The sequence below is a fragment of the Sinosporangium siamense genome (genome assembly GCF_016863435.1).
Taxonomy (GTDB): Bacteria; Actinomycetota; Actinomycetes; order Streptosporangiales; family Streptosporangiaceae; genus Sinosporangium; species Sinosporangium siamense.
Map to the genome: position 1 here is coordinate 1 of NZ_BOOW01000018.1, position 414,737 is coordinate 414,737.

Here is a 414,737-nt window from a genome sequence, read left to right on the forward strand (position 1 = left end):
GGAGCGCTGCCTTTGGGGAGCGCTGCCTTTGGGGAGCGCTGCCTTTGGGGAGCGCTGCCTTTGGGGAGCGCTGCCTTTGGGGAGCGCTGCCATGTGAGGCCGCGGTCACGTCGTCGCGGGTGCCCGGCCTCGCCCGGCGCCGGATACGCAAAGATCTCGCAGTGCCCCACTGCGAGATCCCGCTCTCAACGCCCTTGGGGGTCCGTCGGATGTGGAGGTCGGCCTGCTGAAATCCTCAGAAAGGCCGGGCCGTTGTCGTTAGCGGTCTGGGTCCGTGGAAGACTATGTGTTCTTCACCGCAAGACGCCGGAGCGAGAGCAGGTGGAAGTCTCCAGAAGATGTCGGCTGTCAAGGTCGGGGGCGCGAAGGCCCCTGGGGGTCAGACCGAGGCGCGTGCGCGTGCGCGGGCCGTGCGGCGCTTGAGGGCGCGACGCTCGTCCTCGCTCAGGCCGCCCCAGACGCCGGCGTCCTGGCCGGACTCAAGGGCCCACTTCAGGCAGGCTTCGCTGACGGTGCACTGCCTGCAGACCTGCTTGGCTTCCTCGATCTGCATCAGCGCGGGGCCGGTGTTGCCGATCGGGAAGAACAGCTCGGGGTCCACGTCACGGCAGGCAGCTCGGTGGCGCCAGTCCATGCGTTCCACTCCTTCGTGTGAGGAGCCTCTTGCGCGGCTCCTAGTGCGGCAAACGCTTGTGAAGCATTTCACTAGCCGTCGCGAACAGGTCCCGGCCCATGGAGGTCCGGGGGGTTCGTATGATCGCCGGGCCTGTGAGGTGCAGGTCCACCGCAAAGGTCCTACGTTCCGACGTCATTCTTGAGAGTGTCAGCCACGCTCAGTACACGCAAGAGGTTTGGACTGAAGTTTTGACGGTCATGGATGTCGGATCCGTCACACTATGACGGAATGTAACCAACTAGACCAGAACTTGTAACGCTTGCGGGATAGAGCGGAAGGTCACCCGCTCACGTTCGCCCAGGTAGTCGCCGTCCAGCTGGAACGCCGTCGGCCGCTCCGCCGTGAGTGTGAATTCGGCCTCATCGTGCAACTGGAAGAGGTTCCGGCCGATCGGCAGAGTGTCCCGCTCGCCCAGAATCTGCGGCACGAGGGCCAGGATGTTGCTCAGCTTCAAACGGCGCAACCCCAGCATGTCGAGACCGGTGTCGAAGCTCGACCACGGCGTGGGGGTCACCGGATATTGTCCGACATATGTCCAGGGAGAGGTGTTCGTGATGATCGCCATGAACACTCCGTCGGTGGAAGAGATGCCTGGCCCCTCGACCGACATCGCCGCGTGCCGCCGGTCGGTCATGAGGAAGTGGCGCAGCGCCGTGCCCATGTAGAGCGTGTGCCTCGCCGTATATCCCGCGCTTCTGAGGCCCTCCACGGCCCGGATCACCTCGGCGTCGTAGCCGAGACCCGAACAGAACGTGAAGTATCTGCTCTCGTCCTCCCAGAGCGCCTGGCCGAGCCCCACTGAACGGCGGCGTCCGTCGCGCAGCGCCTCCAGGATCGCGCCGGTGGCCTCCACGGGGTCGTTGGGCAGGCCCAATGCCCGCGCGAAGACGTTCGCGCTGCCACCGGGGATCACCGCCAGCGCCGGCCGCCGTGCTGCCCCGCCGTCGACGGCCGGCCTGGACCGGCCCCCGGATCTTGTGCGGGGGGCACGTCCGCCGGGACCGTCCGTATCGGAGCCGGCCGGGGGAGCATGATCGTCGAGGTCGCTTGGGGTGAGCAGGCCGTTGACGGTCTCGTTGACCGTTCCGTCGCCGCCGAGCACCACCACCACGTCATAACCCTTGGCGTGAGCGTTGCTCGCCAGGACCGCCGCGTGCCCGCGATAACACGTTTCCTCCACGGAAAGATCGACGGCCGCGCCGAGTGCCCGGATGAGCACGTCGGTGGTGCGCGAATGGGTGGTGGTCGCCTTCGGATTGACCAGGAGCATGGCCCGCATGTCGCCAGCGTATCCGGCACCACACACGTCTCAGGTCCCGCAGCCGGAAGGAGACCGGCCTCACCTGGCCCGGCGGGAATATACGCGATATATACGCCTCCTCTACAGCGGCGGAGCAGAGTGTTTGTCGTACGGGGGAATGTGGAGCGCGGGTCGTTTCGGGGGACGGCGGGAAATCCGCTAGAGACGGCCCGCGCCACTGCACGCCTCGACCGCGCCCGAGGTGTGCTGCGAGTAGGGTTTCCAGCGTGTCGAACCGTCCGCTGCCCCTGTATCTCGCCGCCGTCGTCGTCGCGCTCGAGGGCCTGACCGCCCTCGGGCTCGGCGCTTCCGTCGCGGTCGAGACCTTCGCAGGCTCCCCGGAGAGCCTCACCTCGTCGATCGGCGTGGCCGTGTTCGGCGTTCTGGTCGGGGCCGCGCTGCTGTGGGTGGCTTACGGGCTGCTGCGGGGCGAGCGCTGGGGGCGCGGGCCGGGCGTGGTGGCACAGATCTTCCTCGCCCCGGTCGCGGTCACATTGATCCAGTCCGACCGCTATGTGATGGGCATCGTCGTGGCGGTCGTCGCCGTCCTCGGCCTCGTGGGCCTCCTGGCCCCCGCTACCACGGCGGTCCTCTACCACGACGACGACAAACGTCGCTGAAGTCCCTTCACGGGCTTGGACGGGCTATCCGGGGAGGAAAACCTCGTGGCCCCGGCTCCGCGCTGGTGAGCGGAGCGAGGGCCACGGTGGGTGGTCTTGGGGCCTCCGGCGGTCAGTCGTCGGCGGTGAGGCCCTCGCGGAGCTGGGCGAGGGTGCGGGCGAGCAGACGGGACACGTGCATCTGCGAGATGCCGAGCTCCGTCGCGATCTGCGACTGAGTCATGTTGCCGAAGAACCGCAGCAGCAGGATGCGCTTCTCACGCGGTGGCAGGCGCTCAAGCAACGGCTTAAGCGACTCGCGGTATTCGACGCCCTCCAGCGACTCGTCCATGATGCCGAGCGAGTCGGCCACGGCCGGCGCGTCGTCGTCGCCGGAGTCGGGCGCGTCCAGAGACACCGTGGAATAGGCGTTGGCCGACTCCAGGCCCTCCAGGACCTCTTCCTCGGTCATCTGCAGGTGTGTGGCCAGCTCCGCCACGGTGGGCGCGCGGCCCTCGCGCTGGGACAGCTCGCTGATCGCCTTGGTGAGCGACAGCTTGAGCTCCTGGAGCCGCCGCGGCACACGGACGGCCCACCCTTTGTCGCGGAAATGGCGTTTGATCTCGCCCACGATCGTCGGGGTGGCGTAGGTGGAGAACTCCACCCCTCGAGCGAGGTCGAACCGGTCGATCGACTTGATCAGACCGATCGTCGCCACCTGCGTGAGGTCGTCGAGCCACTCCCCGCGGTTCCTGAACCGGCGGGCGAGGTATTCCACCAAGGGCAGGTGGAGCTCCACGAGCTCGTCCCTGATCCGCTGGCGCCGAGGATCGTCACCGGGCAACTCCGCCAGTTCCGCGAAGAGCGTGCGCGCGCGCACCCGGTCGGGCACCGCACTGTCGCTGGCGGCCATGGCTCGAGTCCTTTCCGTCACGCCGGCCTCGCCGCGCCTCGGCGCTTGCGCAGCACGATCGCCATGCGGTCGGGGGAGTCGGTCGCCGCCTCGACGTCGTCGGCCAGAGCGGTGAGCACCATCCAGGCGAAGTCATCACGCTTCGGTGGAGACGTGAGCAGAGTGTTGACCTCGACTCTCACCTGCATCTCCTGGCCGGTCAACTCGAACTCGGCTGTGAGATCGGTGCCGGGGACCGCCTGAGTCAGCAACATGGCGCAGGCCTCGTCGACCGCGATCCGCAGGTCCTCGATCTCGTCCAGGGTGAAGTCGAGCCGCGCGGCAAGCCCGGCGGTAGCCGTGCGCAGCACCGACAAATAGGCGCTCGCAGCGGGCAACCGGACGCTCACCACGTCGCGGATGCCACCGGAGACGTCCGTAGCACGCGCCGCCATTTCGTCTGTCACGTTCCTCCTCGTGCAGAGCCGCTTAGTTGCAACCTACAGCCACTCGACCCCTGCTTGCGGACTGAGACTCGCGATGAGGTGAAAAAGGTCAGGCCCCGTGTGGGCTTGTCACCACACGGGGCCTGTTCGCCTGAGATCGGGTGAGGCGTCGCCTTCAATCGATCAGCGAAGTGATCTAGGCGGCCTTGGTGGCCCAGAAGATCTTCGAGATCTCGTCAATCTTGGCGAGCAGCGTCTCGGCCTTGTCGACGTCGACCGTGCCCTTGGCGCCGGCCGCGCCGGCGAGCTTGGTGGCGTCCCAGAAGAGCTGGTGAAGCTGAGGGTACTGCTCAAGGTGCGGAGGCTTGAAGTAGTCGGTCCACAGCACCCAGAGGTGGTGCTTGACCAGCTCGGCCCGCTCCTCCTTGATCGACAGCGCGCGGCTGCGGAAGACGGGGTCCTCGTTCGCCGCGTACTTCTCCATGATGGCCTTGACGGACTCCGCCTCGATCCGCGCCTGCGCCGGGTCATAAACGCCACAGGGCAGGTCACAGTGCGCGGACGCGACCTGCGCGGGCCGCATCAGTCGTGTAAGCATCGGGGAATCCTTCCGTGATGCTGGGTGTCAGTTTGATCCATGAGGGTTCCTTGCCGGGCCTGGCCGGCCCGACACCGAACCGCCCCGGCGGCGCGGCACGGTGCTGTCGGCCTCGGCGGGGTCTCGGCTCTCGGAGAGAACAAGAAACGCTCACTAGCGACCTTACTCGCGCCCGATGCGGAAATGCCTGCCTGGGAGGGCCTTTAGACGATGAGAGTCAGAGTTGAGGGCGAATCCATGCTGCCCGCGCTCCGCCCCGGCGATCGGCTTCTGGTATGTCTTCGCGCCCAGATCAGGCCGGGAGACCTTGTCCTGGCCCGGCTGCCGGGGGCGGAGGACACGCTGATCGTCAAAAGGGCCGCCTGGGCCACTGAGCAGGGATGGTGGGTGGAAAGCGACAATCAACGGGCAAGCGGGCGTAAAGACAGTTGGGATTTCGGTCCCGTCCCGGCATCGCTGCTGGTGGGAAGGGTCGTGCTGTGCTATTGGCCGGTCCGGAGGGCGTGGCTGCGCCCCTAGAGGCCACCACACGCAGATCATGCGGAACCGTGTGACACAATCGAGCGACGGGTGACCCCCGTGCCCGCAAGGCGTCACTCTCATCGTGAGGTGAGGTCACCGGCGGCCACCAGTGCCGCCACCGGAGTGCACCTCGGAGTGCCGTCTCATGGAAGGAACCCGTCCGTCTTACCTTCAGGGGTCGCTGTGGCCGTCACGCCAGTTTCTGTTTCTCATCCGTATCCGCCCGATCTGGACTCCGACCCGGCATTTGCTTTGCACCGGGGCGGGAAGCTTGAAGTCCGATCTACCGTCCCAGTTAACAATGCCGACGACCTCGCGCTCGCGTATACGCCTGGGGTCGCCCGGGTCTGCACCGCGATAGCCGAGCAACCCGCCCTGGTGAACGACTACACCTGGGTCTCCAACACCGTGGCCGTCATCACCGACGGCACCGCCGTTCTCGGCCTCGGAGACATCGGCCCCGCCGCCGCTCTGCCGGTCATGGAGGGCAAGGCACTGCTTTTCAAGCAGTTCGCCAACGTGGACGCCGTGCCCATCGGCCTCGACTGCACCGAGGTCGACGCGCTCGTCGAGACCATCGTGCGCCTCGCCCCCTCCTTCGGCGGCATCAACCTTGAGGACATCAGCGCCCCGCGCTGCTTCGAGGTCGAAGACCGGCTGCGGCAGGTGCTCGACATCCCCGTCTTCCACGACGACCAGCACGGCACCGCCATCGTGGCGCTCGCCGCGCTGACCAACGCCGCGAAGCTCACAGGGCGCCCCCTGGCCGAGCTGCGTGCCGTGGTGGCGGGCGCCGGCGCCTCGGGGGTCGCGGTCACGCGGATCCTCCTCAACGCCGGCATCGGCGACATCGCCGTGTCCGACTCCAAGGGCATGATCTACGAGGGCAGGGAGGGCCTCAACTCCTTCAAGGCCGCGCTCGCCCGCGACACCAACCGCGGCGGCTACACCGGCTCCACCGAGGAGGCGCTGGCCGGGGCCGACGTGTTCGTGGGCCTGTCCGGCTCGACGGTCTCCGAGGCCGCCATCGCCTCGATGGCACCGGGGGCGATCGTCTTCGCCCTCTCCAACCCGACACCCGAGGTTCACCCCGAGGTCGCGCGCAAGCACGCCCGCGTGGTGGCCACCGGCCGATCCGACTTCCCCAACCAGATCAACAACGTGCTCGCATTTCCCGGTGTCTTCCGCGGCGCTCTTGACGTCCGCGCGTCGACGATCACCGAGAACATGAAGGTCGCCGCCGCGGTCGCCCTGGCCGAGGTGGTGGGTGACGACCTCAGCGAGGACTACGTCATTCCGAGCCCGTTCGACGAGCGGGTCGCCCCCGCCGTCACCGCCGCTGTGGCCGCCCAGGCGCGCCTGGACGGCGTCGCTCGCCTTTGAGCTTTCTTCGCTCCTTGAGCTTTTCGCCCGAGCTCTTGTCGGTCCCCGCCCTGTGCGGGGACCGAGGCATTTAAGGGGGCGGCGGCCGACTATGCCTCTGCCGCAGGGTGGGCTTTTGCCGTACGAATCTGTTGTCCGCGGTGGCCGTCGCGGCAAGATCTACGGCAGGGGTCCGGGTTGTGCCATGGATCGGTGAAATCACGTGGGATATCGGAACGCCCTCTCCGCTGTTTGGAGAGGGCGTTCCGCGCATTCGCCGTGGGATGCGGAAAAAAGTCGATCTTGACCTGGGGTCACAACCCGAGTGGGTCCCGATTCTCCTGGTCGTCTATTTCGGTAACCTTTCCGAACGTCTAATATCGATGACGCAACGTGATATAACAAGGACCCTCTGTCACCACTCTGGGTAAAGGGCCGCTCCCCGTGCGGCGCGCGCAGGCGGGGGAGGCTCCAAGTCCCGCCCACCCCGACCGCCGGAGGAGAGCCATGGAACGCGCGCCCAACCGATTACTTCAACGACTCATCGCGGAGGCCGGCTTCTCCCATAAAGGGCTGGCCCGGCGGCTCAACGACCTCGGCACCGCACGCGGCATCGGGGGTCTGCGATACGACCACAGTTCCGTCCTGCGTTGGATCGGTGGTCAGCGCCCCCGCGACCCGGTGCCCGACCTGCTGGCCGAGATCTTCGCCCTGCGGCTTGGCCGTCCGGTCGGCTCCGGAGATCTCGGCATGCCCGCCTGCGCGATACCCCTCGACCTCGGACAGGAGTTCACGCGCACGTGGCAGGAGGGGATCGCGGCGGTGACTGCTTTGTGGCGTGCTGACGTGGAAAGACGTCGATTCTTACTCGACTCGACATTCGCCATCGGCGCCGGGTCCGCCGGTGCCGTGCGCTGGCTCACCTTGCCGACGGAAGGCCATCCGACCGGCAAGGGCATGCGGCGCGTGGGAATGTCCGACATCGCGGCCATCAGGGAGGTCACCAGGTCCTTCGGGGAGCTCGACAACCGCTTCGGCGGCGGCCGGGTGCGCTCTGCGGTCGTGAAATATCTCGACACGGCGGTCAGTCCGCTGCTCCATGACGGCTCGTACGGCGACGCCACCGGCCGTGAACTCGCCTCGGCCACCGCCGAGCTCACCCGGCTCGCCGGCTGGATGGCCTACGACCTCGAACAACACGGACTCGCCCAGCGATACCTCCTGCAGGCCCTGCGCCTCGCCAGAGGCGCAGGCGACCACAGCCTCGGCGGCGAGATCCTGGCCGGCATGAGTCACCAGGCCATCTACATCGGGCAACCCTCCCACGCCCTCGACCTCGCCCGTGCCGCCACGCTCTCCGCCCGCCGCGTCGGCGTGCATACGCTCCTCGCCGAAGCCCACGTGCTCGAAGCCCATGCGCTGGCCGCCCTGGGCGACCGTGCTTCCTGCTCCGCCGCACTCCACGAGGCCGAACTCGCCTTCGACCGCCGCCGGCCGGGCGACGAGCCCGAGTGGCTCGGCTATTTCGACGAGGCGTATCTTTCCGCGAAGTTCGCGCATTGCTTCCGGGATCTCGGCGACGGGGCCCGTGCCGTACAACACGCGCGGCGGTCGCTGGAGATGGACACGCGTTATGTGCGGGGGCGCATGTTCAACCTGTCGCTGCTCTCCGCCGGGCTGATTCAAAGCGGCGATCTGGACGAGGCGTGCGTGGCCGCGGCCGACGCACTGGAACTGGCCGCCGAACTTCAGTCGGCGCGCACGCGCACATATGCCGCCGACCTGCGAAAGCGGCTTGAGCCCTTCGAAGGGGAATCCCCGGTGCGTGCGCTCACCGAGCGCACAAGGGAATTGACCTCGGTGTGAAAACAGGGGTCCGCTTTCGCCGGCGGACCCCTGTCCTGCCGATTACTTCAGGAGCTGGCCCTTGTCTCCGACGATGCGGGACGACTGGATGCCGTTCGCCTTGCTGTAGACCCCGTGCGTCTCACCGTCGAAGTACGGCGAGCTGATGTGGTCCACGCGGTTGTTGGCGTCCTGGTCGTGGAAAACGCTGGTGACGCCGTTGATGTAGCCATAACGCTTGGTGTTGTCGTAGCGGATCACCCACGGGCCGCCGTCGGCGCCGCCGGTCATCGCGCACTTAAGCGCCACGTGGTCGGCGACCTTGTAGTCGCTGATCTTGTAGGTCTTCGCCAGCGGCTTGCCGGTGCAGAACTTCGGCGTCACACCGGTGAACGGCTTGTCGCCGTCCGGGTGCGGCGACCCCGGGTAACCGAAGGCGATGACCGGCTCGCCGATCTTCTGGTTCCAGGCGAAGCCGAGCGCGCCGACCGCCGAGGCCAGGCTCCCGGTGTCCTTGGCCGCGCCCACGATGTAGCGGTTGCGGTAGTAGGCCGAGCCCTTGGTCCAGTAGTCGCCGGGATACTTGGCGGCGCCCTCGTTGTACTGCTCCTGAGCGGTCTTGCCGCCCGGGATGTCGATGATCTCCTCGGAGTAGGAACGCTTGACGCCGTTCCACTCGGAGTAGTCCTTCCGGTCGACGTCCTTGGCGCCGATCTCGGAGAAACCGTTGTAGACCGCGACGAACGCGTAGTCCTGGTCGTAGTCCTCGTAGACGTCGAGCGCGTAGGAGGTGACCGCCTGCTTGCCGACGTAGATGCCGTAAGGGGCCTTGCCCTGGTAGTACGAGGGAACGAAGACCCAGCGGTCCAGGACGTCCTTGTTGCCTTCCATGTCGTATACGCAGTGCCCGGCGGTGGCGACCAGGTTGCCGTAGCGCGACTGGACGGACGCGCCGGAACACCAGCGGTACTCGCCCTTATGGTCGACGAAGAAGACCTTGCCGATGGTCCTCGGCAGGTTGACGTTCTTGACCTTGGCGGTCGTGGCCGGCTTCGGGCCGATCATGCCTGGCTTGCCGTCGGTCACGTCACCGCTGCTGCGAACCAGCTTGGTGACGTCCTTGGCGTCCCAGACATACTCCTGGGCCTTCCTCATGGCCGCGCCGTTGGCGTCCAGCCAGAAGCGGGCTGCGCCGTACGCCTCGGCGGGGGAGGAAAGCAGGAGGTCGGAGGCGTAGGCGGGGGACGCCTGCGCGGGGCCGCCGAATGCGGAGGCGGCGAGTACGGCTGTCGCCGCCAGGGCGCCTAGGGGGAGTAGGCGCTTGGCACGGTTGGACACGGCAACTCTCCAGGTGCTGTGAAGAAGTCTTGCGGCTTTACCCCAGAAAAGGCCGTGGGGCCCGGCAGATGCCGAGCCCCACGGTTTTTAGCGCTTTGGTTCGAACCCAGGGTTTGGACCCCTGCGTCCGGGCGGCGACTACTTGAGCACTTCGCCGTTCGGGCCGACGATCTTGCCGGACCAGAGAGCAGCAGCCTTGTCGTAAACGCCCTTGGTCTCACCGTCGAAGTAGGCCGAGGCCACGGTGTCCCAACGCTCGTTCTTGTCGGTGTCACCGATGACGCCGGTCACACCGTTGATGTAGCCGAGACGCTTGGCGCTGGTGTAACGGTAGATCCAGGGACCACCGTCAGAGCCACCGGTCAGGGCGCCGCTCTTGATGCCGACGAGCTCCTCGGCCTTCAGGCTGAGAGCCGTAGCCTTGACGGTCTTGCCGTACGCCCACTTGAGCACAGTGCCGCTGTAGGGACGGTTGCCGTCGGGGTGCTCGCCACCCGGGTAGCCGAAGACGAAGACCGGGATGCCCAGCTTCTGGTTCCAGGCGAAGCCCTGCGAACCAACGTTGCTGTGCAGGGTGCCACGGTCGACAGCCTTGCCGATGACGTACTTGTCGATGTACCACTCGGCGTCGGCACCGGGCTTCACCCACTGCTTCACGAAGTAGTGGCTGATGAAGTAGTTGCCCTTGCCGTCCGTGGACTTGGTGCCGCGCGGCTTGTCCTTGTCGGCCTTCTTGTCGTCAACGTGGGCCTTGTACTGGGCCTCGGTGACGGGCTCGTTGACCACGTAGGCCTGCGCACCAGGCTTGTGCACTTCCGGCTTGTCGGTCGTGGCGTCGTACACCGACTTGATGACTTCCTTCGGAGCGTAGACCGCACCGGGGTAGTCGGGGCCAACCGGAGCCGGGTCAACCTTGGACTTGTACTCGCCAGTCCCGCCCTTGGCCAGCCACTCGTCGTAAGCCTTCTGGTCGACCTTGACCTTGTCGATCCACTTGTCGCCGATCCACTTGTCGTAGTCGGCCTTGCTCACAACCTGCTTGTCGCCCAGCGAGAAGCCGTTGTAGACGTTGACGAACGCGTAGTTCTTGTCAAAGTCCTCGTAGACGTCGAAGTCGTAGTGGGTGAAGGCCTGCTTACCCACGTAGACGCCCCAGGGAGCCTTGCCCTGGTAGTAGCCCGGGATGAAGATCCACTTGTCCAGGACGTCCTTGTTGCCGTCCACGTCGTAGACGCAGTGGCCGGCGGTGGCAACCAGGTTGCCGTACTTGGACTGGATGGACGAGCCGGTGCACCAGTAGGCCTTGCCATCCTTGAGGAAGAACACCTTACCGGTGGTCTTCGGCAGGTTGACGTTCTTGACCTTGGAGGTCGGCGCAGTCGACTGGCCGATCAGACCGGGCTTGCCGTCCGAAGCCGGAGCACCGGAGGAGCCCAGCGTGTGACGCTTGACGGCCTTGTAGTCAAAGGCGTACTGCGTCGCGCGCTTGAGGTCGTCGCCCTGGGACTTCAGCCAGAACTCGGCGGCGCTGTAAGCGACGGCCGGGTTGGCGGCGAGCTGGTCGGTGGCGACCACGGGGGCGGCGGAAGCGGGGGCGGCCAGGCCGGCGCCGATCATCGCGGCGGCGGCGATGGTGCCACCCAGGGGCAGAACCAGGCGCTTAACTCGGGTGTTCATTACAGCTCCTTGCGCTGATGTGGGGCGCCTCTTGCGTCCCAGGCGTCAGTAAAGGGATAGCCAGGACCATACAGTCCTGATCTTGAAAACTGGAACCCGCTTCGCGCAGAAACGTCGGCCCCTAAGGGCCTGTGACCGTTTCGTGATGTTTAAAGTGGCTCTTTACCTGTCCTGGGGTTTCGGAGGGTGAGGACAGTTTTCCCAGATCGCGGGAAGGTTGTGAAAGGTGTGACGTATGAGAGGTAAGGGGGCGTATACGGTGCGTGACGTCGCTGATGTGACGCAGATCACATCGCCAAGATGGCACCGAATCGGCGCGGCCCACGTCTAACGCGCCCGAAAGCCGAGAGCCCCGGCGAAAACGCTGGGGCCCTCATACGCACGAGATGCGAAGAAACGCTACGGAAGGGCGATTTTCTCAGCGTGGCGGTAGGCCGCCAGCGTGTAGGCGCCGAAGTAGCTCGACGAGATCGCGTCGAATCTCCCGTCGACCTTCAGGTTCCAGCTGAGGCTGTTGATCCCGTTGAGGAAGCCGCTGCCGGTTGCCGGGTTGTAGTCGACGACCCACGGCCCGCCGCTCGCGCCGGCGGAGAACATGCAGTTGCCGATCATCAACCCGTTGTTGAGCAGGTAAGTGGGGGACTTCGTCACCGTCGTGCGTCCCGAGCACACGTGAACGGTCCGCCCGTTGAAGGGGCGGCTGCCGTCGGGCTGCGGTCCCGAGGGATAACCGAAGGTCTGGGTCTGGTTGCCGGCACCCCGCGAGGTAAGCACCTTCAGCCCGCCCACCTTGTCCTGCAGCCTGCCGACCTCAGTGCGCTTGTATGTCACGGCGCCCTTGGCGTCCTTCTGCTCCGACCAGGTGAAGCCCTTGTGCACTGTGACGAAGGCGTAGTCGTGGTCGTAGTCGCCCTTGCCGGGGAAGTCCTCATGCATGGTCAGCGTGTGCCCGACGTAGATCCCGCCCTCGATCCCGCTCTCCGGGCTGGGAATGAAGATCCAGTACTGCGCCGCCTCGTAGCGCCGCACGTCATATGCGCAGTGGCCGGCGGTGGCGACCAGGCTCCGGTTCTTGGCCTCGACGGAGGTCGCCGAGCACCAGTACTCCTTGTTGTTGAACTTGAAGAAAACCTTGCCGACGGTCTTCGGAGTGATCGGGGCGCTCCCCTTCGCCGGCATGCCTGCACCGACGCTCGTGCCCGCCTCGGCGAGGCTCGGGGTGGCGGGCTTGGTGGGTGCCGGGGTGGAGGCCGTAGGAGAGGACGTCGGCCCGACCTTGGCTCCCGGGCCTGCGGGCGTGTAGCTCTCCGCGCGCTTGATGCGCTCCGGCTGCCAGTACTGCGCGACCTTCTCCCGCTCCGCGGCGGTCTTCGCGAGCGCGACCGTGAAGAGCTTGGTCTCCGTCGTGTCGAACGGCGGAGCCACCGTGCTGTGGGCCGCGAGCGCGGTCTTGCCCTCCGTCGGGAGTGTGCCCATGGCGTTCGCCGGGAATGCGCTCACGGCGAGCACGCTCGCACCCATGAGGCCGCAGAGCGCGGCCAGGAAGCGCCTCACCGGGGGGAACACGAGGGCCATACCTTTCATGGTCGTTGGGGGTTACGCAACTGTAAGGGGTGATTTTTCCAGATCAACATGGATCCGGATAGCTTGATGGAGTGATCCGGTTTGAGTCCGTTACCTGATCAAGCTTGTCTTTTCCCTGATAAGACGTCTGTGAAGGGATGGCGAGATCGGATTAGTGCGATCTCTCCCTCTCTTAACTGTGCGCTTTTTGCCGCCTGCCCAGAGTGACCATTACGACGATTCAAGCATCGTTTTGGCTGTTCAGGGGCGTGGCCGGGGTCTGGTCGCCGACCGGAAAAATCATATTGATCGTTTCCGGTTTCCTGTCGAGGGCTTCGGCGTCCGCGGGGTGGCCGCGTACTTGTAGATGCCCTACGTGCCACCGTCGAAGTACGCAGTTGTGGCCCTGCCGTCGCGCTTGTTTCCGGCGCCTTCGCGGGTGAGAGAGATCACTTCGCGGGGGTATGCGTTGTGCTTAGCGCCCGACTAGTTCATCGGGAACGATCCACCGGGAACATGCACCTGAGCAGTGGCTTGCCGTTCTCAGCCGCTCATGGTGCTCCTCGGTGCATCAGTGGTGGTGGCCTCGCCGTACCGGCCGTGGAGCGCCCAAGGGACACCACAATTACACGAAGAGGTAGAAGTGACCGTAACAGCGTGATCATTCGTATATGGTCACAAATCAGACAGGGGGCGCTAGCGATACAACTTTGTTATCGAAACGAGGGAACCGATCTTCGTGTGCGTGCGTCCAACGGCCCTTCCGGTAGGGATGGGCCCTGCGGACGACAGGTGTCTCACCCGCCGGTCATGGAATTTGAGGTCAGGCTCACGGTGCAATAAGGGACACTCCCCGCGACAGGAACATGACGTGGCCGTCGACGCAGATGACATCGTCCAGGCGGAGCCCCCCGGCGGCGGGCCTCGGCGATGGATCGGCCTTGCCGTACTCTCCGTGCTCATCGCCGTGCCCGCCGTGGCGCTGATCGTCGACTACGAGCCGCTGCCGCCGGCGCCGGTCGCCCCCACCGCCACGCCGGTGAAACGTGCGGCGACGCCCCCCAACGAGATCTATCCGAAGATCAGGAAGGTGGGGAAGCGGGAGGTCGTGCGCGTCGTCTTCCCCGACGGCAGGCGGGCCGAGATCTCCTACCCGGCGAGGTTCCCCGTCGCCTCTTTAGGGGTGTCGCCCGGTTTCCGTGAGGCGATGCTGGGAGACGACAGGTTGACGCGCAGGGTCATCATGGCCCCGCAGTGGGGGCAGCTCCCACTCATCACGCAGGCGGGGAAACTACGCGACCTCACCGATACGTCGCCCTTTATCCGTCGTCCAGCACGCAATACACCTACTCCCATAAAGGGCATGTGCTGGTCTTCACCTTCGGCCCGTGGTCGCTCGTGATGCAGGACGACGTCGAGGGCCTCGACTTCGACCAGCGCATGACGTGGGCCCGTTCCCTGCGCGGTGAGGTCGACCGTGACGGCTGGCTGACGTTGTCCGCCGAGCCCCCGCTCACCCTGCGCGACGCCAAGAGCTCCAGCCTGCGCGGCCCTCACCTGGTCTTCGCCGACCGGCACCGGGCGCTCGCCCTGATGCCACATGAGTCCTGCGCCCGCTTCGGCGACCTCAGTCGTCTGCCCTTCCGCGACCGGCCCGGCGCCATAAGCCGCCTGGGGCCGGAGTTCGACAAGATCTTCTGCCGAGGGGACTATCTGGTGTGGGTCACCGGTGATCCGGAATACACCGAGGGCCTGCGCAAGGGGTTCCGGATCACTCCAAGGTGACGCGACACAGATGAAGTGGGCGCAAGCCGTACAAGCCCTTTCTAATGCGGGTGCAGGATGTCGCGGATGCGGTCCGTCGTCTCCTCAAGCACGGCGCGCACCTCCGCCACCATCTCGGGCGACAGGTGCTCAGCGTCGGCATCGCGGCGCACGACCGCCACGAAATCCGCGAGCGCGGTGCCGAGCTCGAGGTCGAGCCGCTCATGCGGGGCCTTTGCCCCACCCAGCTGGGCCCAGATGTCGTCCCAGACGCGTCGCCACTCGTAGCCCTGCCGACCGGCCTGCGACTGCCAGGCCTTCACCCGTTCGACCCATTCGTCACGCTCTGAGCGGTGCCGTTTCTTGATGCGCTCCCACTCGGTCTTCTGCTCCTCGCCCACGCGCTTCAGCTCCTCCTTCTGCTCTCGCCAGGTGCCGCGGGCGGTGTCGGAGCTTTCCCGCCTGATCTCCTTGGCCATGTGCGTGAGCTCGTCACGGAGCGAGCGCACTGTCGCGCGCACGTCCTCCTTGACCTCGCGGGCGATGTCGCGGACCGAATCGGAGATCTCCTGCTCGAGCTCGTCGAGTTCCTCTCCCCGCGCCTGCAACTCGGCGCGGCCGCGGTCGGTGATGGAGAAGATCTTCTTGCCGTCGGCCACCTCGTGAGTGACCAGACCTTCCTCCTCCAGCCTCGCCAGACGCGGATAGATCGTGCCGGGCGACGGCGAGTAGACGCCGAGGAATCGGTCCTGGAGCAGCCTGATCACCTCGTAGCCGTGTCTTGGGCTCTCCTCCAGCAGCTTGAGAAGGTAGAGCCGGAGTCGTCCGTGGGCGAAAACTGGGCTCATCGCTCTTCTCCCTTGAGCAGTGTGATGTCGCCGGACATCGTGATCGCGCTGAGGGAGGCCATGCCTCCCCCTAGACGTCCGGACAATGTGCGGTTGGCGGGCTTGGCGGCGTTGCCCAAGCCGTCGAAAGCGGTGTCGAGCCGCCCCGAGGTCGATCGCAGGGTGACATCGGTGTTCACCTCGTGGGGAAGGCGCACCACCACCGACCCCGAGACGCTGTTGAGCGTGACATGCCCTGTGGGCGCGAGGTCCAGGTCCGCGGTGATCCGCCCGGAGACGGTGTTCGCCCGCAGGCGGCGCGGCATCCCGTCGGCGACCGTGAGATCACCCGCGACACTCGTGAAGTAGAGGTCGCCCGTGAGGAAGCGGCTCTCCACCGAACCGGAAACCGTCTCGGCGTGCACATCGCCGCTGACGCCGTCGAGGACGATCTCACCGTTGACGCTTTTGACGTTCGTACGGTTCTCCAGCCCGGTCACCACCGCCGAGGCCGAGATCACCCCAACGCGCACCAGGCAGGACTTCGGCACCGTGAGCGAGAGCGTGGTCGACCGTGTGCCGGAGCGCAGCCAGCCGAGGATGCCGTCCCAGGAAAGGTCGGTGTAGGCCACCGTGAGGGTGCCGTCCTCCTCATGCGTGACGGTGAGCGGGGGTGAGCCCACCTCGCTCACCTCCAGCGCAGGTGGCCCGTCGCTCGCCAGCACGGCGACTCGACCGGCCACGATCCGCACGTTGAGGGCGTTGACGGTTTCGAACGTAAACTGGCCCGGTTTGTCTACCGTCCACTGAGGCATGGTCCGTCCTTCATCCCTGACGCGTATCCATCTATACAACACGATATGTCGCGTCTGAGGAAAATCAAGATGTATCGCGTTTCGCTATAAGGGTTGGCGCAGTACGCGGCAGGTGCTCGAGGGCAGCGGATGAGGGTGCGGCAGGTGGTCGGGGCGGGGATACGGCAGTATCCCCGGCGAGCCTTGCTAGCGTTCCCGAGCAGCTTCCCCAGCGCCCCAGCCCCGCCACCCACAGGATGGGCCGGCAACGGAAGCCCAGCAAGCCCGAGCTTTCCCCCTCAGTCCTCTTCGTCGTCGTCGTCCAGCCGGGCGAGCCAAGTGGCCAGCCGCTCGACCGGAGTCTCAAACTCCGGATTGAGGTCGACGAACTCGCGCAGCCGCTCGGCCAGCCAGGACACGCTGACCTCTTCCTGGCCGCGCCGTTCGACCAGCTCCTCGATGCCCCGATCGGTGAAGTACATGGGCGAGAACCTCCTTGAAGCCCTGACATGAAATTGAAAAGGTCCCCCGCGCGGGCGAATCGCGGGGGACCTCTCACCTAATCGATCAACTGAAGACCTCGTGCAGCATCTGCTCCAGCTCGGCCTCGTGGGCGGCATGCGAACCCACCGCCGGGGACGAGTTGGGCTTACGCGACACCCTGCGGAGCTTGCGCCCATCGAAAATGTCAGGATTCTCGGTCAGCTTGAGCGCCAGGAACGGCCACGGCCCCATGTTGACCGGCTCGTCCTGAGCCCAGACCAGCTCCACGTCACTGCCGTAACGCGACAGCTCGGCCTGCAGCGGGTTGCCCGGGAACGGGTAGAGCCTCTCCAGCCGGACAATCGCGACATCCGTACGGTTCTGCTTGTCCCTGGCCGCGGCGAGATCGTAGTAGATCTTGCCGGAGCACAGCACGACCCTGCGCACCGCGGACGCGTCGACCGTCTCGTCCCCGATGACCGGGCGGAACACACCGCTGGTGAACTCCGCCGTCGGCGAGGACGCCGCCTTGTGCCGCAGCAGCGACTTCGGCGTGAACACCACCATCGGACGGCGGCGGTTCGACAACGTCTGCCACCGCAGCAGGTGGAAGTAGTTCGCCGGCGTCGTCGGCTGGGCCACCGTCATGTTGTCCTGCGCACACATCTGCAGGAACCGCTCGATCCTGGCCGACGAGTGGTCCGGCCCCTGGCCCTCGTAGCCGTGCGGCAGCAGCAGCACGACCGACGAACGCTGACCCCACTTCTGCTCACCCGACGAGATGAACTCGTCGATGATCGACTGAGCGCCGTTGGCGAAATCGCCGAACTGCGCCTCCCACGCGACCAGAGCCTCGGGGCGCTCCACGCTGTAGCCGTACTCGAAGCCCATCGCCGCGAACTCGCTCAGCAGCGAGTCGTAGACGTAGAACTTCGTCGTGCCGTGGTTGAACGACTTGAGCGGCGTGTGGTCCTCACCCGTGACCCGGTCGACGAGCACCGCGTGCCGCTGACCGAACGTGCCACGCCGCGAGTCCTGCCCGACAAGGCGCACCGGGTGGCCGTCGATCAGCAGCGACCCGAAGGCCAGCAGCTCACCGGTCGCCCAGTCGATCGCGTCATCGGCGATCATGGCCCCGCGGCGCTGGAGCAGCGGCGCGAGCCTCGGGTGGATCGTGAAGCCTTCGGGCAGGTTGAGCTGCGTGTCGATGACCCGCTTGACCGTCTCATCGTTGATCGCGGTTGGCGTGTCCTTGTGCGACCACGGGATGACCTCGGGGTCGACCGGACGGGCGAACTCGCCGGTCTTCTCCCTCACCGCCTCACGCGTCTCGGTGAACGCCCGCTCAAGCTGCTCCTGGTAGTCGCGGAGCGCCTGCTCGGCCTCCTCCACCGTGATGTCGCCCCGGCCGATCAGCGCCTCGGTGTAAAGCTTGCGGGTCGACCGCTTGGCGTCGATCAGGTCGTACATGAGCGGCTGGGTGAAGCTCGGGTTGTCCATCTCGTTGTGCCCGCGGCGGCGGTAGCACACGAGGTCGATCACGACGTCCTTGCGGAACGCCTGGCGGTATTCGAACGCCAGCTTGCCGACCCGGCTCACGGCCTCGGGGTCGTCGCCGTTCACGTGGAAGATCGGCGCCTGGATCATCCGCGCCACGTCGGTCGCGTAGACACTCGACCGCGACGAGGCCGGCGAAGTCGTGAAGCCCACCTGGTTGTTCACCACGATGTGCACCGTTCCGCCCGTGCGGTAACCGCGCAGCTGCGACAGGTGCAGCGTCTCGGCCACCACACCCTGACCCGCGAAAGCGGCGTCGCCGTGCACAAGCACCGGGAGTACGGTGAAGCCCTCTTCGCCCCGCTCAAGCAGGTCCTGCTTCGCCCGCACCACACCCTCGAGCACCGGGTCGACCGCCTCCAGGTGCGAGGGGTTGGCGACCACGGACGCCACGATCTTCTTGCCCGTCGGCGACACGAAGTCGCCATGGGCACCGAGGTGGTATTTCACGTCACCCGAGCCGTGAGCACTCCGCGGGTCGAGGTTGCCCTCGAACTCGCCGAAGATCTGGCCGTAGGACTTGCCCACGATGTTGGCCAGCACATTGAGCCGGCCGCGGTGCGCCATGCCGATGACGACCTCGTCGAGCTTCCAGTCGGCCGCCTCGGAGATCACCGAGTCGAGCAGCGGGATCAGCGACTCGCCGCCCTCCAGGGAGAACCGCTTCTGCCCCACGAACTTGGTCTGCAGGAACGTCTCGAACGCCTCGGCGGTGTTCAACCGGCTGAGGATGTTGAGCTGCTCCTCGCGGTTCGTCTTGGCGTGCGGCAGCTCGACCTTCGACTGGATCCAGGCGCGCTCCTCGGGCCCCTGAATGTGCATGTACTCGATGCCGACCGTGCGGCAGTAAGTGTCGCGCAGCACACCCAGGATCTCGCGCAGCTTCATCACCGGCTTGCCGCCGAACCCGCCCGTCGGGAACTCCCGCTCCAGGTCCCACAACGTCAGACCGTGGGACTGGATGTCAAGGTCCGGGTGCTTGCGCTGGCGGTATTCAAGCGGGTCGGTGTCGGCCATCAGGTGACCGCGCACACGATAGGCGTGGATCAGCTCGATGACACGGGCGGACTTCGCCACGTCTTCGTCGTGCGTCGCCGAGATGTCCGGCACCCAGCGCACCGGCTCATACGGAATGCGCAGCGCCTCGAAGATCTCGTCATAGAAGCGGTCGGCGCCGAGCAGCAACTGGTGGATCCTGCGCAGGAAGTCACCTGACTGCGCGCCCTGAATAATGCGGTGGTCATAGGTCGACGTCAGCGTCATGACCTTGCTAACCGCGAGACGCGTCAGCGTGTCAGGCGAGGCCCCCTGGTATTCCGCGGGGTATTCCATCGCGCCGACACCGATGATCGTGCCCTGCCCCGGCATCAGCCTCGGCACAGAGTGCACCGTGCCGATCGTGCCCGGGTTGGTCAGGCTGATCGTCGTGCCCACAAAGTCGTCCACGCTCAGCTTGCCCGAACGCGACTTGCGGACGATCTCCTCGTAGGCCATCCAGAACTGCCGGAAGTCCATCGTGTCCGCGGCCTTGATCGACGGCACGAGCAACTGGCGGCTGCCGTCGCTCTTCTGCACGTCGATCGCGAGCCCGAAGTTCACGTGCTCCGGCTTCATCAGGACGGGCTTGCCGTTGACCTCGTTGAACGAGAAGTTCATCTCGGGCATCGACTTGAGTGCCCGGATGACCGCATAACCGATGAGGTGGGTGAACGACACCTTCCCGCCGCGTCCCCGCAGCAGGTGGTTGTTGATCACGATCCTGTTGTCGATCAGCAGCTTGGCGGGAACCGCACGCACACTTGTGGCGGTCGGGACCGTCAGCGACGAGTCCATGTTGACCGCGGTGCGCGCGGCGGCACCCTTAAGAGGCACCTCTTGCGCCCCAGCCGGCACCGGCGTCACCGGCTTCGGCTTCTCGGCCTTCGGCGCCGCTGGCGCCGGAGCGGCCTGCGGCTGTGGCGCAGGCGCGGCCTTGGGTGGAGAACTAATGGTGGAGGTGGCGGCCGTCGTGCCGGTCGTCGCCTCCCGGGCAGGGTTACGGCCCGGCCCATAGTCGGGGTGGTAGTCGGCAAAGAAGTTCCACCAGGCCCGGTCCACAGACTCGGGATCCTGGAGATACTTCTGGTATAGCTCGTCGACAAGCCATTCGTTTTGACCGAAGCTTGCCAGCGGGTTTGTCCGCGACGACTCAGACGACACGGCGGAAATCGCCCTCTTCCGCAGATCGGCGTTGATGATAGAGAACCTGTCCAAGGCTACTCGCCCGGACTCCTACCGTGCGCCCACCTGGACGCACCTCACTGCTGATCCTCCCAGGACCGTCCAAACTGGTCACGCCGGGGTAGCCCTTCTTGGTGGTGTGGTTCTCGTCACTTTTTGGTAACAGCCCCGGGACCGCGAACCTTCCCGCGTACGGCAGAGCCCGGTGCGCCCTCCTGGACCCATGTGACCTGAGTTCACGCAGGTTGCTCAAGTGACCGTTGATGACACCTGGGAATCCGACACACTACGCCGGCACCACCACTCGAGGCGTGGACGAGCAGCCCGGCTTTACGGCCGACCCCTAACCCACGCTCGCCCCCCAAACCCCACTTTTTCCACACCCGGCCACACTGGCCCGTTTTGGTCAAGCTGCTTCGTTTGACCAAGGCGGCGGTGCCTCCCCTGGTATAGGAGCCCTAGCCGGGCACGTGGAGCGAACTTTCCACCCTGATGTCCGGTGTGATCTCCCGAAGGAGCCCAACGAGCTCCTCCCCCGCCAAAGACAACTCCTCGACCGGCATCGGCTCCAGTCGCTCGAGCAGAAAGAGCGCATCGGACGTCTCCTCCGTGATCCGCGTCCGCACACACTGCCGCCAGTTCCACCGCCGGCACGTCACCCCATGATCATCCCGCCAGACAACCTCCCCGATCTCCGGATGATCGACCACCACCTCCCCCTTGTCGACCGTGTCGAACACCTCATCCCCGGCAGCCCGCACCAACCGCGCCACCCCCACGTAATGCCGCAGATCCTCCCCGCCAACCGGCAACACGTGCCGCACACTGATCGAGTTGTAGGCGTCGACGACCTGATTGATCTCCGGCAAAGGCATCCGCCGCAGAAGCGCATCCACCGATGGCCGAGTCCGCTGCGGCTTAGCCCCAAACCCCCGATAGGCATCCCGCCACGCCTCCACCCGCTCGTGGTCAGGCCCGGCAGCCCCTTGCGCCGCCTCGGCCAGCCACCCCCGCGACCGATCATCGCTAGGCCCATTGCGCAAGCCGTACACCTTGACCGCAAGCACCCCAAAGTCGGGACGAAGGGCTGTGACGGCGGGGTCGATCACTATGTCCATGGAGCCAGCTTAGGGAGTCTTCCGGCAGGCGACTTGACAATTGTCCCCTTCTAAGCATTTTGTGACGAATCGTAATCAAAAGCTCCTTCTGTGTGTTGTTGTCGTTTCGTGATGAAGATCCTTATTGTTCGGAAGATCGCGCCGGGTTACGTTCCAGGGTGTTTGCCGTGATCAAGTTCTCGTGCGCTCTATAGCTGCGGGGGAACACGGTCAATTCGCTCGGAACTCGTACTCGGAGGGGGACGGCGTGCGGTCTGTTTTGCGTTGCCTACGTTCGGTCCGATAGATGTCCTGGCCAGCCGTGACGGTATTTGTCCTCACTGTTCCCGGCCTGATGCAAATCTCCGCACAGCCTGTTTGGGCCGAACCTCGATCCGCGCCCCAGCCCACCTTGGAACAGATCCGGGCGATGATGCCCCAACAATTGACGGGCACCGCCGCCGGACGCCCCCACTTAGTGGACTCCTCGGCGACAAGAGCCCAAGTCGCCAGCGGCGACAAGGAAGGCAATCGAATCAAGGCACCTAAAAGACCGAAGAATTCATTGCCGGTAGAGGGTCGATTTATTGACGAGAATGCAGTGGCGCGCCGACTGGTCCCGGGATCAGGCCTTGTCGTTCCAGAAGGTGTTCATCGCTCCGAGAGGCCGAATGAAATTTCTGGGAAGGGTCGACCGATAGTCCAGAATGAACCGGTCAAGAAATGTAGAGACTATTCGCAGTGGTCGGAATGGTATCAGTATGCAAACGGCGACTACGTCACTTATAATTCTCGGATTTGGCAGGCCTATCAAGCCAACAGCAACTTCGGTCCACCGGGAGTTACAGGACCGTGGTTGGATCGTGGCGAGTGTGTGATCGGAGCGCCTCCCACGGCAGTGGCCGTCAAGCCTGACGATGAGGCTTTGATCTCTTCTCTAACCCCAACCCTGCGGGCGGACAGTCCTCCGACCGGCCACTGGTCCACGACCTTTGCTTTCAAGTTCACGGTTTGCGACAACCAGAGCATGACAGGTTCGAGTTGTGTAAGCTCGAATTTTGACGAGCCGTTCTGGACTGTTCCGGCAGGACACTTGAAGTGGGCCAAGGAATACTGGTGGACGGCTACAGTAAGGGAGTCCATCGATGGGCTCACCAATACGACGGCGAAGCGGTCGTTCACCACGGGTGTGCGTCAGCCCACCATCACTTCAAAGCTTTCCGCTCGCGGCGCCAACGGCCAAGAGTTTCATCCGCTTGCAGGAAACTACACCACCTCTTTCACTGACGCCGTGGTCAATACGGTGGGACCGCCCTTGTCGGTGGTGCGGTCCTACAACAGCATGGACCCACGCAGGACAGGCATGTTCGGTGCCGGCTGGTCGACCCGGTGGGACATGCACATCCGGCAGCAGACGCTCGCGGGGCAGCCGACACTGCTGGTCACCTATCCCGACGGGCGGGAGGTGCGCTTCGCCGACAACGGGGATGGCACTTTCCAGCCACCACCAGGCATGCATGCCACGCTTGGCACGGTGACCGGCGGCGGTTGGCGGCTCACAGACAAGTCCTCCACTACGATCTACCACTTCGATGCCCAAGGGCGTCTTAGCTCTGCCACTGACAGGCGTGGGCGAAGCCAGACCCTTACCTATGACGGGAACGGCAAGCTTGTCACCGTGATAGGCGCCGGCGGACGTTCATTAACGTTCAACTGGACTGGTGGTCAGGTAACTTCGGTCGCGACGAATCCTGTGGAGGGGAGTCCGCTCACGTGGACGTATGAGTACACCCAGGGCAGGCTTACGAAGGTCTGCTCCCCGGCTGCTGCTCCGAACTGCACTCTCTACGATTATGGAGTTGGATCCACTTACCGAACCACGGTCCTCAATGAGGATCCGACAGGTTACTGGCGTCTCAATGAGACGACCGGAGCCACGGCTTCGAATCTGGGCTCCGAGGGAGGTACAGGGGATTACTGGACTGGGCCTATAAGTGTTGCTGGAGCGCTTGAGGGCACTCCCGACACAGCGGTCGACATGAGCGATGAGACCATTATCCTTCCTAAAGGCGTGCTGCACCGCCGCGAAAAGCAGATCTCTCTAGAACTCTGGTTTAAGACCACGGCATCCGGAGTGGTAGTGGCTCCGGGAGGAGACGGGGATTTTTCCGGGACCCAACAGGGATCGGCGTTGTATGTGGGCCTCGACGGAAAGCTGCGAGGTTCCTGGAACGAGTCGGCTACACCGATCACGTCGGCAGCTCCGGTCAACAATGGCCAATGGCATCATGCTGTTCTCACCGGCGCCGCCTCAGACCAGAAACTTTATCTAGACGGTGCTTTGGTCGGCTCGTTGAATGCGCCTGTAGAGATCCCCGACGACTTCGTTACGCTCGGTTACGGCATGGCCTTGCCTGGTCATTCCCCGAGTGTGCCGGGCACTTCAGGAACCAGGACCGCTTTCCCCTTCACCGGCCATCTTGACGAAGTCGCCGTCTATGACCGGCCGCTCAGCCTGGCTGAGGTCCAGCAGCACTATGACGCCCGTTTGGCAGTACCCCACTTGATGACCAAGATCACCTTGCCGTCCGGCAGAACTTGGGCGGAGAACACGTATGACCCGGCGACTGACAGAGTCAAGACCCACACCGACCAGCACGGCGGCGTCTGGCAGGTCGGTGTGCCGGCCTATACGGCGGCTACTGGGCGATCAACGGTCATCGTGAAAGATCCTCGGAATAAGAACCTGACATATGAATACGACGCCTGGCGCGGCAACCGACTGATTCGGGAGATCGACCAGTTGGGGAGGGCGACCGGCTATGCCTACGACACTGGCGGTTTCATCTCAAGAATCACCGACCGCAACGGCCTGCAGACCCGCCAGACGTTCGACAAGCGCGGCAATCTGCTCACCAAACTGGACTGCGATCCCGCTGTCACGGGATCGTGCCAGGCCATACCTCACCGCTACACCTATCACCTGAATGCAACCGACGAGTTCGACCCGCGCAACGACCAAGTCATCACTCACCGCGACCCCCGTTCCACCAGTGCGACCGACAACACCTACGCCACCACCTGGGAGTACAACCAGTACGGCGAGCAGATCAAACAGACCTTCCCTGCCACCTCGGACTTTCCCAACGGCCGTAGCAGCACCACGACCTACACCGACGGCACCGAGCCGGCCGAAGGTGGCGGTCAGACCCTGGCTGGCCTGGTCAAGACGAATACCGACCCCAAGGGCAATGCCGTCTCCTACAAATACACCTCTGCAGGTGATCTGGCCGAGGAGACAACGGCCACTGGACTGATCCTCCGCCACGAGTACGACACCCTGGGGCGGGCGACCGCAAAAACCGAAGTCTCCCAAGCCAACCCAACCGGGGTGAGAACCACCTATACCTACAGCCCGCTCGGCCAGCTCCTCACCCAGACGGCCCCAGGCGTATTGAACGAGGTCTCCCGGGTGACGCACACCGCCGAGACCCGCCACACTTACAACCCCGACGGCCTGACCCTCACCACCAGCGTGGTCGACCTGACCGGCGGCAACCCCGAGCGCAAGATCACATACACCTACGACCCGCGCGGCAGACTGGAGACAGAGACAGACCCGGAAGGCGGCGTGGTCTCTCACACTTGGGACACCACCGGCGCCCACACCAGCTCGACCGATCAATTGGGCAATAAAACCGTCTTCGCCTACACCTTCAGAGGTGAACTCGCCTCGAAGACCCTGAAGAACTGGACCGGCAGCCCGGTGGCCCCCCAAGCCCCCGCCGACCTGGTCCTTGAGTCCTACGCTTACGACTTCGGCGGACGCTTGGCCAGCACGACAAACGCGGTGGGCCGTATTACTGCCAAGACCTACTTCCCCGACGACAAAGTCGCAACCGTCAAGGCTGTCAACGCGCGGACCAACGCAGCCACCACCGGCCGGGACATCCCACTGGAAGCCAACACCTACGACGCGGCCGGTAACCTCATCATGCAGGTCACGGGCAATGGACGCACGACCACGAACTACGTCTACGACGCGGCCAACAGGCTCACCACAAAGACCGTCGACCCCAACGGCCTGGCCCGCGCGACGTCCTTCACTTACGACGCGAACGGCAACGTCACCCGCGAGACGAAGTCCGCCGCAGGCACCAGCCGTACCGAGAGCGTCGAGTACGCCTACAGCCCCGGCGACCAGCAGACCCGCCAAACCGTCGAAAACGGTGCCCAAGACCTAGAGACCACTTGGACCCGAGACGACCGCGGCCTGGTCACTGCTATGACTTCCCCACGCGGCAACCTCCCCGGCGCCACCGGATTCAAGACCGAGTACACCTACGACAAGGTCGGCCGACTTGTGGCGGATACCGCGCCGGAAGTTCAGGTTGAGAGACACGGAGCCGCCTCTGCCAGCCGGCCCGTCACCATGCACGGTTATGACAACGCCGGCAGCAAAACCCATGTGGTCGATGCCGAAGGACGTACGAGCACCACCAATTACGACCGTCTCGGCCGGACTACCTCCACTGTCGGCGCCACCTACTTCGCTCCACTAGGCAACGCACCTGCGCCCCTGACTGGCGCGGTCGCCCATTGGAAGATTGATGAGGGCACAGGGACCGCCCTCGCCGACACCATCGGTTCACGCACGGCCACCTTGAGCGGAAGCACTGCCTGGGTGCCCGGCCGTGCAGGCTCCGGCGTACAGTTCGGCAGCAATACTCACGCTGTGACAGCTGCCCCCGTTCTCACCACCAACGCCAGCTACACCGTAAGTGCGTGGGTGCGGCTGACTCACGGTGACCTCAACGCCACCGTGAGTCAGGACGGCGCAACCAGGAGCGCGTTCCAACTTGCCTACTCTGCAGCAGATGGCAAGTGGCGCCTGGCGACGTACGACACCGACAGCGCCACTGCTGTTGAGAAGAGCGCGGTGTCCAACCGGCGCGCAAAGCTGAACGACTGGACCCACCTCGTCGGCGTATACGACGCGGCTACCGGCCACATCCGCCTGTACGAGAACGGCGAACAGGTCGCCTCCAACGCTGTGACCGCTACCTTCAACGCCGCAGGCGGCTTCCTCATCGGCAGCAGCAAACAGAACGGTGCCTACGAGCACTCCTTCCGCGGCGACCTGGACGAGGTCCAGGCGTACGGCAGAGCGCTCACCGACCAGGAGATCCGTTCCCTGTCCGGAATCACGCCCAAGGTGAGTTACCTCTACGATGCGGCCGGGCGAGAGACCAAGCGAACCGACGCCCGCGGGTCGAGCTGGACCACTGAATACGACGCTTTGGGCAACCGCGTCCGCATCACTGAGCCTGGCCCCAACGGCCAGCCCGGCGGACAGAGGGTGTCTGAGTACAACACACTTGGGGAGCAGACCGGCGCCGTCGACCCGACAGGCGCCAGGACCGGGGCTACCTACGACGATCTCGGCCGTATGGTCACCTCGACAAGTGTCGAACGCGAACCGACGCTCAGTACGCTCGTCACGAGATTTGAGTACAACGACGCTGGCAACAAGACCAAGGAAATCCGGCCCGGCAGTCGCACCACCCTTTATCAGGTGAACGCCGTCGGAGAAGTGACCTCCGAGACCAACCCGCTTAGCAATGCAACACAGTTCGTCTACGATCTAGTCGGCCGCAGCACCAAGGTGACCAACCCTCTCGGCAACGCGACCGTCACTGAGTACGATCTGGCGGGCAGGAAAACCGCAGTTAAGGATCTAAACAGCACAGGGGCCGTGCTTCGGGAAACGTCCACCAGTTATGACGCCGACGGCAATCCCGTTGCGGAGACCTCGGCTGAGGGCCATATGGTCGACCGGACGTTCGATGCCCTAGGCAGGATGACCCAACTTGTTGAGCCAGTGACCGCGACTCAGTCGATCACCACCACCTTCGGCTACGACACAGCGGGCAACCGCACCCGCACCACTGACGGGCGCGGAAACGTGATCTGGACTGCCTACAACAGCCTCGGCATGGTGGAAACCGTCACCGAGCCGGCTACCACTGCGTACCCCAACCTCGCCGACCGCACCTGGACCAGCGTCTATGACGCAGGCGGCAACGCGGTCACGACCGCTGCACCCGGCGGGGTCCGCATCGACCGGACCTTCGACCACCTGGGCAACCTCACCCGCCAGACCGGTACCGGCGCAGAGACCGCCACAGCCGAGCGGACGTTTGGCTACGACCTGGCCGGCCGGCCTACCTCGATCGGCGATTTCGCGATCGATTACAACGACCGCGGGCTCATGACAAGGGTGCTCAAGGGAGCGACTCAGCAAGGTGCCTACTCCTATGACGGGGTGGGCAACCTTCTGCAGCGCGTTGATGCCGCCGGAACGGCCAACTTCACCTGGGATACCGCCGACCGTCTCGCGACGGCGACCGACCCAGTCGTCAACCGCACCCTCACCTATGGCTACGACACGGCCAACCAAATGACGTCGGTGACCGCTACCGGCCAGGCCAGCCAGCAGACGTTCGCTTACGACGATATGGGTCGGCGCACCAGCCACACGGTGAAGCGCGGCAACGGTGTCCAGCTCGCAAAGATCACTTACGGGTGGGACAAGGACGACAACCTCACCTCCAAGACCACTGTGAGCCTGGCAGGCGCAGGCGCCAACACTTATGCGTACGACAAGGCAGGGCGCCTGACCTCTTGGACGGATCCCGCCAACACCACCACTGCCTACGAGTGGGATGCCGCCGGCAACCGCACAAAGGCCGGGAACACAGTCTTCACCTACGACGAACGCAACCGCCTCACCTCCGGCGGTGGTACCGACTACACCTACACTCCCCGCGGCACGGTAAATGGCGAGACCACCAATGGGACCACCAAGAATCTGGTGTTCGACGCGTTCGACCAGTTGACCAGCGACGGCACCACCACCTATGCCTATGACGCGCTCAACCGAGTCAGCTCCCGCACCGAAGGTGGTTCCGTTCAGCACTTCACCTACAGCGGTCTGGCTAACGACCTAGCCGCCGTCACCGACGCCGGCGGCGCGGTGCAGGCGAAGTACAGCCGTGACTCCGCAGGGCAGTTGCTGGGCCTGCAGGAAGGCGGTGGCGCTGCGGTCGCCGCCGCGAACGACCTGCGTGGAGACCTGGTGGCGACCTTCTCCTCCACCGCGGTTGTCGACTCCTTCGCCTACAACCCGTTCGGCGAGGTGGTCGCAGAGAGCGGAACGCGGAAGAACATCGGCTATCAGGGGGAATACACCGACCCGGCCTCCGGCAAGGTCAACATGGCGGCGCGCTGGTATCGGCCCGGCACCGGAGGGTTCGTCTCCCGGGACACCATGACCCTTGATCCCGCCCCCAGCGTTCAGGCCAACCGCTACACGTACGCCAACGCATCCCCGCTCACGAATGTCGACCCAACCGGAAATTACGCGCTCGAGGTGGTCAACTCCTCCTACACCTCTCCCCCTGGATCCCAATCCAGCCCGAAGCCGACCTCGTGCCAGTACTGCATGAACTGGGGGAAAGAGTGGGAGGTGGATACCGGTGGAATGCCGCCGTGGTGGTACATGAACAACGACCTCCAATATGTGAATCATCATGATGCTGAAGCGGTCCGCTGGAATCCCATCATGTCCGATGAGGAGGCCCGCGCCGCCGGAGTAATGCCCAATGGCCGGGAGTCGGAGATAGATGGCTACTGGAAGCTGGATAAAAACGCACGAGAGCTTCATTTAGGGCTGTATGAGTCGGGAATGTTTGCGAGCATTAAGACGCCTATATGTGTAAAACAGAGGCGTGCAACCTGTAAGGACTATCCTTTCCTCATCATATGCTGAAGTATGCCAAGGAGATCGCGGATGCGGCGAAGCGGTTTGGGGTTAACAAATATGCGTTGACCGCAACCATGTTGTATGAGAACCAGTTCACACATTTCGAGGTGAAGTATGGGAAGGCGGTGTGGCTGGCTTCCTTCCTGGCCAATGCGGCTACTTTGAAGCCGCAGAACGCTTCGGTCGGGGTCTCGCAATTGGAGATATATAGAGTGAAGCAGTTGATGAATGACAGGGATCTGAAGAAGCACTTCACTGCAAAAGAGCGAAGTATGTCCACAGTGCAGATCTATAATAGATTGACCCAGGATCCCGAGTACTCGATCAAGATGGCTGCTGCTCGAATGACATATGTCAAGAGGGAATTCGGGCTAGATGACTGGATGGCGACGATCGCTTATTGTGGGTGCGCTAGTAGCAATAGAGCAAATTTCCGCCGGTGGGTTGCCAGTGGATATCAATCTGCATTCGCTCCGAGCAAGGAGGCGCAAAAGCGATACAATAAAATGTTTGCAAAAAACGGCATAAGTGGGCGGGCGTTCGAGTATTGGAATTGCGTGGATAATAAGTGCTGGTGGCTGACATGAAAGACGAATCCTGCGGTATTTATAAGAGCGGAGAGCGGCGCCGTCGATTCATGTATCGTTCGGGATGTGTGATATTGAGTTTGTCTCTGGGGGTGGCTCTCGCTTCATGTGGAAGGGAGGAGCACTTCGATCCAGCTGCAGTAGCTGACGTTAGGTCGATCGGTAAAGTGCTATCTGAAGCGAATAGCGAATGGTATTCGGGAGACAATTGGTGGCCACCGCTAAGGTCCTTTGGTCGCGTGCTCGTGCTGGATGTGGGAGTAGTTGAACCCCGAGGCGCTATTGAAAAGGCTCGCAAGCTGTTGCTAGAACGCGGATGGAAAATCGATTTGCCGGTCAAAGGCGAAGAACTCTATATGAGCTCCAGAGGGCGGCAGGGGGCCGAGCTGCTCATTTTTAGCGTGAGATCTTATGTTCAGGAATGGGGCCTGGAGAGTTTGGAAGCGCCAAGCGAAGTGAAGGCAATCAAAGAGGCGCGACAAATGTCCTCCTCGGACGGTCTTCTGCTAGTCCACGTTCAGCCTTGAAGCTTTGTCCCTTAGCCTCGGGCTTTCGGGATGGGTTTCGGAGAACTTGATCGTTTGCATGAGAAAAATGCCCTTCAACTGGGAAAGTCGGGTTTGTCCAAGGTTCCGTCCAAACCTCCTGGCCGCCGTGAACTGCATTGCTAGATCTAGCGTCCATCGTCTCAGAAATCCCGCCTTGCGGCGTGGGGGGACGCGCTTCATCCGCTGAAATGGCTTTCGGGTTGGGATTGGGGTTTGGGGCTGATGATCTGGCTTGTGGCGCGCGGCAATGCTTGGTGAGGTGGGTGAGCATGCCAAGGAAGTCTTGCAAAGAGATCTTTGCATGCTTACCATGCGGGCATGGAGGAGATCTATCACGTCACGGATCCGCGCACGCTCAAGGCGGTGAGTCATCCGCTCAGGGTGCGGATGTTGGGGTTGTTGCGGGCGGAGGGGCCGGCTACCGCTTCGGAGTTGGGGCGGCTGGTTGGGGAGAGTTCGGGGGCTACCAGCTATCACCTGCGGGAGCTGGCGAAGTACGGGTTCATTGAGGATGATCCGGGGCCGCGGGTGGGGCGGGAGCGGCGGTGGCGGGCGGTGCATCGGTATACGTCGTGGAGTGTGGCGGAGTTAGGGGAGACGCCGGAGGGGCGGGCGGCGGTTCGGGCTATGCGGGGGCGGCAGCTTGAGGGGCTTGTGAGGGATTTTGAGGTTTGGAGGGAGGGGGTGGAGGAGGCGGGAGCGCTATGGGATGAGGCTTTGGGGATGTCGGATTCGGTGGTGGAGTTGTCGGCCGAGGGGGTGCGGCGGTTGGGGGAGAGGCTTTGGGAGGTTTTGGGGGAGGTGATTGCGGAGGATGTAGAGAAGAAGGCGCGGGGGGAGACTAAGCAGGTGGGGGTTTATTTGGCGTTCTTGCCTTACTCGGGTGCTGAGGGGGAGGGGCGGTGAGTGTTACCGGGCGCTATTTGCTGGTTAGTTTTCTTACCTGGTTGTCGCCTGGGTTGACGGTGGCGGCGATGGTTCTGCTTATGGGGGCTCGAGGGCAGAGTATTGCGGTTATCGGGGGGCTGCTGGCGGTTTATTCAGTGGTTGTTATCGTGCTCGAGCTGCCTACTGGGGGGTTGGCGGATGTTTGGGGGCGGCGGGTGGTGTTGGCGGCGGCTGCGGGGTTTGGGGCAGCTGGGGCGTTGGTTATGGCGTTTGCTTCGTCGTTTTGGGGGTTCTTGGGGGCGATGGTTTTTATGGGGGTGGGGCGGGCGCTTTCCAGTGGGCCTGCCGAGGCTTGGTTTGTGGATGCCTTGCAGGCGGAGAAGGGGGAGGGGGTGGATTTGCGGCCGGGGTTGGCTCGGGGGCGGACGATGGATGCCGTGGGTGTTTGTTTGGGGACGTTGGTTGGGGGGACTGTGCCGCTGTTCGTGCCCCGGGAGGCTTCCGTGGCTTTGGCGGTGCCCATGGTTTTGGGGGCGGCGGCTTCGGGGGTTTTGCTGGTTGTGGCGTTGATGGTGATGACGGAGGCTCGGCGGGAGCGGGCCAAGTTTGGGGAGGTTATGCGGGCTGTGCCGTACACGGTGGGGATGGGGGTGCGGCTGGCTGGGGTTGATGGGGTTTTGCGGAGGTTGATGGGGGTGAAGGTGGCGATTGGGGTTGTGTTGGGTGGGGTGGAGCTTCTTACGCCTGGGATGGTGCTTCAGCTCACTGGGCGGCCCACTCTGGCCGGCACGGTTTATGCGGTGATCGCGGCGCTTGGGTTTGTGGGGAGTGGTTTGGGGAGTTTTGTGACGCCGTGGGCCGCGAGGAGGGTGGGGGGTTCTCGGCAAGGAGTGCGGGGGGCTGTTGTTGGGGGTTTGGGGGCTTGTCTGGGCATTGGTGGTGTGGCGGCCGCCGGGGTTTTGGGGGAGGTGGCGGGGCTTGTCGCAGCCGCCCTGGCGTACGTGGTGTTGTTTGCGGGGCTGGCCATGCTTCAGGTGTTGTGTGCGGAGATGTTGCACCATCGGGTCACCTCTGGGGAGAGGGCGACCGTGATGTCCGCTCAATCGCTCTCGCTGCAGGTTGGTGGGGTGTGCGCAAGTGTGGCCCTCGGTGCGCTCGCGGCCGGAGTCGGTACGGCAGGAGCCTTCTTGGCGTCCACCTCGGTGATGTGCTTGTCGCTGCTTCTCTTCGTTCGGGTTCCGTTCAGCCGCGGCCGTGAGGGGCATCCCAGTCCAGGGCAGGTCCCACTGGCACAACCTGGCTCGGATTGACGTTCGTCTGCGTGATGAAGTAATGCCGTTTGATCTGGTCGAAGTCGGTTGTGTTGTGGAACGCCGGGCGTTGGTAGAGGTCGCGGGCGTAGGCCCAGAGGGCTGGATAGTCGGTGAGGCGGCGGATTGAGCACTTGAAGTGGGAGTAGTAGACCGGGTCGAACCTCGCCAAGGTGGTGTAGAGCCTCACGTCGCTGTCGGTCAGTTGGTCGCCGTGGAGGAAGCGGTGGGTGGTTAGGCGTTCTTCCAGCCTGTCCAGGGTGGTGAAGACGCGTGTGACGGCGTCCTCGTACTTCTGTTGGTTCCTGCTGAAGCCTGCTTCGTAGACGGCGTTGTTGATGCCGCCGTAGAGCCAGTCGTTCATGGCGTCGATGTCGCGGCGGAGTCTCGACGGGTACAGGTCGGGGGAGCCGGCGGCGTGCCAGGGGGCGAAGGCGGTTTCCAGGGTGATCGTGAGTTGTGGGTAGTCGTTGGTGACCAGGCGTTCGGTCTGGGTGTCCCAGATGCAGGGGACCGTGTAGCGGCCGAAATACTCCGGGTCGGTCGCGTGGTAGAGCTCCGACAAGTAGGAGGCGCCGGTGACGGGGTCGCGGTCGCCGGGGGAGAGGGTGAATCGCCAGCCTTTGTCGTCGCGGATGGGGTCGACGACGGTCAGGCCGATGATGTCCTCCAGGCCGAGGAGCTGCCGGACGATCAGCGAGCGTTGTGCCCAGGGGCAGGCATATGAGGCGTAGAGGTGATAACGCCCGGGGCCTGGCGGGTAGGGGCTGTCGGGTTCGATGCGGTTGGTGAACCGGTTGGGTTGACGGACGAAACGCCCGTCTCCGGAGATCTCGCGTCCCAGCTTCATGCTTCCACGCTACGACGCCCGACTAGACGATGCCCGATTAGAACAAGGTTCGGTCGAGAGGGCAGAATCAGTTTCGGTACCACGAACCCCCGTGAGAGGAGTGCCAGGTGGACAGCGCCCCGGCGAGGCCCGCAGGTGTGACCCCGGCTAACGAGCAGCAGCGTACGGCGTGGCGGGCGGGAGGTTTTCCCGAGGTCGAGCGGGTGCGGCCGGGGATCTGGTCGATCCCGGTGCCGCTTCCGTTGGAGGCGATGCGCTATGTCCTCGTCTATGCCCTTGAGGTGCCCGGTGGGGTGGTGCTCGTGGACGCCGGGTGGGACACCGACGAGGCGTATACGGCGTTGTGCGATGGGCTGGCGACCGCCGGTTATGCGATCACCGATGTCAAGGGCGTGTTGGTGACGCATATCCACCACGATCACTACGGTCTCGCGGGGCGGGTCCGGGAGAGTTCCGGGGCCTGGGTGGGGTTGCATCCCGCCGATGCGGCGCTGCTTGACGGCGATCTCGACGATGATCGTCTGAATGCCGCCATCGCGCAGGAGCGCTCCTCCTTGGTGCGCGTGGGAGCGCCGCCGGAGGCTCTGGAGGGGTTGGCGGGCATGGCGAAGATGTTCCGGGAGTACATGTCCCTGCCGCGGCCCGATCGGCTGATCGAGGACGGTGAGCGTCTGGACCTGCGGGGGTGGAATTTGCAGGCGTTGTGGACTCCGGGCCATTCGCCGGGGCATCTGTGTTTTGTGGAGCCCGACCGGCGGCTGCTCTTCTCCGGCGACCACGTCTTGCCGAAGATCACTCCGATCGTGGCGGTGCATGCCCGGTCGACGGCGAACCCCCTGGCGGACTATCTGGACTCGCTGGCCAAGGTGCGCGATATGGAGGTCGAGGAGGTGTTGCCGGCCCACGAGTATCGCTTCCTGGAATTGGCGGATCGGGTCGACTATGTGATGGCGCATCACCATGAGCGGCTGGCCGAGATCGAGGCGGGGCTGGGGGAGCGGGACGGGGTGAGCTGCTGGGAGCTGGCCGGTGTGCTGACCTGGTCCCGGCCCTGGGAGGCGATCCGGGGGTTCATGCGCAGGGCCGCCTGTAATGAGACCTTGGCGCATCTGGTCTGGCTGGAGGCGCGGGGGCGGGTGGTCCGGGTGCCTGGGGAGCCTGACCTCTGGTACGTCAAGCGGTGAGGGTTTCCACGCTAGTCGAGGGAGCCTGGTCTGCGGGGTGAGGGAGTGCTGGGAGGGGCGCTCCCGCTCCTCGTGAGAATTTTCATGTAAAACCAGTAGGAAATATTGACTTAGTCCCATTTCGGTCCGTACTGTCGAATCCATGAGCCAGGGCCAGAACCTGACGAAGCGCATGCATGTGGACTTCGGTCACGTGGTCAGCGCGCAGTGTTGTCGCAAGCCGTAGAGCGCGACCTCAGAGACCGTCGATCGGTGGTGCGTCGCGCGCTCAGCCCGGACGTCCACGTCTAAAAGCCGTCCCCCAGCTCTCACCGGCAGCTCCTCAGAGCCGTACGTGGCGTGATCCCGCTGAGCCCCGCCCTTTCCCATCTCCAGCGACCATCAGCCATCCAATCCCGCTATGTCCCCCGACTCAGGGATCCCCCACAGGATGCTCAGGCACCTCGCCTAGGGATCCCCCACCCCGGGATCCCCATTTTTCGGGACATGGCGTGGGTCGTGCCGGCGATCCGCCGCGCGACAAGTGAGGACGAAACCCGTGAAATCCCTCCGTCATGCCCTAATAGCCACCGTCCTTCTCACGTCCCTGACTGCCTGCGGCGCGTCCGCCGCCACCACAAATGCCGAGACCCTGGAACTCCGCTACCAAGGCAGCGTCGGCCAGGTCACCCTCCCTGAACTGGCCGAGGACCTCGGCTATCTCGCGCCTGTCAAGCTCAAGTGGATCGGCAACACGATCAGCGGCCCCCAGGACATCCAGTCCGCCGCCACCGGCCAGACCGACTTCGGCGGCGCGTTCAACGGCGCGATCGTAAAGCTCGTCGCCGCCAAGGCTCCCATCAAGGCCGTGATCAGCTACTACGGCAGCGACAAAGACTCCTTCCAGGGCTACTACGTCCTGGACAACAGCCCCATCAAGACCGCCCGCGACCTGATCGGCAAAAAGGTCGGCATGAACACCCTGGGCGCCCACGCCGAAGCCGCCCTGAAGGAATACCTCAAACGCGGCGGCCTCACCCCAGACGAGATCAAGCAGGTAGAACTGGTCGTCGTCCCGCCGGTCAACACCGAACAGGGCCTACGGCAAAGCCAGATCGACGTCGCCGTGCTCGGTGGCGTGCTCCGCGACAAGGCCCTGGAACGCGGCGGGCTACGCACGCTGTTCTCGGACTTCGACCTGTTCGGCCCCTTCTCAGCGGGCAGCTACGTGCTCACCCAGAAGTTCATCGACGAGAACCCGCAGACCGTCAAGAAGTTCGTCGAAGCCACAGCGAAAGCCATCAAGTGGACACAGGAACGCCCACGCGAAGAGGTCGTGGCGAAGTACAAGGAGATCATCGCCAAGCGCGGTCGCAGTGAGGACACCACAGCGGTCGGGTTCTGGAAGAGCACGGGCATCGCGGCCCCCGGCGGCGTGATCGCGGAGAAGGAGTTCCAGACCTGGATCGACTGGCTGGAACGCGAAGGCGAACTCACACCAGGCCAGGTCAAGGCCTCCGACGTCTACACGAACGCCTACAACCCTCTGGCAGCCAAACGAGTAGCAACGCCCGCAGGAACCCCCCAAGCAACGTCCGAAGGACAGTCGCGATGACCGCGAAAATCAGCATCAGAGGCGTCACCAAGGACTTCTCCGTACGCGACCACGACGAACCGTTCACCGCCCTCCACGACATCCACCTCGACGTGCGCACGGGGGAGTTCCTCACCCTGGTGGGCCCCAGCGGATGCGGCAAATCCACCCTGCTCGACCTGCTCGCCGGACTCACGGCGCCAACGCACGGCGAGATCCTGCTCGACGGAGTCCCGATCGAGGGGCCGGGACTCGACCGCGGAATCGTGTTCCAGCAATATGCCCTCTTTCCCTGGCGTACGGCTCTCGCCAACGTCGAGTTCGGCCTGGAGGCCAAGGACACGAAGAAGCGTGAGCGGCGAGAGCGGGCGCGGCACTTCCTGGACCTGGTCGGCCTGAGCGGGTTCGCCGAACGTTATCCCCACGAGTTGTCGGGCGGAATGCGGCAACGGGTGGCGATCGCGCGCAGTCTCGCGTTCGACCCGGATGTGCTGTTGATGGACGAACCCTTCGCGGCGCTCGATGCGCAGACACGGGAGACCTTGCAGGAGGAACTCCTCCGCATCTGGGAGAAGACCCAGAAGACGGTCGTCTTCATCACCCACGGCATCGACGAAGCGGTCTATCTCGGGCAGCGGGTCGCCGTCATGACGTCGCGCCCAGGCCGCATCAAGCATGTGCTCGATGTCGAGTTCGAGGCACGAGAGGGTGATCTGCGGGCGGACGCCAGGTTTGGGGACTATCGCCACGTGGTGTGGACCCTCCTGCGCGACGAGGTGGCGGCGGCACGGCAGGAGGCCCCCGTTGGTTAGCGTCAGCACCCCCACGACCACGGCGCCGCAGCTCGCCACCCCTCCGACAGAAGCTCCGACAGAAGCTCCGACAGAAGCTCCGACGGAAGCTCCGACGGAAGCTCTGGCAAAAGCTCCGGCAAAAGCCCCCACGTCACGTACGGCGAAGCCTGCAGTGCACCTCCTGAAAGGACTGCGGCGAGTCGCAGCAATCACACTGCTCGCCGTGGTCTGGGAGGTGTTGCCCAGAACCGGCGTCGTCGACCGCACCTTCCTCCCACCCCTGTCCGAGGTGCTGACCGCCCTGGCCAACCTGGCGGCAACCGGCGAACTCCTCGACCACACGCAGGCCAGCCTCGGCAGATCCCTAGCCGGATTCGGCCTGGCGATCGCCCTGGCCATCCCCCTAGGCCTGCTGATCGGCTGGTATCGCCCCCTCGCGGACTTTCTCAACCCCCTCCTGGAGTTGTTCCGCAACACGGCCACCCTCGCGCTCCTGCCCGTGTTTGTGCTGCTCCTCGGTCTGGGCGAGACATCGAAGATCGCCATCATCCTCTATGCCGCCGCCTGGCCGATCCTGCTCAACACGATCGCGGGTGTGCGCGGCGTGGATCCGCTCCTGATCAAGTCGGCGCGATCCCTGGGACTCCCGGCACACCGGCTGTTTCAGAAGGTGATCCTGCCCGCCTCCGTGCCCACGATCTTCACAGGCATACGGCTCGCCGGAGCCTACTCGATGCTCGTCCTGGTGGCCGCCGAGATGGTCGGGGCGAAGGCCGGGCTTGGCTATCTCATCAACTACGCCCAGTTCAACTTCCGCGTACACGACATGTACGCCGGCATCATCACGATCTCCGTACTGGGCCTGCTTTTCAACGTGCTCCTCGCCTCGCTGGAGCGCCGATTCTCAACGTGGAGGGCCACCTCATGACAGACTCCCGCAGGCTTCACTTGAACGCCTTTCTCCTCAACGTCGGACACCACGAAGCCGCCTGGCGGCACGCCGACAGCGATCCCTCCGGGGTGACCGATCTGCGGCACTTCCAGGAGCTGGCGCGTACGGCGGAGCGCGGCAGGCTCGACTCCGTCTTCCTGGCCGACGGCCTGGCCCTCTGGAACGACGTACGGCACGGCGCGGCAGGCGGCCTCGAACCGCTGACGTTGTTGTCGGCGCTGGCGGCGGTGACCGAGCACATCGGCCTGATCGCGACGGTCTCCACGACCTATAACGAACCCTTCCATCTCGCTCGGAAGTTCGCCTCGCTCGATCATCTGAGCGGCGGGCGCGCCGGGTGGAACATCGTGACATCGGCGGGTGAGGCGGAGGCCGAGAACTTCGGCAGGGAACGCCCGGCACACGCCGACCGCTACGCGCGGGCCGATGAGTTCCTGGAGGTGGTGAAGCGACTCTGGGACAGCTGGGACGACGACGCGATCGTGGCGGATCGGGTGGCGGGGCACTACGCGGACCCGGCGAAGATTCACCCCGTCAACCACCAAGGGGGATATTTCAAGGTCCGTGGCCCCCTAACCTCGCCGAGATCCCCGCAGGGCTACCCCGTCCTGGTCCAGGCGGGATCGTCGGAGGACGGCAAGGCGTTCGCCGCCCGCCACGCCGAAGCGGTGTTCACCGCCCAGCAGACCCTCGCCGAGGCCCAGGAGTTCTACGCCGACCTCAAGTCACGCCTCGCCGCTCATGGGCGCGAGCCGTACGAGGTGAAGGTGTTGCCCGGCATTTCCCCCATCATCGGCAGCACGGAGGCCGAGGCCCGCCGCCTGGAACACGAACTCAGCGAGCTGATCATCCCGGAATACGGCATCAAGCAACTGTCCGGCATCTTCGGACACGACCTATCGGGCTACCCCCTCGACGGGCCGCTGCCCGACCTGCCACCTGTGCCCGACGGCCAGCAGAGCCGCGTCAAACTGGTCACCGACCTGGCCCGCCGGGACAGTCTCACCATCCGCCAGCTGCTCGGCCGTCTCGCCGGCGGGCGTGGGCACCGGGTCGTCGTGGGCACACCCGAGCAGATCGCCGACCAGCTCCAGGAGTGGTTCGGCAACGGCGCGGCGGACGGTTTCAACATCATGCCGCCGCTGCTCCCCAGCGGTCTCACCGACTTCGTCGACCACGTCGTGCCCGAGTTGCAGAGGCGCGAACTGTTCCGCACCGAATACGAGGGTTCCACGCTGCGCGATCACTACGGCCTGCCCCGCCCGGCCGCGCGCCGTCTGGCGGTGGCGTCATGAGCCTCGTGACGGTGGTGGGCAACCCGAAGCCGGCTTCCCGGACATACGGCGTGGCGGTCGCGGCAGGCGAGGCCCTGGCCCGCGACCTCGGGTACGGCACCGCCCCCGAGGTCGTGGACCTCGCGGCGCTCGCCCCCACGCTGCTCGCCCCCTCCCCGGCGGCGGCGGTCGAGGTGGCGATCGACCTGGTCAAGGGGGCCGATGTGCTTCTCGTGGCGAGCCCCACCTACAAGGGCACCTATACGGGGTTGCTCAAGGTGTTCCTCGACCGGCTGCCCCCTGGCGTGCTGGTGGACAAGATCGCGCTGCCCCTCCTCGTGGTGGGCGACGCACGGCACGCGCTCGCGGTGGAGGTGCATTTGCGTCCGTTGCTCGTCGAACTGGGCGCCGCCGTACCGACCCCCGGGCTGGCCCTGCTGGAGGCCGATTTCCTGAAATCGGACGAGGTGGTGTCGCGGTGGGCGGCGAAGATCGGGCCGCAGGTGGCGGCGCTCCGCGGAGGGCAGGTGAGAGTCTGATGACCGAGATGTTGAACGAGCGTGTGGCGGAGGCCAGGCCGGTGGACGACGCCCGGTTCAAGCGGGCTCTCGCCGTACACGCCGCCGGGGTTGTGGTGATCACCGCACGGGTGCAGGGGGTGCCGGTCGGGTTGACGGCGACGTCGTTCTCGTCGGTGAGTCTCAGCCCGCCGCTTGTGTCCTTCTTCGTGGACGCCGCCTCCAGCACATGGCGGCGATTGCGGGAGGCCGATCATTTCGCGGTTAACGTGCTCGCCAGTGATCAGGCGGAGGTGGCGGCGAGGTTCGCCCGTAAGAACATCGACCGTTTCGCCCCGCCGACGAGCTGGCAGCCGGGTCCCCTCGGGGTGCCGCTGCTCGACGGGGCGCCGGCTCACCTGGTGTGCGCGCCGTACTCGACGGTGGAGATCGGCGATCACAACCTGGTGGTCGGCCTGGTGACGGACACGAGTGTGGCCGGGCAGGGGCGTCCACTCCTCTACCACCAGGGGAGGTTCGGGCGGTTCATCCCGCACCTGTAGCACTACAGGTGGCAGGGGGAGGCCTACGGCGTCAGCCGGAGAGCCAGCCGGAGGGCGAGGCGGTCGTGCGGGTCGTCGAGGTCGACGTTGAGCAGGGAACGAATGCGCTGCAACCGCTGGATCACGGTGTTCCGGTGGAGATGAAGGGCCACCGCGGTCTGGGAGACGTTCGACTCGGTGTCGAGATATGTCCTCAATGTGCTGATGAGCTGCCCCGAAGGGTCCGCGTCGCGGATCGGATCGGTCAGGCTCGCGACGACGTCCCGGGCCGCGCCGTCGGGAAGCCATGTGCGCACCAGACGGCTCGCGGTCATCGCGTCGGACCGCCGTACGACGGCCCGCCCCTGCTGGGCCTCGGCGAACGCCAGGGCGTGCCGGGCGTCGGCGAGGGAGAGGGCGAGCCCGCGCGGTCCCTCGTGCGGGTCGCCGATCCCGGCACGCAGCCGGAGGCGGGGATATCCCCTCTCGATCTCCGCGAGTGCCGCATGGACGCTACCGGCCAGTGCCGCCACCTGGCCGGTGTCCGGTGTGGCGGTGGTCGTCGTCCAGAAGACGACGGCCTGCCCGGTGTCGACCGGCCGGGTGTGCACACCGCTGGTTTCGAGGGCTTGAGCGAGTGATCGGGTGAGGGCCGGTGGCGGCAGGTCGGCGGGGCTGCCGATCGCCCGCACTTGAACGGCGAGATGCCACCCCACCAGCTGCCATCCGAGGGCCGCGGCGCGTTCGATGTCGGCGAGCCCCACGTCGTCGCATTTGCGGAGCAGGTCGTCGAGCAAGAGGCCGGCTTCGCGGTTCTCCCGCTCGTAGGCCAGGGACGCCTGGGCGAGGTGGCCGGCGAGTGCGAGTGCGGCGATCCGCAGGGAGGTGAGGACATAGCCGGAATGGGCGTCCAGCCCGTACGGCACGCGCACGCCGAGCCAGAGCCGAGGCCGGTCCGTCGCGGACGGGAAGCCGGCGACGATCACGAAGGTTCCCTCCGCTCCGGCTTCCACGATCATGTCCCGGGGAGCGGCGCGCCCGTCGAACGAGCGCAGCAGTTCGGCCAGGTAGTCGGGCGGCGCGAGGGTGGGGCCGGCGATCGAGTGGCCGTCGAGGCCGACCAAGGCGACCGGGAAGGCGATCAACCGGGCCAGGCGGCCCACGAGGTCGCCCACGTCGCGCACGGGGTTCATCATGCTTTCGCTCACGGTGCGGATCACGCCGACACCGACGAGTTCGGGATTGCGGACAAGCCGCTCGATACGTGAGCACAGTCCCCGGGGGTCGAGGTCGGGTTCGCGCCAGAGCACGATGCGGAACTGCTCCGCCAGCCGGCGGGTGGGGGAGGGCAGTTCGCCGGTGCCGGCGTCCACCACCACGCAGCTCACCCGTACGGCTGCCGCGCGGCGGATGATCAGGTCCAGGGCGACGTCGCCACCGGCTGCGATCTGCCTGGGCACGATGAGGAGCGCTCCGGGGTGCAACGTCTCGATCTCCTCAAGTCCGGAGAGGATCACGACGGCACTGACCGGGCGGTGTGCGGCCCTATCCCCACCGATAAGGCTTTCGCGGGCGTTTCGTCCAGCGAAGGTCTGTGCGATGGCACCCACGTTCAGCATGGTGGCTCACCTGCGCCTACATCTCGGAAAACTGCTCAGTGTGGGGGAAAAGTGTATGCACTGTGCACAGTGACGATGCCTCCTCACCTGCGCAATGCTTCACGGAAGCAAAGGGAGCAGCCCATGAGATTCACGGCTGACGATGTGGCGCCGATGGCGCTCGGCGCCGCGGTCCTAGGCGGCGGGGGTGGCGGTGAGCCGTTCCTCGCCGAGGTGATGTTGAGGGAAGCGCTCGGTGAGAGCGGGACGATCGAGATCGTCACAGTCGATCAGCTCGACGCCGATGCCGAAGTCGCGCCCTTTGTGCTCTTGGGCTCGCCCCACGCCCTCTCCGAGAAGCTGCTGGGCCTCGCCGAGCCGTCCATCGTGTTCGCCGGCGAGCCGCTTCGCAGCCGCAGGCCGTCGGCGGTCATGTCGTACGAGACGGCCGGGATCAACGCCCTCTACCCGCTGGCAGCCGCGGCGCTGCTGGGGGTTCCCTGCGTGGACGCCGATTTCTGCGGGCGCGGTGTGCCGAGCTTCGACCTGTCCGTGCTCGAACTCGACGACGTGCAGTCCGACTCCTATCTGCTGTGCGACCCGAACGGCCGCACCGTCGTGATCCGGAAGTGGGGCCGGATCTCCGTCGAGCGGCTGGTACGTCCGGTGGTCGAGACCATGGGCTGGCTGGCCGTGCTCAGCACCTCGTCCATGAGTGCGGAGTTCCTCCGCGCCCACGCCCTTCGCGGGTCGGTGAGCCGGTGCCTCGAACTCGGCCGCGTCTTCAGCGGGCTGGCGGGCCTCGACGACGCATGCGCCGCACGGCTGCTTGAGCGCTGCGGGAGCGTGCTGATCGGCAGCGGCGTGATCACCGAGCGCCTGGCCACCGCCGACCGCCTCGGCCTCAGGTCCTCCCTGTCGATCGAACACGACGACGCCGCGGAGGCGCCGCTGCGGCTTGAGGCGCGCAACGAGTTCCACCTGGCCGTGCGAGCCGGCGAGGTCCTCGCCTCGACGCCCGACATCCTCGTGGTCGCCGACCGGGTGAGCTGGCAGCCGCTGTCGACGGAGGACGCCGCGGTCGACCGCGACGTCCACGTCGTCGCGCTCCCCGCCGACGCCCGCTGGCGCACGCGGAAAGGGCTCGCGCTCACGGGTCCCCGCGCGCTCGGCTACGGCCTCGACTACGTCGACTTCTCGGCCGTGGCGACGGGAGGTGGCGTGCGATGAACACCGGGGGCCCCTTCCGTCTCGGGATCTCGATCGCCGGGCCGCGGTTCGGCGCGGTCGCGGTCGACGACTCCGGCCGTGTCGTCGCGAGCGAGGTGACGGAGGGCTTCGGGGGCTTGGCCGTCGTCGTCGGGAGTGTGCTCAAGCAGGTCGGCGCCGGGCGGATCGGGGCGGCGATGCTCGCGATGTCGGCCTTCGCCGACTGGCTCCGCGACCACAGGACCGTCGGCCGGGTCGGGGTGCTGCGCGTCGGCGCGACCCCCACGACCGCCGTGCCGCCGCTGGCCGGATGGCCGCGAGAGGTCGCGGAGCGGGTCGCGGGCCCCTGGCTCACGACCGCGGGCGGCATCGACATCGACGGCAGTACGGCAGGCGAACTCGACCTCGACGCCGTGCGGGACTTCGCCGGGCGTTGCGGGACCGCCGCGAGCGCGGTCGCCGTCTCGGGCTCCTTCTCCTATCTCGACAACCGCCCCGAACGTGCCGCGGCCGCCGTCGTCCGGGACGTCCTCGGCGCCGGCTATCCGATCACATTGAGCGATGACGTCGGTGGATTCGGGCTGTATGAACGGGAAAACGCAGCGATCCTCAACGCCGCGCTCGGCGCACGTGCCCAGACCTTGATCGAAGGGGTGCGGTCCATCCTGCATGAGCACGGCGTGGGAACCGAGCTCTTCGTCGCGCGGAACGACGGCACTCTTGTCACCGCGCCAGGCGCGGCGGCGCTTCCGATTCACATTGTCTCAGGGCATCTCGCGGCGGTTGTCCGGGGCCACGCCCGGATGGCAGGGGTTGAGAACGCCATCGTCGTCGGCGGTGGCGGTCGGCATCCGGGTGCCGGAGTGGTACGCCATGGGCGGCTTGTCCTTGAGCCGACCCCCACTCTCGCGGGCGTTCGCACGAATCAGCCCGTGCCGCTGGGCTTTATGGCGCCGGCCGGGATGACCGAGGACCACCTGGTGAGCTGGCTCCGGCGCCGGGTGGGTGATCTTCCCGTGCTGGACTCCGAGGCGGGTGGCCCGGCGATCGCCGCCGCAGTGGGGGTGGCTCTCGCCCCGGTGTCGGGGAACGTGTGGAGTTTCGTGGGGGATGGCGGCGACCGCGTCGAGGGGATCGCCGAGGCCGGACGGCAGGCCGTCGACAGGGCCGTGCTCGCGGGGGCAGACCCGGCAGGCACGGAGGTCCGCCAGGTCGTCGAGACACAGGCGACGTACATGTCGGGCGGCGCTCTGCGGCTGTTCGTCCAGGCGGCGGGCCGCCCTTTCTCATCTGAGAGCCGAGTTCCATGACCTAAATCCCTCGGTGCCCGATCACCTCAAAGTCCCCACCGAGCAGCCGCTTCCTTCGATCACGTCTCGCCTTCGACAGCCACAGACGTCCCTTTGGCGTGCCTGGAGCGTTCCCAGCGATCGGCCGCCGCATTCCGAACCATGAACGACCAGGGCCCACACCCCCAAGTAGTAGGAGAACCAACGTGCCACTACGCATCGGAATCGATGTCGGTGGGACCAACACCGACGCGGTCGTCCTAGACGGCAGTCGAGTGGTCGCCGCCACGAAGGCGCCGACGTCGAAGGACGTGACATCGGGCATCCTCGCCGCCCTGACCGAGGTGCTCGGCGCCGTGGACACAGGCGAGGTCGCGTCGGTGTTCATCGGCACGACGCACTTCATCAACGCGATCGCGCAGGGGCGGGACCTGGGGCGTGTCGCTGTGGTGCGGCTGGCCACGCCGCCCCAGTCCCTCCTACCGATGATCGACTGGCCCGACCGGCTGCGGGAGGTCGTCGACGGAGGCGTCTACGTGTGTGCGGGCGGGGCGCAATTCGACGGCTCGCCGCTCAACGAACTGGACGAAGCGGGACTGCGCCAGGCCGCCAAGCAGATCGGCGCGTCCGGTGTGCGGCACATCGCCCTGAGTTCGGTCTTCTCCACGGTCAACCCGGAACCGGAGATCAGGGCGGAGGAGATCCTCCGCGAGGAGCTGCCGGAGGTGTCGATCACCCGCTCCGCCCTCGTGGGGCGCAACGGCCTCCTCGAACGCGAAAGCGCGACGATCCTGAACGCCGCCCTCCTCGACCTGGCGGGCAGCGTGATCGACGGTCTTGAGGCTGCCGTCGCCAGCGCGGGCATCTCCGCCACGATCTCGCTGTCGCAGAACGACGGCACCGTGATGCCCCTCGATCGGGCGCGGACCTTCCCCATCTTCACGATCGCGTCGGGTCCGACCAACTCGATCCGGGGTGCGGCCCTGCTCACCGGCATCGACCACGGAGTGGTCGTGGACGTCGGCGGGACCACCTCCGACGTCGGCATGCTCCACCACGGTTTCCCCAGGGAGTCGACGGTGGCGATGAGTTTCGCGGGCGTGCGGAGCAACTTCCGCATTCCCGACGTCCTCTCCCTCGCTCTCGGCGGCGGCACCCACATCGCCGAGGACGGCTCGGCGGTCGGCCCGGAAAGCGTCGGCCACCGCATCACAACTGAGGCGCGGGTCTTCGGCGGCGACACCTTGACCTTCACCGACGTCGCGGTGGCGGCGGGCGCCGCCCAGGTCGGAGACCCCGCAGCGGTCTCCGGCCTCCCCGCCGACACCGTGCGCCGTGCCCTCGGCATCGCGACCGAACGGCTGGTCCGGGCCATCGACAAGGCCAAACTGACCGTCGCCGACATCCCCGTGATCCTCGTCGGGGGCGGCGGGCCGCTCCTCGCCGCCCTGCCGGACCTCGGAGACGTCGTCATCCCGGATCACGCGGGTGTCGCGAACGCCGTGGGCGCGGCTTTCGCCGAGGCCGGCGGCGAGGTCGACCGGATCTACTCACTTTCCGGGACCACCCGGGCGGAGGTGCTGGAGAGCGCCACAGCGGAGGCGGTCGCCCGCGCCGTCGAGGCGGGCGCCGACCCCGAGGCGGTGCGCATCGTCGACACCGAGGACGTCCCGCTCACGCACCTGCCGGGAGGCGGCGCGGTGCACGTCAGGGTGAAGGCCGCAGGCCCGTTCCGCACCCTTGCCACGACTTTGAAAGGACAGTGACGATGCGGCTCATCGACGAAGCGGCGCTCGCCGACATCACCCTCGGCTCGACGGTGCTCGGTTCAGGCGGCGGCGGTGATCCGTACATCGGCATGCTGCTCGCCCGTGAAGCGATCCGGCGGCACGGCCCGGTGCCGCTGGTCGACCTGGACGAGGTGCCGGGCGATGCGAACATCGTCTTCATCGCCGGTCTCGGCGCACCCGGCGTGCTGGTCGAGAAACTCCCGCGCGAGAACGAGTACGCGGGTGTGCTGCGCGAACTCGAACGGTTCACCGGGCAGACCTACTCCTACATCTGTCCCGCCGAGGCGGGCGGATTCAACGGGGTGACGCCGTTCACGACGTCGGCGGTGACCGGGGTGCCCGTCGTCGACGCCGACGGCATGGGGCGCGCCTTTCCCGAATTGCAGTTGGTCACCCCGACGCTTTACGGCGGTCGTGCGACGCCGCTCACGATGGTGGACGAGCACGGCAACGTGATGTCCCTCGAGAGTCCCACCAACGCGTGGTCGGAGGCCTATGTACGTGCCGCCGTGGTGGCGAGCGGAGCCCACGGCGCCATCGCGGTCTATCCGATGACGGGAGCCGAGGCGAAGGAACGCCTTATCCGCGGCCCCATCACGCTCGCCGAGGAAATCGGCCGGGCCATCCGGGAGGCACGCGCCGCGCACACCTCGCCCGTCGAGGCCGTGCTCGCCAAACAGGGGGGAGTGCTGCTTCTGACCGGCAAGGTGGAGGAGGTCGAGCGTAAGAACGAAGGCGGCTGGACGGTCGGAAAGGCCCGCCTGAGCGGACTCGACGACGACCGCGGGCGCCGGATGACCGTGGATTTCCAGAACGAATATCTCATCGCCGAGCGCGACGGACGAGTGGTCGCGACCAGCCCCGACCTCATCATGACCCTGGAGATCGACTCGGGCGAGCCGATCCCCGCCGAGGAGATCCGGTACGGCTATCGCGTCGCGGTTGTCGGGCTCCCCTGCGACCCCCACTGGCGCACCGAGGCGGGCATCGAGATCGCCGGCCCCCGGCACTTCGGTTACGACATCGACTACCGCCCCGTCGAGGAAACGGCGGGCGACGTCCGCGCCTAAACCAACCCCCACCCGGCACGCGCCCACCTCGATGAACACCACCCCCACCTGGACAGAGAGCGATTGAGCCATGCGCGCACTTTTTTACGACCTCCTCGGAGACACCGACGACGCCGCGACGGGTCTCGTCGTCCGCGAGGTCGACGTTCCCACCCCGGGCCCCGACGAGGTCCTTATCCGCGTCTCCGCATACGGCCTGAACCAGGCCGACATCCTGCTGATGAACGGCCGTCACTACACCAGTTCGGATTTCCCGATGCGGCTCGGCTACGAGGCGAGCGGCGTCGTCGAGGCCGTCGGCGCGAAGGTGACCCGTTTCCAGGTCGGCGACAAGGTGAGCACGATCCCCAACGTCGAGGACGCCTACAGCTGCGCGAACGAATTCGCGCTCGCGCGTGAGGCGTTCACGACGCCGTGGCCGGAGGGCTGGTCGGCGGCCGAGGCCACCGGATTCTGGATGCAATACCTGACGGCCTACTACCCGATGAAGGAACTCTTTCCCCTCTCCGAGGGCGACTGGGTATTCATCACGGCGGCCTCGGGCGGCACCGGCCTCGGCATGATCCGGATGGCGAAGGCCCTCGGCGCCAGGGTCATCGCGAGCACACGCACGTCGGAGAAGCGGGAGTTCCTGCTCAAGGAGGGCGCGGACGCCACGGTCGCGACGGCGGAGGAGAACGTGACCGAGGCGCTCATGGCGATCACAGGCGGGGAAGGCGTCCGGCTCGTCTCCGACGGCATCAGCGGCGGGTTCGTCGCCGAATACGTCGACGCGCTCGCCGTGGGCGGAATCGCCTTCGTCCACGGAGCACTGTCCGGGACGAACGACCTGGCCTTCCCGGTCCTGCCGCTCGTGCGCCGCAAGGCGGGGGTGCACGGCTACTCGCTGATCAACGAGACACGCGACCCGGTGACCCTGCAACGCGGGATCGACTTCGTCACCCAGGGCATCGCCGACGGCGTCCTCGGCAGGCCGGTGATCGACAGCACCTTCCCGCTCTCCGAGGCCGCCGCCGCGTACGACCGGATGAAGAGCGGCGTACAGCGCGGGAAGATCGTCGTCACGATGTGAGAAATCGTGGTGCGAGACACCATGGTGTGGGACATCACGGTGTGAGATAGGCCACTCGGCGCCGGCGACCGGGCCGGCGCCGGGCGGGCCGTGCGTGCCCGCCCGTCCCTTGTCTCTTGGCCAAGGGCATGTCCAAACACCGTCTGCCGTAGCCGTTGATCGTGCTCAACGAGCAGCCGATGACGCAGAGTGGCAAGATCGATAAATGCCGGCTCCGCGAGCGCATCGTCTCCGACATGAACCTGGAAAGGTCTGAGAATCCGGTCGTTGAAGGCATCGCCGTACTGATCGGTATAGACCGGTCGTCGGCGCGCTTTAGGCTCGGATGGGATGCTCCCGCCGCAGGTGGCTACCACTCCATGCAGAACGATCAGGAAGGAACGGTGGCGATGACGCTCGATGCCGCTACATCAGCCCTTTATCAGGACATCGTTCGTCGTAATCCCGCCGAGACGGAGTTCCACCAGGCCGTCACGGAGGTCCTGCACTCCATCCAGCCCGCGCTGCGCCGCGATCCCGCCCTAAGAGACGCGAGGTTGCTGGAACGACTATGCGAGCCCGAGCGGCAGACCATGTTCCGCGTCGTGTGGACCGACGACAGCGGCGCGGCCCACGTCAACCGGGGGTTCCGGGTGGGGTTCAGCTCCGCGCTCGGCCCCTACAAGGGCGGGCTGCGCTTTCATCCCACCGTCAACCTCGGCGTGGTGAAGTTCCTGGCCTTCGAGCAGATCTTCAAGAACGCCCTCACCGGGCTGGGCATCGGTGCCGGCAAGGGCGGCGCCGACTTCGACCCGAGCGGGCGGTCCGACGGGGAGGTCATGCGCTTCTGCCAGGCCTACATGACCGAGCTCTACCGGCACATCGGCGCCCAGACCGACGTCCCTGCCGGGGACATCGGGGTCGGATCGCGTGAGATCGGCTACCTGTTCGGGCAGTACAAGCGCATCACCAACCGCTTCGAGACCGGCACCCTCACCGGCAAGGACCTGGACATCGGCGGCAGCCTGGTGCGCCCTGAGGCCACCGGCTACGGCGTGGTGTACTTCCTGGAGGCCATGCTCGCCAAGCGCGGGCAGACCCTCGACGGCAAGACCGCGGTCCTTTCGGGCAGTGGCAACGTCGCCCAGCACGCCATCGCCAAGCTCCAGCAGATGGGCGCCACGGTTGTGGCCTGCTCGGACTCCAGCGGCTATGTGCACGACCCCGAGGGCATCCGGCCGGAGGTCCTGGCCGAGGTCAAGCAGGTGCGCCGCCGCAAGCTGGACGCCTATGCCGAGCTCGTGCCCTCCGCGGAATACATCCCCGGCAAGGCGCCGTGGAACGTTCCGTGCGACATCGCGGTGCCCTCGGCCACGCAGAACGAGCTTACCGAGGCCGACGCGGTGACCTTGGTCAAGAACGGCCTGATCGCGGTGGCCGAGGGCGCCAACATGCCGTGCACCCCGCAGGCGCTGCAGGTCTTCCAGGAGGCCGAGGTCGCCTTCGCCCCCGGCAAGGCCGCCAATGCCGGCGGCGTCGCCACCTCGGCGCTGGAGATGCAGCAGAACGCCTCCCGTGGCCGCTGGGCCTTCGCCGAGACCGACGAGAAGCTCGCCGCCACCATGCGCGACATCCACGACACCTGCCTGGCCACCGCCGACGACTACGGTCAGTCGGGCGACTACGTCACCGGCGCCAACATCGCCGGATTCCTCAAGGTCACCTCGGCCATGAACACCCTGGGCCTGATCTGACCACTCCCGCCCGTCGGTCCCCCCAGCCGACGGGCAATCATCGCGAGCCGGTACGGCAGAAGCGGGCCTCAAGCAACTCCGTGAAGGTCGCCAGCGGGTCGTCCCAGTCGCCGTTCACGTTGCTCACGACGCGGTGGGTGCCCCGCCGGCTGCCCATGGCGTAGGTCCACGACCCCGGGACCGCGCCGCCCCCGCCCCAGACGGTCACGCCGCAGCGGAGCCTCTGGGCGTAGACGCCGAGACCGTATCGGGTGTTCGCGATCCAATCGCCGCCCTCGGTGGAGACCGTGGTGAACATCTCGCGCTGCTGGGCGGGCGGGAGAAGACGGCCGCGCAGCAGGGAGTCCAGGAACCTGTGCAGGTCCGCGGTCGTCGAGATCATGCCACCGGCGGCCCACGCCCACGACACGTCCGTCTCCGTCACGTCATGGATTTGCGCGCCGGGCCCTGTGCCGTCCTTGGTGTAGTGGCGAGCGTGGGGTGTGCGGATCGCCGTCTCGCCACCGGGCAGATATGTGCCGGTCAGGCCCAGCGGGCGGGCGATCCGCCGCGCGATCTCGTCCGCGAGCTTCGCCCCCGTCACCCGCTCGATGATCATGCCCGCGAGGTTGTAGTTGAGCTTGGAGTAGATGAACCCCGCCCCGGGCCGCTCGGGGCGGGGAATCTCCTGGCCGGGCACGACATCGGGCAGTCCGCTGGTGTGGTTGAGCAGCCGCCTGAGGTCGATCTTGCTCCCGTCGCCGCCGAGCTGCTCCTCGACCACTCCGGGCAGCCACTTCGCCACCGTGTCGTCCATGGACAACCTGCCCTCGGCCGCCAGTTGCAACATCACCGTGGCCGTGAACGCCTTGGTGACGCTGCCGATGCGGAAATGTTCCCCCTGCACACGCTTGGCGCCGGTCGCCCGATCGGCCACCCCTGCCGTGCCGAACCAGGTTTTACGGTGTTTGCGGTGGATCTCGGCGACGATGCCGGGCACACCGCCATCGGCCACGGCCCGGTCGAGCACTCGTTGCACGGGGCTGCCGTCGTTCGCGGAGGCGGGCGTGGCCGTCATGGCCAGGGCGGTGACGGTGGCGGCGAGGAGCAGGCCGGTGCGGGGGCGGGAGACCGCCATGGTTGATGCCTCCTTGGGCAGCGGAAAGCGACAGAGGGTACGGCGAATGCCTTCTTGGGCCGCCCGACGCCCGCAAACGGCGTGATCGGCCGGGAGCCTGACCCGTTGAAGATCGGCATCCGCGTTCACAGGTGATCGCGCCTCACGGGCGCATGACCGGCGGACCGCCGTTGGTCAGGAGTGAAGGAGAGGGAAGGCTGCCCTCAGCCGGAGCGGACGCCGCTCGACGGGGTGTGGCTCGCCTGGTGAGGTGTGTGTGGTGCTGATGTGCCGGCGCGTGGTGTCATTCGGTCGTGTTCGTGACATCCTCCACGGCGCGGGCCAGCAGGCCGGCCCTGTCGACGCCGGTGAGGTCGAGGGCGCGTGGCACCTTGCCCACCTCCGCCCGCAAGATCGCGATCAGCACATGCATGGGCCGCAGGTCCTTCTTGCGGTTGCCCGTGAAGATCCGATCAAGCACCTGCCTGCCGCTGGCTCCCATGCCGGACGGACGCTTGAGCGCGGGGCTCGGCCTGGGCATCGTGAACGCGGCGGTGGACACCCCGACGGAGTTGAGGCTGTGCTCGAACTCCCGCTGAAGTGCCGCGCGCACCCCCTGGTGGTCGAGCCCGGCCTCGGCCAGGAGACGCTGCGGGGCGGTGCCCTCCTGGGCCGCGACGGCCAGCAGGAGGTGGCACGCCTCGATCGTCGCCGCGCCGTCCCGCTGGGCTTCGACTCCCCCCTCGGTGATGATCGTATGGAAGTACCTCTGGAACGTGGTCACGGTGAACGTCTCCTCAGCTTCACGCCCGCGGCGATGAGCCGTTTGGCATGCTTCCTGTGCACGGCCTGGCGGGTCACGCCGAGTGCCTCGGCGACCTGCGGCCAGGTCCAGCCGGCGCGCATCGCCTGCTCGACGGCGGCGTCCTCCAGGTTGTCGGCCATGCGCCGCAACGCCATGACGGCGGCCAGCGCGTCTGCCGGATCCTGAGGGACAGGGGTCTCGCTCGCGGACATGTAAGCAACGGTAGTTGACTGAGCCCGGTTAAGCAACACACGTTGCTTAACCGCGTGCGCCGGTGCCGACCGGCCGGGCAGGCTTGCGCCGTACGAGGTTCACCACCTGGCTTCCGCCGCATGGTGCACCTGCCGGAAGCCGGGTACGGCTAAGCCAGCCGCACCGTGCCCCTCCCCGTGGCCAGTGGCAGGTCGAGCAGTGTCCGGATGCCCGGTGGCGCCGCGCACACGGCGGCGATGGAGTTGACCGCGTGTGCCGCCGCTGCGACGAGGCCGTTGGACACCTCGTCCATGTTGCACACCAGATGCGGCTCACCCTCGATGTGGATGGTGAAACCGGGCCCCGGCCAGCGCCGCACGCGGGTGGAGTCCGCCTTGTACACACACTCGACGGTCATGAACGGGCGTCCGCGCACCAGTCCGCTGAAAACCCACCGGGACGCGCAGACCGTGCCCGGCATCACACGGCCCGCCGAGATCGCGAACTCCTCCGTGGCCAGCTCGAACTCGTCGCTCTCCTCCACCTCGTCGAGCTCGACGCCGAGGGCGTCGGCCACGAGCCGCACACTTTCCCCGAACAGGGCGTGCTGGTAGGCGCGGTAGGAACGCACCGAGGTGGCGTAGTCCTTCTGTGAGCGGGTGAACCCCATCAGGTCGACCACGAACTGGCGGGAGGTGTGCCCGCGATAGTCGGACGACTCGCGCACGTAGATGTGGTCGATGCGGCGGGACAGCCCGGTGAGGGCGAGCGGCAGGAGGTCGCTCATGAACCCGGGGTTGACTCCGGTGCCGTGCAGCGATGTGCCGCCGGCGCGGCAGGCGGTCTGGACCCGCTCGACGACGCCGGGGCCATAGGAGCGGGGGTGCACGAACCCGGTGGTGGTGATGACGTTCTTGCCGGACGCGAGCAGAGCACAGATGCTTTCGATGTCAACGGTCTGGTCGCTGCCGAAATAGGAGCCTGGGAGCGGCATGTGCAGCACGCAGTCGGCGTCGGCGGTCAGCACCCGCTCGACGTCGTCGGTGCAGATCACCCCCGAGGACCGGAGGCCGACGAGCTCGCCGGCGTCTCTGCCCACCTTGTCGGGGTCGTAGACGAGCACGTCCACCAGGTCGAACTCCGCCGGGCGGGACAACAGGCCGCGCAGTGAGTCGCGGCCGAGGGCGCCTGTGGCCCACTGGACCACGCGGAGAGGCTGTGGTGCGGGCATGCAGGGCCTCCAGCCCGAGGGTTTGGGGCGGGGCTTACAGGGAGGGAAGTCGAAAGAGTGACCCGCGCCCGTGTGGTCGAAGACTCTAGCAAAGAACCACAGGCGTCATCACTATCCGCAACCGGTGTCGACCTGGGCAGTTATCACTATCCCTTGCCTGCGCATATGGAGTTGTGGTGGTCTCAGACTAGAATCACGTTCGACTTTATGGAGGCCGGTCATGGCGGAGCTCAGGTTCGACGGCAAGGTCGCGGTTGTCACTGGTGCCGGGCACGGGCTTGGCCGGTCGCACGCCCTCATGCTGGCCGAGCGCGGTGCGAAAGTGGTCGTCAACGACCTCGGCGGCGCCCGCGACGGGTCGGGTGCCTCGGCCGGGCCCGCGGCGCAGGTCGTGGCGGAGATCGAGGAGAGAGGCGGCACGGCGGTCGTCAGCGCCGACAACGTGGCCACTCCCGAGGGCGCCCAGGCGATCGTGCGCACCGCGCTCGACACCTTCGGCCGGATCGACATCGTGGTGAACAACGCGGGCCTCCTGCGGGACAAGTCGATCGGCAAGATGACGGTCGAGGAGTTCGACTCGGTGATCGCGGTGCATGTGCGCGGGTCGTTCCTGGTGAGCCACGCGGCGTTCCCCCACCTCAAAAGCCAGGGCTACGGGCGCATCGTCAACACCTCCTCCCCGTCCGGCCTGTTCGGCAGTTTCGGGCAGGCGAACTATTCCACCGCCAAAATGGGCCTGGTCGGCATGACCAAGACCTTCGCCCTCGAAGGCGCCCGCGCCAACATCAAGGTCAACGCCATCGCCCCCGTCGCCTGGACCCGCATGACCGAGGGCCTGATGCCCGCGGACTTCGAGGAACGGCTCACCCCCGCCCGCGTGACCCCCCTGGTCGTCTACCTGTGCCACGACCAGTGCGAGACCAGCGGCGAGGTCTTCTCCGTCGGCGGCGGACGCATCGCCCGCGTCTTCGTCGCCGAGGGCCCCGGCTGGAAGCAGGACGAGCACTCCGTCGAGGACATCCAAGACAACTGGTCCACCATCACCGCCGAACAGCCCTACCTCACCCCCACCACCCTCGGCGACCAGTCCGCCGCCTCCTTCAAGGCCATGCTCTAGCGCCTCATAAGCTCTGGCCGTGACACCGCTAGACCGGACAAGCCCGACCCCGGGCGGCTTCACCGCCGAAGCGTTCTCAAGGCTGCCGGGCCTCCCTCCGCATTCCGAGCTCATTGACGGAAACCTCGTTTTCCCCATTCCTCACACGAAGTGGCACAGTCGGGTCATCACACGCTGACGGGCATCCACCACGACAGGCTCAAGGTGCCGGTGCCGTACGAGATCGACATCGATCTGTCCGCGATCGGCTCACGGTGGAGGTGAACGTCTCCCCTCGAGGGGAGACGCTTGGCCGTGGGTTAGGGGAACACGATGATTTGGCGGAGGGTGTCGCCGGTCAGGGATCGAAAGGAGGTCACTCCTCCAGGGAGAGTGCGGCCTTGGGGCAGGATCGCACGGCGTGCCGAACGCGGTCGCGCGCCTCGGGCGGCGGCTCGGGGAGCAGGATGTGCAGGTTCTCGTCGTCGTCGAGTTCGAAGACCTCGGGGGCGAGCCCGGAGCAAATGCCGTTGGCCTCACACACCAGGTAGTCGACCTTGACCCTCATGGTTCCTCCGGCGTGAGCATAGAACACGTTCCACTAGGCCGGGCAAGGCCACGGGAAGCCGCGTCGCGGGCGTGGATTAGTCTCTCGTCACTATGGACATCGCCACCATGCCAGCGGACCTGCTTTTCGCCGCCGAGCACGCCAAGGGTTTCATGCCGCCGGACGAGGGACGCGCCCTGTTCGAGACGGCGGTCGCGTACGGCTCGCGCGGGCCGCTGTGCGAGATCGGCAGCTATTGCGGCAAGTCCGCCGTCTACCTCGGCGCCGCCGCCCGCCTGACTGGAACGGTCGTGGTCACCGTCGACCACCACCGCGGGTCGGAGGAGATCCAGCCGGGCTGGGCGCACCACGACCCGACACTGATGGACCCCCTCTTCGGCAAGATGGACTCCCTGCCGGTCTTCCGCCGTACCATCGCCGCGGCCGGGCTTGAGGACGTGGTCATCGCGGTCGTCGGCGGCTCCGAGCAGATGGCGGCGCTGTGGAACGCCCCGCTCGGACTGCTCTTCATCGACGGCGGCCACTCGGACGGCCCCGTGACGGCCGACTACGAGGGCTGGGCGCCGCACGTGGCCGTCGGGGGAGCGCTGGTCTTCCACGACGTCTTCGCCGACCCGGCCGACGGCGGGCAGGGGCCCTACCGCGTCTACCGCCGCGCGCTCGCCTCGGGCGCCTTCACCGAGACCCGGCACGAGGGCTCGCTGCGCGTGCTGGAGCGCACCGGACCGGGCATCGGGTAACCCTGGGACGCCCCTAGGACGCCCCAGGACGGGACCGGGCATCGGGTGACCCGAGGGGCGCTCTCACCCACCCCCCTCGGCCATGAGCGCGATCGACACCGCCTCGTCCACGCCGCGGATGCGCACCACGGTCGAGGCGATCAGGTTCGAACCGGAGCGCAACAACGCCCAGCCCCCGTCGAACACCCCCTCGACCGCCAGCGGCGCACTGGGCGGCAGCCCCGCCTTCGACAGGCACTCCACGGCGTTCCACACCCGGGTCGCCACGGTGTCCCTCGGCTCGTCGCACCGCGGCTGCAACTCGTTGACGAGCGGGGTGAGGCCGGGGCCGAGCGCCGGTACGGCACCGCCCACACGTTCCCATCCGCATGTCGCCGGGGAGGCCGTCGACAACACGTGCCCGGCGAGGTGGCTGCGCGAGCAGCCCGCCTCGGGCCGGTCGACGCTGACCCGCAGCGACGGCGAGAGGCCGAGCGCCACCGCGGCGCGCTGGAGGTAGACGGCGAGCAGGGACGGCGGCCACGGGTCCACGCGGGGCAGCGGCCCGGCGTCCTTCAGCCGCAGGCCGGTCCACGTGGCCACGGGGCGGCCTTCGCCGTTCACCGCCTCGACGTCCCAGACGTACTCGGCGATGTCGCCGTGCCGTTCCCTGGCGGAGAGGCGCACGTCGCCCCTGCCCGCCTCCGGGTGGATCACCAGGCGCTCGGCGCCGGCGGGCAGCAGCCGGCGGTGCGGCACACACGCCTGAAGCGCGTGAATCGTCGCGTCGGCGACGCCGGGGCTGCCCAGTAGCGGCGAAGCGCCGCCGAACCAGCCCTCCGGCTCGTCGCCGCGCACCTCACCCGCGCACGCGTGCGGCTCGACCAGCGTGAGCCGGGTCACCCGGCGGAAACGCCCGGTCTGGAAGCACAGCGGGCCGTAGATCTCGTCCGCCGTCAGCGGCTCGCCCCTGTTCTGCGCGGTCTGTGTCCCGGCCGGCGGGGAGTGCGCCCCCCGGGTGGAGGCGACGGGGAACACGGCGCGGACGTGATCGGCCTGGAAACCTGTCTCCTCCGAGCGCAGTACGACCTCGATCACGTCGTCGCGCCGCAGCGCGCACACCCTGACCGTCGTGCCGCCGCCTTCCGGCACGGTCACCGGCCGGTCGAACGACATGTCCGCGATCTCACTCACTCGCCGCCCCGCCACCACCGCGGCGGCCTGCGCCAGGGCCTCCAACGCGACCACGGCGGGCAGGACCGCTGTGCCGCCGGGGCGGTGATCGCCGAGGCAGGGGTCGCTCGCCAGGGACACCACGCTGTCGGCGACCAGCTCGACCCCCGGGTAGTGCACACGCACGTCGTCCACGAACCGGCCACGCCCGGGACAGGGCGCCGGGGGCTGCCCCAGCCGCCCGTGCACCGCCACACTCGGCGGGAGTCCCGGCGTGCGCAGCAGCTTCAGGAACACCTCCACACCCTCGCGCTCGGGCAGAGGGGTCACGTCGCACGCGGGATCGCGCACGTCCGACCACGTCGTCCAGTCGATGTTGAGCCCGCCGAGCCGCCTGCTCTGCTCCCGCATCAGCCCGGCGGCCAGGGCGTAGTGGCTTTCGCCCGCCATGCCGTACGTCCCGGCGACCGAGCCGAACGTGACGATGTGCTTGGGGGAGGCGGCGGCGACCAGGTGGGACAGGCCGGCGACCTTGGGGGTGAGGTGCGCGACGATCTCGTCGTCGCCGAGCTCGGCGAAACGCGCGGGGCGGTTGACGGCCGCCGCGTGGATCAGCATCGTGATCGGCCCGAGCGCGTCGGTGAGGAGCCGTACGGCACCGGCCGCCGCGGCCTCGTCCCCGATGTCGGCCAAAGCGTAGGCGTGCCGCACCCCGCGCTCGGCCAGCGCGGCCAGGTTCGCGCGGAGCACCTGGTCGTCGTCGGGCGAGGCCCGCCCGACGAGCCCGAGAGCACAGCCCGACGCCTCGGCCAGGCCGGTCGCGCAGGCCAGGCCGATGCCCTTGCCGCCGCCGCTGACCAGCACGACGTCGTCGGGGCCGACGGGCAGCGGGCCGTCGCCCGGCAACGGGATCGGGAGCGGCTGCGGGCGCGGATCGCCGGTGAAGACGTCCGGGTGCTCCAGGTGCAGGCTGCGGGCGAACCCCGCAAGCGCGCCGCCGTCGGCGGCTACGGTGAAGCCCGTCCCGTCGGCAAGCGCCTTCCTGGCCGCCCGCAGCAGACGGGCGATCTCCTCGGGGTCCAGCGGGTCGCCGACGACGAGTGTGCGCGGGTGGTGCAGGCGCGGCGCCGTGATACCGAGTGGCCGGCGCCGTGCCGCCGCCGGGCGTCCGCCGCTGCCCTGGACGAGTTTGGTGATCTCCTGCGGCCTCAGGGGGTCGTCGGTGGCGACGGCCTCCTGACGGCTTCGCCGTACCGGCGCGGGGCGGGGGGCGGTGTCCTGGACCAGTTTGGTGATCTCCTGCGGGTGCAGCGGGTCGGCCTGCGGGACGGTCTCCTGGGCGGGAGGCGACGAACCGGGGCCGACGAAATCGGGATAGGCCGGTTCGGCGAAGCAGCGCACCCACGGGGCCACGCCCGGCACCGGGGTCGGCGGCGTCCTGTCGCCGTCCGGCCCGGCGGGCGGGAGCGCAGCGATGCACTCCGCCAGGTCCGCGACGGTGATGTCCCCCGCCGGAGGCGCCACCGGGCGCCGGCGGCCCGCCGCCCGCGCCGCGCCGGCCGCGAGCCGCGCCGTCGAGGTCACCTTCAGGTCGCCCAGCAGGAACATGTCGTCCGTGACGGACTCGACGGGGAGCCCCGCCTCCGCGGCCACCAGGTCGCGGACCAGCCACACGACCTCCTCGGCGGGGAGGAAACCTCCGGCCTCCCCGCAGGCCGTGTCGTTCCCGCGCAGTCTGGAACACGGGTTCGCGATGAACACGCGGTCCCGCCAGATGTCCATCGGTCTGCCGGGCAGGTCGCCGTACAGAGGCGACAGATCCGGTATCGCGCCCGCCGCCCACAACGCGGCCGCCGTCTCCGCCGCGGGCGCCGCCGAACGGCCGAAGGCGTCCACGCTGACCGCGGGCACCCCCTCGATCAGCGCCGACAGGGTGCGGCCCGGGCCCGCCTCGCAGAACAGGTCCGTGTCACCCGCGACATGGCACACCGCGTCCCAGAAACGCACCGGGGCCGTGATCTGCCTGTGCAAGAGCAAGGCCGGATCGTCGTCGGGCGACAGCGGCGCACCCGTCACCGTCGAGATCAGCGTGCGCACCGGCGGGCGGAACCGGACGTCCTTCAGGAAGTCCGCCATGGCCGCCGCGCAGTCGGCCACGAGCGGCGAGTGGAAGGCACGCGACACCGGGAGCGCCGTCGTCGGCACCCCCCGCTCCGCCGCCCGCCGCACCGCCACCGCCAACTCCTCCAGCGACCCCGCGAGCACACACGAGGCCGGGCCGTTGACCGCCGCCAGGACCAGGGCCGTGCCCCGGGCGAGCTGCTCGGCGACCTCCCGGCCCGCTCCCACGCTGACCATGCCGGCGCCGGGGCGGCCGAGTTCGCTCATGATGTGGCCGCGCCGCCGCACCAGCCTGCGCGCGTCCTTGACGGTGAGGCTGCCCGCCCACACCAGGCCCGCGATCTCACCGAGGCTGTGCCCGACCGCCGCGCCGGCCGTCACACCGAGCCGGTCCAGTTTCCGCAGCGCCGCCAGGGACGCGGCGAGTATCGCCGGCTGTGCCTCGGCCGTGTCGGCGACACCGTCGCGCACCCGGCCGTCGGGGCTGCGCACCGGAGCGCCCTGGCCGGGGAACAGGAGAGTGACGCGGCCTCGCACGCCGTCGCCCGCGAACACGCCGGGGGCGGCGTCGAGCACACCGGGCCGGAGCCGCTCCCAGCGGTCGGCGGCGACCGCGGCGCGCTCCGCGAGCTGCTCAGGCGACCCGGCCACGAGGGCCACCCGCCTGCCGCCGGCCTGCCCCGCGTCCCCGGCCGTGCCCGGAGCACCGCCAGGACGGGTGCCGAGCGCGCGGGCCAGGTCGACCAGTTCGGCCTCCGACCAGCAGGTCGCCTGATCGGCGATGCGGCGCAGCGTGCCGAGGACGTCCTCACCGGAGATCGCGAACACCAGCGGGTCGTCGCGTGACGGCAATCCTTCCGGCAATACGCGCCGCTCGCTCACCGGATAGGCGCCGCGGACACCGGCGGGGGTGGACGACATGGGGGCTTCCGCCGTACCCGACACCACCAGGTGGGCGTTGAGGCCGCCGACGCCCGCGGCGCTGACGCCGGCGTAGCGGGGGCCGTCGGGCCAGGGTTCGGGGGCGTCGAGGATACGGAGGGGGGAGGCGGGGCCGGTGAGAAGTTTGTGGGGGTTCTCGCAGCCGGTTGTCGGCGGCAGGGTGCCTGCGGCGAGGCTGAGGGCCGCCTTGATGAGACCCGCGACGCCGGCGGCGGCCTTGGTGTGGCCGATGTTGGCCTTCACCGAGCCGAGCGCCGCCGGGAAGGCGGGCCGCGAGGTGGACAGCAGCCGGGTGAGCGCGGTGAGTTCGGCGGTGTCGCCGGCGGATGTGCCGGCACCGTGCCCCTCGAACAGCGCGACCTCGCCGGGCAGCACTCCGGCGTGCGCATAGGCCCGGCGCAGCGCGAGCACCTGCCCGTCGGCCGCGTCGGCGCCTCCGGAAGACACACCCCACCCGGCGATCTCGGCGTGGATCCGCAACCCCAGGTCGCGGGCGTCGCCGGCCCGCATCAGGGCGACGAACCCGCAGCCCTCCCCGGGCCAGAAGCCACCCGCGCGCTCGTCGTAGACACGCATGCGGTCCGCGGCGAGCACGCCGGTCTTGGCGAGGCCCACCAGCTCGAAGGGGTCGAGGCTGACGTCGACGCCGCCGGCGAGCACGAAGTCGGCTCCGCCCTCACGGAGGGTACGGCAGGCCGAGATGACCGCGAGCAGCGATGACGCGCACGCGCCGTCCACCGCGTAACCGCCGCCGCCGAGGTCGAAATGGCGGCAGACGTGCCCGGCGATCATGGTGGGCTGCGCGCCCGCGAGGCTTTCGTCGGAGAACTCCGGGAAGGGGGAGAGATAGTCGCGTTCGGCGCGCTCCAGCACACGCACCCCCGTCTCGACGGGCAGGTCCGCGAGTGCGCAGGCGAGCACGTCCCGGACGTACGGCCAGCGCAGACGCAGGGCATGAGCCCGCGTCACCTCCCCGGCGAGCGTGTTCCCGACCACCACCGCCACCCGTTCGCGGGCGAGGCCGTCGGCGCCGGGGAAACCGGCGTCGGCCAGGGCGTGGGCGGCGGTGTCGAGGGCCAGCCAGTGCGCCGGGTCGCTCACCCGGTGCACGGCGGCCGGGATCCGGTAGGCGGTCCGGTCGAACTCCCAGCCTTCGATGAGCGCGGCCCGCGTGCTGTAGGTGCGGTCGGCCGACGATCGGTCGGGGGAGTGGTAGTCGGAGAGGCTGAGGCGTTCTGCGGGAATGCGGCGGAAGGCCCGCCTGCGCCACATCACGCTCTCCCATAGCGCGGCGGGGTGGGGAGCGTCGGGATAGGCGCAGGCCATGCCGACGATCGCGATGTTCACGACCGGGCCCCCGCCAGGGCCGGTGCGGTGGGAGCGATCTGGTCAGGGCCGGTGCGGGAGCGGGCCAGGATCGCGAGACCCACCCCGCGTGCCGCGCAGACCAGGAGGAGAGCGACGAACAGCCCGTTGGAGATGTGCAGGTGCACCAGCAGCCCGTAGACCACAGCCGCCGACATACCGAAGGCCACCTGGTGCAGCGGTCTGCTCGGTGTGGTGTCCGGATCGACGATCACGAAGGTGGTGAAGAGGACGAACATCGCGCCCGTCATCGGCAGCAGCGCACCTGCCGCCGACACGTCCGTGAACAGCCCGCGCACCACCGCCTGGGCGGCGAAACCACCTGCCCAGGCCAGGATCAGCGGCATCCTCCCGGTCAGCCGCACGTGCGGCGCGACGCCGAGCCCCAGCAGGCCCAACGGCACGATCACGTCGAACACCCCGGACACCCACGCGGTGAACTGGTACGGCGGAGCCAGGTCGGCCTGCGGACACAGCACGAGCACCGCGACGACGCCCAGGGCCACCGGGTTCAGGCAGCGCGGGCGGACCACATAGGCGCTGCCGACCGCGACCACGGCGGCGAGCACGGTGGGCGTCAGGGAGGCGGTGCCGTACAGGAGCATCGCGCACAGCAGACCCACGCAATAGGACGGGAGGAAGAAATCCACTGCCCTCCCGAACGGCATGAGATAACGCGGGTGCCTGCGGTGTGCCCGCGCGTCGACCGACTCCAGCACAAGCTCGGCGATCAGCGCCGCCGCCACCGCGGCGACCGGCGCGGCATATGCCTGCTCGAAGCCGAGCACCGTGTGCCCGAGCACGGTCACCACCGTGAGCGACGCGGCGGAGCCGCGCAGCGCCAGACCGCGTCTGCGCGCCGGGCTGAGGCCCGTCGCGATCGGGGTCGTCTTCTCCTCGGTGAGGGTGGTCGTCACGTCATCTCCACGGCGCGTCCGTCGCCGGTCAGCAGCACCTTGTGCCAGCCGGGGGTGATCGAGGTCGAGGTGGTGCGTGGCACGCCGCAGGCGTCGCGCCACTTCACCGTCACAGGCAGCGACATCCGCGACGACAGGTTCTTGACCCTGCCCGCGCCGCCGAGCCCGAAAAGCAGCTCGGGGGCGGACACGCCGCCGTGGCCGCCTGCCGGATAGAGCTGCCGGGTGCTTGTCGTGCCGTCGGGCAGCGTGAGTGTGGCCGCGGCGCCGATCGCCGGGCGGGTCGTCGCCGCGCGGATCGGTGGCTTGCGGCAGCCTCCGGCCGAGAGTCTCAGCCGCAACCCGACGAAGGGGGCAGTTGTCCCCGTGTTGCGGAAAAATGCGGACCTGCCCCACTGGTTGGCCAGCGCGAAGTCCAGCCTGCCGTCGTCGTCCACGTCGCCCACCGCGAGCGCCCTGCCGGCCGCGTCCGTGGTCATGCCCGCTTTTGCGGCGACGTCGACGTAGTGGCCGCCTGGATCCTTGGTGAACAACGAGGTGGCGGTGCCTCCAGTGCGTCCGGTGCGTCCGGTATGTCCCCACAGGTCGTCGCCGGGGGCGAGGCGCGGCCACAGCCCCGGACGCCTCACGAGCAGGTCGTTGGCCATGGCCGCCTCCTGCCACTGCGGCCGGCGGTCCGCCGCGCCGGGCAGGAAACCGGTGGCGTGCACGATCTCGTCGCCGCCGTCGTTGTCGAAGTCCGCCGTCTTGACGTCCCACGACCAGCCGGTGCGGCTCAGCCCCAGCTCCTCGGCCCGATCGTCATACGGCAGTTGCCCGCGGGTGGACACAAAGGCGAAGTTCCCCTGATCGGCGCCGTTGCCGACCAGGATGTCGGGCACCCGGTCCCGGTTGAGGTCGCCGAACGCCACCCCCATGCCCTTGTACGAATCCCCGCCCAGCACGCGCGACCCCGGCGTGCCCGCCCGGCGGGCGCCTTTGACCTCGCGGAACGCGACCCGCCCCGGCGCCGAGACGTTCATGAGCAACTTGTCGGGCCCGGCGTCGTCGGCGATGTAGAGATCGGGACGCCCGTCCCCGTCGAGGTCCTGCGTGCCGAGCGCCATGGTCCAGCCCGTCGTCGAGACCGGCGCGAACGCCCCCGACACCTCGGTGAACCCGCCCGTCCCGTCTCCCAGGAACAGCCGCTCCGCACCGCCGTCGCGCGCGCTCGCCATCGAGCCGGGCATGACGAGGTCGTCTTGACGGCCCGCAGGGTCGAACACGCGGGCGCCGTCGGGGAAATAGTTGCCGAAGATCAGGTCGAGCCGCCCGTCCCCGTCGTAGTCGCCCATCGTCGCGGCGGAGGTGCTCCAGACCTCGGGCACGGCGGTGAGTTCCCGGTGCTCATAGGCCCCCGCCGACAGCGCCGCCTTCGGCAGCCGCACGAACAGCGACGGCGAACGCCCCCAGTAGTAGACGACCAGATCCTGCCACCCGTCCTGGTTGAGGTCCGCGGGCATACATCCCGTCGGGACCTCGTACGGCAGGAGCCTGGGAGCGGCCAGCGTGAACGACGGATAACGTTCGACCGTGCCCGGCGCGGGCGACACCGTCACCGTGTCGCGGCGCGGGTCCACCAGGCACACATCGTCGGAGGTGACGGCGCCGTCGGCGTCGAACAGCGCCACAGCCGCCCCTGCGGACGAGGCCCACGCGTCGACGCCCGCGTATGCCGGGGCCACCTGCCGTACCCTCCGCTCGCCCGGGCGGTCGGCGGGGCCGAGCGGCTCGGCGTCGAACCCGAACCGCTCGGCCAGCGCGCCGCCGCCGGGTCCCCCGGGGGTATCGCTCAACGACCACACGCAGACCGAGGCGGCTACGGCGAGGGCTCCCGCCGCGTGCCGCCGTGATGACCTTGAACCCTTCACTCTGCCCCCGTTCACTTTGCCCTGTGTCGCGATGGTTGTGCGGGTGTGCGGCGGCCCGAAGACGGGGGGAGACGAGAGAGCCGCGCGCACCGCAGGTCAGATGTCGAGCCGGCCCTTGTTCCTGCAGGCCCAGGACTTGCGGATGCCGGCACGCCACGACTGGTAGTGGTAGTAGGTGCGGGGGTTCGTCCCGAGTCCGGCGAGCGACTCGTCGGTCCACGCGCCCGCCTCGTCCGCCTCCACCCCGCACAGGAGAGGCGCGGCGGCCTCGGTGTGCGGGGGCATGATCCCCGACCTCAGATGCGCCGCGCAGGCGAAAGCGGCGCCCTGCGCGAGATGCGCCCGGTAGCCGTCGCGGGACGCGTGCGCCGCGAGCCCGGCGAGACCCTCGCCGTCGCACTGGCCGGTATAGGCCGCCGCCATGCCCACGCCGCTCCACAGGTCGGCGCGGCGGCCCGGCGGGAACTCCGCGACCCTTGCCGCGACACCGTCGGGGTTCGCGCACTCGTGGAACCACAACATGCGCCCGAGCCCCTGGTCGACCACGGCGCGGTGCCCGCGGCGCATCGGGCGCGGCTCACGGCGCGCGCCGACCGCCGAGTCGGCCGAGAAGAAACCCCGGTGGAAGCCGAACCCGTCGAGCGCCAGCCAGCGGAGCAGGGGGTGCGCCGTCGTGATGCCCCACATCGGGCGCGCCCGCAGCCGCGCGTAGGCCCAGCCGACACCCACGTGCACGAGGTGCGGGTATGCCAGCGCCGGGCCGTTCAGCAACTCGCGCAGGTGGCGGCCGCCGGTCAGCTTGAGCAGGTCCAGCATCGCCGCGCCCATGCCGGCGCCTTCGAAGGCGAAGCCCCGCAGATCCTCCCGGAGGCCGCCGATCGTGTCGAGGCGGCGGGAGAGCATGGCGTTGAAGCCGATCAGGAACGAGCGGCCCGCCTCCTCCAGACCCGCCCGCGCTTCGGCGGGGAGGAGGCCGAACCTCCGCAGGGCGAAGTCCATCTGCCCGAGGTCCTGCGTCAGGAATCCGCGCAGGCTCTTGCCCGGAGGGCCGTCCGGCGGCGTGCGGACCTCCTCGGCGTCGGTGCCGGTCTGCATCGTGTCCGTGCTGCCCATTCGTCCCCCGACCGTGCTCGTGGCCAGGGCCGAAGGTATTGAGCCGCATGGAGTTGATCAAGTACGCGCGCTCATGCCTCTATGTAAAGAATGAACCTTTTCCATCCTCCGGAGCGACCCGTGAAGCAAAGCCGGATCCGACCTGGTGTGAGGTCGGGGCGGCCGGGTGGGTGGGGTTGGTCGGGTGGAGGCGCGGCCTCGGGGTGATTCGGGTGGGTGGGTTGTGGTTTTGAGGGGTGGGCTTGGGCCGGACCGGTTAGGTGGTCGGGGTGTGGCTTGGGCGGGCCTGGCCGCCTGGTCAGGTGGTCGGGGTGTGGCTTGGGGTGAGGTCGCATCCGCAGGCGTGTGGATCGCTCACCGGGTTCGCCACCACGTGGCGGCCCGCGTCGCGGAACACCCCGGCCCCACCCGAGGCACCCGCCAGCGCGTCGGCGGCGAGGATCACGGCGGCCGCGGTGTAGGCGGACTGTTCGTTCGGGAAATGCTGCCGGTTCACGAACTGCCAGCCGGTCCAATAGGACCCGTTCTCGTGGCGCAGATGCTGCATGTCGGCGAACAGCACCATCGCCCGTTCCCGATCGCCGATGGCGGCCAGCGTGAGCACCAGCTCACACGTCTCCGCACCCGTCACCCACGGCTGGTCGGAGACACAGCGCACCCCAAGGCCCGGCTCCACGAACGTGCCCCACCCTGCGGAAAGCCGCTCCCGCGCCGCCGCCCCACGCACGGCGCCGCCGAGCACCGGGTAGTACCAATCCATGGCGAACCTGCTCTTGTCGGCGAACGCCTCCGGGTGCGCGGCGAGCACATGCGCCAGCCTGCCCGCGGCGAGCTCCCAGTCGGGCTGCGGATCACCTACACGCTCGGCCAGCAGCATGCCGCAGCGTAACCCCTGATGAATCGAGGAACATCCGGTCAGCAGTGCGAAGTCCGCGGGTGTGCCGTCCGCCCCCCGCCGCCACAACACCTCGCCTCTGGTTGTCGCGAGACCCACGACAAAATCGAGCGCCAGCCGTACGGTAGGCCACATCGCCCGCACGAAATCCTCGTCGCCCGTCACCAGCAGGTCGTGCCACACGCCGACCGCGACATAAGCCGCGTGGTTGGACTCACCGTCCACCTCCGTCGCCTGGCCGCCGACCAGCTTCATCGGCCAGGATCCGTCGGGGCGCTGGTGGCGCACAAGCCAGTCGTAGCCCGCGCGGGCCTGGACCGTAAGGCCCGCGACCGTCATGGCCATCAGGCACTCGACGTGGTTCCACGCGTCGACGTGGCCCTCGGGCCAGGGCACACCGCCGTCGGGGTCCTGCATCGCGGCGATGCTGTGCGCCGTCTCCACAATCTGGGCGCGCGTCAGCACACCCGGCACCTCGGGAATGGTGTGGGTCACTTCGGCTTCCGGACATAGAGGACGACGCTCTTGCCTATCAGGGGGTTGAGCACCGCCTCCGCGAGGCGGGTGACCGCGGGGCGCTTCATAATGTCCCAGACGAGCAGCTCGTGATAGGCCTTCGCCACCGGATGCTCGTTGTTGTCGACACCGACCGCGCATTTGATCCACCAGTACGGCGAGTGCAGTCCGTGGGCGTAATGACGGGGGCCGATGACCAAGCCGGTCGACTTCAGCTTGGCGCTCAGCTCGGCGAGAGTGTAGATGCGGATATGTCCGCCGGGGGCGGTGTGATAGGCCTCCGACAACGCCCAGCAGATGCGCTCAGGCAGGAAGCTCGGCACGGTGATCGCGGCGGTGCCGCCCGGCTTGAGCACCCTGGCGATCTCGCGCATGGCCGTCATGTCGTCCGGGATGTGCTCCAGCACCTCGGCCGCGATGACGTGGTCGAACGAGCCGTCCGGGAAGGGCATGTCGAGCGCGTCGCCCACCACGGTCTCGCCCGTGGCCCCCTCCGGCACCTCACCCACCTCGCGCATGGCAGCGAACATGTTCGCCACCGTCTGCAACTCGGCCGCGTCCATGTCGAACGCCACCACGTCGGCCCCGCGACGCAACACCTCGAAGGCGTGGCGGCCACCCCCGCACCCGAGATCGAGCACGCGGTCACCCGGGCCAACGGGCAGGCGGGCGAAGTCGACGGTCAGCACGTGTCGCTCCCTAGCGTTGTGGATGGTTGGGGCGTTCGGCTTGGGCTTTTCCCGGGCCGTTATCCAGGCCCTCGCCTTGCCTTCGCCCGGGCTGCGATCGCCTCGCGATATGCCTCGACCGTGCGTTTCGCCACGACATGCCAGGTGAACCGCTCCATGGCCCGGTCGTAACCCGCCTGCCCGACCCGGGCACGCTCCTCCGGGGAGTCGTGCAGCCGGCGCAACACCGCCGCCAGCTCCTCGGCGTCACCCGGCTTCACCTGAATCGCCGCGTCGCCCACCACCTCGGGCAACGCTCCCGTCCGCGAGGCCACCAGGGGTGTGCCGCACGCCATGTGCTCCACGGCGGGCAGGGAGAAACCCTCATAAAGCGAGGGCACCACGGAGATCTCCGAGGTGGCGATCAACTCGCCGAGTTCGTCGTCGGAGATCCCGTGCACGAATTTGACCCGGTCGCCGAGAGCCAGCTCCTTGACCAGCTTCTCGGTCGGCCCGCCAGGCGTCGGCCTGCTCACCACGGTCAGGTTGACATCGCGCTCGGTCGCGAGCTTGGCGACCGCGCGCAGCAGCGTCGCGACCCCCTTCATGGGGGAGTCCGCACTGGCCACCGCGACGATCGACCCCTTGCGGCGGGGTTTGTCGGGACGCGGGTGGAAATAGCGGGTGTCGACTCCGAGGGGGATCAGCCGCATGTTGGCCTGCGGCACGTTGAAGTCGCGGTGGATGTCGGCCAGACTCGACTCGCTCACCGTCAGGATCGGATTCAACCTCGGCGCCACGATCGACTGCATGCGCACGAACCCATACCAGCGGCGCATGCTCAGCTTCTTCCAGCCCTCCGCCTCCTGAAGCTCGATGCGGCGGTCGACGCTGATCGGGTGGTGGATGGTGCCCACGACGGGGAAGAGCTTCTGGATGCCGAGCAAGCCGTAGCCGAGCGTCTGGTTGTCCTGCACCACGTCGAAATCGCCGACCCGCTGCTCCAGCACACGGCGGGCACGCAGGGAGAACGTCAGCGGTTCCGGAAAACCGGCCGTCCACATCGTGCCCACTTCGAGGAAGTCGATCCAGTCGCGATATTCCGCCAGCTTCGGGGTGCGGAACGGGTCTTCGTCGCGGTAGAGGTCGAGGCTGGGCACTTTGGTGAGGATGACACCCTCGTCCAGCTCGGGGTACGGCTGGCCGGAGAAAACCTCGACCCTATGCCCGAGTGCGACCAGCTCACGGCTGAGGTGGCGTAGGTAGACGCCCTGGCCGCCACAGGTCGGCTTGCTCCGGTAGGACAGCAGTGCGACCCGCAGCGACCCCGCATCTGCCACGGCAGACCCCTTTCTCCCCTGGCCGACCGGTAGCCGCCCGGATCGGGCATGTACCGTGAAAGATGACCTTAGTCGCGAAGACTACCATTTGGTAGTTCGTGTGCGCCTAATGTGGAATTGTTCCTCATGTCACGTTTACGTCCTGTGAGCTGCGAAGTTACCCTGGCCGGGCGCCGCTCGGTGAAACCTGTTCTAGTCAGCGTGTCTCTGACCTGGACATAGGGGCGGAACTTTGTTGTGACACGAGTGTGGGAGGACCCTTGAGCAGGCGCGCGCTCATCACTGGCATCACCGGACAAGACGGCCTGTATCTCGCCGAACACCTGCTGAGCGAAGGCTACGAAGTCTGGGGCCTCGTCCGCGGACAGGCCAACCCGCGCGTCTCCCGCCTGCGCAGACTCCTCCACGACGTGCGCCTCGTCCGCGGCGACCTCCTCGACCAAGGCTCCCTCATCTCCGCCGTCGAGAAGGTGCAACCCGACGAGGTGTACAACCTCGGCGCCATCTCCTTCGTGCCCATGTCGTGGGAACAGGCCGAACTCACCGCCGAGGTCACCGGCATGGGCGTGCTCCGCATGCTGGAGGCCATCCGCGTGTGCTCCGGCATCACCTCCGCCCGCGCCGACGCCCACGGCCAGATCCGCTTCTACCAGGCGTCGTCCTCCGAGATGTTCGGCCAGGTGCGCGAGACCCCCCAAACCGAACGCACCCCCTTCCACCCGCGCTCGCCGTATGGCGTGGCCAAGGCATATGGCCACTTCCTCACCCAGAACTACCGCGAGTCCTACGGCATGTTCGCCGTCTCCGGCATCCTGTTCAACCACGAATCCCCCCGCCGCGGCGCCGAATTCGTCACCCGGAAAATCACCCTCGGCGCCGCCCGCATCAAACTCGGCCTCGCCCGCGAACTCCGCCTCGGCAACCTCGAAGCCCGCCGCGACTGGGGCTACGCCGGCGACTATGTGCGCGCCATGCACATGATGCTCCAGACTCCCACCCCCGAGGACTACGTCATCGGCACGGGCCGCACCCACACCGTCCGCGAACTCGTCGAAGCCGCCTTCACCGCCGCCGGCCTGAACTGGGAACACCACGTCATCTGCGACCAGTCCCTCCACCGCCCCGCCGAAGTCGACCTCCTGTGCGCCGACCCCAAAAAAGCCCGCACCCAACTCCGCTGGGAACCCTCCCTCACCTTCGAAGAACTCATCGCCATGATGGTCGAATCCGACCTAAACCTCCTAGCCAACGGCGGCGACCCAGACCAGGACTCCTCCTGGCCATAACCTCCACCGGTGGGGGTTATCGACGCGGTCACCCGGTTGCAGCCAGTTGCCCTCGATCCGCGTGCGGATCAAGCGCAATCCGGTGGAAGGGTCGTTCCACCAGCCGCCCTCCGGTGTTTCGGCGAGCCCCTCGACATCGGCGACGGTCTGGCGGCGAGGAACCCGGCCGTTGCCGATCGGGGTGAGGCCATCGGCCGACAGGGTCCACCTGGTCTGACGGGCGGTCACATCGGCGCCAACATTGAACGGGAGCCTCCTTCCGACGGGGCTTCCCGAGCCATGTGGGTGGGCTTGGAACCGATGTCCTGTCCGCGCGGAACCGCTGCGCCGCGGCCGGTCCGCAGAGGAGGCCGCAGCGCAGGTTGGTGCGAGAGGCCCTCATCTTCGGAGGAAGGGGCGGCGGAGGGTGCGGATGTGGGCGAGGATTCGGGTCATTTCTTCTTGAGAGGGGTGCCAGCCGCGTTCGAGGAGGGCGTTGACGATGTCGGTGAGGAATTCGGCGGTGTGGGCAGGGATCACGTCGGCGCGGACGGGGACTACGTGCCAGCCGAGCTCGCGTAGCTCATAGCGGCGGCGTTCGTCGGCGAATCTGTCTCGATCGGATGTGTGGCGGGTGTGGCCGTCGTATTCGGCTGCGACCTTGAAGTCCTCCCAGGCCAGGTCGAGGCGGGCGGTCCGGCCGCCGCTCAGGGGGATCGTGAACTGGCTCGTGGGGCGGGGGAGGCGGGCGTCGAGGACGATCACGCGCACCCAGCTTTCGCGGGGGGAGCCTGCTCGGGGGTCGGTCAAGGCGAGCATCTCGCGCACGCGGCGTCCGCCGGGGGCGCCGTAGATCAGGGAGGCTCTTCGCCTGAGTGCGTCGGGGTGGACGCCGCGGCGGAGGGCCTGGTCGAGGATCGCCACGGCTTCGAGGCGGGGGAGCCAGCGGGCGCAGTCGAGGGCGGTGCGGTCCAGGGTGGTCACGAGGAACTCGCGGTGCAGCGTGATGTCGCCGACGGGACGCACCGAGGGCGACACCGCGCAACCGGCGATGCCCGGGTCGGTGTTTGTCGCCACTTCGATGGGCCATGAGGTGGCGGCGCCGCGCATCACCTGGCCGCGCAGGCCCCAGGTGTGGGCTGCCGTCCGGCGGCAGAGGACCGCCGAGGGGACGGCGTCGAGCAGCAGCCTGACCCGCGAAAGATAGGTCGTTGAGGCATCGCTCTGGTCGGTGGACCGGACCGTGAGTTCGTTCATGCGGGACAGGATGCAGACTCCCGCCCGCCGCCGCGCCGCCGAGCGAACCATCTGTGGACAGCGCCATCAGCGCCTACTTGCTTGTGGATAACTCCCTCGGCGGGCGGGCCGATCCCCGCTGGCAACGGTCGGAGATGAACACCCCGCCCCGGCGAGCAGGCCGTCGGGGCTATGACTCATTCGCCCTGTGGTGGGCGCAGCACGGTGATTCCCCAACCTTGTTGGTGGTTGGGAGGGATCGGGGGTGGCCCGCTCGTCCGGTCAGTGGGGGGTGTTGAGGTTCATCGCTCTTGTTGGGTGCGGCCCCTTCATCCGGTTGGTAGTGGTGAGTGGGGTCTCATCCTGTGGCGAGGGCAGTGCTGTGGTTCGTCGCACCGGTCTTCGGCGGTGGTTGAGGCATTACCTGCTCGCTCGTGGATAACTCCCTCGGCGGGCGGGCCGATCCCCGCTCAGCAGGGCGGTTACAGGGTTACCGGGAGTTTGGTTATGCCGTTGAAGAAGTTGGAGCGGAGGCGGGTGACGGGGCCGGCCTGTTGGATGGTGGGGAAGCGGCGGGCCAGGTGTTCGAAGAGGATGCGGAGTTCGAGGCGGGCTAAGTGGCTGCCCAGGCAGAAGTGGGCTCCGCCGCCGCCGTAGGCGAGGTGGGGGTTGGGGGAGCGGGTGATGTCGAAGAGGTCGGGGGAGTCGAAGACGTCCTCGTCCCTGTTGGCCGAGGCGTAGAAGAGCACGACCTTGTCGTTTTCGCGGATGGTCTGGCCGCGTAGTTCGACGGTGGTGGTGGCCGTGCGGCGGAAGAGGTTGATGGGGGTGACCCAGCGGGCGATCTCGTCGGCGGCGGTGTGGGAGAGGGCGGGGTCGGCGGTGAGCCGTTCCCATTGGCCGGGGTTTTCGAAGAAGGCGAGCATGCCGCCGGAGGCGGCGTTGCGGGTGGTTTCGTTGCCGCCGACCACGAGGAGGAGAACGAAGAGGTTGAACTCGTGGTCGGTGAGGAAGTCCCCGTTGCCGTCGGGTCGCAGGAGCTGGGTGACGATGTCGTCGCGGGGGTCTTCGCGTCGCCGGGCGGCGAGTTCGCCTGCGTATTTGTGGAGTTCGAGTGCGGCGAGCGGGCCCTCGTCGGCGTCGTCGGTGCTGACGAGGCGGTTGGACCACGCGAACAGTTTGTCGCGGTCTTCCAGGGGGGCGCCGAGGAGTTCGCAGATGACGTGGAGGGGGAGTTGGGCGGCGATGTCGCGGACGAAGTCGACCTGAGGAAGTGTGGCCGCCTCGTCCAGGAGTTTGTCGGCGATTTCCCTGATGCGTTCTTCCAGAGTGCCGATGGTGCGGGGGGTGAAACCCCGGTTGACCAGGGCGCGCCGCCGGGTGTGTTCGGGGGGATCCTGGTTGAGCATCATGAGCCGCTGAAGGGATTTGACCTCTTCGGAGGACTCGTCGAAGAGTGCGAGTTCCCGGTAGGAGGAGAAAAGGTCGGAGCGCCGGGAAACATGCACGACGTCTTCGTGTTTAGTGACGGCCCAAAAACCGGGCCAGCCCAGCTCTTCGTCCCCGTCGTGCCAGTACAGCGGTGAGTTGGCGCGGAGGAGGCGTAGTTGTTCGTGGGGTACGCCGTGGCGGGCGTAATAGTCGTGGTCGACGAGGTCGACGTCCAACCAGAATCACCTCGCGGAAAAACTCACAGACATCTCTTTGATGCCGTTGATGAAATTTGACCTCAGACGGCGGACATTACCTGCGAGGGAGATATCCGGCAAGCGCCTGGCAATCATCCCAAAGAGGATGCGGAACTCCATCCGAGCAAGATGGGCACCAAGGCAGAAATGTGGCCATTCGCCACCGTAGCCGAGACGCGGGTTTGGGTCCCGGCCGATGTCGAACACGTCAGGCGAGTGGAAGACCTCCTCGTCCCGGTCGGCCGACGGATACCAGACCATGATTTTGTCGCCTCGCCGTACCCGCCGGTCGCCGATGGTGGTGTCCTGGGTGGCGGGGCGGCGGAAATGCATCACCGGAGAGGCCCGTCGCACGATCTCCTCGGCGGCTGCCGTGATGAGCGCGGGGGCGCCGAGCAGCCTGCGCCACTGATCGGGGTCGCCGAAGAATGCCTTCATGCCGTGGGCGGCGGCGTTGCCTGCCGTCTCGTTGCCCGCGATAGCGAGTCGGTCCAGTTGCCGTCTTGCCGGGGGGTGCTCGCCGTCTCCCCGCGCGGGGGTGATTTTCTACCTGATATGGGGAGGTTTGGAGTTATAGGGAGGTGTGTCGAGTGGATGCCGCCAGGGGAACGAAGCCGGCGGGTGACGTGACCACCCGCCCGCGGGAAGGCCCGGCCGGGCTGCTCCGCGGACTGCTCCCCGGTCGAAGACAGCCTCTCGCGCATTCCCGCGGAACCTAGCCCCGCGGCGCAGGTCCACCACCCCGCAGGCGGCGGCGTAGCCCCTGACACCCGGACATCCCGCGTCGGACCCCGTGCAAGCCCGGCATCACCCAGGCGGGATTCCGAAGCACCCTGAGCCGAACCCCAGCTTGAAACTTGTTCTAATTTTCCATGGAAAGAGGCGGAAGCATATGGGCAACATGGAAGCGACCGCTGAGGAATATCGCCGTTTCGGGGAAGTGCACGTGAGAGGCTCCTCCGCGCTGTATGAACGGCTGGCCCTCGGGGTGGCGGGCGACGAGCAGATGCTGGAGTTGCTCGTCACCCTGCCGAAAGAGAAGCGCCAGCCGAACCTGCTCTTCGGTGCCGTGCGCTACCTGCGCGGCACGACACCCGAATATCCGGACTTCCGGGCCTACGTTCTCAGCGAGCGCGAACTGGTGGCCAGGACGATGATGAGCCACCGCACCCAGACCAACGAACCGGCCCGCTGCGCCGCGCTGCTCGCTGTCATGGCCGGTCTGCCCGGCCCGTTCGCCCTGCTGGAGGTGGGCGCGTCGGCGGGATTGTGCCTGCTGCCCGACCGCTACGCCTACGACTACGACGGGCACAGGATCGGCCCGCCCGGCGCGCGGCCGACGATCAGGTGTGCGGTGACCGGCCGTCCGCGGCTTCCGCCGCATGTGCCGGAGGTGGTGTGGCGGGCGGGCATCGACCTCAACCCCCTGGACGTCAACGACGACGACGAGGTGCGCTGGCTTGAGGCGCTCGTCTGGCCCGAGCACGACGAGCGGCGCACCCGGCTGCGGGCGGCGCTGGAGGTCGCCCGCGCGGACCCGCCGAGGGTGGTGTCCGGCGACCTCAACACCATGCTCGACAAGCTCGCCGCCGAGGTGCCGCAGGGCGCGACGCTTGTCGTCTATCACTCGGCGGTGCTGATGTATCTTTCGCCGGTCGACCGCAACCGTTTCGCCGACCAGGTCATGGGCCTGCCGGGGCACTGGATCGCCCAAGAGGATCCGTCGGTGCTGTCAGGGCTCGTGCGCCGGATGCCCGCGAGGCCGGAGAACAGGCGCAGCCCGTTTCTCGTGGCGCTGGACGGCGAGCCGGTCGCCTTCGCCGGCTCCCACGGGGGCTGGATCGAATGGCTCGACGAGAGCTGAGGGGGCGGGTCAGGGGCGGAGGTCGGCCAGCAGGCGGCCCGCCGCGATCTCGATGCGCCGCTGGACCTGCTCATATGTCCTGCGGCCGCGGAGCATCTCCAGCAGTTCGTAAACCCACACGCTGGCGAGTGAGCCCGCCACGGCCCACTGCTCCTCGGTGGCCTGCTCGGCGGTGAGGCCGCCGGCGGCGACGCGGAGGAGCAGCTCGGTCATGCGGTCGCCGAAGGGGGTCACGACCTCGGCCATGATGATGGAGCGGATGAGGGCGTCGGCGAGCTCGGGCTCGCGCATGAGGCCGCGTGTGGCCCGCATCAGCACGTCGACGGCCCGCCCCGCGGGGGTGGTCGCGCTCAGCGGGCGGCGCTCGATGCTCTGCTCAAGCAGGTCGATCTCCTCGCCGACGACGGCGACCACGAGATCCATCTTGGACGGGAAATAGCGGTAAAGCGTGCCGAGAGCGACCCCGGCGCGCTCGGCGACGGTGCGCATCTGCATCGCCTCGACCCCGCCTCGGGAGGCCAGGGCGGCCGCGGCCTGGATGATGCGTTTGCGGCGCTGGTGCTGGCTGCGGGTGCGCACACCCACGCCGCCTGTGCGTGAGCTCTCCACGTGGGCCACCTCTGGGTCATCGGGCAACGCGGTGGAGGACGGAGCCCTGGAGCCGGAGGCCGGCAGGCCCTTCGGCTCCGTGGTCGTCACATGCGATATCCGCATGAGAACACGTTATCCCAATCTTGAGTGGCAGCGCTTGTTACCGGCGAGTCACAAAGAATTCGAGTACGCCCATGTCTGCAGGATGAACCCGATATGGCGCCGCGGGTAAATCGCGAAACCGGCAGGAGGCAAAATAGAACCCGTTTCATTAACGCGGGGGTTCGGGAGCGTGCGTGACGGAGCCCGCGGACGCGGCGGCGAGCCCCCTTACGGGTTGACGATCATAGGGACGGAGAAGAAGACGAGCAGCGCGATGGCGATGCAGATGACGAAGCCGACGAGCTCCCACACCCAGTCGAAGTGGTGCTCACGCGCCTTGACGGGCTTGTCGTCCCGCCGACGCCGCGACGTCCTCGCGGGCAGCCACGCCTCATCCTCGAAGGCGGGCAACTCCGGCAGCCGCTCGGGCTCGGCGACCGGCTCGGCCGCCGCCGTTGTCTCCTCGGAGGAGGGTACGGCAGGAGCCTGCTTTTCGTCCTCCACCGGCTCGGCCGGGATCCGGGCGTCGCGTTCGTCCGGGGGAAGGAAGTAGACGGGGGGCGTGGACGCCTGCCGGGGAGCGGGCGTGAACAGGCTGCCGGGAACCTCGTCCGGCCCGTGCCGATCGCGCGCCTCGGCGCCGGGGGCCAGGGCGTCCAGCACGTCCGCGCGGATGGGGATGTCGGGCGCGCCGATCGCCCCGGTGGGGATGGCGAGGCCGGGCGGGTCGAGGACGTCGGCGGGCACGGGGGCCGACAACACCAGCGGGCGGTGGACCGGGGGCGGGGGCGCGGCCTCCCCGGGTGCCCTGGGTGAGGGAACAGGCTCCCCGGGCAGGGAACCGGCCTCCTCCGGCCGGAGAGCGGCCTCCACAGGTGGGGAAACGGACTCCTCGGGCAGGGAAACGTCGGGAGCCGCGCGCCGGGGGCGGTAGGCGCCCGGGGCGGGCTCCTCGCGGAAACGCGGCATCGGCTCGGTCGAGGCGTCGTGCCGCAGGGCGCGCCCGAACGGCGTCGGCAGCAGGAAGTCGGCGGGGAACAACGAGGTGCTGGTCGCGGGGTCGTTGTCGCTCAGCGGGAGCGGCCAGGTCGCCGTGGTCGGCCAGAGTGACTTCACATAGAGGGGGTGGGCCTGCGCGGCATGTGCCGTACTCGCCTCGGGGGCGCCGACGGCGTGCAGCAGCTGGGCGCGCAAGTGCCACGGCGGAGCGGTCCAATGGAGGCACGCGAGAACGTCGCGGATGGAGGCGACACTCAGCGCTCCGTATATTTCCGACACCCGGTCCGGGAGCCGGGGCGACAACCGTAGCGAGGCCAGTGCATAGGTGATCGACTGGGTAAAACTGTGGCAGGCGCTGATCGTGAGTTCGTCGGCGGTGTCGGAGGCCACGTCGAGCACCCAGGCGAGTTCGCCCGTGGTGAGCCCGCACACGATCGTCAGCAGCAGCACCTCGCGCTGGTGCGGCCGGAGTTCGGCGAGGGTGCGCCGGACGAGTGCCGTCGCGGGGTCGGCCAGCGGGTCGGCCGATGACGGCGCGTGCACGACGTCGCGCCGGAAGATCTCGCGCCGGGCCGCGGCGTACAGCGCGGCACGCGGGGGTTCCACCGGAGGGGCCGTGCTGAGGACGCCGAGGAAGGCGCTTGCCGCCGTGTCCGGATCGCCGAGCTGGTCGAGGCAGTAGGCGAACAGTCCGGTTCCGTGCCGGTCGTAGAGCTCGGCGACAAGGTCGCCATATGGTCGCCGACCGGTAAGCGGATGGGCCACCGAAACCTCCGGAGCGGGCGGAACGTGCGTGGTGCCGTGGGGCGGATGTGGTGAGAGCGCCGGAACGTAAGTCAGGCAACCTGGGGTAATCATGCCAAGTCAAGAGGGTTCTCGCACCTACGGATACCCATTTGATAAGAAGTCCGACTAAGTGATCATTCGAATCTTCTGGGAAGTGACATATATCCCAATGGTCCGCTGGCCAGGGTGGGGATCTCCGCACTTGGGCAGCGATGTCCCGTAAGGTGAGGTAAACGTGGCGGTCGTGGCACGGGGCTGCGGCTTCGGGCTGAGGGGCACAAGGTCGCACCGTGATCACATTTGAGGGCGTCACTAAACGTTACGCCGACGGGACAATCGCTGTAAACGATCTCCATCTTGAGGTGCCCACAGCGGAGATAACCGTCCTGGTGGGACCTTCCGGATGCGGGAAGACCACGTCGCTGCGCATGATCAACCGGATGATCGACGCCACCGAGGGTAAGATTCTTCTGGACGGCGTCGACGTGCGCACCATAGACCCGCCCACGCTGCGGCGTGGCATCGGATATGTCATCCAGCAGGCCGGTCTCTTCCCCCACCGGAAGATCGTCGACAACGTGGCGACCGTCCCCTATCTCCTCGGCTGGGACAAGTCCAAGGCCCGCGCCCGCGCCATGGAGCTGCTTGAGCGCGTCGGCCTCGACACCGCCCTCGCCGAGCGCTATCCCTTCCAGCTTTCCGGCGGCCAGCAGCAGCGTGTCGGAGTGGCGCGTGCCCTGGCCGCCGATCCGCCGGTGCTCCTGATGGACGAGCCGTTCAGCGCGGTCGACCCGATCGTGCGCACCAGCCTCCAGGACGAGTTGCTCCGGCTCCAGAGCGACCTCCACAAGACCATCGTGTTCGTCACCCACGACATCGACGAGGCGGTCAAACTCGGCGACCGGGTGGCCGTTCTCCGCGTAGGCGGCACACTCGCCCAGGTCGCCGACCCCGCGACCCTGCTCTCCGCGCCCGCCGACGACTTCGTCCGCGAGTTCCTCGGGCGTGACCGGGGCATCCGCCGCCTGTCGTTCGTCCCCGCCGACCTGCCGCTCCGCACCGACCTCACGGTGCCGGACGACGCGGACATATCGAAGGTGGCCGGCGTCGCCGCGGCCTCGGGGCTGACCTGGCTGGCGGTCGTCGACTCCGGCGGCAGGCCGAGCGGCTGGGTCAACGCGGCCGACCTGCCTTTGTCGGGCACGGTGGCCGATTTGCGGCTCATGCCGTACGGCACGTTTGTGGCGGGACGCGACTCGCTCCGCTCGGCGCTGGACGCCGCGCTGCTCGCACCCTCCGGGGGCGCCATCGCGGTCGACGACGAGGGCCGGGTGACCGGCGTGGCCACCGCAGGCGCGCTCGCGGCGGCGACCTCCGGGATCGCGGCGGAGGGGGTGGGCACCGGCCGTGGATGAGGAGCCGTTGATCCGCTGGGACTGGATCGGGCGCAACCTGCCGGAGATCCGGGAACTCCTTGGCGATCACATCGTCATGGCCTTACTGCCGATCCTGCTCGGCCTGCTGATCGCGCTGCCACTGGGGCTCGCGAGCGTCCGCTGGCGCCGGCTCTACCAGCCGACCGTCGGAATCATGAACGTCGTCTACTCCCTGCCCTCCCTCGCCGTCTTCATCGTGCTCATCCCGATCACCGGGCTGGCCGAGCAGGCGACGGTGATCGTGCCGCTGACGTTCTACGCGCTGGCGGTCCTCATCCCCTCCGTGGTCGACGGCATCGCCTCCGTGCCCACCCATGTGCGCCAGTCGGCCGTGGCGATGGGCTTCGGGCCGATGCGGCGGCTCCTGCAGGTGGACCTGCCGATCGCCGTGCCCGTCGTGCTCGCCGGCGTGCGCGTGGCGACCGTCTCCAGCATCAGCCTCGTCAGCGTCGGCGCGCTGGTCGGGCGGGGCGGGCTCGGCTATCTGTTCATCGACGGGTGGCAGCGGCAGTTCCCTACGCCCATCGTGGTCGGCATCGTCTTGATCCTGCTGCTCGCGCTGGCCGCCGACGGCCTGCTCGTGGTCGCTCAGCGGCTGCTCACACCGTGGGCACGGGCGAGGAGTAGCGCGTGAACTGGCTGATCGAATTCTTCGGCGACCCGGACAACTGGTCGGGGTCGTCGGGCATCCCCTTCCGGCTGCTTGAGCACCTTGAGTTCTCCGCTCTCGCGCTTTTGGCCGCGGTGGTCATCGCCGTACCCCTCGGCCTGTGGATCGGGCACACCGGGCGGGGTGCTCTGTTTGTGGTCCTGTCGGCTAATGCGGCGCGGGCGTTGCCCACCCTTGGGCTGCTGGTGCTCATCGTCCTGCTGGTAGGGGTCGGCACAACTTTGCCGGTGCTGATCCCGCTCGTAGCGCTCGCGGTGCCACCGATCCTCGTCAACACCTATGAGGGCATCCGCGGGGTCGATCGCGATCTGCGGGACGCGGCGTACGGCATGGGCCTGCGCGGTGGCCAAGTGCTGCTGCGGGTGCTGGTGCCGGTCGCCCTGCCGTTGATCCTTTTGGGCATGCGCATCGCCGCCATCCAGGTGGTGGCGACCGCCACGGTGGCGGCTTACGTAGGCTTGGGCGGACTTGGGCGTTACATCATCGACGGACTCGCTACTAAGGACTTTGCCAGCACGATCGGGGGAGCCGTGCTGGTCGCGCTCCTCGCCCTCGCGGTGCAGACGGCGTTCACCCTGGTCAATCGGGTGGCGGTCTCACCCGGCGTGAGCCGGCGAGTGAAGGTCCGGTAATCTCCACATTACCTGGCGTTTTAGAAGGGAAATAGCACGATGAGACGAATGATCGGCGTGATGGCGCTCGCACTCGCCTCCGCGCTCACGCTGTCCGCGTGCGGCGGCGGAGACCCGCTCAACACCACACAGGCCACGCCGGAAGGCGGCGCCACCACACCCTCCGCGGGCAAGGTCGTCGTCGGATCGGCAAACTTCCCCGGCAGCGTGCTGCTCGGCTCGATCTACTCCCAGGCGTTGCAGGCCAAGGGGGTGCAGGTCGAGGAGAAGTTCAACATCGGCAGCCGCGAGATCTACTTCGACCAGGTGAAGAGCGGCGGGCTCACCGTCATGCCCGAATACATCGGGTCGGTGCTCGCGCACATCGACAAGACCGCCCCCACCGGGAGCAAAGAGCAGACCCTTGAGGCGCTCAAGTCGAAGCTCCCGGCCGAGATCGACGTCCTCGAACCCGCCGCGGCCGAGGACAACGACTCCCTCACCGTCACCAAGGCCACCGCCGACCAGCGGAAGCTTGTCAGCATCGAGGACCTCGCCAAGGTGGCGAAGGACTTGACCGTGGGCGGGCCGCCCGAGTTCAAGACCCGGCAGGAGCAGCGGCTCAAGGACGTGTACGGCCTTGAGTTCAAAGAGTGGAAGCCGACCGGGGACACCACCGCCGACGCGCTGAAGAGCGACACGATCCAGGTCGGCAACGTCTTCACCGCCGACCCCAAACTCTCCGACGGCACCCTGGTGCCCCTTAAGGACACCAAGTTCGTCTTCGGCGCCAACAACATCGCGCCCCTGGTGAACAAGGCCGGCGTCGACGCCACCGCCACGGCCGCGCTCAACGCGGTCTCGGCCAAGCTCGACACCGCGTCCCTGCTCGCCATGATGAAGCGCGTCGCGACCGACAAGGCCGACCCGCCGGTGGTGGCGAAGGAGTGGCTGACCCAGAACGGGCTCCTGGGCTCCTGACCGGCCTTTCAGGCCGCGGGCGCCGTGGTCCGTCGACGGCGATCTGCACGATGGGTAGGCGTACGGCGTGAGCCTCGACGCCTGACGGAGACCTGGCTGACGTGGTGGCCGCCGAGCCGGTGGCCACCAGGTGCCTTCCCGGTGAGTTCCCGTGGTTCCCTCCGATCGGGTGGACCGGAGCGTAGGCGTTGGGGCCGATAGCCTCTCCTCCGGACACGTCGGATGTCGGCGTGGCCGGGGGTGCGTGCGTGGTCGCGAGGGAAACGAGCCGGATGACGGGAGTGCGGATGAGTGAGTTCACCGAGGCGATGGCCCAATTGGCCGCCGGTGTCGCCGTGGTGGCCGTCCGCGAAGACCGCGATGACGTGGGCACCACGGTCACGGCGCTCATGTCGGTCTCCCTGGACCCGCCGTTGGTGCTCGTGAGCCTGTCCTCGGAGAGCTATCTCACCGAGATGCTGCTCCGGCGCGACACCTGGGCGGCGACCCTGCTGTCGGCGGACCAGACCGCCGTCGCGAGCCGGTTCGCCACCCCGGGGAGGCCCAGCGCCAGGCTGCTCGTGGCGGGCACTCCGCACCACCGGGGTTCCCGGAGTGAGGCTCTGATCATCGAGGGTGGTGTCGCCGCCATCGAGGCGGAGACCACACGAGTGCTGCCCGCCGGGGACCACACGCTGTTCCTCGCCAAAGTGCTCGCGATCGACTACGTCGACGCCGCGGTCCAGCCTCTCGTACGGCTGCGCGGACGTTATCGGCCGGTTTAGAGAGCCGGCCAATCGTTGTCCCCGGGCCTGGATCGGCCTGGCTCTGCCGTACCGGACTGTCAACCCGGCTGAACGGGCCCTGGGCCGGTGGGTGAAAGACACCGGCTCGCCTCCCGGGGGGCCGGGCGCGAGCCGTACGTGCCTATGGTCGCCGGTGGGTCAGCGGATGATCCACTGCCCGGGAAGGACGAGAGGGCCGGTGGCCGGGAGACCGAGCTCGGCGGCGAGGCGGTTGAGGGGGCCCCAGGCTTCGAGGCGGAGGCCGGCGGTGGCGGCGGCCTTGTCCTCGCTGGACTCCGGGGGGCGCAGCCGTTCGAGGGCGTTGGTCTTGGGGTAGGCGCGCACGGGGGAGTCGGCGGGGAGGCCGGCGCGGTCGCGGGCCGTGGCGAGGGCGTCCTCAAGGCCGCCGAGCTCGTCGACGAGGCCGTTCTCACGGGCGTCGGCGCCGGTCCACACGCGGCCCCTGGCGAGCTCGTGGGCCCGGTCGTAGTCGAGTTTCCTGCCCTCGGCGACCTTGGTCACGAAGTCCTTGTAGATCCGGTCGAGCCAGGCGTCGACGCGGCTCCACTGCTCGCCGGAGAAGGGGCGGCTGGGGAGGAACATCCCGGCGTTGGCCCCGACGTGGACCTGCTCGGAGGTGATGCCGAGCCGGTCGAGCAGTCCGCCGGTGACCATTTTGCCGCCGAGCACGCCGATGGAGCCGGTGAGCGTGCCGGGCTGGGCAATGATCGTGTCGGCGGCCATGGACACGAAGTAGCCGCCGGAGGCCGCGAGGTTGCCCATCGAGATGATGACTGGTTTGCCGGCTTTGCGGGTGAGCACGACTTCACGCCAGATCGCGTCGGAGGCGACGTAGGACCCGCCGGGGCTGTCGACGCGGAACACGACGGCCTTCACGCTGTCGTCGCGGCGCGCGGCCCGGAACGCCGCGCAGATGGTGTCGGACCCCATGGCCCCGCCGCCGGCGAGCGGGCCGCGTCCGCTGCGGCCGAGGCGGATGATGCCGTGGCCGTGGATCAGGGCGACGGCCTGCTCGCCCGGGTGGGGGAGCTTGATGCTCTTGATCGTCTTGTTGTACCTGGAGACGAACTGGAGGAGCGCGTCGTCACCGACGTCCCTCTTGACCTCGTCGTAGATCTCGTCGCGGTAGGCGAGGCGGTCGACCAGCCCGGCCTCGACGGCCTCGGCTCCGAGGAACGGTCCTTCGTCGATGAGTTCGCGCACCCGCTCGGGGGCGAGTTTGCGGCCTTCCGCGACGCCGGCCACGACCTGTTCGACGATCGACTCGACGAGGCGGGTCGTCATCTCCTGGTGTGCCTCGGTCATCTGGCTCTGGGTGAAGGTGTTGGCCGCGGTCTTGTATTCGTGCCGCTGCCCGACCTGGTAGTCAAGCCCGAGTTTGTCCAGTGTGCCCTTGGCGAAGCGCTGCTCCATGACGACGCCGGTGAGGCCGACGTCGCCGGACGGCTGGAGGTAGACCCGCTCAAACGCCGTGGCCAGGTAGTAGGGCACGGTGCCCGCGCCGAACTCGCCGAAGGTCTCGGCGTAGGCGATCGTCAGCTTGCCCGACGAGCGGAGCTGGATCACCGCCTGGCGTAGCTCCTGTACGGCGGCGAGCCCCAATGGCCCGCCGACCTTGACGATCAGCGCCTTGACCCGGGGATCCTGCCGCGCTCGCTTGAGCCCGCCCAGCACGTCGGCCAGGCGCGCCTTGCGCCGGGAGAGCAGGGCGTCCAGAGGGTCGGCGGGCGGGCCTTCCACCAGGCCCTCGGTGAGATCGAGCTCCAGCACAAGCGGTGCGGTGCGCCGCCGGCGGAAACGCTCCACGGTGTCGATGATCGTCTTGGTCGGGTCCATATCGCCACCCTAAGCGACGAGCGACAGTTAAGCGGGTCAAGTAGCACGTCATCGGCCACAACCGAAAAAGCCACAGGGACCAGGTGGAACTGCCCACCTGGTCCCTGCGCCGGTCAATGCAGACGGTCACCTGACGTGGTCAGGCGGCTACCCTACTTGTTCACGTTCTTACCGAGGAACGTGGCCGACTTGCGGAGCTGCGCGGCGGTGCTCGCGCCCTTGAGGCGGGCACGCTCGGCCGAGGCCAGCGCCTTGCTCAGCGTGGTCGAGCCGCTCACGCGGTCACCGGTCTCGTGCACGCCGTGGGCCCAGTTGAGCCAGGCGGCCAGCAGCTCACGGTCGAGCGCGGCCTTGGCCGAGGTGCTCGACGGCTTGAGCACGCGGTAGGCCCGCGACAGGGAGCCGGTCTTCACGACCTCGGTGAACACCTTGCTCTTGTGCTCGGCCAGCGTCAGGGAGCAGAGCAGCGTCCTGTCGGTGAAGGTGCGGGTGCCCTTGGCGAACTCCCGCGCCCAGGTGGCGGCGGTCAGCGGCTTGACGCCGTTGCCGCGCTTGCAGACGCTGGGGACCGGAGCCGGGTCGGTGCCGATGTGCTTCGGGCCCTCGCTGTAAGTCGGGCTCGGGGTGGGCGACGGGCTCGTGGTCGCGGTCGGCGTCGGAGAGGCCGTCGGGCTCTGCGTGGGCGAGCCGGTGGGCGAAGCGGTCGGGGAGCCGGTGGGTGAAGCGGTGGGAGAGCCGGTCGGAGAGGCCGTCGGGCTCGTGGTCGGCGACGGGCTCGGCTTGCTGTTGGGGATCGCCCGGGCGAGGTTGATGCGCGGAGTCCGGTAAGAGTCGTACCTGATGGTCTTGCCGGTGCTCTCCAGCTTCTGCAGAAGCTCGGCTGCGGAGGCGCCGGGATTGGCCTCCTTGAGCAGCGCGAACGCGCCGGCGACGTGCGGGGCGGCCATGGAGGTGCCGCCGAGGCCCTCCCAGGTGTTGTTCGGCACGGCGGACTGGATGTCCACACCGGGCGCGAACAGGTCGAGCTCGGAGCCCCGGTTGGAGAAGCCGGCGACCTCGTCGGCGTTGTTGGTGGCACCGACGGTGACGGCGGACGAGAGGCACGCGGGGAAGGAGACCTCGTCCGGTGAGTAAGAGTTGCCGGCCGCGACGACGGGCGCGGTGCCGAGCGTGAGGAGCTTGTTGAACGCCGCCTTCATCAGTTCGACGCCACCGAAGGTGTCGCACTGGGGGAATGTCTCGGGGCTGCCGAGGCTCATGTTCACCGCGGCGACCTTGCCGGATGCCGCGATCCCCGCCACGTAGTCAAGCGCGCGAAGCTGGTCGGACGTCCACGAACCCACACAGGCGGTCTGTCCGGCCGGGCAACCGGTCTCAAAGCGCGAGAACACCTGAACGGCGATGATCCCGGCACCGGGTGCCACTCCATTGCCGGGGGTGTTGCCCGCCGCGGGCTTCTTGCCCGCCGCGATGCCGGCCACGTGGCTGCCGTGATAGCAGATGTTCTCGCCGCCCGCGAGGCACTTGGGCGTCTCGGCGTCGGCAGCAGCCTCACCCTGCTGGGTTCCGGTGCCGTTGGGGCAGAGGGACGTCGAGCCCCGCTCCGCGTCGGTGCTGGAGAAGCACGCCTCCGCGACAATGCGTCCGGCGAAGAACGGGTGGTCGCGGTCGATGCCGGTGTCGAGGATGGCGACGTCATAGCCGGTGCCGGTCCAGCCGCGCTGCTGCACCTTGTCGCCGCCGATCACCTTGAGGCTGTTGGTCAGCGAAGGCTTGCTGATCTTGTCCTCGAAGATGTTGTCGACCCGGGCGTCCTTCTTCAGGTGCTCCAGGGTCTTCTTGTCGACCTCCATGACGAAGAACGTCCGCGACTGTGGCTGGGGCAGCACGTCGGTGGTGGCCGAGGCGCGCTCCGCGCTGGTGGCCACGCTCGGGACGTTCTGGTTCGGGTCGACCTGAACGATCGCGCGGACCTTCTCGCCGCTCTTGACGTCCTTGGCGAGTTCGGCCTCGACGGTCGGGGTGTCGGCGGGAGCCGCCGCTGTTGCGGTGGGAGCGGTGACCAGGCCGGCCGCAGCGGCGGCAAGCAGGGTCGAGCCCGCGATAAGAGACCGTAGTCTCACGATTCCTCCGGGAAAAGGGGTGAGGGGATCCGGCGGCACGGCGCTGAGCCGGCGTGCCGGTGGGTCGGGGGCGCTAGGTCATCCGGTCGGGAAGCTCGGCAGGTGGAAGGGCTCGGAGGTTGTCGGCATCCGGCTCGGCCTGCGGGAGGCTTCCGCCAGTGGATGAGTACGGCTTAGGCCACAGGTGCGCCCGCCGAGTCAGGGAGGAGCGCACTTGCGGCGAGTGGTGTCACGTGACGCACGCGGCTCCTGTGGGTCGTACATCAGGTAGCCCGGAAATGGAAATATCCGGATAGCCCGAAGTGTGCATTTCGAGGTGCATGAGTGTAGTGGGACTAATCTTAAGCTTGGGGGAATATGGGAGTTGTCTCGTAGTTTCCTGGGGAAGGCACTCTTTGTGTCCCTGTGAGCACCTCGTCGCTCTGCGATATCAATTAGCGAGCGACCTGCATGAATTCCCGGGGAAGAGACCCGCTTGTCAATGGATGGGCAAGCATTCCCGACGCCAAGCTGTTGCGAAAGGGAGGGCCCCCGCGTCTGGCAGGCGACGCGGGGGCCCGGGTGGGGGGTGGGGTAAATGGACTATGTCGGATGATTAATCCGTTTTGTGGGGTTGTGCCGGAAATGTTTGGCTGTGGGCGGGCCGTGCATCTCCGTCCCGCCACCGAGGGGTGGCGGGCAACTCATAGGAAAGTTTCCTATTAGTTGGGAAGAGCGTAAGAGCCGGGACCCGCGCCGGTCAACGGGGTTCTGTGGGGTTAATGTGCCTTTCAGGCTCCCTTAAGCCGGTCCGCGCTATCACTCCGAGGAAGGCTCGGGTCCAGCCCAGCGCAGCCACAGGGCGCCCAGCGGTGGCACCCGCAAACGTGCGGAGTATGGGAGAGCGTGACACTCTTCCTCCACCGCCTCAACGGTGCCGAAGTTTCCGATGCCGCTTCCCGCATAGTCATAGGCGTCGGTGTTGAGCACCTCATCCCAACGTCCCGGTTGCGGCAATCCCAGCCGATAGTCGTCGTATGGTGACCCGGCGAAGTTGACGATGCACGCCAGAATCGAATCACCCTCTCCGTAACGGAGAAACGACACCACGTTACCCGCCGCGTCGTCTGCGTCGATCCACCGGAATCCCTCGGGTACGAAGTCGCGCTGCCACAATTCCCGGCTTTCGCCGTACACGCGGTTGAGGTCGCGCACGAGTCGTTGGACGCCCTTGTGCACGTCGAAGTCGAGCACCCACCAATCGAGGCCCCGTTCTTCGGACCACTCCGAGCCCTGGCCGAACTCGTCGCCCATGAAGATGAGTTGTTTGCCGGGGTGTGCCCACATGAAGGCCAGGTATGCGCGCAATGTGGCGAATCGCTGCCATTCGTCCCCAGGCATCTTGCCGACGAGGGATCCCTTGCCGTGCACGACCTCGTCGTGAGAGAGGGGAAGGACGAAGTTCTCCGTGAAGGCATACATCAGGGAGAAGGTGATCAGATGGTGGTGATACTGCCGGAAAACCGGCTCATGCTTGAGGTAGGAGAGGGTGTCGTGCATCCAGCCCATGTTCCACTTGAAGCCGAACCCCAGGCCGCCCAGGTGCACGGGGCGTGACACACCCGGCCAGGCGGTCGACTCCTCGGCGATCGTCACGATGCCCGGTTCCTCGCGATAGCAGAGGGTGTTCAGCTCCTTGAGGAACTCGATCGCTTCGAGGTTCTCTCTGCCGCCGTAGATGTTTGGGGTCCATTCGCCATCTCGGCGTGAATAGTCCAGATAGAGCATCGAGGCGACCGCGTCCACTCGCAGCCCGTCGATGTGGAACTCCCGCAGCCAGTAGAGCGCGTTGACGACCAGGAAGTTGCGCACCTCCCGGCGGCCGAAGTCGAAGACATAGGTGCCCCAATCCGGATGCTCACCCTTTGACGGGTCGGCGTGCTCATAGAGCGGTGTGCCGTCGAACCGCGCCAGCGCCCAGTCGTCCATCGGGAAGTGCGCCGGCACCCAGTCGAGCAGCACCCCGATGCCCGCCCGGTGAAGTGCGTCTACGAGATGCCGGAAGTCGTCGGGTGTGCCGAACCGCGAGGTGGGCGCGTAATACGACGTCACCTGGTAGCCCCACGAGCCGCCGAACGGATGCTCCGACACCGGGAGGAACTCGACATGGGTGAAGCCCAGGTCCTTCACGTAGTCCACGAGCTCCACCGCCAACCGGCGATAGGACAGGCCCGGCCGCCACGACCCGAGGTGCACCTCGTAGACGCTCATGGGCTCGGTCAGTGGATCACGCGCCGCCCGCTCAGTCATCCACTCCGCGTCCTGCCACGAATAGCGGGAGGCGTCCACAATGGACGCGGTCGCGGGGGGAATCTCCGTACGGCGGGCCATCGGATCGGCCTTGACCCGCCACACGCCGTCCACCCCGAGGATGGCGAACTTGTAGCGTTCCCCCTCTTTGATCCCGGGCAGGAACAGCTCCCAGACCCCCGAACGCCCCAGCGAACGCATCGGATATCCGGTGCCGTCCCACCGGTTGAAATCCCCCACGACCCTCACGCCTCGGGCATTCGGCGCCCACACCGCGAAAGCCGTACCCTCCACGTCCTCATGCCGCAGCACCCGCGCCCCGAGCACCTCCCACAGCCGCTCGTGCCGCCCCTCCCCGATCAGGTGCAGATCCACCTCGCCCAGCGTCGGCCAGTGCCGGTAGGGATCACCCGCTTCGTACGGCTCAAGCCCGGTGTAACTCACCCGCAGGGAGTAGGCCGGGGCCTTGTCCAGACCGGGCAACGTCACCTCGAACACCCCGTGGGCCACATGCTCCATGACGTGGGCGGTGCCGTCCACCAGGACCTCCACCCGCTCCGCGAGCGGACGGAGGGCTCGGATCGTCACCCCGCGCGGCCCCGGATGGGCGCCGAGGATCGAATGGGGGTCGTGGTGTGCGCCCCCGGCGAGTCTGTCGAGTTCAGGGTTCAGCAGGTGCTCCTCGGACATGTCCTAACCCTGCCCGAGATCCGGCGCTCAACCCATCTTTTCGACAAGGTGCAGGTGGAGAAGTCACCATGTCGGCGCGAATCCGCACGACACCGCCCGAGGACGCTTCCCCGCGACGCCGAAGTCGGGTGCTGAGCGTGAATGGCATCATTTCGGGCGGTCGGCCCCGTCCGGACTGCCGTGCCGAACACCTAGGGCGGGGGAGCGACGAACATCGACGACAGGCAGGCGCCGGCGGGCGACGAACGCCGGGAACGGGGGAGCCGTCGCGGTCGGCTCCTGCCGTTCTCGCCGGGTCCCCGGCGCTAGTCGCGGAAGGCGGCCAAGGGGATGTCCACCCAGGTGGGGCGGTTGCGGGCCTCGTAGACGACCTCGTAGACGGCCTTGCTCAGCTCCAGGGCGCGCAGCAGGATCGCGTCGTTCGAGGTCAGGCGGCCGCCGCCCGAGGTGTAGCCGCGGAGGAAGGCGGCGCGGTTGTGGCCCGCCCACTGGTCGGCGCGCGGGCCGAGGTATTCGGCCTCGGGGTGGCCGGCGAGCAGGTGGCGGGCGGCGTAGTCGAAGGAGCGGAGCATGCCGGCGACGTCGCGGAGTGGTGAGGAGAGGGCGCGGCGCTCGTCGAGGGGCTGACCGGGTTCGCCCTCGAAGTCGAGGATGACCCAGTCGGTCGTCGTACGCATGACCTGGCCCAAGTGATAATCGCCGTGCACCCTCTGGACGGGAATGTCGCCGGTGGTGCCGGCGAGCCGGTCGAAGGCGCGTTCGGCGGGGTCCGCGTAGGCCGCGAGCTCGGGCACCTCCTGGATGGCGCGGGCGAGTCGGCCGCGGAAGCCCTCGGTCATACGTTTGATCTCGGGCGGCTCGATGATGTCGACGGGGAAGGCGGCGGCCAGCTCGGCGTGGACCTGGGCCGTCGCGGTGCCGAGGCGCTCGGCCTCGGCGGCGAAGTCGCCGCCCGCGTCGCCCGCGGTGATCTCGGGCAGGGAGGCGTAGAGGTCGCGCACACTGGTCAGGGCCAGGGCCCAGCCGTCGTTGGCGGTGGACAGATATTCCTGGAGGAAGGCCAGCGTGGTGGTCTTACCGTCGAGGTCGGTCTCGATCCAGCCGTACGGCTTGGCGATGTGGGGCGCCCCCCGGCGCGCCAGAGCGGTGACGATCTCCAGCTCCGGGTTGACGCCGGGGATCAGGCGGCGGAACAGCTTGCAGATGTAGTCCTCGCCGTAGACGAGGGACGTGTTGGACTGCTCGGCGCCGAGCACGAGACTGCGGAGGTTCTCCTCGATCCGGATGCCTTCGATGTGGCGGAACCTCAAGCGGCCGAGGTCCTCGCCGTGGGCCATGGCGATGAGCAGGCGCCCGGTGATGTCCGCGTCGTGGGCGGCGTCGTAGTAGGAGATGTCGTCGGAGTGGCCGATCAGGGCGTGGTTCAGGCGCTGCGGCAGCTCGCTGCGGATGCCCAGCAGGAGTTGGTAACGGTCGGCCGACAGGCCCTGCCGTACTTCGACGATGACATGGTGTAGTGCGGGATCGCCGGAGATCAGGGCGAGGTCGGAGTCGACACGCACAGCGTCGATCGCACGCCCCTTGCCGGCGAACCACCGTTGTCGCGGGATCCATCCGGCAAGGAGCTCTTCAAGCACTTCTCACGCCTCCTCGATGGCGGGTGGCAAGGTGAACCAGTAGAAACCATGCCCCGGAAGTGTCAAAAGATACGGAAGTTCGCCGATTGGGGGGAAAGGAACACCGCCCATGGTCTCCACCGGGGTGACACCTTCGAATCTTCGCAGGTCAAGCTCCACCGGCTGAGGGAATCTTGAGAGGTTGTTTACACAGAGCACTCGATCGTCGCCCAGTTCCCGCACATATGCGAGCACGCTGGGGTTCGAGGAGTTGAGCTCGATGTAGTCGCCGAGGCCGAACACCGGGTGGCGCTTGCGGATCTCGATCATGCGCTTGGTCCAGTGGAGCAGGGAGCCCGAGTTCTTCTGCTGCGACTCGACGTTGATCGCCTGGTAACCGTAGATCGGATCCATGATCACCGGCAGGTAAAGCCGGCCGGGGTCGCAGTCGGAGAACCCCGCGTTGCGGTCCGGTGTCCACTGCATGGGTGTGCGCACCCCGTCGCGGTCACCGAGCCAGATGTTGTCGCCCATCCCGATCTCGTCGCCGTAATAGAGCACCGGGGAGCCCGGAAGCGAGAGCAGCAACGCGGTGAAGAGCTCGATCTGGTTGCGGTCGTTCTCCAGGAGCGGCGCGAGCCGCCGCCGGATGCCGACGTTGGCCCGCATGCGCGGATCCTTGGCGTATTCGGCGTACATGTAGTCGCGCTCTTCGTCGGTCACCATTTCGAGGGTGAGCTCGTCGTGGTTGCGAAGGAAGATGCCCCACTGGCAGTTCTCGGGGAGCTTCGGAGTCTGCGCCATGATCTCCGAGATCGGATATCGGGATTCGCGGCGAACCGCCATGAAGATGCGCGGCATGAGCGGGAAGTGGAAGGCCATGTGGCATTGGTCGCCGCCGGTCACGGGGTCGCCGAAGTATTCGACGACGTCGGCCGGCCACTGGTTGGCCTCGGCGAGCAGCACACGGTCGGGATAGAGCCGGTCGATCTCCTTGCGCACCCGCTTCAGATATTCGTGGGTGGCGGGAAGGTTCTCGCAGTTGGTGCCGTCCTGCTCGAAGAGGTATGGCACGGCGTCGAGACGGAATCCGTCGATGCCGAGGTCGAGCCAGAAGCGCAGAACCTCCAGCATCGCCTCCTGCACCGCCGGGTTCTCGTAATTGAGGTCGGGCTGGTGGTGGAAGAAACGATGCCAGTAGTACTGCCCGCGCACGGGATCGTGCGTCCAGTTGGACGTCTCGGTGTCGACGAAGATGATGCGGGCGTCCTTGTACAGCTCATCGGTGTCGGACCACACGTAGAAGTCGCCGAAGGGGCCGTCGGGGTCGCTGCGGGACGCCTGGAACCACGGATGCTGGTCACTCGTGTGGTTCATGACGAGGTCGGCGATCACCCGCATGCCGCGCTTGTGCGCCTCGTCGACCAGTTTGACGAAGTCCCCGAGGTCCCCGAAGTCCGGCAGGATCTTCGTGAAATCGGAGATGTCGTAGCCGCCGTCCCGCAGGGGGGACTCATAGAGCGGGAGGAGCCAGAGGCAGTCCACGCCGAGCCATTGCAGATAATCGAGCCTGCCGATCAACCCGCGGATGTCGCCCGTGCCGTCTCCGTTGGAGTCGGTGAAACCTCTGATGAGCACCTCGTAGAAGACTGCGCGCTTGTACCAGTAAGGGTCGCGCGGTGTCTCGTGTGTGAAGGTGTTCGGAACGGGCTGAGGTATCGAGCTCACCTTTCAGACTCCCCCCTGATTCGAGTGGTTCTATCGACGCACGGTAAAGACGTGGGCGGGGTGGATGTGAGGGTCGAGGCGCACGTAGTTGGACTGCCGCCAGCGGTATGACTCACCTGACAGTTCGTCGTCCACGACGAACTCGGCGTTCCAGTCGAGACCGAGCGCAGGGAGGTCCAGACTGACCGTGGCCTCACGGGTGTTATGTGGGTCGAGATTGACGACCGCCAGCACCACATCGCCTAGCCCGTGCCGTTGTGTGGCCGTGTCGTAGGCACCGGGGAGCCGCTTGGAGAAGCAGATCAACTCCGGTTGGTCAACGCTGTGGAACCGTAGATTACGCAATTCCTGGAGCGCTGGGTGGGCTCTTCTGAACAAATTCAGCTGAGTGATGAGAGGGGCGATGCTGCGCCCTTCGCGCTCGGCGGCAACCCAATCGCGAGGCCTATACTGATATTTCTCGCTATCTAGGTATTCTTCACTCCCCGGACGAACCGGGACATTCTCCAGCAATTCATAGCCAGAGTAGACACCCCACGTAGGCGACATCAATGCCGCCAAAATTGCACGAATCTCAAACGCCGGTCGACCGCCGTGCTGAAGGTATTCGTGAAGGATGTCGGGCGTGTTGACGAAGAGGTTGGGCCGCAGATAATGCGATGTCTCGTGGGAGAGTTCCCAGAGATAGTCCTCGAGTTCGGCTTTGCCGTTCTTCCAGGTGAAATAGGTGTATGACTGATCGAACCCGACCTTCGCCAGGGTGCGCATCATGGCCTGCCGGGTGAACGCCTCCGACAGGAACAGGACGTCGGGGTCGGTCTCGTGGATCTCGCCGAGCATCTTCTCCCAGAAGGACACCGGTTTGGTGTGGGGGTTGTCCACCCGGAAGATGCGCACACCGAGATCCATCCAGTGCCGGATCACCCGCTTGACCTCGGCGAAGACGCCGTCGAAGTCCTTGTCGAAGTTGACGGGGTAGATGTCCTGATATTTCTTCGGCGGGTTCTCCGCGTAGGCGATGCTGCCGTCCGCCCGGATGGTGAACCACTCCGGGTGCTCCTTCACCCAGGGGTGGTCGGGGGAGCACTGGAGCGCGAGGTCGAGGGCGACCTCCATGCCGAGCTCACGGGCGCGGGCGACGAACGCCTTGAAGTCCTCATCCGTGCCGAGGTCTGGATGGATCGCGTCGTGCCCGCCGAATTCCGATCCGATCGCCCAGGGCGACCCGGGGTCGTCGGGCTCGGCGTGCAGAGTGTTGTTCCGGCCCTTGCGGTGGGAGTGCCCGATGGGGTGGATGGGGGGCAGGTAGACGACGTCGAAGCCCATTGCGGCGATCGCGGGCAGCCGCCGCGCCGCTGTCACGAAATTTCCGGACTTGGGGAAGTCGTCTTCCAGTGCGACCCCCTCGGAGCGCGGGAAGAACTCGTACCACGACCCGAACAGCGCCCTCCGCCGCGACACCACCACCTGGTTCCGCCCCGACCTCGTCACCAGGTCGCGCAGCGGATGGGCCGTGAGCAGCGCGGCCGTCTCGGGGAGCTGGGCGATCGACAGCCGGGCCCTCGGGTCGAGGTTGTCGTCGCGCAGCTTGGCGGCGACGGCCTGGAGGGCGGCCCGGTGGCCGCACGTGCCCCCGCCCGCGGACATCGGGGGGATGTCGCTCTCGGCGTCGTCACCCGCGGGTTCGTCCGGTGGGCCCGGGGTGGCGACGGGCGCGGTGAAGCGGCCCTCAGGACGGCACTCGGCCGGGCGCACGGCCTTGGCCGCCCGCTCGAACAGCCGGGCGCCCTCCTCGCACATGAGGTCGGCGTCGATGCCGCGCGGGATCTTGATGCCGGCGTCGTGCAGCCAGGTGGCGAGCGGGTCGCCCCACGCCTCCACCCGGAACTGCCACTCACCCTCGGTGGGCAGCGTGACCGAGACACCCCATCGATCGGTGCCGGGGGCGAGCTCGCGCATGCGGAGCAGGGAGCTGCGCGCGCCGTCCGGATCGGTCAGCACGACTCCCGCCGCGACGGCGTCGTGCCCCTCCCGGAAGACCGTGGCACTGATCTCAAAGGTCTCACCGGCTGCGGCCTTGGCGGGGCGTGCCCCGCAGTCCACGATGGGGTGAATGTCCTGAATGGGGATTCTTCCGATCATCGCATTTCAAGGTAGCGACGGCACACCCGGTGCCGCCGGGAAGGTGAACCAAGACCGGGGTCTTGGGCTGATTAGTGAGTGGCTCTCGTCTTCTTGGGCAATAGCGAACGGGTGTCAATCAATCGTTTTCAGTCGTGCAGGTCAGGCAGGTCGCCGGGTGCTGCTCGCGGGTGTCAGGCAAGGTCATCGAGATGAGCCTTCCCCGACCTGGGCTCGCTCATCCCGCAGGCCGCCGGCGACGTCCCGCGGGCCGCAGGTCCACCACGGAACAGGACACCCGTGGACCACATCATGGCGCGTCCGCGGAGGGCCCGCACGGTGAGATCCCCGCAGGTGGGCAGGCGGCTCACCGGGCATCTCCGCCCTAGTCGCCGGCACCCCGTTCGCGACCGGGTGATGCCGGTACGGCCTCAGCCGGGCAGTGCGTCGTGCGGCGGCGGGCGGCCAGCGGCCCACGGCTCGATATAGAAGGCTGTCATTCCGCGCCGACGGCCACCGGACCCTCGGTGCGGCGAGGTTTGATGGGCTTGATACATAAAAAGGAGGTGCCCCCATAGTCGCTCTTCATGCACCCCTCTGGAAAGAGGTGTAGACCCCTTTCCTGCCAACTCTGGGGTTCGCCGGGCGCATGCCCGCGGTTATCGTGCTGGTGACGGGAAACATGCTCGGGGAGTTGCCGCAGCGGGCCCGCGCCGTACACGCTTGTCTTGTACACGATCGTGGGGGCGCTCGGTGTCCGCCACATCTCCGGGAGGGGAAATCTTGCCGTGCGGTGTTTGAACGATGTTGACGATGGTTAGGGAAGGAGTTTGGGCTTTTTCAACTGTCCCGTGAGTCGCCCGCTCCGATCCCGCACCTGATCGGGATGGGGCGTCTAAGGTCAAGATTCCTGAAGTCGATGAAGAAATACGCACTCGTATGCCGGGCTGACTGAGCCGGCATACCGACAGGAGTGTTTCGGTCGCGCTACGTGGCGCTGAGAAAATAGGGTCTGACACCGTGAGAGCAATCCGCAGGTTCACCGTCCGAACCGTTCTCCCCCCGCAGCTCGCCGCACTCGGCGAACTCGTCCACAACCTTCGCTGGTCATGGCACCCCGAGACGACGGACCTCTTCGCCGAGGTCGACCCGGTCGTCTGGGAGCGGGTGGGCCACGATCCGGTGGCGCTGCTCGGCGCCGTCGAGGCCGGGCGCCTGACCGAGCTGGCCGGCGACCGGCGTTTCCTGCGCCGTCTCGCCGACGCCGCCGACGACCTGCGCGAATACATGACCGGCCCGAGGTGGTATCAAACCCAGGCCGACGCCCCCGCCGCCATCGCCTATTTCTCCCCGGAATACGGCATAGCCGCGGCACTGCCGCAATATTCCGGCGGCCTCGGCATCCTCGCCGGCGATCACCTCAAGACCGCCAGCGACCTCGGCGTGCCCATCCTGGCGGTCGGCCTGCTTTACCGCCACGGCTACTTCACCCAGTCGTTGTCCCCCGAGGGGTGGCAGCTTGAGCACTACCCGAGCCTCGACCCCGGCGGGCTGCCGCTCACCCTCCTCAAGGAGGACGACGGCACCCCGGCGAGGGTGCACATCTCGCTCCCCGAGGGGCGCACCCTCCACGCCCAGGTCTGGGTGCTCCAGGTCGGCCGTGTCCCGCTGCTGCTCCTCGACTCCGACGTCGCCGACAACGACACCCTCGCCAGGGACGTCACCGACAGGCTCTACGGCGGCGGCGGCGATCACCGGCTGATGCAGGAGTTGCTGCTCGGCGTGGGCGGGGTCCGTGCGATCCGCGCCTACTGCCGCGTCACCGGGCACGCCGAGCCCGAGGTGTTCCACACCAACGAGGGCCACGCCGGCTTCCTCGGGCTGGAGCGCATCCGCGAGCTCACCGAGGCCCGGCTGTCCTTCGACGAGGCCCTGGAGGCGGTGCGCGCCGGCACGGTGTTCACCACGCACACCCCGGTCCCGGCCGGCATCGACCGTTTCCCCGCGGACATGATCGAGCGGCAGTTCGGCGGCGGCAACGCCTGGCCGACCGTCCCGGTCGACCGCATCCTCGCGCTCGGCGCCGAGCCGGACGCGCTCGAGGGGGAGAAGGCCGTCTTCAACATGGCCGTCATGGGCATGCGGCTGGCCCAGCGGGTCAACGGCGTGTCGGAGCTGCACGGCCAGGTCAGCAGGGAGATGTTCCAGGGCCTGTGGCCGGGCTTCGACCTCGGCGAGGTGCCGATCGGGTCGATCACCAACGGCGTGCACGCCCCGACGTGGGTGGGCCGCGAGTTCATGGAGCTCGCCGGGCGCGAGCTGCCCGAGCTGGTGGACCGCTCCCGGGGCTGGGAGGGCATCCGAGGCATCTCCGACGCCGACATCTGGGCGATCAGGGGGCGGCTGCGCCGCCGCCTGGTCGAGGCGGCCCGCCGCAGGCTGCGCAAGTCGTGGCGCGACCGCGGCGTCTCGGCGGCCGAGCTCGGCTGGGTGGACGAGGCGCTCGACCCCGACGTGCTGACGATCGGGTTCGCCCGGCGTGTGCCGTCCTACAAGCGGCTCACGCTCATGCTGAACGACCCCGAGCGCCTGCGCCGGCTGCTGCTCGATCCCGAGCGCCCGGTGCAGATCGTGATCGCGGGCAAGGCCCACCCGGCCGACGAGGGCGGCAAGAAGCTCATCCAGCAGATCGTGAAGTTCGCCGACATGGAGGACGTGCGGCACCGCATCGTCTTCCTGCCCGATTACGACATGACCCTCGGCCAGCTCCTGGTCCAGGGGTGCGACGTGTGGATGAACAACCCGCTGCGCCCTCTGGAGGCGTGCGGCACCTCCGGCATGAAGGCCGCGCTGAACGGCGGGCTCAACCTGTCGATCAAGGACGGCTGGTGGGACGAGTGGTATGACGGCACCAACGGCTGGGCCGTGCCCACCGCCGACGGCGTCGACGATCCCGACCGGCGCGACGAGCTGGAGTCGCAGGCGCTCTACGACCTCATCCAGATCGAGGTGGCCGACCGCTTCTACGACCGTGCCGCCGACGGCCTGCCCCGCCGCTGGCTGGAGATGGTCAAGCACACGCTCACCTCGCTCGGGCCGAAGGTGCTGGCCGGGCGCATGCTGCGCGACTACGTCGTCGATCTCTACAACCCGGCGGCGCTGTCGGCGCGGGCCCTGTCGGCGCGCGGGTTCGAGCAGGCGCGGGGCTTCGCCGCCTGGAAGCTCCGGGTGACCCGGGCCTGGCCGGGCGTCAGGGTCGAGCACGTCGAGACCTCCGGCGTGGGCGACACGCCCGAGGTTGGCACCGCCCTCGATCTGCGGGCCACGATCGCGCTCGGCGAGCTTGAGCCAGGCGACGTGCTCGTGCAGGCGGCCTACGGCCGGGTCGGGCTCCACGACGAGCTCACGGCTCCGCAATACGCCACGATGAGCGCCGCGGAGGTGGGGGACGACGGGAAGGCGTGCTTCACCGGCACGGTGCCGCTCGACCGCACGGGCGCCTTCGGTTACAGCGTGCGGGTCGTGCCCAACCACCCGTTGATGGCCTCACCGGCCGAGCTCGGGTTGATCGCCGTGCCCGAGGAGCCCGCGGGCATGACGAACGGCACGCTGCGCTAGCGGCTGCGGCCTCTGCGAGACCCCCTGGTGCGGCACCGCCGACTAGGGGGTCTTGTGGTCGGGGGCGGGCAGGGGTGACATATCCTCACCACGTCGTGTGGTCCTTCACAGTGGGGGCTGGGAGTCAGGGCCTGGTTAGGTTAGGCTATCTTTAGTCACCGTCAGCAGCCCGTTTGGGCCGCGCCGCGCTGTGCCCGCAAAGCCGCGTGACGAGGCCCGTCTCGTCGGCACGGTGACCTCGCCGCGGCCGACGCCCGACCGGTCACCGTGGCCATGAAGCGCAGCGGCGCCTCTCAGACCCGGTCCCCTCATCACACCCACCCCGCAGCCGCGTCCTTGGGGGCTGGACGTCCTGCTCCGCGTGCAATCCACTAGTGAGGAACCACATGTCCATGCGAAGGCTGATCGCAGCCGCCCTGCTCCCGCTCGCCCTGACCGCCGCGGCGTGCGGTGGCCAGGCCACGCAGGAGGCGCAGACCACCCCCGCGCCGGGAACCTCCGCGACGCCGGAGAGCTTCGGGGAGAACTCGCTGGTCATCTACTCCGGGCGGAACGAGAACCTGATCGCCCCCCTGATCGACAAGCTCAAGGCCGCCACCGGGGTGGACGTCCAGGTGCGCTACGGCGACAGCGCCGAACTCGCCGCCCAGATCCTCGAAGAGGGCGACCGCACCCGCGCCGACCTCTACTTCTCCCAGGACGCGGGCGCCCTCGGCGCGCTGTCCAAGGCCGGGCTGCTGGCTCCGCTGCCCCAGCCGCTGCTCGATCGTGTTCCGGAGAAATACCGCGGCGCCGACGGCACCTGGGTGGGTGTCTCCGGGCGTGCCCGCGTGATCGCCTACGACCCGCGCCAGGTGAAGGACGCCCCGAAGAGCGTCTTCGACCTGACCGACCCGAAATACAAGGGCAAGGTCGGCTGGGCCCCCACCAATGCCTCGTTCCAGTCGTTCGTGACCGCGCTGCGTGAGGTCTCCGGCGAGGACAAGGCCCGCAAGTGGCTCACCGACATGAAGGCCAACGACACCCAGACCTTCGCCAAGAACGGCGACATCCTCAACGCCCTCGACGAGGGCAAGATCTCGGCCGGCCTCATCAACCACTACTACTGGTTTGAGAAGGTCGCCGAGAAGGGCGAGGCCGCCGTGCCGTCCAAGCTGGCGTTCCCGCAGGCCGGCGACCCGGGCTCGCTCGTCAACGTCGCGGGCGTGGCGGTGCTCAAGGCGTCCAAGCGTGCCGAGGTCGCGCAGAAGGCGACCGACTTCCTGCTCGCCGCCGAGGCGCAGAAGTACTTCTCCGACGACACCAAGGAATATCCGCTGATCGAGGGCGTTCCGACCGCCGCCGGACTTCCCGCGCTCGACTCGATCAAGGGCCCGGACCTCGACCTGGGCAAGCTCGACTCACTCGACCAGACCCTCACCCTGCTGAAAGAGGTCGGGCTCGTCTAAATGGCCCGCACGGTCACATCAAGTTCCGCACGTGGAACCCGCCTGGGCCGCCCGCTCCGGCGGGTTCCGCGTGTCCTGCTCGTGCCCGCCGTTCTCACCGCCCTGATCTCCCTGCTGCCGGTCGCCTACCTCGTCGTGCGGGCGTCGGGCGGCGGAATCGAGACGGTGGTGGAGACGATCTGGCGGGCCCGCACGTGGGAGCTCACGGTGGCGAGCCTGGGGCTGGCCGCCGCCGTCACGTTGCTGAGCATCTTCGTCGGTGTCTCCCTCGCCTGGCTCGTCGTGCGCACCGACCTGCCGGGCCGCCGCGTTTTCGGCGTGCTCGCCGCGCTGCCGCTGGCGGTGCCCTCCTACGTCGCCGCCTACATCTGGATCGCCGCCTTCCCCGGCCTGACCGGATTCACGGGATCGGTGCTGGTGCTCACCTTGGTGAGCTATCCGTATGTCTATCTCCCGGTCGCGGCGGCGCTGGCCAGGATCGACCCGGCGATGGAGGAGGTCGCGCTGTCCCTGGGGCGCGGCCGTATGTCTGTCGTGCTGCGGCAACTGCGGCCGTCGGCCGCCGCCGGCGCGCTGCTGGTCGCGATGTATGCGCTGGGGGAGTTCGGCGCGGTGTCCATCATGCGGTTCGACGTCTTCACCACGCAGATCTACACCTCCTACCGCGCCAGCTTCGACCGCACCCCGGCAGCCGTGCTCGGCCTGCTCCTCGTGGTCGTCACGTTCGTGATCGTCGTCGCCGAGTCGCGGTCACGCGGCCGCGCGGCCTACGCCACCCGCGGCGCCCCGCCCCGGCGGCGGCGCGTGGTCGCGCTGCGCCCGGCGGGCAAGGCCGCCGCCCTCGTGTGGTCCGGCGCGGTCGCCGCGGCGGCGGTCGGATTCCCGTTCGCCGGGATCTGCTACTGGCTGCTGGAAGGCGCCTCCTCCGGGGTGCGCCCCGACCGGCTGCTCGCTGCCTTCGGCGCGACCGTCGGCATGGCGGCGGCGGGCGCCCTGGTGAGCACGGCGCTCGCCGTGCCGGTCGGCGTCATCGCGGCGCGTTACCGGAGCAGGACGGCCTCGGTGCTTGAGCAGGCGAGCTATGTGGGGCACGCCCTGCCCGGCATCGTGGTCGCTCTGTCGCTGGTCTTCTTCGCCGTGCGCTACGCATATCCGCTCTATCAGCGGTGGCCCATGCTCGTGCTGGCTTATGCCGTACTCTTCCTGCCAGCGGCGGTGGGGGCGGTGCGGGCGTCGGTGCTTCAGTCGCCGCCGGTGCTGGAGGAGGTCGCGCGATCCCTCGGGCGGGGGCCTTTCGCGGTGATGCGGCAGGTCACGCTGCCGCTCGCGCTGCCGGGGGTGACGGCCGGCGCGGCGCTCGTCTTCCTCACCGCGATGAAGGAGTTGCCGGCGACGCTGCTGCTGCGGCCCACCGGCATGGACACCCTCGCCACGCGGCTCTGGACCGAGACGGGGTCGGGAGCGTACGGCGCGGCCGCGCCCTATGCCGCGGTCCTGATGCTGGTGGCCGCGGTGCCGGGGTTCGTGCTGGGCCGCCGTTCCACGAAAGAGGACACATGAGACTGGAAGTCGACGGGGTGTCAAAGGCGTTCGGCGGCACGCGGGTGCTCGACGACGTGTCGCTGGTGGTCGACGACGGTGAGCTGGCAGCGGTGCTCGGGCCTTCCGGTTGCGGGAAGACGACGCTGCTGCGCATCGTGGCGGGGTTCGAGAGCGCGGACGCGGGGTCGGTCGCCGTCGGGGGCGCCGACATCACATCGTTGCCGCCGGAGCGGCGCAGGATCGGGATCGTGCCGCAGGAGGCCGCGCTGTTCCCGCACCTGACGGTGAGGCGCAACGTGGGGTTCGGGTTGCCGCGCGGGGCGGCGTCGGCCGAACGCGCCCGCGAGTGCCTGGACCTAGTGGGCCTTTCCGGTTTCGGCGACCGTATGCCGCACGAGCTGTCCGGCGGCCAGCAGCAGCGGGTGGCGCTCGCCCGCGCGCTCGCGCCGGGCCCCGGCGTGGTGCTGCTCGACGAGCCCTTCAACGCGCTGGACCGGTCCCTGCGGGTCAGTGTGCGCGACGACGTGCGCGACGCCCTGAAGCGGGCCGGCGCGACCGCGGTGCTGGTCACGCACGACCAGGAGGAGGCCATGTCGATGGCCGACACCGTCGCGGTCATGCGGGAGGGGCGCATCGTGCAGAAGGACGAGCCGGCGTCGGTCTACGCGGCTCCGCGCGACCTCGGGGTCGCCACCTTCGTGGGGGAGGCGGTGATCCTGCCGGCCTCGGCCGCGGGTGGGGTGGCCTCCTGTGTGCTCGGCGCCCTGCCGTACGCCGCAGGCGGGAGCGAGGGGCAGGGGCGCGTCGCCGTACGCCCCGAGCAGTTCGTGCTCACCGTGCCCGGCGGCGGGACGGTCGGCCGGGTGGAGCGTGTGGAGTTCTTCGGCCACGACGCCGCGCTCACCGTCGTGCTCGACGGTGAGCGCGACGGCGAGGGGGTCGTGATCCGGGCCCGCACCCGGGGCGACGCGGGCCACCGGACGGGCGACCGCGTGGGGGTCGAGGTCGAGGGTTCGGTGTTGTTCTTCGTGTCCTGATCGTTGTGTACTCGTTGTCCCTCACCTCGAGGGGGCGAACTCCGATAAGAGCTGGTTTCCTGGGAGTAATCGGGAGTCGCCGGGGACGTCGGGATTTGCCGCTAGGGTGACGTCTCATGCTCCGGTCCCTTCTCCTCGGGCTGGTGCCGCCACGGTTCAGGCGCGCCGTGGTCGCACGCTTGGACGCCCGCTATGTCACCAAGGCCGACCATCGCGACGACATCAAGGACTCCCTGTGGGAGATCCAGGTCGTCAGCCGTGAGGTCGCCGCGCTCCGCCGCGACGTGGAGCGGCTCCGGGCACAGCTCGCCGCGGCGGTGCCGAGCCCGGAGCTGGCCGGGCGGGTCGCCGAGGTGGACCGCCTGGCGAAGGAGACCGCCGTGGCCCTCGACCGCGTCCTGCAGAACGAGGTGCTGCTCTGGCAGGCGGTCGACGCGCTCGCCGAGGGCGGCGACGCTCGCGGCGACGACGGCGCACCTGAGCTCGGCGGCGAGGGGTCCGCGCGATGCGTGTGAGCTGGACGCGGGACGGTTTCACGTGGAACCTCGTCTTCCGCCTCGACCCCGAGGACGCCATCACCGGCACAGTCACCGACGGACAGCCGGTCACCATGGCCACCAACTCGTGCCGGGTGGTCCTGCCCCGCACCGTCGCCGAGCCCCATCCGGACCTGCTGGCCGTGGCGGCCTGGTCGATCGTCGCGCCCTGGACGCGCAGACGCGTGCGTTTCGACCGGCCCATCTCGCCCGAGCTCGCGCTGGCCCTGTGGAGCGGCTGGGGGGTGGAGGCCGGCCCGGCCTCCGGCCTGCCCCGGCCGGCCGACGGGGAGCGGCTCGCCCTCTCCTACAGCGGCGGTGCCGACTCGGTGGCCGTCGCCGAGATGCTGGACGACGCACCCTTCATCCACTTCCAACGCGAGCCGCATCCCCGGGTGCCGAACCGGTGGACGCACTACCGGGCCGACGTGCTCGCCGCGCTGGCCGCCGAGACCGGCCGCGACCTCACCATCGTGCGGTCCGATCTGGAGTTCACCCTCGCCGAGCCGCGGCCCGGCTACCCCGAGCACCATGCCGTCGCGGCCGGGGCCCTGCTGCTCGCCGACGACATGAACCTCGGCGGCCTCGCCGTTGGATATGAGCTGGGCTCACGCTGGTTGGGCGGCGACCGCTACCTCCTGCGCTATACGCCGGACAACCCGATGTGGGCGCCCGACGGCATGTGGGGCCGCCTGTTCGCGACCGCCGGTCTGCCGATCGTGTTGCCCGTGGGCGGCGTCAGCGAGGCCGTCACGATGCGCATCGCCCTCGAATCCCGGCTGTCGCCGCAGGTGCGCTGGTGCCTGCGCGGCGACAAGGGCGGCCCGTGCGGCACCTGCGGCAAATGCCTCTACAAGGAGCTGATCCAGGCCGCCGTCGAACGACGGCCCCTCAACACCACGATCACCGCAAAGCGCCCGGTCGCCCGCAAGTGGCAGGACCCTCCGCCATACGGCGGCCAGGAGATGATCGAGTACGGCTGTGCCTGGGTGCCCGGCATCCAGAACACCCCGTTCGCCAAGGCGGCCGAACACCTCGGCGCCACCCCGATGTCGGTCGCCTGGCTGGAGCGCTGCTACCGCCCCGCGATCGCCGAGATCCCGGCGCGCTGGCGCAAACGCGTCGAGGACTACATGGCGCTGGAGGTCGGCTACATGAGCGACGACGAGGCGCGGAAGGTGGAGACCTGGGGCACGGCGCACGGCTTGGACCATGACGGCTCGGACCATGACTGAGCGCGGCCTGTCACGGCGCGCCCTGCTGGTCGGCGTGGGGGCCGCGGGCGGCGCGGGCGCGATGTTCGCCGCCATGAGCGCGCTCGGACTCGCCCCCGGCTCCCATGACACGCCCGCCTTCGACGCGCCCGCGCCGGGCGACTTCGCCCTGCGCGGCCGGGCGGCGGCCAGGGTCGTCGTGCTCGGCGCCGGGGTCGCCGGGCTGACCTGCGCCTACGAGCTGGGCAAGGCGGGCTACGACTGCGTGGTGCTGGAGGCGCGCGACCGCGTGGGCGGGCGCAACCTGACGCTGCGCGGCGGCGACACGCTGCCGGAGATCGGCGGTGAGACGCAGACCGCGAAGTTCGGCGAGGACGTCTACTTCAACGCCGGACCGGCGCGGATCGCGCCGTGGATGGTCACGATGGACTACTGCCGCGAGCTCGGCGTGCCGGTCGAGGTCTTCGTCAACTCCAACTCCTCCGCCTATGTCTACACCGGCGGCATGCGGGCACCCGTGCGCGCCCGCACCGCCCGCGCCGACATGTACGGCTACATCGCCGAACTCCTGGCCAAGGCCACCGACGCCGGCGCCCTGGACAAACGCCTCACCGAGCAGGACCGTGAGCGGCTGCTCGAATTCCTGAGCGGCTTCGGCGACATCGGCGGGAAACACACCTACGAGGGCAGCCCCCGGCGCGGCTTCGGCGCCTGGCCGGGCATCCTGCCGGGCACCCCGCTGCCCGGCCCCGGCACGCTGGCCGAGGTGTTGTCGGCGGGCACCGGCAGGGCGCTCACCATGGACTTCGGCTTCGACCAGGCGGCCCCGATGTTCCAGCCGGTCGGCGGCATGGACACGATCGTCACCGCCCTCGTCAAGGCAGTCGGCGAGCACCGGATCAAGCTCGGCACCCGCGTCACCCGGATCACCGACCGCCCAGGCGGCGTCGAGGTGGCCTACGACGGTGGCGCGGTCACGGGGGACTACTGCATCGCGACGCTCCCGCCGCACGTCCTCGCCAAGATCCCGCACAACCTCGGCACCCCGGTCACCGACGCGCTGCGCACACCCGTGCCGGTCTCCGCGGGCAAGATGGGGCTGGAATACGGCCGCCGGTGGTGGGAGCTGGACGAGAACATCTACGGCGGATCCTCCGAGACCGATCTCGACATCACCCACATCTGGTATCCCTCGCACGGCTACCACTCGCAGCGCGGCCTCGTCGTCGGCTACTACGCGGTCGGCAGGCACGCCGACGGCTACGCCCGGCTGACCCACGACCAGCGGCGGGCACGCGCGCTCACCCAGGGAAAGAAGATCCACGGTGAGCTCTACCGCACCGGCCTGCTGTCGAGCATGTCGATCGAATGGCGCAGGCAGCCGCACATCGAGGGGGCCTGGGTGGCCTGGCCGTCCCACGACGGCGGGTTCACCCTGTTGCAGCGACCGGCCGGGCGGGTCTACTTCGCGGGCGACTGGCTGACCAGCCTGGTCGCCTGGCAGGCCGGTGCCATGGAGTCGGCCCGCAAGGTCGTCACCGAGCTGCACACGCGCGCCCTGGCCCGGCCCGGATAAGCCGGTACGGCGGAAGCCCGGGCGGCGTCCCGCCGGGGCTTCACGGGGCCCTACCGGGCCGCCGAGGAGCCCCGGGGCGGGGCCGGCGGCGTCTCGGCACTGCTCCGGCGGGCCGGTGCGGAAGCCGTGCCCGCGTAAGGTCGGACGATTCCCTATGGTGGACGGTAAGCCTCACCTACCCGCCGCGTCAGAGGGACGGCAGGAGAAGACCGGGGGCCTGATGTGGTGTGAAAGGTGAGTTCTTGTGATCCTCGGCACGCTTGAGTGGGTTCCCGCACTCGACCGGCCCGATCTGCTGGCCGACCCCGTGGCTCGTGCCGTACGCGAGTCGGGAGTCGAGGCGTGGGTGGCGGAGATCGACCCGGCCCTGGCGGACACCGCGGCGTTCTGCGAGCGCTACGGCGTCACCATGACCGAGTCCGCCAACTGCGTGGTCGTCGCCGCCAAGCGCGGGGGTGAGACCCGTCACGCCGCCTGCATGGTGCCGGCCGATCGGCGCGCCGACATCAACGGAGTGGTGCGCCGTCACCTTGATGCCCGAAAGACCTCTTTCGCCCCGATGGATTCCGCAGTGGAGATGACGGGCATGGAATACGGTGGCATCACCCCACTCGGGCTTCCGGGTGAATGGCCGCTTCTGGTGGATGCCGCGGTGGCGGAGCATCCGTGTGTCGTCATCGGAAGCGGGGTGCGCCGCTCCAAACTCGCGGTGTCCGGTGCTGTGCTCGCCGGGTTGAAGCAGGCGGAAGTGCTCGCTCTGACAGTTTGAGCGCACGACAGGGGTTGAAGTAGTTCCCCGATTGGGAAACCGTTGGTATCCGGCCGAACGTTATGTGGTTGGAGACTGGGCGATGCCCTGTTTTCCGACCGCTGCACACCGGTGGGCTTCGGAGAGGGGCCGGAACGCTCCGCCGGATCCGCCGGGTGGTCTCGCGATCCGAACTCGCGAACCAGGGTGAAAGGTGCTCATGTGGGCAATTGGGTCGTCTCTCGGGCAGCCTTAGCGGCAACAGAGTTAAAAGTGGCGGCGTTCAAGGTGGCGGTGTTTCAGCCGGTATGGTGCTGCATGCCATGAATCAGCAGGACGATCGACTGGGGCCTTACAAACTGCTCAGGCGACTTGGGGAAGGCGGCATGGGTGTCGTCCACCTCGCCGTCGATCCACAGGGCCGCCAGGTGGCGGTCAAGGTCCTGCGCCCGGAGGTCGCCGGCGACGACCTCGCCCGGCGGAGGCTCTCCCGTGAGGTGGAGACGCTCAGGCTGGTGCGCAGTGAGCACATCGCCGAGGTGCTCGACGCCGATGTGACCGGCCTGCGGCCGTACATCGTCACCCGCTATGTGGCGGGCGACCCGCTCGACGACGTCGTCAAGCGCGACGGCGCGCTCGACCTGCAGGTGCTGCTCCAGGTCGCCTACGGCGTGGCAGCCGCCCTCGCCGCCGTGCACGAGGAAAGCGTCATCCACCGCGACCTCAAGCCCGGCAACGTGCTCATCCTCGACGGCAAGCCCGTCCTCATCGACTTCGGCATCGCCCAGGCGGTCGACGCCACCAGGCTGACGCAGACCGGCATGTTCATCGGCACGCCCGGCTACCTCGCGCCCGAGATCATCGAGGGCCACGAGGCCGGTCCCGAGGTCGACGTGCACGCATGGGCGGGCACGCTGCTCTACGCCGCGACCGGGCAGCCGCCCTTCGGCAAGGGCACGCTGGAGATGATCTTCTACAACATCACGGCGGGCCGGGCCAACGTAGACGCGGCCCCGCCGGTGCTCCAGCCCCTGCTGCGGGCCGCGCTCCAGCGCGACCCCAAGAAGCGCCCCAAGGCCACCGATCTCGCCGCCCACATCGCCCGCCTGATGCCGCGTCCGACGCCGCCGAGGCCCGGCGCCGTGCGTGTGCCGGACGAGATCATCACGGTGCCGGAGTTCGACAGCGTGCCGCCGAAGGACTCGGGGGACATCCCGACGCCCCGGGTCGTGGGCCCGCGGACCGGGCAGCGCAGGCCGCCGCCCGGCCGCCCGGCGTCCACCCCTCCCGGCGCCTCGAAAGCGATCCCCTCCGGCGCCATCCCCTCGGGTGTGGGCGGTCCCGCCGTGCCCGCCCCGCCGGACGCCGCGGGCAAGACCGGTTCTCGCGACAACCCCGCCACCGGCGACCGGCAATATGTGTCCCTGCTCGGCGACCTCCCGGCGGACGCCCCGCAGGACGACGACCAGCTACCGACCCGCAGGGTGACGACGGACGAGCTGCGCCAGGTCGCCTCCGGCACGTGGGAGCCCTCGCGGCAGCCCGAGGCCCGCGATGCCCGGAGCGACTCGGACGTGCCCACACTGCGCGTCCCGCCCGCCGAGGGCGACGTGCCCACCACGCGGGTGCGCTCGCAAGAGCTGCCGCCCGAGTACTTCCGCTCCGCCCGCCCGCCCGACCCCGCGGCACGACACAGCACCCCGCCGCACGCCCCTGTGCGGCCCGCACAGGGCGGACAGCGGCCGGCCGGGCACCAGGCCCCCTCCGCTCAGACGGCCTCCCACGCTCCGCCGTACCCCCCGCAGCAGGGGCCTTCCGGCACCGCGGCGCCCTATGCGGCGGGCCGGCGCTTCACCCCGCCCGAGGCGGACGCCCGCCGGCAGGGGGTATCCCTGCGCAGGTCGAGGGCGTACGGCGTGGCCACGGTGATGCTGGCCGTGATCATGGTGGGGCTCGCGGTCGTGGCCCCCGTGCTGGTGGCCGCGCTGGCGATTCCCGTCTCGGTGCTGCTGCGCGCGGCCGACCTCGACCAGCCGACGCTCAACGCGCGCCGGCCGGTGGGGGAGGCGGCGGGAGATGTGATCAGGGTGCTCGGCCGGCCGGGGGTGCTGGCGAGGTCGGCCGGCATCACGGCGGCGCTCGTGCCATACGCACTGGTGCTCGGGCTGCCGGTGACGTTGCTGCTCGCGGTGCTGGTCAACTCCATGCCCGTCGCGACGACGCTCAACTGGGGTGCGGCGGTCGCGCTCTGGACCTTGTGCGCCGGACCGGGGGTGGAGGGGCCGAGCCGTCAGATGAAGAGAACGCTCGCGTCCCTGCTTCCCGCGCGTACGGTGGCTGTGACGGCTGCTTGCGCGTTGGCGGCCCTGGCCGGACTGATTCTGGTCGTGGCGGCCGGTGTCGTGGGGGACGGCGCGTTCTCGATCGGCTGGACGCCGATCGACGTCGGCTTCGTCATCGACAGACTGGAAGACCTCAGATGGAAGGCGGCGGGATGAGCACGCGAGGGGGGTGCCGGGAGCGTGGCTCCCGGGACGGCGGACGAGGCGGGGTGATCCGATGAGCGCAAGTGGCGTGGAGGTGCCCGATCGGCTGGGCCCCTACACACTGATCCGCAAGATCGGCGAGGGGGGCATGGGGGTTGTCCACCTGGGCCGCGACGAGGAGGGCCGCGAGGTCGCCGTCAAGGTGCTCCACCCGCACGTCGCCGCCGACCTCAAGGCCCGCGACCGGCTTGAGCGCGAGGTGGAGACCATGCGCCGGGTCCGGTCACAGCACGTGGCCGAGGTCATGGGCGCCCAGATGGCGGGCGACATGCCCTATGTCGCGACGAGGTTCGCCCCCGGGCGCACCCTTGAGGACAAGGTGCTCGCCGAGGGCCCGCTGTCCGACCGCGAGATGGTGCGGCTGATCCGCGGCCTGTGTGAGGCCCTCGTGGCCATCCACGCGGCCGACGTGATCCACCGCGACTTCAAGCCCTCCAACGTGATGCTGGTCGACGGCGATCCCCTCGTCATCGACTTCGGCATCGCCCACCTGGTCAACGCCACCAGGTTGACGCAGACCGGCATGTTCGTCGGCACACCCGGCTATCTCGCGCCCGAGATCATCAAGGACTCCGAGATCACCCAGGCCGCCGACGTGCACGCGCTGGCCTCGACAGTGTTCTTCGGCGCCACGGGCAAGCCGCCCTTCGGCACGGGCGCGTTCGAGGTGGTCTGCTACAACATCATGGAGGGCCGGGCGCAGATCGACCTGGCCCCCGCGTGGCTGCGCGGCTGGTTGCGCAAGGCGCTCGACGTCGAGCCCGGTGCCCGGCCGAGCGCCAGGGCGCTGCTCAAGATGGCCCGCGCCCTCGACCCCGCGGTGACGAGCTTCCACGAGACGCCCGCCGAGACGCGGGTGGAGCGGCTCAGCGAGGGCACACGCGTGCTCGACACGGGGGGCACCTCGGTGCTCGACGCGGCAGGCACCTCGGTGCTCGACCCCGTGCCGGCCGGGCCGCCGGGCAGGCCGGGCGGCTCGCGGTCCGTCGACCAGAAGGACGACTTCGCCGACCTCCTGCCGCCGGTGCAATATGCCGCGCCGCCGCCCAGGCGCAAGGACCGCTCGGGTCCGCGCGAGCAGCGCATGCCTCAGCGGGCCGCCGCCGCTCCCGCGGTCGGCGCGCCCCCGCAGACCGGCGCCCAGTCCAGGGTCGCGCCCCCGCCGTACACCCCGGCCCCGCCGCCCTATCCCGACCAGCGGGTGGCCGGATATCCCGCGCCGCGCCCCACAGGACCGGCTCAGGCATATCCGCCGGCACCCCAGAAGGCCCGGCCGTACTCCCCGCCCGACACCCAGCCGCCTGCCCGGGCGGTGCGGCCGCACACCCCTCCCGCCGCGGATCGGGCGCCCTACCGGGCCGCCCACCCCGTGATCGGGGCGCTGCTGCTCGCGATCCTCGCGGGCGCGGCCTGCATGCTGCCGGTCCTCGTCAGCGCCATCGCGGTCGTGGTGGTGTTGTGCCTGCGCGTCGGCGAATACCTGTTCGGCAACCTCGCCAACCGCCGCACCGAGCGGGGCAGCAGCGCCGCCGACCCGCTCATGGTGGTGGTGGGCACACCCTGGGCGTTGATCAAGGCGGCGCTCGTCACCCTCGTGCACGTGCCTCTGTCGGCCATGGCCGGCATGTGCGTGTGGGGCATATTGCGGTTCGGCTTCGGCCTGACCACCGACTCCGCGGCGGCCTTCGCGGCGGGCGCGTTCGTGCTCGGGCTGTTCCTGCTGCCGGGCGGCGGCGCGCCGCGCAAGGCCGTCACACGCACGCTGACCGGGGTCATCCGCAGTCCCGGTGCGGCGGCGGTGATCGCCATCACGCTCGGCACGATCGCCTTCTTCGTCGTCATGACGGCGGTCGGCACGACCCCGTCCTTCCAGCCGTGGAAGCCGCCGTCGCAGGTGCTGGAGAAGCTCAGCGACGAGTTCCGGCGCACGGTGTCCGAGGGACAGATGGGAATCGTGGACGTTGTGACGGGAATGGTGGGCGATCTTATGTCTAGCCTCGGTTTGGGCTTTTTGACGCGTTGGTAAAGATCTGACGTGTCTTGACCGCTTTGAGGGGAACCCCCGTGCCCGAGGCGGGTGCAGGCCGTCAGGGCCTGGGGCACGATGTGGTTGACGTCCGGAAGGAGAGGCATGGGAACCCCGGAAGGTGACCACCTCGGTCCTTACCGCCTGCTCTCGCGTCTGGGGGCGGGCGGGTTCGGCGAAGTGCATCTCGCACTCGACCCCGAAGGCCGCACCGTGGCGGTCAAGGTGCTCCACCCCCATGTCGCCGCCGACGCCAAGGCGCTGACCAGACTCGCCCGCGAGGTCGAGGCGATGCGCCGGGTGCGCGGCCGCCACGTCGCCGAGGTCCTCGACGCCTCGCTCGACGGGCGCAAGCCGTACCTCGTCACCGCGTACATCCAGGGCCGCTCCCTCGGCGTCGTGGTGGACACCGAGGGCCCGGTGTTCGGCGAGGATCTCGTACGGCTGGCGCGCGGCCTGGCCGAGGCCCTCGCGGTGATCCACGGCGCCGGGGTCATCCACCGCGATCTCAAGCCGTCCAACGTGATACTGGCCGACGGCGAGCCGGTGGTGATCGACTTCGGGGTGGCCTCGGTGCTCGACTCCGCCTCCGTCACCGCCACGGGCGCCGTCGTCGGCACACCCGGTTATCTCGCCCCCGAGGTGCTGGAGGGCCAGGAGACCCGGCTGGAGGCCGACATCTTCGCGTTCGGCGCCACGCTCGCCTACGCGGCGACCGGACGCCAGCCGTACGGCACGGGCACGGTGGCGGCGGTCGGCTATCGCGTCGTGCACCATGAGCCCGACCTCGACGGTGTGCCCGAGTGGCTCGCCGGGGTGCTGCGCGACTGCCTCAACCCCGAGCCGGCGAACCGTCCGGCGGCGGAGGAGCTGCTCCAGCGGCTGCCCGGCCCGATCGGGGCTCCGGGGCCGCGTCATGTGCCGCGGGTGTTCTCCCGGGCGAGGATCCCCGTTCCGCCCCCGCAGGGGCAGCCGGCGGGGGAGAGTGCGCCCGCCGCGGCGGCCGGGACCGACGTGCACAACCTGTCGACCCGCGAGTGGCGCCCCGGGCAGCAGCGTGACTCGCGCCCTTCGGCGGAGGTGGCTCAGGCCCGGCGCAGGGCGCGCGTCAGGCGCATCACCACCATCGGCGCGGGTGTGGTGGCGGCCCTCGGCGCGGCGGCGATGAGCACGGGCCTGCCCGAGGTGTCGATGCTCCTGCTCGGCCTCTACGGCACGGGGGTCGTCGTTGACGCGGGCATCGGGCTCTTCATGCGCAGGGACGTCGGCCGGGCGGTGCTCGGCCTGGGCAGCGGGCTCGGGGCGGTCGGGCTGACCTTTCTGCTGAGTGCGCTCTTCTCGCCGTTCACGCTGGGGCTGGCCTTCGCCACCGTGATCGTGGTGCTGGTGGTCCTGGCAGTGGCCGGATAGCGACATCCGGATAGCAGCGTCCGGAACATAGTTCGGTAGGGTTGTGGAGATGGTGCCCGCTGTCGTGTAGGTTTGCAACAAAGCTACTCGCGGGTAACATTGTGGAAAGGGACCGGGGCAGTCACGAGAGCCCAGGCCACCCGCTGCCACCACGCTTTCGAGCACCTGGCAGTCTAGGCATCACGTACGTATCCGGCGCCGACCCACCGGCGGCGCACGCGAAGCACGGGAGGTCGTCCACCGGCCATGAACATCGTCGTCTGCGTGAAGCAGGTCCCCGACACGGCGACCGAGCGCAAACTTAGGTCCGATGACAAGACGCTCGACCGTGACGCCGCGGACGGCGTCATCAACGAGCTGTGTGAATATGCCGTGGAGGAGGCGCTGCGGGTCAAGGAGGCCCACGGCGGTGAGGTGACCGTCCTCACCATGGGGCCGAGCAAGGCCACCGAGACCATACGCAAGGCCCTGGCGATGGGCGCGGACAAGGCCGTGCACCTCGTGGACGACGCGCTGCACGGCTCGGACGCCCTCGCCACGTCGTATGCGATGGCGCAGGCGCTGAAGAAGATCGGGTTCGACCTCGTCATCCTCGGCTCGGAGTCCACCGACGCCCGCACCGGCCTGCTCGCCGCCATGCTCGCCGAGCGCCTCGGCGCGCCGCAGCTCACCCTGGCCAACAAGGTCGAGCTGAGCGGCCAGAGCATCACGATCCAGCGCCTCACCGACTACGGCTACGACAAGGTGGAGTCCACCCTCCCCGCCGTCGTCTCGGTCGTCGAGAAGATCAACGAGCCGCGCTACCCCTCCTTCAAGGGCATCATGGCCGCGAAGAAGAAGCAGGTGCAGACCCTCGGCATCGCCGACGCCGAGATCGATGCGGCCCAGGTCGGCCTGGCCGGCGCCTGGTCCGAGGTCGTCGACTTCGCCGCGGCCCCGCCGCGCGCCGCCGGCACCATCGTCAAGGACGAGGGCGACGGAGGCTCGCGGGCCGCCGAATACCTCGCGTCCAAGAAGTTCATCTGAGGGAGACCAAGGCACATGGCTGAGATTCTCGTACTCGTCGAGCAGGTCGACGGGGAGGTCAAGAAGGTCACCCTCGAACTGCTGACCCTCGCCCGTTCCCTCGGCTCCCCCTCCGCGGTGTGGGCCGGCCCCGGCTACTCCGCCGACGCCAAGGCCCGCCTCGCCGAATACGGCGCCGACAAGGTCTACGTCGCCGACTCGGCCGAGATCGCCGACTACGTCGTCGCGCCCAAGGCCGAGCTGCTCGCCCAGCTCGTCGGCTCCGCCGCCCCCGGCGCGGTGCTCGTGGCCGCCACCGCCGAGGGCAAGGAGATCGCCGGCCGGCTCGCCGTCAAGACCGGCTCCGGCGTGATCACCGACGCCGTCGGCCTCGGTGAGGGCTTCGTCGCCGACCAGTCCATCTTCGGCGGCGGCGTCAACGTCCACAGCCGCGTCACCCGGGGCACGCCCATCGTGGCCGTACGGCCCAACTCCACCGCCCCCGTCGCCACCGCGGGCGCCGGAGCCGAGGAGCAGGTCACGGTCGCGCTGTCCGACTCCGCCCGTGCCGCCAAGATCGTCGAGCGCGTCAAGCAGGAGAAGGGCGCCAGGCCGGAGCTCGCCGAGGCCGCCATCGTCGTGTCCGGCGGGCGCGGCGTCGGCTCCGCAGAGAACTTCGCCCTCATCGAGAAGCTGGCCGACACCCTCGGCGCCGCCGTCGGCGCGTCCCGCGCCGCCACCGACGCCGGGTGGTATCCGCACCAGTTCCAGGTGGGGCAGACCGGTAAGACGGTGTCGCCGCAGCTTTACATCGCGGCGGGCATCTCCGGTGCGATCCAGCACCGCGCCGGCATGCAGACGGCCAAGACGATCGTGGCCATCAACAAGGACTCAGAGGCCCCGATCTTCGAGCTCGCGGACTACGGCATCGTGGGGGACCTCTTCAAGGTCGTTCCGCAGCTGACCGAGGAGATCGAGAAGCGCAAGTAACACCTGCTGCACGGAAGCGGCCGCCTCCCGGTCTGGGGGCGGCCGCTTCGCCTTTACGGCCGTGCCTGGCCGTGCCTGGCGGTCCGGCTTCTCGTGGTCTGTGCCGTACGGCGTGAGCCCGGCTAGCGGCTTCTCGCGGGGCGGCCGGCTGCCTTGGCTGTGCCGTACGGCATGAGCCTGGTCGGCGCCGGGTCGGAGGAGGGCGTGTCCAGGTCTGGTCGACGACGGGGGAGGCCGGACTGCTCGCCGGGTCACTTATCCACCAGGCCGCCGCCTCATAGATGCGGCGGGCACTGGTCGGGTTGGCCCGGGTCCACAGCGTGATGCGCTCGTTCTAGGCTGCGACCTTGATCCGCTCGCGGGGGGTGCCGGTGACCTCGGAGTGGGCGGCGAGGCGGGGTTCGGCGCGAGGGAGGAAGCGGGCGGCCACGGCGATGAGCACGCCCAGTACCACGGCCACGCCAAGCGCCACACGTAGCGACGAGGCGTCCGAGACGAAGCCGATGACGACCGGGCCGAGCAGCAGTCCCGCGTAGCCCATGGCCCCCGTCTGCGCGATGGCCGGGCCCGGCGTGGCGGTGGCCGTGCCCGCCAGCGAGAGCGAGAGGGGCGACACGGCGGCCACGGCGATGCCGACGAAGAACATCGCGCCGATCGCCACGAGCGCGTTGGCCGCGATGACCACTACGGCGAAGGTCGCCGCGGTGGCCGCGCCGGAGGCCGCGATCAGACCGCGGGCGCCGAACCGGGACCGCACGCGGTCGGCGGTCAGACGGCCGAGCAACATGCCCGCCTCGAAGACGGGGTAGCCGAGGGCCGCGATCGCCTCGGGCGCGCCGAGGGTGTTCCGCAGGAACAGTCCGTTCCAGTCGGCCACGGTGCCCTCGACCATGAACGCGAAGAAGGCGATAGCGCCCAGCAGGTAGACGACCGGGGGCAGGCGCCGCCCGCTCGTGCGCTCGCCGTCCGCCTCGACCTGGCGGAGGTCGGGCAGGTAGGTGCGGCCGAGGAATACCAGGATCGGCAGGGAGACCGCGGCGACGAGCGTCACGTGGGCGGTGAAGGGCAGGCCGGCGGCGATGGCCGCGGTGCCCGCGAGACCGGCGGCGATGGCGCCGACGCACCATCCGGCGTGCATGCCGTTCATCACCGGGCGGCCGTAGGCGCGCTCGACCGTCGAGCCTTGAGCGTTCATCGCGATGTCGACCACGCCGAAGGCCATGCCGAACAGCGCGGCGGCGGCCAGCAACAGGGGATAGGTCGGGGCGAGGGCCAGCAGGACCAGCGCCGCCGCGCAGAGGGGGCCGCCGAAGCGCAGGACGCTTCTGCTGCCCACTCGTGCCATGATTCCGCGCATCGCCTGCATGGTCACCAATGCGCCGAGACCCCACGCGAGCAGCGCGAGCCCGACCGACGACTCGGACAGTCCGAGTTTGTCGGCGATCGCGGGGATGCGGACGGTGAAGGTTCCGCACATCAGACCGGCCAGGACAAATGTGAGGAGCGTTCCCCTGCGGGCCGTCCTCAGGTCGCGAGTCATGTTCCATTCCTTTTGTGAGCTAATGAGTGTTTTTAGTCGCTAGGCAGCCTCATACGTGTGAGGCCGTCGGGGATTCTGCAGAAAATCGGGGATCAACAGGTTTTCGAGGTTGAGGACGTGGGAAGACATAATGCGGTCGCTCTTTCCGCCTGGGCTGAAAGAGCGACCACCAGTTTTTTGGCCCCGCTATGTGTGCCTAGGCGGTGTTTGCGCAGGTCATCTGGGTTCGCGGGGGTGTGTCCGGCGACACCGTGCGCCTTGGGAGTGACGGGCTGTGTGGGGCCCGTGGGGTGGCGCGGAGTGATGTGCACCCGGCAAATTGTGGGCATGCCGTGGAGAATGCAGCCTTTTGGGGGCTATTTCCGTGGATCGCGTTCCCTGAGCTGGGCGGCGCTATCCCTCCTGTGCCGAGAGCATCGCCAGCAGGCGTTTTTCCAGCCTGTCCTGGCGCTCGCCGTTGTAAAGCTCCGGGTCGTGGCTCGCCACATCCCACACGCCCTCGCAGGCGAGGCGGACGATCTCGGCGGCCACCGGGTCGGGCTCGTCCTCGATGCCCTCGCGATGCCAGCGGGCCATCGCCTCGCGCAGGGGGGCGAGCAGCGAGGGGTCGCCCGCGGCCCCCGTGACGACCGCCCAGCGGCGCAGGCGGCCCGTGCGCACGGCGGCGAAGGTCGCGCCCACGTAATTCGCGGAATATGTGCTGTGCCCCTGGGTGGCCACGAGCTCGTCGAAATCGGCGACAAGCCGCTCGATCATGCCTTTGATCAGGGACTCTTTGCTGCTGAAGTGATAGAGGAGGCCGCCCTTGCTGCAGCCGGCGCGCTGCGCCACGGCCGCGAGCGTCAGCGCCTGAGCACCCTGCTCGGCGAGCAGGCTCTCGGCCGCGTTCAAGAGCTCATCCTTCCTCATGAGATCTACTGTACCGTCCGGACGGTAAAGGATGCAAACCTGGGGGTGGTCGTACCCGCCCGCGCCGATACCCTTGAAGGGTCAAGTAATGCAGGGCGGGAAGGGGAATGCGGCCGTGATTCCGGCCTATCTTGACCATGCGGCGACTACGCCGATGCTCCCCGAGGCGATCGAGGCCATGACCGCGCAACTCGGGCAGGTGGGCAACGCCTCGGCGCTGCACGCGGCCGGGCGCAACGTGCGCCGTGTGGTCGAGGAGTCACGCGAGAGCATCGCCGAAGTCCTGGGCGCCAGGCCCTCCGAGGTCGTCTTCACCTCCGGCGGCACCGAGGCCAACAACCTCGCCATCAAGGGCCTTTACTGGGCCAGGCGTGCCGAGGGTGCGACCCGGGTGCTGATCAGCTCCGTCGAACACCACGCCGCTCTCGACCCCGCGGCCTGGCTCGGCGACCGCCAAGGCGCCGAGGTGGAGCTGCTCGACGTCGACGAACACGGCCTGGTCCACCCCGAGACCCTCCGCGCCGCCATCGGCGCCGACCCCGGCCGCGTCGCGCTGATCAGCGTCATGTGGGCCAACAACGAGGTCGGCACGGTCCAGCCGATCGAAGTCCTCGCCGCGATCGCCCACGACCACGGCATCCCCTTCCACACCGACGCCGTCCAGGCGGTCGGCCAGCTGCCCGTGTCCTTCGCCGACTCCGGCGTCGACGCCATGACCGTGTCGGGGCACAAGGTGGGCGGGCCGACCGGAGTGGGAGCGCTGCTCCTCACCCGGGGCAGCGCCCCCGTGCCCGTCCTCCACGGCGGCGGCCAAGAGCGCGACGTGCGTTCCGGCACCCTCGACGCCCCCGCGATAGCCGGCCTCGCCGCCGCCCTCCGCGTGGCGATCGGGCAGCGCGATCAACAGGCCAAAACCCTGCGCGGGCTCCGCGACGACCTCATCGAGCGCGTCCGCGAAGCCGTCCCCGACGCCGTTCTCAACGGCGACCCCGTCAACCGGCTGCCCGGCAACGCTCACTTCTCCTTCCCCGGCTGCGAAGGCGACGCGCTGCTCATGCTGCTCGACGCCAAAGGCGTCGAGTGCTCCACCGGCTCGGCCTGCTCCGCCGGCGTCGCCCAGCCCTCCCACGTCCTTCTCGCCATGGGCGCCGACGCGGCCCTGGCCAGGGGCTCCCTCCGCTTCACGCTCGGCCACACCTCGACCCAGTCCGACGTGGACCGCCTCATCGAGGTCATCGGACCGGCGGTCGAACGTGCCCGGCGGGCGGGGTTGAGCTGAGCCTTTCCGGCACCCGTCCGCGCTGAGGCCCGCCAACGCCCTGGCGTCCGGGTCCGGGCCAGGGGCGTACGGTGACCGCCGTGCCCGGCTGCCGTCGCGTGGGCTTGGCTGAGCCGGCGTCGGCCGGCGGCTCCACCTGCCGGGCGAGTGGCCACTGCGGGGCTTCCGCCGTACTCCTGCCCGGTGGGGGAGGTTTGCGCGATGGGCCTCGTGTCCGTGCCCGCTTGCCTGCTGTGCGGGCTTGGGGTGCCGGTTGGCTGCCTGAGCCATCACCGGGCCCCGCCGCCTGCCGTGTGGGCTTTGAGCTGAGCCGGGGCCGTTCCCCTCGGGATCCGGCTGCATTGTGAGTGCCGACTGCTGGAGCTCACCTGCCGGGCGGGCGTTGCGGGGGCTTCCGCCGTACTCCTGTCCGGCCGGGCACCACGGGCCTCGTGTCCGGCTGCGCCTCGTTGGGGGTGGCCAGGCGGGCTTTCGCCGTGCAACTGCCCGGTCTGGTCCGGGGTGGGCTTCTCCGTACATCGGCCCGGCGGGTGTGGGGGCCGCCGGGCCTTGGGGTCAGCTGAGGAACGGGGCGATCGCGATCCAGCCGGGATCGTCGTTGACCTCGATCGCGGCACGGCCCTCTTTCCACGTCGCCGCCGTCTTCTTCAGGGTGTTCTGGACGCTCGCGGCGGGGTCGGCGTAGATGTGGATCAACCGTCGGCCGGCCATGCTCATGTGCGCGACGATCAGCGCGTCGCCGCCCAACTGCGCGACCTGGGCGGTGAGCCGCTCCTCGAAGTCGTTCAGCGCCGAAAGGGACGTCTCGGCGGGCAGGCCCTCGGCGGTGGCGTGCCGGTAGGGCAGTGTGATCGAGATGTGCTGGTCGAACAGGGGGTGGTCGACCTGGCGCAGCGGCATGCGAGCCAAGGCCACGATCTTGACCCCGCCGTCGGCCTGGCCCTCCAGCAGGGTCCATTGCTCGTCCTCATATCCCGAGGCGAGATCGTTGACCACGGCCGGGAGGAACGCGGCGGCGACGGCGTCGATGGGCGGGAACGTCGCCGGGGTGATCTCCCCGATCCACCTCGCCACCTCGTCCTCGCCGAGCAGCGAGTCGAGGGCCAGCAGGGTCGCCTCCATCCTCGCCTCCTCGTCCAGGTCGTCGAACACCGGATGGTAGGCCGCGACGTCCAGCCGCGGCCTGCCCGGAGGCACGCGGAGGCCCAGCGTCATCTGATCAAGCGGCACCTCAACCCCGCCGGCGTCGAGCGTCAGCTCGGAGGCGCCGAGGACGGGCTGGCGCGAGGGATAGAACTCCCAGTCGGCGTCCTCGGGGGCGGCGCGGGCCCATCGGTGCGCCGTGGACCGGAGCTCGGGGTCACCGGCCGCCGTCACCGTGAGGGCGTGTCTGGCGAGCAGGCCCGAGGTGACCTCCCAGGCCAGGCCCGGATGAATCGCGTTCACGGCGGCGGTGAGCAGCTCACCCATTTTGTCGTTGTCGTCATCGGCGGCCAGAGCGGAAAGCTCCGGACGGGCCTTCTCCCACCAGGTCCAGAACCTCTTGATCTCCTGGTCGGCCTCCGCCGAGGCGCTCTTTCGAGCGAATGGTCGCATGGCCGAGGATTCTCCCAGCCCAATTGGGGTGACGCTACCGGGTACCCTCGTTGGTGTTATGGGTCTTCGTGTGCTTGCCGCCATGTCGGGCGGCGTGGATTCCGCTGTGGCCGCCGCTCGCATCGCCGAGGCGGGGCACGATGTCACGGGCGTGCACTTGGCGCTGTCGGCCAACCCCCAGTCCTATCGCACGGGCGCGCGGGGCTGCTGCACGATCGAGGACTCGCGCGACGCGCGCCGCGCGGCCGACGTGATCGGCATTCCCTTCTACATCTGGGACATGGCCGAGCGTTTCCACCGTGATGTGGTGGAGGACTTCGTCAGTGAATACGCGGCGGGGCGCACGCCCAACCCCTGCCTGCGCTGCAACGAGAAGATCAAGTTCGAGGCGGTGCTCGACCGGGCCGTGGCGCTCGGGTTCGACGCGGTGGCCACCGGCCACCACGCCCGGCTTGTCGACGGGGTGCTGAGCCGCAGCGCCGACCCCGACAAGGATCAGTCCTATGTGCTGGGCGTGCTCACCCGTGAGCAGCTGGCCCGCGCGATCTTCCCCCTGGGCGACTCCACCAAGGCCGAGGTGCGCCGTGAGGCCGCCGAGCGCGGCCTCACCGTGGCCGACAAGCCCGACAGCCACGACGTCTGCTTCATCGCCGACGGCGACACCCGGGGCTTCCTGGCCGACCGCCTCGGCTCCCCTGAGGGGCCCATCGTCGACGCCCTGACCGGCGCCGTGGTCGGCACCCACCGGGGGGCTTACGGCTTCACCGTCGGCCAGCGCAAGGGCCTGCACATCGACCGCCCCGCCGAGGACGGCCGCCCCCGCTATGTGCTGTCGGTCGAGCCGGTCTCCAACACGGTCACCGTGGGCCCGCGCGCCGCGCTGGAGGTCACCACGATCACCGCGACCCGCCCGGTGTGGAACGGCCCCCTGCCCGCCCCTCACGAGCCACTGGCCTGCCACGTGCAGCTCCGCGCGCACGGCGAGGTCTACGGCTGCCATGCCGAGCTCTCGGGCGGCGATCTCCACATCACCCTGGCCACCCCCGCCACCGGCGTCGCCGCGGGTCAGGCGGCGGTGCTTTATGTCGGTGAGACGGTTATCGGGTCGGCCACGATCTCGGGCGCTTCCTGATCCTGGGGCCTCTGGATCGGGCTCTCTCCTGATCTTGGGGTGTTGGCTGTCCTGTCCGACAGGACCGGGCCGACGGTCCTGTGGGAGGCGGCCGTCGAAGGCCGAGTGGCCCGGCGGGGCAGGCGTGGCCAGTCGGTTGATGTGTCTCGGCCGGCGGTCCCGACGTGGCTCACATGGGGGGGTACGGCAGAGCCTGTGCGGGCGGGCTACGGCAAGGTGACGGTCTCGCCGATGGTGAGGCGGCGCATCTCGGCCGACTGGCGGTCCGACTCCAGGGCCAGCCAGTTGTCCACCAGGGCCAGACCCACGTCGTTGAGCAGGCCGTCGTGGGTGGAGAAGGCACGGCTTGGCCGCACCTCTCGCAGGTAGGTCACCATCTCGGAAAGTTTCAGCCACGGTGCCGAGGTGGGCACCATCAGCGTGGGGACCGGGGTGTCGGGGACGGTGAGCGCGTCGCCGGGGTAGAAGACCTCGTCGTCGATCATGAAGCCGACGTTCTGGATGATCGGCACGTCGGGGTGGACCGGCGAGTGCCACTCGCCCACCACCCGCACGCCGAACCCGGCCGCGGTGAACGTGTCGCCGTGCCGCACGACCGCCGGGGTGACGGGGGAACCGGCGAGCTGGGCGGCGACCGCCTCGCAGGTGTAGACCTCAAGGCCGGGGTTGGCCTCGGCGGCGGCCGACAGCAGCGCGGTGTCCAGGTGGTCGAAGTGCTCGTGCGTGATGAGCACGGCGTCGGCCTTGTCGAGCGAGGTGTCCCCGGAGAAGCTGCCGGGGTCGACGACAAGGGTGCAGCCCTCCTTGGAGAGGCGCAGGCAGGCGTGGCCGAGTTTCGTGAGCTTCATCCGACCCAGCGTAGGGCGCGGGCTTGAGAACCCGCGGCGGCGGCGGCTTCGGGAGGGCCTAGGCTTTCCGGACGTGAGTGACTTCCCGTGGGGCGAGGCGAGCGCGACCGGGGTGGGTTCGCATCCCGGTGAGAATCAGGTCGAGGCCGTCAAGACGGTGTTCGGCGAGTTGCCGGCTTTGCCGTACCTTCCCGAGTTGCCGGGGCGCGGTGTCGGCGCGGACATGATCGGGAGAGGCGCGTCGTTCCTCGTCGAGCTGCCCGTCGAGGTGTGGCCGTCGGGGTGGCGGTTCGCGGACCGGCCGGGGCGCGATCTGAGGCGTGCCCGCGAGCATCTGACCCGCGATCTCGACACGCTTGAGGAGGTGGCCCAGGGTTACGAGGGGCCGCTCAAGGTGCAGGTGTGCGGGCCGTGGACCCTCGCGGGGGCCGTCGAGATGCGCCATGGCGACAAGGCGCTGAGCGATCCCGGCGCGGTGCGCGACATCACGGCCTCGCTGATCGAGGGCGTCGCCGCGCACGTGGCGCGCATACGGCGGAGCGTGCCCGGCGTCACCACGATCGTGCTCCAGGTCGACGAACCCGGGCTGCCCGGGGTGCTGGCGGGCACGGTGCCGACGGCTTCGGGGTTCGGGCGGCTGCCGGCGGTGGAGGGGCCGGTGGCGGCCGAGGTGCTCGGGGGGCTGCTCGGCCTGCCCGGGGTGTTCCCCGTGGTGCATTGTTGCGCGCCGCGGGTGCCGGTGCGCCTGCTGCGTACGGCGGGCGCTCGTGGCCTGTCCCTCGACCTGAAGCTGATCACCGGTCGCGACGACGATCCGATCGGCGAGGCGGTGGAGGCGGGGCTCGGGTTCATGTTCGGCGTGGTGCCTGGCGTGGACTCCCCGCTGCCCGACGTCGGGGTGGTGGCACGCCCGGTGGCCGAGCTGTGGCGGCGGCTCGGGTTCCCGGCCGCGACCCTGGCGGGCCAGGTGGTGCTGACGCCGTCCTGCGGACTGGCGGGGGCCTCCCCAGCTTATGCGAAGGCGGCTTTGGCGAAGTGCCGCGAGTCCGCCCGCGTGCTTCGTGAGGACCCTGGCGAGGAGTAGGCGGCCGGCCGCTTTCGGGGGTGTGAGGGTGGGGTCGGGCGGGTCGGTCGGGAAGGCGGGCCGGTCAAATGATGGCCAGGTCGGGGGCGGTTTTGTCGGTGGGCGGCGCTACCTTTTCCCTGAGGCATTGATGAGGGGAGCAGGGGCATGGAGGCTGGCGTTGTGAGTGTGCCGGGCGACGCGAGCGTGCGGCACGCGGAGCTCGCCGAGTTGGTCGATGAGGCCAACTGGCGCTACTACGTGCTCGACTCGCCCTCGGTGAGCGATGCCGAATACGACGGGTGGATGCGCGAGCTGCGGGAGCTGGAGGAGGCTCATCCGAGCCTGCGCACGCCCGACTCTCCGACGCAGAGGATCGGGGCGCCGATCTCCACCGAGTTCACGCCCGTGGCGCACCTTGTGCGCATGGAGAGCCTCGACAACGCGTTTGACGACGAGGGGCTCGTGGCGTGGCAGGCCAGGGTGGAGCGGCTCGCCGAGGGCGACCCGGGTCCCTATCTCTGCGAGCTCAAGATCGACGGGCTGGCGCTGGCACTCGTCTACGAGAAGGGCGTGCTGGTGCGTGCGGCGACGCGCGGCGACGGGCGCATGGGGGAGGACGTCACCCCCAATGTGCGCACGATCCGCGATGTGCCGCATCGGCTGAGCGGTGACGGCGTGCCCGATCTGGTCGAGGTGCGCGGCGAGGTGTTCCTGCCGGTCGAGGGGTTCGAGCGCGTCAACGCGCAGGTCGTCGAGGAGGGGCGTCCGCCCTTCGCCAATCCGCGCAACGCCGCGGCGGGCTCTCTGCGGCAGAAGGACCCGCGGGTGACCGCTCAGCGCCCGCTGGAGATGATCGTGCACGGCGTCGGCCGGTGGGAGGGCGTGGGCGAGCCCCGCACCCAGTCCGAGGTCTACGACACGCTCGCCGCCCTCGGGTTGCCGGTGAGCGACCGCTATCGGGTGGTGCCCGATCTTGAGGGCATCCGCGACTACATCACCTATTACGGCGAGCACCGCCACGATCCCCCCTATGAGATCGACGGGGTCGTCGTCAAGGCCGATCGCATGGAGGTGCAGCGTGAGCTGGGCTCCACCTCGCGTGCTCCCCGCTGGGCGATCGCCTACAAATATCCTCCGCAGGAGGTCAACACCAAGCTGCTCGACATCCGGGTCGGAGTCGGCCGCACCGGCCGGGTGACGCCGTTCGGGGTGATGGAGCCCGTGGTCGTGGCCGGGTCCACCGTTGAGCGGGCCACGCTGCACAACGCGCAGGAGGTCGCGCGCAAGGGGGTGCTGATCGGCGACACCGTCGTGCTCCGCAAGGCGGGCGACGTGATCCCCGAGATCCTCGCCCCCGTGACCGACCTGCGCGACGGCAGCGAGCGCGAGTTCACGATGCCGACCCACTGCCCCGAGTGCGGCACCGAGCTGCGGCGCATGAAGGAGGCCGACGTCGACATCCGATGCCCCAACGCGCGGTCGTGTCCCGCCCAGCTCCGCGAGCGCATCTTCTTCGCGGCGAGCAGGAAGGCACTCGACATCGAGGGGCTCGGCTATGTGGCGGCCACGGCGCTGACCCGGCCGCTCCCGCCCGAGGAGCCGCCGATCCGCACCGACGCCGACCTGTTCAGCCTCACGATCGATCAGCTGCTGCCGATCAGGAGCCTGGTCCTCGACAAGGACACCGGCCTGGCCAAGCAGGATCCGGCGACCGGGGAGGACAAAGTCGTCCGGTTCTTCGCCAACATGGAGGGGGAGCCGAAGAAGACGGTCGAGTTGCTCCTCGGCGAGCTGGAGAAGGCCAAGAGCGCTCCTCTCTGGCGGGTGCTCGTGGCGCTGTCCATCCGCCACGTCGGCCCGTCCGCCGCTCAGGCTCTCGCGGCCGAGTTCCACAGCGCCGAGCGTGTCTTCTCGGCCGCGGAGGAGGATCTCGCCGCAGTCGAGGGTGTGGGGCCGACGATCGCCGCTTCCATCCGGGAGTGGTATGCCGTCGATTGGCACCGCGAGATCGTCGAGCGATGGCGGGCCGCGGGTGTGCTCATGGAGGACGAGGCGCCGGCGGAGGAGGAGCTGCCGCCGCAACTTCTCGAAGGGCTGACTTTCGTGGTCACCGGCACTTTGGAGGGTTTCACCCGCGATGAGGCGGGCGCCGCGCTGCAAAGACTCGGCGGCAAGGTGGCGAGTTCGGTCTCTAAGAAGACGTCGTTTCTGGTGGCGGGAGAAAACGCCGGATCGAAATACGACAAAGCGGTCAAGTTGGGCATTCCAATTCTCAATAGAGAGGGATTCGAGGTGCTGCTGACCAGTGGCCCTAAAGACGCGGCCGCATTGGCGATCACAGAAGAGGAGTGAACCCTCGCCCTTCCCCGAAGAGGCGCCTTGCGGGTGACCGACTGGGGAGGCGTCCGTCCGAGAGGTGTCCCGATTCGATTCCGGTCTGACCTCCGCTGATCTTGCATGCCCGCTTGGGCGGTCCGCCGGGTGGAGGCGGGGCGCCGGGTGAAGGGCGGGGCCGGTGAGGCGTGCGGATGATCGGTGCCGCTTTGCCGAGGGGGCGGTCTGGCGGGTCGCCCTTGAAGTCGTTAACGAAACCGTCGTCGAGGCGTCGGCGGAGCCGTCGGTGAGTGTCCGCCGGCCGTCGAGATAGTCGGCCTCGGCCATCCATGTGGGGAGGTCTGGTCGTCGTGCCCGCAGAAGATCACTGTACCGAAAGGCAGGATGAAGTGCACTTTTTTAGTGGAGGGGGGCGAAGTGGCATAAATGTTCGCGCATCTCGGGGTTCGGTATATCACAATAAAAACTACGTCTTGCGTGTGCCCACCCACAGGAGCGGGTGGGACGGCATGATGGGTTTGGGGGATTTCGCAGATTGACGGGCCAAGGGGGGCCCTGGTCAGCAATCATTTCTCGTTTTATCCACGATCCTGCTGTCGGTCGTGTGGGTGGCCGCCTGGCCTGCCCGGCCATCTCCTCGCAGGACGCTCCACAGGATGAAACGCTCATTCAGGGAGCAAGTCGGACTAATGGGAGCGGGCTACGTGATCCTCGTATAGCCGGTAGTGACGCAACGTACTCAACTGGTTTCGCGAAGTGGTTCAAAGGTCGTAGTCTCCCATAGTGAACTCCTGGGGGTTTCGTTACTCATGACCGACCCAAATGACACACGTGACACAGGTCCCCGCATCGGCTCACCCCTGTGGACGTATCTAACAGTCGTCATCGCCTTCGGTTTCACCGCGCTTGTGGCAACTTTCGTAGGCTTCGGCACCGTCGACTTCGGCAGGCTCGCCGACCAGCCGCTGCTATGGGTGCTCGGTGTCCTCATCATCCTCGGAGAACTCCGCCCGGTCATGGTGTCCTCGTCCGCCGTGGTCGGAGGCACCTACCCGTCGACGATGTTCACCTTCGCCGCGCTGCTGCACTACGGGCCGAGCGTCGCCGTCGCCCTCCAGGCCGTCGCCGTGGCGGTCAACGGCATGGTCACGCGCAAGTCCTGGCACCGCGTCCTGTTCAACATCGCCCAGGCGACGCTCGCCTGCGCCATAGCAGCCGTCATGTTGAGCGCCTTCGGCATCCGGCCCACCCCCTCGGAGCCGTGGACTCCCGGCGGGGCCGACCTCCTCGCCATCGCCCTGGCCGGGGTCGCCTACTTCGCCATCCGCGCCACCCTCGTATGCGCCGCATGCGCGATCCACGAGCGCCGGCCGGTGCTCCGCGTGATCGCCGCCACCATTCCGCACCAGAGCCTGGTCTACGCCGGCCTCCTCGGCCTCGCCCCCTTGATCGTCGTGGTCATGGTGCAGTCGCCGTCCCTCGTGCCGCTGTTCGTGGCCCCCCTCGCGGCCGTCTACTTCACCGCGATGTTGTCGGTGCGCCGCGAAGACCAGGCCCTGCACGACGGGCTGACCGGCCTGCCCAACCGCAAGCGGCTGATGGAGCGCACCGAGGAGGCGCTGACCGAGGCCCGCGCCGACGAGCGGGTGGGCCTGTTCCTGCTCGACCTCGACCGATTCAAAGAGGTCAACGACACGCTGGGCCACCCCGTGGGCGACCGGCTCCTCCAGATCGTCTCCCACCGCCTCACCCACAGCGTGCGCCCCGGCGACATGGTGGCCCGGCTCGGCGGCGACGAGTTCGCGGTGCTTCTGCCGTCCATCAGGGACATCACCGCCGCCCGGGAGGTCGCCGCGCGCCTGCGGGTGGCGCTGACCCAGCCGGTCCGGCTCGAAGGCATGACCTTCGACGTGGACGCCTCGGTGGGCATCGCGCTCTATCCCGACCACGCGCCCGACTTCGAGCTGCTCCTCCAGCGCGCCGACGTCGCAATGTATCTCGCGAAGGAGAGCCGCAGCGGAGTCGAGGAATACCTCCCCGCCAAGGACCGCAACTCGCCCGACCGGCTCAACCTGCTCGGCGATCTCCGCCGCGCCGTCGACAACAACGAGCTCTGCCTGCACTACCAGCCCAAAATGGACCTCGTCGGCGGCCAGGTGCGCGGCATGGAGGCCCTGTTGCGGTGGAACCACCCCGTGCGCGGCCCGATCGCCCCCGCCGAGTTCATCCCCCTCGCCGAGCAGTCCTACCTGATGCGCCAGCTCACGGAGTTCGTGATCGACGCGGTGCTGGAGCAGACGGCCCGCTGGTGGCACACCGGTTTACGCACCCAGGTCTCGATCAACGTCACCGCACGCGACCTGCTCGACTCGGCCATGCCCGATCAACTCCAGGCCGGCCTCAAGGCTCACCGCCTGCCCGCCAAGGCCATTCAGCTTGAGGTCACCGAGCGCATCCTGATGACCGACCAGGCATACACCGCCGACACGATCAGGTCCATCGCCCGCACGGGCATCGCCCTGTCCCTCGACGACTTCGGCACCGGCTACTCGTCCCTCGTCCGCCTCCAGCGCCTCTCGGTCGCCGAAGTGAAGATCGACGCCTCTTTCATCCGGCGCATCCAGGTGTCTCCCGACGACGAGCGCATCGTCCGCTCGATAGTGGACCTCGTCCGCTCCCTCGGCCTGCGGTCGGTCGCCGAAGGCGTCGAATCCGATGAGACCGCACGATTCCTTGCCGCCATGGGGTGCGACATGGGGCAGGGCTGGTTGTTCGGCGAGGCCATGCCCGCCGCGGAGGCGACCGACTGGCTACGCCGGCACCTCGACGACGGCACCCTCATGCCCCAGGGACCACCGACGTTGACCCCGACACCGTCCCCGCTGCCCCGCCCCACCCCTCACTTGGACACACGCACGGCTTAGCCGCAATCGCAGGCCGGGTGGTGGGGGCGGATGCTTTGTACGGCGGAGCCGGGTCGGCGTTGGAGGACAAGGCATACGTACGGCTTAGCTCTACTCGCCGGTGGCCCTCAGGCCGGGCGGTGAGTGCGGATGGTTGTACGGCGGAGCCGGGTCGGCGTTGGAGCAAGGCACACGTACTTGTCGGGGGCTCGCGGGACAGAGGTGGTCGAAGGATCTACGGCGTGGCCGTGGTTTCCGGGGGAGTGGACGGCCGGGGCAGGGGGTCGGTCAGCGTGCATGTCGTATTTTTCGGGATTTTCGGTGGCCTGCACGCTGGGGGCGGCGAAAGGATCGATCGGCTGGCATGTGCGGCTTCGCCGTACTCCCCGGGGTTGTCGGTGGCTCGCACGCTGAGCTATGGCCAAAGGATCGGTCAACGTGGCCGAACGTGCTAATCAGTTCGGCCACGTTGGGTCACCAGCCCTAGGATGACAGTGTCCAATTGCCATCCAGAAACGGGTTCAACGACTCATGTCCGCCATAACCCGCGACGAGGTCGCGCACCTTGCCCGGTTGTCCCGGCTGGCGCTGTCCGACGACGAGCTCGACCACTTCGCCACCCAGCTCGATGACATCATCGGCGCGGTGGCCCGTGTCGCCGAGGTCGCCGCCGAGGACGTTCCGCCCTCCTCGCACGCGCTCCCGCTGACCAACGTCTTCCGCGCGGATGAGGTGCGGCCGAGCCTCACGCCCGAGCAGGCGCTGTCCGGCGCCCCCGCCGTCGAGGACGACCGTTTCCGCGTCCCGCGCATCCTGGGGGAAGAAGCATGAGCCTGACCCAGAAGTCGGCCGCCGAGCTCGGCCGGTTGATCGCCTCCGGCGAGACCTCCGCCGTCGAGGTCGCCCAGGCCCACCTCGACCGCATCACCTCCGTCGAGGGCAAGGTCAAGGCGTTCCTGCACGTCGACGCCGAGACCACGCTCGCCCAGGCCCGCGCCGTCGACGAGCGGCGCGCCGCCGGCGAGGAGCTCGGCCCGCTGGCGGGTGTCCCGATCGCCCATAAGGACGTGTTCACGACCGTGGACATGCCGACCACGGCGGGATCCCGCATCCTGGAGAACTGGCGCCCGCCCTACGACGCCACTATCACCCGCAGGCTCCGCGAAGCCGGGCTGGTCTTCCTCGGCAAGACCAACCTCGACGAGTTCGCCATGGGTTCTTCTACGGAAAACTCCGCCTACGGCCCCACCCACAACCCGTGGGACCTCACCCGCATCGCCGGCGGCTCCTCCGGCGGCTCCGCCGCCGCCGTCGCGGCCTTCGAGGCGCCGCTCTCCACCGGCACCGACACCGGCGGCTCCATCCGCCAGCCCGCCGCCGTGACCGGCATCGTCGGCATGAAGCCGACCTATGGTGGTTCGTCACGCTACGGGCTCATCGCCTTCGCCTCGTCCCTCGACACCCCGGGCCCCTTCGCCCGCAACGTCCTCGACGCGGCCCTCCTCCACGAGGCCTTCTCCGGCCACGACCCCTATGACTCCACCTCCATCGAGGCCCCTGTCCCGCCCGTCGCCGAGGCCGCGAGGCAGGGCGACGTCGCCGGGTTGCGCATCGGTGTCATCAAGGAGTTCAGCGGCGAGGGCTACCAGCCGGGCGTCATGGCCCGCTTCCGCGAGACGGTCGAGCTCCTCGAATCCCTCGGTGCCAAGGTCGTCGAGCTCTCCTGCCCGTCGTTCACCTACGCCCTCCCGGCCTACTACCTGATCGCCCCCTCCGAGGTCTCGTCCAACCTCGCCCGCTTCGACGCGATGCGATATGGCTTGCGCGTCGGTGACGACGGCACCCGCAGCGCCGAAGAGGTCATGGCCCTCACCCGCGCCGCCGGCTTCGGCCCCGAGGTCAAGCGCCGCATCATGCTCGGCACCTATGCCCTGTCCTCGGGCTATTACGACGCCTACTACGGCCAGGCGCAGAAGGTGCGCACCCTCATCGCCCGCGACTTCGAGGCCGCCTTCCACCAGGTCGACGTTCTCATCTCGCCCACCACCCCCACCACCGCCTTCCCCATCGGCGAACGCGCCGACGACCCCATGGCGATGTACCTCGCGGACCTCTGCACCATCCCCACCAACCTCGCCGGCAACGCCGCCATCTCCATCCCCTGCGGCCTCGCCGACGAGGACGACCTCCCGGTCGGCCTGCAGATCATCGCCCCCGTCCTCGGCGACGACCGCTGCTACCGCGTCGGCGCCGCCGTCGAACGCGCCCTCCACGACCGCTGGGGCGGCGACCTGCTGTCCAAGGCCCCGGCCCTCTAACCGGCTGAGAGGGGGACGGCGGCATGCTCACACGCATCGAGATCGACGGGTTCAAGTCCTTCGCCGATTTCAGCCTCGACCTGCCGCCGTTCCTCGTGGTCCTCGGTCCAAACGCGAGTGGCAAATCCAACCTCTTCGATGCGATTCAGCTGCTTCGCCGCTTGGTCGAGGCCCCTTCTCTAGGCGAGGCGTTCGCCCAGTCACGTGGGGAGTTCGGGGAGCTGTTTCGCCGCAGAGGCGACGGTCAGATCGTGGACAAGATGTCGTTCACGGTCGAGGTGCTCGTCGATCCCTCGGTGGTTGATCAGTTCGGTGCCGAGGTCGAGATCAGGCACACGCGGCTTCGCTATCACCTGGAGATCGTGCGCCGCTATGGAGCCGACGGGTTCGTCCGGCCTTTCGTTCTTCGTGAAGAGGTCACCCCCATCAGGGCCGGCGAGGATCTCTGGGCTCGCCGGCACGGGGTGAGCCCTTCGTTCCGCGATCGTTTTCTCCGCTATCGCCGCAAGTCGGCTCTGCTGACAACGATGCTGGACGAGAGGAAACGGCCGCTGTTCCTCATCGCGGCTGAAAAGAGGGGCGGGCAACGAGTGTTGCCGGCCCTGGCGGCCGAGGCCACCGTGCTGTCGAGCATCGCCTCAGCCGGTGAGTCTGCCCTTCTCTACGCTCTGCGCAAGGAGATCTCTTCGTGGCGTTTCCTGCAGCTTGACCCGGCCGCGTTGCGGATGCCGAGTTCGATGCACCAGCGTGGCGCGCGACTGGACCCCAACGGTGCCAACCTCGCCATGGTGCTGCAAAGAATTCTCGCCACGACAAGAGATGAATACGGCAGCGCCCTGGACGAGATCGCTGCGGACATGGCCCAAGTCGTGCGGGGGTTCGCCGGAATCGAGATCGAGGAGAACACCGCCAGGGAGCAATACGAGGTCTACCTCCGCACACGTGATGAGGGCAGGGTCAGTGCCCGCGTGGCCTCCGACGGCACACTTCGTATGCTGGCGCTCCTCGCCGCGCTTTACGATCCCGAGCATCCGGGGTTGATCTGGTTCGAGGAACCGGAGAACGGGATCTATCCTCAGCGGCTCCGTGAGCTTGTGCAGCGTCTGCGAAAACTCGTGGCCGAGCCGTCACTCGACGTCGGTGAAGAGACCACTCTGCCGCAGCTCATCATGAGCAGTCACTCTCCCTTGCTTCTCCTCACATTGCGGAGAGAAGACATCATCGTCATGGACTGGGTCACCGCGCCGGACGATGTCCCCGAAGTGGCGAGCCGCATTTCGCGTGCCCGCCAATTGATCTCCTCAGAGCCTTCGAGCGTCGAGCAGAAGAACGTGGGAAATGTGGTCACGGAGCCCGAGCGTCTGGCCTATTCGGCGATCACCGCCGAGGAGGCCAGGCAGCTTCTGGAGACGGCGACGTGAAGCAGCTCAACGCGTTCATCACGGCTGAGGGCTGCACTGATTATGATTTTCTCCCGGTGCTGCTTGAACGCGCGTTGGCGGGTGTGTGCCTTCCTTATGGAATCACCGTCGCCGCCGTTCAGCCGCTGCGTGTCACCGTGCGGGGCAAGGAGTCCAAGCATGAGGCGATCTGCAGGACCGCCAGGCTTGCTGCCGTCGGCATGACATTGCTTTTTCACCACTACGACGGCTCGGCTGACATAAACCGGGAGACCCGGAAATATTGGGATCCTCTTCTCCGTGAATGGGGTCGAAGTGGACCTGGGCGACCTCTGGTGCATGTGGTTCCAGTGCGCGAGATGGAAAGCTGGGCTTTGGCGGACGCCGCTGTTCTGAGGCGTGTCGCAGGCTCTGACTGGAATCCGAAAGATGTGTGCGACGGGGAAAAGATCTCCGATGTGGAGCGGCTCAAGGACCCGAAGCGTACATTGAATGATGTCATCGCCGCCGGAAGGCGTCGGCGCAGGGCGGGGCGCGAGCCGCGTGAATACCTCCCCTTGATCGCCGAAACGTTGAATCTGAAACTCCTGGAAAGGTTGCCTTCGTACCGTCTCTGGAAGGACGAGACGGTAGAGGCGTTGAGGAAGCTGGAGCTTGTCCGTGACTGAAACGACGACCACGCTGATGGCCTACGACGAGGCGCTGGTGCGGTTTGAGCCGGTGCTGGGGATCGAGACGCACGTGGAGTTGGGCACGGCGTCGAAGATGTTCTGTGGGTGCCCGACGGTGTTTGGGGGGGCGCCGAACACGCAGGTCTGTCCGGTGTGTCTGGGGTTGCCGGGGGCGTTGCCGGTGGCCAACGCGCAGGCGATCGAGTCGACGATCCGGATCGGGCTGGCCCTCAACTGCTCGATCGCCGAGTGGTGCAGGTTCGCGAGGAAGAACTACTTCTACCCGGACATGCCGAAGAACTTCCAGATCAGTCAGTATGACGAGCCGTTGTGCTTCGACGGTTACCTGGACGTCGAGGTGGACGGGAAGGTGCACCGGGTCGGGATCGAGCGGGTGCACCTGGAGGAGGACACCGGCAAGTCCACGCACATGGGCGGGGCGACCGGGCGCATCCACGGGGCGGACTACTCGATCGTGGACTACAACCGGGCGGGCATTCCGCTGGTTGAGATCGTGACGAAGCCCATCGAGGGCACCGACTCGCTGGCGCCGGAGGTGGCGAAGGCTTACGCGACCGAGTTGCGTGAGCTGATGCGGGCGCTTGGGGTGTCGGATGTGCGCATGGAGGAGGGTTCCATGCGGTGTGACGTCAACGTGTCGCTGATGCCGCGGGGCTCGTCCGAGTGGGGCACGCGCACCGAGACCAAGAACGTCAACTCGCTGCGCAGCGTGGAGCGTTCGGTGCGGCACGAGATCGAGCGGCAGGCCGCGGTTCTCGCGGCGGGGGGCCGGATCGTGCAGGAGACGCGCCACTTCCACGAGGACACAGGGGCCACGACGAGCGGCAGGTCGAAGGAGGAGGCGCAGGACTACCGCTACTTCCCCGAGCCGGACCTGGTGCCGATCGCCCCGGCGCGCTCCTTCGTAGAGGAGTTGAAGGCGACCCTGCCCGAGTTGCCGTCGGTGAAGCGGGCGCGGCTCATGGCCGAGTGGAGTGTGTCGGCGCTCGACATGGAGGCGATGTACAACGCCGACGCGGTCGATCTTGTCGAGGCCACGGTCGCGGCCGGCGCCCCGGCGGCGGACGCGCGCAAGTGGTGGATGGGCGAGCTGGCCCGCCGCGCCAACGAGTCGGGTACGGCTCTCGCCGAGCTGGCGATCACTCCGGCGCAGGTGGCGCGGGTCACCGAGCTTGTGGCGTCGGGGGCGCTCAACGACAAGCTGGCCCGGCAGGTGTTTGAGGGGGTGCTGGCGGGTGAGGGTTCGCCGGACGAGGTCGTGGCGGCCCGCGGTCTGCAGATCGTCAACGACGAGGGCGAGCTTTCCGCGATCATCGACCAGGTCATCGCGGACAACGCCGATGCGGCCGACAAGGTCCGCAACGGCAAGGTCGCGGCGGTCGGTGCCCTGGTGGGCGGTGTGATGAAGGCCAGCCGCGGCAAGGCCGACGCCGGCCGCGCCCGTGAACTCCTCCTGGAGAAGCTGGGCGTCACCGGCTGAGGTGGTTCGAGGCGATCGTCGGGCGGCGGTATCCCCGGAAATCCGGGCATGTCGTCAGGCGCGGCGACCCATCCGGCACCGGCTGAGGTCATGGTTCAGGCACACGAAAGCTCCGCGAGGCCGTACGCCCGCGGAGCTTTCGTGGTTACTTGTGGTCGACGGGTTCCCGGGCGGGGGCCGGCGGCCCGGGACGGCGGCTGCGCGAGCGCTTGCCGAAATACCACCGGAAGAGGGGGGTGAGCAGTGCCAGAAGCGAGAGGCCAATGAGAACGGCCGAGATGGGGCTGGTCACAAAGACGGTGATGTCGCCCACGCTCATGGCCAGGGCGCGGCGGAGCTGGATCTCCGACATCGGCCCGAGGATCATCCCGATGACCGCGGGCGCCACGGGCAGCCCGAAGCGGCGCATGGCGTAGCCGATCATGCCAAGGATGAAGAGCACGAGCAGGTCGATGTAGGAGCCCTCCAGCGCATAGACGCCGAGGGCGGCGAAGAACACGATGCCCGAGTAGAGGTACGGCCTGGGCACACGCAGCACGCGAGCCCAAATCGGGGCGAGCGGCAGGTTCAGCACCAAAAGCATGAGGTTACCGATGAGCAGAGAGGCGATCATGCCCCAGACCAGCGCGGGGTTGTGGTTGAAGAGCTGGGGCCCGGGCTGGAGGCCGTACTGCTGGAAGGCGGCGAGCATGATCGCGGCCGTGGCGGAGGTGGGCAGGCCGAGGGTGAGCAGGGGGACGAAGACCCCCGCGGCGGCCGAGTTGTTGGCGGCTTCCGGTCCGGCGACGCCTTCGATCGCGCCTTTGCCGTACTCCTCTTTGGCCACGCCCTTGGCCAGGCGCTTCTCGATGGCGTAGGAGAGGAAGGTGGGGATCTCCGCTCCGCCGCCGGGCAGGGTGCCGAAGGGGAAGCCGAGGGCGGTGCCGCGCAGCCACGGGCGCCAGGAGCGGCTCCAGTCGGAGCGGCCCAGGAAGGCGCGGCCGATGGGCACGATGTCGGGCGGGTTGTGGCGCAGCCGGGCGGCGACGTAGAGGGCCTCGCCGAGGGCGAAGAGGCCGACTGCGACGATCACAACGCTGATGCCGTCGAGAAGCTGCGGTACGCCGAGGGTGAGCCGGGCTTGTCCGCTTTGTGCGTCGATGCCGACAAGGCCAATGACGAGGCCGATGCCGAGGGAGGCGAGACCGCGCACGATGGAGCGGGAGAGCACCGCGGAGACGGCGATGAAGGCCAGCAGCGACAGCGCGAAGTAGTCGGCGGGGCCGAACGTGATGGCGAACTCCGCGACGGCTGGGGCCGCGACGACGAGGAGCGCGGTCGCGATGGTGCCGGCGACGAAGGAGCCGATGGCGGCGGTGGCGAGGGCCTGGGCGGCGCGTCCGCGCCGGGCCATCTTGTTGCCCTCCAGGGCGGTGATCATGGAGGAGCTCTCGCCGGGGGTGTTCAGCAGGATCGAGGTGGTGGAACCGCCGTACATACCGCCGTAGTAGATGCCGGCGAACATGATGAACGCGCTGGCCGGCGGGGCGTTGAAGGTGATCGGGAGCAGGAGCGCCACGGTCATGGCGGGCCCGATGCCCGGTAGAACGCCCACAAGAGTGCCGAGGGTGACGCCGACGAGCGCATAAAGCAGGTTCATCGGCGTCAGCGCGGTGTTGAACCCTTCGAGAAGCAGGTTCAGGGAATCCATCTAGATCAGCCCTTCGAGCACGCCCGCCGGGAGGGTGACGCCGAGGCCTTTCGCGAAGGCGAAGTAGGACCCGAAGGCGAGGATCACGGAGATTGCGACGGTGCGGAGCGGGTGTTTGGCGCCGAGTACGGTGGCCATCCCGAAGAACAGCAGCCCGGAGGCGATGACCCAGCCGAGCGGGGTGACAAGCAGGACGAAGCCGAGGAAGACCAGGCTGACCAGACCGAGGCTCTTCCAGTCGGTGGGCGCCGTGCTGTCGACGTCCTCGCCCTCCTCGGGGTCGCCGTGCCCGCCGCGCAGCACGTCGATGGTGTAGAAAACGCCGATCAGCACCACGGCCGCCCCGATGAGCATTGGGAAGAAACGCGGTCCCGGGCCGGTCAAGGAGGTAGCGGAGACGTTACGCGTGTCGACGAGCACGAAGACACCGAGGGCGAGTACGGCGAGAGCGAATCCGAGCTCCGGCCGCCACCATTTGCGTGTGACGGGGGTGGGCGGGGCGGCGCCGCTGTTCGCGGCGCCGCCCGACTGGTCCTGAACGGACATCAGGAGCCGATTCCCATCCTGGAGATGATGCCCTTAACCCGCTTCTCCTGGTCCTGCAGGTACGTAGCGAATTCGGGACCGGCCTGGAACGCGTCGACCCAGTTGTTCTTGGCGAGCGTGTCCTTCCAGGCGGGGGAGGCGTGCATTTTGGTCACGATGTCGGTCAGCTTCTTCTTGTCGGCGTCGCTGATGCCGTTGGGGGCGACCATGCCGCGCCAGTTGGTGAGGACCACGTCGAGGCCGCCCTCCTTGAGGGTGGGGGCGTCGACGCCGCGGATACGCTCGGCCGAGGTGACGGCGAGCGGGATCAACTTGCCGTTCTCGACGTACTCGAGGAACTCGCCGACGCCGGAGATCGCCGCGCTGGCCTTGCCGCTGAGGACCGCGGTGACCGCCTCGCCGCCGCCGGAGTGGGCGATGTAGTTGACCTGCTTGGGGTCGATTCCGGAGGCCTCGGCCATCAGGCCGGCCACGATGTGGTCGGTGCCGCCGAGGGAGCCGCCGGCGATGGAGAGTTTCGGCGGGTCCTTCTTCCAGGCGGTGACGAAGTCGGCCGTCGTCTTGTAAGGCGAGTTGGCCGGGACGACGATCATCTCGTATTCCTCGGTCAACCTGGCGATCGGAGTGGTCTGGCTGAGGGTGACAGCCGACTTGTTCGTCTCGATCGCGCCGACCATGACCAGGCCCATGGTCATGAGCATGTTGCCGTTGCCCTTTTCACCGGCCAGCTGAGCAAGGCCGATGGTGCCTCCGGCACCGGGTACGTTGAAGACCTCTACCTTGGGGGCGGAGTCGAGCGATTTGAGCGCGGCTTCCGCCTGACGCGAGGTCTGGTCCCAGCCGCCACCGGGGGCGGCGGGAACCATGATGCGCAGGGCGGCCGAGCCGGATCCTGAGCCTGTTCCACTGCAAGCGGTAAGGGCCGCGAGGGAAACAGCCACGAGGGCGGCAAGTCTCCTAAGGCGCATGGGTCTACTCCAACGTTTAAAGAATCGGTGTGGTGAGGATGCTGAGCGCTGCGGGTCACTGTGTCGATGCTTTGTGCGCTTGGCGTCGTATAGGTCGTATTGGTCATGGCTGAGCTGGGCTCCGCGACCGAGCCGTTACCTGGGACTGTTTCCATGAAAGCGGTGAGACGTCTCTTTAACGGCTCTCTCGGCACGCAGTTGTTTGTGTTGCAGATGGTGATGGTGCTTCTCGCGGTCGGGGCGACGGCGTTGGTGTGGGTTCAGCACACGCGCCGCCAACTCGACGATCAATATCGGCAACGCGCCCTCGCCATCGCCGAGTCGGTAGCCGGCCTCCCCCAGGTGCGGGCCGCCTTCGAGCAGCCCCAGCCCGAGCTGCTCCTGCAGCCGATCGCGTTGAGCGTGCAGTCGGCGACCAGGGCCGACTTCGTGGTGATCGCCAACCGCGATCAGATCCGCTACGCCCACCCCAACGCATCGCTGATCGGGCAGAAGCTGTCCACCGACGGCTCCGGGGTGATCGAGTCGGGGCGGACGTGGACGGGCATAGAGACCGGCACCCTCGGGGGGTCGGTGCGCGGCAAGGCGCCGATCTTCAACGAGGCGGGCGACGTCATCGGGCTGACCTCCGTCGGAGTGCTGGAGGCCACGGTGTCCGACCAGCTCGGCGCCGCGCTGCCGCCGCTCGTCTACACCGTGCTCGGGGTGCTCGCGGCGGGAACTCTCATCTCCGCGCTGATCGCGAGCAGGGTCCGGCGGCAGACCTTCGGCCTGGAGCCCGGCGAGATCGCCGCGCTGCTCGAACAGCGCGAGGGTGTGCTTCACGGCGTCAAGGAGGGGGTGCTCGCCCTCGACCTGACCGGCAGGGTCACGCTGCTGAACGACGCGGCGAGCGACCTGCTCGGCCTTTCGAGCGACCTGGTGGGCCGCGACCTGGCCGACATGCCGCTCTCTGGGCGCCTGCGGGACGTGCTAGGCGGCGACGATCCGGGCGAGGACAAGATCGTGCTCCACCGCGACCGGGTGCTGGTGCTCAACCGCACTCCGGTGGCGGTCCGCGGTCAGCACCGCGGCTGGGTGGTCACGCTGCGCGACCGCACCGAGTTGATACAGCTGGCGCGCGAACTCGACCACGCCAGCAGCACCACCGAGGCGCTCAGAGCCCAGGCGCACGAGTTCGCCAACCGGATGCACACGGTCGTCGGCCTGCTGGAGCTCGACGAGCACGAGGCCGCCGTCCGGTTCATCACCCAGACCACCGAGGCGTACAACCAGTACGCCGCTGAGATCCGGGCACAGGTCGCCGACCCCACGCTGGCGGCGCTCCTGCTGGCGAAGTCCGCCGAGGCGGCCGAGCGGGGCGCGTCGTTGATGCTGGCCGAGGATTCCGATGTCGACGGCGAGGGGCTCGGTGATCCACAGGACGCCGTCCTCGTGGTCGGTAACCTGGTGGCCAACGCGTTGGACGCGTTGGAGGGGACAGGCGGGGTCGTGGAGGTCTCGGTGCGCACCGACGAGGAAGGTCTCCACGTCCGGGTGCGCGACTCCGGGCCCGGCATCACGCCCGAGCTGGTCGAGGAGGTCTTCCGTGAGGGGTTCACCACCAAGGCCGCGCTGTCCGGCCCACGCGGGCTGGGGTTGGCGTTGACCCGCCAGACCTGTCTGCGGCGCGGAGGGTGGGTGCGTGTGCACAACGCCGACGGGGCGGTGTTCACCGCCTTGCTTCCGCCGTACGGCACAAGCCCCCTCAATCCTGTCCGGGAGGTGACGGGATGATTCGTGTGCTCGTGGTCGACGACGACTTCATGGTGGCTCGCATCCATAGCGGATATGTGGCAAGGATGCCCGGGTTCGCCGTGGCGGGGAGCGCGCACACAGGGCGGGCCGCCATTGCCGCGGTCGCGGAATACCGGCCGGATCTTGTGCTCCTTGACATCTATCTTCCGGACATGTCGGGGCTGGATGTGCTGCAGACCCTCCGTGGCGTCGCGCACCCGGTGGACATCCTCGTCATCACGGCGGCGCGTGACGTCGCCACGGTCCGCGCGGCCATGCGCGGCGGCGCGGTCAACTATCTGATCAAGCCGTTCACGGCGTCCGCGCTGACCGACCGATTGGAGCAATACGCCGAGACCCGGAGGCAGCTGGTCGCCATCGGCGGGGAGGTGGCGCAGGACGACGTCGACCGCCTTTTCGGTGGTTTCAAGGGCAGCGGACCCCCGCTTCCCAAGGGGTTGTCCCCGACCACCTGCACTCTTGTGGCGGAAGCGCTACGCACGACCGATTCTGATCTTTCGGCCGCGGAGGCCGCCGTGCTCACCGGTCTCTCCCGGGTGAGTGCGCGGCGTTACCTTGAGTATCTTTGCGCATCCGGGCGGGCGGAGCTGCGGCCGAAGTACGGCACGGCCGGGCGTCCGGAGCACCGGTACAGGTGGACGGGATAGCCGGTCAGGGGGCATTTCCCGCGTTCATACGTGAGCCCCTTTTCATGACATGTAGGGGGACGTGCTCTAGGGTTTGTCCCGGGGAGAGTGCCACGTCTGGACCCGCTGACCTAGGATCGAATGTCACCGCGGGTGACGAGGTCCGGAATGGGCATGGCTTCCTCCTAACCGACCACAGAACTCGTAGAACTGCATGGGAAGAGGAGGCGGGGGCGTGCGGAACGCCGGAGCGTCTCTAGGACCACCGACGGACCCTTTCTCTGCGGTTCCCCCCGCTGGAGCGGTTCCCTCCGCCGGACCCACCCCCTCACAGGGCCCGGCCACCCCCGGCCAGGCCGGACCACCCGCTGGAGCGATCCCCCCCGGGGGACCCGCACCCATGGGCGGACAGGCACCCCCACCGGGGACGGCCCCGCCGGGCGGTCCGATGCCTCCGGGCGGGCAGTTTCCCCCGCCTGGGATGCCTCCACCGGGGATACCTCCTGGGATGACTTCGCCGGGCGGTCCTATGTCCCCGGGCGGGCACGTTCCGCATCCCGGGATGACCTCTGCTGGCGGCCCGACGGCGCCGGGGCCTGCGCCCTGGGGCGAGGGGATGCCGCCGAGAGGACCGATGCCCGGAAACGGCCCCATGCCTCCGGCCGGGCAGGCACCGCAGAGTGGTCCCATGGGTGGCCAGATGCCCCCGGGTGGTCCTATGCCACGAGGCGGTCAGATGCCCCCGGCCGGTGCCATGCCTCCAGGGGGCCAGATGCCCCCAGGCGGTCACATGCCGCCCCCAGGACCTCCCACGGGCCCGCACGGCCCGAACCAGCCGTACGGCCCGCACAACCCGAACGGCAACCCTCTCGCCGCCCCCCACGGTGACGTGGCCTACCTGAGCGCGCGGGAGACGCCGCCCGGTGACGGCGGCCCGCGCGGGCCGCACGGACCCGCGCACCCGTTCACCCCGCCCCCCGGCCGTCCTCAGGGCCCCGGGGGAGCGCCGGACGACCAGCGTGACGCGAACCGCCTCCCTCCCGGAGTGTCGCCCGACATCTTCGGCTCCACCGGGTTCGGCCCGCCCGGCGGTCACGGTCACGGTCAGCGGCCGGGGCACGGGGACGGCACGTCGGCTTTGCCGTCCACCGCCCCGGTGCCGCAGCCGTGGCCCATGGCAGCGGGGGCGAACGAGGAACGTCCCGCCTCCCCGCCGCCCCCGCAGGGGCGCGGCCCGGCGAAGCCGCCCGCCGCGCCGAAGCCGGCGCCCCGCCCTTCAGGCGACGGGGACGACGGCGAGCCGAAGAGCCGCCGGGGGCTTCTCATCGCGCTTCTCTCGGTCGTGGCGCTGGCCGGTCTGGCCTACTTGATCCCGGCGCTGGTCATGTCGGGTGCCGTGTTACCGCGGACGACCGTCGAGGGTGTGGACATCGGCGGCCTGTCGGCCACCGAGGCCGCCGACAAGCTGCGGGAGCGGCTTAGCGAGCGGATCGGCGAGTCGATTGAACTTGAGGCGTACGGCCGCAAACACGCCGTGGTGCCGGAGAAGGCCGGGCTGGAGTTCGATGTCGCCGGCACGGTCGCGCAGGCGCCCAGCGGCTTCCCGTCGCCCGCCGGGGTGTGGCGCGCGCTGACCGCGGGCACCACCGTCCAGGCCAAGGTCAAGGCCGACTCGGCCAAGTTGTCCGAGGCGGTCGCCGCAGTCGCCAAGAAGATCGACCGTCCGGCGCGCGAGAGCGAGATCCGCTACCGGGGCACCACGCCGGTGGCGATCGGGTCGCAGACCGGCAGGGAGCTCGACCAGCAGGCCGCCGCCGAACTCGTGAAGGACGCGTTCCTGCGGCCGCGCACGCCGATCCAGCTCACCGTGGCCGAGGTCAAGCCGAAGGTCTCCGCCGCGACGGTGAAGCGCACCCTCGCCACCGCCAAGAAGGCCGTCTCGGGCCCGCTGACGCTCACCGCGAACGGCAGGCAGGCGCAGCTCCCCGCCGCGAGGATCGCCGCGCACCTGACGTTCGTGGCCGACGGACGCGGTGGCATGCGGCCGGAGTTCGAAGCCCACGAGGCCATGGCCGGGCTTGACGCCAAGCTCGTGCCTGCGGGCAAGGCGCCGAAGGACGCGACGTTCAACGTGGTCGGCGGCAAGCTGAAGCCCGTGGCCGGCAAGTCGGGCGAGGGGGTGGACGCCAAGGCGCTGGCCGGCTCGGTGGCCGGGTTCGTCGCCAAGGGCGGTAACCGTACCATCCCCGTGAAGATCACCAAGGTGAAGCCCCGGATGAACGTGAAGGACATCAAGGGCCTCGGCATCACCGAGAAGGTGAGCGAGTTCACCACGCCCTACACGCCGGCGCCGCGGGTCACCAACATCCAGACCATCGCCCGCATACTCGACGGTTACATCGTGCGGCCCGGCGAGACCTTCTCCCTCAACACGGTGGTGGGGGAACGTGACAAGGCCCGGGGCTTCGTGGAGGCGCCGCAGATCTCCGGCGGACGCCTGGTCGACTCGGTCGGCGGAGGCATCTCGCAGTTCGTGACCACGATGTACAACGCCGTGTTCTTCGGCGGTTTCCAGGACGTCAAGCACACACCCCACGAGTTCTACATCTCGCGCTATCCCGCGGGCCGGGAGTCCACCGTTTCGTTCCCAGAGCCGGACTTCATCTGGCGCAACGACTCGAAGTACGGCGTGCTCGTCAAGACGTCCTACACCTCGTCGTCGGTCACGGTGGCGTTCTGGAGCACCAAGCGTTACGACGAGATCAAGTCGGAGTCGTCGGCGCGGTACAACTTCACGGACTTCAAGCGGGAGACCAGCGACGCGCCCAAGTGCATTCCCATGGTCGGCACGAGGGGATTCACCATCGAGGTGTCGCGGGTCTTCATCAAGGACGGCAAAGAGGTTAAGCGCGAGAAGAACGTCACGGTGTACAAGCCGGAGGTCGACCTGAAGTGCACCAATCCCGAACGGTGACCCGCCGCGCACGCGCTGTACGGTGACCCGCCGCGCACGGCGGCGTCCCCGTGGCGCGCTCCCGGGAAGGGGAGCGCGCCGCGGCCGGTCAGCGCACGGGCACCACGAGCAGCCGGTCGTCCCCGCTCCGCGGGGAGCCTCTGCCGTCCTTGTTGCTCGTGCCGACCCACAGTGAGCCGTCGGCCGCCGTGGTCACGGAGCGAAGGCGGCCGAACTGCCGCACGAAGTGGGCCACGGGGGCTTTCGCCGTACCGTCGGCCTTGAGGGGGACCTGCCATAGGCGCTCCCCGCGCAGCGCGGCCACCCATAGGGAGCCGCGGGAATAGGCCAGGCCGGAGGGCGAGGCGTCGAAGGTGCGCCAGGTCACGATGGGGTTGATGTAGCGCTTGTCCTTGCCGGTGCCCTCGACCTCGGGCCACCCGTAGTTGCCGCCCTTGCGGATGAGGTTGATCTCGTCGTAGGTGACCTGCCCGAACTCGCTCGCGTAGAGGCGCCCGCGATCGTCCCAGGCGAGGCCCTGGACGTTGCGGTGGCCGTAGCTCCAGACCCGGGAGCCGGGGAAGGGGTTGCCGGGGGCGGGCCGCCCGTCCGCGGTGACCCGCAGGATCTTGCCGCCGAGGGATTTGAGATCCTGGGCCATGGGGCGGTCGCCGACCTCTCCGGTGGCGATGTAGAGGTAGCCGTCGGGGCCGAAGGCGATGCGTCCGCCGTTGTGGATGGTCCCGCTGGGGATCCCGTCGATGATCACTTTCGGGCCGGACAGGCGGTTGTTGTCGAACCGGTAGCGGACGACCCGGTTGTCGTTGCTTGCGGTGAAATATAGGAAGATCGACCGGTCGGTGGCGTATTTGGGGGAGACCGCCACCCCCATCAGGCCGCCCTCACCTTCCGGGGCGACGCCTTCGACCGTGCCGATCGCGGTGACCTCGCCCTCGGGGGAGACGCGGAGCAGCCGGGCCGAGTCGCGCTCGGTCACCAGTGCGTCGCCGTCCGGCAGGAACGCGATCGCCCACGGCACCTCCAGGTTCAGGGCGAGGTCACGCGGTTGCCCGAGGGCGTTGCTGACGCTGCCCGAGGCCGATGGCGCGGGTGTGGCGGCGGCGGCGTGCTCACCATGGCCGGACCCTGCGGCGTGCTCACCGTGGTCGGCCGCCGTCTGCTCGGCGGGTGCCGCGGAGCACGCCCCGAGCAGGATCACCGCCGCCGCGACGACGGCGGAGCGCGTAAGCGGGGGAGCAGTCCTCATGATCGTGGCCTCCGGCCTCGAACGAACGGTGTGTGTATCACGCTTCGGCATTGGACCTCCTCAACCTTCATGGTGGCCATCCACCCCGGCGGGTGCGAAACAGGCCTGTACGGGCGCGTGCCCGGACGTCCGGACCCCACCGGGATCCTCACGTCAGGACACGGGATCTCATGCCGGGACAAGGACGATCTAAGGTGAATCACCGTGGTGGTCACCGGCGGGAGTTCCCGCTTATAAGGAGTTTTGATGAAGATCTGGGTGCCCTATCCCTCCGTCGTCGATGTGCTCGCCGATCTGCCCTCCGTGGAGTGCGAGGTTTTCGACGGGGTCACCGAGCCGGGCGACCCCGCGGACGTCGAGGTGTGGATCCCGCCGCTGGCCTTGGTGTCGGGCATCCCCGCCATGCTCGGCCGTATGCCGAAGCTGCGGTTGCTCCAGCTTGTGACGGCCGGTGTCGACCAGTTCCTGCCGCATCTGCCCCCCGGTGTGATGTTGTGCAACGCCCGCGGAGTGCACGACGCCGGCACGGCCGAGTGGGCCGTCGGGGCGATGATCGCCGTGCAGCGCGACTTCCCCGAGTTTGCGCGGCGGCAGGCGGAGCACACCTGGGACTACCACCACACCGGCACACTCGCCGACTCGAAGGTGCTGATCGTGGGGTACGGATCGATCGGCGCGGCGGTCGAGCGCCGCCTGGCCGGGTTCGAGGTGGAGGTCGTCCGCGTGGCGAGCACTGCCAGGGACGTGCGCGCCCCCGGCGGCGGGGACGACCGTGTGCACGTGCACGGCACGGACGAGCTGCCCGAACTGCTGGGCGACGCCGACGTGGTGCTGCTGCTCGTGCCCGCGACCTCCGGCACGCTGGGCCTGGTGGACGCCTCCTTCCTCGCCGCGATGAAGGACGGCGCCCTGCTCGTGAACGCGGCGCGCGGCTCGGTCGTCGACACCGTGGCGCTGCTGGCCGAGGTGGAGAAGGGCAGACTCAGGGCCGCCCTCGACGTGACCGACCCCGAGCCGCTCCCGGCCGATCACCCGCTGTGGAGCGCCCCCGGGGTGTTCATCACCCCGCACGTCGCGGGGAGCACTCCTGCGTCGATGCGGCGGACCCTGCGGCTGATGCGTTCGCAGCTCCTGCGCTACCTCGCGGGCGAGCCGCTGAACAACGTGATCACAGGTGCCTACTAGTGTCCGCACAGGTCACGGCAGGGAGCGTGGCCGGGGGCGGGCGGGGCGATCCGGCGGGAAAGGATTCCGGAACGTGGCTACCTCGTGACCTGCGGTGCGTACCGTGGTCGGCATCGCGAGGTGTTGAAACCTCGATGAGGCCCTCGACCGCTGACGAAGATCAAAAACCTGCGCGGAGACCCGCGCATCAGATCGGTGACGACTGAGCCATTGTGACCACACGCGCCTACTCCTGGCGCACACTTGCGATGTGAGCTGGATGGACGACATTGACCCGCTGGCGTGACCCCAGGGTGTCGCTGACCGCCGCCGCCGTGATCGGCGCCGGCGGGTTCGCGGCCGCCCTCGTCATGAGCACGTCCGCCGCGGTGGTGGACGCGGCGGCGGGCGTGACCTCCGCGTTGTTCGCCGCGGTGTCGCTGTTCACCGCAGCGGGACGGCTCCGGCCGAGCCGGCGGGGGCGTGCTCCCGCGTGGCGGTGGCTCGGCACCGGCGCGCTCGTGTGGCTCGTCGGCACAGGTCTGCGGCCGGTCGCCGACACCGCCGCCTTCGCGGTCAACTTCGCCGACATCCTCGTCGTCGTGGGGGCGGTGCTGCTGGCCGCCGGGTGCGGCATGACCGTCAGCAGGCCCTTCAACGTGCGCAACGGCCTGCGCCGGCTCACAGACGCCTACTTGAGCGGCGCCTCGCTGTTCGTCATGAGCTGGGTCGTCGTGCTGGCCCCCATCTACGACAGGTTGCGCGAGCCGGGCACTTTCGCCCTCGCGCTCGCCCCTCCGATGATCTGCCTGCTCGCCGCGTGCCTGGTCACGCCGCCGTTCGTGATGGGCCGCTCCTCGTCGTGGCCGGTCGGCCTCGCGGGCCTCGCCGTCCTCGCCGTGGTCACCGCGGTCGAGATGGCCAACGCCGTCGCCCGCCTGGCGGGCGGGCCGACGCCCGTCGCCGGCGTGTGGGTTCCCTCGGCGGCGTTCCTGCTGCTGGCCGCCGCGCCCTGGAGCGGGCGCACCGCGCGCCGCGCCGGCGGGGCCGTCGCCGCGTCGCTGGTCAACGCGACGCCGCTGCTGCTGGTGCTCGCCGCCACGGGCGTCCTGCTCGGGCATGTCCTCGGCGGCCGGGCGGAGCCGCCCGCGCCGGTGGTCGCGCTTGTGTCGGCGTCGATCGTGGCCGTGCTGGCCGTCCGGTTGTTCGTGCTCTTCGCGTCGGCGGGCCGGCTGCGAAGACTTGTCGCCACCGCCGACCGCCGCCTCCGCGAGCTGGCCGAGAGCAGCGGCGACGTCGTGCTGGTGTGCGATCACGAGGGGCTGATCCAGGAGATCGGCCCCGGCGCCGAGGCCACATACGGCTACCGCCCCGAGACTCTCGCGGGCCGCGCGATCACCGAGTTCATCCACCCCGAGGACCAGCCGGACATCCAGGCGGCCCTGCGCGCCCTCGCCGACGAGACCGCCACCGACCCGAGCGCCTGCATGATCGCCTGCCGGGTGCGGGCCGCGGACGGCACCTGGCGCCCCACCGAGTCGGTGGCCGTGCGGCACGTGCGGGTCGACGAGCTGCTGCTGGTCACGATCCGCGATCTCAGCGACAAGGAGGCGCTGCGCAACCAGGTCGCCCATCTGACCTTCCACGACGGGGTCACCGGGCTGCCCAACCGCGCCTACTTCGAGGAGCGCACCCGCGAGGTGCTCGCCGGGCGCGGCCCCGGCCGCACGGCGGTGGTCTTTCTCGACCTCGACGGCTTCACCGCCGTCAACGACTCGGTGGGCCACGCCAGCGGCGACTACCTCCTCGGCCAGGCGGCCAGGCGGCTGCGGGTGGCGGTGCGCGCGGAGGACACGCTGGCGCGGTGGGGCGGCGACGAGTTCGCGGTGCTGGTCGAGAGCGGCACCGAGGCCCAGGCCGTGGTCGACCTGGCCGAGCGGCTGGTCATGGCCGTGTCGGCGGAGCCGTTCCACGTGGCCGACCGCGACGTGGTGCTCACGGCCAGCGTCGGAGTGGCCTTCTCCGAGGACGGCATGCCGGGCGGCGACCTCATCCGCAACGCGGACGTGGCCATGGCCAAGGCCAAGGAGCAGGGCGGGCGCCGGGTCGAGGTCTTCGCCGCGCACATGCACACCGACGTGGTGCGCAGGCTTGAGCTCGCCGCCGACCTGCAGCGCGCCCTTACTGAGGGGCAGTTCGCGATCGAATATCAACCGGTCGTCGATCTCGCCACCTCCCGGGTGACCGCCGTCGAGGCCCTCGTGCGGTGGTGGCGGGGCAGCGCCTTCGTGCCGCCGGAGCAGTTCCTCGGCCCGGCCGAGGACACCGGGCTGATCGTCCCGCTCAGCGAGTGGATCCTTAGGGAGGCGTGCCGGGAGGTCGCCGGCTGGCGGGCCTCCTCGTGGGACATCGGCCTGTCGCTCAACCTGTCGGCCCGCCAGATCAACGCGCCGCGTTTCGTCGAGACGGTGCGCTGCGCCCTCGCCGAGAGCGGGTTGCCGCCGAGTGCCCTCACCCTTGAGGTGATCGAGGAGATGCTCGTCGAGGACGCCGAGGACACGATCGCCAAGCTGTCGGAGCTGCGCGGCATGGGGGTGCGGCTGGCGATCGACGACTTCGGCACCGGTTATGCCTCGCTGGCCTTCCTGCGCCAGCTCCCGGTCGACATGATCAAGGTGGACCCGTCCTTCGTCTCCGGCCTCGGCCACGACGAGACGCTCACGCTGCTGACGCGCACGATCGTACGGCTGGGCCACGATCTCGGCCTGATCGTGGTGGCGGAGGGCATCGAGCGGCCCGAGCAGCTTGAGTTGCTCCGCGAGATGGGCTGCACCAGGGGGCAGGGCTATCTCGTGGCCCGGCCGATGGCGGCCCCGGGGGTGGCGACCCTCATGCGCACCAGTCTGTCGGGCGCCGAGCTCGCGGTGGTGCCCTCGGCCCGCCGTGTCGGCGGCGCCTGACGGGCGGTCCGGCACCTCCTGCCGGCCGTCGAACAGCGCTGCAATGTGCATTTATGGGACCTGGGGTCCGAATGATGAGATTCGTGTCCCGCCAATTTGACACTGCATCCCGCCGGGCGGCTATGGTTGGTGCCATGCTTCGCAGTGGAATTCTCGTAGTACTTCGCCGGCGCGCAGGCCGTTAAGCGAAGCACTCCGACCTGCGCGCCGCCCCAGCTCCGCCCACCAGCGGAAACGGGGCCTTTTTTATGCCAGTTGACTGCTCAGCCACTCAAGGAACGAGCCGATGACCGAACGGATGACAGGTGCGCAGTCCCTCGTCAGGGCACTGGAGCACGTCGGGGTCGACACGGTGTTCGGGATCCCTGGCGGTGCGATTCTGCCCGCCTACGACCCCCTCTACGACTCGACCAAGGTCCGGCACGTGCTTGTAAGGCACGAGCAGGGCGCGGGTCATGCCGCCGAGGGCTATGCCCAGGCGACGGGCCGGGTCGGCGTGTGCATGGCGACCAGCGGACCCGGTGCGACCAACCTGGTGACCCCCATCGCAGACGCCCATATGGACTCGGTGCCGATCGTCGCGATCACCGGGCAGGTGGCCAGCGCCGCGATCGGCACGGACGCCTTCCAAGAGGCCGACATCTCGGGCATCACCATGCCCATCACGAAGCACAACTTCCTGGTGACCGACCCCGCCGAGATCCCCCGGACGATCGCCGAGGCGTTCCACATCGCCTCCTCCGGCCGCCCAGGGCCGGTCCTGGTCGACATCGCCAAGGACGCCCTCCAGGCGACCACCGTCTTCGAGTGGCCGCCCACCCTGCAGCTGCCGGGCTACCGCCCGGTCACCCGGCCGCACTCCAAGCAGATCCGCGAGGCCGCCCGGCTGATCGTCGAGGCGAGCCGCCCGGTGCTCTACGTCGGCGGCGGCGTCCACAAGGCGCGCGCCTCGGCCGAGCTGCGCACCTTGGCCGAGCTGACCGGCATCCCCGTCATCACCACCCTGATGGCGCGCGGCACCTTCCCCGACAGCCACCCCCTGCACCTCGGCATGCCCGGCATGCACGGCAGCGTGGCCGCGGTCGGCGCGCTCCAGCGCGCCGACCTGATCATCGCCCTCGGCGCGAGGTTCGACGACCGGGTCACCGGGCAGCTCGCCAGCTTCGCCCCGCACGCCAAGGTCATCCACGCCGACATCGACCCGGCGGAGATCTCCAAGAACCGCCACGCCGACGTGCCGATCGTCGGCGACTGCCGCGAGGTCCTGGTCGACCTGGCCGCCGCCGTCAAGCACGAGCACAACGAGGGCCGGCGCGGCGACTACGACGAGTGGTGGGCGCTGGTGGGCGGCTACCGGTCGACCTACCCGCTCGGCTTCGACGAGTTCGCCGACGGCTCGCTCGCGCCGCAATATGTCATGGAGCGGCTGAGCAAGCTGGTCGGCCCCGACGCCTACTACGTCGCGGGTGTCGGTCAGCACCAGATGTGGGCGGCCCAGTTCATCGGCTACGAGAACCCGGGCAGCTTCATCAACTCCGGGGGCCTTGGCACGATGGGCTTCGCCGTTCCCGCCGCCATGGGCGCCAAGATGGGCAAGCCCGACGCCACGGTGTGGGCGATCGACGGCGACGGATGCTTCCAGATGACCAACCAGGAGCTCGCCACCTGCGCCATCGAGGGTGTGCCGATCAAGGTCGCGGTCATCAACAACGGCAACCTCGGCATGGTCCGCCAGTGGCAGACGCTCTTCTACGACCAGCGTTACTCCAACACCGACCTGCAGACCGCGCGGCGCATCCCCGACTTCGTGAAGCTCGCCGAGGCATATGGCTGCGTCGGCCTGCGGTGTGAGCGTCCCGAGGACGTCGACGCCACGATCGCCAAGGCGATGGAGATCAACGACGTCCCGGTGGTGGTCGACTTCGTCGTGCACCAGGACGCGATGGTGTGGCCGATGGTGGCGGCAGGCACCAGCAACGACGACATCAAGTACGCCAGGGACATGGCCCCGATCTGGGACAGCGAGGAATGACGCGCATGAGCAGGCACACGCTCTCCGTGCTGGTCGAAAACAGACCCGGTGTCCTCGCCAGGGTCTCCAGCCTCTTCTCGCGGCGCGGGTTCAACATCGACTCCCTCGCCGTCGGGCAGACCGAACACCCCGACATCTCGCGCATGACCATCGTGGTCAATGTCGAGGAACTGCCGCTAGAGCAGGTCACCAAGCAGCTCAACAAGCTGGTCAACGTTCTGAAGATCGTCGAACTCGATCCTTCGCAGTCCGTTCAGCGTGAACTCATGCTGATCAAGGTTCGAGCCGACGCCGAAACCCGGTCACACGTGCTCGAACTGGTCCAGCTCTTCCGGGCCCGTTGCGTCGACGTCGCGGCGGAGGCGGTGACCATCGAGGTCACCGGCACCCCGGACAAGCTGGAGGCATTTATTAAGGTGCTGGAGCCGTTCGGCATCAAGGAGATGGTGCAGTCTGGCATGGTGGCCATCGGCCGGGGTGCCCGCTCCATCACCGACAGATCGCTCCGGGCTCTGGACCGCTCCGCGTAGGCCCTGGCTCAAGCGCGCGAGCGACACCCTCCGCCATAACATTACGAAAGGCATTTCTGAAGTGACCGAGATCTTCTATGACGACCAGGCCGACCTGTCGATCATCCAGGGTCGGCACGTGGCCGTCCTCGGGTACGGCAGCCAGGGCCACGCCCACGCGCTCTCGCTCCGTGACTCCGGTGTCGACGTGCGCGTCGGCCTGCCCGAGGGCTCCAAGAGCCGCGAGAAGGCCGAGAGCGACGGCCTGCGCGTGACCACGCCCGGCGAGGCGGCAGAAGAGGCCGACCTGATCATGATCCTGGCGCCGGACCACGTGCAGCGCCACCTCTACGCCGAGCACGTCGCCCCCAACCTCGTCGCCGGCGACGCGCTGTTCTTCGGCCACGGCCTCAACATCCGCTACGGCCTGATCGAGGCCCCCGAGGGTGTCGACGTCGCCATGGTCGCCCCCAAGGGCCCTGGCCACCTGGTGCGCCGTCAGTTCACCGCCGGGCGCGGCGTGCCGTGTCTGGTCGCGGTCGAGCGCGACGCCACCGGCAACGCCTGGCAGCTCGCCCTGTCCTACGCCAAGGGCATCGGCGGCACCCGCGCCGGCGCGCTCAAGACCACCTTCACCGAGGAGACCGAGACCGACCTGTTCGGTGAGCAGGCCGTGCTGTGCGGCGGCGTCGCCGAGCTCATCAAGACCGGCTTCGAGACCCTCATCGAGGCGGGCTACCAGCCCGAGGTGGCCTACTTCGAGTGCCTCCACGAGATGAAGCTGATCGTCGACCTCATGTATGAGGGTGGCGTCTCGAAGATGTACTGGTCGGTGTCCGACACCGCCGAATACGGCGGCTACACCCGCGGCCCGCGCGTGGTCAACTCCGAGACCAAGAAGGAGATGCAGCGCATCCTCGGCGAGATCCAGTCGGGAGCGTTCACCCGCGAGCTGGTCGAGGAGTTCGACGGCGGCCAGGGCAACTTCCGCAAGTTCCGCGAGGAGCTCGCCGAGCACCCGATCGAGAAGACCGGCGCCAAGCTGCGCCCGATGATGAGCTGGCTCAAGAACGAGAGCTGACCGCTCCCTCCAGCCGGCCTGCACGGCGCCGCCCCGTTCACGTGGGGCGGCGCCGTGCTGCTTCGTGCGCCTTGCCTTGTGCATCGCTGCGCATGTGGCCGCGTCGCTCTACATGCGCCGTGCTGCTTATGCGCGGTGCCGGCTGCTTGTGCGCGCTGCCTATGCGCGTTGCCGGCTGCTTGTGCGCGCTGCTAATGCGTGCTGTGCCGTACTGCGAGCCTCTAAGCACCGGGCCGCGGTCAGCGTGCGAAGACCTGCGTCCAGTACGGCCCGCCCTTGGCGCCGCCGGCGTGGTGGCCCACACCGATGTGGGTGTGCGCGCAGTTCAGCATGTTGGCGCGGTGCCCGGCGCTGTTCAGCCAGCCCTTCACGACCGCCTCGGCGGTGCGCTGGCCCATGGCGATGTTCTCCCCCCAGCCGCGCATCGGGGTGAAGCCGCTCGCCTTGATGCGGTCACCCGGGTTCTTGCCCTCGGGTGAGGTGTGGCTGAAGTATCCCCTGTCGGCCATGTCCTTCGAGTGTCCCGCCGCGGCCGCGCGCAGGCGCGCGTCGGCCGTCACGGGCTGGCAGCCGTTCTGCCGGCGGGCGTCGTTGGTGAGCCGCACGACCTCGCGCTCGATCGCCGTGCCGACAAGCCCGTCGGTCTCGGTCGGCTCGGGCGAGGCCGTGGGCGCGACCGTGGAGGTGGGTGTGGCGGTAGGCGTGCGCGTAGGCGTGCGCGAGGGAGTCGGCCGCGTCGGCGTGGGCTGCGGCCGGGTGGGGGTGACCGAGGGGCTGGGGCTCGCGCCCGGCCCGCAGGAGAGCTTCACGGCCTGCGACTCGGCGACCAGGCCGTTGCGGCCGAGCGCGACCACGTAGTAGCTGTCGGCGTCGGAGGTGCAGTTGGCGGTCGTGGTCACCGCACCGTTGATCAGTGTGCGTGATGCGCTGGCCAGGATCGGGTCACTGCCCGGTTTGTCGGCAATAAGTCGCACCCGCAGTGTTATGGGCCGTTCGCACCCTTCCCTCTGTATTTCACCGCGGACGACGCCTTTGTTATCCACAGTGGGCTTGACGGCGACCACTTGGCAGTTGAGAGCCTGGGTCGCCGCCGCGCCGGCCGTCGCCTGCGCGGGAGCCGGTATGGCCGACAGGGCCACGACGCCTCCGATGTACGCGAGTGCCCGCGTCGGTCCACGCATGAGTCCTCCAGGGGAGCGTTACCTGTTGGAAATCGCATTCTTCTTTCGCTAGTAGGAGTATGTCCCAATATTTCTGCCGAAATCTGGGATTCCAACTTGTCCGGAAACTTGGCATATGCGCACGCACCCCCTCGGCCGGTGCAATGCGAGGACCCGGCGCGGCAGTGGCGCATGCCGACATAGACGCAGGTCAGCGCCGCACATCGCGATGAATTCACCCCGCCGAACGAGCACCGCCGTACGGCGGACCTCGCTACCGGCCGGCCCCGTCAAGCGAGCGTCGCCGTACGGCAGAAGCCCGCGTGGCCCCGGCCACCCGGCCGGCGTCGACCGTGGGTCGGTGATGCGGCGTGGCGGCGGAGCGGCCCGCCGGCACGGCCCGGTCCCGCCATGGCGCGCGCCCACCTTCGGCCGAGCCGCGAGCGCGGTCGGGTTCGATCGGAGGTCCGGCCATGCGGCGCAGGCCTGCCCCTGGTCGGCCCGCCGACCTTTGTGAGCGAGTGCCGCCGTGTGGCGAAGGCCCACGCGGCCACGGCCGTCTGGTCGGCGTCGGCCGAGGGGGGCCTTACGGCGTGGCGGCCGAGCGGCCCGCCGCACAGCCGGGTCCGGGTCGTCAGGGGGCGCCCCACCTTCGGCCGACCCGCGAGCGCGGTCGAGCTCGACGGGAGGTGCCGGCCGTACGGCGAAAGCCGACGTGGCCGCGGAGCGGCCCGGCGCGGGAGCGGGGGGCGGCCGAGTATCGCCGTACGGCGGAAGCCCGCGTAGCCATGGCACGGCACGTGGCCGGGCGAGGCGGGTGCGGGGTCAGTCGAGCTGGGTCGCCGTCGACACCACGAAGGCGCAGTCGCCGAAGGACACCTCGTCCCCCGGGCGCACGCGGGCGGGGCCCACCAGGCGCCAGCCGTTCAGCCGGGTGCCGTTGAGTGAGCCGAGGTCCACGAGCATCCAGGACGTCTCCTCGCCCTCCCTGCGCAGCTCGGCGTGGACCCGGGACACGGTCAGGTCGGCGAGCACGAGGTCGCAGGCGGAGCCGCGGCCGACGACGTAGCGCAGGCGGCTGTCCACGGGCAGGGCGAGTTTGGGCAGGCGGGGCCGTCGCCAGGCGGACTCGACGCGTGTGGTGAAGTCCGACACCGAGGACACCATCTCGGTGAGCCGGCGCCGCCAGCGGCCGCGCGGCGGCAGATCGGAGACAAGATCGTCAAGCTCGCCGCGGCTTTGGGCTCTGAGTGCCGCGTCGACACGACCGAGAAACGTGTCATGCGACAGGGCGCCATCGACGGCCCGGTCGCGGAGATCCTCGATTGCGCGATCGCGGTCCCCATCGGAGGCGCGAACCGGGGGATGCGTCGAGCTCATATCCCGAGTATCCGTCTCAACCGCTTGCACTGTCCAGATTTCCGGAAGTTCGTTGCGGTTCACATACTCAGTATGCATACTCAGTATATATGTCTATCCGGCACGGACTCTTGGCCCTTCTCAGCGGTGGCCCGCGCCACGGCTACCAGCTACGTGCCGACTTCGAGGCGTCGACGGGGGCGATCTGGCCACTGAACATCGGCCAGGTCTACACGACGCTTTCGAGGATGGAGCGCGACGGTCTCGTCACACCTGGCGAGACCGTCGAGCAGGGCCGAGTGGTCTACGCCATCGCCGAGGCCGGACGGACCGAAATGGAGCGATGGTTCAACACCCCCATCGCCCGGTCCGACCGGCCCCGGGACGAGCTCGTGATCAAACTGGCGATGGGGCTCACCGCCCCCGGCGTCGATGTGACCTCCATAGTGCGTGCGCAGCGCATCTCCACCATGCGCGCCCTTCAGGAGGCCACCAGGGCCAAGCACGCCGCCAGGGGGGACCTGTCCCAGCGCCTCGTGGCCGACTCGATGATCTTCCAGATCGAGGCCGAGCAGCGCTGGCTGGACCACTGCGAGGCGGTCCTGGGTGCCCGAGGCGGGCTTTAGGCGCCCCAGAGGAAGCACTCACCCCGGAAAGGGGCTCGATGACAGTTTTACGGCTCGACACGGTCTCCCGTATGCACGGCTCGGGGGAGACGGCTGTGCACGCGCTGCGAGAGGTGAGCCTCACGGCGGAGGCGGGGGAGCTCCTCGCCGTGATGGGACCGTCGGGATCGGGCAAGTCCACGCTGCTCAACGTCGCGGGCGGACTCGACCGCCCCACCTCGGGCACGGTGACCGTCGAGGACGTGGAGTTGACCGCCCTGCCGGCCGCGAAACGCGTGGCGCTGCGCCGCCGGCACATCGGCTATGTGTTCCAGGACCTCAACCTCATCCCCTCCCTGAGCGCGGTCGAGAACGTCATGCTTCCCCGCGAACTCGACGGCGCGAGTACGACCGCCGCCAGAAAACAGGCCATGGCGGCACTGGAGGAGGTGGGTCTCGCGCACATCGCCACGCGCCACCCCGACGAGATCTCCGGCGGCCAGCGGCAACGTGTCGCCATCGCCAGGGCCCTGTTGGGGGAGCGCCGCCTGCTGCTTGCCGACGAGCCCACCGGCGCCCTCGACACCGTGAGCGGCGACGAGATCCTCGGCCTGCTGCGCGGACGCTGCGACGCGGGGGCCACCGTACTCCTCGTCACCCACGAGGCACGTTACGCGGCGTGGGCGGACCGGGTGGTGTTCCTCCGCGACGGCGCGGTGACCGACTCCACCGCCGACGCAGGCGCCGGCGATTCCCTCACGGCACCTGATGAGCGCCGTCAGGCTCGCCGTACGGCTGTCGCTGAGGGGCTTACGCCGGACCAAGGGCCGCAGCACGCTCGTCGCGGCCATGGTGGCGGTGCCCGTGGCGCTGTTCACCGCGTTCTTCACATATATGGCCACGCTGACACTCAGCCCGTGGGAGAACGTCCCTCAGCGGTTCGGCGCGGCGGACGTGAGGATCGAGGAGCGCAACCAACTCGTGGACGCGCATGTCGGCACGCGAATACTCGAAGCCGCTCTGCCGGCCGGCACGCGGCTTCTGCCGTTCCACCAGCTCCATGTCACGGCCGGAACCGAAAAGCGGAACACAAGCGCGATGGCGGTCACCGTGATCGACCTGCGGCACCCGTTGGCGGCGGGCATGGTCACCCTCGTGAAAGGGCGTCTCCCCGTAGCCGCAGGTGAGGCCGTGGTGGCCGAGACGGCCCGAATCCCGGTCGGGAGGCCGCTGGGCCTGCAGGAGCCGGCCACCTCGGTGCGAGTGGTGGGGGTCGTGCGCACTGTGGTGGGATACGGCAACTATCTCGGCGTCTTTCCCGGCAGCCTGCCTCAGAGCAAGCCTTCCCGGGCGATGTGGCTCGCCGACCTCCCGGGCACGGCCTCGGTTCCCGCCGACGTCAGGGGCTACATCGTCCAAGCGCGCACCGACGATGAGAACCGGCGCGATGTCTGGAACCTCACCTCGCTGGACGACGACTGGGACGCCCTGCCGACCCTGGCCGTTCTCAGCGCATTGGCGGTGGTCGAGGTCGCGCTGCTCGCGGGGCCCGCCTTCCTGATCGGATGGCGGCGCCGCGCGAGGGAACTCGCCTTGATCGCGGCGCAGGGCGGCTCCGCGCGCCAGGTGAGGCTGGTCGTGCTCGTCGACGGGTTCGTCCTCGGCGCCGTCAGCGCTGTGACGGGGGCGGGTCTGGGAGTCGCCGCAGTGTGGGCCGCCGCGCGGCTGCTCCCGCCCATCCCGGCGATGGGGCCCTTTGACGTGCCCTGGATCGACGTGGGCCTGCTCGCGGGCCTGGGAGCGCTCAGCGCGTCTGTGGCGGCCCTTCTGCCCGCTCTCCAGGCCGCGCGCACGGACACGGCGGCGGTGCTGGCGGGGCGTAGGTCCGCGCCGCGCGGCGGGCGCGGACGGCCGGTCGCCGGAGGAGTGCTCCTCGTCGCCGGCGGCGCGTTGATCCTGGCGAGCGCCCAGTCCTTCAGCGCGCCGGTGTTTCTTCTCGGCGGCCTGCTCGGGCAGCTCGGTGTCGCCGCCGTCGCGCCCGGCGTGCTGGGGCTGGTCGCGAAGTGCGCGCCCTGGGCGCCGCTGCCTCTGCGGCTGGCCGTCCGCGACGCGGTGCGCAACCGCGGGCGTACGGCACCCGCCGTCGCGGCGGTGATCGCGGCCGTGGCCGCCTCCACCGGGATCATGGTCGCCGCCACCAGTGAGCACAGCAGCCGGAGCAGCCAATATCTCCAGCTCCACCCGGTCGGCGCGGCGGTTGTGCGATGGAGCGGCCAGACACCCGCCGAGTGGCGCGCGGTCGCGGCGACACTCCGCCGGGAGTTGCCCGGTGTGCCGCTGGCCGAGACGTCGCTGCTCGGGGATCGCACGCGTTACGCCATGTTCGACGCCGCCGCGGAGGGGGCGGGTTGCGTCTGGCCGTGTGATCACCTGGTCGCGGCCGGCCTTCCTGTGGGAGACGGAAACCTGCTGCGCTACCTGCTCGGGAAGGACGATCCCGTGTCCCAGGCGTCGCTGGCCGCGGGGAAGGCCGTGGTCTTCGATGCCCGGCTGGTGGAGCGGGGACAGATCCGGATCACCGTGAGGGCCGTAGAAGCCGATGACGGAGACGACGTGGAGTCCGTGCGCACCGTCACCCTGCCCGCCGTCACCGCCACCCCCGAAAGTGGCACGAAGGTCCAGATGGTGCTCCCGCTTTCGGCGGCCGAGCGCCTCGGCACGGGTGTGCGGGCGAGCGCCTATCTCGTCGACCGTCGGCTGGACGCAGATGAGCTGGAACGCGTCGAGAAGGCCCTGCTACAGCACAGTCCGCATCTCGACGTCTACATCGAGAGCGGTCCGCAGTCCAATGTGGATCTCTATCTGCGAGCGGGTGCCGTGGTGGCCTCTCTGGTGGCTCTCGCCACCGCGCTGATCATCGGCGGGCTGGCCGGCGCCGACGCCCGTCCCGACATCGCGAGCCTGACCGCGATCGGCGCGTCGCGGCGCGTGCGCAGGTGGTTCACGGTGGGGCAGGCGGGACTCATCGTGGCACTGGGGGCGGTGCTCGGTGTGATCGCGGGGGTGATGGTGGGGTGTGTCGTCGCCGCGGCGGAGCTAGGGCTGTTGTCGGGCTTCGTGTGGGAGACCACGTTCACCGGGGACAGTACCGCGTACTGGAGAGATCGTCCCGACCTGGTGCTCGATGTGCCCTGGACCTTGCTCGCCGGCACGGTGCTCGTGCTGCCGCCGGCCGCCGCTGCCGTGTCCGCGCTGTTCACCAGGACGGACGAGCCCCTCACCCGCCGCCAGACCTGACCGCGCGGGACATCCCCGGCGGCTGCCCCGCCGCCGGGGATGTGAGCGAAACCTCAAAAACCTTTGCCGGGGCAGACCACGTGCGCGCCGATCTCGACCATGCGCTGTTCGCTGCGGGAGTCGGCGACCCTGGCCATGAGGATGGGCGCCTCGCTCGCGGCGAGCTGGGGCAGGCGGGCGCGCACGCCCTTGTGGAGGTCGCGCACGACGTCCTCGGCGGCGGTCATGTGCACCTTGACGTGCAGCATGATCCCGGGCGCGCCCGACGTGGTGCGTGCCTGCGAGATCCATACATGGTGGATGAGCGGATAATCCGGCAGCAGAAGGCCCACAGCCTGCCGCAACGCGGGCAGTATCGGGTGATCACACCGCTCGTAGCCGGGGTCGACCTGTTGCATCGGTCCAGACAAATGCGGCCTGGGAGCCGGAATCCACGGGATGCCGCCCTGCCCCGGCGAGGGCGGCGCGGCCGGCCTCGACGCCGGAGCCGGGGGGCGTACGCCGTGCGGCCGCGTGGCCGGGGGCCTGGGCGGCTGGCCCAGCGGATTGGACGTGAGGGGAGCGGGCGGGAGCGGGGTCGGGGCCGCCAAGGGGGTCTGGGTTCCCGAGCGGGGGACCGCGGCCATGGCGTCCGTGGCGTATGCAGTGGGGGGCGCGCCCGAGAGCACCGGGGTGGGGCCGCTTCTGGTGGATTTGAGGAATCGCTGGATGTCGACGAGCGGGACGGCGGCCGCAGCGGGGCCCGCCGCGTCGATGACGATCTCGTGCACCCCGGTCACCCGTTGGATGTCGAGCAGGGTGTCGACGTCGCACGCCGACAATGTGTAGGTGCCGCCGTGCTGGGCATATGTCTGCCGTCCGGTGTATCCGAGCAGCACTTTCTGACCCGTCTGGGTCGTGCCGAGCACGACCGAGCGGTCGGGGCGCACGGCGACCAGGATTCCCCACTCGGTGAGGGCCGCCAGGAGGCGCTGCGGGCTGCCGTGCTGGGCGAGCACGTCGGCGAGTGTGGGGTTCCCGATGCTCATAGGACGAACGATAGGTAGTGAACCACGGCTTAACAGGTTAATCGTGAATATTTATTGCGATCAATACCAAGATGGGGTCTCCATGGATGAGATCGGGCCCCGATGGGTAGCACCCGACCGCTGATCTACCCATTCACCCCGCCCGCCTATCACGCCCACGCGATCGTTCCACGAGACGTCTCGCATGCTGGGCACTCGTGAATGCGTTCACAAGCGCCGATAGACTGTGTGAGTCTTCCGGGGGCCGGTCCGTCGCCCCTGCCAGCCCGCCTTTAGAAGGATCCACCTGTGAACAAGCCCGTTGTCCTGGTCGCAGAGGAGTTGTCCGAGGCCGGTTTGGCCGTGCTCGGAGCGGACTTCGAGGTCCGCCACACCGACGGAGCCGACCGGTCCCAGTTCCTTCCCGCCCTCGCCGAAGCCGACGCTCTCATTGTGAGAAGCGCCACTCAGGTCGACGCGGAGGCGCTGGCGCACGCGCCGAAGCTGCGCGTCGTGGCCCGGGCCGGCGTCGGCCTGGACAACGTCGACGTCGAGGCCGCCACCAAGGCGGGCGTCATGGTCGTCAACGCCCCGACCTCCAACATCACCAGCGCCGCCGAGCACACCGTGGCGCTGATCCTCGCCACCGCCCGCAACGTCGCCCAGGGCCACAGCGCCCTGAAGGGCGGCGAGTGGAAGCGCTCCAAGTACACCGGCACCGAGCTCGACGAGAAGATCGTCGGCATCCTCGGCCTCGGCCGCATCGGCCAGCTCGTGGCCCAGCGCCTCCAGCCGTTCGGCGTCGAGCTGATCGCCTACGACCCCTACCTGCCCCCGGCCCGCGCCGCGCAGATGGGCGTGCGCCTGGTGTCGCTGGAGGAGGTGCTCCAGCAGGCCGACTTCCTCACGGTGCACCTGCCGAAGTCCAAGGAGACCCTCGGCCTCATCGGCGACCGCGAGCTCCACACGGTCAAGCCGAGCGTCCGCATCGTCAACGTCGCCCGCGGCGGCATCGTCGACGAGAACGCGCTCTACTCCGCGCTCAAGGAGGGCCGCGTCGCCGGCGCCGGCCTCGACGTGTTCGCCAAGGAGCCCTGCGTCGACAGCCCGCTGTTCGAGCTGGACAACGTCGTCGTGACGCCCCACCTCGGCGCCTCCACCCACGAGGCCCAGGAGAAGGCCGGCACCCAGGTGGCCCGCAGCGTCAAGCTGGCCCTCGCCGGCGAGTTCGTGCCCGACGCGGTCAACGTCCAGGGCGGCGCCGTCGCCGAGGACGTCAAGCCCGGCCTCCCGCTCGCCGAGAAGCTCGGCCGCGTCTTCACCGCCCTCGCGGGCGAGGTCGCCACCAAGCTCGACGTCGAGGTGCGCGGCGAGATCGCGGAGAAGGACGTCCGCGTCATCGAGCTCGCCGCCCTCAAGGGCGTCTTCACCGACGTCGTCGAGGACTCGGTGACCTACGTCAACGCGCCGCTGCTCGCCAAGACGCGCGGCGTCGAGGTCGACCTCGTCACGAGCTCCGACAGCCCCGACTGGCGCAACGTCGTGACCGTCCGCGGCGTGCTCGCCGACGGCCGCACCGTCTCGGTCTCCGGCACCCTGTCGGGACCCCGGCAGATCCAGAAGATCGTCGAGGTCAACGGCTACGCCATGGAGATCGAGCCCACCGATCACCTCGCCTTCCTCACCTACGTCGACCGCCCCGGCATCGTCGGCGTCGTCGGCCGCCTCCTCGGCGACCACGGCATCAACATCGCCTCCATGCAGGTCTCCCGTGACCAGAAGGGCGGCAAGGCGCTCATCGCGCTCACCGTCGACTCCGGTCTCGCCCCCGAGGTCGTCACCCAGATCGTCAACGAGATCGGCGCCGAAAGCGGCCGCACGGTCGACCTGACCGACTGATCCACCGACACCATGCGGCTGCCGCTCCCCATATGCGAGGGGCGGCAGCCGTTTGTCGTTCCGGTACGGCACAGCACCGCCGAGCGCAGGCCGCCCGCGGGCTGTGCCGTACCGAGGCATGATCGGGAAATCTCGACATGTGAGATGCTAGGACATCCAATGAGATGCCGTGCTACCGTGAGTGCACGGTAGATACCACCGGTGTGGTGATCGGGCGGAGACCATCGCCCGGCATCTCAGGGCATTGCGGCCCGGTCGACCCCGGGCTCGAGATTCACGCGGCGCCCACCATCGTGTCCGCGGGAGTGCCTCACGCCGTGTCGCCGCCGTGCGGGAGTCGCACGGTGTTCCGTGACCGCTCTTCGCGACCGTCGCCCGCCGACGCGTCGACCCCCCAACCGCACACCCGCGGTGTCCGCCGCCGCGTGATCGCGCACACGCAATTCTCACACTGCATTGGATCTGGTCATGTACGAGATGTACTCCTGGACGTCCACCGAGGACCACCGTGACGAGGCCGCCGACGCCGTCCAGACCGCGCTTGACCGCCGTGACAACGGCGGTGTGCCCAGCGGTCGCTGACCCCTGGGTTCGCCTCGGCCCACCTGTGGTTCGCCGGGGCGAACGTAAAGTTCCGCCCATCCCGCCGCGCAGGATGGGCGGAATGGCTCAGCGTCGTTCGCTGACGTTGGCCGCCAGGGCAAGAGCCCCGAAAAGCGGAGCGTCGTCGACGAAACGTGCGGCGATGATCTCGGGTGGGAACGGCACGGCCGCCGTGACCGCCGCCGTCAGCGTCGGGACGATGCGACGGGCGGCGCCCATCATGCCGCCGCCGACCACGACCCGCTCCGGGTCGATCATGACGCAGAGGTTGGCCACGGCCATCGCGAGCCCGTCGATCGCCTCGTTGAGCAGACCTTCGACCCGCTCGTCGCCCCCGCGGGCGAACAGTTCCGAGGCGGTGATCGGTCTGCCGAGCAGTGCCGTACCGCGATCGCCGAGGGCGCGGCCGGAGATGAACTCCTCCAGAGGGGCGTGCCCGGCGGCGAAGCCCGGCTCGCCGGGACTTCTCAGCAGGTAGCCGATCTCTCCGTTGGCGCCGTGCGCGCCGGAGACGACCCTGCCCCCGACGACCATGGCGGCGGCCAGGCCGGTGCCGAGGTTGAGGTAGAGGCCGGTGTCCACACCGCGGAGGGCGCCCCAGCGGAGTTCGGCCGAGGCGGCCGCCTTGACGTCGTTGTCGATGGCGACCGGTGTGCGCCCGAATTCATGGTGGAGCAGGCGAGGCAGCTCCAGACCCTCCCAGCCGGGGACGGCGGGGGCGAGTCTCACCCGATCACCACGCACAACTCCGAATGTGGACACGCCGACCGCACGTAACCGCCCGACACCCTTCAGCAGTTCGCCGGCGGCGGCGAAGCACCGCTGCACGACCTGACGCGCGCCTTGGGAGGCCAGTGTGGGCAGTCGCACCGAACCGACGGGCTGGTCGATGCTGTCACTCCGCGCCACTGCGAGGGCGACCTTGCTGCCCCCGAAGTCGATGCCGAGTACGTGATCTTTCATCTGGTGGTGCCCTTACATGCGAGTGAGCTGGCGGCGACGGCAGCGCAAGCGCACAGCGCGGCTGTCGCCCTGTCGCGGACTGAGCGGTCCGCTTTGAGCAGCATCATGCCGATGTTGATCGATTTGGTGATCAGGGTGCCGAGCGGCACCGCGGAGACGCGGGCCGGCCCACCGTGCAGCGACGTCCATCCGGCCAGGGTGGCGACGCCATAAGCAGGATGCCGCTGTCGCCTGAATTCTGGTTGACGGCCGCTAACCGCTCGGCTGCAAGCACCGCGCCTGTGGGGAGCGCGCCCCGGGGGCGGGTGGCGCCGGCGCCGATGCGGTGGGCCGCCGGTCACGACCACGGTCTTGTGCGCGTGGCGTTGAACGTTCCAGAGCGGCGGCGCCCGATCCGAGTCTGGGGCGCCGTCGGTGGTCGGTGGAGTGGTTGAGGGCGGGGGTGAGGTCGGGGTCCGGGAGTGATGACGGCCTGCTCTGTCTGCTGCCGCACTGTGTCAGGGCTCCAATCGGAAGTGTCGACCGCGCGACCGCTCCCGGCCTTCGCCGCCCGCGGCAACGATGTGCCCGTGGTGCCGAGTGGCGGATCAGTGGGGGGCCGCTGATCGTGGTGATCCTACTCTTGAGTCCGCCACCCCCGGGTTTGAGGGCGTCGTGTACCGCTTCCGTGCTCGGAGTGCGGAGATGGACGATCTACGCCGTCACCAAATTTAAATGTCCGGTCTTGACACCTTCGTCCGTCTCGTTACATTAGTTCGTCAGGAGAGCGAACTAATGTCACGATCGGGATAAGGACCGCGATGACCAGCAGCTATCCGCTGCAATCCACCCGCCAGCTCAGCAGCCAGGCAGTCGTCGAGGTGCTGCTGCGCGAAGCCCCGCTTTCGCGCGTGCAGATCGCGAAGATCACCGGACTGTCGAAGCAGACAGTCAACGAGATCGTGCGCCAGCTCGAAGCCGAAGGCTGGGTGAGCGAGCACGGCACGTCGCAGGGCGATGTCGGCAGGCGCGCGGTGACCTACTCGATGCAGCCCGGCGCCGGGTTCGTCATCGGGGTGGACGTCGGCGCCACCAAGCTCCGGGTCGCCCTCAGCGACCTCGCCGGCTCCGTGGTCTCCCAGGCCGAGGACGCGACCGAGCTGCGCGGAGGCCCCCACGTGTTCGATCAGATCCACGCGATGTGCGTGGGGCTGGCCGAGGACGCGGGGGTCCCCTGGGCGCGGATCCTCACCTCGGCCTTCGGCAGCCCGGGGGTCTTCAACAGCGAGACCGGCCACCTCGACCTGGCGCCCAACGTGCCCGGCCTTGAGGGCCTGGACGTCGCCGGCGCGCTGCGCGACAGGCTCGGGCACGAGATCGTGCTCGACAACGACGTCAACATGGCGGTCGTGGGCGAGCGCTGGCGCGGCGCGGCACGGGAGTGCTCGAACTTCGCGTTCGTCGCACTCGGCACCGGCATAGGGATGGGCATCTACATGGACGGCGCCGTCCGCCGCGGAGCCCACGGGGCCGCGGGCGAGATCGGCTACGCGCCGTTCGTGAACGACCCCTTCCAGCCGTCGCTGCACCGGCACGGCCCGCTGGAGGAGAAGCTCTCCAGCCAGGGCTTCAGCGCCGCCTATGAGGCCCTCACCGGCGAGCACGCGCCCCCGGAGACCGTCTTCGAACGCCAGGCGGCGGGCGAACCCGCCGCAGCCCAGGTGGTCGAGGCGTACGTCCGGCAGATCGCCCTCGTGCTGAGCACGGTCACCGCCTTCCTCGACCCGGAGCTGATCGTCGTGGGCGGAGGGATCGGGTCGCGGCCCGAACTGGTCGGCGAACTGCTGCCCCACTACCGGCGGCTCGCCGCCAACACCGCCGAGATCAGGACGAGCGCGCTCGGCGCGCGGGCGTCGCTGGTCGGCGCGATCGCGGTCGCGCTCAACCACGCCCACACCCGCCTTTTCGCGGCCGACGTGCCGCAGAAACTGCCCCTGCCGACCCCCGGCGCCGGGGCCGAACCACCCGCCAGGAGCGTTCGATGACCCACGGAACACTACGTGTCTCGGCCCTCACCAAGATCTTCAACAAGGGCTCCACCACCGTCACCGCGCTTGAGAACGTCGACATCGACATCGCCGAGGGCGAGTTCGTCTCGATCGTCGGCAGCTCGGGCTGCGGGAAGTCGACCCTCCTCAACATCCTCGCCGGGCTCGAACGGCAGAGCTCCGGCCAGGTCCTCGTCAACGGCAGGCCCATCGCCGGGCCCGGCCCCGACCGGGCCATGGTGTTCCAGTCCGACGCCTCCTTTCCCTGGCTCACCGTCAAGGACAACCTCGAATACGGCCTCAAGGTGCAGGGGCGGAGCCAGGCCGAGCGCGAACGGGTGGTGGGCGAGCTGCTGCCCCTGCTCGGCCTCGACCAGTTCGCCCACGCCTACCCGCGCGAGCTGTCCGGCGGCATGCGAAAGCGCATCGACATCGGGCGCGCCTACGCCGTGGAGCCGGAGATCCTCCTCATGGACGAGCCGTTCGGCGCCCTCGACGTCGTCACCCGCGAGCACATGCAGGACGAGCTTCTGCGCACCTGGTCGGCACGGCGCTCGACCGTCGTCTTCATCACCCACGACATCGACGAGGCGATCATGCTCTCGGACCGCATCGTCATGCTCAGCCCGCGGCCCGGCCGCGTCCGCGAGGTCGTCGACGTCCCCTTCGCCCGCCCCCGCACCCCCGAGCTGCGGGAGACCGCGGACTTCTACAAGCTGCGCACCGACCTCCGCCGCATGATGGGAGAGGCCACCCGATGAGACTGCGTTTGATCAGCCTGGGCTCCCTGGCCGCCGTCGCCGCCGTGTGGGCGGTGCTCACACTCGGCGGGTTCGTCGACAAGCTCTTCCTGCCCGGCCCGCAGGACCTCATGTCCGTCGTCACCGAGTCCTGGCAGGAGCTCCTCGCCAACCTCGGCTTCACCCTGACCCGGCAGGCGGTCGGGTTCCTCATCGGATCCGCCCTCGGCATCGGGCTCGGGCTGCTCATGGCGTCGAGCCGCGTGGTCAACGCCGTGCTCGACCCCCTGGTCGAGCTGATCAGGCCGATCCCGCCGCTCGCGATCATCCCGCTGCTGATCCTGTGGCTGGGCATCGGCGTCGTGCCTCAGGTGCTCCTCGTCGTCTTCGGCTGCTTCGTGATCATGGTGGTCAGCACCGTGGAAGCCGTTCGGAACGTTCCAAGAATCTACTTGAGCGCCGCGAGAACCCTCGGCGCCGGCAGCACCCGCATCTACCGGACCATCGTCATGCCGGCGATCGTCCCCGCCCTCGTGGGCAGCATCCGCGTCGCCGCCGCGGCCTCCTTCGGACTCGTCGTGGCCGCCGAGTTCATGGGGGCGCAGGAAGGCATCGGCTATCAGATGATCCTCGCCCAGCGCTACCTGCGCACCGACCAGATCATCGTCTGCATCGCCGTCATCACCGTCACCGCGTGGCTCGTCGACCAGGCCATCCGCCGCCTGGAGAGGCGCTACACCGGCTGGACCGAACGCCACGTCACCGCGGGCGGCGCAAGCCGTACCCGCCCCAAGTCCGCCGTGGTGGCCCCCGCCGCGGCCGCGAAGGAGAACTCATGAGAAAGATCGCCGTCCTGGCGCTCGGCTGCGCCCTCACCCTCGGGCTGGCGGCCTGCGGATCCGGCTCCGAGGACAACACCGCCGCCGGCACACCCGCGAAGCAGGCCGTGAAGTTCGGCATCATGCCGTACTTCGACTACGCGCCCTGGGACCTCGCGCAGGAGCAGGGCTTCTTCGCGGCCGAGGGCCTCGAATACACCTCGACGCTCTTCCCCGTCGAGGGCAACATGGCGCCGGCCCTGGTCAACGGCTCCGTCGACGTCGGTGCCTTCTCCGACACCGCCGCCGTCAACCTCGCCGGGCAGTTCCCGAAGCTGCGGATGATCGGCTTCCAGAACGTGTTCACCGGCTTCGCCATCATGGCCCGCAAGGGCCAGTTCACCACCTACGAGGAGAACCTCGCCAAGGCCGGCGGTGACGCGGAGAAGGCCGCCGTCGCGACGATCCAGCAGCTCAAGGGCAAGACGATCGTCACCACCAGCGGAGCCGCGTTCTCCATGGTCATCGACCAGGCCCTGGAGAAGGCCGGCATGCCGAAGAGCGACCTCAAGGTCGCCGACTTCGAGCCCGACGCGGGCGTCGCGGCCTTCCAGCGCGGCACCGGCGACATCTTCCTGGGCGGCCTGCCGCAGCGCCAGCGGCTGACCGAACTCGGCAACGTGCCGCTCATCGCCGGCGACCAGATCGGGCCCGGCGCCATCGCGCTCAGCGGCCTCGTGGCCAACGACGAGTTCGCCAAGCAGCACCCCGACGCGCTCGCCGCCCTCCAGCGCGTGTGGTTCAAGACCATGGCCTACATGGACGCCAACCCGGACAAGGCCCACGGTTTCATCGCCGACTGGGCCAACAAGAAGAACGGCGCCTCGAACAAGGCGGCGGACGTCGCCAAGTTCTACACGGACTACGTCAAGCTCGCCAAGACCCCCGCCGACGCCGACAAGATGTTCTACGCGGCCGACGCTCCCAACAACTGGAAGTCCCGCCTCGGCTACCTCATCAAGTACGGCGAAGCCACCAAAGCCCTCAAGCCCGGCACGGTGCGCGCGGACGAGCTTGTCATCGCCCCCGAAGTCATGAAAAAGGTTGGGTGAGCACCTAGATGGCAGGCATCCACATCCACACCCAGGATGTGAACGACGAGGGCGTCGAGGCCATCGCCTCCCGCATCGCCCGGATGGACGACGTCGAATACGTCTTCGCCCAGGTCAACACCATCTTCGAGCGGAATCCCTCCCCGACCGGCACGCTGGAGCACAACTCGGTGCACGACGTCGTCATCGGCGAGGGGCTGCTCTACACCGGCTTCGACCCGCAGGAGGTCTATCCCGGCCTCTATCAGAAGGTCGAGCCCGACCCGGACCGGCGCGACATCCTTGGAACGTTGCAAAGGTCCACGCTCAACGAGTCGTACACGATCGTGCCGTGGATCAACGTGCTGAACGGTGACTTCCTCGGCGACCTCGACGCCAGTTGCGTCGTGGACGTCGAGGGGGAGCGGGTGGGCCATTGGTTGTGCCCCAACGGCCCGCACGTCGTGGAGATGTGGGCCAGGGTGATCGCGGCCCTGGTCGAGCGCTACGGCTGGCGCACGATCATGATCGACCGGATCCGCTACCCCGACTGGTCCGGCCGTGAGCTTGAGCCGCGCTCCATCCTGAGCTGCTTCTGCGACTCCTGCCTGCGCGGCTTCCCCGAGGCAGGCATCGACGTCGATGATCTGCGCCGCGCCATGCGCGAGGTGGCCGGCCTGCTCGTCGAGGGGCGCTTCGCCGAGGCGGTCACCTCCTTCAGGGGCTCGCCGGTGCTGGCCTCCTGGGTGGAGTTCCGTCAACGCAGTGTCACCCGCATGGTCGAGAGGCTCGTCGCGCGCACACGCGAACTGAGCGCGGAGGTCGAGCTGTGGCTCGACGTGTGGCCGCCCTGCTACGGATGGTTGCTCGGCCAGGATCTGACCGAGCTCACCAAGCACGGCACGCGGCTCAAGCACTTCCCCTACCACCGCCTCGGCGGCGGGGCCGACGTCCAGGGTTTCATCGACTACTTCGCCGCCGACGACGAGGGCCGTGAGGAGGCATTCCGGGCGTTCCTCGACTTCTTCGGCCTGCCGTACGACCTCTCTTATCGGCGGTTCAAGGAGGACGGTTTCCCGCTGCGGTTCGTGCGCGACGAGAACGACAGGGTGCGGAGCCTCGCCCAGGAGGGCACCCGCGTCTACAGCGGCGTGCAGATGTGGAACCTGTCGCCCGCCGAGCTCGTGGAGGCGACCAGGGAGGCCTACGGCAGCCAGGCCGACGACGTCATCTACTACTGCTACGGCTGGGCGTCCGACGACCTGTTCGGCGCCGCCAACGGCCTTCGCCCCGAGGGTAACCTTCGCCCCGTGCAGGGCCATCGCCCCGTGCAGGGCCTTCGCTCCGCGAAGGGCCTTCGCTCCGCGGGTGGCAGCGGGTGAGCGGTGTCATCGGCATCGACCTCGGCGGCACCAAATGCCACGGCGCTCTGGGTGACGCCGCGGGCGCAGTCCTGGCGGAGTTCCGCACCGGCACCGATGTGCCCGGCGGGGCCGGTGAGGTGCTGACCCTGGTCTGGCGGCGGCTGCGGCGGGAGGCGGAGGACCGCGGCATCGACGTACGGCACGCCACCGTCGGCATCCCCGCGGTCTTCGATCCCGTCACCGGGCAGGCCAGCCAGGGCACCAACATCGGCTGGGAGGGCTTCGACGTCGCCGCCGTCGTCGAGACCTTCGAGGTGCCGGTGCTCGTCGAGAACGACGCCAACCTCGCGGGCCTCGCGGAGGCCACGGCCGGAAACGCCGTCGGGGTGCCCGACTTCGTGCTCCTGTCCCTCGGCACCGGCTTCGGCGGCGCCCTGTTCGCCGGCGGCGAGCTTGTGCGCGGTGCGCGTGGTGCGGCGGCCGAGTTCGGGGAGATGCTGCTCGCCGACCCCGAGGGCGGCCTGGTGCGGGCGGAGGACCGCGTCAGCGGTCTCGCCCTGCGCGACGACGCCCGCAAGCTGGTCACGGGCGACGCCGGTGCCGCGGCCGAGCTGGGGGAGGTCCCGACCGCCCAGACCGTGATCGCGGGCGCCGTGCGCGGGGAGCGGCACGCCCGGCTCCTGGTCGAAGAGATGCTGGACGCGCTGGCGCTGGTCGTGGTCAACATCTGCGCGACGACGGACCCCCGGCTGGTCGTGCTGGACGGCGGGATGGGGCGGGCGCTGGCGCCGTTCACCGGCGCGCTGGCGTCCCGGGTGGCGGGTCTGGGAGTGTCGTCGCCTCGGGTCGCCGTCTCCAGCCTCTACCCCAATGCCACCATCAGTGGGGCTTTGCAGCAGTCTGTACGGTACGTGGAGCGGTGCGTTAGTAAAGCTAATTTACTATGAACCTCAAAGAGACCCCTTTGAGGAGATCCTTGGGGGAGGTGTAGCACGTGCGGACCAGGTCGGATCAATTGGGCAGCCCACGCCTGCTACGGGTTATGAACGAGCGGCTGCTGCTCGACCATCTGCTCGTCCGCGGCCCAGCCTCCAGAGCCGACCTGGCCAAGATCACCGGCCTCTCCAAGCCGACAGTCTCGGCCGCCCTCGCCGGCATGGAGGACAGCGGGCTCGTCCACCTCGCCGGTGAAGTGCTCGGCCGGCCCGGCCCGGTGACATCGCTCTACGACGTCACCGCCGGGGCCGCCCACATCGGAGCCGTCGACATCGGCCGCGACTGGATCCGCGTCGCCGTCGCCGATCTCCGCGGCCGCTTCGTCGGCCGTAAAGACGGCAGGAACGCGGCCAAGAACAGCGAAGACCTGGTCAGCCGCGTCCGCGAACTCGCCCAGGCCGCCGCCGGCCAAGCCGGGCTCCCCTGGACCTCGGTCATCACCGCCGTCGTCGGCAGCCCCGGCGTCTACGACAAAGACGCCGACCGCATGATCTTCGCCCCCAACCTGCCCGGCTGGGAAGGCTCCGGTCTCGGCGACCGCCTGCGCACCGCCCTCGGCGTCGACGTCACCATCGAAAACGACATCAACCTCGCCGCCCTCGGCGAACACGCCTACGGCGCGGGCCACGGCATCGCCAACTTCGCCCTCGTGTCCATCGGCACCGGCGTGGGCATGGGCATAGTCGTCAACGGCGAACTCTACGTCGGTGCCCGCGGCGCCGCCGGCGAGGTCTCCTTCCTCCCCGCCCCCGAACCCGTCCCCGCCGACGACGACACCCTGCGCCACGGCCTCACCGAGTCGCTCGCCGCCGCCCCCGGCGTCGTCCGCGCCGCCCGCGCCGCCGGCCTTCACTTGGACACCGCCAAAGAGGTTTTCACCGCCGCCGCCGAGGGCGACCCGGCCGCCCTGGAGGTCGTCCACGCCGAAGGCCGCCGCATCGGCGGCCTGATCGTCGCCGTGGCCTCGGTCCTGGACCCCGAACTGGTCGTCCTCACCGGGGGCGTGGGCCACAACCTCGCCCTCCTCGGGGACGCCATCACGAGTCGCTTCGCCGAACTCGGCCCCCTCCGTCCCCGGGTGGTCGCCAGCACCTTGGGGGACAGCGGGGTCCTACTCGGGGCGGTCGCGCGTGCCCTTTCTCAGGCTTGGGACCATATTTTCGACTTGCGCCAGTCGGGGGTGCAGCCACGCCAATCGGGGGTGCAGTACGGCATGAGCCGCTGAGGGTGGCCTTGCCGGGGTCTTGGCCGGCCTGGTGGCGTGTCCCGAGCGGGTGCGCCTCTGGGGGATGGCTTTCGGAGACGGCGCGGGTGGACGGCTGGGTGGATGGATCTCGGACACGGCGCGGTGTGGTGCGGGCCGCTGGGCGGATGGATCTCGGACACGGCTCGGAGAGACCGCTGGGGGGTGGTTCTCGGAGACGGCGCGGAGCGGACCGCTGGGTGGATGGATCTCAGACGCGGCGCGGTGTGGTGCGGGCCGCTGGAGGGATGGATCTCAGAGCACGGCACAGTGTGGTGTGGTGCGGGCCGCTAAGGAGCCAGAGCGGGGCTTGATTTCCGGAAATGGCGCGGCTGGCCTTTGTGGAAAGGGATTTCTGGGCTTTGCCGTACAGGACGGGGTTTTGGGCCCTGGCCATCGGTCCGAATATTGAGATCGGTGTTCGGCACACGAGACGGGGCGGTAGGGTACGGCCATGCAGGATACACGCGACATCCGTTTGGCGGTCATTCCCGGTGACGGCATCGGCACCGAGGTCGTCGCCGAAGGGCTGAAAGTTCTCGACGCGGCGGGGATCAAGCTGGACACCACCGGCTATGACCTTGGGGCGAAGCGCTACCACGAGACGGGCGAGACCCTCCCCGATGCCGTGCTCAGCGAGTTGAGAGCATATGACGCCATCCTGCTTGGCGCGGTCGGCGACCCCAGCGTGCCCCCGGGTGTGCTGGAGCGCGACCTGCTCCTGAAGCTTCGCTTCGAGCTTGATCACTACGTCAACCTGCGCCCGGTCAAGCTTTTCCCCGGCGTGCAGACCCCGCTCGGCGGCGTCTCGTCCGAGGACATCGACATGGTCGTCGTGCGTGAGGGCACCGAGGGCCCCTACGCGGGGGCCGGCGGCGTGCTGCGCAAGGGCACCCCGCACGAGGTCGCCACCCAGGAGTCGCTCAACACCGCCTACGGCGTCGAGCGCGTCGTGCGTTACGCCTTCGAGAAGGCGAAGAGCCGTCCGCGCCGGAAGCTCACGCTGGTCCACAAGACCAACGTGCTCACCTACGCCGGTGACCTGTGGGCTCGTGTCACCGACCGGGTCGCGACGGAGTTCCCCGAGGTCACGGTCGACTACTGCCACGTCGACGCCGCCTCGATGTTCTTCGTCAACCAGCCGCAGAGGTTCGACGTGATCGTCACCGACAACCTCTTCGGTGACATCCTCACCGACATCGGCGCCGCCATCGCCGGCGGCATCGGCCTCGCCGCCAGCGGCAACGTCAACCCCGACCGCACCGCGCCCAGCATGTTCGAGCCCGTGCACGGCTCCGCGCCGGACATCGCCGGTCAGGGCAAGGCCGACCCGACCGCCACCATCCTGTCGGTCGCCATGCTCCTCGACCACCTCGGCCTGGCCAAGGACGCCGCCCGCATCGAGCAGGCCGTCGCCGACGACCTCCTTGAGCGCCGCGAGACCGCGGCCACCCGATCGACCAGCGAGATCGGCGACCACATCGCCGCCCGAGTAGCCGGCTAAGGCCGCCTCTGCTCGTCGCGCCCGGCGGTCCCCCATCAAGGACCGCTGGGCGCTTTTTTGTTGTCTCATACCTGCTCAGGGGACGTCTTTCGTCCACCCGCACCTAATAGCACACCTAGCCATGCAGTAGTTTCCGATTACCTGATCCATTGCACAATGGACCTAGGGCCGATGAGTAAGAGAAGGATTAACACCATGACCTCCGCTCCCCAACTCAGCTTCGACGTGCAACTCAACGCCAACGGACGCACCCCGGCCGAGCGGGAGCAGGTACTGGCCAATCCCGGCTTCGGTCAGACCTTCACCGACCACATGATCTCGATCGACTACACCGAAGGCCGAGGCTGGCACGACGCGGCGCTCCTGCCGTACGGGCCTTTGACGCTCGACCCGGCGACCTCCGTCTTCCACTACGCGCAGGAGTTCTTCGAAGGTCTCAAGGCCTACCGGCAGGGAGCCGACTCCATCGTCTCCTTCCGCCCCTACGCCAACGCGGCGAGATTCAACCAGTCGGCGCAGCGCATGGCCATGCCCGACCTGCCCGAGCAGACCTTCGTCGAGTCGCTCGAACTCCTCGTGCAGACCGACCGCGACTGGGTGCCGACCACCGAGGGCCACAGCCTCTACCTGCGCCCCTTCATGATCGCGACTCAGGTCGGGCTCGGCGTGAACTACCCCTCCAAGACCTACAAGTATCTGGTCATCGCCTCACCCGCCGCGTCCTACTTCAGCGGCGGCGTCACCCCCGTCTCCGTCTGGCTCTCCACCGAGTACACCCGCGCGGCTCCCGGCGGCACCGGCTATGCCAAATGCGGCGGCAACTACGCCGGCGCCTTCGTCGCCCAGCGCCAGGCCGTCGCGCAGGGCTGCGACCAGGTCGTGTGGCTCGACGCCCACGAGCACCGCTGGGTCGAGGAAATGGGCGGCATGAACCTCTTCTTCGTGCGCGGCGACCGCCTCTTCACCCCCGAACTCACCGGCACCCTCCTCCCCGGCATCACCCGCGACTCCATCCTCACCCTCGCCGCCGACCTCGGTCTCAAGGCCGAAGAGGGCCGCATCTCCATCGAGGAATGGCAGAGCGCCTGCGAATCCGGCGAGATCTCCGAGGTCTTCGCCTGCGGCACCGCCGCCGTCGTCACCCCCGTCGGCTCCGTGAAGGGCACCGACCGCGCCTGGACCATCGGCGACGGCACCCCGGGCCCCGTCACCCTCCGCGTCCGCGAGGAACTCGTCGGCATCCAGTACGGCTCACGCCCCGACACCCACGACTGGATCCACAAGATCTGCTAACTCATTCGGCTCCTCGGGAATGAGGTCGTCTTTCCTGACGAGAGTCACGACATGATCGCTCCCCCGCGCCCGCTTCGGCGGTCTGGGGGAGCGATGTCACCGGTCTGGCGGACCTTCTTGCGGTTCTTGGGGGGCGGTCGGGCTTCGAGGTTAGGAGGCGGTGAGTTTGGCGGTGTCGAGTGTGACCTCCCATGGGGAGGGGAGTTCGAGGGGTTTGCCCAGTGCTTCGGTCGTCTCCTGTTCGTAGCCCGACTCGGTGGGGTGGCTGAGGAGCCTGGCCACCTGCTCGAAGGGGTCGATCACCAGGTAGAGCGGGACATGTCCTTTGGCGTAGTTGCGCGCTTTGATCTCGTGGTCGTCTTTGGCGCTGCTGGGGGAGACGACCTCGACGACCAGGAGGGTGTCGTCGCTGTGGACGTGCTCGGCGTCCCACATCTGCGGGGAGGAGCGCGTGATGGTGATGTCGGGCCGATAGCGGTCTTCGTGAAGGCCGAGGAAAACCTTGAGGTCGAAGGCGGCCACCCAATCTTGTTCCGTGAGGAAAGGAATGAGCTGGAGCAGTAGCCGATAAACGATGGTGGCGTGGTTGAAGGTGGGCAACTCCCTCACCACGATTCTGCCGTCGATGATCTCGACGCGTCGGTCCGACCAGAGCTCACAGGTCTGCCGGTAGCGCGCGTGTAGATCGTCGTGGCCCGCGTGAATGTCTCGGTTGGTGCCCATGTGTGCCGCCCCAGCCCGCTCGAGAACCTTTGACATGCCCACATCATCCCCTCCCACGATGGTAACGCAACGCGATTTCTCGCAACTCAAGGTAGCGAGTCGATCTCTCCGTGGTCCTGCGCTTGGCGAAATATTCGCTAACACTTTCGAGCCGTGTGTACGGCTGTGGGGGCGGTGTGTGGCATGAGCTGTCGTGGTGTGGGGGAATTCGAAGGGGCGCGTGCGTGAGGGGTGTCCGATTTCTGGACCCGCAGCTGAGCGCCGCCCCCGTATGGACGCCGCGTCTGGGGGTGCAGGCGAAGTGTCCCGGTGGCGCGGGCAGGGGCGGGCGTCTTGGAGGGGTGCCGAGGGGGCGGGCTCGGAGTGCCGGGGTCAGGAGGTGATGAGTTTGGCGGTGTCGATTGTGGTTTTCCAGGGGGTGGGGAGGTCAAGGGGGTGGCCTAGGTCGATCTTGACCTCGTGGGTGTATCCGGTGCCGGACGGGCGGCTGAGCAGTCTGGCCTGTCGTGGCAGTGGATGGATGAGCAGGCAGAGGGGGATCCCTGCGATCGAGTAGGTCTGTGGTTTCACCGTGTGATCGGTTTCCCGGCTGCTTGGGGACACGACCTCGACCGCCAGAAGGATCTCTTCGGCGTGGACGTGGTTGGCGTCCCACAGGGAGGCGTTCTCCGGGATCGCGATGAGGTCCGGCTCGTAGCGGTCGAGTTGGGCGGCGAAGAAGATCTTGCTCTCCGAGAGGAGCTCCCAGCCCTCCTCCTCCGCCCTTCCGGCCAGCTGCCGTTGGAGCCGATAGACGATGCGGTTGTGGTCGATGCTGGGCACGGGGTTCGTCACGACCCGGCCGTCGATGATTTCAACGCGCTGTTTCTCGTGTTGTGCGCAGAGCGCGAGGTAGGTGTCCAGAGGCTCGGCGGTGGCCGTCGAGCGCGAGCGGTCTGCCGCCTCTTGTGTGTCCACGAGCAGGTCCATGCCCGCATCCTCCCCCTCCCATAGGCCGACGCAAAGTGTTTTCGTCGCCACCCAGAGTAGCCAGGCCAGGCGTTCGGTGTCTGGGGATCTACCTGAGCTTTCGCTAATTCTTTCGAATCAAGGTGAGGCCGTCGGCGATCGGCAGGATGACCGAGGTGACGCGGTCGTCGTGGAGGACCATGTCGTTGAACTCGCGCATGAGGATGGTGGCCTCGTCGCCGGCGTGGGGGTCGGCGACGAGGCCGCTCCACAGGGTGTTGTCGGCCAGGATGAGGCCGCCGGAGGCCAGGTGGGGCATGACGAGGTGGTAATACCGCTGATAGTTGGACTTGTCCGCGTCAATGAAGACGAGGTCTAGGGCGGGTTCCTCGGGGAGGTTTTTGAGGGTTTCGGCGGCGGGGCCGAGGCGGAGATCGATGAGGTGGGAAAGGCCGGCCTTGTCCCAGAAGTGGCGGGCGATCGTGGTCCACTCCTCGCTTATGTCGTGGCACAGGAGCCGGCCGCCGGGGGCGAGGCCGCGGGCCAGGCAGATGGCTGAATAGCCGGTGAAGGTGCCGATCTCGACGGCGGTCCTGGCGCGACTGAGCTGGGTGATCATCGTCAGGAAGCGGCCCTCGTCGGGCGTGATCTGCATGCCGGCCCGCTCTCCGGTGAGCTCGCGGGTGGCGACGCGGAGCTCTTCGAGCAGGTCGTCAGGCTGGGTGGTGTGGGCGAGCACATATTGTCCGACCATGGGATCGAGGTAGGTCGTCTTCATGTCGGTCATTGTTGCCCCGACCTGCCCCCGGCTATCGGCGACACTTCGTCGTCTCACCTGGCATCTCGGATCCTGAGATCAATGTGCCAGATGTTGACGGGCTGTGGCACACTGCAAAGACCATGAACGCTGCTCTGCTCATTATTGGCAGGCGCGCCGGCACGTAAAAGGACATCGCCGGCGCGCAGACCTCTCACGTCCGTGAGGGGTTTTTTGCTTTCCCGGGGCAGCGCTTCCGCCCAGAGCAGTGTTTCCCAGGGACAAGACCGATCCCAGTGCACGCGGCTGATATGAAGATCCGCGAAGGAGACCTAAACCGATGGCCGACGACAGATTCCACATGTACGACACCACCCTGCGCGACGGCGCGCAGCAGGAGGGCCTCAACCTCACGGTGGCCGACAAGCTCGCCATCGCGCGGCTGATGGACAGTCTGGGCGTCGGTTTCATCGAGGGGGGCTGGCCGGGCGCCAACCCCAAGGACACGGAGTTCTTCAGGCGGGCTCAGACCGAGCTTGACCTGAAGCACGCGCAGCTCGCCGCGTTCGGCGCGACCCGCCGGGCAGGTGTAAAGGCAGCCGACGACCCACTGGTGGCCGCGCTGCGCGAATCCGGCGCGCCGGTCGTGACTCTTGTCGCCAAGAGCCACGACCGGCACGTGGAGCTGGCCCTCCGCACGACTCTCCAGGAGAACCTCGCGATGATCCGCGATACGGTTTCTCACCTTCGTGCGGAGGGACAGCGGGTCTTCCTCGACGCCGAGCACTTCTTCGACGGCTACAAGTGCAACCCAGATTACGCGCTTGAGGTGGTTCGCACAGCCGCCGACGCCGGAGCGGACGTGGTGGTGTTGTGCGACACCAACGGCGGCATGCTCCCCGACGAGCTCGGTGAGATCGTGCGGGCCACCGCGGCCACCGGGGCGCGGCTCGGCATCCACTGCCACGACGACACCGGCTGCGCCGTGGCCAACTCGATGGCGGCGGTGAAGGCGGGCGCGACGCATGTGCAGGGGTGCGCCAACAACTACGGCGAGCGCGCCGGCAACGCCAACCTGTTCACGGTGCTCGCCAACCTCCAGCTCAAGTGGGGATATGATCTCGTGCCGCCCGCCGCTCTGGCGGACATGACGCGCATCGCCCACGCCATCAGCGAGATCACCAACGTCACGCCCAACTCCCACGCGCCCTACACCGGCGTGTCGGCCTTCGCGCACAAGGCCGGGCTGCACGCCTCGGCCATCAAGGTCGACCCCAACCTCTATCAGCACATCGACCCGGCCCTCGTCGGCAACGACATGCGCATGCTGGTCTCCGACATGGCGGGCCGCGCCTCGGTCGAGCTCAAGGGCCGCGAGCTCGGCTATGAGCTCACCCCAGGCCAGTCGCGCGAGCTGGTCGACCAGGTCAAGGGCCTTGAGTCCAAGGGTTACACCTTCGAGGCCGCCGACGCCTCCTTCGAGCTTCTGCTCCGCGACACGGTCAACGGCGAGCGCAGGCGGCACTTCTCGGTGGAGTCCTGGCGTGTCATCGTCGAGCGCCGCCCCGACGGCGAGGTGGTCGGCGAGGCCACGGTCAAGCTGCACGCCAAGGGCGAGCGCATCGTCGCCACCGGCGAGGGCAACGGCCCCGTCAACGCCCTCGACCGCGCCGTGCGCAGCGCGCTGGAGCAGCTCTACCCGGAGCTCGCCGGCGTCGAGCTGATCGACTACAAGGTGCGCATCCTGGAGGGCTCGCACGGCACCGAGGCCATCACCCGCGTGCTGATCACCTCGAGCGACTCCGAGGGCGAGTGGGCGACCGTGGGCGTCGACGAGAACATCATCGAGGCCTCCTGGCAGGCCCTTGAGCAGGCCGTCACCTACGGCCTCCTGCGCGCCGGCCACGACCTGACCTGACAACCCCGACGTCCGCCACGGCACGGGTCCGCGACACGTTCGCCAGGCCCGTGCCGTACTTTCGCCGTGCCTTCCGCGCCGGCCGCGATCCGGCGTCTCGTACGGCACGAGCCCGCGACACGTTCAGCGGGCCCATGCCGTACCTCCACCACCTCTCCCGCGCAGGCCCCATGTGCTCATGCTCTGGTGATGAGCTGCTCTCCGGGGGTGATCTCCACAATGAGATCAGGTGCCACCCTGCTGAGGGCCTGCCGCTCGACCTGGTTGAGGCGCTGCCCGCGCAACGGCATGAAATGGGCCTCGTCGACGGCCCGGCCTACAGCCCGGCCCTTGTTCACGTCGAGGACCATCAGTGCCCCGTGATTGTGCTCGCCGGTGTAGGGCGCGACGATGCGGCCGCCGTCTTTGCACTGCTCAACCCAGGGGTAGGGAATGGTGTGCGCCGCCGCTGTGGCGATCACGCGGTCGAAGGGGGCATGCCCGGGAGCGCCCAATTCGCCGTCCCCCACGACGACGGTGACCTTGTCGGCGAACCCCGCGCGGTTGAGAGACCGTCGCGCGGCCTCGGCCAGCCCGGCATCGATCTCGACGCTGACCACGATCGAGCCCATGGCGGCGAGCGCGGCGGCGTTGTAGCCGGTGCCGGTGCCGATCTCCAGGACAGTCATGCGGGGAGCCAGGTTGAGGGCGTCGAACATGCGCTCCATGAGCCAGAGGGCTGTGGACGAGGAGGTGGGGAAGACGTTGCCCCATTTGCCAAGCTCACCGTCATCCACTTGGGTGATCACCGGGTCGTCGGATGCCACAAGCCGCTCCCACTCGGCGGGGTTTTGCGTCCGATCAAGGGGCTCAAGCTGGCGGCCCCTGCCCGGGGAACGCCAAATGACGTCGGGAATGAAGAGGCGACGGTCTACGGCACTTCGCCAGTCCCGTTGCATAGGCGGCAATCGACCTCCTCTATGACTCCGTCATAGCACTGCTCCGCCTTGCCTGTGCCGTTGCATGCCGAGCAGGGTGTCTTCTTCTCGTGCTTGCCCATAGGTGCCTCCGCACACAAATGAGTAATCACTCAGTCGCATAGCGTAGAAAGCTGGGCTGCTGTGTGGCTATAGCTTGTGAGGGCTACGAGAGGTTGGCGCCGTTCGTGCGGAAGTTTGTGCTGCCGTCGGCGGTCTGGACGGTGACCCGGCCGCCGGAGCAGGTGACGGAGGGTTTGTCCGTGCCGGGCACGACGATGGTCAGGAGGGCCGGGGCGGCGGGGGAGACGATCGCCGGGGCGGCGGTTTTCTCCATGTAGGTCGGGGAGACCCAGCCCTGGAAGGGGTTGCTCTGGCCGCGGGCCACCGTCTGGCCGCCGACGGGCTTGCACGCCGGCATGGCGAGCTGCACGAGGCTGGTCTTCCAGTCCTTGTCTCCGAGGACGACGTGGCCGCCCGAGTTGAAGACGACCTTCAGGTCGGCGGGGAAGTGCCACAGGTTGCGCAGGTGGGCGCCCGAGCCCGCGGTGTCGAGGACCGCCATGAGGTCGTCGCCGTGGTTGACGAGCACGGACCGGGTACGGCTCACGCCGTACGCCTTGTCGCTGAAGCGGTAGGACTGGCGGCCGTCGCCGGGGTTGGCCTTCTGGAGTGCGGTAGGCGTGGAGGGGCGCAGAGAGCGGCCCACGATGGTGGGCACGTTGTGGGCCTCGGGGGAGAGGGTCCAGTAGCGGTAGGGATTGTTCTCGTAGGAGTGGAATCCTACGTCTACCAGCACGTCACGGCCTTGAGCGTAGTAGGTGACGCCCATGTGGTCCTCGTGCCCGTGGTACTTCATGCCGGGGCCGAAGCGGATCGAGTAGAAGGCCGAGGAGGGTTTATCCCAGTTGGTGCGGCCGTAGACATAACCCGAGGAGCTGAAGATCTTCACCCGCTGCTTGGGGATGGTGAAGCCGCTGGGGCGGACGTCGGCGGAGCCGTCGCCGATGGGAACCATGAAGCCGTTGGGCTGGGTGGAGTGGGTGATATATCCCTCCAGGCCCTTCCACCTGCGCTCGATGCGGGAAGGCACCTTGATGCCGCAGCTCTTCATGTTCTCCATGGCCACGCTGAGCCTCTGGTGCACATAGAGGCCGTAACGCGGAGCCTGTTCGCGGAGGGCGCCCTGAGGGTCGACGTCGAGTTCGACGGTCTCGATCAGGCGGCGGATCGCGAGGTCCGACCATTTGTCGCGCTTGTAACGGCAGCCGATGCCGAGCAGGGCGATGTCCTGGTCGATGCCGTGGTTGTGGCCCTTCTCATAGAGCTTGGGGTTGGACAACATCACGGCGTGTTCGGCGAGGCTGGTGCGGAGCCAGGAGTCGCCGACGTGTTTGCTCAGGCAGACGAGCGCGGGGGCGCGGAGGGCGATCGGGTGTTCGGCCCAGGCCTGGGGGCTGATGCCCGCCTTGCCGCGAGGGTTGTCCCGCACCCAGTCGTAGGCGATCTCCTTGGCCCGCGCGAGGTAGCTCTTCTCACCGCTCACCTCGTAGTCGGCGACCAGCCGGCCCATCCACCGCAGGGAATGGAAGACCATCTCCCAGGAGCGGTTCTTATACGGACTCGACTTCCAGTCGACGTCCTTGCCCACCTTGACGACGGGCAGTCCGACGAAGGAGAGCTCACCCTTCATGACCTCGGCGGAAGTCGGGGTGGCGGGCAGCCAGTCGCCCTGGCACTCGGCCGTGAGTTTGCCCTGGACGCCCTGCGCCTGGGCCGGGGCGGCGATGCCGAGAAGAGCCGGCGACAGGGCGAGTGTGAGACCGAGAGCACGTGTGCGGCGACGCACGATGAGTCCTTCCAGAGCATTCCAAACGGCGGAATGCTCTCGAAGTCACAGTGACATGGTCAAGTCACATCAGTCACTGCAGCAACATCGTTATCAGGCCTGTTTCGGGCCGGTGCTCTCCACGACCTCGAAGGACCAGATCTCCGACGACGTCGCAGCTGCGCCGCCTTGACCGTGTCCGTGCCCCTGCCCTTGGGCGCCGTGCCCGTGCCCTGCGGCTCCCGCAGCGGCCGCGGCCTGGGCGTGGCCGGCCTGGAATGCGGCGCTGCTCTGCCAGCGCTCGAAGTCCTCCTCGCTGCGCCAGCGGGTGTAGACCATGTAGCGGTCGGTGCCCTCCATCGGCCGCAGCAGCTCAAACCACTCGAAGCCATCCGCGGACTCGACCATCCCGGCACGCCCGGCGAATCTCCGCTCAAGCTCCTCACGCATCGCAGGAGGCACCGTCAGCACATTGATCTTCACGACAGCCATGAGGGGGATTCTGTCACAGCGACCCGTCAGGCCACCCTGTGGCGCGATGCGAACTTCCGGCTGAACTTCAGGCGGGTGACGGTCCGCAGGTGGTCGGTTTCCAGAGCCTCACGGATATGCGGAATGGCCACATCCCCTAGGTGTGCACGAATCTCATTGATCGGGGCGTGTTCTTCCATGAGGACGCGCAGACGCACGCCGGGATGCACACAGGTGCCGACCAAGGTGGCGCGAGCGCCGAGCACGCCGGGGTGCGAGGTGATGTCGGCGGTGATGGCGTCGGCGAGCCCGCGAGAGGCCACCCGCGTCTCGCCGCCGGGCCCGGTGGCCAGCGTCATGTCATGTACGGCTTCGCCCCGCCCTTGCGCGAACAACCATCGCAGCGCGATGAGGGCGAGTATGACGGCGAGAATCCCGATCACCCACCAGAGCCACCCGCCGGCGGCACCGAACGCCTGGCGCACCGGCCCGTTCACCAGCGGCTCCCCGGCGGGAGCGAAGTGCTGCGGCAGCAGCCCCAGCCCTCTGATCAGGGTGAACAGCCCAAGAAGCACGAGGGTGAGACCGGTCACCAAAAGTCCGAGCCGGTTCCCTCTGGCCGTCTTCCTGTCGATCACTTCACTCACCTCGCAGATCCACACGCACCGGATAGGAGCTGATCGGGCCAAGCACGTGCATCTGCGTCTCCACCGCATGCCGGACCTTCTCCGCCAGCCCACGCGTGTCGTGCAGCCTCGTGCGGGCGATCACATGGGCGCTGCCGCCGCCGAGCCGCACCTTGGCCCGGTTGATGCCGCTCACCGCTTCGGCCGCCTGGGCGAGCGACCGGGCGAAGCTCCTGCGGCGCATCCCCATGACCAGCTCTTGGTCGCCCGTGTGCAGCGGCACGAGGCTCGGCCGCCCCGGCCGCAGCGCCAGAACGATTAGCCACAGGCCGATCAGCACAGCGATCGCGGCGCCGATGAGCAGCGGCGGGTTCTGCCACGGCGTGGCCGACGCCCAGTTCAGCAGCGGGCCGTAAGCCGGCCGCCCCGCCAGCGTGGAGAACGCCCCGATCGCCACCACGACTCCGAAAAGGATCAGCAGGACGGAGACGATGACCGACGGCAGGGTACGGCGAGGCCGGAAGGCGTGGACGGCGGTCCGGTCGGCCGCGCTCATGATCGGCACGGTGTCGGATCGCGGGGTGGTGGAGGCGGTGCCTTCGTCCCGCGGAGGTTGATCGTGTGAATTGTCCATCGCCTTCGTCGCGGGCCCGGTCGCCGGGCCGCTCGCCCGCGTGTCCGGAGGTTCCGGAGGCACGGTGCTCACGCGACCTCCTCCCGGCGGGCCGGCACGAGGCCGGGCACGTCGACGTCGATGTGGGCCACGGTGAGCCCGGTCAGCGTGTGCACACGTTCGGCCACGTGCAGCCGGACGTTCTCGGCTACCTGCCGGATCGGCATGGGGTATTCAACCGTCAGGTTCAGCTGGACGGCGGTGACGTCGCCGTCCACGGACGCGCTGGCGGTGCCCCGCGGCGACGAGCCGCGTCGTCGTGCCCTGCCCACGCCCGCCACCTCCATGGCCGCATAGCCCGCGATGCGCGATACGACCCGTTCGGGCACGATCGTCACGCCCCGGGGCTCGTGGGCCGCGATCGCCGGCGGAACGGACTCGACGGTCATCGGCGCCTCGGAGATAGGCCGGACAGGTCGACACCGCCGGTCTCGGCGATCCTGCCGACCAGGAATCCGATCGCACCAAGCACGAGGACGAGCAGGAAGGCGCCGAGCCCGCCGAAGGCCCCGGCGAGTCCGAGCGCGATGCCCGCGGCAAGTCCGACGATCGACCAGATGGGGAACGGGTTCATTTCAGTCCTCCGATGTGGATGTTCACGGCACGGCCCCCGGTGAGTTCCTTGATCGCTTCACGCACCTCGCCGGCGATCTCGGGCAGCGGACGTCCCGCTTTGGCGACGATGGAGATCTCCACCTCGTCGTCCCGTATGGCGACGCCGGGCACCGTCTCTCCCGGCAGATAGGTCGCCACAACTCCGAACGGCCCGCCGGACAGCCCCTCGACATCCGGGCACTGCCTCACCCGGTCGGCTATCTCGTGGGCCGGCGTCTTCGCCGGCATGTTCGTCGGCCTGCTCACTGGATCCGGCCACTTACTCGACTCGCGCCTGGGGCCGCTGCTGCTCTTCCTCGGCCTTCTCCTGGCCGGGCAGGTGTACGTCGTCGACCCGGATGTTGACCTCGGTCACCTCCAGGCCGCACATGCGCTCGATCTGCGCGATGACGTTCTTGCGCACACCGTTGGCGAGGTCGGGAATGGCCACGCCGTAATCGACCACGAGGTCTATGTCGATGGCCGCCTGGCGTTCGCCGACCTCGACCGACACGCCTTGGGTGGCACTGCGTTCACCGCCTACGATGCCGCGCACGGCGCCGATGGCCCGTGCCGCACCCGCGCCCATCTCGTGGACGCCGGTGACTTCGCGGGCGGCGAGGCCGGCGATCTTGGCGACCACGCTCGGGTCGATGGTGGTCGTGCCCTTGGCCGTCACCAGGGCGCTTTCCTTTGTACGGGCTCGCGGCACAGAGGCCTCTTCGCCGGTGGCTTTGCCCGTGCTCACATCGGTCACGTCGCTTCCTCCCCCCGAAGGAGAACGCCGTCTCCACTGGGGAGACCGCACTCTCACTGCAGCGACCGTCTATTCCAGGTAATACCCCCCATATCATGCGTAACCAGGATTTAGAGAACCTTGGTCTAATCCAGAAACAGGCGCGGCGCGGCGGAGGGAGAACGACGCATCAGACGCGTCAACTAGCCTTGAGCGCGTGCGTATAGCGAGGTTCTCCACAGGTGGCAGTCCGGCGTTCGGCGTGGTCGAGGGGGCGATAGGCGAGGAAGTGATCTCCGCCATCGCGGGCCACCCCTTCAACGCCATCCAGTTCACCGGCGAGCGTTACCCCCTCGCCGAGGTCAGACTGGTCGCCCCGATCCTGCCCACCAAGGTCATCGCGATCGGCAAGAACTACGCCGGCCACGTGCGCGAGATGGGCGGCGACCAGCTGCCCGCCGAGCCGGTCGTCTTCAGCAAGCCGTCCACCTCCGTGATCGGCCACGGCGAGGCCGTGGCATACCCGGAGAAGCTGTCGCAGCAGGTCGACTTCGAGGGCGAGCTGGCCGTCGTGATCGGCAGGCTCTGCCGGGAGGTGCCGGTCGAGCGAGCCGCCGAAGTGATCTTCGGCTACACCTGCGCCAACGACGTGACCGCCCGCGACCTGCAGCAGCGGGACGGCCAGTGGACCCGGGCCAAGGGATTCGACACGTTCTGCCCGCTCGGACCCTGGATCCAGACCGACCTCGACCCGAGCGACCTCGCGATCACCACGACCGTCAACGGCGAGATCCGCCAGAGCGGGCGCACATCCCAGCTCCTGCACGACGTTCCGGCCCTGGTGGCCTACGTGAGCGCGGTCATGACCCTCATCCCCGGCGACGTCATCCTGACCGGCACGCCGGCCGGGGTCGGCCCGCTCGCCGTGGGCGACGAGGTCAGCGTCGGCATCGAAGGCATCGGCACACTTACCAACCGGGTGGTTTCACGTGATTAGGGTCCGTTTCGCACCGTCGCCGACCGGCATGTTCCACGTCGGAGGAGCGCGCTCCGCGCTTTACAACTGGGCCCTCGCCGAGCGGTCCGGCGGCCGGTTCGTGCTGCGCATCGAGGACACCGACGCGGCCAGGAACCGCCCCGAGTGGACCGAGGGCATCATCTCCGCCCTCGCCTTTCTCGGCATCAGCGGCGACAACCCCGTCTTCGAGGGCCCCTACTTCCAGTCGGCCTACGAGGCCCAGCACCGCGAGGCCGCGGCCAAGCTGGCGGCCGACGGGCGGGCCTATTACTGCACCTGCACCCGCGACGACGTCAAGGCCCGCACCGGGTCGGAGCACCAGGGCTACGACGGCTTCTGCCGCATGCGGGGGCTCACCGAGGGCGCGATGCGCTTCCGCACGCCCGACGACGGTGTCACCGTGGTGCAGGACCTCGTGCGGGGCACGGTCGAGTTCCCCAACGAGGCGATGGAGGACTTCGTCATCGCCCGCGGCGACGGCTCCCCGCTTTTCGTGCTGGCCAACGTGGTCGACGACATCGAGATGCGCATCACCCACGTCGTGCGCGCCGAGGAGCACCTGTCCAACACGCCCAAGCAGCAGCAGCTCTGGGCGGCGCTCGGCGTCACGCCGCCGGTGTGGGCGCACGTGCCCGTGATCGTCAACGAGAAGCGGCAGAAGCTCTCCAAGCGCCGCGACAAGGTGGCGCTGGAGTCCTACCGCGAGGAGGGCTACCTGCCCGAGGCGATGGTCAACTATCTGATGCTGCTCGGCTGGGGCCCCGGCGACGACCGCGAGATCATGCCGTGGTCGGAGATGATGCCGCTGTTCAGGCTTGAGGACGTCAACCCCTCGCCGGCGTTCTTCGACGAGAAGAAGCTGCGGGCCTTCAACGGCGAATACATCCGGGCTCTGCCGCTGCCGGAGTTCGTACGGCGCTGCCAGGCGTTCCTCGACCCCGCGTGGGACCTTGAGGTGTTCGGCCGGGTCGCCGAGCTGGCACAGACCCGCGTCGCGGTGCTGTCCGAGGTCAAGGCCAACGTCGACTTCCTGTTCCTCGGCGAGCCGGTGTTCGACCAGGCGTCGTGGGACAAGGCGATGAAGGCGCACGCCGACGACATCCTCGCGGGCTACGCCGAGCGGCTGGAGACGGTCTCGTTCGACACCGAGTCGCTCAAGACCGCCCTGGACGAGGTCGGCGCCGCGCACGGCCTCAAGCTCGGCAAGGCCCAGGCGCCCGTGCGGGTGGCGATCACCGGCCGCACGGTGGGGCTGCCGCTGTTCGAGAGCATCGAGGTGCTCGGCCGCGAGCGGGCGCTGACCCGCCTGCGGGCCGCCCGCGAGCGGCTGCGCGCCGGGGCCTGAGACGCGCCCTGCGGGGTGTACGGCACAGCCGGCTGTGCCGTACACCCCCCGAGGTCAGAGCAGGCCGCGGCGGGTCAGCAGCGGCTCGATGCGCGGGTCGCGCCCGCGAAACGCCCTGAAGGCCGCCATCGGGTCGACCCCGCCGCCCTTGGAGAGCAGTTCGCGGCGGAAGTGGTCGCCGTTGGCGCGGGTAAGGCCGCCGTTCTCGGTGAACCACTCGACGCTGTCGGCGTCGAGCACCTCGCTCCAGATGTAGGAGTAGTAGCCCGCCGCGTAGCCTCCCGCCCAGATGTGGGCGAAATAGGTGCTGCGGTAGCGCGGCGGGATCAGCGGCAGATCGACGCCCGCCCGCTGCAGCGCCGCCGTCTCGAACTCCTCGACCGAGCCGAGGTCCTCACCCGGCGCCACCGTGTGCCACGCCCAGTCGAGCAGGGAGGCGGCGAGGTATTCCACCGTCGCGAACCCCTGGTTGAACGTCTGCGCCGCCTCCAGCCGGTCGGCGATCTCACGCGGCAGCGGCTCGCCCGTCTCGTGGTGCCTGGCGTAGTTGGCGAGGATCTCCGGCCACAACACCCACATCTCGTTGACCTGGCTCGGATACTCGACGAAGTCGCGCGGCACCGCCGTGCCCGACACGCGGGGGAAGCGCACGTCGGAGAAGAGCCCGTGCAGGGCGTGGCCGAACTCGTGGAACATCGTCCTGACCTCTTCGAAGGTCATCAGCGTCGGCTCGCCGGGCGGCGGCTTGACGATGTTGAGGTTGTTGACCACGACCGGCCGGGTGCCCATCAGCTCCGACTGCTTGACCAGGCTGTTCATCCACGCGCCGCCGCGCTTGGACTCCCGCGCGTAGAAGTCGCCGAGGAACAGGCCGAGCGGCGAGCCGTCCTCCTCGGACACCTCGAAGACCCGCACGTCCGGGTGGTAACCCTTGAGATCTTCGCGCTCGGTGAAGGCGAGCCCGTAGAGCCGGCCCGCCGCGTGGAACACCCCGTCGCGCAGCACGCGGTTGAGCTCGAAGTACGGCCGGACCTCGGAGATGTCGAGGTCGTAGCGCGCCTTGCGCACCCGCTCGGCGTAGAACGCCCAGTCCCACGGGGCGAGCTCGTGCCCGGCGTCCTCCCGCAGCGCCGCGGCCTCCCGGTCGGCGTTCGCGACGGCGGCGGGCGTGAGCTTGGCGAGCATCTCGGTCACGGCCCGGGTGTTCGGCGCGGTCTGGTCGGCCACGACGTATTCCGCATGATCGGCGTAGCCGAGCAGCGCCGCGCGCTGCGCCCGCAGCGCGGCCATGCGCAGCACGGTGGCGGCGTTGGACTCGGCGCCGCGGCCGATGGAGGCGGTGTGGATGCGCTCACGCAGCGCCCGGCCGGTCAGCGACGCCAGCGGCGGCTGCCCGCTCGGCAGCACCAGTGTGATCACGTGCTTGTCGGGCAGGCCGCGCGAGCGCGCCGTCTCGGCCGCCGCGAGCACTCCGTCGGGCGACAACCCGTCGAGCTCCGCCACGTCGTCCACCACGATCGCGGCGGCGTTGGTGTCGTTGAGGAGAGTCTGCTGGAACGTCGTGGACAGGGCGGAGAGCTCCTCGTTGAGCTTTTTGAGCCGCTCCTGGTCCTCGGGCCCGAGTTCGGCGCCCGCCCGCACGAAATCAGTGTGATAGCGCGTCAGCAGCCACCGTTCCCGCTCGTCCTCCGGCGGATTTTCCATGAGCGCGGTGATCCGGGCGAACAGCGCCGTGTTGAGGTTGATCGTGTCGGCGTGCCTGGCCAGCTCGGGGGTGACGCGCTTCTGGATCTCCTGCACCCCGGGGGTGCTGTCGGAGGACACCTGGTTGAAGAAGACCACCGACACCCGGTTGAGGAGCTGCCCCGACAACTCCAGCGCCTCGATCGTGTTGGCGAAGGTCGCCGCGGCGGGGTCGTCCGCGATCGCGCCGACCTCGGCGAGGTGCTCGGTCATCCCGCGCTCGAACGCGGGCAGGTAGTGCTCCTCGCGGATCTCCTCGAACGGCGGGAGCCCGTATGGCAGTGTGCTGGGGGTGAAGAACGGGTTCTCAGCCAAAGCGCGACTCCTCATGTGGGGTGGACGGGTCCTCAGCGTCGCACACCTCCGGCGGGCCGGATCGTGTGGAGGGAGGGCCACGCGGCCAATCGTTTTGGCCTTGCGGGCCAAGCTGGGCTATTCTTTCGGACGTCGCCAGCGATCCCCAAGGGGGAGAGCAGCGGTGGGGTATGGGGTAATTGGCAGCCCAACTGATTCTGGTTCAGTTAGTCTAGGTTCGAGTCCTGGTACCCCAGCCATAACGGCTGGTTGATAGGCGGATGTCCTCGCAAAAGGCATCCGCCTTCATCGTTTTTCACCCCCTCCATCAACCGATTGGTTGATGGAGGGGGTCAACCGATCAAGCCCGCAAACGGGCGATCCTCGAGAAGGCCGCGGTCACGCATTCTCAGCTGTATGCCAGTCATCGAGGTACGAAACCTTCACAAACGGTACGGCGAGCGCATCGCTGTCCATGACGTGTCGTTCGAGGTGGGGAAGGGGGAGATCTTCGGCATCCTCGGCCCCAACGGCGCGGGAAAGACCACCACCGTCGAATGCCTCGAAGGGTTGCGCCGCCCCGACGGCGGTGAGTTGCGGGTGCTCGGCCTCGACCCCCGCACCGACGGCGCGGCGCTCCGCGAGCGGGTCGGGGTGCAACTCCAGGAGAGCCACTTGCCCGAGCGCATGCGGGTGGGCGAGGCCCTGGAACTCTTCGCCTCCTTCTATCGCTCCCCGGCCCCCTGGCGGCGCGTGATGGACGACTGGGGGCTCACGGGGATCGGCGACAGCGCTTTCGGCGCTCTGTCCGGCGGCCAGAAGCAGCGCCTGTTCATCGCCCTCGCCCTGGTCGGGGCGCCCGAGGTCGCCGTGCTCGACGAGCTGACCACCGGACTCGACCCGCAGTCCAGGCGCACGACGTGGGAGCTTGTCGAGCAGGTCCGGGACCGGGGGGTGACCGTCGTCCTGGTCACCCACTTCATGGAGGAGGCAGAACGGCTCTGCGACCGGCTGGTCCTGATCGACTCCGGCCGGGTCGTCGCCGGCGGCACCCCGGCCGAGCTGGTGGCGCGAGCCGTACCCCACCATGTCATCGCATTCCACACGGCCGAGCCGCTGGACCGCGCCCTGCTCGCCGGGGCGCCCGGCGTCGTGCGGGTCGAGGCCGACGGGCTCAGGACGGTGGTGACCGGGACCGGCAACCTGCTGCACACGGTGATGTCGGTGCTGATCGGGCACGGGATCGTGGCGGAGGACGTCAGGCTGGAGAGGGCCGGGCTGGACGAGGCGTTCCTCGCCCTGACCGGCGCGGGGAGGGGGCGCGCGTGATGGTCAAGCTGATCCGCTCCGAGACGCGGCTCTTCCTGCGGGACCCCGCCTCGGTGCTGGTGGTGCTCGCCCTGCCGGTGGCCCTCGTCGCGCTCTTCGGCGTGATCGCGAGGCCGGGGGAGGGCGACGCCGCCATTAAGACCTACTTTCCCGCGATGGCCCTGGCCCTCGGACTCGCCCAGCTCACCTTGAACCTGGTGCCCGGCACCCTGGTCGGATATCGGGAGCGGGGGGTGTTGCGGCGGATGGCGGCGAGCCCGGTGGGGCCGGGCAGGCTGCTCGGCGCGCAGCTCGCGGTGGGCGGGGTGTTGTCCGTGGTGTCCCTTGTGCTGGTGGTGGCGGTCGGCACGCTGGGCTTCGGCTTCGAGACGCCGGCGCGGGCGGGCGCGACGCTGATCGTGTTCGTGCTCGGCACACTCGCGCTCTTCGCGGTCGGGATGCTCGTGGCGGCGCTCGCGCCGAGCACGCGGGCGGCGACGGGCATCGGCGTCGGCGTGATGTTCGCGAGCCTGATCTTCGGGGGAGTGTTCATGCCGGCCGAGAACCTGCCGGACTTCATGGTGGCGGTCGGCGGCTACACGCCGCTGGGGGCGTTCACGCAGGCCCTCAGAGCGTCGTGGGCGGGCGCGTGGCCCGAGGTCCTGCACCTGGGCGTCATGGCGGGGTGGGCGGCGCTGTGCGGGCTGCTGTCGGCCAGGCTCTTCCGGTGGGAGTAAACCCGGGGACGATAGTGGTTCCGCAGGTGGGGGGTGACGATGTGGCGTGGTTGCGGCCGGAGGAGAACTCCGAGCGGGACGGACGCAGGGCGCGGTGGATCTACCTGGCCGTCGCTTACGTCCTGCTGATCGCCTCGGGGTGCCTGGCGCTCCTTAACGGCACACCGCCGGCGGAGTTCGCCCCCTATGCGGTGGCGGCGGCGTTGTGGTTGCCGCTGCTGTTCCCCCTCTACCCCGCGCGCGGGCACGCGATCTGGCTCCGCTGGGGCTACTACATCGTCCTCGTGGCCCTGGCCACCGCACTCGTGTCCACGAGCGCCTTCTTCGCCGCTTTCAGCGCGATCGGTTATTCTCTGGCCTTCGCCCTCTTCTCGTCCTGGTGGAGCATGGTCGGCGTCGCCCTCACCGCGATAGGCACCGTGATCGCCCAGAGCGAGGGCTCGGGCAACCTGTCGATGCTCACCGTGATGCTGGGCGTCACCCTGCCGCTCCTGTTCGCCGGCTGGGCCGTCGGCGTCGAAAGCGAACGCCGCAAAACCCTCATCGGCCGGCTCACCGCGGCCAACGCGCGCATCACCGCCGCCGCCGAGGAGAACGCCGCCCTCCAGGCCGAGCTCGTCATGCGCGCCCGCGAGGCGGGTGTGCTCGACGAGCGCCGCCGCCTCGCCCGTGAGATCCACGACGCCGTCGCCCAAGGTCTCATCGCCCTGATCACCCAGCTCAGGGCGGCCGACCTGACCAAGGACGACCCCGCGGAGTGGCGGCGGCACATGGACAATGTGAACATGCTCGCGCAACAGAGCCTCGGCGCGGCCAGGCGCTCGGTCCGGGCCCTCCGCCCCGAACAGCTCGAACGCTCCCACCTCCCCGAGGCCGTCGCCGACCTCGCCGAGCAGTGGGCCGCCACCGAGTCCGTCTCCCTCATCACCGAGATCACCGGCACGCCCCGGCCGCTCGCCACCGCCGTCGAGGTCACGTTGTTCCGCGTCGCTCAGGAGGCCCTCGCCAACGTCTCCAAACATGCGGGGGCGCGGCGGGTCGCGCTCACCCTCTCCTACCTCGACGACGACGTCCTCCTCGACGTCCGCGACGACGGCGACGGCTTCGACCCCGCGGCGCGCGGTCGTGAGGGGGCAGGGCGTGAGGGGTCAAGGCGTGAGGGGTCAGGGCGTGAGGGCTTTGGGCGTGGGGGGTTCGGGCTGACCGCCATGGAGCAGCGGGTGCGCGGCGTCGGCGGCACCTTCGCCGTCGAGAGCGTCCCCGGCGAGGGCACCGCGATCGCCGTCGCCGTGCCCGCCCTGCCCCGCGAGGAGGGATCCACGTGAGCGAGCCGATCCGGCTGATCATCGTCGACGACCACCCCATCGTCCGCGACGGGCTGCGCGTCGCCTTCGCCGCCGAGCCCGGCGTGCTTGTGGTGGGGGAGGCGGCCAACGGGGCTCATGCCGTACGGCTGGCGCGTGAGACGCGGGTGGACGTGGCGCTGATGGACCTGCGCATGCCCGAGATGGACGGCGTGCGCGCCATCCGGGAACTCGCCCTGGTCAGCCCCGTCACGCGGGTGCTCGTCCTCACGACCTTCGACACCGACGCCGACGTGCTGCCCGCCGTCGAGGCGGGCGCGACCGGCTATCTGCTCAAGGACGCACCCGCCGACGAGCTGCTGAGGGCCGTCCACGCCGCTCATCGGGGCGAGACGGTGTTGTCGCCGTCGGTCGCGGGGCATCTGCTGGACCACATGCGCCGGCCCGCGAGAGGCGTGCTGAGCCGCCGGGAGCTCGAGGTGCTCAAACTGGTGGCGGAGGGGGCGACCAACCGCGAGGCCGCGGCCCGGCTGCTCATCAGCGAGGCCAGCATCAAGACGCACCTCATCCACATCTACGCGAAACTCGACGCCCGCGACCGCGCGTCGGCCGTGGCCGAGGGTTATCGGCGGGGGTTGCTGGGGTGAAAGTGCGTTTGTTGGCACTCTCAGGGTGCGGTAGAGTTACTGCCGTTGCCGGGGGAGTCCGGTGATCTCCACACACAAGATCTCCTCCCTCCCCGGTTCCGATGTGACAAGGTCCCGTCGTCTAGTGGCCCAGGACGCCGCCCTCTCAAGGCGGTAGCGCCGGTTCGAATCCGGTCGGGACTACCACTTGTCACTCATCGCAAGGCTCCGTCGTCTAGTGGCCTAGGACGCCGCCCTCTCAAGGCGGTAGCGCCGGTTCGAATCCGGTCGGGGCTACGGTGGCGAAACCCCAGAGTTCACCTCTGGGGTTTTTCGCTTTCCCGTGCCCTTTAAATCCGATGTTGTACATGGTTCAAGTCGAGTTGTACGTTGCACTTGCACATTGTTCAAGTCCCGATGGTGCAGTTTGGAACGCCCGCCGTCCCGCCCCTCCCCTGGGATTCACCGTGCCGCCGACCGTCGCCGTTGCCGCCACCTTGCAACTCCTGCTCGCCGCAACCTTCTTCGTCATCCCGATCACGGTCTGGTTCACCGGAGCCGCCGCCCAGCACGCCGCCGAAGCCGAAGTCGCCCGGCAAGGTCACCCGCCGGAGATCCTCGCCCGGCACGGCGTCGCCTTCAGGGAAAACACCTGGCAGCTCCTGCTCGCCCTCTTCATCGGCCTGGTCATGACCGTGCCGGCGGCACTCAACCTCGCCGGCGACGGCACCGGCCGCGTCATGTCCTGGATCATCCAACCGATCGTCTTCGTCGTGGTCGGCCTTGTCACGAGCGGCCAGGTGTTCGCCACACGCGCCACAAGAGCGGCCTTCCGGAAATCCGATGACCCCGCCGCCCGCACCCTCGACACCGACGCGATGCTCACCGCGGCCATGACCGCCTTCCCCTCGTGGCTGCGCCCCCTGATCCTCCTCCGCTTCTCTCTCGCGACCCTGGGCTCCCTCATCGTCATCGTCCTGCTCACCCTCCCCGCCTCCGGCACCCACTTCCTGTAGCCAGATGGCCTAGTCTTGGGGAGATTTGTGCAGATGGAGGTACGGCGAAGCCAAGGGTGACGCCTGCCGCTTGGGCAGCGTGACGGGGGAGGCCCACCAGTGAACGCGCGGAAAGCCGGAAACCGGCTCGCCCGGCTCGCGGCCCTGCTCTTGCCGGTCGTGCTGGCGTCCGGTGTCCTGGCCGGTCAGGGGCTGCTGGTACGCCGCCGGACGCCTCGGCTCCCCGAAGCCGACGGCCCCCGCCAAGGCACCACCCCACCGCCATACGGCACCCCCGCCCAGTCCGAACCCAACGGCCCGCTGCGCCTCGCCGTACTCGGCGAGTCGACCGCCGCCGGCGTCGGAGTCGCGAACCACGACGAGGGCCTGGCCGGCCACCTGTCCAGGTCACTGGCCCGCCGCACCGGCCGCGCCGTGGAGTGGCAGGTCGCGGCCCGCAGCGGCGCCAACGCCAAGGTCACCATCCGAGACCTGCTCCCGCTGCTCAAACCGGCCGACCTGGTGGTGATCGTCCTAGGGGTGAACGAGCTGCTCGACATGACCCCCCTCCGCTCCCTCGAAGTCGACCTGATCCACCTGATCGACAACGCCCCCGCCGACCGCGTCGTCGTCACGGGAATGCCGCCGGTAGCCCGCTTCCCCGCCCTCCCTCAACCACTACGCGCCACGATGGGCCTGCGCGCCCGCGCCATCGACCGAGTCCTGGCCTCCGCCGCCCGCAAATCCGGCGCCCACTACGCCCCAACCTCTCTACCCGCCGCCTTCTCCCCCCACAACGGCCCCACCTTCTTCGCCCCCGACGGCTTCCACCCCTCAGCGCGCGGCTACGCCGCCTGGGCCGAAGACCTGGCATCAGCCCTGAACCTCCTCTCACCAACCGAGTGACCCACTTCCCGACGACCTCGGCCGCGGAACTCCCTTCCCCAGCGCTGTACGGCGGCAGCCGGGAGCCGGGACGCCGAAGGGCGACGCGCAGCACGATTGGGTTGAGTGAGGGAAGAGCGACCACGCCCCTTCGACGGCTTCACCGGCACGGTTCGGCAAGCACACCCTCCACGAGATCCCCTTGCTTCCCTGTTATCGCGGCGGGGAAGACCGGAAGGCAGAAAGGGATTACCGGAAGGCCCAGGGGCGAAGAGGAGGCCGACACCGGCCAGCGATCCGCCGCTTCCCTGGCGTGGGCGCAGCCGGGCCCCTCAGCTGCCCTGCCCGCCCCCTAATTTTCCCGCGCCAACAGAGCGGCAGCCGGGAGCCGGGGCCGGGGTTCAACCGGCCCGTAGGTTGACGGGCTGGGATGGCCGCCGATCGGTGTGGCGTTTGGGGATCACGTGCTGGTCGGCGGTGAGCCGGCCATCGGCTCACGCTGGAGGATGTTGTCCTCGCCTACCTGGACAGCCAGCTCTTTCCTGGCGCCGGTGCGGCGGAGAGTTTCGCGGACCGGACCGGCGCACATCGACGGTCGGCAGCCAAAGCGGCCCTGGAACAGGCCGATAACCAATTCAACCCCGATGCGGCCCGCCGTACAAAAGCAAGACAGGCGGCACTCCTGGGAAAGGAGTGCCGCCTGGACGGGTGTTACTGGCGTGAGCGGGCCTTGAAGAGGGCGCGTTTGGCGACCTTCACGACCTGTTTGTCGGGGTGGGCGTCGGCGATGAGTTCCAAGAGCTCCTCGACGTGGGGGTGGGGGACCTTCCAGATGACGTCGAGGAGTTCGCACAGCACGTTGGCCGGGCCGATGTCGTGCAGGCTGCTGACGAACTCGGGGCGGCCGAGGCCGGAGGAGATCGTCCACATGTCGAGCACGATCCAGTGCGTGTCCGCCTGGGTGGGCTCCGGGGCGCCCTCGACGTCGAGCTGGGCCAGGTGGGTGGCCGCGTAGGCGCGCAGGGAGGGCTCCTTGAGGGCTTCCTCCCAGGCGGGGACGGCGGCCTCCTGCAGGGAGCTCACCAGGCTGGCGGCCTGGACGCGGATGAGCGCGTCGGCGTCCTCCTCGACGGCGGCAGACAGGAGCTCGCGGGCGGCCTGCTCGGGCTCGCGCCGGGCCAGCCAGGCGGCGAACTCGGCGTCGGACTCCTCCTCTGTCAGCTCGGGGCCGAAGGCGAGGAGCTCGAACGCCGTCATCGCGTCGATCGCGGGGCGGGCGTCAATGTCGATGTCGGCGTCGTCGACGAGGTGGACGATGCCCTCGGTGCCGAGCGGCGTGAGCCCGATCGTGTCGCCGTCGACGGTCACCATGCCGTAGCCCGTGAGCCATTCGACCGCGGAGGCGAGCGGGTCGCCGAGCTCCGCGGCGGCTTCGGCGAAGGCGTCGCCACCGAGGTCGTCGAGGTCGGCGGCGGCCTCGGCGAGGTCGTCGCGCAGGGCGGTCAGCGTCTGGGAGCCGCCGGCCAGCAGCAGGCGCAGCAGCAGCGCCCGGGTGAGGCCGGACAAGACGAGGGTGAGGTCCTCGTCGGCGAGCTCGGGGTCGCCGTAGTCGACGGAGTGCATGCCGAGCGTCCAGGCGTCGAGCACGTCTTCGTCGTCCTCGAAGGGCCAGGTGGCCGCGTCGGGGCCGACGCTCACGGTGTCGTCGTCGTCGGGGCGGAGGAACTCGAGGTCGACCGCGAGGTTCCAGAGGTTCCAGAGCTCGGGCACGGCCTCGGCGAGGGCGCCTTCCGCGGCCTCGGGGCGGCCGATGCCGACGGCGGCCAGCGCCTCCTCGATCTCGGGGTCGCTGAGCAGGCTCTCCTTGCCCATGGGGCGCTCGGTGCCGACCCATACGGCGAGGTCGCGGGCGCGGGCGATGAGCGGCACCTCGCGGGCGGCGGCCGCGAGCTCGGAGTCGGGCCGCAGCCGGATGGTGGGGAGGGCGGCGATCTCCTCGGTGTAGGACTCGAAGTCGCCGAGGCCGTCGCTCACCTCCTCCTCGTCGAAGTCGCCCTCCTCGTCGATGAGCTCCTCCATGGCCTCGACGAAGTCGTCCTCGAGGGCGTCGAGCTCGGACTGGAGGTCGTCGATGGTGTCGGAGCCCTTGCTGAGCCGCCCGGTGGCGTCGAGGAAGGTGAGGTAGGCCCGGACCGACGGCACCATGCCGTCGGCGGCCTCGTCGGGATCCTCGACGACTTTGGGCATGCGGTCGAGCAGCACCGTGCGGAGATCCGCCCTGCGCCACCTGCCGACGTCGTCGGAGGCGATCAGCCGATGCCACAGGACGGCGGGGCCCACCAGATCTGGGTCGCTGTCGGGCGCGTGGTCGGGCGCCCACAGGATGAACTCTTGGAGCAGGGGGCGCAGTTCGGCCGCGGCTGCCTCGATGCGATCGGTCACTCGATCAGGCTAGTAGGCGCGGGCAGTGGTCGGCTCCCGATATCGAGCCTCAGGCCAGGATTCAGCTAGCCCGACATGTCGCGCTTGGGAGGAGTTTAGCTGGCGCGGCGCATCGCTTCCGTGATGCGTTCGGCCGCGGTGACCACCGGAGCCGCGTGTAGCCGGCCCGGCGTCCTCGTCAGGCGCTCTATCGGCCCCGACACCGACACGGCGGCGACGACCTTGCCTCCCACACCCCTGATGGGGGCCGAGACGCTCGCCACACCCTGCTCCCGCTCGCCGACGCTGTGCGCCCACCCCCGCCGCCGCACGCTGGCCAGCGTGGCCGCGGTGAACTTGGCCCCGCGCAGCCCCCGGTGCAGCCGGTCGGGCTCCTCCCACGCCAGCAGCACCTGCGCGGCGGACCCGGCGCCCATGGGCAGGCCCGAACCGACGGGTACGGTGTCCCTCAGGCCGCTGGCGCGTTCCGCCGCGGCCACGCAAACCCTCTCATCCCCCTGACGGCGGTAAAGTTGAGCACTTTCCCCCGTCAAGTCCCGAAGGTGGGTCAAAACCGGCGCGGCGATGGCGAGCAGACGATCCTCTCCGGCAGCCGTGGACAACTCGGAAAGGCGCGGGCCGAGGATGAATCTGCCCTGGGTGTCACGGGAGACGATGCGGTGGTGCTCCAGGGCCACGGCCAGCCGGTGCGCTGTTGGGCGGGCCAGACCGGTCGACTGCACGAGCTGGGCCAGGGAGGCCGGGCCCGCTTCCAGGGCGTTAAGCACGAGAACGGCCTTGTCGAGTACTCCGACTCCGCTAGAGTTGTCCATAACCCGATACTGCCGTCTCGGCATATGAGAAAGCAAGTCGGGTGCGAGAAGAGATCGCAAGGAGGCGACATGGGCCGCACACTGGCCGAAAAGGTCTGGGAGCAGCACGTTGTGCGACGTGCAGACGGTGAGCCCGACCTGCTCTACATCGACCTGCACCTCATCCACGAGGTGACCAGCCCGCAGGCGTTCGACGGTCTGCGTCTCAGCGGCCGGAGTGTGCGACGTCCGGAGCTGACCATCGCGACCGAGGACCACAACGTCCCGACCGTGCTCGGCCCGATCACCGACCTCGTGTCCAAGACCCAGGTCGAGACCCTCCGCAAGAACTGCGCGGAGTTCGGCATCAGGCTCCACCCCATGGGCGACGCCGGTCAGGGTGTGGTCCACATCATCGGCCCGCAGTTCGGCCTGACCCAGCCCGGCATGACCGTGGTGTGCGGCGACTCCCACACCTCGACCCACGGCGCCTTCGGCGCGATCGCCTTCGGCATCGGCACCTCCGAGGTCGAGCACGTGCTGGCCACCCAGACGCTCCCTGCCTACCGGCCCAAGACGATGGCCATCGAGGTCAACGGGCTGCTGCCGGTCGGCGTCACCGCCAAGGACCTCATCCTCGCGATCATCGCCAAGATCGGCACCGGCGGCGGCCAGGGCTACATCGTGGAATACCGCGGCGAGGCCATCCGCGCGCTCTCCATGGAGGGCCGCATGACCGTCTGCAACATGTCGATCGAGGCGGGCGCCAGGGCCGGCATGATCGCCCCCGACGAGACCACCTTCGCCTACCTCAAGGGCCGGGCCCACGCCCCCGAGGGCGCCGCCTGGGACGAGGCCGTGGCGCACTGGAAGACCCTCCGCACCGACGACGACGCGGTCTTCGACAAGGTCGTGGAGATCGACGCGAGCACTCTCACGCCGTTCGTCACCTGGGGCACCAACCCCGGACAGGGTGCCCCGCTGGGCTCCGTCGTGCCCTCGCCGGAGAGCTTCGCCGACCCGATCGAGCGCTCCGCCGCCGAGCGCGCGCTCGACTACATGGGCCTGACCGCCGGCACGCGCCTGGTCGACGTCGAGGTCGACACCGTGTTCGTGGGGTCGTGCACCAACGGCCGCATCGAGGACCTCCGCGCCGCCGCCGACATCCTGCGCGGGCGCCAGGTCGTCACCCGCACCCTGATCGTCCCCGGCTCCATGCAGGTCAAGAAGGCCGCGGAGGAGGAGGGGCTGGACGAGGTGTTCAAGGCCGCCGGCGCCGAGTGGCGCCAGGCCGGATGCTCCATGTGCCTCGGCATGAACCCCGACACGCTCAAGCCGGGCGAGCGCAGCGCCTCGACCTCCAACCGCAACTTCGAGGGCCGGCAGGGCAAGGGCGGGCGCACCCACCTGGTCTCCCCGGCCGTCGCCGCCGCCACCGCGGTCACCGGCAAGCTGACCGCCCCCGCCGACCTCTGAGGAGCCGTGATGGACGCCTTCACCACCCACACAGGGCGCGCGGTTCCGCTGCGCCGCAGCAACGTCGACACCGACCAGATCATCCCCGCCGTCTGGCTCAAGCAGGTCAGCCGCACCGGGTTCGAGCGCGGGCTGTTCGCCGCCTGGCGCGAGGACCCCGGGTTCGTGCTCAACAACCCCTCCTATGAGGGCGCGTCCGTCCTGGTGTCCGGGCCCGACTTCGGCACCGGTTCCTCGCGTGAGCACGCCGTGTGGGCGCTTCAGCAATACGGCTTCCGCGCCGTCATCGCCGCCCGCTTCGGTGACATCTTCCGCAACAACTCCACCAAGATGGGCCTGCTCCCCGTCGTCCTGCCCAGCGACGAGGTCGAGGCCCTGCAGGCCGCGGTGGAGGCCGACCCGGCCCTCGAGGTGACCGTCGACCTGGTCGAGCGCCAGGTCCGCTGGGGCTCCAAGGTCCTGGGCTTCGAGATCGACGACTACACCCGGTGGCGCCTGCTGGAGGGGCTGGACGACATCGGACTGACCCTGCGTCACGCGGACGACATCGACACATACGAGAATGGTCGGCAGACATGGCTGCCGACGACCGTCTGATCCGATCCGCGACGCCCACGGGCACCGCGCCGGACGAGCTTGCGCGGCGGTTGCGCGATGCGCACCGCCGCGTTCGCGCGCTGGACGCACCACGGGAAGATAAAGAACGATTCTTCCGCCGTTTCCTCGCAATCTGCGACCTCGCCAAGCGTGATCTGAACCACGCCGCCGGGCGACTTGACTTGCTCTTGGCGGAGATTTCGGCGCTCCAGAGCGCCTCCTCCGACCGCTCTCCGCCGCCTTCCGCGCCTCCTCAGGCCCCCGAGAACGACACGCCGAGTGAGCGAAACATGGCGCAAGGTGATTGAGTCACGCGCGATAGTCCCCTAATTTCAAGCGGGTAAGGGGTTTCTAACCTCGACCTTCGAGTGTGACTGAGAGAACCCCGAGCCGTAACAGGGGGAGCAACCTAGATGAACAAGCGCGAACTCGTCGACGCGATCGCGGACCGGGTCGGCGACAAGAAGACGGCCAACGAGGCGGTGAACGCCGTGCTTGAGGCCATTCAGACTGCGGTCGCCAGCGGTGACAAGGTCTCGATCACGGGCTTCGGCGCGTTCGAGATGGTGCACAAGCCCGCTCGCACGGCCAGGAACCCTTCGACAGGCGATCCGATCAAGGTGGCGGAGAGCTGGGCGCCGAAGTTCCGGCCCGGTGCGGATTTCAAGGAGCTGGTCAACGCCGGGGGCAAGAAGGCCGCCCGGAAGAGGTAGCCGGTTTCGCCGCTTCATCCCGCCTGCGGCCCGCGAGACGAGCCGGGCGGGCGGCAGCCCGCACGGCAGGCCGAGGGGGGCGCGGAGCGGGGATGAGACGGCGTGACCGCAGCCGACGTGGCGGGCGCCCGGACCGGTCCACGGTCCGGGCGCTCTGCTCGTGGAGACGGCGGCCCAGTCCGGCTGTGGGGCTTCAGTCCGGCAGTGGGAAGGTCGAGAGCGTCACATAGACGATCTTGTCCCCTTCCATCGCGATGTTGACCCGCTGCCCGGACCGGAGCAGCCGCAGCGGACCGGCGTCGAAGGCCGGCGCGTCGAAGGGGATCTCGGTGCCGTCGTCGAGGAAAACCGACCCTGAGCGAGTGGCGGGGTCAAAGGAACGCACGGTCGCCTGCACGTCGATCAGCGTAACCCCTGCGACCGGCCGCATCCGCGCGACAACCCCGCGGGTGCGGGGGCCGAGCCCGAGCGCCACCGCGTCGGCGAGGTCGGCCGGGGTGTCGACGTCGCGGCGCACCGAGGCCACCCCGTCGAGGACCAGCTCCTTCGCGCCGCCCGCCAGGTGCCGCTCCCGGGAGCTACCGCCGAAGCGGGGCCGGAACGGCACACCCCGCCGCACCCCGTAGAACGTGGTGCCGATCTCCGCCGCGTCCGGCAGGAACGACTCCTCCGCCTCACCCGCCGCAGACAGCACCCTTTCCAGCTCACTCGCCCGCAGCGCCGGGAGATCGGCCTGGAGCGCGGCGACCGGGCAGCGGGCGTCCAGCCGTACGGCATGAGCCGCCCCGTGGCGCAGCGCCGCGTTGAGCCCGGCCTGGGGGTCGTCCACCACGAGCGCGCCGATGCGGCCGAGGGTCTCCGCGGCGATCTCGTCGCCGGTGACCACGACGACCCGCGCCACGCTCGGGCATGCGAGCGCCGCCGCGACCGTGTCGCCCGCCACCGCCACCGCGAAGGCGGCGCGGTGCGGCCCGGCCAGCTCGGCCAGGCGGGACTTGGCGATGACTAGCGTCTTCACCGGTACTACCAGGGACCAGCCGGGGTTGTCCGCCGCATGCATAACCTTAAGCATCCCGCCTCGACAGTTCGCGGAGCCAACCGGGAGACTTATCCCGCCTTGCCAGATGAGTGGAGGAAGCCAGTGACGTCCTCCCCTTCGCGGATGAGGGGGTTCCGGCGCCGCCGGGATCCCGCCTCGCCGCCGACGATCCTTCGGAGAGGAGGCTGCCCGTTGCCGTCCCATATCTGCTCCGCAGGTGTCTCACTCCTGCGGGGGCCTCACGGCGGGTGGACCACACCCGGGCCGCTGCCGGCCCGTGTCCGCTTCGCAGGTGTCTCACCTCTCCGCACGCTCGGCGGTGAGGCCGGGTTCGCACGTCTCGCCGCACGTCCGCCGACGTGCTCGCGGCCGAGCCCGCGCCGCTCGCCCGTTCGCCACGCCCGCCTTGGTCGCATGGCGTCGTTCCCGCCCCGCCCGGTGTCGGGGGTCTCCACACTTCAGGAGTGCAGATGAGTCGCCCCGGACGCCCGCCCGCTTTCTGGGAAGCCCTGGCCGTAGTGCTGATCAAGCCGTTGCTGCTGCTGTTCATCAAGCGGAAGTGGCACGGCAGGCAGCACATACCGCGCCAAGGCGGCATGATTATCGCCGCCAACCACCTTTCGTGGTCGGATCCCGTGCTTTTCGCGCACTATGCCTACGACAACGGACGCTGGCCGGTATATCTCGCCAAGGCCGGGATCTTCGATGTGCCGGTGTTGGGGAAGATCGTGCGCAAACTCCGCGCGATCCCCGTGCAGCGCGGCAGCACGGACGCGGCCCGCTCCCTCAAGGACGCCGAGAAGGCGCTCAGGGAGGGCGCGTGTGTGATCTTCTACCCCGAGGGCACGTGCACCCGCGACCCGGAGCTGTGGCCGATGTCGGCCAAGACCGGTGTGGCGCGGCTGGCCCTGGCGACCGGCGTGCCGGTGATCCCGGTGGCGCACTGGGGGGCGCAGGAGCTTTTGCCATATGGCGAGAAGCGCCCGAGGTTGCTGCCCCGCAAGAAGTTCGAGGTGATCGCAGGGCCGCCGGTGGACCTGTCGAGGTTTGAGGGCCTGCCGATGCGTTCGTCGGTGCTGCGCGAGGCGACCGCCGACATCATGGCCGCGATCACCGGCCAGCTCGCCGAAATCCGCCGGGAGAAGGCTCCCGACCTGCCCTACGACCAGCGGCCGGAGATTCCTCCCGCGCAGTGATCGGCCGGTGGCGCGGAGGGGGACCGCCGCGCTCGGCCGCCTTTGGGGTGCCGTGGTTTCCAGCGTGTCGCCAGAATGCCCACAGGACACGTCCAGAACACCCCAAAAGCCCTCGATAACCCTGCCGAGATCTCCGCGAATATCCCATTCTGTCAACTAATATCGACGTACGGTGAAGAGATGACCAAGGCCGCCGTTTTCGGAACAGGCTCGTGGGGCACCACGTTCGCCACGATCCTCGCTGAGGCTGGCACCGGCACGACCCTGTGGGGCAGGCGCCCGGAGGTCGTCGAGGCCATCGACCGGCGTCACGAGAATCCCGATTACCTCCCCGGGCTCGCGCTGCCCTCGTCCCTGCGGGCCACCGCCGACCCCGAGGAGGCCCTCGACGGTGCCGACTTCGTGGTGCTGGCGGTTCCCTCGCAGTCGCTGCGCGCCAACCTCGCGGCCTGGCGGGCCCACATCCCGGCTCATGCCGTACTCGTGAGTTTGATGAAGGGGGTCGAGATCGGCTCGTGCAAGCGCATGAGCGAGGTGATCCGTGAGGTGGCAGAAGTTCCCGAGGAGCGTGTCGCGGTCGTGTCGGGGCCGAACCTCGCTCTGGAGATCGCCCAGCGGCAACCCGCGGCCACGGTCGTGGCCTGCACCGACGAGTCGGTCGCCGAGCGGCTGCAGGAGGCGTGCCATGTGCCGTGGTTCCGCCCTTATACGAATACCGATGTGGTGGGGGTCGAGCTTGGGGGAGCGGTCAAGAACGTCATCGCCCTCGCCGTTGGGGTCGCGGCGGGCATGGGCCTCGGGGACAACGTGCGCGCCACCCTCATGACGCGCGGGCTGGCGGAGATCACCCGGCTGGGGGCGGTGCTCGGCGCGGACCAGCACACGTTCGCGGGACTAGCCGGAATGGGGGATCTTATTGCTACCTGTACGTCTCCATTGTCCAGAAACCGTACTTTCGGGGAGAATCTGGGACGCGGAATGACCCTCGCCGAGGTTGTCGCCGCGACCAAACAGACCGCCGAAGGTGTCAAGTCCTGTGAATCGGTGCTCGCGCTCGCCGGGAAACACGATGTGGAGATGCCCATCACCGAAGTCGTGGTCGGCGTCGTCCACGACGGGCTGACCCCGGCGGAGGCCGGGGTGCTGCTGATGTCGCGCACCCCCAAACCAGAACGCTACGGAGTGTGACGTCCGCCTGAGGGGGACGCACGCGAACGGAGTGAACCATGAAAGACCGCAGGTCCCGGGGTGAGAACACCCGCTCGGTTCATTTGCCGCCGATGCCCTCGCCTCGGCATGCCGCCCTCGGCCAAGCGGTCTGGAGAACGACCTCCTGGGGTTTCGAGGACTCAGGGGAGTTCGCCGCGGTGCTCAACGAGCGCAACCAGGGCGCGACCTACGGTCAGATCGACAACCCCACCACCGCCTCGCTCGCCGCCGCCGTCGCCTCGCTGGAGGGCGCCGCCGCCCCCGAGGACGTCGCCGGCCAGGCGTTCTCCTCCGGCACGGCGGCGCTGAGCGCCGTCTTCATGACCTTCCTCAACGCCGGGGCTCACGTCATTGCCCCCGCCCCCGTCTATGGCGGGACATATTCGCTTCTGTCCAAGGTGTTGTCTCGCTTCGGCGTGTTGTCGGACTTCGTCGACTACACCGACCTCGACCGCGTCCGGGCCGCCGTACGGCCCAGCACGAAGCTGATCTTCGCCGAGACCATGGCCAACCCCTCCATGGTGGTGAGCGACATCCGCGCGCTCTATCGCATCGCTCAGCAGACCCGCGCGATCCTGCTCGTCGACTCCACCAACGCCACGCCCATCGTCTGCCGGCCCCTCGAACACGGCGCCGACCTCGTGCTCCACTCGGCCACCAAGTATCTCGGCGGGCACGACGACTGCACCGGAGGCGTTGTCGTCGGGCGGCCCGACCTTCTCATCAGACTCAGAGACGTGCGCATCGACACGGGCGCCTCCATGTCACCCGACGACGCCTTCCTGCTCCGCCGCGGCCTCGCCACCCTTCCCCTGCGGGTCCGGCGCATGTGCTCCACCGCGATGTTGTTCGCCGCCTCCATCGCCAAACATCCCGCCGTCCGCCGCGTCGACTATCCCGGCCTGCCCGACCACCCGAGCCACGGGCTCGCCCAGCTCCTGTTCGACTCCGGCCCAGAAGGCACCCGCTACGGCGCCATCGTCACCGTCACCCCCCACGGCGGCTACAAGGCCGGCATGGCCCTCGCCGACAACCTCCACCTCACTCGTGTCGCGACCTCCTCCGGCGGCACCACCACCAAGGCCGCCCACGTCGCCTCCACCTCCCACCGCCAGCTCGACCCCGAAGTCCTCACCGCCTCCGGCATCGACCCCGGCGCCGTCCGCTTCTCCATCGGACTCGAAGACGCCGAAGACCTCATAGCCGACGCCACCCAAGCCCTCGACACCCTCGCTACCAGGACCAGCGCCTAGCCCGATTTCCCTGGGTTCCCCGGTCTGCGTCTGCTGCCCGGTTGTGGAGGTTTCTTGCTGTGTCGGCGATTGCGGGGCTTGTGTGGCTGATTGGGGTGGAGAGTGTGGAGTGAGGGGGTTGGGGGGCGGGTAGGAGGGTCCTCGTTGTGGCGCGAAGTGGCGTAAATGAGCACTGATAGATTCGGGCATCATGAACGAGAAGCGTGAGACCCGGCCTCGGGTGGCGGTTGTCTTCGGCGGGCGCAACTCCGAGCACGCGGTGTCCATCATGGGGGCCGGCAGCGTGCTGGAGGCCATCGACCGGTCCAAGTACGACGTGGTGCCCGTGGGGATCGCTCAGGACGGCCGCTGGGTGATCGCTTCGGATATGCAGAGATTCGCGATCGAGGACGGGGTGCTTCCCGCGGTTGTGGACTCGGGGGCGGAGGTGGCGCTCCGAGCAGGGGACGCCTCACTCGTGGTGTCGGAGCCGGGGGCGGTGCCCGCGGTGCTGGGGCAGGTCGACGTGGTCTTCCCGGTCATGCACGGGCCCTTCGCCGAGGACGGCACGATCCAGGGGCTGCTGGAGATGGCGGGCGTTCGCTACGTCGGGTCCGGGGTGCTGGCCAGTGCGGTCGGCATGGACAAGGCGTATATGAAGCTGGTGCTCGCCGCCGCCGGATTGCCGATCGGGAAGTATGTGGTGATCCGGGAGCGCGATTGGCGGGTGGATCGAGCAAGGGTGCTTAAGGAGATCGAGGATCTCGGCTGGCCGGTCTTCGTGAAGCCCTCCCGGGCCGGGTCGAGCCAGGGCATCTCCAAGGCACACGATCTGGCCGAGCTTGAGGCCGCGGTCGAGGCGGCCCGGCTCCACGACCCGAAGGTGCTGGTGGAGGCGGCGATCGTCGGCCGGGAGGTCGAGTGCGCCGTGCTGGAGTCCTTGGACGACGCACCGGCGGCGGCCAGTGTGCCGGGCGAGGTGCTGGTCGCCGACGGGCACACCTTTTTTGATTTCGCGGCGAAGTACTACCCGAATGAGATGTCCCTGACCGTCCCCGCCGACATTCCCGCCGAGGTGGCCGAGGAACTGCGCGGCCTCGCCGTACGCGCGTTCGAGGCGCTCGGGTGCGAGGGGTTGTCGCGGGTCGACTTCTTTTACACGCCAGAAGGTCAGCTGGTGCTCAACGAGATCAACACCATGCCGGGGTTCACGTCTCTATCGGTCGCGCCGCAGCTCTGGGGCGCGACGGGCCTGCCGTACGCGGAGCTTGTGGACCGGCTGATCGAACTGGCCCTCCGCCGCTCACCCGGCCTGCGATAGCGCCTTCACGATGGGCGTGGCGAGATCCACCATGACGGTTGCCGGGGAGTGGGCGCGGGAGACCGTAAGCTCGATGTAGCCCTGGTCGGTGACGGCGGTATAGAGCGTCGGCCTGTCCGGCGAGGGGAACCACCCGACTCCGTTGACCTCGCTGAGCTGATCGGTGGCCGCCATGTCGGCCGGGCGTGGCACTCCGCAGCGCAGGGCGATGGCTCCTGAGTCCCACACAGCGACAAAGGGGGACGGTGGGGTTGATTCGGTGCGCTGTGTGTGATCCAGGGTGTTTGGGAGCAGAGGTGCAAGCTTCGTGCACATGGCCACCGCATCTCCTTCCGGGCGCGGCGGCTCGACCTGAACTGCGCCGCCGCACCCGCCGAGTGCGAGTACGGCGAGCACAGCGAGCAACGGCTTACGCATGGCTAGGAGTTCAGATGAACGATGGGGCACGTCAGCGTTCGCGTTATGCCGTCAACTGCCTGAATTCTGGCCACAACAAGCTTGCCGAGTTCGTCCACGTTGCGGGCTTCTGCGCGGACGATCACGTCATAGGGGCCAGTGACGTCTTCGGCCAACAAGACGCCCTCAATCGCGGCGATCTGTCGGGCCACATTCGCCGCTTTGCCGACCTCTGTCTGGATAAGGATGTAGGCCTGCACCATCACGTCCTCCCGGATTCGATCAACCCCGGAGGGTCACCGTACCCTGAGTTGCCCCAGGAGGTGCGCCATCAGAGTCGGAAATCTCGGTGAATTCAGCCTGATTCAACGTATTGTCGGACGCTTACCCCAAAGCGGCACGGTTTTACTCGGCCCGGGAGATGACGGGGCCGTTGTCGCTGTGCCTGATGCGCGCGTCGTCGTCACAACTGACCTGTTGCTTGAGGGTAGGCACTTCCGTAGGGATTGGTCTAGCGGCTACGAGGTCGGGAGGAAGGCCGCGGCCCAGAATCTATCCGATGTCGCTGCCATGGGAGCGCGCCCTACTGCGCTTTTCTTGGGACTTGGGCTTCCTGCGGATACAGATGTGGCGTGGGTTGAAGATCTTGCCGATGGGATGCGTGACGAATGCCACATTGTAGGCGCGAGTGTCGCCGGTGGCGACATTGCTCAATGTGACCTTGTCGTACTCGGAGTGACCGCTCTAGGTGACCTTGGAGGCCGGGCGGCGATCACCCGTGCGGGCGCGCGGCCCGGCGACGTCGTCGCCGTCACCGGGCGGCTTGGATGGGCCGCGGCGGGATTGGCCCTGCTTGAGGCGGGTCATCGGGAGAGTTCCGAGCCGGACCTCGCGCGGGCGATGGACGAGGTGATCGGCGCGCATCGCCGGCCTGCCCCGCCGTATTCGTGCGGCCCGGAGGCCGCCGCGCTCGGTGCGACCGCGATGCTCGACGTGAGCGACGGGCTGATCCAGGACATCGGGCACATCGCCGCGGCGAGCGGGGTGGGTGTCGAGATCGATCCGGCGGCGTTTGAGGTGCCGGGTCCGGTCGGGGTAGCCGGCCGTTTCCTCGGCGTCGATCCGCTCGACTGGATGTTGACGGGTGGTGACGATCACGCGCTCGCCGCCGTTTTCCCCGTGGGCATAGGGCTTCCCGCACACTGGACCGTGATCGGCGAGGTGATCGAAGGCGCGGGTGTCCAGGTCGATGGGCGCGTCTATGACAGAAGTGGCTGGAATCACTTTCAGGGAAAATTGTGACAAATTAGAAGCTTTAGTGTTACAAAGTTTGGCGGCAGGTTTCCGTTCGGGGAGGATTGTGATGGGCCGCCGCGGAACAGAAGATCCTGAGCACTCAGGGTGGGGGCAGCAGCGCAGGTCAGAGAGTTGGGACGACCTAAGCGCCGCCCCCGGTCACGGCGACCCCTCTCGCAACGACCCCGGCGACCCCGGCACCGACCCGGCCGCCTCGTGGCCGCCAGTGCCTCCTTACGACCCGCTCCAGAGTGCCCCACCGGGCGGAGGCGGCACCCTGCCGTACATCCCGGGCCCGGAGCAGTCGCCACCGCCACCGGGGCCGGAACAGCAGGTCGGCGACTCCACCCAGATCTGGCCTATGCCCGACGATAACCAGAAGGCAGCCAGTCAGTCCGGTGAATCCACTCAAATGTGGCCGATGCCTGATGACAACTGGCAACCGTCCGGGCCCATGCCCGACGACCTCAACAAGACGGGCGGCTGGTGGCCGGCGCCGCCGCCTCCGGCGGAGGCGCCGCCTCCGGCGGAGGCGCCGGCGCCGCACACCTGGGCGTCCCAGGACATGCTCGATCCGCAGTCGCAATCCAGCGCCGCACCGGGGGCGCCGGGCGGTCCGGACAGCACGCGTCATAGCGACGTGTTCGACACCCGTCCCAAGGAGCCGCCCGGCGAGCGGCTCGACGACGTGTTCTCCACTCGCCACAAAGAGCCGCGTAACGACCGGCTCGACGACGTGTTCGCCACCCGTCACAAAGATCCGCTCAGCGACCCCCTCGACACCCGCCAGCACGATGTGCGCGACGAAGAGCCGAGCTGGGCGCAGACCGGGGCGATCGCGATGCCGCCGGACGCCTTCGCGGCGGAGCCCCCCAAAGCCGACCAGCCGGAGGTCGAGCCGAGCTGGGCGCAGACCGGCGCCATCGCGATGCCGCCGGACGCCTTCCAGAACGATCCGCGTACGGCCGACGCCACCCAGATCCAGAACCCTCCCGGCGGCGGGGACCCCGGGGCGACCCAGGGCTGGCCGCTGCCGCCCGAGCAGTCGCAGACCAGCGTCCTCGGCGCCCCCGTCTGGCCGCCCGCCCCCAAGGACGCGCCGGCCGGCGGCGTGCCCGGCGCGGAAGAGCGCACCGGCTTCCTCGCCGCCGGATGGTCGCAGGACGCCGAAGAGGACAACGATCGCCCACGCCGGCGCCGCCGCGCCTCGGGCGGCGGGGGAGACGACGGGGCCGAGCCGCGCCGCCGCAATATGAAGCTCCCCCTCATCGCCGCCGCGGCCGCCGTGATCGTGGTGGGCGGCACCGTGCTCGGGGTGAACCTGATGTCCGGATCCGGGCAGGCCGCCAACGAGTGCACCACGGGAGCCAACTGCGCGGCGACCGCGCCCGCGTCCCCGGCCTCCTCCGGCGACACGACCGAACCCCTCGAAGAGGACGAACCCCTCCCCGAGGAGACCGGTGAGGCGGAACCCGAACCGTCGGCCCCGGCGGAGGACCCTCCGCCGACCACGAGGAACGCCCCGCCTCCCCAGCCCGTGCCCGTGCGCAAACCCACGCCCACCAAGGCACCCAAACCGGAGCGCCAGGAAGAGCCGCCGCCGGACCCCGAACCCGAGCCTGAGATCACCGACGAGCCCACGCCGACTCCGACGGAATCCGAGGTGGTGATCAGCCACTCGCCCAACCCCGGGCACCCGGAGCCGTCCAGTTCGGTGCTGTCGATGCAGTCGGGCGGGTCCATGCGCATCGGCTACGGGGTGGTGAACCAGTCGTCGGCCGACTACACCGCCGCGCTGGTGATCGTGAACCAGTCGAGGACGGCGCTCCCGAGCTGGCGCGTCAGCCTGCCGGTGACCGCCGAGGTGGCCAACGTCAACGGCGGCGTATGGCAGCAGCAGAACGACATGCTGACCATCACCGGCCCCCGCGCCCTTCGGGCCGGCGAGGAGATGGTGATCACGTTCACGGCCAACGGCGTGGAGTCCCGTCCGGAGAGCTGCCGCCTGACCGGCGGGGAGTGCTCGATCGGGTAGCGGGCGACGGCCGGGAGCTCCGGTGCTCACGGCGTGGGCGTTGAGGGGTGCCGCCAGGCTTCCCGGTGCCGGAGGTACGGATCGGACCCCGGCATCGTTTGTGAGCGCGGACCGGCGGCCGGGGGTGCGCCGGCTCGGGCAGAGGTCCCGGTGGCCGGGTTTGGGTCCTATGCCTGGTTGGATGGGGACATGACCGTTGTGACTCCCCCTCTGGTGCTGACCGTCGCGGGCTCGGACTCCGGTGGAGGTGCCGGCATCCAGGCCGACCTCAAGACCATGCTCGCCCTCGGCGTGCACGGCATGAGCGTGATCGCCGCCGTCACCGCCCAGAACTCCCTCGGCGTGCAGGGTTACTGGGAACTCCCTGAGGAGGCGGTCAAAGCCCAGCTCGATTCCGTGCTGGGTGACATCGGTGTGCACGCCGTCAAGACCGGCATGCTCGCGTCCCCGGCACTGGTCGAGACCGTCTCCGCGGCCCTCGCCGGCGTGGACGCGCCGATCGTGGTCGACCCGGTCGGGGTGTCCAAACACGGCGACAGCCTGCTCGCTCCCGAGGCCGTGGAGACCGTCAAGGCGAAACTGCTGCCCGTGGCGACCGTCGTCACCCCCAATCTGTGGGAGGTGGCCCAGCTCACCGGCGTGAAGGTGGCGGACGAACGCCATATGCGCCGGGCCGCCGACGCCATGCTCGCTCTCGGTGCCCGCTGGGCCCTGATCAAGGGGGGCCACCTGCCCGGGGCTCCCGTGGACCTGCTGACCGACGGCTCCGCCGTACACACCTTCGGGGCACCGCGCCACAACAACCGCCACACCCACGGCACGGGCTGCACCCTGGCCTCGGCCATCGCCTCCTACCTGGCACTGGGCCACGAGGTGCCTGAGGCGGTTCGCCTGGCCAAGGAATATGTCACCGGGGCCATCGCCCACGGCTTCCCTCTGGGCGCCGGCATCGGCCCGGTGGACCACGGCTGGCGCCGGCGCTCCGAGCCCGCCTAGAGGCCGTCCCGCACCCCCGCCCTGCGGGTTGACTTCAGCCTCCGTCTGCGGCGGGCTCTCCGGCGGCGCTGGGCGTGCTGACGACGGCCCAGCCGGCGCAGGGCGTCCTCGGACGGTGGCCCCGGTTCCACGGCGTACAGCCCGAACGTCTGGTCGAGGTCTCCCAGGGGAGCGCCTGCGGGGTGCGGCCTAAGGAGAGCCTGCGCTTACGTTGGCTGAGAGCGGTCGCCGGACCGCGTCCTGTGTGACCCGGGCGGTAGCCGTACCCCTCGCATATGCGAAAACGCGACAGCCCGGCACCTCGGCATGTGGGTCCGAGGTGAACCCACATGAAGGAACCGGGCTGTCGCGAAAGCGCTTGGCGTTGGCCTGCGCGGTGGATCAGCCGGGACTAGCGGCTGACCTTGCCCGCCTTGATGCAGGACGTGCACACCTGGAGACGCTTGGGCGTGCCGCCGATCTTGGCCCGCACCGTCTGGATGTTGGGGTTCCAGCGGCGACGGGTGCGGCGGTGCGAGTGCGAGATGTTGTTGCCGAAGGTCGGCCCCTTGCCGCAGACGTCGCAAACGGAAGCCACGGTATCGCTCCTTAGATCAGTCGATAGCCCGATCCGCAGCCTCTGCAGGGCGTCATCGGGCAGGCCGGGACAACCGGCTGGCCACACGAGAATATCCGATGCCCGCGAGTGCACGCCACGCAAGACGTTCCGAGGGCACGGACGTGGATAATCTCCTCACACAACCGTAGCGCATCGAGGAGGACTGGCATGCTGCAGGTGCTCGATCCGCCTGCGGTGCGGCGTTGGTCCAAATTGTCGGCTGAAATTCTCGGCAAGGCCAGGGCGGAGATCGACGCGCTCAACGTGTTCCCCGTGCCCGACGGCGACACCGGGACCAATCTTCACCTCACGATGTTGTCGGCTGCCGAGGCCATCGACGCGCTGCCCGACGAGGTCGGTGCGGATGTCATATGGCAGACCCTCGCCTACGGCGCCATGGTCGGCGCGCGCGGCAACTCCGGTGTGATCGTCAGCCAGGCGCTGCGAGGCATGGCCGAGGTGTTCAGGTCCGCGCCGGGTGGGGGCGACGATCTGCGGCAAGGGCTTGTACGCGCGGCCGAGCTGGCCAGGGGCGCGGTGGCGAGGCCGGTCGAGGGCACGGTGCTGAGCGTGTTGACCGCGGTGGCCGGCGCCGTGCTCCAGGGCGGCGGGCAGGCGCTGGCCGGCGTGGCGAGCCAGGCCGCGCGAGAGGCGCGGGCCGCTCTGTCGCGCACCCCCGAGCAGCTCGACGTGCTGGCACGCAGCGGTGTGGTGGACGCGGGCGGCGCGGGGTTCGCGCTGATCCTGGAGGCGCTGGTGGCCGTGGTGACGGGTGCGTCCCCGGCGCGGTTCGATGTGCCGGCCCCGGCGGCCAGGGTTGTGCCCGCGGAGGTGCCGGGCGGGCCCGCCTACGAGGTCATGTACCTCCTCGACGCCGACGACAGGAGCGTCGCGGCGTTGCGGGCGGAGCTGGACGGACTCGGCGATTCGCTGGTGGTGGTCGGCGGCGACGGCCTGTGGAACGTTCACGTGCATGTGGACGACGCCGGAGCCGCCGTCGAGGCGGGCCTGCGCGCCGGGCGCCCCCACCGCATCAAGGTCACCTATCTCGCCTCGCCCGCCCGTGTGCACCCGGCCCGCACCGGCAGGGGTGTGGTGGCGGTGGCGGCGGGGGAGGGCCTCGCTGGGCTGTTCGAGCAGGCCGGCGCCGTCGTCGTCCGCCGCGAACCCGGCGGCGCCCCACCCATGCCCGCCGTGTTGTCCGCCGTCCAGAGCGCCGGCACGGAGGTCGCGGTCCTGCCCAACGACGTCGGCGCCCGCGAGATCGCCCTGGCCGCCGCCGAGATCGCCCGCGAGAGGGGCCTCACCGTCAGTGTGCTCCCGACCAAGTCGTCGGTGCAGGGTTTGGCGGCTCTCGCCGTACACGACCCGCTTCGCCGCTTCGACGACGACGTGGTGGCCATGACCGACGCCGCCGGGCACACCCGCGCGGGCCACGTCTGGGTCGCCGACCGCGAGGCGATGACGAGCGCCGGCCTGTGCCGCCCCGGCGACGTGCTCGGGGTGGTCGACGGCGACGTCGCCGTGATCGGTACGGCTGTCGCCGACACGGCGACCGAGATCACCGCCCGCATGCTGACCCCGGCGAGCGAGCTGGTGACCTTGCTGACCGGCGAGAACGCCTCCCCGGCGCTGGTCGAGGCCGTGCGCGCCGACCTCGCGCTGCGGCGCCCCGACGTCGAGGTGGTGGTGTTCCAAGGGGGACAAGGGGGCTATCCGCTGCTCATCGGGGTCGAATAACCGGCGCCTTCTCGCGGCGCCCGGGCCGGAAACGCCGACACTGTCGGAGGCAGACGGTAGAACTGAGTGGTGTGAGCCGCTTCGACGAGCCGCTGGCCAAAGCGCTGGACCCTAAGACGGCCAAACTACTTGAGACCGTGCTCGACCTGACCACGGTCGGCGATCTGCTGCGTCACTACCCGCGGCGATATGCCGAGCGGGGCGAGCTGACCTCGATCGACGCCCTTGAGGTCGACGAGCACGCCACCATCGTGGGCGAGGTGACCCGGGTCATGCGCAAGCCGATGCGCAACCGCGGCGGCACCTGGCTTGAGGTCGAAGTGGTCGACGGCTCGCGCAACAAGATCTATCTCGCCTTCTTCGGCAAGACCTCCCACGTCGCCGAGTCCCGCCTCAAGCCCGGCAGGCGGGGCATGTTCGCCGGCAAGGTGGGGGCCTTCGGCCGGTCGGACAAGCCCCGGTGGCAGCTCGCCCATCCCGACTTCGAGTTGTTCGACGACACCGAGGACTCGGCGGAGGAGTTCGCGGCGACCCCCGTGCCCATCTACCCCGCGGGCAAGGACATCACGCCGTGGGCCATCCGCCGCGCCGTCGGCCTCGTGCTCGACACGCTCGGCCCGCTCGACGACCCCCTCCCCGCCGCGCTCCGCGGCCGCCACAAGCTGCCCGGCCTCGCCGAGGCCCTCGTGGCCGTCCACCGGCCCAAGGACTTCGCCGATGTGAAGCGGGCGCAAAAGCGGCTCAAGTTCGACGAGGCGTTCGTGCTGCAGTCGGTGCTCGTGCGCCGCCGCCTCGCCGCCGGACGGCTGCCCGCCAAGCCCAGGCCACGCGCCGAGGCGGGCGTGCTCGCGGCTTTCGACGGGGCTCTGCCGTTCCAGCTGACCGACGGCCAGCACGAGGTCGGCGAGGAGATCGCGGCCGACCTCGCCACCGCCCACCCGATGCACCGCCTCCTCCAGGGCGAGGTCGGCGCGGGCAAGACCGTGGTCGCGCTGCGGGCCATGCTCCAGGTCGTCGACGCCGGGGGGCAGGCCGCGCTGCTCGCCCCCACCGAGGTCCTCGCCCAGCAGCACCACCGGTCCATCACCTCGATGCTCGGCGAGCTGGCGGGCGGCGGCATGTTCGGCGGCACGCGGGTGACGCTGCTCACCGGTTCGATGCCCAAGCCGGTCAGGGCCGCGGCCATGCTGGAGGCCGCCTCCGGTGACGCCGGCATCGTGGTCGGCACCCACGCGCTGCTGCAAGACCAGATGCAGTTCCAAGACCTCGGCCTGGTGGTGGTGGACGAGCAGCACCGCTTCGGCGTCGAGCAGCGCGACGCGCTGCGCGCCAAGGCCGGTGACGGCAGGCCGCATGTGCTGGTGATGACGGCCACCCCCATCCCGCGCACGGTCGCCATGACCGTGTTCGGCGACCTTGAGGTGTCCACGCTCTCCCAGCTTCCCGCCGGTCGCGCGCCCATCTCCACACACGTGGTGCCCGCCGCCGACAAGCCGCACTACCTTGAGCGGGCCTGGGAGCGGGTGCGTGAGGAGGTCGGCCTCGGCCGCCAGGTCTACGTCGTGTGTCCCCGCATCGGCGACCAGGAGGGCGACGAGGGCGACCTCGACGCGCCCGGCGACGAGCGCCGCCCGCCGCTGTCGGTCACCGAGGTCGCCGCCGTCCTCACCCAGGGGCCCCTCGCGGGGCTGCGGCTGGCGATCCTGCACGGCAAGCTTCCCCCCGAGGAGAAGGACGCGGTCATGCGTTCCTTCGCCAAGGGCGACCTGGACGTCCTCGTGGCCACGACCGTGATCGAGGTGGGCGTCGACGTGCCCAACTCGTCGGTCATGGTCATCATGGACGCCGACCGTTTCGGGGTCTCCCAGCTCCATCAGCTCCGCGGCCGCGTCGGCCGGGGCGGGCTTCCCGGGCTCTGCCTGCTCGTCACGGAGTTCCCCGCGGGCACCCCGGCCCGCGGCAGGCTCGACGCCGTGGCGGCGACCCTGGACGGCTTCGAGCTGTCCCGCGTCGACCTTGAGGCCCGGCGCGAGGGCGACGTGCTCGGCGTCGCCCAGTCGGGGCGCAGGTCGTCGCTCAAGATGCTGCAACTGCTGCGCGACGAGGACGTCATCGTCTCCGCCCGCGAAGAGGCCGTCCAGCTCCTCACCGAGGACCCCGACCTGACTGCCCACCCCGCCCTCAACATGGAGATCGACCGACTGCTGGGGGACCAGAAGGCGGAGTTCCTGGATAAGACCTGACCCGGCCCGTCCCCCGGCCCTAGACGCGAGTACGGCACGGGCCCACGGCCACGCTTTTGAGCTCGGTTGGACGTGAGGACCGCGTTCTCAGGCTCGGTTGGACGTGAGCGTGGAGGCCCCGTCCCTGGGCTCGCTCCAGCGAGAAGACCGCGTCCTCGAGCCTCCGATCTCGCAGTTGCCCGGCTTGGGCGCGCGGCGAGTGGGTGGTGCGGGCCGATCTCAGCCGGAAGGCCACACCCCTGGGCTCAAACCTGGCCTTCGGTCCCGCAGCCCTTCGACTTGCGCGGCTGGGCAGTGCGGGTCGGCCGGGCCCTTCCCTGGGGCCGGACGTCACCGCGCTGCCGAGGTCGGGATGGATCACGTCGTGCCCGTCGAACTCCGACCCGGACCCGAAGGTCATCGGCCCGGCCCACGCGGCGTGCGTCCCCATCCCAGCCGTGCCACCTTCCTGGCTTTCGGCGCTCCGAGGGCGCAGCCGGGGGCCTTGGGAGTGGCGACCGAGGGGGTGGCGACCAGGCATTCGGTAGGCCTGCGGTGGAGGCGATCAGGGCCGCCGTCGGCCTGGGACGTGTTTTCAGGCGCGGAGTACGGCAGAGCCTGGCATGTCGACCGGCTGAAGGCGTGCTGTGTGGCGGCTCGCGGGTTGGAAGTGGGTGGCGGGGGCGTCCGGGCTGGGACAGACAGTGCCGTGTCGGCGGGTTGAGCGGGTGCTGTGTGGCGGCTCGTTGGGTGGAGGGCGCGCCGAGGTGAGAGAGGGCCGGATCGGGGGCTGAGAAGTGTTGTGCCGCCGCTCGCCTCCCGGAAGTGGACGCGGGGCATGGAGCAACCCGCCGGAAACGTGTGAGGCGTGGCGCATAACGCGTATGGCGACGCGCGTAAGGAATGACCCAGGGCCCAGCCACGGGACGGCCTCCCCCCGAATGCCGTCCCCGGCTGGGCCCACCCTCGGGTCAGGTGCCGAGGGCACCGGTGTGCGGAAGGGCTCACGATCACACCGGTCGGCCTTCCCCTGGGTCACCTTGAAGGCCGCAGAACCCATCATGCGGGTCGGTCTCGGCGATCGGAACGACCCTTACACATTCGTCGCCGACACTTGCTGACTCTTGACTCGATCTACGGTGCGGAGAGGGGTGGCCGGGTCTCTTCACCCCTTCTGGCCAGGGATTTTCCCGTCCGGAGGTAGGGGGAGGCGAGGGTGGGGGCGGCTTTGCGTGGTGGTGGGCGGGTCACAATGGAGCTGTGACACGAGTGATCGCGGGGACTGCGGGTGGGCGTCGGCTGGGGGTGCCGCCGGGGAGGGGCACGCGGCCGACGAGTGATCGCACCAGGGAGGGCTTGTTCTCCACGGTGGGCTCGCTCGTCGGTCCGTTGACCGGGCTGCGGGTGCTCGATCTTTACGCGGGGTCGGGGGCTGTCGGGCTGGAGGCGCTCTCGCGGGGGGCGGCGCACGCCACGTTGGTCGAGTCCGACGCCAAGGCGGTGCGCACGATCAGGGCCAATGTGGCCTCTCTCGGGCTGCCCGGGGCGGAGGTGCTGGCCGACCGGGTCGAGCGGGTGGTGGCCAAGCCGTGTGCTGAGCCGTACGACTTCGTGTTCGCCGATCCGCCCTATGCGGTGGGCGATGGGGCCGTGAAGGCGGTGCTGGAGGCGTTGATCTCGCGGGGATGGCTCAGTGAGGCGGCGCTGGTGGCGGTAGAGCGGGAAAGTCGAGGGGATGACCTTATATGGCCTTTTGGGCTGTGTGAGGAGAGGGTCCGTCGATACGGTGAAGCGGCCGTTTGGTACGGTCGCGCCGCCGAGAACCCTTAGAACCTGGGGGTGCGCTTTGCGCCGCGTTGTCTGCCCGGGGTCGTTCGACCCTGTCACAAACGGTCATCTCGACATCATCGGCCGGGCCTCCCGGCTGTACGACGAGGTGGTCGTCGCCGTACTGATCAATATCGAGAAGAACAGCCTGTTCACCGTCGAAGAGCGCATTGAGATGCTCACGGCTGTGACGAAGGAATACGGCAACGTGAAGGTCGACAAGTTTCACGGGCTTCTCGTTGACTACTGCCGTCACCACGAGATTCCGGCGATCGTGAAGGGCCTGCGGGCGATCAGCGACTTCGACTACGAGTTGCAGATGGCTCAGCTCAACTACCGGATGTCCGGGGTGGAGACGCTCTTTATGTCCACCAACCCGGAGTACTCCTTCCTCTCGTCCAGCCGGATCAAGGAGATCACCAGGTACGGTGGGGATGTGACGGGTTTGGTCCCCGACCTGGTCCATCAACTGCTGGTGGAGCGCCTGCGGGGATGATCACCGCCTGGGGGCCGTGGCTCTGGCGTTGAGGGGCGAAGTCGGGCCGCTCAATCACTGGTAGTATTCAGCTTCGGCCTTGCACGACGGTGATGATTCGCCATGCCTAGCGAGAAGCAGGATGAGCCCGCACAACCTTGACCCCCGCGCCCCCTGGGTGCTCTCGACCCACGAGTTGGGTCGACGGCCTGGGTCGATGTTGCGTAAGCGCCTGTCGCTCCCGGCGCCGGCGGATCTCGGTGTCGAAATGATCGGCGTCCCCAAAGACGCCGAGGTCGAGTTGGACATCCGGCTTGAAGCAGTCATGGAGGGCGTGCTCATCACGGGCACGGCGCACACCCCGTTGTCCGGGGAGTGCGCGCGGTGCCTGGATTCGCTGACCTCGGAGCTTGAGGTCGACTTCCAGGAGTTGTTCTTCTACTCGGCGGAAGAGACCACCGAGGAAGACCTGCTGCTCGACGGATACCTTCTCGACCTTGAGCCTGTGTTCCGCGACGCGGTGGTGCTTGTGCTGCCGCTGCGACCCCTGTGCGACGACGCTTGCCCGGGGCTCTGCGTGGAATGCGGGGTCAAGCTGGCTGAAGCCGGCCCCGACCACGGGCACGAGGTGCTCGACCCCCGTTGGGCCGCGCTGCAGGGTCTTGTAACCGATAACAACAAAGATCAGGAGGGCTGACGTGGCCGTCCCCAAGCGGAAGATGTCGCGGAGCAACACTCGCTCCCGCCGCGCGCAGTGGAAGACCGCCGCGGTCTCGCTCGTGAGCTGCCCCCAGTGCCGCTCGCCTAAGCGGCCGCACCAGGCGTGCCTCAACTGCGGCACTTACAACCGTCGGCAGGTCATCGAGCCGTCGGCCTGATCACGCTGAGAGCTGACGGGATGCCGACCGGGGAAATGCGCAAAAGCGCACCGGTCGGCGTTACCGTTTGAGAGGTTCACGCGGTGGCGGCCGGCCCGCGGCCGTGGTGGACGCCGGGGTCTGCCGCAGAACTCCCGGCGCCCACCACGTTCTCGGGCATCGTTCTCGATCCCTACGCCATCGCGCTCCGCTAGGAAAGATCATGCGGGTCTATAGGGATTTGCGGCAGATGCCCTAGGAGGAGACATGGGCGCAGCACCGAAGCCGGTGGCCGTGGAGGTCGCCAGGGACGAGTTGGAGCGGGTCCTCGGTGTCGGTCTTGACACCGACATTCTCGAGCGAGCGCTGACACACAGATCGTTCGCCTACGAAAACGGTGGTCTGCCCACCAACGAGCGCCTGGAGTTCCTGGGCGACTCAGTGCTGGGCCTTGTGGTCACCGACACTCTTTATCGCAACCACCCCGATCTGCCCGAGGGGCAGCTCGCCAAACTCCGCGCCGCCGTGGTCAACATGCGCGCGCTCGCCGATGTGGCCCGCACCCTCGGCCTTGGGCGTTTCCTGCGCCTCGGCCGCGGCGAGGAGGGCACAGGCGGCAGGGACAAGTCATCGATTCTCGCCGACACCCTCGAAGCCCTCATCGGAACGGTCTATGTGGACAAGGGCCTAGATGAGGCCTTCCGCATCGTCCACATGCTCTTTGACCCGCTAATCACGCGTTCGGCCTCTCTGGGAGCCGGTCTCGACTGGAAGACCTCCCTTCAGGAGCTGACGGCCTCCGAGACGCTCGGCGTCCCCGAATACCACGTCAACGAGAGCGGCCCCGACCACGCCAAGTCGTTCGTCGCGGTCGTCGTGGTCGGCGGGGAGGAATACGGTTCGGGTTCGGGCCGTAGCAAGAAGGAAGCCGAGCAGCAGGCCGCCGAGGCCGCCTGGACCCGCATCCGCGCCGCCAGAGACGAGCGCCTGAGCTCCACCGCAGGCTGAGGACGATGCCCGAGCTGCCCGAGGTCGAGGTCGTGCGCCGGGGGCTGGCCCGCTGGGTCGCCGGCCGTGAGATCGCCGAGGTCGAGGTGCTCCACCCGCGCGCCGTGCGCAGACACCTGCCCGGCGCGCGTGAGTTCGAGGCGCGCCTGTCCGGGCGGGTGATCTCCTCGGCTGAGCGCCGGGGCAAATATCTCTGGCTGCCCGTCGGCGACGACAGCTCGATGATCGCCCACCTGGGCATGAGCGGGCAGCTCCTCGTCGTGCCGCCGTCCGCGCCGCCCGAGCGCCACCTGCGGGTGCGTCTGAGCTTCGCCGACGGCGGGCCCGACCTGCGCTTCGTCGATCAGCGCACCTTCGGCCACCTCATGCTCGCCGATCTTGTACGGCTGCCGCCTGCCCGCACCGTTCCAGAGCCGATCTGGCACATCGCGCCCGATCCGCTGGAGGAGCTGTTCGACGACCGGCTGTTCGCGCGGCGGTTGCGCGCCAAGCGCACCGAGATCAAGCGGGCGCTGCTCGACCAGTCGCTGATCAGTGGCGTGGGCAACATCTACGCCGACGAGGCTTTGTGGCGTGCCAAACTGCACGGCACACGGGAGGCGGACTCGCTCACGGGTTCGAAGACCGCCGAGTTGCTGGCGGCCGTCCGCGACGTCATGAACGAGGCGCTGGATCAGGGTGGCACATCTTTCGACAGTCTTTACGTCAACGTCAACGGGGAGAGCGGTTACTTTGACAGATCGTTGGCGGTCTACGGCCGCAAGGATCTCCCGTGCTCCCGGTGCGGCACTGCGGTCACCAGGGAGCCGTTCATGAACCGCTCGTCCTACAGCTGTCCGCGCTGCCAGCCCAGGCCCAGGGTGAGACGCCCGGCGGGGCGGCTGTGAGCGACGAGGTGCGCCTCACCGCCTGGGTGCGGGGACACGTGCAGGGCGTGGGGTTCCGGTGGTGGACGAGGGCCAGAGCGCTCGAACTGGGGCTCGTGGGGTGGGCCAGGAACACCAATGACGGCCGGGTCGAGGTCGTGGCAGAAGGGACCCGTGAGGCGTGTGTCAAGCTGCTTGAGCTGCTCAGAGGTTGCGGCACCCCGGGCCGGGTCGATGGAGTTGTCGAACGTTGGGGTGAAGCACGAGGTAGTTTGACCGGCTTCATAGAACGTTAGGGGTCACCATAACACTCTAAATGGGGTATATTGGTGCGTCGGGAGTGCCCTCCGGTCCATCTATGCGGTGCGGTCAACTTGACCGCCCGTGCGACCGGTGCGACTCTTGATAAGTACCACGCGCACCCCTCCCGCGGCATAAGAGTGCGCGAACCAGTCTGGTCACTCAGCGTGGAGGACCCTTTACCATGGCGAAGGCTCTACTCGGCCACGTCGGCGGTCCTGACCCTCGGATGGTCTCGGAAATGCGCCGTCTCCAACAGCGAATCCGGGATCTAGAGGCAGAGCTCATTAGGCTCCAGGCGCAGAATGACGCTCTCGTCGCAGATAGTCGCGACGATGCGTTCACTCGCCTGCAGGAACGCGAGCCGGCCCTCACCTGAGCGGTCGGAGGCAACTTGCCCAAGGGCGCCTTGAGGCGCCCTTGTCATATCTCTTAATAAAGTAACTCCTGCCGTAATCTGAGGACATATTTCGGGACGCCCAACCTCGGATGGATCCGTGATTTTATGTAATCAAGGGTTAATTTTTGCCCGGGATACTGCGGCATTTGCTACTTGAGCGGCCTTGCGGGTCGTGAACCGGTGGCGCTGAGCCAAGCGCCCTCGGTGACGAGCCCTCCAGGCCGATCCGTCACGCCCCGGCGCCCGTCGGCCACCTCCGGCCGGTGGGCTCGTGGCCTTACCCCCACCGCACACACTCCCGCCCCGACCAACCACCCTGTACGGCATAAGCCGCACACCTGGCGTCGGGGCACTTTGACGAGCAACGTGCGGAACCGCTCACCAGCGCCCCGCGCTGGACGCCGGCACCGACCCCACGCCCTCGTGGGGTCGGAAGGTCCGGCCCTCCTGGTCACTCGCGGCCTACCCGGTTGTCTGGGTCACACCTGCTCGTCTGCGCCCTACCCGGTCATCGGCGGAGCTGCGCCCCACCTGGTTCCCGGGGTCGCGCCTGGTCGTCCACGCTCCACCCGGTCATCTGCGAATCTGTGCCCCACCCCGTTGTCGGGGTCGCGCCTGGTTCACATGTGCCGCACCCGCTTCTCTGTGGCACGCCTGGTCATCTGCGCCCCACCCGGTTGAGTCCGGTCACGTCCGACCTTCTTCCCCTCGGTCTCGCGTCGCTTCCCGCTGGATATCGCTATAGCCACGTGCCACATGTTCGCGGGAGTGACGTCACCAGCCTGCCCCGGCGTCTTTCCCGCCGTATATTGCCGCGGCCGAAGGCGTGGACAGCCTCTGCGGCCCCTTCCCCGCGCTGCCCTTCCTTGCGCTCGCGTGTACCGGCAAGCAGGGCCACTCGACCGCAAGTGTCACCTGGCGCACCGCTTCGGAGGCCGCCATGGTCGTGTGTGGATTGCGCCACTTGGGGGTGGGCGGGTGTGTGGGTTGTGGCGGGTCGGGCTGTTGGGGATGGAGTGACGCGACTCTCTCACCACCGCTTTTGTGCCTGGCGTGGCTGCCATGAGCAGTAGTCTGCTGCGGACGGTGGTTGGCCAGGGGAGGGGGCGCGCGGCCGGTGTATCTGAAGAATCTCACGCTGCGCGGTTTCAAGTCCTTCGCCTCGGCCACCGCTTTGCGCTTTGAGCCGGGGATCACTTGTGTGGTGGGGCCCAACGGGTCCGGCAAGTCCAATGTGGTCGACGCGCTTGCCTGGGTTATGGGTGAGCACAGCGCCAAATCGTTGCGTGGCGGCAAGATGGAGGACGTCATCTTCGCCGGCACGTCCTCGCGTCCGCCCCTCGGCCGTGCCGAGGTCACGCTGACGATCGACAACACCGACGGTGCACTCCCGATCGACTACACCGAGGTCACGATCAGCCGCCTGATGTTCCGGTCGGGGCAGAGCGAATACGCGATCAACGGTGACACCTGCCGTCTGCTGGACATCCAGGAGTTGTTGTCCGACTCCGGCATCGGGCGCGAGATGCACGTGATCGTCGGTCAAGGGCAGCTCGACGCGGTGTTGCACGCCGGGCCGGAGGATCGGCGGGCGTTCATCGAAGAGGCCGCGGGTGTGCTGAAGCATCGCAAGCGCAAGGAGAAGGCGCTCCGCAAGCTTGACGCCATGCAGGCCAACCTCACCCGGGTGCAGGATCTCGCGACCGAGTTGCGGCGCCAGCTCAAGCCGCTCGGCAGACAGGCGGAGATCGCACGCAAGGCCGCGGTGATTCAGGCCGATCTTCGCGACGCCCGGTTGAGGCTGCTGGCCGATGATGTGATCACCTTGCGTGAGACGCTCAACCGGGAGGCCGCCGACGAGGCGGCGATCGCGGCGCGGCGGGGCCAGGTGGAGGCCGATCTGGCGGCGGGACAGGCACGCGAGGCCGAGCTTGAGATCGCGGCCAACGAGGCGCAGCCCCGGCTGGCCGCCGCGCAGGAGACGTTCTTCCGGTTGTCGTCGTTGCGCGATCGGCTCAAGGGGTTGCTGGGGCTGGCGGTGGAGCGCCGCCGGCACGCTCTCGACGACGCGGCGGTGGAGCGGCGGGGCCGTGACCCCGAGGAGCTTGAGCGTGAGGCCGCCGAGATCCGCGAGCAGGAGTTGATGCTTGAGGCGGAGCTTGAGCACACAGGTGACGCGCTGGAGGCCGCGACGGGCCGCCGGGCCGGGGCCGAGGCCGAGCTGGCGGAGGAGGAGCGGCGGCTGTCGGCTCTGGCGCGGGCCGCGGCGGACCGGCGTGAGGGGCTCGCGAAGCTCCGGGGCCAGGTCGGTGCGGCCCGCAGCCGCGCGGGGGCGGCGGAGGAGGAGATCGGCAGGCTCACGGCGGCGTTGACGGCGGCGGAGGAGCGGGCGGCTGCCGCGCAGGCCGACTACGAGGCCGGTGAGACGGCCGAGCCCGACGCCGATCCGGCGCTCATGGAGGAGCTTGAGACGGCCCAGGGGGGCCTCGACGCAGCCAAGGCCGCGCTGGACGAGGCGCGGGCGGTTGTCGATCGGGCGAAGGAGGCCGTGAAGGCCCCCCGCGCCGAGGTGGCCGCCGCGACCGCCGCGTTGACGGCGGCCCGTGCGGCGGATCAGGCCGCGCAGCGTGCGGTGGCCGCGCTCCAAGCCCGCAAGGAGGCCCTGGAGCTGGGCCTGGCGCAGGGGGCCGACGGCGGCGCGGCGGTGCTCGCGGCGGGTCTCGCCGGTGTGCTGGGGCCGGTGGCGGCCATGGTGTCGGTGCGTCAGGGGGCCGAGACGGCCATCGCGGCGGTCTTGGGCACGGTGGCCGAGGGTGTGGCGATGGGTTCGCTGGCCTCCGCGGTCGACGCCCTTGAGTTCCTCCGGGCCAAGGACGGCGGCCAGGCCACCTTGGTGATCGCGAACCCCTCGGCCCGGAGTGGGGAGCCTGGCGGGGATGAGCACGGGGCACATGCTCACGGAGCTGTGCCGTACGCCCGGGACGGGGAACCCGATGGGGACGGCCGGGCCGCACCGCATGGCGGGGATGAGCGCGGGGGACACGCTCATGGAGCTGTGCCGTACGCCCGGGATGGGGAGCCTGGCGGGGATGAGCACGGGGCACAGGCTCACGGGGCTGTGCCGTACGCCCGGGGCGGGGATGGGCGTGGTGGCCGGGTGCACGGGGTGGTGCCGCAGGCACGTGAGGGTGGGGTGGCCGGGGTTCAATCGCGTGGGCGGGTTGTGACGGTTGTCGGGGGGCGCCGGGGGTCTGTCCCGGTTGACGGTGGGGTGTGGGCGGGGGAGCTGGTCAGCGGGCCCGAGGAGCTGCACGCCGCGCTCGATCGGCTGCTGGGCGACGTCGTGGTGGTCGACGACCTGCAGGCCGCGCGGGAGGTCGTGGAGAGCCGGCCCGAGCTGCGGGCGGTGACCCGCGCGGGTGATCTGCTCTCGGCCCATGTGACGACGGCGGGCGGCGGGGCTTCGGCGCTCGGGGTGCGGGCCGCCTTGGAGGAGGCGGTGGCGGACCTCGCGGAGGCGGTCACGCGGGCCGAGGAGGCCGCGGCGGCTCATGAGGAGGCGTCCGCCGCGCTTGAGGGGGCGCAGGCGGCGGTCGAGGAGAGCGAGGCGGGGGTGGGCGCCGCCCAGGGCGGGGTCAACACCGCGCAGGGTGGAGTGAACGCCGCGCAGGCGGAGCTCGACCGGGTGCGAGCGAGGCAGCGGGAGGCCGATCAGCGGGCCGCCGCGGTGGCTCGCAGGCTGGCGCAGCTGGAGGCCGCGGCGCGGGCGGCGCGTGGTGAGTGTGAGCGTCTGGCGGCCGGTGTGGCGTCGGCGGAGCAGGCCCGGGAGCGTGACTCGCTGGGGCTGGCCGAGCTGGAGGAGCGCCTCGCGGCGGCCGAGACCGCCGACGAGCTGGCGGAGGAGCCCACGACGGACACGCGCGACGAGCTCGATGCCGCGTGCGCGGCTGCGCGTCAGGCGGAGATGGAGTTGCGGCTGGCCGTCCGCACCGCCGAGGAGCGGGTCAGGGGCATCGCCGGGCGTGCCGACGCCCTCGTGCGGGCCGCGCACCAGGAGCGGCGCGACCGTGCCGAGGCCGCTGGGCGCCGGGCACGCCGCAAGGAGCAGGCGCAGGTGGCGCTGGCCGTGGTCACGGGTGTCGAGCGCACGCTGGGCGTGCTGCAGGGCTCCCTCGGGGCCGCGGAGGCGGAGCGCGACGAGGCGGAGCTGGCCCGGGGGCACATCGAGGCGGAGCTCAAGACGGTCCGCGGCGCGGTGCGTGAGTTGTCCGGCGAGCTCGACCGGCTGGTCAACCGCGCTCATGGGAGCGAGGTGGCCCGCACCGAGCAGCGGCTGAGGCTGGAGCAGTTGGAGGTGCGGGCGCTGGAGGAGTTCGGCGTGGAGGCCGAGGCGCTCGTGGCCGAATATGGTCCGGCGGTGCCCGTGCCGGTCGCCGACGGCGGCGACCCCGTGCCCTATTCACGGCCCGAGCAGGAGAAGCGCGCGAAGGCGGCCGAGCGGCAGATGACCCAGCTCGGCAAGGTCAATCCGCTGGCGCTTGAGGAGTTCGCCGCGCTTGAGGAGCGGCACGGCTTCCTCAGCTCGCAGCTTGAGGATCTCAAGAAGAGCCGCCGCGACCTGCTGACCGTGGTCAAGGAGGTCGACGAGCGGGTCGAGACGATGTTCGCCTCGGCCTATGAGGATGTGGCGAGGGAGTTCGAGCAGATCTTCACCCGGGTGTTCCCCGGAGGTGAGGGGCGGCTCACGCTGACCGCGCCCGACGACATGCTGACCACGGGTGTGGAGGTCGAGGCGCGCCCGCCGGGCAAGAAGGTCAAGCGGCTCTCGCTGCTGTCCGGCGGCGAGCGGTCCCTCACCGCCGTGGCGTTCCTGATCTCGATCTTCAAGGCGCGGCCGTCACCGTTCTACGTCATGGACGAGGTCGAGGCCGCGCTCGACGACACCAACACCCAGCGGCTGCTCACGCTCTTCGAGGAGCTGCGGCAGAGCTCGCAGTTGATCGTCATCACGCACAACAAGCGCACGATGGAGATCGCCGACGCTCTCTACGGCGTCTCCATGCGCGGCGACGGCGTCACCCAGGTCGTCAGCCAGCGCCTGCGTGAGACGGGCTGAGGTCTTTCACGTCGAGTACGGCTTTGCCGGCGATACGTCGTTCCGAAAGGGCACGCATCGCGTCGGCGAAGCGGTGCCAGGGGCCGCGCCAGTCGATCTCGGGGGAGAGCCTGCCCTCGGCGAGGAGGCCGAGGAGGGTGCCGAGGTCGGTGGCGGTGGGGGAGTCGTCGCCGAAGGAGCTCAGCGTCTTGGCGGCGCCGGGCGCCCACGTGGCATATGGCGGGAGCACGGCGGGTTCGCCCGAGGCCCAGCCGATGCCCTGGATGTTGCCGCCGGGCGCGAGAAGGTTCCACGCGGCGACGAGATGGGGGCCGCCGAGGTTGTCCAAGACGAGATCGACGGGCGCGCCGACGCCGTCGAGGCCGACGACCACCTGGTGGGCGCCCAGCCTGGCCGGCCCCTCGGCGCGGTCGGCGGACCGCACGGAGGCGATCACGTGCGCGCCGCCGAGGACCGCGAGTTGTACGGCCATGCGGCCGACGCCGCCGGACGCGCCGTTGACCAGGACCCGTTTGCCCAGGATCGGTCCGCCCGCGCGGAGTGCGCGCAGGGCGCTGAGACCGGCGACGGGCAGCGCCGCCGCGTGCGCCGGATCGGCGGCGGGCGGGATCACCCCGAGGTTGGCGGTGTCCACGGCGAGCCGCTCCGCCCAAGCGCCGGCGATCAGGGCCGCGACGCGGGTGCCGGCGGCGGGCCCGCTGCCGTCGGCGGCGACCTGGACCACCACCCCCGAGGCGTCCCCGCCGAGCACGGTCCCGGCCGGGCGGGCGCCGGTCAGCAGGTCACCGTGGTTCAGCGCGACGTGGTGCACCTCGACCAGCGCCTGGTGCGGCTGGGGGCGCGGGGCCGGAATCTCCCCCATGCGCGCCCCGCCGGGAATATCCGGATCCACTACCACGGCACGGACGACGCTCATGTGAACTCCTCCAGGGCAAGCGGACTGTCAGTCCGGTTATGGCTCCCGTAATATACGGACCGACAGTCCGATTGTCCAGACGAGCGGACAGGCGAGTGGGCAGGCGGCACGGAAAGGCGCCGGGGACGGAAAGGCGCCGGGAACGGGGAAACGGTGAGTGAGCAGCGACGCGAGCGTGCCGACGCCGTGCGCAACCGGCGGGCCATCCTGCACGCGGCCGAGACCCTCCTCGCCGCGCACGGGTTCGAGCACGTCTCGCTCGACAAGGTCGCGGCGGCGGCCGGTGTCGGCAAGGGCACGGTCTTCCGCAGGTTCGGCGACCGCAACGGCCTCATACGCGCTCTACTCGAAGAACGGGCGGAGGCGCTGGGCGAGGCCGTCGTCTCGGGGCCCGCGCCTCTCGGCCCGTCCGCGCCCCCCGGTGTGCGGCTCGCCGCGTTCCTCGACGCGCTGGCCGATCTCGCCGCACGCAACGTCGCCATGCTCGCCGCCCACGACCGCGCGTGCGCGGAGGACAGGCTGAACGACCCGACCTACGTGCGCTGGCACCGGCACGTCACCACCCTGATCGGTGAGGCGAGACCCGACCTCGACGCCGAGTTCTACGGTCACAGCCTGCTGGCCCTGTTCGACGCCGCGCTGGTGAAAAGGATCACAGCCGGCGGAGGCGCCGCCTGCCTCTCGGCCTCGGTGTGTGAACTCGCCGACGCCATCCTGAGGTCGCCCCGACGGTCGGTCTAACCGGCAGGCGGGCTCTGCCGTACACCGTGGTTCTCCGACCTGGGATGTCAGGTGTCACCGGGCTTGAGACCCATATTTGTCGGGTCTGAGGCAGGTTCGGTAGGGAACCTTGTGTGGAGCATGGGTGCTCGTCTGGAAAACTGACATCTTGTGACTGACTACCTCGGCATCATCGCCATAGCGGTCGTCGTCGCCCTGTTGGCGGTCGGCGGCCTCTTCCTGCTGTTCCGGCCCAAGGGCAAGGACCTTCCGCCGCCCGCCCCGCCCAAGGAGGCGCCGCAGCCTCCGAAGGACACCGAAGGTGTTCCGCGCGGCGTGAGTGAAGGCGAAGGCGGCGTGACGACGACGCTGCCGCCGCCTTCGGCGCCGGTCGAGCCGGCGGTGAGGATTCCCGAGGTCGAGGTGCCGCCGCCGTCGGCGGGGCGCATGGTGCGGCTGCGGGCGCGCCTGGCGAGGTCGCAGAGCACGCTGGGCCGCGGGTTGCTTGAGCTGCTCTCCCGCGACCGGCTCGACGACGACGTGTGGGACGAGATCGAGGACACCCTGATCACGTCCGACGTGGGGGTAGGCCCCACCCGCGCCATGGTCGACGAGTTGCGCACCAAGGTGAAGGTGCTCGGGTCCCGCACCCCCGAGGAGGTGCGCGGTCTGCTGCGGGAGCAGCTGCTCACGCTGGTCGGCACCGACCTCGACCGCACCCTGCGTGTCCGCTCCCACGGGGAGCGGCCCGCCGTCGTGCTCGTCGTCGGCGTGAACGGCACGGGCAAGACGACCACGACCGGCAAACTCGCGCGTTCCCTGGTGGGAGACGGCAAGAAGGTCCTGCTGGGCGCGGCCGACACGTTCCGGGCCGCCGCCGCCGATCAGCTGCACACGTGGGGTGAGCGTGTCGGCGCCGAGGTCGTGCGCAAGGACGAGGGCGCCGACCCGGCGTCGGTGGCCTTCGACGCGGTCGCCAAGGGCATGGACGACAAGGTGGACGTCGTGATCGTCGACACCGCCGGCCGCCTGCACACCAAGACGGGCCTCATGGACGAGCTCGGCAAGGTCAAGCGCGTCATCGAGAAGCGCGCCACTGTGGACGAGGTGCTGCTGGTCCTCGACGCCACCACCGGCCAGAACGGCTTGCGCCAGGCACAGGTGTTCGCCGAGGTCGTCGACGTCACCGGCATCGCGCTGACCAAGCTCGACGGCACCGCCAAGGGCGGCATCGTGGTCTCCGTGCAGCGCGAACTCGGCGTGCCGGTCAAACTGGTCGGCCTCGGCGAGGGCCCGGACGACCTGGCGCCGTTCGACGCCGAGGTCTTCGTGGACGCGATCCTGGGCGACTGATCTTTCATGCGCCGCCGGGGCTCACGTCCCCGGCGGCGGGGCGCGGGCGCCGTCAGCCGACGGCGACCTCCTTGGGGGTGACGCCCGCCTGCGGGGTGTGGCGGGTGCCGATCGGGACGACCATCGGGGTGCCCGACACCGGGCAGGGGATGACCTTGGCGTCGAGGTCGAAGACGGCCAGGAGGAGCTCCTCGGTGAGCACCTCGTGCGGGGTGCCGGCCGCGACCACGCGGCCGTCGCGCATGGCGACGAGGCGGTCGGCGTAGCGGGCGGCGAGGTTGAGATCGTGGAGCACCATCACGATGGTGCGCCCGGCCTGACCGTGCAGCCGCCGTACAAGCTCCAGCACCTCCACCTGGTGGGCCAGGTCGAGGAAGGTCGTGGGCTCGTCGAGCAGGAGCAGGTCGGTGCCCTGAGCGAGGGCCATGGAGATCCAGGCGCGCTGGCGCTGGCCGCCGGAGAGTTCGTCGAGGGGGCGTTCGGCGAGGTCGAGCAGGCCGGTCATGTCGAGGGCCTCGGCGACGGCGCCCTCGTCGTCGGCGGACCACTGGCGATACCAGCTCTGGTGCGGGTGGCGGCCTCGGGCGACGAGATCGGCCACGGTGAGCCCCTCGGGGGCGGTGGGCGCCTGCGGGAGGATGCCGAGGATCTTGGCGACCTCCTTGGTGGCGATCTGCTCGATGCGCTTGCCGTCGAGCAGGACCTGCCCGCCCATGGGCTTGAGGAGGCGGCCGAGGGCGCGCAGCAGTGTGGATTTGCCGCAGCCGTTGGGGCCGATGATGGTGGTGACGGTGCCTGCCTCGATGCCGAGGTCGAGCCCGTTGACGATCGTGCGGTCACCGTATCCGAGTTTGACGTCGACGGCCTGGAGTCTCATGTGATGTTCCTTCGCTTGAGTACGCACTCAGGTGCGTCGTTCCCGGCGGATACGGATGAGCAGATAAATGAGGTAGGGCGCGCCGAGCACCGCTGTGACGACGCCTACGGGTAGTTCGGTCGGGCTGAACAGTGAGCGGGCGAGAAGATCGGCCGCGACGGTCAGGACGGCGCCGACGAAGGCCGACACGATGAGGGGCGGCTGGGCGGTGCGGACGAGGCGCAGGGCGATCTGCGGCGCGGCGAGCGCGACGAAGGCGACCGGGCCCGCCGAGGCGGTGGCGACGGCGGCGAGGAGGACCGCGATGAGCAGCAGCACGCCTCGCGCCCGGTTCATCCGCATGCCGAGCCCGGTGACGGTGTCGTCCCCGAAGCGCAGTGCGTTGAGCGTGCGGGTGCCGAGCAGCGCGGCGGGCACGAGTACGGCGAGAGCCGACAAGACGGGCCACACGTGCTCCCAGCCTCGCGCGTGAAGGGAACCGCTGATCCACACCATCGCCCGGCTGCTGTCGTTGACGTCGCCCACGGTCAGCAGCCAGTACTTGAGGTTGGTGAACACCGCGGAGATGCCGATGCCCACCAGCACGAGCCGGTGCCCGGACAGTCCGCGCCGCCAGGCCAGGGCGTAGACGACCACCGCGCCGGCGAACCCGCCGAGCAGGGCGATCGCCGGCAGGCCGACGAGGGCGAGGGTTCCGCTGGCTCCGCCGTACGTCGCTCCGGTGAAGACGATGACGGCGACGACGGTGACGCTCGCGCCCTGGGTGACGCCGAGGACGTCGGGGCTCGCGAGCGGGTTGCGGGCGATGGCCTGGGTGATAGCGCCCGACACCGCGAGGGCGGCGCCGACGAGCGCGCCGGTGAGGGCGCGGGGGAGGCGGAGTTCCATGACGACGAAGGAGTGGGCGGTGTCGCCGATCGTGGCGGCGACGACCTCGGCCAGTGTCATGGGGATGTCGCCCATGCGCATATTGAGCGCCATCAGGGTGAGCAGCGCCACTGTGCCCGTGACGGCCATGAGCAGCCCCCGGGGCCGCACGAGCCAGGAGGCGCCGCGGACCCGCAGGGGTCTGTCGGCGGTGATCCGCGGGGTGGTCTTGACGTTCACAGGCGCACCGGCTTCCTTCTGCGCACGAGGGCCACGAAGAACGGCGCGCCGAGGAGGGCGAGCACCACGCCGACCTCCAGCTCGCCCGGCAGGGCCACCACCCTGCCGACCACGTCCGCGACCAGCATCATGATCGCCCCCAGGAGCCCGGAGTACGGCAGAAGCCACCGGTTGTCCGGTCCCGCGAGTGGCCGGATCATGTGCGGGACCATCAGCCCGACAAAGGCGACCGCCCCGGCGGCGGCCACGGCGGCCGCGGTGAGCAGCGTGATCGCGGCGATGCCGACCGCGCGGGTGAGGGCGATGTTCTGGCCGAGGGAGCGGGCGACGTCCTCACCGAGGGAGAGGGTGTTGAGGCCGGGCGCGTTGGCGAAGGCGAGCACGAGTCCTGCGGCCACGAAGGGGAGCACCTGCCACACGACCGCCTCGCCGCGCCCTTCGATCGAGCCCGCCTGCCAGAAGCGGAACACGTTCATGGCCTGCTCGTCGAGGAGGACCAGGGCGGAGGTGAGGGCGTACAGGAACGCGCTGACGGCGGTGCCGGCGAGGGCCAGCGTGACCGGGCTGGACCCGCCTCTGCCGCCCGCCGTGCCGAGGGCGAAGGCGCCGACGCTGGCGAGCAGCGCTCCGGCGAGGCCGAACAGGATGGTGGTGGACATCCCGGTCACGTTGAGCAGCAGGATGCTCGCCACCATGGCGAACGCCGCGCCCTGGGTGACGCCGAGGAGGCCAGGGTCGGCCAGCGGGTTGCGCGTGTGGCCCTGCATGAGGGCGCCGGCCACGCCGAGCGCGATGCCCGCGACGACGCCGAGGGCCGTGCGCGGCACCCGCAGGGAGCGGATGACGATGTCGCTCTCGCTGCCGGTCGGCGCGGTCAGGGCCTGCCATACGCCGGCGGGGCCGACGGGGTTGGCACCGACGGCGATGCTGAGCACCACCGCCGTGACGAGGGCCGCGAGGAGGGCGCCGAGTGTGAGGGTTCTGCGTCGCCGGATGGCGCGGAGCCGCTCTTTCGCCGGGGGATGCGCGACGGCTGCCGCTGTACTCACCCGCGCTCCTTTCGTGGCTCCTGTCCGGATTGCCTTGTGTGTCGTGCTTTGGGGGGCCTACAGGATTATGACACTTAGGTATGGCTAATCTTAATGAGGTTAGCCTTGCCTTTGCTGAAGGGAACTTTGCCGATGAGAGCGCTACGCGCCTTGGCCATGGGCGTGGCGGGAGCCGTACTCGCCTTGGGAGCCGTCGCCTGCGGCTCGAACTCCACGACGGACACCTCTGCGTCGGCCACTCAAAGCGGGGCTCCCGCGGCGAACGGCGCGGCCTATCCGAAGACCGTGAAACACGCCATGGGCGAGACCACGCTCCCAGCCCAGCCGAAGCGAATCGTCGCCCTGGACCAGAGCTTCGTCGACGCCGTGCTCAGCCTGGACGCCGAGCTGGTCGGCTTCACTGAGTATCGCTCGATGAGCGACAAGCTCCCCGACTACCTCGCCCCCGTGCTCGACAACGCCAAGAACGCGATCACCCTCGGCGCGCTGGAGAGCCCCAGCCTCGAAAAGATCATCTCCCTCAAGCCGGACCTGATCGTGTCGGCGAAGGTCCGCCATGAGGCGTTGTACGCGAAGTTGTCGCAGATCGCGCCCACGGTCTTCAGTGAGACCACCGGCGCGGTCTGGAAGGACAACATGTGCCTCGTCGGGCAGGCGCTCGGCAAGGAGCAGCTCGCCGACGACGTGATCAAGAAGTTCGAGACGCGCGCCACCACCATCGGGGAGTCCGTCAAGGCCGCGAACGACGGCAGGCTTCCCACCATCTCCATCACACGCTTCGCCGGCGAACCCACCGCGCGCCTATACGTGGAGAACTCCTACTCGGGCATCGTGCTCAAGGACGTCGGCTTCCCTCGGCCGGAGGGGCAGCCGACCACCACAGAGACCATCAACGTCGACATCAGCGAGGAGCGCATCCTCGACCTCGACGCCGACCACATCTTCGTCTCCACCTATTCGCCGGACGGCAGCGGCAAGGACGCGGCGATGGAGAGGTTCACCGCCAACCCGCTGTGGGGCAAGCTCAAGGGCGCCAAGCACACCGTCAGCGACACCACCTGGATGACCGCCGTCGGCCTCCAGGGGGCGCACTTGATGCTCGACGACATCGCCAAGATCTTCAAGGTGGATCCGGCCAAGTCCTGATCAGTCCAGACGATCAGTGCGGTCCGTCAGTGCACACGGTGGCACGCCACCGTGTGCCCGGCTCCCGAGCCGGGCAGGAGCTCCGGAGCCCGGTCGCGGCAGACATCCATCGCCACCGGGCAGCGCAGATGGAAGTGGCAGCCGGGAGGCGGCGCCAACGGGCTCGGGATGTCGCCCGACAGGGTGATGCGTGTCCTGCTCCGCTGCTCGTCAGGATCGGGGACCGGCGCGGCGGACACCAGCGCCCGCGTATACGGATGAGCGGCCCGCTCGTTCAGGCCCGCCGAGTCGATCGTCTCGACCACGCGCCCGAGGTACATCACCATGACGCGGTCGGCGACGTATTCGACGGCGGCCAGATCGTGGCTGATGAACAGGCACGCGAACCCCAGGTCGCGCTGGAGGTCCTTGATGAGGTTCAAGATCGACGCCTGGATGGACACATCGAGCGCGGAGGTCGGCTCGTCGGCGACGACCAGCGCGGGAGACGCGATCAGCGCACGCGCGATGCTGACGCGCTGCCGCTGTCCGCCGGACAACTCATGCGGGAAACGCGCCGCCGTCATGTGAGGCAGTCCCACCAGGTCGAGGAGTTCCCGCACACGCCGGTCGCGCTCTCCGGGACGCCCTTTGCGATGGATGACCAAAGGTTCGGCGACGATGTCGCTCACCTGCATCCGGGGATTCAGCGAGGTGGCCGGATCCTGGAAGATCATGGTGAATCCGGTGCGGAGCCTCCTGACGCCACCCCGCCGCAACCCGGAGATCTCCACACCGTCGACGACGACGCTGCCCGCGGTGGGCGGGCTCAGCATCACCACGCATCTGCCGACCGTCGACTTGCCGCTGCCGGACTCCCCGACCAGCCCGACGATCTCGCCCTTGCCGATGGAGAAGGTCACGTCGTCCACCGCGCGTACGGTTCCCGCAGCCGTCTTGAAGTGCTTGGTCAGCCCGGTGACCGCGAGGGCGGGTGCGTCGGTCGAGGCGGGCGAGGTTCCGTTCAGGGCGTTCTTCATTTCAGGGCTCCCGTCGCGGCGTGGCCGGTCTGTGCGCCCGGGTGCCAGCACGCGGCGGCCTGGCCGGGAGCCGACTCGGTGAAGGGTGGCTTCGCCGTATGGCATTGCTCGGAGGCGACGACGCACCGCCCGGCGAAGGAGCACGCCGCCGGGGATTCGTGCAGTGTCGGCACCGTGCCGGGGATGCCGGAGAGCCTGCGGCCGGGGTCGCCTCCGCCGCCGCGCCGCGGGATCGCGTCGAGCAGCCGCCTGGTGTATTGGTGGCGGGGGTCGGCGAACAGCGCCCTGACCTCGGCTTCCTCGACCTTGCGCCCGGCATACATGACGATGACCCGGTCGGCGATGTCGGCGACCACACCCAGGTCGTGGGTGACGAGCAGGACGGCCATGCCGGTCTCGTCACGCAACTCCTTGAGCAGCTCCAGGATTCCCGCCTGGATGGTCACGTCCAGCGCGGTGGTCGGCTCGTCGGCGATGAGCAGGCGCGGTTCGCAGGCGACGGCCATCGCGATCATGACGCGCTGCCGCATGCCCCCGGACATCTCATGCGGATAGTTCGCGTAGCGTTGCGCCGGGGCGGGGATGCCGACCCGCTCCAGCAGATTGATCACCTGCTTCTTGGCCTGTGCGGCCGACAGGCCCCGATGTCTGCGCAGGACCTCCGCCACCTGTTTTCCCACGGTGAGCACGGGGTTGAGTGAGCTCATCGGGTCCTGGAAGACACAGGCCACCTGCTTGCCGCGGATGGTGGACAGATGCTTCTCCGAGGCGTGCAGCAACTCGCGGCCGTCGAAGAGGGCTGACCCGGAAAGCCGCGCGCTCGGTCCTTGGAGGCCGAGGAGGGACAGGATGCCGACGCTCTTGCCGCAGCCGGATTCGCCGACCAGAGAGATGATCTCGCCGGGTTCCACGTGGTAGGTGAGCCCGTCGACGGCTAGTACGGGGCCCTTCTTGGTGGGGAAGCTCACGGTGAGGTCGCGGACGTCCAGCAGCTTCACGCCGGTCCTCCTTTGAGCGTTCACCGGGTCACCGACCGGGGGTCCAGCGCGTCGCGCAGGGCGTCCCCGACGAGGTTGAACGCGAGTGTGATCAAGACGATGGCGATGCCGGGAAAGACCGGCATCCACCAGGCGACCTGGAGGAAGGACTGGCCGCTTGAGAGCATCACGCCCAGCGACGGCGCAGGCGGCTGGACGCCCACCCCGAGAAAGGACAACATCGCTTCGCTCATGATGGCGGCCGGTATCGAGACGCTGATCTGGACGAGCAGCGCGCTCGCCGAGTTGGGCAGGATGTGCATGAACAGGATGCGGCTGTCGCGGGCCCCGCTGACGGCGGCCGCCGCGACGTAGTCCATCTCACGCAGACGCAGCGTCTCACCGCGCAGGACCCGCACCATGCCCGGTAGCTGCGAGATGGCGATGGCGATCGCCGCGTTGACCCCGGAGGCCCCGAGGATGGCGGCCAGGCCGACCGCGGTCACCAGGTGGGGGAAGGCGAGGGTCACGTCGACCACCCGGGAGACGACCATGTCGACCCGCCGGTAGTAGCCGGCGAGCAGGCCGAGCACGACACCGAGGGCCGTGGCGGCCAGCACGGCGAACAATCCGATCTGGACGGAGGCCCGCAAGCCGTAGATCGTGCGGGACAGCACATCGCGCCCGAGGTCGTCGGTGCCGAGGAGGTGCTGCCCGCTCGGGGCGAGCAGGGCGGAGTCGAAGCCGGTGGCCTCGGGGTCGTAGGGGGCGATGAGCGGAGCGAGTACGGCCACGCCCACGATGCCGGCCACGACCAGCATCGAGGTCACGGCAGCGCGGTTGCGGATCAGCGAGAAGCGGGCCTGCGGGGTCGCGGCAAGCTCGGGGCTGGTCACGCCGCACCGCCGGTGGTGACGCGCACTCTCGGATCGACGACCGTGTACAGCAGGTCGGTCAAGAGGTTGATGACGATATAGGCGGTAGCTGTGATCAGGACGACCCCTTGGATGAGCGGGTAGTCGCGCGTGGCGACCGCGTCGATCATGAGTTTGCCGAAGCCCGGGATGACGAACACCTGCTCGGTGACGACCGCCCCCGCGATCAGTGCGCCGAGTTGGAGACCCACGATCGTCACCACGACGATGAGGCTGTTGCGCAGGGCGTGCTTGACGACGACCTGGCGCCTGCTCAAGCCCTTGGCCGTCGCCGTACGCACATAGTCGGTGGTGAGCGCCTCCAGCATCGCGGCCCGGGTCTGGCGCATGATCACGGCGGCGAAGGCGGAGCCCAGGACCAGCGACGGCATCACCAGGTGGGCGACATGGGCCACGGGGTCGATGTCGATGGGCACGAACCCGGACGCCGGGAGGATCGGGATCGTGATGGCGAACAGGAGGATCGCCATGAGCCCGAGCCAGAAAGCGGGCACCGAGAGGCCGATCAGCGCGGCGACGCTGACCAGCCATCCGGCGAGCCTGCCCCGGTGCAAGGCCGCGATCACCCCGGCGGTGACGCCGATCGTGATGGCGACCAGCATGGATACCGCGGTCAGCTCCAGGGTGACCGGGATGGCACCGGCGATGACGTCGGTGACCGGCAGGCCTGTGCGCACCGATTCGCCGAGGTTGCCGGTGACGATCTGCTGGAGATACTTCACGAACTGCACGATGACCGGTTGGTCGAGGCCGTACTGCTCCCGCACCGTCTCAAGGGCGGTGGGGTCGCCCTCCTCACCGAGGAGGGCGACCGCGGGGTCACCGGGCAGGGCTCTCACGCCGAGGAAGACCACGGCGATCGCGATGAGCAGGGTGAACAGGGCGTTGCCCACACGGGCGAGGAGGCGGACCACGGTGTTCGCCCGGGCTCAGCGCGTGAAGCGGGCGGCGCGGAAGTCGACGATGCCGTTGGGCTGGGCGGTGATGCCCTCCACCGACTCGCGCATTCCGGCGTAGAAGGACGGACGGATCAAGAAGATCATCGCCACGTCCTCAGCGAGCGTCGAGCTCAGCTCCCCGTAAAGTTCACGCCGCTTGCCGGGCTCGGGCTCCGACCGGGCCGAGGTCAGGAGCTTGTCGGCCTTCTCGCTTGAGTAATTGCCGAAGTTGGACGGGCTGCCGGTCGCCGCGAAGCGGGTGATGTTGGCGTCCGGGTCGATGCGTCCCGACCAGGAGTTTATGTAAAGGGTGAAGTCGCCGGCACTCGCGGCGGCGAGCGCGGCGGTCGACTCCTGCGCGTTGATCTGGAGGTCGAAACCACCTTCTGCGACCATCGACTTGAGCGCCTGGGCGATGCGGCCGAACTCGGGGGTGTTGTTCAGGACTATCGACACCTTCAGCGGCGTGGTCACGCCCGCTTCCTTCAGCAGGGCGCGCGCCTTCTCCGGGTCGTGCGGCGGGCAGGCGGTGGCGGCCTCGCTTGCCAGGGTGGACGACGGTGCGACGAAACCGCATGCCACGGCATAGCGGCCGGTGTAGACGACCTTGTTGAGCGCCTCGCGGTCGATGCTCAGCTCGAAGGCTTTGCGGACCCGGGCGTCCGTGGCCAGGGGGCCGTCGACCTTGCCGGGTTTGCCGACGCCGTCGGAGTTGCCGATGTTGATCTCCAGGCTGATGAACCCGATGCCCTCGGTCTTGACGACCTTGGTGCCGTTCTTGCCGTCCAGACTGTCGATATCCGTGGTGGGGATTCGCTCGATGACGTCGATGTCGCCGGAGCGCAGATTCGTCACCCGGATCGTCGAGTCGGGAATGATCTGGTAGGTCACGCTGTCGAGCTGAACTTTGGCGGCGTCGTAATAGTTCGGGTCCTTGACGACCTTGACGTAGTTCTGCGAGGCGCGCTCGGCGTATTTAAAGGGACCGACGCAGACGGGGTTGTTCCCGAAGTTGTCCCCGGCCGATTTCAGCGCCGTCGGCGACATGATGATGCCGGCCCTGTCGGTGAGCAGAACGCTGAAGGCGCCGGGCGAGATGGGCTGCTTCATCTTGAGGCGCACGGTGTGCTCGTCGGCGACCTCCACGCTGTCCAGCGCCGCGAGTTCGGTCTTGCGCTGGGAACTCGGGAGGTTCATGTGCCGGTCGAGCGAGACCTTGACCGCTTCGGCGTTGAACGGCGTGCCGTCGGCGAACTTCGCGTCCTGCCGCAGTTTGATCGTGACGGTCTTGTAGTCCGCGCTGAACTCCGGCTCACCGGTGGCGAGCCTGGGAACCATGGTGGCCTCGGGGGACACCGCGTAGAGCTGTTCGCAGATCGAGTCGAAGATCGCGGCCGAGGTGAAGGTGTTGGCCAGCGTCGGGTCCAGTTGTCCAGGCTCGGCTGCTACGGCGAAGGTGAGGTCCTTGCCCCCACCCCCGCCGGTCGCCCCGGTCGCGTTCAGCTGAGAGCTGCACGCGCCGAGGGCCAGGACGCCGGTGAGGGTGAGAAGAGTGAACAGGCCGCGCCGCGACCCTCCGTGAAATGCATGGACAGATCCCATGTGGTTCCTTGGAGATCAGGAGGTGTGGTCCAGTGGCGGAACAGGGGTCGGGGCGGCGCCGCCCGGTCGGACGGCGCCGTGGCGTATTCAGTTGTGCCGGCGGCGGGCTGCTTCAGGCGACGGCGCCGCTGCTCCAGACCGTGCGACCGCCGAGGAGCGTCAGCTCCGAGGTGATCGTGTGGATCTCCTCGACCGGCACGGTGAAGAAGTCCTTGGACAACACGGCCACGTCGGCCTGATAACCGGGCAGCAGCCTGCCGCGGACGTCCTCCTCGAACGTGCACCACGCGCTGCCGACCGTGTAGCCGCGCAGCGCCTCCTCCCTGCTCAGCAGGTTCTCCTTGGAGAGCGTCGGGGTGCCCGACACCGTCAGCCCGGTGAGGAACCACTGCATGCTGGTGAACGGGTTGTACGACGCCACCCGCATCGCGTCCGACCCCAGCCCGATCGGCACCTCCGCATCGTGCAGGGCCCGCAGCACCGGCGACTCGGCGACACGCTCGGCGCCCCACGTGGCGATGGCCTTCTCGCCGTTCAGGCGCAGCAGGCTCTGAAGCATGAGCCCGGCCCCGAGAGCCTTCAGCCGCTCGATGTGCTGCTTGCCGACCGGCTCGGCGTGCACGAGGGTCCAGCGCAGGTCGCGGATGGGGTGCACCTTGTCGATGCGCTCCCACAGGTCGAGCAGCCGGTCGATGTAGCCCCGCTGGTGGGCGTGGATCTGCACGCTCCAGCCCTTGGCGGCGAGCGGCGCCAGCAGGCGCTCGTGGTGGTCCATGGCGTCGTCGGAGGTGTCGCCCGGTTCGGCGATGCCGTCGTGGCTGCGGTAGAGGATCACCTCGCCGATGCCCGACACGCGCAGCAGGTCGTCGCCGAAGCCCGGCTCCAGGTAGCGCGCGTAGCCCGCGATCTCCTCGTCCTCCATGCCGGGAGCCGAGGGGTGCTGGTAGAGCCGCACCCGGGTGACCAGCTCGCCGCGCCGCCACGCCTCATAGACGGGGCCGTAGACGTCGGGCCCGGTGTTGTAGCCGCCGCCGTCGATGCACCCGGTCATGCCGAGCCGGGCGAACTCCCTCGACACAGCGGCGGTGGAGGCGACCTGCTCCTCGAAGGTGGGAGCGGGAAGCTGCTTGTAGAACCACGGCATGAGGAGCCGGCCGGAGCCGCGCCCGGTGAGCGCGCCGGTCTCGTCCCGCTCGAAGGTGCCCTGCGTGAGCCCGGCCACCAGCTCGTCGTCGATACCCATGGTGGTCATGGCGAGCGTGTTGAGCTGCACCCAGGCATATTGCATCTGCACGTACACCGGGTGGTTGGGGGCGACGCGGTCGAGGTCCTCCCTGGTGGGGCCGCGCCCGCCGTCGGTGAACTGCTTCTCGTCCCAGCCGCCGATGACCCTGATCCAGGTGCCCTCCGGCTGGTTCCTGGCCGCCTCCTCGATGGTCGAAAGCGCGGTGGACAGCTCGTAGACGTCCTCCCAGCGCAGCTCGTCGTTCCAGGTGAGCCCGGCGCGGACGAAGTGCACGTGCGAGTCGATGAGGCCGGGGACGACCCTGCGCCCGCCTAGGTCCACGACCTCGGTGGAGTCGTCGGCGAGCGCGCGCACCTCCTCGTCGGTGCCGACGGCGGTGATCACGCCGTCGCGGATCGCCAGCGCGCTGACCTCGGCAGGGAGGTCACCGCCGTCGGCGAGTGTGGTGATGAGTCCGTTGACGAGAATCCGGTCTGGGGTCGAGGGCAAGACCCGCACCTCCGCCTTACATCGATCAGGTTGATAGGACCGGTACGGCATAAGCCCGCGATCGACGAACATCCGAACGAATGCCCAGGTCCCGGCCACGTTTCCTCTCATCGTCGCCCTTCTCCTGTCCTAGGTCCAACAGAACGTTTTGCAGGCAGCAATCGATATATTCGATAGATGGAACTGCGGCAGATAGAGCACTTCATCGCCGTGGCCGAGGAGCTCAACTTCTCCCGCGCCGCGCGGCGGCTGAACCTCAGCCAGTCGGCGGTGTCGGCCTCCATCCGCGCTCTTGAGCGCGACCTCGACGCGTCGTTGTTCCACCGCAGCAGCCGCGCCGTGGGGCTCACCGAGGCGGGCCGCGTCTTCCTCACCGCCGCCCGCGGGCTGCTCGCGGCGGCGCGCGACGCCCGCAACGCCGTGACCGCCGTCGGCGGCCTGCTCGCCGGCGCGGTGCGCATCGGGCTCATCCAGAGCCTGGAGGGCCTCGACATCTCCGGCGCCCTCATGGAGGTCCGCGATCGGCATCCCGGCCTCACCCTGCACCTGCGCCAGGGCTATCCGGACGCCTTGTTGTCCGATGTGGCCAAGGGCAGGCTCGATCTCGCCGTCGTGCCCATGCGGGAGGCCGTCCCCGAGGGGGTGCGCCTGCGCCTGCTGCACAGCGAGGACCTCGTGGTGGTCACCCCGCCGTTCCATCCGCTGGCCGGCCGCGCGACGATCGACCTCGCGGAGTTGTCCGGCGAGGTGTGGGTGGAGTTCCTGAAGGGCACGGCCCTGCGGGAGACGACGGACGCGGCGGCACGCGCCGCGGGTGTCGCCCGTGACGTCGTCGCGGATGTGGGGCAGGTGCCGCTGCTGGTGGAGCTGGTGCAGGCGGGGGTCGGCATCGCGATCCTGCCCCGGTCGGTCGCCGAGCACGCGGCCCTGCCGCTGGTCGCGATCCGCAGGGACGCCCCGCGCCGCGTCCTGGCCTTGGCCGGCCCCGACTCCCCGGCCAGCCCGGCGGCCGGCGTCGTGAGCGAGGCCCTGATGTCGGCCAGGCGGCGGTCCACGACCTGAGCCGGGCGACACCGGGCGATGTACGGCGTAAGCCACGGTAACCCTCTCGGCGAACCCGATGGTGCTTGAACGGGCGGTGCCGCGGTTCCGCCTCACATGCGATTACGGCTATGAATGGAACACCGTACCGGGGTAGTCATAAAGCTTTCGAAACAAACAGGTGGCTCGCGAATCCTTTTCAACGGTTGACTCCGGATAAATCCCGCAAGAGGATCGCGATGTCGTTCCCCCTGAAGGAGAAATCAAGCATGGTGCGTTCTATTCGGCATGCCCGCGCATGTTTGCGGGTGATTCCGGGGCTTGGAATGGCAGCCACCCTACTTGTGGCGACCCCCGGGGCCGCCATGGCCGGGCCGCGTCCCGTGGACTCGGCCGCTGCGATCGATCGGCAGGGGCTCCAGCGTGCGCTTGGTGATCTGATCGCCGCGGGCATGCCCGGGGTGTACACGGCCGTCCGCGACGGCCGCGATCGCTGGGCGGGCGCGGCGGGGGTGGCCGACCTGGACACCGGGCGGCCCGTGCAGCCGTGGATGCGGCACCGCGTCGGCAGTGTCACCAAGACGTTCGTCGCGGTGGCGGTGCTTCAGCAGGTCAAGAAGGGCACGATCGAGCTGGACGCGCCGATCGGCCGCTATATGGCAGACCTGGTGCCGGGGGAGCGGGGGCAGAAGATCACCGTGCGGATGTTGCTCAATCACACGAGTGGCATCAACGACCACATCCTCGGAGCGTTCCCATCGGTTCGTCAGGGGTCGCTGCAGAGCCTGGAGGACAATCGTTTCCGCACCTTCCGCCCCGAGGAACTGGTCGCCTTCGGGCTCGCCGAGCCGCCCACGGGTGAACCGGGTGCGAAATCCGTCTACTCCAACACGAACTACGTCCTCGCTGGAATCCTCCTGAAGAGAGTCACCGGCCAGGAACCTGAGCGCTATATCACCCGCAATGTCATCCGCCCGGCCGGGCTGGAGAACACCTATTTCCCGCGCACGCCGTACATCGTCGGACCGCATTCCAAGGCATATGACCATTTCAATGGGCTGCTTCCGGAGCTACGTGACTTCAGCGTCTACGATATGTCGTGGCTTGGCACGGCGGGATCCATGATCTCGACCGTGGACGATCTCAACCACTTCTTCCGGCTCCTGTTCATCGGCAGGGTGCTGGACCCGGCGGAGATGCGCGAGATGCTGACCACGGTGCCGGCGCACGACCAGTGGGGCGCCCCGATGGGGGACTACGGGCTCGGCATCTACGCCATGGACACGCCGTGCGGCCGTTTCTGGCTGCACAGCGGGGGAGTCTGGGGCATGGGCACCTACGCCTTCTCGACCCTCGACGGGAAGCGGCAGTTCAGCCTTGGCATCAACCGACTGCGGTGGAGTGAGACCGACGAGAACGGCGCGCCGCGGCCGCATCCCGTCGACGGAGCGCTCGTCGACGTGCTGCTGACCGGTCTGTGTGGCGGGAAGCAGACCGCGGCCAAGAGCGCCGACGCCTGGAAGCCCACGTTTGTCACGGACTTCCGGATCAAGCGCTGACCCCGCTCTTCGCGGGATGAGGTCGGCGTGGTCATTCGCGAGATGTAGACGATCTCCTCCTCACTGGGGAGGAGGTCCGGCGCGCGAGATGTCATGCTTCGTCTGCTGCCCCGATCTTGCCGAGAGAGGCGAAGCGCTGGGGTGGCTTCCGGCCGGCAGGCCGAGGGACCTGTCGGCCGGTGCAGTCCGCAAGCGATCCCTGAGGGGATGTGTCGCCCTGCCTCCCGGACACCTTCCTTCACCGGCTCCCGCACCTTGGATCCGCTCCTGCCGGGATCGCTCCGTCGTTCCCCTTAAGGAGAGAACTGAATGGTGTCTTCTGGTTTAGGTGCCTCTCGACGCCGGCGTACGGCCGCAGGTGTCGGAGTGGCCGTCGCCCTGTTCACCCTGACCCCCGCGACCGCGGCGCTGGCGGAGCCGGTGCCCTCCGAGGGGGCCTCGGCCGCGGTTTCGGGGATCGACCGTCGTGAGCTTCGCCGTACGCTCGACGGGTTGGTCGAGGCGGGCATGCCAGGGGTCTACGCCGGGGCGCGTGACGGGCACGACCGGTGGTCGGGTGCGGCAGGGGTGGCCGACCTGGAGACCGGGCGGCCGGTGCGGCCGTGGATGAGGCACAGAGTGGCCAGCCTCACCAAGACCTTCGTCGCGGTCGCGGTGCTTCAGCAGGTCAAACAGGGCACGATCGAGCTAGACGCGCCGATCAGCCGCTATGTGGCCGATCTGGTGCCGGGGGAGCGCGGTGACAAGATCACCGTGCGGATGTTGCTCAACCACACGAGTGGGATCAGGGATTACATCCTCTGGGCGTTTCCGTCGTTCCTTGAGGGATCAGCGCAGAGTGTGGAGGACAATCGCTTCCGCACCTTCCGCCCCGAGGAGCTGGTGGCCCTCGGGCTCGCGGCGCCGCCGACGGGGCAGCCGGGGGAGATCTCCCTCTATTCCAACACCAACTACATCCTCGCCGGGATCCTCCTGAAGCGGGTCACCGGCCTTGATCCCGAGGCTTACATCACCCGCCACGTCATCCGTCCGGCAGGGCTGAAGGACACCTATTTCCCGCGCACGCCGTACATCGCGGGGCCGCACTCCAAGGCATATGACGACTTCCACGGGCTCCTCACCCCCGTGCGCGACTTCAGTGTCTACAACATGTCGTGGCTTGGCACGGCGGGATCCATGATCTCGACCGTGGACGATCTCAACCGCTTCTTCCGGCTCCTGTTCACCGGCATGGTGCTGGGCCCGGCGGAGATGCGCGAGATGCTGACCACGGTGCCGGGGTACGACCAGGGCGGCAATCCGCTAGGCGACTACGGGCTCGGCATCTATGCGCAAAACACCCCGTGTGGTCGGTTCTGGGCTCACAGTGGGGTGACGTTCGGCATGGGCACCCTCGTCTACTCCACGCCGGACGGCGAGCGGCAGTTCAGCGTCGGGTTCAACCAACAGCGGTGGCACCGGCTCGACGGCAACGGGGTGCCGCAACCGCATCCCATCGACAGGGCGCTGGGGCAGGTGGTGCTGACCGGCCTGTGCGGCGGGAAGCAGACGGCGGCGAAGGCCGCCGATGCCTGGAAGCCCACGTTCGTCACGGACTTCCAGATCAAGCGCTGACCTCACGCGCCGCAGGGCGAGGCCGGTGTCGTCAGTCGCCGGCCTCTTCCGCGTTGATGCCTTCCCCGGGGGAGGGAAAGGGGAACCAGCCGAGCTGGGCCAGCAGTTCCAGCTGATCGAAGTAGACGCGCAGGCTCACGATGAACCCGTCTTCCATCGAGCACAGAAAGCAGCCTCGCACCCGGATGGGGCGGCCGGTCGCCGGGATGATCCGGCCGTCGGGCAGCGGGTAGGGCCCTCTGTGGGTGCCCACCAGTTGATATTCGTCGACTGTGGTGTCCGTGTGGTCGATGGATTCCCACACCGTGGCGTGCAGATCGGGGAAGGTCGTCCACAACTCGGTGAGGAAGTAGGCCAGTTGCTCGCGCCCCTCGGCCTGGCCCTCCGGCGTGATGGTCACACCCCTCGGGCTGAAAGTGGGCAACAAAGTGTCCAGATCGTGGGCGTTGAACCCCGCCAGGTAGCGGTCGCGCAACTCCGAGGCCTGAAGCATGTCGCCTCCCCCTTCCCGGCCGCCCGCGGATGAAAGACGGAGGCTGTGCCGCCGGTGAGCCACCCGCATTGGTCCGCGTCATCCACGCTATCCGGGCGAACGTGCATGGGCGAGGACCGGGGACGGGTGGCTGAAGGCTGTCCGGGGAACGATCTACCAGGGCCTCTCTCACTCCGTGAGAAAGGCCTTCAGGTCGGCCAGATGCGGGGCGAGGTCGAGTCCGCGTGCGGCGAGCCAGGCGTCGTCGGCGTAGGTGCCGCGGTAGCGTTCGCCGCCGTCGCAGATCAGCGTGACGACGCTGCCGCTTTCGCCCGCCGCGCGCATCTCCCTGATGAGGTGTACGGCTGCCGCCACGTTGGTCCCGGTCGAGCCGCCGACGTCGCGGCCGGTGATCTCGCGTGTCCACCTCATGGCGGCGATCGACAGGGCGTCGGGCACGCGGATCATCCGGTCGATGACCTGGGGAAGGAAGGACGGTTCGACCCGGGGGCGGCCGATGCCCTCGATGCGTGAGCCGGGGGCGGTCACGGTGGCGTCGTCGGCGATCCAGGAGTCGTAGAAGGCCGACCCCTCCGGGTCGACGACGGCGAGCCGGGTGTTGTAGCGGCGGTAGCGGATGTATCTCCCGATCGTGGAGGAGGTTCCGCCGGTTCCCGCGCCGACCACTATCCAGGTGGGCTCGGGGGCGGGTTCCATCGCCATCTGGCTGAAGATGCTCTCGGCGATGTTGTTGTTGCCCCGCCAGTCCGTGGCGCGTTCTGCGTAGGTGAACTGGTCCATGAAGTGGCCGCCGGTCTCCGCGGCGAGCCGGTGGGACTCCTCGTAGATGGCGGTGGGGTCCTCGACGAGGTGGCACTTGCCGCCGTAGAACTCGATGAGGGCGATCTTCTCGGGGGACGTCGAGGCGGGCATGACCGCGATGAAGGGCAGGCCGATGAGACGGGCGAAGTAGGCCTCGCTGACGGCGGTGGATCCGCTGGACGCCTCGACGATCGTCGTGGATGGAACGATCCATCCGTTGGCCAGGCCGTACAGGAACAGGGAGCGGGCCAGGCGGTGTTTGAGTGAACCGGTGGGGTGGACCGACTCGTCTTTAAGGTAGAGGTTCACACCCCAGTGAACGGGGAGCGGGAAGACGTGTAGATGAGTGTCACAGCTTCGGTTGGCGTCGGCTTCCACGGTGCGGATGGCCTCGGCGACCCATGTGCGCGCCCGGAGGTCATGGCGGTCGACGTATTCCATGGGGTACACGGTAGCTCTCGGCACATATGTGTGACTCTGGCCACATTTTACTTTGAATCGAGTGAAGAGTGTTACGATAATGAGACTTGTCCGGCTACAGGCGTGAGAATGCCGCCGTATGCCGTTGAGCCCCCTGACCAGGCAGGACTCTTAACAGCACCCTTACGGGCCTACTGCAAGGATGATCTAAGCCGTCAGAAGGTCCGACGGTGGGGCTTGCCTGCGGACCTGATGGGTAGTGGGGGGATCATTACGAGGGGGAGAGCATGATCTCGATGACCGAAGAGCAGCGCCAGACGTGGTTCGAGCGTGATGTCGTTCCGGTGACCGGCCAGCTCTACGCCTCCGCCATGCGGCTGACCAGAAACACGGCCGATGCGGAGGACCTGGTCCAGGAGACCGTGGCGAAGGCCTTCACCTCTTACCACCAGTTCCGTGAGGGCACCAACCTCAAGGCGTGGTTGCACCGCATCCTCACGAACAACTTCATCAACGACTACCGCAAGAAGCAGCGCTCTCCGAGGTTGTCGGCGACCGAAGAGATCGAGGACTGGCAGCTCGCCGCCGCCGAGTCCCACACCTCCACCGGGCTCAAGTCCGCCGAGACCGAGGCGCTTGAGCAGCTTCCCGACAGCGTCGTGATGGACGCGCTGCGGTCGCTGCCCGAGGACTTCCGTGTGGCCGTCTACCTGGCCGACGTCGAGGGCTTCGCCTACAAGGAGATCGCTGACCGCATGGGCACCCCCATCGGCACGGTCATGTCGCGGCTCCACCGCGGACGCCGCCAGCTTCGGACCATGCTGGAGAGCTACGCCCGAGACCTCGGCTTCGTGCGCCTGCCCGAGCAGCGCCAGGCCGCCTGACCCCACATTCGCTTAAGCAGGAGGGTCCGTACCACCCGGTGCGGGCCCTTCGGCATGTCCGGGCGTGGGTTCTGTACGGTGCCGCCACGCTGGACCGATCACACGTGCGTCCTGGCGGGGTCGGACGAGCTTCATATGCAGTCTTCAGACCAGCTTCATGTGCAGTCTGACGTGCAGCGAGCCGTTCTGCTCGCGGATCTCGACCAGGTCGCAGAGCTGCCTGCTGATCCACAGGCCGTAGCCCCGGTCGGACTCCGGCTCGGGAGGCAGATAGCCGGGCAGCGGCGCGTTGATCGCTCCACCGGGGTCGGCGATCTCGCAGACCAGCTCCTGGCCGGTGGTCCACATGGCGAGCACGCCGTGGCCTGCTCCGTGTTTGACGCTGTTCGCGGCGATCTCGGACACGCTGAGCACCAATGACACGACCTGGTCGCGCGGCATGCCCGCGCGCAGGGCGTAGTCGGTCACGGTCTGGCGGAGCCGGCCGAGATCGCCCGGGGTGAACTCCGCGGAGACCGACGGCGAGGGCGGCTCGGTCAGCGGAGTCTCGTCGCCGTGCAGCCTGAGCTGGTCTGGCGGCACATAGGCCGTGCTGTGCCGGACCGACTGCCCGGTCAGGTAGCTGGGGTGGGTGCGGGCCACCTGCGCCAGCACGTGGAACGGGGTGCTGCGCCGGTCGAACAGGCACATCGCGGTGACCTGCGCGCCGCTGAACAGCGCGTTGACCACCGATTCGTAGCGGATCCACTCGCGGGTCTCCCGCTCGTCCCGTCCCGGCCAGATGGGCTCGCCGATCAGCAGGGTGTGCCCGTGATGGCCCAGCGAGTAGTCGTGTGTCGCGGTCAAAGTGCGATAGGGGTGGAGATACCAGGAGTCCGCGGGCCGGTGGTCGACGCGTGAGATGTCGGGGCCGAGGGCCGCGGCCAGCAGGTCGCGGATCAGCGGGCCGGTGCTCAGAAGGACACGGTGACCTGCACTGATGGCTTTCTGGACGGCGGGTAGAAGCACCCGCAGCGACTCGTCCTCCGAGGCGTAGGGCACGGCGATATGCGCGAAGGCCTCACCTGCTCGGGCGTCCCGATCGGGCTGCACGGGCAAGACCGTAGCAAGCCCTCGACCCCAAGACAACGCGTGAGGGCCGGGGCGCGCCGTACCCCCTCGTCCGTGCACCGTTCCACAGGCCCCCGGCCGGGGAAACGGGGGCGGGTGATCAGGCCGGTCATCCCGCCGCGATGAGTACGGCGGCGCCGAGGGCGAAGCCGACTCCCGCCAGTTGCACCGGGCCCAGGCGTTCGCCCAGCACGTAGCGTGCGAGCAGCAGGGTGCCGACGGGATAGAGCGACGAGAGCACGGCGACGAGGCTGATCATCCCCCCGCTCTGGACGGCGAGCAGGTAGAGCACGTTGGCCGCCATGTCGAGCACTCCGGCGCCCACGATGAAGGGCAACGAGCCGGGGCCGGGCTTGAGAGTCTGGTGCGTGGCGAGGGCCAGGGTGACGATGAGGGTGAGGGAGGCCAGCCGGGCGCCGACCAGGGGCCACATGCCCGCGTTGTCGGGCGCCAGGCTGAGAAGGATGAAAAATCCGCCGAAAGCGGCGCCGGATACGAAGGCTGCCACCACGGGCCTGGCGGTGGTCCCGGCTTTGGGTGCTTCCGCCGTACGGCTCACGAGCACGACCGCGACGAGTGCGACGGCGACCCCGGCGAGGGCGAGGGGTTGTGGCCGCTCGCCGGTGGCCAGGCCGAACACGACGGGCACGGCGGCCGAGGTGCTGGCGGTGACGGGGGCGACGACCGACATCGTGCCGTTGGCCAGCGCCCAGTAGAAGAGCACGAGCCCGGCCGCACCGGCGAGGCCCGCGGTCATGCCCCACACGAGCGCCTCCGCGCCGAACGCGCCGGGCAGGACCGGGAGCAGGCCGGCGACGAGCAGGAGTCCGGCGAACTGCGAGAGTCCCACGACCGCCATCACACGCGCGCGCCGGCTGGCGAAACCGCCCAGGAAGTCGGCGATGCCGAACACCGCCGCGGAGATCATTGCCAAGAGGGCAGCTGTCATGGTTGTCGCCTTCGCTCGGACCACTGTGTTGCACTAATCGTGCAATCTAGTGGATGCAGCATAGTGCACTTTAAATGCAATAGACTGCACTCGTGCCGGACCATGAGACGATCACCGCCGCCATCGCCGGCAATGTCAGAGGTCAGCGCCTGCATCGGGGGATGACGCTCGACGAGCTCGCCGCGCGGTCGAGCGTGAGCCGGGGCATGCTGGTCCAGGTCGAGCAGGGGCGGACCAATCCGAGCGTCAACACGCTGGCGCGCATCGCCGACGCGCTCGGCATCACGGTGGCCAGGCTCGTCGAGGTCGCCGATACCCCGCCCGTGCGGGTCGTGCGCCCGGCGGACGTGGTGACGTTGTGGCGGGGGGACAAAGGTGGGGCCGCGCGCATGCTGATCGGCACGGACGCGCCCGCCATCCTGGAGTTGTGGGACTGGGTGCTGGGGCCGGGGGAGCACCATGACGGCGACGCGCATCCCGCCGGCACGCGCGAGATGCTGCAGGTCATCGAGGGGGAGCTGACGCTCACCGTGCAGGGCGCGAGCCATGTGGTGGAGGAGGGCGGCGCGATCCTCTTCGCCGCCGACCGGGCCCACCGTTATGCCAACAACGGCGAGGGCTCGATGAGGTTTGTGATGGTTGTCTCGGAACCTCGGGATGTGCCAGATCAATAGCTGAAAAAATCCCCATGATGACACCATGAAGTCACATGATTACCTCATGTGTTCGTGTTGTCGCCGGGACCGCCCGAGGGCCGGCCGGATGAACGACTCGTGTGGCGCGATCGAGAAACTCCTGGCGGAGCTGGCTGAATTGGGGGTCGTCTCCGCCTACGAGATCGGTGACGCCATGACCTTGTCTGTGTGGTTTGGGCTGGTGGTCAGGTTCCGTGATGGTTTTTACCGCTGGCAGGAGGGCGCGGTGAAACAGCGCCATCTGGGTACTGATCCGAGTGGTTGTGCAATTCGCGTGGCGCGTCGCCACGCCGAATTGCAGGCGGATGTCCCACCCTGGTGGGAGGGCCTGGTCAGCGTGCTGCGGGGGGATGTGACCAAGGGCCACCCGTAGCAGTTGTTCGCACCCCTCGCGTGGCTTTCGGGGGGAAGCATGCGGGTGCGAGGGGTTCCGCTCGCGGTGCTGGCCGGGTTGATGTGCTGTACCACGCTCAGTTGTGGCTTTGGATCGTTCCAAATCGGCCAGCTGGTCGGTCACCTGCCCCGGCGGACCGCCGCCGCGGCCCGTCCGGCGGTCCCGGCCGCCGTCGATCCGATGGCCCTGGCGGGCAGGCTGCGCGCGATGCAGCCCGCCTGGCCCGCCCCGCCGCGCGGGGCGACCTTCAGACCCCGGATGCTCAACTGCTCGATGCTTAAATGTGTGGCCCTCACCTTCGATGACGGCCCGGGGGAGGCCACCCGCCGGCTCCTCGACGATCTCGCCGTCCGGCAGGTCAAGGCCACCTTCTTCGTCGTCGGGCGGATGATCGTGGAGGACGGCCCGCACACGCTGCGCCGTATGGTCGCCGAAGGCCACGAGCTCGGCAACCACACCTGGGACCACCCCGCCCTCACCTCCGTCTCCCGCACCGCGCTCAGGGAGCAGATGGACCGCACCCAGCGGGTCGTCGGCGCCGCCGTCGGAGTCAGGATGCAGATCATGCGCCCGCCGTATGGCGCGACCGACGAGCGCGTAGCGGCCGAGATGCGCCGCCTCGGGCTCGCCCAGATCCTCTGGAACGTCGACACCCTCGACTGGCGCGACCGCGACTCCGAGATCGTCTACCGGCGGGGGGCGAAGGCACCGCCCGGCTCGATCGTGCTCATGCACGACATCCACAAGACGACGGTCGCCGCCGTGCCCCGGATGGTCGACACCCTCCTCGCCAAGGGCTACACGTTCGTGACGGTCTCCGAGTTGTACGGCAGAGCACCTGCGCCCGGCGGGCGCTACACCAAACGTTGACGGGGGACATCGTGATCGAAGAAGTCGAGCAGGGATATGCGTTCGACGGGCCCACCTTGGACCTCGGGGCCCTCTACTGGGACGGGCAGACCCGCCCGGAAGCGCAGATACACATCCCGCTGCGCATGCTCAACCGGCACGGCCTTGTCGCCGGAGCGACCGGCACCGGCAAGACCAAGACCCTGCAGCTCATGGCGGAGCAACTCTCCAATCAGGGGGTCCCGGTCTTCCTCGCCGACGTCAAAGGCGACCTCACCGGCCTGGCCACCGCCGGCACACCGTCCGACACGGTGAGCGGCCGCGCCGCCGAGGTCGGCCAGACCTGGCAGGGCGTCGCCTGCCCGGTCGAGTTCTACTCCCTCGGCGGGCTCGGGGACGGCGTGCCGATCCGCGCCACCATGACCGACTTCGGGCCCACCCTGCTGTCCAAGGTGCTGGCCCTGAACGAGACCCAGGAATCCTCCCTCGGGCTCGTCTTCCACTTCGCCGACTCCCAGGGATTGCCGCTGCTGGACCTCAAGGACCTCAGGGCCGTGATCCAATATCTCGTCGACACGCCGGAGGCCCTGAAAGGCGTCGGCGGGCTGTCCAAGGCGACCGCGGGGGTGCTGCTGCGGGCCCTCACCAACTTCGAGGCCCAGGGCGCCGAACGCTTCTTCGGCGAACCCGCGTTCGACACCCTCGACCTGCTGCGCACGACCCCCGACGGGCGCGGCGTGGTGTCGGTCCTGGAGTTGCCCGCCGTCCAAGATCGCCCGGAGATGTTCTCCACGTTCCTCATGTGGCTGCTCGCCGACCTGTTCAGCGCGCTGCCTGAGGTGGGCGACCCCGAAAAGCCCGCTCTGGTGTTCTTCTTCGACGAGGCCCACCTGCTTTTCACCGGCGCCTCACGCGCCTTTCTCCAGTCGATCACGCAGACCGTGCGGCTCATCCGCTCCAAAGGCATCGGCGTCTTCTTCGTCACCCAGACCCCGAAGGACGTGCCAGCCGACGTGCTCGCCCAGCTCGGGGCCCGGGTCCAGCACGCCCTGCGCGCCTTCACCCCGCAGGACGCCAAGGCCCTTAAGGCGACCGTGTCCACGTTCCCGGCTTCGCCGTATGATCTTGAGGAGGTGCTCACCGGGCTCGGCATCGGCGAGGCCGTGGTCACCGTACTCTCCGAACGCGGCACACCCACCCCCGTCGCCTGGACCCGCCTCGCCGCCCCGGAGTCGCTCATGGGCCCCTCGTCCCCTGACACCGTGCGCCGCATCGTCGCCGCCTCGCCCCTCAACACGAAATACGGCGAGGCCGTCGACCGCGAGTCGGCCTACGAGATGCTGACCACCCGCCTCGCCCCCCACCCGCACCCCGAAGAGGAACAGCAGGTACGGCGTGAGCCCGCCGAACACCACACGAAACCGGAGGGCGTGGTGGCGAGTGTCCTCGGCTCCACGGCATTCAAGTCGTTCGCCCGCTCGGCGGGCACCGCGCTCGGCCGCGAGATCACCCGCACGGTCTTCGGCACCTCGCGCAGGAAGCGTTGAATTTGCTCACGGGCGGCCCCGTGAAGGACCCGCCCGTGAACGTTTCCCGAAGTGCGGTCACAGGTGTGACCACCTCCATTTGGACCTTGCTTATGGGGGCCGTGATGGGCGTCCTGAACGCTTCTGTGGGTGCCGGGGGGCATCAGGCGGTCCTGTGGGCTGTTCGCCGCATCCGGAAGTCCCTGCACGACGGCCACGTCACGAGGGCGGGGTGACTCTCGGCGTTCCCCGGCCTGTTGGCCGGGTCCACGGGCGGCAGGTGCGTGCCGGGGCTCCTCAGGTCCCTTAGACGGCGAACGGCCGATCCCCGGGTGCGGGATCGGCCGTGTTCTTGGAGCCGTCAGTTGTTGCGCTTGGCGCGGGCCGCGGTGCGGGCGCGCTCGGCGGCGTTGAGGACGACCTTGCGCAGGCGGATGGTGGTGGGGGTGATCTCCACGCACTCGTCCTCGCGGATGAACTCAAGCGCCTGCTCCAGGCTGAGCTGGCGCGGCGGGATGAGCCGCTCAAGCTCCTCGCCGGTGGAGGAGCGCATGTTGGTGAGCTTCTTCTCCTTGGTGATGTTGACGTCCATGTCGTCGGAGCGGGAGTTCTCCCCGACGATCATGCCCTCGTAGACCTCCGTGGTGGGCGGCACGAATAGCGTGCCGCGCTCCTGGAGGTTGAACATCGCATAAGAGGTCGCCGGGCCCGTCCGGTCGGCCACCAGGGAGCCCGTCGGGCGGGTGCGCAGCTCGCCGAACCACGGCTCGTAGTCCTCGAACACGTGGTGGGCGAGGCCGGTGCCCCGGGTCTCGGTGAGGAACTCGGTGCGGAACCCGATGAGGCCGCGGGCCGGCACCAGGAACTCCATGCGGATCCAGCCGGTGCCGTGGTTGGTCATGTGCTCCATGCGGCCCTTGCGGACGGCGAGAAGCTGGGTGATCGCCCCGAGGTATTCCTCCGGGCAGTCGATCGTGAGCCGCTCGACCGGCTCGTGCACCTTGCCGTCGACCTCCCGGGTGACGACCTGCGGCTTGCCCACGGTCAACTCGTAACCCTCGCGGCGCATCTGCTCCACCAGGATCGCGAGAGCGAGCTCACCCCGGCCCTGCACCTCCCACGCGTCGGGGCGCTCGGTGGGGAGCACACGCAGGGACACGTTGCCGACCAGCTCGCGGTCAAGGCGGTCCTTGACCATGCGGGCGGTGACCTTGGACCCCTTGACCTTGCCCACGAACGGGCTGGTGTTGGTGCCGATGGTCATCGAGATCGCCGGCTCGTCGACGGTGATCAGCGGCAGCGGCCGCGGGTCCTCCATGTCGGCGAGGGTCTCGCCGATCATGATGTCGGGGATGCCGGCGATGGCGATGATGTCGCCGGGGCCGGCCTCCTCGGCGGGCTTGCGCTCAAGCGCCTCGGTCATCAGCAGCTCGGAGATCTTGACCCGCTCGATCGACCCGTCGATGCGGCACCAGGCCACCTGCTGGCCCTTGCGGATGGTGCCCTGGTGCACCCGGCACAGCGCGATGCGGCCGAGGTAGCTGGAGGAGTCGAGGTTGGTGACGTGCGCCTGGAACGGCGCGGCCGGGTCGTAGACCGGCGCGGGCACCGTCTTCGTGATCGTCTCGAACAGCGGCTCCAGGTCGGCCGCGTCGGGCATGCCGCCGTCCTCGGGCCGGTTGAGGCTCGCCCGGCCGGCCTTGGCCGAGGCGTAGACGATCGGGAAGTCGATCTGGTCCTCGGTCGCGTCGAGGTCGAGGAACAGCTCATATGCCTCGTCGACGACCTCGGCGATGCGGGCGTCGGGCCGGTCGACCTTGTTGATGCACAAGATGACGGGCAGCTTGGCCGCCAGGGCCTTGCGCAGCACGAACCGGGTCTGCGGCAGCGGCCCCTCGGAGGCGTCGACCAGCAGGACCACGCCGTCGACCATCGACAGGCCCCGCTCGACCTCGCCGCCGAAATCGGCGTGGCCGGGCGTGTCGATGATGTTGATTGTCATGTCGCCGTGACGGACCGCGGTGTTCTTCGCGAGAATGGTGATGCCCTTCTCGCGCTCAAGGTCATTGGAGTCCATGACCCGCTCATCCACGTCCTGATTGGCGCGGAACGCTCCGGACTGCCACAGCATGGCATCCACCAGCGTGGTCTTGCCGTGGTCGACGTGCGCGATGATCGCGATGTTGCGCAGGTCGTCGCGGCTGTTCAAAGGCATGATGGAGTCTCGCTCTGGGATCGTGGGTGCGGGCCGCGGACATGCGGCCAGCCCATTTTATATGGCCTTCGGCCATACACGCGGCGGGTGCGTTCTTCACGTAGTTCTCAGCAAGCCTTGCGGAACGTTCAAATGCTGTGCTCGTAGGCTCGTGACATGTCCTTCGCCGTGAGTTTTCCCGTGATGTTGCGCACCAAGGACGGTGTGCGGATCGACGCCGTCCACACCCCCTCCCGCGGGCCCGGTGATCTCTGCGTCGTGATCGCCCACGGATTCACCGGATCCTGGCGCGAACGCACCAGCAGACGCATCGCCCACGTCTTCAGCGCCTTCGGCGGAGTCGTCGCCTTCGACTTCCGCGGGCACGGCCGCTCCGGCGGCCTCAGCACCGTGGGCGACGAGGAGGTGCTCGACGTGGCGGCAGCCGTACGGCACGCCCGCACACTCGGCTACGCGCGGGTGGCCGTGGCCGGATTCTCGATGGGCGCGGCGGTCGCGCTGCGCCACGCCGCCCTCCACGGCGGTGTGGACGCGGTGGCGTCGGTCAGCGGCCCCGCGCGGTGGTACTACCGGGGGACGGCGCCCATGCGGCGCGTGCACTGGGCCATGGAGCAGCGCATGGGACGGGCCGCCGCCCGCGTGTTCAAGGGCACCCGCATCCGCTCCACGGGATGGGACCCCGTGCCCCTGGCCCCTTTTGAGGCGGTGCCGTTGATCAGCCCCATCCCGCTGCTCGTCGTGCACGGCGACCGGGACGCCTTCTTCCCCCTCGATCACGCCTACCAGCTCTACGAGGCGGCCCAGGAGCCCAGAGAACTGTGGATCGAGGACGGGTACGGCCACGCCGAGAGCGACGCCACCCCCGAGCTCATCCGCCGCATCGGCCGCTGGGTCTCCGCGTCTGTGGCCGGCTGAGCCGCGCCGCTCGGGCCTCCTTCTGAACACCTGGGCCGCGCCGCTCGTGCCTCCTTGAACCCCCGCCGGGCGGCGGTTACGTTGGGTGACTGCTCGCCTCCCCCCGATGCGACTCACCGGCAATCGGCATCAAGGGGGAGACGGAGCGATGCGCAGCGTCTATGTGGCCGGCCTCGGGCACGGCGACGGCCTGCAGGTCGTCGAGCTCGGCCTGATGGAGCTGCTCGCGCGCCGGGTGGAGCGTCTCGGCGTGTTCCGGCCCGTCGCGCCCAGAGGAGCCGACCTGCGGGTCGATCCCGCCGTCGAGCTCATGCGGGCGCGCTATCGGCCTGCCCACGTCGCGAGCGGCGTCACCCTGGAGGAGGCCGAGGAGACCATCGCGGCCCAGGCCACAGGGGCGCTGCTCGACCGGCTCGCCGAGCGGTTCGCCGTCTTCGAGGCGGCCTGCGACGCGGTGCTCGTGCTCGGCGGCTCCTCCGCCCTCGGCGACCTCGCCGGCGAGCCCGCCTTCGACGCCAAACTCGCCGCGCGGCTGTCCTCGCCGGTCGTGATCGTGGCCGGCGGGGTGGGGCAGGACGACGACGTCACCTCCAAGTCGCTGCGCATCGGCTACCAGGCGTTCGTCGAGCAGGGGTGCCCGGTGCTGGCCGTGATCGCCAACCGGGTGCCCGCGGGCGCCGTCGTCGGCGCCGACCTCCCCGTGCCCTGCTACGTCATCCCCGAGAACGCCGCGTTGTCCGCGCCGACCGTCGCACAGGTCGCCGACGTCTTGCGCGCCGTGCAGGTGCAGGGCGACGCCGCGAGCCTGCTGCGCGACGTGTCGGGGGTCCTTCTCGCCGGCGAGACCCTGCCTGGATTCCTCGATCATCTGCGCCCAGGCTGCCTCGTCGTCACCCCGGGAGACCGCACCGACCTGCTGCTCGGTGCCGCCGCCGCCGACGCGGCCGGCACCGCGCGTCCCGCCGCCGTCGTGCTCAGCAACGGCGTCAAACCCACCCCCGCCGTCCGCGGGCTCACCGCGCGGCTCGCCCCCGGCCTGCCGGTGCTCTCGGCCGCCGCCGACAGCTTCGCCGTCGCCGACGCCGTGACCGGCCTGCCCGGCAGCCTGTCCGCCGACAACCCGCGCCGCACCGAGCAGGCCCTCGGCCACTTCGAGAGCCACGTCGACTCGGTCGGCCTCGCCGAGCGCCTCGGCCTCGGCCGCCCCCGGCGGGTCACCCCGCTGATGTTCGAGCAGACCCTGATCGAGCGGGCCAGGGCCGAGCGGCGGCACATCGTGCTGCCCGAGGGGGAGGAGGACCGCGTGCTGCGGGCGGCCGAGGCCGTGCTGCGGCGCGGCATCGCCGACCTCACCCTGCTCGGCAGGGAGGACGTCATCCGCCGCCGCGCGGGCGACCACGGGCTCGACCTCCAGGGCGCCAAGATCGTCGACCCGCTTACCTCGCCGATGCGCCACTCCTTCGCCGAGCGCTACCACGCGCTGCGCGAGCACCGCGGCGTGACCGTGGAGCGCGCCCGCGACATGGTGACCGACGCCAACCACTTCGCGACGATGATGGTGCGCGCCGGCGTCGTGCACGGCATGGTGTCGGGCACGGTGCACAGTTCGGCCGCGACCCTGCTGCCGGCGTTCCAGATCATCCAGACGGTGCCCGACATCTCCACCGTCTCCTCGGTCTACTTCATGTGCCTGGCCGACCGGGTGCTGCTGTTCGGTGACTGCGCCGTCAACGCCGAGCCCGACGTGACCCGCCTGGCCGACATCGCCATCTCCTCGGCCCGCACCGCCGCGCGTTTCGGCATCGAGCCCCGCGTCGCGATGCTGAGCTACTCCGCGGGCGCCCTCGGCGCCAGGGCCGACGTCGACAAGGTGCAGGAGGCCACCGACCTCGTGCGCTCACGCGTGCCGGAGCTGCTGGTCGAGGGCCCCATCCAATATGACGTCGCCGTCGACCCCCGTGTGGCCGCCGCCCGCCTCCCGGAAAGCCGGGTCGCCGGCCAGGCCACCGTTCTGGTCTTCCCCGACCAGCACACCGGCGCCAACACCTGCCTCGCCGTCCGCCGCTCCGCCGGCGCCGTGGCCGTCGGCCCGATCCTCCAGGGCCTGCAACACCCGGTCAACGACCTCGCCCGCGGCGCCGATGTGGAAGAGATCGTGACCACGATCGCCATCACCGCGATCCAGGCCCAAGGACTCTGACGCCGCATCCCCGCCGCTCGACGCCCGAGAGATGCGGCGAAGTCCGCCGATCCCGCTAAGAGCAGGCAACGAGCAGAAGAGCCACGTTGCCGAGGACCGTCCCTCGCGATGTGTGGGGCTCGGGCGGCCCTCGTAGGCGCGGCTATTCAGCCACAGGGCTTACTTAGAACCTTTTTCGCCTCCGAACCGAACCTTTTCCCCACAGTCCTCGTCTATCTACAGAGCCGGCACACGAACACCAGGTGGGAGGCCCAGCGATGCGGGGGCGTGCTGGGTCTCCCACCTTTCCAGGTGCCCGGGAGAGGCTGGGATCGCCTGATCGGCGTGAATCCCACCCGACAAAAAGAGCCGAGGGCCCCCTTGAAGGGGGCCCTCGGCGGGGTTCGAGGGGGTTAACGGCTCAAGAGGTGCTGCATGGAGCGCTTGACGAGGTCGGTGCGCTGGGCCTGGGTGGTGAGGCCCTCGCCGCCGAAGCCGGTGTAGACGGTGTCCTCGGTGACGATGCCGGCGCCCTCTTCGAAGATCTTGTCGGAGCGGGTCCAGTTGTTCGGGGACGGGGTGCTTCCGGCGGGGGCGCCCGCCGCGGCCCAGCCGCCGAAGTCGGTCTCGAAGGAGGTCTCCTCGGCGGTGGCGCCGTCGAGGGTGACCTTGGCGTCGTCGAGGAAGACGCCGGCGCCCTGGGTGCTCCAGTCGCTGATGTAGGAGATGGAGAGCTCCACCTTCTTACCGGCGTAGGGGGTCAGGTCGACCTTCCACTGCTGCCAGCCGCCGGAGTTGCCTGAGGCCGCGTTCCACGCGCCGGAGGTGCCGGTCGGTTCGCAGTTCGGGCCCTGGTAGCGCGCGGTGAAGGGGTGGATGGTGCGCCAGCCCTCGGTGCAGCTGTCACCGGTGACCTGGCTGGTGTGGCCGTTGAGGTCGGGGAGGGTGGTCCAGTCGTCCTGTCCGGCGGTACGCGCCTCGACGACGAGGTGGTCCCAGTGGGACTCGGTGTCGTAGGAGGTCCAGAACTCCAGGGCGCCGCTGCTCTTGCCGGTGAGGTCGACGGTCTTGGAGAGCCGCTTCCACGTCACGTCGGCGATGGAGCTGTGGACGTTCCAGGCGCCCGTGTGCGGGTCGAACGGGGCGCCGGGGCGGTCCCACTTAAGCGGGGCGGAGCTGGCGAACTGGGGGAACCTGTCGGCGGGCAGGAGAGCGGAGGTGGCGAGGAAGGACCCGGTGTGGTCCTGGTTGTTCGCCGAGTCGCCGCCGTTGAGGGTGCCGGTGAAGCCGTTGAACGCGCCGGAGACGCCCTTCAATGGGTGCGGCGTGTTGGTGGCGGGGTTGTTGCCGCCGTTGTCGAAGTAGATGTAGGCGCCGAGGTAGTACTGCTGGAAGTCGTTCATCAGGGGCAGGCAGGGCTGCGCCGGGTCGTTGGTGCACTCGGGGTCCTGCGGCCGGTAGAAGTAGTCCTCGTTGAGGTTCTGGGCGTAGGACGCGTACTTCCCGGTGTGCAGGAGCTTGCCGCCCTCGTTGAGATAGTCGCGCATGGCGATTTCGATCTCGTTGGCGAGGCGGCTCGCCGTACCCGGCACCTGTCCGGCGCTGCGCGGGATGATGTCGTCTCCGGTCTCCCAGATCACCGCCTTGTAGTGGCTGAGCACACCGAGCGGGTGGGGCGCCTTGCGGGCGTGCTTGTCAACGTCGTAGACGTCGGAGGTGTAGCCCGCGGCGGTCAGCGCGGTCGCGTAGTCGTCGGCGTACTTCGCCTCGGTGACACCCTGCGCGGGGCTGATGCCGGTGACGTCCTCGGCGGCGACGACGAGCACCTTGCCGCCGATGTCGTCGGCCACCTTGTAGGTGAAGTCCGCGCTGGTCTTGCCGCGGGCGGTGAACCACACCTTGACGCTGTCACCGGGCTTGGTGCCGCTGATCTTGCCGCGGAGGTGGTGGTAGTAGGTGTTGTAGCCCTTGCCGTACTTCTCACCGCCCCGCCACTCGCGAGTGGGGACGGTCTTGGTGCGCCCGTTGTTGACCGAGTAGCGAAGTTGGACCGCGCCCAGCTTGCGCTTGGCGTTGACCTGGACGACCTGGTCCTTGCCGTGGCTGACCTCGAAGGGGTCGATTACGAAGTCGGGCGTGGTGTTGCCGAGGTGGGAGGTGGGCTCGACGGGGTTCTGGGCCGACTTGGCGACGTCGAGGGCGAAGGGCAGGTTCTTCTCGAACTGCGCCTGCACGAGCGCCTCGTCGTCGGGGAACACGAACCCGCAGCCCGCGCAGCCCTCTTCGAGTTCGGGCGTCCACGCGAGTGTGCCGTACTTCCCGTGGGCGTGGTCGGTCGTCTCGCCGTTCGTCGTGTAGAGCTCGGCCGACAGGTCCGGGTCGAAGCCGGGTACGGCGGGAGCCGCGTCGTTGCCCGTGAGCGCCTCGTAGACCGGGTTGTCGGCGGTGGGGGTGCCGGTCTGCCACCCGATAGGGTAGAGCAGCAGCGGCCCGTAGGAGTGGTAGTTGACCTGGAACTCGAAGCCGATGCGCCGCAGCAGCCCGTCCATGGCCTTGGTCTCCGGCTCGCTGGCCGGGCCGGTGCCGCGGTAGGTCTGGCTGCTGGGGACGGAGCTGGACCCCTCTTCGTCGTAGTAGAAGTTGGTGGGGTAGTTCCGGTTGGGGTCGACGCCGTCGAGGCCGGTGATCTGGTTGTCGCCGTCGTTGTCCCGGAGGTTCTTGCGCCAGAGGCGGTTGCCCTCGGTGAAGGTGAAGTCGTAGCCGTCGGGGTTGGCCACGGGCACGAACCAGAGCTCGGTGGTGGCGAGCAGGTTCTTGACCGCCGGCGTGTCCTTGTTGGCCACCACATATTTCAGCAGCCGCATGTCGACCTCGGTGGCGATCCACTCGCGCGCGTGCTGGGTGGCGGAGTAGAGCACGGAGGGCCTTGAGCCGTCACGGGTCGTGCGGGCGTTCTTGGTCGCCTTGATCGACAGGATGTCCTTGCCCTGGATCGTCTTGCCGATCGACTGGAGCTTGAGGATGTCCTTGTTGGCGTAGGCCAGGGACTCGAGCTGGTCGGCGATGCCGCCGTTCTCCGAGTAGGACTTCCATACGGTGAAACCGCCCGCGGCCTGGGCCTTGGCCGCCTGCAACTGGGTCTGGCCCTGCGGGTTGGTGACCGGGGCGGGAGTGTGTCCGAGTTTGGCGAGGCGCTTGAGGTCGCTCTTGCTCGCGGCCAGCTCGATGTGTTCCTTGTCACCGACGATCTGCTTCTGGACGACGTCGATGCCGTTCTCGATCAGGGTCTGGCCGGTGCCGGGCTTGGCGTCCAGCTGGTAGAGCTCGATCTGGTCGGCGGCGGGAAGCGGATCCCGGGCGGCCGAGGCGCCCGCCTGGGCCGGCGAGAGCAGGGTGCTCGCGCCCAATAAGGTTGCCGCGACAAGGGCGAGTCTTCGGGAAGACACAGGGGGGTCCCTTCAGTGGGCGGCGTCATCGATGCCCGAACCGCCCACACGTAGGCGTCACGATCTAAGCCGAGTCCTATCGATCGTGTTGTCTGGTCGAGCGGACGCGACCCTACGAAATTTCACCTGATATGCCGATCCCGACAAGACCCAAATCTGATCACTTCGCAGCGCGATAGTCACCTAAAGTTGCCGATACTTCGCAAATGGGATGTGATTTCGCCTGTTCAGGTGGCAGGTTCCAAGATCGTCTTCTATAGTTTCGCTGCGTCTGGGAGGGAGAAGTACGTGGAATCAGGCCGCCCGGGCAAGTGGGGCAGGGCCGCGATGAGGGTGTCCGCCGCAGCTGCCGCGCTCATGCTCATGGCCGTCGGCCTTCCCGGCGCGTCCGCGCTCGCCCCCGCCCTGGTGCTCGAACGGCACAGCCCCGACCGCCAGAGCAAGATCCGCCGCCTCACCCTGGAGGCCGCCGCGCTCAGCAAGGCCTACCGCGGCGAGATCAGGACCCTCGACGACGCCCGCGACGAGGCGAAGAAGGCCGACCGGCGCGCCGACCGCCTCACCCGCCAGGTGGCGGGCGCCGAGCGCGAGCTGGTCCATATCGCCCGCACGTCCTATATGAGCGGCGGGCTCGACGCCATCCAGCTGTTCGGCCTGCAGGGCGAGGCCACACAGGCCATGTCCAACATGGCGCTCGTCACCCATCTCGCGGGCGAGCGGGCCCAGCGCACCACCCACCTCAAGACCCTCCTGAAAGAGGCCAACGCGGCGCGGAAGACCGCCGATCAGAAGATCGACAAGCTGGAGCGCGACATCGCCAAGCTCAAGACCAAGCGGCGCGACGTCGAGCGGCTGCTCGCGAAGTTCGGCTTCCAGGAGCCCGACGCGGGGTCGGGGCTCACCGCCCGCATGGTCACCATCCGCAACGAGATCATGGCCAACTTCCCCATGCCGTACGGCGTGGGCTGCCTGAGGCCGGGTGACCCCGGTGAGCACGGCAAGGGCCGGGCCTGCGACTTCATGACGAGCCCCGGCGGGCGGGTCTCGACCGGCGACGACGAGGCGCGCGGCGACGCCCTCGCGCAGTGGTGCATCAACAACGGCCGCCGCCTCGGGATTATGTACATCATTTGGAAGCAGCGTTACTACGACATCCGCACCGGAGGCGGCTGGGACACCATGTCCGACCGCGGCGGGGCCACGGCCAATCACTACGACCACGTTCACGTCAGTGTCTTGTGAGCATGTGGCGAACATGTGTTGTGGGCTGTGAAGGGCTGTCTGGGGCACAACCCGCTAATTCGGCCGCATAAAATACGGTGAAGGGCGGCTGAAGGGATATTGCCTTCGTTTCAGCCGGGGATGAGGAGGAATCAGTCTTTTTCATCCCATTGTGTGAGCCTTCGTGGCTCGCGGTGACCAGTTGCCTGGCCCGGAGGGAATCCCCCTGATTCAGCCGGGTCGCTCAGGAGGATGAGAGATGCCCGGTGAAAGGGTGACCCCCGGCCCGCGTGGATTCCATGTGCACCTGACTGTCCGCGATCTCGTCGCGGCGGTTGACTTTTATCAACGGGTGTTCGGCGCCCGCGTGCTCCTCACCGATGCGCCCGCCGAGGGGGCGCCGGGGTTCGCGGAAGTCGTGATCGGCGGCATCGCGGTCGTGGTGAGCGAGGAGTCCGTTCACTATGACTATTCTCCGTCGCCCGCCTCCCTCGGCGGCAGCCCGGTCCTCCTGACCCTTCACTATGACGACCCGAGGGCGGTGTTCGACGCCGCGCTCGACGCGGGCGGCGAGGTGGAGCTGCCCTTCGAAGAGGAGGTTCCCGGTGACGGCTACGGCATCGTGTGCGACGTCGAGGGGCATCGCTGGGCACTGAAGTCGGCGCGCAGGCGCGCCCCGGAGCCCGACCCGGCCCCGCCCGGCCCGGTGGACGCCGAGCCGTCGCGGGAATCCGGCGGTCCCGCGGAGAGCCAAGAGCAGGACAAAAGCCACGAGCAGGCTGAGAGTCGGGATCTTGCCGCCGAAAGGGAACTGGCCGGCAGCGGGCAGTGATTTCAAGCATCAGCTGAGTTTGCTCCCCGAATGAGTAGATTCGTCCTTTTTGGGGGAGTCTCGATGGCTTCCGGGTTTTAAGTGGCAAGTCTTCCGCAGCGGAGACCTGTCCGCTCAGGCTCGACGGTTCGGGACAGTCGATTCCATGCGCTCGCCATAGTGACGAGAACGCGTTTCTTGCGGGAAACTCACAGTTTTTCACAGGCTTAGTTCAGCAATGCGGGCATCTGACTTCCGACCCCTCATCCGCCGCGATCTGGAAAAGGAAGTTTTGGGAGGGAGGGCGGGGGGCGGGTATCGGCTTCCATGGGGTCTCGAGTTCGTATTCCGGGTTAATGGATGCTCCATCCCGGGAGACAATATTTGCGAGGAGACCTCATGTTACCGCGCCGTAGGTTCAAAAAGGGAGGATGATGGTTCCCATGACGAGCGTCTCCGGAGGAACCTTGCGCCGTCGACCCGCTCAGCGTCGCAGCCTGGAGCGGGTCGAGCGCATGCTGGACGAGTGTGCGCGACTGCTGGATGAGGTGGGTTACGACTCGCTGACCACCAAAGAGGTTGCGCGAAGAGCTGAAGTTCCGATCGGCACCTTCTATCAGTTCTTCTCTGACAAACAAGGATTGGTGCGTGCGCTTGCGCTGCGCAACCTGGAGTCCTTTCTTGAGCGCATCGCCGACAAACTGGGCGCGGTCGACCTCAAGCACTGGGGCGATGTCGTCGACCTGGCTGTCGACGAGTTCGTGCAGATGAAGCGTTCCCGGCCGGGCTTCGCCGTCGTCGACTTCGGGGAGATCCTGCCCTCTCCCGGCGGGCCCGCACTGAAGGGCACCCAGCACATGCTCGACGCCGCGCTTGAGAACAACGCCGTCGTCGCCGACCGGCTGCGGCGGCTCGTGCTTGAGACGCTGGACGTGCCGGTCATCCCGGGCCTCGACCGTGCGCTGCTGGTCGCCGTCGAAGCCGGCGACGCCGTACTCAAGCTGGCCTTCCGGGTCAGTCCGGAGGGCGCCCCCGAGTTGATCACCGAGTGCAAGATCATGATCCGCCGTTATCTCGCGGCTCACCTCCCCTGAACGCCCCGTGCGCTGAGGAGCCGTGCCAACCCCCTGGCCGGAGAGAGCGGGGGTGGCGCGGCACCGAGGAGGGGGCGTGGCACAGAAAAGGCGGGCTCGGCGGTTGACCTGGAGCCCACTCCAGGTGGCATGCTCGCGATGTGAAAACCTTCACCCCGGCCCAGGTGGTCTCCGAGACCGGCTTCAGCTTGGACACACTCCGCTATTACGAGCGCATCGGCCTGCTTGACCGCATCGAGCGCAACACGGCAGGCCAGCGCCGTTTCACCGACCGCGACGTCGGCTGGCTGATGACGATCCGCTGCCTGCGCGACACCGGCATGCCGATAGCGGAGATGCTCAGATTCGCCGAGTTGACGCGCGCGGGCGATCACAACATCCCCGAGCGCATCCTCCTGCTGGAAGAGCACGACCGGCGGGTGGAGGAGCAGATCGCACACTGGCGTTCGAGACAGCAGGGCGTCCAGCACAAGATCGCCTACTACCGCGACGTGGTGAAGCTGCACCATTTCGCCGACACCGGCGACGACATGGCGGAAGTCTGACCGCACGTCACGCCCGGAAGACCTTGCCCATCAAGGCGCGCACAGCCGAGGTCTGACCGCACGTCATGCCTGAAAGACCTTGACCCGCCACATAGCCGTCAAGCCCACTCACTCTCCCTTACCGCCTGCTAAACCGGTAGGAGCATGGGAGGGGGCATGATCGGAGCACGCACCGAGCGGATGAACATCCCGCTCCGGCACACCGCCGTCGCCTGCGGGGTGATGTTGTTCGCGTTGCTCGGCAGGGTCACGATCATCCAGGCATTCCAGGCCGACGGACTGCGCGCCGACGACCGCAACTCCCGCACGCTGATCGCACGATTCGAGCACCCCCGTGGCCGGCTGCTCCTGCGCGACGGCACCGTGATCGCCGACAGCCGCAAGGTCACCGCCGGCGTCTACCGTTATCGCAGGGTCTACGCCGACGGCCCGATGTTCGCCGCCGTCACCGGTCACCTGTCGCTCTTCAGCCGCAGCGGCGTGGAGAAGAGCGAGGACGCCGTGCTCGCGGGCACCGACCCCAAGGTCAAAGTGCGCGCCCTCATGCGTGACGGCGTGCCGTCGGGGGCCACACTCAAGCTCACCCTGGACGGCAGCGCGCAGCGGGCCGCCTACGACGCGCTCCGCGCCACCGGCCGCCCCGGCGCCGTGGTGGCCCTCAACCCGGCGACGGGCGCCGTGCTGGCGATGGCCTCCGTCCCCTCCTACGACCCCGGCATCTACACGAGTTTCGACGTCCCCGCACTCACCTCGGCCGATCGGCGGCTGCAGACCGACCGCGCCCGGCCGCTGCTCAACCGGGCGCTTCGCCGTACATATCCACCGGGGTCCACCTTCAAGATCGTCACAGCGGCGGCGGCGCTCGAGTCCGGCGACTACTCACCCCGGCGTGACGTGCGCGCTCCGGTCGCGCTGCGCCTGCCCGGCACCCGGATCTCGGTGCGCAACGCCAAAGGCGCGGCCTGCGGGGACGGCAGGCCCTCGCTCGCCTACGCCTTCCGGGCGTCCTGCAACACCGCCTTCGCCGCGATCGGTCTCGAACTCGGCCAGGAGGCGGTGCGTGAGCAGGCGCGGCGGTTCGGCTTCGACTCCGACGACCTCGTGGTGCCCATGCCCGTCGCGGTGAGCGCCTACCCCACCCGCATGGACAGGGCGCAGACCGCCATGGCGGCGATCGGGCAATACGACGTGAGGGCCACGCCGCTCCTGATCGCGATGATGTCCGCCGCCGTCGCCAACGGCGGGGTGCTGATGCGGCCCTACCTGGTCGAGGAAACCCGCCTGCCCGACGGCACCGTCATCGACAGCGCCCAGCCCACCCGCTACCGCGACACCATGAGCGCCCGCACCGCCGCCTCGCTCACCGCCATGATGACCGCCGTCACCAGGAACGGCGGCACCGGCACGGCGGCCGCCATCCCCGGCGTCACCGTGGCCGCCAAGACCGGCACGGCGGAAAACCACGCGGGCCGCCGCAGCCACGCCGTGGTCACGGCCTTCGCCCCCGCCAAGGACCCCCGCGTAGCCGTCGGGGTGCTGGTGGAAGGCGGCGGCTACGGCGGCCGCACGGCCGCCCCGATCGCCAGAGCGGTCATGCGCGCGGTGCTCTCGCTGTGACCCCGCGGGTACGGCTCGCGCCCTGCTCTTGTCGTCGGCCGCCGGTCAGGGTGAGTCGGCCGTCGGGCTGGGCAGTGGCCGTCGATCCCGGGGTGGGGCGGGCGGGCTCGGATCCTGCGCGACCCGAGCCCGCGGTCGCATGTCCCACGGCGAGAACTCCACCCCTCCGAGGAGACCCCTCCGTCGAGCAGGACATGCGACGATCCCGGTGATGCGACCGTGGCCCCTGGAGTGTGGGCCACTGTCCCTGTGACACGGTGTTGTGGCCACGGGACCGGTCGATCACAGGTGTCAACGTAGGTGACGCGGGCCGGCCGGCACATGCGCCGAGATGCGTATATGTGTGTGTACCTGCGAGTCCCCGCCGTGTGTAGAGCAACATGTGTAGATCAAGTGGGCTCGTGCCGTTCGGACTCAAGCACCCACGCCGCCACCTGTGTACGCGAGGAGAAGCCCAGCTTGGCGAGGATGTTGGCGACGTGGCGCGCGGCGGTCGCCGGGCTGATGACCAGTTCGTCGGCGATGGCGCGGTTGCTGAGGCCGCGGGCGATGAGCCCGGCCACCTCGCGTTCGCGTGCGGTGAGGTTGCCCGCAGGGCCGGCGCCGCGCCACGCCGGCCCTGCGGGCAACGTCTCGGCGGAGGGAAGCTCGGCGCCTTCGAGCGCGCACTCCACGGCCTGATCGGGCGTCATGTTGCTCCCGGCGGCCCAGAGCCGCTCGACCAGGGTGTCGCCGAGTTCGTGGCGGGCCGGGTCGAGCAGTTCGGACAGCCGGGCGCCGAAGCCGGGGGAGGTGGCGCCGGTGCTGTCGCGCAGCGCGGTGGAGGCGGCGGCGAGCAGGACGCTGCGCAGCAGGTCGCCCTCCATGGCCACGAGCCTGGCATATTGCTCCAGCCTGCGCGCGATGCCGAGCCGCAGACCGGCGTCGCGGCTGAGCAGCAGTGCCTCGGTCAGCCGGACGCGCGCCTCGGCCAGGTCGCCTTTGCGGAGCGCGATACGGCCGAGCCCCGATAAGCACCTGATGATCAGCTGGCGGGCGTCGAGCCCGTCGAGGAGTTCGAGGGCGTTCTCGAAGTGGCGGCGGGCCCGGGCGAGGTCGCCCCGGCGGTGCGCCACATAGGCGAGGCCGATGTGCCCGTGGGCGACGGCATGGGTGACGCCGAGCGGCTCCATGAGCTTGAGCGCCTCCTCGTAGCAGCGCTGCGCCTCGCGCAGCCTGCCCTTGTCCAGGGCGACCGTGCCACGCACGCTGTGCGCGATCGCCTCGACGAGCACGTCGCCGGACTCGCGGCTGATCGCGGTCGCCGTGTCCAGCACGCTCGCGTCTCCGGTCGCGAGCGCCCAGAGCACGCACCCGACCGCCTCGCCGTAGGCGTCGCCCGCCTGGCGGCACAGGGCCAGGCCGGCTTCGCCGTACGACTTGGCGTCGGCCACGTCGCCGCGGGTGAAGGCGAGGTCGCCGCGCAGGATGAGGGCCTGTCCGCGCAGGCCGGGGGGCACGCCCGCGTTGTCGAGCACGAGGGCCCGGTCGAGGAGGCCCGCCATGTCGGCGAGGGCGCGGCCGGTGCCGAAGAGGGCGTAGCGGATGTCGGTGAGGATGCGCAGCGCGGGCTCGGCCTCGCCGTTGCGGATCGACCACTCGGCGGCGGTGAAGAAGTTGGGGGTGAGGGTTTCGAGGCGGGCGGCGATGTCGCGGACCGCCGCCCACGACTCCAGGCGGCCGGTGAGCGCCTCGCGCAGCTCGTGGGTGACCGCCATCATCGCCTCGCGGTGCCGGTGGCGCAGCGGCTCCTCCTCGCCGCGCGCCTTGAGCTGCTCCAGGGCGTATTCGCGGACGGTTTCCAGCAGCCGGTAGTGCGCCTCGCCGTTGACCTCGCCGTCCACGACGACGAGTGACTTGTCGACCAGGCTGAGCAGGAGCGCCATCACCTCGCCCCGATCCAGCCCGTCGCCCGAGCAGACCCGCTCGGCCAGGTCGAGGCTCCACGCCCCGGGGAGCGCCGTGCAGCGCCGAAGGAGCGACTGCTCAAGCGGGGTGAGCAGCCGATAGCTCCAGTCGACGGTGGCGCGGAGGGTGCGCTGCCGGGCGGGAGCCGTACGGTCACCCCGCGACAGCAGGGCGAACCGGTCGCTGAGCCGGGACACGATCTGGCCGACCGACAGCAGCCGCGTCATGCCGGCGGCGAGCTCGATGGCGAGGGGCATGCCGTCGAGCGCGATGCAGATGCGGGCCACGTCGGCGGAGTTGCCGTAGGTCAGGGCGAAGTCGCCGCGGACGGTGCGGGCGCGCACCGTGAAAAGCTGCACGGCCTCGAATTCGCACACCTCGGCGGGCGGGACGGCGCGGCGGCCGGGCGGAAGGGCGAGGGGTGGAACGCGCCAGACCGTCTCGGACGGCACCCGGAGGGGCTCGCGGGTGGTGGCGAGGATGCGCAGGCCGGAGCAGGCGGCGAGCAGGCGCTGGCACAGGCGGGCGCATTCGTCGAGCACGGTGTCGCAGTTGTCCAGCACGAGCAGGTGTTCCCTGCTGCCGATGGCGTCGGCGAGCGTGTCCATGAGCGGCCGGTCGCCGTCGTGCTCGACCCCGAGGGCGAGGGCGAGTCTGCCGGTAGGCTCCCTCAGGTGCTCGGCGTCGGCGAGCTCGACGAGGCGCACCCCCTCGACGGAGGCGCGTAGCCGCGTGGCGAGCCGGATGGCGAGGCGTGTCTTCCCGATGCCTCCGGGGCCGCAGAGGGTCACCATACGGGTGGCGTTCAGCAACTGGGCGAGCTCGTCGATGTCGGCCTCGCGGCCGACGAACACGTTGGGCTCCAGCGGAAGATTGATGTCAGGAGTCATCGGCCCTTGGTGGTTGACGGGGGTCAGAGGCACGGGTCGGTGAGGGGGGATGGAGCTATCGTGCTGGTCATCGAAAGTGTGACACTGATTACCTGACCTCGCCCAGACAAAAGCGGTTTCGGACAGCACCTTTCAGCACCTGTTGTAACACATGACGCCCAGCACACCACCACTTCTTCGGAATGCCCGGAACTCACGATCATTCGGGCATTCCACACCAAGCTACGGGCTTGATCTCATCTCCGCGGGAGAAGCGGGGAAGGTTCAGAAAAAGAGCCTATTAAATAGGAAGTAGACTAAAGGGGTGAGGTAAGAGTAGCTAAATGGCTGCCATCGCGCTCAGACTGCAGTCATGGTGGACACGACTGAGCACACAGCCGCACTCCCCGAACTGAAGGACCCCAACTGGTACGCCCTGTCCGGCGACCTCTCCGGCATCGGCTTCCTGACCATCGCCCGGAGGCTCCCCGCACTCATCCGGCAGGCGCTCGCCATGGCCTGGGAGGCCGGTCCGCGCGACCTGGTGGCCACAATCGTCCTCACCCTGCTCGGGGGCGTCTTCACCGCCTTCGGGCTGCTCGCGACCACCGGCGCTCTTGAGGCGCTCTTCTCCGCCGGTCCCACCCCCGAGCGGCTCAAGGCCGCGCTCCCCAGCCTGATCCTCGTGGCCGCCGCCGCGGCGCTGCGCACCGCGCTGAACGCCGGCGCGGGCTGGGCGCAGGCCAGGCTCGGGCCCCAGGTGGCCCGCATCTCAGAACGCAGGATGTACGGCCTGACCAGCCACGTCGAACTCGCCGCCTATGACGACCCCGACTTCCACGACGCCCTGCAGCGGGCCCGATCCCGGGGCATGGCCGTGGCCGACACCCTGGTGAGCACCACGCTCGACACCCTCACCGCCGCCACCGGCATCGTCGCGGCGGCCGGTGTGCTGGGGGTGCTGCACCCCGCGCTGCTGCCGCTGCTCGTGGCCACAGTGCTGCCGGACGGGTGGGCCGCGGTGCGTTCGGCGCGCATGAGCTACGAGGTGGACTACGCGCTCATCCCGGCCAGGCGCCGCAAGTGGATCCTGTCCGACCTCATGGCCTATCGGGAGCCCGCCGCCGAGGTGCGGTCGTTCAACATGCGGGGCTTCCTGCTGCGGATGCACGACAAGATCGCCCGTGCCGAGCGCGACGTCCTGCTCGATGTGGCGCGGCGGCAGACGGTGGCCAGGGTCGCGGGGGAGGTGCTCGGCGGTGTCGGCACGCTCGCGGTTTACGGGGTGCTGGGATTGCTGCTGGCCCTCGGAACGGTGCCGTTGTCGGTGGCGGGCACCGCCGTACTCGCCATCAGGTCGGGGCAGTCTTCCCTGCAAAACCTGATGTTCGCGACAAATCGGCTATATGAGGAAGGTCTGTATTTCACCGATTTTATGGAGTTTTGTGCGGCGGCGGAGCGGCGGCTTCCGGCTAAAAGCGTGAACGACACTCCCATCTCCTTTGGCCGGATCACCGTGGAGAACATCAGCTTCTCCTATCCGGGGGCGGAGACGGCGGCGTTGCGCGGCGTGTCAATGCATATTGAGAAAGGAGAGGTGGTCGCACTGGTCGGGGAGAACGGTTCCGGCAAGACGACCCTCTCCAAAGTGCTCGCGGGGCTCTACTCTCCGGGCAGTGGACGTGTGCTTTGGGACGACCACGACATCGCCCACGTCGACACCGACCAATTGCGGCACAACATCGCGGTCATCGCCCAAGACCACACGCACTGGCCGCTTTCCGCCCGGCACAACATCACCATGGGCACCGACAAGGGCGAGGCCGAATTGCGGGCCGCCGCCGCTGTCGCCGGCGCCGACGAGGTCGTCGACACGCTGCCCCACGGCTATGACACGCTGCTCGACCGGCGTTTCAAGAACGGCCAGGAGCTCTCCGGCGGGCAGTGGCAGCGCATCGCCGTCGCCCGCGGTTTCCACCGGGACGCGCCGCTGCTGATCTGCGACGAACCGACCGCCGCCCTCGACGCCCGCGCCGAGCACGCACTGTTCGAGCGGATCCGCGGCCACGCCGAAGGGCGCACCGTCCTGCTCATCACCCACCGGCTGGCCAGCGTCCGCTACGCCGACCGCATCTACGTGCTCGACGGCGGACTGGTCCTGGAGGAGGGCACCCACGAGAGCCTGATGGATAACAAGGGGCTGTACGCGGACCTCTACACACTCCAGGCGACCGCCTACTCCTAACCCGCTTCCGGAGTGGTGAATACACATCCACGTACATACATCTGCCGATGCCTCGCCGAATGATCGCGGCGTACGGTCGCGGCATGATGCCCCTCACGCCTTCGGCGACCGGCGCCCTGCCGCAGCAGGTGCTCGGCGCCGCCCGCGAGCGAGGTGATCGTCCGGCGCTGGTCGACCTCGGCGGGGGCGTCGTGTACGGCTATCGCAAGCTGTTCACCGAGGTCACCCGGGCGGCCTCGGCGTTGGTCGCGCGGGGCGCACGTCCCGGGCAGGCCGTGGGTGTGCACGTCGGCACGGTGACCTTTCAGACCCTGGCCGTGCAGACGGTCGTGGCCGCTGGGGGCGTCGCCGTACTCCTCCCGGCCGGGGCGGAGGAGGACGAGAGCGCGCGGCTGCTGACGGAGCTGGACGCCAGGGTGCTCATCACCGGTCCCGAGCTGCTCGACGGCGCGATGCGCCTGGTGGAGGCCAGCAGGGTGCGCCAGGTCGTCGCCTTCGGCCCGGCGCCGGACACGGTGGACTTCCACCATCTGATCGACATGGATCCGCGGCCGCTCCCGGAGATCGACCCGAAGACCCAGCCGGCGCTGGTGACCGCCCGCGGCCGGGTGTCGACCCACCGCGACGTGCTCACCCGGATGGCCGAGATCGACGCCGAGGTGGCGTTGACCGAGTCCGACGTCGTGCTGGTCACATGGCCGCTGGACGGCGGGTGCGACCTGCCGGCGCTGGTCGGGCTCGCCGTGGCGAAGGGGTGTCTGGTGGTCGCCGCGCCCGGCTTGAGCCAGGCGGAGGCGGCGGGCACGGCACACGACTTCGGGGTGACGGTGACCACCTTGCCCCACGGCGGGATCGCCCGCACGACGTGACGTCCCGGTGACCGCTAGGCGGTGGTGCGCTCCCAGACCACCTGGAGGCCGTCGCGCTGTCCGAAGCCTTCCAGGTGCCGTCCGAGGACATCCTCCACCACGGCGAGGTTCTCCGGGTTGTCGGCGCTGGCCCGCAGGGTCAGCATCCCGGGGGTCGCGGTCACCTGGCCGAGGCCGGCGTCAAAGGTCAGCGTGCCCTCGGTGTCGGTGTAGTCCGCCTTGATCTTGCGGCCGAGGTGGGCGCAGAGCTGCTTGAGGTAGCGCTCGGGGCGGTCGGTCGCGACTGTGGCGATCGATTCCATGCGAGATCCCCTTCGGTTAGATTAGGCTTACCTTATCGGTTGGCGCCGACCTGGCGGCGGCTCCAGAGGTGTGTGGCGCCGGTCGTGCGATGCGGTGAAACGCACCTTCTGTGAGGCATGATTAGGTTAGCCTTACCTTACTGGTGTCTCTCGGGGGTTGTGAATGTCGGCTGTCGCGTCTGATCCGCTCGATGTGAATCCGCTCGGCGGGCTCACCGGCCTGCTCGCCCGGGCCGCCGAGGAGCGCGGCGGGGCACTCGGCGTGCACCCCGGGCTCGTGGTGGACTCCCTCGCCGGCTGGTCGCGCACGGCCGACCTCGTGCGCGAGCCGTACACCGAGTTGCGCCACCTCATCGAGGCGCATGCGCGCCGCAACGAGGACGCGCCCCTGCACGTGGCGGCGGCGCTGCTGTGGAAGGGGCTCGGTTACTGGCAGGTGCTGCCCATGACGCTCGGGTGGGCGCTCAACCGCAGGCTGCCGCTGACCAGGCTGGAGGACACCCTCTATCGCATCTCCGGCGACGGCCGCGTCACCATCGGCGCGACCGCCGTCACCACCGCGGTGCTTCCCGGTGATCCCTTCGCGGGCGCCCCCGGCACCGTCGTGGTGAGCGACCTCGGGGAGACCCTCAGGCAGTCGCTCCACGCCGTCCAGGCACCCGTGATCAAGGCCATCCACGCGGTGGCACGCGTCGGCATGCGGAACCTTTGGGGGTCGACCGCCGAGGCGCTGGTGCAGCCGCTGCGGGCCTACGCCGAGGCGCTGCCCGGCGACCCGCTCGTCGACGTGCCCATGCTGCTAGGGCTCGTCGACAAACCGGTCGTCAACCTCATCCAGCTCACCGACACGGGATATCGCCGGCGCACCTGCTGCATGTGGGTCAAGGTGCCGGGCGCGGAGGCGTGCGCCACCTGCTGCCTCGGCAGATAGCGGCGCACGCCCCCCGTCAGGCCACGTGTTCGCGCGGTGGCGCGTCCAGCGGCTCGTCGAGCGGTCGCAGCTCGTCGGCGTAGCTCACCGACGTCCGGCGCATGACACCGGTCGTGCTGATCGAATATTGCCCCATCCGCCAGAGCGGCGGTGAGTAGGCGTGGATCGACACGCTCTGTTCAAGGGCGCCCGTCAGCCGGTGGATGTGGTCCGGGCCGAAGGAGAACGACTCGCCGTCGCTGACCACGGTTTCGAGGTGTTCGCCGCCGATGCGTGGGTTGCACTCCCGCAGCGCGCCCTCGACCACGTGCACCGCGCCCGAGGAGATGTCGTGGTCGTGCCACCCCGTGTCGTCCTCGGGCCGCCAGCAGAGCAGCCAGATATCCACATAGGCATCCCGGTAGAGCGAGGCGTAATGCCGCCCGCCCTCACTATCGGGAAAACCCACGTGCTCCTTCCACAACTCCGGCCGGCCGGCCAGGTCGTCAACCAGTCTTTGCAGCTCCCTGCGGTCCAAAGCCCGCTCGGGCAGCCCCGTCCAGCTCATCGGGCCGCCCCTTGGCCGAAGGAACGCGCACAGAGCTTCATGCCCGGGATCTGGCTCGTGTTCATCGACGCGACTCCCTCCTGATGTGGATATGGCCACCGGCCGCGATGCCGGCCGGGGTCGTGGGCTCGGCGGCGCGGCCGAGCAGGCGCAGGGGATTGGCGGTGCGGACCGCGTGGTCGGCGGCGGGGCCGAGCCCCGTGGCGGGGGCGGTCGCGTACGGAAGATCCGAGCCGTTGACGATCACATCGACGCCCAGTTCGCGCAGCACCGCGTCGATCGCCCGCGGGCCGTAGGACGAGGTCTCCACGAAGACGTGCGGATCGACCTCGCCCCGCCCGCCGCCGCCCCGGGTGAACAGGCGTTCGGAGTGCAGTGGGGCGAGCCCGGCGAGCAGCGCGAAACACACCCGGAGGTCCGGGTGCCGGCCGCGTCCCACCGCGTGGAAGGCGTGCCAGGCGGCGTGCATCTGCTGCACGTACGGCACGAGCGCGGGCCACCAGGGCGCCCCGCCGTCCTGCGCCGGCGCCGGTCCCGGGTGCACGAACAGCGGCAGGCCGCGCTCCTCCAGCACCGACAGCAGCGGCCCGACGCGCAGCAGCCCGGCAGGGCCGGCCACCGCCGTCGCGGGCACCTGCAGCCCGGCCGCGCCGCGGTCGAGGTCGGCGGCGAGGCGAACCGGGTCGGGCTCGCTCAAGCAGGTCGCCGCCCAGGCCTTGAACGGCGTGGGCAGCGCGAACGCGCCCTCGTGGTAGGCGTCCAGCAGGGGCCAGGCGTCCTCCGGCGGGAGGTGCTCCACACCGAGCGGGCTCGACAGCCCCACCACCGCCAGCGCCAGATCGGCGTTGAGGCGGAGGCGCCGGTCGAGGTCGTGATCGCGGGGATCGACCTCGTAGGGCGGCTCGCCGGCGAGGTGGAGCGTCCACCCGCGCGGTCCGGCGAGGCGCGGGGGCGCGGTCCTGGAGCGCAGCGCCTCGACGAAGGCAGGGGTCCAGAGGTGCTGATGCACGTCGACGACCACACGTCCTCCATTCCGTCAATCCCTACTCAGAATATAGGTTATTTTCTCCGGTGTGTGCGGGGAGAATCCCCGCCGGGCTACCGTGGATCAGCTGTCGAAGGACATAGATTGGTCGGATGCCGCCGAGAAAACGAGCCACGCTACGTGAGGTGGCCAAGGCCACCGGGCTGTCGCCGGCAGCGGTCTCCTACGCCCTGCGCGGCCTGCAGGTGTCGGACGAGACCATCGAACGTGTCCGCCGCGCCGCCGCCGAACTCGGCTACGAGGCCGACCCCATCGCGCGGGCCCTGGCCAGCGGGCGCACCGGCATGATCGGGCTGCTCTGCGGGTCGCTTGAGGACCTCTGGCAGCAGTCCCTGGCCGTCGGCATCGGCCGGGCACTCCTGGCAAACGACAAATATGCCCTCATCCTCGACGCGGCGGGCGATCCCCGCAGGGAGCAGGCCCTCGCCGCCAGGCTCCGCGATCAGCGCGTCGACGGGCTCATCGTGCAACCGGTCGACCCGGCTTCGCCGTACTGGGCGGAGTTGTGCGAGAGCATGCCGGTCGTCGCGGTGGGCGACGCGCTCGGGGCGGTGGCCGGGGCAGGGGAGGTCGTCTTCGACAACCGCGCCGGGGTGACATTGGCCTTGCGGCACCTGCGCGATCGGGGCCACCGCCGCGTCGCCGTCCTCACCCCCACCCAGGCCAGCACGCCCGACCGGCCCGCCGACGTCTATGTGACGGCCGAGGCCGAGCGCCTCGGCCTCGACATCAGGGTCGTCACGGCCCCGCAGTCGACCTCGGCGGCGACAAAGGTGGCGTGGGAGCTGCTGGGGGAGCCCGAGGGGGAGCGGCCGCAGGCGGTGTTCTGCTTCGCGGACTCCATCGCCTACGGCGTCTACGCGGCGGCGGCCAGGCGGGGGTTGCGCGTTCCCGATGACATCTCGGTGATGGGCTATGACGACCACCCGATGTCCGCGCTGCTCACCCCCGGGCTGACCACCGTCAACTGGGATATCGACGGCATCGTCCGCGCCGCCGTACACCTTGTGCTTGAGGCCGTCGACGCCGACGGGGAGGGGGGCCACCGCCGGCGTGTCGTCCAGGCTCCCGGCCTCAGGGAGCGCGGCTCCGTCCGCGACGCGGCCGTCAGCCGGGGATGATCAGGTCGAGGATCCAGCTCACCACGGCGATAATGATCGCGCCGAAGAGGGCCGGAATGAATCCGTCGACGTGGAAGGGGACGTTGATCTGCTCTGCTATCCAACTGGTGAGCAGCAGCAGGCCGGCGTTCACGATGAACGCGAACAAACCGAGGGTCAGCACGTAGAACGCGCATCCGACGACTTGGACGATGGGCTTGATGACGGCGTTGACCAGGCCGAAGATCAGCGCCACGACGATCAGTGTGCCGATGCCCTTGGCGGTGGTCGAACCTCCCACCGTGATCCCGGTGACGAGCTGGGTCGCGACCCATAGGGCCGCGGCCACGATCAAGGTTTTGACAACGAATCTGATCACGCTTTGACATCCTCGCATCTGTGATCGGCCGCGCGGGGGATCCGCAGGGCCATGAGGGGACAGGTCAGGACCTTGGCGACGGCGGCCGTGCCAATGGCGGAGGACGGCCCCTTGGTGCGCCGGCGCAGCAGCACATACATGGGTAGTCCCCGAGCCATCACGAACAACACCGGAAACAGCGGAACAGGCAGCGATGTCTTGCACCTCGCCAACGCCGCTCCCCCCAATCGATCCCGGGACACCGCTCGTCCCTTGACTGCCAGTCTGGTCGGTCGGGCGGCCATCCGCGATCTGCACGCCTCGCGGGTCGCTGCGCCGGTCGCAAAGGGTTCAATGAGAACGTGGGGGATAAAGGGGGAAGAGACCTAGCGGGGTGGGGAGTCCATGGACATGAAAGAGCGCGAGCTTGAGGAGCTGTCCACCAGGGAGCTGCATGATCGCGCCGTCGCGTACGCCGTTCGCCGCGGCGACTTCGGCTTCCTCTGGAACCTCCTCAAGGCCATCCCGGCCGCCGAGGCCGCCAGCGGCCACGGCGCGGAGACCGCCAACGACCTCAGCCGCCTCTCGGCCCTTCTCAGCGACGCCATGTCCGCAGGGGAGGGCCATCTCGGGGAGGCCCTCAGGCCGATCTACATCAACTACCTGGCCGCTCATGAGGACGCCTGAAACCCTTGACTCGGACATTGCCTTGGCGGTGTCCGCCCGAGGTCGGCCGGTCGGCAGGGCAAAGCGAGCCCCATCTCGCCCGGAGATCTTCCGCCGCTTGGCGGTCGGGCGTCCTGCCGGGGTGGGCGAGGAGATAGTTGGAAGCCCCGACAAATACGGTGCTGTACGGCGGAAGCGGGCCGCTTGGCCGGGCCTTCCGGGCAGGTCGTACCAGGTCAAGCACGGGTGTAGGAGAGAAATCAACCTCGGGATGACGAGTCCGTGGTGTTCGTCTCTGTACTGTTGAAGCAGGTTCGAAAGAGCCGCAGACTTTTCCCGGTGCGGCACGCGGAGGGGGACCGCTAACCGCACAGCCGGACCTGTCGGTGTCAGGGGGGAAGGCACCGAAAGGACCGCGCCAAGTCGAGGCCGGACAGTTGGGGGACTGTCCGGCCTCGACGCTGTCCGGGGGCTTTCCCGCCGGTCTCGGGGGCTGGTTTCCGATGTGCGTAGGTCCTTCCGGTGCTGCTAGAGTTACGGCATCGCAAGGCGCCGCTAGCTCAGTTGGTTAGAGCAGCTGACTCTTAATCAGCGGGTCCGGGGTTCGAGTCCCTGGCGGCGCACCACATGAGAAGCCCCAGGTCAGTTTGCTGACCTGGGGCTTTTTGGTGCTCAAGCCTCTGCTCGCCAGACCGGGCCGCCCGCCGGTGACGGGCCGGGGCGGAGCGGTCGCGCGCTCGCCCGTAGCCGCGGCGGGACGTCTCGATGGCCTCGATGTTGCGACGGGTCCACTCGCAGATGCCGGTCACCAGCGTCAGCAGTTCCCGCCCGATCGGCGTCAGCTCATAGTCCACCTGCGGGGGAGCGGTGACCCGCTCCGGCCGGAGGCTCGCGATGGCGGGCTGTCCGGCCGGAGTCGGGGGAGTGTCTCGCTGTGGGCGGCTCAGGGTTCGCAGCTGAAGACGTCCTTTGATTTGAGCCTCCGTCTGCCTGTGCGGGCTGGGCCGGTGCCGGGCGCTGATGGCTTATTGACCGCCCATGTGGAGCGATCTAAGATTTCTTAGGAAAGTTTCCTAAAGGAAAGTCGTTGGTTCCCCCCAGCCTCTAGGAGATCCGTTATGACACTTCGTCGTCGTGTAGCAACCCTCTTGGGCGGTGCCGCCTTCGGCCTGAGCGCCGTGGCGTTCACTCCCGGCGCGGCCATGGCCGCCCCCTCCGGCTGCACCGTGCAATACGACCTGGCCCAGCGGTGGGCCACCAGCCACTGCACCTCCGGCACGGGTAGGCACATGGTGGTCGTGCGGCAGCATCACGCCAACCCTCAGCTCAATCCCATCGTGATGGCCGGTCCCTGTGTGCCCGTCGGCCAGACCTCCTACACGACGATCACGTCCTGGCCCGTTGTGGCCGCCAACTGGGTTCCGTGCTGAAGCATTTGGCCCTACCGGTCGTAGATGTGCTGAGCTGCAGGAACCCCCTTCTTCGCGGCAAGTCTGGCATCGACGGCGAGTGAGTGTTACTGGGGAGAGCTGTCCCACAGGGCCGCTGTGGGGTGGATCAGGAGATGGCGCCCTCCGGCCAGGCCCGCTTTAGGATCTCGTCCACCGTCTGATCCACGGTCTGGCCGGAGGTGTCGAGCCACAGTCCGATTTCGGGGGTGTGGTCGCGGAGCACCTTGTCGAGGTCATGGGGAGTCCAGTCGGGCCCGTAGCCGGTCTTGGCGCGGTGATTCTCCCGGTCGGCGACCGCGTCCGGGTCGGGGGCCAGGACCACGACCGCCAGCGGGCGGCTTTTGATCATCTGGGTGATCTCGGGCAGGAAGTCTCCGATCAGGATGTCCTGCAGGATCACCGTGAATCCCGCGTCGAAGTAGGCGTCGGCGACCGCAGCCGCCTGGGAGTGGCGGAGCCGGAGCTGGGCCACGGCCTCGGGGGACCCCTCGGGGGTCATGTGGACCTGCCCGTTGACGATCATGCGACGGAAGAAGTCGCCGCGCACGTGCGCGGAACGCGGCAGGCGCTCGGCCAGTGCCTGCGCGACGGTGGACTTCCCGGAGGCGGAGATGCCCGTGATGACGAGGACGCCGGGGTCGGCGTCGAGCTTCACGGTGTCGGTGGCTGACATGCGAGAAATGTATTCTTTCTGGCTTTCCGGCTCAGGGTCGGCGCGGGTAACCCTGTGCGATAGCAGGCGCCACGCGGTCGATCGATACCCCCGGACCGGGGGAGACCTGATGTGTGCTTTGTCGCTCGGAGAGCCCTAATGAGTGCTTTGTCGCTCGGAGAGCCCTCAGGTTAGCTTTGTCTGACGGCATAGCTCATCCTCTCCTCCGGCGCGCGGGATCGCCGGCAAACGCCGAAGGCGCCAAAGGTGTCTTGTAGCGAAACTCCGGGGACACAATGCCATTGCCGGCGACAAGAGAGGGGAAAGTCAGCGGGGCGCGAGACGGATTTTTCAATGTGCAACCAGATTCCTTGGTGAGACGCTTCACGCATGGACACCTTTGGCCGGTCGGCGGATGATGTCTCGAAGTCGGATACAGAGTCGGCATCGGAGCGCAGAGGCAAACGTGAGCAGTCTGGCATTGACCGACCAAGAGCTAATCGTCCACGTCTTCGCTCCCGCGGACGGGCCTTATGCCGACGCGGCTTACGAGCAGATCCGCCTCGTCTGGGCACGGTGCAGGGAGTGGCTGGGCATGGCGTTTCCGATTCCCAACACCGGCCTGCCGGTGGATTTGCCGGCGACTCCGTCACGAGAGGGCCGGAGGGAGCGAGCTTTGGCGGGGCAGCAGGATCAGGCCGCACACTGCGGGATGATCGTGCGCCGCGTCCATGAGGTGATGAACCTCTCGATAAGGTTCGCCCCGGCTCGGGGGGCCGATCACACGGGGAAGTTCGCGCGCAAGGATTGGGCGGAATTCGAGAACTGGTGGACCGGGATCTCGTCGGGGGTGAACACGATTTTCGGAGCGGCCCAAATCTATCAGACCAAAATCTCGGCGAAGCAAAAGTCGCGGGGACAGGAGTTGGTCAACGCCGTCCTGCGGCAACTTCCGCTCAGCATGCACGGCAAGCCCTGCCGTACCTGGCATTTCCAGAACGAGGGCTGGGTGCTGTGGGAGTCGGACACTGAGGACGAGGGGCGCGGGGTGCGCAACTTCGCGATTCTTGTTTCACCCGCCCAGGACGACCGTTTGACGGAGTGGACATGGAGTCGCGGCGATCTCGCGGCGCCCGTCTTCGCTCACTATCTGATGCAATGCGCGATGATCCGCCAGGAGATACGGGGGTGGACCGGCGAACCGGTCGAACGGCTGGCGGACGAGGTCGACGGTCGCCTCGACCAGGTCCACAGCCTTCTGCGGGAGCCGGTGACCGGCCCCGGCTTGCAGGCGGAGTTGCGGCGGCTGCGGTCAAACGTCGCCGACATGACGACGACTCTCACTCGTCTGCGCAAGATACGTCACCGCGTGGGCATCCTGGTGGACAACTTGAGTCGCGTGATCGGCGAGCCGCTGGCCTGGGACCTGATGGACGCCCACCAGCTTGTGCATCAGCTGGACGGCCGGAGTCACCAGCTTGACCTGTCGTTGCAGAACGCCACGGTGGTTCAGGAGATCGCGCAATCCCTGGCATCGCAACCTCTCGCGCAGGAGCAGGCACTCGACGGCCCGGTTCAACGCGGCAACCCCAGGCACATTCGTATGGGGTTCGCGGTGGACATCGTTGGCTACAGTGCCCGTACCTCGCCGCATCGGGACGCACTTCAGGAGCGCCTCGCGGCGATGCTTGAGCAGGTGGCGGCCGACCTGGGCGTCGTCGTCGCCCCGTCCGACCGTCAGGACACCGGCGATGGGATGAACGTGTTTCTCCCGCCCGATCTGGAGGTGCACGTGGTGCTGCCCCGGCTGCTTATGGCGTGGCTCCGACGCCTGTGCGCCGACAATCAGGCGCATGCCGATCGCATGCGCCTGCGGATGGCAGTGGTGCTGGGGCCGGTCGGCACTGCCGCCATCGGCTATTCCGGGCAGACCATCGTCGAGATGAGCCGCATGCTCGACAGCGACGTACTCCGGCAGGCCGTGCGGGATCACCCCGGCGCCGACCTGGTCACGCTCGTCTCCGACCAGCTCTACAGATATGTGGTGGGAGAGGGATACCCAGGTCTCAATCCTGCCGATTTCCACAAGTGCAGGGTGGAGGCCAGATCGTTTGTGGCCGACGCGTGGTTGTGGGTGGCGAAGTGATCTTCAATAGGCGGGGCGTGATGAACAGGGAGTCTCCACCCAGCGCGTTCAACGTGGCGCTCGTGGATCACGGTGCCACGGACGCCTGGAAGGCCCTCTTGCTGATCTTCGACCTGGTCAAGCACGCCGAGACCAAGGCCGGGCTCACCCTGGCCGCCTCCGGGGCCTCCGGCGGCGTCGTATACGCACTGATCAGCGGTATGGGGCGGGAGAACATCGTCTTCCAGGCCGCCGCCTGGTTGTGCGCCTGCCTCGTGATCGCCGCCGCCTGCTCCGCGGGGCTGGCCCTGCTGCCCCGGAGGCGCACCAACCCCGAACCCGTCAACCTGCTCTACTACCACCACATCGCCCGGCATTACAGTGGCCGCTCCGACGTCTACGCACGCGAACTCGCCGCCCTGATGAAGAACTCCGACGATCTCGTCGCCGCCATAGCCCAGCAGGTGTGGTCCAACGCCCACGTCGCCCACCAGAAATACCGCTGGGCCGGCCACGGCCTGAACGCCCTGCTCGCGGCCCTGGCCGCTCTGGCGGTCGCGGCGGCGGTCGCCGTACTCTGACCCGCTGGCCGATCTCACCGGCGGCGGTCGCCGTACCCGCTGGCCGATCTCACCGGCGGCGCGCGCCGGCCGGCTCGGTGAGATCGCCGGCGGTGCTGTGCCGTACTCGTGCGGCACATAGGGACTACGGCGGAGCCGGGTTTTGAGGGGGCGTGCGCCCTTCATCCACATCGGCGTGGGCCGGCGTTGAAGAGCACGAAGTGAAGGCACCTCTATAGGGCCCGCGTTTTGTCGGAGGCAATCTCTACCGTCGCAGCCATGACTCAAGCGGTGCAGGCATATTCCTATGTCAGGCCCTCCGCGATTGTGGGGGATCACCTGGGCTTTTCGACTTCCGGCGGGCGGACCGCGAGCGGTTTGGCGGGCAATCCGCGCTTCTTCAGCGGCGTGATCACTCAGGCGGCGCCGGCCGCCGCGGGACTGCTCGCGCTGGCGGATGTGGCGTTGGCGCGTTACCACCAGCCCCGCGCCGGCAGTGGCGCTTTCAGCCGGGATCCCGTGGTCACGGCGGACGGCGAGCGGTTGAGGTTCGAGTCGTTCTCGGCGTGCGGGGGGGTTTATGCCCGGCTCGACATGATGGGCGGGGCGCTCGACGGTGAGGTCTTCGACCGGGGCACGACCAACGTCGACGTCAACCGCCCGCTGCGTGAGGCGCTGGCCCGCGTGGGTGGCCGTGACCCGCTGCACCTCGGGGTGGGGGCCGACGAGCTGACCGTGACGACGCTCGACGGCGCGGTCGTGGAGAAGAAGGTGCCGCTGCCGGAGAGGTGGTTGCGCGGGTTCGCCGAGGTGCAGGTGATCGCCTCGGGGTTCGACCTGCGGGGGGAGCTCGCGGGCATGGCGGCGGTCCGCTTCCTGCGGGGCCTGCCGAAGCGGGCGACGTCAAGTGTGTGGGTGGTCCCCACCGGGCGTGACCTGCGCGTGGTGGCGGGTCCCACCCGCGGCGCGGTGTGCCTGTCCGGCGTGGGGCGGCTGGCCACGTTGCATCCGCTGCTGCGGTTCGCGAAGGCGCTGCGGGTCTACGGTCCGGTGGCCGGCGATCGGGTGGAGTCCAGCGCGTGGGAGCTTGAGCTGCCCGGCATGCGCTACACGCTGGTGTTGTCGCCGGAGGCGTGGCGCGGATTCTCGGGGGAGGGCGCCGTGCTGACCGACCTGGCCGGTGAGGACGTCTCGGCCGACGCCGACGTGGTCGGCATGTTGCTCAACTTCGAGCCGGCGGTCGAGGTCGGCCTGCTGGCCGATCGATCGGGTCTGTCGCCCGAGCGGGTGCGGGCAGCCCTGACCCAGCTCGGCACAGCCGGCCGGGTCGGTTACGACCTGGCCGAGGCGGGCCACTTCCACCGCGAGCTGCCCTACGACAAGGTGAGCGTCGAGGCACTCAACCCCCGGCTTCGCGCCGCCCGCGCCCTGGTCGAGGCGGACGCCGTGCGCCTGGAGGGCGAGGGGAAGGCCCACGTCACGACGGCGGGAGGTGTGCGTGAGGTCCACGTGACGTCGGGGTCGTGCACCTGCGCGTGGTGGTTCGACCACCGCGGCTCCCGGGGGCCGTGCAAGCACGTGCTGGCGGCCCGCATCGCGGTGCGTGCCCGTGAGGAGGCCGTGCGGTGAGCGTCCGGCGGCTCGCAGTGCGGTGTGTGCACCGGGGGAGGCCGGGTCGCGGTTTGTGGTGGCGGTGGAAGCGGATATGCATCGCTATGCGTGCTCTTGAGGAGGCTGTGAGATGACCGGTGTGTGGGATGAGGTTCGCGATCTGATCGACGCGGGTGACGTCGATCCGCTTGTCGACAGGCTTGTCCGCTTGGACGACGCCGAGCGCAAGGCGGTCGCCGCGGAGTTGCCCGGCCACATCCCGGTGCTGCGTGAACGAGCGGCGCGCATGCAGCTCAGGGAGTGGGATATGGACGAAGGCGAGGGCAACCCTGAGGAGTGGGTGAGCCGCTGGGAGCTGCCGGACGGCTGGCCCGATCTCATCCGGCTGGCCGGCGCCGCGACGATCAGCGCGGTGACCGGAGTGGTGGCGTGGGTCAATCGTCGCGAGTTCTCGACCTGGCGCTTCTCCGCGAGGGACGCCGGGTTCGGCCACCCGGAGCCCGTGGTGCGTGCTCTCGCGGGCAGGCCCGCACAGTGGAAAGCCGATCTCGCGGTACGGCTGGCGGCCAGGGTGCGTGGTCCCCGTGACGCCGGCGCTCCTCTCGCGCTGGCGATGCTGCGGCACACAGGCGTCGAGCCGCCGGCCGTCGATCCGCTGGTCGTGGCGTGGGTGTCGGGCGGACCGGGGTCCAAGTCCGACCCGCTGTTCACCTCGCTCATGCCCAGGATGTTCGAGGCCGAGGGTGTCGGCCGGGAGCTGCGGCAAGAGCGCCTCGACCCCATCTCACCGTGGCTGCGCACCCTCTCCAAGCGGGCGGCCAAAAGCGAGGACGAGCGCGAGACGATGCTCGCCGGGTGCGTGCGCCGTTTCCTCTACGGTGGCACCGCGCAAGACCTGCGCTTCTTCGTGCGGCTGCACGACCTGCTGGAGCCGGGCGCGGCCGAGATCGCGGTGCGGCGGCGCGACTATCTGCGACTGCTGCCCGCCGCCCCTGGCACCGTCGCCGAGCTCGCCCTGCGCCACCTGCGCACCCTCGACGATCACGACCCTGCCGACGTCGTCGAGGCACTCGAGGCGCTGCTGTTCCGCGCCGAGGCCGCCTTGGCGCGCAAGGGCCTGACCTGGCTCGACCAGGTCGCACGTCAAGCCCCGAAGCGCGTTGACGACCTGGTCCCGGCGCTGGTCACGGCCTTCTCCCACGAGTCCTACGAGGTGCAGGGCCGCGCCGCGCAGGTGGCGCGCAAGCACGCCAAGCATATGAGCCCGATCGCCGCGGAGCAGGTCAGGCAGGCCGTGCTCTCACTTCCGCCGGCACTTGGGGCTCAGGTGGCCGAGGTCTTCGGCGGGCAGGTTGTCGACGAGGAGGCCGTTCCGGCTTTCGAACACCCTCTGCTCCCCGAGCCGGTCGCTCCCACCCCGTTCCCGGTGGTGCCGACGAGCTCGAAGGAGTTGTCGGCCCTGCGAGAGAGCCCGTGGGGGTGGCAGGTGGTCGAGCGTTGGCTGGCCGCTTTCGTGCGCCTTGCCGGAAAGGAACGCGGGGAGTTGAGCACGGCGCTGAGCTCCTACTTCAGCTACCCCTCTCTGGAGTTGTTCGACCGGACCGAATGGGCACATGCCTTCGAGTGGCAGGAGGCGATGGCCCGGGAGCTGGCCACACCCGGCGCGGACACGGGCATCCCGCTGCACAGGCCTGGGCCCGACGGAGAGGTGGTGGCGGAGCCGCGCCGCGATCGGCTGCCCGGCTCTGGGGTGACGGTGCTGGACCTCGTGTTGTTGCGAAGGTGCGAAGAAATCCTCACCGCGCTTAAGGAAGACCGCCTGCCGCCGGTCCTGCTCGCCACCCCCACCTGGTCTACTTGGGCACTTGACCCGGAGACGCTCCTCGACCGGCTGGCGGAGTGCCAGGCGGCCGGGGCCACGCCCCTCCCGGCCGACCTGCAGCAGGCCCTGCTGCGGCTTCCCCGGGGCGACCACCCCGAGGCGGCGGCACGAGCGGAGCTCCTGGGGTCCGAGGCGGGGCACACCGCGGCCCGGTGGATGACGACCGGTGGCCTGAGCGACCCGACGAGCGGCGTCGGCCGCTTCTACCGCGAAGGCGGCACCGAATACGACTTCGACGAGCGCGAGCCCACACGTGTCATCGACAACCTCCACTTGCGTCCGAAGCTCAAGGCCACCCCCACGGGGTTGCAGCTCGTCGACGAGTTGCTCAACGAACCGCCATGCTGGAGACGGGGTGACCACGGCATCAACACGGACTGGTGGACCGCCGTCCTGCCGTCGCACCGGGAGATCGCGGCCGTCTACATGCTGCCCTATCTCAGCCGCTGGCACTGGCCGCGCATCGACGCCGACCACACGGCCATGCTCGCCGCGGCGGACGGTCCGGCCGGCCCCGCGACCGCGGCAATTCTCGCCCACTTCCTCACGCAACCGGACGCCGAGGTGGCCGTGCACAGCTTCGTCACCATGGCCGCCCGTGGTGACCTCCCCGCTCGCGAGATAGGCAACCAGCTTGGGGCGTATATCCATGTGGAGTGGGTGAAACCTCAGCAGATCGCCGACTCGCTCACCGCCGCGGCCCAGCTAGGCGCCCACCGTGAGGTCTGGCAGGTGCTGGAGGTGCTGCTTCCCTCCCTGCTCCCAGCCACAGGGGCACGCCCGCGGCCCGGACTGGACAAAATCGTGGAGATCGCCGTCGTGGTCGCGGAGTGGACAGCCGCTCGTGGTGAGATCCCCGGCTGCGCCGAACTGCTCGCCGGCAAGAGCCGCAGCGCCCTCAACCGCGGGCTCTCCCGCCTGCACGAATATCTCACCCGCCCCTGACCCAGGCGATCAGCCTCGTCGGCCAGGAACGATGGATGTGGGGGAGCCCCGATTCGGTCGCGGGAGACCGCGGCCGCAGGGTGGGGGCCGGGCCCCAAAGTCGTGAGGCGGCGGCGACCTGGGGTTTTGCGGCGAGAAAAATCTTCCGGCGAGTCCTATCGGAAGAGCACCCCTATTGGCGACACGAATAGAGGGGTGTTCCAGCCTGCCTCTAATCTCCATGCGGGCGGGGCGGCCGTCCACACTTCGAAACCAAGTGGAAACGTGACGTGAAACATGAAGTGGGCTCGGGTTGTCCTTCCTGAGGGTTTAGGAGGATTGCTTGCTTAGACCTAGGGGTCGCGGTTAGTTTGAACCAGTAAATATATCGCTGTCTCCGCAATTCGGTGTTCGGTGTCGGTAGATTCGAGGGCGACCTACACATGCCAAAGTGCGATCTTGTGGCCTCGTGGCGGTCCGTCCACGGGCTCCGCAGGTGAGCCGACTCTCTGGGGGGACGCGGGCTCGGGGGGGAGTCCTAGCCCGCATAGCCCGGCGGAGGGCGTGAAGGCAAATCGATGGCTGGTGATTCCAGCACGTGAAGCAATTGTGCGGCGAAACCAAAAGTTTGACGTGCGGAACTATTCAGTTCATCGTGATCACTGGGGGACTGCAGTGGCACTGGTCGAACGGACTGGAGAATTAACGGAACTCGCCCGGATCTTTGCGATGACAAGTCTGGGAAGTGGCCAGATGGTCGTCATCCGAGGAGGAATCGCCTCGGGCAAGACGGAGCTCGTGCACGTGTTCGGGCAACATGTGCGCGACGCGCAAGGGATCATGCTGGTCGCCACGGGCTCGGAGGCGGAAAGCACGCTGCCACTCGGCGTGATCAATCAACTGCTCAACGACGAGCGGCTGCCGGCCGCCGCCGTCACCGAGATCCTGGATCTCATGGCACGCGCCGACACTGCGGGGGAGCCGGAGGAGACCCGCATCAGCCACGCGCACGCCAAGATCGCTCATGCGTTGTGCGTGATGCTGCTCGACGTCGCACGTGAGCGCGCCGTGGTCGTCGCGGTGGACGACGTGCACCTCGCCGACAGCCCGTCCATCCACGTGCTGCTCTACCTTGTGCGGCGCATCCGCTCGGCCAGGGTCATGACGGTGCTGACCGAGCGGGTGGGGCAGCGGGCGCAGGGGACTTCGGTGCACGCCGAGATCAGCCGCCACCACCGGCACGAGATCGGCCTGCGCATGCTCGGCGAGGCCGGGATCACACAGCTGATCAGCGAGCGTTTCGGCGTGGCGCCGCCGGGCCTGGCGGCGGCGGTGGCGCGGCTGACCGGCGGCAACCCGCTGATGGTCAACGGGTTGCTCGACGACCAGCCGGCCATGGGCGACGTCTCGGACGAGCCGCTCGTCAGTGACTGCTACGCCAAGGCGGCGTTCGCCGTATTGCACCGGGGCGAGCCGGCGGCGGTCCACGTCGCCCGCGGCCTCGCCGTACTCGGTGAACGTGCCACCCCAGCGCTGCTCGAACGCCTCCTCGGGGTGGAGTCGGAGGTGCGCGCCAGGGTGGTGCAGGGGCTGGAGGAGTCCGGACTGGTCGCCGATCTCAGGTTTCGCCACCCTGATGTGGCTGCTGCCGTACTCGACTACACGCCGCTCTACATCCGCGCCCGGCTCCAGCTCGACGCCGCCGGATTGTTGCACCAGATCGGCTGCCCGGCGCTGGACGTCGCGCGGCTGCTCATCGCCGCCGACGAGATCGCCGGGCCCTGGGCGGTCTCGGTGCTGCGGTCCGCGGCCGACCACGCGCTGGTCGACGACGACGTGGAGACGGCGATCCGCTGCCTCGCCCTGGCCCTGGGCTCGTGCGGGGACGAACGGGAGCACCTGGAGATCACCGTGGCGCTCGCCAAACTGGAATGGAGGTTGAACCCCGCCGCCGCGGCGCGGCGCCTGGAACCGTTGCGCGGCAAGCTGCTCAACGGCGAGCTGAGCGGGGCCAAGGCGGCGATGGTGGTGCGCCACATTTTGTGGCAGGGCGATGTGAGTACGGCGACGCGGGCGGTGGCCTTGCTCGAAGAGGCGGAGGAGGTCCAGATCGCCGCCGAGCTTCGCTTGGTGCTTCAGACGATCTACGGTCGCAGACGCGGGGGATCCGGCCAGACACGGGTCTCCAGCGCACGGGAGCCGCTTGGAGCGTCGATGAACCCCTGGACGCGAGCCGCTACCTCGCTCGCCGCCATCGTGCACAGGGGAGTGCGAGAGGACACCGTGGCCAGGGCGAGCCACCTGCTGGCGAGCTGCACCCTCGCGGATTCGAGCCTCGATGTGGCGGTGGCCGCGCTGCTGGCGCTGGTCCACAGCGACCGGCCGGACATCGCGGCCGGCCACTGCGAGCCGCTGGCCGAGGAGGCCTCGCGCCGGGGGGCGGTGACGTGGCAGGCGGTGCTGCTCAGCGTCCGCGCCGAGGTCGCGCTGCGGCAGGGGGATCTCGCCAAGGCCGACGCCCGTGCCCGGGAGGCGCTCGACCTCATGCATCCGGAGAGCTGGGGTGTGCTCGTCGGCGGTCCGCTCGCCACGCTCATCGCCGCCAACACCGCCATGGGCAGGCACGCCGTCGCGGCCGAACTCGTGCGCCAGGTCGTGCCGGAGATCATGACCCAGACGGTGACGGGGGTGCGCTATCTGCGCGCGCGCGGCCACTATCACCTGGCGACCGATCGGGTGCTGGCGGCGCTCGAGGACTTCCAGGCGTGCAGCAGGCTGATGGTCGAGTGGGATGTGGACCGGCCGTCGTTCGTGCCGTGGCGCAGCGACCTGGCGCAGGCCCAGCTGCGCCTCGGCATGCGCGAGAGCGCGCGGGACCTCGTGACCGAGCAGCTGGAGCGGCCCGGCGATCTCGGGCCGCGGGTCAAGGGCATCTCGCTGCGGGTGCTCGCCGCCGGCACCGATCTGCGACAGCGTCCGCCGCTGCTGCGTGAGGCGATCGACCTCTTGCAGAGCGCGGGCGACCGGCTGGAGCTCACCCGCACGCTCTCGGATCTCAGCCAGGTCTATCACAAGCTCGGGGAATTCGGCCGGGCCAGGATGACCGCGGCCCGCGCCGAGCAGGAGGCCAAGGCGTGCCACGCGCACATCGTCCCTATGCAGGTCACCCGGTTGAACGGCGCCGAGGGGCCGGTCGACACGGAGTCCCCTGCCACGGGCGAACAGGTGCTGAGCAACGCCGAGCGGCGGGTGGCGACGCTGGCGGCGCTGGGGCACACCAATCGTGAGATCGGACAGCGGCTCTACATCACGCTGAGCACCGTCGAGCAGCATTTGACGAGGGTCTATCGGAAACTAAATGTCAGTGGTCGTAAGGGGCTTCCGGCGGGCCTCCTACCGGAGATGCTTCACTAATAGGGGTGTATGCCGCTCCACACTTTCGCATCCCCCTAACGTGCCCTCGTCCGAGGACATGTCAGGGGGCTGTGAGGGAGTACGGCGAAGCCCCGCACGGCCGGGTAGGTCAGGCGGTGGGCGGCTTGGGGGCCGGGAGTGGGCTGTCAGCCCGGTGGCGTAGTGTCGTGGCATGTGCCGGAGTATCAAGACACTGCGGGAGCCGTTCGCCAGTGACGTGACCGATGAGGACATGAAGGCTGCCGCTCTGCAATACGTCCGTAAGATCTCGGGCTTCCGTGCCCCCTCGGCGCGGAATACCGAGGCGTTCGACAGAGCCGTCGAGGCCGTGACAGTGGCGACCCGCGACCTGCTGGCCGACCTCCAGGTGAAACCCTCCCCCCAGACCGACTCCTGACCCACCCATAAAGACCTGCCCGGCTTGGGCGGGTCGCTATTCGCCGTTCTCGAGCTCGTGCCTGCGGCGCAGCAATACCGCTCGCCGGGCACGGGCTCGGGCCAGCAACACCGCCGAGGTCGCTACCATGAGCGCCGCGAAGGCCGCCGCGGCGACCGTCACCCAGCCGGGCCGCGTGATCGCGAGCACGATCACGCCCGACATCAGCAGGATGTTCGAGGCGAGTGCCAGCCCCCCGGCGATCACCCCGTCCAGCGCGTAGAGGGGCGTCCTGCGGGCGATCCGCCACGTGCCGAAACCTGCCCATGCCAGGCAGGTGATTTCCAACATCCCGAACGCCACGTGGGTGTGGGCGCGGAGGCTGGGCTCGGTCGCCCAAAGGGCTCCCAGGAACACCGCTCCGCCCAGCCCCAGGACCAGTGCCGCCACCGCGCCGATCCGGCTGCGCAACGACAGGTGACCGGAGAGCCTGCCGTACATCTCCTCGGGGTTCATTCCACGCTCCCTTTCCTCACCAGACGGTCGTGCAGCATGCGACGTGCGCGAGACAGACGGGATTTGACGGTGCCGACGGGGATCGCACAGATCTGGGCGCAGTCCTCCAGGGAGAGATCCTCCAGGTAGAAGAGCACCAGGATCTCCCGTTCGATGACCGGCAACGCCGACAGGTTCACGATCATCTCGGCGCGGTCGAGCAGGACGTCGACGGCGTCCCCCACGACGGGGTCGGCCGCTATCGGCACCTCGGGCCTGGCATATTCCACCCGCAGCCGGTTGCTCACCGCCCGCCGCGCGATCGTGAACAACCACGGGGCGAATCGTGCGGGCTCCTTGAGCCGGGGCAACCCGCGGAAGACCGCGAGCCACACCTCCTGAGCCACGTCGTCGGCCTCGGCGGCCGACAACATGCGCCGCACGTAGGTCCACACCGGGTCGTGCCAGGTGCGCACCAGCTCGGCGAACGCCTCGCGTTCACCGAGCCGGCAGCGGATGATCATCAGTTCATTGCTCACCCTGCCTCCTCGTCCGGCACAGTCGCCGGACGAGCGGATCAGGTTCACGCTTCGCTCGATCGGGATCCATCATTTTGACCGCGTGCTCAGTGTTGTCCACGATCACCCGAAGCTCCATGTGAGGCGCCTGTTTCCTCGCCCGTGCGCGTTGTCCAAATGGCCAGGTGGGCGTCGATTTTGGGGCACCGTTCTCCGGTCGGAGTGACCGGCACACGCCGGCTTGGCACGTGCCAAGCGGAGGGCTTCCGCCGTACGTGTTTCGCAGTGTGGGAGGACTGTCACAATTGGCGCTGAAATCCTGGCCTACGCCTTCATCTTCGTGGGAATTTCACCCGCTGCGGAGGGCCCGAGAAGGCGCTCCGCAAAATCACCTAGACCTACGGACATTCCTGAGCGTCACCCTGAAAATCTGCCAGGAAGAGGTGATCAGTGGACCTTTCCAAAGAGGCGGGTCAAGATCTAAAGTTCCGTTACCAACGTGGTGGTCCGCAGGGCTGCCGGAGTCTACGACACCCACAACGAGGCAACAGATGTCCATGGAGAGCACCGGCTCCGCACACACCGCCGGAATCGCCGACGAACCCCCCGACTCCGGTTTCGTAGGGCTCTCCGGACTGCCCGGCGAACTCCTCATCGATCCAGAATCCCTCGCCGCCGCCGCGGACGACTTCGGTCACATCGTGCACCGCATCCCCGCCGCCGTCCTGCGGCCCGGCTCGGCCGCCGACGTCGCCCACGCCCTCCGCTTCGCCGCCCGCGCCGGGATCCCCGCCCGGGCGCGTGGCGCCGGACACGCCACCCACGGCGGCGCCCAGGTGCAGGGCGGCCTCGTGATCGATATGACCGCGCTGCGCCGCGTCCACGCCGTGGCCGGCGACCGGGTCACCGTCGACGCCGGCGCGCTCTGGAGCCACGTGCTCGCCGCCACCCTCCCGCTGGGCCTGACCCCGCCGGTCCTCACCGACTACCTCGAAATCACCGTCGGCGGCACCCTGTCCGCGGGCGGCCTCGGCGGCACGAGCCATCGCCACGGCGCCCAGACCGACCATGTGCTCTCGCTCGACGTGGCCACCCCGGGGGGCACGGTCACAAGGTGCGGCCCCGAGTCGAACCGCGAGCTGTTCGACGCCGTGCGCGCGGGCCACGGTGACCACGGCATCATCGTCTCCGCCACCGTGCGCCTTATCCCCGCGCCCGCTTTCGCCCGCCGGTGCAAACTCGTTTACCCCGACCTGCACACCCTGGCCGCCGACCAGCGCCGCCTGATCGCCGAAGGCCCCTTCGACTTCGTCCAGGGTCAGGTCATCCCCACGCTTGAGGGATGGGGCTACTTATTGGAAGCCGTCGCCTATCACGCGTCCGGCCGCCGCCCCGACGACGCCGCTCTCCTTGACGGCCTTCACCATCTTCCCGGCGCCCCCGGTGAGGAATTCGAAGACCTTGCTTATGGGGAGTTTCTCCACCGCATGGCCTCTGGTGCGGCATTTCTCCGCGACACCGGAGAATGGCACCATCCGCACCCGTGGCTTAACGTATTCATCCCCGGGAGCGTGGCCGCCGACCTGACCGCCGACATCCTCGCCGACTTCACCACCGACGACCTCGGCCAAAGCGGCGTCATCCTCTTCTACCCCGTCAACACCACCCACATAAAAACCCCCAACCTGGCCCTCCCCGCCGAACCCGAAGCCTTCCTCCTCTCCCTCCTCCGCACCTCACCCCCGGAAGACCTGGAAGCCGTCAACACCGCCCTCACCCAAAACCAGGCCATCCACAACAAGATCACCGCCACCGGCGGCACCCTGTACCCGATCGGCACCCGTTTTTAGCGATCTACCCCGACATTCCCGAGGAGGTGTAGCCCTCGACGAAGCGGCGTTGGAGGGCGATGAACAGGGCCAGGACCGGGAGGACCATGATCAGGCCGGCGGCGCTGACGAGGGCCCAGTTCGGGGAGAAGCCCTGCTGGAAGGAGTAAAGCGAGATGGAGGCAGGCAGGTTCTCGCTGTCCTGGATGAAGGTCACGGCCAGGAGGAACTCGTTGTACGCCTGAAGGCCCGCGACGAGGCCCGCGGTCAGGATGCCGGGCCAGACGAGGGGGAACACGATCCGGGTGAAGACCCTGATCTCGCCCGCGCCGTCAATGCGGGCGGCGGCCTCATATTCCTTGGGCACGGCGATGAGGAAGGACCTGATCAACAGCGTGGCGAACGGACTGTAGATCGCCCAATAGATGACGATCAACCCGAACCGGCTGTCATAAAGCCCGATTTTCGTCCACAGCGACAACAACGGCACAAGGAACAGCTGGATCGGCAACGAACTGGCGACCAGCAGATACAGGATGAACACCCCGGGCTTCGGCAGGTCCAGCCGAGTTAGCGCATAGGCCGCGCATCCCGCGATGACGCACACCCCGACCGCCGTGGACACCGCGATGACGACGCTGTTCATGAGCCCCGCGCCCATGTTGGCCTCGACCCACGCGGTGGCGAAGTTGTCCCACCGGAACTCCCCGGGCAACCCGAGCGGGCTCTCGCTGATCTCGCTCGGCGTCTTGAGCGAGGCCAGCACAAACACGACCATCGGCCCGATCGCATAGAGCGCCAGGATCGACAGGATCAGATAGGCGACCGGATGCTTCGCCGTACGGCGGGAGCCTCGGCGTTTGGCGTGGGACCGGGGGCGGCCGCGGTCGAGTGCGGGTACGGCGGTCATGGAGTGCACCTCATATGTCCCACCGCAGGCGGCGGCGAAGGTAAAGGTATCCGCAGACGGTTCCGGCGCTGATCAGGGCCAGCATCACGCCGATGGCCGAGGCGTAGCCGGCCTGCTGCTCACTGAAGGCCGCGCGGTACATGACGGTGCTGAGCACGTCCGTCGAGCCGGCGGGGCCACCCTGGGTGAGGATGTAGACATAGTCGAACACCAGGAACGACCAGATGACCGTCATCAGCGACAGGAACATGAAGGTCGGGCGGATCGACGGCAGTGTGATGTTCCAGAACTCACGCCACGCGCCGGCTCCGTCCATGCGGGCGGCCTCGTAGAGCGAGGGCTCGATGCCCTGCATGGCCGCCAGGAAGATCACGACCAGGAAGCCCCACCACTGCCAGTTGTTGATGAACGCGACCGCCCCGAGCGCGATGTCCCCGTCGCCCAGGAAGTTGACGTCGTCGAGCAGTGGAATGCCCAGGTTGGACAGAGCCGGGCCGATGCCGCTGGTGGGGCTGAGGATCTGCCGCCACACGGTGGCCGAGACCACGGTGGCTATGACGTACGGAATGAAGAAGAGCACCCGGAACAGCAGTTGCCCCCGCCGGATCCGCGAGAGCAGGAACGCGCCAAGAAGACCCATCGACATCGGTACGACCAGGAAGAACACCGTCCACAGCAGGTTGTGCAGCAGGGCGCGGCGGAAGTCGGGATCGCCGATGAGGTCGGTGTAGTTCGAGAACCACACGAAATCGGCCTGGTCGAGCCCGTCCCAGTCGGTGAACGAGTAGTAGACCGACATCAGACCCGGCCCGGCGATCACCAGCACGTTGACGATCAGCAGCGGGGCGATGAACAACCAGGCCGTCAGCTTCCCGCGCGCGACGCGGCGGCGCCGGCGCGCGGGAGGCCGCGCAGAAGTCTTGATCATAAGCGAGAGATCAGGCTTCGGGGGTGAACGGCTTGGGCACCGAGCCCGAGGCCAGCTCCTCGGCGAACGCCTTCTGCAGGCCGGCGCAGAAGTCCGCCGGCGACATGCCCCCGGTGACGACCTTGTCGAACTCGGTGTAGAGGTAGGTGTCGGTCTTCGGCGGCACGAAGCTCCAGCTCGCGTAGCCGAGGTTCTTGGTTTCGGGGATGGCCTTGTAGAGCCGCGCCACACGCTCGTCGACCTCGGCGGGGTATGCACTCGGGTCGATCTTGAGCGGGGCGGGGTTCGTGCCGGTGGCGGCGAGCATGCCCAGCATCCGCGACGGGTCGGCGATCATGTAGTCGATGAACTCCGCGGCGGCGGCCGGGGCCTCCGACTTGGCGTTGACCGACAGCGTCGTGCCGATGGCCAGCGGGTAGACGCCCGCCGGCACCGCGTCGCTGAGGGACGGCAGCGGTGCCCAGTCCCACTTCTTACCATCGGTGAAGAACGTGTCGGCCGAGTCGAAGCTCCACGTGCCGGACATGTACATCGCGACCTTGCCGTTGGCGAGACCGGTGAACATGTCGGTGTCGGTGTTGGTGAAGTAACGGTCGGCGCTGCCGCCCCACCAGCCCTTGTCGATCCACGACTTGACCAGCGTGATCGCGTCCACGAAGACCTTGTCGTCCCACTTGCGGGCACCGGTCAGCGCCTCGTGCAGCGCCTTCGGGCCGACAGCCGCGTTGAGGACACAGGTGAGATACCACTCCGTCTGCGCCTTGTAGCCGCTGTTGCCCGCCCCGACCGGGATCATGCCCTTGCTCTTGGCCTCCGCGCACACCTTCTCGAACTCGGCGAGCGTCGTCGGCACCTTCCACCCGTTCTTGGTGAAGGTCTCCGGGTTGTAGTAGAGCACGAGCGAGCCGTATCCGACCGGCACCGAATAGAGCTTCCCGTCCACCTTGCTGACGTCGTAAGCCCAGGGGAGAAGCTTGTCCTGCCACTTGTACTTCGTCGCGTACTCGTCGAGCGCCACCGTCTTGCTGCTCTTGGCGAACGACAACGCCGCCGAAGGGCCGTCGGCGTAAACCACGTCGGCGCCCTTGCCCGCCGCGACCGCGGTGTTGGTGAGCTGCCCGAGCGTCATGAGCTGCTTGACGTCCATCTTGACGCTGACGTTCTTCTGGCTCTTGTTGAACGCGTCGACGAAGTGCTGCTGGAAGTATTTCTGGCCTTCCGGCGTCGCGAACGCCGCCCAGTACGTCACGTTCTTGGGGTCGGCGGCGCCGCCGGAGGAGGACCCGGACGAGGAGTCCGACGAGCCGCACGCGGCGAGCACCCAGCTCGCGGCCAGTGCGCCGCCACCCAGTTTCAGCAGGTCGCGGCGGGCGAGGTTGGGGGACAAGGGGTTCTCCTTCGGTGCGGTGGTGCTGGTGGTGCTTAAGACGACTCGCGGACGATCAGCCGGTGGGCGAGGACCACCTCACGGGCCACGTCGTCGTAGTCGCCGGCCAGACGGTCAAGCAGCATGCGGGCACAGGTGCGGCCGATCTCCCTGGCCGGGTTGTGCACGGTGGTCAGTGCGGGGGTGACGAGGGAGGCGGCCTCGATGTCGTCGTAACCGGTGATCGCCAGATCGCCCGGCACCGACAAGCCCAGCCTCCTCGTGACGTCGAGCACGCCGACGGCGATCAGATCGTTGCCGCACACGATCGCGTCGGGCCGGGATGTGGAGCGCTCCAGCAGCGTGGTCGCGCCCTCCACCCCGCCCGCCCGGGTGAACGTGGTCGAAACGATCAGCTCCGGATCGATCTCCCGGCCGGCCTCGCGCATCGCGCGCTCATAGCCCTCCAGCCGGATCCGGCTCGGGTGCGCGTCACGCTCCCCGTTGACGAACGCGATCCGCGCATAACCCCGCTCGATCAGGTGGCTCACCACATCGTGCATCCCGCCGACGTCGTCGGCCCGGACCACGTCACCGAACTCCGCCCGGAAACGCCCGCCCAGCCGGACAAGCTTGGTGCCCGAACGCGCGATCTCGGCGATGTCGTCGTCGGTCGCGCCATACGACGCGAGCACGATCCCGTCCACCCGCCGCGCCAGCACATGCCGCACGACCTCGCGCAACGCGCGGCTCGGCAGCGCCGCGTCGTTCACCGACAGCAGGTAGCCCTGGCCGAGCAGCACATCCTGCAACCCCGCGGCCACCGCCGGATAGAACGGGTTGGTGATGTCGGGCACGATCAGCGCCACCGACTCGCTGCGGTCCGTGCGCAGGCTGCGCGCCGACGGATTGGGCCGATAGCCGAGCCGCTCGATCACCGCCTCGACCTTCGCCCGCGTCGCGTCGCTGACCGGCCTGCGGCCACTCAGCACGTGCGACACCGTGGTCACGCTGACACCCGCCGCGGCGGCCACGGCGGCGATGTCGGGACGTCGATCCACGTGCGTCAAGGTCGCTCCAACGGGGTCGGGTGCAAATCGTTTTGCATGCTATTGGGACTCTCAGCTTGGGATGGACTTCCAGCCCAGGTCAAGAAGGGGGGTGGTAACAATCACGTCTCCGAGGCCGGCGCCGCTCGCCGGGCCGCTCCGGCTTCGCCGTACGAGTGGAGGCTCGTCGCCTGAGATCTGACCAGAGGGAGTTTTACCAGCTCACAGTAGCAGAGCAGAAGAGAGGTACGGCGAAGCCCACCTCGCCGGGCACCGGGACCGGGTGGTGTGCCGGGTCGCGAGGCTGCCGTAGCATCGTGCAAAACGATGCAACTCTGGAGACCGAGTGACGACACGAGACCGGTGCCGGGGCGCACTCCTCGGGCTGGCGGCCGGAGACGCCCTCGGCGCGCCCACAGAAGGCATGACCCAGGCGGCGATCCGCGCGAGCTTCGGCCGAGTCACCGGCTTCCTCAGCGACGACGCCGCCGGCACCGACGACACCGAATACGCGGTGCTCTGCGCCCAGGGCCTGCTCCGCTACGGCACCGCCATCACCGCCGACGACGTCGCCGAACTCTGGCTTGAGACCGTCGCCGCCCAGCAGGGCGGCTTCTACGGCGCCGGATTCAGCGAAATGGTGGCCATCGCCAACCTCCGCGCCGGCCTCCGGCCTCCCGTGAGCGGCGCCGACAGCTACGAGATGTGGAGCGACGGCGCCGCCATGCGCGTCGCCCCCGCCGGCATGCTGTGCCCCGGCGACCCCGTCGAAGCCGCCCGCCTCGCCGCCGTCGACGCCTCCATCAGCCACGCCCGCGACGGCGTCCACTGCGCCCAGGCCGTGGCCGCCGCGGTCGCCGTGGCCATGACCGCTTCCGGCCCTTCCGCCTACAAGCAGGTCCTCGCGGCCGGCGTCGCCGCCCTCCCATCGGACGGGTGGTCCTACCGCCTGGTCAACCGCGCTCTCGACCTGGTCGCCGGCGCCCGCACTCCAGCGGAGGCGGAAGACGCGCTTTATGCGAAGATCCCGCTTTTCCATTACCCGTGGGCCGACGTCGCTCCCGAAGCCGTCGCGCTCGCCTTTGGGCTGTTCGCGGCGTACAAGGGGGAGTTTGAGGAGGTTGTGCTTGGCGGGGTCAACATCGGGCGGGACTCCGACACCATTGCCGCCATGACGGGCGCCATGGCGGGTGCCCTGCACGGTGCCGCGGCGATCCCGGAGAAGTGGCGGCACCAGGTCAGGCAGGTCACGGGGCGCTGCATCGCGAGCACGGCGGGCACGGACCTTGTCGAGCTGGCGGACGCGTTGTACGCGGCGTCGAGGGGAAGAGCGGTGTCTTCGGAGAGGGGCGCGATGCCGGACGGAGGGCCTGCCTCCTCGGACAGAGGTGTGACCTCGGACGGAGAGGCTGCCCCCATGGACGGAGGTGCCTCCGGAACCAGAGCCGCATCCCAGGCCAGAGCCGCATCCGGAACCAGAACCGCATCCCAGGCCAGAGCCGCATCCAGCACAAGCAGCGAAAGAGGGGTGCAAACCGATGCGCACTGACCGACAGCCCTACGCGGCCGGGGCGCTGCTCGGCCTCGCCCTCGGCGACGCCGTCGGACTGCCGGCGCAGTTCCACCGCCGAGCCCGCTCCGGCTGGGCCCGCGCCACCGGCTGGCGCCTCACCGCCGACCTCGACGAACAGCGCGTCTCCCGCCCCCTGCTCCCCTTCACCCTGGGCGCCGGAGACGACATCCCCCTCAGCCCCACCGACGACGCAGAAACCGCCGCCGTCGCCGCCCTGATCCTCCTCCGATCACCCGACCACAGCCCGGGCGCCCTGTTCGCCCGCTGGCGTGAGCACATGATCGACGCCCCCGACGTGTGGACCGGCATCGCCGAACGCTCCGCCACCCTCAACGCCGCCCACGGCCTGGAACCCCCCGCGACCGGCACCGACAACCCCGCCCACTACACCGACAGCGCCGTCCCCGCCGCCGTCAGCATCGGCATCCACTACGCCGGCGCCCCCGCCCGAGCCGCCGAGGTAGCCGGCCACTACGCCCAGATCACCCATGCCGAGGACGGCATCTGGGCCGCCCAAGCCATGGCCGACGCCATCGCCCGCCTGGTCGCCGGCACCCCCCTCCCCGAAGCCCTGGCCGCCGCCACCGCGACCGTCCCCTCAGGCAGCTGGCTGGCCCGCAACCTGGCCCGCGCCGCCCACATCCGCACCACCGCCACCTCCCCCTTCGAAGCCGTCCCCGCCCTCATCACCACCCTCAGCCCCGCCACCTACAGCCACGGCGGCATCGCCCCAGAAACCCTCCCCGTCGCCTTCGCCCTCACCCACCTGGCCCAAGGCGACCTCCCCACCGCCGTCATGGCCGCGGCCCTGATCTCCCGCCAGTCCGACAGCATGCCCGCCATGGTCGGCGCCCTCTGCGGGGCCACCCACGGCCTGGAAACCATCCCCGAAACCTGGCGCTCCCACCTAAACCCCCTGGCCGGCGTCCTGACCCCCCACCTCAAAGGCATCCACCTCACCGACCTGGCCCACCGCCTCACCGCATGACCCCATCGATCAACGCAACCCGTATCGCGTGGCGATCGCCCTGGCCTCCTCTTCGCTCACCCGCGCAGGAGTCCTCGCCAGCACCCGCCTGAGCTCAGCCACAACCCTGTCACTAGACGCCCGCACCCTCGCCCGATGAGCGACAAACTCCACCTCAAACCGCTTAGCCGCCGGCCCAGTCCACACCTTGCCGGACTGGAAGGTACGGCACGGCCTGTCAAAGTCATTCCACAACTCCTCCGCCAACGGCTCAACCGCCCTCAGCGCGTCCCCCAGGGCTTGATAGAGGGGATTAGGCACCAGCCCGGCCATAATCAACTCCCCTCGGACACGGGAGACGACGAGGCAGACAACATCCTTGGTGCGATCAGTTTCATTAGCGCCAGCACGTCGGCAACGCCGTCACGACCCTGGACAGGTGCCAGCTGTGCGATGGCCAGCATTTTCTCGCCACGCACTAGCATTGCATAACCCAGTGACTCTTCGGTTTTACGGTAAAAACCCGTGGAATTGGGAAGCATCTCCGGTAGTGGTGTGCCTCCGGAGGCGAGGCCGTCTTTAACTCGGTCGGGGGACGCGTTGGCCGTGAGGACAACCTGTAGAACCTTTTGCCTATCCCCTTCCCGTCTATAGGCCGAGCAGGATCCTACTCCCACGCTCTCAGCTGTCTTTGGCCCGAAGCCACCGCTGGTCAATGGATCGGATTGCCCGATCAAGAGTTCCACTGCTCTCTGTGGAATATGCTCGCAAATGTAAGGCGGTGCGGCTTCTGTGGGGAGAGGAGATCGATCGACGGCTGTGAAGGTGCTGCCATCGTCGCCTTGGCAGGCGACCAGCATTAGGAGTGCACAGGTCAAGAATGTGGTTTGGATCGTCTTCTTCATGATGGGCCAAGCTTGGGAAATGATTCGGAGAATCCTAGCTGCATTTCGCGGTCCACGCTTCGCCATAGAGGGCCCGACAGTCCTCTGAGCAGCCACCTGCGGTATGCCCACTCTCGTCGTGAGGAATCTGTGCTGTTGGAGGCTGCCTTGTCGTGCATCTCCTCCCTGGTCATGAGCGTCTTGCCGTCATCCTTGATGAAGTTGTTGGGGTTCTGGCGAGGCTCGTCTTCCTTCTTCAGGCCCTCTAGGGAAGCCCACGGATGAGGAGCGGTAGGAGGATCCGCGGAGCCCAGCATGCCGTGGCGAAGCAGCGCGGATGCTGTGAGGTCGCGGAACATGACCCTATTGTGATCGACCTTCGCGTTCTCCTCTATGCGCGCTTTATTCTCTTCCTCCTGGCCGACGAGTTCCTCGGCCATACCCGACCAGGCTGAGATGACCTGCCCTGTGACCATCCAGGCCGGCGCCGTCGCGGTCACGGCAAAACCTGTATTGATTGCCGCCATAATAAGCTTGATGTTCCGCTTTCGCGTCTCGTCGAGGTTTTTGGCGTCCTCGATGCGTGCGACGCCGGCCGCGTTCGTAATCAATCCGAAGCCCGCTCCGGCCATGTTGGCATTGGTAAGAAGCGATTCGAGATTTTTGTCCTTGGTGTATTTCATAGCCCCATTATTCAGAAGCCAATTGGAATACTCCCGTTGTGCGAGTATGACAGTGCCGAAAGCTTTAGGTTCGACGGCGACTTCCTTGAGGATCAGTTCGAGGTTGAACTTGGCGAACTGTGCTCCCCATGGATCCACTTGAGGGCCGGTCGGATCGTCCGCGCTGATGACCTGCGGTTTATCGGGCACATCAAGTGCCGACGCCGACCAGTTCAGATCGCTGATATAGCCGGCGAGAATCTTGCCGAGGGTGTCCGTTTGCAGATGTGAGGATGGCGGCTCGCCCGTTCTTATTCTGGCGCCTTCAAGATGCACAAGCTCCGAGGCGAGCTTGGCCGAGATGAAGCCTCTGGAAGGGGCCTGCGGCGTGCCGTCGTGGTCACGGAACTTAAGTGTGGCGAGCTCCAACACCACGCCAAGAGCCTTGCCCTGGTCGCCCATAGGCCGCTCGATCAGGAAGTGTTTGAGAGCTGTCTGATCCTTGGCGAAAAAGTCTTGAGCGGCCTCCGGATCGCGGCTGAGTGCCTTCATGACGGTCACCATTGGGTCGATGTGGGGCACGTCCATCTGGGGGATGAGGCCTATGGTCGAGCCGCGGGGTTGTTTGCGGTCCCAGTCGTTGAGTTTTGTGGCGACCGATGTGAGGAAGGCGGTGTCGAAGGGGCCGCCGGTGAGGAGTGCCTGGGCGATGCTCTGGGCGTTTGCGCGTTGTTTGGGGGTGAAGCCGTTGAAGGTGGTGAGGTCCTTGCGCCAGGGTTCGCCGAGGTGGGGGCTGGCGGTGGCGAGGGTTTTGGCGAGGGCGTCGCGCAGGCGGGTCTTGTCCGCGTTTCGCGGGCCCTGCATGGCGAACACCATGAGGGTGCGGAACTGGGCTCCGCCCATGGCGTTGAGCAGGGCGGCGGTGAAGGTCTTGTCTCCGGTGCGTTTTTCCAGCTCGGCTGCGGTTTTCGGGTCGAGCTTGTGGGTTTTCTGGGCGTCGGCAAGTTTGACCAGCGCCGAGTAGACGTCGGGGTTTTGGGAGGCTTTGCCGTACACCGCCTCGTCGAAGTCGCTCAGGCCGGTTGGGCCGGTGGGGGTGGTGCTCCATTCTGTGTGCTGGCTTCGGATGGTTTCGCTGCGGCGGCGGAGGTTGGGGCGGGTGGTGGTGATCCAGCCTTGGGTTTCGCGCAGGGTGTTCAAGGCGGAGGTGTCGAGGTCGAGTTGCTGGAGGAGGCGGCGTATTCGGGGCTCGTTACGGCCTATGGTGTCGCCGGCGCGGGTGAGTTCGCGTTCGAGGGCGTCCATTTGTTCGGGGTCGATGCCTGAGTACTCGAAGTTGACTCCTTGGTACCCAGGGGCGACGGGAGGTAGGGGTGGGGACTGTGGATTTGTAGGCTTTTTTGGTGGCTTGGGGCTTTCGTGTGGTTTTGCAGGGGATGGTTGCGGGGCGGGGGAGGGTTGAGGATGCGGGTGTGTCATGAGGAGGGCGAGTCCCGATGATTGGCGAGTTGCGACAATTTCGGTATTTTTGGCTTGCTGCGTGTGTCGCAGGCCTTTCTTTGGCAGGTTGCCTTGGTGGCGTTTCGCAGTGCCCGCCTGTTGTGGTCGGGCGCGCTACGTTTTAATGTAACCCCCGGCTCAGGTCGAATGCGACTGTCGTTAACGCATGTCTTGAGACCGCAGTCTGTGGAATCGACTGTCGTCGACGCCACGACGTCGCTTCACTTATCTGCACTAGGTCAGAATAGTGATAGTGGAGAATATCCTCGGATATGAATGCTGTTGAGCTCCGAGGGCTGAGTTGAGTCGACCGGGCATTGCGCGTGCGCATGTCCGTCGCGGCCTAGAGGTCCTTCGGGGGGCGTCCGGCGCGGTGGTGGCCTACGAGGTGGTCGCGGAAGCTGGCGTGGCGGAACTGGTAGACCGCGCCTGTCTGGCGGAGTACGCCGCGTTCGTAGGCGTCGTCGAGGAATCGCCTCGGTCGCCAAGGCAGACGGCCGGTGAGCGGGAGCCACAGACGGGCGAAGATGAGCCAGCCGCCCCATGCCGAGAGGAACAACCGTGTCAACGCCGCGAACGATCCATACAAGGTGCCGTACAGGACACCTTGCCGGATGAACGCGCCGCCCAGGAGTTCTCCGTATTGGCTTCCCACCAGGATCAAGTTCACCAGCCACACCACGAACCCGACCATGCCGGCCCGGAAGAGTGTGACCGCGCGGTCCGTGTGCAGGAGTTCCCAGGTGCTGACGGCGGAGCTCTGGTCGGTGGGCCCGCTGAAGAGACAGACTATGAGGTTCACGAGCGCATACGAGATTCCCACCAGAAGGCCTAGGAGCAGGCCGGCCGCGAGGTAGACGGGCACACCGGTGCCGCCGAGCAGTGTGGTCAGTGACGGCACGAACGCCTGCACGAAGAGTGCGGCCGAGGGATGTGAGAAGTCGAAGGCGAAGCCGTACACGAGCCACGAGGCGACCGAGAACAGGATTCCCACGGATAGGCCGACGGCGAGTTCGGTGCCGAGTCCGTGCAGGGCTCGCGCCGGTATGGAGCCGGGCCATCGGGTTGTGCGCAGGCGAAGTCGTTCCGGGGCGCGTCCGCGTGCGGTCCGCATTTCGTTGACGAGTCCGGACACCAGGCCCGCGACAAGGCCGGTGCCCATTTCCAGCAATCCCTGGCCGAGTTGCCCGCGGTCAATGGTCGTCCCGGACAGGTAATCGGCGATGACATAGCCCAGCACCCCTGCGATGGCCCCCAGAGGCAGTCCCACGAGGCCCGTGACGAGGATGCGGGTGAGCCGGGGGAGGGTGGCGCCGAGATGCCACCATGTGAGGTCTTGTGTGTTGAGGCGGGTGAGGTGGTCGGCGAGATGGCCGAGCCAGCGCCGCGCTTGCTGCTCCGTCCAGGGGCCGGTTCCGGTTTTGCGGCGTGGATCGTAGAGGGTGGCGAGGTAGGCGCCGAAAAGGTGTTCTTCGAGGGCGGCCTGGGTGGGGAATCGGTCGCCGTCGATCAGGTCCGTGGGATTGTTGTGCGGAGTGTCGTGGTAAACGGTGCGGGCGAGCATGACGAGCAGCGGTGTGGCCAGAACCGCCGCGAGGTTCCGGCAGGCGGGGTCGCCGGGATTGGCCCGCATATATGCGAAGGTCGATTCCCATTGGGCGGCGCGGGCCTTGCTCGTAACGGCCTGTAAGTAGCTTTGGACCCGGTCGAAAGTGAGGTCTTCGAGTTCGATGACAGCGGCTTTGCTGAGCGTTCTCCCGGCGTGGACCGCGGTGATGAATTCCGCGGGCCGGGTGGTGAGGATCAGCGGGCCGTCAAAACGGCTGATCTCACTGATCGCCGCCTCACGGTGTTGTTGCCGGATTCCCTCGAAGCCATCCAGAACCGGAAGGATCCGGCCGGCCTCCAGCAGGAGTCTGGCGAGCGTGGTCCCCTCGGCGGTCTCCTCGTCGAGGAAGGCATAGTCGCCGATGAGCCGGTCCGCCAGCCAGCTGTGGAGATCGGTGCGATGGGGATCCCACGTGCCGAGGCTGAACGGCACGGGCACCCGAGGCGGATCGGCCTGGGCGTTGAGGGACTCCAGGATCAGCCGGTGGGCGAGCACGCTCTTCCCCGCCCCGGCCCGGCCCATGATGACCAGGCGGCCCGTCGGAACGCTCCGGTAGACGCGGCTGATGTCGGGAAAGTCCGCGGCCAGGGCAGAGGACTGCCGTCGCCGGCGCGGATGTTCTCCCAGCGATCGATCACGTCCCCGGCCGCGGCGTGCCAGCTGACGCGCAGAGGGTAAGGATCACCGATGCGCCAGTGCCTTTCTTCCTGCCGGCTGACCCCCTGCACCCGTAAAGCCAGAACACGCGCCGCGGAATCCAGCTGGGACTGTGTTTCGGTCACATTCGGACGCGGCGGCGAAAGTGAGTTTTGCACCTGCAGGAACAATGCCACCGAGGCGAAGACCGCCGAGGCGATTCCGGCGACCTCGTTGCCGGCGTCGGTTCCGCCGCCGAGGACGGCCGTGGCCACCCACACGAGAAGCGCCGCGCCCGCGACGGCGAAAAACAGCAACACCCAACGGCTTGCCCTGCTGCGCCGGCGGACCACGCCGCGCCACCCCCGCCCATGGTCGCACGGTCGCGATTCACCCGTATATTAGCCAAAAGAAGCTTCCCGCGCGGCGGTGCATTAGCGGGTCACGTGTTTATCACTCGCCGCGGGAAATTATCCCCATTTGATAGAGACGACCTCAGGTGGCCGCGCTGCGGAGGGCGCGGTAGAGGAGGCGGGGGTCGCCGAGGCGGTGGCGGAGGTGTTTTTCGAGGCCGCCGATCGGAACGAGGTTCTGGGGTGCGCGCGGGTCTTTGTAGTCGACGCCCGCGAGGGTGGGGAGCACAAGGGCGGTGGCGTCGGCCAGGGCGGTGACCTCGGTGATGGTGAGATCGGCGCCGGCTTCGCAGCGGGCGATGCCGGACCAGTGGGTGGTGTGGGTGCCGGGCAGGCGGAGATACCACGCGTGGCGGCGCCAGCTCGTGCCCATGAGGAAGACGGGGGTGCGCTGACCGGGACGCAGGGCGGTGACGACGGCGGCCTGGGGCGGGGGGAGATAGGCGGTGTGGTGGGTCTTGATGTAGCCGATCGTGCGCGGGAGGTGGCTGCGGCCGCGCAGGGGGCCGTCGACGAGGAGGAGGTCCTGACCGTCGTGGTCGGCGCGGCAGGCGGTGGCGAGGGCGATTTCGAGCTCGGTGAGCTGCTGCTGGAGCGCGAGGGAGAGCTGCTCCATGGTGGCGTCGGCGGTGACGCGGGCGGGGTAGGAGCCGTGGGGGGTGTGCACGGTGGGCGTGGCGGGAGAGGGGCTGAAGACGGCGCGGCGGACGTCGGCGGCGGCCAGGGTGGCCGGGCCGCCAGGGGTGCAGCGCACGACCCCGGCGGCGTAGGACGCGGCGATGCCGGGCGCCGACATGGCGGCTTCGTGGTCGTGCACCCAGACGCGGGCGTCGATGCGGCGCACGCCGTCGGCGACAAGCAGCACTTCGGGGGCGGCGGCCCCGTCCGCGGGGGACAGGGGCCGCCACTGCTCGGCGGGCGACTCGCGGTCGAGGTCGAGCTCGGCGGAGGATCTGGCGTCGATCTCGCTGAGGGCTTCGGCCGAGACGGCTGCGCCGTAGCCGGGGTCCCAGGGGTCGATGGAAAGCCCGGTGGTGGGGAGGCTGGTGACAGTCATCGGTTTTCCATCCTTATGCGGTCAGCACACGCAGTTTCGAGCCGCTCTCGTCCTTGCTGATCTCGAACCGCACCGGCACCCGCTCGGCGAGGGCGGGCACGTGGGTGACGAGCCCGACCATGCGGTCGCGGCCGGCGGCGAGGCGCTCGAGGGTGATGGCGACGGTGTCGAGGGTGGCGGGGTCGAGCGTGCCGAACCCCTCGTCGAGGAAGATCGAGTCGAGGCTGCGCGCGGACGCCGCAGCCATGCCGGCGACCTGGTCGGACAGGGCGAGGGCCAGAGCCAGGGCGGCCTGGAAGGTCTCGCCGCCGGACAGGGTGCGCACGCTGCGCGCCAGCCCCGCCTCACGGTGGTCGATCACCTCGATGTCGTGTTTGTCGTTGAGCGCGAGCTCGAACTGGCCGTCGGACAGGTCGCGCAGAGTGGCCGAGGCCGAGGTCAGCAGCACATCGAGCGCCTCGGAGCAGAGCCACGTCTCGAAGTTGTTGGCACGCAGCATCTGCGCCAGCTCGTGGGCGACCTGGGCCTGCTCGTCGAGCGCGGCGGCCTCGGCGGCAAGACCGGCGGCCCGATCGCGGTCGCGCCGGATCCGCTCAAGCTCACCGGCGGCGACGGCGGTCGCCATGACGGCGGCCTCATGGAGCGTGGTGGCGTCGGCGCCGTCGGGGACGGCGACGTCGTGGCCGCGGATCGTCTCGACGAGCGCGGAACGCTCCGAGGAAAGGGCACGCGTAGCCTCGGTGAGCCGGCCGGTGAGCGCGGCCAGGACCTCGCGTTGTGCGGCTGCCGCGCCGTCTCGCCAGGTCAGCAGGGTGGTCCAGGCGTCGGCGAGGTCACCTGCGGGAAGGGTGGGCACCCCGGCGGCGACCACGGAGTCGCGGGCGGCCGACAAAGTGTGCCAGGCCCGCTCGGCGAGGGCGGTGAGCTCGTCGACCCGTTTGAGGGCGGCGGCGTGGGCGGCGCGGGAGGTGCGGGTGGCGCCGCGGGCCCGCTTGGCGTGCTCCTCGGCGGCGGTGGCCTCCTCGATCATCCGGTGGAGCCGTGTCTTGTCGGTGATGGCGGGCGCCGGGAGGGTCGTGAGGTTTTCTGTGAGGGTGGTGACCTGCTGCTGGAGCTTGAGCGACTCGAACTGCACCGCGCGGTGGGCCTTGTCGGCCTGGGCACGTCTGTCGCGGGCGCCGGCGAGGGCCCGGTCGGCGGTGTGGAGCCCGGTGGGCGGCGGGTGGTGGGGCAACTCGCCGACGGTGTGCAGGCAGGTCGGGCACGGCTCACCGACGCGAAGCCGCCGCGCGATCTCGACCGCGGCGTGGGTGTCGCGCACCCGCTCGCGCTCGGCGTCGGCGGCTGCGACCTCGGCCTCGGCTTCGTTGAGGCGGGAGGCGAGCACGGCGACCTCGTCGGCCGTCGCGGCGGCCTTGGCCTGCGCGGACGCGAGATCGGCGGCGGCGTGCTCCTGCTTGTGGAGCAGCTCCAGGTTCTGCACCAGGCTGATTCTGTCGGGCAGCTCCGACAGTTTTTCCTCGGCGGCCCGCTCGGCGAGCTCGAGGTCCGAGATCTCCTGTTCCTTCTCGGCCGCAGCCTGACGTGCAGACCTCATGGAGTCAGCCAATGTCGGCACATCGGCGGGCATGGCGAGGGCGGTGAGGGTCGCAAGGCGTTCGTCCGCCGCGTTCCGTTCGTCGCGCAGCCGCCGCAGCTCCTCGTCGCGCGAGCGCAGCGCCGCCACGTCGCGTCCCACCCGCACGCCGAGCTCCTGCAGTGCCGACAGGCGTGCCACCGCCGCACGCTCGGTATCCTCGTCGGCTCCTCGGATCTTGCCAAGCTCCTCGCGTACGAAACCCGCGCGCTGCCGCGCGGCACGCTCCTCCTGCCCGGCCCGCGTGCCGATGCGGCCGTAGATCTCCGCGCCGAGGAGCTGCACCAGCAGGTCCTGCCGTGCACTCTTGGAGGCGTGCAGGAAGTCGGCGAACCTTCCTTGCGGCAGCACGACGCACTGTTTGAAGAACTTGTACGGCAGGCCCGTGATGCGCTCGACCGCCCCGGTGACCTCGTCCCCCTGCCCCAGGGGCCGCACCGACGCGCTCAGCAGGTCGCCGAGCTCGGCGCTCTCCGGCACCTTGGCGCTGAGCTCCTCGATGCGCGCCTCGCGCGTGCCCACCGTGCCGCGTTTGTTCCGTTGCAGCACCCGAACCACGCCGTAGCGCCGCCCGCCCGCCTCGAAGACCAGCGCCACCTCTCCGCCGGAGGCCGACGGGGGGAGTGCGGGGGCCACGTAGTTCTCACGTTCCCATCGCGGCACACTGCCGTACAACGCAAAGCAGATCGCATCGATGACGGTGCTCTTGCCGGCGCCGGTCGGCCCGACAAGGGCGAAGTAATCGACACCGGCGAAGTCGACGGTGGTGGGTTCGCGGAAGCTGCAAAAATTCGACAGGTGGAGCCGTAGCGGGCGCATCAGTTCGTCTCCTCGTCGTAGAGGCGGTCGAACAGCGACGTCACCCTGTCGTCGTCCTTGCCGGTCGCCGACAGGTAGTCGCGGAACAGCTCACGGGGACTGCGGGCGGCCCCAGGGGTGGTGCCTTTGGCACGGGTGGCCGAAACCGGGCGGAACCGCTCGTCCACCCGCACGTCCAGCGCGTTCGGCAGGATCTCCCGGACAAGCTCCGCGAGTCCGGCGCGTGGCTTCTCCTCGACGATCACACGCAGCCATGCCCCGTCGTCGGGCAGCGCGGACAACTCCTCAAGCGTGCCGTGCACGGTCTTGAGCTGTACGGCACGAGCCAGCATGACCTCGGTCACCCGCGCCGGCCGGTCCGGCTCGACGTCGATCAGCAGCGCGCCCGGCGTGTTGTTCTCCTCGCCGAAGTCCACGGCGATCGGCGACCCGCTGTACCAGATCGGGCATGGGCCGGGAATCTGCTGCCTGCGGTGCAGATGCCCGAGCGCGGCGTATTGCGTGGAGACGGGAAAGGCGGTCGGCTCGAAGTAGTACGAGAAAATGGACTGTGCCTCCCGCTCACCTCCGCCGAAGGCGCCCCCCGGCATCGTGCCGTGCGAGGTCACCAGGTTGACCGTGCCCCCCGCGAACCCCTTCGTCAAAGCGGCTGTGAGCTGCGCGAACCTGTCGGCGTAGAGCCGGTTGTGCTCGGCCGCGGTGCCGCCGAGGGCCTCGGCGGCCCGCACGACATAACGCTGGGAAAGAAAGGGAAGCACCGCGAGGCGCACATCCTCCCCCGACCTCGCCTGAATCTCCAGCGCTCCCCCCTGATCGGGGCGGCGAAACGTCCCGACCACGTGAATGCCCAACGCCCCCAGCACCGGCCGATAAGCATCGAACAGGTGGGCGTTGTCATGGTTGCCCGCCAGTACCACCACGTCCCGCTCGCCCTGTTCGTGCAGGTCGAGCAGCGTCCTCATGACCAGCGACTGCGCCTCGGGAGTGGGGGAGGAGGTGTCGAACAGGTCACCGGCGACGATGACCATGTCGACGTCCTCGTGCCACACCCTCTCCACAAGTTCCCCGAGCACCGCACGGTGCTCGTCCATGCGAGGGCGGCCTTTCAACACCTTGCCGACATGCCAGTCAGCCGTGTGCAGGATCTTCATCGCATCTCCGCATGAGGGGTTTAGAACGGAGGCACGTCGTCATCGGCGGGAAGCCCCGCGAACGGGTCGTCGGACGTGCCGGTGATCGGGTTGCTGTGGGGGCGTTCGGCCTCGGAGGGCCGTGTCGCCCAGGCCGGGAAGGGGAAGGCGACGGCCAAGGGCACCGGGATCTCCGGCTGCGCGACGAACATCGTGCCAGGCTTGGCGATCGTGGCCCGCTCCCGCGCCGTCGACGTCAACCAGCCGTATTCCGACCGCGTCGCCTCGGCCGGGTCGAGCCTGCCCGCGACCCGCACCGCGCAGTTGGCGACGATGCGCCGCTCGACCTCCGAGGCCGTCTGCTGGGCCCCGATCAGGATCACCCCGAGCGACCGGCCGCGTTCGGCCACGTCGAGCAGGATCTCCTTGATCGGGGAGTCGCCGTCGCGCGGGGCGTACTTGTTCAACTCATCGAGGACCACGAAAAGCAGCGGCCGTGCCGTACCCGTGCTCTCCTTGCGGGCGAACTCACCACGCAACGTGACACCGACCACGAAACGCTGGGCGCGCTCCGGCAGGTTGTGCAGGTCTACGATCGTCACCTGAGCGTCCGCGGTGGTGATGGAGTGGGGGCGCCGCGGCGGCAGGTCGCCGCGGATCAACGGGGACAGACCACGCACCGAGGAGCGCAACCTGCGGAGAAAGGCGTTGATGGTGCCCATCGTCACCTGCCGGCCCGCCCACCGATCCCGGGTGTCCTCGTCGGTCACCAGGTCCTCGATAAGATCGACGAGCTGCTCATATGTACGGCACGGCGGGCCGTTGTCCACACGCACCGCGCCCGCGTCGTCCGTCCGGATCGCGTCGGTGCGCAGCCGGGCGGAGACCTGAGCCACGAGCATGGTGTATTGCGAGCGTTCGTCCTCCGCGTCTGCGAACACATATCTGAGCAGTTCGTCCCGGCAGAAGTCGGCCAGCGTCCAATAGAACGCGCTCACATCCCGGGTGCGGGCGCTGACGTGCGGCACGGCGTTCCGGTCGCCGGGGCGGGGCGGGGCGAACACGTGCACACTGCCGAAGGGCTGCGAAGGGAGGCCAAGTTTGGCGTAGTCGCTGCGCGCCTTGTCGTCGATGCGGATGTTCGCGTGGTCCAGGAACAGCAGGTCCTCGCCTTTGACGGAGAAGATCAGCGCCTTGGTGTTCGCCGCCTCCACCTTGAGCACGCCCGAGGTGAAGATGGAATACAGCAGGAAGGTGGCGAACGACGTCTTCGTCGCCACACCCGACACGCCGGAGATCGAGACGTGTGCCCCTCTGGTGCCGTCCAGGAAGTCGAAGTTGAGATAGAGCGGTTTGCCGTCCCGCCCGAGCCCCATCGGCACCCGGTTTTCCATCACGTCGAAGTAGAGCGCCTGATCCCGATCCGCACTCTCAGCCCGATAAGCGGGCGAACCCGGCAGCGGTGGGACGAAGACCTCCGGCTCCACCCGCGTCACCCGCACCTCCGCGCTCTCCACCACCGCCGCGGGCAGTTTCCCGTCGGCGATCAGAAACACGTCGGAGTCGAACGACGCCCCCTCGTGCCGGGCCTCCACGTTGGTCACGACACCGGCGACGAGCACCTCGCCCTGCCCAGGCACCTCACGCCGCGTGACCACCACGTCGTCGAGTTGCACGACCTTGCCGGGTTCGAGCCCCACCCAGAACGACAGTGGCGACGCGGCCTGCGTGCCGAGCACGCGCCCCACCATCTCGGCGGAGGACGCCGAAGAGCCGGAGGGCAGGCCGTTGGGCAAGGTCACCGAGATCTCCCTAGCAACGTGCGGTGTCGGTAAAGGCAGGGTAACCGGCGCCACCGACTACCCGGTTTGAATGCACGATTTGCCCCCCGCCCGGATAGGGCAGGATGGGAGGTATGAACAGGCCCGTGCTCGTCTACGACGGCGACTGCAGCTTCTGCACCACATCGGTCGCGTTCATCAAGCGCCGCATGCGGGTCGACGCAGAGATCACGGCGTGGCAGTTCGCCGATCTCGCCGCGCTCGGCACCACGCAGAAGCGCGCGGAATACGAGCTGCTGTGGGTGCGGCCGGACGGACGCACGTACGGCGGAGCCCAAGCCGTGGCCAAACTCCTCCTGGCGGCCGGGCTCCCCTGGTCACCGCTGGGCGCGATCACGCGCGTCCCGCCGTTCCGCTGGCTAGCTCACGGGATCTACCGCCTGATCGCCAACAACCGCCACCTTCTGCCCGGCGGCACCCCCGCCTGCTCCCTTCCTGCCGATCGCCGCCCGTAGCCGCACCCGCTCCAACGGCAGGAACACCAGCAGACACACCACAAGCGGCAGGAAGTGGATCGCGATCGTCACCCACGTCATGAGGTGGAAACCGAGGAAGAAGACGACCCCGGCATGCAGCGCACGCCCCCGCAGGAACAGCAGGACGGGCGATAGCAGCTCGGCGATCAGCACCCCCCACTGCGACAGGTGGAGCAGTGTGGGGAAATCCGCCAGGAACTGTCCCACGGGTGTGCCGCGCCGGCTCATCGCCCAATGGAAGGTGGCACCGTTCGGCCACTCCCAGCCGCCAAAGCGGATCTTCGCGTAGGTCGACAGGAAATAGGTCGCTACCACTGCGATCTGCACACACCGGACCGCCCACCCCGCCGCCTCGGCTTTCGCCGTATCCGGCGTCCCGGGCTGTGCCGTACGGCTGCCGCCGACGTGGCCGATCGTGGGCAGAACGAAGAGCGCCACCATCAGCGCGAGGTGGTCGTGGTCGACCTTGCCATACGACATGGCGAGGATCGCCCAATAGCCGAACCCCAGCGCGGCCGTATATCCCGCGACGCGTGGGAGCCGGCCGGCCGCCGCCACCAGGCAGGCCACCAGCACGACGCCGAAGAGCACCGGCACCGACACCTCGTTGGCGGCGGGCAGATGCAGGAGCCGCGCGATCAGGACCGGGCGATAGTTCGCGGCCGAGTGCACATGGCCCCAGGTGCTGCCCGTGAAAAGGAACATGTCGATCGGTACGAACAGATACACGAGCGCGCGGAACACCGCGATGCGGCGGAGGGGGACGGGGGCGAAGAACCAGCGTGTCACCGGACCTGCCATGAGACCTCCTCGATGAACCGGGTCGCGGAGGGAACCCTGTCCTTGAGCTTGATCACTTTGGTCCTCAAGGTGAGCGTGGCCGGCGCGGCGTCTCCGGGACGGAGTCTGCGGTGGGCATCGGCTAAATGTTGTAAGAGGGAGGGGTCTTGGCGGTGCCGTCCGAGATGGCTCTCGATTTCGGCACGGCGTACACCTACGTAGTAGGGCTCAAGTGGGATTTCCACCTCTTGGCCCGCTGTTGTTCGGGCGAACAGGTGGAGGGAACGGATTTCACCGTCCGGCGGAATGCTGAAGGCGTACTGCACCATCGGGCCAAGCGGGAAGAAGTCATCTGTTCCCCATACGGTGCCGTAGAAAAGACCTGCGGCTACCGCCCCCGTGATGGTCACACGCCACGCCTTCGCGTATGGCGAGAGAGACATCGCGCTCACCATAGCCCTTTTTCCGGGCATCCTGGGAGTTCTTACTGGATGCTCATCGGAATAGTCGCTCTCCGTGGCGGAAGCCCTGTTGTCCTGCAAAAACGTAATTATGCGTGTTTTGTCCTTTGTTTCGCCGTATTTACGGTAGGCGGTGCTCTTCCCCTGATCGGGGGGCACGGAAGAGACGATCGGCGGACGCGCCGGATGTTGTCCGGCCCGGTCACCGTCTCCGGCACCCTCGTCGTCCCGTCCGGCGAACCGCCTGCGGGTCGCAGGGGGGCCACGCTGCGCTTTACACCGCTTCGATGGCCACCGGATATGCCCCCGAGCTGGATTTCCGCGGCGCGGTCGCCACCGCGCCTCCCACTAGCCTCACCAAGCTGACCCTCGACAAGACCGAGGCGGAATCGGAGGAGCGCCGCCTGCGCACCGCGCTCTATCCGCTGTTCCTGCTCGGCGTGAGTGTGAAGCACACGACGGTCGATCCCGAGGCCGTGGTCTCAGGCAAGGCGCTTGCGCTGATGGAGGTCGCCGAGAACAAATGCCTGATGGACGTCTACGACGAGATGGTCAAGCGGAAATCGACGACAGGAACTGCTGGAAGGTGCCACCGCACGAGGTGCCGGAGTTGACGGCGGCCATGCCGGACATGGATGTTCCGGTGAAGAGATATGACCGGCCTATCTTCATCGCCCAGGGAGCGAAGGACGAGATCGTCCAGGCGGAGGTCACGGCCGGTTTCGCCGAGCAGATCAAGGCGGCCGGCAGTGATGTCGTCTACAAGGAGTATCCGGCCGGCCACGACGTGCCCGGACATTCCTGGGGCGACGTCAAGGTGTGGCTGAAGCAGCGTTTCGCCGGGTAGGCGGGTTTCTGCGGGTGGTGCCGCGGGCCGGAGGCGAGGTCCGCGCCGGACTCTCGCCTCCGGCCCGCCATCAGGGCTTCCGCCGTACCGCGCCGAGGAGGCGCGTCATGGCGTCCGCCGTGGTGGAAACCGGATATGGCACGCGTCCCACCGTGCGGCATGCCATATCCGGGGTCTCAGTGCCGGCGCAGTGCCGACAACAGTGCCGATAAAACCCCTGCGGCCGGGGGTTAGCCGCGCTCCCAGAGGGCGGCGACGTTCGGCGGCTCCCACCCGGCGAGGGCGGTGTGACCCTGGCGGCATGTGTACGTCACGCCGTTGTACGTCACACGCTGGCCGGTCGTGTAGGTGGTGCCCGCCGTCCATGAGGTGGAGCCCGTCTGCGTCGGCGAGGGCGACGGGGTGGGTGTCGCCGAGGTGGTGGGCGACGGGGAGGGGGAAGGCGACGGGTCGGGCGTGTTGCTCACCGTCGGGGTGGGCGTCGGGGTCGGGTCGACGTCGTTTCCGAACACCACGTCCGAGCAGGTGTAGAAGGCCTCACCGCTGTCCGAGCGCTGCCACACCGAGTAGACGAGGTGGCGGCCCGACTTGCCCGAGGGCCAGCGGCCGTTCATCACGTAGGTCTGGTTGCTGTCGAGCGTCGGGTTCGTCGCCGTGAGGAAGGGGGCCGCCTCAAGGTCGGACCACTTGAGCGCCTGTGACGGGTTGTAGCCGTCCTTGGTGATGTAGACGTCGAACGTGCCCGGGTGCGGGGCGGTGGCCTTGTAGCGGAACGTGTACGACGCCCCGGCGGTCACCTTCGTCGACGGCCAGTCGCGCCTTGGCACATCGAAGGCGCGGTATTTGTCGCGCCCGCCGCTGCACATCTTGCCGTCCGGGACGAGCGGCTTGTGATTGCCTGCCGCGTTCGCCTGGTTGACCTCGTTCCAGTCGTAAAGCGGCTGGGTGCCGCCCATCGCGACGGCATCCTGACAGGCCGCGCTCTTCGGTGTTTCTGGGCCTTCCAGGAAGCAGGCGTAGGTGCGGCTGATGGGAGTCTCCATTGACCCGTGCGCTCCGGCGGTGCCAGGAGCGATCACAAGGGCGGCTACCCCGCCGAGAGTGGCGAGGATTGCGGCGCTTCGCCTGTGCATCTTCAGGCTTCTCCTTTAAGGGGGAGTTATGGGGGGTATCCGCTGGTCAGGGCTTCGGTGCGGGCTTAACTCTTAGTTAACTTTCCTAAGAGTTTGGAAGAGGGTAGTCCTCGTGCCCAGACCGGTCAAGCGATTCGGAAACCCCGCATCACGACTTTCGGCGTGATCACAACTCGCCGCGGTTACGTCTGCAGGTGGCCGCCTTGTCTCGTATGCGACTGGTCCCGAGATCGCGCGCCGCGGCGATCTCGGGACCGGCTGCCGACCGTCGTCACCCCGCTGAGCCGAGACGGTCCTCCAGGAGTTTGGCGTCCGGGCTGCGCTTCGCGATCGCGGGTTCGATCAGCCAGAACCAGCCCGCGGCCACCGCCACCAGCGCTCCGAACGCCGCGGCGGGCCAGCCGGACAGGATCGATTTCGTCACCAGCGCCACGGCGGAGGTCATCGCCACGGCGAGAAAGAACGCACCGGCGATGCTCAGCCTGTTGGCCCGGCGCAGGAGAAGGTCTTTGGACCCGGTGCGAAAGAGCACCCGGTGCTGGGCGGCGGGAGTGATGAAGCAGATAGAGGCCAGGGCGGCGCCCAGGAGCGCGATAAAGTAGAGCCACTGCCCGGAGTCGTCCACCTTCACAAAACCCGTGGCATAAGGGATCGTCAGCAGGAATGCGAAAAGCACCTGCACCCCGGTCACGGCCACGCGCAGTCCCTGAAGCAATTCGAGCAGTTCGCGGTTCAGCCGTTCCTGCCGGCTCTCCTCGGTTTCCTGCCGGCTCTCCTCGGTTTCCTGGCTGCGCCGATCCGTCCGCTTCGCCTCGACCGCGTTCCGTTGTGCCGGTCCGCCGGTGCCCCCGCCCCCCGCGCCTCGTCCCGCTAAGTCTTCGTCGGTCTTCAAACTCTGGTCTCTGCGCTCGTAGTCCATCGTGCGGCAGCTCCTCACCCATCGGCGTCACGCTGAGTCAGGCCGCCTGTCCCTTCGGACTCGGGTCCTGCGTTCACCGGGCGGCCTACCCAAGCCGGAGACGGCTCTCGAATCACAAGTGATCCGAAGCCGTCTCCGGTTTGTCGGTTCTTTTCCAGAATGTCGGCATTGCAAACGAATGCCGGCCTCGGATCGCCCCCGCGATGGGAAGGGGATTCACCGGGCGGACAGAATGCGTCCGAGTACGGCAGGAGCCAGCAAGGCCGCCCCCTCCCGGCTGAAATGCACGTCGTCTTCGCGCAGCCGCACCCCCGAAAGCGTGGCCGGGCACGGCATGCCGTTTGGGCAGGTCACCTGGGCCAGGTCGACGACCTCGACCTCGCCGGTGTGCCGGGCGGCCCACTCGATGTAGAGACGGCGAAGGTGTTCCGTCGAGACCGACGCGGCCCCGCACCGGGCCGGCTCGAAATGGAACTCGCCCCCGCAGTCCCGGCGGGTCGAGGCGCCCGCACCCCACGCGGGCAGCAACACGACGACCCGAGCGCCGGCCCTGGACAACCGTCGCAGAGTGGCGTTCCAGTCGGTGAACCTATGTCTGATCCACTCCGGCGAACCGGCCTTCAACGTGCGTCCCGACACCTGCATGTCGGTGCGGTCGCGGGCGCTGTGCCAGATCACGACGCGCGGATCGAACCTGGTGATGAGTTGTTCCTGCAAAAAGGGAGTACGTTCGGCGCACGTACGCGCGATGGAGAACGGGAACCCTTTCTCGTCGAGGAGGATCGCCGACCCGACGCCGCACCCCGGACGGGCGGCGGAGACGAGTGTGTGGCCTCTGCGGGCGGATTCCTGTGCGAGACCCTCCTGGAGGCTGACGGCGATGGAGTCGCCCACGAGCCCGATCACGGGTGCACCCGGCACGGCGTCCTTGTGCAGAACGAGACCGTCGCGCTGCCGTACATAATCCGGCACGGGTGCGGCCCGCCATGTCGCGGCCACCGCCGCCGACGCGAGAAACAGCGAGGACGCGACGGCGAGCGCGGGCGCGGCGATCCGGCTCGCCGGCCACGAGCGGGTGAGTATTGGCCGCTCCACCAGGAAATACGATCCCGCCGCCGCGCACAGCATCACTAGCGATTGCAAGGCGACGAGTGTGGGCCCGGCCAGGCCGATGCTTTCCGTGGAGAGAATGGCGATGACGGGCCAATGCCAGAGATACAGGCTGTAGGAGATCCGGCCGATGCCGGAGACCGGCCGCCATGACAACGCCTTGACGACGACGCCGGCTTCTGTGCCTTCCCGAACCGCTCCCTGGGTGAGGGCGACCCCCGCGATGAGGGCCGCCGCGCCCAAGGAAACCAGTGCCGACCCGCCCAGATAGTAGAAAGGCGCCCGGTCGTCGATGAGAAAGGCACTCGCGACGACCGTGACCAGCCCCGTCCACGCGAGCATGGGTGCCGCCCTGCGCATGTGTGGTGCCCTGCGCCGGCCGAGAAACACGGCCAGGGCCACCCCGATGAGCAGCTCGTGGGCGCGGGCGTCCGTCCCGTAATAGGCCCTGGAAGGGTCCGCGCCCTCATAAAGCACTCCCAGCACGACCGTCGAGGCGGCGATGCCCATGACGATCAGTGCCCATCCGATGCGCCGCCGCGATCTGCCGGCCAAGACCGCAAGACCGAGGCTGAGAAGCAGTGGGAAGACGAGGTAGAACTGCTCCTCCACGGCCAGCGACCAAAAGTGCCGCAGCGGTGAGGGCGCTTGAAACTCCGCCGAATACGACCGCCCCTCCAGGACGAAATGCCAGTTGGCCACATAGGTCGCCGCACTCAGCAGGTCGCCGCGCAGCGGCGTCTGAGCCGGCGGCGGGCGTGTGGCGGCATAGACCGTGAGAACTCCGAGGAGTACGGCTACCGCGGGCAGGAGGCGGCGCGCCCGCCTGGCCCAGAAGGCGAGCACGTCAAGACGGCCGGTGGCGCGGATCTCGGCCATGAGAAGAGAGGTGATGAGGAAGCCGGAGAGGACGAAGAAGACGTCGACTCCGAGGAAACCGCCCGGCAACCAGGGGGCTTCCAGGTGATAGAGGATGACGAGAAGGACCGACAGTGCTCTCAGCCCGTCGAGCGCGGGCAGGTGCCTGTCGAGAGAGATGCCGACCCATGTCCTGTTGGCCATTTTCTCTTGAGCTCCATATGAGGAAGAGAACGATCCCGTGGTTAGGGTTCTGCTAGGCGCGGCGAGGAAAACCGGTCGGCGGCGGGCTCTCGCCTGCATGCTGTGACCGGCCGAGGTGCTGAAGAGATTTTCCCTCTGAGCCTTTGGAGGAGGCAGGTTGTCCAGGCTACAGGTGATCAAGTGTGATGGTCGACCGGACGGCGTAATTTAGCCGCATTGTGGTTTATGTCTGACTCTGCGTGATTAAGCGGGCGAAGGGGGCAGGCTTTTTAGGGGAAGTTCTAAGCTCACGGTGGCGGCGTATGCCATTGTGTGGATGATGTTGACTGTCGGGTTGCGCCGTCATGCAATGGCGTATACAAGCGCTGCCAATCTGTATAACCCTTATATAGGTAGGTGCGCACCAATCCCTGGCCAGCCTTTTCGGCCCTGAAGGTGGGGATAAATGAGGAAGTCTGATTCCCGGGACGGTGCCGGCATCGCAGCCAAGGCCGTCTCGGTCCGTGTCACCGGCACCCGGGCCCTCACCCGGGTCGCCGTCGCGGCGTTGCTGCTGACAGGCGGCGGTGCCGTGCCCGCCTCGGCGTCCTCGGGCGCCGCGGCCTTCAACTGCACCGGCAGGAACCCTCAGCACATCCTCGCGCGCTACGGCCACAGTGCCGACGGCGCCGAATATCCGGTGCCGCTGAGGTGCGGCAATCGGCGCTGGGGATACAAACACTTCGCCCACCGGTGGAGCAACTCCTTCGAATCCCATCTGGAGCGCACGCTTAACGATCCGACGGTGCAACAACGCGGCGGCAGCACCCGCGTCGTCTGCCGCCGGGTCAACGCCTCACCCGAACGCCAATGGTTCAAGGTGGTGCACACGACGGATCCCGGAGATCGGAACCTCGGCATTATCACAGCGGTCTGGGAGGGGCCCTCGGGGACCTGCCTTTAGTGGATGAACAAGGTCGGCATGGAATCATATGAAGCGCAGTTGATCGATATTGTCGCGCGGCTCCTCGAAACCCTCCCGATTCCCGGTCTGCGAATACAGAAAATTCGCGTCGAGGGCGCGGGGGCCGCCGAGGAGATTGTTCTGGTCTTCCACCGCGAAACCCCCCTGGGCGGCAGGCTCGGCTTTCGTTTCCCGGCGTGGGACGAATCCCTGGGCCGGACGGACGCCGACCAGTGGAGCGCGGTCGTGTGGGCCAATCTGGACGAGGCGATCAACGCGACGGACTGGGGGAGCTCCATCGCGCCGGACCCCGACGGGATCGCCTGGATTCCCCCATGCGAGGGGGAGGACTAGCACCTGCCGGTGACACACCGGCAGACGATCACGTGAGGAGGAAAGGTGACCATCACCAAGCGGCTGTTCACGCTCGGAGGAGGTGGGGCACTGGCCACCGCGCTGCTGCTCGGCGGGACGCACGCGTGGTCCTACGCGGCATACCTCGGCCGCGACTACGCGATCACCACCAACCAGGACAGGATCGCGAGGGTCTGCGACAACACAAGAAACGACGCGAACGTGAAGGTCGAGTATTTCCGGCTGAGCGGCACCCGCGGCAACAGATGGAATTACAGCGACGCCGGGTGCAGCGAAACCGGCGCCGGCACGGTCGTCACGCAAATGCGGGTGTGCGAACAGTCGCCCGGCGACGAACGATGCGGTGGCTGGGCCTACCGTCCCTGACCCGGACGTGCGCGTGAAACCGGTGGTGAAGGGCGAACTCCTGCCCTTCACCGCTGTGGCCGCGGCCACAGCCGTTCTCACCCTCGCGGTGCTCGCCCTCATCGTGGTGGTGGCCGACCATGACGGCCGGTCGGTGCGAGACGCCGAACGCGGCCCGCGACTCGCCTCCCGGCATCCCGGTGAACGGGTCACCGTTCTCTGGGCGCCGGGATTCGACGACGTCGGCGGAATCCAGCACGCGGTGGTGGCGATAGCACCGCTCACCCACGGCGCCGTTCCGCCTCCCGGCCTGTCCCGTTGGCCGGGACACGGCGAGGCGGTGCTTTCACCGGCCTTGTTGCGGGAGGGGGAGAAGGAGGGAATCGGCGAGAGATACGGCAGGCTCGCGGGCCTGATCAGCCGTGAGGGCCTGGTCTCCGTGGAGGAACGGCTCGCCTATGTGCGCCTGCCGCGCACCGACCTGCCGAAGGTTTACCGGGCGACGGGCTTCGGCGACGTGAATCCCCTTGTCTTCGGCGAATCCCAGGAGCGGCAAGGCATATCGTCGCTGCTCGCTGCCGTGGTGTTGTTCATCGTGTTTCCCGCATGCGCCCTGTTCGTCACGGCGACGCGGGTGGCCACGGCTCTTCCGCCGGCCCGCAGGCGATTGCCCGGCGCTTTGGCGGGCGGCACGCTGGTCGCCGGGCCGGTGGTGGTTGTACTGACCACCACCGATGTACGCCTGCCGGTCACGGGATATGTGTTGTCCGCTCACTTCATGGCCCGTTGGCTCTGGCCGATGTGCGCGACGCTCGGGGCGGTCGCCGTCGTGGCCGCCTTACTTGGGAGAAAACGCGCTTACGCTGCCCCGGTTCACCGCGCCACGACATTTGGCGTCCGGGCCTTCGTCGGGTGCACATGCGTCACGGCGGCGGGCACTTTCGCCGGCACTGGCGCCGCCGTGGTGTCTCTTCTCGGGGCGGTGGGTTTTGTGCTCACACTCCCCGCAGTCATCACCGCCGCAGTGCGACGGGGGGCCGTCATGTCTTCACGATCACGGCTCGCGGGCGCCCCCGGAGGCGTCTCCCGGCTCGCCTGGGCCGTGGCCGTCCCGCTGGTTCTCGTGTTTCAACTCGTCGTGTGGACAGGTCGGTCGAGCGAGGCGTCGGACGCCGCCCGGCAGACCTTCGAGCGAATCGGCACCTCGGTGGCGACCGTTCACGCCGGAGGAATGTCCCCCGACCGCATCACCACTTTCCACGCCCGGCTACTACCGAAAGGCTGGGCACTGCTGAAGGCGACAAGAGACGAGTACACGAGTACGGTCACCCTCCACGGCGAATGCCGGACGCTGAGCCGCCTCGGCATGGAATGCGCGGACATCCCCCGGCCGGTGCGATCCACCGATCCCCGTGCCCGGGAGATCCTGAGATGGACCGTAGGCACGACGGGAGATGCCCTGTCGAGGCGGTGGCGGCCCGGCAAGGAGGAGACGGGAGTCCCTCAGCCGGAGTTCCTGCTGGTGGTGGGCGAGAAAGACACCCTCGGGGAAGTGAAGAGAATCGCCTACCGGATTTTCCCGCGGGTGCCCGCCGTGGATGTGCTGGGCGCCTCGTGGTTGACCGTCGAGCTGGGGGCGAGGCGCACGGCCACGTGGGTGACGTTGCTGGGCCTGATCGCCTTGGCCCTGACCACCGCCGCCGGGCTGATCAGGGCCTCGGCGGATTTCCACATCCTGGCCGGCGAGGGCATCTCGCGAAAGGTCGCGTGGTGGGGCCTCGCCGTTCCCGTCCTGCTGATCACTCTGATGGCGAGTGCGGCGGCGTGGTGGCTGGGCGGCATGCTGAACATGCATCTCGAAGGACGCGGGTGGCTCCCGTGGTCGTTTTTCGGCGGCGTTTTCGCGGTCACCGGCACGTCGGCACTTCTGGGGGCGCCGGCCGCCGCGGCGGGGTCGGCGAAAGCATGGCGCAAGCCGTACTCCGGGGTGGCGTCAGGTTGACGGTCGCCAGGGAATGAGCGGCATCGAAGGTGATCTTCTCGGGTCGCCGCAATCGAGCAGCTCACGGGGGAGACATGGTGGAGCCGGGCAGGCGCGGCCTGTTCAGAATGGTGGCCGGAGGTGCGGCGGCGCTGGGGGCAAGTGCTTTCGACGTGCCCGCTTCGGCGTCCCCCCACATATGGGCCGAGATTTCTCCTGTGCCGACCGGGTGTTCCTCCGAGACCTATCAGGGGCGGCAGGTGCAGATCTGCCCGGAGGCGCCCGTCGTCGACGGCGTCGTGGCCCGGGGGGTCTTCATCGACGGTGTGCCGCTCTTGGTCGTGGTGCGCCACGGGCAGTTCACCAGCGCTCTCAACGCACACGCCCGCCATGGGGAACTGAGAGCCGCCGCCCACGACGCGGTGAACCTGCTGGGGGGTGCGGCGCTCGAACTACGGCGATGCCGCCTCGACCCGCCGCGACACCTCGCTCCGCCCCCGGAAGCCCGTGGAAGACCGGCGCGCAGGAACGTGGCCACCCTCACGGCGCGCGAAAGGGCCGACTTCGTCGACGCCCTTCTCACCTTGAAAAGCGAAGGCGTCTACGACTACCTCGTCGACCTGTATCGCCGCGCCTTCAGCAACCCGTGGAACGTGCACACGCACACCGCTTCCCTGCCGTGGCACCGGGCCTTTCTCCTGCTGCTCGAATCGCAAATCCAGCGGATCGCGCCCGCGTCCGCTCTGCCGTACTGGGAGGGGGACACGCGGCGAAGCCGTGGTGAGGCGCCTTTCAGCGCCGACCTTCTCGGCGGCGACGGCTACACGGGTGACGATGCGGGAACTTCCGGGCGACCACGGCCCGCCGAGGTCGTGACAGGGCCTTTCGCCGCCCGCACCGGGCAATGGCCGATCACCGTGCGCGAGGACAACCGCGGCTACCTCCGGCGCGAAATGGGCCGGGCGGCAAGCGGCACCGGAAGCCGGTGGGGCGGCAGAAACACCTCGCTCGGCCAGGCCCATTCCTGGGTCGGCGGGACCATGTCGTCCGCCTCCTCGCCCAACGACCCGATCTTCTTCCTCCACCGGTGCAATGTCGACCGGCTCTGGGCGCAAAGGAGGCACCCCGCTCTCGCCGACGTGCTTTCCGCCGAGGTCCTCGACACCCCTCTGGAGCCGTTCCACCAGGAACTCAACTGGACGATCACCCCGCGCCAACTGCTCAAACACCGGCGGCACCGGGCCTACGCGTGATCGGGACGGTCTGAGCATGGTCTGAGTACTGTCCCGAGGGCGCTAATCTTATGGATGTCAGGCGCCGCTAGCTCAGTTGGTTAGAGCAGCTGACTCTTAATCAGCGGGTCCGGGGTTCGAGTCCCTGGCGGCGCACCCGACAGAAACCCTAGCTCAGTGTGCTGAGCTGGGGTTTCTCGGTTCTTGGGGCACCTCCGCCTCTGTCTGTGCGCCAGGCCGAGGTCGATGCCGGGCAGATCGCCGAGGTCCCCGCGCGCTCACGGGCGGCTGCGGTGCGCTGCCCCCGTGCCTCTGACCTCCTGGCTGACCTGCCTTTACGGGGTCAGCAGGGCCGTCGGCTGGTTGAGGACGTCAACGGCCGCGTCACGGATGGCCGCGGCCACCTTGGCGGCGTCCGCCGGGAGGACTGCGCCGGCGTTGAGCCGGAGATGCCGTTGGTTGCCCGGGGTCACGAAGAACGGTTGCCCGCCGGCAAGGAGAAAGCCGTGCCGTGCCGCCGCTTCCACCATCCGGTCGGCGTCGACGCCCCTCGGCAGCGTGACCCAGAGGTGGAGCCCGTCGGGGCCGACGTGGTCCACGCTCGCGTCCAGGCCGTGGGTGTCGCTCGCGATCAGGATCGCCTCGTGCAGCGTGGTCCGCCGGCGGGTGTACTCGGTGCGGGCGCGGAGCAGAAGCTCATCGGTCCTGGCGTCCGACAGCACTGCGGCCAGGATTCGCTGGGAGACCCGTGGCGTCCAGCCGTCGGCGAACGACTTGGCCATGAGCAGCGAATGGCGGATGGGTGGTCGCGCGACGGCCAGCGACAGCCGTAGGTCGGGGGCGATGGACTTGGAGAACGACCGGAGGTAGATCACACGGTCCTGGAGCCGCGCGTCGTTGTAGAGCGACCCCGGCCGCGAGACAGACGCCTCGGCGAAGTGGTCGTCCTCGACGATCCAGACCTCCGGGTATGAGGCGAGAACGTCGGCGAGGGCCCGCCTTCGCTCCACGCTCCAACTGCAGCCTGTCGGGCTCTGTGCCCGGGGTGTGAGGAACACCGCGGAAACGCCGGACTCCAGCGCGGCACGCAGTCCTTCGACCGTGACCCCGGACTGGTCGAGCCGCATGGGGATCAGGGTGAGCCCGGCCAGCTCCAAGGTGTCCATGGCGGTCTGGTATCCAGGCTCCTCGACCCCCGCCAGGACCGGCTCCTCCGGAGAACGCTGCCGCAGGAGCAGCGCCAGCAGGGAGAGGAACTGCTGTGTCGAGTTGCCGACCAGCATGTCGGCGCTGTCGGCCGCCAGCCCGTCGGCCATGAGCCGGGGCTGGAGCGCCTCGGCCAGCTCCGGTTCGATGCTCAACGTGGAGGGATATTCCAGATCACGCGGGCGCAGGGAGGATGACACGGTCTTCATGGCGTCCCTGATCGCCTCAACGGGAAGCAGTTCAGGGTCGGGGCTGCCGCGCATGATGTCCACCGCCGCGGGGAAGCTCTCGATGAGCCGCGCCTCCGTCTGGGCGAGGACCATACGGCGCCAGGCGCTGCTGGTGCGGCGGGTGGGCGGGCGCCGTGTGGGTGGGCGGTGGACCGGCTCCGCCGGGGCGCTGTCCGTGTGGGCCTGAGCCTCGTCCGATTTGGGGCGCTCGCTGATGAAGGTGCCGCGTCCCGCCTCGCCGCGGACCAGACCGCTCTCGGCGAGCATGTTGTAGACGCTCATGACGGTCGTGACGCTGAGGCCCGCGTCGGTGGCGAGCTGCCGCACGGAGGGCAGGCGCTCTCCCGGCTTCAGCTCGCCCAGCCGGATGGCCTCCGAGAGTTCATGGGCGACGCGCTCGTAGAGGGGCCGTCCGTTGCCGGATGAGTCGCGCAGGCCGGTCAGTCGCTTATGTACCTCGAACATCACGCATACATTCTAGCCGTTGTCGTACGGGATCCCGCCAGAGTAGCGCTCTTTCGCGGCACGCGATAGCGGATGACCAGACCGTCACGCGAATGTACTCGTAACGTATTGACAGCGTATGGCTGTCATGGGAACGTCCCGGCTCAAGCACCCTGTCGCGAAAGGAAACGTACGTGACCCAGCTCATCACCGCCACCGGAGACATCGTGCTCACCAAGTCGCTCAATGAGGTGCCGGCCGATCCCCGCTTCACCGCGCTCCAGGAGATCCTGCGTGCCTCGCCCTGCGTGCTGTCGAGCGTCGAGCTGCCGTTCTCCGACAAGGGGCACCCCTCCGACCGGCTGCTCAACTTCCGCGCCCGCCCGGAGCTCGCCGGCGAACTCGCGGCCTTCAACCTCCGCGTCGCCACGCTGGCCAACAACCACAGCTCCGATTACGGATGGAGCGCCCTGGCCGACACGGTGAGCCGTCTGCGGGCGACCGGGGTGACGCCGATCGGCGCGGGCGAGACCATCGAGTCGGCCCAGGAACCCGCCGTCATCGAGGTCGGCGGCCGATCCGTGGGGATCGTCGCGTGGTCGTGCCTGCTGCCGCTGGGCATGGCCGCGGGCCCGGCCAAGCCCGGAATCTCGCCGATCCACGTGGAGACCGAGTGGGTGGTGAACGGTGAGTTCCAACTGGAGGAACCCGGCGTGCCACCGGTCATCCGCACCCGCGTCAGGGAGGAGGACCTGAATCGCGTGCTCAGCCGTGTACGACGGCTGCGGAGCTCGGTCGACTTCGTCGTGGTCACCCTGCACTGGGGGTTCGGGTTCGGCGCCGCCCGCGCGGAGTACCAGCGGGTCCTCGGCCGTCTTCTCGTGGACGCCGGCGCCGACGTCGTCCTCGGGCACCACGTCCACGCTCCCCAGGGCGTCGAATCGTACCGGGGCAAGGTCATCGTCTACAGTCCGGGCAATTTCGTGGCCCAGCAGCCGAGGGGCGGCGTTTCGCCGGAGATCGAGGCCATCTACCGGGCGTTCAGCAAGGACGCGTTCGTCAGCGTCGTGGAGGTGGACGGCGACGGTCCGCGTGTCTCGCTCGTCCCGATCATGACCAACGACTCGGGGCTGCCCGTCCTGGCCGATTCGGAGAACGCGCGGCGGATCGCCGGACGGATCGCGTACGAGTCGGCGGAGCTGGACACCAAGGTGTCGTTCGACGGCACGCGGATCCACGTCCACTAGTTCATGGGGCGAAATCACAGTCCCCGCATGTGGGTTTCGGGCCCACGCCAGGGAACAATCTGCCCGAACCGCTATCCATCACTATCAGCCGTGCGTACTCATAACGTTCTGGTGATGTCATCTGGACAGCTTCGCGGTCGCGGGCTATGTTCGGTCGAAACCAGGGGAATTGGCTGGTCCGAAAAGGATCAGGCGTTCCCCACCTCCCCCTCGATGGGAGCTGTAATGAGCCTCAGGACAGGAATCCGAACCACTCCCCGCCTCCTCGCCCTCGGGGCCCTGCTGTCCGGCCTCGTTCTCGCCGGCTGCGCGAGCACGAGCGGTCAGGCGGGCCAAGCCCAGGACGCCGCGGACGGCAAGACGGTCGCGCTGGTCACGCCACAGAAGGCAGGCGACAACGGCCCGACGGACAACCTCGTCGCGGGCCTCGACCGGCTAAAGGAAGCCGGGTACACCACCCGGTTCGTCGCGGCGACCGACCCCTCCTCCCACGAGTCGACGCTGCGCAGTCTCGCCCAGGCCGGGACTTCCGTGATCGTCGTGTCGTTCTCGGAGTTCATCCAGCCGATCAAGGCTGTGGCGCCGGAGTTCCCCGACACCCGGTTCGTGCACATATACGCGGATCCGTACAAGCCCACGATCCCCAACGTCCAGACCGTCGTCTTCGATACGAGGGCACCGTCGTACCTCGCAGGAGTCCTGGCCGCGACCGTCTCCAAGACGGGGGTCATCGGGTTCGTGGGGGGCACCGCCATTCCGCCGCTGTACGCCGACTTCCACGCGTTCGAGGCGGGCGCCAAGGCCACCCGGTCCGACATCTCCATCAAGAGCGCCTACGTAGGCTCGTTCGGAGACCCGGTCAAGGGACAGCAGATTGCGCAGACCATGTTCAACAACAAGGTCGACGTGATCCTGGCCTACGCCGGCGGCTCCTCACTCGGCGTCGTGCGCGCCGCCGACCAGGCGGGAGCCCACGTGATCTACGACAACGCCGAGACCCCGGAAACGGCAGGCAGCGTGATAGCCGTCGCGTCCCAGCACTACGGGGACACCATGGCGCGCAACGTGCTGACCATCCCCGCCGGGACCTGGAAGGCAGGTGAGATCGTGGCCGGCCTCGCCGAGGACGGTACGTTCCTCAAGCCGGCCGCGCAACTGGACTCCGTGAAGCAGGGCGCCGCCGAGGTGCGCGCGGCGTTCGAGACCGTGGAGGACGTCAAGACCAAGATTATTAATGGTGCAGTGGATGTCCCGTTCAACACCGAAGCCGGCTGAGCCCGGCATGATCCCGCGCCGCTCGCCGATCCGCCCGGCGACCCGCGACGGAGCCACGCTGACCTGCGCCGGCGTGTCCGTCGACTTCGGTGGCTTCCGCGCTCTCAGCGATGTCACGGCCACATTTCCCGCGGGGCAGGTCCATGCGGTGGTCGGCCAGAACGGTGCCGGCAAGACCACGCTCTCCCGCGTCATGGCCGGGCTGGTCACTCCGGCCGCTGGAACGGTCCAGGTCGGCGACCGCCTGCTGCCCGGCGGGAACGTGAGCGAGGCCAGGCGGAACGGCGTGGAACTGGTCCACCAGCACTTCGCCCTGCCACCCGACTTCACCGTCGCGGAGTGCTTCGAGCTGTTCAACGGCGAGCAGGGGACCGTCGGCGCGTTCTCGCGCGCCGGGCTGACGCGCCGGGCGGCGGATCTGCTGGCCGGAGCGGGTGCCGAGGTGGCCCCCGACGCGGTGATCGGCCGCCTGCCGGTCGAGACCCTGCAGGCGGTCGAGATAGCCCGCGCCCTCGCCTCCTGCCCCAAGGTCCTGATCCTGGACGAGCCGACGGCCGTGCTCCCGCCCCCGGCGATGCGCGGGCTGTTCGACCGGCTGCGCCGGCTCGCGGCCGACGGAATGTGCGTGATCGTGGTCCTGCATAAGATGCGCGAGGTCTTCGGCGTGGCCGACACCGCCTGTGCGCTGCGGGCCGGCCGGCTGGTCCTCGAACCCACTCCGATCGGCGAGCTGGACCCGGCCACGCTGTCACGGGCCGTCGTCGGCGACGTGACCGTCGAGGCGGCCGGGACCACCCCGGAACCCGCCACTTCGGCTCCGGTCGAACTGGAGGTGCGCGAGCTCGGCGCCCGGTCAGGGGCGCACGACGCGAGTGCCGCCGATGTCTCGCTGCGCATCCGCCAAGGGGAGATCGTCGGTGTCGCGGGCGTGGAGGGCAACGGCCAGCGCAGCCTCGTCGAGGCGATCGTCGGCGTGACGGGCGTACGGAGCGGATCGATCGCCATCGGCGGGACCGACGTGTCCGCCGCGCCCGTACGCGAGCGGCGCGCCCGCGGCCTGCGGGTGATCCCGTTCGAGCGCAACGTGGAAGGAGTCAGCCTGTCCAGCGCCCTGTGGGAGAACCACGCGGCCATGGACGGCGGCCGCGGCGCCTTCCTCATCACGCCGCAGGCACTGAAACGGCGCTGTCAGGAGGCACTGCGGCGATGGAAGGTGAGCTACCGGTCCGTGGACCAGCAGACCGGCAACCTGTCCGGCGGCAACGTGCAGAAGACCATCCTGGCTCGCGAGATCACCGATGGCCTCCGGGTCCTCGTCGCGGCACACCCGACGCGCGGGCTGGACATCGCGGCGGCCTCGGACGTCAGAGGGGCACTGGTCCGCGCGGCGGAGGCGGGGGCGGCGGTGCTGGTGGTGAGCGCCGATCTGGAGGAGATGTTCGAGGTCTGCCATCGCGTGCTCGTCATGCTCGGCGGGCGGGTGGTCGCCACGTTCGAGCGGCCCTTCGACGCCGAGCCGGTGGGGGCGGCCATGGTGGGGGGAGGCGGCGGATGAGACGTCTGCTCGGAGACGGGCGCGTAGCCGAGGCCGTCCGCCCGATCGTGGTGGTGGCACTGTCGCTCCTGCTGGCCGTCGGCGTGTTCGGCCTGTCCGGCTACCCCGTGGCGGGAATCGTCGGCGGGGCCGTCGAGGGGAGCGTGGGCTCCGCCGCCGCTTGGACGCAAACCCTGCGGTGGGCCATCCCCCTGCTCATCATCGCGCTGGGCGTCGGTATCACCTTCCAGGCCGGCTACTTCAACGTCGGCGCCCAGGGCCAGATGTACGCCGGCGCGATCGGCGCCCTGGCGGTCGGCCTGGCACTGCGGGACGGCCCCGCCATCGTGGTGGTCCCGCTCGCGCTCGCCACGGGCGTCGCCCTGGGAGCGCTGTGGGCCCTCGTGCCCGGGGTGCTGCGCACCCGGCTGGGCGCCGACGAGGTGGTGACCAGCCTGATGATGAACTTCATCGCGGTCCTGCTGCTGGAATGGATCTGTGTCGGCCCGCTGAAGAACCAGGACGGATCCGGTCAGGCGGCCACGACGGACATGCTTCCCGCCGCGTTCCGGATCAGCGACGGCAGCGGCGTGTCCCCGCTCATGCTCGGCATCTGCGCCGTGCTGGTGATCGCGGCCGTGGCCCTGCGCAGTCGTACCCGTATGGGGCTGGAGATCCGGATTGTGGGCCGCAATCCCGTGATGGCGGAGTGGATGGGCATCCGGTCCTCACGGGTTGGGCTGCTGGTGTTCGGGCTGGGCGGCGCGACGGCCGGCCTGGCCGGCGCGGTCGAGGTCTTCGGCCCGCTGGGCAGCCTGCGCGCGGGCTTCTCGCCGCAGATGGGGTTCATGGCCGTGATCGTCGCGCTGGTCGCCGCACTCGGCCCGGTGCGCACGCTCGTGGCGGCCCTGTTCTTCGGCGCCCTGCGGGCGGCGACGCTGTACCTGCCCGTGGTGAACGACCTGCCGTTGGCGGGGTTGGACATGCTCAACGGCATGGTGGCGCTCTGGATCACCGTGTCGGCGGTTCCCGTGATTCTGGCCCGGCGGGCTGCCCGCCGTACCCAGGGCGCCGCGACCGTGGCCGCGCCGGTCGAGAAGCCGGTCGAGAAGGAGGCGGTGGGCGAGCATGGGTGACTTCCTCGTGACATGCCTGCAGGCCGCGACGCCCATCTGGCTCGCCGCGCTGGCCGGTATGTACGCCCAGCGTGCGGGCGTCGTCCATCTTGGGCTGGAAGGGCTCCTGGTGAGCGGGGCGTTCGCCGCCACCGCCACCGCGGTCGGCACCGGCTCGATCGTGCTCGCGCTGGCCGCCGCCGTCGCCGTGAACCTGGTCCTGTCCGCGCTCTTTTGGGTACTGACCACCTACTTCAAGGCCAACGTGATGATCGTCGGCCTGGGCCTGTCGCTGACTGCCGCCGGCGCCACGGGATACGCCCTCGTCGTCGTGTTCGGCTCCGAGGCGGCCATCCGGTCGCCGATCGGGCTGCCCCGGCCGTTCGACGGGCTCTCCGGCCCACTGGCGCCGCTGGGCGATCTGTCGATCGTGACGTTCGCGGCCGTCGTCTTGTCGTGGTTCGCATGGTGGTCGATCCGGCGTACGCGGGCGGGGCTGCGGCTGAGCGCCTGCGGCAGCGACCCGTTCGCGGCCAAGAGCGCGGGCGTGCCGGTGGAGCGCTACCGGCTGGCGGCCCTGCTGATCGGCGGGTTCCTGTGCGCGCTGGCGGGGGCCGAGTTGTCGCTGGCACAGGTGCAGTCGTTCTCCGACGGCATCTCCCAAGGGCGCGGATACCTCGCCTTCGCGGCGGTGCTGCTCGGGGGAGTGGCTCCTGTGGGAGTTTCGGTGGCCTCGCTGTTCTTCGGGCTCGCGGCTGCCCTCGGAATCCAGTCGCAGGTCGATTTCAACGACGCGCTGCCGCCCCAGTTCGTGCTGATGGCGCCGTACGTGGTGACCATCGTCGCCATTTCGGTGACCGCGCTGGCCAACCGGCGCCGCGGCAGGCAGCAGACAGTGATCATGGAGCGAACGCTATGACGTACGTGGTTCTGGCCGGGGCGCTGGACACCAAGGCCGAGGAGTACGCCTTCGTCAGGGACCTGCTGACCGGGGCGGGGCTGCGGCCGTTGCTGATCGACACCGGCATCAGGGGTACGGCAGGGATCGCGCCCGACATCACGCGGCAGGAGGTGGCGCGTGCCGCCGGGCACACCCTGGAAGAGGTCGCCCGGTTGCCGGACCGCGCGACGGCGCTGACGGCCATGGCCACCGGGCTACTCGGCGTCGTGCGTTCCCTGCACGAGGCAGGAGACGTGCGGGCCGCCTTCGGCATGGGGGGCTCGGGAGCGCTGAGCGTCCTGGCCCCCGCCTTCCGGTCCCTGCCACTGGGGACGCCGAAGCTGATCGTGACCACGATGGCGTCCTCCGACACCAGGCCATACGTGCGGGAGAGCGACCTGCTGCTCGTGCCCTCGGTCGTGGACATCGCCGGCCTCAACACCTTGAGCAGGTTTGTTCTGGAACGTGCCACCGCCGTGCTGGCCGCGCAACTGCGGCACCAGATACGCCGTGACGGTGGCGCGCCCATGGTGGCCGCCAGCATGTTCGGAGTGACCACCACCGGCGTGACGGCGGCGTGCAGGTTGCTGGAGTCGCGCGGCCTGGACGTGCTGGTCTTCCACGCCAACGGCCTCGGCGGCAGATCCCTGGAGTCGCTGGCCGGCCAGGGCTGGCTCAGCGCCGTATTGGACCTGACCACGACGGAGCTGGCCGACGACATGCTCGGCGGGGTGGCGAGCGCGGGACCCGGCCGCCTCACGGCCGCCGGGCGGGCGGGCATCCCTCAGGTGGTGTCCTTCGGCGCGCTGGACATCGTGAACTTCGGCGCTCCCGACTCGATCCCCGAACAGTATCGGAACAGACGGCTGTACCGGCATAACACCACCGCGACACTGATGCGGACCACGCCGGATGAGGCCGCGGCTCTCGGTGCGCGCCTGGGCGAGCGGCTCGCCGCGGCGCGCGGACCGGTCACGCTCCTGCTCCCCTCAGGCGGTCTGTCGGCCCTTTCCGAGCTCGGTGGGCCGTTCTCCTGGCCGGAGGCCGATGCGACGCTGGAGGCGGCGGCGGTTGAGCACGCCGGCCCCGGCGTCGCCGTACGCAGGAGCGCCGCGCCGGTGAACTCGGCGGCGTTCGGCGAGCAGGCAGCCATGCTGCTGCTCGACCATCTTCACACATTGATCCCAGAACGTATTGCAAACACTCACTAGACAGTATCGGTACGGTGAGATACGGTCTGACAGTGCCGAATCCCCCTCCACCGACGAGATCGAGAAAGGAGCCGGACATGCACGCAGCGTGCGATGTCCTGATCGTGGGAGCCGGACCATCGGGCGCCGTGGCCGCACAGGAGTTCGCGCGCAGCGGCATGCGGGTGATCTGCCTGGAGCAGGGCGACTGGCCCGACTACAGCCGGGCCCGGCACGGCCATCCGGACTACGAGCTGGTGTCACGCAAACACTGGGCGTGGAACCCGAACGACCGGCGCGGCGTCGGCGACTACGCGGTCGACGACACTGAATCCGACATCTCCGCCCTGATGTACAACGGCGTGGGCGGCAGCACCGTCCTGTACGCCGCCCAGTGGGAACGCTTCCAGCCGTCGGACTTCCGCACCCATACCCTCGACGGCGTCGGCGACGACTGGCCCTTCGACTACTGGGACCTGGAGCCGTACTACGAGGAGGTCGAGCGCCAGTTCGCCGTGAGCGGCCTGGCGGGAGACCCCGCGCTGCCGCCCGCGAAGGCGCCGCCGCTGCCGCCCGTCCCGCTCAACAAGGTAGGGCGGCGCGGGGCCGAGGCACTCAACCGGCTCGGCTGGCACTGGTGGCCGGGCACCAACGCGATCGCCACCGCCGACTACGGCCCGCTGCGCGCCTGCGACCAGCGGGCGGCTTGCCCCTTCGGCTGTCCGACCGGTGCCAAGGCGTCGGTGGACCGCACCCACTGGCGGCCCCTCCTCGGCAAGGGCGTACGCCTGGTGGTCCGCGCGAGCGTCGAACAGGTTTTGCTCGATGAGCGCGGCCGGGCCGGCGGCGTGGTCTACGCCGATGAGAACGGCGTCCGGCACCGGATCGAGGCAGGCGTCGTCGTGCTCTGCGCGAACGCCCTGGGCACCCCGCGCATCCTGTTCAACTCGGCCGACGGCTCCGGCATCGCGAACTCCAGCGGGATGGTGGGCCGGCGGCTGATGACCCACCCGTTCGGCAATGCCATCGGCATCTTCGACGAAGACCTCGAATCATGGCGCGGTCCGATCGGCCAGTATCTGCACTCGCTGCAGTTCTACGAGACCGACCGCTCCAGAGGGTTCGTCCGAGGCGCCAAATGGAATCTCATCCCCTCGGGCGCGCCGCTGTCGATGATGCTGACCACGACGTGGGGCGACGAGCCGATCTGGGGAGAGTCGTTCACGAGGCTGCTGCGCGAGCGGCTGGGCCGCTCTGTCATCTGGGGCGTCATCTGCGAGGACCTTCCCGACCCCGACAACCGGGTCACGCTGAACGACCGGCCGGACGAGCACGGCATACCGGGGGTGAGCCTCCACTACCGCGTCTCCGACAACACCAGGGCGATGATGCACTGGCACATCGACCGTGTGTCCGAGGTGCTCGACGTCATGGGGGCCAAGCAGAAGATCCTCAACCCGATCATCCCGGGCATCGGCTGGCACCTGATGGGCACGGCGGTCATGGGCCGCGACCCCGACAGCAGCGTGGTCGCCCCGGACGGGCAGTGTCACGACGTACCCAACCTGTACGTCTTCGACAGCTCGATCTTCCCCACCTCATCCGGCACCAACCCGGTCGCGACCATCGCGGCGAACGCACTGCGCTGCGCAAGATCGCTGGTCGCGCGCCGGCGCGAGCTGGAGGTGGCGTCATGACCGGCCAGGACCCGATCCGCATCGAGGCGCGAGCCGAGGTCGAGATCACCGCAGATGCGCGCGACAGGCTGGCCCGCGTCGCCGACCTCCTCATCCCGGCCGGCGCCGGGCTGCCGTCGGCCCGTGCCGCCGGCGTGCACAAAGGCCTGCTCGACCAGGTCGCGCGGGCGCGGCCCGACCTCGTCCCGCCGCTGCTGGACGCCCTCGCCGCGCTCGGCGATGCGCCGGGCCTCGCCCTCGTCGAAGGGCTGGCCACGACGGCGCCAGACGCATACGCGGCCCTCACCCTCGTCGTCGCCGGCGGCTACGTCATGTCCCCGCAGGTCACAGAGCCGCTGCGGTACACCCCGAACGAGACCGAGATCGTGGACCCCCGCGACACGCTGAACGCGGTGGCGGAGGGGCTGCTCGACCAGGTCAGGGCCCGCGGCCCGATCTACCGCGTGCCGCCGGACGCGCCGCCGGGACACGGGTCGTGAAAGGCGCAGGACCGCATTCTCCCATCCGCCAACCGGAGGTATTGAGCATATGAGCCGCCAGCGGTATGTCCCGCACTTCCACGACCGGGTCAGGGCCGGTCGCCCCCTTATCGGCGCCGGAGCCGGCACCGGCCTGTCCGCCAAATGTGCCGAGCAGGCCGGAGTCGACTTCATCGTCATCTACAACGCGGGCCGGTTCCGCATGGCCGGGCGCGGGTCCATGGCCGGAATGATGCCGTACGGCAACGCCAACGACATCGTCGTGGAGATGTCGGCCGAGGTCCTGCCCGTGGTGAGCGGGACGCCGGTGCTCGCGGGCGTCTGCGCCACCGACCCCTTCAAGAACATCCCCCTGTTCCTGCGGCAACTGAAGGAGCTCGGCTTCGCCGGGGTGCAGAACTTCCCCTCCGTGTGCCTGCTGGACGGCAGCGTACGCGCCGATCTGGAGGCCACCGGCTACGGCTTCGACAAGGAGGTGGAAATGGTGCGCACCGCCAGGGAGCAGGACCTGCTCACCGCGACGTATGTGCGGACCGAGGAGGAGGCACGGGCCATGGCCGCCGCCGGCGCCGACGTTGTCGTGGCCCATGTCGGGCTGACCGCGGCGGGGCTTATCGGCGCCACCTCCGCCATCTCGATCGAGGAGGCGGCGGCCCGCACGCGGGCGATCCACGACGCGGCCAAGTCCGTACGCGACGACGTGTTCGTCGTGTGCCACGGCGGCCCCATCGCCACCCCGGACGACGCGCAGGAGGTGCTGCGCCGCGCCCCCGGCACGGCGGGCTTCCTCGGCGCCTCCAGCATGGAGCGCATCCCGGCCGAGACAGCCCTGATCGACACCATGCGCCGCTTCACCGAGCTTTCGCTCGCATCGGATATCGAGGAAACGGAGGTTGTGGCATGAGACTGTTCCGCGCCACCGACCTGCTGGCGGATCCGACACCTGTGCCCGAGCCGGCGCGCTTCTTCGGCGCGGCGTTCAGCTCCGCGATCCAGTCGGGGACGACCGACAAGGTCACCACCGCGCTCATCCGGCTGGACCCCGGCTCCCGCGGCCACTGGCACTTCCATGCCGACGGCCAGGTCATCCACGTCCTGCGCGGGACGGGCCTGGTCGGGCGCAGGGACGCCGAGCCGCTGCAGATCGCGGCCGGCGACACGGTGTGGATCGAGCCCGGAGAAGAGCACTGGCACGGCGCCTCCTCCGAGGGCTTGGCGCAGTTCGCCTTCTCCTTCGGCCCGATCACCTGGCTGGAGCCGAGCCCGTGACCGATTCCGGAGCGCCCGCATACGAAGAGGTCGCGCAGGCCTTACTCGACGCCGCCGCGCGACCGCTGCCCGAGGACGCGGCGGCAGCGGCGCGAAGGACGCTCTACAACGTCATGGCGGTCGCGCTGGGCGCCGCCGGCTCGCCCGAGGTGACCCGGCTCGCCACGGCGCTCGCCACCCCGTCAGGCGTGCCCGCGGCGCCCGGGGTGCCCGGCCACGCCGATGCTCCAGGCGCGGCACTGCTGACCGGATTCGCCGCGCACCTCGACGACTTCGACGACACCCACCTGGCCACGGTGATCCACCCGGGCGCCGCCGTCCTGGGCGCCGCCTGGTCGGCGGGCTGGACCGCCGACCAGGCGGGAGAGGGGAGCGGCCTGCTCACCGCCTTCGCGCTCGGCTGCGAGATCCAGCTCCGGCTCGGCCTCGCGGTCACGCCCGACCACTACGAGCGCGGCTGGCACATCACCGGCACCTGCGGAGTGATCGGCGCCGCCGTCACCGCGGGCCTGCTAGGCGGGCTGGGACGCGACGCGCTCGCCGGCGCGCTGCGGCTGGCGTCCCTGCGGACCGTCGGCCACAGGGAGGCGTTCGGCACCGAGGTCAAGCCGTTCCACGCCGGCAAGGCCGCGGCCAACGGGCTGCTGGCGGCGCAGGAGGCCGAGCTGGGCGCGGAAACCGCTGCGGCGCTGCCCGACCTGGGCCATCTGCTGGTGGCGTTCGCCCCCGGGCACCGGAACCCCTCCGTGCTGCTCGACGGCTTCGGGAAGCAGTGGGAGGTCGTGGCCAACACATTCAAGCCCTACCCCTGTGGCATCGTCGCCCATCCCGGCATCGACGCCGCCATCCTGGCCCACCGCCAGGGCCTGCGGCCGGCCGGCATCGCCCGCGTACGCTACCTGTGCCACCCGCTGGTGCCCGAGCTGATGGGCAGGCTTGACCCGCGCACCGGGCTCGAAGCCCGCTTCTCGGCCGTGCACGGGGTGGCGGCGGGCCTGACCCGAGGCGCCGGCGGCCTGGCCGAGTTCGCCGACACGGCCATCGCCGATCCCGAGTTGAGCGGAGTTCGCGCCCGCATCGAACTCTGTCCCGACGAGGCCATGCCCCGCGACGCGGCGGCGTTGGAGATCGAGGCCGTGGACGGCGCCGTCACGCGGTGGCCCGTCGCCCACGCCCGCGGGAGCCTGCTGCGCCCGCTCACGGACGACGAGCTGATCGGCAAAGCCGAGGCCCTCGCCCCCGGCCGTGCACGTGCCCTCTGGACCGCCGTTTCGCGGCTGGACCGCGCGGCGACGTCGGCGCAGTCCCTGCTCGAACCCCTGCCCCAGGAGGTGGATGCCCGATGACGGCTGTCACACGCACATTGGCGGCCTTCGCGGCGGAGGCCGTGCCGGGACCCGCCGCGCTGGCCGCGGCGCGGGGTGCGCTGCCGGGGACAGAGGCGCCCACCAGGTCCGGCGGCGAGGCCGGTCCTGACCGTGCCGCCGCTCACTGGACCGCCTGCGCCGTCGTCCACCACGCCGCCGCCCGCGAAGCCACACCTGGGCAGGCCGAGCACGCGCTGGCCGTCGGGATCGAGGTGGCGCTCCGCCTGTTCGGCTCGCTCGACGGCCAGGTGGTCGGCGGGTGGGACCCGGTCGGCTCCGCCGTACGAGTGGGCGCCGCCGCCGCCGCGGCCCGCCTGAACGGGCTCGACGCCGGACACGTGGCGCGAGCCATTGGCATCGCGGCCACCCAGGCGGCCGGGCTGGCCGTCGTCGAGGGAACGGCGCTCGGCGCCTACCAGCATAAGTACGCCGCAGGTGACGGCCTGCAGGCCGCCCACCTGGCAGGTGCGGGGATGACGGCCCCGGAAACCGGACTGGAGGGCCGCCGCGGGCTGTTCGCCCTGCTGGCGCCGGAAGCCGACCCGGCAGGCGTCGTCCAGGAGCTGGGGGAACGCTGGCTCGTCACCGAGCAGCGTCCCGGCGTGCCCGCGCCGATCGGCGCGGCCCAGTGGGCGGACGCCGTCGCCTACGCCCGGGAGGCCCTCTCATGAGCGCCGCCGGGAACGCGGTCGACGCCGTCGTCAACCCTGCCGTGGACGCGCAGGACCTCGCGGAGCGGCTGCGCCCGGACCGCACCGCGCTGATCCTCATCGACCTCTCCAACGACTTTGTTCACCCACGCGGCAAGGCCGCCGTCGTGGGAGGCAGAGACGTCACCCATGCCCTGCGCATCCTGCCGGCGGCAGCCCGGCTGGCCGCCGCCGCGCGCGCGGCGGGGGCGGCGGTGATCCACTGCCAGCACACGACCCTGCCGGGCGGTGCCGGGGACTCGCCGGTGTGGCGTGACGCCAGGTCGCGGGCCAGCTACTCGGCCGAGGACATCTGCCTGGACGGCTCGTGGGGGCAGGCGATCGTGGACGAGCTGGCTCCCGAGCCGGTGGACCACGTGGTCAAGAAGTACCGCTACGGGGGATTCGCCGGCACCAACCTCGAACTGGTGCTGCGCAGCCTGGGCCGCGACAGCGTCATCTGCTGCGGCGTGTCGACGAACGTCTGCGTGGACACCACGGCCAGGGAGGCGTTCGCCAGGGAGTTCTACGTGACGATCCCCTCCGACGCCTGCGCCTCCTGGGACATGGACCTGCACGCCGCGGCCCTGGCCACGGCCGAGCGGCGTTTCGCCCGGGTGGCCGCCGTCGAGGACGTCGTGGCCGCCTGGGCCCGGCGCCAGGGCAACCGATCGCAACCGACGAGGACAAGCACATGATCGCAGAACTGCGTTTCTACACCATCACGCCAGGGCACACCCAGGCGCTGCTCGACCAGTTCACCAATACGAGCCTGCCCCTGTTCGCCAAGCACGGGATCGCGGCCGGCGGTCCTTGGCTCCGCCGGCTGACGAAGGGAGAGCAGCTTGTCTACCTGCTGGAATTCGCCGATGAGGACGACAGGCAGCGGCGCTGGACCGCTTTTCGCGAGGACCCCGAGTGGCGTGAGGTCGTCGCGTCGGGCGCGGGCCAGGTGCCGCACGTCGCCGGATCCGAGATCGTGGAGCTGATCCGATGAGCCAGATCACGCTGGAAGGCGTTCGCGCCTACGGCCACCACATCGACGGCGAGCGTGTCGACGGCCCTCCGCTGGAGCGGCGCGACCCCGCCAGGAACAAGATCGTGGCGACTTGCGCCGCGGGCGGCCGCGCCGAGGTGGACACCGCGGCGAACGCCGCGGCAGTCGCGTTCGCCTCCCCCGTCTGGCGGCGGATCCCCGCCCAAGGCCGGGCCGAGCTGCTGGAGACGCTGGCCGGCCTGCTCGAACGGGACGCCGACCGCCTCGCCGCGCTCGACTCGCAGGAGGTCGGCAAGCCGCTGCGGTTCGCCCGCGGTGACATCGCCCTGGGCATCGGCCACGTCCGCCACGCCGCGGCGCTGGCAAGGACGCAGAAGGGCGACTCCTATACCGGCCTCGCCCCCGGCTACACGGTGCTGGCCACCAGGGAGCCTGTGGGTGTCGTCGGTCTCATCACCCCGTGGAACTTTCCGGCCCTGATCACGCTGCAGAAGCTGCCGTACGCCATCGCCGCGGGCTGCACCGTGATCGTGAAGCCGTCGGAGTTCACCTGCAGCAGCAGCCTGGAGATCGCGGCGCTGTGCGAGGAGGCGGGCCTGCCGCCCGGAGTGGTGAACGTGGTGACCGGCACCGGCCCGGACGCCGGGGAGCCGCTGGTCACCCACCCGCTCGTCGCGTACGTGTCCTTCACCGGCTCGACCCGGGTCGGCCAGGCCGTGATGGCCGCTGCCTCCACCTCGCTCACTCGCCTCGGCCTGGAACTGGGCGGCAAGACGGCCAACGTCGTGTTCGCCGATGCCGACCTGGACGCCGCAGCCGACGCCGTGGTCTTCGGCGCGTTCGCCAACCAGGGCGAGTCCTGCGTGGCCGGCTCGCGGCTGATCGTTGAGGCGGCGATCGCCGAGGAGTTCACGGCCACCGTCGTCGCACGGGCGGGCGCGCTACGGGTCGGCATGCCCGACGACCCGCGCAGCGACATCGGCGCGCTGATCCACCACGAGCACCGCGCCAAGGTGCACGCCGCGGTGCTGGCCGGCACCGCGGCCGGAGGGGAAGTGTTGTCGGGCGGCCGGGCTCCTGACAGTCCCGAGCTGATGGAGGGCGCCTTCTACGAGCCCACCGTGATCGGCTCGGTCGGCCCGGGGTCGCCGGTCTTCACGACGGAGATCTTCGGCCCCGTGCTGTCGGTGACCTCCTTCGGCTCCCCGCAGCAGGCGCTCGCACTGGCCAATGGGACGCCCTATGGCCTGGCGCACTCGGTCTGGACCTCCAACCTGGACCGCGCCTTCGAGATGGGCCGCGGTCTGGAGGCAGGCACCGTATGGGTGAACACCACCAGCGACGGCTCCCCCGCCTTGTCGTTCGGTGGTGTCAAGCAGTCGGGGTTCGGGCGCGAAGGCGGCGAGGAGGGCCTGCGGGAGTTCACCGAGTACAAGACTCTACAGTTCCGGGGCGAACCCCGGCCGAGCCCGTTCCGCGCCCGCGGAGACGACAGCACAGGAGAAGATCAGGCATGACGGAGTCCGTGACAAGGGCCGTCGGATTCATCGGGCTCGGCGCGATGGGACTCGGCATGGCCGCCAATCTCGTCAAGGCCGGGCACGCGGTCTACGGTTACGACCCCTCAGAGGAGCGGCGGGAGCTTGCCGACGCGGCCGGGATCACCCTGGTCGGCTCGCCGCGTGAGGCGGCCGAGCGCGCCTCGGACGTGGTGTTCTCCGTGGTCCGCGACGCCGCCCAGACCCAGGCCGTGCTACTGGGCGAACAGGGCGTGGTCCGTGCCGGCGGGCCGCGGACCGTGGTCGTGGCGAGCACCTTGGACCCGACCACCATGGTCCGCCTGGAGGCGGATCTCGCCAAGCACGGGGTGACCGCCGTCGACACCACCATGTCGGGCGGTCCCTGGGGCGCGGAGGCGGGCACTCTGACCCTGATGGTGTCGGGCGCCGGGCAGGTCTTCAACCGGCTGCGTCCGCTGCTGGACGTCATCGGCGCGAATATCTTCCACCTGGGAGAGCGCGTCGGCACCGCGCAGGCCACCAAGCTGGCCGTGCAGCTCACGTTCGGGATCAACATGATGGGGGTGTTCGAGGCCATCCGGCTGGTCGACGACTACCAGGTGGACGAGGACGCGCTCATGGCCGCGCTGTCGGTGAGCGTCGGCGGTAGCTGGGTCGTGGACAACTGGCGCCGGGTCAAACCGTGGTGGGAGCACTACCGGGCCGGCGAGGACCTCGACATCCTGCTCAAGGACATGCGGGCGGTGCTGCGCGAGGCCGACGCCGCGGGCTTCCCGATGCCGGTTACCGCGCTCTCCTTCCAGCTCATGCGGCACGTGTGGCCCGCCTGGGCGGCCCTGAAGGAGTCGGAAGGCGCTGACGACCGGACCTGCGAAGGCCGCGACGAGTGAGCCCGCGCACCGAGGCCGTCAGCCCTGACGGCACCCGCCTGGCCGTCGCGGTGGACGGAGCCGGGCCGCCCCTGCTCTTCCTGCACGAGGTGGCCGGCGACCTGGACGACTGGGAGCGGCAGGTGGAGCACTTCGCCGGCCGCTACACCTGCGTGCGGTACAACGCCCGCGGCTACCCGCCGTCGGACGTGCCCACAGGGCCGCATCGCTACGGGCAGCACGCCGCGGTTCAGGACGCCCTGTCCGTGCTGGACTCGCTCGGGATGTCCGCCGCCCACGTCGTGGGTCTGTCGATGGGCGGCTTCTGCGCGCTGCACCTGGCGCTGGACCACCCCGGCAGGTGCCTCAGCCTGACTGTGGCGGGCGCGGGCTACGGCTCCGCGCCGCACCAGCGGGCCGGTTTCGCCGAGGAGGCGCGCACCGCGTCCCGGCTGTTCGCGACCGACCCGGTCGCCGCCGCGAGCGCTTACCAGGACGGACCCACCCGCCGCCAGTTCAGGCGCAAGGACCACGCCGCGTGGCGGGCGTTCGGCGCGCGGCTGGCCGCCCGCGACCCCGTGGGCATGTCCATGACCTTCGCCGAGGTGCTGGCCCGCCGCCCTTCTCTGTACGACCTGCGTGACCGCCTGAGCGAGCTTCGCACACCTACGTTGCTCGTCGTCGGCGACGAGGACGACGGCTGCCTCGACGTCAACGTCATGCTCAAGCGCACGATGCCCGCCGCGGCCCTGCACGTGCTGCCGAACACCGGCCACACCGTCAACCACGAGGAGCCCGAGGCGTTCAACGCGCTCCTCGATGTCTTCCTGGAGCAGGTCACCGCAGGCCGCTGGCCCTCCAGGGACCCCGCCACGCTCGGCAGGGGGCTGGTCGGAATGGTGAACGACACCTCCGCGCCCTCGCCCGCCTCCGTCCGGGCTTCTTCTAAGGAGATCTCATGACCGAACCCACCCCTTCCGGGCAGCCCGTCGTCCGCCAGCTCCGGCTCGTGGTCGAGGCCGAGGACTACGAGGCCGCGGTCGCGTTCTACCGCGACGCCCTGGGACTGCCCGAGCAGGCCGCCTTCTCCAGCGGCGACGGCCGCGTGGCGATCCTGGAGGCGGGCCGGGCGACCCTGGAGATCGCCAACCCGGCGCAGAAGCGGATGATCGACGAGGTCGAGGTCGGCCGCCAGGTCTCCCCGCGGATCCGGGTCGCCTTCGAGGTGGACGACGCCAAGGCGGCCACCGACCGGCTGCTGTCGTCCGGCGCCACCGAAATCGCGCCGCCCACGGTGACGCCGTGGCGGTCGCTGAACTCCCGCCTGGACGCGCCCGCCGAACTCCAGATCACGCTGTTCCAGGAACTCCTCCCGCTCGACGAGCGCGAGTCGCTCGGCGGCTTCGGCACCGACGGCGAGGGCAGGAACGACGCCGATGCCGGATCCTGACCAGGTGGCGGGTTCCGGCTCGCTGAGCGGCCCCGACCCGCTGGTGATCCGCAACGCGCGGATCCTCGACTCCGACGCCTTGGTCGACGTCCGCATCGACGGCGGTCACGTGGTCGCCGTCGGTGCGGTCCCGGCCGGGCGGGAGGAGGTCATCGACGCCCAGGGCGGCCTGCTCGCTCCCGCCTTCGTCGAGCCGCACTTCCACATCGACAAAGCACTGAGCTTTCCAGGACTGCCGGCGGCAATGACCCAGGCGGGGCCGGTCGAGGCGGCGGTCGAGCGCACGCGGCTGGCCAAGGCCCGCTTCACTCCGGACGACCTGCGGGGACGTGCGATGCGTTCGATCGAGCTCGCCGTCGGCCACGGAGTGGGAACGCTGCGCGCCCACGTCGACGTCGACCCGGTCGGCGGCCTGCGGGCGCTGGAGGTCATGGCGGAGCTACGTGAAGACTGCCGGGATCTGATCGACCTCCAGTTGGTGGCCTTCCCGCAGGAGAGCATCGTGCGGGACGGTGCCGCCCGCCGCCTCCTCGGTGCGGCGCTGACCTCCGGGGCCGACGTCCTGGGCGGGGCGCCGGATGTCGAGGAGCCGCGGGATCGCAGGCGGCATATCGAGCTGCTCGTCGAACTCGCCCGCGACCACGACGTGCCCCTCGACGTGCACTGCGACTACAGCTACGACCCGGCGCAGCGCGACCTGCTGTTCCTGGCGGAGCAGACCGTCGAGGCCGGGTTGACGGGCCAGGTCAGGGCCGGTCACTGCTGTGCGCTGGACGCCTACGACGACGATGTCGCGGCAGAGGTCGTCGCCGCGGTCCGGGCCGCCCGGATCGACATCTGCGTCTGCCCGATGGGCAACCTGCTCCTGGTGGGCGACGGCGCCCGGCCGCTCGGCCGGGGTGTCGCCCGGCTGGACACCCTGCTCGCCAACGGGGTCACGGTGGCGGCCGGCAGCGACAACGTGCACGACATGTGGTTCCCCTTCGGCCGCCTGGACCCCGCCGAGGTGGCCATGGTGACCGCCGTCGCGGCTCGGCTCTGGACCGACCGGGCGGCCCGGCAGGTCTTCGACATGGTGACGGTCAACGCGGCTCACTATGTGGGCGCGCCTGCCACGGGTGCCTGGGTGGGATCGGTCGCAGACCTGGTGCTGTTCTCCGTCGGCACCCTGCATGACGTGCTCAGGAACGCACCCGGACGTCGCACCACGATCAAGCGCGGGCGCGTCGTGGGCGGGTCCGAGTCACGGGTGTGGACCCGGCGCGGCCCGACCTGGGCTTGATCTTCCACCTTTCTGTACAAGTCGCGCTGCCGGTGTGGTTTCTCGCTTGATGGTTTCGCCGACGTCGTAGCGTGGTGCGGGTCGACGGCTCGTCGAGCCGACAGGCCGCCCGGGGCCGGGCTTGCCGGGTTTCGAGCTTCTCGCCATGCGCAAACTCGGCCTGGCGGGCGCAGGGGAGATCGACTGGCGTAATCCGCGTCTGGTGTGTGTGGCCGGGGACTTCAACCGCTACGACGAGCACGCCGCGGGCCAGATCAACCGGTCCATCGAGCTCGTCCGGTATCACGAGTTCGGGGTGAACCCCTAGGCGGTCACCCCGGACATCGCCTCGGCCGCGCGAAGCTCATCTTCAGGGTTGTCTTGCCACCAAGGCGAGGATGCCGGGCTTGTCGGGGTCGAAAGGCACGGGCTCCTCTGTGTCGGCGGGGCGCCACGCGTGGACGGGGACGATTCCCGGCTCCAGCAGCTCCATGTCCTTGACCAGGGCGGCGAGGTCGTCCGGTCCGCGTGAGGTGAGTGAGCCCGTGTTGGTCGCGCGGTAAATCCGTTGGCCCGCCTCGCGGGTCATCGTGTCGGCGTCGCCCTCGAAGGCGTGGCTGACGATGAGGTGACTGCCCGCGACGAGTTTTCCCCTGATCACATCGATGATGTGTGCCACCAGGTCGTGGTCGGAGATGAAATGCAGCATCGCCACCATGAGTACGGCCACGGGCCGGGTGAAGTCGATCTGCGTGGTGATCTCGGGGTTTGTGAAGAGTCGTGCCGGCTCTCGCATGTCGCCCGCGACGACTGTCGTGCCGGGCGAGTCAGCCAGAAGCGCGCGGCCATGGGATAAAACGATGGGATCGTTGTCCACATAGACGACGCGGGCCTCCGGGACCACACGATGTGCCACCTCGTGCACATTCTCCTGCGTCGGAAGCCCGGACCCTATGTCCAAAAACTGACTGATCCCGGAGCGGGCCGCGTGGTCGACGGACCGGGCGAGGAAACCCCTGTTGGCCAGCGCTATCTCCCGAATCCCGGGTAGCAGCCGGATGAACTGCTCGGCGGCCTCGCGGTCCGCTGCGAAATGGTCTTTCCCGCCGAGATAGTAGTCATACATCCGTGCGACACTGGGGACGCGGGGATTGATGCCCGCCGGAATGTGCAGACGCTCGGACACAGTGATCCGCCCTTTCCTGGCCTCAGGCGGAATCGTAGAGACCCGGCTCGGCATTGTGAATCACTTACGTGGTTGACAAGTGCTCACCGCAGCGGTCTGAAATAGATTGTCCAGGCACGGTCATCGGTTTTCAACGGCATAAAACATTGTCATGGGCATCCGTGCGTGTAGAGTCGCGCCGGACGAAGGAGTCATCTCATCCCGGTGCGGCCGGCACACATCGCACCGGCCGGCGCCGACGCGGAGGGCAACGGCAGTGAAAGGCTCACCCCGGATCAACCATCTTTCCTCCGGCCTGATGGAGGTCGACGGGCTTGAGCCGGGGAAGGACTTCAAGCTCTATCCCGGGGGCGGCCGGGAGTGGGACTGGGGGGAGACCGGCACCCGGCACAGCCCCGGCGTTCAGCCCGCCGACGTCATGGAACTCCTCGACCACGGATGCACGGTGATCGTGCTGAGCAGGGGCATACAGTCGCGCCTGGAGGTCATGCCGGCCACCGTGAAACTGCTGGAAGAGCACGGCGTCGCCGTGCATGTCGAGGAGACCACCCGGGCCGTCGAGATCTACAACCGGCTCGCAGGCGGCGAGCAGGTCGGCGGGCTTTTCCACTCGACCTGCTGATCAAGGCGCGACGACCTCACTGGCGGGGTGCACTCCCGCGTTCACGAGTTTCCGGCCGCCGAGGGGTGCGGCGAGTTCGAGGGTGTACGGCGTAGCCGGGTTGCCGATGCAGGTCTGCGGTTTGCCGTCGTTGACGGGTTCGACCCCGATGACGACACGCACCTCGGCAGTCGTCTCCTCCAGGGCGACCAACCGAATGCGCCCGTCCGCCGTCCGGCCGCTGACACATTCGCCTTCGGTCACGAGAAGGGGCACGCCGTTCCCGCTGGGCGCGGCGGCGGGGTTGAGCGTGATGTCGACGTCGTGCAACCCGGAAAGCACACGCTTGAGGTCACACCGCGAAGACTTCTTCAAATGCCAGCCCGGACGGCCTTCCGCGTCGGGTGGGCCGAAACGTTCGATCACACGCACCTCGTGTGTGAACAAAGAACCCTGTTCACGCTTGCCGGGCGGGTCCAGAGGCCGGACGAGCGCCACCCGTTCGCCGCCCTCCTCGATGACCCGCCAGGTCGCAGGATCGCCGATCGGAGAAACCTCGGTGCCCCGCAGCGCCGCCTGCCCGTTCTCGCCGAGCGTGCTCGCCAACCGGCCATTGGCCAGCACATCCAGGGGCACCTCGGTGCCGTGACACGCATAGATCACCTCGGCCGAACCGGTCGAGTCCGTCGAACCGGTCACCGTACCGCAGCCTGCGAGCAGCGCTAAGGGCCAATCAACCGCCACATTCGTCCCATACACGGACCACGTCCCCCACGGCCCAGGGGTTCACGAGAAACCCGCGCTCACGGAAGAGGACGCGCGCATGTAACCGCGAGTCGCTGCGGAGAATGGCCCCCGGGGATTTGTACGGCACAGCCATACGGACGCGGGATGAATGCCTACGCCGGGCTGGACCCCGATGGGAATGTTCTCCCCGAGCGCTTACCCAAGTGGATACAAACGGCGAGGTGCGCCTCGATGGGAAAGCATTAGGTGACGCCGCCGCGCCTAGGCCATGGGCATGGCTATGCCAGAGGGAGACGGAATGGTGCCGCCGCCGCGCCGGGGCGTTGGTGGGATCGCGCTGCGCCGTGGGCATCGTTGTGCCGGGGGAGACAGACGGCAGGGCCGCCTTGATGGGAAAGCTCTAGGTGACGCCGGGCGTAGGGGGATTGTCCTGCGCCGGCGGCATGGTTGTCGGGGGGAGCGAGATGTGATGGTGCCGATGCCGCGCCGGGCATAGGTGGGCTGGACCTGGGCCGTGGGCATGGTTTTGCCGGAGGGAGGCGCGATGGTGCAGCCGCAGCGCCCGGCGCTTGGTGGGATCGCCCTAGGCCGTGGGCAACGTTGTGGTGGAAGGGGCCGTGATGGTGCCGGGAGGTGGCGTGAGGGTGCTGGGGGGTGGCTGGACGGCGCCGAAGGTGCTGTTGACGAAGAGCAGTGGTTTGCGATCTTCGGCGAGGGAGTCGAAGGCTTTGACATTGCCGACGACGATCCAGTGGTCGCCAGCCTCATGGATGCGGTCGATGGTGCAGTCGAAATAGCTGACCGCCGAGGGGAGCACCGGCGATCCGGTGTGGGGGCCGGGAAACCACTCGATGCCTTCGAAGGCCTCGTGGCCGGAGGGCCGCTTCGGGTTGGCGAACCAGCGGGCGAGTTTTTCTTGGCCCTCGCTAAGGATGCTCACGGCGAAGATGCCGGAGTCGCGCATCTGGCGGAAGGTGCGGGACTTGTCGCTCATGACGGTGAGCAGGAGTAAGGGTTCCAGCGACACCGTGACGAAGGCGTTCGCCGTCATCGCCTGCGGCACGCCGTCGGAGATGGTGGTGAGTAAAGTGACGCCGGTGGGAAGGGTGCTCGACACCTGGCGGAATCTCGCGGTGTCGAACACCGGGCCGGCCTGAGAGTTCATGGCTGGCGGATCTCCTTCAACGAACGGTTCCTCCAGTCCCCTCAAGACCGGTCCGGCCTCATGGGAACGGCTTGCGCCCCCCGCGTGTTATCCGTCGACCCAGCCGTGTTCCTCGGCGAACTTCGACAGGGACCTCCGCACAGCGACGATCTGAGCTCCCGTGAGCTCCGGCACGACCTCAAGGATGAGCTCGGTGACCTCGTGCTGGAATTCCTGTGCGGTGAGCACGTCACAGGTGTCGTCGCGCTCGCTTATGGAGCGGGTCGAGGACGGCGTGCTCGTTGCTATTTTTTCGGGAATATCCCCGTTGATAATTTGAACGTCGAAGGCCTTGCGGCCGCGTTCCCCCTCCAGCGTCTTAAAATGAACCCGCTTACCGATGCGCAGGTGCGACTTGACCTCTTCTTCGAGGGCGGAAGCGTGAATGAAAACGTCTTCCCCGCCGTCGTCCGGCTCGATAAACCCGTAGCCGCGGTCGCCGTCGAACCGCACTACCACCCCGGTCGCCATTGTCTCCTCCAGCTCAGAACACCCAGATGGCCTTGTGGATCTCCAGCGACCCTCAATGCCGGTTCTGAGTAAACCCGATCATCCTACTGTCTGCCACCCCTAAAGCGAACGACGAGCCCGTATCCCCTATTCCGCCGGTGCCGCGGTGCCTCTGTGGCGGGTGCGGAGGTGTGTGGTCCGGCGGTAGGACGGGTGTAGTCCCAGGTGTGAGTGTTGAGGCTGAGGGGGTGTGCTGCATGGAAGGTGCTCTTCGCCGGTAAGGGTGTTTTCGGGGTTGACGTGTGAGTGGAGGGTGCGGTGGTGCGGAGGAGGGGGATCCGGCGGCGGTCACGGTATTCGGTGGTGCCCACCAGGCGTCCCATATGAATACAGGCGCAATCATCCGAGATTTTACGTGGTCGTATCCCGGATGGTCGATGCGGGTGTTTATGCGGCCGAAGCCGATGACGTAATCAGCACTCCCGCCGGCGGTATGCGGTTTGATTAGGTGAAACGGGTGTCCGGATGGGAGAGTGGTCTATGCCGGGCTTGTCGATCGGTGACTCGAGCCATGAAACACGGCAAAGATGCCTAATCGTGCACAGAACCACACGAAGGGTGTCTTTCTGGATATTTTCCACGTCAACATCGGCACCTGGGCGGGCGCGTGAGTTTACTATGGCGATCTCGGCCGGTCAAGTAATTCTTTCCGCGGTCGCATCCGCTTTATCTGCAGTCCGCTTTCATTAAGTCGCTAATGGCGAACCGCGCCACCCCCCCCGCATGCGGTGTCTCCTCCGCGCGGGCCGCTGGGCTGGGAGCCGGGGCTGTAAGAGCATGCTTGATGGACATTCGTCTGGATAGTATGGTGGCCGCGACGGGGTTTACCGGACGGGGTGAGTGCATCGGCGGCGCCGTCCGGCTTTTATTCTGCTGTTTTGCAAGGCCTCTGGGGGAACGAGGCTAATGTCAATGGCATTATGTGGGATAAGTGCTGCATTTGAACGGTTGACCGCCCTCTACACATCGTGCGACCAAGCCAAAGACCGGGTCGTGCTTGTCGACGGGGGAATGGCGGTCGGGAAGACCGAACTGCTGCACGTGTTTTCCGAGCACGTGCGGGAAAACGGCGGGCTGCTGTTAAACGCGACCGGCGCGCGTGCGGAGCGCACGCTGCGCATGGGGCTCATCAGGCAACTCTGCGGCAGCGGCAGGCTGCCGCCCGAGACCTCCGCACGACTGTCGCGGCTCATACGCGCGGACGATCAACCGGGCGGCGATCCGGAAGCCCGCGCGGAACCGGCCGCGGCCATCGGCAGAGCGATCGACAGGGCCGACGCCGAGCTGACGGACATGTTGTGCGCCGCGGTGCTCGAGTTGTCGGCCGATCGTCCGGTGGTGTTGTGCGTCGACGACGTGCACTTCGCGGATGACGCGTCGCTGCAGGCCCTGCTTTATCTGCGCCGGCGCATCTCCTCGGCCGCGGTGATGATGGTCGTGAGTTTCTGGGAACGCCCGCGCAACGACCTCCGCGCCTTCTGTGCGGAGATCACGAGGTTCCCGCACGAGTGGGTCAGGCTGCGTTCGCTGAACCGCGACGAGGTGGCCGACCTGGTGAACCGGCGCATAGACCAGGCCGACACCCGCACGGCCGACCTGTGTTACGCGATGAGCGGCGGAAATCCACTGCTCGTCGACGCCTTAGTCGACGACCACCTCAAAGAGGCGACCGCCGACTACCCGCAGTTCGCCGGCGCCGCCTTGAGCTGCCTCTATCGGTGGGAGGCGGCGATCCTCGACGTCGCACGTGCCGTCGCCGTGTTCGGCGACCACGCGACGATGTCTTACACGGCGCACCTGACCGGCCTCGACGAGGAAACGGTCGACGAGTCGTTGTCGGTCTTGACGGGGGCCGGTCTGCTCGACGGGATGCGGTGGAGGCATATGGGCATGGCCGACACGGTCCTCGCCGACATTCCCCCCGAGACCCTTGGTCAGCTCAATGCCGAGGCCGCCCAGACGCTGCACCGGGACGGAGCATGCGCCCGGGTGATCGCGGAATTCCTCGTGAAAGCCGGCACGGCACAGGCCCTGTGGGCCGTCGAGGCCCTGCGGACGGCGGCCAAGGAGGCACTGCGCGAAAACAACGCACCGGCTGCCGCGCGCTATCTGGAATTGGCTTTGCGGCACGGCGCGGACGTACAAGACCGGTTGCCGATCGCCATGGCGCTCGCCCGCCTGGAATGGCCGGTCGATCCCGCCGCCGCGAAACTGCGGCTGGCTCCTTGGCGCCGGGCGATCGTCGGCGGGCATCTGGCGGGCGCCGACGTCGTCACGGCGCTGAGGACGCTGCTGTGGTTCGGCGACGGAGATTCCGCGGCCAAGGCTCTCACCGCGTTGGGCGGCTCCCTGGAGCCGGGGGCGGCGGCCGGTGTGCGGTCGATGTCGCACCTGGTCTACGGCTCGCCGGACCGGCTGCTGCCACTGGGCGAGGACGCCGGGGCACTCGCGGCCGACTCCAGGCTCAACACCACCAAGGTGCTCGGCACCGCGCTCACCGCCAGGCCGTCGGTGGACATTACCGGAGCAGCCGATTTCCACCTGCGCGGCGACCTCCACGATTCGACTGCCGAAAGTGTGGTCGTGGCGCTGCTCGCCCTGATCCACACCGGCCACACCGGACAGGCGGCAGCCGCGTGCGCGCGTCTCCTCGTTCAGGCGCGCACACGCGGGTCCACCACCTTTCTGGCCTTGCTCGAATGCGTCCAGGCCGAGATCGCGCTGCTTCACGGCGACCTTCCCGGCGCCGCCGAGGGCGCGCGCACGGCGCTGGATCGGCTCGACGCCAGGGGATGGGGGGTCTTCATCGGCTATCCCCTTTCCATCGCCGTGCAGGCCGAGACGGCGATGCACAGATATGAGAATGCCGCCGAGCTGCTTCAGCGGGCGGTTCCCGAGGCGATGCGCCGCACGGTCTTCGGGCTGCGTTATCTCTATGCGCGCGGCCTTTTCACCCTGCACGCGGGCCGCACACCGCAGGCCGTCAACGATCTCGAACGCTGCGGACGGCTGATGCGCGAATGGCGCATCGACGCACCGGCGTTCATTCCGTGGCGCGGCGCCCTCGCCGAGGCCCACATGAAACTCCACCGGCCGCAGATCGCCCACGAGTTGCTCACCAGGCAACTCGCGCTCACCCCGCCGGCCGCGTCACGCACCCGAGGCGTGACGTTGCGCCTGCTCGCCTCGGTGAGCAGGCGCAACGAACGACCGCGCATATTGCGGCAGGCGCTGGAGCAGCTCCGGGCGTCCGGCGACCGTTTCGAAGTCGCCCGTGCGCTTTTCGACTTCAGCCGCGCCTGCACCGAGATCGGCGACGTGGCACAGGCCAGACTGGCCGACCAGCAGGTCGAACGACTCGGCCTCACGGCGGCACGCGATCCCGGGGAGGCCCCGTTGAAGAAAGGCACGCGGCGGCGGACGGCGTCGTTGCTGAGCGAAGCCGAACGCCGGGTGGCCACTCTGGCCGCCCGGGGACGCACCAATCGTGAGATCGGCCGGGAGCTTTACATCACCGTCAGCACAGTGGAGCAGCATTTGACCCGCGTCTATCGCAAACTTCAGGTGAGAAGCCGCACCGATCTGCACCTGGGGCTTTTCCTGGACCCCAAGGCGGCGAACCCGGGAACATAGTCCCCCCGCGGACGTGTCGGCCCGCGGGATATCGGGAAGGTGTTGGTTTCACCTGCGGCGAGGGCCGCGCCCTCAACCGGGGGCGCGCACCCGGACCTCAAACAGACCGGACCTCAAATACACCCCGGACCCCAAAGAGACCCCGGCCCCAAAGAGACCGGACCTTAAAGTGACCCGGAACTCAAAGAGACCATGGAGGATGCGCGATGGCGAAGGTGCTGATCGTCACGGGTGACGCGGCGGAGGATCTTGAGGTCCTCTACCCCTACCAGCGCCTGCTGGAAGAGGGCCACGAGGTCGACATCGCGGCGCCGAGCGCGAAGAAACTCCAGTTCGTGGTGCACGATTTCGTGGACGGGTTCGACACCTACACCGAAAAGCCCGGCCACGCCTGGCCTGCCGACGTGGCCTTCGCCGACGTCGACGCGCCCGCCTACGACGCGCTGGTCGTGCCCGGCGGGCGTGCGCCGGAATACATCCGCAACGACCGCCACTGCCAGGAGATCGTCAGACATTTCGCCGAGGCGGGCAAGCCCATCGCGGCGTTGTGCCACGGGCCGCTCGTGCTGGCCGCCGCCGGGGTGCTGAAGGGGCGGGTGAGCAGCGCCTACCCGGCGTGTGCCCTCGACGTCGAGCACGCCGGCGGCACGTGGGTCGACAGCGAGGCCCACGTGGACGGCAACCTGGTGACGGGCCGCGCCTGGCCCGACCACCCGGCCTGGATGCGAGCCTTCCTCAAGGTGCTCCGCGCCGCCGTCTGACCGCGCGGGAGCACCAGGCGGGAGTACCGCGCGGAAGTACCAGGCGGGAGTGCCGCGTGGGGGTAACACGCGGGAGTAAGGCCACGGAAGCCCGGCCAGCGCCCGGCCGGGCTTTGTCATTTTATTTCCGGACAAACGGATACAACTTCCCCCGGTGTGCCGGAGCCCGCACCGAAAGGCATTCCGCAGGAAGACATGCCGCCCGACCAGCAAGACAAGCCTCCAACCGGTCACGTATTGCCCTTCGACACCGGTATCCCAATGGTAAGGCGGCCGAATGATATGGACAGATGGTATGCACTAGGCCCTTAACCAGCTAATGACCTCGGGATAACGTCGAGCGGAATAGCCACCTAAAGAGGAGTGCTAACCGTGAGCTCTCGGTTTTTGGCCTTGTTAGCCTCGGCGACCGTCGCGGCGACGACTCTCATCGGCCCCACCCTCCCCGCCACCGCTGAAGCCGGCGCTCCCTCAGCCGTGGTGGCCGAGGACGAACTGCTGAACCGCCTGCGTGCCATCCCCGGCCTGACCGTGGTGTCCGAGACCCCCGTCACCGGCTATCGCTTCTTCGTGCTGTCCTTCACCCAGCCGGTCGACCACCGCGACCCCGGTGAGGGCACCTTCCAGCAACGCCTCACCCTGCTCCACCGGGAGGCGACAGCCCCAGTCGTGCTCTTCACCAACGGCTACGGCCTGGCCGTGAACCCGGTGCCCTCCCGCACCGAGCCGACCCGCCTGCTCGACGGCAATCAGCTCTCCGTCGAGCACCGCTTCTTCCGCTCCTCGCGTCCCGACCCCGCCGACTGGGACGACCTGAACATCTGGCAGGAGGCGACCGACGAACACCGCATCGTTCAGGCGTTCAAATCGATCTACAACGCCAAATGGATTCAGACCGGCGGCAGCAAAGGCGGCATGACCTCCGTCTACCATCGCCGCTTCTACCCCGGCGACGTCGACGGAGTCGTCGCCTACGTGGCCCCCAACGACCGGGTGAACCACCACGACCGCGCCTACGACAGGTTCTTCGAAACGGTCGGCGACGCCGCATGCCGTACGGCATTGGAAAACGTGCAGCGTGAGGCGTTGAAACGGCGTGACCGCCTGGTGCCGATGCTGGAGGCGGAGGCGGCTCGCAACGGGCTCACCTTCACAAGGACGCTGGGCACGGCTGACCGGTCATTGGAAATGACGGTGCTCGACACCGCATGGGCCTTCTGGCAATATCTCGGCCCGGCCGACTGCGCCGGTGTGCCGCCGGTGACGGCCACGGACCAGGAGCTTTACGCCTGGATCGACCGGGTCTCGTCGTGGACGTTCTACACCGACCAGGGGATCGACTATTACACGCCCTACTACTACCAGGCGGCCACCCAGTTGGGGTGGGGCGATCTGAAGTTCCCGCACCTGCGTGAGCTGAGGCGTTATCCGGGGCTTTACCAGCCCAACGCGGTGCTTCCGCGTGAGCTCCGCTCCCGGCACGATCCGCGGCCGATGCTCGACGTCGACCGCTGGGTGCGCACGAAGGCGGAGCGCATGCTCTTTGTCAACGGGGAGTTCGACCCGTGGGGCGCGGAGGTGTTCACCCCCAGTAAGCGGGACTCCTACAGCTACACCGCCCCGCAGGCCAACCACGGCGCCAACATCTCCCGGCTGAACCCGGCCGACCGTGACGCGGCCACCGCCACACTCCGGCGCTGGGCCGGTGTGACGGCAGGCGTGGCGGAGCAGAGGACACCTGCCATTCCCGACGACGACATGCGGCCCACCCGCCCACGCCTCAACGGGAACCAAAGCCCCAACGAGAGCTAAAGCCCGAACGGGAACCAAAGCCCCAACGGGAAGCAAGACCCCAACGGGAACTGAAGCCAAACAATGGTGGGGGGAGTCGCCCGGCTCCCCCCACCACGTCTCACCAGTCGGTGGCGATGTACTTCGTCTCGGTGTACTCCAGCATCCCCTCGTGGCCGCCCTCGCGCCCGAGGCCGCTCTCCTTCACCCCGCCGAACGGCGCCGCCGGGTCGGAGACCAGCCCCCGGTTGAGGCCGACCATGCCCGCCTCCAGCTTGCCGGCGACGCGCATGCCCTCACGCAGGTCCGTGGTGTAGAGGTAGGAGACCAGCCCATAGGGAGTGTCGTTGGCCATGCGGATCGCGTCGTCGACGTCGCTGAACCGCACGATGGGCGCCACAGGACCGAAGATCTCCTCGGCCAGGATGACCGACCCCGCGTCGACCCGGTCGAGCACGGTGGGCTCGTAGTAGTAGCCGGTCCGATCGGGCGCCTTGCCACCGGTGCGGATGACCGCCCCCCGGTCCACGGCGTCCTGCACGAGTTCGTCGACCTTGCCGCGCGCCGACTCGTTGACGAGCGGCCCGAGTTCGGTGGACTCCTCCAGGCCAGGTCCCATCCGTACGGCCTGCATGGCCTCGGCGAACTTGCGGCTGAACTCCTCGGCGACAGACTCGTGCACATAGAACCGGTTGGCCGCGGTGCACGCCTCGCCGCCGTTGCGCATCTTGGCGATCATCGCGCCCTCCACCGCCGCGTCGAGGTCGGCGTCGGCGAGCACGAGGAAGGGCGCGTTGCCGCCGAGCTCCATGGACGAGCTGATCACGCGCTCGGCCGCCTGCCTGAGCAGCACCCGGCCGACCTCGGTCGACCCGGTGAAGGAGAGCTTCCGTACGGCGGGCTGGTCGAGCAGCGCCGTGACGACCTTGCTGGAGCGGTCGGCGGGCACGACGTTGACGACACCGGGCGGCGCACCGGCCTCCAGCATGAGCGCGCCGACGGCCAGTGCCGTGAGCGGCGTGTCGCTGGCGGGCTTGAGCACGACCGAGCAGCCGGCCGCCAGAGCCGGGCCGATCTTGCGGGTCGCCATGGCCGCGGGGTAGTTCCACGGGGTGATCAGGACGGCGACGCCGATCGGCACCCGGTCGACCACGATGCGGTAACCACCCGAAGGCGCGGTTTGGATCGTTCCGGCGAGCCGGACCGCCTCCTCGGAGAACCAGCGGAAGAACTCTGCGGCGTAGTTCACCTCGGCACGCGCGTCGGCGAGGGCTTTGCCGTTCTCGGCGCTGATGAGCGCGGCGAACTCCTCGCGGCGCTCGATCATCAGCTCATAGGCCCGGCGGAGTACGGCGGAGCGCACGCGGGGCGGTGTGTCGGCCCAGCCCGGCAGGGCGCGTGACGCGGCGTCCACCGCCGCCACGGCGTCCTCGGGGGTCGCGGAGGCGACGTTTGCGAAGACCTCGGTGGTGGCCGGGTCGACGACCGAGATGCGGCGGCCGTCGCTCGCGGGCACCCACGCCCCGTCGATCAGCAGCTCGGTGGGGCAGCGCTCAAGCGCCTGCTTAAGACTCACTTGTCTTCCCCTTTCAGGGCGGAGATCTTGGCCTGCACCGCGTACAGCGACAGCAGGTCGTCATCACCGTGGCCGAGGCCGACGGCGGCCTGGATGGCCTGGTGCACGGTGGCGCCGACCGGCATCGGCACCTCTTCCCGCCGGGCGGCGGCCAGGCCGAGGTCGAAGTCCTTGCGCAGCAACGTGGCGGTGAAGGTCGGGGTGAAGTCGAGCGCCACCAGGTCGGGGGTGCGCTTGCGCACCCAGTCGGAGGCGAGCACCGTGCCGTTGAGGAACTCAAGGAAGTTGGCCCGGGGCACCCCGGCCTTCTCGGCGAGGGTGGTGACCTCGGCGAGGGCCTGCACCATCATGCCGAGGTAGAGGTTGTGCGCGAGCTTGACGAGCCGCGCCTGCTCCTCCTCTCCGGCCCAGACCGCGACCTTGCCGAGCACATTCAGGAAGGGCTCGACCGCGTCGAACACCTCACGCGGCCCGGAGGCGATCAGGCAGGCGCCGCCCTCGGCGACGACGTGCGCGTTGCCGCTGACCGGCGAGGCGAGGAACGCCACACCGAGTTCCGCCGCCCGCTCCCTGACCAGGGCGGAGCTCTCCGCGGAGACGGTCGAGCAGTCGACGACCACCTTCGGCCGGAGGTCGCCCGACAGCAGGCCGTTCGCCCCGATGACGACCTCTTCCAGGTCCTTGGAAGCCGAGACGCAGATGAAGACGACGTCGTTGCCGGCGAGTTCCGGGATGGTGTCGACGACGGTCGCGCCCGCCGCGGCGATCGGGTCGGTCTTGCTCTTGGTGCGGTTCCACACCGTCACCGGGTGCCCGGCGTCCAGCAGGCGGTGCGCCGCGGCGGCTCCCATCCTGCCGGTGCCGAGCCAGCCCACGGTCTTCAAATCGATCATCTTCAGGTTCTCCTCACTGCCCGAACTCAAGGCCGGTCCAATAACGGGTGCCCGCCACATACAGCTGGTCGGCCGGGAAGCGGGTCAGCAGCTCGCACCCGTTCGCGGTGACCACGACCTCCTCCTCGATGCGTGCCGCCGCGCTGCCGTCGGGGGTCGGCCAGTAGGTCTCGATCGCGAACACCATGCCCTCGTGGAGGGTGATCGGGTGGTCGAAGGAGTGCAGGCGGCTCATCAGCGGGCGTTCCCAGTTGGACAGGCCCAGGCCGTGGCAGTACTGGAGCCCGAACGCCTCCTCCTCGGTGGCGTAGCCGAACTCCTGGGCGGCGGGGAAGTGCCGGACCACGTCCGCGCTGGTGGCGCCGGGGCGGATCTCGGAGATGGCGCCGTCCATGAACTCCCGGGCACGCCGGTAGGCCTCGCGCTGCGCCGGGCTCGCGCCGCCGACGTTGAGGGTGCGGTAGTAGCAGGTGCGGTAGCCGTTGAAGGAGTGGATGATGTCGAAGTAGGCGGTGTCTCCGGGGCGGATCAGCCGGTCGGAGAACACGTGGGGGTGGGGGCTGCAGCGCTCGCCGGAGATGGAGTTGACCGCCTCGACCTCTTCCGAGCCGTGCTCGTAGAGGTAGCGGTTGACGAGGGCGACGAGGTCGTTTTCGCGGATGCCGGGGCGCAGAGCGCGGTAGAGCTCCTCGTAGGCGCCGTCGACCAGGGCGGCGGAGTGGTCGAGCAGGGCGATCTCGTCGGGGGTCTTGATCTGGCGGACCTCCTGCATGAAGCCGTGCCCGTCCTCGATGTGCAGCCCTTCGGCCTCTAGGGCGCGCAGGACCGGGAGTTCGACGACGTCGACGCCGATCGCTTCGCCGGCCAGGCCGTTGTCGCGCAGGATGCCGGCGATGCGGGCGGCGTTGCCGCGTTCGATGCCGACCTCGACGGGGATGGAGCCGCGCCAGCTGGACAGGCCGGCCTGCCAGCTGGCGGCGTCGAACCAGTCGGCGTGGCGCTGGTGGGTGCGGGCGGCCGAGCCGATGTCCCACAGGATCGGGTCGTGGCCGCGCATGACCAGCACGCAGCGGAACAGCTTGTCGCGGGCCCAGTTCCCGATGTGCGTCGCGGTGGTGTAGCGGACGTTGTTCATGTCGAAGAGGATCAGCGCGCCGAGGTGGGAGGTCTCCAGGGCGGCCTGGACCTTGGCGAAGCGCTCACGGCGCAGCCGGTCGAAGTCGACCCGGCGTTCCCAGTCGACCGCCATGCTCGCACCGGGTGAGGCGATCGGGGTGGACTGCTGGTTGGCGGCGTAGTTGAGGGTCAACGCACTCTCCTCTTATGATTCGGTGCTTTACACCGGTGCATATTCACCGCTGTCGGCGCTCGCCGCGGTCGCGACCGGCGGCGCGTCCCCGCGCCCGAGTGCGTCCCAGGCGGCGTCGACGATGTCCTGCGTGGACAGGCCGTACTTCCGGAAGAGGTGCGGCGCCGACTTCGCCCCCTCGGCGAAGGTGTCGCCGATCCCGACCCGCCGCAGCGGCCGCGCGAGCCCGGCCTCGGCGAGCGTCTCGGCCACCGCGCTGCCGAGGCCGCCCACCACCGTGTGGTTCTCCGCGGTCACCACGGCGCGCACGTCACGCGCCACCGCCTCGACGGTGCTCGTGTCGAACGGCTTGACCACGGGCGCGTTGACGAGCGTGACCCCCACCCCGGCGTCGCGCAGCGCCTCGGCGGCCGACAAAGCGGAGGAGAGCATCATGCCGTTGGCGATGATCGCCACATCCCCACCCGACTGGAGCACCTGGGCGTGACGCAGGGAGAACTCGTGGTCGTCGCCGAAGACGACCGGGATCTCACCCCGCTTGAGCCGCAGATAGACCGGACCCGGGAGATCGACGATCTGCCGGACCACCTGCCGGATCTCCACCGCGTCCGCCATATCGATCACGGTCATGCCGGGCAGGGCGCGCATGATGGCGACGTCCTCGATCGCCTGGTGGCTCGGCCCGCCGGGGCTGGACACCCCCGGCATGAACCCGACGATCCGCACCGGCAGCCTCGGATAGGCGATCGCGTTGACGATCTGGTCGAACGGCCGCCGCGTCGCGAACACCCCGAAGGTGTGCACGAACGGCACAAGCCCGCGCCTGGCCATCGCCCCGGCGATGCCCATCATGTTCGCCTCGGCCATGCCGGTGTTGACGAACCGCTCGGGGATCTCGTCGCGGAACAGGTCGACCTCGCACTGACGGGTCAGGTCGCCCGACAGGCAGACCACGTCCTCGCGCTCCCGGGCCAGCTCCAGCAGGGCGGTGCCGTACGGCTTGAGCACGGTGGGATAGGGCGGCTTACGCAAGACGGCTCTCCAGTTCGCGCACGGCCGCGTCGGCCAGCTCCGGCGGAAGCTTGATGAAGTGCCCGTCGGCGTCCTCCGGCAGGCAGGCCAGCCCGTGCCGGGTCGAGGTGCGGGCGACGACGATGCTCGGCCTGGGATCCAGGGCCGCCTCGCCGAGAGCGTGGGCGAGCCGGGCGACGTCGTGACCGTCGACGTCGGCGGCGTGCCAGCCGAACGCCTCCCACTTGGCCGCGATCGGCTCAAGCGTGGTGATCTGCGAGACCGGCCCGTCCACCTGCGAGTCGTTGGCATCGAGGAGTACGGTGACCGCGCCCAGCCCGTGATGAGCGGCGAACATCGCCGCCTCCCACGTCTGACCCTCCTCCAGTTCGCCGTCGCTGGCGATGACGAAGACCCGTCGGCCGGCCTCGCCCTTGATGCGGTCGGCGAGGGCGAAACCCAGCCCGGCCGACAGCCCCTGGGAGAGGGAGCCGCAGGTCAGGTCCACCCCCGGGGAGGTCTCGGTGCCGATGGCCTCAAGATCGGAGTCGTCCTGCCCGTAGGTGGCGAGGACCTCCTCGGGGAGCTGCCCGACCTCAACGGCGGCGGCGTAGGCCGCGATGATGTAATGGCCGGGAGAGACGACCAGCCGGTCGTGGTCCGGCCGGTAGGCGCAGGTGTAAAGCGCCGCGAAGGTCTCGGCCGACGACAACGCCTGGCCCAGGTAGCCGAAGCCTTGGGGAGCGACCATCCGCACCGCCCGCAAACGCAGCCGATCGGCGAACCGGCGCATCCCCTCCTCGGACGTGGTCATCGCTATCCCTCCTTTGGCTAATTGGCCTGGCCAATTGTGACTGCCTGCGGCATGCGCGTCAAGAGCCGGGGGCCGCCTTGACCGGGACTTCTACCATGTGGTCAGACTGTGGCATGGCCAATTTGCCGGACCTGGTCAGACGTGCATCTCCCGCCCCCCGGACGAGGACGGTTCTGTGAGCTTGACTCCACGCGCACTGCGCCTGCTGGAGGCGGCCGCCTTCACCAGTTCCTTCGACAGGTTCGTGATCGCCCCCATGCTGGCGGCCATCGCCGTCGGCACCGGCTCCACCCTGACCGCCGCCGCGCAGGTCGCGAGCGTCTACTTCCTGGCCTACGGCCTTATGCAGGCCGTCTGGGGCCCGGTCTCCGAACGCCTCGGCCGCCGCCGCACCCTGCGCCTGTCCCTCGCCCTCGCCGCCGCCGGGGGCCTCGGCGCCGCCCTGTCGACCGGGCTGGAGATGCTCACCCTCAGCCGGGCGCTCACCGGCGCCGCCTTCGCCGCCGCGGTGCCCGGCGGCATCGTCTATGTCGGCGACACCACCCCCTTCGAACAGCGGCAACGCCCCCTCACCAGGCTCATGACCGCCGCCGCCGTCGGCCTCGCCCTCGCCTCCGTCCTCGGCGCCGCGGCAGCCGAATACCTCCACTGGCGCGCGGCCTTCGCCGTCACCGCCGTGACCGCCGCGGTCCTGGCCTACGCCCTGCGCACACTGCCCGAACCCGGCGACCTCCCCCGGCAGAGGAAAGGCGCCCTCAAAGCCATCGCCACCGTCCTCGGCGACCGGTGGGCACTGCTCGTGCTCGTCCTCGTCTTCGTCGAGGGCATGGTGCTGCTCGGCGCCGTCACCTTCCTTCCCATCGCGCTCATCGCCAACGGCGTCCCGGACACAGCTGCCGGCCTCATCTCCGCCGCGTACGGCATAGCCGTCCTGTTGTCCGCCGGACTCGTCCGCCGGGCGAGCCGCCGCATGTCCGCCGCCGCCCTCATCGCCACCGGCACCACCTGCGGCCTCGCGGCCACGGCACTGCTCGCCTACTCCCAAGGAGTCGCCGCCGTCCTCATCGGCGGCGCACTCCTCGGTGCGGCCTGGGCGTTCGTGCACTCCACCCTGCAGACCTGGATCACCGACGTGGTGCCCCACGCCCGCGCCACCGCCGTCGGCCTCTTCGCCGGCGCCCTGTTCGTCGGCAGCGCCGCCGCCACGGCGGCCGGCTCCCTCCTCGCCGCGGGCGGCGACTACCGCACGCTGTTCACCGCGGCGGCGGCCCTCCTCGCCCCCATGGGCCTCGCCGCCGTCCTCGGCCGCCGCCGCTACGGCGGGAGCCGGAGCGGCGGCTAGGAGGCGGCTGTGCCGTACTCGGGTCACGTGGTGGTGGTGGACGTGGAGACGGCGCCGCCGAAGTAGAGGGCGGCGATCTCCGGGTTGTTGAGGACGGACTCCGCCGGGCCGGTGAGCAGCACGCGGCCGCTCTCCATCACGATGCCCTCGGTGGCGATGCGCAGGCCGAACCGCACGTTCTGCTCCACCAGCAGGACGGCCTTGCCCTGGGCGCGCATCAGTTCGACCGACTCGTGGAGCTGGCCGAGGGCGAGCGGGTCGAGGCCGAGGGAGGGTTCGTCGAGCAGCACCAGTTTCGGCTGGAGCATGAGGCAGCGGGCGAACTCCACCATGCGGCGCTGCCCGCCTGACAGGTTGCCCGCCTTGTCCTTGGTGCGCGCCGCTATCGCGGGGAACAGCGTGAGGACCTCGTCGTAGCGGCTCCGCACGAGTGCCCGCTCGCCGCGGATCACATAGGCGCCCATCAGGATGTTCTCCCGCACGGTCAGGTTGGGGAACACGCCGCCGACCTGCGGCACCTGGGAGACCCCGGCTTTGAGGATCTCGGCCGCGGACAGGTCGTGCAGGGCCCGGCCGTCGAGCGTGATCGTGCCCGAGCGGGGCTGGAGCAGTCCGCTGACCGTGCGCAGCACGGTGGACTTGCCCGCGCCGTTCGGCCCGACGATGCACGCCACGTGGCCGGGTTCGACCGACAGGGTCACGCCCTGCAATACGTTGCCTCCGCCGTACCCGGCGACCACGTCGGTGAGCGTGAGCATCAGCGGCCTCCGTTGGTGGATTCGAGCAGGTAGTCGTCGCCGAGGTACGCCTCGACCACACGGGGGTCGCGCTGGATCTCCTGCGGTGTGCCCTCGGCGAGGCAGCGGCCCTGGGCCAGCACGCGGATGGGGTCGCACAGGCCGAGCACGAACGGCATGTTGTGCTCGACCAGCAGGAACGTCTTGCCGTCGGCGTTCAGCTCGCGGATGAGCGAGCCCATGCGCTCGATCAGCGTCGGGTTGATGCCGCCGGCCGGCTCGTCGAGCAGGATCAGGCGGGGGTCGAGCACCAGGATCTGGGCGAGTTCGACCAGCTTCTGCTGCCCGTAGGAGAGTTGCCCGGCCGGGTGGTCGCGATAGGCGCCCATGCCGACGAAGTCGAGCAGCTCCTGCGCCTTGGCCGCCTCGGCGCCGCTGACGCCGTCCAGCCGGAGTTGTCCGAAGGAGAAGTCGCGCAGCGGCGCCACCACGTTCTCCAAAGCCGTCATCTCGTTGAACAGGCGTGTGGTCTGGAAAGTACGGCCCAAGCCCAGATGAGCTCGTGACCATGGCGGCAGCCGGTCGATGCGCCTGCCGTCCAGCCAGATCTCGCCGCCGTCGCCCTCCATCGAGCCGCCGATGAGGTTGAACACGGTGGTCTTGCCCGAGCCGTTCGGGCCGATCAGACCGGTGATGCTGCCCTCGGGCACCGTGAACGAGCAGCCGTCCACGGCGCGCAGCCCGCCGAAGCTCTTCGCGAGCCCCTTGACCTCCAGCAGCACCTTCCCGCTCGGCGCGGGCGCGGCGGGGGGAGGCGGGCGTTCCGCGATCTCCAGCCGTGCCCCGGTCAGCCCCGCAGTGCCGCGGGTGCGGCGGCGGGCCGGCAGGCCGGCGACGGTGGGCAGGATGCCGCGCGGGAGCAGCAGCACGAGCAGCACCAGCAGGGCGCCGAACAGCAGCAGTCGCACGTTGCCGCCGCCGAACTCGTTGTTGGCGACCGCGTTGACCGGCTCGATGATGAAGGCCCCGAGCACGGGACCGAAGAGGGTGCCGCGCCCGCCGAGGATGAGCGACAGGACGATCTGGACGCTGACCAGGATGGTGAACATGCCGATCGGGTCGACGAACGTGAGGTAGTAGCCGTAGACGGCGCCCGCCATGCCGACGAACAGGGCACTGGCGCCGAAGGCGAGGAGTTTGTAGACGGGGGCGTTGACGCCGATGGTGCCGGCCTTGTCCTCGTCCTCGCGGATGGCGATGAGGCCCATGCCGAACTTGGTGCGGCGGATCCACCACGACATGACCAGCGAGAGGGCGAGCAGCACCACGAGGGCGAGGTGGAAGGGCCAGTTGCCGAGAGCCGGGTCCCAGTCCGGCAGCGGCATCGTGATGCCGGCCGAGCCGTTGGTGAGGGAGGTCCAGTTGGTGGCGACGAACTGCACGAGGAACAGGAACGCGATGGTGATGATGACGAACGACGGACCCCGGGAGCGGAACGTCACCAGCCCGAGCAGCATCGCGACCGCCGCGGCCACGACTCCGGCCAGCGGCACCCAGACGAACGGGGAGACGTCCACGTGCTGGGAGAGGATGGCGCAGACGTAGGCGCCGATGCCGAGGAAGGCACCCTGGCCGAGGGAGATGTAGCCGGTGTATCCGGTGATCACATTGAGGCCGGCCGCGCTGATCGCGAAGACCAGCGAGAGGATCACCATGTTCTGGTAGTAGAGGTTGTCGGTCAGCGCCGGAAAGAAGGTGATGACCGCGGCGACGACGCCGATCGCGACGGTGTACGGCGAGAGCCTCATGCCGGCGCCACATCCTCTCGCAGGCGGGTGCCCATGAGGCCCTGGGGGCGGACCAGCAGCACGATGAAGATCACCAGGAACGGCACAGCCGTCGTCCACTCAGGACCGATGTATGAGCTGGCCATGACCTCGGCCACGCCGATCAGCAGCGCCCCCACGACCGCGCCTGGCAGGCTGCCGAGGCCGCCGAGCACGACGATGGCGAGCAGGCGGGCGATCCACTGGTAGTGCGAGCCGGGGAGGAAGGGATAGAGCATGCCCATGATCGAGCCGCCCATCCCGGCCCCGGCGACGCCCAGGGCGAAGGTCATCGCCGCGACCGAGCTCACCGAGACGCCGACCAGCCGGGCGCCCGGCTCGTTGACGGAGCTAGCCCGGATGGCGCGGCCGAGCCAGGTGCGCTGCATGATCAGGTAGAGAGCGGCGAGCACGGCGAGTGCGAGGAGCCCGCCGTAGACCTGGACCTCGGGGATGTAGAGACCCGCGAGGGTGAAGGACTCGTCAGCGTAGGAGGGGCGGATCGAGTGTGAGGTGTTGCCCCACACCACGCCCATGAGGCCCTCAAGGAGCAGGGCGACGCCGAAGGTGAGCAGCACGGTCGTGGTGATGGGGGCGGTGCGCACAGGGCGCAGCGCCACCAGGTAGACCAGCCATCCGACGCCGAACATGACCGCGGCCACCACGACGGTGAGCAGCAGCGGGTCCAGGCCGCTCCACCGCCACAACGTGTAGGCGAGGAATGCGCCGGTCAGGATGAACGCGCCGTGGGCGATGTTGATGACCCTCATGACGCCGAAGACGAGGGTGAGGCCTGAGGCGAGCAGCGCGTAGACGCCGCCGGTGAGTATCCCGAGGACGAGGATCTGGAGGAAGGAGGTCACAGGTCGCCTCCGCCGTACCGCACGAGGCGTTTGCTGGTGGCGACCTCGGGCGGGAGCACGATCTCGGCTTTGCCGTTCTGCCACTGCCCGACCAGGTATTCGCCGGTCGGCCTGCCCGCCTTGTCCCAGCTCAGGGTGCCGAGGATGGTGTCGACCTTGTTGGCGTGCAGCCAGTCGGCCAGTGCCTTCTGGTCCTCGATGCCGCCGACCCCCTTGACCGCGGCGGCGACCACCTCGGCCGCGGCGAAACCGTCGGCGGCGTCCTCGGTGGGTTCCTCCTTGAACAGTTCACGATATTTCGCGACGAAGGCGGCGTTGCCGGGGGTCTCGGCGACCTCGTTCCAGCTGGTGGAGTAGAACATGCCCTCGGTGGCCTTCTGCCCTACACCGTCGAGGTACTGCTTGCCAAAGGCGGGCGCCTGGCTCTGATAGATCAGCTTGGGCTTGAAGTTGGCACGTTCCATCGCACGGACGAACGTGACGCCGTCCTCGAACACAGAGCCGTGCACGACGGCGTCGGCGCCGCTGGCGGCCACGGCGTTGACGATCGAGTCGAGGTTCTTGGTGCCCAGCGGATAGACCTCCTTGTAGGCGGTCTGGATGCCCGCCGCGGTCAGGATCTTCTCGACGCCGTCGGCCACCGACTTGGAGAAGGGATCGTCGACGCTGGGATAGGCGACCTTCCTGGGGCGTTTGTCGGCGGGGAGGGAGGCGACCCACTTCGCCCAGACGGCGCCCTGATAGTCGGTGGTGGCCTGCTGGGAGAAGAACAGATAGGTGAAGCCGCGTTCGAAGAGTTCAGGGGCGCCTCCGGCCGGTTCGACATAGAGCATGCGGTTGCGCTCGGCGATGGCGGAGGCGGGGAGGTTGAGCAGGGAGGACTGGGTGCCGAGCAGCAGGTCGACCTTGTCCTGGGCGATGAGGGCGTTGTAGTCGGTGACGACGGTGTTCTGGTTGGTCGCGTCGTCCTTGACGATGATCTCGACCTGGCGGCCGAGGAGACCGCCGTTCTGGTTGGTGAGCGCCACCCAGGTCTGGTAGCCCTTCTGGGTGGCTTGGCCGGCCTCGCTGAACTCCCCGGTGAGGGGGAGGGAGGAGCCGATCTTGATGGGGCCGTCACCGCCGCCGCTGGAGGCGCCCTGGCCGCAGGCGGCGGTGAGAAGGAGCGCGGCTGCCGCTGCCGAGCACAGCCGAAGGCGTGAATGCCGATATTTCCGTAGTTGCGTCACTTGTCCGCCTCTCCGGGGGGAATCCAGGAAAACGCGTGGGACATGCGGGTCGCCGGTCGCCGGGCCGCGTATGAGGCTGTGGATACGGGCCCGTGCGGGATATCGGTGTGCGCTCGCCGGACAGTCCGGGACTTGTGGTCCGATCGGCTCTCCGGGAGCGTCGGGGAGTTTCCGTACGGAGGGAACCGGTGTGCTGCCGGTCCGGGGACCCCGGGCGTATTCCGGGGCCTTCACCGAGGTGGGCCGGGGGCCTGAGCTGTGGCCGGCGGTCGTCTCGGTCGCGAGCGTGCGGGGGCCGGCCGGCCGGGGTGGCCGGTCGGTCCAGTGGACAACTGGCTTTGCCACCTGACAGTAAGCCGCACTTTTCCGTCACGTCAACAGTGCGCCCGCCGTCACCTCACGATCGGGGCTGCGGTTCGTGTGATCGCCGGGCGAACAGGGCGGTTCAGGACCGGTAACCGGATCACCCCGAGATCCCGTCCTCCTCTTCTTGGGCGGGTGAGGCGAGCGAGGCGAGAGTGTCCGTGACGTCGTCGGCTCCCAGGCGGCGGTGGTGAGGTATGTACCTGTCCCATGCCCTGTTCCATCGGCGACCGTCACTTCCCGTTAACCTCACGAGGGTGCCCGGTCGCCGATGATGGTTCGAACGATCGATCAATAGCAGCGCTCAGCCCGCACGGCCGGCCATCGACTTCTCCTGCACCGTCTCACCCAGATCGTCGCCGAGGTCCCGCGAAGGGGCCTGGCGGTCCCATGCGGCGCGCTCGGCTGCCGGGGTCCACCAGACGCGGCGCACGCCCTCGATCGGGGTGCCGCAGATGCGCGACGTCGACTCGTTCACCAGCGCCCTGATGCGGTCGTAGTCGACGTCCACGAGGCGGCCGGCCCGCTTGCGCACCTGGCCGTTGACGATCACGGTGTCGACGCTGTGCCGGTCGGTGTCGTAGACGATGTACGCCTCGGGCGAGGCGGCCGTCAACCCGAACTCGTTCTCCTTGATCAGCACGATGTCCGCCTGCTTGCCGGGGGTCAGGCTGCCGACCTTGTCGCCGAGGTTCAGCGCGATCGCGCCGCCCAGCGTCGCCTGCTTGAGGATGTCGGCCGGGGTGATGAACGGCAGGCCCGGGCGGCGCACCTCGCCTCGGCCCTGCGCGCGCTCGGTCCACATGTCGGTCGCCCGCTGCATCTCGCCGACGAGCCGCACCTGCGACAGCAGGGTGCCCGCGCCGAACACCACGCTGTCGATGCCGTAGGACACGTTGAGGCCGTGCCGTACCGCCTCGGTCACGTGGTGCCACAGCCCATGGCGGTAGTCCGCGACCGGCGTGATGTTGACCGACATGCCGTTCTCCTTGAGCAGGTCGTACTCATAGGAGCTGAACACCCGGCAGTGCGACGGCAGGAAGTCCGGTCCGAGGACCCCGTAGTCGTTCAGCTTGGTCATGTGGTCCTGCGAGGTGCTGTGGATCGTCATGAAGATCCCGTGCTCGCGGGCGAACTCGGCCTCCCGCGCCATCCAGTCCCAGCGCTCGCCGGCGGCCCGCACGAACGGCACGTCCGTCAGCGCCATGCCGGGGTAGAGCAGGCCGCCGTTGTCGTCGGCGAGGATGTGGTCGCGCGCGTCGAGCACGGCGGCCAGGCGCTCCTCGTGGGTCGACGGGTTGCCGGCGCTGCGCGAGTTCATGGTGGGGGCGTAGACCGTGCGGAGCCCGGCCTCCCTGGTGCCGCGCACAGTGGCGTGGGACTGCTCGACGTCCGGCACGTCGTGGCAGTGGTCGATCGCGGTGGTGGTGCCGCCGGAGATCGCCTCCAGAGCGCCGACGTAGTTCGCGACGTACTTGTCGTGCGCGGTGTAGTTGTTGCGCAGGCGCTTGACGTTCGCCTGATACTCCGGACCGATGATCTCGGCGGCGGCGCCGCGCACGGTCGTCTGCCACAGGTGGATGTGGGTGTCGATCAGGCCGGGGATCACGAAGGTGCCGCGGGCGTCGACGATCTCGTCGGCGGGCTCGTCGATGTGCTCGGCCACCTTGGCGATGCGGGTGCCTTCGATGAGCAGGTCGCCGGTCTCGAAGTCGCCGATCAGGTCGTCCATGGTGAGGATGTGCCCGCCGCGGATCAGGATTCGGCGTTCGGACATGGGTGGCCCCCTTCGTGGTGAGCACTGTGCTGGTTGTGCGCCTGTGCTGCCTAAGCGCTGTGTTGCCTAAGCGCTGTGCCGGGCTGAGCGCTGTGGACGGTGTCTCGTGGTGCCTCCGAGTCACGGGCGACATCGGTGTGACGCTGTGACCCAGGTGCACGGGGAGACGCCACATTGCGGCTAAGTGGCATAGCCAGTATTCAGCGCCGGTACGGTGCCCTGTCAAGAAGGCCCGATAACCGTCGGCCTCGGCACTCACCCTCCGGTTAGCCTCGAAGGTATGTCGACGCCCCGCATTTCCTAGCTGAGGACCCGCTTCCCCGCCCCAAACTCGGCTACTTGGCGCAGGAGCACGACACCCTGCACATGGGCCGCTCGGTCCTGTGGAACCTCACCGCCGCCGCCCCGCACCTGACCGAGGGCGAGGCCCGGCAGGTGCTGGGCGCGTTCCTGTTCGGCGGAGACGACATCGGCAAGCCCGCCGGGGTCCTGTCGGGCGGCGAGAAGACCCGCCTGGCGCTGGCCGGGCTGGTCCACTCCGGCGCCAACGTGCTGCTCCTGGACGAGCCGACCAACAACCTCGACCCGGCCTCCCGGGAGGAGGTCCTCGCGGCGATCGACTCCTATCCGGGGGCGATCGTCATGGTGACCCACGACGAGGGCACGGCCGACGCCCTGCACCCCGATCGTGTGCTGCTGCTGCCGGAGGCCGACGAGGACTTCTGGAACGAGGACTACCGCGAGTTGATCTCACTCGCCTGACCGCGGGTCACCGTACCGCCGGGAGAAGCCCTCGGAGGCGGCGGCGAGCCGAAGACGGTCGTGCCGCGGCTCCATGTCCTGCGGCGGTGGGACGTCCCGGCTTGCCTGGTCGCTGCCCCGGGGGATGGGCCACGGTGTTCGTCCCCGGGGCCCATCCCCCCTGGGGACGGACACCGTGTCCGTCGCTAGGCGGCCGCGGTCGCCGCCTCCACCGGGCGGAACCTCGTGGCGCGCCAGGCCGGCAGCAAGGTCGCCGCGAAGGTGATCAGTACGGCGCAGGCCACGACCGCGAGGTAGATCCACAGCGGCACGGGCGGAACCACCTTGTCCAGCTTGGCGAGGCTGTAGGGGAAGACGGTGACGGCCGCGGCGACCGTGCCGAGGAACACCCCGGCGATCGCGGTGAGCACGCTCTCCAGGCCCGTCATCGCCATGACCTGCTTCCTGGTGAAGCCGGTGAGCCGCTGGAGCCCGAACTCCCTGCGGCGGCGGCCGGTGGCCGCGATCAGGGTGTTGATCACGGAGATCGCGGTGTATCCGACGATCAGCCCCACCACCAGGTAGTTGACGGTGGCCAGTTGCTGCTGGCCCGCGGTGCGCTCCGCGGTCAGCGCGCCGCTGCCCGACACCTCGACGCCCGGCTGGTCCTTGACGAGTGCGGTCACCGCGGCGGTCACCTTGGCGGGGTCGGTCCCCGCGGCGTGGCGCACCAGGATCTGCTTCGCGACTTTGTCGGTGGTGTGCGGGGCCAGCAGCGGGGCGGGCATCAGCAGCGCCCCCGCGTCGCCCTTCGGGTGGTAGGTGGCCACCACCTTCACCGTGACCGGGGTGCCGTCGCCGAGCCTGAGGGTGACGGAGTCGCCTACCTCGCGCCCCAGGGACTCGGCGTGCTCGACGGGCAGCGCGACGCTGTCGCCGCGCAGCTCGGACAGCGATCCTGTGGCGGCGCGCACCGTGAGGTTGCCCGCGTCGTCGACGCCCTGGAGCGGCCGGCCGTCGCCGGTCTGGGCGGCGTCCTCGGGGCTCTGCACGAAGCCTGTGCTGGTCACGTAGGAGGAGGCCGCGTCGACGCCCGGCACCTGCCGCACCCGGTCGAGGGTGCCGGGGGCGAACCCGCCGGCCCTGGAGGTCAGCACGTTGTCCGCGCGCAGGACCCCGGTGTGCGCGGCCCGGTTGGAGGCGTCCTCGATCTGCTGCATGTACAGCGTGCCACTGGCGACGCCGGTCAGCAGGATGATCGGGGTGATGGTCGAGGCCATCCGGATGGTGTGGGCGCGGGAGTTGAGCACCGCCATATGCCCCGTGAGGCCGGTCAGCGCGCGCAGCGGGCCCTGGAGCAGCCACACGATCGCCTTGGTGAAGCCTGGGGCGAGCAGTGCCAGGCCGATGGCCCACATGATGCAGGCGGGGCCCGCCGTGCTCGCCGTCAGGTCGCCCTCCATCATCGTCACGGTCATGACGGCCATGGCGGCGCCGCCGGCGAGGAAGAGCACCGACAGCACGATCCGGGTGCGGGTAAGCCAGTGGCCCTCGGTGGCGCTGCTCGCCAGGGCCTCGGTGGCCCGGGTTTCGGCGACCTTGCGTGCGGTGATGTGCGCGGCGCCGACCGCGGCCAGCAGCGAGGCCGCGACGGCGACGACCGCGGGCGCGAGGCCCTGCCGGAACTCGACGGCGCCCGAGACGATCCCGGCGCCGACCAGCCTGTCGAAGAGGAGGTGGCTCATCAGCGCGCCCGGCAGGCAGCCGAGCACCGAGGCCAGGACGGACACGACCAGCGTCTCGCCGAGGATCATGCGCCGCAGCTGGGACGGGGTGGTGCCGATCGCCTTCAGCAGGGCCATCTCGCGCTGCCTCTGCCGCACGGTCAGGCCCAGCGTCGAGGACGCTCCGAACATGGCGACCAGGATCGCCCAGCCGCCGAAGATCGCGGAGAGCATGACGAGGTTCTGCTGACTGCCTGCGGCCTCGGGGAACTCGGCGAGCCCCCGGTTGTCGCCGGTCAGCGTCACGGCGGCACCGGGCAGGGCCTTGTCGATCCGGTCGCGCAGCTCGGCGACGTCCGTGCCCGGCTCGGGCAGCACCCCGATCGCGTCCACGGTGCCGCCGCCGAACGCCGCCGCCTGCTCGCCGGTGAAGAACACGGCGGGCTGCGCCGCCGCACGCCCACCGGCCTGCTTGACGATGCCGGTCAGCCGGAACTCCTGGGTGCGCCCTGCGGCGGCGATCCGCACCCGGTCGCCCACGCGGGCACCGGCCCGCTCGGCGAGACCGGTGTCGAGCACCACGTCACCCACCTCGCCGGGCCGCGATCCTGAGGTGAGGGTGTAGGGGGCGAGCTCCGCGGAATCCCAGCCGTGGCCGAGCGGGCGCCGCTCGTCGCCGGCGGCACCGCCGGACTCGTCCGTGACCGGCCGGCCGTCGCCGGCGACGGCCACGGGGAAGGACACGTCGGCGACCGCCCTTGCCACCCCGGGCACACCTTCGACCGTGCGCACCAGCGCCCGGTCGAGCCGCACCCGCTCGGAGAGCCGGGAGCCGTCGTAGTTCTGATCGCCGGCCACGACGATGGGCGCCGCGGCGAGCCGCTGGGCCGGCACCGCGTTGCGGACGCCGCTCTCCATGAGCCCGCCGCAGGCCATGATGAGGGCCGCGCCGAAGAACACGGCGATGAAGGTGGCCGCGAATCCGCCGAGGCGGAACCGTAGCGTGCGCAGGGCCAGAGACAACATCAGAACGTTCCTCCGGTCGCGCTGGGCTGCCGGTCGTAGGCGCCGTGCGCCTCGTCGGCCCACGCGCCGAGGCGGGTCATGCGCTCCGCGACCGCCTCGGCCGTCGGGTTGTAGTAGTCCCCCACGAACCGGCCGTCGGCGAGGAACACCACCCGGTCCGCGTAGGACGCGGCCACCGGGTCGTGCGTCACCATCACGACCGTCTGCCGCAGCGCCCGCACGGACTCCTGAATCAGCAACAGCACCTCGCGGGCGGTACGGGTGTCGAGCGCGCCCGTCGGCTCGTCGGCGAAGACCACCGCGGGCCCGGTCACCAGCGCGCGGGCGATCGCCACGCGCTGCTGCTGGCCGCCCGAGAGCTCTGCGGGACGGTTGTTCGCACGGTTGCCGAGCCCCACCCGCTCGATGACCTCCGCCACCCGCCCGCGGTCGGGGCGACGCCCCGCGAGCTTCAGCGGGAGGGTGATGTTCTGCACCACGGAGAGGGCGGGCAGCAGGTTGAACGCCTGGAAGACGAAGCCGATGCGCTCGCGCCGCATCTTGGTCAGCGTGGTCTCGTCGCAGCCGCTCAGGTCCTGGCCGTCCAGCAGGACGGTGCCCGAGGTCGGCCGGTCGAGCCCCGCCGCGCAGTGCAGAAAGGTGCTCTTGCCCGAGCCAGAGGGACCCATCACGGCGGTGAAGCTGCCGCGCCGGAAACTCAGGCTGACGCCGTTCAGGGCCGTCACCGAGCCGGCGCCCTGGCCGTACACCTTGCGAACCTTGTCTAGCCGTACTGCGTCGTCCGCAGCGGTGGTGGTGTTCATTCAAACTCCCTGAACCTGTCGCGTGCCCCACGCGATCACGTTGTCCACGCTATGGACGGGCAGGGGGCCGGGCCGATGGGTCTTCTTCCACAGGCGGGGTAGAGATAGCCCTACCCCTGACCTGGGCTGATCCCCATCGCTTCACCGGTGTTCACATGGGATCCTTGAACAGGACGTGAGGCCGGGGCGGGGGGCGTCAGGCCACCTGGAACCCCCGGCGCCACCCACCGCATGCGTGCGGTGGTGGGGCACAGGAGGTTGGCGCAGGTGGACAAGGTCGGGGCCGCACGGTCACCGCGGCGGCTCGGGCTCGTGGAGCGGCTGCGCTGGACGATGCGGGGGCTGCTGGTCGCCGTGCTCTCCCAGGCCGGGAGCGTCGTCCTGTGGACCGTCACGGTCGTCACCCTCGCCACCCTGGTGGTCGGCATAGGCTTCCTCATCCTGCCGATCGTCGTGAACGCCGTGCGCGGTCTCGCCGGCTTCCACCGGCGCACCGCCCGCGAGTGGTCGGGTGTGGCCATCGATGTCCCCTACCGGCACACCGCCGCGGACGGCGCCTACGACACCGCGGGCACCTTCGCCCAGTGCCGCCGGCTGCTGTCCGACCCCGCCACCTGGCGGGACATTCTGTGGATGACGCTCAACGCCCCCGTGGGCCTCGTCCTCGGGCTGCTGCCCGCGGCCTGTGTCGCCTACGGACTCAACGGCATGTTCGTCACCCCGTTCCTCTGGGAGAGCATGGGCCCGCACTGGGGCTTCGGCGTGACCTGGTTCATCACCGACCAGGGCGAAGCCAACCTCGCCATCCCGCAGGGCCTCCTCTTCGTGGTGCTCGGCCTGCTGATCGCGCCGGCGCTGGGGCGGCTGCACATTCGCTTCAACCGCGCGCTGCTCGCGCCCACCCGCAACGCCCGCCTCACCCTGCGCGTCGAGCACCTGACCGAGACCAGGTCGGACGCTGCGGAGGCGCAGGCCGCCGAGCTGCGCAGGATCGAGCGGGACCTGCACGACGGGGCGCAGGCCCGCCTCGTGTTGCTCGGCATGAAACTGGGGTTCGCCGACACCCAACTGGAGACCAACCCCGCCCTGGTGCGACAGCTCCTCGCCGAGGCCATGGAGTCCAGCAGCCAGGCGTTGACCGAGCTACGCGACCTGGTGCGCGGCATCCACCCGCCGGTGCTCGCCGAGCGCGGGCTCGACGGCGCCGTCAGGGCGCTCGCGGTGGCCCTGGCCATCCCCGCCGAGGTCTCCGTCGACCTGCCCGGACGGCCTCAGCCGCCGATCGAGTCCGCCGCCTACTTCGTGATCGCGGAGGCGCTCGCCAACGTCACCAAGCACAGCGGCGCGAACCACGCGAGCATCCGGCTCTGGCACGCCGGCGGCAGACTCCGCGCCCAGGTCGGCGACAACGGGCGCGGCGGCGCCAAGGCCGAGGGCGGTAGCGGCCTGCGCGGGCTCCAGCGCCGTCTGGCGGCCTTCGACGGTGAGCTCGACATCAGCAGCCCGGTGGGCGGACCGACCCTAGTGACGATGGAGATCCCGTGCGAGTTGTGATCGCGGAAGACCTGGCACTGCTGCGGGAGGGCCTGGTCCAATTGCTCACCGCACACGACTTCGAGGTGATCGAGGCGGTGGACAACGGCCCGGCGATGCTGCGGGCCCTGCTCACCCACCGGCCCGACGTGGCCATCGTCGACGTGCGGCTGCCCCCCACCTTCACCGACGAGGGGCTCCAGGCCGCCGTCCAGGCCCGCGCCCAGGTGCCGGGGCTGCCGATCCTGGTGCTGTCCCAGCACGTCGAGCAGATATACGCACGGGAGCTGCTGTCCGACCAGAACGGCGGCGTGGGCTATCTGCTCAAGGACCGCGTCTTCGACGTGCGCCGCTTCGTCGACATGGTCAAGCAGGTAGCCTCAGGTGGAACCGTGATGGACCCCAAAGTGATCTCCGAGCTGATGATCAAGCACGACACCGAGACCAGCCCGGTGCACAGCCTGACCGAACGGGAGCGCGAGGTGCTCGGCCTGATGGCCGAGGGCCGCTCCAACGCGGCCATCGCCGCACGGATGTTCTTCTCGGAGAAGGCGGTCAGCAAGCACACCAACAGCATCTTCTCGAAACTGGGCCTCGCCGCGTCCGGGGACGACAACCGCCGTGTCCTGGCGGTCCTCGCCTACCTGAACGCCGAGGCCCAGGTCCCGCCGCCGAGGACTACCGCGAGTTGATCTCACTCGCCTGACCGCGGGTCACCGTACCTCCCGGCGTGCGGCGGGTCAGGTGGCAGGACAGGCCCTCGGGGAGCAGCAGTGAGCCGAAGACGGTTGTGACGCGGTCGAGGTCGCGGGCGGTCAAGTCGTAGTCCGCGGCGATGAGCGCGGTGGCCTGCGTCAGCACGCTCAGGCTCAGGTAAGTGCCGGGGCACCCCCGGGGGCCTGTGGCGAAGGGGAGGTAGGCGTGCGGCGCGTGCGGTGGTTCGCCGGTCAGCCAGCGGCCGGGGTCGAACCTCGCAGGGTCCCGCCACCAGCGTTCGTCGTGGTGCATCAGATAGGGGCTGAACATGATCGCCGTGCCGGCCGGCACCTCGGCGTCGCCGAGGGACACCGGCGTGATCGCGTCCCGCCCGACCAGCCACGCCGGGGGCCGCACCCGCAGCACCTCTTGCACGAACGCCCTGGTGTACGGCAAAGCACTCTCGTCCAGGTGGCCCGCGGCGTCGGCCTCGGCGCGGACGCGGTCGCGTGCGTCCGGGTGCCCGGCGAGGTAGTAGAGCAGCCATATCCAGGCCCCGCCCATCGTGCCGATGGACCCGAGCAGGATGAAGCCGAGCGCGTCCTCGGCGACGTCGGGCGGCAGCGGGTGCTCCAGCCCGGCGAGGTGCTCAAGCAACGTGTCCGGTCCTGCCTCCGCCCGCCCTGGGCGGGCCTCGGCGAGCAGGGTGACGGTGTGGTCGCGGATCCGGCGGTCGGCCGCGGCGACGCGCCGGCGCAGGCGGCTCGGCAACCACCTCGGGACGCGGATCGCGGCCTCTCCGGCCCGCCGCCCCTCCCTGAAGGCCGCGAGCATCGCCTCCAGCAGCTCGGGCGCCGGGCCGCGGACGAAGAGCGGGAGCATGGGGCGTACGGCTGCCGCCCAGGCGTGCTCGACGGGGTCGAACCACGTGCCCTCAAGCGCCCGCAGGTCCTCGCTGAGGACGTCGCGCACGGCGGGCAGGTGTGCCGGATAGGAGCCGGGTTTGAGCACCGGCAGCGCCGCCTGGCGCACCTTCATCCACTGCTCGGTCTGCTCCGGGGTGGGGAGGCGCCCGCCGTGCAGCGGATTGGCGTTGGGGACCGAATCCCGGTTGGTGCGCGCCAGCACGCCGTGCACGAGCGCGGGATCGGTGACGACGACCACGTCCGCGTCGAAACCGAAGACGTCACCGTATTCCCGCCGGCACTTGTCGAGGAATCCCGCCGGGTCGGACTCGTAATCCATTATGTGGCGGGCGAAAAGGCCGCCTTTCGGGCCGGGGACGGGGGATGCCGAGCGCGCGAACATAATCCTCCCTGCCTTTGGTCGTTCCTCTCGTCCGTTCACGGGGAGTGGTGGGAAAAGGCCGTGGAAAACTCTTGGCAGACACGCCCGCCGTGAAGTGCGCGGTGCCGGTGCGCAGACCTCTCTCCGTCCCTTCCGCCGCTCCCTTGGCCGGGCCACCGGCCGACCGCCTGACCTGGCCGGACGGGTGCCGTGAGGGGAGGGGGTCCGGCGGACGGGAAGGGGGGTGAGGTCGTCGGCACCGCGCGCCGGCTCCGGCTAGCGGAGGCGGTAGATCGGGTAACGGCCCTTCATCTGTCCGCGGTGCATGCGGAGCGCGCGTTTCACCATTCTCAGCATGATCTTCACCTCCTTGCAGCTTCCCGACTTATCTCTGTTTATCTATGCATATTTCTGCGAGCGGGGCAACAAGAGTATTTTCCGTATTACACCATCGGTTCCAGCCTTAATCGGGGCGTCATTCCGCACCGTGCCCTCACCGGTGCATCCGTCCACGCACAGCGATCCGCCCATGGCCGCCGAGCCGCCGAACCCGGCGGCGGCGTGAGCGCGCCGGGCGCCCGAGCCCATGGGCATGGGTTTTGTGGATTTCTTCGCTGATCGCCGGTCGGACAGAATATTCCTCCGCTGCACCGGTGAAGACCCGGAATCCACGTGATAGCGTCCGCGTCAGCACCAACGTCCGACTCGGCTTTCGCAGCTCCTGCCGACTTCCCCGAGGGTACGCGGTGACACATAGCGACATGACGGCTCGCGCCCGGCGCGGGTGCCACGAAGATCCACACGAGAATCCGGCGGGCGCCGCGTGACGCTTGACGTAGCGGCGCTCACACCGTACCTCGCGAAGGTGTGCCCGCCCGCCGGGCGGCCGATCTCCGCCGCGCTGATCATCGGCGGGCGCTCCAACCTCACCTACGAGGTGACGGTCGGCGACCGGGCGCTCGTGTTGCGCCGCCCCCCGCTCGGGCACATGAAGGCGACCGCGCACGACATGCGGCGCGAGGCACGGGTGATCAAGGCGCTGGCGGGCACGGCGGTGCCCGTGCCGACCGTCGTGGCCGAGTGCGACGACCCCGCGGTGCTCGGCGCGCCGTTCTACATCATGGAAAAGGTCGCCGGTCGCGTCTACCGCACGGAGAAGGACCTCGCCGAGATCGCCGGTCCGCGGGCCGAGCGCGCCGCGCACAACCTCATCGACACCCTGGCCGAGCTGCACTCGATCGACCCCGCCGCCGTGGGACTGGGCGACTTCGGCCGCCCGGAGGGATATCTGGGACGGCAGGTCAACCGCTGGCGCGGCCAGGTGACGGGCTCGGAGGAGCTTCAGGAGTTCCCCGGCATGACGGCGCTCGCCGACGGCCTGCTCAAGGTGGTGCCCGAGACCGGCAGGGCGGGCATCGTGCACGGGGATTACCGGCTTGACAACGCCATCCTCGACGCCGCCGACCCGGGGCGGATCCGGGCCGTGCTCGACTGGGAGATGGCCACGCTCGGCGACCCGCTGGCCGACCTCGGGTTGTTCCACATCTACTGGGTCGGGTGGGAACGTGTGGGCGACGGGGTGGCAGCCGCGCCCGGCGCCGTGGCGGGGTTTCCGAGCTGGGACACGCTGGCGGAACGCTACACCCGGAAGTCGGGTTACGCGCTGGACGACCTCGACTTCCACATCGCCCTCGCCTACTTCAAGCTCGCGGTGATCCTCGGCGGCATCCACGGCCGGCACAAACGCGGCCTCACCGTCGGTGAGGGATTCGACGGCATCGGGGAGATGGTTCCCGTCCTGGTCGAGCGCGGCCTCGCCGTGCTTCCCGTATGACGCCGCCCCGGCACGATCACGCTAAGGAGAGTGCGATGGACTTCGCCTACGACCAGACCACCGAGGACCACCTCGAACGGCTGGCCGAGTTCATGGAGTCGCACATCTATCCGGCGGAGCCGCACTTCACCGAGGAGGTCGCCTGGGAGCGGCCCCCCATCATGGCGGAGTTGCGCGCCGAGGCGAGGTCGAGGGGTCTGTGGAACCTCTTCCTGCCCAAGGACCACGGCGGCACCCTCACCACGCTGCAATATGCGCCGCTCGCCGAGATGTCCGGCCGCAGCCCGCTGATCGCCCCCGAGTCGATGAACTGCGCCGCGCCCGACACCGGCAACATGGAGCTGCTGACCCTCGCCGCCACCCCCGCACAGCGGGAGCAGTGGCTGGAGCCGCTGCTCGACGCGCGCATCCGCTCGGCCTTCTCCATGACCGAACCGGAGGTCGCCTCCTCCGACGCCTCCAACATCGCCACCCGTGCCGTGCGCAAGGGCGGCGAATATGTCATCGACGGCCGCAAGTGGTGGACGTCCGGGGCGATGAGCTCCGACTGCAAGATCTTCATCGTGATGGCGGTGACCGACCCCGGCGCGCCGCCGCGCGGGAGATACAGCATGTTGCTCGTGCCGCGCGGCACCCCCGGCATGCACATCAAACGCGGGATGAGGGTGTTCGGCTACACCGACGGCACCCACGGCGGGCACGCCGAGATCGTCTTCGACGGCGTCCGGGTCCCGGCCGCGAACCTTCTCGGTGAGGAAGGCCAGGGCGGCGCGCTCGCCCAGGCCCGGCTCGGGCCGGGGCGCGTGCACCACTGCATGCGGCTCGTCGGCATGGCCGAGCGTGCCTTCGAGCTGATGTGCAAGCGGGCCGCCGGCCGCACCACCTTCGGCCGCCCGCTCGCCGAGCACGGCGCGGTCGAGGGGTGGATCGCGGACGCGAGGGTACGGATCGACCAGCTCAGACTGCTCGTGCTGCACGCGGCGTGGATGATCGACAAGCACGGCGCCAAGGCGGCCAGGCGCGAGATCTCCGCCATCAAGATCGCCGCCCCGGAGACGGCGGGCTGGGTCGTCGACAAGGCCATCCAGGTGCACGGCGCCGGCGGCGTCTCCCAGGACTACCCGCTGGCCATGCTGTGGGCGGGGGCACGCGGGCTGCGCTTCGCCGACGGCCCGGACGAGGTGCACAAGATGGTGCTCGCCCGCCGCGAGATCGCCCGGGTCGCCGGCCGGAGCTGAGCCCGCGGTTCCCCGCTCGTCTCTCAGGTCGAGAGCGGGAAGGTCGCCTCGCCCTGCGATGTGCGGACGCTCAGGCCGCCGTCCGCCCAGGTGACGGCCGGGTGAGCGTGGCCGGGCACGATGACGGTGAGCACGGCGGGCGCCGCGGGGGACTCCACCACGGAGGTCTCGGCCGTTTTGAGGTAGCCGGTCGAGATCGTGCTGTGCCGTACCTCCTGGCCGGTCAGCCGCTTCCCGGACGGCGGGGCGAGCTGGGTGATCGACGCCCGCCAGTCGCCCTTGCCCAGCACGACCCTGCCGTTGCGCGCGGAGAGCACGGCGAGCCCGGGGGCCACGTGCCACAGGGTGCGCAGCATGGAGCCCGTCTCCACCGTGTCGTGCACCACCATCGCACCTAGGCCGTGGTCGACGAGCACCGAGCGGGTACGGCGGGCGCCGTAGGCGTCGTCGCTGAGGGTGAAGCTCTGCCTCCCGGGTTCGGCGGACGAGGCGGTCAGGTGGGTGGGGACGCTCTCGCGAAACTCGGCGTCCACGACGATCGGCACGCTGTGCGCCTCGGGGGAGTAGGTCCACTGCTGGTAGGAGGTGCGTTCGTAGGAGTGGAAGCCCGCCTCGACCACGATGTCCCGCCCGTGGGCGTGGTAGGTGATGCCCAGGTGGTCTTCGTGGCCGTGCAGCCGGCGGCCGGGGCCGAAGCGGAGGGAATAGTACGCCGCCCATGCGACGCCCGGCGCCGTGATCACAGTGCCTTCCCCCGGCATGATCCGCCCTTCGAATCCGATCGCCGTCGTTTGATATCACCCGATGGCCGGATCCGCTTTCACGGATTTGGAAGGTTTTTTTACCCCGGATCCAGCGGATGGTCGGCGTGCAGCGCTTGGAGGGCGAGCCAGGCGATCACGCGGTCCTCGGTTGTGGAGATCGACAACCCGGTGAGCTCCTCGACCCTCGCCATGCGTTGCCGCAGGGTGTGCCGGTGGATGCCGAGCTGGGAGGAGGCCGCCTCCCAGTTGGTGTTCTCGCTGAGGAACACCCGCAGCGACCGCAGCAGCACCCGCGTGGTGTCGCCGGCCAGCAGCGGCAGGAGCGGCGTGGTGAGCGCGGTGCGGGCGGCGGGGTCCAGATGCTGGAGGATCAGCCGCCCGGTCGCCAGCCCGGCGAAGTCCACCACGGGTTTGGCGTCGGCGACCGCCACCGCGAGCGCCTGCGCGGCCTGCTGGCGGCTGAGGGCGGAGGCCGCGAGCGGCTGTGCCGTGCCCAGGCCGCAGCGGGCGGGCACCCCCTCGCGCTCGACCGCGCGGGTCACCCGCTCGCGCCAGCGCGGCACCTCGTCCACCGGCACGAGCGCGGTGACCAGCGAGGACTCCTCGCTGACCAGGGGCGGCAGGTCGAGTTCGGCGCACCAGGCCAGCACGTTCTCCTCCAGCGGCACGGCGCGCGAACGCGACCGGAGCAGGGCGACCGTCACATCTCCCGCGACGAGGTTCCACCGTGCCGAGACCCGCTCGATCAAGGTGGAGTCCCCCGACATCAGCGCGTCGACCGCGTCGGCGCGCGCCAATCCCCAGGTGTTGCCGCCGCTCAGCGGGTTGAGCGCCAGGTCGAGCAGGAGTGTCGCGTGTTGCGCGAGTTCGCGGGTGAGGCTGATGCGGTCGGGGCGGGGGGCGACCACGAGGTGGGCGCGGGGCCGCACGGGGTCGCCCACGCCGTACACCGTCAGGCCGGGATGCCGGATGCGCGACCTCTGCCCGAGCGCCGCGGCGCGGGCGTCGTCCACGTGCACCCGCGCTGCCCCGACGGCGGCGTGGATCGTGCCGTGCGGGTCCATGAGCACCGCCCAGCTCTCGATGCGGTGCGCGAGCGTGGCGACGATCCCCTGCGTGCCGGCACTCCGCGCGACCTGCGTCATGGCGCTGACCCCTTCGGCGATCAGCCGCGACTCGGCCGCGCCAGTCCGGAGGAGATCGGCGTTGAGCTGATAGGTGATGTCCTGGAACGCCACACCCTGCGGGATTTCGAGTACGGCGAGGCCGTGCCGTGTGGCCTCGGCCACCAGTTGCGGGGGCACGGACGGATGGTGCGTCCCGATGCCGAAGCCGAGGGCCGCGATGTGTGCCTGCGCGAGCCGTACGGCATAAGCCGCGAAATCTTCGGCGTCGTGGAGTTGCAGTCCCAGTGTGAGCAGGAGTTCGCCGCCGCGCAGCCAGGGGGTGGGGTCGATCAGCTCCGAGAGGTGGGTCCAGCGGATGGGGCGGGTGAGACCGGCCTCCCCGGTCGGCACCCGCAGCCGGAACCGCTGGGCGACGTCGCCCACCGTCTCCAACATGACACGCCCTCCCTAGGTGTCGATCTGTTCCCTGTGAGCGGCGCCTTCGCCGGTTGACGGACGACCCTGGCACGCGGGCCGCGGATCAAGACATGTAGCGGAACGGCGGCCCCTGTCCCACCGGGTGGACATTTGGCTACATGCATAGATAGATGTTCCGTTTTTAGGATGAACCTCTCATTTGGGTCATCTTCATGCTATGTGCCGGTTCACGTGCTGTGACCTGCGTAAACAGGCGCGCCGGATGGAGGGCCCTCACACGTTCGCCGGGGGTTCGGCCCGGCTCTAGGGGAGGAGTCGCATGCGCGCTGCGGTATTCGAAGCCGCTGACAAACCGGTCAGGGTGGAGGACGTCGACCTCGCCCCGCCGGGCCCGGGCGAGGTCCGCGTCAAGATCGCCGCGGCCGGTGTCTGCGGATCCGACCTCCACGTGCGCAGAGGCGAATGGGACGTCCACGTCCCCATGGTCATGGGCCACGAGGGCTCCGGCGTCGTCACCGCGCTCGGCCCCGGCGTGACCAGCCTCGCCGAGGGCGACCACGTGGTGCTCTCCTGGGTCGCGCCCTGCGGGCGCTGCCGCTATTGCCGGTCCGGGCACGAGGCCCGCTGCCAGGTCGCCGCCAACGTCGTCGGACCCGGCGGCGTGCTCCAGGACGGCACGAGCAGGCTGAGCCGGCGCGGCGAGACCGTCTACCACTACCTCGGGGTGTCGTCCTTCGCCGAGGAGGCCGTCGTCCCCGCCTCCGGCGCGATCAAGGTGCGTGAGGACGCCCCGCTCGACACCGTGGCCCTGGTCGGCTGCGCCGTGGCCACCGGCGTCGGCGCGGTGACCAACACCGCGGCGCTCGTGCCCGGCAGCACCGTCGCCGTGATCGGCTGCGGCGGCGTCGGCCTGTCGGTCGTGCAGGGCGCCCGGCTCGCCGGCGCCGAGCGGATCATCGCCGTCGACACCCGCCCGGAGAAGACGGCGCTCGCGATCACCCTCGGCGCCACCGACCAGATCGCGGGCACCGGCCTCGATGTGGCGGAAGCCGTACGCGACCTGCTGCCCGACGGGGTCGACTACGCCTTCGACGCCGTCGGCCACCAGGCGACGCTGGAGGCGGCGATCCGCATGCTCGGCCTCGGCGGCGCCGCCGTCGCCGTCGGCCTGCCGCCCAAGAACACCCTCGCGAGGTTCGACCCGCTGGTGCTGGCCGAGGCCGACCAGCGCATCCTCGGCTCGAACTACGGCAGCGTGCGGCCGGCCATCGACATCCCCGCCCTGGTCGACCGCTACATGGACGGACACCTGCGCCTGGACCAGCTAGTCAGCCGCCGGGCCTCCCTCGACGAAGCCCCCCACGCCCTGGAGGCCCTCGCCAGCGGCGAGGCGCTCCGCACCCTCCTGATCCCCTAAGGAACCCGATGTCAGAGACAACTCTCCCCAGGCAGGACCGCGGTCTGCGCAAGGGGGCGATGTCCGGCGGCGAGGTCGTCGCCCAGGCCATCGCCAACATCGCCCCGAGCGCGGTCATCGCGTTCACCGTGGCCGCGATCTACGCCAGCGCCGGCAATGCCTCCTGGTTGTCGTTCGCGCTGGCCACCGTCGTGATTCTCGCGGTGGGCTACTGCATCTCCCAGTTCGCCAAGCGCAGGGCCTCGGCCGGGTCGCTCTACAACTACGCCGCACAGGGGCTCGGGCCGTTCGGCGCGTTCGTCACCGGAATCGCCCTGCTCATCGGCTGTTTCGGCATCGCGTCCGGCTCCCTGGGGGGAGCGGTCTACCACTTCAACGCGTTCCTGTCGTCCATCGGGATCACCATCCAGAACACCGCGTGGAACGTCGCGCTCGCCCTCGTGATCGGCGCGCTCGCCATCCTCTTCACGGTGTGGGGCATCCGGCTGTCGGCACGGGTCTCCCTCATCCTGGAGATCGTCTCGATCGCGATCATCACGATCATGCTGTTCGTGGTGCTGTTCGCCTCCGGCGGGCCGGTCGTCGACGACGCGCAGCTCTCCCTGTCCGGGGCGACCCCGCACGGCGTAGCGCTCGGCATGGTGCTCGGCATCCTCGGCTTCGTGGGCTTCTCCAGCGCCGACGCCCTCGGCCGCGAGGCCCGCAACCCGTTCAAAGCGATCCCGCGGGCCATCATGTGGAGCGCCTTCGGCGTTGGCCTGCTCTACGTCTTCGCCGCCTACACGCAGGTCGCGGGCTACCGCGTGCTGGGCGACCTCGGCGCGAGCGGCAACCCGCTCGACGAGCTGGCCGTGGCGACCGGCATGCCCGGGTGGTTCCGGCCCGTGCTGAGCCTCGGCATCACCGCGTCGTTCTTCGCCGTCGTCGTCGCGCCGATCAACGTCATCGGCCGCATCGTCTTCGTCATGGGCAAGGAGGGCGTGGTCAGCCGCTCCCTCGGCCGCACCCACCACAACCAGCGGACCCCGCACCGCGCCATCCTGGCGATCGCGCCCTTCGCGGTGCTGCTCACCGCGCTCCTGCTCGGGCTCGGCGTCGACGGCATGTCGATCGTGGTCAACGTGGACACCTACGGCACCTACGGCTACATGGTGGCTTATGCGGTGGTGGCCGTCGCGGCACTGATCTATCTGCGCCGAGAGGGGGTACGGCTGCCGCTCCTCTGGCCGGCGGTCCTCGTCTCGGTGGTCGGCATGGCCTACGTCTTCTACGTCAACGTGGTGCCGTGGCCGTCCTGGCCGCTCAACTTCGTGGTCATCGCGTTCTTCGTCACGATGGCCGTGGCGGTGGCGTGGTACGCCTACCTCAAGGTCGCCAGGCCCGCCGTGACGCAGGCGATCGGCACCACCGAGACCGACTTTCCGGAGATGGCCTGACTCCTGGAAATGACGACGCGGCTCGCGAAATACGCGAGCCGCGTTCGAGTCAGCTCGCCTGGGCGCTCAATGCGCTCCGCCGAGTGTCGAGCAGAGCGTGGAGCACGGGTGGGTCCAGGCCACGCATCGGCCGCAGATTGACGTTGGCGGAAATTGTGACCGACTCCGGACCGACGGTAATCGGCCCGTGTGTGCCGACGCACGACGCGGGGTCGGCCAGGAGATCGTCACCGAGCAGATCTTCCTTGCCGTGTGGCATGGAATGGGCGAGGACATACCAGATGCCCGGTGCGACGTCCGTAAGCGTATATGGACCCGGTTGGGAAAGCACAGCAGATCGCACCGGAGCCCCTTGCGGGATCCAATCGGGGAAGAGTCCGATAAAGATGCGTCCCGGCTCTCCGGTCTGCGGGAAGGTGATCTTCCCCCGCAGTGTGGCGGCACGGTGCCCTGCCGCGTCCTGGACCTTGTTCTGGACGAGGTCGGTCCTGACCCCTCTGAGCTGCCGATACTGGGTGGGTGCCACCCCGACACTGCTCTTGAAGCGCGTGCTGAAGGTGCCGACGCTGGTGTAGCCGACGCGGTTGCTGATGTCGGCGACGCTCAACGACGTGGACAGTAGAAGCCGCTTTGCCTCCTGAAGGCGCACCGCCGAGAGGAATCTGCCGGGCGAGACCCCGGTCACCTGACGGAACACGCGTGAGAAATGAAATTTACTGAACATTGCCGTGCGCGCCATGTCGTCGATTGTTAACTGTTCCCCGATATTCTCATACATTCTATTGATTGCGCGTCTTATTGCTTGTTCGATGACCTCTCCCATTTCTTTCTCCTGTTCTATAGAGATCTCACGCGAGTGGGCTCGCGTTTGCAAACGCGGCTCGGTCTCTGCCCCCGGATATTCGGAGATCATGACCAAAGTGCCGCGTTCTCTGTTTCCCCCCAGAAGACGTTCGATGAGAGTTGTCGCAGGCGTGCGTCATCGGTTCCGCCAGACCTGGCGCTGACTACGTGAGCCGACCCATAGTGCGATATAACTGCAGGTGATAGCCGATCAATAGGGTGACGCCTACGGTGGAACACGTGGTGCCTGGTGATGTCTGCGCGGTGGGTCAGACTCCCATATCACCTGCACAGTGCGATGTTACGCAGGGCTTCCGACGCCTTTGGTGCTCCAGGTGGTGCACGCATGGCTTTTCGGGTGCATAACCGTCAGACTAGCAGTTGACTGATTAGAGTCAACTGCTGGCGAATGGAAATTTAGGGCATCAGTGGGAGGTTCATAACGTCTTGTGTGGACGGCCCGTCCCTGTCACTTGCCGGAGATGAAGTAGCCGCAGGTGCCGCACCGGCCATTGATCAATTGGGTCGGCTCGGTCTCCCAATTCCCGCGTCGCACAACGGCCGCATCGCAGCCGGGGCACCGGGTCTCGCGCCACTCCTCCCCGAGTGCCCGTTCCGCGTAGAGGTGCCGCGGGCCGGCCTGCCGCCCGATCCGGCACCGCCGTACGCAGGGCCTCCGGGCCGGTCGGCGAGGCGGTCGTCATCCGGCAGGCCGGGTGAATCCCAGGAGACGCCGTGGGATGTCGGAGACTCACATCCGCAATATGTAGCGCAATCAATCGGAGTTGCGATGACGCACTGCAATATGCGGGAATTGATGGAGGTGCTCACGTCCACCCGGATACCTTGCTCATGCGTGCCCGCAATGTGGAGAGCGCCCGCCGCAGCGGTGCCCCGTCAGCCGGTGGTCGGCGCGCTAGTCACAAAGGAACGTGCACCCGGGGGCCGCCGGCGTCGGCGCCCGGGTGCACGGCCGATAGTGATGGAACGTCTTGCGCACACCGGGCCCTTATCCGCACACCGGCCACGTGCGAACCCGGGGCGCCCGCCGGTGCCGTCCGCCGCTCTCCGGCGGTCGTGTGCCGGTTGGTGTCGCCGGTCAGCGCCGACCGGCCGCCTCGGACACCGTCAGGTGGTCGGCGAGGTATTCCTGGTTGCGATAACGGGGATGCTCCAGGTTCTTGATGCGCCGGTCGGCGATGAGCGACTTGAGCTCGATGATCCCGTCCTCCACGGTCAGGCGGGGGGTGAAGTCCAGGAGACGGCCTGCTTTGTCGCTGGTCACCCGATAGCTCCTGAGGTCCTCGAACATGGCGTCCGTGGTGACCACCACGGCGTCCGGGACGAGGTCGCGGACCCGCCGGGCGATGTCGAAGATCCGCACGTTCTCCGAGTGCAGATTGAAGATCCCGGCATGCCGGGTTCCCAGGCCGTTCACGATGGCTTGAGCGGCGTCGCGCACATGGAGAAGGGGACGGTGCTGCTGGCCCCCGAAGACGTGAAGCTTCCGCTCGGTTATCGCCCTCATGGTCATCGTGTTCACCACGAGGTCGAGCCGGATCCGCGAATATGCGTCCCCCAGCCCGTAGAGCGTGCCCAGCCGGAACGTGATCGCGTCCCTGGCCGCCAGATGCAGCTCCGCCGCGAGCTTGGTCTCGGCATACAGTGACAGCGGATTGGTGGCCATGCCTTCGGTGCACACTTCGGGGCTCGCGCCGTACACCGAGCATGTGGAGAGGAACACGATCCGGCCGTTGAAGTTCTCGGCCAGCCATTTCACAGAATCGAGGTTCAGCTCCCTGGTCAGCTCCGGTCGCAGCGCACATGCCCCGTCGCCGACAAGCGCCGCCAGCCAGACCACGGCGTCCGCCCACCGCAAATGCCGCGCCAGGAGGTCCCGGTCGCGGACGTCGCCGCGGATGAAGGGCACGGGCTTGAGGTAGTCGTCCTCATAAAGCAAAGCGTCGTAGACCCGCACCTCATGCTCAGTATCGGCGAGGATGTCGGTCAGCGCGCCGCCCAGATATCCCGCGCCTCCGACTAAGAGGATTTTCATGCCGGCCTCGCCACGGCTGCCGCGGGCGCCGGCCCACTCAGTTGACCATGCGTCATTACTCGGAACCTCGTTTCGACGTGATCGAAGGAAACGCCGTGGGATGGGGGAGACTCAGGCCCGTCCCACGGTGGCATGGACCGAGAGGTCCGCCGCATACGCCCCGATGCGGCGCATCGCATCGCATACGCCGTCTACCTGGTCCGGTGTCATTTGGGAGAACATCGGCAGGGCCAGAACCCGTGCCGCCACCGTTTCCGTGACCGGCAGCGGGCCTGAGGTGTCGGCCCACCTGCGGTAGGCGGTCTGCAGGTGGAGCGGCGGATCGAAATACCGGCGGGTGTCGATGTTCTCGCCGCGCAGCGCCGCGGCGACGGTGTCCCGATCCACCCCGAACAGATCGGGGTCGATCAGGATGACGAAATCCTTGTATGTGCTGCGGGCACCCTCGGGAATGTGCTGGAAGGTGATCCCGGCGACGTCGTGAAGGTTGGCCCGGTAGTGTTCGGCGACCTGCCTGCGCTGCTCGATGTAGCCCGGCACGCCGGGCAGGTTGTGCAGGCCCAACGCGGCCGACATCTCGGGCAGGCGGCCGTTGAGTCCGATGAAGAGGCTGTCGAAGTCTCCGGGATTGCCATATTCACGCGCGATCTTCAGCTCCCGGGCCAGATCGGCGTCACCTGTCGTGATCAGACCTCCCTCGCCGCAGGTGAACGGCTTGGTGGGACTGAGACTGAACACCTCCGCCGTGCTCTTGGAGCCGATCATCGACCCGTCGGGGTAAACACCCCCGAAACCGTGCGCCGAGTCGAGGATCAGAGGGACCGCGTGCCTCGCCGCCGTTTGTTCAAGCTCCTCGACGTCGCAGGGGACGCCGAACGTGTGCACCCCCATGACGAGGGACGTTCGTGAGGTCGACACCTCGGCGGCCGACTCCGGCGAGAGCACGAAGGTCTGGGGATCGATGTCGGCGAAGACCGGATCGAGGCCGTTCCACCGGGCGGCGTGGCCGCTGGCCATGAAGGTGAAACTCGGCAGGATCACGTCACCGGAGAGCCCGAGACAGCGCATGGTCAGCATCAGTCCGGTCGTGCCGCTTGAGGTCACCACCGCGTGCTCCACGCCCAGGAAACGCGATATCGCCTCCTCCAGGCGACGCAGTTCGGACCCCTTCGTGAGAGTCCCGGAAGCCAGGATCCCGGCGATGGCCGAGGTCACCCGGGCGTCGGCGGAGGTCGTGGGCCGGGTGAAGGGAAGCGCGGTCGCGAAGGCGGGCGCACCTCCTAGGACGGCCGGCTTCTCCATGCCCATACGTGCTCCTTCTCAGCTGTGAACCACGTGCGTAAACGTGTCGTGCTTGGGGGAGGGCTCTCCGCCGGCCGGCGCGCATTCACCTCTCCTGTGCCGGCCGCTCGGGCCCGGCCGGTGCCGGTGCCCCGTCGCGGCGCATCAAGACCGCGGTCGCGTCGTCGTGGTGCTTGCCGTGGAAGCGGCCGGGCGGTGTGTCCAGTTCGGCCTTTCTCGTCTCAGCGATCACCTCTGCCGGTCCATGCCTCTCAAGCGTGCCGAGCAGCGCCGGCCAGTCCCAGCCGTAACGCTCGACCAGTCGGGCGGCGCCGTCGCTGAGCAGGGCGGCCACGTCGACCTCCGGCACCGAGCCGACGACGGCGTGATGGGCGGCCTCGGGCCTGGCACCGGCCACCCAGAAGCCACCCGGCACATTGCGCACCTCACGCAGGCGCGACCAGGGCCAGTCGTCGTAGGCCAGAATGCGGTCGTCGCTCACCACCCGAATGCGGCCGCCGGGTGCCCGGAACACGACGACCGCGTCACCGAGCACGAGGTAGTCGGCACCGCCCGAGTTCTCCCTGACGATCGCCACCGTCGCCGACGGGCTGCACGGGTTCGTCAGGTCGCAGGTGCCGGAGTGCGAGGCAGCCACCCCGGCACACGCGTCGTACAGGATCTCGGTCAGCGGTGCGCTCGCCGAGTCCGCGGCGGCGAGCAGATGTCCGAGGCGACCGGCCAGCTCGGTGGCGAACCACCGCACCTCGTGGTGACAGCCGGGGTCGGTGTCGGGCTCCGCCGTGGCCCCGTCGAGCACGACGGCGAAGCCGTCTCCGGTCACGGCGGCGTCCTCGTTGGGCCGTCCGGGGTTCGGGCGGGTGGCCAGTCGGATCTCCATGCTCATCCCGGCTCACCCCGCCTCGTACGCAAGCCACTGGGCCACCGTCCGCAGGCCGTCGGCCAGCGTGATCGCCGGCCACCCGCTCTTCGCCGGGCCGGACACGTGTGCGGCGGGGGTGCCCCGTCCTGGGTCCGGCCCGCCGTCTCCGGTCACCTTGACCGGCACCGGCTTGATCACCTGGGCCACGAGCCGGGCCAGGTCCACCGGGGTGACGGCCGCCTCGGAGCGCAGGTCGCGGAATCGCGGCGGGGCGTCAGTGTCGAGCACCTGGTTCACCACCGCCGTCACATCCCATACATGGACATAGCGGGCCTCCGGGTGGGCTGCGGAAACAGTGATCGGTTGCTTGACGAGCGACCGGGACACAAAGCCGTTCAGCGGCTCGCAGTCGATCTGCGGTCCGTAGACGGCACCGAGCCGCAGCACCGTCGCCCGCACCGGCCGGCCGGTTCCCTCGGCCTCTTCGGCGGCCGAGGTGTCGCAGCGGGTCAGGTGCACCACATGCCGGGCTCCTGCCGTACGAGACTCCGCCTCTTCGGCGGCCGGGGTGTCGTAGCGGGTCAGGTGCACCACATGCCGGGCTCCTGCCGTACGAGCGACCGCGAGCACCTCGCGTAACGCCGCCGCGCAGTCCTCAGGGGAGGCGCCGGGCCGCGTGAGGTGCACGATCCCGTGGGCCGTGCGGGCGGCCCGCCGCAGTTTCGCGGCGAACCCGGGGGAGCCGTCGTCGTCGAGCGGCGTGACCTGCCGCCCGTGGTCGGCGAGGCCGGCCGTCAGGCACCGGCCGAGCTCGTCGCCCTCCGGCCCGGCGACGACGACATGGCCGGAGTCCGTGGCTGAGTGCGCCGCCGGCACTCCCGCTCGTGCGGGCCGCCCGCCGGAGCGGGAACGCGGCCCGGCGCCGGCGATGCCATCGGAGCCGGAGTGAGCACGTAGCCCCGCGCACAACGCCTGCCACGCCAGCGCGGCCAGTGGCCGGCGGATGGCGGCCAGCTCACCCGCGCTCAGTTCCATGCACAACCCTCCGGGCCCGAGGGTGCCCGCGGCGTGTGCCACCAGCGGATCGGCCGTCCAAGCCGCCAGTTGCGCCTCCACGCCGGGAAAACGGTCCGGTCGCCGGCCGAGGAAGCCCAAGGCGTACGCCGTGTTCCACAGCGCGGTCGCGACCGGCCGGGAGATCCGGCCGGGCAGCGGGTTGAGGAGTTCGAGGCTTCCGGCCTCCTGCTCCAGCGACCGCCGGCAGGCGGTGAGGTCGAGGCCGATGCGGTGGGCCCCGCGCTCCCATCCGACCGTCAACGCGCGGCCGGTGTCCCGGTCGCGCACGACGACGTGCGCCATGCCGAACTTGAAGAACGGCAGCACCTCGTTCGCGGGTGTGCCGCGTGGTCGCCAGTCGATGTCAGGGGGGGCCGGAGAGTAGCAGGCCGACAGCCGCAGACCGTGGTAGTCGTTCTCCGTGACGCTCGGATAGTCGCCGTGTTCGACGAGGTTGGGCACCGTGACATAGCTCGCCACCCCGACACTCTTAAGATATCGCGCCATGACGACGTCGTCGGCCCACGTGCCGCCATGCCGCCTGGCGTAGTCCGCGAAACCCGCGCCCACATCGGCCGGCAGCAGCAGCGCCACGGTGGGCGTGAACTCGTTCGCGGCCGCCGCCCACCGTTCCCCCCTCAGCGCCGCGAGCCGGACGGCCGCCGCACTGCGGCAACTCCAGTTGACGTGGAAGGAGACGGCGGCGTCTGGTACCGCCGCGGCGGCGGCCACGGCGTGTTCCTCGAACCAGTCCGGGAGTTGTGCGTCGTCCTCAAGCACGAGGTGGTGGGTCGAGGTCGCGGGAATCGACGACCAGGCCCGCATCGCCGTCCTGAGGCCGGTGGGAGGGCCGTCCGGCATCGGGTCGGGCACCACCGTCAGGAATCCGGGCCTGGTCGATCGGACGAGTTCTATCCCCGGTTCCGGCCGTCGCGGATGGACCATGACGGCGCCGCTCAGCCGGACAGGGCTCCGCACGCCGCTCTCGCCGCCCTGTCCGGATCGTCGGTCGCCCGTTGCGGACCGCATCAGTCGCTGAGCTCACGGACGAGGACGAACGGCTCCGCGCATTCCCAGCCGGCCCATGTTCCCCAGCTCTCGGCGGTGGCACGGATCGCGCGGGCCGAGCGCGGATGTGGCCAGGGCCGGGTCTCTGTGGTGTAGCAGTCGAACGCGGCCACCTTGGCGTCGATGGTGCTGGAAATGTTGGAGAACCAGGTGGGGGCGAAGGACGACTCGAAGGGAGGCGTCCATTCGACGCCTGACGTGGTGGCGTAAGTCAGGATTCTCCGTACGGAGGTCGAGTATGGCCTGGTGGCCACCATGACGGAGCGGAAGACCGTCCGGTGGTCCACGTTGACGTCGGGGTGCACGGTGTAGACCGTGTCCGGCCGGATTTCGCGCACGGCGCTCTCGATGGGTTTGTTCACCTCGATGTGCGGCAGCGTGTCGAGCCGCATGTCCGGCAGGCCGCTCTGAATGCAGCGCGACACCCCGAGCAGCTTCGCCGCGGCCTCGGCCTCGGCGAACTTCCGTTCGGCGATTTGATGATCACCGGGATATTGCGCTGAACTGCCCTCGGAGACCCAAAGAACCGTCACCTCGGCGCCTTCGTGCAGAGCGTGTTTGGCGATCGTGCCCCCCATCCCCAAGATCTCATCGTCGGGGTGGGCCGCCACGACCAGGATCCGGCGACTCGACATGTCCTACCCTTTCTTCCGGCTCGTCGTTGACTGCTAGTTCTCTCCCCGCGGGGCCGGCTTCCCCTTGCGGACCACGAAGTCGCCGACGGCCAGGACGTCGAGCCCCGTGGCCCAGAAGGTGCGCAGCGCGTCCTCGGGGCTGGAGACGATCGGCTCACCGCGGACGTTGAACGACGTGTTGAGGAGGATCGGCACACCTGTCAGCGCCTCGAACTCCGTGATCAGCCGGTGGTAGAGCGGGTGTGTGTCGGGGTGCACGAACTGCACGCGTGAGGTGCCGTCGGTGTGCACGATCGCGGGAGCCTCCGCCCGGAGCCGGTCGTTGGCGGCGAAAGCCATGGTCATGAAGCGCGAGTCGGTGAAGTCGTCGAAGTATCGGCCGGCGGCGGAGGCGAGCATGGAAGGGCCGAAGGGCCGCCACATCTCCCGCTGTTTGATAGCCGCGTTGACCCGGTCCCTGACGGCGACGGTGCGCGGATCGGCGAGAATGCTGCGCTGGCCGAGCGCCCTCGGGCCGGCCTCCAGCCGCCCCTGGCACCAGCCGACGATCCGGCCCGCGGCCAGTTCCGCGCCGATGGTCCGGCAGATGTCGGGACTGCGTTCGAAAGGGACTCCGGCGTTGCGCAGCACCGTGGCGATCTCGTCGTCGCCGGCCTCCGGCCCGAGTGCCAGGGTGGTCAGCGGTCGCGGCGCCGCGCCGGTCTCCCGAAAACATGTGACCAGAGCGGCACCCGCCGCCTGGCCGCTGTCCGCGCACAGGGGGTGCGCGAACACGTTCGCGACCTCGGGCAGCGCGTGGATGCGGGAGTTCATTTTGACGTTGAGTCCGACACCGCCGCCGATGCACACGTCGGTGGTGCCCGTCTCCAGAACCGCCCACCTGACCAGGCGGCATGCCGCCTCTTCGAGGGCCTCCTGTACGGCGAAGGCCACGTTCATGTGCCACGGAGTGACGGGCTCACCGGGCAGCCGCGGCGGCGCCCCCATCAGCTTGACCAGCTTGTCCGTGTGGCGGCGCGAGTAGGAATGGTCACCGTAATGGATGTAGGACGGATCGAGCCGGAACTCCACCCCGTCCTGGGCCGGCATCAAAACTTGTCCGACCAGGTCGCGCAGCGCGGCGTCCGGATGCCCGTGGGCGGCCAGCCCCATGACCTTGTATTCGCCGTCGTAGGCGTCGAAGCCGAGATACTCGGTGAACGCCGCGTAGAACCAGCCGAGCGAGTGGGGCATGTGGATCTCGCGCAGCGGCCGCAGCACGCCGTCCTCCAGGTGCCACACCACCGTGGTGTGGCTGTCCCCTGAGCCGTCGACCGTGAGCGCCACGGCCGACTCGAAACCCGACTCCAGGCCTGCCTGGAAGGCATGGGTGTAGTGGTGCGGGGCGAACTTGATCGGCGGGAAGGCGATGTCGCCGAACTCCCGCCGCCACCTGAAGTGGTGCTCGCGCTCCTGGCTCGCGATGCTGTATTGGTTGAGGCACCCTCGCTGCCAGTCGATTGTCGGCTGGTCGACCGGCCACTCCTTGGCCATGCTCGCGTAGAACTCCGCCATACGTCCGTCGGTGTAGGCGCCGAGGTCGAACGCGATCGTCACCGACGAGACCTCATCGAGCCGTTTCCCGGTGGCGGCCAGGCAATACCGCAGGGCACGCATCGGGTATCGGCCCACGGCGTGCTTGTCCCTGACGAACCGCTCCTCCTCCGCGTAGGCGACGACGCGCCCCTTCACCACCGCCGCTACCGCCGGATCGGCGTCGGTCGGGCCTGCGCTGATGCCGAGGAATACCTGTTCGTCCGCTGATGCCACGGTGGATCTCCTCACTCTCTGTGCGGTACGCGGAGGGGCGGGAGGCGAACCGGCCCGCGGGCCGCCGGCCGGTCCGGGTCATTACGGCTGCTGCGGGAAGAGGCCGTTCAGCGTCACTTCCGTCTTCCTGGCGCTTTCGATGTCGCGTTCGACCAGGCAATACCAGAGGGTGCTGCTCGGCCGATCGAAGGCGCTGCAGAAGATGACGCCGGTCCGGGTGGCCGGGTCATAGGTCAGTCCGGCGTCCCGCACGGCTGCTGCAGCCTCTTCGAAGGACGGCACCCGCCAGCCGACGCGCTCGAAGAGCAGGCGGTCCTCGGCGTAGTCCGCGCCCACGATCCGCTTGCCCAAGACGGCGTACAGGTGGGTGGAACCGGTGACGCGGCCGTTGTACTCGGTGAAGTAGATCTCACCGTCGGGTGTGACGATGGCGTCCGCGCTGAGCCTGCCCCGGTATCCCATGGCGTGCAGCGTCTCGCAGAGGCGACGGGAATGGTCGACGACCTGCGGCATCGACTCGGACAGCGGCGGCGGTGCGGGGATGGCCTGGGCGTTGGCGATCGGTATGTAGAACATCTGACCGTTCCCACCGAACTCAGGCCCGTCATCGGTGATCAGGAACTCCGCGAACACCGCCGTGCTTTCCGGGTAATACTCTTCCACCACCAACCGGTAGCGGCCCTCGCCGGTCAGCCGGTCCCAGTTCTCGGCGAAGAACCCGGCGCACGCCACCCTGTCGGGCACGACGGTGACGCGCCGGGCGCCAAACGGCCGCACGCCCTCGTCCCGGCTGAGGATCTCGTTGCCCATGCCGCCCGAGAGGAACTCGTGTTTCACGATGGCGGGACGCCGGCGCTCAAGCAGCTCCATCACGGCGTCCTCGGCGGCGCGCGGATTTCCGCACACCGCGCCGGCGGGCAGCGGCAGACCAGTGCCCATGGCGACGGCACGGAAGATCGCCTTGCTGTTGACCAGTGCGCCACCGCCCTGGCTCGCGAAACCCGCGCCCGGCACCGCTTCCTCGCAACCGAGTGACCGGGCCAGCGCGACCACCGACGCATCCGGCCACAAGGCCAGCACCTCGTCGACCTTCCGGCCCGCGAACGCCTCGCCGAGCATGTCCGCCAGGACCGGGCTCTGCAGGCGGTCCGCGCTGAGCCACTGCATGCCGTCGACTCCCGGCGGCGGCACCACAATGCGCAGCGACGACGGGTCCGTGCCGGTCATCGACGTGACGTAGTCGAGGTAGACGCCGGCGGGCGGTTCCGACATGACGATCACATCGTCGTCCTCGGCGAACCAGAGCAGGCGCAGCGCCCACCAGGCCGCCCCACGCTTCTCGCTCTCGTCGACAAGGTCGGCGTTGGTGCTGTTACCGATGAGCAGCCTCACAGAATCCATCCTTGTGTCGGTTCGAATCGGATCGGTCGGCGCGCATGTCACCTACCGCCGGGACCACGCCCGCGTCCCCGGGGCCCACGTCGTGCATGTCCTCGTTTCCGTGGCTACCACCGCACCAGGGCGAGCTCGATCGTCGAGCCCGGCCCCATCGTCATCAGCACTCCGAAATCCCCCGGTGCGACCGCCCCCTCGGCCGCCAGACGCTTGTAGGAGAAGGCGAACGATCCGCTCGACAGGTTTCCGTGGTCGCGCAGCACGCTGAAGGTGTGTCGCATGTCGTGGCGGCTCAGCCCCAAATTCAGGCGAACCGAATCGATGACCTTTTTGCCGCCGGAATGCACGATCCAATGAGCGATGTGCGATCGCCGCAGCCCGGCTCCGCCGAGCAGCCGGCTGAGCGCCGTCTCCGCGTGGGCTCCCACGACGTAGGGCACCTGCGGGTCGAGGAAGAAGCTGAACTTGCCCTGGTCGTCGTCCCAGTCGTAACGCATGGCGCCGGCCGCCTCGGGGATGATGTGACTGGAGAACCGCAGCAGGGCGGGCCCTTCCCGGGCGGCCGGGCCGTCGTCCCCGGGCGCGACGACTCCGAGGGCCGCGGCGCCGTCGCCGAACAGGCTGTTGACCACAGACGTCCGCATGCTCCCGTCGAAGACGTAGGCGGCGGAACACGCCTCGATGCACACCATGAGCGCGAGTTCGCCGGGATGGGTGGCGGCCCATCCGGCGACGGCGGTCAGCGCGTTCAGCCCGGCGTTGCAGCCCATGCCGACGACGTCGAGCCGGGCGCAGTCGTGCGCGAGCCCGAGGTCCTTGATCAGCAGCGCACTGAACCCGGGTGAGAGGAAACCCGTCGAGGAGACGCAACATAGATAGCGCACGTCGGATCGCCGGGCGCCGGCCTGGTCGAGGCACCGGTCGATGGCCTCCCTGCCCATGGCCAGGCCGCCGCGGGTGTGCTTGCGCAGAAGCTCACCTTGGCTCTCGACGAGCGGCACTCCGTCCGGACCGGTGGGTGGCAGGACCAGGTTGCGCCTCTCGATCGAGCCGCTGAGGAAGAGCGAGCGGACTCGGGGATCGCGGACATGGAACTTCTCCAGAAGCTCCTGCTGGGTGTAGGACGTGGGGGGCACCGCGGTGCCGACGGCCACGATGTGGGGCCGGCGTTCGTCGCGGGGTTCACCGGAGACCGCGGCGGCCGAGTTTCGGATCGCGGGATCCCCGATGACTTGGGTACGGACCACAGGATTCTGGATGGTCATCTCCAACCCTGTCCTCCTTTGTCGCGGACTCGCCTTGGCCGCCGGCCGAGGCGCATGCGGCTTGCGCGGTCAGTCCAGGTGCTCGCCGGTCGGCACGTTGCCTGAGGCCGGGCGCCGGCCTCAGACACTGACCGGTTACGTGGTGTGCCACGGTCAGTCCAGGTAGTTCTCGGGGCCGCCCGTCCGGACGGTGTCGAGGGTGAAGCAGTGGAAGCCGCCACCGAAGAGGCGGCGGTGCCGGTGGCGGACCGGCACCACCGTGAAACCGTGCCGTTCAAGCGTCCGGATCAGTTCGGGGCACGCGTCGTTCACGAGTACCGTCTCCGGATCGACCGACAGCACGTTCATGTCGATGTATGGGCTGGTCAGAACCAGGTCATCGTCGTCGTACTGGGGAAAGTCGTTCACCGTCGGAGCCGGTGGGACGATCATGTCCCAGCTGCGCAGTTTCTCCGGCAGGAAATCGGCGACCGACTCCGAGCGTGTGAGCAGCAGGCCGGGCCGGAGCGCGAGCAGCATGCTGTCGATGTGGCTGTCGCTCAGCCGATGCACCCGGTGAATGCGGAACCGGCCTTCCAGGTGGCGCTCCAGCCAGTCGCACGCCATCGCATGGTTCGCCGTCGAGATGTTGACGATCAGATCGCGCCCCAGCTTGAGGCACTGGGCGCCGTCGAACATCATCTCGAATCCCACGTCGTAGGGCGAGGGCCGCGGGTCGGTGACGGGCTCGGTGGGGCCGCCCGCCGAACTGCTGGCATAGGAGGGGTCGAAGGATGCGTCTGTCATCAGGGGGCGCGGCATGACGGTCCATTTGGCGCCCCGCCGAAAGTATTCCGCGAAGACGGGGGTGAGGAGTTGCGTCTCGAAGTAGCGCGAGCGGACCATCGGTGGTGTCTCGATGATCTCGTCGCCGAGGATGATGCTGTTGTCGCGCACGTTCAACGCCGGCACCATCGCGGCCGACCAGGCCGGTGTGCGCACCTCCGAGGTGGACTCGTCCAGGGGCAGGGGGCGGTGCACGGTGACCGAGAGTGACTCAAGTGCCTTGACGATGCCCTCGACGTCCTCGTTGAGCTCTTCGACGTAGCGCTGCTTTATCGGAGTGGAACTACGCGGCTGTGAGCCGGATCCCGCCACCGACAATCGCGGATAGTACCACTCGGAGCGAATGAGGTTGTCGTGGAAGAACAGGTCGAACGATAATTCGCGCTCATGCGATGTGTAGTTCGCGGCCGAACCGACGACCACCTCTTTGAGAGGTGACCACTCGTCATAGCTGTTCAACTGCACTTGCCATTCCTCCTGAACCCTCTGCCGGCTGTGACGGACCGGCAAAATATTGTTCCGGCTAATTGGCGTGCGCGGGACGGGGGCGGCGACACGGTGGCGGCAGACCGATCAACGGATAATTCATGAAGTGGCTCTGGTGGAACGGGGCCGGGCAGAGTTTCCGGCGTCCCGGAAATGGCTTTGCCGATGCCCTAAATAAGCGTTCCGCGGGTGGGCCGACCCGGAGCGGCGGGTATCCCAGGTGTCCTGGACAGGTGATCTCCCAGTTCGGAGCGGTCGCCAGACGGAGGCAATCCGTTGATGGCGCTGATCTGACGCGTAATGAAGGAGAACCAAATTCCAGAAGTACGAGTCGAGCACCACCTCCGGCGGAAGGGGAGCCGCACAATTCGGATAATTATGCGGAGGTGCGGGTCAAGGTCGACTTTGCAGCGAAACTGTAACCTGGCCGACCTTGATCGTCAAGCCTTCCCGGTCATCACTCCCGGTCGGCCGTCCGTTACAGAGGTGGATTTGAGTGGTGCTCGCAGAAAAGATTTATTGGACAGCGGGCGCTCTTCTTGGCTATGGTCGGCACCGACTTCTGTATTGCTGTCCTGCGCACGCCGCAAGTGACCGCCCCAATACAGTAAGTGATCGCGTGCCACCCGTTCCACCGGCTCAGTATTTGAAAATGCCGGGAAAGCGCAGGACGCATATCGATGCGGCCGGCGGCGAAATTAGGACCAGGCATACAGCGCACCTGACGGTTGTCACCGGGAGTGGCAGGCCCCTCCCGCCTCAGCACTTTGGAGTGGACATTCACATGCCAAAGGACGTCGGCGAAGACAGCGAGCGGATCTACGAACGATTCCAGCTGATCGTGAACGGTCCCGCCTTGTTCAATGCGGTCGTGACCGGTCTCGACCTGGACATCTTCGGGTTCCTCTCGCGACACCCAGGATCCACTTTCGAGGATCTCCGTGAGGCCACGGGACTCCTCACCCATAAGTTGCGTGTCCTGATGCTCGCATTGTGCTCGACCGAATTGGTGGATCGGCGTGAGGGGAGATACACCAACTCCGCCGTCGCCGAGGAACTCCTCGCTCCGAACTCCACCGAGAGCTGGCGCCACATCCTCCCCGGCTGGCAGAAGATCTACTACCCGGCGTTCCCGCACATGACCGAGGCGCTGCGGAGCGGAACGAACACACTGGCCCTGGCCGCCCATCCAGGTACGGAGCCGACCCTCTACCAGCGGCTGGCCCACAATCCCGAGCTGCAGGAGGCTCTGCACACCTCGATGGCCGCCTTCACACTGCGGTCTCTGCCCGCTCTTCTGGACAATCCCGAGATCGCGACGGTGAGCCACCTGCTTGACGTCGGAGGTGGCGACGGCACCACAGCCCGGCGCCTGGCCGCCCGGCACACCGGCATGAGGGTGACTGTCTTCGACATGCCCAGCGTGACCCGGCTGGCCGGGGACCCTGCGGCGACCGGGGTGGAGCGGGTGGGCCTTCACCCCGGAGACATCTTCCAGGACGCGTTTCCGCACGGGGCCGACGGCGTTCTCTTCAGTCATGTGCTTGAGGTCTTCTCGCCCGAGGAGATCACCGGTCTGCTGGTGAAGGCGTTCCGCGCTCTGCCCAGTGGAGGAAAGGTTTTCCTCTACGGCTTCAACATCCCCGAGGAAGAGAACCGCGGGGTGCTGTCCGCCCGCTTGTCGCTATATCTCAATGTCCTGGCCACAGGACAGGGGATGGCCTACCCCGCACAGGACTACGAGCGGTGGTGCGAAGACGCGGGTTTCAGCGACGTGAAGTCCTTCACGGATCTTCCCTATGAGCATGGCCTGACCGTGGGCACCAAAGCGTGAGGAGCGGGCCGCCCCGCGCCCGCCGGGCGGCAGCGGCCGGCGGGCCGGCACATCGCCGGGGGACCTCGCCGGCCGTCTTGGCCGCGTCCAGGCCAGACGGCGGGAACGGCTTGGCCGAGCCGCCGCGAAAGGAGGCTTGACGATGAAAAAGATTGTGATCACCACCTCGTTGCCCAACGGGCTGGGCCCGGTCGCCGACATCGACGGAAGGCGCCCGCTCGCGGAGTTGACCGCCGTGGTGAACGCGGCCTGCGACGATGTGGAGTCCCGCCAGGAGAAGTCGGTGGTGGTGCTGCGGCTCTCCACCACCCCCGCGAGCTCCAGAGCATGGCCGGGTGTTGTGGACATCCGTGAGGTGAACCGCTGGGAGCGGGCGGTGCACCGGCTGGAGCGGCTCGCCGCCATGAGCATCGCGGTCGCGCACGGCGTCTGCGGGGGGCCCGCGCTGGACATCCTGCTGGCCGCGGATTTCCGCATCGGCGCTCCTGACCTCCTGCTCATGCCGCCGATCAACGAAGGGCACTTCTGGCCGGGCATGTCGGTCTACCGGCTGGTTCAGCACCTAGGAGTGACCAGGGCGCGGCAGATCGTCATCTGGGGCGACGACATTTCCGTGGACCGGGCCAGGCAGCTGGGCCTGATCGACCAGGTCAGCAACGACCTTCCCGAGGCCGTGCACACAGCGGCGGTGCTCATGGGCCGGATATCGGATCAGGAGATGGCCATGCGCCGCCAACTGCTGCTCGAAGCCGCCTCGACGGAATATGACCAGGCGCTCGGAGTCCACCTGGCCGCCTGCGATCGGGAATTGCGGCGGCTGAAGAACGGCGACGCGGCCACTGAGCCGGATCCAGCGTCTTCCGTGCTGGATTCAGCGTCTTCCGTGCTGGATCCAGGAAAAGGGGGAGGCTCTTGACCGGCGGGAGAGCCGGTGGCGTGGAGTCGGCGTCGCCGGCCGGGACAGTGCGGTTCGGCGGTGATCTCGCCGAGGACACTTCGCTGCTGGCGGGCTATGTGTCGGAGGGGGAGCGGCTACTGGCCGAGCTTCCGGCCAAAGCCGCGCGCGACGCTCTCCAGCGGCGACTGGCGGCCGACATCCTCTCCGCTTCCAGAGCCGTCCGCTCCGCCTTTCTCACCTTGCACGCCGGCACCGTGTACGAGACGCTCACCGCGGCCCGCACGCGGCCTCTGCGACTGCCCGAACTCGTATATGCCGCGGCCGACCGTTTTCCCGGCCTGGTGCCCACCGCCGCGCAGATGGCGGACGAGTTTCGCAAGCCGCAGGCGGAGAGAGAAGGGCGTGAGATCGATCAGGGCGTGTTCTGCGGTGCCGTACTCCGGTGTCCGGTCGCGGGATCCCACCTCATTGACGTGATGTCGGCGCCCGTGCCGCGATCCCTTGAGCTGATCGGCGACTTCCAGCGCACGGGGCGGGCCGGCCTCGGATCCGTGGAGGTCGAACGGCGAGGCCACGCCGCCCATGTGACCTTCCGCAACGCCCACTGCCTCAACGCGGAGGACAGCAGGCTGATCGACGACCTGGAGACGGCGGTCGACCTCGTCCTGCTGGACGACCGGGTGCGAGTGGGAGTCCTGCGCGGCGGCTTCGTGGAGCACCCGCGTTACCGCGGCAGGCGAGTGTTCAGCGCGGGCATCAATCTCAAGGAGCTGGGAAACGGCGGCATCCGGCTCGTCGAATTCCTGCTCGGCAGGGAGCTGGGTTACATCAACAAGATATATCGCGGCCTCCTCACCGGTTCGGCGGCCGAGGTCCACCCGCGGTACTCCGTACACAAACCCTGGGTGGGCGCGGTCGACTCCTTCGCCATCGGGGGTGGTATGCAACTGCTGCTTGTGCTGGATCGTGTGATCGCCGAGGAGGACGCATATTTCAGCCTCCCGGCCGCCGAGGAAGGCATCATTCCCGGACTGGGCAATCTCCGGCTTTCCCGGCTGATCGGCGCCCGGCCGGCTCGCCGGGTGATCCTGTCCGGCCACCGAATCCGCATGACCGATCCGGAAGCGGGGCTCGTGTGCGACGAAGTGGTGCCCGCCAAGGAAATGGAGGACGCGATCGAGCGCGCGGTGGAGGAACTCGCCGGCCCGGCCGTGTCCGCCAACCGGCGCATGCTGGCGTTGTGCGAGGAGCCGCTTGACCTATTCCGCGAGTATCTCGCTGAATTCGCGGTCGGCCAGGCGGTCAGGGCCTACAGCGACGACGTACTGGCCAAGCTGGAGCGCTGGCGGCGTCCGCGGCCGGAGAGGTGAGGCGGCATGGTGCGGTTGGACCATTCGACGCTGCACGGCTCTCTGCAGGATCCGGTGCTCGGCTCGATCGGCTTCCTCAATGTGGTGATGAGCCGCTATCCGGACGCCGTCTCGTTCGCGCCCGGCGCACCTCACCCCGTCTTCTTCGAAGAGCTCGACACCAACCGGTATACCGGCCGCTTTCTGCGTTATCTGGTGGAGGAGGAAGGCCACAAGCCGGAGAAGGCGCGCCGGATGTTGTACGAATACGGGCCGAGCAGGGGACTCATCACACGCCTGGTCGCGGACGCGCTGCGCCGCGACCAGGGCATCGCCGCGGACGAAAACGCGGTGGTCGTCACCGTCGGCGCCCAGGAAGCCATGTTCCTCGTGCTGCGTGCGCTGTTCCGGTCCCCCGAGGATGTGCTGGCGGTGGCCAATCCTTCATATGTGGGCATCACCGGTGCCGCGCGACTGCTCGACATCGATCTGGTGGCGGTGGATGAAACACCGCACGGGATCGACCTGGACGCTCTCGAAGCGGAGTGCCAGGCCGCCCGGCGGGCCGGTCGCCGGGTCCGTGCCTGCTATGTCGCGCCGGACTTCTCCAATCCCGGTGGCAGCCGCATGACGCTGGACATCCGTCGCCGTCTCCTCCGGCTCGCCGAACTCGAGGACTTCCTGGTGGTGGAGGACAACGCCTACGGTTTCACCGCGGCGGCCGACGCCGCACGGCCATCCTTGAAAGCGCTCGACCGTGACCGGCGGGTGGTCTACATCGGCACCTTCGCCAAGGTGTGTTTCCCGGGAGCACGCGTCGGCTATGTGGTCGCCGACCAGGTGGTGGGCTCCCCGGGAGCCGGTGACAGACCGTTTGCCGAGGAACTGGCCGCTGTCAAGAACATGGTGACGGTGAACACGTCCCCGCTCTGTCAGGCGGTCATCGGCGGGATGTTGCTCGAACACGCGTGTTCCCTCGCCGACCTGAGCCGCCGGAAGGCCGACCTCTACCAGCGCAACCTCGCCTGCCTGGCAGACGCGCTGGACCGGCGGCTCGGGCGTGAACTTCCAGGCGGCATCGCCTGGAACCGGCCGGAGGGCGGTTTCTTCATTCGTGTGACCCTGCCCGTTCCGGTGGACGATGCGCTGCTGGAGACGTCGGCGGCGAAGTACGGCGTGTTGTGGACTCCCATGTCGCACTTCTACCTCGGTAACGCCGGCGACTTTCAATTACGCCTCTCGTGCAGTTATCTGGATCCCGAGCAGATCGAGACCGGGGTAAGGCGGCTGGCCGCGTTCCTGCGCCACGAGACCGGAGGATGGAACGGCTCAGCCGCCGGGTGAACAAACTCCGCCTCAGATCGCGAGCCTGATGGAGAACTGCTCCAGCCATCGGTTGACCTGAAGCGCCATCTCCATGTTCGTCACGTCGATCCACGTGCGTGCCGTGACGATCGGCTCCTTGATCAGGCGCCGTGCGGCGGTCACGTCGAGCAGAGGCAGGACCGGTGACCCCGGGTCGGCGAGCACGTCGGCGAGCCGGCGGCGGAGGAAGACGCCATAGCCGGGGTGCCGTCCGATCGGGAAGGGGCTGGGCGGGCGTTCCATGATGGAGTCGGGGAGCAGGTCGCACACCGCGGCGCGAAGGAGGGTCTGGGGGCGGCCGTCGAATCGTTTCATCGCCCACGGCACATTGAAGACATATTCCACCAGCCGGTGGTCGCTGAACGGTGACCGCAGGTCGACGCCCTCGATCGAACTGGCCCCGTCGTCCAGCATGGTCGCCAGTTCGTGCCGCCCCTGCAAGGTGCTGTAGGTGATCTCTCGCATGCGCCGCTCCAGCGGGCTCTCCCCGGACAGGCGAGGGGCCGCCGCCACATCGGTGAGGTGGGTGTCGGCTCGGTAGGCCGCCAGATCGAGCTCGTCCAGCAGGCCGGGGGAGAAGAGGCCGGTGCCGAGGCCGCGTGACGACATCCGGCCGCCCGGCATGGCGCTCCACATGTGGGAGCCGGTGGGCGGGGCGCCGGCGTCGCCGGTCACCGGGCCGAACGCTGTGTTGGCGAACACGATGTTCGCCCGGTGGCCACCCAGCACCGTGCGTGTGTGCCGCGACACCTGGCGGCAGAGCATGCGCAACGAGGCGGGGAACTGGGGGGCGGCGACCGGGGTGTCCTGCTGTGCGGCCACCGCGCTGCCGCGTGCCGTCGGGTCGGTGTGCGCACTCGGGCAGAGCGGCAGATACAGATGCTCGGTGCCGAGGTGCTCGGCCACCGCCGCCGCGTGCGGCCTGTCCTCCAGCCCGCGCATCGGGCCGGGCAGCACCGGCCCGACCTCGGGGAATCCCGCGGTGAAGGTGCGCAGCGGGCGGGCCCGCCACCGATCGAGTACGGCTGCCGCCAGCGCGGCCGTGGCCGAGGAGGCGAGGCCGCCCGACAACAGCACGCCGGGGGTGTCGTCGCCGATCTGCTTCTCGACCGACGCCTCCAGCAGCTCGCGGACCATGCCCACCGTCGTGTGGAGGGCGTGGTGGTGCGGTGCCGCCGCGAGCCGCCAGTAGCGGTGCTCGCGCATGCCGTCCCGGTCGAACGTGAGCTGCCCGCCGGGGAACACCCGGTGCAGGCCGCGCAGGATGCCGCTGCCCGGGGTGGCGGTCGAGGCGAGCAGCTCACGCAGGCTCGCCGTGTTGGCGACCGCCTCCACCTGGGGGTGGGCCATGACGGCCTTCGGCTCGGAGCCGAACACCAGGCCCTCGTCGGTGCGGTGGTAGTAGAGCGGGCGGGTGCCGAAACGGTCCCGCACCAGGATGAGGCGTTTGACCCGGGGATGCCACAACACGGTGGCGAACGCACCCTCCAGGTGGTCGGCGAAGCGGTCGCCCCAGTGGAGGTAGGCGTGTCCGACGAGGTCGGTGTCGTCGCCGATGCGGGTGTACCTGCCATATCCCGAGAGTTCGGTCCGCAGGGAGGCGGCGTTGACGATGCGGCCGTCCAACGCCACCACGACGGCGTCGCCGTACGCCACCACCAGCCGCGGGCCGCCGCCGACGAAACCGTGCCGGCAGCCGAGCACCGCGTGCGGGCTCGACCAGAGGTCCTCGCCGTCGGGACCGCGCGCCGCGAGTGTGCCGAGCTGGGCCAGGACGACGCCGCGTTCGGTGGTGAGATCGCGCTGGAAGTCGGCCCAGCCGGCCAGGCCGCTCATCCTGCGGGCCCTTCCTGTTCGGCGGCGGGGCCTTCCTGGCTCCCGGGGCGCTTGCTCCCCGGGCGGGCGGCGCCGTTTCGAGGGGTGGCGCAGCAGGGCGCGGGAAGCGCGAAGTGGAGCCGCGTCGGCGGTCCGGGCTCGCGGTGTGACCTTGGTGGCGCAGTCGGCATGAAACCCTCCCAGGGCATGGTGAAGTCCTTCGCTGCCGCATGGTCGCGGCTCGGTTTGGAGGCGGTGTGCAGGCGCCTCGGAGAAGGCGGGCGTGTCGTGCCGCGGCGTGGGGGTTCGACAGGCCCGCCACCAACCCGGCTCCAAGCGTGTGCGGAGGCGGAGTCCGCGGGCTACGAGGCGTGGGTCAGGGGAGGGGCGCCCGGTGTGCCCGGTGTGGGGGGCTGCCCGATGAGGATCTGGTGCTGGAGTTGGCGGAGCTCCAGGGAGAGGTCGACGCCGAGTTCCCGCCGGAGGGTGTCGCTGAGGCTCAGGCATGCCTCCAGGGCCTCGCCCCGGCGGCCGACGGCGTACAACGCGGTGATGAGCCGCCCGTGCAGCCACTCGTTGAGCGGGTGGGCGGCGACGAGCGAACGCAGCTCGCCGACCAGGTCGTGGTGGCGGCCGAGGGCCATGTCGGCCTGGATGCGCAGGGCGAGCACCCGCATCCACTCCTCGGAAAGCACGGTGAGGTGGGCGTGGAGCAGCGGGCCGCAGCGCACTCCGGAGAGGGGGGAGGAGCCGCGCCAGAGGGACATCGCCTGCCGCAGGAGTACGGCGGCGGCCTGCGTGTCGCCGCGATCGAGGAGGGCGCGGCCTTCGCCGGCGAGGCGGGTGAAGTCGTCGAGGTCGAGTTGTCCTTCTCGTTTTAGCAGGATATATCCGGGAGAGCGGGTGAGAAGGGTGACACCGTCCTCTGTGTCAGCTTGTTGGGTAAATTGGGAGCGGATGCGGGATTTTTTCTCTTTCGGGTGGATGCATCGGCGGATTTGGTAAATGTAGGACTGTGCGGTAATCACCGCGCTGGCCGGTGGATTGTCGGCCCAGAGCTCGTCGACCAAGGCGCTGATCGAGACGATGTGATTGGCTCGCAGCAGCAAGAGGGAGAGGGCCTGCTGGGCCTTGGGGGCGGTAGGTGTGCAGGTGACGTCCCCCTGCGTCACTTCCAACGGCCCAAGGATCCGAAATTTAATCAATTGTCCTCCCATTCTCTGACACCGAGGATTTGTCGGCGCAGCCCCCGGTGAAGTTCCATGTGTGGTCAGGCATGGCGCTGGGTGGGCTTGATTGTTCTCCGGCGTCTCCTTCTTCATATCGGTTGGATAAATTATGCATCCTTGTGCGGCGCACGCCACTGACGCCGGGAGTTGTCCGTTGTAAACTCTGGCCTTTTTCGGTGTGACATGAACTGTATTTACGGCTTTGCCGTACGGTGTGTGTCTCTGTGAAACGCGAAAAACCCGGAGAAGGCATGCCTCTCCGGGCCTTTCGTGAAAGGGGTTAGTCCTTGACCGCTCCGCCCAGGCCGCCGATCAGCCGCCGCTGCACCGCGACGAAGAAGATCAGCACCGGGATCGTCATCAGCGTCGAGGCCGCCATGATGCCGCCCCAGTCGTTCTCGTCGGGTTTGAAGAAGACGAGCAGGGCCGCCGGCAGCGTCTGGTTGTCCTTCGCGCTGATGATGAAGGTGCGCGCGAAGACGAAGTCGTTCCACGCCACGATGAAGGAGAACACGCTGGTGGCCACCAGGCCGGGCGCCACCAGGGGGAAAAGGATGCGCCACAGGATCACCGGCCGGCTCGCTCCGTCGATCATCGCCGCCTCCTCCAGCGCGTCGGGGACGGCGGCCACGAAGCCGCGCATCATCCAGATGGCGAAGGGCAGCGAGAACGCCAGGTGCACCATCACCAGCGAGCCGAGGGTGTTGAGTCCCACACCGGGCACCGTGGCGCCGATGTCGCGCACCAGGAAGAACAGCGGGATCGTGAGCGCCTCGATCGGCACCATCTGGGCGATCAGGAACATGATCAGCACCGTGGTGCGCATGCGGAAATGGAACCGCGTCACCGCGACGGCCGCCAGGAAGGCCACGAACGCGGAGAGGACCACGACGCTCAGCGCGACACCGAGGCTGTTGACGAAGTAGCGGCCGAAGTTCTCCCCGCCCAGCACGCGCTGGAAGTGCTCCAGCGTGGGGGCGAGGGTCCAGGGGCGCACGTCGAGCGACTGGATCTCACCAGCCGGCTTCAGCGCGGACAGGACCATCCAGTAAATCGGGAAGAACGTCACGACGGCGGCGGTCACCGCCACGACGTTGGCGATCCAGCGTGCTCTGGTCACAGCTTCTCCCCGGAGCGGTGCAGGGCGCGGATGTAGAACAGGGTGACAATCAGCAGGATCACCGTCATGACCACGCCGATCGCCGATCCAAGCCCGTATTCCGACGAACCGAAGGCGGTCTGGTAGGCGTACACGTTGAGGACGAGGTTCTGCCCGGCGATGCCGCCGCCGTTCGTCATCACGTAGATCTGGGTGAAGATCTTGAAGTCCCAGATGATCGACTGGATGACGACGATGGTGATCAAGGGCCGCAACATCGGCACGATGACCCGCCAGAACGTCTGCCAGGCGGACGCCCCGTCAAGGGAGGCCGCCTCCAGCACGCCGCTGGGAATCGCCTGGATGCCGGCATAGAGCGTGACCATGACAAACGGGAACGAGTGCCACACCACGGTCGCGCCCACGATGGCGAACGCCATCCACTTGTCGTAGAACCAGTTGTAACCGTCGATGCCCAGCACCTGGTTCACAAGCCCCAGATCGGCATCGAACAGGAACATCCACACCGTGGCCCCGGTCATCGCGGGCGCCGCCCACGCCGCCATCGCCGCCAGTGAGAGCAGCAACCGGGGGATGCGCCCGGCCCGGGTCAGCACGATGGCCAGCGTCGCACCCACCGCCAGCGTCGCCACGACCAGCGCCGCCGCGAACACCACGGTCGTGACCAGCACCGACCAGAACCGTTCGTCGCCGAACAGCTTGGCGTAGTTGTCGAAGCCGATGAAGCTCGTCGGCTCGCCACCACTGACCTGGGCCTGCCGGTAGTCGAAGACCGACAGCAGGCCCAGCATGTAAATCGGATAGCCGAACAGCGGAAGCAGTACGGCGGCCGCCGGCAAAAGGTAGATCCACGGCCGGAGCGCGCCACGCGCGCGGCGCGGCTTCGCCGTACCGGACCGGTGGACCCGCTTCTGCGGGTCCACCGGGGACTTAACGGCAGTCGTCATGAAACCATCTGCTTCCGGCCTTGAGCGGTGCTCACTGCCCGAACGCCGCCTTCACCGCCGCCGCGGCCTCATCGGTGGCCTCGTCGACGCTGGCCTGCTTGGTGGCGATCTTCTGCAGCATGGTCGGGATGACCTTTTGGTTGTCGATCTTCACCCACGCCGGCGAGATCGGGACGAACTTCGTGCCCGCCGCCACGACGTCCATGAACGGCTTGAGGAACGGCTCCTTGGCCGCGAGCTCCTCCCGGGCGGAGGTCAGCGTCGGCAGGTTGCCCATCGCCTCGAACATCTTGACCTGATACTTCTTGCTCGTGAGCAGCTGCGTGAACTTCACGGCCAGCGTGCGGTGCTTCGAGCTGCGCATGACGCCGATGTTGTTGCCGCCGGCGAAAGCGGGTGCGATCGAGTCCTTCTTCGCGCCCGGCAGCGGGACCACCTCATACTTCCCGGCAGCCGCCCCGGCGTCCACCGCCGAGCGGTTGAAGTTGCCGAGGATGCCCATGGCCGCCTTGCCGCTCGTGAAGAGCTCGGCCGTCTTGCCGCCGGTGAGGCTGGCACACGCCTGTGGCGGGCAGACATCGTCGCTCAGCAGGTCGGTGTAGGCCTTCACGCCCTTGCGCGCCTCGGGACCGTTCAGCGTCTGCACGTCGCCGCCGGCGTCCCACACGAAGGGCAGGGCCGCGAAGGTGTACTCGCCTCCGACGGCTATGCCGTACATCTCGGGCTTCTTCTTGCGGATCTCCCGGGCGGTCTTGGTGAGCTCCTCGGTCGACTTCGGCGGCTTGAGGCCGAGCTCGTCGAAGACGTCCTTGCGGTAGTAGAGCGCCCGGACGCCGATGAACCACGGCACACCGTAGATCTGGCCGTCCACCGTGGCGGACTTGAGCAGATCCTCAGTGAAGTCCGAACCCTCCGGCGAAGCCTTCAGATCGGCTGAGAGATCGGCGAAACCCTTGGCCGCGGCATATTCGGCCAGGTCCGTGTTGCCGTATTCCGCCACGTCGGGTGCGCTCGCCGGGTCGTTGAAGGCACCCTTGAACTTCTCGTGTCTGGCGGGCGAGGTGGGGATATACGTCACCTGGACCTTCACGCCGGGATTCGCCGCCGTGAATTCGGTGATGAGCTCACCCACCACTTTTTCCTTCGGCGCACGATTTGGCTCATCGAAGAGCCAGACGTTCAGCGTGCCCGACTTGTCGTCGCCCCCGGTCGCCTGCGGCGCGGTGGACGGCGCGCACGCGGCCAAGGCTAGTACGGCGACGCCCGCCGCGGCCAACGTGAAGACCCTCATTCGACCTCCTCCTATTGGCGGCTGACCATAGGAAACGCTCCCAGGGCACGGGAAGAGGGGATGACGTTTGTTGTGCGATGCACAATCATGTGGCGGGTGACGTACAAACAGGATGTTTCTGGACGTAACCAATCCGCGTCGCTTCGGAGGGGCTTAGCCCTGCTGGAGTACATCCGCGACCATGCCGGAGCTGGGCAAGGACTGTCGCTGACCAGACTCGCCGACGCCACCGGCCTGTCCAAGAGCGCGGTCCTCCGGCTGACCACCCCTCTTGTGGAGTTGAACCTGCTCGCCCGCGACCGCAAGAACGGCGCCTACCGCCTGGGCCACGGCGCATTACACCTGGGCCAGGCATATCTTGCCACTTTCGACCTGCGCACCGTCGCGGCCGAGGAGTCCTATCGGCTGATGTGCGAGGTGCGGGAAACCGTGCATCTCGTGGTGTACGAGGCGCCCCATGTCGTTTACATCGACAAGGTGGAACAGGAGCCCATGGTGCGCATGGGCTCCCGAATCGGGAGCCGTGCCCCCGTGCACTGCACCGCGGTCGGCAAGGCCATCCTGGCCTGGCAGGGCGACGAGGTGATCGGCGACGTCGTCGCCGCCGGGTTGCCCGGCCGCACCGAGTGGACCATCACCGACGGCGACCGGCTCCGGCTGGAGCTCGCCCGCATCCGGCAGCGCGGTTATTCGGTCGACGATCGGGAGAACGAACCCGAGGTGCGCTGCGTGGCAGCGCCGATTTTCGACCACACCGACGCCGCGACCGCGGCGCTGTCCATCTCCGGCCTCACCTCCCGCATCACCGCCGCCCGCGTTCGCGAACTGGGGCCGCTTGTGGCCAACGCCGCCCTGCGCATTTCCCGCGAACACGGCTCAACCCGCTGAGCTTTTACGGCGGGGGCTGAGACCGGAACCCCGATTCCCGGGGCCGGAGTCGCCGGGAACGGGTTTGACGGTTTTGCTTTCCCAGGCGGTTGAGGCCCGGTCTTTCCGGGCTTGCTTTTCCCCGTTAGGCAGTCGGCGGTGCGATTGGGGTTTCACACGTCCGCGCAAGCGCGTCGGGTCCCCCTACTCGGAGTTGCACCGCCGAACGATGCCGCTCGTTTTCCGCCGGCGGTTGCTCAGGCGGGCGGCGGCATGATCTGACGGGGCAGGTAAGGGCCGGGGCGGTGGCGCCATTCGCGGTGGTAGCCCAGGGAGACCTCCTCGAACCGCACGTCGTCCACCAGGTAGGAGCCTCGAATGTGCAGGTGCCCGTAGACCATGGCCTCGGCGTTGTATTTACGGTGCCAATCGGCGGTGAGCACCGTGCCGCACCACAGGGAGAACTGCGGAATGCGGGGGAGAACCACCAGCGAAGGGTGCAGCGGATAATGATTGGCGAATACGACCGGCAGGTCGCCCGGCAATTCGTTCAGCCGCTCCTCGGTAATGCGAATACGCTCGTGGCACCAGGCGGCCCGGTCGGGATGCGGGTCGGGGTGGAGCATGAACTCGTCGGAACAGACGATCCCCGACTCGTAGCACGCCGCGAGAGCCTCCTCCACGGTCTTTCCCGCCGGCCTCAGGCTGTAGTCGTAGCCCAGGAACAGCGGCACGAGCACGAACCTCGACCCCTCGCAGTCGAGCTCCTCGTAGGGATCCTCGGGGGTGAGCACGCCCAGCGATCTGCACAACTCCACGAGGCGTTCGTATCGCTCGACGCCGCGCGCCTGCAGCGTGTCGTCCCGGGTGGTCCACAGCTCGTGGTTGCCGGGCGTCCAGACGACGCGGGCGAACTTGCGCGTGAGTTCGCCCAGGGTGTGCGCTATATCGCTTTCCGTCTCGGCGACGTCGCCCGCGACTATGAGCCAGTCGTTGGGTGAGGGCGGGATGGCCTCGACCACGGGCCTGTTCATCTTGTGCGAGACGTGCAGGTCACTCACCGCGAGCAGTTTCATCGCCGGTCACCTTTCTGGCGACAGTGGGAAGTGGCCATCCATGATAGGAGGCAAGGCTTTTGTGGTTAGGGGCCGGGATCACGGTTGGCGGAAAATTGCATAGGTGGTGGCCAGACCGTTTGACTGCTATGGCCGGGGGATATCAGTGACATTCTCCCCCGTGGTCTCAGCTAACTGGCCGGGTTATGGTGATTTTTGGTGTTCGTGCATGTCAGCGCCACACCCCCAGCTCGACCCCATGTGTGCGGGCACCGCTCCAGATCACGTAACACCATGCTCCAGCTCCACGACCTCACCGCGGGAGGAGACTGCGTGTGACCGTGCCCCACCTAACCCCACAAACCGTCCTGCCTTATCCCTTCAGTGACCGCCCCACCGTGCTCGACCCCCCGAGCACGCTGGCCTGGGTCCACGACGAGCCCGTGTTGCGCATCACGCTGCCCAGCGGCGACGGCGCCTGGCTCGTGACCCGCTACGACGACGTGCGCACCCTGCTCAACGACCGCCGGCTGACCCGGGACCTCTCACGGCCAGGCACCCCGCGCATGTCCAAGGAGAACATCCTCTTCCAGGACCCCAACGTCAAACTCGAACCCCCCGATCACCCGCGCATGCGCCGCCTGGTCGCCAGGGCCTTCACCGCCGCGCGGGTCGAGCGGCTGCGCCCCTACACCCAGGGCGTCGTGGACGAGATCCTCGACGGCGTGGAGGCCGCAGGGCCGCCCGCCGACCTGCAGTCCACGCTCTCCTTCCCGCTCGCCATCCGCATCCTGTGCGAGCTGCTCGGAGTGCCCACCGAGGACCAGAAGGAGTTCACCGCCTGGGCGGAGGTGTATCTCTCGCTCGGGAAATATCCCGCCGCGGAGGTGGCCAAGAACGACGCCCTCCTGACCGCCTACATGACCGACCTTATCGAGGCCAAGCGCGCGAACCCCGGCGACGACCTGCTCAGCGGCCTGATCGCCGCGCGGGACGAGGGCAGCGGCAAACTCAGCGACTATGAGCTGTTCTACTGGGCCAAGGGCCTGCTCATGGGCGGCTACGAGACCACCGCCAACCATCTTGGCGCCTCGATGGTCACTCTCCTGACCAACCCGGGCCTGCTCGCACGCCTCCGTGCGGACCCCGAGCTCGTGCCGCGGGCCGTCGAGGAGATGCTCCGCATCCAGGTGCTCTTCCACTCGATCGCCTCCCTGCGCTATGTCAAGGAGGATGTGGAGGTGGCCGGGACCGTCATCCCGAGAGGGGCGGGCATCATCCTCGCCATGGAGTCGGCCAACTATGACGAGGCCGCCTTCCCGAACCCCTCCGAGGTCGACCTCGACCGCCCGGCCCGCCCCCACCTCGCCTTCAGCTCCGGCCCCCACCACTGCGCCGGGTCCGCCCTCGCCCGCATGGAGCTTCAGGTGGGAATCGGCCGCCTGCTGGCCCGCTTCCCCACCCTCGCCCTGGCTTGCGCTCCTCTCGACCTCAGGCGTGCCGACGGCGTGTTCATCGAGGGTTTCGTGACGGTCCCCGTCACCTGGTGAACCCTTCTCCTCGCCCCGCGGCTCGGGGCGAGGAGGCCGTCACCTTGCTCCCCGGGCTCCTGCAGCGGCGCGTACGGTGACCTTTGCCGCATGCCTCTCCCGCAGTAGGCCATTGCCTCTCGCCTGGTCGGCCGGACACCCTGAATTCAGCGTGGGCCGAGCACGTCACCGGCGGCTTCGGCCGGTAAGGGAAGCGATCTCGTTTTCCCTTACAAAGAGCAAGGTAAAAGCTCCTGGAACGCCGTATGATCCTGGAGTCCCTGACCGGCCGCCGACTGGGCGCCGAGCAGCCGCCGAGCGGCTGTTGGCCGGGCACCGAGCGTTGCCCGCCAGGCGCCGACACTCTGGTCCGCCACGAGATCCACACCCCGACCCGGCATCACGGCCGACACGTCGAACACACCCCCGCACCACTCGTCCACCTGCACCAACCAACCGCATCTGGACCAGCCGACTGCCGCGATCTCTCCGCCTGACCGTCCCTAGCGGGAACCGCCGGCGGAACACGGCCTTTCCATCACCGAGAAACATCTCTCTTCGTGACCCCGCCGCCTGCCCGGCCCGGGGACCTGGCACCGCCGTATCCCAAACAAACCGCGCAAACGGGGGCCCGCGGGGCCGGACGAACGCCACACCGCCCGGCCCCGCGGCCATACCCGCCCGCGCACCGCCCGGCCTGCCCTGCGGCCACACCCACTCGCGCATTGGGCGGACCCCTTGGCGCTGCGGCAGACACCCGCCCGTGCACCCGCCTGGCCCTGCGGCCACACCCGCCCTTGTATCGGCCCCACCGCCGGCCTGCCGCGGTCGACAACCATCCGCATCCCGCCCGGCCGTGCGGCCCCACCCACTTGAACATCGGCCCCACCTCCGGCTCCGCGCGCACTCAACTCACACACTCAGCTCAGTGCCTTCCGCAGCAACCGATCTCATCTGCTCGCACATCGGTGCACACTCGGGAGTGCCGTGCGACCGACAGGTCGGTCACGACAGCGCAGACGGTGACGGCGCACATCGGTGCACGCTCGGGGAGGGCCGTGCGACCGGCGAGCATCCAGTCGGTCGTAGCCGACCCTGCTAGCCGCTCGGCC

The 414,737-nt window shown here is 68.7% G+C and carries 335 protein-coding genes, 5 tRNA genes and 2 pseudogenes; 193 read left to right on the forward strand and 149 right to left on the reverse strand.

The window, feature by feature from the left end; translation table 11 throughout:
- Nucleotides 1–379 precede the first annotated feature (379 nt).
- Both Ssi02_RS13390 and Ssi02_RS13395 read right to left on the reverse strand, forming a co-directional pair.
- On the reverse strand, nt 380–634 hold the full coding sequence (locus tag Ssi02_RS13390) for a WhiB family transcriptional regulator (RefSeq protein ID WP_204025410.1): 255 nt from the start codon (nt 632–634) through the stop codon (nt 380–382).
- A gap of 280 nt (nt 635–914) precedes the next feature.
- A complete protein-coding gene (locus Ssi02_RS13395; RefSeq protein ID WP_204025411.1) occupies nt 915–1,955 on the reverse strand; it encodes a diacylglycerol/lipid kinase family protein in 1,041 nt (346 codons plus the stop codon).
- A 248-nt stretch (nt 1,956–2,203) separates the two neighbouring features.
- Here Ssi02_RS13395 and Ssi02_RS13400 point away from each other — a divergent pair, with 248 nt between their 5' ends.
- Nucleotides 2,204–2,596 (forward strand): hypothetical protein, encoded by a 393-nt coding sequence (locus tag Ssi02_RS13400; protein ID WP_204025412.1) that lies wholly within the window; start codon nt 2,204–2,206, stop codon nt 2,594–2,596.
- 112 nt (nt 2,597–2,708) lie between these two features.
- Here the strand turns inward: Ssi02_RS13400 and Ssi02_RS13405 are convergent, their stop codons facing one another.
- The 3 genes from Ssi02_RS13405 to sodN form a co-directional block, all read right to left on the reverse strand.
- Nucleotides 2,709–3,488 carry an RNA polymerase sigma factor SigF gene (locus Ssi02_RS13405; RefSeq protein ID WP_204025414.1) on the reverse strand — a complete coding sequence of 260 codons (780 nt, stop codon included), beginning with the start codon at nt 3,486–3,488 and terminating at the stop codon, nt 2,709–2,711.
- A gap of 17 nt (nt 3,489–3,505) precedes the next feature.
- Complete coding sequence (locus Ssi02_RS13410; RefSeq protein ID WP_239128888.1) at nt 3,506–3,934, reverse strand: ATP-binding protein; 429 nt, start codon at nt 3,932–3,934, stop codon at nt 3,506–3,508.
- 175 nt (nt 3,935–4,109) lie between these two features.
- Nucleotides 4,110–4,511 carry a superoxide dismutase, Ni gene (sodN, locus tag Ssi02_RS13415; RefSeq protein WP_204025416.1) on the reverse strand — a complete coding sequence of 134 codons (402 nt, stop codon included), beginning with the start codon at nt 4,509–4,511 and terminating at the stop codon, nt 4,110–4,112.
- Nucleotides 4,512–4,721: 210 nt separating this feature from the next.
- On the opposite strand from sodN, the gene sodX reads away from it, so the two are divergent.
- From sodX to Ssi02_RS13430, 3 genes are all read left to right on the forward strand, one after another.
- Complete coding sequence (gene sodX / locus Ssi02_RS13420; protein ID WP_204025418.1) at nt 4,722–5,030, forward strand: nickel-type superoxide dismutase maturation protease; 309 nt, start codon at nt 4,722–4,724, stop codon at nt 5,028–5,030.
- Between the two features lie 186 nt (nt 5,031–5,216).
- Nucleotides 5,217–6,416, forward strand: a complete 1,200-nt coding sequence (locus tag Ssi02_RS13425; RefSeq protein ID WP_204025420.1) for an NAD(P)-dependent malic enzyme — start codon at nt 5,217–5,219, stop codon at nt 6,414–6,416.
- 486 nt (nt 6,417–6,902) lie between these two features.
- Nucleotides 6,903–8,261 carry an NsdA family TPR-like regulatory protein gene (locus Ssi02_RS13430; RefSeq protein WP_204025421.1) on the forward strand — a complete coding sequence of 453 codons (1,359 nt, stop codon included), beginning with the start codon at nt 6,903–6,905 and terminating at the stop codon, nt 8,259–8,261.
- A gap of 42 nt (nt 8,262–8,303) precedes the next feature.
- Here the strand turns inward: Ssi02_RS13430 and Ssi02_RS13435 are convergent, their stop codons facing one another.
- From Ssi02_RS13435 to Ssi02_RS13445, 3 genes are all read right to left on the reverse strand, one after another.
- On the reverse strand, nt 8,304–9,578 hold the full coding sequence (locus Ssi02_RS13435; protein WP_204025422.1) for a trypsin-like serine peptidase: 1,275 nt from the start codon (nt 9,576–9,578) through the stop codon (nt 8,304–8,306).
- Between the two features lie 138 nt (nt 9,579–9,716).
- Nucleotides 9,717–11,255: a trypsin-like serine peptidase gene (locus Ssi02_RS13440; protein ID WP_204025423.1), complete on the reverse strand. Its 1,539-nt coding sequence runs from the start codon at nt 11,253–11,255 to the stop codon at nt 9,717–9,719.
- A 399-nt stretch (nt 11,256–11,654) separates the two neighbouring features.
- The gene (locus Ssi02_RS13445) at nt 11,655–12,821 is read right to left on the reverse strand and encodes a trypsin-like serine protease (RefSeq protein ID WP_204025424.1); all 1,167 of its coding nucleotides are present in this window, start codon (nt 12,819–12,821) and stop codon (nt 11,655–11,657) included.
- Between the two features lie 868 nt (nt 12,822–13,689).
- On the opposite strand from Ssi02_RS13445, the gene Ssi02_RS13450 reads away from it, so the two are divergent.
- Together Ssi02_RS13450 and Ssi02_RS13455 are read left to right on the forward strand one after the other, a co-directional pair.
- The gene (locus Ssi02_RS13450) at nt 13,690–14,220 is read left to right on the forward strand and encodes a hypothetical protein (protein WP_204025425.1); all 531 of its coding nucleotides are present in this window, start codon (nt 13,690–13,692) and stop codon (nt 14,218–14,220) included.
- A complete protein-coding gene (locus Ssi02_RS13455) occupies nt 14,184–14,603 on the forward strand; it encodes a hypothetical protein (protein WP_204025426.1) in 420 nt (139 codons plus the stop codon). Before Ssi02_RS13450 ends, Ssi02_RS13455 begins: the two co-directional genes overlap by 37 nt.
- Before the next feature lie 41 nt (nt 14,604–14,644).
- Here Ssi02_RS13455 and Ssi02_RS13460 read toward each other — a convergent pair whose 3' ends face one another.
- The 5 genes from Ssi02_RS13460 to Ssi02_RS13480 all read right to left on the reverse strand — a co-directional run bounded on the left by Ssi02_RS13460 (nt 14,645) and on the right by Ssi02_RS13480 (nt 21,581).
- A complete protein-coding gene (locus tag Ssi02_RS13460) occupies nt 14,645–15,430 on the reverse strand; it encodes a PadR family transcriptional regulator (protein ID WP_204025428.1) in 786 nt (261 codons plus the stop codon).
- Nucleotides 15,427–16,224 carry a DUF4097 family beta strand repeat-containing protein gene (locus Ssi02_RS13465; protein ID WP_204025430.1) on the reverse strand — a complete coding sequence of 266 codons (798 nt, stop codon included), beginning with the start codon at nt 16,222–16,224 and terminating at the stop codon, nt 15,427–15,429. Before Ssi02_RS13465 ends, Ssi02_RS13460 begins: the two co-directional genes overlap by 4 nt.
- 278 nt (nt 16,225–16,502) lie before the next feature.
- On the reverse strand, nt 16,503–16,685 hold the full coding sequence (locus tag Ssi02_RS13470) for a DUF6104 family protein (RefSeq protein WP_204025431.1): 183 nt from the start codon (nt 16,683–16,685) through the stop codon (nt 16,503–16,505).
- 85 nt (nt 16,686–16,770) lie between these two features.
- Entirely contained in the window at nt 16,771–20,442 is a 3,672-nt protein-coding gene (locus Ssi02_RS13475; RefSeq protein ID WP_204025942.1) for a multifunctional oxoglutarate decarboxylase/oxoglutarate dehydrogenase thiamine pyrophosphate-binding subunit/dihydrolipoyllysine-residue succinyltransferase subunit, read from the reverse strand.
- Between the two features lie 479 nt (nt 20,443–20,921).
- Nucleotides 20,922–21,581: a B3/B4 domain-containing protein gene (locus Ssi02_RS13480; RefSeq protein ID WP_204025432.1), complete on the reverse strand. Its 660-nt coding sequence runs from the start codon at nt 21,579–21,581 to the stop codon at nt 20,922–20,924.
- Nucleotides 21,582–22,653: 1,072 nt separating this feature from the next.
- On the opposite strand from Ssi02_RS13480, the gene Ssi02_RS13485 reads away from it, so the two are divergent.
- The 5 genes from Ssi02_RS13485 to Ssi02_RS39785 all read left to right on the forward strand — a co-directional run bounded on the left by Ssi02_RS13485 (nt 22,654) and on the right by Ssi02_RS39785 (nt 32,718).
- A complete protein-coding gene (locus Ssi02_RS13485) occupies nt 22,654–29,391 on the forward strand; it encodes a LamG-like jellyroll fold domain-containing protein (protein WP_204025433.1) in 6,738 nt (2,245 codons plus the stop codon).
- Nucleotides 29,385–29,972: a hypothetical protein gene (locus tag Ssi02_RS13490; RefSeq protein WP_204025434.1), complete on the forward strand. Its 588-nt coding sequence runs from the start codon at nt 29,385–29,387 to the stop codon at nt 29,970–29,972. The genes Ssi02_RS13485 and Ssi02_RS13490 overlap by 7 nt, the downstream gene beginning before the upstream one ends.
- 239 nt (nt 29,973–30,211) lie before the next feature.
- Nucleotides 30,212–30,499, forward strand: a complete 288-nt coding sequence (locus tag Ssi02_RS13495; RefSeq protein ID WP_204025435.1) for a hypothetical protein — start codon at nt 30,212–30,214, stop codon at nt 30,497–30,499.
- Between the two features lie 339 nt (nt 30,500–30,838).
- Nucleotides 30,839–31,426: an ArsR/SmtB family transcription factor gene (locus Ssi02_RS39285; protein WP_275410665.1), complete on the forward strand. Its 588-nt coding sequence runs from the start codon at nt 30,839–30,841 to the stop codon at nt 31,424–31,426.
- Nucleotides 31,423–32,718, forward strand: coding sequence for an MFS transporter (locus tag Ssi02_RS39785; RefSeq protein WP_204025436.1), 1,296 nt, complete (start codon nt 31,423–31,425; stop codon nt 32,716–32,718). The genes Ssi02_RS39285 and Ssi02_RS39785 overlap by 4 nt, the downstream gene beginning before the upstream one ends.
- Here Ssi02_RS39785 and Ssi02_RS13510 read toward each other — a convergent pair.
- Entirely contained in the window at nt 32,651–33,568 is a 918-nt protein-coding gene (locus Ssi02_RS13510) for a glutathione S-transferase family protein (protein WP_204025438.1), read from the reverse strand. The two genes, Ssi02_RS39785 and Ssi02_RS13510, sit on opposite strands and share 68 nt — an antisense overlap.
- A 107-nt stretch (nt 33,569–33,675) precedes the next feature.
- Here Ssi02_RS13510 and Ssi02_RS39290 point away from each other — a divergent pair, with 107 nt between their 5' ends.
- From Ssi02_RS39290 to Ssi02_RS13545, 7 genes are all read left to right on the forward strand, one after another.
- On the forward strand, nt 33,676–34,752 hold the full coding sequence (locus Ssi02_RS39290) for an MBL fold metallo-hydrolase (protein ID WP_275410666.1): 1,077 nt from the start codon (nt 33,676–33,678) through the stop codon (nt 34,750–34,752).
- 538 nt (nt 34,753–35,290) lie between these two features.
- Complete coding sequence (locus Ssi02_RS13520; RefSeq protein ID WP_204025440.1) at nt 35,291–36,346, forward strand: ABC transporter substrate-binding protein; 1,056 nt, start codon at nt 35,291–35,293, stop codon at nt 36,344–36,346.
- Complete coding sequence (locus Ssi02_RS13525) at nt 36,343–37,137, forward strand: ABC transporter ATP-binding protein (RefSeq protein WP_204025442.1); 795 nt, start codon at nt 36,343–36,345, stop codon at nt 37,135–37,137. Before Ssi02_RS13520 ends, Ssi02_RS13525 begins: the two co-directional genes overlap by 4 nt.
- Before the next feature lie 154 nt (nt 37,138–37,291).
- The gene (locus Ssi02_RS13530; RefSeq protein ID WP_239128889.1) at nt 37,292–38,047 is read left to right on the forward strand and encodes an ABC transporter permease; all 756 of its coding nucleotides are present in this window, start codon (nt 37,292–37,294) and stop codon (nt 38,045–38,047) included.
- Nucleotides 38,044–39,366, forward strand: coding sequence for an LLM class flavin-dependent oxidoreductase (locus tag Ssi02_RS13535; protein ID WP_204025443.1), 1,323 nt, complete (start codon nt 38,044–38,046; stop codon nt 39,364–39,366). Before Ssi02_RS13530 ends, Ssi02_RS13535 begins: the two co-directional genes overlap by 4 nt.
- Entirely contained in the window at nt 39,363–39,884 is a 522-nt protein-coding gene (locus Ssi02_RS13540) for an NADPH-dependent FMN reductase (RefSeq protein WP_204025444.1), read from the forward strand. The genes Ssi02_RS13535 and Ssi02_RS13540 overlap by 4 nt, the downstream gene beginning before the upstream one ends.
- Nucleotides 39,884–40,405 carry a flavin reductase family protein gene (locus tag Ssi02_RS13545; RefSeq protein WP_204025445.1) on the forward strand — a complete coding sequence of 174 codons (522 nt, stop codon included), beginning with the start codon at nt 39,884–39,886 and terminating at the stop codon, nt 40,403–40,405. The genes Ssi02_RS13540 and Ssi02_RS13545 overlap by 1 nt, the downstream gene beginning before the upstream one ends.
- Nucleotides 40,406–40,428: 23 nt before the next feature.
- On the opposite strand, the gene Ssi02_RS13550 is transcribed toward Ssi02_RS13545, so the two are convergent.
- Nucleotides 40,429–42,003: a PucR family transcriptional regulator gene (locus Ssi02_RS13550; RefSeq protein ID WP_204025446.1), complete on the reverse strand. Its 1,575-nt coding sequence runs from the start codon at nt 42,001–42,003 to the stop codon at nt 40,429–40,431.
- A 123-nt stretch (nt 42,004–42,126) separates the two neighbouring features.
- Between Ssi02_RS13550 and Ssi02_RS13555 the strand changes: the two genes are divergently transcribed.
- The 6 genes from Ssi02_RS13555 (at nt 42,127) to gdhA (ending at nt 50,145) form a co-directional block, all read left to right on the forward strand.
- On the forward strand, nt 42,127–43,212 hold the full coding sequence (locus Ssi02_RS13555) for a DUF917 domain-containing protein (RefSeq protein ID WP_204025447.1): 1,086 nt from the start codon (nt 42,127–42,129) through the stop codon (nt 43,210–43,212).
- Complete coding sequence (locus Ssi02_RS13560; protein WP_204025448.1) at nt 43,209–44,501, forward strand: hydantoinase/oxoprolinase family protein; 1,293 nt, start codon at nt 43,209–43,211, stop codon at nt 44,499–44,501. Before Ssi02_RS13555 ends, Ssi02_RS13560 begins: the two co-directional genes overlap by 4 nt.
- 185 nt (nt 44,502–44,686) lie before the next feature.
- A complete protein-coding gene (locus Ssi02_RS13565) occupies nt 44,687–46,246 on the forward strand; it encodes a hydantoinase/oxoprolinase N-terminal domain-containing protein (RefSeq protein ID WP_204025450.1) in 1,560 nt (519 codons plus the stop codon).
- Nucleotides 46,247–46,248: 2 nt separating this feature from the next.
- Nucleotides 46,249–47,340 carry an S-methyl thiohydantoin desulfurase family protein gene (locus Ssi02_RS13570; protein WP_204025452.1) on the forward strand — a complete coding sequence of 364 codons (1,092 nt, stop codon included), beginning with the start codon at nt 46,249–46,251 and terminating at the stop codon, nt 47,338–47,340.
- A gap of 70 nt (nt 47,341–47,410) precedes the next feature.
- Nucleotides 47,411–48,412 carry a zinc-dependent alcohol dehydrogenase family protein gene (locus tag Ssi02_RS13575; RefSeq protein WP_204025454.1) on the forward strand — a complete coding sequence of 334 codons (1,002 nt, stop codon included), beginning with the start codon at nt 47,411–47,413 and terminating at the stop codon, nt 48,410–48,412.
- Nucleotides 48,413–48,801: 389 nt separating this feature from the next.
- The gene (gene gdhA / locus Ssi02_RS13580) at nt 48,802–50,145 is read left to right on the forward strand and encodes an NADP-specific glutamate dehydrogenase (RefSeq protein WP_204025948.1); all 1,344 of its coding nucleotides are present in this window, start codon (nt 48,802–48,804) and stop codon (nt 50,143–50,145) included.
- Between the two features lie 37 nt (nt 50,146–50,182).
- Here gdhA and Ssi02_RS13585 read toward each other — a convergent pair whose 3' ends face one another.
- From Ssi02_RS13585 to Ssi02_RS13600, 4 genes are all read right to left on the reverse strand, one after another.
- Nucleotides 50,183–51,262 carry a serine hydrolase domain-containing protein gene (locus tag Ssi02_RS13585; protein WP_204025456.1) on the reverse strand — a complete coding sequence of 360 codons (1,080 nt, stop codon included), beginning with the start codon at nt 51,260–51,262 and terminating at the stop codon, nt 50,183–50,185.
- A 283-nt stretch (nt 51,263–51,545) separates the two neighbouring features.
- The gene (locus tag Ssi02_RS13590; RefSeq protein WP_204025459.1) at nt 51,546–52,025 is read right to left on the reverse strand and encodes a Clp protease N-terminal domain-containing protein; all 480 of its coding nucleotides are present in this window, start codon (nt 52,023–52,025) and stop codon (nt 51,546–51,548) included.
- Nucleotides 52,022–52,258 (reverse strand): hypothetical protein, encoded by a 237-nt coding sequence (locus tag Ssi02_RS13595; RefSeq protein WP_204025461.1) that lies wholly within the window; start codon nt 52,256–52,258, stop codon nt 52,022–52,024. The genes Ssi02_RS13590 and Ssi02_RS13595 overlap by 4 nt, the downstream gene beginning before the upstream one ends.
- Nucleotides 52,259–52,407: 149 nt before the next feature.
- On the reverse strand, nt 52,408–53,469 hold the full coding sequence (locus tag Ssi02_RS13600) for an NAD(P)H-dependent amine dehydrogenase family protein (RefSeq protein WP_204025463.1): 1,062 nt from the start codon (nt 53,467–53,469) through the stop codon (nt 52,408–52,410).
- Between the two features lie 220 nt (nt 53,470–53,689).
- Here Ssi02_RS13600 and Ssi02_RS13605 point away from each other — a divergent pair, with 220 nt between their 5' ends.
- On the forward strand, nt 53,690–54,586 hold the full coding sequence (locus Ssi02_RS13605; protein ID WP_204025465.1) for an SDR family oxidoreductase: 897 nt from the start codon (nt 53,690–53,692) through the stop codon (nt 54,584–54,586).
- A 355-nt stretch (nt 54,587–54,941) separates the two neighbouring features.
- Here the strand turns inward: Ssi02_RS13605 and Ssi02_RS13610 are convergent, their stop codons facing one another.
- On the reverse strand, nt 54,942–55,133 hold the full coding sequence (locus Ssi02_RS13610) for a ferredoxin (protein WP_204025466.1): 192 nt from the start codon (nt 55,131–55,133) through the stop codon (nt 54,942–54,944).
- Between the two features lie 107 nt (nt 55,134–55,240).
- On the opposite strand from Ssi02_RS13610, the gene Ssi02_RS13615 reads away from it, so the two are divergent.
- Nucleotides 55,241–55,873 carry a class I SAM-dependent methyltransferase gene (locus Ssi02_RS13615; RefSeq protein ID WP_204025467.1) on the forward strand — a complete coding sequence of 211 codons (633 nt, stop codon included), beginning with the start codon at nt 55,241–55,243 and terminating at the stop codon, nt 55,871–55,873.
- Between the two features lie 63 nt (nt 55,874–55,936).
- Here the strand turns inward: Ssi02_RS13615 and Ssi02_RS13620 are convergent, their stop codons facing one another.
- From Ssi02_RS13620 to Ssi02_RS13650, 7 genes are all read right to left on the reverse strand, one after another.
- Nucleotides 55,937–61,435, reverse strand: coding sequence for a type I polyketide synthase (locus Ssi02_RS13620; RefSeq protein ID WP_204025468.1), 5,499 nt, complete (start codon nt 61,433–61,435; stop codon nt 55,937–55,939).
- Entirely contained in the window at nt 61,432–62,370 is a 939-nt protein-coding gene (locus Ssi02_RS13625) for an enediyne biosynthesis protein UnbU (RefSeq protein WP_204025469.1), read from the reverse strand. The genes Ssi02_RS13620 and Ssi02_RS13625 overlap by 4 nt, the downstream gene beginning before the upstream one ends.
- Entirely contained in the window at nt 62,367–64,205 is a 1,839-nt protein-coding gene (locus tag Ssi02_RS13630) for a CRTAC1 family protein (protein ID WP_204025470.1), read from the reverse strand. Before Ssi02_RS13630 ends, Ssi02_RS13625 begins: the two co-directional genes overlap by 4 nt.
- Nucleotides 64,206–64,376: 171 nt before the next feature.
- On the reverse strand, nt 64,377–65,393 hold the full coding sequence (locus tag Ssi02_RS13635; RefSeq protein WP_204025472.1) for a DUF1702 family protein: 1,017 nt from the start codon (nt 65,391–65,393) through the stop codon (nt 64,377–64,379).
- A 298-nt stretch (nt 65,394–65,691) separates the two neighbouring features.
- Complete coding sequence (locus Ssi02_RS13640; protein ID WP_239128890.1) at nt 65,692–66,783, reverse strand: prenyltransferase/squalene oxidase repeat-containing protein; 1,092 nt, start codon at nt 66,781–66,783, stop codon at nt 65,692–65,694.
- Entirely contained in the window at nt 66,780–67,493 is a 714-nt protein-coding gene (locus tag Ssi02_RS13645) for a class I SAM-dependent methyltransferase (RefSeq protein ID WP_239128891.1), read from the reverse strand. The genes Ssi02_RS13640 and Ssi02_RS13645 overlap by 4 nt, the downstream gene beginning before the upstream one ends.
- Nucleotides 67,494–67,552: 59 nt before the next feature.
- Nucleotides 67,553–68,812 (reverse strand): glycosyltransferase family 4 protein, encoded by a 1,260-nt coding sequence (locus tag Ssi02_RS13650; protein WP_204025473.1) that lies wholly within the window; start codon nt 68,810–68,812, stop codon nt 67,553–67,555.
- A 260-nt stretch (nt 68,813–69,072) separates the two neighbouring features.
- Here Ssi02_RS13650 and Ssi02_RS13655 point away from each other — a divergent pair, with 260 nt between their 5' ends.
- On the forward strand, nt 69,073–70,098 hold the full coding sequence (locus Ssi02_RS13655) for a GDP-mannose 4,6-dehydratase (RefSeq protein WP_204025475.1): 1,026 nt from the start codon (nt 69,073–69,075) through the stop codon (nt 70,096–70,098).
- Here Ssi02_RS13655 and Ssi02_RS13660 read toward each other — a convergent pair.
- The 4 genes from Ssi02_RS13660 to Ssi02_RS13675 form a co-directional block, all read right to left on the reverse strand.
- Entirely contained in the window at nt 70,054–70,326 is a 273-nt protein-coding gene (locus Ssi02_RS13660) for a hypothetical protein (RefSeq protein WP_204025477.1), read from the reverse strand. The two genes, Ssi02_RS13655 and Ssi02_RS13660, sit on opposite strands and share 45 nt — an antisense overlap.
- Nucleotides 70,327–70,476: 150 nt before the next feature.
- Nucleotides 70,477–71,334 carry a putative endonuclease domain-containing protein gene (locus tag Ssi02_RS13665; protein ID WP_204025479.1) on the reverse strand — a complete coding sequence of 286 codons (858 nt, stop codon included), beginning with the start codon at nt 71,332–71,334 and terminating at the stop codon, nt 70,477–70,479.
- A 461-nt stretch (nt 71,335–71,795) separates the two neighbouring features.
- Nucleotides 71,796–72,980, reverse strand: coding sequence for a cytochrome P450 (locus tag Ssi02_RS13670; protein ID WP_204025481.1), 1,185 nt, complete (start codon nt 72,978–72,980; stop codon nt 71,796–71,798).
- Nucleotides 72,981–72,986: 6 nt separating this feature from the next.
- Nucleotides 72,987–73,439: a cytochrome P450 gene (locus Ssi02_RS13675; RefSeq protein ID WP_204025483.1), complete on the reverse strand. Its 453-nt coding sequence runs from the start codon at nt 73,437–73,439 to the stop codon at nt 72,987–72,989.
- Nucleotides 73,440–73,902: 463 nt separating this feature from the next.
- Here Ssi02_RS13675 and Ssi02_RS13680 point away from each other — a divergent pair, with 463 nt between their 5' ends.
- Nucleotides 73,903–74,865: a DUF2332 domain-containing protein gene (locus Ssi02_RS13680; protein ID WP_239128892.1), complete on the forward strand. Its 963-nt coding sequence runs from the start codon at nt 73,903–73,905 to the stop codon at nt 74,863–74,865.
- A gap of 9 nt (nt 74,866–74,874) precedes the next feature.
- Here the strand turns inward: Ssi02_RS13680 and Ssi02_RS13685 are convergent, their stop codons facing one another.
- Both Ssi02_RS13685 and Ssi02_RS13690 read right to left on the reverse strand, forming a co-directional pair.
- A complete protein-coding gene (locus Ssi02_RS13685; RefSeq protein ID WP_373870140.1) occupies nt 74,875–75,474 on the reverse strand; it encodes a TetR family transcriptional regulator in 600 nt (199 codons plus the stop codon).
- Between the two features lie 312 nt (nt 75,475–75,786).
- The gene (locus Ssi02_RS13690; protein WP_204025489.1) at nt 75,787–77,322 is read right to left on the reverse strand and encodes an RNA polymerase sigma factor; all 1,536 of its coding nucleotides are present in this window, start codon (nt 77,320–77,322) and stop codon (nt 75,787–75,789) included.
- A 311-nt stretch (nt 77,323–77,633) separates the two neighbouring features.
- On the opposite strand from Ssi02_RS13690, the gene Ssi02_RS13695 reads away from it, so the two are divergent.
- The 5 genes from Ssi02_RS13695 (at nt 77,634) to Ssi02_RS13715 (ending at nt 81,805) form a co-directional block, all read left to right on the forward strand.
- Nucleotides 77,634–78,758, forward strand: coding sequence for an ABC transporter ATP-binding protein (locus Ssi02_RS13695; RefSeq protein ID WP_204025491.1), 1,125 nt, complete (start codon nt 77,634–77,636; stop codon nt 78,756–78,758).
- Entirely contained in the window at nt 78,751–79,413 is a 663-nt protein-coding gene (locus Ssi02_RS13700; protein ID WP_204025493.1) for an ABC transporter permease, read from the forward strand. The genes Ssi02_RS13695 and Ssi02_RS13700 overlap by 8 nt, the downstream gene beginning before the upstream one ends.
- Nucleotides 79,410–80,081 carry an ABC transporter permease gene (locus Ssi02_RS13705; protein ID WP_204025495.1) on the forward strand — a complete coding sequence of 224 codons (672 nt, stop codon included), beginning with the start codon at nt 79,410–79,412 and terminating at the stop codon, nt 80,079–80,081. The genes Ssi02_RS13700 and Ssi02_RS13705 overlap by 4 nt, the downstream gene beginning before the upstream one ends.
- Nucleotides 80,082–80,120: 39 nt before the next feature.
- Complete coding sequence (locus tag Ssi02_RS13710; RefSeq protein WP_204025497.1) at nt 80,121–81,041, forward strand: ABC transporter substrate-binding protein; 921 nt, start codon at nt 80,121–80,123, stop codon at nt 81,039–81,041.
- Nucleotides 81,042–81,328: 287 nt separating this feature from the next.
- Nucleotides 81,329–81,805: a flavin reductase family protein gene (locus Ssi02_RS13715; RefSeq protein ID WP_204025499.1), complete on the forward strand. Its 477-nt coding sequence runs from the start codon at nt 81,329–81,331 to the stop codon at nt 81,803–81,805.
- Nucleotides 81,806–81,964: 159 nt separating this feature from the next.
- Here the strand turns inward: Ssi02_RS13715 and sppA are convergent, their stop codons facing one another.
- From sppA to Ssi02_RS13745, 6 genes are all read right to left on the reverse strand, one after another.
- A complete protein-coding gene (gene sppA / locus Ssi02_RS13720; RefSeq protein ID WP_204025501.1) occupies nt 81,965–83,662 on the reverse strand; it encodes a signal peptide peptidase SppA in 1,698 nt (565 codons plus the stop codon).
- Nucleotides 83,663–83,814: 152 nt separating this feature from the next.
- Nucleotides 83,815–85,785 (reverse strand): S8 family peptidase, encoded by a 1,971-nt coding sequence (locus Ssi02_RS13725; RefSeq protein WP_204025503.1) that lies wholly within the window; start codon nt 85,783–85,785, stop codon nt 83,815–83,817.
- Between the two features lie 798 nt (nt 85,786–86,583).
- A complete protein-coding gene (gene glgB / locus Ssi02_RS13730; RefSeq protein ID WP_204025505.1) occupies nt 86,584–88,764 on the reverse strand; it encodes a 1,4-alpha-glucan branching protein GlgB in 2,181 nt (726 codons plus the stop codon).
- A 305-nt stretch (nt 88,765–89,069) separates the two neighbouring features.
- Entirely contained in the window at nt 89,070–90,401 is a 1,332-nt protein-coding gene (locus tag Ssi02_RS13735) for a maltokinase N-terminal cap-like domain-containing protein (protein ID WP_204025507.1), read from the reverse strand.
- Between the two features lie 3 nt (nt 90,402–90,404).
- Nucleotides 90,405–92,108: a maltose alpha-D-glucosyltransferase gene (gene treS / locus Ssi02_RS13740; RefSeq protein WP_204025509.1), complete on the reverse strand. Its 1,704-nt coding sequence runs from the start codon at nt 92,106–92,108 to the stop codon at nt 90,405–90,407.
- A 30-nt stretch (nt 92,109–92,138) separates the two neighbouring features.
- On the reverse strand, nt 92,139–94,250 hold the full coding sequence (locus tag Ssi02_RS13745) for an alpha-1,4-glucan--maltose-1-phosphate maltosyltransferase (protein ID WP_204025511.1): 2,112 nt from the start codon (nt 94,248–94,250) through the stop codon (nt 92,139–92,141).
- A 999-nt stretch (nt 94,251–95,249) separates the two neighbouring features.
- On the opposite strand from Ssi02_RS13745, the gene glgP reads away from it, so the two are divergent.
- From glgP to Ssi02_RS13810, 13 genes are all read left to right on the forward strand, one after another.
- Entirely contained in the window at nt 95,250–97,847 is a 2,598-nt protein-coding gene (gene glgP / locus Ssi02_RS13750) for an alpha-glucan family phosphorylase (protein ID WP_204025512.1), read from the forward strand.
- 386 nt (nt 97,848–98,233) lie between these two features.
- A complete protein-coding gene (locus Ssi02_RS13755; protein ID WP_204025513.1) occupies nt 98,234–99,295 on the forward strand; it encodes an iron ABC transporter substrate-binding protein in 1,062 nt (353 codons plus the stop codon).
- Between the two features lie 81 nt (nt 99,296–99,376).
- Nucleotides 99,377–100,855 carry an ABC transporter permease gene (locus Ssi02_RS13760; RefSeq protein ID WP_239128893.1) on the forward strand — a complete coding sequence of 493 codons (1,479 nt, stop codon included), beginning with the start codon at nt 99,377–99,379 and terminating at the stop codon, nt 100,853–100,855.
- A complete protein-coding gene (locus tag Ssi02_RS13765; RefSeq protein WP_204025515.1) occupies nt 100,852–101,874 on the forward strand; it encodes an ABC transporter ATP-binding protein in 1,023 nt (340 codons plus the stop codon). The genes Ssi02_RS13760 and Ssi02_RS13765 overlap by 4 nt, the downstream gene beginning before the upstream one ends.
- Nucleotides 101,875–101,990: 116 nt before the next feature.
- On the forward strand, nt 101,991–102,389 hold the full coding sequence (locus tag Ssi02_RS13770; protein ID WP_204025516.1) for a hypothetical protein: 399 nt from the start codon (nt 101,991–101,993) through the stop codon (nt 102,387–102,389).
- On the forward strand, nt 102,380–103,645 hold the full coding sequence (locus Ssi02_RS13775; RefSeq protein WP_204025518.1) for a DUF6395 domain-containing protein: 1,266 nt from the start codon (nt 102,380–102,382) through the stop codon (nt 103,643–103,645). The genes Ssi02_RS13770 and Ssi02_RS13775 overlap by 10 nt, the downstream gene beginning before the upstream one ends.
- Complete coding sequence (locus Ssi02_RS13780) at nt 103,638–105,200, forward strand: flavin monoamine oxidase family protein (protein ID WP_239128894.1); 1,563 nt, start codon at nt 103,638–103,640, stop codon at nt 105,198–105,200. The genes Ssi02_RS13775 and Ssi02_RS13780 overlap by 8 nt, the downstream gene beginning before the upstream one ends.
- Before the next feature lie 247 nt (nt 105,201–105,447).
- Entirely contained in the window at nt 105,448–105,969 is a 522-nt protein-coding gene (locus Ssi02_RS13785; RefSeq protein WP_204025953.1) for a YbaK/EbsC family protein, read from the forward strand.
- Nucleotides 105,970–106,271: 302 nt separating this feature from the next.
- Nucleotides 106,272–108,446, forward strand: a complete 2,175-nt coding sequence (locus Ssi02_RS13790) for a serine/threonine-protein kinase (RefSeq protein WP_204025520.1) — start codon at nt 106,272–106,274, stop codon at nt 108,444–108,446.
- Between the two features lie 61 nt (nt 108,447–108,507).
- Nucleotides 108,508–110,520 carry a serine/threonine-protein kinase gene (locus Ssi02_RS13795; protein ID WP_204025522.1) on the forward strand — a complete coding sequence of 671 codons (2,013 nt, stop codon included), beginning with the start codon at nt 108,508–108,510 and terminating at the stop codon, nt 110,518–110,520.
- Between the two features lie 105 nt (nt 110,521–110,625).
- The gene (locus tag Ssi02_RS13800) at nt 110,626–111,930 is read left to right on the forward strand and encodes a serine/threonine-protein kinase (RefSeq protein WP_204025524.1); all 1,305 of its coding nucleotides are present in this window, start codon (nt 110,626–110,628) and stop codon (nt 111,928–111,930) included.
- A 246-nt stretch (nt 111,931–112,176) separates the two neighbouring features.
- The gene (locus Ssi02_RS13805) at nt 112,177–112,956 is read left to right on the forward strand and encodes an electron transfer flavoprotein subunit beta/FixA family protein (protein WP_204025527.1); all 780 of its coding nucleotides are present in this window, start codon (nt 112,177–112,179) and stop codon (nt 112,954–112,956) included.
- A 15-nt stretch (nt 112,957–112,971) separates the two neighbouring features.
- Entirely contained in the window at nt 112,972–113,925 is a 954-nt protein-coding gene (locus Ssi02_RS13810; RefSeq protein ID WP_204025530.1) for an electron transfer flavoprotein subunit alpha/FixB family protein, read from the forward strand.
- A gap of 334 nt (nt 113,926–114,259) precedes the next feature.
- Here the strand turns inward: Ssi02_RS13810 and Ssi02_RS13815 are convergent, their stop codons facing one another.
- Nucleotides 114,260–115,465, reverse strand: coding sequence for an MFS transporter (locus tag Ssi02_RS13815; RefSeq protein ID WP_204025532.1), 1,206 nt, complete (start codon nt 115,463–115,465; stop codon nt 114,260–114,262).
- Between the two features lie 393 nt (nt 115,466–115,858).
- Complete coding sequence (locus Ssi02_RS13820) at nt 115,859–116,356, reverse strand: TetR/AcrR family transcriptional regulator (RefSeq protein ID WP_239128895.1); 498 nt, start codon at nt 116,354–116,356, stop codon at nt 115,859–115,861.
- Nucleotides 116,357–116,462: 106 nt separating this feature from the next.
- On the opposite strand from Ssi02_RS13820, the gene Ssi02_RS13825 reads away from it, so the two are divergent.
- Nucleotides 116,463–117,653 (forward strand): cysteine desulfurase family protein, encoded by a 1,191-nt coding sequence (locus Ssi02_RS13825; protein ID WP_204025536.1) that lies wholly within the window; start codon nt 116,463–116,465, stop codon nt 117,651–117,653.
- A gap of 555 nt (nt 117,654–118,208) precedes the next feature.
- Here the strand turns inward: Ssi02_RS13825 and Ssi02_RS13830 are convergent.
- Nucleotides 118,209–119,249: a DUF695 domain-containing protein gene (locus Ssi02_RS13830; protein WP_204025538.1), complete on the reverse strand. Its 1,041-nt coding sequence runs from the start codon at nt 119,247–119,249 to the stop codon at nt 118,209–118,211.
- Between the two features lie 58 nt (nt 119,250–119,307).
- Between Ssi02_RS13830 and mnmA the strand changes: the two genes are divergently transcribed.
- Complete coding sequence (gene mnmA, locus Ssi02_RS13835; RefSeq protein ID WP_204025540.1) at nt 119,308–120,381, forward strand: tRNA 2-thiouridine(34) synthase MnmA; 1,074 nt, start codon at nt 119,308–119,310, stop codon at nt 120,379–120,381.
- 206 nt (nt 120,382–120,587) lie between these two features.
- Here mnmA and Ssi02_RS13840 read toward each other — a convergent pair whose 3' ends face one another.
- Nucleotides 120,588–121,229: an MBL fold metallo-hydrolase gene (locus Ssi02_RS13840; RefSeq protein ID WP_204025543.1), complete on the reverse strand. Its 642-nt coding sequence runs from the start codon at nt 121,227–121,229 to the stop codon at nt 120,588–120,590.
- Nucleotides 121,230–121,302: 73 nt separating this feature from the next.
- Here Ssi02_RS13840 and Ssi02_RS13845 point away from each other — a divergent pair, with 73 nt between their 5' ends.
- The 8 genes from Ssi02_RS13845 (at nt 121,303) to gatB (ending at nt 133,422) form a co-directional block, all read left to right on the forward strand.
- Nucleotides 121,303–122,313 carry a methionine synthase gene (locus Ssi02_RS13845; protein ID WP_204025545.1) on the forward strand — a complete coding sequence of 337 codons (1,011 nt, stop codon included), beginning with the start codon at nt 121,303–121,305 and terminating at the stop codon, nt 122,311–122,313.
- A 147-nt stretch (nt 122,314–122,460) separates the two neighbouring features.
- Nucleotides 122,461–124,647: an NAD-dependent DNA ligase LigA gene (gene ligA / locus Ssi02_RS13850; protein ID WP_204025547.1), complete on the forward strand. Its 2,187-nt coding sequence runs from the start codon at nt 122,461–122,463 to the stop codon at nt 124,645–124,647.
- Between the two features lie 791 nt (nt 124,648–125,438).
- The gene (locus tag Ssi02_RS13855; RefSeq protein WP_204025549.1) at nt 125,439–127,553 is read left to right on the forward strand and encodes a putative bifunctional diguanylate cyclase/phosphodiesterase; all 2,115 of its coding nucleotides are present in this window, start codon (nt 125,439–125,441) and stop codon (nt 127,551–127,553) included.
- 510 nt (nt 127,554–128,063) lie between these two features.
- Nucleotides 128,064–128,363 (forward strand): Asp-tRNA(Asn)/Glu-tRNA(Gln) amidotransferase subunit GatC, encoded by a 300-nt coding sequence (gene gatC, locus Ssi02_RS13860; protein ID WP_204025551.1) that lies wholly within the window; start codon nt 128,064–128,066, stop codon nt 128,361–128,363.
- Nucleotides 128,360–129,850, forward strand: a complete 1,491-nt coding sequence (gene gatA, locus Ssi02_RS13865) for an Asp-tRNA(Asn)/Glu-tRNA(Gln) amidotransferase subunit GatA (RefSeq protein WP_204025553.1) — start codon at nt 128,360–128,362, stop codon at nt 129,848–129,850. Before gatC ends, gatA begins: the two co-directional genes overlap by 4 nt.
- Before the next feature lie 23 nt (nt 129,851–129,873).
- The gene (locus tag Ssi02_RS13870) at nt 129,874–131,271 is read left to right on the forward strand and encodes an AAA family ATPase (RefSeq protein WP_204025555.1); all 1,398 of its coding nucleotides are present in this window, start codon (nt 129,874–129,876) and stop codon (nt 131,269–131,271) included.
- Nucleotides 131,268–131,918 carry a DUF4276 family protein gene (locus Ssi02_RS13875; RefSeq protein WP_204025557.1) on the forward strand — a complete coding sequence of 217 codons (651 nt, stop codon included), beginning with the start codon at nt 131,268–131,270 and terminating at the stop codon, nt 131,916–131,918. The genes Ssi02_RS13870 and Ssi02_RS13875 overlap by 4 nt, the downstream gene beginning before the upstream one ends.
- The gene (gatB, locus tag Ssi02_RS13880) at nt 131,911–133,422 is read left to right on the forward strand and encodes an Asp-tRNA(Asn)/Glu-tRNA(Gln) amidotransferase subunit GatB (protein ID WP_275410671.1); all 1,512 of its coding nucleotides are present in this window, start codon (nt 131,911–131,913) and stop codon (nt 133,420–133,422) included. Before Ssi02_RS13875 ends, gatB begins: the two co-directional genes overlap by 8 nt.
- A gap of 145 nt (nt 133,423–133,567) precedes the next feature.
- On the opposite strand, the gene Ssi02_RS13885 is transcribed toward gatB, so the two are convergent.
- Genes Ssi02_RS13885 through Ssi02_RS13895 form a run of 3 tightly spaced genes read right to left on the reverse strand, consistent with a single transcriptional unit; the run spans nt 133,568 to nt 136,599 of the window.
- On the reverse strand, nt 133,568–135,112 hold the full coding sequence (locus Ssi02_RS13885) for a tripartite tricarboxylate transporter permease (RefSeq protein ID WP_204025559.1): 1,545 nt from the start codon (nt 135,110–135,112) through the stop codon (nt 133,568–133,570).
- Entirely contained in the window at nt 135,113–135,658 is a 546-nt protein-coding gene (locus Ssi02_RS13890) for a tripartite tricarboxylate transporter TctB family protein (protein WP_204025561.1), read from the reverse strand.
- The gene (locus tag Ssi02_RS13895) at nt 135,658–136,599 is read right to left on the reverse strand and encodes a tripartite tricarboxylate transporter substrate binding protein (protein WP_239128896.1); all 942 of its coding nucleotides are present in this window, start codon (nt 136,597–136,599) and stop codon (nt 135,658–135,660) included. Before Ssi02_RS13895 ends, Ssi02_RS13890 begins: the two co-directional genes overlap by 1 nt.
- Before the next feature lie 189 nt (nt 136,600–136,788).
- Here Ssi02_RS13895 and Ssi02_RS13900 point away from each other — a divergent pair, with 189 nt between their 5' ends.
- The 3 genes from Ssi02_RS13900 to Ssi02_RS13910 all read left to right on the forward strand — a co-directional run bounded on the left by Ssi02_RS13900 (nt 136,789) and on the right by Ssi02_RS13910 (nt 142,023).
- On the forward strand, nt 136,789–138,402 hold the full coding sequence (locus Ssi02_RS13900; protein ID WP_204025565.1) for an ATP-binding protein: 1,614 nt from the start codon (nt 136,789–136,791) through the stop codon (nt 138,400–138,402).
- Complete coding sequence (locus tag Ssi02_RS13905; RefSeq protein ID WP_204025567.1) at nt 138,399–139,070, forward strand: response regulator; 672 nt, start codon at nt 138,399–138,401, stop codon at nt 139,068–139,070. Before Ssi02_RS13900 ends, Ssi02_RS13905 begins: the two co-directional genes overlap by 4 nt.
- Before the next feature lie 751 nt (nt 139,071–139,821).
- Nucleotides 139,822–142,023 carry a VanW family protein gene (locus Ssi02_RS13910; protein ID WP_204025569.1) on the forward strand — a complete coding sequence of 734 codons (2,202 nt, stop codon included), beginning with the start codon at nt 139,822–139,824 and terminating at the stop codon, nt 142,021–142,023.
- Between the two features lie 88 nt (nt 142,024–142,111).
- On the opposite strand, the gene Ssi02_RS13915 is transcribed toward Ssi02_RS13910, so the two are convergent.
- On the reverse strand, nt 142,112–143,269 hold the full coding sequence (locus tag Ssi02_RS13915) for a PQQ-dependent sugar dehydrogenase (protein WP_204025571.1): 1,158 nt from the start codon (nt 143,267–143,269) through the stop codon (nt 142,112–142,114).
- A gap of 246 nt (nt 143,270–143,515) precedes the next feature.
- On the opposite strand from Ssi02_RS13915, the gene Ssi02_RS13920 reads away from it, so the two are divergent.
- The 5 genes from Ssi02_RS13920 (at nt 143,516) to ilvC (ending at nt 151,015) form a co-directional block, all read left to right on the forward strand.
- Nucleotides 143,516–144,454, forward strand: coding sequence for a 2-hydroxyacid dehydrogenase (locus Ssi02_RS13920; protein WP_204025572.1), 939 nt, complete (start codon nt 143,516–143,518; stop codon nt 144,452–144,454).
- 269 nt (nt 144,455–144,723) lie between these two features.
- Nucleotides 144,724–147,393, forward strand: a complete 2,670-nt coding sequence (locus tag Ssi02_RS13925; protein ID WP_239128897.1) for an EAL domain-containing protein — start codon at nt 144,724–144,726, stop codon at nt 147,391–147,393.
- 259 nt (nt 147,394–147,652) lie between these two features.
- Nucleotides 147,653–149,425: an acetolactate synthase large subunit gene (locus tag Ssi02_RS13930; protein WP_275410679.1), complete on the forward strand. Its 1,773-nt coding sequence runs from the start codon at nt 147,653–147,655 to the stop codon at nt 149,423–149,425.
- A 5-nt stretch (nt 149,426–149,430) separates the two neighbouring features.
- The gene (gene ilvN, locus Ssi02_RS13935; protein ID WP_204025574.1) at nt 149,431–149,955 is read left to right on the forward strand and encodes an acetolactate synthase small subunit; all 525 of its coding nucleotides are present in this window, start codon (nt 149,431–149,433) and stop codon (nt 149,953–149,955) included.
- Nucleotides 149,956–150,016: 61 nt separating this feature from the next.
- Nucleotides 150,017–151,015: a ketol-acid reductoisomerase gene (gene ilvC, locus Ssi02_RS13940; protein ID WP_507763434.1), complete on the forward strand. Its 999-nt coding sequence runs from the start codon at nt 150,017–150,019 to the stop codon at nt 151,013–151,015.
- Nucleotides 151,016–151,254: 239 nt separating this feature from the next.
- Here ilvC and Ssi02_RS13945 read toward each other — a convergent pair whose 3' ends face one another.
- On the reverse strand, nt 151,255–152,196 hold the full coding sequence (locus Ssi02_RS13945) for a CAP domain-containing protein (protein ID WP_204025575.1): 942 nt from the start codon (nt 152,194–152,196) through the stop codon (nt 151,255–151,257).
- Between the two features lie 804 nt (nt 152,197–153,000).
- The gene (locus Ssi02_RS13950; protein WP_204025576.1) at nt 153,001–153,555 is read right to left on the reverse strand and encodes an FHA domain-containing protein; all 555 of its coding nucleotides are present in this window, start codon (nt 153,553–153,555) and stop codon (nt 153,001–153,003) included.
- A 110-nt stretch (nt 153,556–153,665) separates the two neighbouring features.
- On the opposite strand from Ssi02_RS13950, the gene Ssi02_RS13955 reads away from it, so the two are divergent.
- The 3 genes and pseudogenes from Ssi02_RS13955 (at nt 153,666) to Ssi02_RS13965 (ending at nt 157,436) form a co-directional block, all read left to right on the forward strand.
- Nucleotides 153,666–154,160 carry a PadR family transcriptional regulator gene (locus Ssi02_RS13955; RefSeq protein WP_239128898.1) on the forward strand — a complete coding sequence of 165 codons (495 nt, stop codon included), beginning with the start codon at nt 153,666–153,668 and terminating at the stop codon, nt 154,158–154,160.
- 152 nt (nt 154,161–154,312) lie between these two features.
- Nucleotides 154,313–154,651, forward strand: a pseudogene (locus Ssi02_RS39615) (ABC transporter ATP-binding protein); the annotation flags it as partial.
- A 256-nt stretch (nt 154,652–154,907) separates the two neighbouring features.
- A complete protein-coding gene (locus tag Ssi02_RS13965; RefSeq protein WP_239128899.1) occupies nt 154,908–157,436 on the forward strand; it encodes an FtsX-like permease family protein in 2,529 nt (842 codons plus the stop codon).
- A 53-nt stretch (nt 157,437–157,489) separates the two neighbouring features.
- Here Ssi02_RS13965 and Ssi02_RS13970 read toward each other — a convergent pair whose 3' ends face one another.
- Complete coding sequence (locus tag Ssi02_RS13970; protein ID WP_204025582.1) at nt 157,490–158,464, reverse strand: hypothetical protein; 975 nt, start codon at nt 158,462–158,464, stop codon at nt 157,490–157,492.
- Between the two features lie 288 nt (nt 158,465–158,752).
- On the opposite strand from Ssi02_RS13970, the gene serA reads away from it, so the two are divergent.
- Entirely contained in the window at nt 158,753–160,342 is a 1,590-nt protein-coding gene (gene serA, locus Ssi02_RS13975) for a phosphoglycerate dehydrogenase (RefSeq protein WP_204025584.1), read from the forward strand.
- A 669-nt stretch (nt 160,343–161,011) separates the two neighbouring features.
- On the opposite strand, the gene Ssi02_RS13980 is transcribed toward serA, so the two are convergent.
- Nucleotides 161,012–161,908, reverse strand: a complete 897-nt coding sequence (locus Ssi02_RS13980) for an ROK family protein (RefSeq protein WP_204025586.1) — start codon at nt 161,906–161,908, stop codon at nt 161,012–161,014.
- An 800-nt stretch (nt 161,909–162,708) separates the two neighbouring features.
- Here Ssi02_RS13980 and Ssi02_RS13985 point away from each other — a divergent pair.
- From Ssi02_RS13985 to Ssi02_RS14025, 9 genes are all read left to right on the forward strand, one after another.
- Nucleotides 162,709–163,932 (forward strand): ROK family transcriptional regulator, encoded by a 1,224-nt coding sequence (locus Ssi02_RS13985; protein WP_204025588.1) that lies wholly within the window; start codon nt 162,709–162,711, stop codon nt 163,930–163,932.
- Nucleotides 163,929–164,696 carry an ABC transporter ATP-binding protein gene (locus tag Ssi02_RS13990; RefSeq protein ID WP_204025590.1) on the forward strand — a complete coding sequence of 256 codons (768 nt, stop codon included), beginning with the start codon at nt 163,929–163,931 and terminating at the stop codon, nt 164,694–164,696. Before Ssi02_RS13985 ends, Ssi02_RS13990 begins: the two co-directional genes overlap by 4 nt.
- Nucleotides 164,693–165,514 (forward strand): ABC transporter permease, encoded by an 822-nt coding sequence (locus tag Ssi02_RS13995; protein WP_204025592.1) that lies wholly within the window; start codon nt 164,693–164,695, stop codon nt 165,512–165,514. The genes Ssi02_RS13990 and Ssi02_RS13995 overlap by 4 nt, the downstream gene beginning before the upstream one ends.
- Nucleotides 165,511–166,605, forward strand: a complete 1,095-nt coding sequence (locus Ssi02_RS14000) for an ABC transporter substrate-binding protein (RefSeq protein ID WP_204025594.1) — start codon at nt 165,511–165,513, stop codon at nt 166,603–166,605. Before Ssi02_RS13995 ends, Ssi02_RS14000 begins: the two co-directional genes overlap by 4 nt.
- Before the next feature lie 8 nt (nt 166,606–166,613).
- The gene (locus Ssi02_RS14005) at nt 166,614–167,966 is read left to right on the forward strand and encodes a hypothetical protein (RefSeq protein ID WP_204025596.1); all 1,353 of its coding nucleotides are present in this window, start codon (nt 166,614–166,616) and stop codon (nt 167,964–167,966) included.
- Complete coding sequence (locus Ssi02_RS14010) at nt 167,963–168,895, forward strand: ROK family protein (protein ID WP_204025598.1); 933 nt, start codon at nt 167,963–167,965, stop codon at nt 168,893–168,895. Before Ssi02_RS14005 ends, Ssi02_RS14010 begins: the two co-directional genes overlap by 4 nt.
- A gap of 47 nt (nt 168,896–168,942) precedes the next feature.
- Nucleotides 168,943–170,169 (forward strand): ROK family transcriptional regulator, encoded by a 1,227-nt coding sequence (locus tag Ssi02_RS14015; RefSeq protein WP_204025600.1) that lies wholly within the window; start codon nt 168,943–168,945, stop codon nt 170,167–170,169.
- Between the two features lie 472 nt (nt 170,170–170,641).
- Nucleotides 170,642–171,691: a 3-isopropylmalate dehydrogenase gene (locus tag Ssi02_RS14020; protein ID WP_204025602.1), complete on the forward strand. Its 1,050-nt coding sequence runs from the start codon at nt 170,642–170,644 to the stop codon at nt 171,689–171,691.
- Between the two features lie 195 nt (nt 171,692–171,886).
- The gene (locus tag Ssi02_RS14025) at nt 171,887–172,984 is read left to right on the forward strand and encodes a branched-chain amino acid aminotransferase (RefSeq protein WP_204025604.1); all 1,098 of its coding nucleotides are present in this window, start codon (nt 171,887–171,889) and stop codon (nt 172,982–172,984) included.
- 150 nt (nt 172,985–173,134) lie between these two features.
- Here Ssi02_RS14025 and Ssi02_RS14030 read toward each other — a convergent pair whose 3' ends face one another.
- From Ssi02_RS14030 to Ssi02_RS14040, 3 genes are all read right to left on the reverse strand, one after another.
- A complete protein-coding gene (locus Ssi02_RS14030; protein WP_204025606.1) occupies nt 173,135–173,743 on the reverse strand; it encodes a Uma2 family endonuclease in 609 nt (202 codons plus the stop codon).
- Nucleotides 173,744–174,079: 336 nt separating this feature from the next.
- Nucleotides 174,080–174,676, reverse strand: coding sequence for a Uma2 family endonuclease (locus tag Ssi02_RS14035; protein WP_204025608.1), 597 nt, complete (start codon nt 174,674–174,676; stop codon nt 174,080–174,082).
- Between the two features lie 103 nt (nt 174,677–174,779).
- The gene (locus Ssi02_RS14040) at nt 174,780–175,433 is read right to left on the reverse strand and encodes an O-methyltransferase (protein ID WP_307825661.1); all 654 of its coding nucleotides are present in this window, start codon (nt 175,431–175,433) and stop codon (nt 174,780–174,782) included.
- 319 nt (nt 175,434–175,752) lie between these two features.
- On the opposite strand from Ssi02_RS14040, the gene cimA reads away from it, so the two are divergent.
- The gene (gene cimA, locus Ssi02_RS14045) at nt 175,753–177,330 is read left to right on the forward strand and encodes a citramalate synthase (protein ID WP_204025613.1); all 1,578 of its coding nucleotides are present in this window, start codon (nt 175,753–175,755) and stop codon (nt 177,328–177,330) included.
- A gap of 176 nt (nt 177,331–177,506) precedes the next feature.
- Here the strand turns inward: cimA and Ssi02_RS14050 are convergent, their stop codons facing one another.
- The 9 genes from Ssi02_RS14050 to Ssi02_RS14090 form a co-directional block, all read right to left on the reverse strand.
- A complete protein-coding gene (locus Ssi02_RS14050) occupies nt 177,507–178,136 on the reverse strand; it encodes a protein-L-isoaspartate O-methyltransferase family protein (RefSeq protein WP_239128900.1) in 630 nt (209 codons plus the stop codon).
- Nucleotides 178,137–178,452: 316 nt separating this feature from the next.
- The gene (locus tag Ssi02_RS14055; RefSeq protein ID WP_239128901.1) at nt 178,453–180,135 is read right to left on the reverse strand and encodes a heparinase II/III domain-containing protein; all 1,683 of its coding nucleotides are present in this window, start codon (nt 180,133–180,135) and stop codon (nt 178,453–178,455) included.
- Between the two features lie 93 nt (nt 180,136–180,228).
- Nucleotides 180,229–180,606 (reverse strand): antibiotic biosynthesis monooxygenase family protein, encoded by a 378-nt coding sequence (locus Ssi02_RS14060; protein ID WP_204025615.1) that lies wholly within the window; start codon nt 180,604–180,606, stop codon nt 180,229–180,231.
- Between the two features lie 26 nt (nt 180,607–180,632).
- Entirely contained in the window at nt 180,633–181,232 is a 600-nt protein-coding gene (locus Ssi02_RS14065; protein WP_204025617.1) for a hypothetical protein, read from the reverse strand.
- Nucleotides 181,225–181,917, reverse strand: a complete 693-nt coding sequence (locus Ssi02_RS14070; protein WP_204025619.1) for a DUF6286 domain-containing protein — start codon at nt 181,915–181,917, stop codon at nt 181,225–181,227. The genes Ssi02_RS14065 and Ssi02_RS14070 overlap by 8 nt, the downstream gene beginning before the upstream one ends.
- Nucleotides 181,914–182,273 (reverse strand): Asp23/Gls24 family envelope stress response protein, encoded by a 360-nt coding sequence (locus tag Ssi02_RS14075; protein ID WP_204025621.1) that lies wholly within the window; start codon nt 182,271–182,273, stop codon nt 181,914–181,916. Before Ssi02_RS14075 ends, Ssi02_RS14070 begins: the two co-directional genes overlap by 4 nt.
- Nucleotides 182,270–182,458, reverse strand: a complete 189-nt coding sequence (locus Ssi02_RS14080) for a hypothetical protein (RefSeq protein WP_204025980.1) — start codon at nt 182,456–182,458, stop codon at nt 182,270–182,272. The genes Ssi02_RS14075 and Ssi02_RS14080 overlap by 4 nt, the downstream gene beginning before the upstream one ends.
- Nucleotides 182,455–182,727 carry an Asp23/Gls24 family envelope stress response protein gene (locus Ssi02_RS14085; protein ID WP_204025624.1) on the reverse strand — a complete coding sequence of 91 codons (273 nt, stop codon included), beginning with the start codon at nt 182,725–182,727 and terminating at the stop codon, nt 182,455–182,457. Before Ssi02_RS14085 ends, Ssi02_RS14080 begins: the two co-directional genes overlap by 4 nt.
- A gap of 31 nt (nt 182,728–182,758) precedes the next feature.
- On the reverse strand, nt 182,759–183,235 hold the full coding sequence (locus tag Ssi02_RS14090) for an Asp23/Gls24 family envelope stress response protein (protein ID WP_204025626.1): 477 nt from the start codon (nt 183,233–183,235) through the stop codon (nt 182,759–182,761).
- Between the two features lie 196 nt (nt 183,236–183,431).
- Here Ssi02_RS14090 and Ssi02_RS14095 point away from each other — a divergent pair, with 196 nt between their 5' ends.
- Together Ssi02_RS14095 and gltX are read left to right on the forward strand one after the other, a co-directional pair.
- Nucleotides 183,432–184,211 carry a fumarylacetoacetate hydrolase family protein gene (locus tag Ssi02_RS14095; RefSeq protein WP_204025628.1) on the forward strand — a complete coding sequence of 260 codons (780 nt, stop codon included), beginning with the start codon at nt 183,432–183,434 and terminating at the stop codon, nt 184,209–184,211.
- 28 nt (nt 184,212–184,239) lie between these two features.
- The gene (gltX, locus tag Ssi02_RS14100; RefSeq protein ID WP_239128921.1) at nt 184,240–185,577 is read left to right on the forward strand and encodes a glutamate--tRNA ligase; all 1,338 of its coding nucleotides are present in this window, start codon (nt 184,240–184,242) and stop codon (nt 185,575–185,577) included.
- A gap of 54 nt (nt 185,578–185,631) precedes the next feature.
- Here the strand turns inward: gltX and Ssi02_RS14105 are convergent, their stop codons facing one another.
- Nucleotides 185,632–187,635 (reverse strand): M3 family metallopeptidase, encoded by a 2,004-nt coding sequence (locus Ssi02_RS14105; RefSeq protein WP_204025632.1) that lies wholly within the window; start codon nt 187,633–187,635, stop codon nt 185,632–185,634.
- Nucleotides 187,636–187,799: 164 nt separating this feature from the next.
- Between Ssi02_RS14105 and Ssi02_RS14110 the strand changes: the two genes are divergently transcribed.
- From Ssi02_RS14110 to Ssi02_RS14150, 9 genes are all read left to right on the forward strand, one after another.
- A tRNA-Gln gene (locus Ssi02_RS14110) sits at nt 187,800–187,874 on the forward strand.
- Nucleotides 187,875–188,031: 157 nt separating this feature from the next.
- On the forward strand, nt 188,032–188,943 hold the full coding sequence (locus Ssi02_RS14115) for an ABC transporter ATP-binding protein (RefSeq protein ID WP_204025634.1): 912 nt from the start codon (nt 188,032–188,034) through the stop codon (nt 188,941–188,943).
- The gene (locus tag Ssi02_RS14120) at nt 188,943–189,659 is read left to right on the forward strand and encodes an ABC transporter permease (RefSeq protein WP_239128922.1); all 717 of its coding nucleotides are present in this window, start codon (nt 188,943–188,945) and stop codon (nt 189,657–189,659) included. Before Ssi02_RS14115 ends, Ssi02_RS14120 begins: the two co-directional genes overlap by 1 nt.
- A 26-nt stretch (nt 189,660–189,685) precedes the next feature.
- Entirely contained in the window at nt 189,686–190,984 is a 1,299-nt protein-coding gene (locus Ssi02_RS14125; RefSeq protein ID WP_204025638.1) for a sensor histidine kinase, read from the forward strand.
- Nucleotides 190,981–191,610 carry a response regulator gene (locus tag Ssi02_RS14130; RefSeq protein WP_204025640.1) on the forward strand — a complete coding sequence of 210 codons (630 nt, stop codon included), beginning with the start codon at nt 190,981–190,983 and terminating at the stop codon, nt 191,608–191,610. Before Ssi02_RS14125 ends, Ssi02_RS14130 begins: the two co-directional genes overlap by 4 nt.
- 110 nt (nt 191,611–191,720) lie before the next feature.
- Nucleotides 191,721–191,796 (forward strand) — tRNA-Glu (locus Ssi02_RS14135).
- 17 nt (nt 191,797–191,813) lie between these two features.
- Nucleotides 191,814–191,886, forward strand: a tRNA-Glu gene (locus Ssi02_RS14140).
- 170 nt (nt 191,887–192,056) lie between these two features.
- A complete protein-coding gene (locus Ssi02_RS14145) occupies nt 192,057–192,605 on the forward strand; it encodes a hypothetical protein (RefSeq protein WP_204025642.1) in 549 nt (182 codons plus the stop codon).
- Between the two features lie 99 nt (nt 192,606–192,704).
- On the forward strand, nt 192,705–193,490 hold the full coding sequence (locus tag Ssi02_RS14150; RefSeq protein ID WP_204025644.1) for an SGNH/GDSL hydrolase family protein: 786 nt from the start codon (nt 192,705–192,707) through the stop codon (nt 193,488–193,490).
- A 690-nt stretch (nt 193,491–194,180) separates the two neighbouring features.
- Here the strand turns inward: Ssi02_RS14150 and Ssi02_RS14155 are convergent.
- Both Ssi02_RS14155 and Ssi02_RS14160 read right to left on the reverse strand, forming a co-directional pair.
- Nucleotides 194,181–195,911 (reverse strand): hypothetical protein, encoded by a 1,731-nt coding sequence (locus Ssi02_RS14155; RefSeq protein WP_204025646.1) that lies wholly within the window; start codon nt 195,909–195,911, stop codon nt 194,181–194,183.
- Between the two features lie 95 nt (nt 195,912–196,006).
- Nucleotides 196,007–196,723 (reverse strand): IclR family transcriptional regulator, encoded by a 717-nt coding sequence (locus Ssi02_RS14160; RefSeq protein ID WP_204025648.1) that lies wholly within the window; start codon nt 196,721–196,723, stop codon nt 196,007–196,009.
- Between the two features lie 69 nt (nt 196,724–196,792).
- Here Ssi02_RS14160 and leuC point away from each other — a divergent pair, with 69 nt between their 5' ends.
- The 4 genes from leuC to Ssi02_RS14180 all read left to right on the forward strand — a co-directional run bounded on the left by leuC (nt 196,793) and on the right by Ssi02_RS14180 (nt 199,488).
- The gene (leuC, locus tag Ssi02_RS14165) at nt 196,793–198,178 is read left to right on the forward strand and encodes a 3-isopropylmalate dehydratase large subunit (RefSeq protein ID WP_204025650.1); all 1,386 of its coding nucleotides are present in this window, start codon (nt 196,793–196,795) and stop codon (nt 198,176–198,178) included.
- Nucleotides 198,179–198,187: 9 nt separating this feature from the next.
- Complete coding sequence (gene leuD, locus Ssi02_RS14170) at nt 198,188–198,775, forward strand: 3-isopropylmalate dehydratase small subunit (RefSeq protein WP_204025652.1); 588 nt, start codon at nt 198,188–198,190, stop codon at nt 198,773–198,775.
- A complete protein-coding gene (locus Ssi02_RS14175; RefSeq protein ID WP_204025654.1) occupies nt 198,754–199,083 on the forward strand; it encodes an SCO5555 family protein in 330 nt (109 codons plus the stop codon). Before leuD ends, Ssi02_RS14175 begins: the two co-directional genes overlap by 22 nt.
- Nucleotides 199,084–199,188: 105 nt before the next feature.
- A complete protein-coding gene (locus tag Ssi02_RS14180) occupies nt 199,189–199,488 on the forward strand; it encodes an HU family DNA-binding protein (RefSeq protein ID WP_204025656.1) in 300 nt (99 codons plus the stop codon).
- Nucleotides 199,489–199,681: 193 nt separating this feature from the next.
- Here Ssi02_RS14180 and cofC read toward each other — a convergent pair whose 3' ends face one another.
- On the reverse strand, nt 199,682–200,506 hold the full coding sequence (gene cofC / locus Ssi02_RS14190; RefSeq protein ID WP_307825662.1) for a 2-phospho-L-lactate guanylyltransferase: 825 nt from the start codon (nt 200,504–200,506) through the stop codon (nt 199,682–199,684).
- Nucleotides 200,507–200,997: 491 nt separating this feature from the next.
- On the opposite strand from cofC, the gene Ssi02_RS14195 reads away from it, so the two are divergent.
- The 4 genes from Ssi02_RS14195 (at nt 200,998) to Ssi02_RS14210 (ending at nt 205,485) form a co-directional block, all read left to right on the forward strand.
- A complete protein-coding gene (locus tag Ssi02_RS14195; RefSeq protein WP_204025659.1) occupies nt 200,998–201,723 on the forward strand; it encodes a lysophospholipid acyltransferase family protein in 726 nt (241 codons plus the stop codon).
- A 180-nt stretch (nt 201,724–201,903) separates the two neighbouring features.
- Nucleotides 201,904–202,911: an NAD(P)H-dependent glycerol-3-phosphate dehydrogenase gene (locus tag Ssi02_RS14200; RefSeq protein ID WP_204025661.1), complete on the forward strand. Its 1,008-nt coding sequence runs from the start codon at nt 201,904–201,906 to the stop codon at nt 202,909–202,911.
- Nucleotides 202,912–202,949: 38 nt separating this feature from the next.
- On the forward strand, nt 202,950–204,185 hold the full coding sequence (locus Ssi02_RS14205; protein ID WP_204025663.1) for a trans-sulfuration enzyme family protein: 1,236 nt from the start codon (nt 202,950–202,952) through the stop codon (nt 204,183–204,185).
- 190 nt (nt 204,186–204,375) lie between these two features.
- On the forward strand, nt 204,376–205,485 hold the full coding sequence (locus Ssi02_RS14210) for a D-alanine--D-alanine ligase family protein (RefSeq protein ID WP_204025665.1): 1,110 nt from the start codon (nt 204,376–204,378) through the stop codon (nt 205,483–205,485).
- On the opposite strand, the gene Ssi02_RS14215 is transcribed toward Ssi02_RS14210, so the two are convergent.
- The gene (locus tag Ssi02_RS14215; RefSeq protein ID WP_204025667.1) at nt 205,468–205,902 is read right to left on the reverse strand and encodes a DUF3515 domain-containing protein; all 435 of its coding nucleotides are present in this window, start codon (nt 205,900–205,902) and stop codon (nt 205,468–205,470) included. The genes Ssi02_RS14210 and Ssi02_RS14215 overlap by 18 nt on opposite strands.
- Before the next feature lie 2 nt (nt 205,903–205,904).
- The gene (locus Ssi02_RS14220) at nt 205,905–206,144 is read right to left on the reverse strand and encodes an Lrp/AsnC family transcriptional regulator (protein ID WP_204025669.1); all 240 of its coding nucleotides are present in this window, start codon (nt 206,142–206,144) and stop codon (nt 205,905–205,907) included.
- A gap of 67 nt (nt 206,145–206,211) precedes the next feature.
- On the opposite strand from Ssi02_RS14220, the gene Ssi02_RS14225 reads away from it, so the two are divergent.
- The 3 genes from Ssi02_RS14225 to thiD all read left to right on the forward strand — a co-directional run bounded on the left by Ssi02_RS14225 (nt 206,212) and on the right by thiD (nt 210,208).
- Nucleotides 206,212–207,183: a thiamine-phosphate kinase gene (locus Ssi02_RS14225; RefSeq protein ID WP_204025962.1), complete on the forward strand. Its 972-nt coding sequence runs from the start codon at nt 206,212–206,214 to the stop codon at nt 207,181–207,183.
- Between the two features lie 415 nt (nt 207,184–207,598).
- Nucleotides 207,599–209,212, forward strand: a complete 1,614-nt coding sequence (locus Ssi02_RS14230; RefSeq protein ID WP_204025671.1) for a hypothetical protein — start codon at nt 207,599–207,601, stop codon at nt 209,210–209,212.
- A gap of 189 nt (nt 209,213–209,401) precedes the next feature.
- Nucleotides 209,402–210,208: a bifunctional hydroxymethylpyrimidine kinase/phosphomethylpyrimidine kinase gene (gene thiD / locus Ssi02_RS14235; protein ID WP_204025674.1), complete on the forward strand. Its 807-nt coding sequence runs from the start codon at nt 209,402–209,404 to the stop codon at nt 210,206–210,208.
- Nucleotides 210,209–210,599: 391 nt separating this feature from the next.
- Here thiD and rpmB read toward each other — a convergent pair whose 3' ends face one another.
- A complete protein-coding gene (gene rpmB / locus Ssi02_RS14240) occupies nt 210,600–210,785 on the reverse strand; it encodes a 50S ribosomal protein L28 (RefSeq protein ID WP_204025676.1) in 186 nt (61 codons plus the stop codon).
- Between the two features lie 189 nt (nt 210,786–210,974).
- On the opposite strand from rpmB, the gene fakA reads away from it, so the two are divergent.
- The 11 genes from fakA to Ssi02_RS14290 all read left to right on the forward strand — a co-directional run bounded on the left by fakA (nt 210,975) and on the right by Ssi02_RS14290 (nt 225,617).
- Nucleotides 210,975–212,546, forward strand: coding sequence for a DAK2 domain-containing protein (fakA, locus tag Ssi02_RS14245; protein WP_204025678.1), 1,572 nt, complete (start codon nt 210,975–210,977; stop codon nt 212,544–212,546).
- Between the two features lie 71 nt (nt 212,547–212,617).
- On the forward strand, nt 212,618–214,789 hold the full coding sequence (recG, locus tag Ssi02_RS14250; RefSeq protein ID WP_204025680.1) for an ATP-dependent DNA helicase RecG: 2,172 nt from the start codon (nt 212,618–212,620) through the stop codon (nt 214,787–214,789).
- 1,239 nt (nt 214,790–216,028) lie between these two features.
- Entirely contained in the window at nt 216,029–216,598 is a 570-nt protein-coding gene (rsmD, locus tag Ssi02_RS14255) for a 16S rRNA (guanine(966)-N(2))-methyltransferase RsmD (protein WP_204025681.1), read from the forward strand.
- Between the two features lie 16 nt (nt 216,599–216,614).
- Entirely contained in the window at nt 216,615–217,091 is a 477-nt protein-coding gene (gene coaD / locus Ssi02_RS14260; protein WP_204025682.1) for a pantetheine-phosphate adenylyltransferase, read from the forward strand.
- Nucleotides 217,092–217,212: 121 nt separating this feature from the next.
- On the forward strand, nt 217,213–217,767 hold the full coding sequence (locus Ssi02_RS14265) for a YceD family protein (RefSeq protein ID WP_204025683.1): 555 nt from the start codon (nt 217,213–217,215) through the stop codon (nt 217,765–217,767).
- A 1-nt stretch (nt 217,768) separates the two neighbouring features.
- Complete coding sequence (gene rpmF / locus Ssi02_RS14270) at nt 217,769–217,948, forward strand: 50S ribosomal protein L32 (protein ID WP_093171209.1); 180 nt, start codon at nt 217,769–217,771, stop codon at nt 217,946–217,948.
- A 246-nt stretch (nt 217,949–218,194) separates the two neighbouring features.
- On the forward strand, nt 218,195–218,935 hold the full coding sequence (gene rnc / locus Ssi02_RS14275) for a ribonuclease III (RefSeq protein ID WP_204025684.1): 741 nt from the start codon (nt 218,195–218,197) through the stop codon (nt 218,933–218,935).
- Between the two features lie 5 nt (nt 218,936–218,940).
- Nucleotides 218,941–219,822 (forward strand): bifunctional DNA-formamidopyrimidine glycosylase/DNA-(apurinic or apyrimidinic site) lyase, encoded by an 882-nt coding sequence (gene mutM / locus Ssi02_RS14280; protein WP_204025686.1) that lies wholly within the window; start codon nt 218,941–218,943, stop codon nt 219,820–219,822.
- Nucleotides 219,819–220,097 carry an acylphosphatase gene (locus Ssi02_RS14285; RefSeq protein WP_204025687.1) on the forward strand — a complete coding sequence of 93 codons (279 nt, stop codon included), beginning with the start codon at nt 219,819–219,821 and terminating at the stop codon, nt 220,095–220,097. Before mutM ends, Ssi02_RS14285 begins: the two co-directional genes overlap by 4 nt.
- Before the next feature lie 188 nt (nt 220,098–220,285).
- Nucleotides 220,286–220,480 (forward strand): hypothetical protein, encoded by a 195-nt coding sequence (locus tag Ssi02_RS38710; RefSeq protein ID WP_239128902.1) that lies wholly within the window; start codon nt 220,286–220,288, stop codon nt 220,478–220,480.
- A 1,138-nt stretch (nt 220,481–221,618) separates the two neighbouring features.
- Nucleotides 221,619–225,617: an AAA family ATPase gene (locus tag Ssi02_RS14290; RefSeq protein ID WP_204025689.1), complete on the forward strand. Its 3,999-nt coding sequence runs from the start codon at nt 221,619–221,621 to the stop codon at nt 225,615–225,617.
- Here the strand turns inward: Ssi02_RS14290 and Ssi02_RS14295 are convergent.
- Complete coding sequence (locus Ssi02_RS14295; protein WP_204025691.1) at nt 225,589–226,533, reverse strand: zinc-binding dehydrogenase; 945 nt, start codon at nt 226,531–226,533, stop codon at nt 225,589–225,591. The two genes, Ssi02_RS14290 and Ssi02_RS14295, sit on opposite strands and share 29 nt — an antisense overlap.
- A gap of 153 nt (nt 226,534–226,686) precedes the next feature.
- On the opposite strand from Ssi02_RS14295, the gene Ssi02_RS14300 reads away from it, so the two are divergent.
- The gene (locus tag Ssi02_RS14300; RefSeq protein WP_204025693.1) at nt 226,687–227,274 is read left to right on the forward strand and encodes a TetR/AcrR family transcriptional regulator; all 588 of its coding nucleotides are present in this window, start codon (nt 226,687–226,689) and stop codon (nt 227,272–227,274) included.
- Between the two features lie 150 nt (nt 227,275–227,424).
- Entirely contained in the window at nt 227,425–228,606 is a 1,182-nt protein-coding gene (gene ftsY / locus Ssi02_RS14305) for a signal recognition particle-docking protein FtsY (protein WP_204025695.1), read from the forward strand.
- Between the two features lie 52 nt (nt 228,607–228,658).
- Here ftsY and Ssi02_RS14310 read toward each other — a convergent pair whose 3' ends face one another.
- From Ssi02_RS14310 to Ssi02_RS14320, 3 genes are read right to left on the reverse strand one after another with little or no spacing between them, the layout of a single operon-like run.
- The gene (locus Ssi02_RS14310) at nt 228,659–229,483 is read right to left on the reverse strand and encodes an ABC transporter ATP-binding protein (RefSeq protein ID WP_204025697.1); all 825 of its coding nucleotides are present in this window, start codon (nt 229,481–229,483) and stop codon (nt 228,659–228,661) included.
- A gap of 27 nt (nt 229,484–229,510) precedes the next feature.
- Nucleotides 229,511–230,590: a FecCD family ABC transporter permease gene (locus Ssi02_RS14315; protein ID WP_239128903.1), complete on the reverse strand. Its 1,080-nt coding sequence runs from the start codon at nt 230,588–230,590 to the stop codon at nt 229,511–229,513.
- Nucleotides 230,587–231,639, reverse strand: coding sequence for a FecCD family ABC transporter permease (locus Ssi02_RS14320; protein ID WP_204025699.1), 1,053 nt, complete (start codon nt 231,637–231,639; stop codon nt 230,587–230,589). Before Ssi02_RS14320 ends, Ssi02_RS14315 begins: the two co-directional genes overlap by 4 nt.
- 132 nt (nt 231,640–231,771) lie before the next feature.
- On the opposite strand from Ssi02_RS14320, the gene Ssi02_RS14325 reads away from it, so the two are divergent.
- Entirely contained in the window at nt 231,772–232,785 is a 1,014-nt protein-coding gene (locus Ssi02_RS14325; RefSeq protein ID WP_204025701.1) for an ABC transporter substrate-binding protein, read from the forward strand.
- 26 nt (nt 232,786–232,811) lie between these two features.
- Here the strand turns inward: Ssi02_RS14325 and Ssi02_RS14330 are convergent, their stop codons facing one another.
- From Ssi02_RS14330 to Ssi02_RS14355, 6 genes are all read right to left on the reverse strand, one after another.
- The gene (locus tag Ssi02_RS14330) at nt 232,812–233,804 is read right to left on the reverse strand and encodes an ABC transporter ATP-binding protein (protein WP_204025703.1); all 993 of its coding nucleotides are present in this window, start codon (nt 233,802–233,804) and stop codon (nt 232,812–232,814) included.
- A complete protein-coding gene (locus Ssi02_RS14335; RefSeq protein WP_204025705.1) occupies nt 233,801–234,802 on the reverse strand; it encodes an ABC transporter ATP-binding protein in 1,002 nt (333 codons plus the stop codon). The genes Ssi02_RS14330 and Ssi02_RS14335 overlap by 4 nt, the downstream gene beginning before the upstream one ends.
- A gap of 20 nt (nt 234,803–234,822) precedes the next feature.
- Nucleotides 234,823–235,677: an ABC transporter permease gene (locus tag Ssi02_RS14340; protein WP_204025707.1), complete on the reverse strand. Its 855-nt coding sequence runs from the start codon at nt 235,675–235,677 to the stop codon at nt 234,823–234,825.
- Nucleotides 235,674–236,630 (reverse strand): ABC transporter permease, encoded by a 957-nt coding sequence (locus Ssi02_RS14345; RefSeq protein ID WP_204025709.1) that lies wholly within the window; start codon nt 236,628–236,630, stop codon nt 235,674–235,676. The genes Ssi02_RS14340 and Ssi02_RS14345 overlap by 4 nt, the downstream gene beginning before the upstream one ends.
- Nucleotides 236,631–236,645: 15 nt before the next feature.
- Complete coding sequence (locus Ssi02_RS14350) at nt 236,646–238,256, reverse strand: ABC transporter substrate-binding protein (protein ID WP_204025711.1); 1,611 nt, start codon at nt 238,254–238,256, stop codon at nt 236,646–236,648.
- Nucleotides 238,257–238,368: 112 nt separating this feature from the next.
- Nucleotides 238,369–239,991, reverse strand: a complete 1,623-nt coding sequence (locus Ssi02_RS14355) for an amidohydrolase (RefSeq protein WP_204025713.1) — start codon at nt 239,989–239,991, stop codon at nt 238,369–238,371.
- A 177-nt stretch (nt 239,992–240,168) separates the two neighbouring features.
- Here Ssi02_RS14355 and Ssi02_RS14360 point away from each other — a divergent pair, with 177 nt between their 5' ends.
- The 3 genes from Ssi02_RS14360 (at nt 240,169) to Ssi02_RS14370 (ending at nt 244,205) form a co-directional block, all read left to right on the forward strand.
- Complete coding sequence (locus Ssi02_RS14360) at nt 240,169–241,053, forward strand: LysR family transcriptional regulator (protein WP_204025715.1); 885 nt, start codon at nt 240,169–240,171, stop codon at nt 241,051–241,053.
- 305 nt (nt 241,054–241,358) lie between these two features.
- Entirely contained in the window at nt 241,359–242,591 is a 1,233-nt protein-coding gene (locus Ssi02_RS14365; RefSeq protein WP_239128904.1) for a serine hydrolase domain-containing protein, read from the forward strand.
- 366 nt (nt 242,592–242,957) lie between these two features.
- Complete coding sequence (locus tag Ssi02_RS14370) at nt 242,958–244,205, forward strand: serine hydrolase domain-containing protein (RefSeq protein ID WP_239128905.1); 1,248 nt, start codon at nt 242,958–242,960, stop codon at nt 244,203–244,205.
- Between the two features lie 31 nt (nt 244,206–244,236).
- On the opposite strand, the gene Ssi02_RS14375 is transcribed toward Ssi02_RS14370, so the two are convergent.
- Together Ssi02_RS14375 and cds1 are read right to left on the reverse strand one after the other, a co-directional pair.
- The gene (locus Ssi02_RS14375; RefSeq protein WP_204025720.1) at nt 244,237–244,698 is read right to left on the reverse strand and encodes an ester cyclase; all 462 of its coding nucleotides are present in this window, start codon (nt 244,696–244,698) and stop codon (nt 244,237–244,239) included.
- Nucleotides 244,699–244,866: 168 nt separating this feature from the next.
- Nucleotides 244,867–245,940 carry an L-cysteine desulfhydrase Cds1 gene (cds1, locus tag Ssi02_RS14380; protein WP_204025721.1) on the reverse strand — a complete coding sequence of 358 codons (1,074 nt, stop codon included), beginning with the start codon at nt 245,938–245,940 and terminating at the stop codon, nt 244,867–244,869.
- 266 nt (nt 245,941–246,206) lie between these two features.
- On the opposite strand from cds1, the gene Ssi02_RS14385 reads away from it, so the two are divergent.
- A complete protein-coding gene (locus Ssi02_RS14385) occupies nt 246,207–246,803 on the forward strand; it encodes a sigma-70 family RNA polymerase sigma factor (protein WP_204025722.1) in 597 nt (198 codons plus the stop codon).
- Between the two features lie 144 nt (nt 246,804–246,947).
- On the opposite strand, the gene Ssi02_RS14390 is transcribed toward Ssi02_RS14385, so the two are convergent.
- Together Ssi02_RS14390 and Ssi02_RS14395 are read right to left on the reverse strand one after the other, a co-directional pair.
- Nucleotides 246,948–247,895 (reverse strand): anti-sigma factor RsbA family regulatory protein, encoded by a 948-nt coding sequence (locus tag Ssi02_RS14390; RefSeq protein WP_204025723.1) that lies wholly within the window; start codon nt 247,893–247,895, stop codon nt 246,948–246,950.
- Between the two features lie 127 nt (nt 247,896–248,022).
- Nucleotides 248,023–248,862, reverse strand: coding sequence for a DMT family transporter (locus Ssi02_RS14395; protein ID WP_204025724.1), 840 nt, complete (start codon nt 248,860–248,862; stop codon nt 248,023–248,025).
- A 92-nt stretch (nt 248,863–248,954) separates the two neighbouring features.
- Here Ssi02_RS14395 and Ssi02_RS14400 point away from each other — a divergent pair, with 92 nt between their 5' ends.
- The 4 genes from Ssi02_RS14400 (at nt 248,955) to Ssi02_RS14415 (ending at nt 252,347) form a co-directional block, all read left to right on the forward strand.
- On the forward strand, nt 248,955–249,536 hold the full coding sequence (locus Ssi02_RS14400; protein ID WP_204025725.1) for a helix-turn-helix domain-containing protein: 582 nt from the start codon (nt 248,955–248,957) through the stop codon (nt 249,534–249,536).
- 88 nt (nt 249,537–249,624) lie between these two features.
- Nucleotides 249,625–249,930, forward strand: a complete 306-nt coding sequence (locus Ssi02_RS14405) for a hypothetical protein (RefSeq protein WP_204025726.1) — start codon at nt 249,625–249,627, stop codon at nt 249,928–249,930.
- 45 nt (nt 249,931–249,975) lie between these two features.
- Nucleotides 249,976–250,821: a polysaccharide deacetylase family protein gene (locus Ssi02_RS14410; protein ID WP_373870136.1), complete on the forward strand. Its 846-nt coding sequence runs from the start codon at nt 249,976–249,978 to the stop codon at nt 250,819–250,821.
- Between the two features lie 11 nt (nt 250,822–250,832).
- Entirely contained in the window at nt 250,833–252,347 is a 1,515-nt protein-coding gene (locus Ssi02_RS14415) for a helicase HerA-like domain-containing protein (RefSeq protein ID WP_239128906.1), read from the forward strand.
- A gap of 340 nt (nt 252,348–252,687) precedes the next feature.
- On the opposite strand, the gene typA is transcribed toward Ssi02_RS14415, so the two are convergent.
- Nucleotides 252,688–254,541 carry a translational GTPase TypA gene (gene typA / locus Ssi02_RS14420; protein ID WP_204025730.1) on the reverse strand — a complete coding sequence of 618 codons (1,854 nt, stop codon included), beginning with the start codon at nt 254,539–254,541 and terminating at the stop codon, nt 252,688–252,690.
- A 156-nt stretch (nt 254,542–254,697) separates the two neighbouring features.
- On the opposite strand from typA, the gene Ssi02_RS14425 reads away from it, so the two are divergent.
- Nucleotides 254,698–255,456, forward strand: a complete 759-nt coding sequence (locus tag Ssi02_RS14425; RefSeq protein WP_204025732.1) for an alpha/beta hydrolase — start codon at nt 254,698–254,700, stop codon at nt 255,454–255,456.
- 148 nt (nt 255,457–255,604) lie between these two features.
- Nucleotides 255,605–257,656: a phosphate acetyltransferase gene (gene pta, locus Ssi02_RS14430; protein WP_204025733.1), complete on the forward strand. Its 2,052-nt coding sequence runs from the start codon at nt 255,605–255,607 to the stop codon at nt 257,654–257,656.
- Nucleotides 257,657–258,048: 392 nt separating this feature from the next.
- Here the strand turns inward: pta and Ssi02_RS14435 are convergent, their stop codons facing one another.
- The gene (locus Ssi02_RS14435; RefSeq protein WP_239128907.1) at nt 258,049–261,081 is read right to left on the reverse strand and encodes a M14 family zinc carboxypeptidase; all 3,033 of its coding nucleotides are present in this window, start codon (nt 261,079–261,081) and stop codon (nt 258,049–258,051) included.
- A 288-nt stretch (nt 261,082–261,369) separates the two neighbouring features.
- Here Ssi02_RS14435 and Ssi02_RS14440 point away from each other — a divergent pair, with 288 nt between their 5' ends.
- The 5 genes from Ssi02_RS14440 (at nt 261,370) to Ssi02_RS14460 (ending at nt 266,369) form a co-directional block, all read left to right on the forward strand.
- Complete coding sequence (locus Ssi02_RS14440; protein ID WP_204025734.1) at nt 261,370–262,323, forward strand: coiled-coil domain-containing protein; 954 nt, start codon at nt 261,370–261,372, stop codon at nt 262,321–262,323.
- 238 nt (nt 262,324–262,561) lie between these two features.
- A complete protein-coding gene (locus Ssi02_RS14445; protein ID WP_204025735.1) occupies nt 262,562–263,134 on the forward strand; it encodes a VOC family protein in 573 nt (190 codons plus the stop codon).
- A 446-nt stretch (nt 263,135–263,580) separates the two neighbouring features.
- Complete coding sequence (locus Ssi02_RS14450; protein WP_307825668.1) at nt 263,581–264,207, forward strand: TetR family transcriptional regulator; 627 nt, start codon at nt 263,581–263,583, stop codon at nt 264,205–264,207.
- A gap of 140 nt (nt 264,208–264,347) precedes the next feature.
- Nucleotides 264,348–264,752 (forward strand): MerR family transcriptional regulator, encoded by a 405-nt coding sequence (locus Ssi02_RS14455; RefSeq protein WP_204025737.1) that lies wholly within the window; start codon nt 264,348–264,350, stop codon nt 264,750–264,752.
- Between the two features lie 156 nt (nt 264,753–264,908).
- Nucleotides 264,909–266,369, forward strand: a complete 1,461-nt coding sequence (locus Ssi02_RS14460; protein WP_204025738.1) for a peptidoglycan D,D-transpeptidase FtsI family protein — start codon at nt 264,909–264,911, stop codon at nt 266,367–266,369.
- Between the two features lie 389 nt (nt 266,370–266,758).
- On the opposite strand, the gene Ssi02_RS14465 is transcribed toward Ssi02_RS14460, so the two are convergent.
- Nucleotides 266,759–269,206 carry an ATP-binding protein gene (locus tag Ssi02_RS14465; protein WP_204025740.1) on the reverse strand — a complete coding sequence of 816 codons (2,448 nt, stop codon included), beginning with the start codon at nt 269,204–269,206 and terminating at the stop codon, nt 266,759–266,761.
- A gap of 352 nt (nt 269,207–269,558) precedes the next feature.
- On the opposite strand from Ssi02_RS14465, the gene Ssi02_RS14470 reads away from it, so the two are divergent.
- Together Ssi02_RS14470 and Ssi02_RS14475 are read left to right on the forward strand one after the other, a co-directional pair.
- Entirely contained in the window at nt 269,559–271,430 is a 1,872-nt protein-coding gene (locus tag Ssi02_RS14470; RefSeq protein WP_204025742.1) for an ABC transporter ATP-binding protein, read from the forward strand.
- Between the two features lie 47 nt (nt 271,431–271,477).
- A complete protein-coding gene (locus Ssi02_RS14475) occupies nt 271,478–272,299 on the forward strand; it encodes an AMP-binding protein (protein ID WP_204025744.1) in 822 nt (273 codons plus the stop codon).
- A 14-nt stretch (nt 272,300–272,313) separates the two neighbouring features.
- On the opposite strand, the gene Ssi02_RS14480 is transcribed toward Ssi02_RS14475, so the two are convergent.
- Nucleotides 272,314–272,601 carry a DUF2218 domain-containing protein gene (locus Ssi02_RS14480; protein WP_204025746.1) on the reverse strand — a complete coding sequence of 96 codons (288 nt, stop codon included), beginning with the start codon at nt 272,599–272,601 and terminating at the stop codon, nt 272,314–272,316.
- Nucleotides 272,602–272,764: 163 nt separating this feature from the next.
- On the opposite strand from Ssi02_RS14480, the gene Ssi02_RS14485 reads away from it, so the two are divergent.
- Nucleotides 272,765–273,532 (forward strand): (2Fe-2S)-binding protein, encoded by a 768-nt coding sequence (locus Ssi02_RS14485; protein WP_204025748.1) that lies wholly within the window; start codon nt 272,765–272,767, stop codon nt 273,530–273,532.
- 16 nt (nt 273,533–273,548) lie between these two features.
- On the opposite strand, the gene Ssi02_RS14490 is transcribed toward Ssi02_RS14485, so the two are convergent.
- Together Ssi02_RS14490 and Ssi02_RS14495 are read right to left on the reverse strand one after the other, a co-directional pair.
- Nucleotides 273,549–274,079 (reverse strand): cysteine dioxygenase, encoded by a 531-nt coding sequence (locus tag Ssi02_RS14490; protein WP_204025750.1) that lies wholly within the window; start codon nt 274,077–274,079, stop codon nt 273,549–273,551.
- A gap of 61 nt (nt 274,080–274,140) precedes the next feature.
- The gene (locus Ssi02_RS14495; protein WP_239128908.1) at nt 274,141–275,100 is read right to left on the reverse strand and encodes an amidohydrolase family protein; all 960 of its coding nucleotides are present in this window, start codon (nt 275,098–275,100) and stop codon (nt 274,141–274,143) included.
- A 116-nt stretch (nt 275,101–275,216) separates the two neighbouring features.
- Here Ssi02_RS14495 and Ssi02_RS14500 point away from each other — a divergent pair, with 116 nt between their 5' ends.
- Complete coding sequence (locus Ssi02_RS14500) at nt 275,217–276,245, forward strand: LacI family DNA-binding transcriptional regulator (RefSeq protein WP_204025752.1); 1,029 nt, start codon at nt 275,217–275,219, stop codon at nt 276,243–276,245.
- Here Ssi02_RS14500 and Ssi02_RS14505 read toward each other — a convergent pair.
- Nucleotides 276,232–276,603: a phage holin family protein gene (locus Ssi02_RS14505; RefSeq protein ID WP_307825670.1), complete on the reverse strand. Its 372-nt coding sequence runs from the start codon at nt 276,601–276,603 to the stop codon at nt 276,232–276,234. The two genes, Ssi02_RS14500 and Ssi02_RS14505, sit on opposite strands and share 14 nt — an antisense overlap.
- A 390-nt stretch (nt 276,604–276,993) precedes the next feature.
- Here Ssi02_RS14505 and Ssi02_RS14510 point away from each other — a divergent pair, with 390 nt between their 5' ends.
- Entirely contained in the window at nt 276,994–277,269 is a 276-nt protein-coding gene (locus Ssi02_RS14510) for a hypothetical protein (protein WP_204025754.1), read from the forward strand.
- 528 nt (nt 277,270–277,797) lie between these two features.
- Nucleotides 277,798–277,874 (forward strand) — tRNA-Lys (locus tag Ssi02_RS14515).
- Here Ssi02_RS14515 and Ssi02_RS39790 read toward each other — a convergent pair.
- The gene (locus tag Ssi02_RS39790) at nt 277,833–278,270 is read right to left on the reverse strand and encodes a winged helix-turn-helix transcriptional regulator (protein ID WP_204025970.1); all 438 of its coding nucleotides are present in this window, start codon (nt 278,268–278,270) and stop codon (nt 277,833–277,835) included. The two genes, Ssi02_RS14515 and Ssi02_RS39790, sit on opposite strands and share 42 nt — an antisense overlap.
- A gap of 96 nt (nt 278,271–278,366) precedes the next feature.
- Between Ssi02_RS39790 and Ssi02_RS14525 the strand changes: the two genes are divergently transcribed.
- A complete protein-coding gene (locus Ssi02_RS14525) occupies nt 278,367–278,678 on the forward strand; it encodes a hypothetical protein (RefSeq protein WP_204025756.1) in 312 nt (103 codons plus the stop codon).
- Between the two features lie 127 nt (nt 278,679–278,805).
- On the opposite strand, the gene Ssi02_RS14530 is transcribed toward Ssi02_RS14525, so the two are convergent.
- Nucleotides 278,806–279,372, reverse strand: a complete 567-nt coding sequence (locus Ssi02_RS14530) for an AAA family ATPase (protein WP_204025758.1) — start codon at nt 279,370–279,372, stop codon at nt 278,806–278,808.
- 445 nt (nt 279,373–279,817) lie between these two features.
- On the opposite strand from Ssi02_RS14530, the gene Ssi02_RS14535 reads away from it, so the two are divergent.
- The 6 genes from Ssi02_RS14535 to Ssi02_RS14560 all read left to right on the forward strand — a co-directional run bounded on the left by Ssi02_RS14535 (nt 279,818) and on the right by Ssi02_RS14560 (nt 290,264).
- Nucleotides 279,818–281,497: a CATRA conflict system CASPASE/TPR repeat-associated protein gene (locus Ssi02_RS14535; RefSeq protein ID WP_204025760.1), complete on the forward strand. Its 1,680-nt coding sequence runs from the start codon at nt 279,818–279,820 to the stop codon at nt 281,495–281,497.
- 20 nt (nt 281,498–281,517) lie between these two features.
- Complete coding sequence (locus tag Ssi02_RS14540) at nt 281,518–282,057, forward strand: Pycsar system effector family protein (protein WP_204025762.1); 540 nt, start codon at nt 281,518–281,520, stop codon at nt 282,055–282,057.
- Between the two features lie 258 nt (nt 282,058–282,315).
- On the forward strand, nt 282,316–283,665 hold the full coding sequence (locus tag Ssi02_RS14545) for an SWIM zinc finger family protein (protein ID WP_204025764.1): 1,350 nt from the start codon (nt 282,316–282,318) through the stop codon (nt 283,663–283,665).
- 112 nt (nt 283,666–283,777) lie between these two features.
- A complete protein-coding gene (locus tag Ssi02_RS14550) occupies nt 283,778–286,474 on the forward strand; it encodes a DUF7824 domain-containing protein (RefSeq protein ID WP_204025766.1) in 2,697 nt (898 codons plus the stop codon).
- Nucleotides 286,475–287,128: 654 nt separating this feature from the next.
- Entirely contained in the window at nt 287,129–289,867 is a 2,739-nt protein-coding gene (locus Ssi02_RS14555) for an AAA family ATPase (RefSeq protein ID WP_204025768.1), read from the forward strand.
- Nucleotides 289,868–290,039: 172 nt separating this feature from the next.
- Nucleotides 290,040–290,264 carry a DUF2277 domain-containing protein gene (locus Ssi02_RS14560; RefSeq protein WP_204025770.1) on the forward strand — a complete coding sequence of 75 codons (225 nt, stop codon included), beginning with the start codon at nt 290,040–290,042 and terminating at the stop codon, nt 290,262–290,264.
- Nucleotides 290,265–290,300: 36 nt separating this feature from the next.
- On the opposite strand, the gene Ssi02_RS14565 is transcribed toward Ssi02_RS14560, so the two are convergent.
- Complete coding sequence (locus Ssi02_RS14565) at nt 290,301–290,759, reverse strand: hypothetical protein (RefSeq protein WP_239128910.1); 459 nt, start codon at nt 290,757–290,759, stop codon at nt 290,301–290,303.
- The gene (locus Ssi02_RS14570; RefSeq protein WP_204025773.1) at nt 290,756–291,277 is read right to left on the reverse strand and encodes an RNA polymerase sigma factor; all 522 of its coding nucleotides are present in this window, start codon (nt 291,275–291,277) and stop codon (nt 290,756–290,758) included. Before Ssi02_RS14570 ends, Ssi02_RS14565 begins: the two co-directional genes overlap by 4 nt.
- Before the next feature lie 530 nt (nt 291,278–291,807).
- On the opposite strand from Ssi02_RS14570, the gene Ssi02_RS14575 reads away from it, so the two are divergent.
- A complete protein-coding gene (locus tag Ssi02_RS14575) occupies nt 291,808–293,106 on the forward strand; it encodes an FAD-binding protein (RefSeq protein ID WP_204025774.1) in 1,299 nt (432 codons plus the stop codon).
- A gap of 4 nt (nt 293,107–293,110) precedes the next feature.
- Here Ssi02_RS14575 and Ssi02_RS14580 read toward each other — a convergent pair whose 3' ends face one another.
- Genes Ssi02_RS14580 through Ssi02_RS14595 form a run of 4 tightly spaced genes read right to left on the reverse strand, consistent with a single transcriptional unit; the run spans nt 293,111 to nt 297,350 of the window.
- Nucleotides 293,111–293,995: a carbohydrate ABC transporter permease gene (locus Ssi02_RS14580; protein WP_204025777.1), complete on the reverse strand. Its 885-nt coding sequence runs from the start codon at nt 293,993–293,995 to the stop codon at nt 293,111–293,113.
- A 10-nt stretch (nt 293,996–294,005) separates the two neighbouring features.
- On the reverse strand, nt 294,006–294,923 hold the full coding sequence (locus Ssi02_RS14585; protein ID WP_204025778.1) for a carbohydrate ABC transporter permease: 918 nt from the start codon (nt 294,921–294,923) through the stop codon (nt 294,006–294,008).
- Between the two features lie 10 nt (nt 294,924–294,933).
- Nucleotides 294,934–296,310, reverse strand: coding sequence for an ABC transporter substrate-binding protein (locus Ssi02_RS14590; RefSeq protein WP_204025779.1), 1,377 nt, complete (start codon nt 296,308–296,310; stop codon nt 294,934–294,936).
- A 35-nt stretch (nt 296,311–296,345) separates the two neighbouring features.
- Entirely contained in the window at nt 296,346–297,350 is a 1,005-nt protein-coding gene (locus Ssi02_RS14595) for a LacI family DNA-binding transcriptional regulator (protein WP_239128925.1), read from the reverse strand.
- 334 nt (nt 297,351–297,684) lie between these two features.
- Between Ssi02_RS14595 and Ssi02_RS14600 the strand changes: the two genes are divergently transcribed.
- Together Ssi02_RS14600 and Ssi02_RS14605 are read left to right on the forward strand one after the other, a co-directional pair.
- Nucleotides 297,685–298,887: an ADP-ribosylglycohydrolase family protein gene (locus Ssi02_RS14600; RefSeq protein ID WP_204025781.1), complete on the forward strand. Its 1,203-nt coding sequence runs from the start codon at nt 297,685–297,687 to the stop codon at nt 298,885–298,887.
- Nucleotides 298,877–299,899: an ADP-ribosylglycohydrolase family protein gene (locus Ssi02_RS14605; RefSeq protein ID WP_204025782.1), complete on the forward strand. Its 1,023-nt coding sequence runs from the start codon at nt 298,877–298,879 to the stop codon at nt 299,897–299,899. The genes Ssi02_RS14600 and Ssi02_RS14605 overlap by 11 nt, the downstream gene beginning before the upstream one ends.
- Nucleotides 299,900–300,213: 314 nt before the next feature.
- Here the strand turns inward: Ssi02_RS14605 and Ssi02_RS14610 are convergent, their stop codons facing one another.
- The 8 genes from Ssi02_RS14610 to Ssi02_RS14645 form a co-directional block, all read right to left on the reverse strand.
- Nucleotides 300,214–300,783, reverse strand: coding sequence for a hypothetical protein (locus tag Ssi02_RS14610; RefSeq protein ID WP_204025783.1), 570 nt, complete (start codon nt 300,781–300,783; stop codon nt 300,214–300,216).
- A complete protein-coding gene (locus Ssi02_RS14615; protein ID WP_204025785.1) occupies nt 300,780–302,729 on the reverse strand; it encodes a hypothetical protein in 1,950 nt (649 codons plus the stop codon). Before Ssi02_RS14615 ends, Ssi02_RS14610 begins: the two co-directional genes overlap by 4 nt.
- 538 nt (nt 302,730–303,267) lie before the next feature.
- Nucleotides 303,268–305,028 (reverse strand): NACHT domain-containing protein, encoded by a 1,761-nt coding sequence (locus Ssi02_RS14620; RefSeq protein ID WP_204025787.1) that lies wholly within the window; start codon nt 305,026–305,028, stop codon nt 303,268–303,270.
- Nucleotides 305,010–305,522, reverse strand: a complete 513-nt coding sequence (locus Ssi02_RS14625; RefSeq protein WP_204025789.1) for a hypothetical protein — start codon at nt 305,520–305,522, stop codon at nt 305,010–305,012. Before Ssi02_RS14625 ends, Ssi02_RS14620 begins: the two co-directional genes overlap by 19 nt.
- Nucleotides 305,523–305,664: 142 nt before the next feature.
- A complete protein-coding gene (locus Ssi02_RS14630; RefSeq protein WP_204025791.1) occupies nt 305,665–306,639 on the reverse strand; it encodes a hypothetical protein in 975 nt (324 codons plus the stop codon).
- Nucleotides 306,640–306,652: 13 nt separating this feature from the next.
- On the reverse strand, nt 306,653–309,094 hold the full coding sequence (locus Ssi02_RS14635; protein ID WP_204025793.1) for an AAA family ATPase: 2,442 nt from the start codon (nt 309,092–309,094) through the stop codon (nt 306,653–306,655).
- On the reverse strand, nt 309,094–310,245 hold the full coding sequence (locus Ssi02_RS14640) for an exonuclease SbcCD subunit D (protein WP_204025794.1): 1,152 nt from the start codon (nt 310,243–310,245) through the stop codon (nt 309,094–309,096). The genes Ssi02_RS14635 and Ssi02_RS14640 overlap by 1 nt, the downstream gene beginning before the upstream one ends.
- Nucleotides 310,246–310,265: 20 nt before the next feature.
- Nucleotides 310,266–312,026, reverse strand: a complete 1,761-nt coding sequence (locus Ssi02_RS14645; protein WP_239128911.1) for an ATP-binding protein — start codon at nt 312,024–312,026, stop codon at nt 310,266–310,268.
- A 113-nt stretch (nt 312,027–312,139) separates the two neighbouring features.
- Here Ssi02_RS14645 and Ssi02_RS14650 point away from each other — a divergent pair, with 113 nt between their 5' ends.
- On the forward strand, nt 312,140–312,520 hold the full coding sequence (locus tag Ssi02_RS14650; RefSeq protein ID WP_204025796.1) for a thiol-disulfide oxidoreductase DCC family protein: 381 nt from the start codon (nt 312,140–312,142) through the stop codon (nt 312,518–312,520).
- Here Ssi02_RS14650 and Ssi02_RS14655 read toward each other — a convergent pair.
- Both Ssi02_RS14655 and Ssi02_RS14660 read right to left on the reverse strand, forming a co-directional pair.
- On the reverse strand, nt 312,425–313,342 hold the full coding sequence (locus Ssi02_RS14655) for an HTTM domain-containing protein (protein WP_204025798.1): 918 nt from the start codon (nt 313,340–313,342) through the stop codon (nt 312,425–312,427). The genes Ssi02_RS14650 and Ssi02_RS14655 overlap by 96 nt on opposite strands.
- Nucleotides 313,327–313,941 (reverse strand): hypothetical protein, encoded by a 615-nt coding sequence (locus Ssi02_RS14660; RefSeq protein WP_204025800.1) that lies wholly within the window; start codon nt 313,939–313,941, stop codon nt 313,327–313,329. The genes Ssi02_RS14655 and Ssi02_RS14660 overlap by 16 nt, the downstream gene beginning before the upstream one ends.
- On the opposite strand from Ssi02_RS14660, the gene Ssi02_RS39295 reads away from it, so the two are divergent.
- Together Ssi02_RS39295 and Ssi02_RS14670 are read left to right on the forward strand one after the other, a co-directional pair.
- Entirely contained in the window at nt 313,878–314,396 is a 519-nt protein-coding gene (locus tag Ssi02_RS39295; protein WP_275410676.1) for a lipase family protein, read from the forward strand. The two genes, Ssi02_RS14660 and Ssi02_RS39295, sit on opposite strands and share 64 nt — an antisense overlap.
- Before the next feature lie 29 nt (nt 314,397–314,425).
- Complete coding sequence (locus tag Ssi02_RS14670; RefSeq protein WP_204025802.1) at nt 314,426–314,629, forward strand: alpha/beta hydrolase; 204 nt, start codon at nt 314,426–314,428, stop codon at nt 314,627–314,629.
- Nucleotides 314,630–314,859: 230 nt separating this feature from the next.
- Here the strand turns inward: Ssi02_RS14670 and Ssi02_RS14675 are convergent, their stop codons facing one another.
- The 3 genes from Ssi02_RS14675 to Ssi02_RS14685 form a co-directional block, all read right to left on the reverse strand.
- On the reverse strand, nt 314,860–315,762 hold the full coding sequence (locus tag Ssi02_RS14675) for a lytic polysaccharide monooxygenase auxiliary activity family 9 protein (RefSeq protein WP_204025803.1): 903 nt from the start codon (nt 315,760–315,762) through the stop codon (nt 314,860–314,862).
- Between the two features lie 271 nt (nt 315,763–316,033).
- Nucleotides 316,034–316,681: a DUF6328 family protein gene (locus tag Ssi02_RS14680; RefSeq protein WP_204025804.1), complete on the reverse strand. Its 648-nt coding sequence runs from the start codon at nt 316,679–316,681 to the stop codon at nt 316,034–316,036.
- 216 nt (nt 316,682–316,897) lie between these two features.
- A complete protein-coding gene (locus Ssi02_RS14685) occupies nt 316,898–318,853 on the reverse strand; it encodes an acyltransferase family protein (protein WP_204025805.1) in 1,956 nt (651 codons plus the stop codon).
- Nucleotides 318,854–319,298: 445 nt separating this feature from the next.
- Between Ssi02_RS14685 and Ssi02_RS14690 the strand changes: the two genes are divergently transcribed.
- The 6 genes from Ssi02_RS14690 (at nt 319,299) to Ssi02_RS14715 (ending at nt 323,885) form a co-directional block, all read left to right on the forward strand.
- Complete coding sequence (locus Ssi02_RS14690; protein ID WP_204025807.1) at nt 319,299–319,796, forward strand: hypothetical protein; 498 nt, start codon at nt 319,299–319,301, stop codon at nt 319,794–319,796.
- Between the two features lie 18 nt (nt 319,797–319,814).
- Nucleotides 319,815–320,150: a hypothetical protein gene (locus tag Ssi02_RS14695; RefSeq protein ID WP_204025809.1), complete on the forward strand. Its 336-nt coding sequence runs from the start codon at nt 319,815–319,817 to the stop codon at nt 320,148–320,150.
- 45 nt (nt 320,151–320,195) lie between these two features.
- Nucleotides 320,196–320,537 (forward strand): hypothetical protein, encoded by a 342-nt coding sequence (locus Ssi02_RS14700; RefSeq protein WP_204025811.1) that lies wholly within the window; start codon nt 320,196–320,198, stop codon nt 320,535–320,537.
- A gap of 13 nt (nt 320,538–320,550) precedes the next feature.
- Nucleotides 320,551–322,518 carry a hypothetical protein gene (locus Ssi02_RS14705; protein ID WP_204025813.1) on the forward strand — a complete coding sequence of 656 codons (1,968 nt, stop codon included), beginning with the start codon at nt 320,551–320,553 and terminating at the stop codon, nt 322,516–322,518.
- A 29-nt stretch (nt 322,519–322,547) separates the two neighbouring features.
- Nucleotides 322,548–323,750, forward strand: a complete 1,203-nt coding sequence (locus Ssi02_RS14710; RefSeq protein ID WP_204025815.1) for a tyrosinase family protein — start codon at nt 322,548–322,550, stop codon at nt 323,748–323,750.
- A gap of 61 nt (nt 323,751–323,811) precedes the next feature.
- Nucleotides 323,812–323,885 (forward strand) — tRNA-Lys (locus Ssi02_RS14715).
- Between the two features lie 179 nt (nt 323,886–324,064).
- Here Ssi02_RS14715 and Ssi02_RS14720 read toward each other — a convergent pair.
- Nucleotides 324,065–325,630 (reverse strand): aminotransferase-like domain-containing protein, encoded by a 1,566-nt coding sequence (locus tag Ssi02_RS14720; RefSeq protein WP_204025816.1) that lies wholly within the window; start codon nt 325,628–325,630, stop codon nt 324,065–324,067.
- 173 nt (nt 325,631–325,803) lie between these two features.
- On the opposite strand from Ssi02_RS14720, the gene Ssi02_RS14725 reads away from it, so the two are divergent.
- The 20 genes from Ssi02_RS14725 (at nt 325,804) to Ssi02_RS14820 (ending at nt 344,836) form a co-directional block, all read left to right on the forward strand.
- Nucleotides 325,804–326,856 carry a CapA family protein gene (locus Ssi02_RS14725; protein WP_204025818.1) on the forward strand — a complete coding sequence of 351 codons (1,053 nt, stop codon included), beginning with the start codon at nt 325,804–325,806 and terminating at the stop codon, nt 326,854–326,856.
- Between the two features lie 225 nt (nt 326,857–327,081).
- On the forward strand, nt 327,082–328,131 hold the full coding sequence (locus Ssi02_RS14730; RefSeq protein ID WP_204025820.1) for a BMP family ABC transporter substrate-binding protein: 1,050 nt from the start codon (nt 327,082–327,084) through the stop codon (nt 328,129–328,131).
- A complete protein-coding gene (locus Ssi02_RS14735; protein ID WP_204025822.1) occupies nt 328,103–329,686 on the forward strand; it encodes an ATP-binding cassette domain-containing protein in 1,584 nt (527 codons plus the stop codon). The genes Ssi02_RS14730 and Ssi02_RS14735 overlap by 29 nt, the downstream gene beginning before the upstream one ends.
- Nucleotides 329,683–330,801: an ABC transporter permease gene (locus Ssi02_RS14740; RefSeq protein ID WP_204025824.1), complete on the forward strand. Its 1,119-nt coding sequence runs from the start codon at nt 329,683–329,685 to the stop codon at nt 330,799–330,801. The genes Ssi02_RS14735 and Ssi02_RS14740 overlap by 4 nt, the downstream gene beginning before the upstream one ends.
- A complete protein-coding gene (locus Ssi02_RS14745) occupies nt 330,794–331,699 on the forward strand; it encodes an ABC transporter permease (protein WP_204025826.1) in 906 nt (301 codons plus the stop codon). Before Ssi02_RS14740 ends, Ssi02_RS14745 begins: the two co-directional genes overlap by 8 nt.
- Nucleotides 331,696–332,931 (forward strand): Tm-1-like ATP-binding domain-containing protein, encoded by a 1,236-nt coding sequence (locus Ssi02_RS14750; RefSeq protein ID WP_204025828.1) that lies wholly within the window; start codon nt 331,696–331,698, stop codon nt 332,929–332,931. Before Ssi02_RS14745 ends, Ssi02_RS14750 begins: the two co-directional genes overlap by 4 nt.
- A 77-nt stretch (nt 332,932–333,008) precedes the next feature.
- Nucleotides 333,009–334,607, forward strand: coding sequence for a GMC family oxidoreductase (locus tag Ssi02_RS14755; protein WP_204025830.1), 1,599 nt, complete (start codon nt 333,009–333,011; stop codon nt 334,605–334,607).
- Nucleotides 334,604–335,086: a hypothetical protein gene (locus tag Ssi02_RS14760; RefSeq protein ID WP_204025832.1), complete on the forward strand. Its 483-nt coding sequence runs from the start codon at nt 334,604–334,606 to the stop codon at nt 335,084–335,086. The genes Ssi02_RS14755 and Ssi02_RS14760 overlap by 4 nt, the downstream gene beginning before the upstream one ends.
- A 49-nt stretch (nt 335,087–335,135) precedes the next feature.
- Nucleotides 335,136–335,990 (forward strand): phosphoenolpyruvate hydrolase family protein, encoded by an 855-nt coding sequence (locus Ssi02_RS14765; protein WP_204025835.1) that lies wholly within the window; start codon nt 335,136–335,138, stop codon nt 335,988–335,990.
- Nucleotides 335,987–336,355 carry a cupin domain-containing protein gene (locus Ssi02_RS14770; protein ID WP_204025837.1) on the forward strand — a complete coding sequence of 123 codons (369 nt, stop codon included), beginning with the start codon at nt 335,987–335,989 and terminating at the stop codon, nt 336,353–336,355. Before Ssi02_RS14765 ends, Ssi02_RS14770 begins: the two co-directional genes overlap by 4 nt.
- Complete coding sequence (locus tag Ssi02_RS14775) at nt 336,352–337,701, forward strand: MmgE/PrpD family protein (protein ID WP_204025839.1); 1,350 nt, start codon at nt 336,352–336,354, stop codon at nt 337,699–337,701. Before Ssi02_RS14770 ends, Ssi02_RS14775 begins: the two co-directional genes overlap by 4 nt.
- Nucleotides 337,698–338,393, forward strand: coding sequence for an MmgE/PrpD family protein (locus Ssi02_RS14780; RefSeq protein ID WP_204025841.1), 696 nt, complete (start codon nt 337,698–337,700; stop codon nt 338,391–338,393). Before Ssi02_RS14775 ends, Ssi02_RS14780 begins: the two co-directional genes overlap by 4 nt.
- Nucleotides 338,390–339,109: a cysteine hydrolase family protein gene (locus Ssi02_RS14785; RefSeq protein ID WP_204025844.1), complete on the forward strand. Its 720-nt coding sequence runs from the start codon at nt 338,390–338,392 to the stop codon at nt 339,107–339,109. The genes Ssi02_RS14780 and Ssi02_RS14785 overlap by 4 nt, the downstream gene beginning before the upstream one ends.
- Nucleotides 339,106–339,408: an NIPSNAP family protein gene (locus Ssi02_RS14790; RefSeq protein WP_204025846.1), complete on the forward strand. Its 303-nt coding sequence runs from the start codon at nt 339,106–339,108 to the stop codon at nt 339,406–339,408. Before Ssi02_RS14785 ends, Ssi02_RS14790 begins: the two co-directional genes overlap by 4 nt.
- The gene (locus Ssi02_RS14795; RefSeq protein WP_204025848.1) at nt 339,405–340,925 is read left to right on the forward strand and encodes an aldehyde dehydrogenase family protein; all 1,521 of its coding nucleotides are present in this window, start codon (nt 339,405–339,407) and stop codon (nt 340,923–340,925) included. Before Ssi02_RS14790 ends, Ssi02_RS14795 begins: the two co-directional genes overlap by 4 nt.
- On the forward strand, nt 340,922–341,818 hold the full coding sequence (locus Ssi02_RS14800; protein WP_204025849.1) for an NAD(P)-dependent oxidoreductase: 897 nt from the start codon (nt 340,922–340,924) through the stop codon (nt 341,816–341,818). The genes Ssi02_RS14795 and Ssi02_RS14800 overlap by 4 nt, the downstream gene beginning before the upstream one ends.
- The gene (locus Ssi02_RS14805) at nt 341,815–342,759 is read left to right on the forward strand and encodes an alpha/beta fold hydrolase (protein WP_204025850.1); all 945 of its coding nucleotides are present in this window, start codon (nt 341,815–341,817) and stop codon (nt 342,757–342,759) included. Before Ssi02_RS14800 ends, Ssi02_RS14805 begins: the two co-directional genes overlap by 4 nt.
- A complete protein-coding gene (locus Ssi02_RS14810) occupies nt 342,756–343,247 on the forward strand; it encodes a VOC family protein (RefSeq protein ID WP_204025851.1) in 492 nt (163 codons plus the stop codon). Before Ssi02_RS14805 ends, Ssi02_RS14810 begins: the two co-directional genes overlap by 4 nt.
- Nucleotides 343,234–344,529 carry an amidohydrolase family protein gene (locus tag Ssi02_RS14815; RefSeq protein WP_204025852.1) on the forward strand — a complete coding sequence of 432 codons (1,296 nt, stop codon included), beginning with the start codon at nt 343,234–343,236 and terminating at the stop codon, nt 344,527–344,529. Before Ssi02_RS14810 ends, Ssi02_RS14815 begins: the two co-directional genes overlap by 14 nt.
- 121 nt (nt 344,530–344,650) lie before the next feature.
- The gene (locus Ssi02_RS14820; RefSeq protein WP_204025853.1) at nt 344,651–344,836 is read left to right on the forward strand and encodes a hypothetical protein; all 186 of its coding nucleotides are present in this window, start codon (nt 344,651–344,653) and stop codon (nt 344,834–344,836) included.
- A 42-nt stretch (nt 344,837–344,878) separates the two neighbouring features.
- On the opposite strand, the gene Ssi02_RS14825 is transcribed toward Ssi02_RS14820, so the two are convergent.
- On the reverse strand, nt 344,879–345,694 hold the full coding sequence (locus Ssi02_RS14825) for an SAM-dependent methyltransferase (protein WP_239128912.1): 816 nt from the start codon (nt 345,692–345,694) through the stop codon (nt 344,879–344,881).
- Nucleotides 345,695–345,950: 256 nt separating this feature from the next.
- Here Ssi02_RS14825 and Ssi02_RS14830 point away from each other — a divergent pair, with 256 nt between their 5' ends.
- Nucleotides 345,951–346,316, forward strand: a complete 366-nt coding sequence (locus Ssi02_RS14830) for an Mth938-like domain-containing protein (protein ID WP_204025857.1) — start codon at nt 345,951–345,953, stop codon at nt 346,314–346,316.
- Here the strand turns inward: Ssi02_RS14830 and Ssi02_RS14835 are convergent, their stop codons facing one another.
- The 3 genes from Ssi02_RS14835 to Ssi02_RS14845 form a co-directional block, all read right to left on the reverse strand.
- A complete protein-coding gene (locus Ssi02_RS14835; protein ID WP_204025858.1) occupies nt 346,317–346,994 on the reverse strand; it encodes a hypothetical protein in 678 nt (225 codons plus the stop codon).
- Nucleotides 346,995–347,625: 631 nt separating this feature from the next.
- The gene (locus Ssi02_RS14840; RefSeq protein WP_204025859.1) at nt 347,626–348,207 is read right to left on the reverse strand and encodes a flavin reductase family protein; all 582 of its coding nucleotides are present in this window, start codon (nt 348,205–348,207) and stop codon (nt 347,626–347,628) included.
- 87 nt (nt 348,208–348,294) lie between these two features.
- Entirely contained in the window at nt 348,295–348,717 is a 423-nt protein-coding gene (locus Ssi02_RS14845; RefSeq protein ID WP_204025860.1) for a cold-shock protein, read from the reverse strand.
- Between the two features lie 951 nt (nt 348,718–349,668).
- On the opposite strand from Ssi02_RS14845, the gene Ssi02_RS14850 reads away from it, so the two are divergent.
- The 3 genes from Ssi02_RS14850 (at nt 349,669) to Ssi02_RS14860 (ending at nt 354,962) form a co-directional block, all read left to right on the forward strand.
- Nucleotides 349,669–352,389: an AAA family ATPase gene (locus Ssi02_RS14850; protein WP_275410680.1), complete on the forward strand. Its 2,721-nt coding sequence runs from the start codon at nt 349,669–349,671 to the stop codon at nt 352,387–352,389.
- Nucleotides 352,390–352,595: 206 nt separating this feature from the next.
- The gene (locus Ssi02_RS14855; RefSeq protein WP_204025862.1) at nt 352,596–353,150 is read left to right on the forward strand and encodes a DJ-1/PfpI family protein; all 555 of its coding nucleotides are present in this window, start codon (nt 352,596–352,598) and stop codon (nt 353,148–353,150) included.
- Between the two features lie 372 nt (nt 353,151–353,522).
- Nucleotides 353,523–354,962 (forward strand): S28 family serine protease, encoded by a 1,440-nt coding sequence (locus Ssi02_RS14860; protein WP_239128914.1) that lies wholly within the window; start codon nt 353,523–353,525, stop codon nt 354,960–354,962.
- 100 nt (nt 354,963–355,062) lie between these two features.
- On the opposite strand, the gene Ssi02_RS14865 is transcribed toward Ssi02_RS14860, so the two are convergent.
- From Ssi02_RS14865 to Ssi02_RS14885, 5 genes are read right to left on the reverse strand one after another with little or no spacing between them, the layout of a single operon-like run.
- Nucleotides 355,063–356,517 carry an NAD-dependent succinate-semialdehyde dehydrogenase gene (locus Ssi02_RS14865; RefSeq protein ID WP_204025863.1) on the reverse strand — a complete coding sequence of 485 codons (1,455 nt, stop codon included), beginning with the start codon at nt 356,515–356,517 and terminating at the stop codon, nt 355,063–355,065.
- Complete coding sequence (locus tag Ssi02_RS14870) at nt 356,514–357,410, reverse strand: NAD(P)-dependent oxidoreductase (protein WP_204025865.1); 897 nt, start codon at nt 357,408–357,410, stop codon at nt 356,514–356,516. Before Ssi02_RS14870 ends, Ssi02_RS14865 begins: the two co-directional genes overlap by 4 nt.
- A gap of 13 nt (nt 357,411–357,423) precedes the next feature.
- Nucleotides 357,424–358,719 carry a M24 family metallopeptidase gene (locus Ssi02_RS14875; RefSeq protein WP_204025866.1) on the reverse strand — a complete coding sequence of 432 codons (1,296 nt, stop codon included), beginning with the start codon at nt 358,717–358,719 and terminating at the stop codon, nt 357,424–357,426.
- 27 nt (nt 358,720–358,746) lie between these two features.
- Nucleotides 358,747–359,751 (reverse strand): transketolase family protein, encoded by a 1,005-nt coding sequence (locus tag Ssi02_RS14880; protein WP_204025867.1) that lies wholly within the window; start codon nt 359,749–359,751, stop codon nt 358,747–358,749.
- Nucleotides 359,744–360,544 carry a thiamine pyrophosphate-binding protein gene (locus Ssi02_RS14885; protein ID WP_204025868.1) on the reverse strand — a complete coding sequence of 267 codons (801 nt, stop codon included), beginning with the start codon at nt 360,542–360,544 and terminating at the stop codon, nt 359,744–359,746. The genes Ssi02_RS14880 and Ssi02_RS14885 overlap by 8 nt, the downstream gene beginning before the upstream one ends.
- 175 nt (nt 360,545–360,719) lie before the next feature.
- Here Ssi02_RS14885 and Ssi02_RS14890 point away from each other — a divergent pair, with 175 nt between their 5' ends.
- A complete protein-coding gene (locus Ssi02_RS14890) occupies nt 360,720–361,886 on the forward strand; it encodes an MFS transporter (RefSeq protein WP_204025869.1) in 1,167 nt (388 codons plus the stop codon).
- A 23-nt stretch (nt 361,887–361,909) separates the two neighbouring features.
- Here the strand turns inward: Ssi02_RS14890 and Ssi02_RS14895 are convergent, their stop codons facing one another.
- The 5 genes from Ssi02_RS14895 to Ssi02_RS14915 all read right to left on the reverse strand — a co-directional run bounded on the left by Ssi02_RS14895 (nt 361,910) and on the right by Ssi02_RS14915 (nt 368,681).
- Nucleotides 361,910–362,644: an ABC transporter ATP-binding protein gene (locus Ssi02_RS14895; protein ID WP_204025870.1), complete on the reverse strand. Its 735-nt coding sequence runs from the start codon at nt 362,642–362,644 to the stop codon at nt 361,910–361,912.
- Nucleotides 362,644–364,431, reverse strand: coding sequence for a branched-chain amino acid ABC transporter ATP-binding protein/permease (locus Ssi02_RS14900; protein WP_204025871.1), 1,788 nt, complete (start codon nt 364,429–364,431; stop codon nt 362,644–362,646). The genes Ssi02_RS14895 and Ssi02_RS14900 overlap by 1 nt, the downstream gene beginning before the upstream one ends.
- Nucleotides 364,428–365,312 (reverse strand): branched-chain amino acid ABC transporter permease, encoded by an 885-nt coding sequence (locus Ssi02_RS14905; protein WP_204025874.1) that lies wholly within the window; start codon nt 365,310–365,312, stop codon nt 364,428–364,430. Before Ssi02_RS14905 ends, Ssi02_RS14900 begins: the two co-directional genes overlap by 4 nt.
- The gene (locus Ssi02_RS14910) at nt 365,309–366,541 is read right to left on the reverse strand and encodes an amino acid ABC transporter substrate-binding protein (RefSeq protein ID WP_204025876.1); all 1,233 of its coding nucleotides are present in this window, start codon (nt 366,539–366,541) and stop codon (nt 365,309–365,311) included. Before Ssi02_RS14910 ends, Ssi02_RS14905 begins: the two co-directional genes overlap by 4 nt.
- A 667-nt stretch (nt 366,542–367,208) precedes the next feature.
- Nucleotides 367,209–368,681, reverse strand: coding sequence for an amidohydrolase family protein (locus Ssi02_RS14915; RefSeq protein WP_204025878.1), 1,473 nt, complete (start codon nt 368,679–368,681; stop codon nt 367,209–367,211).
- Between the two features lie 282 nt (nt 368,682–368,963).
- On the opposite strand from Ssi02_RS14915, the pseudogene Ssi02_RS14920 reads away from it, so the two are divergent.
- A pseudogene (locus tag Ssi02_RS14920) lies at nt 368,964–369,443 on the forward strand (ATP-binding cassette domain-containing protein); the annotation flags it as partial.
- Between the two features lie 185 nt (nt 369,444–369,628).
- Here the strand turns inward: Ssi02_RS14920 and Ssi02_RS14925 are convergent.
- The gene (locus Ssi02_RS14925) at nt 369,629–372,172 is read right to left on the reverse strand and encodes an FtsX-like permease family protein (RefSeq protein WP_204025882.1); all 2,544 of its coding nucleotides are present in this window, start codon (nt 372,170–372,172) and stop codon (nt 369,629–369,631) included.
- Nucleotides 372,172–372,975, reverse strand: a complete 804-nt coding sequence (locus tag Ssi02_RS14930) for an ABC transporter ATP-binding protein (RefSeq protein WP_204025885.1) — start codon at nt 372,973–372,975, stop codon at nt 372,172–372,174. Before Ssi02_RS14930 ends, Ssi02_RS14925 begins: the two co-directional genes overlap by 1 nt.
- Before the next feature lie 267 nt (nt 372,976–373,242).
- On the opposite strand from Ssi02_RS14930, the gene Ssi02_RS14935 reads away from it, so the two are divergent.
- Together Ssi02_RS14935 and Ssi02_RS14940 are read left to right on the forward strand one after the other, a co-directional pair.
- Nucleotides 373,243–374,529: a sensor histidine kinase gene (locus Ssi02_RS14935; protein ID WP_239128915.1), complete on the forward strand. Its 1,287-nt coding sequence runs from the start codon at nt 373,243–373,245 to the stop codon at nt 374,527–374,529.
- Nucleotides 374,517–375,200 carry a response regulator transcription factor gene (locus Ssi02_RS14940; RefSeq protein ID WP_204025887.1) on the forward strand — a complete coding sequence of 228 codons (684 nt, stop codon included), beginning with the start codon at nt 374,517–374,519 and terminating at the stop codon, nt 375,198–375,200. The genes Ssi02_RS14935 and Ssi02_RS14940 overlap by 13 nt, the downstream gene beginning before the upstream one ends.
- Here the strand turns inward: Ssi02_RS14940 and Ssi02_RS14945 are convergent.
- Nucleotides 375,187–376,512 (reverse strand): cytochrome P450, encoded by a 1,326-nt coding sequence (locus Ssi02_RS14945; RefSeq protein WP_204025889.1) that lies wholly within the window; start codon nt 376,510–376,512, stop codon nt 375,187–375,189. The two genes, Ssi02_RS14940 and Ssi02_RS14945, sit on opposite strands and share 14 nt — an antisense overlap.
- A gap of 334 nt (nt 376,513–376,846) precedes the next feature.
- On the opposite strand from Ssi02_RS14945, the gene Ssi02_RS14950 reads away from it, so the two are divergent.
- The 3 genes from Ssi02_RS14950 to Ssi02_RS14960 all read left to right on the forward strand — a co-directional run bounded on the left by Ssi02_RS14950 (nt 376,847) and on the right by Ssi02_RS14960 (nt 379,563).
- Nucleotides 376,847–377,056: a hypothetical protein gene (locus tag Ssi02_RS14950; protein WP_204025891.1), complete on the forward strand. Its 210-nt coding sequence runs from the start codon at nt 376,847–376,849 to the stop codon at nt 377,054–377,056.
- A 258-nt stretch (nt 377,057–377,314) separates the two neighbouring features.
- A complete protein-coding gene (locus Ssi02_RS14955; RefSeq protein WP_204025893.1) occupies nt 377,315–378,325 on the forward strand; it encodes a phosphotransferase family protein in 1,011 nt (336 codons plus the stop codon).
- Nucleotides 378,326–378,360: 35 nt separating this feature from the next.
- On the forward strand, nt 378,361–379,563 hold the full coding sequence (locus Ssi02_RS14960; protein WP_204025895.1) for an acyl-CoA dehydrogenase family protein: 1,203 nt from the start codon (nt 378,361–378,363) through the stop codon (nt 379,561–379,563).
- Between the two features lie 23 nt (nt 379,564–379,586).
- Here the strand turns inward: Ssi02_RS14960 and Ssi02_RS14965 are convergent, their stop codons facing one another.
- Nucleotides 379,587–380,306: a heparinase II/III domain-containing protein gene (locus tag Ssi02_RS14965; RefSeq protein ID WP_204025897.1), complete on the reverse strand. Its 720-nt coding sequence runs from the start codon at nt 380,304–380,306 to the stop codon at nt 379,587–379,589.
- A 98-nt stretch (nt 380,307–380,404) separates the two neighbouring features.
- Nucleotides 380,405–381,889 (reverse strand): PucR family transcriptional regulator, encoded by a 1,485-nt coding sequence (locus Ssi02_RS14970; protein ID WP_204025898.1) that lies wholly within the window; start codon nt 381,887–381,889, stop codon nt 380,405–380,407.
- A 301-nt stretch (nt 381,890–382,190) separates the two neighbouring features.
- On the opposite strand from Ssi02_RS14970, the gene Ssi02_RS14975 reads away from it, so the two are divergent.
- Nucleotides 382,191–383,288, forward strand: a complete 1,098-nt coding sequence (locus Ssi02_RS14975) for a Zn-dependent alcohol dehydrogenase (RefSeq protein ID WP_204025900.1) — start codon at nt 382,191–382,193, stop codon at nt 383,286–383,288.
- Nucleotides 383,289–383,296: 8 nt separating this feature from the next.
- Entirely contained in the window at nt 383,297–384,724 is a 1,428-nt protein-coding gene (locus Ssi02_RS14980; protein ID WP_204025902.1) for an APC family permease, read from the forward strand.
- A 49-nt stretch (nt 384,725–384,773) separates the two neighbouring features.
- Here Ssi02_RS14980 and Ssi02_RS14985 read toward each other — a convergent pair whose 3' ends face one another.
- The 10 genes from Ssi02_RS14985 to Ssi02_RS15030 form a co-directional block, all read right to left on the reverse strand.
- A complete protein-coding gene (locus tag Ssi02_RS14985) occupies nt 384,774–385,547 on the reverse strand; it encodes a helix-turn-helix domain-containing protein (protein WP_204025904.1) in 774 nt (257 codons plus the stop codon).
- A 1,119-nt stretch (nt 385,548–386,666) separates the two neighbouring features.
- The gene (locus Ssi02_RS14990; protein ID WP_204025906.1) at nt 386,667–387,623 is read right to left on the reverse strand and encodes an NAD-dependent epimerase/dehydratase family protein; all 957 of its coding nucleotides are present in this window, start codon (nt 387,621–387,623) and stop codon (nt 386,667–386,669) included.
- 111 nt (nt 387,624–387,734) lie between these two features.
- Complete coding sequence (locus Ssi02_RS14995) at nt 387,735–388,931, reverse strand: DegT/DnrJ/EryC1/StrS family aminotransferase (protein WP_204025908.1); 1,197 nt, start codon at nt 388,929–388,931, stop codon at nt 387,735–387,737.
- Nucleotides 388,932–389,010: 79 nt separating this feature from the next.
- Nucleotides 389,011–389,811, reverse strand: a complete 801-nt coding sequence (locus tag Ssi02_RS15000) for a protein phosphatase 2C domain-containing protein (protein ID WP_204025910.1) — start codon at nt 389,809–389,811, stop codon at nt 389,011–389,013.
- Between the two features lie 6 nt (nt 389,812–389,817).
- Entirely contained in the window at nt 389,818–391,821 is a 2,004-nt protein-coding gene (locus tag Ssi02_RS15005) for an NAD-dependent epimerase/dehydratase family protein (protein WP_204025912.1), read from the reverse strand.
- Between the two features lie 50 nt (nt 391,822–391,871).
- Nucleotides 391,872–392,546 carry a PIG-L deacetylase family protein gene (locus Ssi02_RS15010; protein WP_204025914.1) on the reverse strand — a complete coding sequence of 225 codons (675 nt, stop codon included), beginning with the start codon at nt 392,544–392,546 and terminating at the stop codon, nt 391,872–391,874.
- Nucleotides 392,547–392,579: 33 nt separating this feature from the next.
- Nucleotides 392,580–394,355: a carbamoyltransferase family protein gene (locus tag Ssi02_RS15015; RefSeq protein ID WP_204025916.1), complete on the reverse strand. Its 1,776-nt coding sequence runs from the start codon at nt 394,353–394,355 to the stop codon at nt 392,580–392,582.
- An 81-nt stretch (nt 394,356–394,436) separates the two neighbouring features.
- Nucleotides 394,437–395,747: a preATP grasp domain-containing protein gene (locus tag Ssi02_RS15020; protein ID WP_239128916.1), complete on the reverse strand. Its 1,311-nt coding sequence runs from the start codon at nt 395,745–395,747 to the stop codon at nt 394,437–394,439.
- A 113-nt stretch (nt 395,748–395,860) separates the two neighbouring features.
- Nucleotides 395,861–397,015, reverse strand: coding sequence for a 3,5-dihydroxyphenylacetyl-CoA synthase DpgA (gene dpgA, locus Ssi02_RS15025; protein ID WP_204025920.1), 1,155 nt, complete (start codon nt 397,013–397,015; stop codon nt 395,861–395,863).
- Between the two features lie 153 nt (nt 397,016–397,168).
- Nucleotides 397,169–398,305 (reverse strand): glycine amidinotransferase, encoded by a 1,137-nt coding sequence (locus Ssi02_RS15030; protein WP_204025923.1) that lies wholly within the window; start codon nt 398,303–398,305, stop codon nt 397,169–397,171.
- Between the two features lie 805 nt (nt 398,306–399,110).
- Between Ssi02_RS15030 and Ssi02_RS15035 the strand changes: the two genes are divergently transcribed.
- The 4 genes from Ssi02_RS15035 (at nt 399,111) to Ssi02_RS15050 (ending at nt 403,751) form a co-directional block, all read left to right on the forward strand.
- Nucleotides 399,111–400,160, forward strand: a complete 1,050-nt coding sequence (locus Ssi02_RS15035) for a methyltransferase (protein WP_204025926.1) — start codon at nt 399,111–399,113, stop codon at nt 400,158–400,160.
- A 142-nt stretch (nt 400,161–400,302) separates the two neighbouring features.
- The gene (dpgB, locus tag Ssi02_RS15040) at nt 400,303–401,076 is read left to right on the forward strand and encodes an enoyl-CoA-hydratase DpgB (RefSeq protein ID WP_204025927.1); all 774 of its coding nucleotides are present in this window, start codon (nt 400,303–400,305) and stop codon (nt 401,074–401,076) included.
- A complete protein-coding gene (gene dpgC, locus Ssi02_RS15045; RefSeq protein ID WP_204025929.1) occupies nt 401,073–402,428 on the forward strand; it encodes a (3,5-dihydroxyphenyl)acetyl-CoA 1,2-dioxygenase DpgC in 1,356 nt (451 codons plus the stop codon). The genes dpgB and dpgC overlap by 4 nt, the downstream gene beginning before the upstream one ends.
- 6 nt (nt 402,429–402,434) lie before the next feature.
- Nucleotides 402,435–403,751 carry an aminotransferase-like domain-containing protein gene (locus Ssi02_RS15050; protein WP_204025930.1) on the forward strand — a complete coding sequence of 439 codons (1,317 nt, stop codon included), beginning with the start codon at nt 402,435–402,437 and terminating at the stop codon, nt 403,749–403,751.
- 12 nt (nt 403,752–403,763) lie between these two features.
- On the opposite strand, the gene Ssi02_RS15055 is transcribed toward Ssi02_RS15050, so the two are convergent.
- The 5 genes from Ssi02_RS15055 to Ssi02_RS15075 all read right to left on the reverse strand — a co-directional run bounded on the left by Ssi02_RS15055 (nt 403,764) and on the right by Ssi02_RS15075 (nt 410,174).
- Nucleotides 403,764–405,608 carry an asparagine synthetase B family protein gene (locus Ssi02_RS15055; RefSeq protein WP_204025931.1) on the reverse strand — a complete coding sequence of 615 codons (1,845 nt, stop codon included), beginning with the start codon at nt 405,606–405,608 and terminating at the stop codon, nt 403,764–403,766.
- A 341-nt stretch (nt 405,609–405,949) separates the two neighbouring features.
- Nucleotides 405,950–406,792, reverse strand: a complete 843-nt coding sequence (locus tag Ssi02_RS15060) for an AfsR/SARP family transcriptional regulator (protein WP_204025932.1) — start codon at nt 406,790–406,792, stop codon at nt 405,950–405,952.
- A 304-nt stretch (nt 406,793–407,096) separates the two neighbouring features.
- Nucleotides 407,097–407,936: a carbohydrate ABC transporter permease gene (locus Ssi02_RS15065; protein WP_239128917.1), complete on the reverse strand. Its 840-nt coding sequence runs from the start codon at nt 407,934–407,936 to the stop codon at nt 407,097–407,099.
- Nucleotides 407,933–408,883 carry a carbohydrate ABC transporter permease gene (locus tag Ssi02_RS15070; RefSeq protein ID WP_204025933.1) on the reverse strand — a complete coding sequence of 317 codons (951 nt, stop codon included), beginning with the start codon at nt 408,881–408,883 and terminating at the stop codon, nt 407,933–407,935. The genes Ssi02_RS15065 and Ssi02_RS15070 overlap by 4 nt, the downstream gene beginning before the upstream one ends.
- A 31-nt stretch (nt 408,884–408,914) precedes the next feature.
- Nucleotides 408,915–410,174 carry an extracellular solute-binding protein gene (locus tag Ssi02_RS15075; protein ID WP_204025934.1) on the reverse strand — a complete coding sequence of 420 codons (1,260 nt, stop codon included), beginning with the start codon at nt 410,172–410,174 and terminating at the stop codon, nt 408,915–408,917.
- 96 nt (nt 410,175–410,270) lie between these two features.
- Between Ssi02_RS15075 and Ssi02_RS15080 the strand changes: the two genes are divergently transcribed.
- On the forward strand, nt 410,271–411,062 hold the full coding sequence (locus Ssi02_RS15080; protein WP_239128918.1) for an IclR family transcriptional regulator: 792 nt from the start codon (nt 410,271–410,273) through the stop codon (nt 411,060–411,062).
- Between the two features lie 236 nt (nt 411,063–411,298).
- Here Ssi02_RS15080 and Ssi02_RS15085 read toward each other — a convergent pair whose 3' ends face one another.
- Nucleotides 411,299–412,117: a metallophosphoesterase family protein gene (locus Ssi02_RS15085; protein WP_204025935.1), complete on the reverse strand. Its 819-nt coding sequence runs from the start codon at nt 412,115–412,117 to the stop codon at nt 411,299–411,301.
- A 314-nt stretch (nt 412,118–412,431) separates the two neighbouring features.
- Between Ssi02_RS15085 and Ssi02_RS15090 the strand changes: the two genes are divergently transcribed.
- A complete protein-coding gene (locus Ssi02_RS15090; protein ID WP_204025936.1) occupies nt 412,432–413,646 on the forward strand; it encodes a cytochrome P450 in 1,215 nt (404 codons plus the stop codon).
- A gap of 904 nt (nt 413,647–414,550) precedes the next feature.
- On the opposite strand, the gene Ssi02_RS15095 is transcribed toward Ssi02_RS15090, so the two are convergent.
- The coding region (locus Ssi02_RS15095) for a hypothetical protein (RefSeq protein WP_204025938.1) at nt 414,551–414,737 on the reverse strand (187 nt) is incomplete at its 5' end.

Bases quoted from the DNA above. Each gene is read 5' to 3' on its own strand.
- Ssi02_RS13395 (WP_204025411.1), bottom strand. From the start codon at position 1,955: ATGCGGGCCATGCTCCTGGTCAATCCGAAGGCGACCACCACCCATTCG.
- Ssi02_RS14985 (WP_204025904.1), bottom strand. From the start codon at position 385,547: ATGGGAGAGGTCATCGAACAAGCAATAAGACGCGCAATCAATAGAATG.
- Ssi02_RS13770 (WP_204025516.1), top strand. From the start codon at position 101,991: ATGCTCCGGTCCCTTCTCCTCGGGCTGGTGCCGCCACGGTTCAGGCGC.
- Ssi02_RS14460 (WP_204025738.1), top strand. From the start codon at position 264,909: ATGATCGGAGCACGCACCGAGCGGATGAACATCCCGCTCCGGCACACC.
- Ssi02_RS14085 (WP_204025624.1), bottom strand. From the start codon at position 182,727: ATGCCGGCGAAGACGCCGGCCCACGAGATAGCCGACCGGGTGAGGCAG.
- Ssi02_RS14635 (WP_204025793.1), bottom strand. From the start codon at position 309,094: ATGCGCCCGCTACGGCTCCACCTGTCGAATTTTTGCAGCTTCCGCGAA.
- Ssi02_RS14695 (WP_204025809.1), top strand. From the start codon at position 319,815: ATGGAATCATATGAAGCGCAGTTGATCGATATTGTCGCGCGGCTCCTC.
- Ssi02_RS15000 (WP_204025910.1), bottom strand. From the start codon at position 389,811: ATGAGCATGGAGATCCGACTGGCCACCCGCCCGAACCCCGGACGGCCC.
- Ssi02_RS13555 (WP_204025447.1), top strand. From the start codon at position 42,127: ATGAGATTCACGGCTGACGATGTGGCGCCGATGGCGCTCGGCGCCGCG.
- Ssi02_RS13805 (WP_204025527.1), top strand. From the start codon at position 112,177: ATGAACATCGTCGTCTGCGTGAAGCAGGTCCCCGACACGGCGACCGAG.
- Ssi02_RS13430 (WP_204025421.1), top strand. From the start codon at position 6,903: ATGGAACGCGCGCCCAACCGATTACTTCAACGACTCATCGCGGAGGCC.
- Ssi02_RS15070 (WP_204025933.1), bottom strand. From the start codon at position 408,883: ATGACGACTGCCGTTAAGTCCCCGGTGGACCCGCAGAAGCGGGTCCAC.
- Ssi02_RS14325 (WP_204025701.1), top strand. From the start codon at position 231,772: ATGAGAGCGCTACGCGCCTTGGCCATGGGCGTGGCGGGAGCCGTACTC.
- Ssi02_RS14115 (WP_204025634.1), top strand. From the start codon at position 188,032: ATGCCAGTCATCGAGGTACGAAACCTTCACAAACGGTACGGCGAGCGC.
- Ssi02_RS13965 (WP_239128899.1), top strand. From the start codon at position 154,908: ATGAGCGCCGTCAGGCTCGCCGTACGGCTGTCGCTGAGGGGCTTACGC.
- Ssi02_RS13440 (WP_204025423.1), bottom strand. From the start codon at position 11,255: ATGAACACCCGAGTTAAGCGCCTGGTTCTGCCCCTGGGTGGCACCATC.
- Ssi02_RS14925 (WP_204025882.1), bottom strand. From the start codon at position 372,172: ATGTTGTCTCTGGCCCTGCGCACGCTACGGTTCCGCCTCGGCGGATTC.
- Ssi02_RS14485 (WP_204025748.1), top strand. From the start codon at position 272,765: ATGTCGGCTGTCGCGTCTGATCCGCTCGATGTGAATCCGCTCGGCGGG.
- Ssi02_RS14895 (WP_204025870.1), bottom strand. From the start codon at position 362,644: ATGCTCACGCTCACCGACGTGGTCGCCGGGTACGGCGGAGGCAACGTA.
- Ssi02_RS14610 (WP_204025783.1), bottom strand. From the start codon at position 300,783: ATGAAGAAGACGATCCAAACCACATTCTTGACCTGTGCACTCCTAATG.
- Ssi02_RS14915 (WP_204025878.1), bottom strand. From the start codon at position 368,681: ATGTCCGAACGCCGAATCCTGATCCGCGGCGGGCACATCCTCACCATG.
- Ssi02_RS14020 (WP_204025602.1), top strand. From the start codon at position 170,642: ATGCAGGATACACGCGACATCCGTTTGGCGGTCATTCCCGGTGACGGC.
- Ssi02_RS14000 (WP_204025594.1), top strand. From the start codon at position 165,511: ATGAGAAAGATCGCCGTCCTGGCGCTCGGCTGCGCCCTCACCCTCGGG.
- Ssi02_RS14060 (WP_204025615.1), bottom strand. From the start codon at position 180,606: ATGGCTGTCGTGAAGATCAATGTGCTGACGGTGCCTCCTGCGATGCGT.
- thiD (WP_204025674.1), top strand. From the start codon at position 209,402: ATGACCGTTGTGACTCCCCCTCTGGTGCTGACCGTCGCGGGCTCGGAC.
- Ssi02_RS14780 (WP_204025841.1), top strand. From the start codon at position 337,698: ATGACGGCTGTCACACGCACATTGGCGGCCTTCGCGGCGGAGGCCGTG.
- Ssi02_RS14580 (WP_204025777.1), bottom strand. From the start codon at position 293,995: ATGACCGCCGTACCCGCACTCGACCGCGGCCGCCCCCGGTCCCACGCC.
- Ssi02_RS14075 (WP_204025621.1), bottom strand. From the start codon at position 182,273: ATGACCGTCGAGTCCGTTCCGCCGGCGATCGCGGCCCACGAGCCCCGG.
- Ssi02_RS14630 (WP_204025791.1), bottom strand. From the start codon at position 306,639: ATGACTGTCACCAGCCTCCCCACCACCGGGCTTTCCATCGACCCCTGG.
- Ssi02_RS14350 (WP_204025711.1), bottom strand. From the start codon at position 238,256: ATGGGATCTGTCCATGCATTTCACGGAGGGTCGCGGCGCGGCCTGTTC.
- Ssi02_RS14995 (WP_204025908.1), bottom strand. From the start codon at position 388,931: ATGGGCATGGAGAAGCCGGCCGTCCTAGGAGGTGCGCCCGCCTTCGCG.
- Ssi02_RS14360 (WP_204025715.1), top strand. From the start codon at position 240,169: ATGGAACTGCGGCAGATAGAGCACTTCATCGCCGTGGCCGAGGAGCTC.
- Ssi02_RS15035 (WP_204025926.1), top strand. From the start codon at position 399,111: ATGCCAAAGGACGTCGGCGAAGACAGCGAGCGGATCTACGAACGATTC.
- Ssi02_RS13800 (WP_204025524.1), top strand. From the start codon at position 110,626: ATGGGAACCCCGGAAGGTGACCACCTCGGTCCTTACCGCCTGCTCTCG.
- Ssi02_RS14490 (WP_204025750.1), bottom strand. From the start codon at position 274,079: ATGAGCTGGACGGGGCTGCCCGAGCGGGCTTTGGACCGCAGGGAGCTG.
- Ssi02_RS14585 (WP_204025778.1), bottom strand. From the start codon at position 294,923: ATGATCAAGACTTCTGCGCGGCCTCCCGCGCGCCGGCGCCGCCGCGTC.
- Ssi02_RS14810 (WP_204025851.1), top strand. From the start codon at position 342,756: ATGACCGAACCCACCCCTTCCGGGCAGCCCGTCGTCCGCCAGCTCCGG.
- Ssi02_RS13980 (WP_204025586.1), bottom strand. From the start codon at position 161,908: ATGAAAGATCACGTACTCGGCATCGACTTCGGGGGCAGCAAGGTCGCC.
- Ssi02_RS13915 (WP_204025571.1), bottom strand. From the start codon at position 143,269: ATGAGGACTGCTCCCCCGCTTACGCGCTCCGCCGTCGTCGCGGCGGCG.
- mnmA (WP_204025540.1), top strand. From the start codon at position 119,308: ATGGGTCTTCGTGTGCTTGCCGCCATGTCGGGCGGCGTGGATTCCGCT.
- Ssi02_RS14740 (WP_204025824.1), top strand. From the start codon at position 329,683: ATGAGACGTCTGCTCGGAGACGGGCGCGTAGCCGAGGCCGTCCGCCCG.
- Ssi02_RS14220 (WP_204025669.1), bottom strand. From the start codon at position 206,144: ATGGTGCAGGCCTACATCCTTATCCAGACAGAGGTCGGCAAAGCGGCG.
- Ssi02_RS13775 (WP_204025518.1), top strand. From the start codon at position 102,380: ATGCGTGTGAGCTGGACGCGGGACGGTTTCACGTGGAACCTCGTCTTC.
- Ssi02_RS14845 (WP_204025860.1), bottom strand. From the start codon at position 348,717: ATGGCGACCGGGGTGGTAGTGCGGTTCGACGGCGACCGCGGCTACGGG.
- Ssi02_RS13995 (WP_204025592.1), top strand. From the start codon at position 164,693: ATGAGACTGCGTTTGATCAGCCTGGGCTCCCTGGCCGCCGTCGCCGCC.
- Ssi02_RS14800 (WP_204025849.1), top strand. From the start codon at position 340,922: ATGACGGAGTCCGTGACAAGGGCCGTCGGATTCATCGGGCTCGGCGCG.
- Ssi02_RS13745 (WP_204025511.1), bottom strand. From the start codon at position 94,250: ATGATCGGAAGAATCCCCATTCAGGACATTCACCCCATCGTGGACTGC.
- Ssi02_RS14230 (WP_204025671.1), top strand. From the start codon at position 207,599: ATGCCTGATGACAACTGGCAACCGTCCGGGCCCATGCCCGACGACCTC.
- Ssi02_RS13950 (WP_204025576.1), bottom strand. From the start codon at position 153,555: ATGAGCTCGACGCATCCCCCGGTTCGCGCCTCCGATGGGGACCGCGAT.
- Ssi02_RS13815 (WP_204025532.1), bottom strand. From the start codon at position 115,465: ATGACTCGCGACCTGAGGACGGCCCGCAGGGGAACGCTCCTCACATTT.
- Ssi02_RS13795 (WP_204025522.1), top strand. From the start codon at position 108,508: ATGAGCGCAAGTGGCGTGGAGGTGCCCGATCGGCTGGGCCCCTACACA.
- Ssi02_RS13635 (WP_204025472.1), bottom strand. From the start codon at position 65,393: ATGGGCAGCACGGACACGATGCAGACCGGCACCGACGCCGAGGAGGTC.
- Ssi02_RS13610 (WP_204025466.1), bottom strand. From the start codon at position 55,133: ATGAGGGTCAAGGTCGACTACCTGGTGTGTGAGGCCAACGGCATTTGC.
- Ssi02_RS14295 (WP_204025691.1), bottom strand. From the start codon at position 226,533: ATGAGCGTCGTCCGTGCCGTGGTAGTGGATCCGGATATTCCCGGCGGG.
- Ssi02_RS14815 (WP_204025852.1), top strand. From the start codon at position 343,234: ATGCCGGATCCTGACCAGGTGGCGGGTTCCGGCTCGCTGAGCGGCCCC.
- Ssi02_RS14745 (WP_204025826.1), top strand. From the start codon at position 330,794: ATGGGTGACTTCCTCGTGACATGCCTGCAGGCCGCGACGCCCATCTGG.
- Ssi02_RS14760 (WP_204025832.1), top strand. From the start codon at position 334,604: ATGACCGGCCAGGACCCGATCCGCATCGAGGCGCGAGCCGAGGTCGAG.
- Ssi02_RS14550 (WP_204025766.1), top strand. From the start codon at position 283,778: ATGACCGGTGTGTGGGATGAGGTTCGCGATCTGATCGACGCGGGTGAC.
- Ssi02_RS14840 (WP_204025859.1), bottom strand. From the start codon at position 348,207: ATGAACTCTCAGGCCGGCCCGGTGTTCGACACCGCGAGATTCCGCCAG.
- Ssi02_RS14445 (WP_204025735.1), top strand. From the start codon at position 262,562: ATGCCCGGTGAAAGGGTGACCCCCGGCCCGCGTGGATTCCATGTGCAC.
- Ssi02_RS13970 (WP_204025582.1), bottom strand. From the start codon at position 158,464: ATGAGCATCGGGAACCCCACACTCGCCGACGTGCTCGCCCAGCACGGC.
- Ssi02_RS14035 (WP_204025608.1), bottom strand. From the start codon at position 174,676: ATGGACCTGCTCGTGGACACACAAGAGGCGGCAGACCGCTCGCGCTCG.
- Ssi02_RS15085 (WP_204025935.1), bottom strand. From the start codon at position 412,117: ATGAAACTGCTCGCGGTGAGTGACCTGCACGTCTCGCACAAGATGAAC.
- Ssi02_RS14785 (WP_204025844.1), top strand. From the start codon at position 338,390: ATGAGCGCCGCCGGGAACGCGGTCGACGCCGTCGTCAACCCTGCCGTG.
- Ssi02_RS14790 (WP_204025846.1), top strand. From the start codon at position 339,106: ATGATCGCAGAACTGCGTTTCTACACCATCACGCCAGGGCACACCCAG.
- Ssi02_RS14545 (WP_204025764.1), top strand. From the start codon at position 282,316: ATGACTCAAGCGGTGCAGGCATATTCCTATGTCAGGCCCTCCGCGATT.
- Ssi02_RS13765 (WP_204025515.1), top strand. From the start codon at position 100,852: ATGAGACTGGAAGTCGACGGGGTGTCAAAGGCGTTCGGCGGCACGCGG.
- Ssi02_RS14770 (WP_204025837.1), top strand. From the start codon at position 335,987: ATGAGACTGTTCCGCGCCACCGACCTGCTGGCGGATCCGACACCTGTG.
- Ssi02_RS13755 (WP_204025513.1), top strand. From the start codon at position 98,234: ATGTCCATGCGAAGGCTGATCGCAGCCGCCCTGCTCCCGCTCGCCCTG.
- Ssi02_RS14685 (WP_204025805.1), bottom strand. From the start codon at position 318,853: ATGGCCAACAGGACATGGGTCGGCATCTCTCTCGACAGGCACCTGCCC.
- Ssi02_RS14530 (WP_204025758.1), bottom strand. From the start codon at position 279,372: ATGTCAGCCACCGACACCGTGAAGCTCGACGCCGACCCCGGCGTCCTC.
- leuC (WP_204025650.1), top strand. From the start codon at position 196,793: ATGGGCCGCACACTGGCCGAAAAGGTCTGGGAGCAGCACGTTGTGCGA.
- Ssi02_RS13710 (WP_204025497.1), top strand. From the start codon at position 80,121: ATGAGACGAATGATCGGCGTGATGGCGCTCGCACTCGCCTCCGCGCTC.
- Ssi02_RS14330 (WP_204025703.1), bottom strand. From the start codon at position 233,804: ATGAAGAACGCCCTGAACGGAACCTCGCCCGCCTCGACCGACGCACCC.
- Ssi02_RS14675 (WP_204025803.1), bottom strand. From the start codon at position 315,762: ATGCACAGGCGAAGCGCCGCAATCCTCGCCACTCTCGGCGGGGTAGCC.
- Ssi02_RS14795 (WP_204025848.1), top strand. From the start codon at position 339,405: ATGAGCCAGATCACGCTGGAAGGCGTTCGCGCCTACGGCCACCACATC.
- Ssi02_RS14510 (WP_204025754.1), top strand. From the start codon at position 276,994: ATGAAAGAGCGCGAGCTTGAGGAGCTGTCCACCAGGGAGCTGCATGAT.
- Ssi02_RS13605 (WP_204025465.1), top strand. From the start codon at position 53,690: ATGGCGGAGCTCAGGTTCGACGGCAAGGTCGCGGTTGTCACTGGTGCC.
- Ssi02_RS14425 (WP_204025732.1), top strand. From the start codon at position 254,698: ATGTCCTTCGCCGTGAGTTTTCCCGTGATGTTGCGCACCAAGGACGGT.
- Ssi02_RS13665 (WP_204025479.1), bottom strand. From the start codon at position 71,334: ATGAACGAACTCACGGTCCGGTCCACCGACCAGAGCGATGCCTCAACG.
- Ssi02_RS14385 (WP_204025722.1), top strand. From the start codon at position 246,207: ATGATCTCGATGACCGAAGAGCAGCGCCAGACGTGGTTCGAGCGTGAT.
- Ssi02_RS13985 (WP_204025588.1), top strand. From the start codon at position 162,709: ATGACCAGCAGCTATCCGCTGCAATCCACCCGCCAGCTCAGCAGCCAG.
- Ssi02_RS13905 (WP_204025567.1), top strand. From the start codon at position 138,399: ATGATTCGTGTGCTCGTGGTCGACGACGACTTCATGGTGGCTCGCATC.
- Ssi02_RS13680 (WP_239128892.1), top strand. From the start codon at position 73,903: ATGGAAGCGACCGCTGAGGAATATCGCCGTTTCGGGGAAGTGCACGTG.
- Ssi02_RS14200 (WP_204025661.1), top strand. From the start codon at position 201,904: ATGACCAAGGCCGCCGTTTTCGGAACAGGCTCGTGGGGCACCACGTTC.
- sodN (WP_204025416.1), bottom strand. From the start codon at position 4,511: ATGCTTACACGACTGATGCGGCCCGCGCAGGTCGCGTCCGCGCACTGT.
- dpgB (WP_204025927.1), top strand. From the start codon at position 400,303: ATGAAAAAGATTGTGATCACCACCTCGTTGCCCAACGGGCTGGGCCCG.
- gatA (WP_204025553.1), top strand. From the start codon at position 128,360: ATGAGCCTGACCCAGAAGTCGGCCGCCGAGCTCGGCCGGTTGATCGCC.
- Ssi02_RS13825 (WP_204025536.1), top strand. From the start codon at position 116,463: ATGCAGGGCGGGAAGGGGAATGCGGCCGTGATTCCGGCCTATCTTGAC.
- Ssi02_RS14680 (WP_204025804.1), bottom strand. From the start codon at position 316,681: ATGGACTACGAGCGCAGAGACCAGAGTTTGAAGACCGACGAAGACTTA.
- Ssi02_RS14945 (WP_204025889.1), bottom strand. From the start codon at position 376,512: ATGTTCGCGCGCTCGGCATCCCCCGTCCCCGGCCCGAAAGGCGGCCTT.
- Ssi02_RS13870 (WP_204025555.1), top strand. From the start codon at position 129,874: ATGCTCACACGCATCGAGATCGACGGGTTCAAGTCCTTCGCCGATTTC.
- Ssi02_RS13570 (WP_204025452.1), top strand. From the start codon at position 46,249: ATGCGGCTCATCGACGAAGCGGCGCTCGCCGACATCACCCTCGGCTCG.
- Ssi02_RS14615 (WP_204025785.1), bottom strand. From the start codon at position 302,729: ATGGACGCCCTCGAACGCGAACTCACCCGCGCCGGCGACACCATAGGC.
- pta (WP_204025733.1), top strand. From the start codon at position 255,605: ATGCGCAGCGTCTATGTGGCCGGCCTCGGGCACGGCGACGGCCTGCAG.
- Ssi02_RS14120 (WP_239128922.1), top strand. From the start codon at position 188,943: ATGGTCAAGCTGATCCGCTCCGAGACGCGGCTCTTCCTGCGGGACCCC.
- Ssi02_RS14265 (WP_204025683.1), top strand. From the start codon at position 217,213: ATGAGCCCGCACAACCTTGACCCCCGCGCCCCCTGGGTGCTCTCGACC.
- Ssi02_RS15055 (WP_204025931.1), bottom strand. From the start codon at position 405,608: ATGAGCGGCCTGGCCGGCTGGGCCGACTTCCAGCGCGATCTCACCACC.
- Ssi02_RS14310 (WP_204025697.1), bottom strand. From the start codon at position 229,483: ATGAGACTCCAGGCCGTCGACGTCAAACTCGGATACGGTGACCGCACG.
- Ssi02_RS13575 (WP_204025454.1), top strand. From the start codon at position 47,411: ATGCGCGCACTTTTTTACGACCTCCTCGGAGACACCGACGACGCCGCG.
- Ssi02_RS13535 (WP_204025443.1), top strand. From the start codon at position 38,044: ATGACAGACTCCCGCAGGCTTCACTTGAACGCCTTTCTCCTCAACGTC.
- Ssi02_RS13885 (WP_204025559.1), bottom strand. From the start codon at position 135,112: ATGGATTCCCTGAACCTGCTTCTCGAAGGGTTCAACACCGCGCTGACG.
- Ssi02_RS13945 (WP_204025575.1), bottom strand. From the start codon at position 152,196: ATGCGTGGACCGACGCGGGCACTCGCGTACATCGGAGGCGTCGTGGCC.
- Ssi02_RS14980 (WP_204025902.1), top strand. From the start codon at position 383,297: ATGTCAGAGACAACTCTCCCCAGGCAGGACCGCGGTCTGCGCAAGGGG.
- Ssi02_RS13910 (WP_204025569.1), top strand. From the start codon at position 139,822: ATGCCCCCAGGCGGTCACATGCCGCCCCCAGGACCTCCCACGGGCCCG.
- Ssi02_RS14755 (WP_204025830.1), top strand. From the start codon at position 333,009: ATGCACGCAGCGTGCGATGTCCTGATCGTGGGAGCCGGACCATCGGGC.
- Ssi02_RS14975 (WP_204025900.1), top strand. From the start codon at position 382,191: ATGCGCGCTGCGGTATTCGAAGCCGCTGACAAACCGGTCAGGGTGGAG.
- glgB (WP_204025505.1), bottom strand. From the start codon at position 88,764: ATGTCCGAGGAGCACCTGCTGAACCCTGAACTCGACAGACTCGCCGGG.
- Ssi02_RS14040 (WP_307825661.1), bottom strand. From the start codon at position 175,433: ATGAAGACGACCTACCTCGATCCCATGGTCGGACAATATGTGCTCGCC.
- Ssi02_RS13715 (WP_204025499.1), top strand. From the start codon at position 81,329: ATGAGTGAGTTCACCGAGGCGATGGCCCAATTGGCCGCCGGTGTCGCC.
- Ssi02_RS14855 (WP_204025862.1), top strand. From the start codon at position 352,596: ATGGCGAAGGTGCTGATCGTCACGGGTGACGCGGCGGAGGATCTTGAG.
- Ssi02_RS14655 (WP_204025798.1), bottom strand. From the start codon at position 313,342: ATGGCAGGTCCGGTGACACGCTGGTTCTTCGCCCCCGTCCCCCTCCGC.
- Ssi02_RS13470 (WP_204025431.1), bottom strand. From the start codon at position 16,685: ATGTACTTCACCGATCGGGGCATCGAGGAGCTGGTCGAACGGCGCGGC.
- Ssi02_RS38710 (WP_239128902.1), top strand. From the start codon at position 220,286: ATGGCGAAGGCTCTACTCGGCCACGTCGGCGGTCCTGACCCTCGGATG.
- Ssi02_RS14605 (WP_204025782.1), top strand. From the start codon at position 298,877: ATGCGCACTGACCGACAGCCCTACGCGGCCGGGGCGCTGCTCGGCCTC.
- Ssi02_RS14730 (WP_204025820.1), top strand. From the start codon at position 327,082: ATGAGCCTCAGGACAGGAATCCGAACCACTCCCCGCCTCCTCGCCCTC.
- Ssi02_RS14850 (WP_275410680.1), top strand. From the start codon at position 349,669: ATGGCATTATGTGGGATAAGTGCTGCATTTGAACGGTTGACCGCCCTC.
- Ssi02_RS14565 (WP_239128910.1), bottom strand. From the start codon at position 290,759: ATGAACCCCGAGGAGATGTACGGCAGGCTCTCCGGTCACCTGTCGTTG.
- Ssi02_RS14525 (WP_204025756.1), top strand. From the start codon at position 278,367: ATGACACTTCGTCGTCGTGTAGCAACCCTCTTGGGCGGTGCCGCCTTC.
- Ssi02_RS13460 (WP_204025428.1), bottom strand. From the start codon at position 15,430: ATGAGCCCAGTTTTCGCCCACGGACGACTCCGGCTCTACCTTCTCAAG.
- Ssi02_RS13525 (WP_204025442.1), top strand. From the start codon at position 36,343: ATGACCGCGAAAATCAGCATCAGAGGCGTCACCAAGGACTTCTCCGTA.
- Ssi02_RS14870 (WP_204025865.1), bottom strand. From the start codon at position 357,410: ATGATCGATTTGAAGACCGTGGGCTGGCTCGGCACCGGCAGGATGGGA.
- Ssi02_RS13490 (WP_204025434.1), top strand. From the start codon at position 29,385: ATGCTGAAGTATGCCAAGGAGATCGCGGATGCGGCGAAGCGGTTTGGG.
- Ssi02_RS15010 (WP_204025914.1), bottom strand. From the start codon at position 392,546: ATGTCGAGTCGCCGGATCCTGGTCGTGGCGGCCCACCCCGACGATGAG.
- Ssi02_RS14930 (WP_204025885.1), bottom strand. From the start codon at position 372,975: ATGAACACCACCACCGCTGCGGACGACGCAGTACGGCTAGACAAGGTT.
- Ssi02_RS13390 (WP_204025410.1), bottom strand. From the start codon at position 634: ATGGACTGGCGCCACCGAGCTGCCTGCCGTGACGTGGACCCCGAGCTG.
- mutM (WP_204025686.1), top strand. From the start codon at position 218,941: ATGCCCGAGCTGCCCGAGGTCGAGGTCGTGCGCCGGGGGCTGGCCCGC.
- Ssi02_RS14560 (WP_204025770.1), top strand. From the start codon at position 290,040: ATGTGCCGGAGTATCAAGACACTGCGGGAGCCGTTCGCCAGTGACGTG.
- leuD (WP_204025652.1), top strand. From the start codon at position 198,188: ATGGACGCCTTCACCACCCACACAGGGCGCGCGGTTCCGCTGCGCCGC.
- Ssi02_RS39285 (WP_275410665.1), top strand. From the start codon at position 30,839: ATGGAGGAGATCTATCACGTCACGGATCCGCGCACGCTCAAGGCGGTG.
- Ssi02_RS14970 (WP_204025898.1), bottom strand. From the start codon at position 381,889: ATGTTGGAGACGGTGGGCGACGTCGCCCAGCGGTTCCGGCTGCGGGTG.
- Ssi02_RS14990 (WP_204025906.1), bottom strand. From the start codon at position 387,623: ATGAAAATCCTCTTAGTCGGAGGCGCGGGATATCTGGGCGGCGCGCTG.
- ilvN (WP_204025574.1), top strand. From the start codon at position 149,431: ATGAGCAGGCACACGCTCTCCGTGCTGGTCGAAAACAGACCCGGTGTC.
- Ssi02_RS14395 (WP_204025724.1), bottom strand. From the start codon at position 248,862: ATGACAGCTGCCCTCTTGGCAATGATCTCCGCGGCGGTGTTCGGCATC.
- Ssi02_RS13550 (WP_204025446.1), bottom strand. From the start codon at position 42,003: ATGCTGAACGTGGGTGCCATCGCACAGACCTTCGCTGGACGAAACGCC.
- Ssi02_RS14960 (WP_204025895.1), top strand. From the start codon at position 378,361: ATGGACTTCGCCTACGACCAGACCACCGAGGACCACCTCGAACGGCTG.
- Ssi02_RS14215 (WP_204025667.1), bottom strand. From the start codon at position 205,902: ATGCGTAAGCCGTTGCTCGCTGTGCTCGCCGTACTCGCACTCGGCGGG.
- Ssi02_RS13465 (WP_204025430.1), bottom strand. From the start codon at position 16,224: ATGCCTCAGTGGACGGTAGACAAACCGGGCCAGTTTACGTTCGAAACC.
- Ssi02_RS14885 (WP_204025868.1), bottom strand. From the start codon at position 360,544: ATGACCACGTCCGAGGAGGGGATGCGCCGGTTCGCCGATCGGCTGCGT.
- Ssi02_RS14210 (WP_204025665.1), top strand. From the start codon at position 204,376: ATGAACGAGAAGCGTGAGACCCGGCCTCGGGTGGCGGTTGTCTTCGGC.
- Ssi02_RS14765 (WP_204025835.1), top strand. From the start codon at position 335,136: ATGAGCCGCCAGCGGTATGTCCCGCACTTCCACGACCGGGTCAGGGCC.
- Ssi02_RS13790 (WP_204025520.1), top strand. From the start codon at position 106,272: ATGAATCAGCAGGACGATCGACTGGGGCCTTACAAACTGCTCAGGCGA.
- cimA (WP_204025613.1), top strand. From the start codon at position 175,753: ATGGCCGACGACAGATTCCACATGTACGACACCACCCTGCGCGACGGC.
- Ssi02_RS13540 (WP_204025444.1), top strand. From the start codon at position 39,363: ATGAGCCTCGTGACGGTGGTGGGCAACCCGAAGCCGGCTTCCCGGACA.
- gatC (WP_204025551.1), top strand. From the start codon at position 128,064: ATGTCCGCCATAACCCGCGACGAGGTCGCGCACCTTGCCCGGTTGTCC.
- Ssi02_RS14575 (WP_204025774.1), top strand. From the start codon at position 291,808: ATGTCCATGGAGAGCACCGGCTCCGCACACACCGCCGGAATCGCCGAC.
- Ssi02_RS14205 (WP_204025663.1), top strand. From the start codon at position 202,950: ATGAAAGACCGCAGGTCCCGGGGTGAGAACACCCGCTCGGTTCATTTG.
- Ssi02_RS14175 (WP_204025654.1), top strand. From the start codon at position 198,754: ATGGCTGCCGACGACCGTCTGATCCGATCCGCGACGCCCACGGGCACC.
- Ssi02_RS13830 (WP_204025538.1), bottom strand. From the start codon at position 119,249: ATGCGACCATTCGCTCGAAAGAGCGCCTCGGCGGAGGCCGACCAGGAG.
- Ssi02_RS14500 (WP_204025752.1), top strand. From the start codon at position 275,217: ATGCCGCCGAGAAAACGAGCCACGCTACGTGAGGTGGCCAAGGCCACC.
- Ssi02_RS14465 (WP_204025740.1), bottom strand. From the start codon at position 269,206: ATGACTCCTGACATCAATCTTCCGCTGGAGCCCAACGTGTTCGTCGGC.
- Ssi02_RS13510 (WP_204025438.1), bottom strand. From the start codon at position 33,568: ATGAAGCTGGGACGCGAGATCTCCGGAGACGGGCGTTTCGTCCGTCAA.
- Ssi02_RS13675 (WP_204025483.1), bottom strand. From the start codon at position 73,439: ATGAAGGCATTCTTCGGCGACCCCGATCAGTGGCGCAGGCTGCTCGGC.
- Ssi02_RS14030 (WP_204025606.1), bottom strand. From the start codon at position 173,743: ATGTCAAAGGTTCTCGAGCGGGCTGGGGCGGCACACATGGGCACCAAC.
- Ssi02_RS13595 (WP_204025461.1), bottom strand. From the start codon at position 52,258: ATGTCCGCGAGCGAGACCCCTGTCCCTCAGGATCCGGCAGACGCGCTG.
- Ssi02_RS13780 (WP_239128894.1), top strand. From the start codon at position 103,638: ATGACTGAGCGCGGCCTGTCACGGCGCGCCCTGCTGGTCGGCGTGGGG.
- Ssi02_RS14690 (WP_204025807.1), top strand. From the start codon at position 319,299: ATGAGGAAGTCTGATTCCCGGGACGGTGCCGGCATCGCAGCCAAGGCC.
- Ssi02_RS13480 (WP_204025432.1), bottom strand. From the start codon at position 21,581: ATGGACATAGTGATCGACCCCGCCGTCACAGCCCTTCGTCCCGACTTT.
- Ssi02_RS15075 (WP_204025934.1), bottom strand. From the start codon at position 410,174: ATGAGGGTCTTCACGTTGGCCGCGGCGGGCGTCGCCGTACTAGCCTTG.
- typA (WP_204025730.1), bottom strand. From the start codon at position 254,541: ATGCCTTTGAACAGCCGCGACGACCTGCGCAACATCGCGATCATCGCG.
- Ssi02_RS13585 (WP_204025456.1), bottom strand. From the start codon at position 51,262: ATGGCGGTCTCCCGCCCCCGCACCGGCCTGCTCCTCGCCGCCACCGTC.
- Ssi02_RS14650 (WP_204025796.1), top strand. From the start codon at position 312,140: ATGAACAGGCCCGTGCTCGTCTACGACGGCGACTGCAGCTTCTGCACC.
- Ssi02_RS13890 (WP_204025561.1), bottom strand. From the start codon at position 135,658: ATGTCCGTTCAGGACCAGTCGGGCGGCGCCGCGAACAGCGGCGCCGCC.
- Ssi02_RS14080 (WP_204025980.1), bottom strand. From the start codon at position 182,458: ATGAACCCGTTCCCCATCTGGTCGATCGTCGGACTTGCCGCGGGCATC.
- dpgA (WP_204025920.1), bottom strand. From the start codon at position 397,015: ATGACCATCCAGAATCCTGTGGTCCGTACCCAAGTCATCGGGGATCCC.
- Ssi02_RS13810 (WP_204025530.1), top strand. From the start codon at position 112,972: ATGGCTGAGATTCTCGTACTCGTCGAGCAGGTCGACGGGGAGGTCAAG.
- Ssi02_RS14720 (WP_204025816.1), bottom strand. From the start codon at position 325,630: ATGTTCGAGGTACATAAGCGACTGACCGGCCTGCGCGACTCATCCGGC.
- gltX (WP_239128921.1), top strand. From the start codon at position 184,240: ATGTTCCACGTCGGAGGAGCGCGCTCCGCGCTTTACAACTGGGCCCTC.
- Ssi02_RS14470 (WP_204025742.1), top strand. From the start codon at position 269,559: ATGGTGGACACGACTGAGCACACAGCCGCACTCCCCGAACTGAAGGAC.
- Ssi02_RS14950 (WP_204025891.1), top strand. From the start codon at position 376,847: ATGATCTTCACCTCCTTGCAGCTTCCCGACTTATCTCTGTTTATCTAT.
- Ssi02_RS13920 (WP_204025572.1), top strand. From the start codon at position 143,516: ATGAAGATCTGGGTGCCCTATCCCTCCGTCGTCGATGTGCTCGCCGAT.
- ligA (WP_204025547.1), top strand. From the start codon at position 122,461: ATGGAGGCTGGCGTTGTGAGTGTGCCGGGCGACGCGAGCGTGCGGCAC.
- Ssi02_RS14180 (WP_204025656.1), top strand. From the start codon at position 199,189: ATGAACAAGCGCGAACTCGTCGACGCGATCGCGGACCGGGTCGGCGAC.
- Ssi02_RS14735 (WP_204025822.1), top strand. From the start codon at position 328,103: ATGTCCCGTTCAACACCGAAGCCGGCTGAGCCCGGCATGATCCCGCGC.
- gdhA (WP_204025948.1), top strand. From the start codon at position 48,802: ATGACGCTCGATGCCGCTACATCAGCCCTTTATCAGGACATCGTTCGT.
- Ssi02_RS13600 (WP_204025463.1), bottom strand. From the start codon at position 53,469: ATGCCCGCACCACAGCCTCTCCGCGTGGTCCAGTGGGCCACAGGCGCC.
- Ssi02_RS14025 (WP_204025604.1), top strand. From the start codon at position 171,887: ATGACCTCCGCTCCCCAACTCAGCTTCGACGTGCAACTCAACGCCAAC.
- Ssi02_RS13840 (WP_204025543.1), bottom strand. From the start codon at position 121,229: ATGAAGCTCACGAAACTCGGCCACGCCTGCCTGCGCCTCTCCAAGGAG.
- Ssi02_RS14005 (WP_204025596.1), top strand. From the start codon at position 166,614: ATGGCAGGCATCCACATCCACACCCAGGATGTGAACGACGAGGGCGTC.
- Ssi02_RS14160 (WP_204025648.1), bottom strand. From the start codon at position 196,723: ATGGACAACTCTAGCGGAGTCGGAGTACTCGACAAGGCCGTTCTCGTG.
- Ssi02_RS14195 (WP_204025659.1), top strand. From the start codon at position 200,998: ATGAGTCGCCCCGGACGCCCGCCCGCTTTCTGGGAAGCCCTGGCCGTA.
- sodX (WP_204025418.1), top strand. From the start codon at position 4,722: ATGAGAGTCAGAGTTGAGGGCGAATCCATGCTGCCCGCGCTCCGCCCC.
- rnc (WP_204025684.1), top strand. From the start codon at position 218,195: ATGGGCGCAGCACCGAAGCCGGTGGCCGTGGAGGTCGCCAGGGACGAG.
- cds1 (WP_204025721.1), bottom strand. From the start codon at position 245,940: ATGGAATACGTCGACCGCCATGACCTCCGGGCGCGCACATGGGTCGCC.
- Ssi02_RS13855 (WP_204025549.1), top strand. From the start codon at position 125,439: ATGACCGACCCAAATGACACACGTGACACAGGTCCCCGCATCGGCTCA.
- Ssi02_RS14475 (WP_204025744.1), top strand. From the start codon at position 271,478: ATGCCTCGCCGAATGATCGCGGCGTACGGTCGCGGCATGATGCCCCTC.
- Ssi02_RS14750 (WP_204025828.1), top strand. From the start codon at position 331,696: ATGACGTACGTGGTTCTGGCCGGGGCGCTGGACACCAAGGCCGAGGAG.
- Ssi02_RS14540 (WP_204025762.1), top strand. From the start codon at position 281,518: ATGAACAGGGAGTCTCCACCCAGCGCGTTCAACGTGGCGCTCGTGGAT.
- Ssi02_RS13990 (WP_204025590.1), top strand. From the start codon at position 163,929: ATGACCCACGGAACACTACGTGTCTCGGCCCTCACCAAGATCTTCAAC.
- Ssi02_RS14900 (WP_204025871.1), bottom strand. From the start codon at position 364,431: ATGAGGCTCTCGCCGTACACCGTCGCGATCGGCGTCGTCGCCGCGGTC.
- Ssi02_RS14365 (WP_239128904.1), top strand. From the start codon at position 241,359: ATGGCAGCCACCCTACTTGTGGCGACCCCCGGGGCCGCCATGGCCGGG.
- Ssi02_RS13560 (WP_204025448.1), top strand. From the start codon at position 43,209: ATGAACACCGGGGGCCCCTTCCGTCTCGGGATCTCGATCGCCGGGCCG.
- sppA (WP_204025501.1), bottom strand. From the start codon at position 83,662: ATGGACCCGACCAAGACGATCATCGACACCGTGGAGCGTTTCCGCCGG.
- Ssi02_RS14375 (WP_204025720.1), bottom strand. From the start codon at position 244,698: ATGCTTCAGGCCTCGGAGTTGCGCGACCGCTACCTGGCGGGGTTCAAC.
- Ssi02_RS15050 (WP_204025930.1), top strand. From the start codon at position 402,435: ATGGTGCGGTTGGACCATTCGACGCTGCACGGCTCTCTGCAGGATCCG.
- Ssi02_RS13405 (WP_204025414.1), bottom strand. From the start codon at position 3,488: ATGGCCGCCAGCGACAGTGCGGTGCCCGACCGGGTGCGCGCGCGCACG.
- fakA (WP_204025678.1), top strand. From the start codon at position 210,975: ATGCTGCAGGTGCTCGATCCGCCTGCGGTGCGGCGTTGGTCCAAATTG.
- Ssi02_RS14405 (WP_204025726.1), top strand. From the start codon at position 249,625: ATGAACGACTCGTGTGGCGCGATCGAGAAACTCCTGGCGGAGCTGGCT.
- Ssi02_RS13615 (WP_204025467.1), top strand. From the start codon at position 55,241: ATGCCAGCGGACCTGCTTTTCGCCGCCGAGCACGCCAAGGGTTTCATG.
- Ssi02_RS14480 (WP_204025746.1), bottom strand. From the start codon at position 272,601: ATGGAATCGATCGCCACAGTCGCGACCGACCGCCCCGAGCGCTACCTC.
- Ssi02_RS13545 (WP_204025445.1), top strand. From the start codon at position 39,884: ATGACCGAGATGTTGAACGAGCGTGTGGCGGAGGCCAGGCCGGTGGAC.
- Ssi02_RS14640 (WP_204025794.1), bottom strand. From the start codon at position 310,245: ATGAAGATCCTGCACACGGCTGACTGGCATGTCGGCAAGGTGTTGAAA.